Source organism: Acinetobacter sp. 8I-beige (genome assembly GCF_902505955.1).
Classification (GTDB): Bacteria; Pseudomonadota; Gammaproteobacteria; order Pseudomonadales; family Moraxellaceae; genus Acinetobacter; species Acinetobacter johnsonii.
The window spans coordinates 57672-428942 of record NZ_LR732792.1 but is presented as its reverse complement, the minus strand read 5'-3'; the positions used below and the strand labels follow the sequence as shown (position 1 = coordinate 428942).

339 protein-coding genes, 13 tRNA genes and 7 pseudogenes (1 of these 359 cut by a window edge) are annotated in these 371271 nt (G+C 41.2%); 141 read left to right on the top strand and 218 right to left on the bottom strand.

Annotation, left to right across the window (positions count from 1 at the left end):
* The 5 genes and pseudogenes from GVX98_RS12410 to GVX98_RS12395 all read right to left on the bottom strand — a co-directional run.
* Positions 1-1564: BapA prefix-like domain-containing protein (locus GVX98_RS12410; protein ID WP_159128253.1), on the bottom strand; the 1564-nt coding region annotated here is incomplete at its 3' end.
* A 42-nt stretch (positions 1565-1606) separates the two neighbouring features.
* A complete protein-coding gene (locus GVX98_RS12405) occupies positions 1607-2458 on the bottom strand; it encodes an OmpA family protein (RefSeq protein WP_159128252.1) in 852 nt (283 codons plus the stop codon).
* A 188-nt stretch (positions 2459-2646) separates the two neighbouring features.
* Complete coding sequence (locus GVX98_RS17005; protein ID WP_267313058.1) at positions 2647-2781, bottom strand: hypothetical protein; 135 nt, start codon at positions 2779-2781, stop codon at positions 2647-2649.
* Between the two features lie 287 nt (positions 2782-3068).
* Positions 3069-3328, bottom strand: a pseudogene (locus tag GVX98_RS12400) (transposase); the annotation flags it as partial.
* Between the two features lie 376 nt (positions 3329-3704).
* Positions 3705-4583, bottom strand: a complete 879-nt coding sequence (locus GVX98_RS12395) for a DUF6502 family protein (protein WP_159128251.1) — start codon at positions 4581-4583, stop codon at positions 3705-3707.
* Positions 4584-4778: 195 nt separating this feature from the next.
* Between GVX98_RS12395 and GVX98_RS12390 the strand changes: the two are divergent.
* The 7 genes and pseudogenes from GVX98_RS12390 to GVX98_RS12360 all read left to right on the top strand — a co-directional run bounded on the left by GVX98_RS12390 (position 4779) and on the right by GVX98_RS12360 (position 9618).
* Positions 4779-5718: pseudogene (locus GVX98_RS12390) on the top strand (IS5 family transposase).
* Between the two features lie 375 nt (positions 5719-6093).
* Entirely contained in the window at positions 6094-6636 is a 543-nt protein-coding gene (locus tag GVX98_RS12385; protein ID WP_159128712.1) for an ATP/GTP-binding protein, read from the top strand.
* A gap of 1 nt (position 6637) precedes the next feature.
* Positions 6638-7054, top strand: a complete 417-nt coding sequence (locus GVX98_RS12380) for a roadblock/LC7 domain-containing protein (RefSeq protein WP_159128250.1) — start codon at positions 6638-6640, stop codon at positions 7052-7054.
* A 56-nt stretch (positions 7055-7110) separates the two neighbouring features.
* Entirely contained in the window at positions 7111-8106 is a 996-nt protein-coding gene (locus GVX98_RS12375; protein WP_159128249.1) for a hypothetical protein, read from the top strand.
* A 41-nt stretch (positions 8107-8147) separates the two neighbouring features.
* Positions 8148-8504, top strand: coding sequence for a roadblock/LC7 domain-containing protein (locus GVX98_RS12370; RefSeq protein ID WP_159128248.1), 357 nt, complete (start codon positions 8148-8150; stop codon positions 8502-8504).
* Positions 8505-8595: 91 nt separating this feature from the next.
* Complete coding sequence (locus GVX98_RS12365; protein WP_159128247.1) at positions 8596-8799, top strand: hypothetical protein; 204 nt, start codon at positions 8596-8598, stop codon at positions 8797-8799.
* A 339-nt stretch (positions 8800-9138) separates the two neighbouring features.
* Positions 9139-9618 carry a spore coat U domain-containing protein gene (locus GVX98_RS12360; RefSeq protein ID WP_159128246.1) on the top strand — a complete coding sequence of 160 codons (480 nt, stop codon included), beginning with the start codon at positions 9139-9141 and terminating at the stop codon, positions 9616-9618.
* Here GVX98_RS12360 and GVX98_RS12355 read toward each other — a convergent pair.
* The 6 genes from GVX98_RS12355 to GVX98_RS17000 form a co-directional block, all read right to left on the bottom strand.
* On the bottom strand, positions 9615-10613 hold the full coding sequence (locus GVX98_RS12355; RefSeq protein WP_159128245.1) for a spore coat U domain-containing protein: 999 nt from the start codon (positions 10611-10613) through the stop codon (positions 9615-9617). The two genes, GVX98_RS12360 and GVX98_RS12355, sit on opposite strands and share 4 nt — an antisense overlap.
* Positions 10613-12994 carry a fimbria/pilus outer membrane usher protein gene (locus GVX98_RS12350; protein ID WP_159128244.1) on the bottom strand — a complete coding sequence of 794 codons (2382 nt, stop codon included), beginning with the start codon at positions 12992-12994 and terminating at the stop codon, positions 10613-10615. Before GVX98_RS12350 ends, GVX98_RS12355 begins: the two co-directional genes overlap by 1 nt.
* 6 nt (positions 12995-13000) lie before the next feature.
* Positions 13001-13726 carry a molecular chaperone gene (locus tag GVX98_RS12345; protein WP_159128243.1) on the bottom strand — a complete coding sequence of 242 codons (726 nt, stop codon included), beginning with the start codon at positions 13724-13726 and terminating at the stop codon, positions 13001-13003.
* Between the two features lie 35 nt (positions 13727-13761).
* Positions 13762-14229 (bottom strand): spore coat U domain-containing protein, encoded by a 468-nt coding sequence (locus GVX98_RS12340; RefSeq protein ID WP_228716294.1) that lies wholly within the window; start codon positions 14227-14229, stop codon positions 13762-13764.
* A 593-nt stretch (positions 14230-14822) separates the two neighbouring features.
* Positions 14823-15074, bottom strand: coding sequence for a DUF2834 domain-containing protein (locus GVX98_RS12335; RefSeq protein ID WP_267313057.1), 252 nt, complete (start codon positions 15072-15074; stop codon positions 14823-14825).
* Complete coding sequence (locus tag GVX98_RS17000; RefSeq protein WP_267313056.1) at positions 15034-15153, bottom strand: DUF2834 domain-containing protein; 120 nt, start codon at positions 15151-15153, stop codon at positions 15034-15036. Before GVX98_RS17000 ends, GVX98_RS12335 begins: the two co-directional genes overlap by 41 nt.
* 151 nt (positions 15154-15304) lie before the next feature.
* Here GVX98_RS17000 and GVX98_RS12330 point away from each other — a divergent pair, with 151 nt between their 5' ends.
* The 3 genes from GVX98_RS12330 to GVX98_RS12320 are packed head-to-tail and all read left to right on the top strand — an operon-like array spanning position 15305 to position 16551.
* Positions 15305-15796, top strand: coding sequence for a MarR family winged helix-turn-helix transcriptional regulator (locus tag GVX98_RS12330; protein WP_159128241.1), 492 nt, complete (start codon positions 15305-15307; stop codon positions 15794-15796).
* Between the two features lie 2 nt (positions 15797-15798).
* A complete protein-coding gene (locus GVX98_RS12325) occupies positions 15799-16143 on the top strand; it encodes a DUF6616 family protein (protein WP_159128240.1) in 345 nt (114 codons plus the stop codon).
* An 18-nt stretch (positions 16144-16161) separates the two neighbouring features.
* Complete coding sequence (locus GVX98_RS12320) at positions 16162-16551, top strand: tautomerase family protein (protein WP_159128239.1); 390 nt, start codon at positions 16162-16164, stop codon at positions 16549-16551.
* 128 nt (positions 16552-16679) lie between these two features.
* On the opposite strand, the gene GVX98_RS12315 is transcribed toward GVX98_RS12320, so the two are convergent.
* A complete protein-coding gene (locus GVX98_RS12315; protein ID WP_159128238.1) occupies positions 16680-16997 on the bottom strand; it encodes a hypothetical protein in 318 nt (105 codons plus the stop codon).
* Positions 16998-17121: 124 nt separating this feature from the next.
* Here GVX98_RS12315 and GVX98_RS12310 point away from each other — a divergent pair, with 124 nt between their 5' ends.
* Both GVX98_RS12310 and GVX98_RS12305 read left to right on the top strand, forming a co-directional pair.
* Positions 17122-17799, top strand: a complete 678-nt coding sequence (locus GVX98_RS12310) for a YafY family protein (protein ID WP_159128237.1) — start codon at positions 17122-17124, stop codon at positions 17797-17799.
* A gap of 60 nt (positions 17800-17859) precedes the next feature.
* A complete protein-coding gene (locus tag GVX98_RS12305; protein WP_159128236.1) occupies positions 17860-18540 on the top strand; it encodes a dihydrodipicolinate reductase C-terminal domain-containing protein in 681 nt (226 codons plus the stop codon).
* A 68-nt stretch (positions 18541-18608) separates the two neighbouring features.
* Here the strand turns inward: GVX98_RS12305 and GVX98_RS12300 are convergent, their stop codons facing one another.
* Complete coding sequence (locus GVX98_RS12300; protein WP_159128235.1) at positions 18609-19037, bottom strand: MAPEG family protein; 429 nt, start codon at positions 19035-19037, stop codon at positions 18609-18611.
* 161 nt (positions 19038-19198) lie between these two features.
* On the opposite strand from GVX98_RS12300, the pseudogene GVX98_RS12295 reads away from it, so the two are divergent.
* Positions 19199-19360 (top strand): annotated as a pseudogene (locus GVX98_RS12295) (IS3 family transposase); the annotation flags it as partial.
* Between the two features lie 45 nt (positions 19361-19405).
* Here GVX98_RS12295 and GVX98_RS12290 read toward each other — a convergent pair.
* The 9 genes from GVX98_RS12290 to GVX98_RS12250 all read right to left on the bottom strand — a co-directional run bounded on the left by GVX98_RS12290 (position 19406) and on the right by GVX98_RS12250 (position 25176).
* The gene (locus GVX98_RS12290; protein ID WP_159128234.1) at positions 19406-19711 is read right to left on the bottom strand and encodes a hypothetical protein; all 306 of its coding nucleotides are present in this window, start codon (positions 19709-19711) and stop codon (positions 19406-19408) included.
* Positions 19712-20230: 519 nt separating this feature from the next.
* Positions 20231-20545 carry a type II toxin-antitoxin system Phd/YefM family antitoxin gene (locus tag GVX98_RS12285; RefSeq protein WP_159128233.1) on the bottom strand — a complete coding sequence of 105 codons (315 nt, stop codon included), beginning with the start codon at positions 20543-20545 and terminating at the stop codon, positions 20231-20233.
* A 177-nt stretch (positions 20546-20722) separates the two neighbouring features.
* Positions 20723-21298: a DUF6088 family protein gene (locus GVX98_RS12280; protein ID WP_159128232.1), complete on the bottom strand. Its 576-nt coding sequence runs from the start codon at positions 21296-21298 to the stop codon at positions 20723-20725.
* Positions 21299-21324: 26 nt separating this feature from the next.
* Entirely contained in the window at positions 21325-21606 is a 282-nt protein-coding gene (locus GVX98_RS12275; protein ID WP_159128231.1) for a hypothetical protein, read from the bottom strand.
* A gap of 32 nt (positions 21607-21638) precedes the next feature.
* Complete coding sequence (locus GVX98_RS12270) at positions 21639-21884, bottom strand: type II toxin-antitoxin system HicB family antitoxin (RefSeq protein WP_159128230.1); 246 nt, start codon at positions 21882-21884, stop codon at positions 21639-21641.
* Between the two features lie 96 nt (positions 21885-21980).
* On the bottom strand, positions 21981-22364 hold the full coding sequence (locus GVX98_RS12265; protein ID WP_159128229.1) for a hypothetical protein: 384 nt from the start codon (positions 22362-22364) through the stop codon (positions 21981-21983).
* Positions 22365-22397: 33 nt separating this feature from the next.
* On the bottom strand, positions 22398-23177 hold the full coding sequence (locus GVX98_RS12260; RefSeq protein WP_159128228.1) for a hypothetical protein: 780 nt from the start codon (positions 23175-23177) through the stop codon (positions 22398-22400).
* Positions 23167-24537, bottom strand: a complete 1371-nt coding sequence (locus tag GVX98_RS12255; protein WP_159128227.1) for a CAP domain-containing protein — start codon at positions 24535-24537, stop codon at positions 23167-23169. Before GVX98_RS12255 ends, GVX98_RS12260 begins: the two co-directional genes overlap by 11 nt.
* Before the next feature lie 30 nt (positions 24538-24567).
* Positions 24568-25176, bottom strand: a complete 609-nt coding sequence (locus GVX98_RS12250; protein WP_159128226.1) for a hypothetical protein — start codon at positions 25174-25176, stop codon at positions 24568-24570.
* A gap of 1118 nt (positions 25177-26294) precedes the next feature.
* Between GVX98_RS12250 and GVX98_RS12245 the strand changes: the two genes are divergently transcribed.
* On the top strand, positions 26295-26636 hold the full coding sequence (locus GVX98_RS12245; protein ID WP_159128225.1) for a hypothetical protein: 342 nt from the start codon (positions 26295-26297) through the stop codon (positions 26634-26636).
* Positions 26623-27438, top strand: coding sequence for a hypothetical protein (locus GVX98_RS12240; RefSeq protein ID WP_159128224.1), 816 nt, complete (start codon positions 26623-26625; stop codon positions 27436-27438). Before GVX98_RS12245 ends, GVX98_RS12240 begins: the two co-directional genes overlap by 14 nt.
* 61 nt (positions 27439-27499) lie before the next feature.
* Here GVX98_RS12240 and GVX98_RS12235 read toward each other — a convergent pair whose 3' ends face one another.
* Positions 27500-28450 (bottom strand): MobA/MobL family protein, encoded by a 951-nt coding sequence (locus GVX98_RS12235; RefSeq protein ID WP_159128223.1) that lies wholly within the window; start codon positions 28448-28450, stop codon positions 27500-27502.
* Between the two features lie 606 nt (positions 28451-29056).
* Between GVX98_RS12235 and GVX98_RS12230 the strand changes: the two genes are divergently transcribed.
* Together GVX98_RS12230 and GVX98_RS12225 are read left to right on the top strand one after the other, a co-directional pair.
* Positions 29057-29755, top strand: a complete 699-nt coding sequence (locus tag GVX98_RS12230) for a hypothetical protein (protein ID WP_094148768.1) — start codon at positions 29057-29059, stop codon at positions 29753-29755.
* 318 nt (positions 29756-30073) lie between these two features.
* The gene (locus tag GVX98_RS12225; RefSeq protein WP_159128222.1) at positions 30074-30289 is read left to right on the top strand and encodes a hypothetical protein; all 216 of its coding nucleotides are present in this window, start codon (positions 30074-30076) and stop codon (positions 30287-30289) included.
* Between the two features lie 269 nt (positions 30290-30558).
* On the opposite strand, the gene groL is transcribed toward GVX98_RS12225, so the two are convergent.
* The 4 genes from groL to GVX98_RS12205 form a co-directional block, all read right to left on the bottom strand.
* Positions 30559-32193 (bottom strand): chaperonin GroEL, encoded by a 1635-nt coding sequence (gene groL, locus GVX98_RS12220; RefSeq protein ID WP_004694331.1) that lies wholly within the window; start codon positions 32191-32193, stop codon positions 30559-30561.
* 67 nt (positions 32194-32260) lie between these two features.
* Positions 32261-32551, bottom strand: coding sequence for a co-chaperone GroES (gene groES, locus GVX98_RS12215; RefSeq protein ID WP_004694333.1), 291 nt, complete (start codon positions 32549-32551; stop codon positions 32261-32263).
* 194 nt (positions 32552-32745) lie between these two features.
* Complete coding sequence (locus tag GVX98_RS12210) at positions 32746-33522, bottom strand: metallophosphoesterase (protein ID WP_004980967.1); 777 nt, start codon at positions 33520-33522, stop codon at positions 32746-32748.
* Positions 33519-34442 carry a diacylglycerol kinase family protein gene (locus tag GVX98_RS12205; RefSeq protein WP_159128221.1) on the bottom strand — a complete coding sequence of 308 codons (924 nt, stop codon included), beginning with the start codon at positions 34440-34442 and terminating at the stop codon, positions 33519-33521. Before GVX98_RS12205 ends, GVX98_RS12210 begins: the two co-directional genes overlap by 4 nt.
* 415 nt (positions 34443-34857) lie before the next feature.
* On the opposite strand from GVX98_RS12205, the gene GVX98_RS12200 reads away from it, so the two are divergent.
* A complete protein-coding gene (locus GVX98_RS12200) occupies positions 34858-36690 on the top strand; it encodes a phosphoenolpyruvate carboxykinase (GTP) (RefSeq protein ID WP_159128220.1) in 1833 nt (610 codons plus the stop codon).
* A 357-nt stretch (positions 36691-37047) separates the two neighbouring features.
* Here GVX98_RS12200 and glpD read toward each other — a convergent pair whose 3' ends face one another.
* A complete protein-coding gene (glpD, locus tag GVX98_RS12195; protein WP_159128219.1) occupies positions 37048-38565 on the bottom strand; it encodes a glycerol-3-phosphate dehydrogenase in 1518 nt (505 codons plus the stop codon).
* Positions 38566-39102: 537 nt separating this feature from the next.
* Here glpD and GVX98_RS12190 point away from each other — a divergent pair.
* Together GVX98_RS12190 and GVX98_RS12185 are read left to right on the top strand one after the other, a co-directional pair.
* Positions 39103-40422: an MFS transporter gene (locus tag GVX98_RS12190; RefSeq protein ID WP_004694344.1), complete on the top strand. Its 1320-nt coding sequence runs from the start codon at positions 39103-39105 to the stop codon at positions 40420-40422.
* A gap of 172 nt (positions 40423-40594) precedes the next feature.
* Complete coding sequence (locus GVX98_RS12185) at positions 40595-41023, top strand: hypothetical protein (protein WP_004980981.1); 429 nt, start codon at positions 40595-40597, stop codon at positions 41021-41023.
* Positions 41024-41048: 25 nt separating this feature from the next.
* Here GVX98_RS12185 and GVX98_RS12180 read toward each other — a convergent pair whose 3' ends face one another.
* Positions 41049-41735 carry a methyltransferase gene (locus GVX98_RS12180; protein ID WP_004980983.1) on the bottom strand — a complete coding sequence of 229 codons (687 nt, stop codon included), beginning with the start codon at positions 41733-41735 and terminating at the stop codon, positions 41049-41051.
* Between the two features lie 263 nt (positions 41736-41998).
* Positions 41999-42847, bottom strand: coding sequence for a bifunctional methylenetetrahydrofolate dehydrogenase/methenyltetrahydrofolate cyclohydrolase FolD (gene folD / locus GVX98_RS12175; RefSeq protein WP_010326278.1), 849 nt, complete (start codon positions 42845-42847; stop codon positions 41999-42001).
* A gap of 152 nt (positions 42848-42999) precedes the next feature.
* On the opposite strand from folD, the gene GVX98_RS12170 reads away from it, so the two are divergent.
* Together GVX98_RS12170 and GVX98_RS12165 are read left to right on the top strand one after the other, a co-directional pair.
* Positions 43000-43073, top strand: a tRNA-Cys gene (locus GVX98_RS12170).
* 10 nt (positions 43074-43083) lie between these two features.
* A tRNA-Leu gene (locus tag GVX98_RS12165) sits at positions 43084-43169 on the top strand.
* A gap of 137 nt (positions 43170-43306) precedes the next feature.
* Here GVX98_RS12165 and GVX98_RS12160 read toward each other — a convergent pair.
* The 6 genes from GVX98_RS12160 to GVX98_RS12135 all read right to left on the bottom strand — a co-directional run bounded on the left by GVX98_RS12160 (position 43307) and on the right by GVX98_RS12135 (position 47126).
* Complete coding sequence (locus tag GVX98_RS12160; RefSeq protein ID WP_159128218.1) at positions 43307-44212, bottom strand: YafY family protein; 906 nt, start codon at positions 44210-44212, stop codon at positions 43307-43309.
* Positions 44213-44358: 146 nt separating this feature from the next.
* On the bottom strand, positions 44359-44559 hold the full coding sequence (locus tag GVX98_RS12155) for a hypothetical protein (RefSeq protein WP_004980994.1): 201 nt from the start codon (positions 44557-44559) through the stop codon (positions 44359-44361).
* 232 nt (positions 44560-44791) lie between these two features.
* Positions 44792-45784 (bottom strand): NAD(P)H-quinone oxidoreductase, encoded by a 993-nt coding sequence (locus GVX98_RS12150; protein ID WP_159128217.1) that lies wholly within the window; start codon positions 45782-45784, stop codon positions 44792-44794.
* 219 nt (positions 45785-46003) lie between these two features.
* Positions 46004-46264, bottom strand: a complete 261-nt coding sequence (locus GVX98_RS12145) for a DUF2798 domain-containing protein (RefSeq protein ID WP_159128216.1) — start codon at positions 46262-46264, stop codon at positions 46004-46006.
* A 22-nt stretch (positions 46265-46286) separates the two neighbouring features.
* Entirely contained in the window at positions 46287-46595 is a 309-nt protein-coding gene (locus GVX98_RS12140) for a DUF3861 domain-containing protein (RefSeq protein ID WP_005399862.1), read from the bottom strand.
* Between the two features lie 9 nt (positions 46596-46604).
* Positions 46605-47126 carry a PadR family transcriptional regulator gene (locus GVX98_RS12135; RefSeq protein WP_159128215.1) on the bottom strand — a complete coding sequence of 174 codons (522 nt, stop codon included), beginning with the start codon at positions 47124-47126 and terminating at the stop codon, positions 46605-46607.
* A 241-nt stretch (positions 47127-47367) separates the two neighbouring features.
* Between GVX98_RS12135 and GVX98_RS12130 the strand changes: the two genes are divergently transcribed.
* The gene (locus GVX98_RS12130) at positions 47368-48531 is read left to right on the top strand and encodes a sterol desaturase family protein (RefSeq protein WP_159128214.1); all 1164 of its coding nucleotides are present in this window, start codon (positions 47368-47370) and stop codon (positions 48529-48531) included.
* Between the two features lie 119 nt (positions 48532-48650).
* Here GVX98_RS12130 and GVX98_RS12125 read toward each other — a convergent pair.
* From GVX98_RS12125 to lysS, 5 genes and pseudogenes are all read right to left on the bottom strand, one after another.
* Positions 48651-48923 (bottom strand): annotated as a pseudogene (locus GVX98_RS12125) (hypothetical protein).
* A 142-nt stretch (positions 48924-49065) separates the two neighbouring features.
* Positions 49066-50682, bottom strand: a complete 1617-nt coding sequence (gene cysN, locus GVX98_RS12120; protein WP_159128213.1) for a sulfate adenylyltransferase subunit CysN — start codon at positions 50680-50682, stop codon at positions 49066-49068.
* Positions 50683-50822: 140 nt separating this feature from the next.
* Positions 50823-51737 (bottom strand): sulfate adenylyltransferase subunit CysD, encoded by a 915-nt coding sequence (cysD, locus tag GVX98_RS12115; RefSeq protein WP_004694369.1) that lies wholly within the window; start codon positions 51735-51737, stop codon positions 50823-50825.
* A gap of 474 nt (positions 51738-52211) precedes the next feature.
* The gene (locus GVX98_RS12110) at positions 52212-53657 is read right to left on the bottom strand and encodes a capsule assembly Wzi family protein (protein ID WP_159128212.1); all 1446 of its coding nucleotides are present in this window, start codon (positions 53655-53657) and stop codon (positions 52212-52214) included.
* A gap of 139 nt (positions 53658-53796) precedes the next feature.
* On the bottom strand, positions 53797-55323 hold the full coding sequence (lysS, locus tag GVX98_RS12105) for a lysine--tRNA ligase (protein WP_062034107.1): 1527 nt from the start codon (positions 55321-55323) through the stop codon (positions 53797-53799).
* 277 nt (positions 55324-55600) lie between these two features.
* Between lysS and GVX98_RS12100 the strand changes: the two genes are divergently transcribed.
* A complete protein-coding gene (locus GVX98_RS12100) occupies positions 55601-56107 on the top strand; it encodes a YqiA/YcfP family alpha/beta fold hydrolase (protein ID WP_010326266.1) in 507 nt (168 codons plus the stop codon).
* A gap of 36 nt (positions 56108-56143) precedes the next feature.
* On the opposite strand, the gene GVX98_RS12095 is transcribed toward GVX98_RS12100, so the two are convergent.
* Positions 56144-56686 carry an adenine phosphoribosyltransferase gene (locus GVX98_RS12095; RefSeq protein ID WP_058869209.1) on the bottom strand — a complete coding sequence of 181 codons (543 nt, stop codon included), beginning with the start codon at positions 56684-56686 and terminating at the stop codon, positions 56144-56146.
* Between the two features lie 515 nt (positions 56687-57201).
* Between GVX98_RS12095 and rubA the strand changes: the two genes are divergently transcribed.
* The 4 genes from rubA (at position 57202) to oxyR (ending at position 60525) form a co-directional block, all read left to right on the top strand.
* Positions 57202-57366: a rubredoxin RubA gene (gene rubA / locus GVX98_RS12090; protein ID WP_004694381.1), complete on the top strand. Its 165-nt coding sequence runs from the start codon at positions 57202-57204 to the stop codon at positions 57364-57366.
* A 68-nt stretch (positions 57367-57434) separates the two neighbouring features.
* Positions 57435-58613 (top strand): NAD(P)/FAD-dependent oxidoreductase, encoded by a 1179-nt coding sequence (locus GVX98_RS12085; RefSeq protein WP_159128211.1) that lies wholly within the window; start codon positions 57435-57437, stop codon positions 58611-58613.
* A 57-nt stretch (positions 58614-58670) separates the two neighbouring features.
* The gene (locus GVX98_RS12080) at positions 58671-59609 is read left to right on the top strand and encodes an alpha/beta fold hydrolase (RefSeq protein WP_159128210.1); all 939 of its coding nucleotides are present in this window, start codon (positions 58671-58673) and stop codon (positions 59607-59609) included.
* Between the two features lie 13 nt (positions 59610-59622).
* Positions 59623-60525, top strand: a complete 903-nt coding sequence (gene oxyR, locus GVX98_RS12075; RefSeq protein WP_058869206.1) for a LysR family transcriptional regulator OxyR — start codon at positions 59623-59625, stop codon at positions 60523-60525.
* A gap of 86 nt (positions 60526-60611) precedes the next feature.
* Here oxyR and ppk1 read toward each other — a convergent pair whose 3' ends face one another.
* Together ppk1 and mtgA are read right to left on the bottom strand one after the other, a co-directional pair.
* Entirely contained in the window at positions 60612-62696 is a 2085-nt protein-coding gene (ppk1, locus tag GVX98_RS12070) for a polyphosphate kinase 1 (protein WP_159128209.1), read from the bottom strand.
* Positions 62697-62805: 109 nt separating this feature from the next.
* Positions 62806-63480, bottom strand: a complete 675-nt coding sequence (gene mtgA / locus GVX98_RS12065; protein ID WP_159128208.1) for a monofunctional biosynthetic peptidoglycan transglycosylase — start codon at positions 63478-63480, stop codon at positions 62806-62808.
* Positions 63481-63557: 77 nt separating this feature from the next.
* On the opposite strand from mtgA, the gene GVX98_RS12060 reads away from it, so the two are divergent.
* Positions 63558-64373 (top strand): rhomboid family intramembrane serine protease, encoded by an 816-nt coding sequence (locus tag GVX98_RS12060; RefSeq protein ID WP_159128207.1) that lies wholly within the window; start codon positions 63558-63560, stop codon positions 64371-64373.
* A 30-nt stretch (positions 64374-64403) separates the two neighbouring features.
* On the opposite strand, the gene GVX98_RS12055 is transcribed toward GVX98_RS12060, so the two are convergent.
* A complete protein-coding gene (locus GVX98_RS12055; protein WP_159128206.1) occupies positions 64404-66893 on the bottom strand; it encodes an ABC transporter permease in 2490 nt (829 codons plus the stop codon).
* Between the two features lie 2 nt (positions 66894-66895).
* Complete coding sequence (locus GVX98_RS12050) at positions 66896-67624, bottom strand: ABC transporter ATP-binding protein (protein ID WP_004981034.1); 729 nt, start codon at positions 67622-67624, stop codon at positions 66896-66898.
* Between the two features lie 11 nt (positions 67625-67635).
* On the opposite strand from GVX98_RS12050, the gene GVX98_RS12045 reads away from it, so the two are divergent.
* A complete protein-coding gene (locus GVX98_RS12045; RefSeq protein ID WP_159128205.1) occupies positions 67636-68277 on the top strand; it encodes an arylesterase in 642 nt (213 codons plus the stop codon).
* Positions 68278-68307: 30 nt separating this feature from the next.
* On the opposite strand, the gene GVX98_RS12040 is transcribed toward GVX98_RS12045, so the two are convergent.
* Positions 68308-68922: a carbonic anhydrase gene (locus tag GVX98_RS12040; protein ID WP_004981036.1), complete on the bottom strand. Its 615-nt coding sequence runs from the start codon at positions 68920-68922 to the stop codon at positions 68308-68310.
* 310 nt (positions 68923-69232) lie between these two features.
* Between GVX98_RS12040 and GVX98_RS12035 the strand changes: the two genes are divergently transcribed.
* Together GVX98_RS12035 and GVX98_RS12030 are read left to right on the top strand one after the other, a co-directional pair.
* Positions 69233-70264 (top strand): alpha/beta fold hydrolase, encoded by a 1032-nt coding sequence (locus tag GVX98_RS12035; RefSeq protein WP_159128204.1) that lies wholly within the window; start codon positions 69233-69235, stop codon positions 70262-70264.
* A gap of 15 nt (positions 70265-70279) precedes the next feature.
* A complete protein-coding gene (locus tag GVX98_RS12030; protein ID WP_159128203.1) occupies positions 70280-71281 on the top strand; it encodes a hypothetical protein in 1002 nt (333 codons plus the stop codon).
* A gap of 49 nt (positions 71282-71330) precedes the next feature.
* On the opposite strand, the gene GVX98_RS12025 is transcribed toward GVX98_RS12030, so the two are convergent.
* Positions 71331-73391: a TonB-dependent receptor gene (locus GVX98_RS12025; protein ID WP_159128202.1), complete on the bottom strand. Its 2061-nt coding sequence runs from the start codon at positions 73389-73391 to the stop codon at positions 71331-71333.
* Between the two features lie 174 nt (positions 73392-73565).
* Positions 73566-74204: a Fe-S biogenesis protein NfuA gene (nfuA, locus tag GVX98_RS12020; protein ID WP_004981041.1), complete on the bottom strand. Its 639-nt coding sequence runs from the start codon at positions 74202-74204 to the stop codon at positions 73566-73568.
* A 160-nt stretch (positions 74205-74364) separates the two neighbouring features.
* Between nfuA and GVX98_RS12015 the strand changes: the two genes are divergently transcribed.
* The 3 genes from GVX98_RS12015 to GVX98_RS12010 all read left to right on the top strand — a co-directional run bounded on the left by GVX98_RS12015 (position 74365) and on the right by GVX98_RS12010 (position 76970).
* A complete protein-coding gene (locus tag GVX98_RS12015; RefSeq protein WP_159128711.1) occupies positions 74365-74982 on the top strand; it encodes a rhomboid family intramembrane serine protease in 618 nt (205 codons plus the stop codon).
* Between the two features lie 128 nt (positions 74983-75110).
* The gene (locus tag GVX98_RS16785) at positions 75111-75278 is read left to right on the top strand and encodes a hypothetical protein (protein ID WP_004694400.1); all 168 of its coding nucleotides are present in this window, start codon (positions 75111-75113) and stop codon (positions 75276-75278) included.
* Between the two features lie 144 nt (positions 75279-75422).
* Positions 75423-76970: a hypothetical protein gene (locus tag GVX98_RS12010; protein WP_159128201.1), complete on the top strand. Its 1548-nt coding sequence runs from the start codon at positions 75423-75425 to the stop codon at positions 76968-76970.
* Positions 76971-77057: 87 nt separating this feature from the next.
* On the opposite strand, the gene GVX98_RS12005 is transcribed toward GVX98_RS12010, so the two are convergent.
* Positions 77058-78677 carry an inorganic phosphate transporter gene (locus GVX98_RS12005; RefSeq protein ID WP_004981049.1) on the bottom strand — a complete coding sequence of 540 codons (1620 nt, stop codon included), beginning with the start codon at positions 78675-78677 and terminating at the stop codon, positions 77058-77060.
* A gap of 426 nt (positions 78678-79103) precedes the next feature.
* On the opposite strand from GVX98_RS12005, the gene metH reads away from it, so the two are divergent.
* Both metH and dhaK read left to right on the top strand, forming a co-directional pair.
* Positions 79104-82790, top strand: coding sequence for a methionine synthase (metH, locus tag GVX98_RS12000; RefSeq protein WP_159128200.1), 3687 nt, complete (start codon positions 79104-79106; stop codon positions 82788-82790).
* Between the two features lie 484 nt (positions 82791-83274).
* A complete protein-coding gene (dhaK, locus tag GVX98_RS11995) occupies positions 83275-85005 on the top strand; it encodes a dihydroxyacetone kinase subunit DhaK (protein WP_159128199.1) in 1731 nt (576 codons plus the stop codon).
* A gap of 156 nt (positions 85006-85161) precedes the next feature.
* Here dhaK and GVX98_RS11990 read toward each other — a convergent pair whose 3' ends face one another.
* A complete protein-coding gene (locus tag GVX98_RS11990; protein ID WP_159128198.1) occupies positions 85162-85608 on the bottom strand; it encodes a hypothetical protein in 447 nt (148 codons plus the stop codon).
* Positions 85609-85744: 136 nt separating this feature from the next.
* On the bottom strand, positions 85745-86965 hold the full coding sequence (locus GVX98_RS11985; protein WP_159128197.1) for an MFS transporter: 1221 nt from the start codon (positions 86963-86965) through the stop codon (positions 85745-85747).
* Between the two features lie 104 nt (positions 86966-87069).
* Between GVX98_RS11985 and GVX98_RS11980 the strand changes: the two genes are divergently transcribed.
* Entirely contained in the window at positions 87070-87852 is a 783-nt protein-coding gene (locus tag GVX98_RS11980; RefSeq protein WP_159128196.1) for a helix-turn-helix domain-containing protein, read from the top strand.
* Positions 87853-87866: 14 nt separating this feature from the next.
* Here the strand turns inward: GVX98_RS11980 and def are convergent, their stop codons facing one another.
* Complete coding sequence (gene def, locus GVX98_RS11975) at positions 87867-88352, bottom strand: peptide deformylase (RefSeq protein WP_159128195.1); 486 nt, start codon at positions 88350-88352, stop codon at positions 87867-87869.
* 213 nt (positions 88353-88565) lie between these two features.
* Here def and GVX98_RS11970 point away from each other — a divergent pair, with 213 nt between their 5' ends.
* Positions 88566-89843 (top strand): MFS transporter, encoded by a 1278-nt coding sequence (locus GVX98_RS11970; protein ID WP_159128194.1) that lies wholly within the window; start codon positions 88566-88568, stop codon positions 89841-89843.
* A gap of 70 nt (positions 89844-89913) precedes the next feature.
* On the opposite strand, the gene GVX98_RS11965 is transcribed toward GVX98_RS11970, so the two are convergent.
* The 3 genes from GVX98_RS11965 to pnuC form a co-directional block, all read right to left on the bottom strand.
* Complete coding sequence (locus GVX98_RS11965; protein ID WP_159128193.1) at positions 89914-90423, bottom strand: DUF2505 family protein; 510 nt, start codon at positions 90421-90423, stop codon at positions 89914-89916.
* Between the two features lie 134 nt (positions 90424-90557).
* Positions 90558-90827 (bottom strand): hypothetical protein, encoded by a 270-nt coding sequence (locus tag GVX98_RS11960; RefSeq protein ID WP_159128192.1) that lies wholly within the window; start codon positions 90825-90827, stop codon positions 90558-90560.
* Between the two features lie 8 nt (positions 90828-90835).
* Entirely contained in the window at positions 90836-91411 is a 576-nt protein-coding gene (pnuC, locus tag GVX98_RS11955; protein WP_159128191.1) for a nicotinamide riboside transporter PnuC, read from the bottom strand.
* 199 nt (positions 91412-91610) lie between these two features.
* Here pnuC and GVX98_RS11950 point away from each other — a divergent pair, with 199 nt between their 5' ends.
* From GVX98_RS11950 to GVX98_RS11940, 3 genes are read left to right on the top strand one after another with little or no spacing between them, the layout of a single operon-like run.
* On the top strand, positions 91611-92408 hold the full coding sequence (locus GVX98_RS11950) for a crotonase/enoyl-CoA hydratase family protein (protein WP_159128190.1): 798 nt from the start codon (positions 91611-91613) through the stop codon (positions 92406-92408).
* 52 nt (positions 92409-92460) lie between these two features.
* A complete protein-coding gene (locus tag GVX98_RS11945) occupies positions 92461-93369 on the top strand; it encodes an alpha/beta fold hydrolase (protein WP_159128710.1) in 909 nt (302 codons plus the stop codon).
* Positions 93370-93375: 6 nt separating this feature from the next.
* Complete coding sequence (locus GVX98_RS11940) at positions 93376-93960, top strand: TetR/AcrR family transcriptional regulator (RefSeq protein WP_159128189.1); 585 nt, start codon at positions 93376-93378, stop codon at positions 93958-93960.
* Between the two features lie 9 nt (positions 93961-93969).
* On the opposite strand, the gene GVX98_RS11935 is transcribed toward GVX98_RS11940, so the two are convergent.
* Positions 93970-94446 carry a hypothetical protein gene (locus GVX98_RS11935; RefSeq protein ID WP_228148443.1) on the bottom strand — a complete coding sequence of 159 codons (477 nt, stop codon included), beginning with the start codon at positions 94444-94446 and terminating at the stop codon, positions 93970-93972.
* A gap of 337 nt (positions 94447-94783) precedes the next feature.
* Between GVX98_RS11935 and GVX98_RS11930 the strand changes: the two genes are divergently transcribed.
* The gene (locus GVX98_RS11930; RefSeq protein WP_159128188.1) at positions 94784-95230 is read left to right on the top strand and encodes a GNAT family N-acetyltransferase; all 447 of its coding nucleotides are present in this window, start codon (positions 94784-94786) and stop codon (positions 95228-95230) included.
* 33 nt (positions 95231-95263) lie between these two features.
* On the opposite strand, the gene GVX98_RS11925 is transcribed toward GVX98_RS11930, so the two are convergent.
* From GVX98_RS11925 to GVX98_RS11910, 4 genes are all read right to left on the bottom strand, one after another.
* Positions 95264-97138, bottom strand: a complete 1875-nt coding sequence (locus GVX98_RS11925) for a diguanylate cyclase (RefSeq protein ID WP_159128187.1) — start codon at positions 97136-97138, stop codon at positions 95264-95266.
* A 131-nt stretch (positions 97139-97269) separates the two neighbouring features.
* The gene (locus tag GVX98_RS11920; RefSeq protein ID WP_159128186.1) at positions 97270-97608 is read right to left on the bottom strand and encodes an FKBP-type peptidyl-prolyl cis-trans isomerase; all 339 of its coding nucleotides are present in this window, start codon (positions 97606-97608) and stop codon (positions 97270-97272) included.
* Positions 97609-97656: 48 nt separating this feature from the next.
* Positions 97657-98187, bottom strand: coding sequence for a YaeQ family protein (locus tag GVX98_RS11915; protein ID WP_159128185.1), 531 nt, complete (start codon positions 98185-98187; stop codon positions 97657-97659).
* A gap of 68 nt (positions 98188-98255) precedes the next feature.
* On the bottom strand, positions 98256-99260 hold the full coding sequence (locus GVX98_RS11910; RefSeq protein WP_216070683.1) for a GTP-binding protein: 1005 nt from the start codon (positions 99258-99260) through the stop codon (positions 98256-98258).
* A 475-nt stretch (positions 99261-99735) separates the two neighbouring features.
* On the opposite strand from GVX98_RS11910, the gene GVX98_RS11905 reads away from it, so the two are divergent.
* Positions 99736-99939 carry a hypothetical protein gene (locus tag GVX98_RS11905; RefSeq protein WP_004694446.1) on the top strand — a complete coding sequence of 68 codons (204 nt, stop codon included), beginning with the start codon at positions 99736-99738 and terminating at the stop codon, positions 99937-99939.
* Between the two features lie 244 nt (positions 99940-100183).
* Here GVX98_RS11905 and GVX98_RS11900 read toward each other — a convergent pair whose 3' ends face one another.
* Complete coding sequence (locus tag GVX98_RS11900; RefSeq protein WP_004694449.1) at positions 100184-100705, bottom strand: acyl-CoA thioesterase; 522 nt, start codon at positions 100703-100705, stop codon at positions 100184-100186.
* Between the two features lie 308 nt (positions 100706-101013).
* Positions 101014-102012 (bottom strand): patatin-like phospholipase family protein, encoded by a 999-nt coding sequence (locus tag GVX98_RS11895; protein ID WP_159128184.1) that lies wholly within the window; start codon positions 102010-102012, stop codon positions 101014-101016.
* Positions 102013-102150: 138 nt separating this feature from the next.
* Between GVX98_RS11895 and chrA the strand changes: the two genes are divergently transcribed.
* A complete protein-coding gene (gene chrA / locus GVX98_RS11890; protein WP_159128183.1) occupies positions 102151-103338 on the top strand; it encodes a chromate efflux transporter in 1188 nt (395 codons plus the stop codon).
* Positions 103339-103391: 53 nt separating this feature from the next.
* Here the strand turns inward: chrA and GVX98_RS11885 are convergent, their stop codons facing one another.
* The 3 genes from GVX98_RS11885 to GVX98_RS11875 form a co-directional block, all read right to left on the bottom strand.
* Entirely contained in the window at positions 103392-104867 is a 1476-nt protein-coding gene (locus tag GVX98_RS11885; RefSeq protein WP_078388425.1) for a sodium:alanine symporter family protein, read from the bottom strand.
* A 74-nt stretch (positions 104868-104941) separates the two neighbouring features.
* Positions 104942-106183 (bottom strand): sodium/glutamate symporter, encoded by a 1242-nt coding sequence (gene gltS / locus GVX98_RS11880; RefSeq protein WP_058869175.1) that lies wholly within the window; start codon positions 106181-106183, stop codon positions 104942-104944.
* A gap of 506 nt (positions 106184-106689) precedes the next feature.
* Positions 106690-107970, bottom strand: coding sequence for a DcaP family trimeric outer membrane transporter (locus GVX98_RS11875; protein WP_159128182.1), 1281 nt, complete (start codon positions 107968-107970; stop codon positions 106690-106692).
* Between the two features lie 803 nt (positions 107971-108773).
* Here GVX98_RS11875 and GVX98_RS16950 point away from each other — a divergent pair.
* A complete protein-coding gene (locus GVX98_RS16950; protein WP_228716293.1) occupies positions 108774-109007 on the top strand; it encodes a hypothetical protein in 234 nt (77 codons plus the stop codon).
* 76 nt (positions 109008-109083) lie between these two features.
* Here GVX98_RS16950 and GVX98_RS11865 read toward each other — a convergent pair whose 3' ends face one another.
* Entirely contained in the window at positions 109084-110283 is a 1200-nt protein-coding gene (locus GVX98_RS11865; RefSeq protein WP_159128181.1) for a multidrug effflux MFS transporter, read from the bottom strand.
* Positions 110284-110424: 141 nt separating this feature from the next.
* Here GVX98_RS11865 and yccS point away from each other — a divergent pair, with 141 nt between their 5' ends.
* From yccS to GVX98_RS11845, 4 genes are all read left to right on the top strand, one after another.
* A complete protein-coding gene (gene yccS / locus GVX98_RS11860) occupies positions 110425-112599 on the top strand; it encodes a YccS family putative transporter (protein ID WP_058952530.1) in 2175 nt (724 codons plus the stop codon).
* 85 nt (positions 112600-112684) lie between these two features.
* Positions 112685-113245, top strand: a complete 561-nt coding sequence (locus GVX98_RS11855; protein WP_058869170.1) for a YcxB family protein — start codon at positions 112685-112687, stop codon at positions 113243-113245.
* A gap of 173 nt (positions 113246-113418) precedes the next feature.
* A complete protein-coding gene (locus GVX98_RS11850; RefSeq protein ID WP_159128180.1) occupies positions 113419-116085 on the top strand; it encodes a sulfite reductase flavoprotein subunit alpha in 2667 nt (888 codons plus the stop codon).
* A 95-nt stretch (positions 116086-116180) separates the two neighbouring features.
* Entirely contained in the window at positions 116181-116960 is a 780-nt protein-coding gene (locus GVX98_RS11845) for a YdcF family protein (protein ID WP_159128708.1), read from the top strand.
* 17 nt (positions 116961-116977) lie between these two features.
* Here the strand turns inward: GVX98_RS11845 and GVX98_RS11840 are convergent, their stop codons facing one another.
* The 13 genes from GVX98_RS11840 to GVX98_RS11780 form a co-directional block, all read right to left on the bottom strand.
* Complete coding sequence (locus GVX98_RS11840; protein WP_159128179.1) at positions 116978-117439, bottom strand: DUF2750 domain-containing protein; 462 nt, start codon at positions 117437-117439, stop codon at positions 116978-116980.
* Between the two features lie 85 nt (positions 117440-117524).
* Positions 117525-117600 (bottom strand) — tRNA-Val (locus GVX98_RS11835).
* Positions 117601-117688: 88 nt separating this feature from the next.
* Positions 117689-117765, bottom strand: a tRNA-Asp gene (locus GVX98_RS11830).
* Positions 117766-117815: 50 nt separating this feature from the next.
* Positions 117816-117891: transfer RNA gene (locus GVX98_RS11825), tRNA-Val, on the bottom strand.
* A gap of 63 nt (positions 117892-117954) precedes the next feature.
* Positions 117955-118031, bottom strand: a tRNA-Asp gene (locus GVX98_RS11820).
* 11 nt (positions 118032-118042) lie between these two features.
* Positions 118043-118118, bottom strand: a tRNA-Val gene (locus GVX98_RS11815).
* A gap of 68 nt (positions 118119-118186) precedes the next feature.
* Positions 118187-118263 (bottom strand) — tRNA-Asp (locus tag GVX98_RS11810).
* 13 nt (positions 118264-118276) lie between these two features.
* Positions 118277-118352: transfer RNA gene (locus GVX98_RS11805), tRNA-Val, on the bottom strand.
* A gap of 21 nt (positions 118353-118373) precedes the next feature.
* Positions 118374-118450, bottom strand: a tRNA-Asp gene (locus GVX98_RS11800).
* A gap of 49 nt (positions 118451-118499) precedes the next feature.
* Positions 118500-118576: transfer RNA gene (locus GVX98_RS11795), tRNA-Asp, on the bottom strand.
* A 25-nt stretch (positions 118577-118601) separates the two neighbouring features.
* Positions 118602-118677, bottom strand: a tRNA-Val gene (locus tag GVX98_RS11790).
* 304 nt (positions 118678-118981) lie between these two features.
* Entirely contained in the window at positions 118982-119485 is a 504-nt protein-coding gene (elsL, locus tag GVX98_RS11785) for a cell wall-recycling L,D-carboxypeptidase ElsL (protein WP_159128178.1), read from the bottom strand.
* Positions 119485-119877 carry a YbaN family protein gene (locus GVX98_RS11780; RefSeq protein ID WP_148826485.1) on the bottom strand — a complete coding sequence of 131 codons (393 nt, stop codon included), beginning with the start codon at positions 119875-119877 and terminating at the stop codon, positions 119485-119487. Before GVX98_RS11780 ends, elsL begins: the two co-directional genes overlap by 1 nt.
* A 97-nt stretch (positions 119878-119974) precedes the next feature.
* On the opposite strand from GVX98_RS11780, the gene GVX98_RS11775 reads away from it, so the two are divergent.
* The 3 genes from GVX98_RS11775 to dapE all read left to right on the top strand — a co-directional run bounded on the left by GVX98_RS11775 (position 119975) and on the right by dapE (position 122407).
* Positions 119975-120853 carry a DUF1853 family protein gene (locus GVX98_RS11775; protein ID WP_159128177.1) on the top strand — a complete coding sequence of 293 codons (879 nt, stop codon included), beginning with the start codon at positions 119975-119977 and terminating at the stop codon, positions 120851-120853.
* Between the two features lie 156 nt (positions 120854-121009).
* Positions 121010-121156 (top strand): entericidin A/B family lipoprotein, encoded by a 147-nt coding sequence (locus tag GVX98_RS11770; protein ID WP_004981146.1) that lies wholly within the window; start codon positions 121010-121012, stop codon positions 121154-121156.
* 117 nt (positions 121157-121273) lie between these two features.
* Entirely contained in the window at positions 121274-122407 is a 1134-nt protein-coding gene (dapE, locus tag GVX98_RS11765) for a succinyl-diaminopimelate desuccinylase (RefSeq protein ID WP_035326638.1), read from the top strand.
* A gap of 66 nt (positions 122408-122473) precedes the next feature.
* On the opposite strand, the gene GVX98_RS11760 is transcribed toward dapE, so the two are convergent.
* The 6 genes from GVX98_RS11760 to pilG all read right to left on the bottom strand — a co-directional run bounded on the left by GVX98_RS11760 (position 122474) and on the right by pilG (position 131043).
* Positions 122474-122929 carry a hypothetical protein gene (locus GVX98_RS11760; protein ID WP_004981152.1) on the bottom strand — a complete coding sequence of 152 codons (456 nt, stop codon included), beginning with the start codon at positions 122927-122929 and terminating at the stop codon, positions 122474-122476.
* A gap of 4 nt (positions 122930-122933) precedes the next feature.
* Complete coding sequence (locus tag GVX98_RS11755) at positions 122934-127433, bottom strand: Hpt domain-containing protein (protein WP_159128176.1); 4500 nt, start codon at positions 127431-127433, stop codon at positions 122934-122936.
* Between the two features lie 165 nt (positions 127434-127598).
* Positions 127599-129671: a methyl-accepting chemotaxis protein gene (locus GVX98_RS11750; protein ID WP_004981158.1), complete on the bottom strand. Its 2073-nt coding sequence runs from the start codon at positions 129669-129671 to the stop codon at positions 127599-127601.
* 50 nt (positions 129672-129721) lie between these two features.
* Positions 129722-130258: a chemotaxis protein CheW gene (locus GVX98_RS11745; RefSeq protein ID WP_004694490.1), complete on the bottom strand. Its 537-nt coding sequence runs from the start codon at positions 130256-130258 to the stop codon at positions 129722-129724.
* 5 nt (positions 130259-130263) lie between these two features.
* On the bottom strand, positions 130264-130632 hold the full coding sequence (locus tag GVX98_RS11740) for a response regulator (protein WP_004694491.1): 369 nt from the start codon (positions 130630-130632) through the stop codon (positions 130264-130266).
* 27 nt (positions 130633-130659) lie between these two features.
* Positions 130660-131043 (bottom strand): twitching motility response regulator PilG, encoded by a 384-nt coding sequence (pilG, locus tag GVX98_RS11735; RefSeq protein ID WP_004694493.1) that lies wholly within the window; start codon positions 131041-131043, stop codon positions 130660-130662.
* 280 nt (positions 131044-131323) lie between these two features.
* Between pilG and GVX98_RS11730 the strand changes: the two genes are divergently transcribed.
* The 4 genes from GVX98_RS11730 (at position 131324) to GVX98_RS11715 (ending at position 138086) form a co-directional block, all read left to right on the top strand.
* The gene (locus tag GVX98_RS11730; protein ID WP_159128175.1) at positions 131324-131962 is read left to right on the top strand and encodes a hypothetical protein; all 639 of its coding nucleotides are present in this window, start codon (positions 131324-131326) and stop codon (positions 131960-131962) included.
* Positions 131963-132019: 57 nt separating this feature from the next.
* Positions 132020-133147: an efflux RND transporter periplasmic adaptor subunit gene (locus GVX98_RS11725; RefSeq protein ID WP_159128174.1), complete on the top strand. Its 1128-nt coding sequence runs from the start codon at positions 132020-132022 to the stop codon at positions 133145-133147.
* A gap of 20 nt (positions 133148-133167) precedes the next feature.
* Positions 133168-136272: an efflux RND transporter permease subunit gene (locus tag GVX98_RS11720; protein WP_159128173.1), complete on the top strand. Its 3105-nt coding sequence runs from the start codon at positions 133168-133170 to the stop codon at positions 136270-136272.
* A 95-nt stretch (positions 136273-136367) separates the two neighbouring features.
* The gene (locus tag GVX98_RS11715; RefSeq protein ID WP_159128172.1) at positions 136368-138086 is read left to right on the top strand and encodes a proline--tRNA ligase; all 1719 of its coding nucleotides are present in this window, start codon (positions 136368-136370) and stop codon (positions 138084-138086) included.
* Positions 138087-138144: 58 nt separating this feature from the next.
* On the opposite strand, the gene GVX98_RS11710 is transcribed toward GVX98_RS11715, so the two are convergent.
* From GVX98_RS11710 to GVX98_RS11685, 6 genes are all read right to left on the bottom strand, one after another.
* Entirely contained in the window at positions 138145-139497 is a 1353-nt protein-coding gene (locus GVX98_RS11710; RefSeq protein ID WP_159128171.1) for a hypothetical protein, read from the bottom strand.
* A 24-nt stretch (positions 139498-139521) separates the two neighbouring features.
* Positions 139522-141807, bottom strand: coding sequence for a DUF6160 family protein (locus tag GVX98_RS11705; protein WP_159128170.1), 2286 nt, complete (start codon positions 141805-141807; stop codon positions 139522-139524).
* 26 nt (positions 141808-141833) lie between these two features.
* Positions 141834-142517, bottom strand: a complete 684-nt coding sequence (locus tag GVX98_RS11700; RefSeq protein ID WP_159128169.1) for a hypothetical protein — start codon at positions 142515-142517, stop codon at positions 141834-141836.
* 9 nt (positions 142518-142526) lie between these two features.
* The gene (locus GVX98_RS11695; RefSeq protein ID WP_159128168.1) at positions 142527-143969 is read right to left on the bottom strand and encodes a hypothetical protein; all 1443 of its coding nucleotides are present in this window, start codon (positions 143967-143969) and stop codon (positions 142527-142529) included.
* Between the two features lie 237 nt (positions 143970-144206).
* Positions 144207-144776: a dCTP deaminase gene (dcd, locus tag GVX98_RS11690; protein WP_004694514.1), complete on the bottom strand. Its 570-nt coding sequence runs from the start codon at positions 144774-144776 to the stop codon at positions 144207-144209.
* A gap of 114 nt (positions 144777-144890) precedes the next feature.
* Positions 144891-145484: a LysE family translocator gene (locus GVX98_RS11685; RefSeq protein WP_004694517.1), complete on the bottom strand. Its 594-nt coding sequence runs from the start codon at positions 145482-145484 to the stop codon at positions 144891-144893.
* A 361-nt stretch (positions 145485-145845) separates the two neighbouring features.
* Between GVX98_RS11685 and GVX98_RS11680 the strand changes: the two genes are divergently transcribed.
* From GVX98_RS11680 to GVX98_RS11670, 3 genes are read left to right on the top strand one after another with little or no spacing between them, the layout of a single operon-like run.
* Positions 145846-146856, top strand: coding sequence for a TAXI family TRAP transporter solute-binding subunit (locus GVX98_RS11680; RefSeq protein WP_159128167.1), 1011 nt, complete (start codon positions 145846-145848; stop codon positions 146854-146856).
* Positions 146853-147326 (top strand): DUF1850 domain-containing protein, encoded by a 474-nt coding sequence (locus GVX98_RS11675; RefSeq protein ID WP_159128166.1) that lies wholly within the window; start codon positions 146853-146855, stop codon positions 147324-147326. Before GVX98_RS11680 ends, GVX98_RS11675 begins: the two co-directional genes overlap by 4 nt.
* Positions 147323-149335, top strand: coding sequence for a TRAP transporter permease (locus tag GVX98_RS11670; protein WP_004981183.1), 2013 nt, complete (start codon positions 147323-147325; stop codon positions 149333-149335). Before GVX98_RS11675 ends, GVX98_RS11670 begins: the two co-directional genes overlap by 4 nt.
* 51 nt (positions 149336-149386) lie before the next feature.
* On the opposite strand, the gene apbC is transcribed toward GVX98_RS11670, so the two are convergent.
* A complete protein-coding gene (gene apbC, locus GVX98_RS11665; RefSeq protein ID WP_159128165.1) occupies positions 149387-150664 on the bottom strand; it encodes an iron-sulfur cluster carrier protein ApbC in 1278 nt (425 codons plus the stop codon).
* A 316-nt stretch (positions 150665-150980) separates the two neighbouring features.
* On the opposite strand from apbC, the gene GVX98_RS11660 reads away from it, so the two are divergent.
* Positions 150981-151310: a hypothetical protein gene (locus GVX98_RS11660; protein WP_004694526.1), complete on the top strand. Its 330-nt coding sequence runs from the start codon at positions 150981-150983 to the stop codon at positions 151308-151310.
* A gap of 43 nt (positions 151311-151353) precedes the next feature.
* Here GVX98_RS11660 and GVX98_RS11655 read toward each other — a convergent pair whose 3' ends face one another.
* Together GVX98_RS11655 and GVX98_RS11650 are read right to left on the bottom strand one after the other, a co-directional pair.
* Positions 151354-151818: a hypothetical protein gene (locus tag GVX98_RS11655; RefSeq protein WP_159128164.1), complete on the bottom strand. Its 465-nt coding sequence runs from the start codon at positions 151816-151818 to the stop codon at positions 151354-151356.
* A 149-nt stretch (positions 151819-151967) separates the two neighbouring features.
* Positions 151968-152768, bottom strand: a complete 801-nt coding sequence (locus tag GVX98_RS11650) for a hypothetical protein (RefSeq protein ID WP_159128163.1) — start codon at positions 152766-152768, stop codon at positions 151968-151970.
* A gap of 350 nt (positions 152769-153118) precedes the next feature.
* Here GVX98_RS11650 and metG point away from each other — a divergent pair, with 350 nt between their 5' ends.
* Positions 153119-155176: a methionine--tRNA ligase gene (gene metG / locus GVX98_RS11645; RefSeq protein ID WP_159128162.1), complete on the top strand. Its 2058-nt coding sequence runs from the start codon at positions 153119-153121 to the stop codon at positions 155174-155176.
* 64 nt (positions 155177-155240) lie between these two features.
* On the opposite strand, the gene GVX98_RS11640 is transcribed toward metG, so the two are convergent.
* Positions 155241-156089 (bottom strand): restriction endonuclease, encoded by an 849-nt coding sequence (locus GVX98_RS11640; protein WP_159128161.1) that lies wholly within the window; start codon positions 156087-156089, stop codon positions 155241-155243.
* 107 nt (positions 156090-156196) lie between these two features.
* On the opposite strand from GVX98_RS11640, the gene GVX98_RS11635 reads away from it, so the two are divergent.
* A complete protein-coding gene (locus GVX98_RS11635) occupies positions 156197-157162 on the top strand; it encodes an MBL fold metallo-hydrolase (RefSeq protein WP_159128160.1) in 966 nt (321 codons plus the stop codon).
* A gap of 104 nt (positions 157163-157266) precedes the next feature.
* Here GVX98_RS11635 and GVX98_RS11630 read toward each other — a convergent pair whose 3' ends face one another.
* The 4 genes from GVX98_RS11630 to GVX98_RS11615 all read right to left on the bottom strand — a co-directional run bounded on the left by GVX98_RS11630 (position 157267) and on the right by GVX98_RS11615 (position 159740).
* On the bottom strand, positions 157267-157947 hold the full coding sequence (locus tag GVX98_RS11630; RefSeq protein ID WP_159128159.1) for a GNA1162 family protein: 681 nt from the start codon (positions 157945-157947) through the stop codon (positions 157267-157269).
* A complete protein-coding gene (locus GVX98_RS11625; protein WP_159128158.1) occupies positions 157944-158321 on the bottom strand; it encodes a DUF4810 domain-containing protein in 378 nt (125 codons plus the stop codon). Before GVX98_RS11625 ends, GVX98_RS11630 begins: the two co-directional genes overlap by 4 nt.
* Positions 158322-158334: 13 nt before the next feature.
* Positions 158335-159006: a CsgG/HfaB family protein gene (locus GVX98_RS11620; protein WP_159128157.1), complete on the bottom strand. Its 672-nt coding sequence runs from the start codon at positions 159004-159006 to the stop codon at positions 158335-158337.
* 110 nt (positions 159007-159116) lie between these two features.
* Positions 159117-159740 (bottom strand): LysE family translocator, encoded by a 624-nt coding sequence (locus GVX98_RS11615; protein WP_078388386.1) that lies wholly within the window; start codon positions 159738-159740, stop codon positions 159117-159119.
* Between the two features lie 445 nt (positions 159741-160185).
* On the opposite strand from GVX98_RS11615, the gene GVX98_RS11610 reads away from it, so the two are divergent.
* Positions 160186-161805 carry an oleate hydratase gene (locus GVX98_RS11610; RefSeq protein ID WP_159128156.1) on the top strand — a complete coding sequence of 540 codons (1620 nt, stop codon included), beginning with the start codon at positions 160186-160188 and terminating at the stop codon, positions 161803-161805.
* A gap of 145 nt (positions 161806-161950) precedes the next feature.
* Positions 161951-162406: a DIP1984 family protein gene (locus GVX98_RS11605; protein WP_159128155.1), complete on the top strand. Its 456-nt coding sequence runs from the start codon at positions 161951-161953 to the stop codon at positions 162404-162406.
* Positions 162407-162613: 207 nt separating this feature from the next.
* Here the strand turns inward: GVX98_RS11605 and GVX98_RS11600 are convergent, their stop codons facing one another.
* Positions 162614-162817, bottom strand: a complete 204-nt coding sequence (locus tag GVX98_RS11600; RefSeq protein ID WP_004694549.1) for an NF038215 family lipoprotein — start codon at positions 162815-162817, stop codon at positions 162614-162616.
* Between the two features lie 535 nt (positions 162818-163352).
* On the opposite strand from GVX98_RS11600, the gene GVX98_RS11595 reads away from it, so the two are divergent.
* The 5 genes from GVX98_RS11595 to GVX98_RS11575 all read left to right on the top strand — a co-directional run bounded on the left by GVX98_RS11595 (position 163353) and on the right by GVX98_RS11575 (position 168954).
* Positions 163353-163901, top strand: a complete 549-nt coding sequence (locus GVX98_RS11595; protein WP_058869137.1) for a TetR/AcrR family transcriptional regulator — start codon at positions 163353-163355, stop codon at positions 163899-163901.
* A 13-nt stretch (positions 163902-163914) separates the two neighbouring features.
* Complete coding sequence (locus GVX98_RS11590) at positions 163915-165564, top strand: MFS transporter (protein WP_159128154.1); 1650 nt, start codon at positions 163915-163917, stop codon at positions 165562-165564.
* Positions 165565-165596: 32 nt separating this feature from the next.
* Positions 165597-166757, top strand: coding sequence for an HlyD family secretion protein (locus GVX98_RS11585; protein WP_159128153.1), 1161 nt, complete (start codon positions 165597-165599; stop codon positions 166755-166757).
* Positions 166758-166820: 63 nt separating this feature from the next.
* The gene (locus GVX98_RS11580) at positions 166821-167690 is read left to right on the top strand and encodes a 1-aminocyclopropane-1-carboxylate deaminase/D-cysteine desulfhydrase (protein ID WP_159128152.1); all 870 of its coding nucleotides are present in this window, start codon (positions 166821-166823) and stop codon (positions 167688-167690) included.
* A gap of 64 nt (positions 167691-167754) precedes the next feature.
* Positions 167755-168954, top strand: coding sequence for an NAD(P)/FAD-dependent oxidoreductase (locus GVX98_RS11575; protein WP_125280370.1), 1200 nt, complete (start codon positions 167755-167757; stop codon positions 168952-168954).
* Between the two features lie 21 nt (positions 168955-168975).
* Here the strand turns inward: GVX98_RS11575 and GVX98_RS16780 are convergent, their stop codons facing one another.
* The 4 genes from GVX98_RS16780 to GVX98_RS11560 all read right to left on the bottom strand — a co-directional run bounded on the left by GVX98_RS16780 (position 168976) and on the right by GVX98_RS11560 (position 171698).
* On the bottom strand, positions 168976-169128 hold the full coding sequence (locus GVX98_RS16780; RefSeq protein WP_171503346.1) for a hypothetical protein: 153 nt from the start codon (positions 169126-169128) through the stop codon (positions 168976-168978).
* Between the two features lie 168 nt (positions 169129-169296).
* On the bottom strand, positions 169297-169488 hold the full coding sequence (locus GVX98_RS11570; protein WP_159128151.1) for a hypothetical protein: 192 nt from the start codon (positions 169486-169488) through the stop codon (positions 169297-169299).
* A gap of 60 nt (positions 169489-169548) precedes the next feature.
* Positions 169549-171255 carry a mechanosensitive ion channel gene (locus tag GVX98_RS11565; protein ID WP_159128150.1) on the bottom strand — a complete coding sequence of 569 codons (1707 nt, stop codon included), beginning with the start codon at positions 171253-171255 and terminating at the stop codon, positions 169549-169551.
* 164 nt (positions 171256-171419) lie between these two features.
* Positions 171420-171698: a hypothetical protein gene (locus tag GVX98_RS11560; RefSeq protein WP_159128149.1), complete on the bottom strand. Its 279-nt coding sequence runs from the start codon at positions 171696-171698 to the stop codon at positions 171420-171422.
* A gap of 287 nt (positions 171699-171985) precedes the next feature.
* On the opposite strand from GVX98_RS11560, the gene GVX98_RS11555 reads away from it, so the two are divergent.
* From GVX98_RS11555 to GVX98_RS11535, 5 genes are all read left to right on the top strand, one after another.
* Complete coding sequence (locus GVX98_RS11555; protein WP_004694572.1) at positions 171986-172408, top strand: hypothetical protein; 423 nt, start codon at positions 171986-171988, stop codon at positions 172406-172408.
* 560 nt (positions 172409-172968) lie between these two features.
* Positions 172969-173913: a transporter substrate-binding domain-containing protein gene (locus GVX98_RS11550; protein WP_010326225.1), complete on the top strand. Its 945-nt coding sequence runs from the start codon at positions 172969-172971 to the stop codon at positions 173911-173913.
* A 68-nt stretch (positions 173914-173981) separates the two neighbouring features.
* Entirely contained in the window at positions 173982-174725 is a 744-nt protein-coding gene (locus GVX98_RS11545; RefSeq protein WP_004981232.1) for an amino acid ABC transporter permease, read from the top strand.
* A complete protein-coding gene (locus GVX98_RS11540; RefSeq protein WP_159128148.1) occupies positions 174725-175408 on the top strand; it encodes an ABC transporter permease subunit in 684 nt (227 codons plus the stop codon). Before GVX98_RS11545 ends, GVX98_RS11540 begins: the two co-directional genes overlap by 1 nt.
* A 14-nt stretch (positions 175409-175422) precedes the next feature.
* Positions 175423-176148: an amino acid ABC transporter ATP-binding protein gene (locus GVX98_RS11535; RefSeq protein ID WP_010326224.1), complete on the top strand. Its 726-nt coding sequence runs from the start codon at positions 175423-175425 to the stop codon at positions 176146-176148.
* Between the two features lie 62 nt (positions 176149-176210).
* Here the strand turns inward: GVX98_RS11535 and GVX98_RS11530 are convergent, their stop codons facing one another.
* Positions 176211-176933 (bottom strand): carbonic anhydrase, encoded by a 723-nt coding sequence (locus tag GVX98_RS11530; protein WP_159128707.1) that lies wholly within the window; start codon positions 176931-176933, stop codon positions 176211-176213.
* A gap of 723 nt (positions 176934-177656) precedes the next feature.
* Here GVX98_RS11530 and GVX98_RS11525 point away from each other — a divergent pair.
* The gene (locus GVX98_RS11525) at positions 177657-178844 is read left to right on the top strand and encodes an ammonium transporter (RefSeq protein ID WP_159128147.1); all 1188 of its coding nucleotides are present in this window, start codon (positions 177657-177659) and stop codon (positions 178842-178844) included.
* A 70-nt stretch (positions 178845-178914) separates the two neighbouring features.
* Here the strand turns inward: GVX98_RS11525 and GVX98_RS11520 are convergent, their stop codons facing one another.
* Positions 178915-179607 (bottom strand): HAD family hydrolase, encoded by a 693-nt coding sequence (locus tag GVX98_RS11520; protein ID WP_159128146.1) that lies wholly within the window; start codon positions 179605-179607, stop codon positions 178915-178917.
* 164 nt (positions 179608-179771) lie between these two features.
* On the opposite strand from GVX98_RS11520, the gene GVX98_RS11515 reads away from it, so the two are divergent.
* Entirely contained in the window at positions 179772-180482 is a 711-nt protein-coding gene (locus tag GVX98_RS11515; RefSeq protein ID WP_159128145.1) for a phosphatase PAP2 family protein, read from the top strand.
* On the opposite strand, the gene GVX98_RS11510 is transcribed toward GVX98_RS11515, so the two are convergent.
* The 5 genes from GVX98_RS11510 to GVX98_RS11490 all read right to left on the bottom strand — a co-directional run bounded on the left by GVX98_RS11510 (position 180472) and on the right by GVX98_RS11490 (position 187077).
* Complete coding sequence (locus GVX98_RS11510) at positions 180472-181788, bottom strand: ATP-binding protein (RefSeq protein WP_159128144.1); 1317 nt, start codon at positions 181786-181788, stop codon at positions 180472-180474. The two genes, GVX98_RS11515 and GVX98_RS11510, sit on opposite strands and share 11 nt — an antisense overlap.
* Before the next feature lies 1 nt (position 181789).
* Positions 181790-182470, bottom strand: coding sequence for a response regulator transcription factor (locus GVX98_RS11505; protein WP_159128143.1), 681 nt, complete (start codon positions 182468-182470; stop codon positions 181790-181792).
* A 3-nt stretch (positions 182471-182473) separates the two neighbouring features.
* Entirely contained in the window at positions 182474-184132 is a 1659-nt protein-coding gene (locus GVX98_RS11500; RefSeq protein ID WP_159128142.1) for a phosphoethanolamine transferase, read from the bottom strand.
* Positions 184133-184554: 422 nt separating this feature from the next.
* A complete protein-coding gene (locus GVX98_RS11495) occupies positions 184555-185679 on the bottom strand; it encodes a porin (protein WP_159128141.1) in 1125 nt (374 codons plus the stop codon).
* 141 nt (positions 185680-185820) lie between these two features.
* On the bottom strand, positions 185821-187077 hold the full coding sequence (locus GVX98_RS11490; RefSeq protein WP_159128140.1) for an MFS transporter: 1257 nt from the start codon (positions 187075-187077) through the stop codon (positions 185821-185823).
* Positions 187078-187213: 136 nt separating this feature from the next.
* Here GVX98_RS11490 and GVX98_RS11485 point away from each other — a divergent pair, with 136 nt between their 5' ends.
* From GVX98_RS11485 to GVX98_RS11470, 4 genes are all read left to right on the top strand, one after another.
* Entirely contained in the window at positions 187214-187843 is a 630-nt protein-coding gene (locus GVX98_RS11485; RefSeq protein WP_159128139.1) for a 1-acyl-sn-glycerol-3-phosphate acyltransferase, read from the top strand.
* A 65-nt stretch (positions 187844-187908) separates the two neighbouring features.
* Positions 187909-188826, top strand: a complete 918-nt coding sequence (locus GVX98_RS11480) for a patatin-like phospholipase family protein (RefSeq protein ID WP_004981268.1) — start codon at positions 187909-187911, stop codon at positions 188824-188826.
* A gap of 97 nt (positions 188827-188923) precedes the next feature.
* Entirely contained in the window at positions 188924-189397 is a 474-nt protein-coding gene (locus GVX98_RS11475; RefSeq protein ID WP_004981271.1) for an NfeD family protein, read from the top strand.
* A gap of 15 nt (positions 189398-189412) precedes the next feature.
* Positions 189413-190270, top strand: a complete 858-nt coding sequence (locus GVX98_RS11470; RefSeq protein ID WP_004981272.1) for an SPFH domain-containing protein — start codon at positions 189413-189415, stop codon at positions 190268-190270.
* A gap of 141 nt (positions 190271-190411) precedes the next feature.
* Here GVX98_RS11470 and GVX98_RS11465 read toward each other — a convergent pair whose 3' ends face one another.
* Positions 190412-191323, bottom strand: a complete 912-nt coding sequence (locus GVX98_RS11465) for a polyprenyl synthetase family protein (protein ID WP_004981275.1) — start codon at positions 191321-191323, stop codon at positions 190412-190414.
* Positions 191324-191639: 316 nt separating this feature from the next.
* Positions 191640-192830, bottom strand: a complete 1191-nt coding sequence (gene prpF, locus GVX98_RS11460; RefSeq protein ID WP_159128138.1) for a 2-methylaconitate cis-trans isomerase PrpF — start codon at positions 192828-192830, stop codon at positions 191640-191642.
* A gap of 342 nt (positions 192831-193172) precedes the next feature.
* Between prpF and GVX98_RS11455 the strand changes: the two genes are divergently transcribed.
* The 5 genes from GVX98_RS11455 (at position 193173) to GVX98_RS11435 (ending at position 199242) form a co-directional block, all read left to right on the top strand.
* The gene (locus GVX98_RS11455) at positions 193173-194525 is read left to right on the top strand and encodes an amino acid permease (protein WP_004981282.1); all 1353 of its coding nucleotides are present in this window, start codon (positions 193173-193175) and stop codon (positions 194523-194525) included.
* A gap of 79 nt (positions 194526-194604) precedes the next feature.
* Positions 194605-194680, top strand: a tRNA-Arg gene (locus tag GVX98_RS11450).
* A 677-nt stretch (positions 194681-195357) separates the two neighbouring features.
* Entirely contained in the window at positions 195358-196419 is a 1062-nt protein-coding gene (gene hppD / locus GVX98_RS11445; RefSeq protein ID WP_087010368.1) for a 4-hydroxyphenylpyruvate dioxygenase, read from the top strand.
* 166 nt (positions 196420-196585) lie between these two features.
* Positions 196586-197986: an amino acid permease gene (locus GVX98_RS11440; RefSeq protein ID WP_004981288.1), complete on the top strand. Its 1401-nt coding sequence runs from the start codon at positions 196586-196588 to the stop codon at positions 197984-197986.
* Between the two features lie 29 nt (positions 197987-198015).
* Positions 198016-199242 (top strand): amino acid aminotransferase, encoded by a 1227-nt coding sequence (locus tag GVX98_RS11435; protein WP_159128137.1) that lies wholly within the window; start codon positions 198016-198018, stop codon positions 199240-199242.
* A 249-nt stretch (positions 199243-199491) separates the two neighbouring features.
* Here the strand turns inward: GVX98_RS11435 and GVX98_RS11430 are convergent, their stop codons facing one another.
* Entirely contained in the window at positions 199492-200313 is an 822-nt protein-coding gene (locus tag GVX98_RS11430; protein WP_159128136.1) for an IclR family transcriptional regulator, read from the bottom strand.
* A gap of 185 nt (positions 200314-200498) precedes the next feature.
* On the opposite strand from GVX98_RS11430, the gene fahA reads away from it, so the two are divergent.
* The 3 genes from fahA to GVX98_RS11415 are packed head-to-tail and all read left to right on the top strand — an operon-like array spanning position 200499 to position 203039.
* Positions 200499-201782 carry a fumarylacetoacetase gene (gene fahA, locus GVX98_RS11425; protein ID WP_004981293.1) on the top strand — a complete coding sequence of 428 codons (1284 nt, stop codon included), beginning with the start codon at positions 200499-200501 and terminating at the stop codon, positions 201780-201782.
* A gap of 21 nt (positions 201783-201803) precedes the next feature.
* On the top strand, positions 201804-202442 hold the full coding sequence (gene maiA / locus GVX98_RS11420) for a maleylacetoacetate isomerase (protein ID WP_159128135.1): 639 nt from the start codon (positions 201804-201806) through the stop codon (positions 202440-202442).
* A 21-nt stretch (positions 202443-202463) separates the two neighbouring features.
* A complete protein-coding gene (locus GVX98_RS11415) occupies positions 202464-203039 on the top strand; it encodes a VOC family protein (protein WP_159128134.1) in 576 nt (191 codons plus the stop codon).
* Between the two features lie 244 nt (positions 203040-203283).
* Here the strand turns inward: GVX98_RS11415 and GVX98_RS11410 are convergent, their stop codons facing one another.
* The 8 genes from GVX98_RS11410 to GVX98_RS11375 all read right to left on the bottom strand — a co-directional run bounded on the left by GVX98_RS11410 (position 203284) and on the right by GVX98_RS11375 (position 211321).
* Complete coding sequence (locus GVX98_RS11410; RefSeq protein WP_159128133.1) at positions 203284-204351, bottom strand: ArsO family NAD(P)H-dependent flavin-containing monooxygenase; 1068 nt, start codon at positions 204349-204351, stop codon at positions 203284-203286.
* 153 nt (positions 204352-204504) lie between these two features.
* A complete protein-coding gene (gene arsH / locus GVX98_RS11405) occupies positions 204505-205209 on the bottom strand; it encodes an arsenical resistance protein ArsH (protein ID WP_159128132.1) in 705 nt (234 codons plus the stop codon).
* Positions 205210-205214: 5 nt separating this feature from the next.
* Positions 205215-206258: an ACR3 family arsenite efflux transporter gene (gene arsB / locus GVX98_RS11400; RefSeq protein WP_159128131.1), complete on the bottom strand. Its 1044-nt coding sequence runs from the start codon at positions 206256-206258 to the stop codon at positions 205215-205217.
* A gap of 7 nt (positions 206259-206265) precedes the next feature.
* On the bottom strand, positions 206266-206739 hold the full coding sequence (locus tag GVX98_RS11395; protein WP_159128130.1) for an arsenate reductase ArsC: 474 nt from the start codon (positions 206737-206739) through the stop codon (positions 206266-206268).
* A gap of 7 nt (positions 206740-206746) precedes the next feature.
* A complete protein-coding gene (locus GVX98_RS11390) occupies positions 206747-207067 on the bottom strand; it encodes a metalloregulator ArsR/SmtB family transcription factor (protein WP_159128129.1) in 321 nt (106 codons plus the stop codon).
* 57 nt (positions 207068-207124) lie between these two features.
* Positions 207125-207559 (bottom strand): arsenate reductase (glutaredoxin), encoded by a 435-nt coding sequence (gene arsC / locus GVX98_RS11385; protein WP_159128128.1) that lies wholly within the window; start codon positions 207557-207559, stop codon positions 207125-207127.
* 483 nt (positions 207560-208042) lie between these two features.
* On the bottom strand, positions 208043-209761 hold the full coding sequence (locus GVX98_RS11380; protein WP_159128127.1) for a GMC oxidoreductase: 1719 nt from the start codon (positions 209759-209761) through the stop codon (positions 208043-208045).
* Between the two features lie 114 nt (positions 209762-209875).
* Positions 209876-211321 (bottom strand): coniferyl aldehyde dehydrogenase, encoded by a 1446-nt coding sequence (locus GVX98_RS11375; protein WP_159128126.1) that lies wholly within the window; start codon positions 211319-211321, stop codon positions 209876-209878.
* 153 nt (positions 211322-211474) lie between these two features.
* Between GVX98_RS11375 and GVX98_RS11370 the strand changes: the two genes are divergently transcribed.
* Positions 211475-212494 (top strand): AraC family transcriptional regulator, encoded by a 1020-nt coding sequence (locus GVX98_RS11370; protein WP_159128125.1) that lies wholly within the window; start codon positions 211475-211477, stop codon positions 212492-212494.
* A gap of 101 nt (positions 212495-212595) precedes the next feature.
* On the opposite strand, the gene GVX98_RS11365 is transcribed toward GVX98_RS11370, so the two are convergent.
* Positions 212596-213420, bottom strand: a complete 825-nt coding sequence (locus GVX98_RS11365) for a transporter (protein WP_159128124.1) — start codon at positions 213418-213420, stop codon at positions 212596-212598.
* Between the two features lie 697 nt (positions 213421-214117).
* Here GVX98_RS11365 and GVX98_RS11360 point away from each other — a divergent pair.
* Both GVX98_RS11360 and GVX98_RS11355 read left to right on the top strand, forming a co-directional pair.
* Positions 214118-215398 (top strand): OmpP1/FadL family transporter, encoded by a 1281-nt coding sequence (locus GVX98_RS11360; RefSeq protein ID WP_078426020.1) that lies wholly within the window; start codon positions 214118-214120, stop codon positions 215396-215398.
* 330 nt (positions 215399-215728) lie between these two features.
* The gene (locus tag GVX98_RS11355) at positions 215729-216955 is read left to right on the top strand and encodes an OmpP1/FadL family transporter (RefSeq protein ID WP_078426021.1); all 1227 of its coding nucleotides are present in this window, start codon (positions 215729-215731) and stop codon (positions 216953-216955) included.
* Between the two features lie 81 nt (positions 216956-217036).
* Here the strand turns inward: GVX98_RS11355 and thrH are convergent, their stop codons facing one another.
* The gene (gene thrH, locus GVX98_RS11350) at positions 217037-217654 is read right to left on the bottom strand and encodes a bifunctional phosphoserine phosphatase/homoserine phosphotransferase ThrH (RefSeq protein ID WP_078426022.1); all 618 of its coding nucleotides are present in this window, start codon (positions 217652-217654) and stop codon (positions 217037-217039) included.
* Positions 217655-217856: 202 nt separating this feature from the next.
* Here thrH and GVX98_RS11345 point away from each other — a divergent pair, with 202 nt between their 5' ends.
* Both GVX98_RS11345 and GVX98_RS11340 read left to right on the top strand, forming a co-directional pair.
* Positions 217857-218591 (top strand): phosphoadenylyl-sulfate reductase, encoded by a 735-nt coding sequence (locus GVX98_RS11345; RefSeq protein ID WP_078389855.1) that lies wholly within the window; start codon positions 217857-217859, stop codon positions 218589-218591.
* 161 nt (positions 218592-218752) lie between these two features.
* Complete coding sequence (locus GVX98_RS11340) at positions 218753-220132, top strand: wax ester/triacylglycerol synthase family O-acyltransferase (protein ID WP_159128706.1); 1380 nt, start codon at positions 218753-218755, stop codon at positions 220130-220132.
* 63 nt (positions 220133-220195) lie between these two features.
* On the opposite strand, the gene GVX98_RS16775 is transcribed toward GVX98_RS11340, so the two are convergent.
* The 6 genes from GVX98_RS16775 to GVX98_RS11315 all read right to left on the bottom strand — a co-directional run bounded on the left by GVX98_RS16775 (position 220196) and on the right by GVX98_RS11315 (position 224945).
* Positions 220196-220369, bottom strand: a complete 174-nt coding sequence (locus GVX98_RS16775) for a PA1571 family protein (RefSeq protein WP_171503345.1) — start codon at positions 220367-220369, stop codon at positions 220196-220198.
* Between the two features lie 131 nt (positions 220370-220500).
* On the bottom strand, positions 220501-221955 hold the full coding sequence (gene rng / locus GVX98_RS11335; RefSeq protein ID WP_159128123.1) for a ribonuclease G: 1455 nt from the start codon (positions 221953-221955) through the stop codon (positions 220501-220503).
* 38 nt (positions 221956-221993) lie between these two features.
* Complete coding sequence (locus GVX98_RS11330) at positions 221994-222560, bottom strand: Maf family nucleotide pyrophosphatase (RefSeq protein ID WP_159128122.1); 567 nt, start codon at positions 222558-222560, stop codon at positions 221994-221996.
* Positions 222548-223039, bottom strand: coding sequence for a rod shape-determining protein MreD (mreD, locus tag GVX98_RS11325; RefSeq protein WP_004981340.1), 492 nt, complete (start codon positions 223037-223039; stop codon positions 222548-222550). Before mreD ends, GVX98_RS11330 begins: the two co-directional genes overlap by 13 nt.
* Positions 223026-223883, bottom strand: a complete 858-nt coding sequence (gene mreC, locus GVX98_RS11320) for a rod shape-determining protein MreC (RefSeq protein ID WP_004694667.1) — start codon at positions 223881-223883, stop codon at positions 223026-223028. The genes mreD and mreC overlap by 14 nt, the downstream gene beginning before the upstream one ends.
* A gap of 15 nt (positions 223884-223898) precedes the next feature.
* Positions 223899-224945 (bottom strand): rod shape-determining protein, encoded by a 1047-nt coding sequence (locus GVX98_RS11315; protein WP_004694670.1) that lies wholly within the window; start codon positions 224943-224945, stop codon positions 223899-223901.
* A 133-nt stretch (positions 224946-225078) separates the two neighbouring features.
* Between GVX98_RS11315 and gatC the strand changes: the two genes are divergently transcribed.
* From gatC to gatB, 3 genes are read left to right on the top strand one after another with little or no spacing between them, the layout of a single operon-like run.
* On the top strand, positions 225079-225393 hold the full coding sequence (gatC, locus tag GVX98_RS11310) for an Asp-tRNA(Asn)/Glu-tRNA(Gln) amidotransferase subunit GatC (protein ID WP_159128121.1): 315 nt from the start codon (positions 225079-225081) through the stop codon (positions 225391-225393).
* A gap of 53 nt (positions 225394-225446) precedes the next feature.
* Positions 225447-227003, top strand: coding sequence for an Asp-tRNA(Asn)/Glu-tRNA(Gln) amidotransferase subunit GatA (gene gatA / locus GVX98_RS11305; RefSeq protein WP_159128120.1), 1557 nt, complete (start codon positions 225447-225449; stop codon positions 227001-227003).
* A complete protein-coding gene (gatB, locus tag GVX98_RS11300) occupies positions 227003-228490 on the top strand; it encodes an Asp-tRNA(Asn)/Glu-tRNA(Gln) amidotransferase subunit GatB (RefSeq protein WP_159128119.1) in 1488 nt (495 codons plus the stop codon). The genes gatA and gatB overlap by 1 nt, the downstream gene beginning before the upstream one ends.
* A gap of 43 nt (positions 228491-228533) precedes the next feature.
* Here the strand turns inward: gatB and GVX98_RS11295 are convergent, their stop codons facing one another.
* Entirely contained in the window at positions 228534-229724 is a 1191-nt protein-coding gene (locus tag GVX98_RS11295; protein ID WP_159128118.1) for a phospholipase D family protein, read from the bottom strand.
* A 419-nt stretch (positions 229725-230143) separates the two neighbouring features.
* Here GVX98_RS11295 and GVX98_RS11290 point away from each other — a divergent pair, with 419 nt between their 5' ends.
* Complete coding sequence (locus GVX98_RS11290) at positions 230144-230617, top strand: hypothetical protein (RefSeq protein ID WP_159128117.1); 474 nt, start codon at positions 230144-230146, stop codon at positions 230615-230617.
* 225 nt (positions 230618-230842) lie between these two features.
* The gene (locus GVX98_RS11285) at positions 230843-231421 is read left to right on the top strand and encodes a DJ-1/PfpI family protein (protein WP_159128116.1); all 579 of its coding nucleotides are present in this window, start codon (positions 230843-230845) and stop codon (positions 231419-231421) included.
* Positions 231422-231538: 117 nt separating this feature from the next.
* Here GVX98_RS11285 and GVX98_RS11280 read toward each other — a convergent pair whose 3' ends face one another.
* The 5 genes from GVX98_RS11280 to sbmA form a co-directional block, all read right to left on the bottom strand.
* Entirely contained in the window at positions 231539-232138 is a 600-nt protein-coding gene (locus GVX98_RS11280; RefSeq protein ID WP_159128115.1) for a hypothetical protein, read from the bottom strand.
* A gap of 161 nt (positions 232139-232299) precedes the next feature.
* On the bottom strand, positions 232300-232818 hold the full coding sequence (locus GVX98_RS11275) for a hypothetical protein (RefSeq protein ID WP_004694689.1): 519 nt from the start codon (positions 232816-232818) through the stop codon (positions 232300-232302).
* 112 nt (positions 232819-232930) lie between these two features.
* Positions 232931-233794, bottom strand: coding sequence for a hypothetical protein (locus GVX98_RS11270; protein ID WP_159128114.1), 864 nt, complete (start codon positions 233792-233794; stop codon positions 232931-232933).
* A 60-nt stretch (positions 233795-233854) separates the two neighbouring features.
* Positions 233855-234907, bottom strand: a complete 1053-nt coding sequence (locus GVX98_RS11265; protein ID WP_159128113.1) for a hypothetical protein — start codon at positions 234905-234907, stop codon at positions 233855-233857.
* A 143-nt stretch (positions 234908-235050) separates the two neighbouring features.
* Positions 235051-236247 carry a peptide antibiotic transporter SbmA gene (gene sbmA / locus GVX98_RS11260; RefSeq protein ID WP_004981363.1) on the bottom strand — a complete coding sequence of 399 codons (1197 nt, stop codon included), beginning with the start codon at positions 236245-236247 and terminating at the stop codon, positions 235051-235053.
* A gap of 449 nt (positions 236248-236696) precedes the next feature.
* On the opposite strand from sbmA, the gene GVX98_RS11255 reads away from it, so the two are divergent.
* Positions 236697-236891 (top strand): hypothetical protein, encoded by a 195-nt coding sequence (locus tag GVX98_RS11255; protein ID WP_004694700.1) that lies wholly within the window; start codon positions 236697-236699, stop codon positions 236889-236891.
* 457 nt (positions 236892-237348) lie between these two features.
* On the opposite strand, the gene GVX98_RS11250 is transcribed toward GVX98_RS11255, so the two are convergent.
* Both GVX98_RS11250 and GVX98_RS11245 read right to left on the bottom strand, forming a co-directional pair.
* The gene (locus GVX98_RS11250; protein ID WP_159128112.1) at positions 237349-238134 is read right to left on the bottom strand and encodes a 3-hydroxybutyrate dehydrogenase; all 786 of its coding nucleotides are present in this window, start codon (positions 238132-238134) and stop codon (positions 237349-237351) included.
* Positions 238135-238171: 37 nt separating this feature from the next.
* Positions 238172-239596, bottom strand: a complete 1425-nt coding sequence (locus tag GVX98_RS11245) for a GntP family permease (protein WP_058869080.1) — start codon at positions 239594-239596, stop codon at positions 238172-238174.
* A gap of 576 nt (positions 239597-240172) precedes the next feature.
* Between GVX98_RS11245 and GVX98_RS11240 the strand changes: the two genes are divergently transcribed.
* The 4 genes from GVX98_RS11240 (at position 240173) to GVX98_RS11225 (ending at position 243286) form a co-directional block, all read left to right on the top strand.
* The gene (locus GVX98_RS11240) at positions 240173-241054 is read left to right on the top strand and encodes a LysR family transcriptional regulator (RefSeq protein ID WP_159128111.1); all 882 of its coding nucleotides are present in this window, start codon (positions 240173-240175) and stop codon (positions 241052-241054) included.
* 237 nt (positions 241055-241291) lie between these two features.
* Complete coding sequence (locus GVX98_RS11235) at positions 241292-241996, top strand: CoA transferase subunit A (RefSeq protein ID WP_159128110.1); 705 nt, start codon at positions 241292-241294, stop codon at positions 241994-241996.
* Positions 241997-241998: 2 nt separating this feature from the next.
* On the top strand, positions 241999-242646 hold the full coding sequence (locus GVX98_RS11230) for a CoA transferase subunit B (protein ID WP_159128109.1): 648 nt from the start codon (positions 241999-242001) through the stop codon (positions 242644-242646).
* A gap of 253 nt (positions 242647-242899) precedes the next feature.
* Complete coding sequence (locus GVX98_RS11225; RefSeq protein WP_004981378.1) at positions 242900-243286, top strand: carboxymuconolactone decarboxylase family protein; 387 nt, start codon at positions 242900-242902, stop codon at positions 243284-243286.
* A 102-nt stretch (positions 243287-243388) separates the two neighbouring features.
* Here GVX98_RS11225 and GVX98_RS11220 read toward each other — a convergent pair whose 3' ends face one another.
* From GVX98_RS11220 to GVX98_RS11155, 14 genes and pseudogenes are all read right to left on the bottom strand, one after another.
* Positions 243389-245524 carry a TonB-dependent receptor gene (locus GVX98_RS11220; RefSeq protein WP_369412402.1) on the bottom strand — a complete coding sequence of 712 codons (2136 nt, stop codon included), beginning with the start codon at positions 245522-245524 and terminating at the stop codon, positions 243389-243391.
* Between the two features lie 76 nt (positions 245525-245600).
* Positions 245601-248024: a glucose/quinate/shikimate family membrane-bound PQQ-dependent dehydrogenase gene (locus GVX98_RS11215; RefSeq protein ID WP_159128108.1), complete on the bottom strand. Its 2424-nt coding sequence runs from the start codon at positions 248022-248024 to the stop codon at positions 245601-245603.
* A gap of 181 nt (positions 248025-248205) precedes the next feature.
* Entirely contained in the window at positions 248206-249558 is a 1353-nt protein-coding gene (locus GVX98_RS11210; RefSeq protein ID WP_159128107.1) for a carbohydrate porin, read from the bottom strand.
* 60 nt (positions 249559-249618) lie between these two features.
* Positions 249619-251079, bottom strand: coding sequence for a NosD domain-containing protein (locus GVX98_RS11205; RefSeq protein WP_159128106.1), 1461 nt, complete (start codon positions 251077-251079; stop codon positions 249619-249621).
* A gap of 27 nt (positions 251080-251106) precedes the next feature.
* Positions 251107-251964: a type I 3-dehydroquinate dehydratase gene (gene aroD, locus GVX98_RS11200; RefSeq protein ID WP_159128105.1), complete on the bottom strand. Its 858-nt coding sequence runs from the start codon at positions 251962-251964 to the stop codon at positions 251107-251109.
* Positions 251965-252120: 156 nt separating this feature from the next.
* A complete protein-coding gene (pcaG, locus tag GVX98_RS11195) occupies positions 252121-252750 on the bottom strand; it encodes a protocatechuate 3,4-dioxygenase subunit alpha (protein WP_159128104.1) in 630 nt (209 codons plus the stop codon).
* A gap of 15 nt (positions 252751-252765) precedes the next feature.
* Positions 252766-253491 (bottom strand): protocatechuate 3,4-dioxygenase subunit beta, encoded by a 726-nt coding sequence (gene pcaH / locus GVX98_RS11190; protein WP_159128103.1) that lies wholly within the window; start codon positions 253489-253491, stop codon positions 252766-252768.
* A gap of 26 nt (positions 253492-253517) precedes the next feature.
* A complete protein-coding gene (gene pcaC / locus GVX98_RS11185) occupies positions 253518-253952 on the bottom strand; it encodes a 4-carboxymuconolactone decarboxylase (protein ID WP_004981395.1) in 435 nt (144 codons plus the stop codon).
* A 14-nt stretch (positions 253953-253966) separates the two neighbouring features.
* Positions 253967-255322, bottom strand: coding sequence for an MFS transporter (locus GVX98_RS11180; RefSeq protein WP_086208646.1), 1356 nt, complete (start codon positions 255320-255322; stop codon positions 253967-253969).
* Positions 255323-255364: 42 nt separating this feature from the next.
* On the bottom strand, positions 255365-256141 hold the full coding sequence (pcaD, locus tag GVX98_RS11175) for a 3-oxoadipate enol-lactonase (RefSeq protein ID WP_171503360.1): 777 nt from the start codon (positions 256139-256141) through the stop codon (positions 255365-255367).
* 8 nt (positions 256142-256149) lie between these two features.
* A complete protein-coding gene (gene pcaB / locus GVX98_RS11170; RefSeq protein WP_159128101.1) occupies positions 256150-257505 on the bottom strand; it encodes a 3-carboxy-cis,cis-muconate cycloisomerase in 1356 nt (451 codons plus the stop codon).
* Positions 257506-257527: 22 nt separating this feature from the next.
* Positions 257528-258621, bottom strand: a pseudogene (locus GVX98_RS11165) (acetyl-CoA C-acyltransferase).
* 117 nt (positions 258622-258738) lie between these two features.
* The gene (locus tag GVX98_RS11160) at positions 258739-259395 is read right to left on the bottom strand and encodes a 3-oxoacid CoA-transferase subunit B (RefSeq protein WP_159128100.1); all 657 of its coding nucleotides are present in this window, start codon (positions 259393-259395) and stop codon (positions 258739-258741) included.
* 13 nt (positions 259396-259408) lie between these two features.
* Positions 259409-260089: a 3-oxoacid CoA-transferase subunit A gene (locus GVX98_RS11155; RefSeq protein ID WP_004981409.1), complete on the bottom strand. Its 681-nt coding sequence runs from the start codon at positions 260087-260089 to the stop codon at positions 259409-259411.
* Positions 260090-260369: 280 nt separating this feature from the next.
* Here GVX98_RS11155 and pcaU point away from each other — a divergent pair, with 280 nt between their 5' ends.
* Complete coding sequence (pcaU, locus tag GVX98_RS11150) at positions 260370-261194, top strand: IclR family transcriptional regulator PcaU (protein WP_004981412.1); 825 nt, start codon at positions 260370-260372, stop codon at positions 261192-261194.
* A gap of 79 nt (positions 261195-261273) precedes the next feature.
* On the opposite strand, the gene alr (GVX98_RS11145) is transcribed toward pcaU, so the two are convergent.
* The 8 genes from alr (GVX98_RS11145) to GVX98_RS11110 all read right to left on the bottom strand — a co-directional run bounded on the left by alr (GVX98_RS11145) (position 261274) and on the right by GVX98_RS11110 (position 271906).
* On the bottom strand, positions 261274-262500 hold the full coding sequence (gene alr / locus GVX98_RS11145) for an alanine racemase (protein WP_004981415.1): 1227 nt from the start codon (positions 262498-262500) through the stop codon (positions 261274-261276).
* A gap of 56 nt (positions 262501-262556) precedes the next feature.
* A complete protein-coding gene (locus GVX98_RS11140) occupies positions 262557-264056 on the bottom strand; it encodes an amino acid permease (RefSeq protein ID WP_004981418.1) in 1500 nt (499 codons plus the stop codon).
* Between the two features lie 403 nt (positions 264057-264459).
* On the bottom strand, positions 264460-265437 hold the full coding sequence (gene astE, locus GVX98_RS11135; RefSeq protein ID WP_159128099.1) for a succinylglutamate desuccinylase: 978 nt from the start codon (positions 265435-265437) through the stop codon (positions 264460-264462).
* Between the two features lie 21 nt (positions 265438-265458).
* Complete coding sequence (gene astB / locus GVX98_RS11130) at positions 265459-266799, bottom strand: N-succinylarginine dihydrolase (protein WP_159128098.1); 1341 nt, start codon at positions 266797-266799, stop codon at positions 265459-265461.
* 23 nt (positions 266800-266822) lie between these two features.
* Complete coding sequence (gene astD, locus GVX98_RS11125) at positions 266823-268292, bottom strand: succinylglutamate-semialdehyde dehydrogenase (protein WP_159128097.1); 1470 nt, start codon at positions 268290-268292, stop codon at positions 266823-266825.
* Entirely contained in the window at positions 268292-269323 is a 1032-nt protein-coding gene (gene astA, locus GVX98_RS11120; protein WP_159128096.1) for an arginine N-succinyltransferase, read from the bottom strand. The genes astD and astA overlap by 1 nt, the downstream gene beginning before the upstream one ends.
* Positions 269324-269336: 13 nt before the next feature.
* The gene (locus tag GVX98_RS11115) at positions 269337-270554 is read right to left on the bottom strand and encodes an aspartate aminotransferase family protein (protein ID WP_004981428.1); all 1218 of its coding nucleotides are present in this window, start codon (positions 270552-270554) and stop codon (positions 269337-269339) included.
* A 77-nt stretch (positions 270555-270631) separates the two neighbouring features.
* Positions 270632-271906 (bottom strand): Glu/Leu/Phe/Val dehydrogenase, encoded by a 1275-nt coding sequence (locus GVX98_RS11110; RefSeq protein WP_171065411.1) that lies wholly within the window; start codon positions 271904-271906, stop codon positions 270632-270634.
* A gap of 203 nt (positions 271907-272109) precedes the next feature.
* Here GVX98_RS11110 and GVX98_RS11105 point away from each other — a divergent pair, with 203 nt between their 5' ends.
* Positions 272110-272532, top strand: coding sequence for an Lrp/AsnC family transcriptional regulator (locus GVX98_RS11105; RefSeq protein WP_004981435.1), 423 nt, complete (start codon positions 272110-272112; stop codon positions 272530-272532).
* 50 nt (positions 272533-272582) lie between these two features.
* Positions 272583-273272 (top strand): hypothetical protein, encoded by a 690-nt coding sequence (locus tag GVX98_RS11100; protein ID WP_159128095.1) that lies wholly within the window; start codon positions 272583-272585, stop codon positions 273270-273272.
* Between the two features lie 432 nt (positions 273273-273704).
* Here GVX98_RS11100 and GVX98_RS11095 read toward each other — a convergent pair whose 3' ends face one another.
* Complete coding sequence (locus tag GVX98_RS11095; RefSeq protein ID WP_159128704.1) at positions 273705-275153, bottom strand: NAD-dependent succinate-semialdehyde dehydrogenase; 1449 nt, start codon at positions 275151-275153, stop codon at positions 273705-273707.
* A 16-nt stretch (positions 275154-275169) separates the two neighbouring features.
* Entirely contained in the window at positions 275170-276432 is a 1263-nt protein-coding gene (gene gabT, locus GVX98_RS11090; protein WP_004981443.1) for a 4-aminobutyrate--2-oxoglutarate transaminase, read from the bottom strand.
* A 577-nt stretch (positions 276433-277009) separates the two neighbouring features.
* On the opposite strand from gabT, the gene GVX98_RS11085 reads away from it, so the two are divergent.
* Together GVX98_RS11085 and GVX98_RS11080 are read left to right on the top strand one after the other, a co-directional pair.
* Positions 277010-278512 carry a PLP-dependent aminotransferase family protein gene (locus tag GVX98_RS11085; RefSeq protein ID WP_159128094.1) on the top strand — a complete coding sequence of 501 codons (1503 nt, stop codon included), beginning with the start codon at positions 277010-277012 and terminating at the stop codon, positions 278510-278512.
* 414 nt (positions 278513-278926) lie between these two features.
* Entirely contained in the window at positions 278927-280372 is a 1446-nt protein-coding gene (locus GVX98_RS11080) for an amino acid permease (protein ID WP_058952237.1), read from the top strand.
* Between the two features lie 116 nt (positions 280373-280488).
* On the opposite strand, the gene GVX98_RS11075 is transcribed toward GVX98_RS11080, so the two are convergent.
* On the bottom strand, positions 280489-281715 hold the full coding sequence (locus tag GVX98_RS11075) for a heparin lyase I family protein (protein ID WP_159128093.1): 1227 nt from the start codon (positions 281713-281715) through the stop codon (positions 280489-280491).
* A 464-nt stretch (positions 281716-282179) separates the two neighbouring features.
* On the opposite strand from GVX98_RS11075, the gene GVX98_RS11070 reads away from it, so the two are divergent.
* The 6 genes from GVX98_RS11070 (at position 282180) to GVX98_RS11045 (ending at position 288649) form a co-directional block, all read left to right on the top strand.
* A complete protein-coding gene (locus tag GVX98_RS11070) occupies positions 282180-283007 on the top strand; it encodes an OmpW family protein (RefSeq protein WP_004981454.1) in 828 nt (275 codons plus the stop codon).
* A gap of 314 nt (positions 283008-283321) precedes the next feature.
* The gene (locus GVX98_RS11065) at positions 283322-284017 is read left to right on the top strand and encodes an alpha/beta hydrolase (protein WP_004981456.1); all 696 of its coding nucleotides are present in this window, start codon (positions 283322-283324) and stop codon (positions 284015-284017) included.
* Positions 284018-284568: 551 nt separating this feature from the next.
* Positions 284569-286029, top strand: a complete 1461-nt coding sequence (locus tag GVX98_RS11060) for a cytochrome ubiquinol oxidase subunit I (protein WP_004981457.1) — start codon at positions 284569-284571, stop codon at positions 286027-286029.
* Positions 286022-287026: a cytochrome d ubiquinol oxidase subunit II gene (cydB, locus tag GVX98_RS11055; protein WP_004981458.1), complete on the top strand. Its 1005-nt coding sequence runs from the start codon at positions 286022-286024 to the stop codon at positions 287024-287026. Before GVX98_RS11060 ends, cydB begins: the two co-directional genes overlap by 8 nt.
* A gap of 14 nt (positions 287027-287040) precedes the next feature.
* Positions 287041-287163: a hypothetical protein gene (locus GVX98_RS11050; RefSeq protein WP_004694789.1), complete on the top strand. Its 123-nt coding sequence runs from the start codon at positions 287041-287043 to the stop codon at positions 287161-287163.
* 79 nt (positions 287164-287242) lie between these two features.
* Complete coding sequence (locus GVX98_RS11045; RefSeq protein WP_159128092.1) at positions 287243-288649, top strand: PLP-dependent aminotransferase family protein; 1407 nt, start codon at positions 287243-287245, stop codon at positions 288647-288649.
* A 133-nt stretch (positions 288650-288782) separates the two neighbouring features.
* Here GVX98_RS11045 and GVX98_RS11040 read toward each other — a convergent pair whose 3' ends face one another.
* The 6 genes from GVX98_RS11040 to GVX98_RS11015 form a co-directional block, all read right to left on the bottom strand.
* Positions 288783-289709: an HPP family protein gene (locus GVX98_RS11040; protein ID WP_159128091.1), complete on the bottom strand. Its 927-nt coding sequence runs from the start codon at positions 289707-289709 to the stop codon at positions 288783-288785.
* A gap of 18 nt (positions 289710-289727) precedes the next feature.
* Positions 289728-290438: an LrgB family protein gene (locus GVX98_RS11035; RefSeq protein ID WP_004981467.1), complete on the bottom strand. Its 711-nt coding sequence runs from the start codon at positions 290436-290438 to the stop codon at positions 289728-289730.
* Position 290439: 1 nt separating this feature from the next.
* Complete coding sequence (locus tag GVX98_RS11030) at positions 290440-290847, bottom strand: CidA/LrgA family protein (protein WP_004981470.1); 408 nt, start codon at positions 290845-290847, stop codon at positions 290440-290442.
* A gap of 1 nt (position 290848) precedes the next feature.
* Positions 290849-292501 carry a nitrite/sulfite reductase gene (locus tag GVX98_RS11025; RefSeq protein WP_159128090.1) on the bottom strand — a complete coding sequence of 551 codons (1653 nt, stop codon included), beginning with the start codon at positions 292499-292501 and terminating at the stop codon, positions 290849-290851.
* A 69-nt stretch (positions 292502-292570) separates the two neighbouring features.
* Positions 292571-293392, bottom strand: coding sequence for a hypothetical protein (locus tag GVX98_RS11020; protein WP_159128089.1), 822 nt, complete (start codon positions 293390-293392; stop codon positions 292571-292573).
* A 295-nt stretch (positions 293393-293687) separates the two neighbouring features.
* Positions 293688-294149, bottom strand: coding sequence for an Lrp/AsnC family transcriptional regulator (locus tag GVX98_RS11015; protein ID WP_159128088.1), 462 nt, complete (start codon positions 294147-294149; stop codon positions 293688-293690).
* A 108-nt stretch (positions 294150-294257) separates the two neighbouring features.
* On the opposite strand from GVX98_RS11015, the gene rarD reads away from it, so the two are divergent.
* Complete coding sequence (rarD, locus tag GVX98_RS11010; RefSeq protein ID WP_159128087.1) at positions 294258-295163, top strand: EamA family transporter RarD; 906 nt, start codon at positions 294258-294260, stop codon at positions 295161-295163.
* A gap of 159 nt (positions 295164-295322) precedes the next feature.
* Here rarD and GVX98_RS11005 read toward each other — a convergent pair whose 3' ends face one another.
* Positions 295323-296234, bottom strand: coding sequence for a LysR family transcriptional regulator (locus GVX98_RS11005; RefSeq protein WP_159128086.1), 912 nt, complete (start codon positions 296232-296234; stop codon positions 295323-295325).
* A 96-nt stretch (positions 296235-296330) separates the two neighbouring features.
* Between GVX98_RS11005 and GVX98_RS11000 the strand changes: the two genes are divergently transcribed.
* Both GVX98_RS11000 and GVX98_RS10995 read left to right on the top strand, forming a co-directional pair.
* On the top strand, positions 296331-297584 hold the full coding sequence (locus GVX98_RS11000; protein WP_159128085.1) for an MFS transporter: 1254 nt from the start codon (positions 296331-296333) through the stop codon (positions 297582-297584).
* Positions 297585-297597: 13 nt separating this feature from the next.
* Positions 297598-297933: a gamma-glutamylcyclotransferase gene (locus GVX98_RS10995; protein ID WP_159128084.1), complete on the top strand. Its 336-nt coding sequence runs from the start codon at positions 297598-297600 to the stop codon at positions 297931-297933.
* 127 nt (positions 297934-298060) lie between these two features.
* Here the strand turns inward: GVX98_RS10995 and GVX98_RS10990 are convergent, their stop codons facing one another.
* From GVX98_RS10990 to madL, 9 genes are all read right to left on the bottom strand, one after another.
* Positions 298061-298978, bottom strand: coding sequence for an acyltransferase domain-containing protein (locus GVX98_RS10990; RefSeq protein WP_159128083.1), 918 nt, complete (start codon positions 298976-298978; stop codon positions 298061-298063).
* A complete protein-coding gene (mdcB, locus tag GVX98_RS10985; protein ID WP_159128082.1) occupies positions 298956-299834 on the bottom strand; it encodes a triphosphoribosyl-dephospho-CoA synthase MdcB in 879 nt (292 codons plus the stop codon). Before mdcB ends, GVX98_RS10990 begins: the two co-directional genes overlap by 23 nt.
* Complete coding sequence (gene mdcG / locus GVX98_RS10980) at positions 299812-300492, bottom strand: malonate decarboxylase holo-[acyl-carrier-protein] synthase (protein WP_159128081.1); 681 nt, start codon at positions 300490-300492, stop codon at positions 299812-299814. The genes mdcB and mdcG overlap by 23 nt, the downstream gene beginning before the upstream one ends.
* A gap of 10 nt (positions 300493-300502) precedes the next feature.
* Complete coding sequence (gene mdcE, locus GVX98_RS10975) at positions 300503-301219, bottom strand: biotin-independent malonate decarboxylase subunit gamma (RefSeq protein ID WP_004981496.1); 717 nt, start codon at positions 301217-301219, stop codon at positions 300503-300505.
* 4 nt (positions 301220-301223) lie between these two features.
* Positions 301224-302111 (bottom strand): biotin-independent malonate decarboxylase subunit beta, encoded by an 888-nt coding sequence (locus GVX98_RS10970; protein WP_004981499.1) that lies wholly within the window; start codon positions 302109-302111, stop codon positions 301224-301226.
* Positions 302112-302114: 3 nt separating this feature from the next.
* Entirely contained in the window at positions 302115-302423 is a 309-nt protein-coding gene (mdcC, locus tag GVX98_RS10965; RefSeq protein WP_016166424.1) for a malonate decarboxylase acyl carrier protein, read from the bottom strand.
* Between the two features lie 5 nt (positions 302424-302428).
* Positions 302429-304084, bottom strand: a complete 1656-nt coding sequence (mdcA, locus tag GVX98_RS10960; RefSeq protein ID WP_159128080.1) for a malonate decarboxylase subunit alpha — start codon at positions 304082-304084, stop codon at positions 302429-302431.
* Between the two features lie 21 nt (positions 304085-304105).
* Entirely contained in the window at positions 304106-304867 is a 762-nt protein-coding gene (gene madM, locus GVX98_RS10955; RefSeq protein WP_004981504.1) for a malonate transporter subunit MadM, read from the bottom strand.
* Between the two features lie 63 nt (positions 304868-304930).
* Positions 304931-305332, bottom strand: coding sequence for a malonate transporter subunit MadL (gene madL / locus GVX98_RS10950; protein WP_004981506.1), 402 nt, complete (start codon positions 305330-305332; stop codon positions 304931-304933).
* Between the two features lie 136 nt (positions 305333-305468).
* Between madL and GVX98_RS10945 the strand changes: the two genes are divergently transcribed.
* Both GVX98_RS10945 and GVX98_RS10940 read left to right on the top strand, forming a co-directional pair.
* Positions 305469-306137 (top strand): GntR family transcriptional regulator, encoded by a 669-nt coding sequence (locus GVX98_RS10945; protein ID WP_004981507.1) that lies wholly within the window; start codon positions 305469-305471, stop codon positions 306135-306137.
* Between the two features lie 307 nt (positions 306138-306444).
* Complete coding sequence (locus GVX98_RS10940; RefSeq protein WP_004981510.1) at positions 306445-307401, top strand: NAD(P)-dependent oxidoreductase; 957 nt, start codon at positions 306445-306447, stop codon at positions 307399-307401.
* A gap of 107 nt (positions 307402-307508) precedes the next feature.
* Here GVX98_RS10940 and GVX98_RS10935 read toward each other — a convergent pair whose 3' ends face one another.
* The 4 genes from GVX98_RS10935 to kdgD form a co-directional block, all read right to left on the bottom strand.
* Positions 307509-308222 carry a FadR/GntR family transcriptional regulator gene (locus tag GVX98_RS10935; protein WP_004981513.1) on the bottom strand — a complete coding sequence of 238 codons (714 nt, stop codon included), beginning with the start codon at positions 308220-308222 and terminating at the stop codon, positions 307509-307511.
* A 216-nt stretch (positions 308223-308438) separates the two neighbouring features.
* Entirely contained in the window at positions 308439-308630 is a 192-nt protein-coding gene (locus GVX98_RS10930; protein WP_004981514.1) for a type II toxin-antitoxin system Phd/YefM family antitoxin, read from the bottom strand.
* A 68-nt stretch (positions 308631-308698) separates the two neighbouring features.
* Entirely contained in the window at positions 308699-310285 is a 1587-nt protein-coding gene (locus GVX98_RS10925) for an aldehyde dehydrogenase (NADP(+)) (protein ID WP_004981517.1), read from the bottom strand.
* Between the two features lie 30 nt (positions 310286-310315).
* Positions 310316-311227, bottom strand: coding sequence for a 5-dehydro-4-deoxyglucarate dehydratase (gene kdgD / locus GVX98_RS10920; protein ID WP_159128079.1), 912 nt, complete (start codon positions 311225-311227; stop codon positions 310316-310318).
* 481 nt (positions 311228-311708) lie between these two features.
* Between kdgD and GVX98_RS10915 the strand changes: the two genes are divergently transcribed.
* The 3 genes from GVX98_RS10915 to GVX98_RS10905 all read left to right on the top strand — a co-directional run bounded on the left by GVX98_RS10915 (position 311709) and on the right by GVX98_RS10905 (position 315663).
* Complete coding sequence (locus GVX98_RS10915) at positions 311709-313070, top strand: MFS transporter (protein WP_159128078.1); 1362 nt, start codon at positions 311709-311711, stop codon at positions 313068-313070.
* A 76-nt stretch (positions 313071-313146) separates the two neighbouring features.
* The gene (gene garD / locus GVX98_RS10910) at positions 313147-314697 is read left to right on the top strand and encodes a galactarate dehydratase (protein ID WP_159128077.1); all 1551 of its coding nucleotides are present in this window, start codon (positions 313147-313149) and stop codon (positions 314695-314697) included.
* A 75-nt stretch (positions 314698-314772) separates the two neighbouring features.
* Positions 314773-315663 (top strand): DMT family transporter, encoded by an 891-nt coding sequence (locus GVX98_RS10905; protein WP_035326922.1) that lies wholly within the window; start codon positions 314773-314775, stop codon positions 315661-315663.
* A 38-nt stretch (positions 315664-315701) separates the two neighbouring features.
* On the opposite strand, the gene GVX98_RS10900 is transcribed toward GVX98_RS10905, so the two are convergent.
* From GVX98_RS10900 to kdpA, 5 genes are read right to left on the bottom strand one after another with little or no spacing between them, the layout of a single operon-like run.
* Complete coding sequence (locus tag GVX98_RS10900; protein WP_004981526.1) at positions 315702-316412, bottom strand: response regulator; 711 nt, start codon at positions 316410-316412, stop codon at positions 315702-315704.
* 10 nt (positions 316413-316422) lie between these two features.
* Positions 316423-319071, bottom strand: coding sequence for a sensor histidine kinase KdpD (locus tag GVX98_RS10895; protein ID WP_159128076.1), 2649 nt, complete (start codon positions 319069-319071; stop codon positions 316423-316425).
* Positions 319072-319083: 12 nt separating this feature from the next.
* The gene (gene kdpC, locus GVX98_RS10890) at positions 319084-319719 is read right to left on the bottom strand and encodes a potassium-transporting ATPase subunit KdpC (protein WP_159128075.1); all 636 of its coding nucleotides are present in this window, start codon (positions 319717-319719) and stop codon (positions 319084-319086) included.
* 9 nt (positions 319720-319728) lie between these two features.
* Complete coding sequence (gene kdpB / locus GVX98_RS10885) at positions 319729-321741, bottom strand: potassium-transporting ATPase subunit KdpB (RefSeq protein WP_159128074.1); 2013 nt, start codon at positions 321739-321741, stop codon at positions 319729-319731.
* 16 nt (positions 321742-321757) lie between these two features.
* Entirely contained in the window at positions 321758-323455 is a 1698-nt protein-coding gene (kdpA, locus tag GVX98_RS10880) for a potassium-transporting ATPase subunit KdpA (RefSeq protein ID WP_159128073.1), read from the bottom strand.
* Positions 323456-324092: 637 nt separating this feature from the next.
* Between kdpA and GVX98_RS10875 the strand changes: the two genes are divergently transcribed.
* The 6 genes from GVX98_RS10875 (at position 324093) to GVX98_RS10850 (ending at position 330964) form a co-directional block, all read left to right on the top strand.
* Complete coding sequence (locus tag GVX98_RS10875; RefSeq protein ID WP_004981537.1) at positions 324093-324893, top strand: undecaprenyl-diphosphate phosphatase; 801 nt, start codon at positions 324093-324095, stop codon at positions 324891-324893.
* Positions 324894-325370: 477 nt separating this feature from the next.
* Positions 325371-326132 carry a hypothetical protein gene (locus tag GVX98_RS10870; RefSeq protein ID WP_159128072.1) on the top strand — a complete coding sequence of 254 codons (762 nt, stop codon included), beginning with the start codon at positions 325371-325373 and terminating at the stop codon, positions 326130-326132.
* The gene (locus GVX98_RS10865) at positions 326129-327022 is read left to right on the top strand and encodes a hypothetical protein (RefSeq protein WP_004981539.1); all 894 of its coding nucleotides are present in this window, start codon (positions 326129-326131) and stop codon (positions 327020-327022) included. The genes GVX98_RS10870 and GVX98_RS10865 overlap by 4 nt, the downstream gene beginning before the upstream one ends.
* Entirely contained in the window at positions 327019-328272 is a 1254-nt protein-coding gene (locus tag GVX98_RS10860) for a glycosyltransferase family 2 protein (protein ID WP_159128071.1), read from the top strand. The genes GVX98_RS10865 and GVX98_RS10860 overlap by 4 nt, the downstream gene beginning before the upstream one ends.
* A complete protein-coding gene (locus GVX98_RS10855) occupies positions 328269-330092 on the top strand; it encodes a hypothetical protein (RefSeq protein WP_004981543.1) in 1824 nt (607 codons plus the stop codon). Before GVX98_RS10860 ends, GVX98_RS10855 begins: the two co-directional genes overlap by 4 nt.
* Positions 330093-330094: 2 nt before the next feature.
* Entirely contained in the window at positions 330095-330964 is an 870-nt protein-coding gene (locus GVX98_RS10850) for a hypothetical protein (protein ID WP_004981544.1), read from the top strand.
* 1 nt (position 330965) lies between these two features.
* Here the strand turns inward: GVX98_RS10850 and wecB are convergent, their stop codons facing one another.
* The 4 genes and pseudogenes from wecB to GVX98_RS10830 all read right to left on the bottom strand — a co-directional run bounded on the left by wecB (position 330966) and on the right by GVX98_RS10830 (position 335593).
* Positions 330966-332111 carry a non-hydrolyzing UDP-N-acetylglucosamine 2-epimerase gene (gene wecB, locus GVX98_RS10845; protein ID WP_004981547.1) on the bottom strand — a complete coding sequence of 382 codons (1146 nt, stop codon included), beginning with the start codon at positions 332109-332111 and terminating at the stop codon, positions 330966-330968.
* Positions 332112-332113: 2 nt separating this feature from the next.
* Positions 332114-333292, bottom strand: coding sequence for a lipopolysaccharide assembly protein LapB (locus GVX98_RS10840; protein ID WP_171503343.1), 1179 nt, complete (start codon positions 333290-333292; stop codon positions 332114-332116).
* Between the two features lie 388 nt (positions 333293-333680).
* A pseudogene (locus tag GVX98_RS10835) lies at positions 333681-334163 on the bottom strand (tyrosine-type recombinase/integrase); the annotation flags it as partial.
* 443 nt (positions 334164-334606) lie between these two features.
* A complete protein-coding gene (locus GVX98_RS10830) occupies positions 334607-335593 on the bottom strand; it encodes a Fic family protein (RefSeq protein WP_159128070.1) in 987 nt (328 codons plus the stop codon).
* A gap of 147 nt (positions 335594-335740) precedes the next feature.
* Between GVX98_RS10830 and GVX98_RS10825 the strand changes: the two genes are divergently transcribed.
* Positions 335741-336472, top strand: coding sequence for a Fic family protein (locus GVX98_RS10825; protein WP_004981551.1), 732 nt, complete (start codon positions 335741-335743; stop codon positions 336470-336472).
* Positions 336473-336931: 459 nt separating this feature from the next.
* On the top strand, positions 336932-337534 hold the full coding sequence (ribA, locus tag GVX98_RS10820) for a GTP cyclohydrolase II (protein WP_004981552.1): 603 nt from the start codon (positions 336932-336934) through the stop codon (positions 337532-337534).
* A 126-nt stretch (positions 337535-337660) separates the two neighbouring features.
* Here the strand turns inward: ribA and trpA are convergent, their stop codons facing one another.
* Together trpA and trpB are read right to left on the bottom strand one after the other, a co-directional pair.
* The gene (gene trpA / locus GVX98_RS10815; protein ID WP_004981557.1) at positions 337661-338449 is read right to left on the bottom strand and encodes a tryptophan synthase subunit alpha; all 789 of its coding nucleotides are present in this window, start codon (positions 338447-338449) and stop codon (positions 337661-337663) included.
* Complete coding sequence (gene trpB / locus GVX98_RS10810) at positions 338446-339657, bottom strand: tryptophan synthase subunit beta (RefSeq protein ID WP_159128069.1); 1212 nt, start codon at positions 339655-339657, stop codon at positions 338446-338448. Before trpB ends, trpA begins: the two co-directional genes overlap by 4 nt.
* A gap of 102 nt (positions 339658-339759) precedes the next feature.
* Here trpB and GVX98_RS10805 point away from each other — a divergent pair, with 102 nt between their 5' ends.
* The 4 genes from GVX98_RS10805 (at position 339760) to GVX98_RS10790 (ending at position 342510) form a co-directional block, all read left to right on the top strand.
* The gene (locus tag GVX98_RS10805; RefSeq protein ID WP_159128068.1) at positions 339760-340653 is read left to right on the top strand and encodes a LysR family transcriptional regulator; all 894 of its coding nucleotides are present in this window, start codon (positions 339760-339762) and stop codon (positions 340651-340653) included.
* A 113-nt stretch (positions 340654-340766) separates the two neighbouring features.
* Positions 340767-341339 (top strand): nuclear transport factor 2 family protein, encoded by a 573-nt coding sequence (locus tag GVX98_RS10800; protein WP_159128067.1) that lies wholly within the window; start codon positions 340767-340769, stop codon positions 341337-341339.
* A complete protein-coding gene (locus tag GVX98_RS10795; RefSeq protein ID WP_159128066.1) occupies positions 341315-341812 on the top strand; it encodes a chalcone isomerase family protein in 498 nt (165 codons plus the stop codon). Before GVX98_RS10800 ends, GVX98_RS10795 begins: the two co-directional genes overlap by 25 nt.
* An 11-nt stretch (positions 341813-341823) precedes the next feature.
* The gene (locus tag GVX98_RS10790; protein WP_159128065.1) at positions 341824-342510 is read left to right on the top strand and encodes a response regulator transcription factor; all 687 of its coding nucleotides are present in this window, start codon (positions 341824-341826) and stop codon (positions 342508-342510) included.
* A 17-nt stretch (positions 342511-342527) separates the two neighbouring features.
* Here the strand turns inward: GVX98_RS10790 and GVX98_RS10785 are convergent, their stop codons facing one another.
* The 9 genes from GVX98_RS10785 to nudC all read right to left on the bottom strand — a co-directional run bounded on the left by GVX98_RS10785 (position 342528) and on the right by nudC (position 351639).
* Positions 342528-343850, bottom strand: coding sequence for a HAMP domain-containing sensor histidine kinase (locus GVX98_RS10785; protein ID WP_159128702.1), 1323 nt, complete (start codon positions 343848-343850; stop codon positions 342528-342530).
* A 35-nt stretch (positions 343851-343885) separates the two neighbouring features.
* Positions 343886-344935: a cyclopropane-fatty-acyl-phospholipid synthase family protein gene (locus GVX98_RS10780; RefSeq protein WP_159128064.1), complete on the bottom strand. Its 1050-nt coding sequence runs from the start codon at positions 344933-344935 to the stop codon at positions 343886-343888.
* Between the two features lie 8 nt (positions 344936-344943).
* Positions 344944-345723: a DUF1295 domain-containing protein gene (locus GVX98_RS10775; RefSeq protein WP_159128063.1), complete on the bottom strand. Its 780-nt coding sequence runs from the start codon at positions 345721-345723 to the stop codon at positions 344944-344946.
* Positions 345724-345747: 24 nt separating this feature from the next.
* Positions 345748-346953: a cyclopropane-fatty-acyl-phospholipid synthase family protein gene (locus GVX98_RS10770; protein ID WP_004981573.1), complete on the bottom strand. Its 1206-nt coding sequence runs from the start codon at positions 346951-346953 to the stop codon at positions 345748-345750.
* Positions 346950-347738, bottom strand: coding sequence for a DUF1365 domain-containing protein (locus GVX98_RS10765; protein WP_004981574.1), 789 nt, complete (start codon positions 347736-347738; stop codon positions 346950-346952). Before GVX98_RS10765 ends, GVX98_RS10770 begins: the two co-directional genes overlap by 4 nt.
* A gap of 9 nt (positions 347739-347747) precedes the next feature.
* Positions 347748-349031 (bottom strand): NAD(P)/FAD-dependent oxidoreductase, encoded by a 1284-nt coding sequence (locus tag GVX98_RS10760; RefSeq protein ID WP_159128062.1) that lies wholly within the window; start codon positions 349029-349031, stop codon positions 347748-347750.
* Entirely contained in the window at positions 349028-350014 is a 987-nt protein-coding gene (locus GVX98_RS10755; protein WP_159128061.1) for an acyl-CoA desaturase, read from the bottom strand. The genes GVX98_RS10760 and GVX98_RS10755 overlap by 4 nt, the downstream gene beginning before the upstream one ends.
* A gap of 133 nt (positions 350015-350147) precedes the next feature.
* On the bottom strand, positions 350148-350696 hold the full coding sequence (locus GVX98_RS10750) for a lipocalin family protein (RefSeq protein WP_159128060.1): 549 nt from the start codon (positions 350694-350696) through the stop codon (positions 350148-350150).
* 169 nt (positions 350697-350865) lie between these two features.
* Positions 350866-351639 carry an NAD(+) diphosphatase gene (nudC, locus tag GVX98_RS10745; RefSeq protein ID WP_171503342.1) on the bottom strand — a complete coding sequence of 258 codons (774 nt, stop codon included), beginning with the start codon at positions 351637-351639 and terminating at the stop codon, positions 350866-350868.
* A gap of 383 nt (positions 351640-352022) precedes the next feature.
* Here nudC and GVX98_RS10740 point away from each other — a divergent pair, with 383 nt between their 5' ends.
* Positions 352023-353546 (top strand): cryptochrome/photolyase family protein, encoded by a 1524-nt coding sequence (locus GVX98_RS10740; protein WP_004981582.1) that lies wholly within the window; start codon positions 352023-352025, stop codon positions 353544-353546.
* Positions 353547-353549: 3 nt separating this feature from the next.
* Positions 353550-353684: a DUF2256 domain-containing protein gene (locus GVX98_RS10735; protein WP_159128059.1), complete on the top strand. Its 135-nt coding sequence runs from the start codon at positions 353550-353552 to the stop codon at positions 353682-353684.
* 14 nt (positions 353685-353698) lie between these two features.
* Here GVX98_RS10735 and GVX98_RS10730 read toward each other — a convergent pair whose 3' ends face one another.
* The 3 genes from GVX98_RS10730 to GVX98_RS10720 form a co-directional block, all read right to left on the bottom strand.
* Entirely contained in the window at positions 353699-353953 is a 255-nt protein-coding gene (locus GVX98_RS10730; RefSeq protein WP_058952279.1) for a TIGR03643 family protein, read from the bottom strand.
* 179 nt (positions 353954-354132) lie between these two features.
* Positions 354133-354534, bottom strand: coding sequence for a hydroxyisourate hydrolase (gene uraH / locus GVX98_RS10725; RefSeq protein WP_004981585.1), 402 nt, complete (start codon positions 354532-354534; stop codon positions 354133-354135).
* Positions 354535-354544: 10 nt separating this feature from the next.
* Positions 354545-355033 (bottom strand): heme-binding protein, encoded by a 489-nt coding sequence (locus GVX98_RS10720; protein WP_171503359.1) that lies wholly within the window; start codon positions 355031-355033, stop codon positions 354545-354547.
* A 105-nt stretch (positions 355034-355138) separates the two neighbouring features.
* Here GVX98_RS10720 and GVX98_RS10715 point away from each other — a divergent pair, with 105 nt between their 5' ends.
* Together GVX98_RS10715 and GVX98_RS10710 are read left to right on the top strand one after the other, a co-directional pair.
* On the top strand, positions 355139-355810 hold the full coding sequence (locus GVX98_RS10715) for a heavy metal response regulator transcription factor (protein ID WP_159128057.1): 672 nt from the start codon (positions 355139-355141) through the stop codon (positions 355808-355810).
* On the top strand, positions 355807-357186 hold the full coding sequence (locus tag GVX98_RS10710) for a heavy metal sensor histidine kinase (protein WP_159128700.1): 1380 nt from the start codon (positions 355807-355809) through the stop codon (positions 357184-357186). The genes GVX98_RS10715 and GVX98_RS10710 overlap by 4 nt, the downstream gene beginning before the upstream one ends.
* A gap of 55 nt (positions 357187-357241) precedes the next feature.
* Here GVX98_RS10710 and GVX98_RS10705 read toward each other — a convergent pair whose 3' ends face one another.
* From GVX98_RS10705 to GVX98_RS10680, 6 genes and pseudogenes are all read right to left on the bottom strand, one after another.
* Positions 357242-358189, bottom strand: a complete 948-nt coding sequence (locus GVX98_RS10705) for a sensor domain-containing diguanylate cyclase (RefSeq protein WP_004981592.1) — start codon at positions 358187-358189, stop codon at positions 357242-357244.
* Positions 358190-358421: 232 nt separating this feature from the next.
* Positions 358422-358553, bottom strand: a pseudogene (locus GVX98_RS10700) (GTP-binding protein); the annotation flags it as partial.
* Between the two features lie 93 nt (positions 358554-358646).
* Positions 358647-360782: an elongation factor G gene (gene fusA, locus GVX98_RS10695; protein WP_159128056.1), complete on the bottom strand. Its 2136-nt coding sequence runs from the start codon at positions 360780-360782 to the stop codon at positions 358647-358649.
* 130 nt (positions 360783-360912) lie between these two features.
* Positions 360913-361383 carry a 30S ribosomal protein S7 gene (gene rpsG, locus GVX98_RS10690; RefSeq protein WP_004694929.1) on the bottom strand — a complete coding sequence of 157 codons (471 nt, stop codon included), beginning with the start codon at positions 361381-361383 and terminating at the stop codon, positions 360913-360915.
* A gap of 177 nt (positions 361384-361560) precedes the next feature.
* Positions 361561-361935, bottom strand: coding sequence for a 30S ribosomal protein S12 (gene rpsL, locus GVX98_RS10685; protein WP_002050319.1), 375 nt, complete (start codon positions 361933-361935; stop codon positions 361561-361563).
* Between the two features lie 154 nt (positions 361936-362089).
* A complete protein-coding gene (locus GVX98_RS10680) occupies positions 362090-363547 on the bottom strand; it encodes an EcsC family protein (protein WP_159128055.1) in 1458 nt (485 codons plus the stop codon).
* Between the two features lie 278 nt (positions 363548-363825).
* Here GVX98_RS10680 and GVX98_RS10675 point away from each other — a divergent pair, with 278 nt between their 5' ends.
* Positions 363826-365055, top strand: coding sequence for a beta-ketoacyl synthase N-terminal-like domain-containing protein (locus GVX98_RS10675; protein WP_004694933.1), 1230 nt, complete (start codon positions 363826-363828; stop codon positions 365053-365055).
* Between the two features lie 23 nt (positions 365056-365078).
* Positions 365079-365531: a CopD family protein gene (locus tag GVX98_RS10670; protein WP_005011820.1), complete on the top strand. Its 453-nt coding sequence runs from the start codon at positions 365079-365081 to the stop codon at positions 365529-365531.
* 80 nt (positions 365532-365611) lie between these two features.
* Here the strand turns inward: GVX98_RS10670 and GVX98_RS10665 are convergent, their stop codons facing one another.
* From GVX98_RS10665 to GVX98_RS10645, 5 genes are all read right to left on the bottom strand, one after another.
* A complete protein-coding gene (locus GVX98_RS10665) occupies positions 365612-366718 on the bottom strand; it encodes an acyltransferase (protein ID WP_159128054.1) in 1107 nt (368 codons plus the stop codon).
* A gap of 187 nt (positions 366719-366905) precedes the next feature.
* Positions 366906-368348 carry an amino acid permease gene (locus GVX98_RS10660; RefSeq protein ID WP_004984251.1) on the bottom strand — a complete coding sequence of 481 codons (1443 nt, stop codon included), beginning with the start codon at positions 368346-368348 and terminating at the stop codon, positions 366906-366908.
* 141 nt (positions 368349-368489) lie between these two features.
* Entirely contained in the window at positions 368490-368849 is a 360-nt protein-coding gene (locus tag GVX98_RS10655; RefSeq protein WP_004694941.1) for a RidA family protein, read from the bottom strand.
* Between the two features lie 37 nt (positions 368850-368886).
* Positions 368887-369984: an alanine racemase gene (alr, locus tag GVX98_RS10650; RefSeq protein ID WP_004984249.1), complete on the bottom strand. Its 1098-nt coding sequence runs from the start codon at positions 369982-369984 to the stop codon at positions 368887-368889.
* Positions 369985-370020: 36 nt separating this feature from the next.
* On the bottom strand, positions 370021-371271 hold the 3' portion of the coding sequence (locus GVX98_RS10645; protein ID WP_004694945.1) for a D-amino acid dehydrogenase. The gene runs 9 nt beyond the window's last position; the window shows 1251 of its 1260 coding nt (coding positions 10-1260); its start codon lies beyond the right edge, outside the window; the stop codon is at positions 370021-370023.

The following is a 371271-nucleotide window of genomic DNA, read 5'->3' as shown; positions in this document are numbered from 1 at the left end:
TGGTGACATCATTACCATCGGCATCTTTACCAGTAATCGTCAGAACAACATCTGTATTCGGCGCAACGTCTGTTGTTGTTCCTGTAATTAAACCTGACTCAACAATATCAACGGTGATTGAACCATCAACCAAGTCTAGACCTGTGTCTTCTGGGGTGCTCGGATCGTTGTCGTTGTCACCTTGTGCTGCAATGCTATCCGTTGCTGGAGTAACTGCCTGACCATTACGGTCTGTCGTATTCGCTTCAACATTGACTGCTGAACCATCTACGATTGGCTTGCCACTTACTGGATCAACATCAGTCATTTCCAACTGTGCTGTATAGTTACCATTGGCATCAGTCTGTACTGTCTTGATGATGGTGACATCATTACCATCGGCATCTTTACCAGTAATCGTCAGAACAACATCTGTATTCGGCGCAACGTCTGTTGTTGTTCCTGTAATTAAACCTGACTCAACAATATCAACGGTGATTGAACCATCAACGCGATCTAAGCCACCTTGGTCTGGCGTACGTGGATCATTGTCATGATCTGTTTTACCTTCAAGAATTGCCGTGTGTGTTACTGGTTTGCCATTGTTGTCAGTTGATTTCGCGTCTGCTTCAACTGGTGAACCATCAACAATCGCTGCAGGGATATCAACAGTGTATTTGCCATCAACTACTGTAGTTTCAACGTCTTCCTTAACTGGATTACCGTCTTTGTCTACACCTTCAATGGTCACAATGACTTTTTCGCCTTCAGGTACGTCTGTCACTGTGCCTGATACTGTTCCTGCTTTCGGATCGATTTCAGCTGAGATTGCACCATCAACGCGATCTAAACCACCTTGGTCTGGTGTGTTCGGATCATTGTCATGATCTGTTTTTTCAAGGCTATCTTCTGCTTTTATTGTGTTCCCATTCCGGTCCACAACTTCAGACTCTACTTTCAAATCACCATCAACAAATTCTTTCGGAATATCAAGTGTATAATTACCATCTTTATCTACTTTTACAGTTTCATCATGCGTAATTAAATTACCGTCTTTATCTTTGCCTATAATCGTAATCTTAACATCAGTACCTTCAGGAATATTTTCTGTTTTTCCTGTAATACTACCGTTTTTATCTACCACAATCGTATTTGTACCGTTGGGAATACTCTCTTTTTTATCATTATCATCATCTGTAGCAGCGATTACGCCACCAATGACTCCAGCACCAACTAACCATGGTAAGAGCCCCATTAGTTTACTACCAGCTTCTGGTAATAAAACTTCTAAGCCAGAAATACCTTTAAAGCCTGAAGTTCCATCAAACCAATAAAGAACACAACCATCTTCTTCAAAAACCAAGTCCGAAGAAACATTGTCATATGTTATGAAAAAACCTTCAATAACAATAAATTCTCCATTTTTAAGCTTTAATACTAAATTGTTCCCGTCGCGTACAAATTCAGCTACATCATCACGACTCATTTTCGTATGAATAATTGAGGCTTCATTTAAGCTAATATGTGCCGTATCAATCGTTGCTTTATTTAATGAATCTTTTTCTATTACAATAAACTTAGTCATGTTTCACCCAAAATTATATTTACTTATATTCCAATAATTTAATTATTTAGCAATACCCGTGATTTCCACGCTCACACGACGGTCTGGCTGTAAACATGTTTTTAATTTTTCGCGTTGTTTCACATCAAAACAGCCATTAGTCACAGGTTGATTTTTGCCTGCACTAGCCGTTGAAATATTATTTCCAGCTACACCGTTTTGAACTAACAAATTGCGTACGGTATCTGCCCGACTTTGCCCTAATTGCTGGTTATAACCATCACTACCTAAACGATCTGTATGACCAATTAGCTTAATATTGCTTACGGAGATGAAATTATTTGAAATTTGCGAGGCAACGTTTAATACTTCTTGACGGCCTTTTGGAAGGAGATCATTCAAAGAAGAACCATTAAACTTAAATAATGTGTCTGCTGCTAAATCTAAATTTAATGTTTTTTCAACTCCAGTTTTAGCTTCTTGGACTGATGCTTTACAAACTAGAGGACTTCCATTATTTGAAATAAATGGTTTACCAGTATTATCTACTGAAAGTACAAATTGATTATTTTCCACCGACCCAATGGCTAAATCCACATCGCAACTTTGACACGAGTTTTCTGTGCAGTTTTTAACTTTAAAATTATAAGCCTCTGATTTTAATTGATAGTTAGCGGAGTTATTTACATAAAAAACCCCTGCTTTAATGCTATCTATATAAAATTCAATTGGGCAATTTTGAAGATCTTTTGTATCTTCAGCACATAGTACATCGTCCCTATTTACACTTATGGTTTGATTAATCTCTGATTTACTGTCTTGAAAACGTAAATCTGATGGATGTGTATAGTGATTTGATACACAAGCAGTTAACCCTACTGATATTGAAGCTATCAATAATGAAAATTTATACATTAACAACTCTCCACAACACCTTAACAATTAACATAAAGCCCCCTTATTAATGCGAAATAATTCACATTAATTTGTATTTTTGCATAATTTAATGAACATATGTGTATTTTGAACATTTTTTTTAAAAGATTAATATATGGATATATTGCTATTAGAAGAACTTAACTATAAAAACTGAATATCAAGGGTTACGACTTATCTTTAGTAAATGATGTACTTTTAGAAAGGAATTTTTGTGTAGGTTTTTTCTCTTTATCGTTGTCAGCTTCCGTACCCGTACCCGTACCCGTACCCGTACCTCCTAGACCAGTACCTCCCATCACTTTTGATTTATTTTTTATAGAAAAAATTACAAATTTATATATTTTTAAACTCAACATTTTCCCTACCAAGAGCTATCAAAGTGTCGAAATTACTTAGATACTTTAACTTTAATTATAAAATGTGCATTTTACACATTTTTTACAGAACAACAAATAACCTACTCATATTTTTTTAGATAAGTTAGTGTCGTAAAAATAGAAAGCACTCCTACTTAGTAGTATGAGTATTGCTTTAATCTTAAAAAGGCATAAAATTTATATAATTTTTATTAGGGTCTGTTGACATTTCATAATAGTAGCCAAATAAATATACAAGCTAACGCAACTGAATTTTCATGGTTTTGCTTTAGTTTGTCATAGGGTGTAGCAATTCCTCTAAATTGTTTGATTTTTGCAAATGTGTTCTTAACTAATTTTCTGATTTTATATAAGTACCAATGCATGTAATCATTGTTCGATCGTGTATTGGATTTTTTGAAATATTAAGCTTGTTTGATGTTTCTTCTATCTGTTCTCTCAATGCTTTCGAGGCATATCCCTTAAAGGCAACCTGTTCTAATTCTATAGAAAATCGCTTCAATAAAATTTCTGAGATTTTGTTTAAGATGGATATCAAATTATGGACAATTAATTTCAGCTTTGATCAGGCAGCATAGTACGAGACAGAGTGAGAAGTAGATTTAGTTTGGTAATTGAATTTTACTTTCTTGCTAATTTTTTTCACAGCAAATGTCAACAGACCCTGAGCATTTTTTAATTTTTAAATAGACTTTTAATTATAAAAATCAAGTAATCTCATACAACAAAACTCAAATCCACAACCCCCAAAACATCGTTTTAGATGAATAAAAATTATAATTATAAAGTAGCTTGATTTTCAATAAAACCATATTTAATTTATACGAAGCAAATTTCTAATTTAATTATTTAGAACTTTTTAGATCAAATTTAGACACTTCTTTTTTATCGTATTGGTAAATACCCACTCTAAATCTATGAGTAGAATTTATGCTTCCTTCATCTATCTTGCATCTCTGAATAGCCTCAGCCAATAACGATTTGGAAAATTCCTCCCAGAGTTTAGCTGTCTTTTCTCTTAGGTAATCTACAGATGCTTGCGATAGCTCATTCGCAAAAATTGCTTGTTCTAGAAAAAGATTATTACGTTCAGTTAAATTAGTAACACCAGCAGCAAGATGATCTGCTATATTTTCAGAAAATATTTGTTTGGTTACATTTGCTTCTGGTATTGGAGTAAAACTTTCTTGATGTAAGACAACATTTCCTTTAGTTTCACTTACAAGTCCAATTCTTTTTAATTCAGATAAAATGGAACGTGGATGCTTTTCTGTAGAAATTTGTCTAACTAAATATTCAAAACTATTCTCAGCACCCGTAATACTTAGCACCTTAGGTAACTTTTTATGCACCCATAAAGCTATGACTCGTGCAGGAACACTAACAGGTAATGTATCAGTAAAGCTTTGAATAACCTTATGATAGCCACCATTCTCAACACGGAAATTGCTTACATCACGTCGATTTAATCCTGCCAGCAAACTAATGGAAGAATCTGTTTTCTTTTGATCTAAATAATCTAATTCATTTATAGATTCATTATAAAATAACACCCGCAAAGAAGCAGAGAACTCGGCATGTCCAATACCAGACTTTACTAACCAATGTACAACTTCAGACATGACCTTAAGTGAGTACTCTAAAGTCGATTCAGTATCGTGTAGCAAATGAACAGGTAATTTAGAATTGTCCAAATTATGATCTTCAAAGAAATTTTTTGTCATATATCACAGTACATTTAGAAACAATTAACATAAGGTTTAAATAGATAATAACAAAACCACTCTCTCTAAGAAAAAATAATTTTATATTAAAACTATTAAATATTGACTTAGTTCACATTTTTGTATCCTTGTCATTTCTTTCAGCCTGTTGCTCAAAGCTGTTAGTAAGGTCTTATTCAGCAAGATAATGCCAGAATGAAGAAGCCTGAACCTAAAATCCACCATACAACTGATTGGCCCACATATAACCAAGTCATCATTAATCGTGGAAATATTGCCATTTGGTTTGGTCTCATAACTCTGTTGTATTTGCAAGTAAATAGTAAAAAGTTCGAAATCAAGCTTATTCTGATGCAATCATGCAATGCTGTTTAATGATTAAATCCATATTTCGTCTTTCTCTAGACATTCTGACTGGCTTTGTTTAAATACTGATAAACTGTGCGGTCTAAATTGGGCAGGCCAGATTATTTGACAATTTGCAGTAGACAAAAGCATATTGATATCCAAATTAACTATGAAAAAGTTGAAATTTCCTGTAACTACTCACTGGCTTGAAATTTCTGGGTGAAGCCGAATGCAAGCGTAAAAAACATTAACCTTAATAACATCGAAAATGACGAAAACTTCATACTAGTATAAGTGCTAAAACTCTACAAAAACGAGCGGTTCAGCCCATAAGGAATTATGTGAATGATTCTCAAATCTTTGGGGATTTACTCGATCAAATCACATTGAATGAGCAGATTAACAGGCTATACAGGCTATACAGGCTATACAGGCTATACAGGCTATACAGGCTGGGCTTATTAGATAAAACGATACTGTCAAGTCATTGCAGATCGACAAGCGAATGCGGTGATTAGGCCAAGAAGAAATGCTATACAATGGGAAAACAACCAAGCTAAACTATAGAGAGAAATGAATTAATAAAAACTGTCAAACAATTAAGGAGAACAATTTGAAAAAATGGTAAGGCTCTCAATGTCGAAGTTTGGTCAAAACTGAGATCGATTGTATCAAATTATTGGAAGATAAATTGTCAGTTATTCATCTTTCAAGAAAAGCAAATGAGATATGTGACCGCATAGCGGCATTGAATAAATTTACGGAATTAGGCCGCCCTCAAAACTGAGTTGTAACTTAAATTTGAGTGAATTGGAGACGTTTCAAATTATAAATCTTTGTGCAACAAAACTTTGCGAATGTGAAAAAGTATCAATGACTTTAGAGACAGATTCGAGTTTCGGATCGTGTTTTTTCATGGTCACTCCTTGATTGTTTAAAGACCATAAAAATAATATATCCATCAAATTTTGTTTATTACAACTTTACATAGGTAGCTAACTACAGAAAAGTTTGTGATGTATTTATCTTTTTAATTAAGTTAAGCTTAATAATATTAAATATCTAAATGTTTAAATTAAACAATTATGATATTCCGCCTTGTTTTTGTACAAGACCGTGGTATAAAATGTGCGAATTGCACATATTTAACATTACTAATAACATGATACTTCAGCAACATAAAATTGTTTTCGGTGGCACGATGGGCGCAGGAAAATCAGCTGCGATTAAAGCATTATCCGACATTGGCGTTGTAAGTACTGAAGCTGTAAATACAGATACTCAAGCACATCAAAAAGCTCTAACCACCGTTGGTATTGATTACGGTGAGATCAATTTAGATGATGGAACCAAGATTGGGTTATATGGCACACCTGGGCAAGATCGTTTTGATTTTATGTGGTCTATTGTTTGCAACGGCGCAATTGGCATTGCTTTATTAATCGATCATAGCAGTACAGAACGTTTAAAAGATCTTGAGTTTTATTTAAACGCTTTTGAGGCTTTGGGTTCGAATATTGTGATTGGAATTACTCATCTTGATTTAACAAATGATCAAATGTTAAAAATTTATCGAGATTGGATGAGTATCCACAAAAAACAATACCCCCTATTTGCAATTGATGCACGAAACAAAAATGATGTTTTATTAATGATTGAAACACTCATTGTAAAGCTTGAAATTCAATCAGAAAACGTAGGTTAAAATGAATATTTCACGTGAAGTTAGCAGTGAGTTCAAAGCATTTTCTAACCAAGAATTATATAAATTTTTGAATGAGGTAAGCGGCATTGATTTTGTCATGCTTTGTTCATCAGATGGGTTTGAGTTAGCTTTAGCATCAAAAAAGAATTTAGATAATACAGGTAAAATTGCAGCAGTAAGTAGCTCAATACTTGCGATGGTTTCTGCCTTTATATCTGAAATTCAATTGGTTGGGTGCCAAACCATTACACTCGATGCTGAAAATGGGAAAGTGTTTTTAACAGCCGTGAATCATCCAAATAATCCAATGGTTCTGGTAGCTGTCACCAATAAGGACATTTTGATGGGCCAAATGCTGTACTACGTTAAAAAAGTCACTGAAGTTTTAGCAACAACTGATATACGTAAAGCGTCTTAAAATCTCAGTATAAATACGCCCAGCCCAACATCATTATAATTTTATAACGGTATAAAATGTCTAAGTTCCTTAAAATTGCAATATTTGGTTTAAATACTGTCGATTTAGCCGAAATAAAAACACAGATATTAATATGCCTTCCTGCAGAAATAAATGTCCAATGGGTTAATATTGCTGAAGAAAGAATTGATTTACTCTTTGTGAATAAAGTGTTCTTCAATTCTCCGGGCATTCAAAAAGTATTGAAAGAAAAAGGATGTCTTTACTTAAAGTTAAGTAAATCGGACACTAATTTTGGGGAAATTATTCGGGATCAGCTATTTATACCAATTTATAATCTAGCAAATTTACAAAGATGGATCACTCAAAATCTCCGACCGAATGTTATGTTAAATGAAGTTAGACCTACCCAGACCACTTCAGCTTATTTGGATACCAGTGAGAAGCAAGTTAATCACGACAGTAATAGCTATACATTCGAGGAAGTTTTTACAGAGATGTTTATTGCTCGCAACGGGCATATTCAGCTATATGACGCAAGTGGATTTATCGCTCTTATCGATACCCGTACAGAACGAGTATGGCTTGATGATAAAACTATATATACGCAATTCAATGAAACCTTGAAACAAACCTATGCAAAAGCACAAATCGTGAATACAGGATCGATAGATAAAATAGTTTACGACTTAAGAATATGGCTATGGATAAATGTTAGTAGACTTCCCTCTTCTCTTCTTCCAAAATCAGAAAATAAAAAGAATTTTAAGCTAGATATTTGGCCTCAATTTGAAAATGACTTGCAACGCCGAGACAATTTAAAAATTGCTGCGTGTTTTGAATCAGGTGCCAACATTGAAGACGTAAAAAAATATCTGAACTTATCAGATGAAAAAATAAAGAATTTTGTAAGTTGTGCAACCTTATTGCAAATGGGGCATTTTATTGAAGATGAAGAAGTTAAGTTTTCAACTAATCATAATGTCGAATCAAGTCAAACAAATAAATTAAAAAGTTTTTTTGGAAAGCTTCGTAAGAAGTTAGGTTTATAAACATTTTTTGGGGTGAATACCCTTTTATTGAGGTGTAAAAAATGGCACGCATTAGTTTAGATGCATTATCGGGGTTAGATGGCTTTATAGCTGCTGCATTAGTTGATAGTGATAGTGGATTAGCCTTAGCCACTCAAGGCGGAGGCGTTGATTTAGAACTAGCTGCAGCAGGTAATACTGAAGTTATTCGCTCAAAACGTAAAGTTGCAAAAGCGTTACAACTAAATGACAGTATCGAAGATATCTTGATTACTTTAGGCAAGCAATATCACTTGATTCGTCCATTAGATAGCAATGATACATTGTTTTTATATGTCGTTTTAGACCGCTCAAGATCTAACTTAGCTATGGCTCGTTATGAGCTTAAAACATTCGAAAAAGAGTTAGATTTTTCTTAAACCTAGATCATTAATGAGTAAGAAAGTATATTCTTTCTTACTCAAAATTAAAGCTTTTTATTGAATTAACTTTTATTATCTGGAGAATTTTTTGACGAACCTTTTAACTTCAAAAAAATTACAAAATCACTACATTAGAAATGGTGAGCATCCTTTTGTCATTTTAACAAGTTTCGTACATTCTGCTAAAAGAGCAAAATGGCAAAAAGAGGAAATTGATGCAGTTATATGTCAAGCCAAAGCAAACGACTATGAAGGTTTTATAAAAGTGCTTAAAATGTATGTCAAAAATTGAATAAGATGATAATAAAGGCTTTATTGCACAAAGATCTAAAAATGAGAGCTCTCCTAAGAAGCTACTAAAATTTAAGTGACAACTGAATAGCCACAGATTTTATAAAAACTCTTTAGTTAAGATATATGGACTGTTCCCTGTATCCTAGACACGAGAGAGCCTCATTTTGATGCTGTGGCGAAATACTTCATTGAGAAAAAAACCATAATGTGAAATCTAATTTCATACTTCAACTAAGAAGGCAAATAGTTTACCTATAGGGATGCAGTTATTAATATACTTTTTGATAAAAAATTAGTACCCTATTGTTAATGATAAATTAAGTAAAAAAGATAATGTATGAAAATACAATTTTGTGTTCTCTTTACCTCTATTTTAGCGGGTACATCGGCATTAATTTATGCAGCGAATCAGCAATCGACTCAGCTTAATGTGAGCATTATCATTAAAGAAACCTGTAATATTACGGCCGCAAACAGCTCAGATCTTGATTTTGGAAGCATTAATCGTGCCTCAACAGGATCAAATCAGAGTAGCCATTTAGCAGTCAATTGCACACAGGGAACACCTTATAGTATTGCATTACAAAGCCAACGCGAAATGACGAATGTCGCTTTAAATAACACTAAAATCCCTTACACCCTCTATCAGGATGCCAATCGTACAACGCTCTGGGGTGCAGATACTCAAAATGCATACAGCAATACGGGCACTGGAAACACACAAAAAATTCCCGTTTGGGGACAAGTTAACCAAGCAAATACCAATGTTCCTGCAGGTCAATATACCGACAAAGTAACTGCTGTCATTACCTATTAATAGGTTAGGATTACAGTAATAGTATCTTGATATTCTCCTGCAGGCACAGCCGTTGAACTTGGTCCAGCCTTTCCATAAATAGAAATAGTTTGTGTACCATTGTTACCCGTACCTTGTGATGCACCGCTATTGTTCCACAGCTGATTGTATTGCGCATCGCGATATAATTCATAAGCAATATAGTCTGTACCTTTACGCATACGACGCGTCACACCATCATAGTTCATTCCCTGATCTAAATTCACTTTCCACGACGTATTCAAAGGACAGGACAACGCGACCGTTGTCGAACTGGTCACTGCCCGAGATAAATCATTCATTTGACCAAAATTCAAATCGGATGCAGAAATCAGATTACAGCTGTTTTCATAGTTTGTCGTGACACTCAAACTGTTGCTTTGATTACTTGACTGAGATGCCAATACCTCTTCTGTACTTGGCTGCTTATCCTGACTAAAGGCATACAGCAAAGTTACTTGTGTATTGTTATTGTTGTCATAACTTGCTGCTCGAACATTTTGCCCCGCATAAACATGACCATAAATAGGTAGATCGAAAACTTTCTCGTTTTCATTCACGGTAAAGGTTTTATAGGTACATTTTAATGTCGATAAATTGGCTTGCGTATCAATTCGCTGGGTCAAAGCGGGATCATAAAACAAGTCATAAGTGAGGTAAGAATGTGTTGCCCCATAAGAAACCATTTGCCGACGGTTATTAGATAAGCTTAAACCACCCACGGTCGCATAAGGGCACAAAGCGACATTGACCGTTTTAGTATGGCCATATTGGTTACAAGTCACTTGCCAATTGGTGTAGCTGGTTTTTCCTTTACCCGATACCGAACCGAAATTCAAAGCGGGGCCTGACAGCCAGCATGAACCAGATGCTTGAGCAGATGCGCTGACACCCATTAGAGCAAAAGGCAGCATTAGGGCAAAAATCCAATACGCCAGTAACAACCATGAACGTTGCACACGGTGAATATTCATCATTATTGGCACTTTAAATTCCCCAAGTCTAGAAAACCATATTGCGCTGAAAAATCAGGCAAGTCCATACGGCACACCCGCCCCATTTGCTCGACAAAAACTGTTGACGCAGCTGGATTTTCTAAATAAATCATACCATCCCGCCCAACAATCGTATGTTCAACATTCTCTAAATGAGGTGCAGTTTGCTGAACCCACACTCGGCTTCCCATTTTTAAAGGCTGATTCTGCTCGTCGACCGCAGCCCATTGTACCGAACGCATTTTATACACTGGAAAATTCAGATATACGCCACTAGCACTATAGGGGACTGCATCTATCTGTGTCGACTCAATTTTATATTCCAGCGGTAAATCCAACGTATCTATAGAGACCACATTATGCTGATATGGATTCAGGGAGTCGATTAATAACAAGCCCTTACGATTGGTTTTACCCACGAGACGATTTTCCAGCCGCACGGGAATATCTGCCACACCTTCTGTAGACACCACGGCAAATGAGTTCAGTGATTGACGCATGGCAAAAAGATTGCGGTTCATCATCACCAGACTGCCACGTGCTGACCCAATGACAGTACTATAATCTTCATCGTTAATCTTGGCATTCTGAAAACCCAGATCCCATTGTCCCACTGAGGTTTCCCGCTGCAACTGTCCCTGTAAGCTATAATTGCTTGGATCGCTATATTCAATGTTGCTTTGCCAGCCCCAATCCGCTTGATTTTGCAAAGCTGTTTTACGCACGCTTGCCGACACTTTATTACGCTCTGTATTTTTTTGGGCATTCATGGCGGCATTGGTCTGACGGTCTAATGGAATATTCAATGACATAAAAAAAGTATTACTTTTTTCATTTAAATCACGGGTCATATTTAAGGTAAAATAGTTTTTAGAAGGAAAATAATAAGACCAATTAAAGATCAAATATTCATTATCAATGCCCTGATATTGCTGCGCTGCATAACTGCTACCAAATTGACCAAGAGGCGTATTCACTCCCAAGAAAACATGATCAGAGCGGTCAATATAGGCATAGCCCAAACCACTTGCCAAATCACCAAAATTACCGTCACTTTGCTGATGATGCATAGAAAAGTTGATCAAGCGGTTATTCCACTCATAACCTGCTGAAAAAGCCTGCCCTGCCTGCTGGTTTAATTCGCTATAACTATAAGAGCCATTCAGCACCCCTAAAGTGTTTGGCAAGCGGTGTACAATACCGAATCCTGCTAAAGCCACATTATTTGAATATTCAGTATGGCTTTCCAAAGTCGTGTCATTGCTTAGACCATGCCGGAAAGTGGCATTCATTAAAAGATCATGCCCATAGCTAAATGACTTGACTGCATAATTCAGTTTATTCACTCCTAGACTCACGTCCCAGTCGGATAAACCTTGCTGCAATAACTGTGAAGTACCGAATAAGGAATAATTGACAACCCGTTGCTGCCCATTCAAATCGGTAATTAATAACTGCGCTGTTCCTGCACCTGTAATTGACGGTGCAGTCTGAATATTAAACTGCCCCGGAAGCACTTCACTGCTGCTTTGCTGAATACCATTAATTAATAGATCTACCGTTGACGGCAATAATACTGAATCTTTAAATGAGGCTAACGGTGAAGTCACTTGGTACGGCTGTAAATTATAGTTTTTTGCAAGTTTAATGCCTGAAATTCGTGTCGAACGACTCCAATCTAGAGCACGCGACTGACTATCGCCTAATGTTAATGTCAGCGCCCTATTGGCAAAATCCTTTTGCCAATAAGTATCTAGAATCTCGCTATTCAGTTCTTCCGATATCTTCGACTTAGTGTAAGCATGGTTGGCAGAAATACTCAAAACACTGCCTGCCCCAAAACCAAAAAGACGTAGCTCATTCCAACCACTTAAAGACCAAGCATCTTCGGTCGCTTGGGCATAAAAATCGTAATTAAAAAGCACACCTGGCTTAATCTGTTGGGCATTCACTTTAGCGGCCTCTATCGGAATAAATCCTGCAACGGTATTGTTTTGCAAAAGAGAGACGGCTACATCCAGATGGATACTTTGCGCAGCGGCATTGTAATCGTATTTCAAACCAGAAATTTGAGACAAACTGATAAAACCTGCGTGCTGAGGAGCATCAGGTACACCAACTTTTAATTGCAGTTCTTGTAGGGTCGTTCGTGAAATCAGTAAATCATGCGGTGTTTGAATAAAGTGCCCAAAAGTTGATCTAGATGCCTGATTCAACACAATACTTAAATACAGCTCCTGCTGCTCAATACCATCATCCTCTAAACTGACGGTTTCGCTGGCAATAACCAAAGTACTGGATAAACAATACGTACACAGCAATGCCTGAAATAATGGGCCACAGTAAGCGAACTTTTTTATCATTAATACTTATTGAATGGGAAGCAGCTGTGCTAAACCATCACTATTGATTCTGGCTTCAAACTTACCATTTGGAAGTATTTTTTTAGACTCGGGAATATCCCAACGCATGCTCTGACCAGCAAGCGCATAGCCTACTAAGCCATTGATTAACGGTATTCTTTCACCATTTGGATTGATATAGGTTAATTCACTGATCCGAATATGGCTTTTCGCATTGTTCTTCACAATCAGCTGCTGAGCCTGATATTGAAAATTCACTTGATTTAACAGGGTTAAACCATTGCGCATAGCAATACTATCAGTAGGCTTGATAAAAACTGGAATAGAATACTGTAATAATAACTGCAAGCCGGTTTGTGCATCGGCTTGTCCTGAACTTGGCAGTTCATCAATCAATAAGCGATAAGTCTGTTCTACCGCTGTATTTTGTGGCGCAATACGAATAATTCGGATCAGCTGTTGCTCACCCGCTTTAATTTCTGTAATCGATGGGCTAGCAACCAAGTCTCGTGTAGTATTTACTTGATCCTGACCTGCAATTTGCGACCAGATCAACACGCGAGTTTGTGCCCGAATAGGTCGCTCACTGGTATTGGTCAGCCATATTTCTTTGGCTTTTTCCTGCGGGGAGAATGCAACAGAAATTGGAGCAACTTGTAGACTGGCTGCCAAACTGCTGAGCGAATAAAGTGAAACGATAGAAGCACAAATGAATTGTCTCAATTTGTTCATATTCTACGTCACTCTATTCGTACAACTCTAATCAATTAGTAAGTTACAGTTGCAACCACTGTATCCACATAAGTACCAGCTTCAACGTTAGTATTGCCCGCTAATTTAGCATAGACAGGGATTGCTTGATCTTTACCATTACCTGTTTTTGATAATAAGTTGACAGAATCCCACTCAGTTGTACGAGTAGAGTCCTGATACAATTTATATGGAACTTTACTAGTTGAAGAGGTATTTGTGTTACTCATTTCACCTGTACCTGCTAAAGCAATTTTATAAGGTGTGTTTAAAGTACAAGTAACATTTAACTGACCTTTTGCATTACTTGCAGATTTAGTAGAACGATCAACAGAAGCAAACTCCACGTCTTGAAATGCAGTAAACTTACATGATTCATTTACTGTAAGCTTAACTTCAAACTGAGTAGAATCAGTGCCTGCCGCATGAGCTAAAGTAAAAAGAGAAGAAAAACCTAAAACCGCCGAAACAATGACTTTTTTCATGAAACGCCCCATATAATGTGAAAGATGACACACTAAATTAAAATATGGGGTGGATTATAGGCTTTTTTTTGATCTTGTAAAGAACTTCAATAAAAAAATAAGTATAAATTTCACCCAAATATTTTACCTCGTTTTTTTCTTCACACGAAAAACACTTATTGAATGTATCCCCAACTGGTATGCTTTTTTAACTCACACACTGCACACAAACAGTGACATGCACCTTTGTCGAAATCGAATGCGCTGTGCAGCCTAAAAGCAAGATGCACAGCAGCAATAAGTACCTGAACACCATTTTCATGATCAATTAGAGTTTTGCCCAATGTAGATGAAGCCTAATTTTTCCTTGCTTAAAGCATTGTTATTTCTTTTCGAATACATTGACGTGTGGAGTTTTGGAAAAGTACTAAGGATGTTAAGAATTAAATTTTTATTTTTAGAAAGATTAAATGTTTTATTTAACACTATAGAGCTTAAATGAAACGCCCCTAATTTGACTAAGTTATTTCAATACGCCTCGTTCTTTAATTTAAGAGAAGTCCAATTAAACCTTTATTTGGTAGTATCATTGACAAAAATGATAAAACTTTGACTTAACGTCGCCTTAAATTATTATTATCAATATAACATTGTTTCATATACAAAAATAACGGAAGTCCTACAGCGGCTCCACCTAGAAATGATGCGACTATAGGGATCCATAGCCTCTTAATTTTCAGCTTTTTCCCTTCATTTACAACCATCAATACAATAACAATTACCGTTACCACAACATCTAACCAAGCAAATGTGGCTAATGGACTTTCAATGATTTGTCGAAAAAAAAAGCGTAAAGTTAAATCCATGTTCAATCAACCATCGGGCAAATTGTGAAAATGGGAGTGCTACTCCAATTAGAGTTAGTAACGCATAGATAGTTTTCATATTTGTTTATAAGCCTGTAAACCATTTTTTGTAAATTTCATTTTTTAGTAATCATTTAATCGATCACGAAAATTGATCCTAATCTAATCCATTGACAATCTATAGTCTTTTTAAATATAGTTAGCCAACTTACTATATACAAGCTAATTAAATGAACCTTGATCAAAAATACAAAGCTCTACTAGGTGAAGCACAAAAAAGAAACTTGCCTGATGTCGACGGAATACAGCTTTGTTTTATGATGCTTTCACTTGCTTCCAGTATAGATCGTGATTGTGCAAATCAACTTTCTGTTCATGGTCTATCTGAAGGACGATTCATTCTTCTATTTTTACTTGAAGCAGCTGGAGAAGGAATAGCTCCTAAAACTCTTGCAGAACAAGCTGGAATCACTCGCGCGACAGTAACGGGCTTGCTTGATGGCCTAGAACGTGAAGGATTAATAGAAAGACAAGCGGACACAGAGGATCGTCGTGCTTTAAAAATACAACTCACATCAAAAGGAAAGTTAATAGCTAAAGAAGTTTTTAACCAACATAGCCACTGGATTTCTGGCCTATTTAGCAATCTTTCCTCTCAAGAACGTGAACAATTGACCCAATTATTAGAAAAAGTCTCAAACAACCTCACCAATAAGGAATAAACATGAACCACTATCTTGTCGAACTTTATACCCCAAACTCAGCTTGGAAAGCTTTATCATTTGATGAACGTAAAAATTATTTAAATAATGTTGGAGCTGCAATGGCTGAATTATCTGATGCTGGAGTTAAAACGTTAACACTCACTCAAATTGACTCTAAAATTGATCAAAGTAGCGATCATCAATTTTTAGCCGTTTGGCACTTCCCAAATCAAGAAATGTGCAATGCCCTACTTGCAGGTATCAAAGCCAGCGGTTGGTATAACTTCTTCGACCATGTAAATGCTGTTGGAGCTGAATGCGGTTTCAATGAACACCTTGAAGCACTTTCCAAATTTGATTTATGATAGTAACCTGAGACAATAATGTCACAAATAAAGATCTACGCTTTAGAAAAAACAATTTCAATTCATCGCGACAATATAAGCAAAGCCATTCATCAAGCTTTAGTTGTAAATTTGAAATATCCTGAAGATAAAAAATTTCAACGATTTATACCTCTAACGGTTGAAAATTTTATTTATCCAAAAGACCGCTCTGAACTTTATCTAATCATTGAAGTTTCTATGTTTGAAGGAAGAACAAAAGAAGCTAAAAAGTCTTTCGCTCAAAGTGTATTCAAAAATATTGAAAAATTGTGTGCAATTGAAGTTAATGATATTGAAATAACAATATTTGAGACACCAAAAGAGAACTGGGGAATCAGAGGGAAAAATGCAGATGAACTTCACTTAGAATATACTGTTAATGTTTAAATATTTTGTATTGAACTTGTATCACATCATCAAAATTTTAACTTAAAGTTATAAAGCTATCTAATCCATAACTATGGATTAGATAGCTTTTAAAAATACTTTTCAAGCATTTGCTTAGATTTACTTTATTACAATGTTAAATTTTTTGTGTTCAATGAAAGAACTCGTCCAAATTCCATGCTAATCGGCTCAATTAGTCTTAAAAAATCTAAGCATTCCTCACTACTCTCCCATAAACTACAAATACGTTTTGAAACATCGATATTCTCTGCCCAAGCTAGATCGATCAGGGTCCCATCCTCTAAGTAAATTAGTGATTGAGATTGCCATCCTAACTGTTTTGAAAGAAATAATTTAATCATTTTCTGATATGCTTTCATCGCATCATTCACCTCAACCCCCTCTCTAAGCTTAAATATTCCAATTTCAATCGCACCTTCTTTCATTTCTATTCCTATGATGTATTTAAGGTGCTTTAATGTAAATCTAATTGCTGTCAGAAACTGTCAGTATCTTTTCTAAACTAGCTCAATAAACTTTGATTCAATAAGGTACAGTGGTTACTACTAAATGAAAATTCAAAGACTACTTAGCATCATCGATATCCTTACGACACGTAGAACTGCAATTTCAGCGTCTACGTTGGCAAAAAGTCACGGAGTTTCAGTAAGAACAATTTATCGCGACATACTAGATTTAAGAGAAGCTGGCATTCCAATTGAAGGCGAAGCTGGCATTGGTTATATGCTTGGGCATGGTTATTTTTTACCTAGTTTTCACTTTGATTATGATGAAATTGACAGCATATTAATCGGACTTCAATTAATTCACTCTATTATAGAAAACCAATCACTATCACAAGCTGCCCTAAGAGTGCTTAGTAAAATATCTCTGATGATGGAAAGTCGCAATAAGCACTATGTTTTAAATTCACCATTTAAGTCTATATCCCATAAAATGGATGCATTTAGCTCAAATAAGTATTTTGATACCATAAGGCAAGCCATAAGAGAGAATCGATATCTTGACTTAATTTACGTTGACTTAAAAAAATCGCAAACTTCACGTAATGTCAGACCATTAGGCTTAACATTTTTTGATGAGATGTGGTTACTAACTGCATGGTGTGAAGTTAAGCAAGATTTTAGAAACTTTAGGTTAGATCAAGTTCAAAAATGCGAGATAATGGATCAATATTTTTTTAATGATCCAAATAAAAGCTTTAAAGACTATATAAAAACTTTGTGATTTATTCTTAAGTGAATATAATTTCATTAACTTTTAACTTAAAAAATTGATTTACATATTATGTATAAACAAGCAATTATTGCTGGAAAAGGTAAGTTAGCAACTGAGCTGTTAGAGTCTATGCAAATAGTAGAACTTTTAAAAAAAACTAGTTGGAGAAACAATAAGACAGAAAATATCCGTTCAATTATTATTCATGCAGGGTCAGGGCGAGAACTGCCAGAGTTAGTCAATTTTTGCAAAAAAACGAATTCAACATTGATTGAGCTATCGACTGGATCTGTGCTAGAAGGTAAGCAACTATCATTTCCAATAGTTATGTGTCCAAATACTAATATTCTTATGCTTAAATTCATGAATATGATTGCTAAATCTGGGCATTTATTTTCAGAATATGATGTGGAAATCACGGAATCACATCAGTCAAGCAAAAAATCTACTCCTGGTACAGCTGTAGCTATAGCTGAATCCATGAATTTTGATGTAAACCTAATCAAATCGATAAGAAGTCAAGAATACCAGAAAAGTCAGCTTAATATTGAGGAAGAATATTTACATCGTCATGCTTACCATAAAATACGTATTGTAGATGATCTATGCCAAATAGTACTTGAAAGTAAAGTATTTGGAGAGTCATCTTATGCATCAGGAGTTTCTAAAATCATCAATGCAACTTATTACAACTCTCTCGAAAATAGAACTTACGCCATAAATGAATATATAGAAAATGGCTGGTTATAATTAATGACATATGCAGCTCATGTCGTTAAGCTAATACAAAAAATTTTCGCTTAGAAAATTTTAGTATATTATAAAATAATCACATTAATTGTGATCTTAATAGCCATAACAATTAAGCAAATTATTCCCACTGAATAAGAAATCGTCCGCCATGGTTGTAAAGAAGTCAGATATGTTAGAGTGTGAAAGATTCTTGAAAATGTAAAAATAATGAATAACCATTTTGTGATAGTATAATCTGTGTTTAACAAAATACATAAACCACCTAATACCCAGAAAACTGGAATGTTTTCTAAGTCATTCAGCCAAGCCTGCTGAGCTCTAACAACTTGTGGGAGCTCTATTGTTTGTGCCGAAACTCCTAAAAACCCTGCATCTTCTTTATTTTTAAAAGCTTTATTTTTAATTCTGTAGTAGCCTTGGTAAGCAGAAATAAAAAACATTTTTACAAAAAGCAGAATTATACATATAGCATAAACATATAAAAGGCTATTCATTCATTTCTCTTTAAAGTACATTAGAATTTATAAATAAATTATAAATATAAAATTTATATAAAAAAATATTACTTTAGTTGATTATATCCTCTTTTTTGATAATTATATTTCAATTTAAAAACCACTCTCAAAGTGACCATAATTATCTTATACATGAGATACTTAAATCAGAATACTTTTATGGACAAAAATTTAATTCAATTGAGGAATTGGAGCAAGCCGTGAATGAATATATTCATTATTATAACCATGAGCGAATCAAGGTTAAATTAAGAGGACTAAGCTCTGTACAGTACAGAACTCAGTCCTTAAACTCTGCTTAATTAATCCGTCCAAATTTACGGAGTCAGATCAATAGCTCCGATTTTTTATTTTTGTTCATGTTCTTTGTAGTACTGATGTGCTCTCTTAGAATTATGTTTCCAACTTTTAGCAACTTTATAAACGCAAGTCGGAAAATCATCCCAAACTTGAGGTAAGCCTGCACCACGTGCTACTCGAATTTTAAGCGAATAACTTTTGTATTCAATATGATGCAAAAAATAAAAGCTACGCTCTTGCTGAGTACTAAAATTCTTAAATATAGCACTTCTGACATTAGGGTAAACCTTCCAAAGATAATCGTGTCGAGTACTTTGTATTGATTGCTTGTATTGATGTTTTAGTTTTTTCATTGTTCCTCCTAGGTAACATTACCTAGAAGGGATCCTCTGCGAAATAGTACATCGTCTTTAACCCTGTGAATTAAAATTTAGTATGAAAAAATATCACCAAGTAGTATGAGATAAACTACTGCAAGGTAGTATAGCTAAAATCAATGTATACAATATGTGAGACCCATTATTTACTAAATACTGTCTTGTTTATTGGACTCAGGAAAAATATGAGGAATTCAAAACATTCTTAGCATTAAATGCTGAAGCAAGAGATTTAGAGCCTAATGCAGGTAGCAGTCCAATTTTCATAATCACTCGTCAACCTTTTGATCCATTTCGGCAAATCGGCTGAAAGTAACTTTGCATATTTTTCAGGTGATAACTCATTTTTTATTGCTTTGTACTGGCTTATAATCGAATCTAAAAGTACAACTGTTAAATTAGTTTTACCAATTTCAACTGTATGACACTCTTTCCCTTCAAGGGCATCTGAATCGAATCTTACGAAAATCCCATAAATATCACTAACAGCCCTGCTTATTGCCCTTCTGCTTCTTCAAACACACCTTTTTTGTTCAAAAGCATAGGTTTGATCGGCTGACCAGTTAACTGAGCAATATCCAACAGATCACAAACCATCTGTTGTCCTAGCTGTTCACGTCGAGCAGCTTCAACGATTTCCTGCATGTTTTGAAATTCTTCAAAGCTTAGAATAACAGCTTCGGGCGTATTGTTCATGCAAACAAAAACAGGTTTATGGCTATCTTTGACAGCTTGAACAATTTTACTCCAAGATTTGCGAACATCCGTCGTAGAAACAGTCGCACCATCAATAAAAGTTAATCCCTTCATATCTAAGACCTCATACTATATGGTAAGAATTGCATCATATTTGCCCTATAATTTGACCATATTTCAAGCATGCAATATCAATTTAACTATGTAATTTAATTCTTGATCGCCTAATTGGAACAAGAATGACAGGTAGGGTGCAAATAGGAATAGTTCGTAGGCTTACACAGGAATAGGCTATTTCGGCAAATCGGCTGAAAGTAACTTTTCATACTCCTCAAGTGACAACTGATCTTTGATCGCTTTGATGATCTTATCATCCACAACATTTGGTCCTAAATAATACAGAGCTGAGATCGCCATACCTACTTTTTGTAAAGGGTATTGGAGGAGCCGCTGATCATCCGTGTGATTCAGTACCACATCTACACCAGCCAGTTTGAATCGCCTTGAACGGCCATTTGTATGTAAGACATGATATAGAGGCACTTGAGTACTTAACCCTAAACGATGGGCACAATAGCCTCCATCATATTGAAACGTCTCACCGGTTAATCGAGTTAACGCGGCTAACACTTTGGAGAGATCAGGGGGTAAGGCTCTCGGCGGATTAAAAAGATTTGAGAATTTAACTTTATAGTAAATATTGGGTACAACCAGACTGACCTTCCCCTGCTCCAAATAGGCACATAAAGAGCTTAATAGCTGCTTCTTAGAAAGAGCAACACTGATATCTTGAACAGAAAACACGGAGCCTGCTGCTAAGTTTTTCAATTCAGCTTCTACTAAAAGTCTTTTAATATTGTCATCCATAGGCACAATCCGTCATCTTGATCTACTTATTTCAGACCAAACTTTTCTAATGCAGACTCATTAAAATCCTCATTAAACATCTGCTTCACCCGATGTTCTCTTTTTAACGTTGCGAGAGTCGCGAAGAAACATGCCTCACATAAATGCAGTTCATACTCTTCTCCATCATGCTTGGATTCCTTACCCCAATTGGCAGACAGGACAGCATAGTTCAGTTGAGTAGACTCCTGACAAACGTCACATAAAACATCTGTGGGTTGTTCTAGGTCTTTGTGTTGTTCTAGATCTTTGTGTTCTTTTCTTTCCATCTTGATCTCCTCACTTTTGATGCATCTGAGATTTATGTCAGTGTCTGAACCAAAGCAATCAGGATCTCACCCTCTTGGCATTCACTGGGTGGAGGTAAACTCCGACCCTCTTCACGATAAAACTCCACACTGGTAAACAGCGCATCTTTGGCCATCTGTAGCGCATCCTCGAAATTGTCACCACAAGTCATTGCTTCTGGAATATCACGAAAAGAGACGTTGTAAGCTTGCCCTTCTTTTTCAAATTTTGCTGGATAAAACACAGGACTACACCTCATGATCGAATTCCTATAAATACTGATTGAATCATTCATTTCTTGTTTGAAAAGCCCCTGCCTCAGCAAGGGCCTTGTTGGTTCATTGTTTTAATGGTCTTATCTAAAATAATAACCCAGTGTGTCGTCTTTTGAGTCTCCCCACCCGGTCCAGATTTCTGTTAGCTGTACATAATCCTGATTGATACTTTTGACTTTGTATAAGAAGCTACGTGGCGGAGAGGTCTCATTGAGGCGTACTTTTTCAATTAAGATAAAGGTCTTGTCATTCAACCATCTGACCCTAAGTGGCATTGGGTCCTGACACTGCCCCAGTTCTGCATACATCGCCGCTTCTTTCCCATTTTTGGAGAAGGACAAGTCGGCACATTGGACCTCAGGGATGTCCATCACCAGACGTTTTCCGATCAGGCTTTCTTTGGCGCCCGCACAGGCCAAGCTTGAAAGACTGAGACATAAACCCGCTAAAAATATTTTTTTCATGACGTTACTCTTTCTTTATTCAGTTGAAGCGGTTTAAGACATATTGTCAATAAAGCCACACTGTAAAATGTGCAGTGATGGATCTATTGGATGGTCATACAGACTGATATAGGCAATCATGTCGGTTAGATCAGAAACATCCCGTTTATAGCGCTGGGTATAGATGTAAATCTGTTTAGGGCTGTAACGCTTTCCGTTTTGAAAGACCTCTCCGTTAAACACTTTTAAATGCGGATACTGTTGAAAGACCTGCTGGGTCTTGGTACGTTTCTCATTGTCATGCGCTGAGGCTTGATCCCACTGCTGTTTAAAGCGTTGATATTGCTGTCCACTATAGGAACTGAACTGAATCTTTAAACCCGCTTCAATTTTTTCTTTGGTTTGGGCCATATCATCATTACGATAAATCGAGGTACTTGCCCCAGCCACACTGACCTGCATCAAGCTTTCAATCCGTTGAATCGGATTGCGTTTATCTTTGGGCAAATAGACTTCTATTTCAGGACAATCCTCACAGTAGTTTTCATCGTCTGGATCATCCACAACGCTTGATTTTTGCTTGGTGTATTGCTGCTTAAATTGTTGTTGCAGAGTCGTTAGCTTAGAGGCTGCGGTATACGTCCAATCGCCCGTGGCCAGTTGATTGCTAAAAGTCTGTTCTTGCTTGGCCCAATCCAAACAGTTTAATCCTTGCTCTAAAGTCACTGGCTGCACAGTCAATGCATTGGCGGTAGAAACAGGTTGAGCTACCGCAGTCTGCAATGCAAATAATGAAGTGCTGGCGAGTAAAAATGGTCTCAGCTTAAATGTCATTGGATGGTTCTCCTGCTGAGCGTTGTTCTCCTGATGAGCGTTGTTCACCGGACTGATCATCAACCTTAAACCAGTAGGTATAGTCCTCAGCTTTTCCATCCACTAGTACATTCTGTACCTGAACGTCATAGATCACGTTGTATTCCATTGCGCTAAAATGAAATTGCAGATTATTGGCGACTAGACCATAGCTGATATTGTCATACTGGATGTTGCTGATCGCTTGAACTCGCTGATTGTCTCGTCTCGTCACGGTTAGCTTCGCCTGAGAAAAATCCACCGTATTGTTGGCATAGGCATTTTGTGGATTGACTAAAATCGACAGGGATAAAGGTTCAGTTTTTGAAAAGAATTTCTTTGGATAGGCATGATACGGATAGGCAATCACCCCTTTCGGCATCGTGGTGCTTAAGGTTTGCGATGCATAGGGATAGACCACTTTCATGGCAGCACCTAAAATGCTCGATACGCTTTTAGCCTCAGTATTGGAGACTTCGCCATAGGCAGTTTTGCTCAGGAATGGACTCAAGATATGACGTCGATGTCCAATGCTGCTCGAGTTTTTTTCAATCAACCAATTGATCAGATGGGTATCTGCACCGTAGCTGGCTAAAGGTTGATAGGCTTGAATAAAGTTCAAGTTCGATGTCGAAGCACCCTGATAGCCAATATCACTAAAACAGCGCCACGTTCGATCCGGATAGTGTGAAGTCTTTTCATTCACCGCCAACAGCATGGAGGCTTGCATCATCTGGTCTTCATAGACTTGGTCATAGCGAACTTTCGGCAGATTATGTAAGGCACGAATCTCATTCAGTGTATTGATAAACAGCTGCCGCTCCGCCTCACTGGGTCTCCCGGCCTGACAGGCATTCAGATCTTTGTGCTCCTCTGCATCATTCTCAATGACATCCACCACCATCGTGCTATTCACAGGCAGAAGCTGTGAGGTTCCCGCCTGTGTCAGTTTTAAACTACATTTGCCCAAATCTAAGGCTTTTAACTCGCCTTGTTCGAAGTCACAAATATTCGGACTTTCACTCTTAAAACTGAGGGCCAGATCGTGATCCGTCTTCAGGTTTAACTGATAGGACTGACCTTTGAGAAAGCGAGGAATCTGTAAGGGTTCAAAGCGTTGTGCTGCCTTGTTTTTACAGATCCCTTCTTGTAGATATTGCGTTTCAGAACACGTGACAGGCTGAGGTGAAGTACCACCATCGTTTGCCCCATCTGTTCCACCACTATTGGAACCAGTATTTCCGCCTGAACCACCACCGCCACATCCCACTACAGCCATACTGATGGCCAGCATCAAGGTGCTGGTTCTGATAGATGCCATCCCCGTTTTTGAATATTTCATACGTTTATTACCCCCTCTTATTCTTGGTTTTTATTGGTAATGATCAGCTGACAGCAGTTGACGAATTTCACTGGCCATTTTGGGGCTACGCCAAGGAAATAACACTTTGAGGCGGTAATGCGGCTTGAATGGGTCGCGTGTTCCAATATTGACTTGGTATTCTCTTTTGACTGGACTGCGATGTTCGTGATGGCGAATATGTGTTCCTGTCATCGGATTGCTGGTGACTGTGCTGGAATAAGAGATTTTGTCTTCAACTAAGTTGAAGTGACCGACCGAAGTAATATAGTCAAATGGGTATTTCACTAAACGCTGTTCAGGTTCATCAAACAGGATGATGGTTTTATCCTGACTGTTAATCCAGACCCCACGATTGTGATAATTAAACTGTTCACCTTGGCGGCTCAGTTGCTCCGTCATACCTGCAAAGTAGGTATTGCCATATTCATAGAAGTAATAAGTGATCACAAACCACAACAGCCAGATGCCAAAGAATAGAGAGCCAAACCAGCCAAAGGAAAAGACTTTGGCCATAATTAAAAAGATGACGATCGGCGCCACAATGCACTTCACAAAGACTTTAGATTTTGGTGGGCGATTTTCGATTGGAATGATTTTTGGTTGAGTGAATTCAGACATCATTGTTCCCCGCATGTTCAATGCAATTGACAATCACAAGGGGATATAAAAATAAGTATTTTTTTATAGGCGTGATTGAGCCATCCACCTTAGAGATTGTTCGTGTAAAAATGTTTTTTTAATACAGCTTAAAAATTAAAATCAGTGCTATATGCCCTGTTGAAAGACACAACAAGGTTGCACGAGTGCGGAGGCACAATAAAGAAAAGATGGATACAGCATGAGAAGCTCCTAGATGTAATAGAAGTTCTACCAAATTACTGCTAAATAATGGTGGCAGAACGAAAAGGGGTTAGCAGACTGATCATCTAGGAATCAGCACACTCGAAAGTGTCCCCCTTCCGTCCTACCATAGAAAAAAAGGGGGACGTGAAGATTCCCACATTCAGTTTATATCCAAAAATATAAACCTCATGTGCTAGATGAATCGGTCTGCTAAAACCGACTGGCAATGTAGGCCAGCGAGCTCATATTAGATTTATCCAGCGCTTTAGTCAATTTCGCGATACGATAAAATTCACATGATCGGCTTGAATAAATTCAGTTAAGTTGTTGATTTCACCCATAAGCTCAAATTAAAACCATCGATGGGCTCATTTTGATGCTATGGATCGGTCTAAAATGAACTGTTCTTCTGTAATAAAATAAATGAATAAAATGATTGAATAGATCTTCACCAAACATTCACTTTTTTAAGTGGATCTGAAGAAAAGCCCTGCCGTATCAAACGAAACACTTCTCTTCATCATAGGTAGCTCTAGCCGTCAGACTTCCCCAATAACTAAAGCTTAATCAATGAATTAATGAAATGTTGCGTTTTGTAAAAATAATCAAATACAGCGTTGACAGTTCACGGGATACGCAGATAAGCTTATAGGACACAGCAAAATCTGTGTTCAGGCGTAGGAAACCTGATAATATCTACAAGCGCAAAAAGATGTCGCTTATGCGGCTATTTTTTTGTCTACTGTTTTAGCAGTCGTTATGGCGGCTTGACAGGACAGCCTTGTGCTGGCCGTGACTTGTAGAGCGGTATTTCCTACTCCTGTCGAGCTGCCACCATCACCGTAGGAAAGTGATGTTGGTAAGTGTTTAAGCTTATCTACAAGGAAACGACTATGAACGCTAAATTTCATGGTGCATACACTTGCACATCTAAAAAACAAGCCTCTCAACTGATTGTTGAACTTGGCAAGACCATTTCAAATCCCCAACGTCAAAGCTTAACCCATCTTTATCAAGCACTCGATACTGCAGACTCCTTGCTGAGTGAGCTTGAGCATGCGCATCAAATTATTCGTCAATGCATGCGCCAGATGAATGATGAACAAATCGCTGAAGTCGCAAAACTGAATCAAAATAATTATACCCCTTCGCTCTGGGCATTCCGCACCCATCAACGTCAAAACCTGATTGAACGTGCTGAACGTCTTTTGGGAGCACGTTATGTCCAAGCATAATCAGCATATTCTGCTGGCTCCCTCGGACTACCCTTTAATTGCTTCGCCTACGCTTGCAAAAGCGTATGGCGTCGCAGCCGCGACTTTCTTGCAAAAGCTGCATTACTGCTTAGAAAAAAATGATGCTCAAGTCCACAAAGGAAAAAAGTATTGGTTTCATAGCTATGAACAATGGCAACAAACACTGGGAATCTATAGTATCTCCACAATCAAACGGATCGTCGCTAAATTAAAACAGGCAGAGATTTTAGTGATTAAAAAGCTCTCCAAAAATAAATGGCTCCAAACCAACTTTTATTCAATTAACTATCGAAAGTTAAAGCAACTGATCCAGCCAAATACTGAAACTCAAGCTCAACCGCAATCGTCGGTGCAAATGACAAATCCAGTTAAAGACACCCAAGCTGAAACGCTAACGCAGTCAATTCAACACGCGTTTCACACTCTCAAAACTCAGACAGATACACCCACACAGTCCTTAAGACCAGCGAAAAGTTCCGTACAACCGAAAATTGTCATTTCTGGAAATACGACGGCACAAGGATTGAGTCAGCCACGCTCTCCAATTGCATCACATGAAATTTTGAAAAATATGAACCCTGATTATCGTCATTTTTATCAAGCGCTGTTGCAGCAGCGCGTTGATATTCATTATGCCGATCAGCGCATTCAGCATTTACTCAAACAGCAGAAACACGTGATTCGACATATTGCCTATATCAAACAGCATTTTTCAGGCCAAGATCGCTATCAATGGCATCCACTTGAGCAATTGCAAATCGACAGCTATTTAATCAAGTGAGCAAGTTGATCACATCTATAATCAAAACTTGCTTATGACTCAGCCAGACAATCAAAATAAATCAAAAGTCGAAATCATTGGATTTAGGCTTCTGAGCAATATCATTATTTTCATATTGATACTGATTTCTTCTGGACAATTCAAGCTGATACTCGGCTTGATGCAATTCATATAAATTCGCTTCTCGAATCTCTTTAACTGTTTGTCTAATCATTTTAATTTTTTCTTGAATATCCGGATCTTTACTATGTAAATAATGTCGAGGTATTTGCGGAACATCTTTTAAATTGGTTCCATTTTTCAGGTTATAATCTTCATTAGATAAACATGAGACTTTATTTTCGACTTGGAACTTAATTCCGTAGATCTCCACTTCTTTAACTGGCGCATATTCTTTTAAAAATTTATTTATGACATTTTCTGTGATTTTTCGATAATGATTAATTTGATGACGACCTAGCCCAATTACATCTGCTGTTAGTTTCTTGGCACCGCCTCTCTCAGGATTTTTTGGACAGTGTCTTTGAAAATACAGTTCTGGTGTTCGTTCAATGCCATCATAAATACTTCGTTCAGAATATAATAAATGCAAATGCGGTTGTTCATAACGCCCATCGAGGGTTGAAACATGATTATGAATTGCAAAACTATATGGCATCTGATATTGACCGCAGAATTCATATATCAGTTGATTTGATAACTCTATGCGCTGCATATAATTGAGTTCTTTCGGCAAAGCAACGGTAATATGCGTAGATGTTCGACCATTCATACTTTCATATTGATCTGCTGCATTCCAAAATACTTCGGGGCTATCAGCTGCCCATGCTGGCATATTGGCGGATGCTGTATATTCAAGCTCTTCAATATCTTGTTTATGCGTTGAAAAATATAATGTTCGCGTAATGTAGTGATAACCGAGTTCTGAAGAATGTCTAAATTTGTCTCTACGCAAATTTTTATGCTGAATTTTTAGTTCTTTGACATTATGACGTAAATCAAAATAATACATATACAAATCCAATTTCAAATAAAGAAAATGGAGCATATAAAATTATTCAAAAATTTTATTCGTTTGATGCAGAAAATGAAAAATAATGCAATTTTTTTATAGAAAATATATCAGCATCATCAATGTACGTACTTTTAACGTGTAACACCCCCCAGTTTTAACGTGTAACAACAGAAATTTTAACGTGTAACACCGAACAAACTTTAAGCAAAAAAACATGTAACAGCCCCAATTTTTAACGTGTAACAGACGTTTGGGTGATTTTTAGCCACCTCAAGTGCTTTTTCGAATATCCAATAAATAATATCATCTAAATACAATAACTTAAGAAACTAAAAGTGCTCCGCAGGGCGAGACGTAGGGTTCATTTTGATTCGCTGAAAGCGAATTGAAATGAACACGGAGACGAGATAAAAATCATTTTTTTGCATTCGCAAAAAATGATTTTTATCTCTCATCACTAACAGTCCAAACTAACAGCAAACTAAAAGTGAATAGCAGCGAGTAGAAAAAAAAGCAGAACTTTTTTGAATATTTAAACTTTTCTCAAGTTTTAAAATTGACATGTGATATACATTTTTTATTTTTTAGTGAGAAAATATCAAGATGAGTCGTACAGCATTAACAACACAAGATCACATTTATTCAATAGAATATTTTGCAATGAATAATCCCGCTTTCGAAAAAACACATTATGATGTCATTCAATTAATCGAACGCAAAGATTTAGAAGACTTTAATGAAAAAGAAAAGCAATTAATCAGAAAAACATATCTATATACAAAAAGAAGAAAGAGGTATGATAATGAACTTCTTTTTATATTTAAAAAAGATCCAAACTCGATCACAAAAATAGAACGCGATATTTTAGATTATAGTTATTTCGGAGAAGATGTTCCTCCAGTGCTTGAACATTATTTTTTAGCGGAGAAAATGTTAGACAATTATATGTCAAAATTACCAGAAAACATGAAAATAAAAATTCATCAAAACATCTTGGACACGGATGATGCTTTAGACAAGCAACAAAACATTAAAAAGAGAAATAGAGAGAATCATCAAAAATTCTTTATTGGCGGGACATTACTGTCGCTACTTAAATTAAATAATATTGATGATGATCCACTCGATCTATTATTTAAGATCATAAAACTTCATCTAATGCAGGATTACTTCAATAAAGAAGTATTCTCAGATACAGAGTTAAGTGAATTTAATATCTCTGATATCGGCAGAGAATTCAACAATAAAAAGAACGCAATTTCTCTCAATTTAAACAACCCATTTAAAATCTATGATGAGTAACCATTAAAAATTAACAGAAAAAGTAGCAAACGTTAATAGCCGACCTAAATTAAGGTCGGCTTAGCAGTGTGCGTTTCTAAAAATTCAATTCTCTTATTTTATAATAATATTTTTTAATAAATCACTTTACAAAACAGAATTACACATTTTACAAATTACCATCTAAATAAACTTAAGATTATTTTACTGATATAATAAATTAAAAAATAAACCTTTTTTTGTTTTTTTAAACTTTTCTCATCTTTTTTTTTATTAATTTGATAATCTTTATTTTAAGAGTTTATCTCTTACAACCAATTTTTAATGGAGATGATTTTTATGGGTGTATCTATAAACCTGACTAACACTGAACGACGCGTATCTACTGCTGAATTTGCTTTGAGAATGAATATCTCTGAAAAAGAACTATATGATCGAATTAATACTGGTCGTGTAAAAAGACCTGTAAAAGATGGTCGCAAGAACTATTGGCTTAATAGCTATGTCCTTTCCTGTATTATTCATGACGAAAATTCTATTCTTACACCAAAGTAAAATGGCCTTGCTCTATAACTATAAGCGCCTGTTTTTTTTCAGGCGTATTTTTTCAATATCTCAATTCATCCAATATTCAAATTCCTCTACAGTACTATAACTTCTTTAAAAAGAAACTAAGCATAGAGCTATAAAATTTAAAAAGGCCACAAATAAAATTTGTGACCTTTTTTGTAACAAACTCAGATGTGAGTAACACTGTGAGTAATTTTAATCAATTTGGTTTTAATTGTATTAAATTACAATAACATAAACCAAATACTAGCAGATTACATCATTCCGCCCATACCACCCATGCCGCCCATATCAGGCATTGCAGGCTTATCTTCTGGAACGTCAGTAATCATACATTCAGTTGTCAACATTAAACCAGCTACAGATGCAGCATGCTCAAGTGCAGAACGCGTTACTTTCGCAGGGTCAAGAATACCCATTTCTAGCATGTCACCATACTCAGAAGTAGCAGCGTTATAACCGAAGTTACCTTCACCATTTTTCACAGCATTGATCACAACTGAAGGCTCATCACCCGCATTGGCAACGATTTGACGAAGTGGCGCTTCAATCGCACGACGTAAAATGTTAATACCTACGTTTTGGTCGTCATTCGCACCATTTACACCGTCAAGTGCAGCTGCAGCACGTACCAGTGCAACACCACCACCAGCAACCACACCTTCTTCAACAGCAGCACGTGTTGCATGAAGCGCATCGTCCACACGGTCTTTCTTCTCTTTCATTTCAACTTCAGTCGCTGCACCAATTTTGATCACAGCCACACCGCCTGCTAATTTAGCAACACGTTCTTGAAGTTTTTCTTTATCGTATTCAGAAGATGATTCTTCAATTTGCGCGCGGATTTGCGTAACACGTTCAGCAATTTGAGCTGCATCACCAGCACCGTCAACAATCACAGTATTCTCTTTAGACACAGTGATTTTGTGCGCAGTACCTAAGTCTTGAAGAGAAGCTTGTTCTAAAGTCATGCCTACTTCTTCAGAAATTACAGTCGCGCCAGTCAAGATTGCGATATCTTGAAGCATTGCTTTACGACGGTCACCAAAACCAGGTGCTTTAACCGCACATACTTTGATAATTCCGCGCATGTTGTTAACAACAAGTGTAGCTAAGGCCTCACCTTCAACATCTTCAGCGATGATTAAAAGTGGTTTACCTGTTTTAGCTACAGCTTCAAGTACAGTAATTAATTCACGGATGTTGCTGATTTTTTTGTCAACAAGCAAGATGAACGGATTTTCAAGTTCAGCCGTTAATGTGTCTTGTTTGTTTGCAAAGTATGGGCTGATATAACCACGGTCAAACTGCATACCTTCAACAACGTCCAAAGCATCTTCAAAGCCTGAACCTTCTTCAACGGTAATCACGCCTTCTTTACCTACGCGTTCCATTGCTTGTGCAATGAGTTTACCTACAGTTTCGTCAGAGTTTGCAGAGATTGAACCGACTTGTTCAATCGCTTTAGTATCAGAAGCAGGTTTTGCTGTTGCTTTAATTTCAGCAACCAATGCTTTAACAGCCAGATCAATACCGCGTTTCAAGTCCATTGGGTTCATGCCCGCTGTTACAGACTTGATGCCTTCATTTAAAATTGCTTGAGCTAGTACAGTTGCAGTTGTTGTACCGTCACCAGCGATGTCATTGGTTTTAGAAGATACTTCACGAACCAATTGAGCGCCCATGTTCTCAAATTTGTCTTTTAGAGAAATTTCTTTCGCAACCGTTACACCATCTTTAGTGATGTGCGGCGCACCGAAAGAACGGTCGATCACAACATTACGGCCTTTAGGACCTAAAGTTACTTTTACAGCATCTGCAAGCACGTTTACGCCTGCAATCATTTTAGAACGAGCTGAATCACCAAATTTTACGTCTTTAGCTGACATACTAAACTCCAAATATTCTTAAATTTTAATCAATTGTATTGCTTAAACAGCAAATGAACGTTCTGAATTAACCTTCAAGAACCGCTAAAATATCAGACTCTTTCATCACAAGAAGTTCTTCGCCTTCAACTTTAACTTTAGTGCCTGCATATGCACCAAACAGTACATTGTCGCCCACTTTTACATCTAAAGCACGAATGCCATTGTCTGTAATTTTGCCATTACCTACTGCAATAATTTCACCTTGAGCTGGCTGTTCAGCAGCAGAAGTACTCAAAATTAAACCGCCCGCAGTTTTAGTTTCCTTTTCTACGCGGCGAATCACAACGTTGTCATGTAAAGGACGAATTTTGCTCATTTCTAGCTCCATAGACATTTTCAAAATGCCATTGTTTACGATGTGAAGATGACTTCTTATTCCTAGGTCATCAACAAAATTTTGATATGACACTTTTGTGGGGATGGAATAAAACGCTTCAAGGGCAAACACAAAATATTTTTATATTTTTGTGCTCTTTTTAAGCAAACCTCATCAAAGTTCAGACACTCAATTCAATCTGACATACTTTGCTGCATCAACTCGAAGCGATTGGTTGCAGCGTTAAAGCTCAAATGTTGTACATCGGCATTCGGCAAAATAATATTCAGGCTATTGGGCAAACCCGCATGTAAACGATAAGATGTTGCCGTTCCAGCATGGATATCCAGCACTGGATGCGATACCCCAAGTTGATAAATCTGATTCAAATCATAAACGGCAGCGTGGTGTAAATGCCCATGTAAAAGTCCATTTAAACCATGTTGGCTCCATTGCTCCAATGCAATACGACCAAGCATCGGACAGTCTTTCACACCATGACTATGGTCTGGCGGAGTATAAAAAGGCTGATGCGCGGCGATCAGTTTAATTTTGTGCGCAGGTGCTTGCTGCAATTTTAGATCAATCTCTTGAATTTGGTTCAGTGAAATATGCCCTCGCGTGTGGTAACGCCGACGAATACTATTCACTCCAATGACATAAAAATGTTCAGTTTCTAAGGTGTTTTCCATCCCCCCAAAAAACAGTTGATAACGTGCAAAGGGACTGAAAAAACGATTCCACACATGGTACAGCGGAATATCATGATTCCCCGGCACCACCAAATACGGCAGCTTTAAACTGTCTAAAAACTGCCGACAAGCATAAAACTGAATAAACCGCGCACGTTGGGTCAAGTCCCCACTGACCACCACTGCTTCAAAAGAATGTTCCTCACATAACTGACGAATGGCCTGTAAACAGGCTTCGCGTTCGGTCCCAAAGTGTAAATCTGACAAATGTAAAATCATGCGGGAACCATGATATTCAGCGCATGCTTACGTACTGTAATTTTCAGCGGTGGTGTCATCGTGACAATTTCTCCATCTACCGCAACCGTAAGCTTATTACGCTTTGAATGAACAATCACTTCATCTGCTGCAAAGCTATAGACATCGGAAGCCTGATCTAAATTGCCTTTAATCAGCTGCCATAAGGTCTTGAACAAAGTCCGCTTATCACTTTTTGCTACTACCACGCCCGCCACTTTGCCTGCTTCCGCCGCCTCGGCAATACGTAGTTTCATTTCAGCCAGTTGAAGTTGATTATTGCCAAAGAAAATCAATGGCGTTTTCACTGGATAGCGCTGTCCATCGACTTCTACTTCAAGTTTTAACTCTTTTCGGTCGCGGATGAGAACATCCAATGCCGAAGTATACGCATGCAATGGAAAACGTCCAAAATGCTTATTAAACTGTTCTCTTTTTTGAATAAATAAAGGATAAAGCCCTAAACTGGCATTGTTCAGATATATATGTTGATTCAACTGTGCCACATGTACAGAACGTGGCTGCCCTTCACTAATGGCTTTGGCTGCATCTAATAGGTCCAACGGAATATTCAGCACTCGCGCAACATAGTTAAAGGTACCTAGCGGCAAGATCCCCATGGGAATATCCGTTCCCATCAATTTAGATGCAACAGCATTTAAAGTACCATCGCCACCTGCAGCAACAATGACCCCTACATTTTCTGCTTGACGATGGCGTAGTAAAATCTCTTGCATCATCTGATCAAAGTTCATGCACTCACTTAACTCAAATGACTGTATTTCAAAACCCGCGGTACTCAGATCTGCTACCAACTGTTCATACACTTCATCTTTATTTGCGGCATGAAAACCTGATTTTTTATTATAAATAAGTGATAAAGGTTTGAGTTGCTCTGACATTTTGCACCTAAACTTGAAGTAATTGCTCTATTTTTGTCCAAATATTCAACACTTAACAGTTTTGTTATGTAAAATTCAAATGACTACCATTTATTTAATCAATAATAAATCTCAATCACAAAATAAATGCAAGCATATGATTTTAATACTAATATCTTAAATGAATAATCCTCATAAATATAATAAATACACAAAATAAAAGCAAAAAATCAAACCAAACTATTGTTTTTTAATAGTTAAAATGAAGCAACCCCATCGAACTGTTCATAATTTAGATACGCCTTTGGTCTTATTTTTTTTATCAAATTATGCTTTAATACAGCCACTTTTTTTTCATCTTTTCATCTCTGCAGTAAATTTTATTGCTGAGATTGTACTTTGTACAAACGTGTACATATTTGAGATAGGCCTCACCATGACCCAAGTGAACGCACCAGAATTCGTTCGTCACCCTAAGCTTATTGCGTGGGTGGAAGAAATTGCAAAATTAACAAAACCAGCGAAAATTGAATGGTGTGACGGCAGCGAAGAAGAATATCAACGTTATATCAACTTGATGATCGCTAACGGCACAATGCAAGCGCTTAACCAAGAAACGCATCCTGGTTCTTATCTTGCTAATTCTGATCCTTCTGACGTTGCTCGTGTTGAAGGTCGTACTTACATCTGCTCTGAAAAACAAGAAGATGCTGGTGCAACAAACAACTGGGAAGAGCCTGCTGAAATGCGTGCTCGCCTAAATGGTTTGTTTGACGGTTCAATGGCAGGTCGTACTTTATATGTAGTACCGTTCTCTATGGGCCCATTAGGTTCTCATATTGCGCATATTGGTATCGAATTAACTGACTCTCCATATGTAGCAGTTAGCATGTCTAAAATGGCTCGCATGGGTAAAGCTGTTTATGACGTTCTTGGTACAGACGGTGAATTTATTCCTTGCGTACATACTGTTGGTGCGCCACTTGCTGATGGCGAAAAAGACGTTGCATGGCCTTGCAACCCTGAAAAATACATCGTGCATTACCCAGAAACACGTGAAATCTGGTCTTACGGTTCTGGTTACGGCGGTAACGCATTGTTAGGTAAAAAATGCTTAGCTTTACGTATTGCGTCTTCTATGGGTCGTCAACAAGGTTGGTTAGCAGAACACATGCTGATCCTTGGTGTGACTAATCCTCAAGGCGAAAAACACTACATCGCAGCGGCATTCCCTTCTGCTTGTGGTAAAACAAACTTCGCAATGTTGATTCCACCAGCAGGCTACGAAGGTTGGAAAATTGAAACTGTAGGTGACGATATTGCTTGGATCAAACCAGGTGAAGACGGTCGCTTATACGCAATCAACCCAGAAGCCGGTTTCTTCGGTGTAGCGCCTGGTACAAATACCAAGACCAACCCGAACTGTATGGCTACACTTCACAAAGACGTGATCTATACCAACGTTGCGGTAACTAATAACGGTGAAGTATGGTGGGAAGGTCTTACTAAAGAAGCACCTGCCAACCTGACTAACTGGAAAGGTCAACCTCACACTGGCGCAGAAAAAGCGGCCCATCCAAATGCGCGCTTCACTGTTTCAGCAGGTCAATGTCCTTCTATCGATGCTGACTGGGAAAATCCAGCAGGTGTTCCAATTTCAGCGTTCATCTTTGGTGGTCGCCGTGCGGACACAGTGCCTCTAATTTCAGAAGCATTTGACTGGGTAGATGGTGTTTACAAAGCTGCAACTATGGGCTCTGAAACAACTGCTGCGGCCGTTGGCCAACAAGGTATTGTTCGTCGTGACCCATTCGCAATGCTTCCATTTGCGGGTTACAACATGGCGGATTACTTCTCTCACTGGTTAGAGCTTGGTGAAGAAGTTGCAGCGAAAGCTAAAGCTGCGGGCAACAAACTTCCGGGCATCTACAACGTGAACTGGTTCCGTCGTGATACTGAAGGTAACTTCGTATGGCCTGGTTTCGGTCAAAATATGCGTGTTCTTGAGTGGATTATTGACCGTTGTGAAGGCCGTGCTGATGCAGTTGAAACACCAATTGGTTTAGTTCCAACTTATGAACAGTTGAACTGGACAGGTTCTGACTTCACTAAAGCCCAGTTTGACCTTGTGACTTCTCAAGACAAAGATCAATGGATCAAAGAGCTTGAAAGCCACACTGAACTATTCGACAAACTTGGTGAACGCCTACCAGCTGCACTTAAAGCTCGTCAAAACGAACTTTTAGATGCTGTTAAGCAATCTGCTTAATCTTTAAATTAAGCAAAAAAAAGACCGCGTAAGCGGTCTTTTTTTAATCTATTTATAATTTTAAAACTATATAAGTCAACAAAATTCATCCAGCCAATCACGACTAAAATAAGTAGCAACAACTCAGCCAGCACTTCATGTTTACTCGATCAAAGACACCCCTGATTCAACTAAATTTGAGATCAAAAAGCGCATCAAAGCCGTTAGAGATTTTTCTGGCAGCGTGATTGAACTTTATCCGCGTTTTGCTGAGTGCGCACATCAAGTCGGCGAAATCGAAATTTAAATCTAAAAAAGCTGCGATAGCGGCTTTTTTAATAGAACAAAATCAACTGTAGCCATTACACATACTTCACACTATGCAGCATCCCCTTGCATACGACGCAGGTGTAAATCCTGCAAGTAGAGGTCTAAAGCTTGAGCTTCTAGGGCATCAAATTTTAAATACAGTTTAGTCCGTCGTTTTAAAATATCTTCACTGCTGATGGCCCACTCACGTTTCACCATATAATCCACTTCTTGCTGATACAAACCATGGCCAAAAGACTGCCCTAAAGTTTGTACATCTTTGTTCTCAGCGAGCATATGCCACACTCGACTACCATAACTGTTTGCCCAACGATGCGCTGTTTGAGACTCTAGCCCTTTGATTTCATGCATCAACTCAGCACATAAAACCTCGACTGAACTAAAACCTTCCGCACCTGGGAGTTTTGCCGCAGCCGTCCATTCCGCCTTCATGTGTGGAAAATAACGTTTCAACTGTAGCAAAGCCGCTTCCGCCAACTTTCGATAAGTCGTTAACTTTCCACCATAAACAGATAACAATGGCGCATCATCTGCGACAGGTTTAGACATCGCCAGTACATAATCACGTGTCACTTTAGAGGCTTGTGTACTTGCATCATCATACAGCGCCCTTACGCCTGCAAAGCTTGAAATTACATCTTCTGGCTGTAATTGAAGCTTGAAGTGGTCATTAATCACATCAGTCAAATAAGCCGTTTCCTGCTCGGAAATGTGGACATGATTTGCATCGCCCTCAAACTCTACGTCCGTGGTACCAATCAGGCTGTATTCATCTAAATAAGGAATTACAAACACAATGCGTTGATCATCATTTTGTAGAATAAACGCATGCGGTTCCGGGTATAAACGCTTCACGATAATATGACTGCCCTGAACTAATCGAATGCCTGCCTTTGGGGTTTGAGACAGTTGTTGTTGAATAAAATCTGTGACCCATGCACCCGTTGCATTGATTAAGCTTCGAGCTTTAATTTGGTAGTGTTGTTTTTGATGCTCTAGCGTTAGGCACCACACACCCTCCTGCTGAGCCGCAGAAATGCATCGCGTTTGTGTTCGTATTTGAGCCCCTAGCTCGTGTGCTTGGATTGCATTAACCACCACCAAACGTGCATCATCTACAGTACAGTCTGAATATTCGAAACCACGTTTAATGGTGTCTTTTAGCGGGCTATCGACATTAAAATGAACAAGCTCCGAACCCTCCAATGTTTCTCGTTTTGCCAAATAATCATAGATAAATAAGCCTGAACGAATTAGCCATGCAGGACGCAAATAAGGCAAATGCGGCATAATAAAACGCATAGGATGGATCAAATGTGGGGCTTTTTTTAACAGTACTTCACGCTCTAATAAAGCTTCACGCACCAAACGAAATTCTTTTTGTTCGAGATAACGCAATCCACCATGAATGAGCTTGCTACTGGCTGAAGACGTATGACTGGCTAAATCATCTTTTTCACAGACAAAAACACTTAAACCACGCCCTACAGCATCATTTGCAATGCCCACCCCATTGATGCCCGCGCCCACAACGGCAATATCATAAATGGCATCTGTGTCTTGCATATTCACCTCTCTCATTGAGTTATTGTGTTATTTTTGTTCTTCACGCTAAACTTAACATCAAAATCCAACCTTGTCATATTCCAAAGCCAGTCAAATCAGAGAAAATTCTTTACTATAAATAAATTAATACCCGCATCTATTTTTACAATTTAATTTTTAATTTTGACTATTCAGTGAAAAGTCGACTAATTTCCAAGCTAAAAAACACGTTCCTTTCTAAAAATCAACATTCACCATAAAATTAAAAATCACCATAACCCCTTGTATTTTAATTGACTATTCACACATTTAAAAATCACAAGGGTTTGTTCTAGATAAGTAAAATGATAATTTCCCATTAAAATAAAGATATTCATTAGAAAAACTTAACAGCATATAAATCATACCAGCATTTAGACTAAAGTCGAATGAAGTCCAAGAATAAGGGGCGTATAACGAAACAGAATTTTTTGTTTAATCTTAAAATATATTGTTTTAACTTTTTCTATTTAAAAAGTTAAAAGATGTATTTTCCGAACTTCTCCTTGGGAAATTTTTGTGACTGATCTATCTCCCCAAACTGCTCCAGTAAGCATCGATAAAAAAACCCGTTTAAAATCGATTCTCGGTGGTTCAGCTGGCAACTTAGTTGAATGGTATGACTGGTATGTCTATGCCGCATTTACCTTATATTTCGCGCCACAGTTTTTCCCTGAAGGGGATGACACGGTAAAACTCTTACAAGCTGCAGCAGTCTTTGCACTGGGCTTCCTGATGCGTCCTATTGGCGCGTGGATCATGGGCATTTATGCAGACCGTAAAGGACGTAAATCAGGTCTTACCCTGTCTGTATCTTTAATGTGTGTAGGATCTTTGATTATTGCCTGTGCACCCACCTATGCCAGTGTGGGTATGCTCGCACCTGCCTTATTACTCTTTGCCCGTTTATTGCAAGGTTTAAGTGTCGGTGGAGAATATGGTTCAAGCGCAACCTATTTAACGGAAATGGCTGGAAAAAACCATCGTGGTTTCTTCTCTAGTTTTCAGTATGTGACTCTCATTTCAGGTCAGCTCTTGGCGCTGTGTGTGTTGATCATTTTACAACGCACCATGAGCGAAGCACAGTTATCTGAATGGGGCTGGCGTATTCCCTTCTTCATTGGTGCTGTACTTGCCATTGTGGTGTTCTGGATTCGTCGTGGTTTGGTTGAAACCCAATCTTCAAAAGATGCACAAGAACAGGCTAAAAATGGTGGCCCAAAATCTAGCGCACTTGCTTTATTTACCAAATATCCAAAGCAAGCGTTCACTGTGATTATGCTGACTGCGGGTGGAACGCTGGCATTCAACACCTTTACGACGTATTTACAAAAATACTTGGTTAACACCTCAGGTTTTGAGAAAACCACAGCAACAGAGATCACCACAGCAGCAATCTTTGTCTTCATGCTATTACAACCTGTGGTGGGTGCACTGTCTGACAAAATTGGTCGTAAACCAATTATGATCACTTTTGGTGTATTAGGTGTACTGTTCACGATTCCAATTTTCAACGGTCTAGGTTCAACCAGCAGTCCAACAACCGCATTTATGCTATGTATGAGCGGTATGGTGATTGTAACGGGTTATACCGCAATTAATGCTGTAGTCAAAGCAGAGCTCTTCCCAGCGCATATTCGTGCACTAGGGGTTGCCCTGCCTTATGCGATTGCCAATACCATCTTTGGTGGCACAGCAGAGCTTGTAGCGTTGAGCTTTAAAAATGCAGGACACGAAAACTACTTCTTTTACTACATCACCTTCATGATTGGTTTATCTCTACTGACTTACATCTTTATGAAAGACACCAAAAAGCACAGTATGATTACCGATCATTAATGCTTAAAGTAAGCATGTAAGTTAATAAACTAAACATAAAAAATGCCTTCTCGAATGAAGGCATTTTTTATGTTTAATCAATTTTTTTGCTGAAACTTGATCGATTGAAATATCGTGAAATACACCTGTGTATGGCATACTAAGAACAAGAATAATGTTAGGAACTCTTTATATGAAAAATATGTATAAACTTTTAGGCCTAAGCTGTATCGTTTTAGCAGTATCTGCATGTCAAAGCACGCCTCGCCAATACAATGGCAATGTTGGCTATCAAATTGAATATCAATCAGAATCGAGTGCTACCCTTGCTTATACGCTTGCTGCTCGTAAGAACCAGCAACTCGATGAAAATAAATTACAACGTGCTTGCCAAAAAGTTTTAGGTTCACAAAAAAATTATAAATTGGCGATTTTAAGTATTAATGAAATTCCTAACACTGCAGCAGATGTTCCCGAATATGGCCGCCAAATTGGTCAAACCCGTGCCACTTTTGGCTTAAGCAATACACCCGACTTACACCAAGGTGAAAACTTTGCAACACGCGAGTCACTTGAAGCACGACCAAGCACACTGCATGTTGTTCGCTATACCTGCTCTTAATACTTCTGATATATAAAAAAGGGGCTTAGTGCCCTTTTTTAGTCTCTAAAGTTCGATAAAAACTCACATTACGAAACTCTGGTGACTCATCTAGATCTGGCCAAGTTGTGGCACTACGCTCATCGAGCTTCATGTACTTCGGATGGCTAAAATTTTTAACACGACTATCCGCCACCCAAACTTCAGGTGCAAACTTTAAAAATTCATCTAAAAAGAAACGATTGCATTGATCATATAAAACATCGGCAGCCAATAAAACATCAACCAATTCTGATTGATATAAATCATCTAAATACTCTAGCTCTACGCTATTCAGCTCTGCATTGGCACGGCAAGCATCTAAACTAACTGCATCAATATCGCAACAAATCACACGTTTTGCGCCCGCCATTTTGGCTGCAATCGCCACCACACCTGAACCTGCGCCAAAATCCAACACTACCTTATCTTTGACATGATGAGGCTCCGCCAGTAACCACTGCGCCATGGCTAGGCCTGAAGCCCAACAAAAGATCCAATATGGCGTTTCATTCCAAATACGGCGAATGATTTCATCATCCAGTTTATTGGTTGGAAATACAGGAGGAATGAGCCACAAGGAAATAGATGTTTCAGGAAGCTGTTGCGCAAGCAATTCACAGTTTGGAATCACTTCATGCAAGGCTTGAAGTAAATGATCTGGGGCTTTGGGGAATTGGAAAGTACAGCTCATAAGTTATTGAGTATTTTTATGCTTTTACTGCGGGTTCTTGCAGCTAAGATTTAGATTGAGGAATTAGCCTTCGGCTAGACCTACTTTTGTTTTGGCAAAAGTAGGTAAAACCATGGTCATTTGCTGAACTCGACTGAAATCATCATTTATTTACTGCTTCGCAGAAACATTTTTATCGAATTTAGTCCGGCCTCGAACAGCAGCAAATGACGATGTCACGACTCCAAAACCAACATAAAACTGATTTTAGAGTTTTATAAAAATTAACCTAAAGCTTTCTCAGCCGCTTCAACCGTTTGACGAATTAGTGTCGTAATCGTCATTGGGCCAACACCACCTGGAACAGGTGTGTACGCAGAAGCTACTTCTTCAATACCGACCAATTGAATGTCGCCTACACCACCACCATCACGTGGATGGAAACCAGCATCAACAACCACTGCACCTTGTTTGATCCAATCTTTTTGAATCAATTCTGCCTTACCAACCGCACCCACGATAATATCGGCTTGCTTTACAAAGTCAGCTAAGTTTTGAGTACGTGAGTGACAGATCGTTACAGTTGCATTGGCTTGAAGTAACATCGCAGCCATTGGCTTACCTAAAATTGCAGAACGTCCTACAACGACAGCATGCTTTCCAGCAATTTCGATATTGTTTTCTTGCAAAATAGTCATAATACCTGCGGGTGTCGCAGAACCATATGCTGCCTCACCCATAGCCATACGACCAAAACCAAGACAAGTTACGCCATCCACATCTTTTGCAAGAGAGATTGCATCAAAACATGCACGCTCATCAATTTGTTCAGGCACTGGATGCTGAAGCAAAATACCGTGAACATCAGGATTGGCATTCAGTTTTTCAATTTCTGCCAACAATTGTTCAGTGGTGGTTTCTTTTGGAAGTTCAACTTTAAGTGAGTCCATACCAACACGACGGCAGGCATTTCCTTTCATACGTACATAAGTTGCAGATGCACCATCGTCACCCACCAAAATAGTCGCAAGAATTGGGGTACGACCTGATTTTGCTTTGAGCGCTTCAACGCGAGTTAACAAGTCAGCTTCAATTTGTTTTGCCAATGCACGACCATCTAAAACTAATGCCACGGCACATCTCCAAGTGTTGATATGAATCAATTTTGCACATAATACATGATAATTTTAAATATTTTTCGCTATATGCTGTTTTTATGCGCATACGAATGAAAGCACTATTGTTTTTTTTTCAGAGCTTGCTAATATACGCATCAACAAGACGCGGCGGGGTGGCAGAGTGGTCATGCAGCGGACTGCAACTCCGTGGACGCCGGTTCGATTCCGACCTCCGCCTCCATCTTGTTAAAGCCCGAGTGGTGAAATCGGTAGACACAGGGGATTTAAAATCCCCCGCCCACAAAGCGTGCCAGTTCGAGTCTGGCCTCGGGCACCATTCTTATACTTCTAAGCATGGTGCATATAAAGAACCCAGCGTTAAGCTGGTTTTTTTATGCCTATAGAAAAATCACAATACAATGCAAAAAAAAGAGAGCATATTGACTCTCTTAAAAATAATATCTCATTCGTGTATCACGATAAGGGTGGTAATAAATAATGTTGCAGATCTTGTTCTAATTTTTCTTGAAAATGAGCTGGCTCAATAATTTTAATGTATGGAATCCAATAACGCACCAAAGGTAAAAGTTGCATTTCATGGCAAATTTGACAATCAATTAACAAACCACCTGATGCATCTTCTAGTACGATTTGTTGCTCTGGCAATAACAGACGTTGCTTAAAATATAAGGCAACTTCAGGCCGCACCGATATTTTCACCGTTTGCTTATGCTTTGCAAACCAAATCCCCTCACTGAGCTCTAATTGGGTCAAAACTTCTAAATGGTGTTTGAAAAGCTCCGACTCATGTACAATCACTTGCTCTATTTTACTTAAACGATAAGCACGTAATTCATCACCTACAGCTGCAGCCAAATACCAACTGCCCTGATGATGAATTAATCGATACGGGTCAACATGTCGCAAACGATCATTATAAATAAAACTGATTTTTTGACGCTTGTGAATAGCGCCCGCAAAAACCTGAAAATGTTCAGCAAATTGCTGTGCATTTTCATAATAATAACCTTTGGCAGAGAACACTTGATTCGCTCGCTCATCAAGCAGGCCACGTAGAAAAGACATATCTAGAGATGGATAGAGCTCACTGATCCCAGAAAGCTGCGCAAAGTTCTGAATGTCTTGTAGCTTAAAGCGCCCAAGATAAACAGGATCTAAAAAGTACTTCTTGGTATATTCATCTTGAAGTAAAGGCAAATACGTATTGAGACGGTCAAAATCTCGCTCTATTGTCCGAGTACTCACCTGAAATTCATGTGCTAGTTCTGCAACCCCCAATTGATACCCAGTATTTAATTTAGTCAAAATATTTGCTAAACGCTCCGCAAGGCGTTCATGTGTTGAAGCTTTACGCTTCATATTGCCCTCGCTGCACAATCAATGTTGTGTCTTTATTTATAGTTAAATGCCTAAGCATTATATTCAATATAAATCACTGAATAATATTAAGTAAAAGACAAACGGTCAGCTTTCAAGCTATCTCATTTTTTATCAAAAAAAAGCGTTCAATGTTTGTTAGATTTCTTCTTCTTTACAGCGGTTTGCTGATGCGCTAATCGCTCTATATAGCGCTCAAAATGAATTAAGGCTTTATACAACTTGTGTAACTCATCAGGTAAAACACTATTATAGATAACCGCCTTATGCAAGCGCTTGAGCGCACGGAAACCATGCGCATGTGTATATGATGTCGATAAAATTTTCATGACAACCCTCTTTTCTGTTTTATTTTTCATTTAAAACCACGTAAATTTGTCAGGTTTAAATTTAGTTGCAAATTTACACCACGGTTTTGACAGGTTGTGTCGAACAGTTATCATTTTTTAATCTTTGTGAAATTAATTTCTGTTTTCAGTACATTATTTTTATTTTTTGGAAAATTTTAGACAAAAGAAAAGCTGACACTAGGTCAGCTCTACTTTTTATACTGTAGAAATATTACAGAATTTTTACCACAACTTTACCCACATGCTCACCCGTGTCCATGCACGCATGCGCTGCTTGAATCTGATCGAACTCAAAAGTTTGATAAATCATTGGCAAGCACTGGCCTTTGGCCCATAGTGGTGCTACATGATCTTGTAAACCTTGTGCAATCTCAGCCTTCTCAGCCGTATTTCGTGCACGCATGGTCGAACCCGTGATGGTTAAGCGCTTCATCATAATTTGCCCCAACTTAACATCTTTGGCTTTTGCCCCTCCTAAAAAGGCAATATAAACCAAACGTCCATCGCGGCGGAGCAAGTTCAAATTCTTTTCTAAATACGGTGCACCCACCATATCTAAAATCACATCAACACCAGCATTATCCGTTTTCTCATTGATCACGTGTTCAAAGTCTTGGGTTTTATAATTGATGGCATCTGTCAAATTCGCAATGGCTTGTACTTTTTCATCGCTGCCGACGGTTGCAAAGGTTTTAATATCCAATGCTTTACATAGCATGAGTGCCGTGGTCCCAATACCACTGGTTCCACCATGTACCAACACTACTTCCCCTGCTTTGGCTTTACCCATTTGGAACACATTGGCCCAGACCGTGAAAAAAGTTTCAGGAATAGCCGCCGCTTCCACAAAGCTTACATTTTCTGGAATATGTAAAGTTTGACTTTGTGGAACCACGCAATACTCTGCATAACCACCACCATTGGTCAAACCACAAACTTTATCGCCTAATTTAAACTGGGTAACTTCAGCTCCAACTGCAACGACCTCACCTGCAACCTCAAGCCCCGGCACTTGTGTTACCCCAGGCGGCATTGGATATAAACCTTGACGCTGTAAAATATCTGGACGGTTAATACCAAACGCATGGACCTTAACCAGGACCTCATCTGCTTTTGCTTCAGGGATCGTCACTGTTTCATATGCCAGCTTATCCACACCACCCGGCTCTGTAATAATGACCTGTTGCATCGTTGTTTGTGACATGATTTATTCCTAACTCTTGCGATATTTTTCAAGTTTCATAGACCTATTTGATCATAGAAATAAATTGAAATGAAGAACACCGTACTTATGTATAGTGTGAAGCCTATTTTGCTACGTGATAGCGCTGATCATTGATAAAAAAAGCAAGCTGCGACTGCTCTCGACATCCCTCTCAAGCATTACTTAGAACGATTCGGGCCAAATGAAAAACACAGCTATTCAGTTGCGTGGCTGATCAGGCAAAGATACAAACTGCATTAGAAATTTACGAACCAAAGGCAAAAACACCATAATCAGAGGAAATGCAATCAACCAAGATAAGCCCCAGCTTTTGAGCCAAAGATGGAAAAAATTATGCACTAAGCCTTTATTTAGAAGCAAGTTAAAACCAGAAATAGAACCACTCATCAAGCCTGAAAGCAATAAAGGCATTAACCAATTTAAATGTTTGATATGATTTTTGGGGAGCGTGTTGAACATAATCGACCTGAGTAAATAAAAATTAGCTTTGACTTTGCGTTTTAACGGTTTGTTTTAAAGCTTTCATAAACTGGCCAAAATGTGGCATAAAATCTTTAAAGAGTGGAAGGTTTTTATGCTCTAGCATCACCTCACTAAAGAGCTTTAAACCAACAGTAAATGATTTCGCTGCTTCATCATCCAGCATTTGACTGTTTTGAATCACCTGTAACACGTTAAAAATATCGTCGTGGTTATAGCTGTTAAAACTCAAAGTATCGGCATAGGTCGACGGGTTGCCTTGAGCATCTGCAATGTGTTTGAGTGTGACTTCATAAGTATGTTGTTTCATTCTGTTTTCCTAGAGACGTGCAATATTCACCGCTGCTTGATCGATTTTTTCTGCAATAACACGAATTTGTTCAGCGCTCAGCTCACTGTGTTGGATCTTGAGCTTTAAGGAAGCTTTGAGGTTTTCCATCGCACGTTTAATGTCAAGATATTGTTCATTATTTTGAATTTTTTTACGCGTATCGAAACGAGATAAAATCTTTTCCACACTTGCTTGCTCAACCTCAAGATGCTTCAAACCCAAGGCCGTTATACGGTATTGCTTACGTTCAGCATCATCTAACGCGACCTGAACAAACTGCTGCTCTTCCAAATAATTCAAGGTTGGATAGATCGTTCCTGCACTTGGGCAATAGCCCCCTCCCACAATTTCACTCATTTCTTTAATAAGGTCATAGCCATATTTAGGTGCGAATGAAATGAGATGTAAGGCTAAAAGTTTCATCTGACCCGCTTCAAATAGGCGCTGTTTACGTAACACTGCTGCTATTTCCAAATGAGTAAAGGATTCAACTTTTTGTGCTTTAGACATAAACAAGATACATCTTTAAATTATTAAGATATATCTTAGTTAATTTTTTAAGGATTGCAACCTCAAATCCTGAAATAGAACATCAAAATTTAAGATCAAATGGGTAAACGTGAAGGATTACTTGATATTTTTAGATAAGATTGCTGAACAGTTGCAATACCGCTAAAATTTAACCTCTGTTTTCACGTTCCCCCCTCAAGTGAACTCTGACAAAACTCCTAAAATTCAGAATTAAATTAAAATGACAGATCAACTTAGAAAAAAATTTGAAAACCTACAACTCAATGCTGGGCAAGGCAAGATCAGTGCATTTCTTTCTGTTTCCTTAGGCTTTTTGGGTATTTTTGCTGCTTTATGTTTTTTATTTCCCACTGTGCTCACCACACCAGAGCTACGCCCGCTATATAGCAAACACTATGATGTTTTCTACTATACCTTACTGTTTGGCATTGTAATCAGTGCTGGCTTTGGTACCTATAGTGCGATCATTAAACAGAATAAATATGGTTTTTATGGTTTGTGTATCACCATTTTAGCGGCTATTTTAGGCTGTGGACTGATCAAAGCACCGACATTGCCTGCTCTACCCTTTTATGCAGGTTTTGATTATTTCGTTATTACCTTAATCATCCTTGCTTTGGTTTTCATACCACTTGAAGGATTCTTTGCAAAGAACACTGAACAGAAAATTCTGCGCGTTGGCTGGGTCACAGACATGAAATATTTCATGTTTAGCCATATTGGCATCCAGCTTTTTTCATTTTTAACGGTCATGCCTATTCAGTATTGGATCACGCACATTCCCAATAACCCGATTGTGCCTTATGTGCAGGCGCAGCCAATTTGGTTGCAGTTTATTGAGTTATTGATTGTGGTGGACTTCACCACCTATTGGTTACACCGTGCGATGCATGAAGTGAACTTTTTATGGCGCTTTCATGCCATTCACCATTCAACGGAACAAATGGACTGGCTAGCCTCTTCACGCTTACACATCGTTGAAGTGTTAATGACCCGTTTTATCGCAACTTTACCAATTTTCTTGTTAGGTTTTCATACCTCTGCGGTCTTTGCATATTTGGTCTTTATTTCTTTCCATGCCATTTTTATTCACTCCAACGTGCGTTTTCGCTTTCCCTATCTGCGCTGGCTGATCGCAACACCTGAGTTTCACCACTGGCATCATTCTTCCGAAAAGCCTGCGATTGATAAAAATTATGCAGCCTTTATTCCACTTTATGACGTGATTTTTAAATCAATTTATATGCCTAATCATTTGGCCAGTGTATATGGCACAGTCGGCTATAAAATTCCAAACAGTTTTGTGAAGCAGTTTACTTGGCCATTTAAACGCTATGTGAATAAGCTGAAAAAGCGCTTAAACAAAGATAATGAGACTTCCTAACAAAACCAATCGATTAACAATCTCAATAATTGAAGCTTGTCTAATCCCTCACAAAAATAGAAAACTTGTATCTCCGCAGGTTTTCTTTCATTTTCCAAGCCTTGTAAATCAAACTTAAATTACGCTCGCCTTTTAAATTCTTTGACCATACGATCACTCACGTCTTCTGGATAACATAGTGGCGCAGCGCCACCGACTCGATTGTAAGCACTACGTTTATCACACCAATTTCCATTTCTTGCAGTATTGTAAGGACAAGAACAATTTCCTGAATATGCTTATATCGATTGTTGAATAATTTCCTTCTTAATCGCTTCATCACTTTGCGTAGCCTGTTTAGCATCAGCAGCAAAAGTTAAAGTTAAACCGATAAATAATAATATTTTTTTCATAATACCTATCTACAAAAGAGGCATTCAATCGCACTGAATTTTTATTGAAATATCACATTATTGATTTAAATAATATTTATCCATCTAATATAGAAATAAAAAACCCACCTTACGGTGGGTTCCTTCAAATCAGCTCAATCTCTTATAGACGAACCAATTCAACAATTTTATCAGCTAGCTCTTCAACCGCATCTTGAGTGAATGCGACATCTGTACCGTCGACAAGGTCAGTCACCACAACCACACCTGTTTCACGTACTAGTGCAACCTGATCAGCAGTTAGACCTGCTTTCGCAATCGCAACCACACCTTGTTGAATTAACAAGTTTTCAAGTACTTGTGCATTTTCAAGTGCTTTCGTAGATACAGTCACCGCAGCAGGTTTTTGACCTAAACGTGCAGCACGGTCTTCCGCTGTGACAGGGTTGCTATGCGCAGACCATTCCACAGACTCTTCCACCATACCTGCACCAATCGTCACGTTGTTTAAACGGTCAATGAAGATAAACGAACCTGTATAACGGCTGTCTTGGTAGCGATCAAATACCACAGGCGCATCAAACTCAACCGTGACATTAGCAATCGCGTTCAGCTCAAGACTATCGACTTGTACTTTTTCCAATGTATTCACATTGGTACGGTAGTTAATTGTAGTGACTTTTGCAGGAACCGTTTGCGTGCCCACTTTTAAGTTATACAACTTACCAATCACCAGCGGTTGATCTGCCATCCAAACCACAGTGGCATTGACCGAACGTGAAATTTCTGGCGCAGCTTGATCCGCACGCACAAGCACGTTACCACGCGAAATATCAATTTCGTCATTCAGCGTCAACGTTACGGCTTGACCTGCAACGGCACGCTCTAAGTTCCCATCATAAGTAACGATTTCTTTAACCGTCGATGACTTACCTGATGGTAAAGCCACGATTTTGTCACCTACCGATACATCACCCAGCGCAACCGTACCGCAGAAACCACGGAAGTCGAGGTTTGGACGGTTCACATATTGCACAGGGAAACGGAAATCGTTGGTCACTGAACTGCGGTTAATTTCCACAGACTCAAGCGTACCCATCAACGTTTCGCCTTTATACCATGGCGTATTTGGTGATTTATTGACAACGTTATCACCATTCAATGCTGAAATAGGCGTAAAGATAATGTTGTTTGGCTTACGGTCACCCAATTGCGCCACAAAACCTGCATACTCCGTCTGAATTTCATTGAAGCGCACTTCAGAAAATTCAACCAAGTCCATTTTGTTAATCGCAACAATAATGTTCTTAATGCCCAGTAAGCTTGCAATATAAGTATGACGACGCGTCTGAGTTTGTACACCATAACGCGCATCAATCAAGATAATCGCAAGGTCACAAGTCGACGCACCCGTTGCCATGTTACGCGTGTATTGCTCATGTCCCGGTGTGTCAGCAATGATGAACTTACGTTTTTCAGTTGAGAAATAACGATAAGCCACATCAATGGTAATACCCTGCTCACGTTCAGCTTGTAGACCATCGACAAGGAGTGCTAAGTCAGGTGCATCGCCTGTCGTACCGACTTTTTTAGAGTCACGAGTTACTGCTTGCAATTGATCTTCATAAATCAATTTTGAATCGTAAAGCAAACGACCAATTAAAGTTGACTTACCATCATCGACGTTCCCGCAAGTCAGAAAACGTAATAGGTCTTTATTTTCATGTTGTTTTAGATAGCCCAAGATATCTTGGCTAATCAGTTCTGATTGATGAGACATTGCTCAAAACTCCACATATTCTTTAGAAATCGGTTTTAATCTCTTTAATCCCTCTAAATCTCCCTTTGATAAAGGAGGACTTTCCTCCATTTATTTCGGGAGTTCCCCCCTCTTTTTTAAAGAGGGGCTAGAGGGAGATTTTAGAAATAACCTTCTTGCTTTTTCTTCTCCATCGAGCCCGCTTCATCATGGTCAATCATACGACCTTGACGTTCAGAGCTGGTTGCAAGCAACATTTCTTGGATAATTTCAGGTAAGGTATTTGCCGTTGACTCTACTGCACCCGTAAGTGGGTAACAACCAAGTGTACGGAAGCGTACCGATTTCATTTGTGGAACTTCGCCTTCTTTTAAAGGCATACGTTCATCATCAACCATAATCAGGGTGCCACTACGCTCAACCACAGGACGTTCTGCAGCTAAGTAAAGTGGAACCAATGGAATGCTTTCCAAGTAGATATATTGCCAAATATCAAGCTCAGTCCAGTTTGATAGTGGGAACACACGAATACTTTCACCTTTGTTCACTTTACCGTTGTAAAGATTCCAAAGTTCAGGACGTTGGTTTTTTGGGTCCCAACGGTGTTTCGAGTCACGGAATGAATAGACACGTTCTTTCGCACGTGATTTTTCTTCATCACGACGTGCACCACCAAATGCCGCATCAAAACCGTATTTATCAAGTGCCTGTTTTAAGCCTTGAGTTTTCATGATGTCGGTATATTTTGAGCTACCATGGTCAAATGGGTTAATGCCCGCATCTTTCCCTTCTTTGTTTTGATGTACGATCAAATCAAAGCCATGGGTTTTTGCCATGTTGTCGCGGAAAGCAATCATGTCTTTAAATTTCCAGCCCGTATCTACATGTAGAAGCGGAAATGGAAGCTTGGCAGGATAGAACGCTTTGAGCGCCAGATGCAGCATCACTGCTGAATCCTTACCAATAGAATAAAGCATCACTGGGTTTTCAAACTCAGCAGCTACTTCGCGAATAATATGAATACTCTCAGCTTCAAGCTGTTTAAGATGAGTAAGTCTTTCCTCATTTAATGACATTGACAGCACCAACTCACAAAAATCGTGTACTTATTACACTTTTAAAAATATATATATTCATTATAAAGATTTAGTTATACACACTATTGCTTGTTTTATTATATTTATATGCAAAAACCTCATATAAAACAAAATTGATAAGCCCTATAAGTTTTATTCAACAATTATATATCCCCCAAATAAACTCAAATATTACATCAACTTCATTCAAAGCACTAAGCCTGTTCACCCTTCCACGCTTCGACTCTTCATCCATGTTTCTGCTTGGCAATACATCTACAAATACCTATAATCGGTTTCATTTAAGTTCTATGTATATGACTTATCAAACTCACAACCTAGAAGACTAAAAATAACACTCAATACAAAACAGCTTGTTGATTTTATATATCAACATGATACCAAAGAAAGTTAAGCTAATTGCACAAGCCATAAAAAACCCGCAATAAATGCGGGTTCTATCACTCTCAAATATTAATAATGAAAAACGCGTTTATCTAAAGGTATTTCTATACCAATCGATGCACCAGCATCATTACCATGTAAATCAGAATCACTGAACCAACCATTAATTTTGATTGGTACAAATGATCTTAAGTAATGTGACCAAGTTAAATCGATAGCTTTAATATCATCTGTTTCAGGAAAGGCTGCATTGGTAATACGGCCAGATTGATTAACCTTTGCAAATAATAATCGACCATTTAAACGATTCATTGGATCAAATCGAATATCTCCACCTACAGAAATCATCTCACCATCACCACCCATAGCATGCCCCAATGGGAAACCATGTTGGTAATAACCATCGGTATAAGTTGAATGATTATATGAAACCCCTAACGCGTCACGGTTGGTACGAGTATCAGCCCATTCTGTATAAAGTTGATATGGCATGTTTTTAAAAGATGACGAATAATCTACGCCAGCAAGATACATTTTTTTAGAAGGTAATCCACCAGCCTCATCCTCACCTACATATTGTCCATACAGACTCATAGGTATATTCAACAACTGCTGAAAATTCAATCGAGCATCAAAACCAGCAACTTGGTTAGATGGATCTGGTTCCCCAGTTCCACCATTGTCTTTATTTCCGACAAAAGCATCCCATAATGAACTTAAACTTTCAGGACGACCTTCTCCGCCCCATTGAAAAGCACGGGAAGCGCCTAATTCTAAATAAGGTAAAGGTTGTGCTGTAAGACGTAAACCCACTAATTTAGCATCAGGCACAGCAGAATAATCATCTAATTGACCTGCAAATGCTTGATATTGCCACGGGCCAATCCATGACAACCATTTTGTTTCAAAAGCTGATTGATCTGCACGCTGAGCGGTAAAGCCATAGACTGGGCGACTCGCATCACCTCGTAAAAGGCTCCCATCATGACCTGGTCCCCAATATGTCGGTATCTGGCCAGCAATTAACCATTGATTCCACAATTTTCCAGCTATGTAAGATCCTTCAACATTAACGTCTTGATCGTTGTCAATTTGTGGGTCTTTTTCTCCATTCACTCTAAGGCGAACATCCCAATTTTCACCACCGGCATTAAATTCCAAACCTGCTTGGTACTGTGCCTTTTCTTGATCACCAAAAGCTTGCGGAATTTGTTTTTGATCACTCTCAGCAAATAAACGTGCTTTAAACATCGTGTTCTCACGATCGAGATGAACTCGCACTGACTCAATAACTTTTTGCTGAGCAGGAGTCGCAACTTTAGCCTGAGACAATACTCTTTGAATTTCATCACCACTCATTGGCCATGTAGATGTGCTAATTTGAATCACACCCTGCTGATTTAACCAGTTTAGATCTGTTCTTAAATTTTGATCATTTAAAACGAGACCTTGAGCAAAGATACTCGTTGTTGCACCCATTAGCACAGCGATTGCAAGTGTTTTTTTTAGAAACATTCCGTTTTATTCTCAGGACTTAAAGCTAAGTGTTACCTTATTTTTTTTATCTCTTTTTTACAAGCTTTTCTATTTAGTAATGTTGTAAAGATCAAAAAAAACCCGCAATGAATGCAGGCTTTTTATGTTCAGATCAAACTTAGTTTTTATGACGCATGTGTGGGAACAGAATCACATCACGAATACTTGCTGCATTAGCGAATAACATGACTAAACGGTCAATACCGATACCCTCACCCGCTGTCGGTGGTAAACCATACTCAAGTGCTTCAACAAAGTCTGCATCGTAGTGCATTGCCTCATCATCACCTGCGTCTTTTTCTGAAACCTGTGCTTGGAAACGCTCAGCTTGGTCAATCGGGTCATTCAACTCGGAGAAACCATTCGCAAGTTCACGACCACCAATAAAGAACTCAAAACGGTCCGTAATATGTGGGTTATGATCATTACGGCGTGCCAATGGCGATGTTTCAGCTGGATATTCTGTAATAAAAGTCGGTTGACGTAGCTGAGTTTCAACAGTTTCTTCAAATACGATGGTTTGAAGTTTGCCCAGACCAAAACCTGGTTTTACCTGCTCTTTCAGCTCTTCTTGCACAAATTTTGCCAAGAATTCACGATCATTGACATTTTCAGGCGTGAACTGTGGGTTGTGTGCAAGAATGGCATCAAACATCGAAATTTTCTTGAATGGACCTTTGAAGCTATACACTTCTTCACCATAAGGCACATCAGTTGAACCCAAGATGTCCAGCGCTAAGCGTTCAAGCATATTTTCGGTAAGTTCCATCAAGTCTTTATAGTCTGCATAAGCTTGATAGAATTCAATCATAGTGAATTCTGGGTTATGACGCGTCGAAACACCTTCGTTACGGAAGTTACGGTTAATTTCAAACACACGCTCAAAACCACCAACCACCAAACGCTTTAAGTAAAGCTCAGGTGCGATACGTAAGAAAAGTGGCATATCCAAAGCATTATGATGTGTTTCAAATGGACGCGCTGATGCTCCACCTGGAATCACATGCATCATCGGTGTTTCTACTTCCATGAAGCGCTGTTCAGTTAAGAATGCACGAATGCCTGAAACCACTTTGGCACGAATTTCAAAAGTCTTACGTGTTTCTTCGTTCACAATTAGGTCAAGATAACGCTTACGATATTTAACTTCAGTATCGTTTAGACCATGAAATTTATCTGGAAGTGGACGAAGCGACTTGGTTAAAAGCTCAAAGTGTTCGATATGTACATAAAGGTCACCCTTACCTGAACGACCAATATAACCTTTCACCGCGATAATATCGCCAAGATCTAAACTCTTAATGGTTTCTAAAGTTTCTGGTGCTAACTCTTTACGCGCCACATATAACTGGATACGACCCGTCATATCTTGGATCACGATGAATGAACCACGGTTCAACATCACACGACCCGCTACAGACACATAAACATGCTCTGCTGCTTCAATTTCTTCTTTGCTTTTGTCTGCAAATTGATCTTGTAAGTCTTGCGCATAATGTTCACGTTTAAAGGTGTTTGGCCATGGGCTAGTGCCCGTTTGTTTGGCTTGATCTTCAATCTGCTTTAACTTGGCATGACGCTGTGCAATTAAATCGTTTTCGGAAATGGCTTGTTCAGAAGTCGATTGAGCGTTTTGTTGCGTCATCTCTGCCTCGTATATGTATTAAAAAACGGAAGTTGCATAGCATAGCAGAATTCCAGACGAATGAGCATCATCAAAAACCACGCGGTATATAAAAAAGTATACATCCTGTTTATTTCAGAGCTAAGACACCCACCGTATAAAAGGTCTGTCTATTTCTTAGACCAAAAGCTAACTTCATTTCACGGTTAATCCCTCTACAATGGACATTATAAATCGTGGAAAAGTAAACTTTTCTCCACTCATAAAATAATTTAGTTTTTTAATTGAATGATAAATCATGAGCAGATGCGAATCTAAAATTTTGTTTTTGCATGGATTAGACTCCTCTCGCGAGTCCACTAAGTTCCATGCCATTGATGCAAAGCAGAAATTTTGTATCGATATCGATTATCGCTATCTCAATTTTTCTACCGTAGCCAGTTTCTACGACGATATTATTGAAAAAATAAAACCTGAGATTATTGTTGGGCATTGTATTGGTGCGTATTGGGCATTGAAAATGTCACTGCTACATCAAATTCCATGTGTGATTGCCAACCCACGCTTAGCGCCTGACTTTCGCGATGATTACCCAAGCATTAATGATACTGACTTAGACCACAATGTACCGCAAGTGGCCTACTTGGAGCTGGGAGATGAATTAATTGATATGTATGCAGCACAGGAAATTTTAGAAAATTATATGTTAATTCAAGCGGTTGAAGGTGGACATCACCGACTACTTAAACCTGAAAATATTAATCAACTGATTGAACATCTAGAACAACAATATTTATATAAATAAAAAAAGCCTTGGATGTCCCAAGGCTTTTTAATGTGCTTATGCAGCAACAGATTCTGGTTTCGATTTGTCATCTAACACTGACCAAATCTTTAAACCTAAGTCAGCATGCAAATCAGGCAAATCAAGAAAAATACTGGCACCGAGCACTTCATGATTACATTTTGCCACTAACTGTTTAACGGCTTTTAATGTCCCGCCTGTCGCTAAAACGTCATCTACAATAATCACTTTTTGCGATGGGGTATTGGCTGCCATTTCTAAGCGGTCTAAACCATATTCCAAACTATAACCCACGCCCACCACTGGTGGTGGCAGCTTGCCCGCTTTACGCACCAACAATAAACCTTTACCTAAACGTTGTGCCAATAAGCTCGCAAGCACAAAACCACGCGCTTCTACAGCAACAAAACTGTCTACTTCCGCCAACTGCTCAGCAGGAATACTTGCAATTAACGCGTCGGTTAAAGGCTCAATATTGCTCATAAACAATGGTGTTAAATCGAAGAAGCAAATCCCAGGTTTTGGAAAATCTTGGACCGTACGAATGTGCGACCACAACGTTGTAGACAAGTTGTTCATAGGAGATCAATAAAATTTGAAAAAGAATAGATGAATTTTACAGCTTTATCTGTTAAAAAAACAGTCAAGCACTGGCTATTCAGCCGACCGAACAACCAAAATATTTATGTAAGTTATTGTTTTCAATTAAATCATTTATTTAATAAATATTAGGTATAGATGTACTCAATGTTAAAATAGCAATTTAACTCTACATTTGCATCACGACCATAGTCTATATTTTTAAGGATTTTAAAAGACCAGCTGATTGAAAAAACACAGCTTTTTGACTTGCAATCATCTATATCTTTCACACTTTTGCCAAATACGATCTGGTTTTAAATGATACGTTTTGTCCTGATCATCGCTTTTAGCAGATAGATTCAATCATTAAACTCCGATATTTACTTTACATTCGTATTAGAACTGCGTAAAAATTTAGATTAGCGAAGTATGCTAACAACTCAGATGAATAGCAGCTTGCGTAATGGATTATTTTGCTGAACCCTTTCTTGTTCAGCGTTTTGGAGAGTCAAATGAAGAAGTATCAATGCATCGTTTGTGGATGGATTTATGACGAAGCAGAAGGTTGGCCACAAGATGGCATCGTGGCGGGAACAAAATGGGACGATATCCCTGACGATTGGACTTGCCCAGATTGTGGCGTGTCAAAAATCGATTTTGAAATGGTTGAAATCTAATTCATAGTGTTAAAGACCATGCAGCATGGTCTTTTTTTACGTCTTTAAAATAATCTCTGGAGAACCTTATGCATCCCATCGTCATCATTGGCTCAGGTATGGCAGGCTATGCTGTAGCACGTGAATTTCGCAAGCTGAACCCTGAACAAGAGCTGCTTATGCTATGTGCAGATGATGCGACTAATTATGCCAAACCAACGTTGTCCAATGCCTTTGTTGCCAACAAAGCGCCTGAACAGATTGCTTTGGGTGATGCAGAGAAAATGGCAACACAACTGAAAATGCAAATTGCCACGCATACTTGGGTGAAAGAGATTCATGCTGAACAACAGCAGTTAACTCTTGTTAAAGATGGCGCTGAATCTACACAGCCCTACTCTCAATTGGTTTTAGCGGTAGGTGCAAACCCAATTCGCTTAGCCATTGCTGGTGATGGAAGCAATGATATTCAAGTTGTCAACAATCTAGACGACTATAAAGCCTTCCGTGCAGAACTTGAAAAACGTGCAGACAAGCGTGTAGTCATTTTAGGTGCAGGTCTCATCGGCTGCGAATTTGCCAATGATTTACAACATACAGGCCATCAAGCTACCGTCATCGACTTGGCAAACCAGCCTTTGGGCCGTTTATTGCCAGCGCATGTCTCAAGTGCCTTTAAAGAAAACCTTGAAGCAACGGGTATTCATTTTGTCCTTGGCACTACAGTTGAAAAAGTGTCTAAAATTGAAAATGGTGACTATGTTGTGACCTTGGCCAATGGTCAGTCTTTGGTTGCAGATGTAGTCTTATCTGCGATTGGCTTACAACCGAGCATCTCCCTGGCAAAAGAAGCAGATATTCAAACCAGTCGTGGCATTTTGACCAATGCACAACTTGAGACCAATCAGCCGCATATCTACGCTGTCGGAGATTGTGCTGAAGTGAACGGACTCTTGCTACCTTATGTGATGCCAATCATGCAACAAGCACGCGCTTTAGCCAAAACCTTAAATGGTGAGACCACTGCGGTGCATTACCCTGCTATGCCTGTAGCCGTTAAAACACCCGCTGCGCCGCTCACTGTTTTGCCTGCGCCAATCGATGCAGAGGTGAACTGGGAAACTGAGGAATTAGACGATGGCATGATTGCCAAAGCCCTAGACAGTCAAGGTACACTTCGCGGCTTCGTACTGCTCGGTGCAACCGCAGCGAAACAACGCTTAGCATTAACAAAACTGGTTCCAGACTTGATTCCAGCACAGATTTAGAGTTTAAATAAAAGGACATTTATAACAATAGATGTCCTTTATGTGAGGATTACAATAATGAATAGCGCACTCCAATATAATCTTTCACCCTATACCTCTTTCATGCGCGAAACCAAAGTCGACTTAGGCAATGGTATTGAACTCCATGTCGAAATCGGTGGCGAAGACCATCATCCGACCATTGTTTTGATCATGGGCTTAGGAGCACAGCTCTTATTTTGGCCTGATTTCTTCTGTAAATCTCTGATTGATCAAGGTTTTCGTATCATTCGCTTTGATAACCGAGATATTGGTTTATCTTCAAAAATTAAACATCAAGGTCCACGCTTAAACACCCTCAAACTGATGGGTCGTTTTGCTTTAGGTTTAGATAACCGTGGTGCACCTTATGACTTATATGACATGGCTGACGATGTGGCACTGCTTTTAGACCGTTTAGGTTTAGATGAAAGTTATGTGATTGGTGCATCCATGGGGGGTATGATTGGGCAAATTCTAGCAGCACGTCATCCACAGAAGGTCAAAAAGCTCGGCCTAATGTTCACCAGTAACAACCAACCTTTACTGCCGCCGCCTTTTCCAAAGCAACTCTTTAGTCTAATTGGGCGACCTGAATCGACCGATGAAGAAGGAATTGTAAGCCACTCTTTGAAAGTGTTTAAGATCATTGGCTCGCCTGATTATCACAATCCAATCGAGTCAATTCAGACTTCTCGCAAATTATATCGCCGAAGTTATTACCCTGCGGGTGTACTTCAACAGTTTTTAGCAATATTATGTACAGGTTCTTTATTGCAACTGGACAAACAGATTCAACAACCGACCCTTGTGGTACACGGTTCGCGAGACCGTTTACTCCCGCCTAGTCACGGAAAGGCCGTTGCAAAGGCAATTATGGACGCTAAATTTGAATTAATTGATGGAATGGGGCATGATATCCCACCGCACTTCATTCCAAATCTTAGCGAATTATTTGCACAACACTTTAAATCATAATCATTAGGACACTATGGCTGCATTACCATCCTTAAGACAGCTGTCATATCTCGTTACACTGTCAGAAACGCTGCATTTTACTGAAGCTGCACGCCGTTCATTTGTAACCCAATCGACTTTGTCGGGCGGGATTATGGAGCTTGAACGCCTACTCGGTGGCGTACTTGTAGAGCGTGATCGCCAAAATGTGCGCTTAACTCCTCTAGGCGAGCAAGTCGTTGCTCGTGCTCGTGTTCTACTGGCAGATGCTCAAGACCTGATGCGTTTAAGCCGAGAAATGAGCGAGCCTTTAACTGGTGATTTACATCTAGGTGTTATTCCAACCATTGCACCATTTATTCTGGCGCAATTGTTAGATGAAGTGCATAAGCAACTCCCTAAAATTCAATTGCATTTACACGAAGCGCAAAGTGAGAAAATTGTAGAAAAACTCGAACATGGCAATTTAGACATGGTCGTTTTGGCTCTACCTTTTGATACACGTGGCTTAAAAGTTGCTGAAGTCGCAAAAGAAAGTTTGTTTTTGGTCTGCAATAAATCAGATATCGCAAGCCAAGCCAAATCGCTGGATGACTTAGACCTTTCACGCTTAATGTTGCTTGAAGAAGGCCACTGCTTACGTGACCACACTTTAAGTGCCTGCCCAATTGGTGAACGTAAGAATGACCATCGTTTAAAAGCGAGTTCTTTACCAACCCTTGTGGAAATGGTATCGGCTGATCTTGGTTTTACCTTATTACCTGAAATCGCAATTCATACCAATATGATTAAAGCGAATCCAGATTTGATGGTCAAACAAATTGAAGCTGCTCCAAGCCGTATCTTAGCTTTGGTGACACGTAAAAGCACCCCGCTACAAAGCGAATTTGATGTGCTATTACAAATCCTGCAAAAAATTACTCAAAATCTGCACTAAGCTTATTTTAGTGCATAAAAAAGGAGTCAAACATGACTCCTTTTTTTGTGCCTGAATCTTTTTTAGACCCAAGCATCCCTCTAAAGTTATTTAATCACATCTAGCAAATAACGCTGCGCATTATGCTCGGTTTCGCCTTCAGCTGGCGTCGCACGAAGCCAAGTTCCATCACCTTGTAGTAACCAAGCTTGTTGATTATCCTGCAAATAGGTCAACAACCCTTGCTGATAAATACGTTTTTTCAAAGCTGGATCTTCAATTGGGAAACATGCCTCAACACGATTAAATAGATTTCGATCCATCCAGTCGGCGCTCGAACCATAAATACGCGAATCGCCATTATTACTAAAATAGAAAACACGCGTATGTTCTAAGAAGCGCCCCACGATCGAACGTACACGAATGTTTTCCGAAAGCCCTGGCAAGCCCGGGCGTAGACAACAAATTGAACGAATAATGAGATCAATTTGTACACCTGCTTGTGATGCCTCATACAGCTTATTGATTAGTTGCACTTCGGTTAGTGCATTCACTTTCACAATAATCTGCGCTTTCTTACCTGCTTTCGCATTGGCAATTTCATCATCAATAAAGTTGATCAGTTGAGCATGGAGCGTAAATGGCGCATGAAGTAGCTTTTTCAGCTTCGCCATTTTCCCCATACCTGTCAATTCTTGGAAAATACGGTGTACATCTTCACACAACTCTTTATCGGTCGTAAGCAAACCATAGTCGGTATAAATACGTGCATTACCCGCATGGTAGTTACCCGTTCCCAAGTGCACATAACGAACGAGTTTATTATTTTCACGGCGTACCACAAGAATCATTTTGGCATGAGTTTTATAGCCCACAATGCCGTAAACAACCACAGCACCCGCTTCTTGTAGCACATTTGCCACTTCGATATTTGACTCTTCATCAAAACGCGCACGCAGCTCAATCACCGCGGTAACTTCTTTACCATTACGCGCCGCTTCTGCTAGGACTTGTACAATTTCAGAGTCTGCACCACTGCGATAGAGGGTTTGCTTAATCGCCAACACTTGTGGGTCACGTGCAGCTTCACGCAACAAGTTAATCACAGGTGCGAAAGACTCAAACGGATGATGTAGTAAAATATCCTGCTTCTGCATTGCAGAGAACATGCTTTCCGACTTTTTCAACACTTTAGGAATAACAGGAATATGTGCGTCATACCGTAGATGTGGACGTTTAAAATTGGACAATAAACGCGCCAAGTTCACAGGTCCTTCGACTTTATACAACTGCTCCTGATGCAGATCAAATTCATCTAGCAAGTAGTTATAAATATGTTCTGGACAGTTTTGTGTAACTTCCAAACGTACTGCTCGTCCAAAACGACGTGAACTTAACTCACCTTTCAGTGCTTTGGCTAAGTCTTCAACATCTTCGTTGAGCGCCAAATCAGCATTCCGTGTGACACGGAACTGATAACAGCCTGTTGCTGTCATCCCTGGGAACAAGTCAGAAACATGCTCATGGATGATAGCTGAAAGCATCACATGATGCTCTTTTCCACCTGTGAGTTCATCCGGTAGACGAACCACACGTGGCAATGAACGTGGTGCAGGAACAACGGCCAAATCAATCTGACGACCAAATGCGTCTTTTCCTTCCAAAGTCACAATAAAGTTGAGACTTTTATTCACTAACCGCGGAAATGGATGCGCAGGGTCAAGGCTAATCGGTGTTAAGACAGGTGCGACCTGTTCTTGAAAATATTTCTTTACCCATGAAGACTGTGCAGGCGTCAGTTCCCCACGGCGTAAGAAGCAAATGTCTTCCTCACGCAATTTCGGTAGAATTTCATCATTGAGAATACGATACTGACGTTCAATTGCAGCATGTGCAGTTTGCGAAATTTGGTCGAGTACTTGGCGTGGGGTTAAGCCATCGGGGCTACGGCATTCATTGCCCAGATCCAACTGCTCCATGACACCCGCAACACGGATTTCAAAAAACTCATCCAAGTTACGTGAAAAAATCAGTAAGAAATTCATCCGTTCTAACAGCGGATGTAAAGGATCTACGGCTTGTTCCAATACACGTAAATGGAAATCTAATATCGATAACTCACGGTTAATATAGCGATCGTTATACGCGTATTCAGGTTGTAGTATCGGAGATGTGCTTGCTGCCGTATTCATAGCTAACCTTTGATTATTTGAATGCGTTTTATCATGATAAGTATGCTTCAATTTTGTGACAATTTCATAAAAAAAGCCCATAAATTTGGGCTTTTTCACATCAATCAAATTAAGGGATATCGCTATAGCGCATATACTTTCGAATCATGCGCTCACGGTTTTGCAACTTACGGTCATTTTGATGGTCTTGGTAGTATTTCGGATTGGGTAAAATAGCCGCTAAAAAGACCGCCTGCTCTCGGCTTAAGCTACGTGAACTTTTACCAAAGTAGTGTTGGGTCGCAGCTTCGACGCCATAGATATTATCGCCAAACTCCACCGAGTTCAGATATACCTCTAAGATGCGTTCTTTGCTCCACATCCGTTCCATCATCCAAGTTGCAACAGCTTCTTGACCTTTACGAATGAATGAACGCTTGTTATATAAAAACAAGTTTTTGGCCAATTGCTGAGAAATTGTTGAACCGCCCGCAACCACTTTGCCCGTGTCATTATTACGTTCAAGCGCCGCTTGAATGCCATCCCAGTCAAAACCATGATGTTGCATAAATTTACCATCTTCAGCCGCAACAATGGCTTTTTTCATGTACTCACTGATCTCGTCATAATCACGCCATTCGTGTTGAATGGGTTTAGATGGCTCAGACCAATAATCAATCCGCATAAACATGGTGGTTTCCACTGGCTTGTAACGCCACCACGCTAGGCTTGCAAAAATCCACAACTGTACCAAAAGCACTAAGCTGACAACGACTAACAAACTACGAACAATAAAAGCTTTCATGCCAGTGGCTTACTCCAAAAATCATTTTTATTCATGCTAAGCTTGGGCAAATATAGCAAAATTTTAGCAAGAATAGCATGACCGAGCTTACACCTCCGCAAATCAAAACAAAATTTGACGTACATTTATGGTGGATTACCGCCGTCATTATTGCCGTGAATGTTGGGTTGTTTTTTTGGCAAGTCCTGCATGGCATGGATGTCAGCAATCCAAGTACGGCTGATGCCATACGCTGGGGAGCAGACTATGCACCGCTCACCTTCTTGGCTGAACCGATGCGTTTATTGAGCAGTATGTTCTTTCATTTTGGCTTGGTTCACCTGATGTTGAACATGTGGGCGTTGTATATTTTTGGCAGTGTGCTGGAGCAAATGTTTGGACGTGTCTATTTTCTTGCACTATATGTTCTTGCGGGTCTCATGGGTAGCTTGCTCAGTGGTTATATTGCCATTCAAGACAGTTATGAACTGATTCGTGTTGGGTTAGCAAACCCTGAACTCTTACCGCGTGTCGGTGCAGGGGCTTCAGGTGCCGTCATGGGGCTGGGCGCAGCGCTGACGGTTCTATCGCTACTGCCGATGCTCCCACAGCAACGTTTTATTTTAGATAAAAAGACTTTGCTCATTGTGATGGGCATCAACTTAGCCATGGGCTTTATGATTTCAGGGATTAACAATGCCGCACATATTGGCGGCATGTTGATGGGTGCTGTTTTGGCGGCACTTTGGTATCTCTCCCAAAAAATGCAGCAGCGTTGGATTATGCCGCTGAGCCTTGTTTTGGCGGCCTGCGGTTCTTATTGGTTTTACTTACACTGCCAAAACCTTGTGGTCTATATTCAACCCTTATGGTCAGAAGTGTTAATGATGATGCGTCAACAGCTCAATTTCTAAAATTCAACGCTTAACGTATTAAGAGATCAATCACGATTGATTGATCTCTCTCAAACTTTGTAAAGGTGGAATATCACTGAGATAACTTAAGCGATAACGACCAATCAGCGCGCAGAGTAGGGTCATGAACAGTGTTAAAATGAGCCAGATTTCCCAGTGTGGCTGAATGGCTAAGCCCATGCGATAACATGCTACCGCACTTATCGCTTCAGCAAATAAGCAAGAAACCACACCTGCCATAAAACCAATAAAGCCAATTTCTAGACTGAGCATGGTTCTGAGTTTTTGCTTGGAACCGCCAAATGAACGTAACAACGCCACCTCACGCTTTCGCTCATCCATGAGTAAGTTCAGGCAAGCAATTAAAACCAGAATACCTGAAATACTCACTAAAACTGCAAGGATCGTGACAATCTGTACCAGCACCGTCACGATGCGCTTAATTTCATCTAAAATTAAACTGACATCAATAAAGACGGTATTGGAAAATTGCTGAATAATGCTGACCAATTTCGCTTTGTCAGAATCGGGTACATAGAAACTACCCAAATAACTGCCCGCATTTTCATCCATAGTGTGGGGCGCAAAAATAAAGAAGAAGTTTGGGCTAAAACTTTCCCATTCTACAGTTCGTAAGTTTGCCACTTTGGCGTGAATAACGCCCTCTGGTAAGCTAAAGGTCAGTTGATCCCCTACTTTTATCCCAAGCTCTGTTGCAGTATTGGCTTCTACCGAAACTTGTCCTTTTTCTGTCAGGTTTGATGCGCCAGAGATAATCACATTATCTTTAGGATAACTGTCTGCTTGTGTCAGATTTAACTCGCGGCGTAAGGAATTATTTTGCTTCACCAAATCCGCAGCAAAAGGTTGTCCATTTTTGGCAATCAGTCTACCTCGAATATTGGGATAGAGCGGCGTACTGTTCCAGTGGTTCTGCTCAATTTGTGCTTTTAACTCAGGCATGTCAAAGGGCGGTAAGCCATATACAAACTGATTGGGTGTTCCCGCAGGAATTTGCTGCTGCCAACGTTCTAGCAAATCAGTGCGTAGCACGGCTAAGACCGTAATTAAACTGAGCCCCAAAGCCAAAGCGGTAATCTGAAATGCAGTTTGATAAGGTGTGCGAACATAGGCAGAAACCGCATTTTTCAAGCTACGGATAAACTTCAAACTCAGCCAGACCACACTGTATAGCACTGTACACAGAATAATAATCGCACCAATGACCATGGCTGTCAGTACCATGTTTTCAGTCAGAACGATACTAAACAGCACCAGACTTGCCGTTCCTGCGAGCAGCATCCAAAACATAGACGAAACCGATTTTTCTTGACTGCGAATGACACGGATCGGTGGAGTATTCAAAAGTTCCCAAAAACTCGGTAAGACAAAACCTAGAAGCACTACGGCACTGGTCAACATGGCAATCGGAATTGGCCCGAGCAACATATCCCACGCTGAAAACGCAATACTTAAGTGTGGGATCAGTTGTAACATCAGCTGTAACAGGCCATAGCCCAGCCCCACACCCACTGCACTCCCGACCAGCATAGCAAGCAAGAACACCACACCCAACAAGCTGAGGTAAGCCCAGAGAATTTGTGACTTCGCAGCCCCCATACAACGTAATAGGGCAATGTGATCTTGGTTTTGTTGCACAAAGCGCTGACTGGTCAAAGCAATCGCAATTCCACACAGCAAAATCGTTAAGATATTCGCCAACTGCAAAAAAGTGTCTAAGTTTGCAATTGGTTTCATTAAGCGAGTATTGCCCTCACTGGCATTGCGTAAGCGTAAGCTGTTTTGTGGCTCTTCAGCATTGACACTTTGAGCTGCGGCATCTACGTCCATAGGTGCTGCATTTTGCTTCTTAAAATTTGCTTCAAACTGCTGGGTATTTTGTGCTGTACCTGCCATCAGTAGACGATAGTCAATACGACTACCGACTTGTATGGCATTGGTCTTGGCAATATCCGCTTCAGAAATAATCACCGTCGGCGAGAACCCAGAAAAGCCTAACTCTTGATTGGAGTCATGCTCAATCAAGCCTGTCACCTTGAAAGTACCGTCTGCAATATTCAGCTGATCGCCCAGTTTAACCCGTAGCAAATCCATAGCACGTTGACTCAACCACACTTCACCCGAAGCAATATGCTTCGCCGCAGGCTGAATACGTAACTCTCCGCGCAGAGGGAAGGCTTGATCGATGGCTTTAACATTGACCATAACAAACTGATCATCGGTATATGCCATCGAACTAAAGACCGTCACTTCGGATTGTTTTAAATCAAGAGCTGTCGCTTGTGCTTTCCATTTCGGGTCGAGTTTTTGACTGTCCGTTAAAACCAAGTCCCCTGCTAGCATCTCAGCGGCTTGCAGAGCTACAGCATTTTGAATTTGCTCATTACTAAACTTCAGCGCGGTCGTTGCACTGATCGCGAGAATCAACGCAATAATCAATAAATACACACCGCTACTTTTAAAACTTTGCTTCAGTAAGGGCTGAAATAGAGAATTCATTTTCATCCTCCCGATCGAGGATGTTCGATCAACTGACCATCGAGTAATTCAAAATGACGCTGGCACTGTTCTGCAAGCGTATGGTCATGCGTCACTAAAATCAGGGTCGTACCCAACTCACGGTTCAATTGAAATAATAGCTGCTCAATTTCTCTCGCAGTTTGACTGTCTAAGTTTCCTGTTGGCTCATCGGCAAAGATAATTTTTGGCTCAGCAATCAGCGCGCGAGCAATTGCAACGCGCTGCTGCTCCCCGCCCGAAAGTACCTTCGGTGTTTGGGTGGCCTGTCGCTCTAATCCAACCTTTTGCAATAAACTCAAAGCGCGTTGCTCAGCTTCAGCGAAGTTAAATGATGCATGAAGCCGTAACGGCAGCATCACATTTTCAACAGCAGTCAGGTGTGGCAGCAGTTGAAAGGATTGAAACACAAAGCCAATATGCTTCAAACGCACATTCGCACGCTGTTCTTCGTTGAGCTTGGAAATACTTTCACCACAAACGATTAGCTCACCACCGCTAGCCTGATCTAAGGTCGCCAAAATACCCAGTAAGGTAGACTTTCCTGAGCCTGAACGTCCTGTAATTGCGACTTGTTCACCTGCTGCGATGCTCAGACTCAAATCTGAGAAAATGGTCAGTTCTTTTTGCGGAAGTTTAATCTTTTGTGTCAGTTGCTGGGCAGAAATAATCACTTGTGGCATGATGTTTACATCACTGTGAACTTGGGTCATAACATCCCTATATGCAAATATTCGTGCAAAATCGCAAATTTAAAAAACGTATCAGTTCATACTTGGTTTTGCTTGCACTGTGCCTAAGCCCCACTTGGGTTTTTGCAAAAACCGTGATGGTTTTAGGAGATAGCATTAGTGCAGGTTATGGCATAGAACCACAGCAAGCATGGGTAAATTTACTGCAAAAACGATTAGACCAACAGTATCCGAAACAACACAAAGTGGTCAATGCCAGTGTGAGTGGTGAAACCACCAGTGGCGCTTTGGCTCGTTTACCCAAACTGTTGCAAACGCATAAGCCAAATGTGGTGGTGATTGAGCTTGGCGGGAATGATGGACTACGGGGCCAGCCACCTCAGATGATTCAAAAAAATTTAGCGCAATTGATTCAGCATAGTCAAAAAGCCAATGCCACTGTGATTGTCTTGGGAATGAAAATGCCACCAAACTATGGCACAGCCTATAGCACGGCATTTGAAAATAATTACAAAGTGGTCAGTCAACAATACAAAGTTAAATTACTGCCCTTCTTCTTGGAAGGTGTAGCGGGAAATAAAAGCTTGATGCAAAAAGATCTGGTCCATCCAAATGGCAAGGCACAGCCTATTTTATTAAATTTAGCTTATCCCTATATAAAAGGCGCTTTATAAAGCGCCTTTTATTCTGATCATATTCGCTGATCAGAAGTCAAAAAAAACCACTTCACCACTTTCAAGTGAGTACTCAGCGCCAACCACTTGTAACTTGCCTTTAGCAATCAAGCTTTCAAGCACAGCTGAGCCATGACGTAACTGATTTACAGAGGCAAATACATTTGAACGCACCGCGTGTTTAGACAGTTTGCATAAGTCATGTTTCAGTTCAGTTTGCATCAAGGTTTCAACCGAAGGACGTACACGGTTTACAATCGACATCAAGTTTGCAGAAGGTGGGCTATCTGGGTTCATCAGAGTGTCTATGGTGGCTTGAATCGCGCCACAGTGGCTATGACCAAGTACCACAACTACCGCACAGTCATAACGCTCAGCAGCAAACTCAACACTGCCAACCTGTGAAGGTGCAACTACATTTCCTGCAACACGAATAACAAACAGATCACCCAAACCTTGGTCAAAGACCATTTCTGCAGGCACACGAGAATCAGAACATCCCAGTACAATGGCAAATGGATTTTGGTCTTCCGCCATCTCTGCTCGTGCTTGGTGAGACAATTGCTTATGGTGGGTTGTCTCACCCGCTACAAAACGTTGGTTACCTTGTTTTAGACGGCTTAAAGCTTCTTGAGCTGTTAGCATTCCCTTTCCCACTCGGTTGTTATTAAGTTGGACTAGTTTAATCCCAGCGAAATTGATTGTCACTTGCAAAAAACATAGCCGCTTCTTTTTTTGCTTGATTTTAAATTTGCATTTTATCTCAATCGAATTGTTATGCAGTTCACACTTTATCTAAATGCAGTATATCCTTTCAAATAAATAATTAATGACATTTGCATGAAAGCTATTAGAATCAAACAGACCTATAAATAAACATAAAAACTATTCAAAATCAGAGCATTTTTATCTTATTCGGTCAGTTTTTTCATTCATCTCCGTTTAAGGATGAACCATGATGATGCGCTTAAAATCCGTCTTGAAACAAAGTCTAAAGGCCAGTCTATTCGCTTTAGCTTTGTCATTTTCTTTCGCCAGCCATGCGGTCGAAAATACCATCATCAAAGACAAACTCAGTTTACAAAGCTACCTTCTACAAGAACGCGTCACCGCCGGCTTAAAAACAAAAACACTTAAAGTGGATGATATCGTTTGGAGCTATAACGAAGGCGGTGCCGTTGATAAGCCAACGATTTTGCTGATTCATGGTTTTGCTGGAAATCGAGACAATTGGAACCGTGTAGCACAGTTTCTAACGCCTTATTACCACGTGGTTATCCCTGACCTTCCAACCAACGGCGACACCAAAGTCCCAGATGATTTTGATCTCTCTATGCCAAATGTCACAGAGCGACTCCGTCGTTTTGTTGAAGCTATTCATATACAAGATAAGCTGAATGTTGCAGGACATTCTATCGGTGGTTCAATTGCAACCCTGTATGCCGCACAATACCCTTTTGATACGCAAAGTTTGTTTTTATTGAACAGTGCCGGGATTTATAAAAACGCCAACACCACCTATGCCAAAGACCCGCAATACTTAAAGCACTTGATTGTGAGCAAACCGGGCGATTTTGATGATGTGATGCAACGTGTCATGCAAACCCCAATCAAAATGCCCTATTATTTAAAACGCGCCCAAGAAAAACAGTTAATTACTCAGGCTGAAAAAAACAGTAAAGTGATTGATCAATTGGTGACCTTGAACCGAATTTATACCACTGACTCCTTTGCTCGAGTGACCCGAAATATTGAAGCACCCACCCTCATTTTGTGGGGTAAGCAGGACAAAATTATTAATGTCGAAGTGGCGAATGAGCTCAAATCCTTATTGAAACGTGCTGAAGCTCCTGTCATCCTTAACAATGTTGGTCATATGCCACTTTTGGAGGTAGAACAGGCCGTTGCACAGCACTACCTGCCTTTTCTTGCAAAAACACAAAAGTTAAAAAATCCATTGGCTGATAAACTGATTCCACTAAATTAATTTTGTTGAGTACGTATGCAGAAACACCCGATGATTGAGCAGCTCATTGAAGCTCATCTTAATTTTTTAGATCATGAGTTTTCGCAAGCAAGTACCGTACAAAATGAATTCACCCTATTTTATCACTGGTTTAGAAAACAAACTTTGCAGCAACTATGGAGCTTCGAAGACATCAATGCCCTGTTGCAAAAACAAGTCCTAGCCACACCTGCAACCGAGCATCTAATTTCACAAATTGCAGAGCACATTAAGTTTGCTTTAATTCATCCCCTCAATGAATCAACAAAAATTGCCGATGTGATCCCTGTACTCACCATCGATAAAATTGCGCAGTATGTCGCGAGTAAAAGTGGGCACCGTCAGCGCCTGATTAAAACTGTGGTAAATAATCCAGCTTTTTCGGCCATGATTACCCAGCTGATTCAGCACTCGATTCAAGACTATTTGAACAACTCGGTAATGACTAAACGTGTGCCGGGTGTTTCTAGTTTTATGAAAATGGGCAAGTCGGTACTCGAAACCGTCACAGACTCAAACTTAAATGACACCATCGGACATTATTTGCAAAAGAACATCTTAAAACTCAGTCAAATGAGCGAACAGGTGTTAAATCAAAACTTTAATGATGAAAAGCTATATCATTTTCAAGCCAACCTTTGGCACAAAATCAAAGATATGCCTTTATCAGTATTGAAAAATTATGTAGAAGTGCAAGACTTGCCTCAAACTGTCGCTATGGGTCACGAAATTTGGGAACATATCCGCCAAACCGACTATCTTCAGCAACAGGTACATGACGGTATTTACGCTTGGTACATTCGCAACCAAGAACGTCCTTTTGATTTACTCCTACGTGACTTAAATATCGACGAAGCCTTAGTCCAAAATCAACTTCAAAATTTGTTGAATCCTATTATTCAAGAGCTCATTCGTTCTGATTACTTACGTGATCGAGCACGCTATTATTTAGAACAGTTTTATTATTCTGACCAAGCACAGAGTATTTTAATCCCCTAAATAAAAAGACCCGTTGAAGAAACGGGTCTCTAATTCTAATTTCTATGAATTAGAAATTAGCAACAAAACTTACACCATAGCGACGACCATCTAAAGTTTGCTCACCATCAGCATTCTGTGCAGTTTCATCTAACACATTATAAACACCAAATTTACCTTTCAAGGTTGGTGCAAATTTATAGTTGAAACCAACATCGAGGAAGTTATATCCAGGAATTGGGTCAGACATACTTGAGCGACCTAAATACGGTGTAGTTTCTCCGCGCACATGTAATCGGCTCCAAATATTCAAAGCATCGGTTAAGTCATGATCTACTGTTACATTAAATACATGTTCAGGCATGCCATTTAAAGGCTGCCCTTTAAATTGACCTGATTTAATTTCTGTATCTGTGAACGTATAATTTGCAGTTAAGGTTGTATATTCAGCTAATTTGGCATCAAATGTCACCTCTACACCACGTAACTCAGCTTTACCAATGTTTTCACGTGTGCTGATAAATGCAAATGGAATACCGTTTTCAGAACATTTCCACGTTGAAACATCATTACGGTTGTAGTCAGCATTACCCGTTGAATCACATTCACGAATTTCTTCAATTCGATCTTTAAACTGAGTTAAATAACCTGTAATAGAGGTATTAACGTAATCATTGTTCCAGTAAAAACCTAATTCTGAAGTAACAGTTGATTCTGGTTCTAGGTCTGGATTTGCTTTAATAATTCCTCGACCAGTTGTTGTTGGAGAACCACTTCCTCCTGTCACACTATAGAAGCCGTCCGTCACAGAACGAATATCTGGTTGTTTATAACCTGTAGAAACCCCACCCTTCACGGTAAATTGGTCAGTAAAGTTATAAACACCATAAATTCGCGGAGAAATATTACCTTGATATAGTTCATCATGGTCATAACGGGCCCCAAGCGTTAAATTAAAACGATCGGTTAAACTCCATGTATCTTCTAAGAATGCAGCTGCTGACCAGCGTGTCAATTCATCAAACTCTGGAACCAACGGATTTCGGTTTGTTGCTCGATCCAACAAACTTTCATCTTTATAATACCCACCAAAAGCCAGTGTATGATTACCTAACAACCAATTCCACTGTGTATTTGCAGTCCATGTTTCTAAATCAATTCCCTTCGTTCCCACGACTGTATTTTCACGATCTGGGTTTTTAGAATTTTCATATTGAATATAAGATTTACTATCCAAATTATCGGTATATCGCCCATTATGCGTTAAGGCATAAACACTACGTATATTTCGACTTGCAGAGTCAGTACCTGTTACCGCAACCGTTTTACCTGCCGTAGCCTCAGACTCTTGCGTGAAGAAATTTGCCTCTACAGCTAAGTCGTGTTGATCATTAAGCACATAAGTTAAACGTGAATTTAAACTTTCCGTTGTATGGCCTGTAAAACCACCTAAATAAGAGTCTTCTTTTCTCTCTAAACGATTTAGACCTAACTGCAAGCCAACTTTATCTTGAATAATCGGCCCTGCTAAATAAACAGAACCATTACGAATGTCTCCAGAATTATTTTTATCCTGAATAGTTGTGCCTAACTCAACATTTCCAGTCCAAACATCCGTCACTTTTTTAGTAATAATATTAATTACACCACCCATTGCATCAGAACCATACAATGTAGATGCTGGACCACGGATAATTTCAATTCGCTCAATGGATGCAACTGGAGGAAGAATATTTTTCTCCATACCGTAGTCATCGCCATTTGGGTTAACGTCTTTAGAATATTGACGCTTTCCATCGACTAAGAACAAGGTGTAATTCGAAGACATTCCTCGAATACTAACTGTTTGACTTGCATTTTCACCCGTAATGACAACACCCGGAACACTTCTCAAAACATCTGTAATATCGTTATATTCACGTTTATCTAATTCTTCACGGCTAATCACAGTAATTGATGCTGGTGCTTTTGAAACATCCTGCTCATAACCCGTTGCCGACACAACAATCGTCTGTAATTGTGTTGCTTCTTTCTCTTTTGTTGTTTCTACAACGTCATTTGCCATCGCAAATGAACTCATGGCCCCTACAACAGCCAAAGCTAAAGTTGATCTCGTCAGATTTTTACCCATAACGCATACACCCAAATACAAAAGAAGGAGAGATTGTGTAAATTTCGTAGGGCATTTTAACAAACGATAAACATATTGCAATTAATATTAATAATTATTATCAATTACATTTTAGCTTTAGATAAAATATAACCCCCTAATTTAAGGAGGTTATTTGGTAAAGTGGATTCAAATTTATTTGAAGTACGCGCCTTCAGCCTGCGTATGATCCGTTTGGTCAATTACACGACGTAACTCAGGAATGTGTTGTTGCAGGGTCGTTTCAACACCCTGTTTCAAGGTGACGTCAATTGCTGAACAACCTTGGCAACCACCACCGAATTTCAGTACAGCCGTTAAACCATGTTCTTCATCTTCAACAACTTCAACCAATGCACAGTTACCACCATGTCCTGCTAGACCAGGGTTAATTTCAGACTGAAGAATATACGTGATACGCTCTTCAATCGATGCATCAGGACCGACGCGTGGCACTTTCGAGTTTGGTGCACGGAATGTCAACTGCCCACCAAAACGATCTTTATTGTAATCAATCACTGCATCTAATAAATATGGAATAGACGGTGTGTCGATATACGCAGGAAAGTCTGGATAATCTTGACGGTAATCGGTTGGGATCACTTCTTCAGGCGCACTATATGCCATACAACATTCAGCACGTGGTGTACCCGGATTTTCAACAAATACACGTACAGCAATGCCCGGTGTATTTTGTTTTTCTAATAAATCACGTAAATACTCTTGTGCAGTCGGAGTAATCAATAAGTTTGGAATTTCCTCTGCAACTGCAGTGCTGCTGTTCTCAGTCGACATAACAATCATTTCCTCAAGCTGAAGTTGCTATTTTAACTGAAGATGCGGGGTAATTAAAAAAAATCAACCAAAATTGTCGGATTTATTGTGAAAGTTCATCTTTTCGCTCAATTTAATGGCATTATGACCACAAGATAGTTATATGCAGAACATCTCAGAAATGTTGGATTTACCTTTTAATCATACAGTTACGATCATTATTATTACGGTCATTATTTCTATGGTGGCATTTTCAAATCAGAACGTGATGAACCGTCTGATTTTCTGGCCTCCTGCGATGCAACGTGGACAATACGATCGTTTTATTACGCATGGCTTTATTCATGCCGATGGTATGCATCTCCTGTTCAATATGTTCACCCTATTTTTCTTTGGCAGCATTATTGAAAGTTTTTACCGCCAATACTTCTTTGACTTAGGTTTTGTTTTGTTTTATTTGGGTGGTTTAATTTTTGCCATTTTACCGAGTTATTTAAAACATAAGAATGATGTGCGCTGGGCAAGCCTTGGTGCTTCTGGTTCAGTCTCTGCGGTATTGTTCGCTTATGTGTTGTTTGAGCCGTGGAAGCTCATTTTTGTGTTTTTTATTCCAGTGCCTGCAATTATTTTTGCAGTATTATACGTGGCGTATAGCATCTGGTCTGGTAAAAAAGGGAACTCCAACATCAATCATAGCGCCCACCTTTGGGGAGCTGCTTATGGGGTTATCATGACCTTAATTTTAGAGCCACGTCTTATCCCACACTTTCTGAACAAATTAACACAGTTGCCTTTTTAAAGCTGAGCCGTAGCTTGCAAATGGATTGCATCCGTACGCATATCGGCTCAGTAACATTTTTTCACAGCAATGAATGCTCCTGATTTTTACAATAGACATCAGAACCAGAATAAACCAAGGAAATTGCGATGAAAATAATGTCTATATTTGCAGCCTTGATGATCAGCCTTAGTTTTACAGCCTGTGCGGTGCATACTCCCGAAGGCAGTATTATCGTCGATCCTGATCGCTCTTATTATCCTCATGGCCAAGGAGATTTTTGCCCACCCGGACAAGCCAAAAAAGGTCGCTGCTAAACTCAAAAGCCTTCTGTTCAGAAGGCTTTTTTATTACATATATTTTTACATAAATTTGGCATGAAATGCCAAGCAGGAATTTGATTTGGCATAGATAATGTTTACAACTGTATATAAATAGCAAATGCCAGTGAGATTTCTTGCATGTCCAATCCCCTAGATGGTCTTCAATTTCCAATTTACTCGAAAACACAAAAAGTCAGCACCTCACGTACAGGGAAAGAGATTATTGCAGAGGCCTTAGCCAATGTTGATCACCAAAGCTCTATTACTGCTCTTACAGAAAAGAACTGGCGTAAACAATATCCACGCTATTTTAAATCCTTAGTTGAATTTGGGATTCGCAATCAAATTGCACCGATTCAAATGGCACAAGATGGACTCAACAAAGCACATAATGTGTTTGAGTTTTATCGGGATGGGCAAAAACATCTCCTCAAAGATGTGATGTCACTTAAAACTACACCGCTACACACCATCAAACTCAAAGGTGAGAGTGATGCTGCGCCTGAGTGGTCAGTGCCTTATAAAGGCCAACAACTCAGAGGTGATGCCTTACTCGCACAAATCCAAACGTGGTTAGATGCAGGTGTGATTGAACCAAGTCACGCTGAAGCATTAATTGCCTGTGTAGAGCATCCTGAATGGTTTGATTTATCTGACCGCACGATGGTCTTGTTCGGTGCCGCATCTGAAGCGGGTCCACTCACATGGTTAGCTCAATGGAAAGCCAATATTGTGGCGGTTGATTTACCCAATAACCGTGTATGGGGCAAAATTTTAGACACCATTCAACACGGCAATGCCACGCTATATGCCCCATCGGTTGAAGCCTTGAGCGCGGAAACACCAGTGTCTGTTCTCAAAGAAAAACTCGGCGCGAACTTACTGACACAAGTGCCTGAAATTGCAGAATGGTTGGTACAAAACCCACATCAGTTAGATTTGGCCGCGATTGCGTATTTGGATGGTGAAAAGCATGTCCGTGTTTCTGTTGCAATGGATACGATCATGCAACATGTCAGTGCGCACAAAGTAGATACCAGCTTGATGTATATGTGTACACCTACCGATGTCTATGCCGTACCTGAAGAAGTCATTACGGCATCTGAGCAAAAGTTCAGTGGTCGTTCTAAAATGCAGCAGATGATCAGTAAAAGTATTTCAACCCTCAGTGGACAACTATTTTTTAAGAAAAACCTACATGACCTCGTCGAGTCGGATAATGACAAGTCTTATGGCATCACCGACTGTTTAGTGATTGAACAAGGGCCGAACTATGCGTTAGCTAAACGTATTCAACAGTGGCGTGCAACGCTTGCTCGATCAGAAGGTCAGCGTGTCAGCATCAATATTGCACCATCAACCACCACGCATTCTGTCACCAAAAATCCACTGCTCAAAGCCGCATTTAATGGGGCGAGCTTGTTTGATGTTGAAGCCTTTAAGCCAGCAACCACCAATGCCATCATGGCAGCTTTATGGATCCATGACCTGCGTAATCCTGCGTCTGTAGCTAACCCAGAGGTCAAACTTGAACATCCTTTAGAGCTGATGATGCACGGCGCCAATCACGGTGGCTTATGGCGTGTAGCTTATTTAGCACGTACCGCACTGCCCTTTGCTGCACTTTATGGCTTTGCCGCAGATAAACTACCTTTAGACAAAGTCTGGGTGAAATTCAAAAAGTAAAATATGAACAGCATCGTTCATAAAATACAGAGCTAAAAAAACGCTACCGAAGGTAGCGTTTTTTTTCATTGTTTCTTACATATCAGATTAAACAAACTGTAGAAACAACCAGAACAAACCACCTGATAAACAGATCGTTGCTGGCAAGGTAAAGATCCAAGCCGAAAGAATGGTTCTTACTGTTGCAAAGTTTAGACCTGACTTATTCGCCACCATGGTCCCTGCTACCGCAGAGTTCAGGACGTGTGTGGTCGATACTGGCATACCAAAGCCATCAGCAGCTGCAATCGTGGTCATCGCCACCAATTCTGCTGACATGCCTTGACCATAAGTCATATGGTTTTTACCAATACGCTCACCTACAGTCACGACAATACGCTTCCAACCGACCATCGTACCTAGACCTAAAGCCAATGCTACAGCCACTTTCACCCATGTTGGGATGTACTGTAAGAATGAATCAAGGTTACTACGATATTCTTTTACTGTCTTTTTGCCCGCTTCCGACATCGCTGGCAGTTGATCCGCTTTATCCAAACGTTTGAACGCTGTCGTGCTTAAGTACATGTCATTACGTAGTGCAGAAACTTCAGCTTCAGGAATATCTTTAAGATCTCCATAATGGCCAACACGCTCACCCAAATGATCTGTCAAACTGGCTAAAGCAGGTACGACTTCTGGGGTCATTTCTTTGGTTTGAATATATTGCGTGATCACCATACGGGCTTTTTCATCTGCAATATCGTTATGATTCGGATAAATCACAGCCGCAGTTTGATCTGAAAGTTGAGCAAATGACTGAATATGCTGTGAATCTAAATTCTTATTTAAAGAATAAGCCAAAGGCACGATACCAATCAAAATCAGCATGATTAGACCCATACCTTTTTGACCGTCATTTGAGCCGTGTGCAAAACTCACACCGGTACAGGTAAAAATCAAAATAGCACGAATCAGTGGCGGTGGTGGTTTGTTACCTTCAGGTGGTTGGAACAGTTCCAGTTGTTTCTTAAAGATTTTTTTCACCAATAAGAACAATACTGCTGCAAAAGCAAAACCGATCATTGGTGAAAACAGTAAAGCTTTACCGACCTTAATCACCTGATCCATATCGACACCCGAAGCACCACTGCCTGAATGCATCAGGTAGTTCATGATGCCCACACCCAAGATCGAACCGATCAAAGTATGTGAACTTGATGCTGGAATACCCAAGAACCATGTGCCCAAGTTCCACAAAATCGCAGCAATCAACATGGCAAACACCATGGCAAAACCTGCGCCTGAGCTGACATTCATAATCAACTCAACGGGCAGCAGCGCAATAATACCGTAAGCCACTGCACCACTTGCGACCATAACCCCAAGAAAGTTACAGAAACCGGCCCACATCACCGCAACAGGTGCTGACAGTGCATTGGTATAAATGACCGTTGCAACCGCATTGGCAGTATCGTGAAAGCCATTTACAAACTCAAAACCCAAAGCAATGAACAATGCCGTTGCTAAAAGGATTAAAGAGTAAAGATTCAGTGCAGGAACATGCGATAAGTCAGCAGAAAGCTGAAAGCCAATATAAATTAGCGTTGAAATAATGACCGTTAAAAACACCGGCATAAAAAATTTCGGTGTAGGTACGTGCACATTCGTCGACTTGACCTGTGTCACGTGCACCTGATCTTGGACGGGAGGAATATTAGAATTCATGCAGACGGCTAAAGAGGATATCAATATCCCCTATTGTTCAATTTAATTGTGACAATTATATGACAAATGCCTGTCACATGAAGCCAATTTTTTCATAATTGGCTTATTTTAAATCAGCAGTAAGTCAGCTATAAGCCTTGAACGCACTGTGCTGGCTCAAAATTTAACTTTTCGGTGCGGATTACGCTGAATTATTTCCTTACATTTGGCTGTGCTGTCTGTAACAATCTGCTCCAATCAATATTTTTCATCTCTATTTATTCTGATCTATAAACATAGCGGGTCTATATTTCACTTTCGTGAAAACCAAAGCTAAATCAGCCTTTTTTATTTGCCATATAGCCAATACCACTTGAATTAGACATCAATCAATCTGCTTTTCTGCTAAAATATTGCACGTTTTGAAAACCTGTTTGTGAGTTTTGAATGTCTACACTTGCCACCTTAAAAGCACTTCTTTCCGAGCGCATCCTTATTATCGATGGTGCAATGGGTACCATGATTCAGCGTCACAAGCTCGAAGAAGAAGATTATCGTGGTGAACGCTTTGTAGATTGGGCTTCTGACCTCAAAGGCAACAACGACCTTTTGGTGCTGACTCAGCCACAAATTATTCAAGGCATTCATGAAGCTTATTTGGATGCGGGTGCAGACATTATTGAAACCAACAGCTTTAACGGCACACGTGTTTCGATGTCGGACTACCACATGGAAGACCTCGTTCCAGAGATCAACCGTGAAGCAGCACGTTTAGCGCGTGCAGCATGCGACAAATATTCAACCCCAGATAAACCACGTTTTGTTGCAGGCGTACTTGGCCCAACCTCACGTACTTGTTCAATTTCACCCAATGTAAATGACCCAGCGTTCCGTAACATTACCTTTGATGAACTGAAAGAAAACTATATTGAAGCAACGCACGCCTTAATCGAAGGTGGTGCAGACATCCTCTTGATCGAAACCGTGTTCGATACCTTGAACTGTAAAGCGGCAATCTTTGCAGTGAAAGAAGTGTTCAAACAACTTGGTCGTGAATTACCCCTGATGATTTCAGGGACCATTACCGATGCGTCAGGCCGTACCTTAACAGGCCAAACCGCAGAAGCGTTCTGGAACTCGGTGCGTCATGGCGATTTACTCTCAATTGGTTTTAACTGTGCCTTGGGTGCAGATGCCATACGCCCGCACGTGAAAACCATTGCTGATGTTGCTGATACTTTTGTCTCTGCCCATCCAAACGCAGGTTTACCAAATGCCTTTGGTGAATATGATGAAACCCCAGAGCAAACCGCAGCGTTCATCAAAGAGTTTGCCGAAAGTGGTTTGATCAATATTACAGGCGGTTGCTGTGGTACGACGCCTGATCATATTCGTGCCATTTACAATGCGGTTAAAGATATAAAACCACGTCAGATTCCAGAAACCAGACCTGCATGTCGTTTAAGTGGTTTAGAACCCTTTAATATTTATGATGATTCATTATTCGTTAACGTCGGTGAACGTACCAACGTTACAGGTTCAAAAAAGTTCCTACGCTTAATTCGTGAAGAAAAGTTTGCTGAAGCCCTAGAGGTTGCACAGCAGCAAGTCGTTGCAGGCGCACAGATCATCGACATCAACATGGATGAAGGGATGCTTGATTCGCAAAATGCGATGGTGCATTTCCTCAATCTGGTCGCATCTGAGCCTGATATCTCTCGTGTGCCAATCATGATTGACTCATCAAAATGGGAAATCATTGAAGCAGGCTTAAAATGCGTCCAAGGTAAACCTGTCGTGAACTCGATTTCCTTAAAAGAGGGTTATGACGAGTTTGTCGAAAAAGCACGTTTATGCCGTCAGTACGGTGCTGCGGTTATTGTCATGGCCTTTGATGAAACAGGTCAGGCAGATACCGCAGAACGCAAGCGTGAAATCTGTAAACGTTCTTATGATGTATTGGTCAATGACGTGGGCTTCCCTGCTGAAGATATTATTTTTGACCCGAACGTGTTTGCCGTGGCAACAGGGATTGAAGAACATAATAACTATGGCGTCGATTTTATTGAAGCCACAGGTTGGATTAAACAGAATTTACCGCATGCCATGATTTCAGGCGGTGTATCCAACGTATCGTTCTCATTCCGTGGTAATGAACCAGTACGTGAAGCGATTCACTCTGTATTCCTTTACTATGCCATCAAACAAGGCATGACCATGGGGATCGTCAACGCGGGTCAAATGGCAATTTATGACGATATTCCCAAAGAACTCAAAGATGCGGTTGAAGATGTTGTACTGAACAAAAACCAAGGTGAATCAGGTCAAATTGCCACCGATAAATTGCTTGAGGTCGCAGAAAAATTCCGTGGTCATAGTGGCGCTCAACGTGAAGCTGAAAATCTTGAATGGCGGAATGAAACAGTTGAAAAGCGTCTTGAATATGCCTTAGTCAAAGGTATCACCACTTATATTGATGAAGATACTGAAGAAGCCCGTTTAAAAGCCAAACGTCCACTCGATGTGATTGAAGGCGCATTGATGGATGGTATGAACGTGGTCGGTGACCTGTTCGGTTCGGGTAAAATGTTCCTACCGCAAGTAGTAAAATCTGCACGCGTGATGAAACAAGCCGTAGCATGGCTGAACCCATACATCGAAGCCGAAAAAGGCAATGCACAATCCAAAGGTCGTGTTTTGATGGCAACGGTAAAAGGTGACGTACATGATATTGGTAAAAATATCGTTGGCGTGGTCTTAGGTTGTAATGGCTATGACATCGTTGATCTTGGCGTCATGGTTCCTGCGGAAAAAATCCTGCAAACCGCAATTGATGAAAAATGTGACATCATCGGTTTATCAGGTTTAATCACACCATCTTTAGATGAAATGGTGTTTGTTGCCAAAGAAATGCAACGTAAAGGTTTTGACATTCCTTTATTGATTGGTGGTGCAACCACATCAAAAGCGCATACTGCGGTGAAGATTGATCCGCAATATTCAAATGATGCGGTGATTTATGTTGCAGATGCTTCTCGTGCAGTCGGTGTGGCAACCACCCTACTCTCGAAAGAAATGCGCGGTAATTTTATTGCCGAGCATCGTGCGGAATATGCCAAGATTCGTGAACGTTTAGCCAATAAGCAACCAAAAGCAGCCAAACTCAGTTATGTAGAATCAATTGAAAATGGCTTTAAAGTGGATGCGAATTATGTACCACCAATTCCAAATACAATGGGAACACATGTACTGACCAACTACCCACTTGCAACATTGGTGGAATATTTTGACTGGACACCATTCTTTATTTCTTGGAGCTTGGCAGGTAAATTCCCGAAAATCTTAGAAGATGAGATTGTCGGTGAAGCTGCAACGGATTTGTATAATCAAGCGCAAGCCATGCTCAAAGATGTGATCGAAAATAATCGTTTCGATGCGCGTGCTGTATTTGGTCTATACCCTGCTCAACGTACAGGTGCAGATACAGTCAGCGTGTTTGATGAAACAGCGCAGAAGGTTACACATACTTTTGAACATTTGCGTCAGCAGTCTGACAAAGTCACGGGTAAGCCGAATTTATCTTTAGCCGACTTTATTAGCACCTCGAAAGACAATACCGATTACCTTGGTGGTTTCACAGTATCGATCTTTGGTGCAGAAGAGTTGGCGAATGAATATAAAGCCAAAGGTGATGATTATTCTGCCATCTTGGTTCAGTCTTTAGCGGATCGTTTTGCCGAAGCATTTGCGGAGCATTTGCATGAACGTATTCGTAAAGAGTTCTGGGGCTATAAAGCCGATGAGACTTTGAGCAATGAAGAATTGATCAAGGAGAAGTATGTCGGTATTCGTCCTGCACCTGGTTACCCTGCTTGTCCAGAGCATTCTGAAAAAGCGGTGTTGTTTGATTGGTTAGGTTCGGAAGCGAAGATTGGTACGAAGTTGACTGAACACTTTGCGATGATGCCACCTTCTTCTGTGAGTGGTTTCTATTATTCGCACCCTGAAAGTGAATACTTTAATGTGGGCAAGATTTCTCAAGATCAGCTTGAGGATTATGCGAAGCGTAAAGGCTGGACACTGGATGTAGCGAAGCGTTGGTTAGCACCGAATTTAGATGATTCGATTGTTTAATTCACAACTTTCGAGCTCGCTTTAACAGATGAAAGAAATCCCTTCAATTGAGGGGATTTCTTATTCTAGAAACTCAAAAGATCACCATCATTTTTATGACAAATCTTGCTAAAAAATGTCTAAAAACTTGATGCATTAGCAAAATATATCGTCATTTTTAAAAAAAATTGATCATTTCTATTATTGTAATTTTATAAAATATAATTAATATCCTCTTGGATTAGTTGATTGATTAATCAATTAATACTCAGCATTCATTTTTATTTAATTAAAACAGGGACGGATTAAATAAAGTGATGCATCAAAAGCTAAAACAAGGACAGATTTCTTTGAATATATGCAAATATTCTACAATTCATAATCCCGACTTTATTCTAATGGCAACATCCATCATTAGCGCATGAACAAGTCCATCAAAGGGTGAAGAAGTTTTGTCCAGAGTTTTAGTGCTTATTCACTCCTATATATACTGATTGGTAGCTCAATGAAAAAACTCATGAACGATGCAGAAAGCATCGTAGTCCAAATGTGCAAAGGATTTGTACTGGCTCATCCAGAACTTGCATTCAATGAATCTTATAAAATTATTTCCCGTAAAGAAAAACACCAAAATGTTGCCTTAATCAGCGGTGGTGGCAGTGGTCATGAACCTGCTCATGCGGGCTTTGTGGGACAAGGCATGCTTGATGCTGCTGTTTGCGGTGATGTCTTCGCATCACCTTCACAAATTCAAGTCTATAAAGCCTTACAACAAGTAGCCTCAAACAAAGGCGCACTGATGATCATCAAAAACTATTCTGGCGATATGATGAACTTCCAGAATGCTGCTGCACTTGCTGCTGATGATGGTATTCAAGTCGATTTTGTTAAAGTGGCGGATGATATTGCGGTGAATGACAGCCTATATACTGTTGGCCGTCGTGGCGTTGCTGGAACCATCTTTGTACACAAAATTGCAGGTGCAGCAGCATCTAAAGGCTATGAATTGGCGCAGGTCAAAGCACTTGCACAAAAAGCTGCTGACAATGTCACTAGCCTTGGTTTTGCATTTACCTCATGTACAGTTCCCGCGAAAGGTACACCAACACTGATATTAGCTGATGACGAAATAGAATACGGCGCAGGTATTCATGGTGAACCTGGGATCCGCCGTGAGAAAATTTTACCCTCTAAAAAATTAGCACAGCGCATAGTCGATGATTTGTTCCTCGACCGTCCAAACTTAACAGAAGTTGCCGTACTTGTTAACGGCTTTGGTACAACGCCATTACAAGAGTTGTATGTATTCAACCAAGATGTTTGTGAACATCTCGCAGTTCGAGGTATTAAAATTTACCGCACCTTTGTCGGCAACTATATGACCAGTATCGATATGGCTGGTGCCTCTGTTTCGTTATTGGCTTTAGATGATGAGCTAAAAGGTTATTTAGATGCTGAAGCAGATACTCCTGCATTTAAAATGGATGGTTCGGCTGCCCTGCCATTGGAGTTTGCAACAACTGGTTCACAGGTGGAAGGTACATTAAATACAGATATTGAAACGCAAGCAGAGCATGCAGAAATTGCCAATGAGCAATTCACTATTGAAAATATGCGCTATGTGGTTGATGTCATGAGTGCTTGCATCATTAAAAATGAAGTGCCGTTCTGTGAACTTGATGCACATGCAGGTGACGGTGATTTCGGCATGAGTGTAGCCAAAGGCTTTAAACAGCTTAAACGCCAATGGCATGAACTTGCACAAGCGCAACACATGGATGACTTCTTGTTTAACTGTTCAATGATCATTATGGAGCATTGCGGTGGCGCTTCTGGACCAATTTGGGGTTCTGCTTTCCGTGCTGCGAGCAAATCGATCCAAGGTAAAGAAACCTTAACAACAGCTGACTTTGCTGCCATGCTACAAGATGCGGTTAAAGGCATTCAAATCACAGGTGAACGCTCATTTGGCCGTGGTGCTGTGGTGGGTGATAAAACCTTAATTGATGCCTTGGTACCATGTGCGGATTCATGGTCTGCAAATACCAACAAAAGCTTTAAAGAAAACTTTGTCTTAGGTGCTCAAGCCGCGGTAAAAGGTGCAGAATCAACCAAAGAGGTTGTCGCTCGTATGGGCCGTGCAGGAATTGTTGGGGATCGAAGCTTAGGTCACCCTGACGCTGGCGCGCATGGTTTAGGTGTAATCTTTACCGATATCGCCGAGCATCTTAAATAAGCTGGTTTAAACAACACCCTAAAAGCATCGAAATCATTTCGGTGCTTTTTTATTTTTTAAATCTCCTTGTGCATCATTTCTTTCTACTTTGAAAAAAGAAGAAACCCTAAAAATTATTTGGAAGCTGAAAATCAGAAAGATTTATAATCAAATGACCTAATTGCTTGTGCTTATTGCCACCACATTCCAGTGATGCATCATCTCGCGCAGTACAATAAAGTAAACCAAACTAGAAAGACCGTCATCAGCCACTTTAGACACATAGTATTCCCTGCGCTCAATAAATGTATTAAAAGCACTTTCGAGCTGCACACGGTCAATTTGCTGCTGATCTGGAAAGAATAATGCTAAGACTCTTTGAAATAAGGTATCTGAAGTCATGGCAGTCTTGGGTTGGGCATACTTCATCTGAACGGATTCTAACAGCTCTTCAATCACATAAATCATCGACTCAATCGCAAGCTCATCCAGCAGCCCATGGCGCATACTGTTTGACTGTATATAGCTTAAACCTTGATCTAGCTGTATATGCTGTCCATCCATTTCAAATGAAAGTCGATCTACGCCCAAGGAAAATTTGAGTACACCATTCAAATCAGTCATCGCTTCAATACTCCAAAGTCGAAGCACATAGCCCCAATGTATTTATACATAACGATAATCAACCTACCGAAATGCAATCGCGCCATCTTCGTTTGATAAGATAGCGCGATTAAAACTAAAGGTCAGCAGTATTCAGTTAGTTTGCTTGAGTCTTCGGTAAAAAGAAGGTCGCCAAACCAATTAAAGGCAATAACGAACACACGCCAAACACCCATTCAATGCCTTTGACGTCAGCTAAATATCCTAAAGCTGCTGCGGCGATGCCACTCACCCCAAACATTAAACCAAACATCAAACCTGCAATCATGCCAACTCGTCCCGGAACAGCTTCTTGCGCATAGACCACCATTGCGGCAAAGGCAGAAGACAGCACTAGACCTGTTATGACTGACAATACTGTAGTCCAGAACAGATTGGCAAAAGGCATCATTAAAGCAAACGGTGCCATGCCAACAAAAGACACCCAAATCACTGCTTTACGCCCAATTCGGTCTCCAATCGGCCCACCAGCAAATGTACCCAGAGCCACCGCAGCCAAAAAGGCAAAGAGATGTAACTGCGCACTTTGTAAACTGAGCTGAAACTTGTGCATTAAATAAAAAGTGAAATAGTTACTGATGCTGGCGATGTAAGTAAATTTGGCAAACATCAACACGCAAATGGTCGACAGCGCGATGACGAGTTGACGCCCATGTAGTTTACTTTGGACTTGATGCGCACGTGCTGCCAACTGTTTTTTACTGTGGCTGATGCTCCAACGGCTGACACCGAACAGAACCCAAATCGCAAGTAAAGCAAATACAATCAACCATGCCACGGCATGCTGTCCAAACGGTACAATGATCAACGCTGCCAATAAAGGCCCAATGGCTGTACCAGTATTGCCACCGACCTGAAAGGTCGATTGTGCTGTACCAAAGCGTCCACCTGAAGCCATTCGCGCCACACGAGAGGCTTCAGGGTGAAAGGTTGAAGATCCCACACCAATCAATGCCGAAGCCATAAGCAGTACAATAAAATTTGGTGAAAATGCCAACAGTAAAATGCCGCTAAAAGTCACCACCATGCCGAGTGGCAGCAGATAAGGTTTCGGATGTTTGTCGGTATACAGTCCAATCCAAGGTTGCAGTAGCGATGCCGTAATTTGATAGACCAATGAAATTAATCCGACTTGCGCAAAGCTTAGGGAAAAATTGGTTTTCAGCATTGGATAAATGGCTGGCAAAACTGCTTGAATCAAGTCGTTGAGCAGATGCGCAACCGCCACCGCTCCCACCACTTTTATAATCATACCTTGCGGTTGCTCATTGATTGTAGCTTGACCCATACCCTCTTTCATTTGAATTGAAGACGACATCCCTCGCAAACTCCATGTATTTTTCATCAGGCATTGATTGTAAAATGTCATTCATAAGACTATCTTCCAATAATCATTGTATAACTGACAATTTTAAACTGCACATGCCAAATTCTCTGATTCAAACCGAAATGTCCGAATTGGTGATTGGGCTTTCTTCTGAGCATACCTATCGAGAGATTACCCCTGCGCATACCCATTCGCGGGCGCAGTTTCTATATGCTTCGACAGGGATGATTCAAGTGTTCACCCCGAATCATGTCTGGATCGTGCCGCCAATGTGCGCGCTATGGATTCCGGCACATGTTGAACACAGTGTGATTTCATTAAGTCGGGTGAAACTCAATACCGCATTGGTTCAGGCAGATGCAGCTGCACTGCTAGGGCAACATTGTTTTATTATTCGGGTTAGCAAGTTATTGCATGAACTCTTGATTCGACTCAATGCGATTGAACACATTCCACCTTCCGAGCTGATCAGCTCTGATGAACTGTCACGATCTCTACAGATTTTAATTTTTGATGAAATTCATAAAGCCAATCTGTTGCCGATTCAAATTCCATGGCCGCAAGATCGACGCTTAATGAATATTTGCCAAGCGCTATTAAGTACGCCCGATCAGTTAAAAGATTTAAGCACATGGGCTGATGAAATTGGCACCAGCTCCAGAACCTTGATGCGCATGTTTCAAAAGGAAACAGGGCTGTCTTATCGTGCATGGGTTCAGCAAATGCATATTGCCCATGCCTTAAGTAAAATTGCCAGTGGCGAGTCCGTTGCGCAGATTGCAAGATCTCTTGGTTATAGCAATCCGAGTGCGTTTAGTAGCATGTTTAAACGTCATTTGGGACAAACCCCACAACAGTTTAAATATAAAGATGAATAAAACAACACTCGCGCCTAAGCACTCAGGCGATCGACAAATAAAATACCATTTAGATGGTCTATTTCATGTTGCACAATGCGTGCAGGAAAACCTTCAAAAGTGCTTTCCATTACCTCACCAGTCAAAGTGTGATACAGCACCTTAATGCTTTGCGCACGCTGTACCTGACCACGCTCATTCGGTACGCTTAAACAGCCTTCTTCACCTAAGGTCGTTGCCTGCGAAAACTCTAAAATCTCAGGATTGACCATCACCACGGCGTCCATTTCAGGCGCATCGGGATAGCGTAAATTTGGCCGTGAAGCCACAATAATGACCCGCTTTGAAATATAGACTTGTGGTGCGGCAATGCCCACACCGCTCCGCTCCAACATGGTCGCAATCATGGCAGAGGCCAACAGCATGAGCCAGTCGCTATTAAATTCTGCATCTGCTACGCGAGCGGCTTTAAGTCTTAAAATATCTTCACCACGTTGTGCAACAGGTAAAATGACACTCATACACAAATCCTAATTTTTATACCTATTTATTCTTTTTATATCATAAGCTTTTTATCTCGCCTGCGTTATATATTTACGTTGACCGTCAAATCAACGATGTTGATTCATGTATAATTTTTAGTTCACACCCAGTAAAGAAAGATTGATTATTCATTCAAAAAAGACTTCTTTAAAATCAAATATAAACCTTTATTTAGCTTTGGAAATATACGCATGGATGCAACACCACGTTTGACCAGAGAAGACAAACGTACCCTTGGGCTGTCATCACTCGGTGGTGCACTTGAGTTCTATGACTTTGTTATTTATGTTTTTTACGCCAAAATTATTTCAGAGTTGTTCTTTCCCGCAGGGCTCAGCCCATTTTGGGCCATGCTGAATACTTATGGTATTTTTGCCGCAGGTTACTTCTTCCGTCCACTTGGCGGTGTAGTCATGGCGCACTTTGGCGACCTCATCGGGCGCAAGCGCCTCTTTAGTTTATCTATTTTGCTCATGGCTTTACCTACCCTCATGATCGGGGTTATGCCAACTTTTGAAACGATTGGTTATGCTGCACCGCTGCTTTTGCTCCTTATGCGGGTGGTACAAGGCATTGCAATTGGTGGAGAAATTCCAGCGGCATGGACCTTTGTTTCTGAGCATGTTCCATCTGAAAAAATTGGTTTTGCCAATGGCTTACTTACGGCTGGTTTGTCACTCGGCATCTTGCTCGGTGCTTTAATGTCACTGTTCATTTCTCTTCAGTTTAGTGAAACATCTGTACATGATTGGGCATGGCGCATTCCCTTTATTGTGGGCGGTATTTTTGGCTTAGTAGCCTTGTATTTACGTAGTTATTTGAAAGAGACCCCAGTATTCAAAGCCATGCAAGCACGTAAAGAGCTGTCTAAAGAAGTGCCGGTAAAACAAGTCTTAGCCCGTCATAAAACTGCCGTGGTGATTGGCATACTCTTGACCTGGTTCTTAACCGCTTGCGTGGTGGTACTGATTTTAGCCATGCCAAACTTACTGACGGGCGCCTTTGGCTTTGAACGTAGCGATGCTTTTCAAATGCAAAGTGCTGCGATCATCATGCAAATGCTGGGATGTATACTCGCTGGGACCTTAGCCGATCGTTTTGGTGCAGCCAAAGTCCTGATTGTTGGCTCGCTCGGTGTTGCCGCTATCGCGACCATTTTCTACCACAGTTTAGGTGCGGTCAGTCCAACTACTGTGTTTGTACTGTATATGCTTTTGGGATTCTTTTCAGGCACGGTAGGGCTTGTGTCCTATAGCATGGTCAAAATGTTCCCTGCTCCGATCCGCTTTTCGGGCATTTCGTTTTCCTATAATGTCGCCTATGCCATTGCAGGAGGCATCACACTGCCTTTGGTTCAATGGCTCAGTCTCTATAGCAACATTGGCGCGATGTATTATATTTGGCTGGTCTGTTTGGTTTGCTTCTTCACAGCTTTGGTTTATCGAACTCAGTTTGAAACCAAGCCATAAAATGATAAAACCCTTCAATCGAAGGGTTTCTTTTTATGTAAGCTACTTTGAAAACATGAGGTCAAAGCCTTTAGCTTAAGGTTTCTGCATGCAGATTTTGGCGCAGTTCATCTTCCACAATATCCAACTCGATTTGGCTAAACTTACGGATTTCACCTTCAGCATGTTTTTCTAACATACCGCCAATTAATGGTACTTTTACTTTTACCGTCCATTCCAGTTGAAAGTGAATCTGCTCATCATTACCCGATACACTACGTTGGCACACGGCTTCTAAAGGTAAGTTGGGGTCTAAACGAACTTCCGAGCTGAGCACAACTAAATTGCTGACGTCCGTACGTTGTAAACGAAAAGCATCTTTTAGAAATTTCTTCGCAATATCGGGAATATTGACATCCAAATTATACGCGCGCTTGAGGGTATAAATATCGCCGACTTTATTCGACTCCAAAATTTCCAACTTCTCACTGGGAATACGACGACAAACATTTTCATGTAAGCTGATATCGGCTGCGAGTCGACGGAAGTCATCCAATGAAACACCTTTGATGGTGGCATTGACTACAAACTGATGTGCCATAGTATTAAATCCTTTATTTTTTGTTTTTGTAAACATCCATGCCCTGATCAGGACTGAAAAACTGGATCTCGTCATCCTGTAGAAGGGTCAAATATAGACGATGCTCCAGCACCGACTATACCGTGATCTAGATTTCAATGTGTGCCATTCTGTATGACAATATCATCTGCAATATAAATAAAAACCACACGCTCAAAACAGGCCAAGCGAATATCAAAATGCTCGGCCCCATCATCCAGTCCTGTAACCGACCAAATTGCACTGCTGGGTAAATCACCCAGCCAAGTGGCCTGATAAAAATCCGCAACCGAATCAAAGTCCAGATATTGCTTTGGACTTCCCTTTAACCGTTCGATGACCGACTCAAATTGAACCAATTGTACGTGTTTAAAGTCAATCAACATTACCTAGCCTAAACACTTTTCAGCTGTTGTTTATGGCGTACCTGTGTCCATTGCCACCATCCAAAAGCCGCCAAGCCAACAAAGCCTGCATATAAAGCTGCGGTTAGGAACAAATCTTTATAGATAAACATACCAACATAAACAATATCAACAAATACCCACAGTATCCATGTCGCAATATGTTTACGACTGGTCCAATAGGTCGCCAACAGACTAAATGCTGCGAGCTGCGCATCCAATAGCGGTACAGCAGCATCGGTAAAATACTTTAAGCTCAAGCCAAATGCTGCACCAGCCACAGCGGCAAGTAGCATTTGCAAAATCACTTGCCGAACTGTAATCGGTTCAATCCGAATGTCATGATCTTGTTGTTTACCTTTGAGCCAGTGATAAAAACCGTAAAAGTTCACCACTACAAAGAAAAACTGCAAAATGGTTTCACCATATAACTTATAGGTATAAAACAAATAGGCATATAACAAGAAAGCAGCGAAGTTAAACCACCAACACCACATATTGCGCTTAATGGTCAACGTCACCCCAATTAAGCTAATGATGACTGCAAATATTTCAAGGCTAGACATGGTTCAACTGGTATTCAAAGAAGTGCTGCTATTATGAAAAAAAACTCAATAAAGGCAAGACAATTCCACTCAATCTAAACGTCGTTCTTTTTTCGGGGAATCGGATCAAACTGTCGAGTCACAGAATGAATACGCATAAGTTTTGACAGTTTTCTAACAATCGTTTAAAAACTTATAAAACGATGCAGGAATAATCAAAATGTCAGAACAACAAGGCCGTGTCAGTCGCGAAGTTCGCGGTTCATTATTTTTAATTGGTTTAGACCGCGCAGCCAAGCGCAATGCTTTCGATAGTCATATGATTCATGACTTATCACTGGCCCTCACCGAATATGAGGATGATCCTTCACTGCGCTGTGCCGTGATTTTTGCACACGGGGAACACTTTACAGCTGGGCTTGATTTGGTTGAGTTGCAACCCAAACTCACTGCAGGCGTTTTCGACTTTCCCGCGTCACAAATTAACCCTTGGGGCACCAGTTCCAGACCCCGCACCAAACCCGTGGTTGTGGCAGTCCAAGGCTTTTGTTTTACCGCGGGAATTGAACTGATGCTCAATGCCGATGTGGTGATTGCCGATGCCAATACACAATTTGCCCAAATGGAAGTGCAGCGCGGTATTTTACCCTTTGGCGGTGCAACGGTTCGCTTTGTACAAGCGGCGGGTTGGAACAAGGCTATGCGCTATCTACTCACAGGTGACAGCTTCAATGCACAAGTAGCTCTCGATCTCAATTTAATTACCGAGGTCGTAAAAGCATCCACGCCAAATGCTGCATTAGAACGAGCATTGGCCCTTGCAGAATCAATTGCACAAGTTGCACCACTCGCCGTTCAAGCTACGCTGGCTTCTGCGCAACAAGCCGTACAGCACGGTGCAGACTATGCCTTTGCACATTTACAAGAGCACCTCAGCCCGCTACTCAAAACCCAAGATGTCCAAGAAGGTGTCATGGCAATGCTACAACGCCGCCCTGCTCAGTTTAAAGGACAGTAAAGCTCAAAAGTCTGGAACCGACTTTAGTATTTAACAAAAAGAAGAAACGATGATGCAAGCCACAGCCCATTTAGATTCGCCCCAAATTCAAAAACAAACTGTAAAATTTTCAGCAACCGATGGTTATGTACTCGTTGGTACACGTTATCGCTCATCTGAGCCGATCAAAGCCAACATCATTGTTGCCAGTGCAACAGGTGTACCACAGCAGTTCTATCGTCGCTTTGCTGAGTATGCAGTAGCTCTAGGTTATCAAGTCCTAACTTTTGATTATCGTGGTGTGGGGCTTTCTGCACCGAAGCAACTCAAAGGTTTTAGCATGTCCTATTTGGACTGGGGGCAGCTAGACTTGTCGGCTGCCATTGACTCTATCCACAAAGATGACAAACCTATTTTTGTGGTTGGACACTCTTATGGAGGCCAAGCACTCGGTTTAACCCGCAACCATGACCAAGTCACTGCGATGTATTGCTTTGGCACAGGTGCGGGTTGGCATGGCTATATGCCGTTTCGGGAGAAAATGAAAGTACATGTCATGTGGAATCTTATTTTCCCGCCGATGGTTGCACTAAAGGGCTATCTGCCTTGGAGCCTGCTGAAAATGGGCACCGATTTACCTGTGGATGTCTACACACAGTGGCGAAAATGGTGTAAAAATCCGACCTACTTTTTTGCAGATCCAGAGCAACAACACTTACTGGAACAGTATGCACAGGTCAAAACCCCAATCTATGCTGTTTCAGCACTGGATGATGACTGGGCTTTACCCAACTCAAGGCATGCATTTATGCAGCATTATCGACATGCGAACATGCATTATCTCAATATTGAAGCCAATGACTATGGCTTAAAAGAAATTGGACACATGGGATATTTCCGCCAGGGGGCCGAAGCCATCTGGGAAGATATGCTGAACACTTTCAATGGCTATTTATCATCACCAACCACTACGGAACGTTAAAGCTCTATGCGCCCACAAAAACTGAGTAAAGAACAAATCCAGTTGCACTGCATGCAAACCTTTAAAACCCATGGTTATGCAGGCACCAGTATGGATTTATTGGCAAAGTCTTGTGGGCTCAGTAAAGCGGCATTTTATTATTATTATCCCAATAAAGAAGCTTTGGTTTTAGATATTTTGCAAGTTAGCCAGCAATATTTAAACCATAAACTGTTCAGTATCTTGCGTGATACGCACTTAGAGTATTACGTTCGCTTTGAACACGCGCACCAACAAGCGGTCAACTTTTTTAGTATTGGTATTCAAGGCTGCTTAGTTGGGATGCTGTCTTTGGAAATCCCGCATTTATCCGAACAAATTCATCTCAAAATTCAGTCTATTTTTCAAGATTGGGAGTTGGCGTTGTTGCACTATTTTCAACAAGTGATGCCTATCGCTCAAGCTGAGGTACTGGCTAAAATCAGTGTTGCCGATTATGAGGGCGCAATTTTAATGACACGCTTAAAACAGGATGACTTCTATCTAACTCATGTTGCAGAACGAATTCTTAAACACTTATCCATGGCTGTGATGGACGCTGAAGAGGCTTAAGCGAGGAGATCAATCACGAGTACGATGGCTTTTTTTATGCTCGCATCCACTGCGGTCAATATGCGTATAAAACATGCCATAACGACTTACATAGTATTCAAGCGACTGATCATAAAAGCTCCAAAAAATAGACCATTCATTTAAATCCATTTTGCGAATTTGCGTCTGGGTTTTCGCAGGCATTTTGACCAATAATGTGCTTTGCATCAACGTTGCATCTTCTTCGACCGTGAGCAATATCGCTTGATCTAAAAATAGAGTCGCCACGTCATCGAACAGCTCTTGTTCATAAGCATCAACTTCAATAACACGCTCAACCTGAGGTGATATATTGGTATGCGTTGCCATTTGCACAGATGCTGCTTCCGATTCAACCGCTTTTTTTTGTCGCTTCAGAAAGCGGTGCTTTTTTTGAATTTTGATTACAATAATAGATGCCGCAACCAAAGCAATGAGTATGCAAATCATCAGTAAAAATGTCGCCATGCCCTGCTCTCGTAACAAATATTCCCTTTTAAAATACAGCATTATCGCTCAAATAAACATCAAAATAATTAAAGCAGACTGCGTATGAACTCAAATGCTCAATTCGATGACTTGTAATTGGGTGTTGATTCTCAGACCAATTCAAGTGATTCAACACATATTCGCACGAATGTGAAAGGCATCACGATATGTGATTTTTCACTCACAAAATCACTATAAAAAATAATTAATTTAGTGTGATTGAACAACAAAGTTACATCCGTACTAACAGTAATTCAATTTAATAAATACAGTCGCTAGCATGAAATAGCTGTTTCTATAGCTCTAAGAAGAAAAGATGATACGGGCAGCCCAACTTCAAGACATTCCTGAAATTTTAAATGTCGTGCACGACAGTATTCGATCATGTATCAAAGACCATCATCGCCATGAAAGTACGATTCAAATTTGGCTAGAAAATAAAACCCAATCCAACCTGATTATGTGGATGCACTATAACGACAGCTGGGTCTATGTACTCAATCAGCACGTAGTGGGTTTTATTATGGTCAGTGATCAAGGTCGTATTTTACTCAATTATATTTCATCCGCTGAACAACAGCGCGGCATTGGGAAAGCTTTATTAGAAACCGTTATTGAACATCTTAAACGTAAAAAAATTCGTCAAATGAGTTTAGAAAGCACCCAAACGGCATGCACTTTTTATCAAAAACATGGCTTTCAAATCCACGTCCAAGACATCCCAAATCCCAAAATGGTGGCTATGGTTAAACTCTTATCCTAAAGGTGATTGACCGAAGCATGACTCACCTAAAAATCACTCATTTTCATAGGATTCATTGGGCATTTTCATCTGATCACGCCCCGCTTCTTTGGCTTGATACAGTTTTAAATCGGCCGCTTTCATAAGGTCGTGAATATTGGCATAACTCGTTTCACGATCCATCCACGACACTCCCATACTCAAAGTCACATAATCTTTGCCATCTAGGCGGTTATGGTGCTCAAAGCGCGCACTACGCACTGCATCTAAAACGGTTTGCATGATCTGACTAATAATCACAATTGGGACATTATATAAAACAATGGCAAACTCTTCCCCACCATAACGTGCTAAGTAGGCATTATGTGGCAATACTGCACCAATCACTTTCACCAGATTTTGCAGGACTTCGTCGCCCTTTAAGTGACCATAGTAATCATTATAATTTTTGAAATAATCGACATCCATCATGGCAAAAACCAAAGTTGCATGACTATTTTGTTGTGTTTCAACAAAGCGCTGCTGAATTTCTTGATTCAATGCACGCCGATTATAGGCGCCTGTTAAGGCATCAATTTGAATTTGATATTCGAGTTTTTCATTTAAGTCATGTAACTGTGAAGTGCGCTGTTGCACTTTTTGATCTAGAGAATCATTCAATTCAATTAAATTATTATTCAAACGTTCAGTATGGTAAGTCTGATAAGCATAGTTACGTGATTGTTGGAACATCACCAAAAGTGCGTACAGACTGGTAAAGATAAAAGAGAGATGAATCGAATCAATCACATGTAGCGTCAACAAAAAGTCATGAATGAACGATATACACAGCAATACCACGGCGTATAAATTGAGTTTCGAATATTTTTGTTTGGTCTTTAAAGTAATGTAAAAACCATAGGCAAAATTAAGCAAAATAATAATACTAAAAAAAGCGCTATAAAAAGCCAGCTGCTCAAAAACAACTTGCTCGGATAACAAGGTAATGACGATATTCAAGGTCAAAACCAACATGGAAACGGTATAAATCCAATGCTGTAAATAGTGCTGATTGAGCAAATACATATAGCTCAAAAAAAACATGACCGCTAAATAGATAAATAAATATTCTAAGCGTATGCCCCACAACCAGTTGATATCTAGGAAAGTCGTATAAGCATATGGCGCGGTAAAAAGATTATGTAAGGCAAGAAATAAAATAAAAATACCAAAAACAAAAATACTTTTACTATTCCGTTCATCTGAACCACGGAACATCGAGAACATGGTGGTGAACATTCCTACACCAAACACCACGCCACAGATCATGGCGATACTCATCATCAATTGCTGATAATGTCGATTGATGGTTTTAGCAATGCCAATATGCATGGGGCTTTCAAGGCCGCCGCGTAAATTGTTAAAGTTTGAGGCTTGTATACTTAAAGTAAAATAGGGGCCGTCAGGGACAAAATAAGCAATCCGCGGTGCATTTTCTGTTTGCTGTGCTCCCGCATTATCCGCGACATCCCCTAAACGAACTAAAAAATCGCCATTGAGATAAATCCGATAAGCACAATTTTGATTGGGGATATGAATGGCTAATCTTCGGCCAATAAATTCATCCGGAATTTTGAAATGACCGACAAAAGTCCCATAACCCGTATTACTGCCTGTAAGTTCTTGAAATGAAATTGGCAATTCGGTAGTTTTAGAAGGGAGTTTACGATTAGGCTGAGAAATCAGCTCTTGGTCATAATAAGACCATGTACCTTTTAAATAACTGGTGGTTTGTTCGGTGAATTGAATGTCATTGACATTTTTTTGATGCAAATAATACTGCGTGGGCTCAGCTTCATATTGTGCCCACGTCGAAGGTATCAAACTTAAAACCAGCAAACAGCTTAAAACAAACCCAAACAAAGACCGTTTGCTCAATGAGCTATACAAAAGCGACTCTTCCCTTAAATACGCTCTGCCTAATAATTAATCTACAAATGTTTTTCTTAAAAACCAAGTGTTTTTACAAATGAATCAAATACATCCTTGTAATTGACTCTTTTATTTATCAATATTTTTGATTAATCACGTGTTTTTACATCATACAACTCAATTTCAAAAATCAAATTTGAATTGGCAGGAATAATATTACCCATTTTACGCTCACCATAAGCCAAATGTGCCGGCACAATGAGTTTACGTTTACCGCCCACTTTCATGCCTATAATACCTTGGTCCCAACCTTTAATGACACGGCCTGTCCCAATCACGGTTTCAAAGTAGTTTCCACGGTCTAACGATGAGTCAAACTTGGTTCCATCTTCTAACCAGCCCGTATAATGTGTGGTGATTAAAGCACCTTTAACCGCTTCTTTACCTTCACCGACAACTAAATCAATAATTTCTAATTCTGCGCTCATGATTTCACTCCAACCTATTCAATCAATAAATCTAGTTAAACTGTATGCTTATTGCAATTGCGTCCACTCAATAATGGCTTGAGCATGTTCACCAATTAAAGTCCACTCACCATCCATCACATTCAACTGAAGTTGCATGGTACGCTCACACAGGGCTTGAACCGCTTCAGTACTTGCAGTCGACAACTGCCAGATTTCTACATTGTTCAATGTCTTCAACTTACTGTTGCGCTTATACCATTCATCGACAGCTGTGCCATAAGTGACAATCGCCACTTGCTTACAACGTGCACTGGCTTTTTTCACTTTATCTTCGTCTGGGCTGCCCACTTCAATCCATTTCACCAACTGACCCGTGAGGTCCTTTTCCCACAGCGCAGGCTCATTGGTTTCAAATAAGTCTTTGGTAAACTCTAAAGCTTCATCCGCAAAACGTGCAAACGCTAACAAACGCACCATCAAACGCTCAATGGTTTCTGAAGGATGCAATGCCAAAGTCAGTTGATAGTCCCCATATTGGTGGACATCCATATTGGCAATATTCAAATCTGCCTTATAAATTGTAGCTTTAAGCGCCATACATACCATCCTCAAATTTGCCGACTAGCATATAAGATTTCGGCTTTTTTTGCTTAAAACAATTTAAGTCATTGCTCTATGCGACATTCAAAAAGTGCGCTTTCAAAATCCATCCAATCTCTTTCATTTTGAACAATCAATTCAACTCGGTTATCAATCCCTTCTTCCACATCTTGATAGTTAAATTGTTCAGGATTGAAATTAAATGCCTTCCACCCCTGATTGGTATGGAAAATTCCTTTAATCCGTCGCCAATCTTGCTGTTCACAAAGCAAATCTAATAAATCGTAAAAGTTGAAAACCCAACGCTTCGGCATTTTCCAACCAGCAACACTATAACCTTGTGCCGTTTCTACATAGTGATACGGCAACTGTTTAATCTCGGGAAAATCTTGTTGAGTCGCTTTCAACTGTTGCTGAATGTTCAGTAAAGGCTGCTTTAGTCGTTTTGCTCCGATGTACTCAAAATCGATTTGCGCAAGCTCAATCTTGCCCTGCTCTGCCATAAGCCACTGCTGAGCATAAGGCTTATATTCGGTTTGCAGTTTTTCAAGAGCATCTTGATCTGCTTTTTGCATATGAGCTTGATGCGAAACCACCACAATCTGCGCCGCTTTTAATTGATCCTGATAAAGATTTTGTGCTGTCCAAGCATGATCATGTAAACGCGAACCATCCAGCACCGTGATCGGTGCACGCATGTGCAGGGTCGAGTGCCAATGTGGCTCGGTCAGTTGCTCCAGTAACTGTGCTGGATGTCCCAAGCCTGTGGGTTCAATAAACAGCCGATCAGGCTTTTGTTCTGAGAGAAACCGAGACAGTGCAATTTGCATCGGTAGTTGGCTGCTACAACATAAACAACCACCGAGTAATTCTTTCACCGCATAGCCTTCTGTTTGTGGCATGAGCTGTTGATCTACGCCAATTTGCCCAAACTCATTCATCAGTACCGCCCAAACTTCATGTTCCGGTTTCTGACCTAACAAATGCATGAGCAAAGTAGTTTTACCCGCGCCAAGAAAGCCCGAAATAATATGCGTAGGAACCGCCTGCGGCATCGACATCAGTTTCAAAATTTTATACCTAGCATGGAATATAATAAAAACAGCACAATAAAATAAGCTGTCATCTTAATTTAAATAACCAATTTTCTCATCTCAAATCCATGACATCGAACACTCAGCATTCAATTGGCTGACATTTCATTCATCGATACCCGTATTAGACAAACTTCCTTACATTTTACTCAAAACTGAAATTAGGGTTTCGCACTTAATTCGCATGCTTTGTACAGTTTATGTGAGTTTTCAAACATCTATATTGATCATTAATTCTTCATTCCCTCTCAATCTATTCACAAAAAACTTCTACTTGTTACTTAAAGCTTACTATTTTTTCATCATCTGTAGTTTTAGGTAATGTGCACTTTTCACATTGTTGCTTCGATTGAACCGCAGATATTCAGGCGATAGCATGAAGCTCAGTTCAAATTGATGTGATGATCAGTCTGAACTATTTTTATCTATAAAATATAAGGATGCCAAAACCATGAAACTTTCACACTTAATTATTGCAACATCTTTAACAGCTGCGAGCTTTGCAACTTTTGCTGCACCTCAACAAGCGCCAGCTCAAGAAGACAAAGTTGTGGTATCAACCCAAGAAACAGCTGAAACCACAGACTTAAGTGCAAATGCACCAGCTTCGGAAGCATCAGCAGAGCAACCGAATCAAGAAAAAGCCGCTAAATAATTGAAATGTTGAGAGATCCAGTGGCTTTACTCTCCTGCTGGATCGCAACAACTTTTTAGCGTCACTTGAAACCAAGATATATCCTGTCTTGGTTTCTTTTAATTTATGTACATGGACTATAGAAATTCGAGATCAACAGGTGCAGAAAGCCAAATTTGCGTAGTTTGCCCATATGGGCTTCTATTCAAAACATAAACGTCAGACATAAAAAAGATCCCCTATACAGGAGATCGTTTTTTAAAACTTAACTATGCGATGCTTTTTTATAAATACTGCACGAAGGATGATGGTTCTCTTGTAAACGCGCGACCTTACGTTGTTCTGCTGCTTCAAAACGACAGCGCTTCCAGTCATTGTCCAAATTCAACGCAGGAATTTGTTTTGGCTTACCATTTTCATCTACCGCAACCATGGTGAAGTAACAGCTATTGGTATGGCGTACTGTACGCTTTTGAATATTTTGTGCTTCAACACGAATACCAATTTCCATCGAAGTACGACCGACATGGTTCACGCTTGCCAAGAAAGTCACCAACTCGCCCACATGAATCGGCTCTTTAAAATTGACTTTATCAACCGATAAGGTCACCACATAACTTCCTGAAAAACGACTCGCACACGCATATGCCACTTGGTCTAACAGTTTCAAAATGGTGCCACCATGCACATTTCCTGAAAAATTCGCCATATCAGGTGTCATTAAGACCGACATAGTGAGTTCAGACTGGTCATCCGCAGCCGCAGCAATTTGATCTAATGGGGACATCGCGTTCTCTAATTGGTAAGATAATAGGATATGTGACATTTATTATATCGGTTTTGAACGCTAAATTTGGTAACAAAACCATCATTATTATTTATAGTGATTTGACTATCATTCAAAAAAATATATATAAAGAAGACTAAGCTTTTGAATCTATAGGCCTTCTTTAAATTTTAATTTATTCAAAAACATTGTCGCTGTGATATTTTCACAGCATATAAATGGCTTTTAGCCTGATTGGCTGTATTTCGAGTTATAGAAACACATACTAGTCCAGTCCATTCAGGCTTTTATTTTGAAATCACGCGTGATCAATGCGTTCTTACTTGAATACTTTGAATATTCAATTTTTGCTTATAATTTTTCTGCGCAAAAACTTTTTGAATCTGTCCTAACTGTGCAACGGTTGCATCGACCCCAGCTTGCATGGTCAACTCACGTCCGCTGACATCAAAGATATGCACCTTTTCACGTAAGTCTGGCTGAATCACAATATCGGCATTTTTCAGCTCAATTTGTGCAAGGTTCTTTTGCATAATATTGATATTTTGGTTAAACAGCCCCCAAACATTTGAGGTTTCGGTATACATTGGCTGCGCCAGAATATCGACCGCGATAATAATATCCGCCCCTAACTTACGTGCCACATCAACTGGTACTGGGCTGACTAAACCACCATCCACATATTCATCAACACCAATCTTGGTTGGAATGAACATACTCGGGATCGATACAGATGCTCGAACCGCTTGCCCAGTATTGCCATAGTTAAAGACGACTTTTTTACCTTCTTTTAACTGCGTCGCCACCACATACATCGGGATAGGTAAGCGCTGAAGTGGAACATCGCTCACTTGTTCATTGACATAGTCTTCAACTTTTTGACCATCAAAGAAACCTTTCATGTCCAAACGAATATCGCGCACATCATTGGCTTTCATATTCAGCGCAATCTCACGAATTTGATTGGCATTTTTACCGCTGGCATACAGTGAGCCGACGATACTGCCAGCACTCGTTCCCACGATAAAGTCGGGACGAATCCCCGACTGTTCTAAAACTTGAATCGCGCCAATATGCGCATAACCACGTGCACCACCACTCCCCAACACCAAGGCAATGATAGGGCGGTTTTGTTCTTTTTTGAGCTGTTTAAAATTGATCTGGTTAAGTCGCTCTTGAGCTTCCCCTGAGTCAGTTTCGGCTGAAAAAGCCTGATTTGGCGTTTCTTGAGCCACTTTGGGCATGCTTTGACAGCCTGCTAAAGCGAGCAATGTAAACGACATAAGGCTAAGTTTAATGTTCAACATGATTCACCGAGGTTGAGATAGAGCAAAGTTTTCCAGCAGCATAGTGTATGAAAATCAGCAGTGCATGTACTGTTGCTTTTCGTAAAAGCGTCATATTCCAGCATTATAATCTGTTTCAATTTGTCAGCATAATTCAACATGTGCACTCAGCATCTCACTTGCATCTTTCTGCACTTTTTAAAATTGGGCTGCTTGTCTTTTGGTGGACCTGCTGCTCATTTGGTGTTTTTTCACCGTCATTTTGTACAGCAACTTCGATGGTTGAGTGATGCTGAATATGCCCAGTTGGTTGCTCTCGCACAATTGCTCCCAGGGCCGACCAGCAGCCAAGTGGGTATTGCCATTGGTTATCAACTCCAAGGCTACCGCGGTGCGTGCGCGGCTTGGCTCGGTTTTACTTTGCCGTCTATGCTCCTCATGGCATGTTTCGCGGTACTGGGTCAGCAGTATTTCAATCAACTCAGTGCGATGACACTACATAGCATTCAGTTGATCGTTTTTACTGTGGTGATCTGGGTGTTTTGGCAAATGTTGACAAGTTTCTGTAAAACTATTTGGCAATATGTGCTGATGCTACTTAGCACCTTGTTTCTTTACTTTGTGCCATGGTCATTCAGCCAAGTTATCGTCATCTTAGTGGCTGCTCTGGTCGGTATTTATTTCGCATCGGATTCGACATCAAAGTTTCAAGACAGCAGCTTAAAATCAAAAGTCCAAGCAAAGCAGACTTATCTTTGGCTAATTGCCTTTGTTTTGCCTTTTGTGGTTTTTATGGTGTGGCATTCATCTTCTTCACTGTTCTCACAGAGCCTGTTTAGTTTTTACCAAGCAGCATCTTTGGTTTTTGGTGGCGGGCATATTATTTTGCCACTTTTACATCAGGACTTCGTCGTCAGCCATATTTTATCTGCCGAACAATTTGACTTAGGTTATGCGCTGGCTCAACTCATGCCCGGCCCCTTATTTAGTTTCGCCAGTTACTTAGGTGCTTTATTACCTTTAACGCCATTTGTTTGGCTGAATGTGATTCTAGCCACTTTAGCAATCTTTCTACCCTCATTCTTTTTAATCTTTGCTACTTTGCCTTATTGGTCTTGGCTTATGCAGCAAGCTGCGATCCGGAAAGCCGTGATTGGGATCAATGCGGCAGTGGTCAGTTTACTGCTGTGTTTAGTGATACAAATGGGACAAAGTTATTTCAAGCATTGGACTGACATAGTTTTTGTAATCGCTTTTATTTTAATGCTTCGAACCAAACTCCCGATTTGGCTAAGCCTGATTTTAAGTTTTGCACTCTATCAGCTGTTCTTTTACTTTAGCGGTTAAATAGCCATAAAAAAGCCCCTATCAATGTAGAGGCTTTTTTATGTACTAAGTGATTACCAAATGTCTGATTTCACTTTGTCTTTAAATTTAGGATGGTTATCCAATTTAAATACTGGCTCTTTCACACCTTGTTTCAGCTGTGCCAAATAGTCTTTTAACAGCATCAATAAGAATGGTGTTAACAGCAAAATAGCAAACAAGTTAATAGTGGCCATGATACCCATGAACAAATCCGCAGTGTTCCAAATGAGAGGCACACTCATCACTGAGCCGAGATACACCATAATCAAAACAAAGATACGGAAGACGAACATCACCTTGGCATTGTTATTGATAAATTGCACATTCCCTTCAGCATAGGCATAGTTACCAATGACTGATGAAAAGGCAAACATGAACAAAATCGTTGCAAGGAAGTCATCACCCCAAGAACCAATTTGGCTCTCTAAAGCCATTTGGGTGAGCGCTACGCCTTCAAAGCCCGCATCATGATAAAGTCCTGATGCCAAAATAATAATCGCTGTACATGAACACACCACGAAGGTATCCACAAATACACCGAGCATTTGTACCAAACCTTGGTTTACAGGGTGCTTTACATCCGATGCAGCTGCCGCATTCGGTGCTGAACCCATACCGGCTTCATTAGAGAATAAACCACGTTTAATCCCCATCATCATTGCCATAGAAACCATCGCACCGAAGAAACCACCAGCAGCAGCTTCAAACTCAAAAGCTTTAGAGAAAATGAGCTGGAAGATATCAGGTAAAATAGCGTAATTAATTACGGCGATATATAAAGCAACAGCCAAATACAACAAGGCCATCAATGGCACAAAACTTTCTGCCACTTTGGCAATACGTTTGATCCCACCAAAGATAATCATTGCGGTCAGCAAGACTAGACCTAGTCCAACCCAAGACACCACAATATGAATGCCGCCGAGTTCAAATGCTAGATTGGCTTTATCCCATCCCCATGCATGTGCTGTTGCACCTGTAATTGCATTGGCTTGTACTGCGTTAAACACAAAACCATAGGTTGAAATAAGCGCAACAGCAAAGACTACACCCAACCATTTTTGTTTCAGGCCTTGGGTAATATAGTAGGCAGGTCCACCACGGAACTGTTTATTTTCTTGGTCGCGCACCTTGAACAACTGTGCAAGAGATGACTCAACAAAAGCCGAACTCATGCCTAAAAATGCAGTGACCCACATCCAAAATACTGCACCCGGCCCACCAATCGCAATTGCGATCGCAACGCCCGCAACATTACCCACACCTACACGACTTGCAAGCCCAGTGACAAAAGCCTGAAAAGGTGTAATGCCATGATCATCATCACATTCCTTACGGCTTGATTTCATGACCTTGATGCTGTGCAAAAATAAGCGAACCTGTACTGCACCCGTAATTAGGGTGTAAAACAAACCGACCGCAACAAGGAAAATCACCAAAAAGTCCCACAGAGGTCCATTCAGTGTATTCACCCACCCGAGTAATGTTTCATTTAATTGATCATTCATCTCGATATCCTAATTATTGTGAGAGACCTGAAAGCAAAAAAGCCCTAGTTTCCTAGGGCAAATTGCATTTCTAATTAGTTAAAATATTGCAAAATAGACTGAATGACAGCCACGTTAATCAAGTCTACAAAGAATGCGCCACATAAAGGCACAATCAAGAATGCCTTGTGCGAAGGACCATACATGTTGGTAATCGCCTGCATGTTTGCAACCGCAGTCGGGGTTGCACCCATACCAAATCCACAGTGACCCGCAGATAACACCGCAGCATCGTAGTTTTTACCCATCACACGGAATGTCACAAATGCAGCATATAAGCCCATCGTAATCGTTTGTGCACCTAAAATCACCACAAGCGGACCAGCAAGGTCAGCCAATTGCCATAATTTCAATGAAAGCAAAGCCATCGCAAGGTACAACGACAATGATGCATTACCAAATACATCAATCGCACGGTCAAAGATTTGAACTTTGAAAATACCTTCCAACACATTACGTAAAATCACACCACCTGCAAGCGCCCAAACAAAAGTCGGTAACTCAAGCATTGTGCCTTTCATATGGCCGGTCATAAAGTCAGCAAAAGCCAAACAGCCTGCAAACAAACCTAATGTGGTAATCGCATTATCCGCAGTGATTAAACGCACACGATGTGGATATTCAAACGGTACATATTCTGTTGAATTAATATCAGTCAGTGGCGTGTTATCACTCTTTTCAATTTGTTCATTGGTACGTGGCGTCGCCAATTGATAGCGGTTAATGAGTAACTTCGCTAAAGGGCCACCAATCAAACCACCAATAATCAAACCAAATGTCGCACTCGCCATACCCAAAGCTAATGCACCTTGGATACCATGTTTAACTTCTAAAATTTCACCCCAAGCACCCGCAGTACCATGACCACCAGTTAAGGTAATTGAACCTGCAATCAAACCAATAAGTGGGTCAATACCCAATAAAGTTGCAAGGCTAATGCCGACAAAGTTTTGCACCACAATAAATGATGCGACAGCCATCAAGAAAATAACCAGACCAATTCCGCCTTCGCGCAATTTGGCAAAGTTTGCACTTAAACCAATTGAGGCGAAGAAAATCAGCATAAAACTTGTTTGCAATTCGCTACTGGTCGTGATGCTATAGCCCCAAAGACTATGCACAACCAAGGAGATAATCGCTGCAACTAAACCACCTGCGACAGGTTCAGGAATGTTGTAGCGTTTCAAGAAACCAATTTTATTTACCAAGAAGCGGCCAAGTAACAAAACGATGACAGCAGCAATCAAGGTATAAAAAGCGTTAAAAGTAAATTCCATGACAATTGTCCATAAAGCGGATGCTTAGATTTTGTTATCTGGCTAATAAGCCACCGAATCCATTGATACTTCAAGAGATATTTCGTAAATCTGAGACAAACTCAGTCTTGCGTATGGAAATTCAGGCAACGGGTAAATTGGTAACAAACTAAGCGATCTGATGCATAACATGTTCAGTTCTACACGATGAGTAAACTGAAATAACGTAATGCCCAATAATGTTTGGACACAGATACGGTTTTTTGAAAAAAATCACAAAACCGCCCCATATTGGCTCAAAAACAACCAATAAAAGTACAATATGGGCGAAAGACCGACATTATGCAGATTTTTTATAGATAATCTTTATTTTTTTACAATAATTTCCAACTATTTCACTTATTCTTTTCTGACCTAATACTTAAGTCTATATTCAGAATGTATTTAGTCTGTATAAATTTGTCGACTAAAACAAAACAGGAGCCTAAAGCTCCTGTTTTTAAAACCGCAACTATTTCATCACATGATTAGAAGCTGTATTTCGCCATTAAGCCAACACGGTTGTCTTTGTAGCTATCCCCAGCAAAGGTATCACGTTTACCATTGATATATTCAACACCTAAATCTAAAGGCTTAACTGGTGAATAGATGAAGTTAATCCATGCTTGATAAACTTCTTCATTTGCAGCTGTGTTTAAACGCGCGTAATCAGTACCATCATCCGCAAAGAGTGCGCCATACGCTAAAGTCGAGCGTAATTTCTCGTTGAATTTATACGTACCACCAACTTGTACACCAAATGCTTCATTTTGTGCGATCTTGCCATTTGCAGCATCAACTACATATGAAGAATTACTGCCATACAAGTAGTTACTGTTACCATCCACATAAGACACATCAGCACTTATTTTTAGCGGGTCCATTACTTGATAATTTACACCTGCAGCTAAGCCCCAAGCTGTATCAGAGTCATCAGCCGATTTATAGTTTTCAACTAAAGCACGTGCAGACACAGAGCCTTTACCGCCAGCAAAACCTTGTGTCAATTTCGCTGTTAGGTTTGGTACGCTATATTTAATACCAGTACCACTACCATTGCCTTCTTCAGCCGAAATAAATAATTTGGTTGCAGGTGCTAAATTAAAGCCATAACGTACTTGTGGAATACGTGCTGTACCGCCACCCACGTTAGTCCCAAAGTCAATCATTTCTGGTGCATGGTTAGACAGGAAGTTAGATGTGGTTTGACCAAACAACCAGCTGTTATAAGTCAAATATGCATGACGAATACGCAATGCTTCATTTGTCCCAGCAAAGTCCACTTCTACTTTACCACCCAGTTTGTTATCACCACCAACATTGGTATTGAAATCTAAACCTAAACGTGTCGTTTTTGCTGTCGCGCGCAATTTATCCTTAACAGATGCAGGATCATTTGCACCACTTCCACCTACTTTAGCAACACCATTGAAGTCGTCATCTGCACCTTCAATAATGTAGTTTGCATCGCCACGAACAAAACCATACAAGTTAATGTCTGCGCCAGACTTAGATTTGAACGAAGATAGTGGAGATTCAGCTTTTACAGGAGCTGGCTGTGTTTTCACTTGTTGAATCTGAACTGCTTGTTGTTGTTGAACTTGTTGCTGTTGTTGCATTAATGCTTTTAGCTCTGCAACCTCAGCACGTAACTGAGCGAGTTCTTGTTGTTCTTTGGTTGCAGCATGAGTTGTTGTCATCATCAGAGCAGCCACACTAAGTGCTAGGCTTTGAGCTATAAATGGCTTTTTATTGAGGGCTAAACGCATACACAAACTTCCTTTATTACATTGTTAATAGTGAATCAAAAATTCCATTTCAGTAAAATTTTTTGCACAAAAGACCACTCCGTTTTGGTCTTTTCCTATGCAAAGTAATCTTATAAAGATGAAAAATCGCACATTTCGATGTTTTAAGATATGACCTTTTATTACTCTTGCCACTAAAGTCTAATGCACGTAATTTCAAACTATAATTGATGTTATTCGCGATTGGCTTTGAATCATCAAATTACAATTTAGACAGACTTTTGCAATAATTAAGTAACAATTCTTCATATTTTCTTAAATATAGACTGAGTTTTATTTGAGATCTATATTTTTTTCTTATAACTAAAGTCTTAGTCTAATAGATAACCACCTATGCCCAATGATGGGTCAAAATCACACCTTTGCACCAAAAAAGCCTAACTATTCAGACGATTATTGAGCATGATAAATAAAATATCCCCAAGCACGAATACACGGTTATGGCAAATAGGTGTGCTCATAGGAAAACTCCTAACAAAATGTTTGAGCAAACCTGTCATACTCAATTTAGACCGTCTGAACATCCTGAAAAAACATCGAACAACAAAAAAGTTTTGTATTTTATCCGAAAAAATTGATTTCGCCTTTTATTGAGCACCGCAGTGAAAATGGTTAGGGCTCGTATGGCTTGCATAATATTCAAAAAGGTGAAAAAGCGAAAATCGCACAGTAGCAATCACGTAATGACCAATCTTTTTTAACGCACCTGTCGGACTATTCTACACAGTCAATCAAGCCATGGGCATCGGCGCGAAAATATTGCCATGATAATACAAAATGTGATTATTGCAGCCAAAGTACGAGTCTTAGAGACTTGCCCACAAGCCGCATGGAATCATCTTCATGCTCTAGTGCTGAATATACTTGATGCTGCACAATTTGAAGAATTGGTCTGCGGCATGGCACTGGGTTATGCGGATCCTAAGCAGATCGTCAATCACTTTATAACACCACGCGTACCAGTTGAAGATTTTGCAGTATTATTAAATAATGACTAAGATTTAAAGCATTCATTTAAATAACAAAAGAGAATAAAATAAGTCTCTTTTTTTTATATAGTCACAACTTCAATTTTTAGGCTTTTTCGTGCTCAAGCTTAAACACATAATACAAAGCCAAAGCCACAAAAATAGCCATGACAATGGCCATATTCAAAAGTTCCGACCAGAGTAGAAAATTAAGAGTCACGCCACAAAGTAGACCACAACCAAATTGCATGCTGCCCATAATCGCACTAGCCGTTCCTGCCCGTGCACCCTGCTCAGACATTGCAATCGCCATGGCATTTGGCCCTGTAAAACCGATTGCTGCGACAGCGAGAAACATCCCTGCGCAAACGATATATAACGGTGCATGCGTCATGCTACCCGCTACCAACAGCAGCCCCACACCAGCCAACTGCAAAAAACTGCCTAATTTTAAGCGCTGAAAAACACTTAACTTTTGTGCCAAGCGCTTATTTAAGGTTGAGAACAGCATAATCCCAAGCGCATTGGCACCAAAGGCATAGGCAAAAACTTGCTGACTTAAGCCGTAACCATCCATCAGAATGGCAGCAGAAGCACTGATATAACAAAAGAGTACAGCCCCAGCAAAACATCCAACAAACATCGGGCGTCTAAAGCTCGAATCTTGCAGAATCGCCCCGTAGAGGTTTAAAACTTGATTAAAGTTAAGCTTTAAACGACGCTTTGGATCTAAAGTTTCTTCAAAGAAAAAGTGTACGCAGCACAGGCTTCCCAAACCAACGACCATCAAAAAGGCAAAAATACTATGCCAACTACTGAAACTCAGTACCAGCGCGCCTAAACTGGGTGCAATAATCGGCGCGATGGTGGTCACGATCATCATACTGGCAAATGCTTGGGCTGAGGCTTGCATATCTAAACGGTCACGAATCGCAGCACGGGCAATCACCACACCTACACAACCGCCTAAGGCTTGCAAAACCCGAGCAGCAATGAGACTCCACTCACTGTTTGCAAACACACACAGTAAACTGGCAATAATGTAGAGACTCATGCCAAAATACAGCGGTTTTTTCCGCCCAATTCGGTCACTTACTGGCCCATAAATCAGTTGCCCAATAGCCAAGCCTAAGAAGTACGCAGGTAAGCTGTTGGCCACCATTTGTGTGCTTACCCCAAAGTCATTCGCCATTTGTGGCAAAGCGGGCAAATACATATCAATCGACAGTGGACCGAGTGCAGTCAGTGAAGCAAGTAAGAGAATCCAAGCGTTGGAATAGACCGCTTTTTCCTGTGTAGTCGACATAGGATTAATTTATGTTTTGGAAGGAGAGTTTGCAGACAAGTTTACACGCTCCATAGTATGATTTATACCAGAGCAGGTGAAATTTCACATATTCTCATATTTGAAAATTGTCCAACCCTAAGCGACAAACAAAGGTGCCCTTTGAAAGCATGGCTGACCAGTCTAAAACAGGCTACTTATAATACAACCTTCATGTATAACCTCCGCATGGTCATTACTTTTGCAGGGACTGCTTTTGTTCCATATTTTATGGGTTTTCAACTGGCAACTATTCCGCTGACACTCGGCGCAGTTGCTGCTGGTTTAAGTGATATTGATGACCGCTTTTCCGTGCGAATCATGAATTTAATTTTTACCTATATTGGCTTTTTCATTACTGCAACGTCGATTTACTTTTTATTTCCGCACCCAATTTTATTCGCACTGGGTCTAATCGTTTCGTGTATTGGTCTAATTTTACTGGGTTCACTGGGACGTCGTTATGCCACGATTTCCTATGGTTGCTTAGTGGTTTCGGTTTACTCCATGCTCGGTGTCGGACTTTTTGACAACTGGTATACACAACCGTCTCTGCTAGTGATTGGGGCAATTTGGTATAGTGTTATTTCAACCATCAGTTTTCTGCTCTTTCCCGTTCGTCAGGTACAAGACAATCTATCGAAGTGTTATTCCTCACTCGCCGATTTTCTGTTTGCAAAATCCAACCTGTTTGATGTCGATATGACAGCAAACAGCTATCAACAGAGCATGATTGAACTGTCGTTGGAAAATGGTAAATTAATTGCAATTTTCAACGACATGAAAACCGCCCTACTCACCCGTTTAAAAGGTGACCGTGGACAACGGGATACCCGTCGCAGCCTGCAATATTATTTTGTGGCGCAAGATATTCACGAGCGGGCAGATTCAGCACATATTGACTATCAAAAACTGGCGAAAATTTTTCAACACAGCGATATTTTATTCCGCTTTCAACGAATCTTATCTATACAAGCCAAAGCCTGTAAGGACTTAAGCAGCAGCATTTTAAACCGTCAAACCTATACCCATAATAAGCGCTTTAAACATGCATTTGAAAACCTCCGTTTATCATTAGAAAAGCTCAGAGACGAACAACAATACGACCAAATTTGGGTCAATGCTCTGTTTTCGTTGTATCAAAACTTAAAGTCTATTGATGCGCAGCTACGTAATTTAGAAACTGAACGTAATATTAAGCTCGATAAAACCAAACATATCGAAAGCCAGCTCAAAGATGATGACCTGAAAGGCTGGGATGACATTAAAGTTCGGATTAAACAACATCTCACCCCAGAGTCGGTGTTATTTCGACACGCGATTCGTCTGTCTATCGTGCTGTTAGTTGGATATATCTTTGTTCAAGTCACCAACATTGAATATGGGTACTGGATTCTACTTACAGCACTCTTTGTCAGTCAGCCCAATTTCAACGCAACCAAACGTCGTTTACGTTTACGTATCGTAGGGACTTTGGTCGGAATCATTTTAGGGTATGCCGTATTGTACTTTGTACCTTCGATTGAAGGACAACTTCTCGTCTTGGTCATCAGCGGGGTACTTTTCTTTGAGCTTCGCAGTAAACAATACGCTCAAGCCACCGCTTTCATCACTATTTTGGCGCTGATTAATTTCAACTTAGATGGTATGGGATACGAAGCTGCTCTTCCGCGCATGATGGATACCTTAATTGGCTGTGGACTGGCATGGTTAGGTGTGAGTTTCATTTTCCCAGACTGGAAGTTCCGTCGCCTACCCCGCACAATTTACCGTTCGCTTTCCGCTCAATGTGATTATTTAGCTGAGGTGATTGAACAATATAAGTCTGGACGCAACAACGGCCTGAATTATCGCGTGGTCCGTCGTGCGGCACACAATACCGATGCCGAAGTTGCTTCACTCATTTCAACCTTAGCCACCGAGCCCGATTTTGACCCAACGCAAAAAAGCTTAGCGTTTGAGTTCTTGTGTCTCAATCATACCTTTATTAGCTATATTGCAGCTTTGGGGGCTCATCGTGAAAAAATTGATGACCCTCAAATTTTAGAATTGATGGATCGCGCTTTTGACAATATCCAAGGTGCGCTACTGCGTGATGAAATGCCTGATTTAACGGCGCAGAATATGCTACAGACCATACGTCAGCGTTTAAGCCAAAATAATGAGGAAGATCAAAAAGCACTGATTATTTTGCAGCAGCTTTCCTTGATGTTTAGCATCTTGAATCAGTTCAGTCGTTTGAAGCAAAGTTTAAGCCACGAACGGGATCATGAGGCCACAGAACTGGCTTCATTATAATTTGGGTGATTTTGGAACAATATACTCACTGAAATGCTCTAAATGATGCTAAACTTTTTGCAGTTTTAGATCTGTTACTTTCACTATGACCGCGAAAAATTTATACGCTTATACTTTACAGCCTGTGACCTATGAAATCACTGAGGCTGAACAACGCGATGCTCAATTAAAAATTTGGCGTAGCACAAACAAAATTAGCATGAAAGCTTGGATCATCATGGCTGTGGTTACAGCCCTTTCGATTCTTGGCCTAATTTTACTTAAGAATTATTCAACCATCTTTTGTTGGGTTGCTCTCGCCTGTGTTCTAACTTACCTTTTAGTCCGTAAGTTCGGTTTAGAGTGGTATGTGAAGCGCAAAATGAATGAATTTCCAGTACAGGAAATTAAAGGTATTCGTTTAGGTGTACAACCTCACGGTCTAATTATGCGCCAGAAAATGGGCATGCAAGAAGGTGTCGGTGCAATCGGTTGGAAAGACATCTACGAATGGTATAACACACCTGAGTTTTTGTTGATTAAATTCAAAGTGAAAGGCGAAGAAGGTGCATACATTCTGCCAAAACGCATGGATAGCAAAAACTTCTCGTTTAATACGATTCGTAAACATTTAAAAGAAACAGTCGGTGAAGCGCAGCCACTTTAAGTCCTGCCTTTCTCTTCTATAAAAAAACCTCCAACTTTTGGAGGTTTTTTTATATCCTAAACTCTCGAATACAAATGATAATGAGAATAAATATTAATTTCTAAATCCATATTATCTTCTCAATCTTCAGGTATAATTTCCGCACAACAAATCGCTCACCATTAAGTATCGCCATGTTTAAAAAAACATTTTTCCAAGTGCATTGGTTTTTGGGAATCACTGCGGGTCTTATCCTGTCGCTTATGGGCGTCACAGGGGCCATCTATTCTTATGAACAACAAATCTTAAAATGGATGAACCCAGATAGCTACACCGTTCAAGCAACACAAAACAATAAATTAACCCCTGCTGAGCTGTATCTACATTTCCAAAAACAAGATTCTGCCATCAAAATCAATAGTATTACGATTGCTCAAGAGCCAAGCACTTCAAGTACGGTCAATATCGAGAAAGAAGGCGCACGTCGTGGTTATAACATGATGGTGAACCCGTATACTGCTGAAGTCTTACCCGAAGTTAAAGGCCGTGAGTTTTTTAACTTTATTCAACAGTTGCACCGTAATTTAACCGTCGGTCCTGTCGGTAAACAAATTACTGGCGCTTGTACCCTCATGCTTATTTTCTTTGTATTGAGTGGCCTGTACTTACGTTGGCCCAAACGTCATTCCATCAAACAATGGTTTTTTATTAAACCTAAATTGAAAGGACGTAACTTCATTTGGGATTTGCATGCTGTTGTTGGTACTTGGGTGGTGATCTTTTATCTGATCTTGGCCTGTACAGGACTGTACTGGTCTTATGATTGGTGGCGCGATGGCATGTTTAAAGTCCTCGGCGTTGAACGCCCACAAGCACAAATGCAAGAAGGACCCCGTCCAAATACTGGTGCAGCTCAAGGCCCACGTGGCGAACAGGCTGGTGCTCGTGGTGGCGAATCACGTGAGCAAGGTCGTGGCGGGCCACAAGGTGAGCACACTGCACGTGGCGAACGTGGGCAAAGCGAACAACATGGTGAGCGTAAAGGCTTATCTTCTGAACAAGTGCAAATTGCTTTAACCCAAACATGGACAGGATTTAACGCACAAGTTGGTCGAGACTATTCAACCCTGACCCTAAATATTCCGAAAAAGCCTGACGGTACACTTGAGCTTTCATTTGTAGATGCAATTCCACAGCATGAGCGGGCGCGAAACTCAGCGGTCTTCAACTATCAAACTTCACAAATTGAAAAAATGGAGTTGTATGAGCAGAAGAAGCTGAATGAAAAAATCATGAGCAGTATGCTTCCTGTGCACCGTGGTAGCTTCTTTGGCCCAATTTATCAATTCTTTGCCATGTTTGCATCACTGATGATGCCACTGTTCTTTGTAACCGGTTGGATGCTATATCTAAAACGTCGTAAGCAGAAGAAACTCACTCAGCAAGCCCGTGGTGGAGCATTGAATGTTCCGGTCGATCCACATGCGAAACCATGGCTCATTGCCTATGCAACTCAAACGGGTGTTTCTGAACAAATTGCTTGGCGTACTGCAACCAGCTTACAAGAAGCAAGACAACCTGTAAGTGTTAAAGCTGTGCAACACTTAACACAGGATGACTTAAAAGCTGCTGAGCAAGTGCTTTTTGTTGCAAGTACTTATGGCACGGGTGAAGCACCTGACTTAGCCAGTAGTTTTGAAAAGAAATTTTTAAATACAACTTTGGATTTGTCACACCTTCACTATGCCGTGTTGGCTTTAGGCTCTCAAGAATATCCTGACTCCTATTGTAGTTTTGGACATCGTATTGACCGTTGGTTAAAAGCCAATGGCGCACATGCTTTGTTTGAAATAATTGAAGTCAACAACGCAGATAACAATGATATTCAACGTTGGAACAGTGCTCTTGCCTCTGCAACCAAACTTGAGCTTCAAGCCATGAATATTGACAAAACCTTTGATCAATGGAATTTGGCACAACGTGAAGTACTCAATCCAAATAGTGTCGGAGCACATGCTTATAATATTGAGCTAAAAACCAACTTCGATGCAACATGGCAAGCAGGTGATATTGCTGAAGTTCAACCAGGTAACAGCACCGCACGTATCCAAGCCTTCATGCAAAAGCATCATATTGCAGCACAGAGCATCGTTGAGTCTTTAGCCATTTCAATTGAGCAAGCGCTTTGGGATAAGAACCTCAACACAGAGATTGAGCCTTTTGCCAATTTGGAACATTTACTGGAACAGTTGAGCCTTTTACCTACACGTGAATACTCGATTGCAAGTGTACCGACTCAACAAGTGTTACGTTTGGTCGTGCGCCAACAGCAAGATTCAGAAGGTGAACTGGGCTTAGGTTCTGGTTGGTTAACCCAACATGCCGAGCTTCAACAACCTATCGCATTACGTATTCGTACCAATGAATCATTCCATTTGATCAATGACAACCGTCCTATCATTTGTATTGGAAACGGCACAGGCATCGCGGGTTTAATGAGTCTACTCCATGCACGTACACGCCTAGACTACACTCAAAACTGGTTGATCTTTGGTGAGCGTCAACGTGAACATGATTTCTTCTATCAAAGTACGATTGAAGCGTGGCAAACCACAGGCATGCTACAACGATTAGATTTAGCGTTCTCGCGAGATCAAGCAGAGAAAGTCTATGTACACCATAAACTACGTGAACAAGCCACTGAGCTTAAAACATGGGTTGAAAATGGTGCCGTAATTTATGTCTGCGGTAGCATTAATGGGATGGCGAGCGATGTCGATGCTGCGCTAATTGAAATCTTAGGCGAAGAAAAATTAGATCAATTACGTCAAGAAGGTCGTTACCGTCGTGATGTTTACTAAACACTAAGCGCAAGTAAAAAAACCGAGCCACAGTGCTCGGTTTTTTCATGCGTAAATTTGCTAGAATTCATGCAAACGATAACCCACAAGCTTGTATGCAAAAATCAAAAAGAGTCATTAGTTTTATTATCGGGTCATTACTGTTCGCAGACGGCTTGTATTTTGTTTTACAACTACGCTTTAATTTTGGCACCCTCTTGCCCTTATTGATTGGACTAGGCCTGATCATTTATGCACTCGCTTATCCTAAGCTTATCGCCTATATTCAAACCAATACAACCAGACAATCAATATGGCGTTGGGCTTGGGCGATTTTCTTTGTTTGGGTTTTTAGCTTAGTTATTTTCTTCGTCTTTTTAGGGTTTTCAAATCAACAAAATACCCCTCATGTCGCTGCACCCGCTATTGTAATTCTTGGCAGTGGTCTGAAGCATGGCAAACCGAGTCCAACATTGGCCAGCCGTTTAGATCAAGCGGCAAGCTATGCCAAGCTACATCCCAACAGCATTATGGTCGTCAGTGGCGGCCTATCCTTTCAGCAAAAAAATAGTGAAGCTGAAGCAATGCGACAATATCTGATTGATGTACACCATATCCCAGCACAGCGTATTTACACCGAAGATCAAAGCACCAGTACCGAGTTAAATCTGATCAATAGTAAAAAGATTTTAGCCAAGCAGCATATTTCCCTACAGCAACCGATTGCTATTGTGACCAGCGATTTTCATATCCCCCGTAGCCGTGCTATAGCCATACGTCAGGGTTATCAAACGCCTATCATGATCAGCGCTCAGACACCTCTTGCCACTCGCTATAATGCATGGTTACGTGAGTATTTTGCATATTGGAGTGGTTGGCTACTCAATGAATACTAAAATAAAATCCTCATGAATTAATGAAGACGGATTGTCCGTGGCGATGGTAATTGTAATTGCTTAAATAATTCAGGTTTCTGCATTGAAAATTGATATAAATAGTTTTTGATATCTAATAACAATTTTTCTGGTGCAACCAAGACATTTTGCCCTTCGGGGCTTAAGTTCATAGAGAACGTAGTTTTTTCTGAACGTAAGAATGGAATCACTTTTTCGACTAAATCGCTGAGACCAATACTCTGGATTTCGTAGCCCGCCCAATTATCTTTTACCAAAAGCTGCGCTAAACCTTTACTCTGCCACATCGCAAAAGAACGTTGTCCAGTCGGCGTAGCACATAAAGCCCAGCCATCTTGATATAAGGCTATAACATGACCTTGATGCACGATAGTTTCGATAAAAAGACGATAGATTTCAAGAGGATCGTAAGCAGTATTTTGATTTTTAGACGCAGCTTTGCGTTGATATGGGTTTCTCATAAATCTGTCATATTTTAAAATTATTATTGCACAGAAGTGTATGAAAACAGCTTGAGATAAGCAAGACTTTTACGACAAGGGAATATGGTGGGCGCTGACGGGATCGAACCGCCGACATTCTGCTTGTAAGGCAGACGCTCTACCAACTGAGCTAAGCGCCCTTGAGAAATAAAAATAGCGTCGCTATTTTTATGATGCAAGAAAAAAATCTTGCTTGATTCCATTTACTAGCACAAGGGATCTAGAAAATGGCGCAGCGGACGGGGCTCGAACCCGCGACCCCCGGCGTGACAGGCCGGTATTCTAACCAACTGAACTACCGCTGCAACGGTAATTGCGAATGCAATTAGGGTCATTAAGCTTTACAGCTTGAATATGGTGGGCGCTGACGGGATCGAACCGCCGACATTCTGCTTGTAAGGCAGACGCTCTACCAACTGAGCTAAGCGCCCTGATTAAGATTGTCAATCTTAGTTTTCAAATTTAAGCTCAGGGACTTAAATTTATATCTTAAATGGCGCAGCGGACGGGGCTCGAACCCGCGACCCCCGGCGTGACAGGCCGGTATTCTAACCAACTGAACTACCGCTGCGTCGTAAAATATGGTGGGCGCTGACGGGATCGAACCGCCGACATTCTGCTTGTAAGGCAGACGCTCTACCAACTGAGCTAAGCGCCCTGATTAAGATTGTCAGTCTTAGTTTTTAAACTCAAGCTCAGGAACTTAAATTTAATCGATTCTTTGAATGGCGCAGCGGACGGGGCTCGAACCCGCGACCCCCGGCGTGACAGGCCGGTATTCTAACCAACTGAACTACCGCTGCATCGCAAAAAATCTGGTGGGCGCTGACGGGATCGAACCGCCGACATTCTGCTTGTAAGGCAGACGCTCTACCAACTGAGCTAAGCGCCCTCATTAAGGATTCTGTATAAATGGCGCAGCGGACGGGGCTCGAACCCGCGACCCCCGGCGTGACAGGCCGGTATTCTAACCAACTGAACTACCGCTGCACTTACACAAAGTCACTAATGTGGTACAAACAATATTAAAAATCTTAAGTGGCGCAGCGGACGGGGCTCGAACCCGCGACCCCCGGCGTGACAGGCCGGTATTCTAACCAACTGAACTACCGCTGCACGTAAGATCTTTAACGTAAAGGCTTGGTGGGCGCTGACGGGATCGAACCGCCGACATTCTGCTTGTAAGGCAGACGCTCTACCAACTGAGCTAAGCGCCCTTAACGTCTTTATCGTTTGTGAGGTGCATTATAGAGAATCTTTACAGGCTGTCAAACGCTTTTCGGCTTGTTTTCGCTTTTTTGCAATCGAGTGATTAAAAAATAGGTCAAATGGTATAAAAACAAGTATTTTCTGTATGTTATTTAACATATTTGCGAAAATTAAAATGATTATTCGCTAAATTTCTTTTCCTCAAAATACACATTTTCTATGATTAATCCCCTTCTTCTACTCAATATTCATATTTTAAATTACAGCGTTGAATACTCAATAAAATAACTTTGCACATTTTAACAGCTATTTTTATATTTCAAGTTTATGTTCGGAAATATAAACCAGTGCATTGCAATCAATTAGCTCAAATAACTCCATGACATCCGTATTACGCATACGAATACAGCCATGCGACATCGGCATCCCCATTGGTTCGCTATCAGGTGTTCCATGAATATAGATATAACGTTGATAGGTATCGCAGCCTTCCCCGCGATTGAAGCCCTCTTCTAAACCACTCAGCCATAAAATCCGAGACAAAATCCAGTCCCGTTCAGGAAACTGCTTGGCTAAATCGGTGTCGTAAACTTCACCTGTAGGCTTTCGAGCAATAAAAACGGCATTTTGAGGTTGCTCAGCACCATGCTTCTCAGCAACCAGATGCCAACCTCGCGGCGTTTTACCACTATTTTCAGTTTCGCCAATGCCATTTTTTCCTGATGAGATCAGATAAAATTTATTCTTTTTAGGCAGTATTAAAGTCTGTTGAGCCAGATCAATCAAGACGTCTGCATCAGCAATTACATAAGACATCAGTTGTCCTCTATTTGTTTTTTATCTATTACTGTATTTGGTTCTGGGCGTAACCATAACCATATTGCGACAAGCAGCATGGTGGTATTGGTAAATAATTTCACTAAAAATGGTGCATTGGTCAGTAGCATGATCAGTCCACTGATCAACATCATGATACTGGCAAACCATTTCGCTTTGCGTGGTACAGTTCCATTGGCACGCCATGCTCTTAACGTTGCACCATATTTAGGATGGTTAAGTAACCAAGCATCCATTTGTGGCCAACCTTTAGATGCAGCCCAAGCGGCCAAGATCAGAAAAACAGTGGTTGGCATACCCGGCAACAGTGCACCGATAAAGCCTAGGATGACAAAGATCACCACTAAACAACGCCAAAACAACGTTTTCATACCACTTTCCTGAACACCGAATTGCGGTAGTATAAAGTGTTTTTTAAGTTTATCCGTTGTCCTTCTGCATATTTAGCTTCTTTTTTAAGGCACTCGCATGCACCTTATTTCACAACATCAGTTGTTCGAACCCTGGCTCCAATTCAAACACCCATTGGTTCGCCAGTTGGCTTTTGCTGTAGCAAGTCCAAACATTTTGTCTGCATTGCCGTTAGAGCTCGATATACAACATGCTTTTCATTTTCATCCCTCACAGATCTGGCAACAGCACTTTCAAACCTATTTACCTCGCCTTAAACAGCTCGATCAAGACCCGAAAGAACTCGAAGACTTTATGGCTCAACTGAAAAGTACCCGTTTAGGTCTGCGCTTTGAAATGTTCATGTGGTTTTGGTTACTGGATCATCGCTATCATGCTTATGAATTGTTGGGTCATAGTATTCAAATCATTGATGGTGCACGTACTACAGGTGAGCTAGACTTTTTAATTAAAAATACCGAAACCAATCAAATCGAGCATTGGGAAATTGCGTTGAAATATTATTTGGGTGAAACAAATCTGAGCTTAACCACATGGTATGGTTTAAATCGTACCGACACTTTAAATCGAAAATTAAAACACTTTACCCATAAACAGTTTCAATTCCAGCAAGCTTTGGACACAGACATTCAGGCTCGCTTTGCCGTTTTAAAGGGGCAACTCTTTCTCCCCCTAATAAATGGTTTCACAGCAGTTGATGCTTTAAACCAATACCCCCTCCCCGATTGGCTCAATCCAGACCGTCGACTAGGTACTTGGGGTAACGTCATTCCAACGACCGACTTGAATTACTATCGCCTACAACGTCAAGAATGGATTTGCCCAAATGCTGAAGTCAGTAGCCAAAATGCACATTGGTGGACCAATGGACTGTACTTACAAAATCAAAACAATCAGTTTTATATGTACCGAAATCCAAATTTGATTTTAACTTGATTTTGCAGAAGTTACTTTATACAAAAATACATAACGCAACATACGCTTACTCATCTCCTGTAAAACGATGCTATTGTTTAAAGTGTTTATTTTTTAATCTTTAAAAACATCAGAACAAAATCATTTGATGACAATACCAAAATTTTGGAGAATGAGATGAAGAAAATTATTGCTAGTTCATTAGTTATGCTTTTTGTTTTAGCTGGCTGTAATACCGTCAAAGGTATTGGTGAAGATGTCTCTTCAGCAGGTAGTGCTGTATCAAATACCGCTGAAAAAACCCAAGATGAAATCCGCAAGTAATTAATATTTGCATCAAAACCTTATCTAAATGATAAGGTTTTTTTATTGCTAAGTTTCGCATTCCAGAGATTAATCGCCTATTATAGTGCCGACTGTTTTATTGACTTTGAAATGCGCATGACCTCTTCTGCTACTCTCGATTTAAGCCTCCAACTTTTACGTCAGCCATCGGTTACACCTGTGGACCACAACTGTCAAAATATTATGGCTGAACGCTTAAAAAAAATTGGTTTCAACATTGAATCTTTGCGCTTTGATGATGTTGATAATCTATGGGCACGAAAAGGCACTGAAGCACCTGTATTCTGCTTTGCCGGTCATACTGATGTCGTTCCTACAGGTAATTTAGATGCTTGGAACTCAGACCCATTTGCCCCTGAAATTCGTGATGGTAAGCTTTATGGTCGTGGCAGTGCAGACATGAAAACCGCCTTGGCCGCAATGGTGGTTGCTTCTGAACGCTTTGTTGCGAAACACCCGAATCATAAAGGCTCAATCGCGTTCCTCATCACCTCAGATGAAGAAGGTCCATCGATCAATGGCACAGTCAAAGTGATCGAAACACTCGAAGCCCGTAATGAAAAAATGAAGTGGTGTTTGGTGGGTGAACCTTCAAGTACCCATAAACTGGGTGATATTGTTAAAAATGGTCGTCGTGGTTCACTCAATGCAGTAATGACAGTGAAAGGGAAACAAGGTCACGTGGCTTATCCACACTTGGCCATTAACCCGATTCACATGGCGTCTAAAGCCGTTGCTGAACTTTGTGATACGGTTTGGGATCAAGGCAACGAATACTTCCCTGCGACGTCTTTCCAAGTGTCAAATATTCAAGCTGGTACAGGGGCAACCAATGTCGTTCCAGGCACGATGACCGTAACTTTCAATTTCCGTTATTCAACTGAATTGACCGCTGAAGAATTAAAAGCACGTGTTTTAGAAATTTTGGATCGTCATGGTTTAGACTACGACATTAAATGGACACACTCAGGCTTACCTTTCCTGACGCCAGTGGGTGAGTTAGTGAATGCGGCTAAAAATGCCATTCGTAATGTGACTGGTGTAGAAACTGAGCTTTCAACCTCAGGCGGAACATCTGATGGTCGCTTTATTGCTCCTACAGGTGCTCAAGTACTTGAGCTTGGTGTTCTCAATGCCAGCATCCATCAAATTGATGAGCATGTGAATGTGGCTGATCTTGAACCGCTTGCTGAAATTTACGAACAAATTTTAGAAGATCTTTTGGCATAAGCGTACAAATCCATATAAAAAAGGAACTCAATCGAGTTCCTTTTTTATTGCATTAAATGCTTAAGCTTAAAGACCTAAGCTCGCCTGAATTTTATTTAAATTCGGTACGTGGTAAGTCTCATCGCCCATACGCACCAGCTGGAAAATAGTGGGATCATTCACAGGGCTTTCATCATCAACAATTTCAGAAATACGCAAACGAATCGACTTCGGCATTTCATTACACATCAAAGCAAAGCGTTGAGAAGCATCATCCCCTTCAATCACCAGTGCCACCCCTTCCGTTTGGTCTGGGCGGTTGATGGCATAGACAGGCAGATGAAGATCATGCCATTCCACCGTTTTCACCTGTGTATCACTATCAAGCGCAGACAGAACAATATTTTGCGGCAAGAGCATGGCATTTTTTCCATGGCATTCAATGATATAAGCATCAATAAAACCCGTTGATACTGTAATCAGATATTGCAATTCTTGCTGACTGATTTGCTCATTCATGCTCTTTGAAACATTTGCATTCATTTATTTACCCCTGCTTTTCAGCCAATAGCTGCTGAATGTTGGCAAGTAATTCTGCCTCTTGGAATGGTTTGCCCATGTAGTGCGTCACACCCAAGCTGAAAGCACGTTCACGGTGTTTTTCACCCGTACGCGATGTAATCATAATAATCGGCAAGTTCTGGTGAATTTCGTGGTGACGAACCAAGTTCGTTACTTCGAAACCATCCATACGTGGCATTTCAATATCCAGCAACATCAAGTCTGGTTTAACGCTCTCAAGCTGCTCCATCGCATCGACACCGTCTTTTGCAGTCACAATATCAAAGCCTTGGCGCTCTAATAAGCGCGATGTGACCTTACGTACCGTAACCGAGTCATCCACAATCATCACTAAACGACGCGTATCCTGATGACGACCAAAGTCACGGTGATCAGCAGCATGCGTCACACGCTTGGTGCTTAAAATCTGACGTGCAATGTTCTGACCATCTAAAATCAAGCACACATGACCATCACCCAAAATCGTTGCGCCCGCAATTGCACCAATGCTGGCAAACTGTTGTCCAACTGGCTTCACTACAATTTGCGCACGTGAACCGATGAGCTGATCGACTAATAATGCAATGGTTTGTCCACTGTTGCCTTTAATCAACAACACTGGCAATGAATGTCCAATATTACTCAAACGTGGAATCGGCTGATTAGATAAAAACTCAGATAAATAGCGCAGTTTATAACTCACACCATCAATTTTGAATTGGTCATCTTTGCTGTGGAAATACTGATCCAATGCTGTTGGAGCAATACGCACAATACGATCAATCTGCGCCAATGGAATCGCATATTGTTGATCACCGGCTTTCACCATCAAGGCATCGCTCACCGCTACCGTAGTCGGTACGCGAATAATGAAGGTCGTGCCGAGTCCAATTTCCGATTCAACCGTGACATGTCCACCCAGTGCTTTAATTTCACTTTGCACCACATCAAGGCCTACACCACGTCCAGAAATTTGCGTCACTTCTTTGGCCGTACTAAAACCTGGATGGAAAATAAACTGTAAAATTTCCTGTTTATCTAGTACTTGATCGGCTTTAATTAAACCTAAATTTAGCGCTTTCGCTTTAATCGTGCTTTCATCAATACCCTTACCATCATCTTTAAAGCTGACGATAACATCTGTACCTTGACGGCTAATGTTTAGTTCAATTTGGCCTGTCGCTGATTTTTTCGCAGCGCCACGTTGTTCCGTATCTTCAATACCGTGGTCGATTGCGTTACGTAGCATATGCTCAAACGGTGTAACCAAACGTTCAAGAATCGTACGGTCCAATTCACCTTCGGTATTGTGGACGACCAGTTCCGTGGGACGGTTCAAGGTTGATGCGGTCTGACGTACAATACGCTGTAAACGTGGCAACATACGTGAGAACGGTACCAAACGTGTCCGCATTAAGCTTTCTTGAATCTCCGCTTGAATACGAGATTGTTGTAATAACAAGCCTTCCGCATCACGAATTTTCTCAGCCAAAGTGCTCTTGAAGTCGACCAAATCCGAAGCTGATTCGGCTAAGGATTTAGACAATTGATTTAGCGATGAATATTGGTCCATTTCTAAGGGGTCAAAGTCTGCGTAGCGCGAGTTTTCAGAACCATGCTTCGCAATAATTTGACTCTCAAGCTCGCCTTCCATTCGACGTAACTGATCCGCCAAACGCTTAATTGCAAGCTCCATCTCGTTCAAAGTATTGCCGAGTTGACCTAAGTCCATCTCGATACGTGAACGGTTAATTGCATTTTCACCAGATAGGTCGATCATTTTTTCAACCAAATCAGCTGAAATACGGATCATCTCATTACCGCCATCCAAGTGAGTCGTTTCTTTCCACTCACCCAGCATTGCTGGCGGCTCAGTACCATCACCCTGTACAAACTCAAAACTTGGTACAGCATTGAGTAAATCAATTTGTGTTACACGCGTTGGTAATTGCGCAATCACATCCACATAATCAATAGATGCTAAACTGTTTTTCAGACCATCATAATTACTGAAATCACGTTTGAAGATGGCTTGTTTTAACCATTCAAATGCGGTTTGCAATAATGGGTCATACACGTTTGAACTGAAATTATGTACAGCAAATTGCTCAAATGTGGTTTCTAATTCATAAGCAATCGCACCAACGGGTTCATTCTCAGCCATTCGTGCGCCGCCTTTTAAACTGTGCGCGGCACGTTGCAATTGTAGTAACACACTACGGTCACTACGTTGTTCAGTCCACTGTTTCAGTAAGCTATCCGTAGTCGCTAAAATTTCTTCAGCTTCTTCCAAGAAGGTTTCTTCAACAATTGATAAAAGACTGGCTGCTTCTTCAACAGCGCTGACTGCTTCTTCTTGGACAAGTGACGGAGTATCCAGCTGTTCAACGACAGTAACGTCCGTGTTATCAACTACACTCGGCTCTTCAATCGCAGTTGCTGACTCAACCGCAGCTGCCTCAGCTTCAATCGTTCTATCTACATTAGATAAAGGTTCTTGAACTGGAGGTTGAGTCTCTTCAATTGCTGCGACAACCGCCTCAACCAAAGGCTCAGATACTGTAGTTATAACAGTCGTACCCTCAACTAAGCTCTGAATGTTATGCAGTACCTTGATGGTTGCTGTTGCTGGATAATCAACCTTCTCGGTGCGAATGACCTGAATTCGGTCTGCGACGTCATCCTGTACTAAACGTATGATGCTGATCAACTGTGGCGTTGTGGCAATTTGCTGACGAATCACACGTTCATAAATAGACTCTAATTCGTGTGCAATCGAACCAATAAAAGGTGCAGAAATCATATTAGCACCACCTTTTAAGGTGTGCAAATAACGCATTAAATTATTGAGTGCCGCGGTATCATTGCCATTTTTAGACCAAGTATTGAGATCCTGATCCATCCCCATCAATAATTCTTCGGCTTCTTCCAAGAAGATATCGAGCAAATCATCATCAAAATCGGTATTGGCCGTATTCGATTGCTTGTACTGATGATCCGATGCAATTTGCTGCGAAATCTGCGCAAGATCAAGGCTTGGTTGTAAAGTATTTCCAGAAACAATAGCCTCAGCAACAGGTTCAATTACCGTCGTCGAAGTCGATTCAACATCTTGCTGTACGAAGGCCATTAATTCATTCAGAACTTTATGCACTTCTTCAGTCAGAATGACACGCTGACCCGCAGCTAAAGTGTCAAATAAATGGATAAATTCTTGATGTGCCTGACCAAATAACTCGTATGCATAATCTACATTGAGTAATTCTGGCTTTTCCAGTAAGGCTTGATAACCAGCATATAGCTCAGAAGTAAAGTCATGGATTCCTTGTGCAGCACGGTTATTGGTGAATTCCAGCAATTGTTTTGCTTGTTCACCTAAGTGCTGAATATAGTCTGGATATTCAGCTTTGGCCCGCTGATCAAACTCAAACTCGGCGTCAAGCAGCAGATCAATATTTAACTCGATCAGCTTCGAAACCATACCTTGTGGGTTCAGTTCATCGTCTACATCTTCTATACTGAAACCATAGTTATCCCAAGCCGTAGTGAACGTAGCATAAATCACGTCAAGCTGTTCGTTCGTACCACGCCCAAGCACATGTAAATAGTCACGTACAAATTCAGCATATTGGGTGAGTAAAGAGATTTCCTTCGAAGTAGAAACGATCTCTTCTTGAACCAAAGTTTTAAATAGATTTTCAACTTTTGAGCTGGCATTAAAGACATGCTCAATTTGCGCCATAGACGAACTACCGCGCAATGTATGTAAAGCACGAATTAAGCCATTGTAATCTTGTACTTTGGTTTCATCTGCATTTAGGAACCGATCGATAGTCGCTAAATGGTCTTCCGCTTCTTCAATGAAGATCGCTAAAGTTTCTTCAAGGACATCATGCACTTGATCATCCTGTTCAGAAGCAGCTGCAACTTGTGGCTCAGAGTCAACCACATCGATATCGATCAACTCTAATCCCGTCACGACATCATTACTATTTAGATGATTAGACAGTTGTAGCAACTCTTCTAGCGCCGGTTCTAAACTTTGATTTTGTTGTAATTGTTGTCCAATTAAAACCAGTGGACGAAGATCAAGATCAATTTCCTGCACCGCTTTAAATATCGAATACAGTTTAAATTGATACAGTTTGAATACCGTTTTAGCAAACTTTTGAACCGTTGCCGTGAGCGGCACAGCCCCTGAAATCACACGATTTAAGGTATCTTCAACCGCCCATGCTGTTTCACCTGCTGACTTTGCCCCCACCATACGACCAGAGCCTTTTAAGGTATGGAAGTGACGACGTATGCTCAACAAGGTTTCTTGATGGGTCGGTTCAGCGTACCACTTTTCAAATAATGGATCTAACTCAACGAAGATTTCTTCAATTTCTTCAACAAAAATTTCAAGAATTTCTGCATCTTGATCTAGATAACTATCTTCCGGAAGCGTTGTCGTTTCAACTAAATGTTTTAATATTTCTTTCATAGCTAAGGCTTCTTGCGTTGTCAGCTACCCAAAAAAGGTGCATAAACTTCATTATAACCATCATCCCAAACCAGCCTTTTGGCTCAAGCTAATTGAGTTGATGTGTATCCTGATTTTGGTATGCTACTCAAGCGATGAGCAGCATACCTCCCCCAAAGCAAGCGCTTAATCAGGCAGTTTAAAGTCTGTTACAGACTCACGTAACGCTTCCGCCATGTTCGCAAGTTCAGAGACTGAACGTGCTGTATCGAACGTCGCAGTGGTGGTTTGTGAGGTAATTTCTTGTACGACGTTCATCGTAGTGGCAATATGACCTGCAGACGCTGACTGTAGCTTTGCTGCATCCGAAATGTTTGCAATCAATTTCGCCAAATTACCTGATACGTTTTGAATCTCATCCAGTGCAACACCCGCATCCTTAGATAAGTTCGCACCGCGTACAACCTCAGACGTGGTTTGTTCCATCGAAATTACAGCTTCGTTGGTATCGGTCTGAATAGTTTTTACCAGTGTTTCAATCTGCTTGGTTGCTGAAGCTGAACGCTCTGCAAGACGCTGTACTTCATCTGCAACCACGGCGAAACCACGACCTGCTTCACCTGCCATCGATGCTTGGATCGCTGCGTTTAAAGCCAAGATGTTCGTTTGGTCGGCAATATCGTTAATCAAGGCAACGATGTTACCAATCTCTTGTGAAGATTCACCCAAACGTTTAATACGTTTAGAGGTTTCTTGAATCTGCTCACGAATGATATCCATACCTTCAATTGAACGGTTTACAACGTTCGCGCCATTTGCAGCAATTTTTACTGAACGTTCTGCTACCACCGCTGATTCTTCAGCGTTTGAAGATACTTGGTCAATTGACATTGCCATTTCGTTAATCGCGGCAGATGCACCCGCAATTTCTTGCGCTTGGTGTTCAGATGCTTCGGCTAACTGGTTGGTAATCCCCTGCGTACTTGCCGTATATTGTGCAACCTCTTGAGAAGTTTCGGTAATACGCGAAACAAGGTCTCGTAATTGGTCAATTGCGAAGTTAATCGAGTCGGCAATTGCACCCGTGAAGTCTTCAGATACCGTTGCATATGAACGTAAATCACCATCTGCAAGATCGGCAATCTCATCCAGTAAACGTAAAATCGCGTTTTGGTTACGGTCATATTCATCTTGTAGACGAGATACACGTTTTTTATCTGATTCACCACGAAGTACGAGTAATTTAAATACACAGAATAAGAAGGCAATCAGGGCTAGAATTAGACCTAATGCAGGGATCGCAATCGCTAAGCCTGTACCACCAGATAATTTATTTAAATTGCTTAACAAAGCATCTGACTGTTCAAAAATCGATGATGACGCTTGGCGTACTTTAACGATTTGTGATGAGTTCTTTAAGACGGTTGCTGCTGCTGACTTCAGTACATCATCATATTCAGATTGAATACTGGTTAAAGAGTCACGCATTTCAGGGTCATTAATACGCTCTACACCTAAGTCCGCACTACCATTTAACTGTGCGTTTAGGTATGACGCGAAGGTTTCTGTATCTGAGCTAAAGTCATCCGCAGACTCACGCGAGTTGGCTGAACCCGTTAATACCGAACCAATTGAACGTAAAATACGTTCTGCAATGAATACTTGGTTTTTTGCAATCACGACTTGGTTGGCTGGCACATTTTGACGTGCCATTTGGTCAACCATTAAGTTATATTCGGCCTGAATCCCCGGAATACTTTCACTAATCGCAATGTTGGTATCGTAAAGTTGGTTAATGATTTTTTGTTGAGATGCAATTAAATCAATATTTTCAGAAACTTTTTTCCACTGTGCATCTACTTCACGCAGTGCATCTGTACTCGCGTGAATATCTTTTACAGTTTCTAAGTTTTCAGCAAAAGACTTTTGTGATTCTGTCAGTTTTTTAATCGCTTCAGGTGTACCTGATGCTGTTGCTTCAGTTGCCTGACGCGAAATCGTTTGCGATAAAAGACGTAAGTCACCCAAGCTACGGGTGAATTCGTTATTTCGAGGTACGCTATAGAATAGGTACAACAGTAAGAAAATTGCCAGTACGATACAAAATGCCGCACCCAAAATTAATGGCTTGGACTTTTCACTATCACCAAATACACGTGAAAACTGTTCCGTCTGTGATTGAAGTTTTGCTACTAAAGCATTTCCACCTGAGCGGTTACTGCTTCCATCCGTATTTTTCTTTTTAAGTTTAAAGCCCATGCAGCTTCTCCCCGATTTACGCCCTTATAATTTCGCGCGCGACAATGATATTAATTTATAAATTTTATAGATGCGTTCATATACTTTGGATTGTCTAATAAGCGACTGAATAAGAAAACATGCCATTGTTGGTTGTGTTGGTGAAAATACCCTTGGCAATATTCTTTTAAATTCCGATCTAAATCTTCATGTTTAGAAAAGAAACTCTTCTTATTAAAGTGCTGAATCCCCAGAACCTGATCTACAACTAAACCGACATAGTGGTCATTGTGACTAATACAGAGTACTTTTTGAGTTGGTGAATACGCACTGCGATGCCCTGATACATAGTGCGCTAAATCGGCAACAGAAAGTAAACGTCCTCGAATATTGGCCAAACCCACAACCCAAGGCTGAGTATTTGGCACTAAGGTATATTTCGGAGGATAAATTACCTCTGCAACTTCACCTAATGGCGCAACGAAATATTGCCCCATCATCTCAAAAGCAATGCCCGACCAGCGGTTTACCTCATTTTCGTTTGAAACGTAGTTTTTATTACCACGTTTAGCAAGTCGAAGTAATTCGATAAATCCATTTGCTGCCATAGAGCTTATCCTGCGTTCAGGTGTTGCTTAATCACATCAATCAGTTGGTTTTCATCAACAGGCTTGGTTAAATAATCACATGCACCTTGACGCTTACCCCATACACGGTCTGTAGCCTGATCTTTAGTACTGACGATCACTACGGGAATGTGTTTTGTTGTTGCGCCACGCGCAATTTGACGGGTTGCTTGGAAGCCATTAACGCCTGGCATCACCACATCCATCAAAACAAGATCAGGAAGTTCAGCTTGAGCCATGGTTACACCATCGGCACCATTCGACGCTTCAATCACTTCAAAACCGTGTTTCCCCAAAATTTCTTTAAAGCGGAATGTCTCTGTAGGTGAGTCATCCACAATTAAAATACGCGCCATAATTTCCCCCAATTACACTTATATTATTTATGCTGAAACGTGATTACGAATCGCATTTAATAATTCATCTTTACTAAACGGCTTTGTTAAATATTCATCTGAACCGACAACACGCCCTTTGGCTTGGTCAAATAGACCATCTTTGCTAGAGAGCATTACGACAGGAATATTTTGATAATTTTGTGAATTTTTGATTAATGCACACGTTTGATAACCATCTAGTCGTGGCATCATAATGTCGACAAATACGATATCAGGATTGGCTTGAGCAATTTTTGACAATGCGTCAAAACCATCGACTGCAGTCACCACTTCACAACCTTCACGTTGCAATAATGTTTCAGCTGTGCGACGAATGGTTTTTGAATCATCAATGACCATTACTTTTAGATTCTGGAATTTATCGTCCATTTAATATGACCCTTCCCATTTTTAGAATGTTTGTAGAAACAGATTCGTAGACGCTTTACAAGTTACGTACACTTTTAACATATATTTACTTATATTTTCAACGAACAGTTTCCGCATAAAACCACACTTCATCTTCTTTTTAAGAACGGCTTCACACTTTCCTATACCCGTCGATTTTTTTTTGACTGATTATATTTTTTATTCCTAAATTTAGGACTAATATAGCACTATTTATTGCTTGTAAATAAGTAATTTAGTCAACTTTAAACTGGGGGTATCGATGCTTAGGGAGTTTAATCACAAACTTGCTTTGATCGTGAAAAAAAGGATGACTGCGAAAGTCATTTTGCTGGCTTTGCTAAGTTTGCAGACCATCTCGATTATGGCCGATCCACCTAAAGCGGTCTGGTATCGATATTACGACAGTAAAGGCATCGCGAACGTCAGTAGTAGTGTCACCCCCAACCATATTCGTTATGGTTATGAAGCACTCGATAGCAACATGCAAGTGATTCAACGGGCTCGTCCATACAACGCAGAAAAAGATGCGCAATATGCGCCGCAACGTGCAGCAGCAGCCAAGCAACGCGAGTCAGATCTTAAATTAAAACGCGCTTATACCAGCAGCCAAGTCGCCACTCAAAAACGCAATACTGCCCTTTCCTATATTTTAAAACAGATTAAGTTCCAGCAAGATGAATTAAAACAATTACAGAATGACCGTATTGGATTCTTACGCCAAGAAAAAGAGAACATGCGTAAAGGCAAAAGCAATCCGAAACCACTCCAAGATATGATTGACTATAATTCCAAAAATATTGTGATGAAAAAAAAGCAAATACAATCGTTACAAAGTCACTATCGTAATACTAAGGCTGAATACGACAGAATTATTGCTCGTTTAAAAACACTTGAATAATCTGCGTCTTATTTACAGTGTGCTGACTTTCGCCGCTAGACCAAAGGATTTGACTCAATGCAGGCTGCACTACGTATAAAAAACAAATTAAGCCGCCAAGTGCTCCCTATTTTAAAACTCAGTCCGCTGTGTTTGTGCTTACTCCTCTCTGCCTGCCAAAAACAAGATGAAGTCACCTCCCCTACTTCGTCTACAGCTAAAATCGAGCTGATAGCACAAGACTTGGTCCAGTTCCAAGAAGGGCCTTCTATCCAACGTACAGCCTTTACTGGTACTATTCGAGCCGTCAATCAAAGTTCCATTCAGGCTCAAGTGACAGCGACAGCCACCGCCGTCTCCGCTCAAGTTGGACAAGCCGTTCAAAAAGGCCAAGTACTGGTTCGATTGAATAATCAAGATAATGCTGCGCGTCTTGCCCAAGCTCAAGCCAATCTTGCATCAACCCTAGCCCAAGCCAATCTTGCAAAAAGCATGGTTCAAAGGAAAAAACGTTTACTCGATCAGGGCTTTATTTCTAAAGTGGAATATGAACAAAGCCTTGTAGACTATCAAGCTCAATTAGAAAGTGTTCGCGCACAACAAGCCAATGTCGATATAGCCGAAAAAGCAGATCGCGATGGCACTATTGTAAGCCCGATTTCAGGGTTTATTACTCAACGTCAGGTAGAACCTGGACAAACAGTATCCGCAGGACAAACCCTATTTGAAATCATTGACCCGAGTCATTTAGAAATACAGGCCAAAATTCCAAGTGATCGACAAGCAGCTTTAAGTTTGGGAGAAAAAATTGAATATCGGCTGCAAGGCAATCCCCAAAAACTGACAGCCAAACTTATTCGTATTTCCCCAATTGCTGACCCCGCAAGCCGTCAAATTGAGTTTTTTGCTCAGCCAAATGAAAGTATTAACTCATTAAGTATTGGAACCTTTGTAGAGGGGGATCTCCTTGGTTCACAGTCCATAACAGGCCAAATTATCCCGCTTGATACCATTCAGGATATACAAAACTCACCTTATGTTTGGGTGATTCGCCACAATAAAATTGAACGTGTTCATATAAAAGTATTGGAACAACACTATAGCAATAACAGCGCTGTGGTACAGGGACTACAAACTGGCGACCGCATCAGTCGTATAAAGTTTAATGAAAAAGATTTGCATCAAATGGTGACAATCAATCCATAAAATAAGAAAAGGTTGTTGCTATGTGGTTAACCCGTATTAGTGTGAAATATCCTGTTTTTACCATCATGATGATGTTTTGTCTGATGGTTTTAGGCTTAGCCTCTTGGCAAAGAATGGGAGTTGAGGAGTTTCCTGATGTCGATTTCCCCTTCGTGGTGGTTTATACCACCTATCCAGGCGCATCCCCTGAAACAGTTGAGTCTGAAATCACCAAGAAAATGGAAGATCAAATCAATACCATTTCAGGTTTAAAACAGGTCATTTCTCAGTCTAGCGAAGGCTTATCGACCATTATTGCTGAATTTGATCTCGATGTTTCTTCCGCTATTGCCGCGCAAGATGTCCGCGATAAAATTGCACCGGTCACCGCTGAGTTTCGAGACGAAATTCAAGACCCGATTGTTGAACGTTACGATCCTTCTGCCAATGCCGTGATGTCAATTGTATTTGAATCACAAAACATGTCACTAAAAGAGCTCAGCTCTTATCTGGATCAGCGCATCGTTCCACAGTTTAGAACCGTTTCTGGTGTAGGGACAGTCAACTTATTGGGTGATGCCAAGCGACAAATTCGCATACAGATTGAACCCCACAAATTACAAAGTTTTGGGATTGGTATTGACCAGATCATCAACACGCTAAAAGCTGAAAATGTCGAGGTTCCGGGTGGAACGTTGAAACATGGTAACAGTGAACTTGTGGTCGAAATTAAGTCTAAAGTGATTCATCCTTTAGCCTTCGGCGATTTGGTGATTGCCAATAAAAATGGTGTACCGATTTATTTACGTCAAGTTGCAAGCATTTCAGACAGCCAAGCCGAACTTGAGTCAAGTGCCTATTTAGATGGTAAAACCGCGGTTGCGATTGATATTTTACGCAGTTCCGATTCAAATGTGATTGACGTGGTCGACGGCACTTATGAGACCTTAGCAGATATTCAAAAACAGTTACCTGAAGGCACCACAGCAAAAGTCGTGGTAGATTCATCCAAAGGCATTCGTAACAGCATCACCGATGTTGCACGTACCATTATTGAAGGTGCAGCTCTTGCCGTTTTGATTGTCCTGCTGTTTTTAGGCTCATTCCGTTCCACCGCCATTACAGGCATGACGTTACCGATTGCCCTCCTTGGCACTCTGACGTTTATTTGGATCTTTGGCTTTAGCATCAATATGATGACCTTACTGGCACTATCACTCAGTATTGGTCTACTGATTGATGATGCGATTGTAGTCCGTGAAAATATTGTGCGACATTCAGACATGGGCAAAGACCCTGTCACAGCAGCCCTTGATGGCACCAAAGAAATTGGACTCGCTGTTTTAGCCACCACCTTAACCATTGTTGCGGTGTTCTTACCTGTGGCATTTATGGGCGGTATTATCGGGCGCTTTTTCTATCAGTTTGGCGTAACCGTCAGTACTGCTGTGCTGATCTCCATGTTTGTCAGCTTTACTTTAGATCCAATGCTATCTGCACATTGGGCTGAAAAGCATAATCCACATAAACCACCCAATCGAGTCAAACGTTTCTTTAATTGGATTTCTGGCAAACTAGATAATCTCAGCCATGGCTATGAGAAATTACTCAAGCTTGCTCTACGCTTCCGACTCATCACCCTCATGGTTGCTGTGGCTTCGCTATTCGGTGCATTAGGCTTATCTAAACTAATTGGAACAGAGTTTGTCCCTGTTCCAGATAAAGGTGAGATCCGGATTAAGTTTGAAACACCTGTCGATGCATCTTTGGAATATTCACAAGCCAAACTGCTGCAAGTCGATAAAATTATTCAGCAGCACCCTGACGTTCGAGCAACCTATGCCGTGATTAATGGTGTTACGGATCGTGGTAAAAACCATGTCAGTATTCGCGTAACCGTTACACCACGTACAGAACGCAAGAAAAGCTTAACCGACTTAAACAATGAATTCCGCCAACGCCTACAACAAGTGGGTGGCATTACCGTGACCTCAATTGCCTCCGCAGATGAAACGGTATCGGGCGGACAAAAGCCAGTGATGATTTCCATCAAAGGTCCAGACTTAGCCGAATTGCAAAAAATTTCAGACCGCTTTATGGCAAAAATTGCACAAGTCAAAGGCATTGTCGACTTAGAAAGCTCACTTAAAGCTCCTAAACCGACTTTAGGTGTGCATATTAATCGGGTCTTAGCCAGCGATTTAGGCCTATCGGTCAACCAAATTGCCAATGTCATTCGTCCATTGATTGCAGGCGATGATGTCACCACATGGCAAGACGACAAAGGCGAAACCTATGACGTTAACCTGCGCCTAACTGAAAATGCGCGTAGCTTACCTAGTGATGTACAAAACCTTTACCTCACATCGCAAAAAACAGATGCCAATGGTCAAGCTGTATTAATTCCCCTTTCTAGCGTTGCGCATTTAGAGCAAAGTCTGGGGGCATCGCAGATTAATCGTCGCGATCTAGCAAGGGAAGTCTTAGTTGAAGCCAACACCGCGGGTCGTCCTGCAGGTGATATTGGTGCAGATATTAAAAAAATTGAAGACAACTTTGACCTTCCTGTAGGTTATAGCTTTGACACACAAGGTTCAAACAAAGACATGGCTGAATCCGCAGGCTATGCCATGACCGCTATCACCTTATCGATTGTGTTTATTTATATTGTGCTAGGTTCTCAGTTTAATAGTTTTATTCACCCTGCGGCGATTATGGTTTCCCTTCCGTTATCGCTGATAGGGGTATTTTTAGCGCTCTTCTTATTTAACTCCACTATGAACTTGTTTTCTATTATCGGTATTATCATGTTGATGGGGCTGGTGACCAAGAATGCAATTCTATTGATCGATTTCATTAAAAAAGCCATGGATCACGGCGTTGATCGTTATCAAGCGATTATTGATGCGGGTAAAACACGTCTACGCCCTATTTTGATGACTACTAGTGCTATGGTGATGGGCATGGTGCCTCTGGCTTTAGGACTAGGTGAAGGGGGAGAACAAAGCGCACCGATGGCACATGCAGTGATCGGCGGTGTCATTACATCGACACTACTAACCTTGGTAGTGGTTCCTGTGATCTTCACCTATTTAGATGACTTTAAGAACTTTATGCTGCGTCAAGTACGTAAAATCATGTCATAATAATCAACATTTTTCTGAGGTGGTGTCGACATGCCTCCTCATTTTTTATCGTATAATCTTTGACTTTCAAAGTTTAAAATTTTAGGACAGTTTCCATGCGCGCGAGTCGCTTTTTATTTGCAACGTTAAGAGAAACCCCAAATGACGCAGAAGTGATTTCACATCAACTAATGCTACGTGCTGGGATGATTCGTAAATTGGCTTCAGGTTTATATACTTGGCTGCCGATGGGCGTTCGCGTATTAAATAAAGTTGCAGCGATCGTTCATGAAGAAATGAACAATGCGGGTTCACTCGAAGTCCTGATGCCCGTAACTCAACCAGCATCTTTATGGGAAGAATCTGGTCGATATGTCCAATACGGCCCGGAACTGCTTCGTTTCAAAGACCGTCACGGCAACCCTTTCGTGCTTGGTCCTACCCACGAAGAAGTCATAACCGATCTTGCGCGCAATGAACTCAAAAGCTATAAACAATTGCCTGCAAACTTCTATCAAGTACAAACCAAATTCCGTGATGAAATTCGTCCACGTTTTGGTGTAATGCGTTCACGTGAATTTATCATGAAAGATGCTTATTCTTTCCACGCAAACCAAGAATCACTGCAAGAAACCTATGACATCATGTATGGCGCGTACTGCAAAATCTTTAGCCGTTTAGGTTTAGATTTCCGTCCAGTACAAGCAGATACAGGTTCAATTGGTGGTTCAGGCTCACATGAATTCCACGTATTAGCATCAAGTGGTGAAGATGATATCGCCTTCTCGACTGAATCTGAATATGCGGCAAATATTGAAATGGCTGAGGCTATTTTAGTCGGTGAACGTGCAGCGCCAACCAAAGCATTAGAAGTTGTCGATACACCAAATCAAAAAACCATTGCAGACGTCTCTAACTTCTTAAAATCTGATCCTGCACACTCTGTAAAAGCCTTGTTAGTACAAGGTATTGCAGCCGAAGAAGGCCAAGCAACACCGGTAGTGGCATTGTTCTTACGTGGCGATCATGAGCTAAATGAAATTAAAGCCGAGAAGCATCCGCGCATTGCATCACCATTAACTTTTGCAACAGAAGAACAACTTGCTGCACTGGGTTTAACCGCTGGTTTCTGTGGACCACAAGGCTTGGTAGAAAAAGGCTTAACGGTCATTGTCGACCGTGCTGCATCGGTACTGTCTGACTTTGTTGCAGGTGCAAATGAGGTTGATAAACACGTGACAGGTCTCAACTGGGAACGTGATGCACAGTTCACTGAAGTTTATGACTTACGTAATGTGGTTGAGGGTGATCCATCTCCAGACGGTAAAGGTACGCTGCAAATTAAACGTGGTATCGAAGTTGGGCATATTTTCCAACTCGGTCAAAAGTATTCAGAAGCTTTGGGCTGTAAAGTTCTAGGTGAAGATGGTAAGCCATTTACTGTAACCATGGGTTGTTACGGTATTGGTGTAACACGTGTAGTTGCCTCTGCAATTGAGCAAAACTTTGACGAAAAAGGCATTATTTGGCCTATGGCAATTGCACCGTTTGAAGTTGCCATTGTGCCTATGAATGCACATAAGTCTCCACGTACTTTAGATGCAGCTGAAGCCTTATATGCTGAACTCACGGCAGCAGGTTATGATGTTTTACTGGATGATCGTAACGAACGTCCAGGCGTGAAATTCTCAGACCTTGAGCTTACAGGGATTCCTCACCGTATTGTGATTGGTGAGAAAGGCTTAGATGCTGGTACTTTTGAATATAAAGGCCGTCGTGATGCTGAATCTGTAAATATTTCTAAAGAAGAGTTGTTGGCGAAAATTGCAAAATAATTCATTTTAGAATGAAAAATCCCGTGTATATCGCGGGATTTTTTATTAGATCATATATCTAACAGAACTTTAAACCACCGTAGCAGTTTGATCTAAAGTTTTGCCCTTGTAAGCTTAAATTGGTCAGTGGAAAATCCAAAGTCGTCGTATTCATTGGAACATTCCCAACAACTAAGGCAGAACCACCGACACATCCTGTTAAAAGATTACCGCAATTTCGAGGATTGTCCGTTAGATCTTTATTAATACCCGCAATGGTTTGTTTTAATACTTCATTGGTAATTGCCACTTTGGTCGTTGGGCTTAAGCTACCCAGTTCGACTTCATCTTCCATTGCCAGCCACCAACCTTTATTCGCACCAACCGCAGCACCCGTCCATAAAATATCTTGGGACTGCAAGGATAATGATGCAGGGTTGTTTAAATACAGTGCATGAATTAAGCCTAAACTTTGATTGACTGTAATATCTGTTTTAAGCCCCGTAATATTGCCGGACACCTGTTTATCTAAGTTTAAAAAACCGAGTACTTTAGCTGTTAATTGTCCACTAAAATCAATTTGCCCAACAGTACCCGTCCCTTTTAAAGTTACATCCTTCATTCGAGTCCCCGACACAACTGTCGAATTAATCGTAAAAGGCGCTGTAGTCGAAGATAAATTTAAATTATAAGTATCAGACGTATATGAAATATCATAACAAGGGTCTAAAAAACCACCTACACAAGTTGTCCCAGAACTACTTCCGAGTAATCGTCCTTGCACAATACCATTCATAGTTAATCCTGTATCTGCAAAGGTCATGCTACGAGCTGCTGTCACTGCAGTACCTGATGCAGTTTTGGTTTTCATATATCCACTAAAGGTATTAATTCCATTGGGTATCGCATTATTATTTGCATCTACATCATTATTGGTACCTAATGTCATCAAGCCTTTAATCTTTTCAGCACTAACACGAAAGCCTAACACCTCACGTGTTGCAGCTGAAGTCGGATTTTTAATCGCAAACTGAATAAATGGGTTTGTGATTAATGCCGAAGTTGCTGCACGTTGATCAGAAGTATAGTTTGGATCATCAGGTAGTCCACTTAAACCAATATGATCGATATCAATATCACAACTGTTCGCTCGAATGGAATTGTTGTCGCCACCACATCCCAATTGAAGCTTTTTAATATTGGCATTCAGCTCCAATTCTGCACTTAGGGCCAACTTATAAAAACCAATGTTTGATTGGTTATATGTTTTCCCTTGTGCATCGGTTGTATTTGTCCCCTGCTGGAACTCTAGGTTCATCAAAGACTGACCTTCAACTTCTGACAACTCCTCGTCATTTAAAGCGGTCATCGCATAACTTTGACTCAAGCCTAATGTTGCTGTGATTAGAATTGAAATTAAAGACTTATTCATTTTATTTATTCCTTGTCATCCTTTTTAGCGCGGCGTAATCCCTAATGTGCTACGCATAGCCCCACCCGTAATGGCAATATCTGCAACCTTCTGCATGGTACCCGTTGGAGACAATGCAACCTCCGTTCTAAAAGCAGTCCCTTGTCCCCCTGCTAATGCCTTATGGTTAAATTGCACTTGATTATCTATGACAACAGAGTCCTTTTGCATATGAATTTTCCCATTCAAACCTAAGTGACCTTGCATTTTGTTTAAGTTAAAACTTGAGGTTTTTGTTGTGGTTCCATTGCTATCGGTATTACTTAAGCTAATAAAACTTCCTTTTTTACTTTCATTACTCAGGTCTGTGCTACTCAACGTATTAAACTCAAAATTGGATTTAAATGACAAATAGTTGCTTTGTGGTGTCCCGCCTACAGCCTCAAGCCCTGGAATAATAAAGAGTTCGCCTTTACCATCTAACATAAAAGCAATCGATGCGAGAACATCATCTTTTTTGGCAAAGTTATTAATCGGCACGACTTCTTTGGCACAACTATTTACCCCTGCTAGACAGTTATATAGTGCACCTGGAAGCTGCCCGATTGCGATTTCCGCATTCGCAGCAAACAATAAGCTATCGGCTTTGATATAGATTTCATTTTCATTAAAGCCAATCACCCCATTGGCTTTAAAATATGAGTCAATATTACGTAAGCCTGTATAGTAGTTAACTTCTTCGCCATGCTTACTCATCGCACCATCAATGACGATAATCGACGTTGTTTTAGGGTTGCCTTGACTATCTTCACCATAACCATCAGTTGATACCGCGATGTCATAGCCCAACCCATCCTTCACTGTTCCAACGGTATTGGTATATTTCTTGGCAAAAAATGCCGCATTGGCATTTAGGTTATAAATTGGAATACCTAAACCCCATGTTCCTTCATTAGTATTGTTTACTGCAATGGAATTATCTGAAATAAAACGGGCTTTACGTGCAATGGCTTGAAAATCTAGCCCACGTACAGCAATAAAAGCCATATTTGAAGCATTGCCCGTTGGCGATGGGTTATAAATCAGCTCATAGTTTTGCGCACCCAATATCGTCTTAATTTGGTCATTGACCACAAAACCCATTGAATTGGTGCGAATGTTATTAATGTAAATCTGGCCAAAATCAATATAAGCATTTTGACTGTTTATTGCTGAATTAGGGTCAATAGAAGTACGCACGTTCAGCGGTGATAAGTTTGAAAATTCGATGGCATAACTACCTGTACCAGTATGCCCTAATTCAAACGTTGTTGGCGTGCTAGCACCAAGCAAACTATTCCCTGCACGGGTAAAGTCAGCCGATACATTTAAATGTAAGCCGCCCGCATTTTTAAAACCATAACCTGTAGATGCAACCACCTCATTTTCTTGAACATTACCGTTAACACGGTTGACCGTATTAAACTTAGCAACACCAGTCTGGTCAGCATTTAACGCGATCTTGCCATTGGTTAATGCACCCGATGCCCCTATCCGAATTAAGTTCCGGTGAGTCGAGTTTGCTGAGCCATAACGTAAATCGACGTTTAACCCCGGATTTGTGGCATTGCCTACACGGCTGTCATGTACATCTGTCTTATCTTCCACTCGACCTAAAACAACAATATTATCGCCAACACTGCCCTTTGAAGTGAGAACCACACCTTCCGTTTCATCGATATAGAGATAGCCATCAGCAGATAAATTGAAGTTGAAATCTTTTAAGGTTAAATCTTGATTATTTTGTCCATAGCTAATACTGGCATTCTGCAATTTAAAATCTAAATGCACCTTTGAGTCGCGGTTAAACAGACCATTCGTCGTTGCTAAGTACACTTCAAAAGGTGACATAGTTGAAAGCTTAAAACTTCCTAAATTTTGATCCGTTTCACCCGTTGCACAATTTGGTGAACACATCAGCATGATTTGGGCAGCCGTTGCGGTAAAAGGTGACACACTGGCAGAGAGCTGAATACCAACCCCTTGCGTACCATTGGCTAATTGTGTTGTTCCCACATCAAAATCGAGTTTGGTTTTAATGTTGTTATAACCAGTCGCCGTTTTAACGTCAATATTATGTAAACCCAGTTTAATCGGTGTTTTTCCGACTTCCGCTGGATCGACCCAATTCAATTGTTTAATGTCAACTTTTGAAGCTTCATGGGTAATTGAAATACCATCTTGACCCGTTACATCACTTAAAATCTGATCATTCAAAGTTTGTAATGCATAACTTTGATTCGCTACACAGATACACAGTGTCAGAAGGTTTAGTTTTATTATTTTATGCATCTCAATATCCTTTTGAAACTATGGGTCTAACAGCGGCTACCCGCAGTGCCCGAGCAGTTATAACTAAAGATTTTTAGATTTCCATCCAGATGTAAGTTTCCATGGACATTTAAGCCCATAAAGCCTTGTTCCTGACCTTTATCAAAAGTTGGTACAGTTTTACTCGTACCATAACTGTTATATGTTGATGTATTGAAATATCCATTTTCACCACTTTCTACTGAAAGGCTGGCAAAACCTAAGTTACGAATTTTAAGGGGTTTATCATCGAAAAACTTTAACATCATCGCAGTTTGTGGCTTACCTTCTTTATTCAGAATTGTGGTACCTTCCAGCGAAAATTTATCAATTTGCATGGTGCCTTGGAACTGCTTAAACACCAGCCATTTTCGTTGCCCATTTTCCTTATGATTATTTGGAGAAATAGCAATACGACACAGTTCTAATAAAGCGCAATCTTGATTTGCGCGCATTTGATAATAGGCTTCAGTGACAATAGCTCGCCCATTTGCATCTACACCATTGATCCTAGAGATCGTATTTAAACTCATATCATTGGCATATTGGTGGTTGATCGATAGGGTTAAGCTCAAATCTGCACCGCCCTGTCCAGTCACACCGACCAGTTCCTTATTATCCAAATCTACCAAACCCGCTTGAGACAACATGGATACAGACATCAACATGGTTACACAAAATTTTTTCATCATGTCAGTATCCTATAACCCTGTGGTCTTAATTTTTAAGTGTTGGATCAATACACCATCTATAGCAACTGAACCGAGATTTACAGGAACTGCTGTTCCAGTTCCCCGGAATACCACACCAGTAGATTGTGTCGCCGTATTGGCTTTAAGCGTATTGGTGGTCGGATCTCGTGTCACGCTACCAATCGAAATACTGCTATGTGTTGCGTTATTCCCTTGGTATTGAACCGCGCTAGTCCCTGCCCCAGTCTGAACAATATTCGAACCGCAATAGGCCACATTACAAGTTGATCCTTTATAGTCAGTGCTGCTTCCACCTTGTACATCTGGATAGTAGGTATAAATCTGCTTATAAATCTCAGGCACATTCGGAATACGCGTGACTTCAAGAATAATATTGCGTCCTTCCGAACCGACAACAAAAGGCTGATACATATTGCCCAAGACCAAATTAATATTTGGGCTATATAAATAAAGCCCCTCGCTCGCATCAAAAATTGGAGCCAATGAACGATCTAATGCAGGTGTGACTGCCGTACCGTCGTTGGTCGCAGCGGTGCTCAGTCGAAGAACTTTAGCATTCAATAGCGCTTTATTTGCGTCATCGTTGGTATAGACCAATCCAGATGGATCATCATTGGTATTGATCCGAAGTAAGGCTGCCATCCCAAAGGTTTTATTTTGCTGGTCTAAGGTAGATGCTTGAGTTTGAAACATACGCACCTGTGAGCCATTTAAACTCAATCCATTGGCAACCGCCTGTAAACGTATTCTTTGATTTAAACTTAAATCAGGATCCGCAGCCGCGTTGGTTGTTGTCGGTGCACCAGTGATAGGGTCCACTTTATTCTGGGAGTTCCAGCTACGTGAAAAAGCATCCCACCATAGACCTAATTTAATATTATTATCTGTGTCACTCGCTACAACCGCTGCTAAAGGCGCTTCCAGCCCTAGAAAACTTACATCTGAACTTGCATTCGACTGATGAAACTGTTTAATCCCCGTGGCTGTGCCAGCGCGAAATAACCAAGGATTAACATCGCTTCCCCATGTGAAGCCCTGATTACTGAAACGGCTATTGGCATCATTATCAGACCGCGAAAGCGCTAAACCATAAATAAAGATGTCCGCTTTGGTTCGTTTCGCACTCAGATCATCAGCATCGGTATATTTGGAGTAGTTCTCACCCACAGGAATAATACGAATGAAACCCGTGTCGTATTGTTGTGGATTGGCCACGCCACGGTTGTAGCTAGAAGCAGTGGAGAGATCATTGGCCCCTTGGAACACCATCTTGAAGTTTTCAGGAAGTAAAGCAATGCCTTCACCCGTAGTATCCGCTAGATATTCATCGGAAAGTGACTCAAGGGCAAATGTAGACTGCGCAAGCATGAGTCCGACAAGACTAGCTAAACAGGATTTTTTCAATCCTGCGGGATATATACGATTCGTCATCTCGACCATCCTTATTATTCGATGCTCCGCATCTTTATGTACTGCATCCTTTACTTGGCATTCTACTCTGCGCACTATAATTTTTATTTGCGTCAACCAAAGCACTCTATTTCATAATTGATTATGCTGAAACTCAGCACAAATGCAAAACCAACTGTCCGATAATATTTATTTTCCGATGAATGAATTGACATAAAAAAAGCGGATCAATGATCCGCTTTTTTAAATATGAATAACTTAGGTCTTCGGCAAAGTCACACCTGTTTGACCTTGGTACTTACCACCACGGTCTTTATACGATGTTTCACACACTTCGTCAGATTCGAAGAACAACATTTGTGCAACACCCTCACCTGCATAAATACGTGCAGGAAGATTGGTTGTGTTCGAGAACTCTAAAGTAACATGACCTTCCCACTCAGGCTCAAGTGGTGTGACGTTTACGATAATACCGCAACGTGCATAGGTCGATTTACCCAAACACACAGTCAACACATTACGTGGAATACGGAAATACTCAACGGTACGTGCTAAAGCAAATGAGTTTGGTGGAATAATACAAACATCAGCTTCAATGTCGATAAAACTTTTATCATCAAAGTTTTTTGGATCTACAATTGCGGAGTGAACATTGGTAAAAACTTTAAACTCACGTGCACAACGAACATCATAACCATAGCTCGACACACCATAAGAAATGAGTTTTTGACCATTTTCATCTAAACGAACTTGGTTTTCTGCATACGGTTCGATCATGCCGTGTTTTTCGCTCATTTCGCGAATCCAACGATCGGACTTAATAGCCATTTATTCTTTCCAAAAAAGCTTAATTTCAATAATTGCGTTGTACTTTAACTGAAATCGCTTTCAATGAAAATAAGCGCGTTTAAGTTCGCAAAATTTCTGTCTTTAATTACTAAATTAAAAGCTTAAAATCGCAGAATAGCTCAGTGGAATCGAAAAACTCATCAAAACCAGCGATGCTGTTTTTTGCAGGTTAGATTGGTTCAGCCAACGAATTTTATTGCTCGCTAAAATTGACCCGATAAAAGTCCAAAAGAAAGCAATTGGAACAATCAAAACCAAAAACAGCGACATATGTGACAGATAATAATCCAGTTTTGTCCACGCAATGGTTGGGAAAATGGCTGAAGCAAACAATAATGCTTTAGGGTTCAATAACGTTGCCAAAAACAGTTCACGCGCCCGAATAGTCGGTTGATTAAAACTCACTTCAGCATCGGCTGTACGCCATAATTTGATGGCCAAATAAATGATATAGCTTGCGCTGAACAGTTTTAAAATAGTCGGCAATAAAGGCAAGTGTACGGACACTTTTCCAATAAGGAAGCCCCATGCGGTGATTGAAATGAGATAGCCAAAAGCTTCTGCTGGAATGAGACGCAAAGATTTACGAATACCGACTTGAATGCCCGAAGAGGCAAGTAGGGTATTGGTTGGTCCTGGAGTTAAAAGAATGGTTATCACTAAACCAATAAAAAACCAAGTGACCATATTCACAGACCCACATATATATAGCTATAAGCGTAATGACTTGCCTTGCTGAAAGCAATCAAATTTAGTGAACCGTGATAACAGTTTTTTTAATTTTCATTCAATACTTAACATAAATAACGTATAAGGCCCTTACCCAATCTAGCATTCATAAAAATGACGCCACATGCTTTATTCTTTTTTCAAATCAATGATTTTATAAATCAAATAGACATGCCTAATGAAAAAAAACTATTCAAATGATTTTTAATCAGTTACTTTTTAAAACATGCGTATTTTTATTCATCAATCTGATCACGCTAAGTCAAGGATAAAAGAGCCAAGTGAATGGCTTTGAAGATAATAAAACGAGGAAAAGTATATGAAAAAATGGACTCAACTCACGCTACTTTCAATTGCACTTGCGGGTCTAGGAGCATGCTCAAGTGACAATAAAACCACGACTTCAGGCGATGCTCAAACTGAAACCAGTGCACAAGCATCCGACAAACTCCAAAGTAAATTTGTCAACATAGCAACAGGCGGCGCATCTGGCCCGTATAACGTGATTGGCACCAGTTTGGCTGAAATTTATAATAAAACCTATGGTGTAAATTCAAAAACTCAAACCACAGGCGCATCAGTAGAAAATCTTAACTTACTCAAACAGAAAAAAGTTGAAATGGCTTTTGTCATGAGTGATAGCTTAACCGAAGCACTAAATGGCACAGGTAGTTTTGCCAGTGGGAAAATTGATAATGTCCAACAAGTGGCGGCACTTTACCCCAACTATGTGCAAATTGTGGCATCAAAAAAATCAGGCATTAAAAAGCTTGAAGACTTAAAAGGTAAACGCATTGCCGTCGGTGCCCAAAACTCAGGGGTTGAAGTTAATGCGCGCACCCTCTTAAATGGTTTTGGTATTACTTATAATGACGTGAAGGTCGATTATCTAGGCTATGCAGAAGCCGCGGATGCTTTAAAGGGTGGAAAAATTGACGCTGCATTCTTAACCAGTGGTATCCCCAACTCATCCTTGATGGAACTGCAACAAGGTTTCGATTTACAACTGGTCGGGATCGATCCTGAGAAAGTGAAACAAATCGCCAAAAACCAAACTTATTTCCTATCTCTGAATATTCCGAAAGGTACTTATGGTAATGCAGAAGATATTCCAACTGCGGCCATTATGAATGCTTTAGTGGTCCGTTCCGATCTTTCTGAAGATGATGTCTATAAACTGACTAAAACCTTCTTTGATAGTTTAGGACAGTTGGCCAACTCACATCAGGCAGCGACAGAAATTAATCTGGAAACGGCCCAAAAAGGCGTGGTTGCTCCGCTACACCCTGGGGCTAAGCGTTATTACGACGAACTCGCAGCGAAAAAATGAAGCTGAAAAAAAGTGCAGTGTTTACTGCACTTTTTCTACTCGGTTTATGCGGGCTGTTGTTCTTACCTGTTCGCTATAGCGAAGTGACTGTTGCTCACATGCAGTGCCGAATTTCAACAGCACAATTTAGTTTGCAGTGGAAACATTCAGTCGAAAAAACCCGTTGGATTGAAAACTATCAACGGGAGCAACAGCACTTTATATTGCGCTACACCGACCTGATTTCTTTCGGTGCAGGCACACCGAATGACTATCCCATCATCTTTCAAAAAGACGGTATAGTCAGAATGAAAGTTAATCGGCGAATTGATCAAATCAACTGGATCATTTCCAAGAATATGCAAGGCAGTATCATCATTCACCAGTGCGTCTGGCCTATTTTTCAACAATATCCAGATTACACCTTGGTGCAAATTACAGCACAACAACAGCCCTTGTGGAAAGCATGGCAGATCGGAGAATGCCGATGACTCAAAATGAAGAAAAAGTTGCCCCTGAACAATTAGACGAGCAGCAACAACAAGCCATTTTAGAAAAATTTGATCGTGAGTCAGTGACTCGTTCCCCAAGCAACAAGTCTGTAGCATGGTTCATAGCGGCGATTGCTATTTTCTATTCCTTATTTCATTTATTTATTACCTTTAATCCACTACCCGAACTGATCCAACGTTCCGCCCATGTCGCTATTGGTTTAGTTTTGATCTTTCTACTTTATCCTGCGCGTCAGTCCAGTTCACGACAAAGCATCCCTTGGTTGGATTGGTTACTTGCCTTAACCGCTTTAGCAACCTTTTTATACCTTTGGAAAGAATATCAAGCCATTATGACCACGCGTGGGGGTATTCCAAACACTTTAGATATTGTTTTTGCCATTTTAGCCGTGGTTCTGGTGGTTGAAGGTGCTCGGCGGGTCATGGGATGGATGCTGCCTATTTTAGGTTTAGTCTTTCTGTCTTACCCGTTTTTTAGCCACTATGACTGGGTCCCAGATCGTTTATTGACGCGTTCATATAGTATTAGTGATATTTTCGGGCAAATGTATTTAAAAACCGAAGGGCTTTATTCTTCCGCTATTGGCGCTTCAGTCACTTTTATTTTCCTGTTTATTTTGTTTGGTGCTTTTCTGGCGAAATCAGGCATGGGCAAATTGTTTAATGATCTTGCGATGGCACTTGCGGGACATAAACAAGGTGGTCCTGCAAAAGTTGCCGTCATTTCCAGTGGATTTATGGGCAGTATTAATGGCACAGCGGTGGCCAATGTCGTAGGGACCGGTTCATTCACCATTCCCCTGATGAAAAAAATTGGCTACCACAAAAATTTTGCAGGTGCTGTTGAAGCCAGTGCCTCTGTAGGTGGACAAATTTTACCCCCGGTGATGGGAGCCAGTGCCTTCATTATGGCTGAAACCACGGGTGTCAGTTATGGCACCATTGCCCTTGCAGCCACCCTTCCAGCTTTACTCTACTATTTAGGTGTGATGGCGCAGGTTCATTTCCGTGCTGGTAAAGACAATTTAAAAGGTGTCCCGAAAGCGGATTTGCCACGGGTTAAAGATGTCCTAAAGGAACGAGGACACTTGCTTATTCCGATCGTAGCTTTGGTGTTTTTCCTCTTTCAATCCATTCCTGTCAGTTATGCCGCGGTCTACACCATTGTCTTAACTGTGATTGTGGCGAGTTTCCGCAAATCGACCCGTATGGGCTTCAAAGAAATATTAGAAGCGCTCGCCGATGGTGCAAAACAATCCCTTTCGGTCATGGCAGCCTGTGCTGTGGTGGGGATTATTATTGGTGTAGTGAGCCTGACCAGCTTTGGCTCTGTCATGACCTCCTCAATTATGAGCATCGGTGCAGGCAGCCTATTTTTAACGCTGTTCTTTACCATGATTGCATCAATGATTTTAGGCATGGGACTTCCTTCGATTCCAGCCTATATCATTACCGCGACTATGGCTGCACCTGCTTTGGCAAACTTTGATATTCCCACGCTGGTGGCGCATATGTTTGTGTTCTACTTTGGTCTTTTTGCCAATATTACTCCCCCTGTCGCCTTAGCCGCCTTTGCAGGTGCGGGAATCGCAGGGGGCGACCCAATGCGCACAGGTTTTCAAGCCTTGAAGCTTTCTTTAGCGGGCTTCATTGTCCCGTTCCTGTTCGTCTATAACCCTGCCATGCTGATGATTGATACAGCCAATGTCGCAGTCAATGCACGTGAGTTTGCCTTTCCTGCATGGACAACTATTGTGAGTATTGTCTTTACCTCAGTGGTTGGGATTTTGGCACTGGGTGCAGCAGTTGAAGGTTACTTTAAAGTTGGTTTGAATTGGTTCTGGCGGATTTTCTTAGGTGCAGGTGCTTTATGTATGATTATCCCTGAAACTGTGACTGATATTATCGGGATTGTGATGGTGGTGATCGCCATCAGCATTAATCTTATGCAAGCCAAAAAACAAAATCAGTCCTATTCACTGTCCTAAAAAAGCAAAAAAAAAGCCCAACTCAACAGGTTGGGCTTTTTTTTGGCTGATTTAGAAAATACGAGTCTGATCTTTTTCAGCCTGAGGCAGTGCGGCTGCAATTTTTTCAGCAATCTGCATATAGCTGTCTGCTGCACTGTCTTCCACTAAAACAGAAGGCTTACCCGCATCCGCATTTTCACGGATTTGTACATTTAAAGGCAAACGTCCCAACAGCGGAATAGCATATTGCTCCGACAGTTGATCACCGCCGCCCGTACCAAAAATTTGCTCTTCAAATCCACAATTTGAGCAAATATGGGTCGACATATTTTCCACAACACCCATAACTGGAATATGTACGCGGTTAAATAACTCAATGCCTTTAGTCGCATCCATAAGTGCCACGTTTTGCGGTGTGGTGACAATCACCGCACCTGTCACAGGAATACGTTGCGCAAGCGTCAACTGAATATCGCCTGTACCTGGTGGCATATCAATCATCAAGACATCTAAGTCAGGCCATAAGGTTTGATTGAACAATTGCATCAACGCACCTGTCGCTTTCGGCCCACGCCATGCCACAGGAGTATTGTGATCACCTGTTAAATGTCCAATCGATAACACGGCCAAACCATAGGCATCTAAGGGTACAAAATTTTCCGATTCAATCATCGGCGTTTTGCCCGCATTGCCCAACATAGTTGGAATACTTGGACCATAAATGTCCGCATCTAAGACCCCAACTTTTAAGCCGAGCTTTTGCAAAGCAAGTGCAAGGTTTACCGTGGTGGTGGATTTGCCCACGCCCCCCTTGCCCGAGGACACCAAAATCACATTTTGAATACGCGGATGCTTCGGCACATCACGTTGTTGTGGCGCTGCTTTTTGAATGGGTGGATTGTTTGGATCAGTTTCAACGGGTTGTGCAGCAGCTTGGGCTGCTGAGCCTGAAGCATCAATCACTGGGGGTAAATTGCTTTTCGGTGCAACCTCTTTTGCTTGGCTTGAACAGCTCTCACCTTCAGCATGCTGATGTCCACAGCCACCTGACTTTTCTTTATGTCCCGTTTTTTGTTGAATCACATGCATGTTTAACTCTTTGATACCGCATGCTTCAAGCGCAACCGCCAAATCATCATGAATCTGTTGTAAATCATCGGCTTCGGCAGGAAAAGTATTGATGGTAATTTGCAGAATATTGCCCTGCACATTCACTTGAGTAATGCGGTCTTTCAACGCATGGTTTGAATTGGGCAAGATATAGTTTTGCAGTACTGTTTGGATTTCTTCTTCCTTTACCTCCTGCGCAGGAGAAAAAACTGATTTAAGAGAAGAAAGCCACGACATATATGTACTCCAAATTCGAGTATTCAGCTGAATGCTATAGTTTAACCACAAAACGAACTTAGGTTAAGTTCAGTATTTATGGATTATGCCATGAAATTTAGTATTCCTAGCTTTTTAGTTGGTTTTATACACTGAATATCAAAGGGCGAAGCTTAGTCGCTTAAGCTAACTGAAAAAATAAAATCGGTGAATTGGATCAAATTTGAACGTAAAGAATTGTAAATAAAATCCAATCCCCCTAATTAAGGTGATGTTATTGCATAGCAAAATATCTATATTCTATTGTTCTATCTTGACGCGATTTGGGGAGAAAATAATGAAACTTTGGGCCGTGGTTGTTTTGGCTTGCACCATATCTAGCTTTAGTTTTGCAGACACGTCAACCAATTCATTTAAAACCCCTGCGGGTCAAACGGTGACTATCGGTGATCAAGTTCAAGACATGCAGAAAAAAATCGATTTATCGCCAATTTCTATGTCATCTACCCCAATCAGCAGTGCGCCTAATAGCCCACTTGAGACGGTATATGTATATGAAATTGCAAACTATCGTTACACCATCCGCACCGTGAACAATCAAATTCAGAGCATCATGTGGTTTAATTTAGACGCAGACCCTGCACTGAGTACACAGTCTACGCCGTAGTCTTAGCAAACATTTAAGGCCGACATTCGCCATTTCAAACGGATTAAGCTTGGTCGTCTTTTTTAAATTTTTGCAGTGTTTCTGTGGCTTTCTTTTTCAACTCGTCAAACTTTTCAGTGGCTTGCACCTTAAACTCTTCCAGTTTAATTTCAGCCTCATGCTTTAACTCTGTGGCTTTAAGTTTTGCCTCATCCAGTTTATGCCCTGCTTCAACTTTAAAATGATCCAATTTTTCCTGCGCAACTAGTTTCGCATGCTCGGCTTTGGCTTGTGCAGACTCCAACTTTTGCTCAAAAGCTGCATCACCTTCGGCTTTACTTTCTGCTGCGTTTTGCTTTAAGTCAGTCAGCTGCTTTTCAGCATCTAGCTTGGCTTCAGTGGCCTGATGCTTAACATCTTCCAGTACTTTCTCACCTTCCAGTTTTGCTGCTTGAGCTTTCAATTTCAAGTCTTCACCCAACTCAGTCGCTTTGGTTTTTAAATCATCGAGTTTATTGTCATTCGTCATGTCACAGCCCTCTTTCGTATTTAAAATTTTGCTTAACTAAGAGTTATACCTTGCTTTTTAAGTGCTGACGTCATTTGCATCATTTGGAAACAATAGCTGTACAGGATGCATCAATTTAAACACCATCCTGTACCACTCAACGGAAGAGACTAACGCTTTAAAGTACTGATAAAACTGATGACCGCAAACAGCCAAATAAACAAAATGAAACTGCGTGCTTGAGTGAAATGGGTCACGTCTGCGCCATGTACCATATTATGACGGCTGGCCGTGACACTCGAACTCGCATCCATTTTCAATGCTTCAAGGCTCAGAAAATACGGATTGATTTCACTGGCAATTTTAACTTTATGCCATAGGCTTTTGACTTCATGGCCTTTCAAACCTGGTACGATTTTATAGACATCGACGAACTTGGTTTGATTTTGCTGTAAATAACCATGCTCAATCAGCGCATCTGTCAAAATCCCTTCTATTTGACCATAAAGAACCGTAATGCACCCTGCATAACACTGCTGTTGATACAGTTTTAACGTTTCTTCAATCAAGCTGCGGCGCTGAGCTTGGAATGCCCCCAAATCCATCGCGTCGTAAGCGTCAAGCAAAGTCGTTTGGAAATAGTCCGTTTGAATTAAATCGGGCAATTGAAACTTAGTCATATCCGCTTCTTTTTCATTGGCCATTTGCCAGAAAAACAACAGATTGAGCACGTCATTGGCCATTGGTTCATCACTTTCATACTCAAGCTGATCGGCCATGACTGCAAAGTACGGATCTTCAGACTCAAGCTGACGGAGCGACTCGACCAATTGTGCATGTGGTCGACTGCCCATTGAAGCAAGATATTGTTCAGCTTGTTGTAAAAGTCGATTGCCCAGTAGTTTGGTCGCTTGTGGATTTTGCGGAATTCGGGTCACGGGTTGGTCGAAGTCAAAATCATCATCGATCATGGACGGCATACTCTTAAAAACGGGCTGAATCTAAGTATTATCGCTGTTAATGGCGTATGAATATAGTGAAAATACGCATTAGTTTTAAGTTCCATCATTTGAGTTTTGAGCAATCCATTCAATCTTTCATTAAAAGATGAACAAGCTGCTTTATGCTGCTTTAGACCATGCATTTCCCATGATTTTTTCAGTATCTTGCTCAAATTAGCGATTGATGCTCAATCTAGCGATCAATTCATATGGGCTTTAGTCTCATTTGAAAACTTTTCACCGATTCACTTGTGCAAGTCGCGGCTATCTAAGGTAAAATCGTTGACCTTATATAAAATACGAATGAGAGAGTCATATCCGTGCGTAATATTTTAGTCACTAACGCCCTACCATACGCCAATGGCCCCATCCATATGGGACACTTACTCGGTTATATCCAAGCAGATATTTGGGTTCGTGCCATGCGTGCAATGGGACACGATGTGACTTATGTATGTGCGGATGATGCTCACGGTACAGCCATCATGCTACGTGCCGAAGCCAATGGTATTTCACCTGAAGATCAAATTGCGAATGTGCAAAAAGAACACATCCGTGACTTTGATGGTTTCGGTGTGCATTTCGACCATTATGATTCAACCCATAGTGATGAAAACCGCTCTCGTGCTTCTGAAATTTATGTAAAAAACCGCGAAGCAGGCAATATTGCCATCCGTCCTGTCAACCAGCTTTTTGACCCTGAAAAAGGCATGTTCTTATCGGATCGTTTCATTAAAGGCACATGCCCGAAATGTAAATCGGAAGATCAATATGGCGATGCGTGCGAAGTCTGCGGTACAACATACAATGCGACTGAGCTTTTAAACCCGAAATCAACTTTGAGTGGTGCGACGCCTGTAGAGAAATCTTCGGATCACTACTTCTTTAAACTGCCGAATTTCTCAGAATATTTACAAAAATGGACGCGTGACCAAGGTCGTTTACCTGTTTCAATTGCCAATAAGCTTGATGAATGGTTTGAAGCAGGTTTATCAGACTGGGATATTTCACGTGATGCGCCGTATTTCGGTTTTGAAATTCCAGATGCACCAAACAAGTATTTCTATGTTTGGGTCGATGCGCCGATTGGTTATATGTCGAGTTTTGAAAACTATATCAAAGCTAAACGTCCTGATTTAAGTTTTGACGACTTTTGGAAGAAAGACTCTGACAAAGAAGTCTATCACTTCATTGGTAAAGACATCGTTTACTTCCATGCGCTGTTCTGGCCTGCAATGCTTGAAGGTGCAAACTACCGTACGCCATCAGGTTTATTCGTCAACGGTTTCTTGACGGTGAACGGTCAGAAGATGTCGAAGTCTCGCGGTACATTCATCAAAGCTGAAACGTATTTAGAGCACTTAAACCCTGAATACTTACGTTACTACTTCGCGTCTAAACTGTCAGATAAAGTTGAAGATTCTGATTTGAACTTGGATGATTTCGTTCAGAAAGTAAACTCTGACTTAGTTGGTAAAGTGGTCAACATTGCCAGCCGTTGTGCAAAATTCATCAACACCAAGTTTGATAATAAATTATCAGCAACTTGTGCAGAGCCTGAATTGGTACAAAGCTTTATTGATGCAGGCGACTCAATTGCGAAAGCATATGAAGCACGTGAGTTCTCTGCTGCGATTCGTGAAATCATGGCGCTTGCAGATAAAGCCAACCAATATATCGATGAGAAAAAACCTTGGGCTTTAGCGAAAGTTGAAGGCGAAGAGCAACAAGTACACGATGTATGTTCTGTCGGTATTAACCTGTTCCGTCAATTGGCTGTGTACCTTGCGCCTGTACTTCCGACTTTAGCGGCTCAAGTGCAAGCGTTCTTAAAACTAGACCGCTTTGACTTTGCTTCTGCTCAAACAGCATTGGTTGGTCATGAAATTGCATTGTTCCAACCGTTAATGCAACGTGTAGACCCGAAAGCAGTTGCGGCGATGGTCGATGCATCTAAAGACTCTTTAGCAGCTGCGGCTGAACCTGTAAAAGTTGAAAAGAAAAAAGAGAAGAAAGCTTCGACTAAGCCTGAGCCAAAAGTGGGTGAAGCTGAAATTATTGGTATTGAAGACTTTATGAAAGTTGACCTACGTGTGGCTGAAGTTTTAGAAGCTGCAACGGTAGAAGGTTCGGACAAACTTCTTCAATTGACTTTAAATGTTGGTGAAGCTGAACCACGTAACGTATTTAGCGGTATTCGTGAGTTCTACCAACCAGAAGACTTAAAAGGCAAATTGGTGGTGATGGTGGCGAACCTTGCACCACGTAAAATGCGTTTTGGTATTTCTAACGGTATGGTTTTAGCTGCTGGAAACGGCGAAGGTGTTTGGGTGATTTCACCTGAATCTGGTGCTAAACCGGGTGATAAAGTGTCTTAAGGTTTAATCCTTAAAACTAAAAGCCTCTACTTTGTAGGGGCTTTTTTAATTTTAAATAGATAGCTTATTTTGAACGTAATTTTAGAAAATCTTGAATGATTTGTTGAATATTTTTATCTTCTACACCTTTCATCGATTGAGCAATTTCATCCCAAGTTTTTTGATTAAGATCAGGATCAATTAAATTAGGTTCGAATACGCCATCTTGCATCATTTGATATTCCGCCTTTAAAATTTTCTCATCCAACCAATTAAGGTTTAGATTTAACCATTGAACTAATTCAATAAAATCCTCAGCTAAATCATTTCCAACTTTTTCTACCATATGAGTTTGTAAATCAATTGGATATTTTTGAGTTCTAGCTTTCTCCAATACATCGAATACTGTTGTTAACAACCAAGCATCTGAAAAGCATGCAACTTCACCAAGTTCACCTCTTAAACCATAATCTTTTCGGATTCTTTTTTTATGTGAGAAATACCTGATATGCAGCAATCTTGCTCTACGAACATAAGTATCAAGAATTTCGTTCTGAATATAATTCTTACTAAGAGTGACAAACTCCTCAAACGTATATAGTTGAATATTTGTATTTTGACATGCCTCAATTGCTCCAGACTGAAATCCAACTTGTGAAATAATAAATCCTTTATCTGCCCCAATATCATCAACAATTGTTCTTAAAGCTAATACTTTTTCTTTTGGAATTTTTGTCTGCCAATATTTAGCTTCTATCACCCACTTAATATTAGTCCCTAAATATTTTGAAGTTACATAAACATCTAAATCATGTTCTGTCCTTACGCCTCTGATTGTTTTGTTTGTTTCAGCTTGCACACCTAAACTTCTAAAATGTTCTGCAATTTTTTCCTGAAAATTGAACCAATCTTTTTCCATAACGTCATTATTCATATCAAATTTCAATTATTTATATATTGTATCAATTGATCTATTAACCCAACACAAAAAATCCTATCATGATAGAAACAACCTATCCCTTTAAAACTTATAAGAAACTTATGAAGACTTTAAAACCACTTTTTCTCGCTTTAACCCTAAGCACAACAGCCATCACCACCCAAGCTGCCGAATCCTCCATCCCCCAACAAAAACAAGTCTCAGGCTATTACCAATACCAAGCAGGTGATGTACAAATCACTGCCCTGCTCGATGGTACTAACTTCATGTCGCCTAAACTATTTCAAAACACTCCAGAAAAAGAAGTACATGAAATTTTAAAGAAATACGCTGCCGACCAAGCCAAAGGCGTACAAACCTCTATAAATGCCTTTTTAGTCAATACAGGTCATTCTCTGGTTTTAGTGGATAGCGGCGCTGCGAGCTGTTTTGGCGCACATTTGGGTTCAGTGTTAAGCAATTTAAAAGAATCAGGCTATCAACCAGAGCAAGTCGATACCATCTTACTGACGCACCTACACCCAGACCATGTGTGTGGTATTAGCCAAAATGGCGTGGCAAACTTTCCCAATGCGACAGTTTATGTCTCGAACGATGAAGCGAACTATTGGCTAAACCCGAAACAAGTCGACAAACTCCCGAAAGAAAAACAAGCCGGTTACTTAGGAACTGTTGAAAAAATTAAACAAGCGATTGCACCCTATCAAGCCAAAAACCGCTTCAAAACGTATCAACTGGGCGATCAAGTTCAAGGCTTTAAAGTGATTAATACCGCGGGGCATACACCCGGACATTTTAGCTATGAGTTAAAAACCAAAGATGAAACGGTGGTATTTATTGGTGACATTGTGCACTCTCATACTGTGCAATTCGCCAAACTAGAAACCGCAATCGATTATGATATCGACCCGAAAAAAGCAGTGCAAACCCGCTTAAAGCAATTTGCGGAATATGCAAAAGGCGGGCAAACCATTGCAGCACCACACTTGCCATTCCCTGCTATTGGACATATCTATTCAGTAGATGGGAAAAGCTATCAATGGATTCCTGTGCATTTTAAAGATTAATTTGTACGAAAATCGTCTCTTCTTTGGGCTGAGAGTTAAAAGGCTCTTCAAACCAAATATAAGTTTGTTAAATCATAAAAATCCCCTCATTTGAGGGGATTTTTTTACTGCTGTGGACTCATCGAATTTTGTACAAAATGCGGAGAGCGAGGGCCATATAGCAACCCTTTTTGCTGCATCAACTGCGGAGCATACAACTGCGTACTCACACTGTTAGACAGCACATAGGCTTTGTCCGATAGGTGATTTGAAATTTGGTCAATTAAAGCACCTACTAACATTCCGACTAGACCCGCGTTGCTATTATTATTGGCTTGTTGGATTTTTTCCTGACCTTCCCATAATAATGCTCCGGTTTTTAAATCAACCAATTTTGCCTCGACCGCAACGGTCGAAACGGATTGAATCACCTGATACTTAGAACCATATTCTTTGACTTTGACATACAGTGCGGCATCCGCTCCAAAAATTTCATTAAGTTTCTGAATTGGAATTTGCTGCGCATCATAGCCGTTGGTTACGCCATTTTCTTTAAATAGCGTATCGACCACAGAAATGGGGAACACATAATAGCCCGCTTCTGCTACAGGTAAGGTCACGGTAGACCAATACCCATAGGTTGCCCGTGTATCGGGTGACTCATTCACAGGCGGCAACACCAAAATAGATTTTGGCATATTGGCATGATATGCAGATAAGTCACGTTTACTTTTAGGCGTCGTAGCGCAACCTGTGAAGAGTGTCACTGCAAGGCCAAGTACGCATAGTTTTTTGAAATTTTTCACTTCACACCCCCTGCCGCAGACTGAGCCGTCATTTTTTTCAAAAGACGATCCATTAATACTGTCGACTCTGGGTAAGTTTGGCGTTCAAGCTCAAAATACTGAACAGCACGTGGCCCATTATTGATATTTAAATTCAATAAACCCAAATGCGCATACAAGCCCGGAGGCACTGCTGCATTTTTGGCTTTGGCTTTTTCAATATCTTTTTCAAGTTTGCCAATCTGTTCTTGTGGAGAAGTCTTTTCTGGCAGACTCAACATCAAATAGGTTTGCTGCGGGTATTCGCCCCAGCTATATAACGATTTTGGCGCTGAAACACAGCCCACCAAAGTCATGGTGCAGATCGCACCTAAAACCAATACGATTTTTTTCATTGATTCAAACCAATTACTGCGCAGACCACTTATTGGTTTGAATATCCAACACCAAATTATTAACCGCTTCGCGTACAGCCAAATCTAGAACTTTACCATTTAAAGTTGAGTCATAAGAAGCGGTAGAACCAAAACCTAAAATTTCACGTTCACTGAGTGCATACTCGCCTGCGCCTTGCACAGAGTGAACAATTTCTGCTGTTTTTACATCGACAATATTTAAGTTCACTTTGGCATAAGCAATTTGGGTTTTACCACGGCCCAATATGCCAAATAGCTGGTGATCACCAACTTCTTTACGACCAAATTCAGACACGTCGCCCGTTAATACATAACGTGCGCCTTTAATGGCTTGAGATGATTTGGTGAAGCCTGCTTCTTGTTGTAATTCAGCAAGGTTGTCACGGTTTAGGACAGAGAAATAGCCAGATTGCTGTAAATGCGTTTCTAAAATAGTTTTTGCTTGACCACCTAAACGGTCAACATTGTCTGAGAAAATGCCACGCATGTAGCTCGATCGGTTGTCAAATTTCCCTACAGAAACTGGCGTTTTAGTGCCAGTATATTTGACTGTTGCCACTGCCGCTGTTACTTGCGGTGCTTGAATTGTTTTTGACGTTTCTGTTGTTGAACATGCAGATAATGCTAAGCCACTCAAAACGGCCAAAAATATAGATTTATTCAAAATTTATCCCTCAAATCTTTAATTTAAAAATCATTAAAAAATCAAAGGGATTATAACCATTTAGCTTTTAGTTACCTATACAAAATCCAGTTTTGTTGTTGTAAACCTTATCACTTCATTCCAAAAATAAGTTTTAAACCCAACACCGTCATCACCGCCCCTGCTGCGCGGTCAAATACGGCTTTAAACTTCAAATACACACGGCGCGGCTTTTCAGCAGACAACGCCACTGCAACCAACGAACACCAACCCGCATCAATAAAGAAACATAGGATAGGCAGTACATAATAGTAATAGGTTGGGATTTCTTTGGGTAAAAGTGCAGTAAAAATACTGGCTAGAACAATCGCAATTTTAGGGTTGGAGAGCTGAGTAATTAAACCAGTCATAAAGGCACGGCGTAAAGTCATTGCTTTCGAGCTGGAATGATCTGCCTCAATTGGCTCTTTGGCATGTTTAATAATTTTAAACGCGAGCCAAAGCAAATAGATCCCACCACAAATTTTTAAGGCCAAATACGCTGACGGTACTGCCAACAAAAAGGCTTGTAAACCAAGTACCGCCAACAGACCAAAAACAGCTGCGCCTGTTCCAGTCCCCAATGCGGTAAATAGGCCATGCTTTCGAGAAATCGCAATCGAATTTTTTGCTACATAAATCGACGTCGGTCCAGGGCTCATTGCGCCTAACATTAATGCAAAGGCAATCGAGCCCAAAATCCAAAATGATTCCAAGAGTGACCTCTAAATTGAGAGAATTTATCAGCTGCGATTTTACGCTAAACAAAGTTTTTACGATATTCACTTTATCAGTTATTTTTCACATTTATATCGTGATCAAGCCGCAGCGTGTACGTCCATTATATTTTTTAATGATAAATAAAAAGCCTATTTTTAAAGGAATTCGGCATAGGCAATCGTGAAAACAGCAATAGAGTAATTACTCAACAATAAACTGCAACATCAGTTATTTAGATCATATTCAATTTTAATAAAAAGACAAATGTGTATTAAAAATAGCCATCATGTGCTGATTTTTGATTACAAAATATAATGGGGGAATTGCTTCCCTTTTCATACATTTTTCATATATAAAAAAACTTACTATTTATAAGGTTTTATTTCTAAAAACCACATTTTTTAACTTCATAATTTTTAACATCATAATTACAGGTGAACCATGCAAAATAAGAAGCGCACCCCATTAGACGCGCAACAATCCCATCTTTGGATCATTGGTGGTGGTATCGCAGGTATGGCTGCTGCTGCATTTGCAATCCGCGATGCCAAAGTCCCTGCCAAAAATATCCATATTTTAGAAGAACTCGATATTTCAGGCGGCTCAATGGACGGCGGACATACACCGCATGCCGCGCAAGCTTGGGTAACACGTGGTGGGCGGATGCTGACCGATGAAACCTATCTGTGCCTATGGGACTTATTTTCCAGTATTCCATCCTTGGAAAATCCAGACATTTCAGTGCGTGAAGAATGTCGTGAGTTTAATGAACAAGTGAAAACCCACGCCAATGCACGTTTAATTGATGCCGAACATGTCATTGCGGATGCGGCAAAGCTTGGCCTGAATACGCTACATCGTGCACAAATGCTCCGCTTACTGGCTTCAAAAGAAGAAAAAATTGGCAGCCGACGCATTGATGAGTTTTTTGATGAGGCCTTTTTTGAAACCAATTTCTGGCGCATGTGGCGCACGACTTTCGCTTTTCAAAAATGGCACAGTGCAGCAGAGTTAAGACGCTATTTCTTGCGTTTTATTCAAGAATTGCCACGCATTCATACCTTAGCGGGTGTGAAACGTACTAAGTACAACCAATATGATTCAATGATTCTGCCCCTACAGCGTTGGTTAGTCGCGCAAGGTGTAGATGTACGTTTTGGACACTATGTCACAGATGCAGACTTCATCACCAATGCTGAAACGCAAGAACGCCATGCTTCACGCCTATATGTACAATTGCCTGAAGGCTCAGAGCAGATTAATCTAAAATCCAATGATTTAGCTATTTTCACTTTAGGTTCCATTACCGCGGACTCACGTTATGGTGGTAATCATGACGTGCCTGTCCTCGTTCGTCATCGAGAAGACCATGGCTGGACACTTTGGGAAACGCTAGCACAAAAAGCCCCAGACTTTGGCCGTCCAATGACTTTTTATGGTAATGTCGATGAACATAAGTGGGAGTCTTTCACTCTGACCATGAAAGATGACGTGCTGCTTAAACGCATTGTTGACTATACGGGAAATGAACCAGGCACAGGCGCACTGATGACTTGGTATGAGTCGGGTTGGCATTTATCCATTGTGGTCCCTGCACAGCCACACTTTGCCGACTTACCTGAAGGCCTGTATACCTTATGGGGCTACGGTTTCCAAATTGACCATATGGGCGATTACATCAAGAAACCAATGTCCGAAGCCACAGGGCAAGAAATCCTAACAGAACTGATTAAACAGCTCGGTTTTGACGACATTTTAGATCATGTTTTGGCAACCACCCATGTAACCACTGCCATGATGCCATATGCTTCTGCCCTGTTTGCCTGCCGTAAACCGGGGGATCGTCCACAGGTAATTCCACAAGGCTCACAAAACTTTGCCTTCCTTGGACAGTTTGTGGAAATTGAAGATGACGTGGTCTTTACTGTGGAATATTCAGTTCGTGGGGCGATGCTTGCCATTTATGAATTCTTTGGGGTCGAACGTGAAATCCCTGAAATTTACAACGGTCTGCTTGATCCGAAAGTCGGTTTGAAAGCTTTGGAAACAGTGTTCCACTAAGCTTTTAATCTATAGCGATAAGAGCATGCTTCTTTGCTCTTATCATTTTGAGCAAAATTTCACTTCTTAGAATTACAAAACTCACTTGCAGCTTTGATTGCACAGAGGCAGCATAAGATTCATCTAAAACTTTAAAAACAAATCTATGAAACTAGCAGAAGCACTTTTATTGCGTAGTGATTTACAAACCAAACTCACCTCTTTACAACAACGCATCAACAATAATGTGCTAATCCAAGAAGGCGATGAACTGAGTGAAGACCCCAATGCGCTGATTGGTGAGGCCTTTAGTGTAAATACAGAGTTACATCATCTGATTGAAAGAATTCATGCGACCAATGCTCAAGCTAAAACCAGCACGGGTCAATCCATGCTCAGTGTTTTAAACACACGTGATTTGCTCACACAACAGCATCGTATTATTCAACAGGCCATCGACAGCTCACGACGTGAAAATGGTCGTTATAGTTCGAGTGAAATTCGCTGGGTTAAAACCATTACGGTTGCAGACTTGCAAAAACAAGCCGATGCAATTAGCCAGCAACTCAGGCAAAATAACTTAGAGATTCAAGCTTCAAATTGGCAAATCGAACTGATCTAGCCAATTTGAGCCATAACAGTTTGGGCATATTGGGCGAGTACAAGGCCTTTTATACGTTTGTAAGGCTTTAATTCAACAAACGTTTGCAGGAAGTAAGACGTCTGCTTCACATTTTTACAAATCTGACGTAGCACAATGCATCTTTTATACTGCACATCGCACCTTGCACCACCATGTACTGACAATATGCCTCCCTATTTTCACCTATTAGTACGTATCAGCCTGTGTAGGCGTTTTCTGATTAAAAGCCATTTCTTGTGATGGTAGTTTATAGTCACGATCATGCACAGGAACACCACCAATAATCATGGTACGAGCCTCAGTTCTAGGCTGATTCAAATCCTTTTTTGCATCACACGCGGTCAGTTGAGTGAGCAATAAAACCAATACTAGGGTAGATAAAGTTTTCATCATATCCCCTCATTTATCATTATTGTTCTTTCAGCATAGCACTTTTATTTTTCCAATCCTATCGACTTTGTTACAACTCTTATCCATCTACATGATGGTTCTATGCGAATTTTCTTTATAAAATAAATATCAATCATTCATAGATAAAACAATAAGATAAATGATTTAAGTTAACCAAAATTCGATTTAAATATTTATCCGACGTATTGAAAAAACTATCTTGGCGGAGTCTTATCTTGTTTTATTCAATTTCTTCATCAGCCTGCGGCTCGTCCTACTTTTGTTTAGGTAAAACCATTGTCATCTGCAAAACCTGTTCATTCCTTGGATTTATTCAAATATAGCGAATAAAACATTATCTTATTTACACCATGCAGGTTGTAGATAACGTTTCCGAGTCGCCTATTTCTTATCGAAATTAGATTAAATTAGAAAAAGACAAACTGATTTACAAAATCTTACAGGATTGAATATTTACAACGGACACTTTTGTCCGTTAAATAATAGCACTCCCCAATTAAATGAAATAATCACCATGACCAGTCGGCAACAGCGCGCTGCACAAAACCGCGAGGAATTGCTGGAAGCCGCAGTTCAGGTTTTTCGTACACACGGGATAAATGCGCCCTTACAACAGGTGATTGACGCAGCCAATGTCGGACGGGCGACGTTTTATCGTAATTTTGATGACCGTCGTGCCTTAGTGATTGCACTCATGGAGCAAGCTTTGGAACGTCTTGCAGTTCGTGCTGAAGCGTTTTCTCAATATGAAGATGGTTTTATTCGTTTAATTGAAAACCATGTCTATAACTTGCCGTATTTAACTGCACTGATGGAATATTGGCGGGTGATTGAGCGGAATGATCCCGTCATGGTTGATATCTACGCACGTCGCGATGCGATTTTACAACCGCTGATTGATCAAGCCATTCGACACGGCGTATGCCGCCCCGATTTGACCACTCAAGATTACGCCATGATTACGGCCATTTTAAGGACTTCATTCCAAGGGCTGACCGATATAGAGCAACAACAACTTGCACAACGTGCGATTGAGCTCTTACTCAATGGTATTCGGGCATAAAAGGTCACCACTCATGACACAGCCACCGCGTTTACTCGAACCTGCGCCAAACTGGACAGCCGAAGAAAAACCAACCCTGCCTGGCTCTCCTGCCGTGATCGCGCACTCCACGCCTAAGCGCTTCATATATTTTTTTATTGGTTTGTTTGTCGCACTGTCTGCCAGTCTCAGTAACGGTTTTATTACCGCAAATTTACCCTTAATTCAGGGTGAATATGGACTAACACCCTCTGAGGTAGCATGGATCCCCGCAGCTTATGTGATGGCCAATGTCAGTGCGAACCTGATTCTGTTTAAAGCCCGTCAGCAATACGGTCTACGTCTATTTTCTGAAATTGGCCTACTGATTTTTATTGCGGTTTTGGTTTTACACGTCTTTGTACATACCTTTGAAATGGCCGTACTGGTGCGTTTCATTAGCGGCATGGTTGCGGCACCTCTCAGCTCCTTAGGCATGTATTACATTATGCAGGCCTTTAAGCGGGAAAATTTTGGTCGCAGTATCTATTTGGCTTTAGGCTTTCAGCAGCTTGGTATTCCCTTGGCATGGATCATTTCTCCCTATCTTATTGACGTCAATAACTGGAATGTCCTGTATACCTTTGAAATTGGTTTAGCCCTGTGCTGTTTCGCCATGGTGGTGTCGCTTAAGTTGCCCCGCAGTTTAAGAATTGCTGTTTTTGAAAAACAGGACTTTTTCACCTTCGCCCTGCTTGCGCCCGGTTTTGCTTTTTTGTGTATTGTGCTGACCCAAGGGCCTATCTTGTGGTGGTTTGAAGTGAAGTGGTTGGCCTATTTACTCATTGCAGGGTTCAGCCTGATTGTGATTGGCTTGGTTTATGAGCATTATCGGGTCAATCCATTGATTATGACGCGTTGGCTGGGGACATCATCCACGCTTCGTTTTATCATCGGTGCCTTTGCAATTCGCTTCTTAATGTCCGAGCAAAGCTATGCCGCAGTCAATTTCTTAAAAACTATGGGCATGGGCCCCGATCAATTTGTCCCGCTCTATGTGGTGATCTTTTTAGGCATCGTGTCTGGTACCTTATTTAGTGCGATTACTTTTTCACGTGAACGGATTATTTGGCACCTACTGTTAGCCGAAGCTTTGGTGTTGATTGCTTGCGGGTTGGATTTTCATCTCACCAGCGATATTCGCCCTTCCAACTTCTACGGCAGTCAGTTTTTGGTGGGCTTTGCCAGTGGTGTGTTTATTGGCCCACTCTTGATCACGGGTATCTTAAGCGCCATGCAAAAAGGCCCCACCCATATTGTCACGTTCATTGTTTTATTTTCAGCGACCCAAACTTTTGGCGGCTTAGTGGGTTCATCGTTTTACTCCACCTATCAACAAGTCCGAACCCAAAACTACCGTGCTGAGATGATTCAACAACTCCCCGAAACCAATCCATTGATTGCGCAGCGTCTTTTGGCGTATCAACAAAGTTCGCATACTTACACACTCGATCAGCAGTTAGAGCAACAACAAGCCTTAAGAAATCTAAATCAAGTGGTAACCCGCGAAGCTCAAGTCCGTGCCTATAACGATGTGATTAGTTTCAATGGCGTCGTAACCATGCTGCTGTTGCTGTGGGGGACATTCCTGATTGCACGAAATCAATATCAACTGCGGCAACAAGCGAAAATCGGTCCTGCCTAATGCCATTGCTCCCTATTTATTGAGAAATTGTTATGTCTGAAGATCAAAAACCAATAACTCCCGCTGAAACGACCGCAACGTCTGAAAATGCCTCTCAGCCTGAGCAGCCCGTGGCAGCAGCAACATCGATTACGCCGCCTTCGAGTAAACTGATTCCAACAGCGAAACGTACACTGATCTTGATGTTTTTAATACTTATTATCGGTATCGGAATCATTTTATGGGCATGGAAAATTGGACCATTTGACAGTGCAGTTGAGTCCACTGACAACAGCTATGTCAAAGGTAAAACCACGGTGCTTTCTTCGCAAATTAATGGCTATGTCAAAGATGTGTTGGTCAGTGATTTTGATCACGTCAAAAAAGGACAGGTGTTAATGCATATTGATGCCACCACTTATGACCAAAAAGTCACACAGGCTGAAGCAGGCGTGGATCAAGCGCAGAATGCACTATCCAATCAAAGCCAAAGTATTGCACAGCGTAAAGCCGATATTGTGGCGGCAGAAGCCAAGGTCGAACAGGCTCGAGCAGCGTACCAACTGTCATTGGCACAACAGCAGCGCTATCAACAGTTAGGAGACTCTGGCGCAGCGTCTAAATCGGAACAAGACAAAGCCTTTGCTGACACACAAAATAATTTAGCCTTAATGCAACAAGCACAGGCCAATGTCTTGGTGGCAAAAGAAGCGCTCAAAACCGCACAAGTGGCTGAAACAGGACTCAAAGCGCAAGTAACCAATGCCACTGCACAACTGGATCAAGCCAAAACCACCAAAAACTACAGCAGCATTATCGCCCCGATGGATGGACAACTGGGTGAAGTGAACCCACGCGTGGGACAATATGTGGCCGCAGGCACACAGTTGCTCTATCTGATTCCGCAGCAAACTTGGGTCACGGCTAACTTTAAAGAAACTCAAATTGCCAACATGAAAATTGGACAAAAAGCATGGTTCACGGTGGATGCCCTCAATCATCAGAAATTTACAGGCCATGTCGAGCAAATTTCCCCAGCGGCGGGCTCAGAGTTCAGTGTGCTTAAAGCTGATAATGCGACAGGTAACTTTACCAAAGTGGTACAACGTATTGCTGTACGGATTGCAATTGATCCGAATCAAACGGGCATTGAAAATTTACGCCCGGGCATGTCCGTGATTAGCTCGGTCGATACGCATGCAGCAAAGGATTAATCCTGTGAAAAAAATGCCCTTTTTCACTTACACTAAGCACTCAACCTGATTGATAAAAGTCCTATGTTTGAACAGATTGCGCAGTCCATTCCCTATCAGCACATCAGTGTTGGCGGGATCAATATCAGCATCAAACGTTTAGACTTGGTCCATCCGCATATTTCAGGCAATAAATTTTTTAAACTGAAATACAATCTGTTGGCGGCGCAGCAACAAGGCTATAAAAAACTGCTGACTTTTGGCGGTGCCTATTCCAATCATATTGCCGCGACGGCCTATGCAGCGCAGTTATTTGGTTTTGAGAGTCTAGGCATTATTCGGGGCGAAGAACTAGCCAGTAAATCTTTAAATACAACCTTAAATACAGCACAGCAATTCGGCATGCAGTTGCAGTTTGTAACGCGAGAAGCCTATCGGCAAAAGCAAAGCTCAACCTACTTAGCACAGTTACAACAAGATTATCCTGAGTATTATGTGATTCCCGAAGGGGGAACCAATCCCCTTGCCATTCAAGGCTGCACAGAAATTCTCTCTGATGCGGATCGAGAAAATTTCGATCTGATTTGTTGTGCTGTAGGGACGGGTGGCACCATTGCGGGTCTGATTGAAGCCAGTCATCCACAGCAGTACGTTTTGGGCTTCTCCGCGCTCAAAGGTGATTTTTTGAGTCGAGAACTACAGCAACTGACTGAAAAACGGAATTGGCAAATCACCGATCAATATTGTTGTGGCGGTTATGCCAAAACTACGCCTGAACTCTTACAATTTATCCGTGCTTTTGAGCAGCAATATGACATTCCACTGGAACAAATTTACACAGGCAAAATGCTGTTGGGCTTAACCGATTTAATTCAACAAGGTACATTTCCCCTAGATCATCGTATTTTGGTGATTCATTCAGGTGGGCTACAAGCTCGTTTAGCCACACTTTAGATAGTCCTGAAAAAGCAAAAAAGATGGTCTATAATGCCCTGCTTTATTCTCCCGTGAGTGTGTCATGTCCACAAATCAATATGATGTCTTAGTTTTAGGTGCAGGTGCATCTGGCTTAATGACAGCCTATATGGCAGCTCAACGCGGACGTAAAGTGGTGGTGGTAGAAAAAGCCAATAAAGTCGGCAAAAAAATTCTCATGTCAGGTGGCGGTAAATGTAACTTTACCAATCTGTATGTCGAGCCAAGCAACTTTATTTCACATAATCCACACTTTGTGATTTCAGCCCTTACTCGCTATACCAATTGGGACTTTATTGGGATGGTTTGTGAGTATGGTATTGAATATGAAGAGCGTAAACACGGTCAGCTGTTCACCCTAAAAGGTGCCAAAGAAATTTTAGCCATGCTATTGAGCGAGTGTGAAAAAACAGGTTTGGTCGACATTAAAACCAACTGTGAAGTAAAAGCAATTACCGCACTCGATGAGCAAGGTTTTCAAATTGCCACGACACTAGGGTATTTTGAAGCCGAATCTGTGGTCATTGCGTCGGGTGGTTTATCTATTCCGACCTTAGGCGGTTCAGGCATTGGCTATGAAATTGCAAAGCAATTTGGTCACCATGTATATCCAACTCGCGCAGGTTTGGTGCCTTTTACCTTTTCAGATAGCTTTAAAGAAGTGACCACACGCTTAAGTGGCAACGCGGTCGATGCGACTTTATCAAATGACTTAAACGCTTTCACTGAGGCCCTTTTATTTACCCATCGTGGACTCAGTGGGCCAAGCTCGCTACAACTGTCGAATTATTGGGATGTAGGACAAAGCTTCAAAATTGACTTCTTGCCAAGTGTGGATTTGCAAGACCACTTAAAAGTCAAGAAGCACAGTCAACCCAAAGCCCTACTGCGCACTTTACTGGGTGAACATTTCCCGAAAAGTGTGGTGCTTGAACTGCAAAACCTCATTTGGCCTGAACTGGCTGAAACAGCGATTGGGCAACTGTCGGATGAAAAACTGGAGCACATTGCAACGCGCTTACATGCATTTGAAGTCAAACCATCAGGAACCGAAGGCTACCGCACTGCTGAGGTCACTTTAGGTGGTGTAGACACCACTGAAGTGTCCTCGAAAACCATGGAAAGTAAAAAGCAAAAAGGCTTGTACTTTGTCGGTGAAATACTGGATGTTACAGGACATTTGGGCGGATTTAACTTCCAATGGGCATGGTCATCTGCACATGCCGCATCAGAATATGTCTAAGCCATGTACTTAAGCTATAAATTATTCCAAATAGTCCGTGCGTAGCAGTACGTACTGCTTTTGCTTCTGCTGACGGGCAAGTGCTAAGTCCATTTTCGCAATGGCAATATGGACATGGCTCGGCTGGATCACTGAACGTTTCGCCATCAAAGTTTTTTTTAATATTTGCATCATCTGTTTTTTTCCTTTTTAAACTGCAATTTATAAAAATAAATTGTGAAATACCCATGCAACTATCACAAAAGTATAGGCATTTAAGTATTTCTAATTTATGAAATATCCATATTCCATATGCATTAAACATACCAAATTAAATTTCATTCCACACTATAGACTTTTGTATTATTTTTCATCAGATTCATCCGCATCATGGCCTTCAGTTGCCGCAGTCGGTATTCTTTCAGCATTGGTCTGCGTTGTCTCACTGATCTTTGGTTTTGCAAAGACAAATTTATAAGCACTCACAAAAAATCCAACCGTAATACCCGCAATGATGATTGGGGCAAAATATTTATTTGGGGCTTTTTTTGACATCAGTTTACTCCAATAAAAAACACCAACCGCCATCAGCGGTCGGTGTTTAGTGTGATTAATTTAGTCTGGATCTTTGGGGTGAACGTCAATATCTTGTTCAGCTTCACCCGTTGAACCAAAAGGTTTATTTAAAGGTTTATGCGCAGGATCAACCTCTGCTGTAGTTGGAATATCATCTGCATGTTGATATTCCTCTGCAACCGTTGGTGTATCCATTTGCTCTTTCAGTGAGGCATGCTCTTCTTTGCCTTGTGCTGATTGTGTGCTTTCAGCTTTGGCCTGATAAAGTGGATTCGGTTGCGTACCTTCTTTTTTGGCTTTATCTAACAAATCGGTCAAAACCCGTTCCGCAGGTTGACGCCCGCCTAGACCAAAAGCCAGTGCAAAAGCAATAGCAACCGCACCAAGCGTTAAGCCAAAGGCCAAATTCACAATGGAATCTGCGATACCCATTGCACGCAAGCCCATCGCCAACACTAAGCCAATGATCAAGACACGAACAATGTTCGCCACCCAACGAGAACTGTTGTATTCACCACGCTCAATCACCTGTGCAACCAAGTTCGCCAACCAGAAGCCCACACCCAAAATGACTGCACCCAATAGGATGTTTGCACCAAACTGGATAAACATCGCAATCAAACCACTGATCTGTTCAAAGCCGAGTCGATTTGCTGCTTCAGAGAACGCAAATAACATGGTAAAGAACACAATGAAATAACCCACGACGCAAGACGCTTTGGTGTTTCCTAAGAAACGTTGCAAGCCAACTTTGCTTGGAATGTCATCTACACCTGTTCCCGACAAGACTTCAACCACAAGGCTTGCGACAAAACGTGACACCACATAGGCCAAGATTAAAATCAATGCCGCCGCAATGATGTGCGGAATCGCATTCATGATTTCATACAACATGGCCGTCGCAGGTTGAGAAATTGCATCAATGCCTAAAGCTTCAAACGCAATAATCAGCGCTGTGATAATGACGATTGCAAAAACAAAAGATCCGAGCACTTTAGCCAAATCTGAGTTTTTAAACAGTCCTACTTTTTCAACCTGTTTTTGTACATCTAGGCTTCTCAATAAACCCTCAATAATGCCCCGTACAATTTTTGCCAGAATATAGCCAGCAAAAACAATTACACCCGCAATAAAGATATTTGGCAGATACAGTACGGCTTCATTGACCATATTTTGGATCGGAAAGAGCAGCCCTGTCAGACCGAGTATCGACAAAACGATGGGTAAGAATAGTAATAAAATCAGCCAATAAACGATTTCACTGATGTTTTGACTCAGGGTACTGACTCCAACATCCTGACTGAGTTTTTCATCTAACTGAGTGCGATCCAATCCTTTTTGTAATCCCACTTTGACCAAATTTGCCACAATCCAGCCAATAAAGCCCACAGCAACAGCAGCCAGCAGTTGCGGAATAAACAACAAGAACTGTTGAACCATATTACTAAATGGCCCACTTACACTGGTGAGATTGAGGACATTGAGTGCGCCAATCACCGCAATGATCAAGATGAGCCAAAACACAACTCGAGAGATAATATTTTCAATATTTGAGCGATGGCCGGTAGCACTGGAAAGTTTTTGGTTGGTCCCAAGTTTGGTTAAAACCTTTTTCACAGCACCTGCAATCAATAATGCAATAATCCAACCAATGATCAGGATGGCGATTGCGGACAGGATCGGGTGAAACTGGTCCCAATAATACATCGCATCAAATCGACCCTGATGCCCTACATAATCATTCATTTTGTTCTCCCTCTTGTTATGTCTACCTCACAGCGACCTTTGCTCAAATACAGATTTTAGTTTTGAAGTGATTGCCTGCCATGAGGTATGAATGAGAAATGGAATACCTTTTTGATGACTGCTAAAGAAAAAACCCCTGTACAATACAAGGGCTTTAGTTACATTTAGCGGTCAGTTGCAGTCGCCGTATTGCTATCGGTGGCTACCGCTTCGTCAGCTGCTGTTGCAGTGGTACTGTTATTCGGTGTTGCAGGCTCTGCGCTCGGATTCGGATGTCCTGGAGGCGCCTCAGTCGGATTTGGCTTGGTATCTGCAAACATATAAAGTAATAATGCGATTAAGAAAATTCCGACCAATGCCAACATATACACAGGCACGCGTTTTTTCTTTTGCCGCTCCTCTGGCGTTTGTACATGGGGCGGTTTATTGAAATCATGTGTCATAGCTCCCCCTCAATTTTCTATTATCAAGTTGTCGAATTTTTATACTAACAACTGCTTGTGTAGCATTGTGTTTCAAAGCATAGTGAGATAGTAAACAAGCTCTTTATTTTAAGTTAAGTTATTATTTTTTAGGGTTTTAAAAATACTCATTCATCTGTCAATTCAGTGTTAAAAGTCATATAAAAAGTATTTCACCTAGGCATGGACAAAAAGAGTCTAGCGAACAGCGCTCTTCAACTGAATTTGCGCTATAATTATGCACCTTGTTTTAGCTGTTTTTGGACTTTATGGCATATCGTCAACAAAGTGTAACGCTTGATTTAGACACTGATGTTACGCACCAATGTCATTTGCACTACACGCGAGACCAACATCTTATTGGTATTATTGAATTTTCTAAGCCTAGTTATATTCTAAAGTGGGGCGATCTGGAGTTTTTCCGCCGTCGTACTGAAGAGTTTTCAGTGATGCCTTTTCCTGAATGTGTCAATGCCATGATTATTGATATTCGAAATGTGCAAGCCTTTTTAGACAATGAAACACCCATCATTCCTTGGCGCTTACTGGAAGAAGAATGTCCTGTGCGTTTAGTTGTACCTCAAGACCGTTTAGATCACTATATTGGGCTGTTTGAACCAACATGGCTGACGACAGATATTGAAACGGCTATTTCTGAAATCCGTGAATATATGGATATGTTTGTGCACTAAGCACTTCTTCATACACGCCTGCTCATCTCCTCCCCTTGCGATTGTGCCCCGTCATTTGTTCATAACGTACAGTCGCTTTTATTTTTTATTCCTCTGCGGAAAACGTAGGACAGCAACTCAAATTTAACTGACCTTTATATACTGCGTCATAAAATGGATCATCTTCAAAATAAAGCACTTTTCTTTGCTATTGCCGTTTTAGCATGTTCTACACGAACAAAATCCATTCTGTCATGCATCCATAGCGAAACGCATAGCCAACCCTGTGGCATTAGACATTAGCCTAATAAAATGAATTAGAAAACTTGAAATGGCACGCATTATGCATAATTTTCTTTTTAATATCAGAGGAATATAGCGATGCACTTATTTAAAGCATTATTAACAAAATATTAAAAATCCCTCTTGAGCAGCAAAAGCAATCTCGATTAAGATGCAGACTAAGCTGTAAAAAAATACCATAAAAAGAACATCTTTTGCACAGAATAAAGCTTTAACCCAATTCTGACGTTTTTGATAAAAACAATGCAATTGATGCTGCAAACAAAAGGAGTTTGTACATGACCATGCAACGTAATCTTTCTGCCCTATTTTGTGCAAGTGCACTTGCGCTGAGCCTCAGTGCATGTAGCGACAACAAAGCACCTGCAACGGATGCAGCTAGCACTGGCGCAGATGCTTCACAGTCAGGCACTTTAGATAAGATTAAAAAATCAGGAACCATTGTTTTAGGTTACCGTGACTCCTCTATTCCATTCTCCTATATCGCAGACAACCCAAATCAACCTGTCGGTTATGCACATGATTTACAGCTCAAAGTGGTTGAGGCTGTTAAACAAAAGCTGAATATGCCTGATTTGAAAGTTCGCTATAACTTAGTCACCAGCCAAAACCGTATTCCATTGGTTTCAAATGGCACAGTCGATCTTGAATGTGGTTCAACTACAAACAACAAAGAACGCCAGCAACAAGTTGATTTTTCTGTGGGCTTCTTTGAAGTGGGTTCACGTTTACTTACTGCAACCGATTCAGGTGTGAAGGACTTTGCTGACTTAAAAGGCAAAAAATTAGTAACGACAGCAGGAACAACCTCTGAACGCTATATCCGTCAGCATGAAAAAGAACTCGGTATTGGTGAAGTGATTTCTGCCAAAGACCATGCTGAATCATTCTTGATGCTCCAAAGCGGTCGTGCTGCTGCGTTTATGATGGATGACATTTTACTTGCTGGAGAAAAATCAAAAGCCAAAGATCCAAACAAGTGGCACATTGTCGGTACAGCACCAATTCAAGAAGTTTATGGCTGTATGTTACGTAAAGGCGATACTGGCTTTAAGCAAGTGGTTGATGATGCAATTAAAGCCACTTATAGCTCAGGTGAAATTAACAAGATGTACAACAAATGGTTTGAACAGCCAATTCCACCGAAAAACATTAACCTGAATTTTGCTATGTCAGACCAACTTAAAGCCTTAATTGCAAACCCACATGACCGTGATCAGTAAACGATAAAGGAAAGATTAATGTTCACTCAGGCAAAGTTTCTTTGCCTGACCTATTTTAGGGGATTGTCATGAATTATACCTGGAACTGGGGCGTCCTTTGGCAATCCACAGGCGTCGGAGATAGCACCTATCTCAGTTGGATTTTAATTGGTTTAGGCTGGCTGGTTGTTATTGCCATTGTGGCTTGGAGCATTGCAATGGTGCTCGGAAGTATTCTCGGCATTATGCGCACGCTTCCCAATAAAACCGCACGTGCTATCGGCACTGGCTACGTCACCATTTTTCGTAATGTACCGCTACTAATCCAATTATTTATTTGGTTCTATGTGGTGCCGAATTTCTTACCTGGTCCGATTAAGTCATGGTGGATTAATGATTTAAGTGCAGGAACAACAGCGCTGATTTCAGCCAGTATCGGTCTTGGACTGTTTACCGCAGCACGTGTCTGCGAACAAGTTCGCACAGGTATTGAAGCTTTACCTACTGGACAGGTCAATGCAGGTTATGCCATGGGCTTTAGTACCGCACAGCTATACCGCTATGTCATTTTACCGCAGTCCTTCCGTACGATTTTGCCGCCTCTGAGTTCAGAGCTGACCAACTGCGTCAAAAATACTTCTGTGGCCTCTTTAGTTGGGGTCTCCGAGATTATTTCTCAGATGAAAACCATCAGCGAATATACGCAAAACACTATCGAAATCTATACCTATGTCACGATTATTTTCATCGTTATTAATGTGTGCTTAATTACCTTAATGACGCTACTTGAAAAACGCTTACGTGTCCCAGGTTTAATTGCAGGAGCTAAATAATGGAATGGCTCACCGCATTTACCCATGATTTGCAGTTATCTGCACCTGCCCTATGGCATGGCCTAAGTATCACGTTAAAAGTGGTCATCATTGCCACCATTGGCGGTATTTTTATTGGTACGTTATTGGCGCTGATGCGTTTGTCTTCATTTCGCATCTTAAATTTAATTGCACAAAGCTATGTCAATTTATTCCGCTCAATTCCGCTACTGTTGGTCTTGATGTGGTTCTACTTTGCTGTACCTTTTATTTACACCACCATCACTGGAAATTACCTGACCATCGATACCGCTTTGGTCTCAAGTATTGTGGCGTTCATGCTTTTTGAAGCGGCTTATTTCTCTGAAATTGTACGTGCAGGGATTCAGTCGATCCCTAAAGGTCAGTCTGCAGCAGCTTATGCACTGGGCATGACCTATGGTCAATCCATGCGCTTGATTATTTTACCACAAGCTTTTCGTAAAATGACGCCGTTACTATTACAACAAACCATCATCTTGTTCCAAGACTCGACCATGGTGTACGCCATCGGTCTACTCGACTTCTTCCGTACAAACTACGTGCGGGGCGATTTGATGTCTCTATTAACACAATATATTTTATTTGCTGGCTTGGTGTATTTCACCATCAGTATGCTAGCCACATATGCAGTAAAACGATTACAAAGGAGGTTAAGCGTATGAGCGACCAAAAAGTAATGATTGACCTCCAAAATGTCAGTAAATGGTATGGCGATTTTCAAGTATTAACCGATTGCACCACACAAATTTGCCAAGGTGAAGTGGTGGTGGTCTGTGGCCCATCAGGCTCAGGTAAATCGACCCTGATTAAAACAGTGAATGGACTAGAAGCTTTCCAACAAGGTCAAATCACAGTCGATGGAATTCCCATCAAAGACCCTAAAACAGATTTGACCAAATTACGCAGTCGCGTAGGCATGGTGTTTCAGCATTTCGAGTTGTTTCCACACTTAAGCATTACTGAAAATTTAACCATTGCCCAAATTAAAGTATTGGGACGCTCTGAAGCTGAAGCGAAAAAGAAAGGCTTAGGCTATTTAGAACGGGTTGGGCTGAGTGCACATGCACATAAATTTCCAGCACAACTTTCAGGTGGACAACAACAACGTGTCGCAATTGCCCGTGCCTTAAGCATGGATCCTATTGCTATGTTGTTTGATGAGCCGACATCGGCACTTGACCCTGAAATGATTAATGAAGTTCTTGATGTGATGGTCGAGTTGGCACATGAAGGCATGACCATGATGTGTGTCACCCATGAAATGGGCTTTGCCCGCCAAGTGGCCAACCGTGTGTTGTTTATGGATCAAGGTAAAATTGTCGAAGACTGTAGCAAAGATGATTTCTTTAACACCAAACGTGGCGATCGTGCTCAACAGTTCTTAGACAAGATCTTGCACTAGCACAGACGGGTTATCCCAAATTAAAAAAGCAGATCACACGATCTGCTTTTTTAATTTACGCTCTAGTCTAAAACCAAGCGTGCATTGGTGGCTTGAACAGGACGGTTATTCGGATACCCCATCAGTGCAGCGAAGTTTGCGATTTGCTGTGCTGATGCCTGCTGAATATCTTTTAAGACCACCCAACGTACACCTTCAGTACACGGCGGTGTCGTAAGCGAACCATTAAAACGGTAGTACTCGCGATGTGTCGGCAGAAATTGATCTGCGTTTAAATTGAGTACTATCTGGGGGTGCCTGTACTGCTGCCATAATCCATCAAGTGCTTGATTCTTTTTCCCTTGTTCATACATCATCGCAATCACAGCCAGCTCGCCTTTTTCAGAAGCATGGACTAAATGTAATTCCATCGGAAAACTTTTGCCGTGAATCGTATTTTCAGAAGGGCTATGTAAATGCATTTGTAATAATTGAAATCGTTCTCCCTCTAAACTTAAATAACTGCCTTGATGAAAATTGGCTTGTAAAGTATGAGGAAGCTTCACGATACTTGTTTCCGCAGTTTTATAATCAAAATCAAGTGCCGCAAGGTCTGCTGAAATCACATGCTCAATATTAATGGGCGATTGATTATGCCCCGCACAAGTTTGGTATTTGCTATTGAGCTGGCTCCAATACTGCGGTGCTGTTTGTGCTTGATAACCCCAATCCGAAGTTATGTCACTACTGGCCCAAGCCACTACACATGGGAGACCAAACAATGTTGCTATTACTTTTTTATTCATCATAATCCATCAAAAAATATCGGTTTAAAACGTCCCATATCCTCTAAGAAATCACGCTCAGACAGCAAAACCTAAAATACCATTTCTGCCTACTTGTCTTTGTTTTTTGTGCAAACACTGTAATCATGACTTTAAGGTAAAAAGCCAGTGCTGCTCTGCTATTTTGTCTTGTTTTAGATGTAAATCGATAAAATAGGCCTGATCATATATGACAATAATTACAATTAATTACATGTAGTTATGTGATTATTCACCTTTTATCTGTGATAAATTAAAATAAGAATGAGAAAATACAATGATGTTTAAAAACTTTCACTGATGCACAATCAGCACGCACATTTCATGGTATGAGCGTTCCAAAAGAGAACAAAGCAACGGAGACCTAAATAAAAATAGCTGCTGACCGAATTTTTTTATCATTTTTTGCATTGCTACTTTTTAGATTTATCTCAAGAGATAAAATATACACCTGTATATTTAAAATAAAGAAACTTAGATAAATATAATATATTCATAAACTTAATATTAACTCATATTTTAACCCATGCACCACTGCAATGCACAAACACCATCATGGTGCACACTTTTGCTTTATATCGAGTCTTGTTATTTTTAAGCAAAACTTAATCAATATTTCCTTTTTGTTGAGATCTTCACGAAATTACAGGCATCAGTATACTGAGTTTCTTTTTGCAAAATTTTGCACTCAAATGGAACCTAAACATGCAAAATATTGACTTACTTTTTCTTCTTCTTGGTGCGGTTTTAGTCCTTGCCATGCATGCGGGCTTTGCTTTTTTAGAACTAGGGACAGTTCGTCATAAAAACCAAGTCAATGCTTTAAGTAAAATTTTAACGGACTTTTCACTTTCCGCAATCGCTTACTTCTTTGTTGGTTATTACATTTCCTATGGACATCATTTTTTCCATATCGGAGATACCTTAGCAGCGGATCATGGTTATAACCTAATGCGCTGTTTCTTCCTGCTCACTTTTGCGGCCGCAATTCCAGCCATTATTTCAGGCGGTATTGCCGAGCGTGCCAAAATGCGCTCACAAGCGATTGCCACCGTGTTATTGGTGGCCTTGGTTTATCCTTTTTTTGAAGGAATCGTATGGAATGGCAACTTTGGTTTACAGCAGTGGCTACAAGACACTTTCGGTGCAAGTTTCCATGACTTTGCCGGTTCAGTGGTGGTACATGCTATGGGAGGCTGGATAGCTCTGGCTGCGGTGGTTCTACTCGGTGCACGTGATGGTCGCTACAAAAAAGATGGTCGTGTCAGTGCGCATCCTCCTTCATCTATTCCATTCTTGGCTTTAGGTTCATGGATTTTAATCGTGGGTTGGTTTGGCTTTAACGTAATGAGTGCACAGCGTTTAGATGCAATTTCAGGACTGGTCGCGATTAACTCACTTATGGCCATGGTTGGCGGAACCTTGGCAGCCAACTTCGCAGGAAAAAATGACCCAGGCTTCTTACACAATGGCCCTTTAGCGGGTCTCGTTGCCATTTGCGCAGGTTCGGATGTCGTACATCCGATTGGGGCATTGGTGATTGGCGCTATTGCTGGACTGATTTTTGTCAAACTTTTCACCTACACCCAAAACAAGCTGAAAGTCGATGATGTGCTCGGTGTATGGCCTTTGCACGGCGTATGTGGTGCCTTTGGTGGGCTTGCAGTCGGGATCTTTGGTCAAAAATGGCTTGGTGGTTTGGGCGGTGTTGCGATGATGTCACAGCTGATTGGTACGCTCTTAGCAATAGGTATAGCTGTTATTGGTGGATTGGTGGTCTATGGCGCTTTAAAAGCCACGATGGGCATCCGTTTAAGTCAAGAAGATGAATTTCGCGGTGCAGATTTATCTATTCATAAAATCTCTGCCAACTCAGATGACAGTATGTTCTAAACACATTTCCACTTTAATGCGGCTCACATGGGCCGCTTTTTTTATTCGTATTGAACATGATAAGAGGCTTTTAGCGCTCTAAATAATCAAAAATCTCGGACAATACAGTGATACTCGGTGCAGACATCTGTACTGAAGGAACATGAAAGCCTGATAACCACAGTGCTTGCATTCCTGCCTGCTGTGCACCTTGTACATCATTGATAGGATGATCACCTATAAATAAGCACTGCTCCACCTCAACAGCCAGTTGCTGTGCGGTGTCAATAAAAATATCAACTTCGGGTTTGGCTTGGCCAAACAATCCAGAGCTATTGATCACATCAAAATAATGCTGAAAGCCCAAGCCATTTAATATAGACAGCCGTGTGGCATGACCGCCATTTGAAATAATGGCGAGTTTATACCCTGCTTGCTTTAGACGGATTAATGTTTGTTCAGCCCTAGGCATCGCCACAGCACTGCGACCAAACTGTTCAAACCAAAAATTGCTTAATTCTTCTAAATGCGGAGGCATTTGCCAGTTTAACTCCTGTAGCAACGCATAAGCCACTGAAGCACCGATGCTGGGATGAGTTAAATACTCTTTTAAGGGATAACCACCATTATCAATCCGATTCACAATCGACTCAATCTGCTCCACATCAACGCAGTTAAGCTGGCTTTGATACGTGTCGGCAAGGCCTTGACTAAAAGCCGCAACACTTCGCCCACGATGCGTCAAGGTATTATCCAAATCAAATAGAACAGCACGTATCGACATGTTTAAACCTCATGTATTTGAGAGCAAATGTAACACTGAACCGACACTTTGTATTCGCCTTAAAGCGATAACCAAAGCACAGATCATGCTAAAGCAGATGAAACAGCGTTTATGTTAAGCCTCGTTTAAGCTGACGCTGTTGGAATAGTGCTTATTTTCATAACATGGCCTCACTTGTGTCGGATCAGCAACGTTTTTTCATCCTTCAGTTTTTTATTTTGACGCTGGGTTTTGCCGTATTGTGGCTGCTCTTCCCTGTGGCGGGCACCATCGACTTACAACTGATTCACCCCTTTATGGATCAAACTGGCCATTTTCCACTAAAGCGCGACTGGGCCTTAGCAGAACTGAATCACCGTTATGTTAAAGACATCATCATCGCGGTGTATGTAATTTATTTGCTGAAATGGCTCGCTTCGTATAAATGGGCTGCGTTAAAACCCCAGCGTTGGCAAAATGGCTATTTCATTGGCTTAGTCCTCATCAGTACCAGCCTCATTGGAATTTTAAAATCACAATCCGCACATGCCTGCCCATGGGACATGACTCTAGCCACAGCACATGATTTCTTTTGGGACTTATCCGCCAGCGCAGGACATTGTTTCCCTGGAGGACATGCTGCGACAGGTTTTGCGCTCTTTGTGGGATATTTCGTATACCGTCTAAATGAACCCAAACGCGCGTGGTTTTATTTGCTTGCTGCCCTGATTTTAGGCTTTGTCATGGGTTGGGCACAAATGATGCGGGGCGCACATTTCCTCAGTCACAATTTATGGACGGCATGGGTGATTTGGCTGGTCAATGTACTGGCCTATGCGCTGTGTTATAAGCAGTTTACACCGTCCAGCCCAAATCAAGCTGAAACTATAGCTTAAAGATCACTTGAACCTGTAAGCCGCCCAATCCTTTACTTTGTCCAAAGTGCAGTTTGGCGCCAATTTTTTCTGCGGCTTTATCGACAATGGATAAGCCCAGTCCACTGCCGACTTCCAGATGATGATGTACGCGATAGAAACGCTTTAAAATATGATCATAAAGTTCTGGTGCAATGCCCGGCCCACTGTCTTCAATTTGAACAATCGCTTGCTGATCTTGCTGATAAATGGAGACATTAATCACGCCCTGTTCAGGCGTATATTTAATCGCATTATCCAAGAGATTATAAACAATGGAATGTAAGGCTGAACTTTGAGTTTCTATCCAAAGTGATTCATGCTGTTCCAAGCCCAAGTCAATATTTTTGGCCAGCGCTAGCTCCATCAGTTGCTCCATACATTCAACCGCCACATCACTTAATCCTAATCTTTGTGTAGGTTCTAAACTTGGTACGGAAGCATCCTGCTTTGCCAAATTGAGCAATTGTGATACCAAATGTTGAGTCCGAATTAAGCCTAAACTTAGGTTTTTTAATGCTTGGTGTTCTGGAAATTCATGCAGCAAAATTTTCATTTGCAAATTCAGTGCTGTAATTGGGGTTCTGAGCTCATGTGCTGCGTCGGCAATGAATTGCTTTTGTTCTTGTTGCGACAACGAAATTCGTTCAAATAAACGGTTCATTTCATTGATGGTCGGAAGAATTTCCAAAGGATAACCATCTGGCCGAATCTCACTCAGTTCATATGGTTCACGCTGTGCAAGTTCCGCTTTAAACTCATCCAAGGGCTTTAGGCTACGTCCAATAATCCAACTCAGCCCCCATAAAGCCAAAGGCATAAACAGTAAATATGGAATCAACATATTGGCCGCCAGCTCTAAAGCCAGCTTTTGTCTTACACTGCGCTGCTGGCTGACTTGAATTTGGTACTTTTCTGTTGGCAGCACATAGGTATTCCATAAGCCCTGTGCCGTGTGATGGGTATAAAATCCAGCTTTTTTAACGGGTTGTATTAATAAATCAAACTCATGTTGCCGTTGTTCAGGCAATCCATACGACCAGACATCTACAAATAAATCTTCTTCGTGATAGTGTCTGTCCGCTTCAAACTCACTCTTAATGGGAGCGGGATCATGCGCTGCAACACGCTCAGCCAAATTACGCATTTGTGCATCGAGTATCTCATTGGTCTCTTCAAGTGCAATGCGATACGCTGCAATCACCAACAAACAGCCCATCACAATACTAAATAAAGAGGTATAGGTAATCAGTTGACGCTTTAAGGAAACAGGAGTCGACTTCGCCATTTTATGCTTCAACCTGCCCCAAACGATAGCCTAAACCCCGAATGGTACGGATAAAGTCTTTGCCAAGCTTGGCGCGCAAATGGTGAATATAAACTTCAATGGTATTGCTGTTAATTTCAGAGTCAAGATCATAGAGCTTTTCTTCCAAATTAGTTTTGGAAAAAATTTTATTGGGATGACTGACCAGAGGAATTAAAATGGCCCATTCACGGTTCGATAAATCAATGGTCTGCCCTTTGTACTTGGCTAAGTGCAAATCTTCATCTAACTCTAGACCTGCATAACTCAAAGTCTGGCTTTGCTTTTGCTGTTTTAACGCGCCACTACGGCGTAATAGCGCATGAATACGTGCCAGCAACTCATCAAACTCATAAGGCTTAATTAAGTAATCATCCGCACCATGGTTTAAACCATCGACTCGGTTTTGTAACTGATCTCGTGCCGAAATAATCAACACAGGCAAAGTCGGATAAAGCGAACGGATATTTTTTAGAACCTGCATCCCATCCATCATCGGTAGGCCCAAATCCAGCAACACCACATCAAATGAATATTGTTGTAATTGCTTTAAACCATCAAAACCATTATTGACCCACACCACATCAAACTGCTGATAACGCAGCAGCGTTTGTGTGGACTCAGCAATCATAAAATCATCTTCAATAATCAATATTTTTGACATGGTCTAAGCGCTCGCTTTGGTCGCGGTACAGTGTTCTAACATATTATTTTTTGAATCAATCACCGTACTTTTTACCCCAAGTAAACTCAGTAAGCTTGGGAACAAATGATCTTGGCTTAATTCTTGGCTTTTTTGTTGCCCTAAGCAAGTGATTTGTTGCGGATTCTGCTTTTGCCATGTTTCTGAAAACCACATCAGCATCGGTACGTGGGTCTGTTGGCTTGGTGCAATAGCATAAGGTGAACCATGTAAATACAGCCCGTGCTCACCAGTCGACTCACCATGGTCAGATAAATACCAAAAACCGGTTTCAAAGTTTGAGTTTTGCTTTAATACACCAATCAGTTGACTCAATACATGGTCGGTATAAACAATGGAGTTGTCATAACTATTTTTCAGCTGTTCAGATGTGCAGGCTTGAATGGCGTTGGTTTCACACATCGGTTGGAAGGGCTGAAACTTAGGCGTTGAGCGTTTATAGTAAGCTGGTCCATGACTGCCCATTTGGTGTAACACAATTAAACGTGGCGTTTTATCATCAGCCGCAATACCGGTCATATAGGCTTTTAAGCTATCCACCAAAATTTCATCGGTACATTCACCATCGGCTGAACACCATTTTTTCTGTATCGGTTCAGGAATTTTATACTGCTCAACCCGATCACAAACACCTTTGCAGCCAGAGTTATTGTCAATCCATGTCACTTTGTAACCAGCACGCTGTGCAAGATCTAATAAACCTTCACGGTGGTGCGCTAACTGTGCATCGTAGTTTTCACGAGGCATACCTGAAAACATACAAGGTACAGAAACCGCAGTGGCTGTCCCGCAAGAACTGACTTGATTAAAGTTGATGACATTGAGTTTTTCCAGCTCAGGGTTAGTCTTTTTCGCATAGCCATTTAAAGAAAAACTTTCTGCACGTGCCGTTTCACCGACCACTAAAACCATCAATTTCGGCAAATTTTGCTGTCCAACTTGCTTCACCAAATGGGCATCTTCACCATAAGTCACCAACGGTAAATGCTGCTGTGGTCTATTTTTTTTATAATATGACAGCGTTGAACTGATCGCATTTTGCGGTGAAATCATCCCTTTGAGATCACGATGTTCACGGAAAATCGCGGCATAATCAACAAAGAAAATAAACAACATGCCTGCAATCAGTAAAATAGAAACTGCACTACCGAACAGCTTGTGCAATAACACGATTTTGAAAGGATCACGGCGGATTTTGACCTTAAACAAAACCACTAAAGGTAGTACTACCATCGCCCCAATCCACAGCACAAGACGCCATGACAACAAGTCGCGTACTTCATTGCCATCAGTTTGCATCATGTTTTGGATCTGATCTGGTGTGATCGAAACGCCTAAACTGTTGACAAAATACGCACTCATTCCACCAATGATGATCAATAACGCAGCCAACCCTTTAGCCATCGGCCGCCACTGTAACAGCTGAAAAACCAAATGATAAAAAGCCAACACCACCAAAATGGTAGCGCCGATAAAGGCATAAGCTTTGAAACCGTGATACGGTGTAAGCAACTGAACTTGCTTATAGAACATCACGTTTAAAACCACGGCTAACCACAGCGCCAAATATACGTTAAAGCGCGAAAGTGAAACTTCTTTAAAAATAGACTGCAAATTGAACATTTTAAATCATGTCTTGCTGAGCGGATGCCCCAATGTAGTTTTCTAAACTTAAAACTCGCTTAAATAAAAAAGGCGCTGTGGCCGAATATATAAAGTCATACCGATCAGTTAAGCAATCAGATGCCCTTTTTGAGCCGCCCAATATTATTTGATACGCGGAAACGTCATCCGCAACCTGCATGTCCATTTAAAAGGAAGGTTTTTGCAAAATGATCATTTAAATGCAGAAAAGAAAAAGGTTTTGCGGAAGACAAATGTTTTTGGTTCTTTTGGCTCAACAAAAGAACGGATGAGCTCCAAATATTGAATTTTAAAATACGAAGATTCCATCGTGAACGACAAAAAGTTAAGGAGTTTCTATAAAACTCCATAACTGATTCGCATTAATCTTTAGAGACTTTGCCCTTTCTAGCACTTAAACATTAAAATTTGTACTCGATCCCCGTACCTACTACAGGTTGTTTGGTTTCAAATGATGCTTGTTCAAGCGTCAAAATCCCTACGTAACCATAAGCTTTAACTTGCTTGGTAAAAGCATAATCAGCACCTGCAATAAACTGCTGCGCATCGAAGTCATCTTTAGATGTTTTAAAGCTGGTTGAGTTTTGACTGTATTGCGCTTTCACTGTCCAAGCTTTGGCAGTCGGTAAGTTATATTCAGCCCCAACCAACCAGCCTTGTGCATCGTCTATGGCAGCCGCGGCAGGATCATTGCCTTGTACATCCGCCACTTCAGAAGTTTGATATAAGGCTTTCAGCGCTAAACCATTATTCAGATTTACTCGACCAATCGCGCGTAAGGTATCTGCTGCTGCAAAAGCACTGCCTGCCACCCCGCCAGTCACTTCAGGCGCTGACGCATTCAAAGTGCCACGTCCTGCAAAGGTTGATGGAATGGCCTTATCATAACCAATACCTGCAACAAACTTTTTACTGTCATAGACTACTGATGCTGACCATGCATCTCCCAGACCACGCCCTGCAACTTTTGCTCCACCTTTGGATTTTTCAATCCCCCCTGCTTCACCAGTGGCTAACAGTGCTGCAGCTTTCAGTTTACCTGTGCCCACTCCCCAAGCAGGTGTTTCATAGACCAGCACGTTATCGACTCGGTTTTCACCCGTGAAAATCCCCGCCACATCGGCTTTGTTGGCCACATAGTTATTAAAGGTATCTACCACTGAAGACAGTTGTTTAACAGGGGTATCAATTTTACCGACTTTCAATGTGCCAAGTTTCTGGTCTTGTAAGCCAACGAGTAAATTACGCGGAACGAAAGTATCCGTGCTACCACCATTGTCTACATAGAAGGTAAATTCAGCTTGGTATAGTGCATTTAAGCGATCTGTCAGCTTCTCTTCGCCCTTTAACCCCAAAAAGGAGTTGTTAGAATTCAGCTCGACCACATCGCGGTCTTTATTTGGCGAAGCATTGTCTTCAGGTAAATAATCGGCCGTGACATCAATTTCACCATAAAAAGTTGGTGCTGCGAATGTTACCCCTGCCACTAAACTTAAAGCGATTGCGGCTGCAATTTGTGTTTTCATTATCAAAATATCCTACGGTAAATTTGTTACAAATATTACTGTTCAGACATATATGACAGAACAATTAAAAAATTATTTAGTTATATTTTTTAATTATTTACATCACTATTTAGCACTTTTTATGATTTATTTATGAATGAATTATGAAAGGTCTGGATGCATCGCAATGCCACGCCATTTGAAAATAAACCACAGGCTCAACATAGCAATGACTACAATCATACACAGATAATTAAAATAGCCGAGCCAATCTCCCAATAGACCGCTCACACTATACAAACCACCACTGACAGTGGCCATCAGCGCCACTTGAAAAGTAAAGTCCGTACCTGCCAGATGTTTACGACTGTAGTGCATCACTAGGGTGAGCATGACCACCAACAGCATCGATGAAGTCATATCTTCAAAGGCATTGATCAGATAAATCAGCCACGGCTGAATACTGTGCTGGCTTTCATATTGAAAGGCTAACCATGTATAAGCCGCCAGACTAAATATTTTAAGCACCGAATACAGCAATAAAGCCGTGGCACGGCGAATCAACTTCAAACTATAGCCCGCAAGTCCTGCACCTATTAAGGCGGAACATGCACCTAGCATGGTGACATAAAGCCCTATCTGAGAAAAACTCAGACCCAAATCGACCATTAAAGGCTTCAAAAGTGGCCCTGCTAAACCATCAGCAATTTTAAAGCTCAACAGCACGGCCAACCATGCTGCAAGCAAAGGACTCTGGACAAAATAAGCCAAATAGTTTTTGATCTGTTGGAGATTGAAAGATGTGGTCTGAGCTTCTGAAACAGCTCGATGCTTTGGCTCTGGATAAATTAAAATCGGCAGCGTGTTTATAAAGACCATTGCAGCCAGCATCAAAAAAGTGCTCTGCCAACTCAGCCAATCTAATGCCCACAAGATTGCCCCACCACCGACAATAAAACCAAGACGCGATCCAATCACCTGAAAGGTATTGCCCCAGTGCTGTTGTTCCCCTTTTAAAATATTGACCGCCAATCCATCGGTTGCAATATCTTGCGTTGCCCCTAGCAAATTCATACTCAGGAGGCCCACAAAGAAAGCCCATAAATAAATAGGTTGATTTAATCCATCAATCGGGAGGAAAGATAGTCCGATCAGCACCAGCACCGTAAGAAACTGCAATGGAATAATCCAACTACGATAGTGGCCGAAACGGGTGATCCCAAAACGATCTAAGACTGGTGCCCAAAACACTTTGATCGACCACGGCAACATCAGCAGTCCAAAGCCCCCAATCTGTGCCAGTGACACACCCTGTGCTCTTAAAATGACAGGTAAGGCATGAGTCATAAACCCAACGGGTAAGCCCTGCGCCCAATACAATGAAAACAGCAAAATATATACATTGCGAGTCTGTAGCATGCTGTTCCTATATACATGGATTGGTCAAAATGTTCATCTGAGATCGCTATCCGTTCACTTTTTTTGCCAATGAATTCAAGCCGATCACTGCTTATGATGAAATCATATACATCTTGGTCGATTGAGTATAATAACAATGAACCAATATTTTCCAGAGCTACCAGATCAAGTTCCAAGTCGTAACTCATCTGCATTCACTCGCGCTATTTTTAAGCGGCTTTATTTGGCGCAAGGTTGGCGCTTTGTTGGCGAATTTCCCAACCTGCCTAAAGCGGTAGCAATTATCTCACCACATACCTCAAATATCGATGCATGGCATGGTTTTACAGCTCTATTGGGCTTAGGCCTTCAAATCACTATTTTTGGCAAGAACAGTTTGTTTCATACCCCGCTGAAACCTTTACTTGAGTGGGTTGGCGTAATTCCAGTCAATCGTACCCATGCTCAAGGGTTAACCCAAGACATTATCGATATTATTCACAGCAAAGAAAAAATTTGGGTCGGTATGGCACCTGAGGGCACACGTAAGCAAGCCGAATCCATCCGTAGTGGCTTTTATCGCATTGCGTATGGTGCACAGATTCCAATTGTGATGTTTTCCTTTGACTATGCGCAAAAAACCATCCACTGCTTGGGTGTGTTTCATCCTACTGGGGATTTTGAGCAAGACTTAGAGCATATTTTAGATCTGTATATTGGCAAATTTTCAGCCAAAAACCCAAAATGGTTGGCCAAGCCTTTACAAAAACGCTTAAAAAATAGCTAGTAAATCAAGATCGAATCTGCTGAGATGTGCACCATTATTTGTTTTGCGTTTTAGTACTTTTGACCATGAATTTTGCTCGTTTATCTCTGATTGGTGCACTCACACTGACTATGGCAGGATGTGATCTTGCATCAAAGAAAACACCAACAACAACTCCCATTCAAGCCCGCGAACCTGTCATTGCGATTGCACTCGGCGGTGGCGGTGCCAAAGGTTTTGCACACATTGGGGTGCTTAAAGTTTTAGAGTCACATGGTATTAAACCTAAAATTGTCACGGGAACCAGTGCTGGAAGTTTTGTAGGCAGTATCTATGCCAGTGGTAAAACGCCTTTCCAGCTTCAACAAATTGCGTTGACCTTAAAAGAATCGGACATTCGAGACTTAACCCTCAACTCCCAAGGGTTTGTTCAAGGTCAAAAGCTGCAAGACTATGTCAACAAACACGTTGGCAACAAACCGATTCAACAGTTCCCTATCCGCTTTGCTGCAGTGGCGACCCGTCTTGACACTGGACGTAAAGCCGACTTTATCAAAGGCAATGCGGGCCAAGCAGTACGTGCTTCATGCAGTATTCCGAACGTTTTTGTCCCTGCAGTGATTGGTGGAACCAAGTATGTTGATGGCGGTCTGGTCAGCCCAATTCCAGTCAAAACAGCCAAGGACATGGGCGCGGATATTGTGATCGCGATTGATATTTCAGCCCGCCCTGTCGGCAACAAACCCCTCAATATGTGGGGCTTGCTCGACCAGACCATTAATATTATGGGGCAGCAAAGCATCAATGAAGAATTGAGCCAAGCGACTGTGGTGATTCAACCCAAAGTCGGACACTTGGGTACTTTGGACTTAAAAGCCAGCAATCAATCTATTTTAGAAGGTGAAAAAGCCGCACAGCTCAAAATTAAATCGATCGAAAAAGCCATTGTCGATTTTAAAAAGACCCCTGCTGCCTTTAAACCAGCCCCTAAAGCCAAATTCTAAAAAATTTGATTTTTAATATTCAAAGACTTATTCATCTGCTAAATTGATATAGATGCTTCTGCATCTATATCCCTATAACGAATATATGAGTAGATGTATGGAATTTGCTTTTGAACCTTGGCACTGGTTTGTATTGGGCGTTCTGTTAATGTTATCAGAGCTGATTCTGCCTGCTTTTGCCGCATTGTGGTTCGGTATTGCGGCCATTATGGTCGGTATTTTGTACTGGATGTTCCCCATGATGGGTGTTACCACGCAGTTTGTGACGTGGATTATTTTGTCGATTTTATGCACTTTACTTTGGTTTAAATTTATTAAACCGCTTTCGACTGACAAAACCAAAGCAGGACTGTCTCGCGAAGCAACCATCGGTCAAATTGGCATGGTGATTCAAGCGAGTCCTGAAAATGAACACATTCGCGTTCGCTTTCCCATTCCAGTACTCGGTTCAGATGAATGGAACTGTCGTACTTTAGATAAAGTCCACGTCGGCGACCGAGTACGTGTCGTTGAAATACTGGGCAATGATTTAATGGTCAAAGCACATCTCTCAACCAACGAAAATAGATAAAAGTGAGTTAAGCATATGTCTGGTGGATTTATTGTCGTTTTAGCAATTTTGGCTTTTGCCGCTGTCACCATTTTTAAAGGTGTCCGTATTGTTCCACAAGGTTATAAATGGATCGTGCAACGTCTGGGTAAATACCATACCACGTTGAATCCAGGTCTCAACTTTGTGATTCCTTATGTCGATGAAGTGGCTTATAAAGTGACGACCAAAGACATTGTATTAGACATTCCCTCTCAAGAAGTGATTACCCGCGATAATGCCGTTTTGCTCATGAATGCAGTGGCCTATATCAACATCACCACGCCTGTAAATGCTGTCTATGGAATTGAAAACTATACATGGGCCATTCAAAACTTAGTGCAAACGTCACTGCGTTCAATCGTTGGTGAAATGGATCTCGATGATGCGCTATCGTCTCGTGATCACATTAAAGCCAAACTTAAAGCAGCCATTTCGGATGATATTTCAGACTGGGGCATCACCCTCAAAACCGTTGAAATTCAAGATATTCAACCCTCTTCAACCATGCAAGCAGCAATGGAAGCTCAAGCGGCGGCTGAGCGTCAACGTCGTGCGACCGTGACCAAAGCAGACGGTGAAAAACAAGCAGCGATTTTAGAGGCAGACGGCCGTTTAGAAGCGTCTCGTCGTGACGCAGAAGCACAAGTGGTCTTAGCAGAGTCTTCTCAACGTGCCATTGAAATGGTCACTTCGGCTGTGGGCGACAAGGAAATTCCTGTGGCTTACTTATTGGGTGAACAATATGTCAAAGCGATGCAAGACATGTCTAAATCGAACAATGCTAAAACAGTGGTATTGCCAGCCGATATTTTAAGTACCATCCGTGGTGTTATGGGACGTAAAGACATCTAACTGATGCTTGGTTTGATTAAATGAGGACAGCTTTCGAGCTGTCTTTTTTATTGTGGTTGAGGAAAAACTCAAGCCTCTAAGAAATAAGTATTAAAAAAGAGGACAGGCTATATCCTCTTTTTTTAATCTAAACACTGAAACTTAGCTTTGGCGAGCCAATAAAAACTGTGAAATCTGATTAAGTTCTGCCGCCGCATCCGTTGGGAAATAAGCCAGAGCAGCAAAGGCTTGATTATGCAAAGTCTTGGCATACTCTTGTGCAGCCTCAAGTCCCATCAAGGCTGGATAAGTCGATTTTTCGACTTGCTCATCCTTCCCTGCGGTTTTACCCAGTACATCTGTATTTGAAATGATATCTAAAATATCGTCTTGCACCTGAAAAGCTAAACCAATTGCCTGCGCATATTCGCGTAACTTTGGAATCGCTTGATCGCAACCGTCAAATACAGTCACCGCGGCCATCATCACCGCAGCAGAGATTAATGCACCCGTTTTATTTCGGTGGATATTTTCAAGTGCAGCCTGATCGACACGTTTACCTTCGGCTTGTAGGTCAAGGACTTGTCCACACACCATTTTAGAACTCGCTGTCGCTAAAATTTGCATCTGCTTCAGTACAATACCCTGATCAACCACTGGGCCAGCATCAAACAGTCGACTACCTAAAATTTCAAACGCCATAGACTGCAAGATATCGCCCGCAAGTAACGCTGTATCTTCACCATAAGCCACGTGACAGGTCGGCTGACCACGACGCAAAAGATCATTGTCCATACACGGCAAATCATCATGTGCCAAAGAGTAACAATGAATCAACTCCACAGCCACAGCGGCACGGCGCACGGCTGCTGCATTATTGTTTGGATTTAAATGTGCCGTGGCATAGCACAGCGCAGGACGCACACGTTTGCCACCTAACATGACCGCATGATGCACAGCACTCTTTAACGGTTCCGGAATTGAAAAAGCATCAAGTGCCGTCAATAAATCATCGTGAATACGTTGTTGAGCCTGTTGGAGTGCATTTGCTGATACGTCGGTTAGTGCTGACACATTCGCCTCGAATAACAATAGGATAAATTAATCTGGTACTCAGTTTGCCTGAGCCGATCATTTGAAATGATCTGTTGGCATGATACTGCTTTCTGCCCGCTTTCTCTATGCCAAAAGCACAAACAAGGCACAGTATTCTATTAATTTTTGCAGACGAGGTGATAAGAATGACTTTTCTACTATTTCAAGCAACCATTACACAAGCAATCAAGCTCTAAAATTCACTGCTCATGGTCTTAGTTATTTTTAGCCTTCTTATCACAGACCTAGAGTTGACATAAAAAAGCCTCTACAGAAAGAGGCTTTTTACATAGCGTTAATCCAAGCTTTCCGCTGGAATACGCACCCAACCTTCCATCAACACGCGAGCACTACGACTCATGACAGCTTTTTTCACTACCCACTGACCCTTTTCTTGTATCGCTTGCGCTCCTACACGTAAGGTCCCTGAAGGATGACCAAAACGAACGGCTTCACGTGCTCCACCTCCCGCGGCCAAATTGACCAAGGTTCCTGGTATCGCTGCTGCGGTGCCAATGGCAACAGCCGCTGTACCCATCATCGCATGGTGTAATTTACCCATAGAAAGTGCACGAACCAATAAATCGGTATCTTGCTCTGTAATGGTTTTACCACTCGAAGAGACATATTGTTTTGGCTTAGAAACAAAAGCAATTTTAGGCGTGTGTTGACGACTGGCAGCTTCAGAAATGTCTTGAATCAGCCCCATCTGTTTTGCACCATAGGCACGAATCGTTTCAAAACGCGCTAAAGCTTTAGTATCGCCATTAATTGCGTCTTGTAATTCACTCCCCGTGTAGCCAATGTCTTCTGCATTTAAGAAAATGGTCGGAATACCTGCATTGATAAACGTTGCTTGAAAGCGACCAATCTCTGGAACCTCTAAAGTGTCAACCAAATTCCCTGTTGGGAACATTGCACCCCCATCTTCACCATCATCGGCTGGATCTAAAAATTCAATTTGCACTTCTGCAGCTGGGAACGTCACGCCATCAAGTTCAAAATCACCTGTTTCTTGAACTTGGCCCTGCGTAATAGGTACGTGTGCAATAATGGTTTTTTGAATATTCACCTGCCAAATGCGGACTGTGCAGATGCCATTTTCTGGAATACGTGCAGCATCGACCAAACCATTTGAAATCGCAAATGAACCAACAGCAGCCGTTAAGTTACCGCAGTTTCCGCTCCAGTCGACAAAAGGCTGATCAATCGACACCTGCCCAAATAAATAATCGACATCATGTTCTGGCTGTTGGCTCTTCGCTAAAATCACCGTTTTACTGGTACTTGATGTTGCACCACCCATACCATCAATCTGCTTTGCATAAGGATCGGGGCTGCCAATTACGCGGAGCAATAACTGATCTCGAACGCGTCCAGCCTGTTGCGCAGCTTCTGGGAGATCATCTAATTTAAAGAATACGCCCTTACTGGTCCCTCCACGCATATACGTTGCTGGAATTTTGATTTGCGGTGCAAAACTCATTTTTATTGAATCCTTCATATTTATCATTGTGTTAAGTCAAGCATGCTGATTTAACTTTGGTTCATCATACCTTTTTTCAATATCCATGCGTAACGTACAGGACTTTAGTCTAAGTAAGTATAAAAAAAAACCATTTGTGAACGTCCAGTTTCCAAATAAAATTCCCGATTTTATAATTTAAATAAAATTAATATATTGATTCGTATGTTTTTTATTTACAATTTATTACATATTATTTTTCATATGAATAATAACTTTTTTTCATAAATTTTGAGCTACTATGCGATTTCTTCGCGATCTATTACAATCGGAAACACTTATCCATTGTCGGGCTGAAATAACTTGAATAAAGAGTCGTCTCAACTTCAGCGTGGCTTAAAGAACCGTCATATTCAATTGATTGCCATGGGCGGCGCAATTGGTACTGGCTTATTTTTAGGTTCCGCACATGTGATTGAATCTGCTGGCCCATCCATTATTTTGGGTTATGCAATCGGCGGTTTAATTGCGTTTCTAATCATGCGTCAACTCGGGGAAATGATTGTTGAAGAACCTGTTGCAGGTTCTTTTAGTCATTTTGCAAACAAATACTGGGGCAAATTTGCAGGCTTTCTTGCAGGCTGGAACTACTGGATTCTATATGTTCTAGTAGCCATGACCGAGCTGACCGCTGTTGCGAAGTATATCAACTACTGGTGGCCTCATATTCCTGCATGGGCATCTGTTTTAACCTTCTTTGTTATCATTACATTAGTCAATTTAGGTAATGTGAAATTTTACGGTGAATCAGAGTTCTGGTTAGCTATCATCAAAGTCACAGCCGTCGTCGCCATGATTGTATTTGGTCTTTATCTTTTGGCTACGGCAGGCGCAGATTCCACGGCTTCATTCAGCAACCTTTGGTCTCATGGCGGCTTCTTCCCGCATGGCGTTGAAGGTCTATTCTATATGCTTGCCTTCCTCATGTTTGCCTTTGGCGGTATTGAATTGATTGGTATGGCTGCAGCAGAAGCTGATAATCCACAAAAATCAATTCCTAAAGCAATCAACCAAGTGGTATTCCGTATCCTCATTTTCTATGTGGGTTCATTAACCATTTTGTTATCGCTTGTACCTTGGAATGAATTACAACTTGGCGGCTTAGATAAGAGCCCATTTGTAATGATCTTCAGTCAATTAGGTATTGGTTGGGCTGCACATTTACTGAATTTTATTATCTTGACTGCAGCACTTTCTGTATATAACAGCGGTATGTATGCTAACAGCCGCATGCTGTTTGGTTTAGCACAGCAAGGTAATGCACCTAAAATATTCAGTAAAACCAATAAGCAAGGTGTGCCAATTCCAGCAGTCTTGTTCTCTGCTTTACTGATTTTCGGTTGTGTACTGTTGAACTATTTTGCGCCAGAAGATGCACTCAGCAACTTAATTTACATCGTTGTTGGCGCTTTGGTATTGAACTGGGCCATGATCAGCTTAACTCATCTTCAATTTATGAAGGCCATGAAAAGCGAAGCGAAAAAACCCTTATTTCCTGCACTTTGGTCGCCTTTCAGTAACTACCTTGTTCTTGGATTTATCGCTGTAGTGCTTTACATCATGTGGACACAAGGTTTAAGCGGCGCTGTGATTATGATCCCCGTCTGGATCGTATTAATGTTCGTTCTATACAAAATTCTGTTTAGAAAAGCATAAAATTTTCATTTTTAAATAGTTATTGTTTCGGCAATAACTATTTTTTTTGAGTAAAATCAGCTACATTAACCGCACTTTTGCGCTCTTAGCTTAACTGGATAGAGCAGTTGCCTCCTAAGCGACCGACGTGGGTTCGAGTCCCGCAGAGCGCACCACTTTATGGTTGTTTTCAAACTCTCTAAGCCTAATCATAAACACTAAAAATTCGATTCATCGCGCCCAGATACTAATAATCCCCCTCAAACTTGGACTCCGATCCAACAGCCCCTCAAGCTGATGCAAAAAATTCAGCGTGAAGAAACTCGCTCGTTGCGACACCCTGCATCTGGGTTTTCAAGTCAGGTCTAACTAAGTCAAACTATTCTTGACACTTTACAATTAATTTTCGTGCTCGAATCAGTTGGTTGGCTGTTTAAAATAGCTGCTCTCAATAGATTCACTGAATAAGCCAAATTTCATACCCAATTTTTCCCTTCTATTTTAGTCCTATAGCACAGATTTCATCCTGAAATCTTGGTATAACAAAGCTCCCCTATTTTAAAACATATTTTTATGAATAATATTAATTTAATTTATAGGTCAATCGTTTACCAATTTTATTTATTGCGTAATTAAATTACGTATTGAATAATAATTCAGATCAAGTATGATGAATTAAAACTCCTACACTTGTTCACTCAACATTAAGAATGCTGCTGAACAGGTGCCCCATGTCAGACAAACGGATTTGTCTCTCTCGCTCTAGAATTGTAGCGACCAGTCCGTTGGCTCTGAAAGGAATCGTTAAAAAGATAAGCAATAGGATTGCTTAAAAAAGAAATGAGGACGTTGTATGAATGAATTAGCCAACCCATTAGAACTATGTGGATTCGAATTTATTGAATTTGTTTCTGAAGATGGTCAGCTAGATGCGGTGTTTGAAACCATTGGGTTCAGCAAAGTGGCAAAGCATAAGTCTAAAAATGCGTATTTATGGCGTCAGGGCAAAATTAATATCATTCTAAATTATCAGCCTGAATCGTATGCAGCTTATTTCTATAAAGAACATGGCCCTTCTGCCTGTGCAATGGGTTTCCGAACCAAGAATGCGGCAAAGGCATTTAAAAAGGCGATAGAAATTGGTGCTGAACCAATTTACAACCAAGTTGGTCCGATGGAGCTAAATATCCCAGCGATTAAAGGGATTGGTGGCTCTCCTATTTTCCTCGTCGATTGTGACATTTACCAAAATGACTTCATCTTCTTTGATGATGTACCATCCCATCCTGTCGGCACAGGTTTATATGAAATCGACCATTTGACCCATAATGTGTATAAAGGCCGTATGCAGTATTGGTCTGATTTCTATGAAAAGATTTTTAACTTCCAAGAAATTCGCTACTTCGATATTAAAGGTGAATATACTGGCCTAACGTCCAAGGCACTGACGGCACCAGATGGTAAAATCCGTATTCCGCTCAATGAAGATTCGGATAAAGGAAATGGCCAGATTGCCGAATTCCTCAATGAATTTAACGGTGAAGGCATTCAGCATATTGCCTTCATTTGTGATGACCTGATTAGCACTTGGGACAAACTCAAAGCGTTAGGTGCCAAGTTCATGACACCTCCACCCAATACCTACTATGAAATGCTAGATGAACGTTTGCCTAACCACGGTGAACCTGCCGATGAGCTACAAAAACGGGGCATCTTGCTGGATGGCAATACTAAAGACGGTAATAAACGTCTCCTCTTACAAATTTTCTCTCAAAATATGCTAGGTCCTGTCTTCTTTGAATTTATTCAGCGTAAAGATGACGACGGTTTTGGTGAAGGCAACTTTAAAGCGCTATTTGAGTCGATTGAACGTGATCAAATTAAACGTGGTGTTTTAGATGTATCTAAAGCTTAAACGATTTCTAGAATTTCCCTGTACATATAGTTTTATGTACAGGGAAATTTAACTTTTGCACAAAAATTATACTCGTAAAATTAAAGTCCGCTCCGATGACAATATAAAAATAAGTACACACATCATCATGGTTCAGGGCTTTATCTCACATGGATGAAGAATAAAAATGCAGCACATTGAACAAGGAAACCTGAAAAAAGGTTTAAGTAATCGTCATATTCAGCTCATCGCCCTCGGTGGTTCTATCGGCACGGGGCTATTCCTCGGTATTTCACAAACCATCAAACTCGCAGGACCTTCTGTTATTTTAGGCTATGCCATCGCAGGCCTTATTGCCTTTCTTATGATGCGCCAGCTTGGTGAAATGATTGTGCATGAACCCGTGAGTGGTTCTTTTAGTCATTTTGCTTATAAATACTGGGGCAAATTTGCAGGCTTTATGTCTGGCTGGAATTATTGGGTACTGAATATTTTAGTGTGTATGGCTGAACTCAGTGCTGTCGGCCTCTATATCCATTACTGGTGGCCTGATATTCCAACTTGGGTTTCCGCTTTGGGTTTCTTTATTTTCATTAATGTCATTAATTTACTACACGTGAAATTATTTGGTGAAATGGAGTTTTGGCTAGCCATCATTAAGGTCGTGGCAATTATTGCCATGATTGCTTTTGGTAGTTACTTGCTGGCCAGCGGTAGTGGTCATAGCCAGTCTAGCTTACAAAATTTATGGCAGCTCGGTGGCTTCTTCCCCAATGGTATTACAGGTTTAGTGATGGCTATGGCCATGATTATGTTTGCTTTCGGTGGAATTGAACTGGTAGGTATTGCAGCAGCAGAGACAGATAATCCTCAGAAAACTCTCCCAAAAGCCGTCAACCAAATTGTTTACCGCGTCTTGTTATTTTATATCTTAAGCCTAGTCGTAATTTTGTCACTTTATCCATGGAATATGATGGCTGAAGGTGGTAGTCCTTTTGTATTGATTTTCGACTCTTTAGGCAGCCAGACCGTGGCCGCTGTTTTGAATTTTGTGGTTTTGACTGCAGCTGTTTCTGTCTATAACAGCACCAACTACTGTACCAGCCGAATGCTGCTGGGTCTGGCACAACAAGGCAATGCCCCAAAATTTTTAAGCAAAATTAATCCGCGTGGTATTCCTGTAAATGCGATTATGGTTTCAGCTTTCTTTACTTTAATATGTGTTCTGATTAACTATTTATTTCCTGAAAAAGCATTTAACTTACTCATGATGCTGGTCGTAGCGGCTATTGTGATTAACTGGGTCGTGATTTCTTATACACATTTAAAGTTTAAAAAAGCCATGAATCGCATGCAGGTAAAAACTCACTTTCCAAGTGTGGCATATCCATTTACCAATTATTTATGTATTGCCTTCATGGCGAGTATTCTGCTCATTATGAGTCGTAGCCCTGATATGCAAATCGCAGTTCTCATGATTCCTGTCTGGATCGCGATTTTACTGACGGCTTATCTCTTTAAAAGAAAGCAAGAAGATCATGTTGCATTACTTGAAAAAAGTAAAATCACTTCCTTACCAGAAGCGTAATATCGTATTTATCATATTAGGATGTATTCATGTTTCAACATATTGATGCCTATGCAGGTGACCCCATTCTTTCTCTGATGGAGGAATTCAGCAAAGATACGCGCCAGAATAAGGTCAATCTCAGTATCGGACTTTATTATAATGAAGATAATATCGTGCCACAGCTACAGTCGGTTCAAAAAGCCTATACTCATTTAATTCCTGACTATGACAAAGTCCGAGTGTACTTGCCGATGGATGGACTCAAGAGCTTTAATCAGGCTGCACAAGAACTGATTTTCGGTCAGGCGAGCCCTGCTCGTCAGCAAGGACGTGTCATCACCATTCAGACTTTGGGTGGTTCTGGTGCACTCAAAGTAGGTGCAGACTTCTTAAACAAATATTTTCCGAAGTCCGAGATCTGGGTCAGTCAGCCAACTTGGGAAAACCATATTGCGATCTTTAATGGCGCGGGTGTTAAAACCCATTTCTACCCTTATTATGATGCAAATACCAATGCCGTAAATCTAACTGCGATGCTAGATACCTTAAAGCAGCTGCCTGCTCAAAGTATCGTACTACTGCATCCTTGCTGTCATAACCCGACAGGTGCAGATTTAGCACCTCATGAATGGGATCAAGTGATTGAGGTTCTAAAAGCAAATGACTTGATTCCTTTCTTGGACATGGCCTATCAAGGTTTTGGTCAAGGCTTGGAGCAAGATGCTTATGCAATCCATGCGCTAGATCGGTCTGGTATGAACTTTATTGTCAGCCATTCTTTTTCCAAGATCTTTTCCTTATATGGCGAGCGCGTTGGTAGCTTAAGCGTTGTCTGTGATGACGCAAACATTGCCCAAAATGTATTGGGTCAGCTTAAAGCAACAGTCCGCCGCATTTATTCTAGCCCAGCAGCCAACGGTGCGTTATTGGTGAGTCAGGTATTAAATGACACAGCGTTGTCTCAGCTATGGCAGTCTGAATTAGAAGAAATGCGTCAGCGCATTTTACTGATGCGTCGCTTACTTGAAGATAAACTCAGTCAAGCGCTACCAGATATGGATTTTAGCTATCTGACCCAGCAACAAGGCATGTTTAGTTATACGGGCTTAAGTGCAGAACAGGTCGATTTGCTGAAACACGATTATGGTATTTATTTAGTCCGCAGCGGCCGTATGTGTACTGCTGGCCTGAATTTAAACAATATTGATTATGTGGCTGAGTCGATGGCGACAGTGCTTAAAGCAGCAAGTTCCGCTGAGTCTGTGCTTGCTTAAAATATATCATGTTCACTTAGGCTTCTCACTCTAGGGTCAGAAGCCTTTTTTATCGTTATTATTCGGAACTTGAATCAAGGCAACCTCAGTCTACGGGTTTCAGCTTAGCTGTCTATTTCATGCCCCCTTTCTTTTAGACAGCGCGGCAAAAAATCAAATATTTCGACTGTCTGCCACCACAACCCCATAAAAAATCCACCAGAGGGTGGATTTAAAACTTAATTCATCTTTTCAATCTAATCGACGCTTTTATATGGCAGCAGCTGGATGAAATAAAGCATCAATCTGTCGCTGTACGCCAAGTACATAATCAATTGCTTGCTGCATTTGTCCTTCGGGTAACTGATCTTCTGTGCCAATACAAGTAATGACATGATCCAGTTGCTGCGTAAAATTAAAGACTGGAATACTAATCGCATTGATCCCAGCCATCATATCTCCTGCGACTGAAGCATAACCTTGACTCAGAATTTTCGCTTTCAGCTCTAAAAAATCTTCCCAATTTGCAGGATACTGTTCTGGTTTAGCGCTACTTTCCCATTCTTTTTCCAATAATGGCCTGATGATGTGCTCAGGCTGATAGCAGGCATGCAAGCGCCCTGTCGCAGATTTCAGCAGCGGCATGCGTGAACCGACTCGGGTAATAATATTAAAAACATGGTTAGATTCTAGAGACTGAACCACGACCGCACCATCGGCAAACCATTTACTCACATGAATACTGCAATTCAGACGTTGCTGAATGTCCTGAATATAACGCTGGCTTAATTCCAGCATATCTGTTCGCTTGAGTGCATTCACCCCAAAAGCATGTGCGCGCTCACCTAAACTATAACGCCCATCCGTTAATTGCTGAGCATAACCTTTACGAATCAAGCTCACCACATAACGGTGTACTTTGGCCGGATGCATGGATAAAACTTCGGACAGCTCTTTTAACATCATCGGTGCATTATGTGCGGTTAATGCATCTAATACGGTTAATCCAACTTCCAGAGACTGAACCCCTCCCTGTATTTTTTCTTCCTCAACACTCATCGCTTTACCCTGCATAGCTGCATTAGTTGTCATAACTCCATTGGTGAATTGTACTACTTAAATCAAAAATGTGAGCCATCTAAACCTGACTCTCTCATTCAGAGTAGTATAGCCTAACAATTTACACTATTCATAAATAAATTATTTATTGCGTAATTTTAAAATATAAGTATGATTCTATCTAGAACTTAAATTTTCCACGGAAAGGATCAATATCCATGAGCAAACGCTTGAAGTCATTTGTTGAAATTGCTGCACATTCAGATTTCCCACTAGAAAACCTGCCTTATGGCATTTTTAGTGAAAAACACAATTCGCAGGCCCGTGCTGGTGTAGCACTGGGAGAATGGGTGGTTGATCTGGCGGTACTGGAAGCGCATGGTTATTGCAAACAGGCAGATGGCAAACTGCTCTTTAATCAACCGACATTGAACACGTTTATTGAATCAGGTAAAGCCAATTGGTCTAAGGTCCGCGCAGAATTACAAGCTTTGTTGTCCGCAGATAATCCTGAACTTCGTGACAATCAGGCCCTGCGTGATCAAGTTTTCTTCAAACAATCAGACGTCAAAATGCATATGCCTGTACACATTTCAGGCTATACCGATTTCTATTCATCTAAAGAACATGCCACCAATGTCGGTTGCATGTTCCGTGACCCGAAAAATGCGCTGCTGCCCAACTGGTCAGAACTCCCTGTTGGTTATAACGGTCGTGCCAGCTCAGTTATTGTGAGCGGCACTGACATTGTCCGTCCATCAGGACAAATCAAGCTGCCAGATTCTGAACGCCCTGTATTTTCTGCTTGTCGTAAACTCGACTTTGAACTGGAAACTGGTTTTATCGTAGGCAAGTCAAGTCAACTGGGCCAACCTGTTCCAATTGAAAATGCTTGGGATCATATTTTTGGTATGGTGCTGTTTAATGACTGGTCTGCACGTGACTTGCAACAATGGGAATATGTGCCACTTGGCCCGTTTAATGCCAAAACTTTTGCGTCGTCTATTTCACCTTGGATTGTGACGCTGGAAGCACTTGAGCCATTTAAAACCAGTTCACCTGAACAAGAACCGAAACCTTTGGCTTATCTGCGTGAAGACAACAGCAGCAACAGCTATGACATTCATCTTTCGGTTGAAATTCAGCCTGAGAATGACGACCAGAGCGATGTAATCTGCACAACCAACTTTAAATATATGTACTGGTCCATGGCTCAGCAGCTCACACATCATACAATTGCGGGCTGTAACTTGCAGGTCGGTGATTTGATGGGTTCAGGGACCATTTCAGGACCAACCCCAGATTCTTATGGTTCATTGCTCGAAATCACATGGAATGCCACCAAACCTTTAACGCTATCAAATGGCGAACAGCGTAACTTCATTCAAGACGGTGATACCGTCATTATGAAAGGCTATTGTGAAAAAGATGACCTACGGATTGGCTTTGGTAAAGTCAGCGGCAAAATTCTGCCAGCACTGGATTTTGGTTTTACCCAATAATTGCAGATCAGGATGTTGCCGATGAAACTGTATACCTATTTTCGTAGTTCTGCGGCTTACCGAGTTCGTATTGCCTTGAATTTAAAAGGTCTGGCTGCTGAACATGTACCTGTGCACTTAGTCAATAATGGCGGCGAGCAGCATAGTGAAAGCTACCGTCAGCTCAATCCTAGTGAGCTGGTGCCCACATGGGTAGAGCAAGATTTTGTTCTGACTCAATCGCTAAGTATTCTTGAATATTTAGAAGAAAAATTCCCAGACATAGCCCTGCTCCCTCAAGACTTGCAGCAGCGTGCTTTGATCCGTGCATTTAGTTTAAGTATTGCCTGCGATATCCATCCGCTCAACAACCTACGGGTACTTCAGTATCTGACGGGTACATTGGAAATAAGTGATACGCAGAAAACGGCTTGGTATAAACATTGGGTTTTAACGGGCTTTAAAGCCCTTGAAGCACAACTGGAACAGTCAAATGGTAAATTCTGTTTTGGCAATCAGCCTACCCTAGCGGACTGCTGCCTGATTCCACAAGTCTATAACGCTCTACGTTTTAATCTTGATTTATCGGACTATCCAAAAATTTGTTCGATTTACACCCATTGCAACACTTTAGAAGCCTTTCAACACGCTGCACCTGAAATGCAGCCTGAAGCCGCTTAAGTTTTTTATAAGGATATAAAAATGACCATTCAAATTGAAAAAATCCACCACGTGGCCTACCGTTGTAAAGATGCCAAAGAAACGGTGGAATGGTACAAAAAAAACCTAAATATGGATTTCATTCTCGCCTTTGCTGAAGACCATGTACCTTCAACCAAAGCCTTTGATCCCTATATGCACCTATTCCTAGACGCAGGAAATGGTAATGTTCTGGCTTTCTTTGAACTGCCAACCCAGCCTGAAATGGGCCGCGATGAAAACACCCCAAAATGGGTGCAGCACATTGCACTCAAAGTCAAAGACCGTCAGGCACTGATTGATGCTAAAGAACACCTAGAAGCCAATGGCATAGAAGTTCTGGGCATTACCAATCATGGTATTTTCCACTCAATTTATTTCTTTGATCCAAATGGCCATCGCTTGGAACTGGCCTATGACGATGAAAAAGCGCCACAAAAAATTGCCATGATTACTGAACAAATGAAATATGACATGCTGGAAGAATGGAGCAAAACCAAACGCGCACCGCAGCATACGCATTTCCTACATGCAGATGAATTAAGCCATAACTCTCGTACTGCCAAAGCAGACGGTTAAGTCTGGCGGAAGTTGCGCTGATGGGGAGTGCCTTTAGAAGCAACTTCAACCATGATATAAAAAACTCAAAGCAGCCTCGGCTGCTTTTCTGATGTAAATAGATAGGTTTTCTTATTTTAATTAGAAACTTAGAATAACTTAATTGCACGGCGAATCCTATCTCAGTCCTCATCCGTATCGAATCGAATCGAATCGAATTGTTCATGCATGAAACCTGTCTATGCATCCCTTTAAACTTATAGGTTTAAGCACCAGTCAAATAGGCAGCAATTTCATCTGCCGCAGCTCTTGCTGTTCTGGACACTCCAATTAAAGTCGCCGATGCCATGCCTGTCCACTCACTATAGCCAACCAACCATAAGTTATTTACTTTCATTGAACGCCCATTATGAACAGCAACCGTTTGATCAGGCTCTACCACACCAAGACCTCTTAAATGATTAAGTGCAGGGTTAAATCCTGTACACCAAATGACAGCATCTACCGCTTGAGTTGAACCATCAGCCCAAACAACTGAATGCTCAGTAAATGCTACAAAAGGCTCTCGACTGTGCAAAACTCCTCGTGTTCTTGCCTCTTTGACACTGTCAATCATGACAATATCTCCAAATCCACCTGCGAGCTGTTCTAAACTCCGACCTTCCTGTTGTGCTTTTAAACGCTCCGTTGCACGCAGAAACAAGACTCGCCCATCCACCTCATCCGATAAAAATGCTGGTGCTGTCGTCGTGACCCAAGTCGTTTCTGCCACTTTTGAAACTTCGGCAAGAATTTGTGCGCCTGAGTTTCCTCCACCTACAACGATGACTTTCTTATCCTTAAAAGGTTTTGCATTGACATAGTCCGCTGAATGAAGCTGTATTCCTTTAAATTTCTCACGTCCAATATCATTAGGAATATGAGGCTGGCTCCATGTACCTGTTGCACTGACCACAGCCTTTGCCCGCCAATATTGATCTCCAGCATACACATCTAAATAGTCATCTTCTTGTTCAATATGATCGACATGGACTGGCCGAATGGTCGGAAATTGATAGCGTTGCTCGTATGCCGACAAATACTCGATCACTTCATTTCGCGTTGGGTAGGTGTGTTCAGTCGTTGGCATCATCCAACCCGACAACGAACTCCATGTATGCGGTGAAAAAAGACGTAGCGACTGCCATGCATGCAGCCATGCACCGCCAGCTTGCGATTGATCATCTAAAATCACAAATGGAACTTTTTTACGTTTGAGAAAATAAGCTGTAGCAAGTGCCGACTGACCACCACCAATAATAATAACATCGACTTCTGCTTGTAGTTGTGCCAAAGCATCTCTCCTCTTGATTATAGTGAAGCCATATTCATAATTAAAAAAGCCCAGTCTATTCAACAAACTAAGCGACTTTTAAAAATTGATCAAATCTGTAATTGGGCTTTCAATTGCACAAGCTACTTTTCAACATCTTTGATCATCTAGAGTTTATAAACTACGTTGATTGACACGCTTGGATAATTCTTCAGCAGACTCTTTGCGCTCTGAATAACGATTTGTGAGGTACTGACTTTGCCCGCGGGTGAGTAGGGTGAATTTATATAATTCTTCCATCACATCCACAATCCGATCATAGAAGGCTGAAGGTTTCATCCGTCCATCATCTTCAAACTCTAAAAAAGCTTTGGGAATAGACGATTGGTTTGGAATGGTGATCATCCGCATCCAACGACCTAGAATACGCATCTGATTTAAACTGTTAAAGGACTGCGATCCACCACTGACTTGCATGAGCGCCAAAGTCTTGCCTTGGGTTGCACGAATTGCACCACCTGCCAATGGTATCCAGTCAATTTGCGATTTAAAGATTGAACTCATAGAGCCATGACGCTCAGGTGAACACCACACCATCCCTTCTGCCCAAGCGAGTAAATCATGCAATTCTTTAACCTTTGGATGCTCAATGTCCACATCTTCAGGTAAAGGCAGCCCTTTAGGATGAAAGATTTTAACTTCAGCACCAAAGTGCTCCAAGATACGTCCTGCTTCCATTACGGCCAAACGGCTGTATGAACGCTCACGGTTAGAACCATACAGCAGTAAAATACGTGGTGGATGATCCAACTCTTTAGCTTGTACCTTTTCCAAAGTCGGTTGATCCAAAAGATTCATATCTACATTTGGGAGAGTCATAGAAATTACACCTCTGCTTTAAAAAACTTTTTTCTGAGCCACAAAGACACACTGACTAAAGCAATCAACACTGGTACTTCAACCAATGGGCCGATTACCGTGGTAAACGCCACAGGAGAAGCTAAACCAAAAGTTGCAATCGCTACAGCAAGTGCCAATTCAAAGTTATTCCCTGCAGCAGTAAAAGAAATGGCTGTGGTTTTAGGATAGTCATTCCCCATCCACTTGCTCATAAAGAAGCTGATGAAGAACATCACGATAAAGTAAATGGTCAATGGAATCGCAATACGCAAGACATCCATCGGTAAGCTCACTACGTCGTTCCCTTTGAGACTAAACATCGCCACAATCGTGAATAATAAAGCCAACAAACTCAGTGGACTGATCTTAGGTAAGAAGACATTTTGATACCAATCCAGACCTTTAGCTTTCACTAGAGTGAATCGCGTCATAAAGCCAAGGAAAAATGGAATTCCCAAATACACCAGTACCGCATGGGTAATCGTCCAGAAATCGACATTGATCACTTGCCCTGCAACACCAAAATAAGGTGGTAAGAAGGTCAAGAACAACCAAGCATAGGTACTGAAAAATAAAATTTGGAAGATACTGTTAAATGCCACCAATGCAGCAACATATTGGTTATCCCCACAGGCCAAACCGTTCCACACCAAGACCATCGCAATACAACGAGCCAGTCCTATCAGGATTAAGCCTGTCATATACTCTGGATAGCTGTGTAGAAAAATGATGGCTAAGGCAAACATCAGAACAGGTGCTATCAGCCAGTTCTGCACCAAAGACAAAGTTAAGGTTTTTTTGTCTTTAAACACTTGTGGTAGCGCTGCATAATCCACTTTGGCTAATGGTGGGTACATCATCAAAATCAAACCAATCGCAATCGGGATATTGACTGAATCCACACTCATTTTGTCCAAAGCGACAGAAGCTTGCGGAAAGAACACGCCTATCGCAATTCCCAACGCCATAGCAATAAAAATCCATAGCGTCAGGTTACGATCTAAAAAAGATAATCTTTGTTGAGCCATGATGTTCTCATTCAATATGCGAAATTTGATTGATTGCGGCAATCAAATCTGGGCGAGACATATGCGCTGTATCGAGTGCCAATAAAGCGTCTAAGCGACGGTTGATATGATCAACAGTGACTTGGAATGCTTTGAGCTTTTCTTCTTTCGGTAAATCCAAATGTGAAGGATCGACCAAACCCCAATGTGCTTTAATTGCACCACCTAAATACAGCGGGCATGCTTCTTGAGCTGCCGAATCACAGACGGTAATCACAACGTCAGGTTGGTATTGTTCGCAGTCATCAATCGTTTTACTCCACAAACCTTCAGTTGAAAGACCTAAGTTTTCCAGAGTTTCAATGGTCAATGGATGCACCTGTCCAGATGGTTTGCTACCTGCACTGTAAGCTTTCCACCCTTCAGGCGCACGACGATTAAATAGCACTTCTGACAGGATGCTACGGCAACTATTTCCAGTACATAAAAAAAGAAATTTCATATTTTTACTACTCGCAATAACTATTGATTTGCTGAAAGGATGGTGCAACTTTTGGCTGTATATCGGTATTGTTAAGGGTGTTAAGTACGTCTACGCACCAAGTGGGTAAATTGGGATTGAGACTGTAATAAACCCATTGCCCTTGACGTCGATCTTGTAAGAGACCCGAAGAACGCAGTAAGGCTAAATGCCGTGAAATCTTGGGTTGGCTCAGCTGTAATTTTTCAGTCAAATCACAAACACACTGCTCATGATTAACCACAACCAACATCACAATGTTGAATCGCGTTTCATCAGCTAAACATTTAAAAAAATTGATTTGATCCATACTTTTACTCACTCATACCTCTGGATATAACCATACTCACAGATACCCAGCACATGTTTATTTTAATCTCTGCCCATTTTCATCCAGCACTTGTTCACCATCTTCTTTGCTGAAAGCACCCTTTTGAGGGAGTGGCAAAACGTCTAAAACCAATTCTGACGGACGGCATAATCGTGTGCCGAACTCAGTGGCCACAAATGGACGATTAATTAAAATTGGATGCTGCAGCATAAAATCTAAAAGCTGTTCATTCGTCCAGTCCTCACGGCCCAGCTCGAGATCATGATAAGGATCAACATTCTTACGAATCGCTTCTCTCACCGTTAAACCTGCATCCGCAATCAGCTGAATAAGCTCATTTTTAGATGGAGGATTGACAAGATATTCAATGATTTCAGGTTCAATATTGGCATTACGGATCAACGCCAGTGTATTGCGTGATGTACCACAGTCTGGATTGTGATAAATCTTAATGTTTGGAGTAGCAGTCATTTACTCAAACTCAATGGAATCTTTAAATAGATTTATATACGAATATCCATATATATTCAAATCCATATTTAAAGAACAAAAAATGATCTTTTTTGAATATATAGTGATCGAATGAGCATGTTAAAATTAGATAAAATTCAAGATTTAGAGGTCAAGCTATGGAAACAGTCATGATTACTTTGATCTTAGTGATTATTTTGATTTTACTTATCATATTTTATAAAAAGAAAAAATAAACGATGGCTTTTGGGTTTATGGATAGGCTCCGTAATAACCTAAATCATTGATCGGCGAAAAGGTAAGAGAGCTTTTCGCTCTCTTCTTAGCTTAGGAATTTCTGAATCATAGCCCATCAAATCAGCAACACCCTCTAACACTGTCATACAGCGTTAGAGAGATAATGATCTCAAGATTGTATTGCTTCGGCTGTCTAATTTGCCTTATTAGGCACAATCACCAGCCCAACCCATATCCACTTTTTTTTTAAGCATTGCTTAATGCACTAACTAAATCACCAGTACCCTTCAAGTCAGACACCTGTCCCTCCAAAGGCTGACTAAATTCGATACGCTGAATCTTTGCTGCCCGCTCTGCGGAGAACACTGGGATTTGACTCATCGCAAATTCAGACAGCGCCGTGATGGTCAAAGATGGGTTCACACCCAAATTACCTGGCACAATTGAACCATCTAATACACGTAAATTTTGATAACCAAAGATTTGACCGGTGAAGTCCACAACGCCATTCGACTTGTCATTGCCCATCGCGACACCGCTCATAATATGTGCTGTCGTTGGCGTTCCCAGTAAAATTTCAGTAAGTGCAGAACCCGGTTCTCCACCTAACTTTTGTGCAATCATTTTAGTGGCTTCTTCAGCGGCAGGGAATGAAACGGTGAGTGGCGTGTCCCCTTCTTTTTGCACGGCAGTGATACTATTTTTGAACAGTCGATACCACTTTCTACGCCATTCAAAATGAATGAATGCTTCAGACTTTTGCATTACCAATAAAATGATCGAATCTTTGGCTTTACCCTTATAGCGTAGTACTTTAAAGGTTTTTAAGGGGTGCAACAGTGTATTGAACACAAACTTCATAAAGCGCATAAAGCCCTGACCAGTCACCATCGGCACATATGGAATATAAATCCATGAAGCATCTGCACCTTCAGGGAAACGCGTGACTTCAATATTGGTATCCGCATCGACCGAAATAAAAGAGCTGATTGCCACCCCATCATCCAGTTTTTTTCCGGTGTTGTTCACTGTGGTCAGAGTTTCCGAGTTCGTCCGAACCTCCTGTCCTAGCAATGAAGAAATATGGGGTAAAGTCTTATGCTGATCACGCATTTTTAACAACATCGGTACCGTACCCATCACCCCTGCAGATAACACTACCCCACGACTGCGTAAACTATACTGACGAATATTCTTGCCTAAAGTTTCTTTGACGATGATTTCATAGCCTTCACCACCATCCTCACTCAAGGGTATAATTTTAATGACTTCAGAACTTGGACGAATTTCAACGCCATTACGCTCAGCAAAATACAGGTAATTTTTCATGAGGGTGTTTTTGGCATTATTACGACAGCCCAACATACAACTGCCACAATAAATACAGGAGTTACGATCTGGTCCATCTCCATTGAAATACGGATCTTTCGCTACTTGTCCTTCCAGACCAGCTACTTGTGAAAAGAAGACCCCCGTATTCACCGTTTTAAATGAATTTGCATATCCAATTTCACTCGCAACTTCTTTTAACGTGTCGTCTGCAATATTGGTATAAGTATTATTCGCTGTACCCAACATGCGTTGAGCGAGACCATAAAACGGCTTTAAGGTTTCTTTCCAGTCTTTACGAATCTTGGTCCATGCCTCGGACTCAAAAACTGCATCAGGTGGAATTAAATGTACATTGGCATAAATTTGTGAGCCCCCACCAACGCCTACTCCATGCAAAATGGTGGTTTTACTGGTGAAAGTAAATTGCATCGTACCTCTGAATCCCAGTTCAGGTCGCCACAAATAGTTTTTGGTGTCTAAATTGGTGGTTGGAAAATCCTTGTCTTCACGGCGTAAGCCTTTCTCCAAAATCAGGACTTTATAGCCTTTTTCACTGAGGCGTAAAGCACTGACCGATCCCCCAAAGCCTGAGCCAATCACGATTTGATCAAAATCAAAATCTTTATTATTCATCCTACTAACTCCTTTAATAGTCTTATTTTTCTGTTTTTAAATACACCAACCCCTTCACTTCAAAATATCCATCTTGAAGTGAAAAGTGATGTTGAGGTTTTAAAATTTAGGCACTTATGACTTGATGCGGATCAATAAATTCAACAGCCAATTGGCAAATTTTCCATACGGTGGCGCGAGAAACTTCAAACTTGAGAAACCCGCCTGATAAAACACAGGGCGCATTTTAGAAAAAGTCAAAAAGCCTTCATAACCATGATAGTGCCCCATCCCGCTGGCACCGACCCCACCAAATGGCAAGTCATGTTGCCCGACATGAAATAAGGCATCATTGACCGAAACACCACCCGACATAACTCGGCTGATATAAAATTCGACTAAGCTTTTGTTCTTGCTAAATGGATAAAAGGCCAATGGACGATCACGCTGCACAATATAGTCCACTACCTCTTCAGGCTTCTGGTAGGTTTTGACCATCAAGATCGGGCCAAAGGTTTCACGCGTATCAATTTCCATCTCATCATTGCTGTTCAGCACCAAAGTCAGTGGAAATTTTCGTGTCGCCGCATCAGGCTCTTGCTGATTTAAATTAATCAAACTGGCCCCTTTGGCTTCAGCATCTGCCAAGCTATGTACTAAGCGCTGAAATGCGCGCTCATCAATCACAGAAGTATAATCTCTGCTATGAATATCAGGTACATGTTCCTGAACCCACGCTGCTGACGCTTGAATAAACGCTTGTAACTTCGACTCATGTACAAATAAATAATCGACATTGGTACAAATTTGCCCCGCATTAAACTGTTTCACAAACATAATGCGTTCTACAGCTTTATTGATGGGATATTCAGGGTCAATCACCGCAGGAGATTTACCACCCAACTCCAAAGTCACTGGCGTCAAGTTTTGTGCTGCAGCAGCCATGACTTTACGCCCTGTCGCACCAGAGCCAGTAAACATCAAGTGATCAAACGGCAGTTTTGAAAATGCGATGCCCACTTCACCAGTCTCATCGAAAATCTGTAATTTTTCCGCTTTAAAGTATTTGGGACTTAAGTCAATCAGTAATTCAGCCAAATGTCTTGAATTTTCAGACATTTTAACCATAGCGGTATTTCCCGCAGCAAACACTGCAGACAACTGCGAAAACATCAAATTGATGGGGAAATTCCACGGCACAATAATTCCAATCACCCCCAGCGGCTGCGGAATCACACGGTTTTTCGCGCCCAAATACAGGCTATGATCGACATGTCGTTTTTGTACTTTGGTCCACTGCTTCAAATGTTTGATGCTGCCGTTAATATCATCCGTGACAGTAATAATTTCTGCCAATAAAGTTTCATGACGCGAACGATTGCCATAATCACGATTCAGGGCTTCAATAATTGCTTCACGGTGATCGTTAATCAGTGCTTTTAAATTCAGTAAATGTTGCTTGCGTTGTGCAATCGTTTCAATGCCTTGCTGATGAAAGCTTTTGCGCTGTAATTGAAAACAATCGTGTAATGTCTGTTCTATCACTGTTTGCTCGATATGGGACTGAACCGTAAGTTGCATATGCTTTTCCTTTCACGGCTAAAAATGGTGATTCAATACTTCTTTTCTATGTTGGTTGAGATAATCTCTTATCCTACTTTAACAAATGACTTGAATTACGCTTGACTTTTTAGGACACTAAATTGATCTTTTAGGACAACACGGAATGTTGTAATGGGAAGTTATATTCGTGCAGCTAGCCTCGGCGGTTTTGAAGACTTAGTCCGTAGTTATGGTGTAAACCCTATAGAAATCTTGAAAGAGATCGGGATTTTACCTGCTTTACTCCGCGATCCTGATTCATTTATTCATTATGATCATTATTTAAATTTATTGGAAAAAGCGGCCTTAGACTGTCAGGATGATTGCTTCGGTTTAAAACTCGGTGCACTACAAAATATTAGCACAATCGGTTTGATTGGCATCTACATGTCCCGACAAACGAGCATACTTGAAGCCTTAAGCGTGGCGCAAAAGTATGTCTATTTACATGCTGAAGGCGTTGTCTTTCACGTCTCGCAACATAATGCTCTGCTCTGTAAGCTGAACTTTGTGCGTTTAAGTGAATACAACACCGATGTACCACAAAAATCACAACTGGCCATTTGCCTTGTCACGAATATTCTAAAGGATTTGATTGGTCCACAGTGGCATGCAGAAAAAATTTGCTTCAAGCAAAAAGCACCACAAAAAGGGGCTCAAACTTTCCAAGCTCACTTTTCATGTCCGGTGGAATTTGAAACCGATGAAGATGCGCTGTATTTTCCCGCAAGCTTTTTAAGCTATAAACCCTATAATTTTAATGAAGATGCCATCAATCAACTGATCGTACAGCAGCTTGAAACACAAAGCAGCACCAAAACTGAAGACAATACCGCACTGATAGAAAGTTCAGTCCGCATGCTGATGGCGACAGGAGACTGTAGCATTGAAAATATCGCGCTATGTATGGGCATGCATCCAAAAAAGCTTCAGCGTGCCTTAAAAATACAAGGAACAACCTATCGAGATATACTTGAAAATGTCCGAAAAAAAGAAGCGCTTCGTATGCTTGATGCAGGCAATGTGAATTTGACGGATATAGCTCTACAGTTGGGCTATGCAGAGTTATCTATTTTCAGTCGCAACTTTAAAAGCTGGTTTGGCGTTCCCCCAACTGAGTTAAAATACAAAAGTAGAAGCCATATTGTCTGACTTCTGGTTTTGCTACGTTGTTAAATCAAAAGTACCCAAAGGATTCAAGCATATAGTTTGAATCCGTTGCATGTCGCTCTATTCAATACAGACTCAATTGATTATTTTGGGAAAACAAAGGATGCGATCAAGCGTGCACCCCAACCTTTCGGGCTGCCGTCAGTATCATCAACCCAATATCGTGCACCACCGCCCACACTAATCGCCTGACCATTTAGGCGAATCACTTTAGTCACAGTCATATTGACAGGAACTGTGGCTTCTTCTGCATTCCAGTCATATGTCGTTTCAGTATTCAATGCCACCGTCGTACTATTTGGATAAGTGTAACTAATAAAAGGCTGCACAAAGGTACTACTGATCGCCTCAGCATCATCTTCATGCTCTACTCCCCAAATATGGTTTGCCAATGCACCAAATGTCCAACCATGACTTTGTTTCAAGATTACAAAAGTCGGGCCCGCACCGTATTGATCCGCACCCAAGGCCTTTTCAGAAGCCGTTGGAAAGAGCAAGGCAGGACCTACGCCCCATGTAATCCCACTCTCCGATGTTTTTGAGGGAGAAAAGAATAGGCTTTGTACAATGTCACCCACGCCCCAATCGTCATCACGGCCACCTTCATTATAAATTTGGTAATTTACGGGTAATACCGTACGAGAAATCAGATTCCAATTTTCATTTAACTCAATCGGAATGACGGGCTGAATATTGAGTTGATAACGTTCTATATTTTCAGTCGCACCAATGTTTTCATCATAATTTAATTGGAATGGCACACTAACCAAGTTGGCGACAGGATTGGATAGCTGTTGGGCCAAATCAGCGCCATCATCTGCATAAGCCTGAGAGATCCCTAAAAAAACCAAAATGCTTAGAGGAAGAAGGTTTTTTATTGGTCGATGGTTGAAAGAAAAATTATTCATATACTTATCCATCCTTATAATCATTTGTGGTTCGGACTAGAGAGATAGCGAAATAAAACTCTAAATTTTTTAATAAATTATGCTTAAACGGTATAACAAAACTACAGCTTATTTAAGTCAAGATTAAGAACAGATCGCACGGCATAATGACTATCTACACGTGTTTAAAACTAACCATTTTTTTGTTCTTAACACTTGATTCAGCTTTTATATATTTTTTATAACACAACGCAATATAACCGCAACAATTATCACTTCGGCTGCGGATGATATTAATCATGTAAAAAACAAAACTTGATCTTCTAAAAAAGAATAATCGACAAATGATCTACAAAATATGGTTTTGTATTATAAAACAGCAAAGAAAAACAGTGATAAACATCACAAAAAGGATTTATTTCCACACTTAATTGAGTAATTTTTAACCAAAAAATAAATTTTATATTTCAAATTATATATTTATATTTTTCATTAACTTAAGTTATAAAAACGTGTTTTTTTAGTATAAAAACTCTATTATGATTACTTTTTGAACTGATTAGTTATATCTAGAGCATTTACTCTTATTTTAATTGTGCTATTTTTGTGACACGGAGTAACAAATGATTTCGGTTAACCGACTTCTCCAAAAGCCAAAAAACATAAACACAAAATGAGCAACAAACATTTGCATTTGCACCTCAAGGAAAGACGTAGAATGAAATTAAAGACATTAACGACAGCGATGATTTTAGCAACTGTACCAATGACTGGGGCATTTGCCGCTGCTCTAGATCGTTCAGGCCAGTCAATCTCTGCATTCTTACAGCCTGGTAACTACTTTGAAGCAGGTATTTCTATATTAGATCCAAACGTTTCTGGTAAAGTACGTAATGGATATTCACCAAACGCAGCACCACCAAGTGCGATTGGTTTACAAAATACAAATCTTGGTGATATGGGCGATGATTATTACTTTCCAAGCGCAGCATTAAAACTTCAACTGACTGACAATTTTTCTTTTGGTCTACTGTACGATCAACCTTTTGGTGCTGATGCTACATATTCTCTCTCTGATACAGTTTCAGCTGCAGCTGGTGGTGTAGGTTTATTTCATAATGGCACTGAGACAACGGAAGTTGAAGTAAAATCCCAAAGTATTTCAATGATATTTGGTTATCAACCAACTGAAAATTTTAATTTTTATGCTGGTCCTGTTTATCAAACAATTGAAGGTGATGTTCAACTTCGTGGTTTAGCATATGGTGGAAATAGCAACTTTGGTGGATATAATGCCAGTATTAAAGAAACTGGCGATGTTGGCTGGTTAGCTGGTGCTGCATATCAAATTCCAGAAATTGCACTAAAAGCATCCGTTACCTACCGTTCTGAAATTGATCATAAAACTACCGTTAATGAGAGTTCTATTGCAGGACTTGGTCAAAATGTCGGTACTGTTATTAATATGAATAATGGCTTAGGCCAAACAGAAATCACCACGCCTCAATCTGTTAACCTTGATTTCCAAACAGGTATTATGGCAAATACTGTCGCATTTGCGAATGTGCGCTGGGTAAATTGGAAAGATTTCTCAATCCGTCCTTATGCGTTCGGGGTGGCTTCAGAGGTTGCTGGACCATCTGTTGGCAAACCAAATGGCTTTGATCTAGTTGCTTATACTGATGACCAATGGTCAGCAAACATCGGTGTAGGTCGTAAATTAAATGATCAATGGGCAGGTAACGTTTCTGTAGGTTGGGATTCTGGTGCTGGTAACCCAGTGACAACTCTTGGTCCAACAGAAGGTTACTGGAATCTTGGTTTAGGTGCTCAGTTTAGCCCAACCCCACAAACCTTCATTGCTGGCGGCGTGAAATACTTCTGGTTAGGTGATGCTAAAGCCCAAACTGGCGCTCAGTTTGATACAGCAGGTTATGTAGCAGAATTCAAAGATAACCATGCAATCGCATACGGTCTAAAAATGGGCTACAAGTTCTAATTATTGATATTGAAAAAACCATCTGTAAAGATGGTTTTTTCATTTTTTAAAATGGAATCTTTTGTTATTGCTATACAATTGTGATTCATTTGACTAACAAAACAACACTTAAACTTTTCTAATAATCTTTTTCCACCTTCTATCTACTCATAAAATAAATCCTTATAAATCATAAAATTAATATTTTTTTTTAGTGTTTTTACTCTATACAAGTACATTTTTTAACTTTTCAGTTCATTTTACAGCCGTAGTTGAGCATTTACTCTTTTTGTATTTATGTTACTTTCCGTGCCAATCACTTACATAAAGCTACAACAAGGAATGTTCCCTATGAAGCTTACAGCTCTTCGCTCAGCTATTTTGCTCAGCTTAATTCCAACAACTTCAGTATTTGCTGCAGGTCTTGATCGCTCAGGCCAATCTATTGCTGCTTTCCTTCAACCCGGCAATTATTTTGAAGCGGGTATTTCAATCCTTGACCCTGAAGTAAAAGGAAAAGATACAAGTGGCAACCAAACGGGTGACATGGCAAGTGACTACTACTTCCCTCACGCTGCTCTAAAAATTCAAGCAACGGATCATTTCTCTGTTGGTCTTATTTACGATCAACCTTTCGGTGCGGACGCAGAATACTCGGGTAATAGCACTTTTGTAGAAAACCGCCCAGTTCCATTCCAAGGTGGGACATCTGTTACTGTTGATACTCAAAACTTGAATTTACTTTTTGGATATCAACCGAACGAAAACTGGAATCTTTATGCAGGTGCGGTATACCAAACTGTAGATGGTACAGTTTTACTTCGCGGTACAACTTATAGTGTATTCAATGGTTACGACTTTAGAACTGGCGAAGATGAATCTGTAGGTTGGTTAGCAGGTGTTGCATATCAAATTCCAGAAATCGCCCTTAAGGCATCGGTAACTTATCGCTCTGAAATTGATCATAAAATGACTGCTGATGAAAACTTCGGTGCTGCTGGTTTTATCACAGGCCCTGCTAGTGCCCTCAATCCAATTATGACAGCTTTAAATGCCTCTTCAGGTGAAACTAAGTTAACTACGCCACAATCTGTCAATGTTGATTTTCAGACGGGAATTATGGCCAATACCGTTGCTTTCGCAAATGTACGCTGGGTCGATTGGTCAAACTTTAAAGTTCAACCATATAACTTTGCTAAGCTTTCACAAATTTTAGGTCAATCAGGTCTTGTAGCGGACAAACCGAATGGCTTTAACCTGATTGACTATAAAGAAGATCAAATCTCCGCAACTGTTGGTGTAGGCCGCAAATTTAACGAACGTTGGGGCGGCAATGTATCAGTAGGTTGGGATTCTGGTGCAGGTAACCCAGTGACAACACTTGGCCCAACAGAAGGTTTTTGGAGTGTGGGTACAGGTGTTCGTTTTTCGCCAGCAGAAAACTACTTTATTGGCGCTGGCGTGAAGTACTTCTGGTTAGGCGATGCTGATGCTGTAACAGGTGCTCATTCAAATGCCGGAAAATTCACCAACAATGATGCGATCGCTTATGGGTTAAATATCGGTTATAAATTCTAAACCGTAGCATCATATCCAATAAAAAAGGCGTATCTATTTAGATGCGCCTTTTTTGTTTTGGTGGATATTGGTTATTTATCCTTAAGCAGGAATATCACGAACTGAAGCATTACGAATTGCCTCTTTTAAAGCTTCATAACCATGAATTGCAGGGAATTGTGGGAATTCTTTAATCACATTTTCTGGTGCATCAAATAAAAAGCCTTTATCTGCTTCACCTAACATAGTGGTGTCATTATAAGAATCACCTGCGGCGATCACACGATAATTTAGCCCATGCAATCCTTTAACTGCTTCACGTTTTTGGTCAGGTTGGCGCAGCTTATACGCTGTAATCATACCCTTTTCATCAGTTTCTAACTTATGGCAAAAAATCGTTGGCCAGCCCAGTTGTTTCATTAAAGGATGCGCAAACTCATAGAAAGTATCTGATAAAATAATCAGTTGAAAGTGTGTACGTAACCATTCAACAAATTCTTTTGCACCTGGAAATGGTCCCATTTCAGCAATCACTTCTTGAATATCATTTAAGCCTAAACCATGTTCTTTTAATATATTCAAACGCTGTGTCATGAGCACATCATAATCAGGAATATCACGTGTGGTTGCTTCAAGCGCTTTAATGCCTGTTTTTTTAGCAAAGTTAATCCAAATCTCTGGAACTAACACCCCTTCTAGATCAAGGCAAACAACTTCCATGAATACTCCCTTTTATTTACGTGGAAAAATTTTGAACTATCATAGCTTAATATTTGTCTGATGCATTGCTGTTTTTTAAATCTATTTTTTTCATAAGCATTTATTTTTTAGTGATAAGTGGCTGATTTCAACTCTATTAAAATACGCAGCAAATAACGTAATATAGGTCTTGTTAGATTCCAAGCCTATTGCCAGGATACTCATGACAACCATTCCAACTATTGATCTTGTTGATGCTCTCGCAGCTGAATATGCAAACAAATCGCCAAGTGAAATTTTAGCACTCGCACTGAATCAAACGGGTGAAATTGCCATATCGTTTTCAGGTGCAGAAGATGTCGTACTTATTGATATGGCTGCTAACTTAGGTAAACCTTTTCGCGTCTTTAGCTTAGACACGGGACGTTTACATGCAGAAACCTATCAATTTATCGAGACTGTGCGTAAACACTACAATATCAATATCGAAATCTGCTTCCCAGAAGCAGACACCGTTCAAAAACTGGTCAATGAAAAAGGTTTATTCAGCTTTTATCAAGATGATCATAAAGAGTGTTGTGGTATCCGTAAAGTTCAGCCTTTGCGTAAAAAATTAGCGACATTAGATGGTTGGATTACGGGGCAGCGTAAAGACCAAAGCCCAGGCACACGAACTGAAATTCCAGTTGTTCAAGCAGATGTTGGGTTTTCAGGCGAAGGGAAACAATTGATTAAATACAATCCCCTTGCCAACTGGTCCAGTGCCGATGTGTGGAGTTACATCCGCATGATGGAGGTACCTTATAATCCATTGCATGAGCGCGGTTTTATTTCTATTGGCTGTGAACCATGTACGCGTCCAGTGTTACCAAACCAGCATGAACGTGAAGGACGTTGGTGGTGGGAGGAAGCAACACACAAAGAATGTGGCCTGCATGCAGGTAATTTGAAAAAGTAAAGACTAAAACCACTGCAAAGCAGTGGTTTTTCGCAACCAATGGATACACACAAAGCGCTCCCATTGTTAAAAAAAATCGATATACTAGGTTTAAGTTCTATAATTCTAACAAGATTGCTCATATAGGAGCGGTCAGATATTGCAGTGAGGCAATGCAGACTATGCGTCCATTACATCCGATTGACTTTATTTTTTTATCACTTGAAAAACGCCAGCAACCCATGCATGTCGGTGGACTATTCTTATTCCAAATCCCTGAAAATGCACCTGCCAGCTTCATTCAAAATTTAGTTGCTGATATTCGTAATTCAAAATCGATTCCTATTCCCCCATTTAACAACAAACTCAACGGTTTATTTTGGGATGAAGATGAAGAGTTTGATCTTGATCACCATTTTCGTCATATCGCTCTCCCACAACCGGGGCGTATTCGTGAATTATTGACTTATATTTCACAAGAACACAGTAGTTTAATTGACCGCGCTAAACCGTTATGGACCTGTCATATCATTGAAGGGATTGAAGGGAATCGTTTTGCGATGTACTTCAAAATTCACCATGCGATGGTGGATGGTATTGCGGGTATGCGTTTGGTGGAAAAATCATTATCACAAGATCCAAATGCAAAGAGTATCGTACCACCATGGTGTGTTGAAGGCCCTCGTGCGAAACGCTTAAAAGAACCCAACGTCAGTCGCTTTAAGAAAATTATGAATGGCGTAATGGGGCAACTTGAGTCGACACCACGTGTCATGTATGAGTTGTCACAAACAGTCATGAAAGATATGGGACGTAATCCTGATTATGTTTCAAGCTTCCAAGCACCCAGCTCTATTCTGAACCAGCGAGTCAGCTCTTCGCGCCGTTTTGCAGCACAGTCTTTTGAGTTTGACCGTTTACGTCATATTTCTAAAAGTTTAAGTGTCACGATTAATGATATCGTACTGGCGATTTGTTCAGGTGCCTTGCGTGAATATCTTTTGTCCCAAGACGCACTTCCTAAAAAGCCTTTAATTGCCATGGTACCTGCATCGGTTCGCGATGATGATTCATCTATCTCGAACCGTATCACCATGATTCTGGCAAATTTAGGCACGCATAAAGAAGATCCTTTAGAGCGCCTCGCAATTGTTCGTCGCAGTGTGCAAAATGCTAAAGAAAAGTTCAAACGCATGAATTCAAACCAAATTTTGAACTATAGTGCGTTTGTTTATAGTGCGGCTGGTCTCAACATTGCCTCAGGCTTACTGCCTAAACGCCAAGCGTTTAATCTGGTAATTTCAAATGTCCCTGGTCCACGTGAACCATTGTATTGGAATGGAGCACGACTCGATGCGCTATACCCTGCCTCAATCATTTTGGATGGTCAGGCACTCAACATCACCATGACCAGTTATTTAGATAAACTTGAAGTTGGTTTGACAGCTTGTCGAAATGCACTGCCAAAGATGCAGAATCTACTCACACACCTAGAGGAAGAGATTCAACGCTTTGAAGCGATTGTGGGGGTCGAAGGCCCAAAGTTGCAAGCGGTCAGTTGATGCCGCAAAACGAATCAGAAATACAAGAATAATCAATAAAACTAAGAGGCTTCGATAAGCCTCTTAGTTTTTAATGCTACGACATTGTTTTAATAATTGATGACACGCACTACGAATCATGGCAGTTGTAATTTGTACTTCTTTACCCTGATCATCCACAATATACGCATTATGCGTTACTTTCGTATCTAATAAATGTTTCAAACCAGGTTGAATAATTGCTTCTCTAACACCCATATCACACCTCATTTGCTAAACCTATTTGAGAGAATAAGCTTTGGCTATTTCCGTGTTTCTAGTATTAAAAATCTAAGATCGAAAGTAAAATTTCAGTTGTAACAACTATTTAACCATATATTGTTACAATTTCAGCTCAGAATGATATCGTATTGCTCTTGCGTATATAAATTTTCCACCTGAAATTTAATCACCCGACCAATGAAATGCTCTAAATCCGCGACTGCTGGCGCTTCTGCGGTTAATAAGCGGTCAATCACGGATGGATGTGCAACGACAGTAAAGCCAGTCTGAGATTGATACGCACGTGTATATCTCATGATTTCTCGAAAGATTTCGTAACATACAGACTCAGCTGTTTTCACATAACCCCGTCCCTGACAGGTCGGACAAGATTCACATAATAAATGCTCTAATGATTCACGCGTACGTTTACGTGTCATTTCGACCAAACCTAGCTCAGAAACCTGCGTAATTTTGGTTTTTGCATGGTCCTGCTCAAGCATTCGTTCAAACTGAGTCATGACCTCAGTTCGATGCTCCTGCTCTTGCATGTCAATAAAGTCGATAATAATAATACCGCCTAAATTGCGTAGCCTCAGCTGACGCGCAATGACCTGTGTCGCTTCCATATTGGTTTTAAATACAGTGTCTTCTAAAGAGCGGCCACCTACATATGAGCCTGTATTGACATCAATGGTGGTCATAGCTTCGGTCTGGTCAATCATCAAATAACCACCAGATTTCAGCGCAACACGCGTTTGTAGTGCTCTTTGAATGTCTTCTTCGACATTATACAAGTCAAAAATTGGGCGCTCACCCGGATAGTGAATGAGACGCTCTTTGATATTCGGGACAAATTCTTCTACGAACTCTTGGAGTTTGCCATGAATTTCACGTGAGTCGACTGAAATTTTAGCGGTCTTTTCACTCGCAAGATCGCGAATAATACGCTGAGGTAAAGGTAGTTCTTCAAAGATAAGTGATGGCGCAACAATACTGATCTGTTTACGCTGAATAAATTCCCAAAGCTTTGCTAAGTAAGCCATATCTTGTGCAATTGCAGCTTCTGCTATGCCATCAGCGGCTGTACGAACAATCACTGAACCTGGCAGTTTGTGTTCCGCTTGAATACGCTCAATCATCGAACGTAAACGATCTCGTTCGGCTTCAGACTCAATGCGTTGAGAAACACCCGTATGATTGCCATAAGGCATCATCACTAAATAGCGCGAAGGAATGGAAAGGTCGGTTGAAAGCCGAGCCCCTTTTGTTCCCAGCATGTCTTTCATGACTTGAACGGTAAGCACTTGTCCCGGCTGTAAGAGCTCAAAAACATTGGGTGTGGGTTGGTTGCGTGACCAAACCATATCATTAATATGTAAAAAAGCAGTTCGTGACAGTCCAATATCGACAAAAGCAGCTTGCATTCCCGGAAGAACACGCACCACTTTACCTTTATAAATATTGCCCACTAAACCACGTTTCACCGTACGCTCAATAAATAATTCATTGACCGTGCCGTTTTCAATTAACGCGACGCGACATTCCATAGGCGTGACGTTAATTAATAACTCGTCAGACATAACAAACTCAAAACATTATAAAAAATCTTTTGAGACAGTTAATTTAGTGCCTTAACTGCCTGTAATAACTGTACCGTTTCATGCAACGGTAGCCCCACGACATTGCTATAGCTTCCCTCTATACGTGGAATATAACGTGCTGCAATGCCTTGTATGGCATAGGCTCCCGCCTTGCCAAGAGGTTCAGATGTAGCCCAATATGCTTCCATATCATTCAGGCTCAAATGCTGAAATTCGACTTCAGTACGAACTACTATACTTGAAATTTGCGTATTTGTACGGACACAAACCGCAGTATATACATCATGCTTACGCCCGGAAATTTTTTCCCACATTTCAAATGCATGCTGCTTAGATTCTGGTTTGCCTAATATCTCTTGATCGACCCCTAAACTGGTATCGGCAGCAATCACAATTGCATCAGGATATTGAAGCTGTACTGCCTCAGCTTTGGCACATGCCAGTCGTTCCACATAATAAGCTACCGACTCGCCTGCTTGTACAGATTCATCAATATCTGGACTATAGATATCAAAGACTAGACCGAGCTGTTCAAGCAGCTCACGGCGACGGGGCGAACTGGACGCTAAAATTAAACGCGCCATTTCTTCAACATGAAATAGACCATCGGGAAAGTCAGCACACTACTCAACAGCGGTTGCCAATGACGTGCAAGGGAAAACTGTGCCCCAATCATAATTTGTGCGATCCACGTAATAAACAGATGCGCGACCACAGCCAAGGTGGCGATGACCCAAATATTAGCAAAGGTCATAATTCGACGTTCCCGCGTTAAAAAACGGGACACAAATGTAATCAGGACAAAGCTGAGCGCGTTTAAGCCCAAAGGTGTATCGAGCAGTAAATCGGTGAAAATCCCGACTGCAAAGGCAAACCAGATTCCGCTCCATGTCGGTTGGCACAACACCCAAAACAGCATCACCATCATCATAAACAGTGGACGCCAACCAGAGATCGCATAAGATAAGGGATAGACCATCAACACTGAAGCAATGATCACTGAAAAAATGATCGGAAATAAGGGATCGCGCTGTTTAGCAGCACGAAGTTTAGCGATCGGCATGTGGTTGCTCCATCGCTAAAGAATCGGAAAATAACACAACGACATGATGCCCACCCGCTAACTGTGCAGCAGGAACAACATCAATTTGAGCAAACTCGCCTGAATTATGACGACTGATTTTTGAAATGGTGCCCACCAGATAACCTGCTGGAAAATGCTCACCTAAACCCGAGCTATACACTTTTTCACCCACTTTGATTTCAGCACTGGTCGGCACGTATTCCATTTTCAAATGACCCAAATCTCCAGTCCCTGAAACAATGGCACGCATTCCAGATCGCTCTAAGCGAACCGAAAGAGAATGTTCCTTATCTGAAAGCAACATGACGCGACTACTATGCGGATAGACATTAATAATCTGTCCCATAATACCTTTGTCATCCAACACGGTTTGCCCGACTTTTAACTGACTGTTGGCACCACGGTTTACCACAATAATATGACGCAGTGGATCGGCATCTGTCCCAATGACTTCTGCAATTTCCATACGACCATCAATGATCAACGGGGTATCTAACAGACCGCGTAAACGCGTATTTTCCGCAGATAATTCAGATAATTTTTGTAAACGCACCTGCGCCTGCAATAACTCGGCTTGCATCGCGGTATTTTCACGGCGCAATTGAGCCTCAGACTTGGTTTGTTGATTCAGCCACTCTCGCGATAACACGGGATAACTTGCTACGGCATAAATTGGATTATAAGCGGCGTACAAGACATCTCTTGCAGGTTGAATCACATGCGGCATGCGCCAGTTAAAAAACAGCACGACCAAGCATGTGATCACTGCAATGATAAATGAGCGAAAAGATGGCGGTTGTCTGGAAAACAGATTTGTTTGCACCCGCCGATTCCTTTATTAGCCTACAAATAACATGTCGTGATTTGGATTATCGAAGAATTCTAAAACTTTACCACCACCACGAGTGACACAAGTTAGAGGATCTTCTGCAACCACCACAGGTAAGCCTGTTTCTTGCGCAAGAAGTTTATCGAGGTTACGTAGTAACGCACCACCACCGGTCAACACTATACCGCGCTCAGCGATGTCTGAAGACAGCTCAGGAGGCGTTTGCTCAAGTGCAGATTTCACAGCTGAAACAATACTTTGTAAAGGATCAGAAATAGCTTGAGTAATTTCGTCCGAAGTCACAGTGATCGCACGTGGTACACCTTCAGCAAGGTTACGGCCGCGAACTTCAATTTCAAGTGCTTTGGCATCGGCTTCTGGTAAAGCCATACCCACTTCTTTCTTGATAATTTCAGCGGTAGTTTCACCAATCACGCAACCATGTGCTTTACGTACGTAGTTAATGATTTGTTCATCAAATACATCACCACCAATACGTAGTGAGTCAGCATAGACACAACCTTGCAGCGAAATAATCGCAATTTCAGTTGTACCACCACCAACATCTACCACCATAGAGCCGCATGCTTGTTCAACTGGCATACCTGCACCAATTGCAGCAGCCATTGGTTCTTCAATCAAACGAACATCACGCGCGCCTGCATTAAATACAGCTTCACGAATAGCACGACGCTCAACCAAAGTTGATTTGCAAGGCACACACACCACAACACGAGGTGCAGGTGGGAACAGACGTTTTTCATGTACTTTACCAATAAATTGGTTCAGCATGGTTTCAGTCACTTCAAAATCGGCAATCACACCATCCTTCATTGGACGAATGGCAGAGATATTTGCAGGTGTACGGCCCAGCATTTGCTTTGCATCAAGACCTACCGCGGCAACGATTTTTTGTGAACCACTGTGACGAATCGCCACAACTGTAGGTTCATTTAATATAATGCCTCGTCCTGGTGCATAAATAAGTGTATTTGCTGTACCTAAATCAATGGCTAGATCGGGCGAAAACAAGCCAATTAGTCTTTTTAGAATCACGGAGACGTTCTCGATTAAACTTTATGTGGACGCAAGGTGGCAACTTTAACTAAATGTGATGATTTGAACAAGTCAATCGCTTATTATAACGCACGATATTTTGAAATTTTTTAATACTGACTCAGGTGATGTTATGTCTACATCGGATGCACAGCATTCTGCAGATTTAAATGCACAAACAGTTTCAGCAATCGCCAATCTTGCTCGATTGTCGCTAGATGATACGCAATCTGCTGAATATGCTCAAAGTCTAAATAAAATTTTAGGCATGATGAAAACCTTAAAAGGCATCGACACCGATGGTGTTGAGCCGCTTAAAAGCCCATTTGATCACCCACAACCCTTACGTGAAGATGTGGTTTCAGAAACCAATCATCGTGATGAATATCAAGCCATTGCACCGCAAGTGCAAGACGGTTTGTACCTTGTTCCTCGCGTGATTGAATAATTTCTATTCAGTTAAACCATTATTTTGTAAAAATTAACGTAAAGACATTTCTCATGACAGATTTACATCGCTTATCGATTCGTGAACTCTCTGAGGGTTTAGCTGGGGCTAAATTTTCATCTCGCGAACTGACTGAACATTATTTAAAGCGCATTGCAAAACTGGATACACAAGTTAAATCTTATGTAACCGTGACTGCAGAACAAGCGCTTGCACAAGCCGATGCTGCCGATGCTGCAATTAAAGCAGGCACAGCGACCGTATTGACAGGTGTGCCAATTGCACACAAAGACATTTTTTGTACCCAAGGCATTAAAACCACTGCGGGCTCAAAAATGTTGGATAACTTTATCTCTCCTTACGACGCCACCGTTGTAGCGAAAGGCAAAGCCGCTGGTCTAGTCACTTTAGGTAAAGTGAACATGGACGAGTTTGCAATGGGTTCAACCTCTGAAAATTCTTACTATGGCGCAACTGCTAACCCTTGGTCACTAGAACGTATCCCTGGTGGTTCTTCTGGTGGTTCTGCAGCAGCTGTCGCGGCTGATCTTGCACCATTTGCAACAGGAACCGATACAGGTGGCTCTATTCGTCAGCCTGCTGCGTTATGTGGTCTTACCGGCTTAAAACCAACCTATGGTCGTGTGTCGCGCTTCGGGATGATTGCGTATGCATCATCACTGGATCAGGGCGGGCCAATGGCACGTTCGGCTGAAGACTGTGCCTACCTCATGAATGTGATGGCAGGTCACGACGCAAAAGATTCAACTTCGGTTGAAAAAGACGTTGATGACTATGTAGCAAATCTGAATGCTACATCAGTTAAAGGTTTACGTATTGGTATCCCAAAACAATATTTTGATATTTCCTACCTAAATGTTGAAGTACGCAAACGTATTGAAGAGTCATTGAAAAAACTGGAAGATATGGGCGCTACGTTGGTTGAGGTTGATCTCAACATGACTGAAGCTTATGTTCCGACGTATTACTTGATTGCGCCTGCTGAAGCGTCATCGAACTTGTCTCGTTACGATGGCGTACGTTATGGCTACCGTGCAGAGAACCCAGTTGACCTGATGGACTTATACAAACGTTCACGTTCTGAAGGTTTTGGTGCAGAAGTGCAACGTCGTATCTTGATTGGTACATATGCGTTGTCTGCGGGTTACTACGATGCCTACTATGTCAAAGCACAAAAAGTCCGTCGTTTAATCCAACAAGATTTCTTAAAAGCCTTTGAAAATGTCGATGTGATTGCTGCACCTGTAACAACCGCAACAGCATATCGTTTAGGTGCAAAATTAGCTCCTGAAATGACATATGCCGAAGACATTTATACAATTGCAGTCAATTTAGCAGGATTACCTGCAATTGCGTTCCCATGCGGTTTTGCAACTCGTGAATCAGATTATTACCCTGAAGCACCTCGCGATCCAAATGATTTAGGTTGTGGTACGTTTGGCTCTTGCGACCCTATAGATTTACCTGTGGGCTTACAGCTGATTGGTAACTATTGGTCAGAATCTCAACTGTTGTCTGTGGTACATCAGTACCAACAAGCAACGGATTGGCATACGAAACGTGCGGCAATTGCTGAGGAGAATGCATAATGGCCCAAAACAATGGTAAGAATGCTGCTAAACCAAAATCGTTATTGATTGATGGTTGGGAAGTCGTTATTGGGATCGAGATTCACACTCAGCTTGCGACCCAATCTAAAATTTTCTCAGGTTCTTCAACTGAATTTGGTCAAGACCCAAACACGCAAGCCAGCCTTGTTGACTTAGCAATGCCGGGTGTACTGCCTGTATTAAACAAAGAAGTGGTCGATTTAGCCATTCGCTTTGGTTTGGGTATTGATGCATACATTGACCAAGCATCTGTGTTTGCACGTAAAAACTACTTCTACCCTGACTCTCCAAAAGGCTACCAAATTAGTCAAATGGACAATCCGATTGTGGGCTTAGGTCATATCGACATTCAACTTGAAGATGGTACGGTGAAGCGCATTGGCGTAACGCGTGCCCACCTTGAGGAAGATGCAGGTAAATCGATCCATGACCAGTTTGAAGGTATGTCAGGCATCGACTTAAACCGTGCAGGTACACCTTTACTTGAAATCGTGTCTGAACCCGATATGCGTTCGGTTGAAGAAGCGGTCGCTTATATCAAATCGATTCACACTTTAGTGCGTTGGTTGGGTATTTCTGACGGTAACATGGCGGAAGGTTCGTTCCGTGCAGACTGTAACGTGTCGTTACGTCGTCCGGGTCAACCGTTCGGTACACGTTGCGAGTTAAAAAACCTCAACTCATTCCGTTTCATTGAACAAGCGATCAATGTTGAAATTGAACGCCAAATGGAAATTTTGGAATGGGACGGCACGATTGACCAAGAAACGCGTCTATTCGATCCTGTGAAGATGGAAACACGTTCGATGCGTTCGAAAGAAGAAGCGAACGATTACCGCTACTTCCCAGACCCTGACTTGTTACCTGTAATTATTTCAGACGCGCAAATTGAAACAGCTCGTGCTGCATTGCCTGAGCTTCCTGCGGCACGTCGTGAGCGTTTCGTCGCAGACTTTGGTGTCACTGAATACGATGCGCATGTCTTGACGCTGACTCGTGAAATGTCAGACTTTTATGAAGTGGTTGTGGATGCGGCTGGCGGCGCTGCACAAGGTAAAGTGTCTGCAAACTGGGTGATGGGCGAATTCTCTGGTGCTTTAAACAAAGCAGGATTAGAACTCGCAGACTCTCCTGTTTCAGCTGAAAAGCTTGGTGGCATGGTTGCGCGTATCGTGGATAACACCATTAGCGGTAAGATTGCGAAGCAAGTATTCGGCTTTATGTGGGATGAAGGCAAAACTGCGGACGAAATTATTGCGGAAAAAGGCTTGAAACAGGAAACTGATACAGGCGCGATTGAAGCGATTATTAAAGACGTTCTTGCTGCCAACGAGAAGATGGTTGAAGAGTTTAAATCTGGTAAAGAGAAAGCTTTCAATGGTCTTGTTGGTCAAGTGATGAAAGCCTCTAAAGGTAAAGCAAACCCTGCTCAAGTAAATGAATTAATGAAGAAATTGATTGGTTGATCTTATCTACTCTGAAAAAAACCCGCTTTAAAGCGGGTTTTTATTAATCTTCATGTTTATAATAAATTGCATCAAGCATAGCCGCTCTTTTAGACCACAATTCATAATCCGAAGAGTTGATTAATATCTCTGTTTGATACCAATCTTTTTTATGAATTTCTTGAAGCATTTCCCAATAGTTATCAACACTAATTTTTGCTCTAGAGTTTAAGGCCTGTCTAATTCTAACTTCATTTTTCTTATTAATTGGCACAAAAAAATCTGGGCGTATAACTGCTAAAAATCTAGTATAACATGCTATTTTCGGGCTCTTCTCTTGCCCCTGACAAGCTTCATCAAATAACTTAATATATTGAACAAAATGTTTCTTTAAAACTTTACCATCCTGAGGAATTACATCTAATGCTTTAGTTATCAAATCTGCATGCTCATTAATTACATTTTTCATGAAACCAGCACCTTCTAATGAACCAAACCAACCTGAGTTATATGGCAACGTATTTTTCATTCCTGCTATAAGCTTTCTTTCATCTTTAGTTAATTTTTCAAACTTATCTTTGCTTAATAAATTTTTAACCTTATCTAACATAGCCAAACGTTCTACATAACCATCATATAAATCATTTTCCACTTCTTGCTTAAATTCCTGCCAAGAAATATTTAAAGAATTATCAGATGGAACTGAAGATTTCAGCTCTTTGACCTGTTTTTTATGTTTTGAATTCTGCAATGATGAATTCAACATCTTTTGTACTTTATATTTCTCTTTATATAATTCTAGATAATCACTTGTAATTTTTTCATTATTTTCACTGTAATCTGATATTTTTTGCATAATTTCAATTAATGTGTCGTCATCTTCTTTCATTTCCAATAAGATAGATAGTTCATCATTCGTATTAAAAGCACCAGAAGTAAAATTTGCACTCCCTAAAATAACTTTGTAATCATTTTTAAATTTAAAAACAAAAACCTTAGGATGAAAAACTCCTGATACTGTCTTTTTGAAAGAAACTTTATCGTTATTCATAAAATTTTCTATAAATTTAGGACTTGTTTGATAAAAATGTAACCCCACAACAGCCAAATTAATTTTGTATGCATGTTCTACTAATACATTAAAAACTGAATGCTTATCTGTTGCCCATGCAGTTGCAAAATAAATTTTTTCACAGTTAAGTATCAAATCTTCAAAAGTTTCCGATAATGTAATAGGGTCTGCTAGTAATCGCATTTATATCCTCTTTTCTGTAATTGTTACAATAAAAATATAATTTAGAATAGTATGAAGTTTAATAACACCTTACTAATATTTAAAAAGCAAAGAAAGAATTACTATTTAAATTTCATAATTTTACACATACAATCAATCAAAATATTTCCCCCAAGACAATCTGCTCATCAAAAAAGTATCATCCACTCACAAACTTGAAATCTTAGTGCATATCTAACTTTCAAATTCACTATCTATATGTAAGTTGAGTTATGAAAAGGCAGAATTTTTCATTTGATCAATTCGATACACGTTATCCCTTCTCCTTTACCAAAGGAGAGGGCTAGGAAAGGTTCCCCTAGCATGCTTTCCCAAATCTACTACACTAAACATATTCTATTTTTAAAAATTAACCACTTGCAAAAAATCAAAGGACAAAAATGAAAACCACCATTCTTATACTTTCTACCCTTGCCTTCTTCAGCACCACCGCCTTTGCAGAAACCAAACCCACTGTTTCTGCTAAAGAAGCCAGCCAAATATTTAAAGCCGCAGGCTTTTCAAAAACCAAACATGGTTGGAAAGGTAGCTGCGATACAGGTGAAATCACCACATACAAAGACCTCAATGGTGACGGTCTAAAAGACGCAGTCATTTCAGACTATAGCACCATGTGCTATGGCAACACAGGTGTCGGCTACCATATCGTTGCTCAGCAAAAAACTGGAAATTGGAAACTCATTTTTGAAAACATGGGCATCCCTACTTTTCTAAAAACCAAAGGAAAAGACGGCTGGCCAGATATTGAAAATGGTGGCCCCGGATTTTGTTTTGCTGTTTACCGCTGGAATGGTCAAAAATATGATGTCAACCGTTATGAATATCAGGGCAAAGCCTGCACATTAGACTATTAAACACCTCAGCATAGTAAATTTCATATCCATGAATATGTAAACTGATTGATTTAACATGCTTTTACAGACAGTTAAAGTGCCTCAATTACTTGGGGCTTTTTTATAAAAAATGACTTCAGTTATACGACTAAAGAGCACTGAATGACTTAAAAATGCCATCTGAACTGTGCTAATTTAGATCAAAATTGAACATAAATATGCACAAACAATAAAGAGGGTTTAAAGATGTCAAAACAAATTTTAATGCTCGTGGGTGACTATGCCGAAGACTATGAAACCATGGTGCCTTTTCAGTTTTTAACGGGTCTCGGTTATACCGTTCACGCAGTCTGCCCCGATAAAAATGAAGGTGAAAGCATCACCACAGCCATTCATGACTTTGAAGGCGAGCAAACCTATAGTGAAAAACGCGGTCATAACTTTGCCATCAACTACAACTTTGAAGCGGTACACACTGCGGACTATGTCGGTTTGGTCATTCCCGGTGGTCGCGCGCCCGAATATTTACGCATGAATGAACGTATTCTTGAGATCGTACGTGAGTTTGATACTGCGAAGAAGCCAATTGCAGCAGTTTGTCATGGTGCTCAAATTCTTGCGGCAGCCGATGTACTCAAAGGCCGTACTTGTTCAGCTTACCCTGCGTGCGCAGCCGAGGTGAAACTAGCAGGCGGGACTTATGCGGACATTGAAGTGACTGAAGCTGTAACAGACGGACACTTGATCACAGCGCCTGCTTGGCCTGCCCACCCTGCTTGGATGGCGCAATTTATTAAAGCTTTAGGGGCGACTGTGACGATTTAATTGTGTTGTTCCTCAACTGAATTTTTTATGGCATGATTTATCGTCTTTTTAGATTCAAAAATAAAAAAGCTCCTTCGATTCAAGGAGCTTTTTTTAATCGCTGTTCTTTTTAAAGTACTACAAACCTTCGAGTTGGGCATCACATCCCGCCCATTCATTTACATAATTTAAAGATCTAAGTGGTTTTAGTTCAACCCTTTCACCAGTGGGCATGATTTCATTGATTGCCAAAGAACATTGCATTCCGCCAGCGTTATCCAATAACTCATAATTTTTATTTGTCGCAAACTTATAAACGGCATCAACACTACAACCACGCAACTCCATACCATTGTGGTAACTCTTATATGCACTAATTGCTAAAAAGCGTTCAGCAGGTACTTTAAACTCAGCAAAATTAATTTCAGCTGGCGGAAAAGGCATGTCTAATAATTTTTGTTTGTACTTAATCTGACTGCTTTGCATTTGTTCTTTAAATGATCCCATACTTTCGACTTCGGGTAACATTTGGAAGTTTGGCTGCATTGATGTCATGCATCCATTTGGGTATAAACGTACTCCAAAGTTATTTTTATTTTCAATCCGAAGCTTTGCTGTATGCTCAGCATTAGAGTCTTGATATAACTTAAGACCCAACATTTTTTTTGATTGATTCACCATTCCTGCGCTACAACCAGCTAATCCCAAGACTAAAAAGCCAATCACTATTTTTTTCATCTACTTGTAAAAATCAATTAAAAATTTGCATCAAATACTAGCAAATATAATAGGTTGCACAACCTGTAATTCTTATTTAAAAATGTTATTTTGATCTTCCTAATAAAAAAGCCTCTTTAGAGAGAGGCTTTTATGATTCTTAGATTAGCATTTAAATACAACTACCTCGTCACACCCAACTTATTCCAAATCTCTGGGGTTAAAAAAGTCGTGACCAATTTATTCAAATCCACATAACGCAGTACGCCTTGCAACTGTCCTTTCACTTCAGGGTTCTTTAAAATTTCCTCACCTGTAATCTGTCCAAGTTCCTGAAAACTATCTCCAACCGCTTGTAAGCCTTCAGCTTGAATCACTGCTTTGGTCTGTGCTGAACATTGCTCCACCAAAATGCGTTGTAATACTTGTGCTAAGTTTTTATCTAGCTGTGTACGCTGCGCATCGGTGACATTGCTATACACCTTCAGATCAGGATGTGCAGCCAGTGCAGCAAACGTCCACTGCAACACAGTGGTTTTATCTGTTGCTGTCGTTGACTTCACCAAACAATTACTCAGTTGGTCGACTGTGGTACTGGCCGTTGCAACTTGGACTGAACCACACAATGCTGCTGCCAAAAGAACATGACGAAAAATAACAGAAGACCGACCACGTAAAACGCTTAAAACTGGCTGTGACATAAACTCAACTCCAATCAATAATTGCATTCTTTGTATCATAAAGCCCGCCAATCAGCCTGTTATGGAACTGTAAAATTACCGTGTAGTTGGAGAAAAAATTAAATCGCTCAATTCAAGCGATTTCCCTATCCAACTCAGCAGTTTCAAAGGCAACGAGCTGTGGGTGTATGGTCGGGCATGCATTCCAAAACCAATAAAAATAACCTTCGGGATCAAGCAAAGTATGCATCTGAATCGTAGATTGATCACTTTCTCCCTTCCAACACGCTAAAGCCGCATTACGGTTATTATGTAAATCAATAAATTCAGGAGCGACTTGCTTCGACATTTCAGGAATATAAAGTGCGTCGCCATGTTCTACCCACAAGTCAGCCAAGTAAATTTTTCGGTCTTTTGGAAAATATCGTCCTGCTGAAATCACCAACGGCAATTGATTTGGATCGGTCGAAACAAACACATGCGGAAAGTCGTGATGCTCTAGGTCTGTGACGACAAAAGGGTATAAGGTTTTTGCGGCTAGATTAATTTGAGTTGGGTCATAAGGGAAAAAATGACCCGCCAACATGCCATATTGATATTTAATTTGAGACAACTTTTTCCGTGTAGCCTGCACCTCTATCGCCTGACCAGCTTTCACTAAAGTCATACCAAAGGCAGCAGCCGTTTCTGGCGTGGCTTTTAATGCCATAAACTCAAAAGAGTTTCCTGCAAACGCTAACTGAGTCTGCTCTCCCCAATGGGTTTGGATCGTTGCAATTTCTTCAGGCACAGCATAAACATGTCCCATACTCATACGGGCATTGGTTGATGCTACTTGAATCAGTTCAATACCAGTTGATACATCGGCTAAATACTCAAGTGTTCCGCCATTGTTGTAAAAATAAGGCTGAGCTGAAATATCAACGTCTATTTCTTGCACGGTCTGATCCAGCAAAGGCGCAGTAAAATAGGTGGCGGGCATTTGGACATTACTCATGATGTTATTTCCTTTGGTTGAGGTGCTCACATGAAATTCTGTCGCAAACAGCCGAAAATCTTACTTCATTTGCTTGAGCATATTTTTAGCACCTGTATGGTTATGGTTTTTGGCTAAGTTCTGCAAAACATATTTTGCCTGCCCTTTAGGGTTGGAAAAACGACTGCTATAACTTGGAATACCCGTTAAACAACGTGCAACTAATATGCCCGATTCGGTATAGACATTTGAGGCATCCGACCCCGGCAAACGACCATAGTTATATGCACGTTGTGCACTGTTACAGGCAGCGACTTGGTTGCGTCCACTGTTAATATCACGGCGTGCAGCCACATACAATTTGGCCTGTTGCTGCTGTGGTGTTTCTACAGCTTTGGCGGCTTTCGGTGGTACTTCCACTTTGTTTTCTTTTTTAGGCTCTACTTCTTTTTTGCTTTCTTCCTCTTTCTTCACCTCTGCCTTGGTCGCAGGTGCCTTCGTCACCGCTTTTTTGCTTGGCGTAATAGGGGTCATACTTCGTGGTGCTGACTCAGTCAATACTTTGCTTTGTAGATTAACCACACGCGTATCATTTGAATTAGGCAGTTTACGTTCAGACACTGCCTCAATACTCACCAGCCACTGTTCGCTATTATTGAGTTGGCAACGAAAAGTACCCGTGCCCTGTTTTAAACTGTTATAGGTACGAAGTAATTTTTTCGCCCACGGATCTTTCACTAAGCTAAAACTACTTTTTTGTGTCTGAGTAAAACGCCCACCATGTGCTTGGCAATATTGACTAAACATGCTCCGTGGATATAGTGCCTCGATATCTTTTTCATTTTTTACACCTACCGTGTGATACACGTATTCTTTGCTGTTTTTATCGATATCATTAATTTTTCGTTCTACGATTAGTTCTTGTGGTGATGCAATATTTGTAAAAGGTGCTTGTGCTATATTTCCCAGACTGGTACAGCCCTGCAACACACTCCCCAAAACCCCAAATACACATAAAATTTTATAATTCACTACGACTTTACTCTTAAACACCCGCATAAAAACATTAGCGGAAAGCTCATAAAATAACAAACTTAAATAACTGTTTTTATTATTTATTTTAGTTTGACGCACACATCATTCTGCTTTGTTTTATGATAACCTCAACAACATTACATAAATTTAATTTGAACCACACAACAAAAGTTACAGACAAAACGATGCTTGAGCACATAAAAAACCTGCCGTTAAAGGCAGGTTAAATACATCAAAAATATTTAGTCATCCAAAGTCGCTTCAAAAGCTTTCAGACGCTTATAAATCGAGAGCAGTTCGATAATAGTTGGCCATGATGCAATCAAATACTGAAATGACTCTCGGACTTTGCCAAAAACATTTGCGATTTGCATCATCAAACCTAAGGTGATCGCACCCGCGGCAATACTTGGAAATAAAACAAATAAACCATAAATATTGTCAAGTTGCATATACCAAATACGCACTAAGTTAAAATAAGCATAGTGGAAATATAGGCGGAAATAGTTAAGACGTACTTTGCTAAACAGCTCTTTTAAACTCACTGGATCAGCACGTTCAGCATGATCTTCGCCATACACCAACTCTTTTCGATAGGCTGCTTCGACTTTTTGATTATTAAACTCTAAACCTGGTAATTTAGCACCAACGACCATCAGCACAACTGTACCAAACACAGCCCAACCTACTGCCGCCCAAACCAATGCATGCGGAATTTCACCTACCACAGGCAAAGCTTTGACATGCATAGATAAGCTAAATAACACAGGTAAAAATGCAATGAGAGTCATTAACGCTTCAACCAAGTTCACCCCCAAACTTTCAGTGGTTTTGGCAAAGCGCATGGTGTCTTCTTGAATACGCTGTGATGCCCCCTCAATGTGTCGTAGTTTTTCCCAATGCTCAGTGTAATATTCATTCATTGCAGTACGCCAACGGAACACATAATGGCTGACGAAAAATAAATTTAGCACCATTAAAGTCACGGCCACCATTGCCACATACAAAAAGGTCAGGACACCTGTATAAAGGGTGTTGACGTCTCCGCCCCCATTACTCAACATTTCTTGGATTAAGTCATAAAAAGGGTTATACCAAGCATTTACAACGACACTGACCTGTACACCAAACCAAATGTTAAACAAGATGAATGCTGATCCCCATACCGACCAACGCTGCCATTTATTGTCAGAAAAAAAACGCCAAAATAAGGCAAACAAGCAGGTCGAAACAAAGAACCACAAATAAAACCATAAAAAAGCGGGCGACCAAAAACGGCTTACTCCAATGACTAAATCAGCTTCAGCATAACCTGCAGGAAAGCCAATCCAACTACCCCATCCACTGCCACCCGAATACCATAAAGAAAGATTGACAATAAACCACACAATCAATGAGATAAAAAACCATCTAGGGTTTGGGAAAAATGACTTAAACATGAACGATATATATCCCTTTTATATTTCAGGTATGCAATCCGTGCATACTAATCCTTATTTCTTAATTTAGTAAAATCGCATTACAGCAAGTTTGTACACTTTACTTATCCTTATTTGGTTATACGTTATTTGATTTGTATGCCCCTTCACAAGAGCTCAGGACATTATTTTCCGACTTGATCAGTCACATCACAATCAAAATAAATTATTTCAATAACTTATGAAAATAGGAAAGGACTTGGCCCCAGATTTAAAATAATATTTTATTGCTTATAACTTTTGGGTTTCAAACTGAAAAATTGCTTAGGATTTAAAGCGAGTGCAATGACGGTATTTCTCTGACAACCATACGATTACTTGTTGATTTTATGTATAAAAGAATGAAGTTTGCACATTTTAAAATGACTTCATGCTACTATCTTTTCATTAAAAACTATTGGATCTATGACATGGAAACCCTAGTACTTGAACTGATCAAACCACTCACACTGACAAAAGAAGACTTTCCACCCATTAACTTTGAAGAAGGCACTGTGCTCAAAGTTCTCATGAAAACACCTACAGGTTACTTGGTAACGGCGGACTCTCGTTTTAATTTTACGGTGTCTTTTGATGATGAAAATCAAGTATGGCAGAAGCTGTAATTTGCAATGCTCTTTAATAAAAGAATAATCCATTCAATAAGATAAAAATAAAATCCATCTTTTTTTATTGATTTAAAACTGATTATTTTTATTAAAATTTAATTTTTTATACCGAATCAGCAAATGAATACCGTACTGAGAGTTTTCTGTACCTATTGATTTTGTGATTTCTAGGGCTCATTTGTAGCATCGTTATGCATTCATTTTCTCCTTAATCTATTGATTTAATTACTCTACACTAAGTCTTTCATCCTTAGTATTTAAAACATTGAACTATAAATCAGAAAAAGAGAAAGGATTTGAAAATCTTCAGTCTATAAATCTATATTTACCGACTCATTCATCAAGCTCACCACTTATTTAAACCTAGGTCTTTCTGCAAAATCTATCGCTATAAAAAAAGCCCCAGATACGAACATCCAAGGCTTCTCAATTTTTAAATCTATGCTGAGCTAAGTTATTGCGCGGTATAACCACCATCCATCACCACGGCTTGACCAGTTATACCGCCCGCCTTATCACTGGCAAGGAAGATTGCATAATCCGCAATTTCTTCTACACTGAGTAAGCGTTTTTGCGGCACCATCGCCAAAATCACATCTTCTAATGCACTTTGCTCACTGACATTTCGGGTTTTAGCCAAGTCATGAATTTGACCACGTACCAACGGCGTATCGACATAGCCCGGACACAGAGCATTCACGGTGATGCCATCGCGCGCGCACTCTAAAGCCGCAACTTTGGTCAAACCAATTACACCATGCTTAGCACTGTTATAGCCGGCCTTGCCAGCAAAACCGATCAGACCGTTAATCGAAGCCATATTAATCACGCGACCAAACTGCTGCGCTTTCATGATTGGAAATACGTACTTAATGCCAATGAACGCCCCCACCAACATGACATTAATCAGCTTTTGATAGACTGCAGTTGGAAAGTCTTCAATCACTGCAACATGCTGAAAACCCGCATTATTGATGAGGATGTCCAACCGCCCATAGGTTTTCTGAGTCAGTTCAATTGCTGTTTTATATGCCTCTTCATTGGTCACATCGCAAGGCGCAGACAATGCTTCAAAGCCTTGCTTTTGAAGTGCCGCCACCGTTTCAGCACACTTCTCTGCATTCATATCAGAAATGACAACTTTTGCACCTTCACTGGCAAATTTCTTTGCAATTTCATGTCCAATACCACTGGCTGAACCGGTAATAAATGCAACTTTATCTTTTAACAGTTGACTCATGATGTACTCCGTTGTCTTCTTTTTTCATTCCAAAGTCTTAAACAATACCAAACCAAGTAAAGGCAGCAATGGCAACAAATACCGCGATGGTTTTAATAATCGTGATGGCAAAAATATCTTTATAAGATTGTTTATGGGTTAAACCTGTGACCGCAAGTAAGGTAATCACGGCGCCGTTATGCGGTAAGGTATCCATACCACCAGATGCCATCGCAACAATACGGTGCATCACTTCAGGTGGAATACCCATGGCTAAAATCGCAGCATTGTACTGATCCGCCATCGCACTTAAAGCGATACTCATACCGCCAGAGGCTGAACCAGTCACACCCGCTAAGACTGTCGTGGTAACCGCACCATTGACCAGTGGATTGGTAAAAGTATTGCCCAATGCATGGCTAATAATCGCAAAGCCCGGTAAGGCCGCAATAATCGCACCAAAACCATATTCAGATGCGGTATTCATCACGGCAAGTAAAGACCCGCCAATACTGGCATTGACACCATCTTTGAAGCCCGTATAGACACGACGGAAGTCAAATGAAATTGCCGCGATAATGCCCACAATTAAGGCTAAACCCACGGCCCAAATGGCAGAGGTTTTCGCAACATCGACGGTGTAAGCTGCAAGTCCAATGGCATTAAAGTCGAAACCGTTTGGATACCATTCTTTAATCGCAGTGGATAAATACTTATTGGTCACGGCAACTAAAATGAGCGGTACAAAAGCCAACCATTGACGTGCGGTAGAACCATTCGAGGTTGTATCTAAGTTTTGCTTCAGTTGTTGTTGCTCGGCTTCTGTCAGCTCAATACCTGTGGCATAACCATCGCCATTTCGAGCGGCTACACGGCGACGCCATTCCAAATAGCTCAGGCCCGTTGCTAGAACAAATACCGCACCAATCAAACCAAGAAACGGCGCTGCATAAATATCTGTACCAAAAAAGGTCGTCGGTATAACGTTTTGAATTTGCGGGGTTCCCGGCAAGGCATCCATGGTAAACGTAAATGCACCAAGGGCAATGGTTCCCGGAATCAAACGCTTTGGAATGTTGGCTTGTCTAAAGAGTTGATTTGCAAATGGATAAACTGCAAAGACCACCACAAAGAGACTGACACCGCTATAGGTTAAAATCGCCCCTAAAAGCACAACGGTTAACATTGCATTTTTAGAACCAATCAGGTTCACAATGGTTTTGGCAATGGATTCGGCAATCCCTGACATTTCAACCACTTTACCGAAGATGGCACCGAGTAAAAACACCAAGAAATAATCTTTAATAAACCCAACCATTTTGGGCATAAATACGCCTGAATAAAAAGGCAAAACGTTAGCAGGGTTTATCAGTAAAACCGCCAACAGGGCACAAATCGGTGCCATAAGAATTACGGAAAAACCTCTGTAGGCTGTATACATCAGTAGCCCAAGAGACAATAAAATTACACCTAAATCCCACATATTTTTTACTCCATCCTTAAAGAAAATATGTCTTGATGTGCTGTGATATTAATGGCTAATGATGTCAAATCTAGTTGAGTCACAGTGCAATCAGCCTGTGCGGAAAGACCGAATACGCATTCATAGACCGTCTATTTCCCTCATGACGAGATGTCTATTTGCACTCTGATCTATGTACTATATTTATCCATCAGAGCATTAATATTTCAGCTTATTGGGTCAGACTATAATGCATATAAACCCACACATTGTTTGAAAATAATCATTGAGTAAGAAGAAAAATTGATTAATATCCAAGCCCTAGCAAGACTGATAAAACTAATTGCATCAAGTTAAAGGTAAAATTTCAAAATCGCACGAAATGACCAATTTTTATATTTTTCATTCAGTTAAAACATATTTTTACAGACTATCATGCTGTTCGACTTATACTGCTTTGACGAATTGATAAAAATGACACCCACTTCCATCACTTGATCTGTTTTGACCGTCTGTTGTATTTTTCATGTAAACCATTTGAGAACAGCACGTTCATTTTCATTCAACATCGTGTTGCATCATTGCTCAGGGAAGCTCATGACACTCAAACAATTAAAAGCCTTTTTGGTCCTTGCGCGTACGCTTAATTATGCCAATGCAGCCAATGAACTGTGTCTGAGCCAATCTGCTTTAAGCTTAAGCATTAAAACATTAGAAGAAGAACTGGGTGGAAAACTATTTAAACGCAACACGCGCCGAGTAGAAATCACCACTGAAGGTCAGTCCCTCATTCCCTATGCCAAAAAGCTTCTGGCCAACTGGGAGGATATGGAAAAAGATGTCAAACAGCGCTTTAAACTCAACCGTGGCACTTTAAATATTGCCTCAATGCCCTTTGCCACTCATGCGGTACTCCCCGAAGTGATGCATGATTTTTCACAGCAGCACCCCAACATCAGTTTTTCAATCCATGACATCACCAATGAAAAAATCATTGAAAAAGTTCAAGAAGGCATCTTTGAAATCGGCATTTGTTTTGAACCCAAGGCCAATGACCAACTGATTTTTCAGCCTTTATTCAATGAAGACTTTTTAGCTCTATTGCCCAAACACCACGTCTTAGCCAAGCAGAAAAGCGTGACGTGGCTTGAACTCTGCTCTTGTCCATTTGTGACCTTACAAAACCCCTCAATTATTCGGCATGTGATTGAGGAACATTGTGCAGCGCTTCAAGTGGTGCTGGATTTGAAAGTCGAATGCCACCAAATCAGTTCCCTTTCACACTTTGTCGCCTATGGCATGGGCGTCAGTGCTATTCCACGACACTTCCAAAAATTCATCGACCTTGAAAAAAATGTGTTGGTTGAAATTGAGGACAATCAAGCGCAGCTCGCGGTGGGCATTATTTATAAAAAAGATTATGAACTGTCTAACATGTCGTCCCAATTTATTGAAACCACACTTTGGCATCATTTCTAAGCTAAGTTCTCCCTCCTTGACTAAGCGAAACTGAGGCTAAACCTTTATAGTTCAGAATAAGCCGTATGATTATTTGCATAGCTTTCGTACATGCTTTGACTCTTCTTTTATCTATTTTTCTTTGTAAATATTCTGCATTAATGAGTTTTTCTTATTATACGTTAGAAAGATTCAATTTCTAAAAAGTGCAGCGCAATGCTAAAAAAATAACAAGCAAGGAAGATCAGGAAATAAAAGATGAATAAAGTCGTCGCAAATGCAGCCGAAGCATTGGCTGATGTGGTTGCCAATAATCAAACGGTTGCCGTGGGTGGTTTTGGCCTCTGTGGTATTCCAGAAGCATTAATTGATGCCTTAAAAAATACAGGTGTCACAGGTTTAACCTGTATTTCAAATAATGCAGGTGTGGATGGCTTTGGTTTAGGTAAATTATTAGAAACCAAACAAATTAAAAAAATGATTGCCTCTTATGTCGGTGAAAACAAAGAGTTTGAGCGTCAGTATCTCAATGGTGAACTTGAAGTTGAGCTCACTCCGCAAGGTACACTCGCAGAAAAACTACGTTCAGGCGGCGCAGGTATTCCTGCATTTTTCACCCAAACAGGTGTAGGCACCCTCATTGCCGAAGGCAAAGAAGTCCGCGACTTTGATGGTCGTCCGCATATTTTAGAAATGTCTCTCACTGCGGACGTTGCTTTAGTGAAAGCCTACAAAGCCGATAAAGCCGGTAACTTGGTATTCCGTAAAACAGCGCGTAACTTTAACCCTGACTGTGCCATGGCAGGCAAATTCACGATTGCCGAAGTTGAACAGGTGGTTGAAATTGGTGAAATCGATCCAGATGACATCCATTTACCGGGTATCTACATCAACCGTGTGGTACTGAACGCCACTCCCAAAAAGCAGATCGAACAACTGACCATTAAAGCAGAGGAAGCTTAATCATGGCTTGGACACGTAATGAAATGGCGCAGCGTGCTGCCCTTGAACTCGAAGATGGTTTTTATGTCAACTTAGGTATTGGCTTACCGACTTTAATGGCCAATTATCTACCAGAAGGGATCAATGTTTGGTTACAGTCAGAAAATGGCTTGCTCGGTATTGATGAGTTTCCAACCCGTGATGCAGTTGATGCAGACTTGATTAATGCAGGAAAACAGACCGTCACCGCACGTAAAGGGGCTGCATTTTTCTCAAGCTCAGAGTCCTTTGCCATGATTCGGGGTGGACATGTCAATATTGCTATTTTAGGTGCAATGGAAGTCTCTGAAACAGGCGACTTGGCAAACTGGATGATTCCGGGTAAAAAAGTCAAAGGCATGGGCGGTGCAATGGACTTAGTTTCTGGTGTACAAAAAGTCGTGGTTCTGATGGAGCACTGTGCCAAAGATGGCACGCCTAAAATCGTGCCTCAGTGTACCCTACCACTCACAGGTAAAGCTGTCGTCAGCCGTATCATTACCGACTTAGGCGTGATGGATATCACTACTGAAGGTGTGAAACTGGTTGAACTGGCACGCGATGTAAGCCTAGAACAAATCCAAAAAGCGACTGGCTTAGCACTCATCATCAATGACTTTAAAGCCGCTTAGTACAAAACGACATCATTAAAAGCAGCTTCGGCTGCTTTCTTATTAGGCTCAATCAAAAAGATTTTCAGTTAGAAAAGACTTCTTTACAGCCTTTGAATCAAGCATAAAAACCATCATCATCTTGGCCTAGAGTATATCTATACTTCCAAATATATTGAAGGATGAATCCTGCGCACATCTTTTCAACCTAAATATCGGATGAAAAACCAAACAGCTCGGCTACTATATTTGCATTCCACATTCAGAGGTTCCCATGTCACAACAAGATTATGAAAATGGTTTAAAAGTTCGCACAGAAGTCATGGGCGAATCTTTTGTTAAACGTGCTCAGGACAATACTGTACCTTTCACCCAACCGTTGCAGGACTGGATTAATGAACATGCTTGGGGCTCAACATGGCAACGTGAAGGTGTCTTACCGCGTAAATATCGCTCGTTAATTACTATTGCATTTTTGACAGCACAAAAGAGTCCAACTGAACTGAAAGGCCATGTTCGTGGTGCGTTGAATAACGGTGCAACGGTTGAAGAAATTCAAGAAGTCCTTTTACACAGTTTGCCTTATTGCGGCGCACCTGCGACTCAAGAGGCTTTCCGTGCTGCGCTGGAAGTGATTCAGGAATATCAAAGCAACTCATAAATAGATTGAGCACCCATACAAAAGCGTCTTTTGCAGTCGTATGGCGCGATTCATTTGGTTTGGCTATGCAGCAGCACTATTTGCCTAGCCAAACCATTTCCATTAAAAGGCTTTGGTCACACTCATGCCAACGTTAAAGTTTCGACCATCGGCAGGTTCAAAGAAGCGACTATTGCCGTCATTCACAATCACTGAGCCAACATAGTTACGGTCAAACAGGTTATCAACTCGGGCATAGCTGTTTACTTTCCAGTCACGATTTACCCATAAATAGCCGACATTTGCAGCCACGACGGCATAACTTGGCGCAGTATCTGAGTTGATATCATCGACATAAATTTTATCCATATAACGTGCTTCTAAGCCTGCTTGGAAGCCCTGTTCAGGTTGCCATGCAATACGGGTAAACACTTGGTTTTTGGCAATTCCGGGAATCTTATTTCCTTTATCAATAGCTTTTGCATAAAGTTTTTTTGAATCCTTTAGTTCTGCTGTATAACTATCAAATTCAGCATCAATATAACTAAAGCTCGATTGTATGTTGAGTTCTTTCCAAATCGTTTGTTGCCATGAAAGCTCTAACCCTTGTCGCGTGGTTTGATCTGCATTACGAAAAGTCGCACGACCATCACGTGTTCCCGCTGTCACTATATCGTTTTCTGTATCTGTTTGGAAAACAGCAAAAGTGAAGAACCCAAATGGATTCTGCGACTTTAAACCTAGCTCGTAATTATCACTACTAGCAGGTTTTAAAGTGAAATTCATGCCTGATTTCGAAGGATCAGTGTTATAAGCCATTTCGGTAAAGGTTGGAGTTTCAAAGCCTTTACCATAACTGGCATAAGCATAAAGTTCAGGTAAAATTTCCCAACCTAATGCCACAGATGGCAATAATTTTTGATAATCGGTTGAGCCACTGTCATCACCATTGCCATCTACAATGTAATGATCATCGGACTCATAATGCACATTGCTATAGCGTAAGCCTGTATCAAGATGCCACGTAGGTAAGAACTGCCATGAAGCTTGTACATACGGATCTAAATTCCATAAGGTATTATTTTCATTACGGCGTAATGCACCTTTTACACCAAAGTTACTTTCATTATCATAATTTTTATAGCCTTTCCGGTCTTCAACCATCCGGTCTAAAGCCACACCGGCAACTAAAGTTGTATTCGGTAAAAGCGCTTTACCCGTCCAACGGAAGTCTGCACCATAATAATCCCGATCAAAATCAATCACGCCACCTGCATGGCGATCATTCTCTTGAAACTCTTTTGGAATCGACTGATATTGTACAACTTGTCGGTTGCCCAAATAGAACATGCTATACAACTCTTGCTGGTCATTCAGCGGCTTAGTCCACGTCAGTCCTGTTTGGGTTTGTTCAATTTCTTTACGGACATTATAGGTATTTTTGCTATCATTGACTTGTTTTGGATTGGCTTTCCACTGCTCACGCTTTAGACCTTGTGGGTCGTCAGCATCAATATCGACACGATTCATCACCCAGTTGATTTTACTGCCATCCTCTAAGTTCCACGTCAGTTTGGCATTATTCAATACTTTTTGTGCTGCACTATGGTCTCGAAAACCATCAGTATCAAAATAAGAAGAACTAATCACATAAGCGGGCTGATTGGCCTGTTCGGAACCCCCTTGTAATTGGATATTGGCTTGTTGCTTATGGTGGCTGCCTGCATTAAGACCCACTTGGATTGAGTCTTTGCCTTGCCCTTCTTTGGTCTCAGCCAAGATGGTTCCACCTGATGAATTACCATATAAAGATGAAAATGGTCCTGTCAGTACTTCGATGTGATCCAAACTATTGAGGTCAATATTGGAACTTTGCCCTTGACCATCAGGCATGGTCGCAGGAATACCATCGACATACATCCGAATGCCACGTACGCCAAAAGTTGAACGAGCGCCAAAGCCACGCATCGAAATCTGTAAGTCTTGCGCATAGTTTTCACGGTTATTAATTTGTAAGCCTGCAACCCCTTGTAAAACTTCGGATAGGTTCACATTGGCATTGTTTTGTACTGTAGCCGCTTGGACTTTTTGAATTGATGCAGAAGTCGATAACAACTCGCTATCGGTATGTACCGCTTGGACGGTGATGACAGGAAGTTGATATTCTGTCGTTTCTGCATAAGCATGCATAGATTGTAAAATAACCGCAGTCAATAAGGCTTGTTTAAAAGGCGCAGGCATCAAATAAGTTAATCGCACAATATTTCCTTGCTTGTTATTAGCATAAAAATGGGAAGCCTATCATCTCGACAGGCTTCCCATACAATAAAACGTTTTAATCGGCTAAGCTATACGCAACCACATAATCACCATGATCAGGCGACTGACGTGCCCCACCTGCGGAAATGACCACATATTGCTTGCCTGTTTTTGGAGAAATGTAGCTCATCGGTGTCCCTTGGCTACCTACGGGTAAACGCGCTTTCCATAACTCTTCACCATTAGATGAATTGAAGGCGCGCAAGTAGAAGTCTTGCGTTGCAGCAAAGAACACTAAACCACCTTGAGTCGCCATTGGACCACCAATGGTTGGCATACCAATCGGCGCTTTTAAGCCCATTTTAATGCCCATTGGACCAGTATCTTCAACCGTACCTAAAGGCACCTGCCAAGCCACTTGACGGGTTTTCATATCAATCGCCGTCATGGTTCCGAAAGGTGGTTTTTGACATGGAATGCCCAGTACCGACATAAAGCGGTTTTTATTCACTTTATACGGTGTACCTTTCATTGGCACTGCACCCATACCAGTGTTGACCTTCTCTCCGCCACTGGCTTCAAGTTTTAAGTCTTCAGGCGTTTGTTTAATCAGCTGAATCCACAAACCTAGGCGCATGTCGTTGACAAACATATAACGATGCGTTGGGTCAAATGCGATACTGCCCCAGTTCATCCCACCCAGCGACCCCGGAAAACTTAAAGATATATCAGAACCCGGTGCTGTAAAGAGACCGTCATAACGCATCGATTTAAAGTTAATGCGACACATCAACTGGTCAAATGGCGTTGCGCCCCACATGTCCGATTCAGTCAAAGTTTGATTACCAATCTGTGGCATTTCAACTGAACGTGGTTGGGTTGCACTGTATTGCTCATCAGGAATATCTGCAGCTTTTACAGGTTGCTCAACCACTTTGGTTAAAGGCTTGCCTGTCACACGGTCGAGTACAAAGAACTGCCCTGACTTGGTGCCAATGACAACAGCAGGTTTGGTTTGCCCATTTTGCATTGGAAAATCAACCAAGCTTGGCTGCATGGGTAAATCGAAGTCCCAAAGGTCATTATGAACGGTTTGATAAACCCACTTCTCTTTACCTGTGGTTGCATCTAAAGCCAAAACGGAAGAATTGTACTTATGGTCTACAGGCTGACGGTTTCCACCCCAGACATCAACCGACGAACTGCCCATCGGTAAGAACACCGTGTTCATTTGCGGGTCGTAGGACATTGCCGCCCAAGAGTTTGCCGAGCTACGTTTATAGATTTCACCCGGTTTCAGGACATAGTTTGGATTTGGGTTACGTGGATCAAAAGCCCAGCGTAGCTGCCCAGTAATCACGTCATAGGCACGAATCACACCACCGGGCATATCCGCTGCAAAGTTATCAGCAATACGACTTCCAACGATGATACTAGTGCCTGCAATGGTTGGCGCCGAAGTCACTTCAAAACGAGGCGCTTGCGTGCCCGCACCTAGACCTTCCAGTAAGTTCACCGTTCCATCGACACCAAAGTCTTTACAGCGTTCGCCTGTATCGGCATTGACTGCAATTAAACGACCATCAGGTGTATTGGTATAAACACGACGTGGACATGCGGTATTGTTTGCCACCGCAGTCACCGCACTTGCACCTGCTAAAGTCGGTTGTACCAAGACTTGAGTCGAGTCAAAGTAACCCACACCACGGCAACGCTCCCAAGCATCCGCTTTAGAGTTCACTTCAGCCTTCCAGATTTGTTTACCTGTGTCTGCATCTAAAGCAATAATGTTGTTATGCGGTGTACATAAATAGACTTTATCACCGACCTGCAAAGGCGTGAGCTGGTCTTCTGCGCCATTACCCGTACCTGTAGTCATATCGCCTGTTTGAAAGCGCCATGCTTCTTTTAACTTAGACACATTATTACGGTTAATCTGATCCAGTGCGGCAAAACGACTTCCACCAGCATCATTACCATAGTGAGACCAATTCACTTGTTGGGTTTGAGCCGTTACAGGCACTAGAGGGAGCTCTTCACCACTGGCTTTTACCGTTGGATGTGGAATAAACATGCCATATAAACCACCCAGCATACCTAACACCGTCAAACCACCTAAGGCATAAGCAGGTGCTGAAGGTGCAATTTGAAATTGGTACTTACGAATAGCAGGTAAAGTAAAACACAGTGCGGCAAATAAACCCGCAGGAAACATTAACCGTGAATGGAGTGCCCAAAAATCCCAACCTGCATCAAACAGTGCCCAAACCACGGTCCCAAGAAAAACCAGTGCAAAAATCCAGACACCCAGTGCTTTTTTTCTAAAAATAAAGATTGCGGAAATGGTGGTCAATAAACCTGCAATCAGGAAGTACCAAGAACCACCTAGACTAATCAGTTTTCCACCACCGATTAAATAAAATAAGCCAGTCAGCAATAAAGCTAAGCCTAATATAAAGCACCATATTTTAAATATGGGTTGAGATTGCGCTTCGGACATACGTTTTACTCCAAATGCTATGTTTTAAATGACCACTCCTACTTTGTTCTGAGCATCATTCACACCACATCCAAACTTTTGAGCATCCACAATTAGTTTGCTTCAGCAACGAAAAGAAAGAGCATTTAAATTCAGCAATCACATCTCTGATATTTTAAACACTCTTCCACTTCAAATACGATTAAAAATTCACCTTAACGCTAAGACCCGCCACCCATGCGTCATCCACTTCTTTCACCCCAGAAGGTTGATAGATATATTGCAAGTTGGGTCTGAGCATCACCGCAGGTGACCACTGATAGGTATAGTTCAACTCAACATTGAGTTCGTCATGTTGAATTGGGACATAATCGCTGGCGAGCGCGTCATAACTGTAATAACCACGGCCTTCATTTGTGGCGATTTGCTTGTCCGTCACACGGTCATTCACCACATAGTTGGCTAAACCAAAGCCAATCGAATCATTAGGGCGGCTGTCAAAAGGTCCTTTATACCAAAGTGCCAACTGCTGCGTACTTTCTACGGCGGTGGTATCTCGGTCATTGATGACCCCATTGAAACTGATATATAAACCACGTTTAGGATCAGCCCCATCTTGGGTCAGTTGTTGTTGAGCATTCAACCAAAAACTATATTTGCCATCGTGGATTTCTCCTGATGTGCCCACATCTTTAGCTTCTGCTGTGGAATACAGTGCACCGAGTTTATATTCACCCGGTAAACCATTAAATGTGGCAAGTTTTGGTTTCCATGCCAGTTCAACTGGAATGGTCGCCCCTTCGACATTGTCCATATCGAGGTTAAAGCCATCACTGTCTGAGTCTGTTTTGACATTGTCTGGGTTAACTTCATAGACGCCAACGCCAAGTGACCAGTCTGGTGCAAATTGGTATTTAACATTGGTGCCCCATAAGCTGACAGGCCAGTTATGCCAAATCGAACCGATGGACTTACCTAACTGTCCACCACACAAAAGTAAGTTCTGAAACTCACATTGCGAGCTGTTAAAGTCATCCGACATGCCCATACGTCCAATCTTAAATTGGACACGATTATCGTCAAATCCTGTTTTTATCCATGCTTGGGTTAAGCGCCAGATCTTGCCACGCCCATAAATTTCCTGACTATTCCCCAAAGTACTTGCACGTGGGTCTTTAATACGTTCAAGTGTTAAAGCATTACCATCACGCTTGGTTACCATGATAGCCGCGGTAGTATTTTCCCAGCCTGCAATTTTATTCAAATCAAAATTGGCGCCTAAGGTCAACTGTGCAGCATTGTCAAAACTGTTGTCATCGTTATAACCGCCAGCTAAATTGGTCGCTGCCTGACTCATAATCGAAGCTGTAAATTTATAACCTTGGTCTTCCAGTTGCTTCCTTTCACCGTTCCAATCGCCAAACAACCATTGACGGTCTGCCGAATAAAATTCATTAGCTGAGGCAAGCTGACAGCAAAGTAGCGCCAACGGCAGCATGCTCATTTTTACAATCTGTGTTTTTAAAATCGATGGTTTTAATAATTGTTGTTGCATAGTCAAATATCCTTTTTGTGAGGAAAACTCACACTCCGTGAGTTTTCCATGCTGTTTTTATTATTTCACTCGAACAGCTGAACTTAATTCAGAGGTCGCACCCAAATGGTCCGTCACACTGGCAGTGACATTAGACATACCACTTGAAACTTTCCACGTTACTTGACCTTTGCCTTCGGCATTCGTGGTCAGCACTTGCATACCTAAATATTGCTCTGCTTCTTGACTATTCGCTTGCTGATTGGCAAAGAATTCAACCTGATAGCGTTGATTTGGCTGCGCTTGAACTTCAGCTTCAACTTGACCTTTACTATAACTTAAGCGCGGTGCTTGAATATTTTGATTTGGAATAGCATTACAGCCCTGCTCATTTGGCTGTGTACAAGTTTTTTGAAGTTTTGCATCTTCAATCACCACGCCACCACCACGAGAACCGACAAAACCAGCATGCTCAAGCGCAGGCACTGCAAACACAATGGCACCCAGACGTTGGTTTGGTACACATGAACCACCAGCTTCACAGCGTTTAATATCTTTACCATTGTCCCAAATTCGGTTTTTGGTCAACGTTGTACGCGCATTGGCATCTTTTTCTGAACGAATGGCAATGCCAAGACGGTTACCATGAACTTTATTACTGTCAAAAATGTTGCCATCACCGGTGAGGTTAAAGCCTATCGAATTGTTGGTCAGTTCGTTATAGGCTATGTAATTGCGCTTACCCCAATTTATTTGCAAACCATCAGAGTAGTTTTCAAATTTGTTGCCGATCACCGCATTGTCATTACCCCACAGAATTTCGATACCTTGCGACGGTTCTGGGTTAGCTTTGGTTGAAGTGAACAGGTTATTCGCAACTAGGTTAAATGCCGCACCACGCGTCAGCTCTAGACCATCGCCATTATCTACAAACAAGTTGTTCAAAACTTTGTTGTTATTAGTGGTGGTAGAGGTTGGATTGCCCTTACCATCATCGCCCGTCAACATCACGCCTGAACCACCGTAGTTATTACTGATACGGTTATGTTGAATCAAGTTATTGCTTGAGCGGTTCACCAGTACACCAATACAGAAACGATGAATATCAAGACCTTTTAAGGTCACGCCATTCACATCTTGCAAAACTAGACCAGGTAAAGTAGTGGTACGGACATTGGTGCCATACTGTTCAGGGTTTGCCCCCGGACATGCTTTAGCACCCTCACCTTTAATGTAGTTTGAACCGTCAATCGCAATAAACTCACCTGTTTTGTCCCACTGCATCCCAATAATTTTCACAGAAGACTTAATAGGCGGTAAAGCTTGATTCAGCTTAATTACATACGGAGCTTTACCTACCGCTTGAATCTGAATTTCATTTTCGTGTGCAGCATTGGCATTGGATTGTTCAATTGCCCAACGTAATGAGCCTTTTGCAGTATCATCCTGATAGCGGTCAACAATATAAGTTTCTGCACTGGCCAAACCAGAAGCCAACAAACTTAAAATCAGTGTACTTAAACGTAAAGCTGATAATTTCATGTTCAAATCCTTTTATATCTTGAAGTCTTAAGGTGTAGGCTGCACAGTTTTAAGGAACTGCTTAAGTTGGGTCACATCAATTTGACCTGGTGCTGAAGCCTCACCAATCATGCCGAAACTAAGGCTACCGCCCATATTGGCAGTCGAGACACGTGAAATAGTGCCTAACTGTCCCATCGACATGGTTAGCAGTGGTTTTTGACTTTTTTGACTGACGGCCAGCGTGGCACTCATGAGGGTAAAGACATCTTGTTTTGACTTGGGCATCACCGCAATTTTAAGAATATCTGCGCCCATCTGATCTTGTTTCAGTAGGCGGTTTTCTATGTCCTGTTGCTCAGGTGTTTTGGCAAAATCATGATTCGACATGATCACCAACACTTTCTTGTCATGCGCCAACTTGGTTAATTTCGCTACACTTCCAGCATTGCGGAACATTTCGATATCCAGCAATTGCATAAATGGCTTTTTCAAATATTCATGATAAATCTTTTCATAGTCTTGGTCGGACACCGTCATTTTTCCACCTTCGTTATGGGTGCGAATGGTGGCAATCAACGGTTTGTCTTTTAAAATTTGATTCAGCTGCTGACCCAGTGCAATCACTTTTTTACTGTCGGCAGAAAACTCCAGTAAGTCGATGCGAAACTCAGCCACATCTGCGTTTGGGTTGCTGGCAATCACTTGCGCTTGGGCAATCGCCTGCTTTGCTGTTTTTGCGGTAATCGGTACAATGGTTTTGACAGGTAAGTCACCAATATTGAGATTTTTCACCACATAATGTCGCGCACTTGATTGAACCGCTTCTGCTGCAAATGCTGGCATTGCCGCTAAAACAGCACTGCTTAAGCAGAGTTGCATCGCAATTTTTTTAATCTTAATCATTACATTTCCTTGTATTTCTAAACTTATTGCCTGACTTCTGTCGTCAGCAGCAAATATACGTAGGATGGATGAAATGGGTCATGCCATCACCACGCCTAAACTTGAATCATTTCAACAAGAGCAATAATGAACTAGCTGCTCTTGCCATTCCGACAATTAGATGTCTAAGAAAACTGTTTCGTCTTCGCCTTGCACACGAATATCAAAGCGATACACCACTTCACCATCACGCACTTCACGTTTTGCAATGAGCGTCTGACGACGAGGTGCCCATTCAATGCCTTTCAGTACAGGATCTTGTGCATTGGCTTCAGCTTCATCCTCAAAATACACACGGGTATTCAAGCCAATATTAATTCCTCGAGCAAAGATGATCAGTGCGATATGCGGTGCTTGAGTTGTGCCTTTACGGCCCGGAACCGCACCCGGTTTAATGGTATTGAAACTCCAAAAACCAGTCTCAAAGTCAGCCCCTGTACGTCCCCAACCATGGAAATTTGGATCAACTGCTTTACCTTGAATATCGGCCGCACTTGGATACACACCGTTGGCATCCGCCTGCCAAATTTCAATCAATACATCGCGTAGCGGTAAACCTAAACCGTCGAACACTTGACCTTCTAAGCGAATACGTTCGCCTAAGGTTTTTTCTTGAACTAACTGATTGTTGAAGTTGTTTTCAAAGACTCCAATGTTGGCTTGTTTTGGTAACAAACCAATGTGTACATATGGTCCACCTGTTTGAGATGGCGTTTCATGCAATTCTTGAAAGTTCCAATGGTTCATGTTGTTCTCCCTGAATTAAGTCAAATCATTTTCGAAATAAGTCGCACGACGACCACGTAAAGTGATGTCAAAACGATAACAACGGCTGTCTGCTTCAATGAAGTTGCTCTTGTCTTCCAAGGCAATCAATGCACGACGTTGTTCTTCCGAAGGAATGGTTTTAATAATTGGACACGAATCAATCAGCGTATCGCCTTCAAAATAGAACTGTGAAATAAGACGTTGCGCCCAACCATCAGCAATCAAAGAGAAATGGATATGCGCAGGACGCCATTCATTAATACGGTTACGCCAAGGATACGGACCCGGCTTAATGGTACGGAATATAAAATAGCCATTGGCATCGGTCATCATGCGACCGCAGCCGCCAAAATTCGGGTCCATCGCACCAATAAACTGATCATTTGGATGACGATAACGACCTGAAGCATTGGCTTGCCACACTTCAAGCAAGGCATTTTTGACTGGACGACCGAACTGATCACGGACATAACCATGCACAATAATACGCTCGCCAATCGGTAAACCTTCTTTGGCATAGTTCAAAATCAAATCGTTATCTTTAGGTCCAAACTGTTCGGCACTAAACTGCGGTGAAGTCACTTCAGTTAAAGTTTCTGCAATCGAAATCAAAGCATTTTTTGGCGAGCGTAATACACTGGTTTTATAGCCGGGTGCATATGCTGGCGGATGATCATCGGTATTACGTTGTGCATAAGCACCTAAAATAAGTTGCGACATGTGACGTCCCTCTTAATCTTGTTCCATTACTCTTGATTCGTTTGTTCTTGGCTAAGTTGCTGTTCGCTCAGTTTTTGCGGGGCAATGCCCAAATCTGCAAAAACTTCTTCTGCCATGTGCATAGCTGCATTGGCTGCGGGTAAACCTGCATACAGTGAACAGTGCAAAATCAACTCTTTTAAATCGTCCTTCGTCACACCATTGTTAAAACAAGCACGTAAATGCATACGCAGTTCGTCTTCACGGCCCAATGCCAATAAAACAGCAATGGTGACCAAGCTACGGGTATGGCGCGGCATGCCCGGTCTAGACCAGACTTCGCCCCACGCAAAACGGCTAATAAAATTTTGAAAGTCGGCATTGAAATCATTCAAGTTCTCAAGTGAACGACCGACATGCTTTTCACCCAGCACTTCGGTGCGTACGGTAATTCCTTGTTCATAACGTTGTTCATCATTCATGGGAGAAACCTCAATTAAGTCGCATCGGTATGTGCGACCAGTGATTTAACAAAAATAGCGACTGCTGCTGCTGTTGCTGGAATCAACAGCAGACTTAAAATAGCTGTAAACGACCAGTCATTGCCCAGTAGAACTGCGCCAATCCATGCACCAAATACCGCACCGAAACGACCAATCCCAGACATCCACGCCACACCTGTTGCACGGCATTGGGTTGGATAAAAACGCGCGCTGAGTGCTGGCATAGCCGACTGTGCACCATTAATCGCAACACCTGCGCAAAGCACTAAAATGGCAAGTAAGGTTGGATTGGCTAAGCTCTGACCAACGGCAAAGGCAAAGATTCCCGCGACAAAGTAGAAGCCTGCAATAATGCGGTTCGGGTTGAAACGGTCCATTGCCCAGCCAATAAATAAAGCACTGAGGACACCGCCAAACTGAAATAAACCACCAATAAATGCAGCGCGTTCCATGGTTGCGCCTGTTTCACGCATTAGGGTTGGTAACCAACTGGTGAGTAGATAAATCATCACCAAACCCATGAAATAGGTTAGCCATAATAAAACCGTACCTTTGACATATTTCTGAGAGAACAGCATGCCAAACACACCTTTCTTCTCTCCACCTTCGGTTTTTTCTTCAGGTACATGAAACTCAGTAACACCCTGTACTTGCGTCGGTGCAATACGCGTTAGAATTTTGCGGACTTTTTCGCTGTCACGGCCTTTCACAATCAAGAAACGATAGGATTCTGGCAGGAAGAAAATCACCAAGATCATCAAGATCAGTGGCGACCAACCGCCCAGTAAAAATAAGCTGTGCCAACCAAAGGTTGGGATCAACCAACTACTGATGAAACCACCTGTCGCCATCCCCAAGTTGTATCCACAAAACATACAAGTCACGAGTAACGAGCGTGAGCGCTGCGGGCAATATTCAGAAAATAGTGTGGTTGCATTCGGCATCGCAGCACCCAAACCAATACCGGTTAAAAAGCGCAGGACCACCAAGGTATTTAAATCAGCTGCATATGCCGATGCTAAAGTAAAGCCACCAAAAATCAGCATCGAAACACTTAAAACAATCTTTCGCCCAAAGCGGTCAGCGGTTGGACCAGACACTAGAGCACCAATGATCATGCCGCCTAAAGCTGCACTCATGACTGGACCCAGTTGCGAGCGGTCTATCCCCCAGTCTTGTGCCAAGGCTGGAGCAATAAAACCCATTGCCGCAGTATCAATACCATCAACAAAAACAATGAGAAAACATACAATTGCGATCAACCACTGATATTTGCTAATCGGTGCATCATTAATCAGTGCTTGTGCGTCTATACTCGTTTTTTGAGTAGCGTATTCCTGAGACGCCATACCTGCCTCCTTGGGCTGAAAGTCCTTTTAAAAATCCTTAAACTATTGAAGCGATCCAATGAACTGACTGAGGGTTTGGTTAAACAGCTCAGGTTGCTCAATATTGGAAAGATGCGATGCATCAATCACCGCTAATTCACTATTTTTAATCTGTTGTTGCATAAAGACGCCATCTGCCACTGTCGTAACTGGGTCAAATGCGCCTGCAATCACTAAAGTTGGAATCTGAATCTGTTGAATTTGAGTAGATAGATCTGCTTGCGCGAGCGCTCGGCAAGATTCTGCATAGCCCAGTGCTGGCGTAGTCGCTAAAGATTGAATGGTGCGCTGCGCCAAAGCATCGTGTTGATAATCAAACTGCTCACTAAACCAGCGTGTATGCGTAGTCGCGACCAAATCTGCTAAGCCATTGGCTGCCACAGCATCTGCACGCGCATTCCAACCCTCTTCAGTCCAAATTTTGGCTGCTGAGTTCGCCACAGTAATGCTATGAAAACGATCTGCATGGTGAATACCGAGCCACAAAGCCGTCATGCCGCCCATTGAAATCCCACAAAAATGCGCTTTTTCAATGTTTAAACCGTTCAGAATATCAATCACATCTTCTGCAAGGTTTTGTACAGTGGTCTGCTCAATCACATCACTTTGCCCATGACCACGCGTGTCATAAGTCACAACTTTGAACTGCTGTTCAAATGCCGCAACTTGTGGCTGCCACATGCCTTTATCTGTACCCAATGAGTTTGAAAATACAATCACAGGTGCATGGTCTTGCCCACTGATTACAACAGATAAAGTCTTGCCTTGACGATTGGTCATCGTGATATTCACTTTGCCTCTCCTTTTGCTTCTTGCAACACCGCATCAATCTGGTCTTGAATATTGCCGAGATATGATGCGGGTTTAAAAATTTCTGAAATCTGAGCTGCACTAAAATAGGCTTTGACTGGATCGAGCTCAGTAATGACCTCTTTTAAGTGAACACTTTTTTCAACCGCTGTTTTGCATGCTGCTTCCACTACATGATGTGCCTGTAAGCGCCCCATATGCGGAGCCAAAGCCATCATCACCGCTTCCGCCATGATCAAGCCTTGGGTACATTCCAAGTTACGCTGCATGTTCTCGGCATTGACTTGCATGCCTTGTAACACATCCAGAGTCCGCTCCAATGCACCTGCACAGAGTTGGAAAATTTCAGGCAATGCCAACCATTCTGCATGCCATCCACCTAGACTACGCTCATGTTCCTGCACCATGCTTTGATACAAACTCGACATCAACACAGGTACACGATTGACTGCTGCCAAAACGGATGCCGCAGCAACAGGATTACGCTTGTGTGGCATGGTTGATGAGCCACCACGCCCTTTCGCTGCCGGCTCAAACACTTCTGCAATTTCAGTTTGCATCATCAATGACCAGTCACGCGCCATTTTGCCCAAACTGCCCGTCACTATCGCGAGAACACTCGCCACTTCAACAATACGGTCGCGCTCACCATGCCAAGTACAGCTTGGAACAGAAAGTTGTAACTGAACGGAATAAGCATGAACCACAGCAGTACCTTGTGCTTGCAATGAAGCCAATGAACCAACGGCACCGCCTAATTGAGCAGTAAAAACACGTGCTTTCATGGCTTCAATACGGGCTAAATCACGATAAAATGCCGAGGCCCAACGCGCGAATTTATGCCCCAATGTAATCGGCAACCCTTGCTGCAACCATGTGCGTCCAATCATCACTTGTGCACGATACTGTTCAGCTTGAGCCAAAGCTGTGCGGTAACATTGGTGAATTAAAGCTTCAACATGTGTCATTGCAGCACGGCATTGCAAAATACAGGCAGTGTCTAAAATGTCTTGACTGGTTGCGCCCCAATGCACATAACGCGCAGCATTTTCATCGTTTTGCTTCACAATCGCAGTTAATTGCTTCACAAAAGGAATCGCGATATTGCCCGCCAAACCTGTTGCAATCGCTAATGCATCAAAGTCAATCTGATCAATCGCAGTCTGGGCAACTTGGGAAATTGCTGTTGCTGCAGATTCTGGAATGACACCGACCTGAGCCTGCGCTTGTGCCAAGGCAACTTCAGCCTCAATCATGTATGACACCAATGCGCGATCACTGAAAATTTCAGTCACCTCGTTTTGGTAAAATAAGCTGGCATATAACTGGCTCATGATCGCTATCCTTAACTCTGCTTTAAACCCGCTGAATAATCATTGCAATGCCTTGACCGACACCAATACACATTGAACATAGCGCATAGGTGCCACCCGTTTGTTCTAATTGGTTTAAGGCCGTAGTGACTAAACGTGCACCCGATGCACCCAGTGGATGACCAATCGCAATCGCACCGCCATTTGGATTCACTTGAGTCGTATCGTCTGCCAGACCTAGGTCACGGGTAACGGCCAGTGCTTGTGCCGCAAAGGCTTCATTCAGCTCAATCACATCCATCTGCTCTAATGTCAGATTGGCTTGTTTGAGTAACTTTTTGATGGCAGGCGCAGGTGCAAAGCCCATAATGCGTGGTTCTACACCCACTGCTGTTGAAGCAATGATTTTGGCACGTGGTTTAAGCTGGTACTCTTGAATCGCGTGTTCTGAAGCAATCAGTACAGCAGCTGCACCGTCATTGATGCCTGATGCATTCCCCGCAGTGACGGTGCCTTCTGCTGTGACGACTGGCTTGAGTTTTGCCAAAGCTTCTAAGGTGGTCGATGCACGTGGATGTTCATCGGTGTCGACCACAATTGGATCACCCTTACGCTGTGGAATATTCACAGGGATGATTTCATGCGTAAAAAAGCCTTGAGCTTGCGCGGTTGCGGTGCGCTGTTGACTCGCCAAGGCAAACTGGTCTTGATCTGCGCGATCTATATTAAATTGTTGTGCTACGTTCTCCGCAGTTTGCGGCATGGTGTCTACACCATACATCGCTTTGAGCTTAGGATTGATAAAACGCCAGCCCATGGTGGTGTCTTCAATCTTCTGGCTACGGCCATACGGGGTTTCTGATTTGCCCATGACAAAAGGTGCACGAGACATACTTTCGACGCCACCTGCAATGATCAGATCGGCTTCACCTGCTTTAATCGCACGCGCTGCCATGGCAATCGCATCGAGTGATGAGCCATCACGTCATCGACTTGGGTCCAATCTACACTTGGATTACGTTGCATTAAGGCTTGAATTGGCACTGCACCCAAGTCATCGGCACGGATCGGAGCGAGTCCACCTGCATAACGTCCGAATGGGGTACGGATGGCATCGATGATATAAGCGTTTTTCATATCTGTTCTTCTCTTAATCCTCCCTTAATCCCTCCTTTAAAAAGGAGGGAGACCTACCGCACTTGATGCTAGAGAAGTCCCCCTTTAGCAAAGGGGGATTTAGGGGGATTCATTCCTTTAATTGACTTGCGTCGCATCCACTAAAGTTGCACCGGTCATTGCCTGCAATTCTGCAAAGCTTAAGCCGTGGACTTTCTCAATCACTTTTAAACCCTCTGCAGTGACATCAATCACACACAGGTCGGTGTAAATACGATCGACACACTTCAAACCTGTCGCTGGATAACTCAGTTCAGCTACGATCTTTGGTTCACCTTGTTTGGTCACATGGTCGGTGGTGATAAACACTTTCTTGGCACCGACGGCTAAGTCCATCGCACCACCGACCGCGGGAATCGCATCGGGTGCACCAGTATGCCAGTTGGCCAAGTCACCATTGGCTGCCACTTGAAAGGCGCCAAGGACTGCAATATCTAAATGACCGCCACGCATCATGGCAAAAGAATCGCCATGATGGAAAAAGGCACCGCCTTCGAGCATAGTCACATATTCTTTACCCGCATTGATCAACTCAGGATCTTCCTGACCTTTTTCAGGTGGTGGACCAAAAGCCAATAAGCCATTTTCAGAATGTAAGAAAACGTCTTTGTCTGAAGGCAGGTAGCTGGCAATCTTGGTCGGTAAGCCAATCCCAAGATTGACATACGCACCATCTGGAATATCTTGTGCCACACGTTCTGCAATTTGGTTACGGCTGAGTTTTTGATAGCTCATGATGTTCTCCCGATTACACAGCAACAGGTTCAGGTTGAACCTGCACCACGTGTTGAACAAAAATACCTGCGGTGATGATGTGTTCAGGGTCTAAAGCTCCTAAGTCCACCACTTCAGACACTTGGGCAATGGTCACGCCTGCGGCCATCGCCATAATCGGGCCGAAGTTACGTGCCGATTTGCGGTAGACCAAGTTACCCCAACGGTCGCCTTGCTGCGCTTTAATCAAAGCGAAGTCAGCTTTGATTGGATATTCCAGTACATAATCTTTACCGTCGATGTGACGGGTTTCTTTGCCTTCGGCTAATAATGTGCCGTAGCCAGTTGGGGTAAACACAGCACCAAGTCCCATACCTGCGGCTTGAATACGACAGGCCAAATTGCCTTGAGGCACCAGTTCCAATTCGATTTTGCCTGCACGATAGAGTTCATCGAAGACCCAAGAGTCGGACTGACGTGGGAACGAACAGATGACTTTTTTCACGGTACCAGCTTTGAGCAGCTTGGCTAAACCATAGTCGCCATTGCCAGCATTGTTGCTGACGATGGTTAGGTCTTTAATGCCAAGTTGAATTAAGCCATCGATCAGTTCAGCAGGTTGTCCTGCTGTACCAAAACCACCAATCATGATGGTTGAGCCGTCGGTGATTTGGGAGAGCACTTCCGCGAGGGATGCCACGCTTTTATCTATCATTAGATAACTCCATTGTGCATCATGCAAATTTGAAAAGGCGCGGAAAACTAACTTATACTGGAGGTATGATTCAGCTAAAACCACATTCCCTAGTTTTTTAGTTCGATTTCCTTATCTGTTCATTTTTTATAATTTCTCCGCTTTGGGATAGATAGTGACCACAGGTTTTGTTCGATGATCGAACAAAATACCTATATATCGAACAAAACCTGATTATTTCACTCTGATTTCACGTTATAGTAAAAATAATGAAGAAATAAAAATGGATAAAGGGAACACGATGGAAGAAGCAACTGAGACAAGAGAAAAGTGTCTTCAACACAAAGACAATAAAAAAACCATTCGACATGAAGATTTTGTCGCAGGGATCAGTAAAGGTATGGCCATTCTCGACAGCTTTGGTACTGACCGACATCGTTTAAATATCACTATGGCAGCAGAACGCACAGGCATGACCCGTGCCGCAGCGCGACGCCATTTACTCACCCTTGAATATTTAGGCTATTTAGAATCTGATGGTCATTATTTTTATTTAACTCCTAAAATTCTTAAGTTTTCAGGGTCTTACTTGGGTGGAGCACATCTTCCCAAAATTTCTCAGCCTTTGCTAAACTTGCTCACCAATCAAACCTCACTCATTTTTTCCGTTATGGTTCTAGATGGTTATGAAGCCATTACCATTGCACGCAGTGCCGCGCACCAGCAAACGGATCGTGTCAATCCTTATGGTCTACATTTGGGAAATCGCTTACCTGCACATGCAACATCGGCAGGCAAAATTTTACTGGCCTATCTAGATGATCAGGAACAATATGAATGGCTGAATCAGTATCCACTACAACGCCTAACCAAATATACCCATACCAACAATGAAACATTTCTGGCCTTATTGCATGAAATTCGAGAGCAAGGTTGGTGTTATTCATGCGAGGAACATGAATTGGGCGTACATGCCCTTGCCGTTCCGATTTATGGGCAACAGTTAAAAGTGGTTGCAGCCTTAAATATTGTTTCCCCTACCATGCGCACAACCAAAGAGTATTTGATTCAACACATACTGCCGTTACTACAAGAAACCGCACGCGAATTACGTAATATTCTTTAACTGTTCCACCTTCGGCATAACTTTATTTAATTTCATGCTGTACACACTTCAGCACGTACAGCATTTTCTGTTGAAAATATTATTTCACCACAACTTTTGGATTAGAGTTACCCCACATGATGTATACATCTGCCAGCAAAGCGCCATTGTATTCTTCCAAATCACTTTGCTTCACTGTTGCACCCCCTTGTTCGCCAAACAAGACCACTTCATCATTGGCACGAATATCTGGAAAATCAGTGACATCCACCATAGTAGTATTCATGGAGGTGCGCCCGACTACAGGCACTTTATGCCCTCGAATCAATACATAGGCTTTATTACTAAACGCCCGTCGATAACCATCTGAATAACCAAGTGGTAAGTTCGCCAATAGTGAATCACGCTTCAAAGTATACGTTTGGTCATAGCCAACTGTTGTGCCTTTCAAATAGGCATTGACTGTTGCCACTTGAGTTTTAAAGGTCATCAGCTTTTTATATTCAACTCGATCTGGAAGGCTGTCACCATAAATCACACCGCCTGCACGTACCATATCTAGGTGTGACTCTGGAACCGTCAAGGTCGCAAAAGAATTTGCGGTATGTAAAGTCAGTGCTTCTCGCTTTAATTTGGCTTTTTTAATTATCCAATCCGTTTGCTGGTTAAAGACAGCCAAACGTTCACGCACATATTGTTCATCTTCCACAGCATAATGCGTCATGATGCCCACCAGCTTTAAATTTGGCAGTTTGGTCATGCGTAGCGCTTGCTGTTTACCTAGTGCACTGTTCAGCTCTAAACCGTTTCGATCCATCCCCCCTGCATTTAAACCCAAATGATACGCAAGGGTTAAACCTTGTTGTTTTGCCCATTCTGACAGGCGCTGTGCTTGTTCATAGTTCCCCAACAACTCTTCCATGTTTAAGGAAGCAGCATTTTGGATTTCTTGGTCAGTCGCAGCACGTAGTCTTAACAGCCTTCCCTGATAACCAGACTTGCGCACCATCGCGGCTTCAGCATTACTGGTAATGCCAACACAGGGCACATTGAGCTTAATAATACTCGGCATCAACAGTTCAATCCCGTGACCATAAGCATCGGCTTTCATAACCGCACAAATCTGGCTTTTGTCCTGTAGCTGCTGTTGTAAGGTCTGAATATTCTGCTCAAAGGTCTGCACATTAATTTCGACCCATGCATTGGCCTGTGGTGCTGCCACTTGTGTCGCTGAAAGTTGTGACGTCAATAACGGTGCGGCAAAACTGCTCTGTATATGTAGTAATCCTGCACCCAACATGCATGCCCAAAGTGTTGCTTTTTTCAAAATAAACCCCTCTGTTTTGCGATAAAAATAAAGGGGGAATATTCCCCCTCTGCTCCTTAATTATTTTCTGGCATTTCATCCTGTTCAATGCGGCGACCATGGGTCAAAATCCAGTTACGCTCAGCATATTTTTTCGTTTTATAGTAATAAGCAATACCCAGTCCAATAAACCAAAGTGGAGAGAACGCCAAAGAAATCATGGTGTCATGATCGAGCGCCAAAATCGCCACCACAAAGATTAAGAACAATAAGGTAAACCATGCCATAAAACGTCCACCCGGCATTTTATACGCCGACTGTTCATGCAGTTCAGGCGCTTTTTTGCGATAAGCCAAGTACGACAAAATAATCATGGCAAAGGTGAAAATACACAAAATCGAAGTGAAGGCTGAAATGATGATAAATGCCGTCATGACATCAGGCACGATGAACAAAATTGAAGTACCCACCACCACACAGAACATCGAGAACATTAAGCTCAATACAGGCACTTTGCTTTTCGACAGTCGAGCAAAACTTTTCGGTGCATCTTTTTCTACCGCTAAACCGAACAACATACGACTGGTGGCAAACACGCCGCTGTTCGCTGAAGACATGGCAGAGGTTGCCACGACAAAGTTGACAATACTGGCTGCTGCGGGCAAACCAATTAAAGTAAACATTTCAACAAATGGACTTTTGTCTGGAGAAATCTGCGACCAAGAAGTGACTGCGATAATACAAACCAAAGCACCGATATAGAACAATAAAATACGTAATGGAATTGAGTTAATCGCGCGTGGTAAAGCATGATGCGGATCTTTAGTTTCTGCTGCTGTGGTACCCACCAATTCAATACCGACAAAAGCAAATACTGCGATTTGAAAACCGGCCAAAAAGCCCGTTAAACCATAAGGGAACAGTGACTCTTTCTCGACCACATGGGCTAAAGACGCTTTCACACCATCTGGAGAGACGAAACCAATCGTAATTAAATAGACACCGACCAAGAGGAACATAATAATCGCGATAATTTTAATTAAAGCAAACCAGAACTCCACTTCACCAAACAGTTTTACCGCAACAAAGTTCAATAAAGTCAAAATGGCAATGGAGGTGAAGGCGGGTATCCATGCGGGGAGATCGGGATACCAAAACTGTGCATAACCGCCAATCACAATCACATCTGCAATTGCGGTGACAATCCAACTGAGCCAGTACGACCAACCTAAAAAGAACCCTGCCCACGGTCCCAAATAAGCCGTTGCAAAGTCTGCAAAAGATTTGTAATTGGTATTAGAAAGCAGTAACTCCCCCATCGCACGCATGACGAAGAAGAAGAAGAAGCCAATAATGAGGTAAGTTAAGATGATCGAAGTACCTGACACAGCGAGTGTCTTGCCCGACCCCATAAAAAGACCTGTACCAATCGCACCACCAATCGCAATCATCTGAATATGACGATTGGTCAGTGAGCGTTGCAGTTGTTCTTCCTCAACTGACTCGTAATGATGTCCACCCAGTAAATCACCTTCTAAGGGCTCTTTTTGTTGATGGGTCTGTTTTCCATTCATCATGTTTTTACTCCAATTTACAACCCAATGGGTGTAAATATGGGACTCAGATTTAGATAATTCCTTATTTCATCTCAGTCCAAAATTAAGCTACATATTATTTTTCAATAACATTAATTTTTATTATTCAGCACCACACTATTTATCTCGTTATGGCGGCAAAATAATACTCACACAGGCTGCAAAACCCATGCCTAATTTGGTTATTTAATATTAAAAAACAATAACTTAATAAAAAAACAACGCAAAATCATCCATCGATTATAAGTACCCTTATGATCGAAAGATGAAAATATTGAATTAATATTTTTCTCAATATCCATATATTCAATTCCATTGAAAATTAATTTAACGACTTAAGTTCGATAAACCACCATCATCACATTTAATAAATTGACTGAAATCATCAAAGATGAACCTCAGTTAATATCAGCCCTGCTCTTAATCCCTTTTTCACTTGAGTATTCGGAAATAAAATTCGAACCTGCTCAGGTGCAGTCACATACGGTTTGCCCTGTTGCAGAGCAATCACGGCATCGGTTTCGAACACGGAAAAATTAGGCGCAGAATCTACCAAATTAAGCTGGAAGTCATCTTCAGTTTTGATGATCGAATCAACGACTCGAAAAGTTTGAATTGCTTGTTTTTGACGTACAGGTAAGGCCTGCTCACTCACCACGGCGCGAAGCACATGATTAATCGCGGCGAAAGCCGCCAAATCATTTTGGCCAAAGGGTTTGGCATGACCAAGTTCGAGTGTCGAACTGGCTGCTTGAAACTGAGAGCTGCTAAAGTGCGTAAAGGTACGACCTACTGCATTGTGATACACCAAGGCATCCAGTTCCGCAGCTTTTAGGCTGTCCAGCATCACCGCATCATAGTCATGGGTTTGATAAGGAAATAAGGCAAAAGTCGGCAACAACGATGGGCGAATCGCAGTGTGCAAATCGTAATGATAGCGCCGTACTTGAGCTGAGCTATCATTAAAAAAAGCGGTGACGATCTGTTCTAAGACCGCCACCCGTTGCGCTTCAACTGTATCGGTAAATTGTTGATAGGCCCCGCAGAACATGCGGTTCATATCATTTTCAACATAACGTTGCCCTGTGCGAATCGCGATAGGGTTACCTAAAATCAGTAATAACTTAACCTTGAGCTCTAATGCCCCTGCAAACAAATCTTGACTCAGCTGCGCCAACAACTCGATTGGCGCAGTTTCATTGCCATGCACACCCGCGGAAAGCACGACCGCTTTTTCATAAGCCTGTTTCGGCGTAAAAGATAAAACACCTTCAGCCAACCATTCCCAACAAAAATCATGCTGTACGCCATGCGCTACAGTCGGGACACGTTGTGCTAAAACATCACCTAGAAAATTTATCATCTGCTTTCCCTGCACGATTGCTTAACGTTGGAAGTGATACACCGAACCTAAGTTCAAAATTTGCGTCAGTTCATCTAACGCAGTACGGCTTTCAATCAGTAATTGCGGATCAGCCAAATCTTGCTGCGCCAGCTGGTCGCGGTAGTACTGATCCACCCACGTATTTAAACGGGTAAACAAGGCATCATTCATAAACAGGTTTGGATTGATGGCGTTCAGTTCTGCTTCATTCACCGCCACACGTAAACGTAAACATGCAGGACCACCGCCATTACGCATACTTTCACGTAGGTCGAACACCTTAATGTCATCGATCGGCGTACCCATTTGGATCATGTCGTTTAAGTAACCCCATACTGCTGGGTTTTGACGTGATTCTTCAGGCACCACAATGCTCATCCCGCCATCGGCACGCGTGAGCAATTGGCTATTGAACAAATAGGTATTTACTGCATCTTTCACTGAAACACGATGATCAGGCACTTCAATGGACACGAATTCTTGACCCAAGCGCGCCATTTTTTCGCGAATTTCTGACAATGCTTCAGATTGATGCAAAAATGCATGCTGATGGTGAAACAGGACGTTTTGGTTACTCACCGCAATCACGTCGTTGTGGAAGACACCTTGGTCAATCACATCGGGATTCTGCTGTACAAACACTGTTTGTTCCGCTTTGAGCTGATGTAAACGTGCCACTGCTTCACTCGCCTCACGCGACTGGCGTGCAGGATAGTGTTTCGGACCAATACCACCACCGAGGAACTGCTGACCATAGACAAACACTTGCACGCTGGCTTGATCATAAGCACCGCCTAAACGGTTATGGTTCGCCGCACCTTCATCACCAAACAAAGCCACAGGTGGCAGTGCTTCATGATGGGCGAAGTGACGCTCATCCTTAAACATGGCTGCCATCACGCGAGACGTGGTGTCATGCTCAATTGAACGGTGGAATTTGTTGTTCAAATTTGCCGCAGTAAAATGCACACGGCCATCTGCACTGTCCGCCGACGGTGAAACCGTTGCTGCATTGGCAGTCCACATGCACGATGCAGAACTCAAAGCGGATAATAATGCAGGCGAAGTTCGCATCGCTTGTTCAATTACACTGTGATCATCTCCACGGAAACCCAATTTGCGCAAAGTCGGGACATGTGGGCGTTCTTGCGGTGCAAATACACCTTGCTTTAAGCCCATGTCGGCCAAAGCTTTCATCTTTAACAGACCTTGCTTGGCAGCCAACTTCGGGTTGGAAAGATTATTTTGGTTTTTGGTGGATGCTTCGTTTCCGAATGACAATCCCGCATAGTGATGCGTTGGACCGACTAAACCATCAAAATTAATTTCATAGCCTGACATTTCTAAACTCCCTTTTTGTCGACTTACAGCACAATGCCTGGCGATAATTTTTCAGGTAGGCTTACCTGCTGACTTTCCAGTGATGCCATTGGCCATGCGCAGTAATCTGCTGCATAGAAAGCACTGGCACGATGGTTTCCTGATGCACCTACACCACCAAAGGGTGCAGCACTTGATGCGCCAGTTAACGGTTTGTTCCAGTTCACAATGCCTGCACGCGCTTCAATCAATAAACGATCAAACAGCTCACGGTCAGGTGAAACTAGCCCCACCGACAAACCGAATCGAGTGCCATTCGCTAGTGCCAAAGCCTCATCGAAATGGTCATAACGATAGATACAGCTCAATGGGCCAAAATATTCTTCATCTGGCACATCGCTAACATGGGTCACGTCTAAAAGACCCGGACTTAATAAGCTGCTGTTGGCATCCGCTTGAGTCACAGGGAGCAGAACTTGAGCCCCTAAATCGATCAGGCGTTGTTGTGCTTGTAAAATTTGCTGTGCAGCATGCAATGAAATCACACCACCCATAAACGGTTGTGGCTGAGCATCCCACTGACCCACCACCAAGTTATGACTGACTTCAACCAGACGTTGAATGAAGGCATCGCCTACAGCACCATTTTTAATGATTAAACGGCGTGCACAGGTACAGCGCTGACCCGCTGAAATAAAAGCAGATTGGACGGTTAAGTTCACGACTGCATCAATATCGGTAATTTCATCGATAATTAATGCGTTGTTACCGCCCATTTCTAGAGCGAGAATTTTTTCTGGAGCACCAGCCAATTGTTTATGCAGGTGGTAACCCGTATTGGCACTGCCTGTGAATAGCAAGCCATCAATTTCATGCGACTGCGCAAGTGCCTCGCCTGTGCTACGGCCACCTTGCACCAAGTTCAACACACCTGCTGGTAAACCTGCTTCTTGCCATAATTTGACCGTTTCTTCTGCGGTCCACGGCGTCAATTCACTTGGCTTAAATACCAAAGTGTTCCCTGCAATCAGCGCAGGGACAATGTGACCATTGGGTAAGTGACCGGGGAAATTATACGGGCCGAATACAGCCAACACACCATGCGGACGGTGACGTAAAGACGCTGCACCATCTGACATTTCCGTCAGACTTTCACCTGTACGTTCGTGATAACCACGTACTGAAATCGCCACTTTACCAATCATCGACTGGACTTCAGTCAATGTTTCCCAAATCGGCTTACTGGTTTCACGACTAATAATCGTTGCAAGCTGTTGTTTGTTTTGTTCTAACAAGCTGGCAAATCGTTGAATAATTTCAAGGCGCTCAGCTAAAGGACGGCGTGCCCAAGCGACAAATGCTGCGCGTGCAGACTGACAAGCCTGTTCAACTTGCTCAGCTGTTGCTTCTGCACCATGCCAAATTGTGTCTTGCGTAACAGGATCGAGTTTGTCCCATGCTGCACCTTGCGCTGGAGACCATGTCCCGTTTATATATAAATTCCCTTGTGACATTATTTTTGCTCCATCTTATCTAAAGGCAACATACGAATGCTTTGCCCTGCTTGCACACCAAGGGCATGCGCTTGTTCTACCGTTAAACTTAAACTGTCAGACTCAGCCGCATGCTGAATTAAAATCGCGCGATAGTCTTGATAGCGATCATTCGCCACCAAATAACGCCCTGCACCTTCTGGTACGCTATCGACGATTTTAACGGCACAAGTGTGACTTTCTTTGACTGCACGCAGGCTACTGACTTCCGCTTCAAGCGTCGGGCCTGCATCAAAAATATCGACATAACCTTGGTAACACAGCCCTTCCGACTCCAACACACGAGAGGCAGGAACCGTCTGAGGATGCACCTGTGCAATCACTTGTTGCGCAGCCATCGGTAGTAAGTCGATATACACAGGAAAACGTGGCATCAACTCCGCAATAAAGACTTTTTGCCCAATACCACTGAGGTAATCCGCAGTCGAGAAATCCATATTGAAAAAGTGATGGCCTAAGGCATCCCAAAATGGCGAACGACCATTTTCATCCGAATAACCACGCATTTCTGCAATCAGCTTATTTTGAAAAGCCTGTTTGAAAGCAGCGATAAACAGAAACCGGATCTTTGACAGCAGTTTTCCATTTTGGTCTTTGCGGTACTCTGGGTCCAAAAACAGCGTGCAGAGTTCGCTACAACCAGTATGGTCATTGCTTAAAAACAGCGTATTTAAGGTTTTATAAACATTCAGAGTTTGTGAGGCATGGACTTGTTTACCCACATGGTAGTTATAGAAAGGCTCAGTTAAACCCACTGAAACTTCAATTGCACTGACACCAACCACACGTTGTAACAAGGTGTCTTCTAAGACAAATAAATAACCCTGCTCACTCGGTGTTGCCTGACCCACTAAGGTCTTTTGCGTGCGTGCAATACGAGCCGATAAGATCTCTTTATTTTGGGGTAAAGAAGTCAGGCCAATGCCAGACTTCCCCGCCAGAATGTAGATATCATCTAAATCTCGATGCTCTGCATGTCTAACAATCATCATAACCAGTGGCCTATCACGCGCCAACAAAGCGCGCGAGCGCACGTTCAAAGCGTTGTAAACCTGCTTCGATATCTGCTTCTGGAATAATTAATGATGGCGTGAAACGAACGACATTTGGACCTGCAACCAGCGCCAATAAGCCTTCTTCGCCCGCTAAAGTCACGATGTCTTTGGCTTTGCCTGCATATTCAGCTTTCAATACACAGCCGATTAATAAACCTTGACCACGGACTTCTTCAAATAGGCCATATCGTGCATTTAACTGGTTTAAACCGTCGGCAAAAATTTGCGCACGTGTGCGTACACCATTCAACACTTCTGGGGTATTGATCAAACCAAATACGGCATTGGCTACAGCAGACGCCAATGGGTTACCACCATAAGTCGTACCATGGTCACCCACCACAAACATGTTGGCAAACTTATCTGTTGTGATCATGGCACCAATTGGGAACCCACCGCCTAGTGCTTTGGCTGTAGTTAAAATGTCTGGGATCACATCAGTATTCATATATGCATATAAAGCACCTGTACGACCGACACCTGTTTGCACTTCATCAAAAATCAGTACCGCACCATGTTGGTCACACAGCTCACGTAAGCCTTTTAAAAATTCAGGACTTGCCGTAATTACACCACCTTCACCTTGAATCGGCTCAACAATCACCGCACACGTGTCTGCATCAATCGCTTCACGTACTGCGTCTAAATCATTGAATGGTAAATGGTGGATACCTTCTGGAAGTGGTGCAAAATCTTGTGAATATTTCGGTTGACCACCTGCCGTAACAGTAAATAAAGTACGACCGTGGAAAGCATTTTTAAATGCAATAATTTTATTTTTGCGTGCAGAGCCTGAAAGTAGGCCCACTTTGCGCGCAAGTTTCAAAGCCGCTTCATTGGCTTCTGCACCAGAGTTACAGAAGAACACTTTATCTGCAAAGGTGTTATCAACTAATTGTTTTGCAAGCTCAAGTACAGGCTCATTGGTATAACCATTGCCAATGTGCCAAAGCTTTTGACCTTGTTCGACCAAAGCTTTAACCGCCACAGGGTGAGCATGTCCAAGCGCATTGACCGCAATACCACCTGCAAAATCGATATATTCCTTACCTTGCTGATCCCATAAACGAGAACCTTCGCCACGCACAGGAATAAACTGAGCGGGTGCAAAAACTGGCACCATGTACTGATTAAAATCTTGGCGATTTGGTTGACTATTCTGGTTCATGGTTTGTTCGTCCTTAATAAATCTGATGTTGTTCTTTCTAATAATGTGGTGTGCCCCGAAGGGCACGGAACTTCCCCTTAACCTGGGAAAATTCCTCGTTCTTTACGTGCTTTTAAGATACGTTTACACGCCAAGATATATGCCGCTGTGCGGAGGCTGCACTGCTTTTCACTTGCAGTAAACCAAACGTCTTCAACTGCTGACATCATGAGTTTGTCTAAACGTTGGTTAATTTCTTCTTCTGTCCAGAAGTAGCTCGCCATGTCTTGAACCCATTCGAAGTAACTCACGGTTACACCGCCTGCGTTACACAGTACGTCAGGTACAATCGTGATTTGACGTTCTAACAGAATGTCTTCAGCATCTGGATACGTTGGACCGTTCGCACCTTCCAAGACTAATTTTGCAGTCAATTTTTGCGCACGTTCAGGCGTAATCTGACCTTCTAAAGCCGCTGGAATTAAAATATCCATTTCAACCGACCAGAACGCTTCGTCTTCAATTAAAGTCGCATCTGGGAAGCCTGCTACACCTTTATGAATCGCAACGTAGTCTTGTAACTGCTTAACGTCCATGCCTTCAGCATTAAAGATCGTGCCTGTATGGTCTTGTACACACACCACTTTCGCATTAGCTTTATGGAATAAGTAACCCGCTTCGCTACCCACGTTACCGAAACCTTGGATCGCTACACGGCTGCCTTCAAGTGCAAGATTGATTTTCTTAGCAACTTCTAAACCAGTAACAAATACGCCACGACCTGTTGCACGCACACGGCCTAAAGAGCCACCCAAGTGCACAGGCTTACCTGTCACAACACCTGTTACGGTATGACCTTTGATACTTGAATAGGTATCCATCATCCAACCCATAATGTCTGCATTGGTGCCTACATCTGGAGCTGGAATATCGACCTGTGGGCCAATCACTAGGCTAATTTCGCTAGTAAAACGGCGTGTCAGGCGTTCAAGTTCACGTGGAGACAATTTGCGAGGGTCTACACGAACACCACCTTTAGCGCCGCCATACGGTAAGTTTAATACCGCAGTTTTAATCGTCATCCACGCTGAGAGTGCCATGACTTCATTGAGTTCTACGTCTGGATGATAACGAATACCACCTTTACCCGGTCCACGCGACAAATTGTGCTGTACACGATAACCTTCGAAGTGCTGGATCGAACCATCGTCCATCACGATTGGTACATCAACAATCAAAGCGCGCTTAGGACGCTTTAAAGTATCGATGAATGGAATTAAGTCGTCTTCCAGATATGGCGCAACACGGTTAATCTGTGCAAGATAGGTCTGCCAAGCGCCACTATTGTCCATTTCATATGACAAAGACATGATGTTTCCCTTTGAAAATTTGGTGAATCAAATCCATTAAATAGATATGAGACATCACCCGCAGAACACATCGCCTCAGCTCGATGTAACGTTCATGTGAATACTGCTCAATATGCATAGTATGAAAAATCAAACTGCGCCAAAAAAGTTGTAATTTTGATTAAAATGAAATAAATTTCATCAAATTGATAACAGGAAAAATCAAAATGAATGATACGGACAGTCAAATCCTCGGCTTACTGCAAGACAATGCACGTATCTCGATTACCGAGATTGCCAACAAGCTTCGTATCTCTCGAAATACGGTACAAAAGCGTATTGAATATTTGGAAACCAGTGGCGTCATTACAGGCTATACGGTGCGGATTAAACCGGGGACTGAGAAAAATAGTATCCGTGCATGGATGAATATTATGGTCGAAGGCACCAAGACCAGTGCGGTGGTCAAAGAGCTCCGAATCGACCCTGCCGTGCATACCTTGCATAGCACCAATGGCAAGTGGGATCTGTTAGTAGAATTGAAATCTGACAGCTTAGAGAATTTTGATCGAATTTTAGAGAGAATTCGCAATATTTCAGGTATTTACAATACTGAAACCAGCATTTTACTTTCTACCTATAAAGTTTAAAGTCGATAAAGTGATACCACGTAAATTGCTGAATTTAAAAAGGATTTTTAATGAAATTATCATATAAAACAGCTCTTTTGGTGGCTTTATTATTAATGGGTTATTTAGTTGTAAGAATTTTTCTTTGGCAATATGAGGCATATAATGAGAGACGTGGTTACTGTACAGCAGAAGGAAAATATCTTTCAGAAGAAGAAAAATTGGAAAATTTGAAAGCAGATATAGTTGTTCAAGCTTTAGAAAAATGGATTAAAGATACGGAAGGAGAATATTATTCTAGAGTTTTTATTTCTGAATATGACTTAAGTGATAAAGAAAAGATTATTAATTTAATGAAAAAATCCAATATTAATAAATCATTTGAAGAAAATTTTGGGATAATTGCTGCAGGAACAGTATCTGAATATATTAGTAGACGATCATGTTTAGAAAATAATAAAAATTGTAATGATTATAGTAAGTCTAAAAATAGCCTGCGAGCGTTGTGGAAAAATGATAATACAGTTGATGTTGAATATTTAAAAAGCCTTAGCACAAGGTATTCGATAATTATTAGTGTGAAGGGGGGGGATAATGTATTGATATATCCATTATCAAGTATTGTAAAGGAAAAAGAAAAAAGCTATACAATGTCATACTATTCAATTTATAAATTTTGTTGTGATAATGAAATGATTGAAGAGATGACAGGACAAACTAATAGGAGTACTCAAAAAAAACAGCGGAACAGATCAAATTAGATTATAGTGAAATATTTGCTTTAAACCCAGATAGAATAGATGGTAAATATAGGGATAGTGTTTATGTTATGCAATTGTTTGGTAGCATAAGTTTCTATAAACCAGAAATTGTACAAAAATATGGATTATTTTGGAATGTGGCAAGTTTGAAGGGAGATACATATCCACGTTTTACAAATATGTTGATCTCAAGTTGTGGGAAAATTTCTAAAATAAAATGAATTAATTAGATTAAATATCTTTCATAAATCAAAAAAGTGATCTTATTGGGTTGATCCAATATTATCTCACATAACTATAAGTTTCAGGGTCAGACCAATATTAGACCTTGCAATATTTTAAAATAGATCGACTCTTCCCCAATATACACCCATAAAAAATCAGCCTTGAATGGGCAAGGCTGATTTTTTAACTGCTGGTTACTGGACTAATTTAAACAGATAAGTCCACACACATATATTTCATTTCAAGATATTCGTCGATACCAAATTTAGAGCCTTCACGACCTAAGCCTGACTGCTTCACACCACCAAATGGAGCCACTTCGTTTGAAATCGCACCTGTGTTGATGCCGACCATACCGTACTCAAGCGCTTCACCAACACGCCACTGACGTGCTGTGTTTTGGGTAAACAAGTAAGTTGCCAGACCAAACTCGGTGTCATTGGCCATTTGCACTGCTTCTTCTTCCGTTTTAAAACGGAACAACGGTGCTAATGGACCAAAGGTTTCTTCTTTCGCGACTTTCATCTCTTGCGTCACTTCGGTTAAAAGTGTCGGTTCAAAGAAAGTTCCACCTAGGCTTGAGCGTTGACCACCGGTTTTAACCTGCGCACCTTTACTGATGGCATCGGCGATATGCGACTGTACTTTTTCAATCGCAGCTTCATCGATCAGCGGCCCTTGGGTTGAAGTCTCAACTCGGCCATCACCCACTTTTAAGTTCGCTACAGCAACTGCCAGTTTTTCAACCAAAGCATCGTAAATACCGTCTTGTACATAAATACGGTTGGCACATACACAGGTCTGTCCGCTATTGCGGAACTTGCTGGCCATAATACCTTGTACCGCTTGCTCAAGATTGGCATCATCAAACACAAGTACAGGAGCATTACCACCCAACTCTAAAGACAGTTTTTTGATGGTTGGCGCACATTGTTGCATCAAGATACGACCAACTTGAGTTGAACCTGTGAAGCTCAACTTTTTCACCGTGTCGCTTTCACACAAGGCTTTACCCACTTCGCTTGAGACACCGCTGATGTGTAATAACACGTCTTGTGGCAAACCCGCACGTAGCGCTAATACTTCTAAAGCATAAGCGGTTAAAGGCGTCTGCTCAGCAGGCTTCACGATCATTGAGCACCCTGCTGCAATTGCAGGTGCTGCTTTACGTGTGATCATCGCCGCTGGGAAGTTCCACGGCGTAATCGCAGCCGTCACCCCAATCGCCTGTTTGATCACCAACAAACGCTGAGTAGCAACCGTTGGCATCAACACTTCACCATCGATACGACGTGCTTGTTCAGCAAACCAACGAATAAATGAAGCAGCATAGCCAATTTCACCGCGTGCTTCAGCTAAAGGCTTGCCTTGTTCAGCAGTCAAAATCTGAGCCAATGACTCTTTATTTTCCTGCATCAAATCAAACCAAGCCCAAAGTACATCAGCGCGTTGTAGAGCTGTTTGCGCTTTCCACGCAGTTTGTGCCTTTTGAGAGCGAGCGATCACTTGCTCAACTGACGCGCGGTCATGGGATTTCACCCATGCCAAGGTGTCATGTGTTGCGGCATCTTTGACTTCGATATAACCACCATTTTCAGGCTGATCAAAACGAATATCTGGATGCTGTAATAAATCTTTATATTGCGCTTGAAGCATAGTCATTACTCTTCAATTATGCTGCAGCAGAAAGTGCAAAACCTTGTTTTAAAATGTTTAAGCCAGCACGGAATTGTTCTGCAGGAATCGTTAAAGGATATAAGAAACGGATCACATTACCATAACGACCACAGGTCAAAATAAGCAAGCCATTTTGCATTGCATAGTTTTGAATTGCTTTCGCTTGATCCGCCGTTTCCAACTCAATCGCGACCATTGAACCCAACGCACGAATTTCTTGGACTGTAGACGAAGACTGTTTGAGTTCATTCAGAACCTCAACCAACTCTGCGCCCAATACATTTGCACGTTCGCAAAGACCTTCTTCTTCAATCACGTCCAGTACTGCATGTGCAGAAGCCACAGCCACTGGGTTACCTGCATAAGTACCACCTAGGCCACCTGGGTTTGGTGCATCCATTACTTCAGCACGGCCAACCACACCAGAGATTGGGAAACCACCGCCAAGACTTTTCGCCATAGTGATTAAATCGGCTTTGGTTTCATAGTGATCCATGGCAAATAACTTACCAGTACGTGCAAAACCTGTCTGTACTTCATCTGCAATAATCAAAATACCGTGTTGATCACACAGCGCACGTAAACGTTTTAAGAATTCAGCCGGAACAACATTGAAACCGCCTTCACCTTGAACAGGTTCAAGCACAATAGCGGCTACATCATGTGCCGCAATATCTTCTGCAAAAATGTCTTCAATGCTTTCAATCGCAGCATCGACAGTAATGCCTTTTGACTCTACTGGGTAGCGTGCATGGAACACACCTGAAGGCATCACACCAAAGTCACGTTTGTACGGTGCAGTTTTACCCGTCATTGCCATGGTCATAAATGAACGACCGTGGAAACCGTTACCAAAAGTCACAATACCGTGACGACCTGTGTAAGAACGTGCGATTTTCACTGCATTTTCTACAGCTTCAGCACCAGTAGAGAAGAATGTTGTTTTCGCTTCACCCGCAATTGGCGCACGTGCATTAATACGTTCAGCCAAAGAAACATAAATTTCATACGGTACAACTTGGTACGCTGTATGGGTGAATTTAGTCAATTGTTCAGTAACAGCAGCAATAATTTTAGGATGACGGTGACCTGTGTTCAGTACCGCAATACCACCCGCGAAGTCAGTATATTGATTCCCTTCAGCATCCCAAATGGTGGAATTTTCTGCTTTCTCCGCATACCATTGACACATGACACCAACGCCACGAGGAGTCGCTTTTAGTTTACGTGCGTTCAGTGCAGAGTGTTTACTGTCCATTTTGTATCCTCATTCTTGATTCATACATTTATAAAATTTCAGCGTCCCGATCATGCTTTTTGCTGATATACAAAGGACGTGGGGTTTATTGCATTTTGCGCTTTTATTGGCACTAGACGAGAGCCACTTTTCATCAGACAGATGGAGCCAATTTACCCTATCCCTTTATAGTTATTTTCCACCTGAAATATTTATTTGATAAAAATAAACAACTTAAAAAATATCAATTAAAAAAGGCATACTTATTCAAGAGGGCCATTACGGTATTCAACCGAATCAAGAAAAATGATAAAGAAGTCTAAAACTTAGCAGATGACTATGCCAACCTAGAAACCATTTATGTCCTTCTTTAATCTTTTCTAATTGTATTTTCAAGCCGTTGTATTCGATTATGTAAATCATCTAAAAAAACTTTTGCTTTGGATGCGACTTGTGTATATTTCCAGCCCCTTAGTCTCGGGCATTTGCTCCCAACGTCTACAAGCGAAATGCTTTACAACGGCTGCCTGACGAGATAATTTTGCATTTATGGTAATCGCTCACGAAAAGCCATTTTAATATTGTAGGAGAGAGCCAATTGCGTAGCTTGCTTGGAGATTATTTACTGCAACGATTACAGCAAGATATTGACGGAACCCTACAATTGCGGTTGTTTCGCTGCTTACGCAACGCCATTATTGACAGTGTGCTCGCACCCAAAACCCGCCTACCTGCATCGCGTGACTTAGCCAAAGAAATTAAAGTCTCACGCAATACCGTACTCAGTGCGTACGAACAATTACAAGCACAAGGCTATGTTGAAGCACGTACAGGCCAAGGCACGTGGGTCGCTGAAAAACTGCCTGAATCCTTTTTGGTCAAAGCTGAAAATACCAATAGCCAAACTCAAGAAAAAAAGACACAGCAGAATTATAATTTGTCGCAACGCGGTTCCTATCTCATCGGCTATTCAGCTGCATCGCCTTACCAATGGGGCGCTTTTGTGCCCGGGGCACCCGATGTTACAGAATTTCCTCACCATATTTTTAGCCGTATTCAGACCCGCCTCAGCCGTGAACCCGAAATCAACAGTCTTATTTATAGCAATGCGGGCGGTTGTTTAGAGCTGCGCCAAGAACTGGCAGAATACCTCAAAATTGCGCGTTCGGTGCAATGCGATGCAGACCAAATCATTATTACTGAAGGGACACATCAGGCGATTGATTTGGTTTCACGGACCTTAAGTGACCCAGGCGATGAAGTCTGGATTGAAGATCCTGCTTATTGGGGGGCACGTAATATTTTACGCATTAATGGCGTAAATCTACGCTCCTTGCCCGTCGATCAAGAAGGCATTATTCCTGACCTAGAACCAAAAACCCCACCTAAACTGATTTTTGTGACGCCTTCACATCAGTACCCTTTAGGCTCTCACTTAAGTTTAGAACGTCGTAAACAACTGATTGCCATTGCGCGCCAGCATAAAAGTTGGATTGTGGAAGATGACTATGATAGTGAGTTCCGCTTCTCGGGTCAGCCCTTCCCTTCTTTGCAAGGTTTGGAGCCTGATGCACCTGTCATTTATATGGGAACCTTCAGTAAAACCATCTACCCTGCGTTGCGCATTGGCTATTTAGTGGTCCCTAAAAAACTGTTTTCACCGCTACGTATTGTGGCATCGGAACTATATCGGGGCGGGCATTTATTAGATCAAAAAGTTTTGGCAGGGTTTATTCGTGAGGGCCATTATGAAGCACATATTCGTCGTATGCGTTTACTCTATAGCAAGCGCCACGCCTTTTTAATCGACCTGATTACACGTCATCTTGGGGCAGATTTCCTGCATGAATATAATACCGCTGCTGGTTTACATTTGATTTTAAAGCTGCCGAGCAACATGGATGATGTGCTGATTGCCAGCAATGCACTTGATCAAGGCGTGAAAGTTCGGGCGCTGTCACAATACTATACCAAGCATTATTCAACACGGCAGAAAGGACTACTATTGGGCTTTGCGTGTGTACGTGAACAGGAAATATTGGTGGCTTTTGGTGTGTTACTCAAATGTCTGCGAAATGCAGGGGTTCGTACGCTGAGTTGATTATTTTTATAAATTAGATACTTAAGTTTTTTTACAACCATTCGACTTGCGACTAAAGCCGCAGTTACAAAGCTGAGTTTTGCTGCTTCATTCTATAAATTATTGAGATGAGAGTAAACATTGGCTCCCCAGCTTTTCACATTTTAGCTGCAATTGGCTCCTTCCAAATGCTAAAAAATGGCTCTCGTTTACTGAGAACAAAAAAGAGAGATTAGGTGCATACATAAACAACATGTAACCGTTTTGTAGCCAAAGTGTGATTTTTCACACTTTGACAGGACTATCAGATTTATTCATTTTTGCCTTAATAATGATAAAGCCTCTGATCATTCGGTTACAGTTTTAAAGGATAAGTAGTCCAAGAAAGGCTTTGCCCCCTTTTGAAGCTACCTCCTTAAGATTAAGGAAAATTATATGGAAGCACCTAAACAAAGCGCTGTGCCGGATGCATCTCAAGGCTTAAAAAATGGACTTAAGTCACGTCATCTCACCATGATCTCGATTGCAGGTGTCATTGGTGGTTCACTGTTCATCGGCTCGGGAAATGTTATCTATTCGGCAGGCCCTGCTGCAGTTTTGGCCTATGCGTTTGGTGGATTACTCATTCTGTTAATCATGCGTATGCTAGGTGAAATGGCCGTTCTCAATCCAGACAGTGGGTCATTTTCAACCTATGCAGATCGTGCCATTGGGCGTTGGGCTGGTTTTACCATTGGCTGGCTGTATTGGTGTTCTTGGGCTTTGCTGATGGGTTGGGAAGCCTATGTCGCAGGTAAAATTCTCAACAGTTGGTTTCCCTTTATCCCGATCTGGGGTTACATGTTGGTCGTGATTGTATCCTTAGTTTTGGTTAACTTACAAAATGTCAAAAACTATGGTGAATTTGAGTTTTGGTTTGCACTCATCAAAGTAATTGCGATTGTGATTTTCTTAGTAATTGGTAGCTTAGCCATCATGCATTTATGGCCATGGGGTCAAGCAACTGCATCAGGAATCACGCATTTAACTGCGGATGGCTTCATGCCGAATGGTTTCTCGGCAGTCATCACCGCCTTACTCGGGGTTATGTTTGCCTACATCGGTGCTGAAATTGTTACGGTTGCTGCGGCAGAATCAGAAAATCCTGCCCGTGAAATCCGTAAAGCATCTAACTCTGTGGTTTGGCGAATTATGTTGTTCTATGTTGGTTCAATGTTTATTACCGTCTGCCTAATTCCACATAACAATCCACTGTTAAAAGATCCAACTTGGGGTACCTATAGTGTGACTTTGTCAGCACTTGGCATTCCAGAAGCAAAACACATTGTTAACTTTGTGGTCCTGACCTCGGTATGTAGCTGCTTTAACTCGGCGCTCTATACCTGCTCACGGATGTTATTTTCACTGTCAAAACGTGGCGATGCACCGAAAAGCTTCGGTTCAATCAACCGTAATGGTAGTCCGTGGATGGGCGTTCTGGTCTCGTCATTATTTGCTCTGGTGGCAACGTATCTTACTGCAACTGAAAGTATGAATGTCTATGACATCTTCATGTTAGCAACAGGTACAGCAGCGTTGTATGTCTACCTGACTATTGCCTTCTCACAATTACGTATGCGTAAAAAATTAGAAGCTGAAGGACAAGTGATTGACTTTAAAATGTGGTTATTCCCTTGGCTCACTTATCTTGCCATCGTCTTTATCATTGGCGCGCTCATTACCATGCTTGTGGAAGGCACCTACTTCAAAGAAGTGACTTACACTAGTTTACTTGCCTTGTTTATTGTTGGATTAGGCATCTGTGCACAGAAGTTTAACTGGGGAAAACATGCTCAAGATAAGCCTATGAACACTCAAGCCGATTTGAGCAATAACCTTTAATTTTAAAATAATCTGGTAATGATCTAAGCTCAAACCAGATTAGACCGATGGCTTTCAAGTGAGAGCCATCGGTTTTTTAATGATACGAAATGACCACTTAGATAAAAAAAGAAATCTTAATTGAGATCTTTAATCACCACATTTTTATGGTAAGCCTCGACAGGCTGCCCCACGATAACCCGGTTCTTCAGTGCTCCTTCTCGCCAACTTGAACGGTAAATGCCCATTTGGAAATAAGGCGACCACTTTTGATGGTAATTATTGACCCCACTGATGTTGGCTACTTCTTTTCCATTGTGTTTCACCACCACTTTCCCGGGAATCAGTTGATTGTTTGCATCAAGTTCTGACCATTGGATATCAAAATTCCAATCATTGCACTGGTTATACGCCACAGGCACATCTAAGACATAACGCTTCAAAAGCGTTTCTGGAACCGCCAATGGTGAACTCATTGGCTTTAACTCATATAAATGTAACTGCCATTCAGGTTTTAGACCTGAAAGCACCAAGGCTATTGGAGGATTCAAATCCTTTCCATTTAGGTTAAAACCATGCCACTGCGCCAATATTGTTCCATACTGAAATGCGGGCCATGTTGAGGGAATATAATGAGAAAAAGAATAGTTGTAATGACCCCAACCAAATTGCTTTCGTTGTATTTCTGCGCGATAACATTGACCATCATCAGGCACGACAAATTTGGCAACATTCTGCCCAGTACCAGCTGGATCTTTAACTATCGTTGCTGAACTACGATTTTCAAAGTGGAGAGTCATTGCATTCCACGTCGACAGATCATTGCTGTATTTATCGACACGAATCGTCCCCGTCTCAAAGCCATCACGAAAAATGACCTTACCCTTTTCTTCTGTATTGTCGACCAATACATCATCATTTTCTGGGTCTGGTATCACATCAGATGGATTGACAACTTGTTCTGTATTTCTTGCGAAGACTTGTAGTTTGACCGTGGTGGTTTGACTGTCTTGTTGACCATCATTCACCATTAAACTCAGTTCATAATCTCCTGCACGGTCTGGAATAAAATGAAATACTTTATCTGTACTGGCACCCAGACTGGGAAAGCTATTTTCTGGCTTTTTAATAACCGCCCAACGATAGTTCAATGTGGTCGCACTATCATCAGTACTTTCAGAACCATCTAAAAGTATACTATCCCCAACCATAGCGCTGTCTTGCGTTGACTGAATTACGGCTACAGGCACTTCATTTTGAACATCTTTCACCGTTGCTGTTGTTGACTGGTCACCTTCACCGCCCCCGCAAGCACTCATCCCCAAAACTGTAGTTAAAACTAAAAAATATCTAATTTTTTTCATGCAAATGCACTCTATTTATCCCCACCCAAAATCAGCCATGTACCTCACCTCACCCATTTCTCGTTGAGATGAGTGACCAGTGGAACATCGCCAAATTCAATTTTTAAAACCCTAAAAACGAGCTTCATTTGAAACAATGAAACGTGCTGCTTTAGTTATTGATAAAAGATCAATTTTCCCCAAAATCAATCTTTCAACGCAGCCTGTTGATCTTATAACATTATGGAAATTCAACTCTGCTTTTTTTGAAAACTGAACACCACAAAAAATGATTATCATTGATAAATACTTTATAAAAACCAAAAACAGAAGTAAGAAAAAGCAAAAACACTGCTTTAAAATCAATATGTTATTTTTTGTATCTTGATATGTATTTTATACCAAACAGTAAATAACATCTAAAACAGATTTCCTATAGGATTTTAGGAAATTTAGAAAAAAAATTAAGAAAGGAATGTATTATCATGAATTTAACTTTAAAAACTGCTTTACCAATTGCCTTGATTTGCGCGATTCCAACTGCGCAAGCTGCCACCTCTGACGGGAAAACATGGGGCGTTTCAGCAGGCTGGTTACATGTAATGCCTCAAAGTGAAAAACAGGGTGTATATGGCAGTACGACAGAGAAAACACCGTTAATTCCAAATACACCTGCGTCATCCCCTCAAGCTGGTTTTGAAGTACAAGATGCCGACACCGCAGGTTTGATGCTCGATTATTTTGTGAATGATAATGTTTCTCTAGAGTTGGTTTTAGGTGCGCCACCAGAAATGGAACTTTCTGGAAAAGGACGTATTACCATTCCTATTTTTGGTACAGAACGTACCGCCGCTAATTTAGATAAATTTGATAAAATTGCGACCACAGATGCCTATACCCCGACCTTTTTAGCCAAATATCATTTTGGGGCAATCAGCAATAAATTTCGCCCATATGTCGGTGCTGGGGTCATGTATGCACATTTTAGTGATGTTAAAGCAGATCCAAATGTGAATGCTGAATTGAATAGCGATCCACTCTTGGCGTTACTAAAACCTGAGCTTGGAAAAATTAAGGTTGACGATGCTTTTGCACCTGTGGTGATTGCTGGTTTAGATTACAATATTAATCAAGACTGGTTTGCTACTGCCTCTGTAAGTTATGCCCATCTTTCCACCAAAGCCGAGTTAAACGTCATCGGTAATACTGAATTATTTAATCCGAACAGTCCGCGTGATAGCATTCTTAAAGGTGAAAGTAAAATTGAAATTAACCCAATTGTGACTTATTTAGGGATTGGCTACCGTTTCTAAGATTTGAATATCTATCCAAGCTGATATTTATTGAGGTTACTCTGGCGACAGGGTAGCCTTTTAAAACACCTGCTTCACCTATAAAAACCCCCTCACCCAAAAACTTCACTTCATCAATAAAACCAATAGAAAAACAAAATATTAATCACACAAAATGCCCACTTTTTAATGTAATTGGCATTTTTTTGCAGTCTTTTATCTATATTTTTTAACTTACAATTAGTTAAATTAACTTGCATCGATAATCATTAGCCTAACCTAGCATGACCACTTTTTTAACTATAAGATGATATTTTTACTCTAGGGATAAGAAGATGAATAAGAAGCCTACAATTATTTTAGTACATGGATTTTGGGGCGGGGCTGCCCATTGGTCTAAAGTCATTACTGACCTATCTCACCGAGGTTATGAAGCCTTACGTGCCGTTGAACTGCCGCTCACCTCTTTGGCTGATGATGTCGAACGAACCCGTAAAATGATTGCACAAGTGCAAGGAGATGTACTTTTAGTTGGCCACTCCTATGGGGGTGCGGTTATTACCGAAGTGGGTAATCAACCTAATGTTGTGGGTCTGGTCTATATTGCAGCTTTTGCACCCGATGCTGGTGAAAGTCCAGGTGGCATTACGCAGCAACATTTACCCGTTGGTGCACCCAACTTAGAACCCGACAGTGACGGATACCTTTGGGTTAAGGCCGATAAATACCATGAAAGCTTCTGTCAGGACTTAACGAATGATGAAGGACTGGTTATGGGTATCACCCAGAAAGCCCCTGTTGCGAGTACCTTTGGGGATACCATTTCAAACCCAGCATGGAAAAACAAACCATCTTGGTACCAAATTTCAACTGAAGACCGCATGATTCACCCTGAAAACCAAGCCATGATGTCTTCACGCTTAAATGCTCAAAAAGTCATTTCTTTAAATGCCAGTCATGCTTCACTCGCATCTCAACCCAAAGCCGTTGCTGATTTAATTGATGAAGCCGCAACTTTCCTTGCGCATTAAACTATCTATATTGAAGGGAGTCTACAGACTCCCTTTTTTAGAGCTATTTTAAGTATCAAACGACTTTCGAATCACAATAGATAGCGCAATATCATTATCCTATTGGTGTAAATATTCGCACATACTTGGTTCGATGGCTGTCAGCTAGACCTCAGCTTTTACTACTGACCTTATCATTCATAATGAAGTTTCCTCGTTAAAAGTTTTATTTAAACTACGCTATTTCAAACCATGTGTTATACGAATTTTGAATAACATTTTTTAACTAACTCAGCATCAAAACTTTCTGTATATTTTAATTAAGCAATAAAAATGAATAGATCATAAAAACAGTTCAAAAAATATAACAGACTAAGTGCAATTTTCTATTTTGTTATATTTTTTCTCTCCAATTCTTGTACCTATATCTTCTAGGCATCCTGATGCAAGATCATCATCAGTATTTTAAGTAGGTAGTTTTTAATGAAACGATCTATGTTTTTTTATCATTCCGATTTAGACAGCAATTGGGTATCGAACTGTCGATATTCCTGCCAGTCATGGAGGATGCAATGAGCCTCGGATTAACCGCACTTGAGTTGGCAAGAATTCAATTTGCCTTTACTGTTTCTTTTCATATTATTTTTCCTGCAACCTCTATTGGTTTAGCCTGCTTTCTTGCCATGCTGGAATGGAAGTGGCTGCGCACCCAAAATCCAATTTATAAAGACTTATTTAAGTACTGGATTAAGATTTTTGCCGTGGCATTTGCTATGGGGGTTGTTTCGGGCATTGTCATGGCCTACCAGTTTGGGACTAACTGGAGTGAATTTTCACGCATCGCAGGCAGCGTCACAGGGCCACTGCTCACGTATGAAGTCATGAGCGCCTTCTTTTTAGAGGCGGGTTTCTTGGGCATTATGCTATTTGGTTGGGGACGGGTCAGCCCCAAAGCCCACTTTTTTGCCACCTTAATGGTCGCCATCGGTACCTGTATTTCCATGTTCTGGATTCTATCTTCCAACAGTTGGATGCAGACACCTCAAGGCTTTGCCATCGAAAATGGCATTATTGTCCCCACAGATTGGTGGGCAATTGTGTTTAACCCATCCTTCCCCTACCGATTTGCCCATATGGCAGCAGCGGCCTTCCTTGTCTCATCACTTTTAGTAGTTGGCACTGCAGCATGGCATTTGCTGAAAGGTCGTCGTGATGCGTTGGTGAAAAAGTCTTTTTCTATGGGCTTATGGATGGTACTGGTCACATCTTGCTTACAAGTTGTGATTGGGGATAACCACGGTTTAAATACCTTAAAACATCAACCTGCAAAATTGGCAGCCATTGAAGGCCATTGGGAAACCAATCGTGATCATGGCATGCCTTTATTACTGTTCGCTTTACCGAATATGGAAACAGAGTCGAATGATTTTGAGATTGGTATTCCCAATCTGGGCAGTTTGATTCTGACGCATTCCCTAGAGGGTCAGGTCACTGGTTTAAAAGACTTCGCAGCTGAAGACCGTCCGAATGCACTGATTGTGTTTTGGAGTTTCCGAGTCATGGTCGGCTTGGGCATGTTAATGGTTTTACTCTCATTAACAGCACTGTGGCTACGTAAAAAAGGCTCTCTATACGAAAGCAGTTGGTTTCATAAATTTGCCCTCATCATGGGGCCTACAGGTTATATCGCACTCCTAGCAGGTTGGGTCACAACAGAAGTTGGCCGTCAGCCTTGGGTGGTGTATGGTGTGATTCGAACTAAAGATGGTTTATCGCATACAGTCACCGCAGATCAAGTCGGCTTGAGCCTGATTATTTTTGTTCTGGTCTATACCGTCGTCTTTGGCGCGGGTATTTACTACATGCTGCGCTTGATCAAATTAGGCCCTGCTTTTTCTACGCCTTTAGATGCCGTGCAAGACACTGGCCCGGGGCATTTTAAAACCCCTTTACGTCCACTCAGTGCTGTTGAAGAATCTATCGAGACCACTGATCCTTCTGCTCAAAATAGTAAGGAGAAACCACATGATTGATCTCGCTTTGGTTTGGGTCGGTATTATCGGGCTCGGGGTACTCATCTATGTGGTTATGGATGGTTTCGACTTAGGCATTGGCATTCTGTTTCCCTTTATGAAAGGAACGCAAGAACGTGATGTGATGATGAATACCGTCGCGCCTGTTTGGGACGGTAATGAAACATGGATGGTCCTAGGTGGTGCTGGCTTATTCGCTGCATTTCCTTTGGTCTATTCAACCGTTTTATCGGCACTGTATTTACCCATTATCTTTATGGTAGTTGCCTTGATTTTCCGCGGCGTAGCGTTCGAGTTCCGCTTTAAAGCCACGCGCACCAAATACCTCTGGGATCTCGCGTTTATCTGGGGCTCTATCTTATCGAGCTTTTTCCAAGGCGTGATTTTAGGGGCTTATATCCAAGGTATTCAGACCACCAATGGTATTTACAGCGGTGGTGGATGGGACTGGTTCACGCCATTTACATGTTTTACCGGTCTAGGTGTCGTGGTCATGTACGCCACTTTAGGCTGTGGCTGGCTCATTTGGAAAACCGAAAAAGAGATACAGCAACGGATGTATCATCTGATGCCTAGGCTGATTATTGCTTTGCTCATCATCTTCGGTGCCGTGAGTTTATATACGCCACTGACCCATCCTGAAATTGCGCAGCGTTGGTTCTCTCTACCGAATCTATACTATTTTAGCCCAGTGCCAATTTTAGTCTTACTGTTTGTTGGCTTGATTCTATCCTCATGCAAAAAGCAGCATGAACTAAAACCGTTTATCTATACTTTGGCTTTAGTCTTTTTGGCTTTTACTGGCTTCGTCATCAGCTTATGGCCCAATATTATTCCGCCATCGGTCACTATTTGGCAGGCCGCTGCACCTGAGTCAAGTTTAAAGTTCACCTTGGTGGGAGCTGCAATTTTAATCCCAATCATCATTGCCTATACCTTCTTGTCCTATTGGGTGTTCCGTGACAAAGTACGTATAGGGGATCAGGGTTATCATTAATTGAGGAGATAGACATGAAAAAATTTGTTGATCGACTCAGCCCACGATTATGGTTTATTTTATTGTGGTGCTTTGGCTTTATTTCTCTCGCACTGATTGCGGGTTTCTTTAAGCTGTTGCTGAGTTTTGCTTACTAAAACCAGCCAAGCATGTTTTATGAATTAGGCACGGGACTTTCAATACATGTCCTGTGCCTTTTAATTGCAGCGAACCCATATGTATAAATCAGAAAAACTTGCGCTCAGCCTGAAACATTTGATTGAAAGTGGTTTTTGGAAAGCCAACGATAAACTACCTTCACTACGTCAACAAGCTGAAACATCGGGTTTTAGCCTGATGACGGTGATGAATGCCTATCAGGAACTCGAAGCGCAAGGTCTGATTTATTCACAAGAAAAACTCGGTTACTTTGTGACAGGCGATGCGCGCTCAGAAAGCAACTCCAATAGTGTCATCCTCAACGAAAAAATTGAAATCAACTCTAAAATTTTCAGATATTTAAAATCGATCCAATCTGAACAAATGGTTCCCTTTGGCATTGCCTTTCCCAACAGCCAACTACTCTACTCTGCCAAGCTGATGCAAACGTTGGGACAACGTGCCAAACACCGTCTCAGTTATGAACAGATGCCAAGTTTACCTCCCGGAAACTTTGAGCTGCGGAAACTGATTGCGCAGCGCTACTGTATGCAAGGGATTCCAACAGACCCGTCCGATATCGTAATCACCTCGGGCGGGTTAGATGCTTTAAACCTCTCCTTACAAGCCATGACCCAACCGGGTGACTATATTTTACTTCAAAAAACAATATTTTATGGCGCTTGGCAAGCGGCTGAACATTTGGGCCTGAAAGTCATTAGTATTCCTGAACATGAGGAACACGGTATTGACCTTGAGGCTTTTAAAGATGCAATTGAACGTTACCCCATTAAAGTCTGTTTACTGATGCTCAACAGTCACAATCCAATTGGTTTTACGGTCAGTGACGACATCAAATACCAACTGGCAAAGCTACTGCATGAACGCGATATTTATTTAATTGAAGACGATGTGTATGAAGAGCTTTATTTTGATCATAAAAAACCGCTGTCGATGAAATACTTTGATCAAAAAAATTTGGTTTTACACTGCTCTTCTTTTTCAAAAACTTTAGGTGCGGGTTTTCGGATTGGTTGGGTTTATGCGGGTAAATTTTCGGAGCATATCCAGCATTTACAGCTGATGAGCACGCTTTCCGTCAACTCATTTATTCAAAATGCCTTGGTCGATTATTTATCGCATCGACACTATGAAAAGCACTTAAAAACCTTACGCAACATCTTAAAGCGCCTCAAGAATCAGTATTACACTTATTTATCTGAACATTTGTCAGAAGATTATCAAATTCATTATTATCCATCGGGCTATTTCTTATGGATTACTTTGCCCGAGCAGATCAATGGCAATTTAATTTATGAGCAACTTTTAGAGAAAAATATCAGCATTGCGCCCGGTTCATTATTTTATCAAACCGACAATGTCCCACATCATATTCGGATCAATTGTTCATTTGAAATCAATGAGCGTATTCAAAATGCCTTAGATGCCTTGATCCAATGTATTTACCCAGAAGCCTTTGAGTAAAAGTTGAATGCTTTAAATCCAGACTGATTTAAAGCATCTTTTGATTTGAAGAGACTCACTGCCCATACTGCAAATATCACCATCCCAGAGATAAAATGACATGATCAGACCTGATCATGTCATTCCTCTCAAGCTAGGTATAGGATTTCTCAGCACTCATATTCTGAAAATAGGTGCGATAGATATAGACACAACCAAGTGAAAAACCAGCCATCAGGCCAGATGCCATAGGTAAATGCATCACACTGTCTTGTGGAAAGACAAAAACCAAAAATGGAAAGGCATATACCGCAGGAATGCGCATATCAAAGAGCTTGAGCAAAAGAAACATCAAGGGCATATATATGAGAGTGAGCAGTATCCAATCTTGGATCCACAACTGCATAAGCACGGCCATTGAAATCGACAGTGTCAACATAGCAACCTGCTTAAGACACATTTTCAACGAATACATCATCATATTTAATGATTCATAGACCACCACTGTAATCGGTGGAATCAGTGCCATCGCTTCAATCTTGAAAATAGCAGCAAGTGCAAAACCAATTAAAGTAATACTGGCATATACACCTATTTTTCGTCGGTCAAAATTGCCTTTCCGTTCTACACCTTGGTTCAATTTAAAGAGCACAACACCCAACATTAGGATAAAACTGGTGGCAAAAATCGAAATCAAAAACGATATTTCATAGGCTTGGGTCACAATCGGCAAGAAACCCGTGGCCAGTGCGGGCGGCAATATATAGTTAAACATCCGCATCACGAGCAACATGGCACAGAGAACTAAAACTAGTTTGAATAGATATGAAATTGGCATTAAGTTAATACAGAAGCCTATAACAGCGGTCAAACTGGGTAAAATAAAAATTTTATCTGGCTGATTCAGCCACTGTTTATCTCGATAGACCCACAGCCCAACGGCCATCGCCGCCATTTCAGGCAGAATAATTTCACGATCATTCAGTCCATAGGCAGCCGCCACCATGAGTACTATAAAGACAAAGGCCGCAAGATAGCTTTTGGGGCTTAAGATTGTCTTTGCATGTGACATAGGATTCATATTGGATTCCTTATTGATTTAAAAAGATATAAAGCCAAGTAAATACTTCGTCACTGCTATCAGCGATGGCGCAAATAGCACCATAATGATTCCTGAAATAATCATCGAAAGACTGGCAATGACGCCTTCCAATTCATGCCGCTGTCTTGCCCGAGCTATGCCCATAGCATGTGCGGCATTACCTAGTGCTGCGCCCGAGGCAAGGTGATTTTTATATTTGATCCAAAGCAAGAGGAGATCTCCCAACAACATACCGACCAAACCTGTAATCACAGTAAAGAGTGGAATCAGGCTGATAGAGCCCCCCACTTTTGCGGTGAGCACCAAAGCAAAAGGAATCGAAATGGAACGCGCCAACAGGCTATTTTTAACGATGTCATCAAAGTCCAATAGGCTCGCCAAAAACCAACTGCTGAAAATACCCACCAACATGGCGAGGCTAGAACTGAAGAGCAACACTTTAAAATGTTGCTGAATCATGCGGCGATAACGAAATACAGGAATCGCAAAAGCCACTGTGATTGGACCGAGCATGGCCACCAAATATTGGGTATAAAAGTAATAGTCTTGGAACTGATGCTGTAAAAGAAAGATCAGTACGATGCTTAAAACAGGAACGACAATAATCGGAGATAAATAGATTTTTTGTGTTCGAACAAAAAATTGCTTTGCCATGAAATAGCACAGCACAGTCCAAACCAAGTAAAAAATTCCCCAGAATTCAGTCATACTAATCTTCCAGTTTTGATTCTTGATTTAGCACTGGCTGCTTTAACAACAACCGCACGCTATATACAGAAACCATCATCACCAAAGCAGTGCTGATTAAAATCACCAGCAAAATTTTCCAACCACTGGCGATCAATAAATCCTGATATTGAATCACGCCAACCACCGGCGGAATGAAAAACAGCAGTAATTCTGCCAGTAACAGATCGGCACCGTGTTCAACGTGGGCTAATTTCAACCATTTCATTTCAAGTAAAAACAACAGCAGAAAAAACCCAAGTACCCCTGATGCCACAGGCAAATTCAGCAACTTTTGTAAGACATCAGCACAGCTCCAAACGGCCAAAATAATGATGATTTGGTAGCTCGCAGTTTTTAACTTCTTCAGCCGAGTTCGGTCGTCCAACATCTCAATTTATGTCCGCATAAGCCCGCTCTTTAAACGGCTGAATCGAGACACGTTTGTAGGTTTCTAAAAAAGATTCATGCTCTAAACGCAAATCCAGATAAGTATTTAGAATTTCTTCGAGCGCATCGGGAATATCTTCTGCAGGAAATGATGGCCCTAAAATATCACCGATGGATGCATCATGATCTGAGTTACCGCCTAAGCTAATTTGGTAATATTCAGCGCCTTTTTTATCGACACCTAGAATGCCAATATTACCGACATGGTGGTGTCCACACGCATTCATACAACCTGAAATGTTCAAATCGACCCTGCCTAAATGATATAAAGCATCCAGATCATCAAAACGGCGAGCAATCGCCTCATACACCGGAATGGATTTGGCATTTGCCAAGGAGCAAAAATCGCCGCCCGGACAGCAAATCATGTCAGTCAGAAAGCCAAGATGCGCTCGGGCTAAATTGCCACGATCTAAGACTTGCCACAGTTCAAACAGATCCTTTTGGCGTACATCGGTTAAGGCAATATTTTGCTCATGCGTGGTTCGCAGCTCACCAAAGGTATATTGGTCAGCCAAATCTGCAATTAAACGCATTTCATCGGAAGTCATATCCCCCGGTGCTACACCCGCCCGTTTTAAGCTGATCGTAACGATGCGGTAGCCCGCGACTTTATGTGCATGGGTATTGATATTGAACCAGTGTTTAAACTTCGGATACTGTTGGAACAACGCCTCAAAATTTTCTGCATCTAAAGGTTCATAGGCAAACGGTCGAAATACGGCATCCATTTGCGCTAAAACACTAGGCTGAACTTTGAGCAGTGTTTGAGTATGTGCAAACTCAGCTTCCACTTTTTCCGCAAAGCCCGCTGGAGTGAGGGCTTTCACTAAAATTTTAATACGCGCTTTGTATTTATTATCACGGCGACCATGCAAGTTATATACGCGCATGATGGCATCTAAATAGGCAATTAAATCTTCACGGGCTAAAAATGGCTTAATCACATGTCCCGCTAAAGGGGTGCGTCCAAGCCCACCACCGACTTTAATTTGATAACCTAACTCCCCCGTTCCATTTTCTACCAGATAGACCCCAACATCATGAAAAGTTGTGGCAGCACGGTCTTGTTCAGGGTGTGCACAAACTGCAATTTTGAATTTACGCGGAAGGAATGAAAACTCTGGATGGAAAGTACTCCACTGGCGAATTAGTTCACAGGTGGGGCGCGGGTCTGTGAGCTCGCCCTCAACTACACCTGCATATTGGTCTGTGGTGGTGTTTCGAATACAGTTGCCACTGGTCTGAATAGAATGCATGTGTACTGTAGCGAGTTCCTGCAAAATATCGGGGACATCTGCAAGCTGCGGCCAATTCAATTGAATATTTTGGCGCGTAGAAATGTGCGCATAACCACGGTCATACTTCTGTGCAACCTCAGCCACCTTCCGCAGTTGTGCTGAGTTCATTAAGCCATAAGGCACTGCCAAACGTAGCATGGGAGCATAGCGTTGAACATATAAACCATTTTGTAAGCGTAAGGGACGATATTCTTCTTCAGTCAGTTTTCCCTCTAAATAACGCTGGGTTTGGTCGCGAAACTGTGCGACACGTTCATTTAATAAATTTTGATCAAAGTCTGTATATAAAAACATGGGGATGACCTAGGTATATGCATCAATATGAAAGAAAAGCTGTTTTGAATGGGAGATCAAAAATGCAAGTTAGGCGAAAAAAGTCGCCTGCTTTCGGGACACGCCATGTTGTAGACAGGTCTGCATATACTCGGCATAGACCGATAACTTTTCATAAATATGCTCCGCATAGAACATATCTTCAACCAACTGGGTCGCTTGCTGCTGGTTATAACTGCCATAACTCAACAATAACTGCGCATTCAATGTGGCGAATTTTTCACATAAATCGATATATTGCTGATCTTTGTTTTTAAAGAACAATTTCCGCATATTCCATTCACTACTGTCGATGATGACATCTTGTGGATGGGTAGAAATATAGTTGATTTTGACTTTAAAAAACTGTTCCAGCTCTGCGAGTTTTTGTGTATTGAGCACTAATGATGTCACCAAAAAAATCTGCGAGACATCAGTTCGACATAGCGCTTTGATCAATGAAAAATAGAAAAAATCGACATCATTAAATACGCTATCACTCAAATCTAAATAAACATTGAGCGCCTCAAGCACATCATCTATTTTTAGGTTTTGTTTTTGCTCTGCTTGATAATAACGATTGAGGATATTGAGTACGGTTGGCGTTGCAGGACTGCTATAAATCACAGGATGGTTCAAATTTGCCAAGATAAAAGGCGCAAATAAAAATGCGACCTCGGCATGTTCTGCTTGAATGGCAGACTGCACGATATACTGAACTTTAGCGCTTGAAAAATCACGTAAAACTTTAGCGCGTAACAAAGTCGCTTCTAAGTTTAAATACTGCTGAGCAAGTAGATGTTGCAGTTGATCTGAAAGACCCTGCCCCTCAACCAATTCAGAAATTGTATTCAGTTGCTGTGTTATAAACATTACGCCACCATCAAGATTGTGATCCCTTCTTGAATCAAATTTTCAGCTAGTTTGGTGCGAATGAGTAGCTACAGTAAGGCTTGAAAAAACTATAACAGCGTGCCTCCTTCCCAAGTTTTATGGGTACAAAACCATCAAAATTAGAAAAATAAATTCGCTATTTAAATAGAAGCCAATCCCATCATGGCGTTATTTTGAGTACCTAAAAATTCAGAAACGACTTTTCTCTTTTCCTATTTCAAGCAGCCCCTTTAGCCATTGAATATAAGGTGGAATCTAGAAAGGAGAATAAAAGTTATGGCTGACAAGACACCTCTAAAGTTGTTTTGATCCGTTCTAACACAACGGTGGTTTTAAACCATTGCACATTGGCATTATGATGAAAAAGCTGATCACATAAGGCTTGAAACCGGCTCATACTTGGCACCAAGAATACCAGCATAAAATCCGCCTCACCGGTTACGTAATAACACTGCTGTACTTCTGGAATTGAAAAACTCGTTTTCAACTCGTCAAAGTCTGTCACGTGGGTTTGATTGACACGAACCTCGACAAAAATCGTAATCACTTGTCCCAATTTGTCTGGATCAAGCACCGCGGTATTGCCAATAATATAGCCACTGTCTCTTAATTTTTGGATGCGACGTTGTACCGAGGCAGTTGATAAATGCACTAAATCGGCCAACTCTCGGAGTGGCGTTAAGCAATCTTTTTGCAGATGCTCCAATAAAGCGAAATCAAATTTATCCAATTGCATGAGCAGCTTCCTGCGAGAAATTTTCTCATTCAAACTAATAATTACAAGCCATTTTATCAAGAGTATTGCAATAAAATATCATGCATTGATACAGCTTAAGAACCGCCTATGTCTACGCATACCAATACAGCACTTGGCATTAGCTTAAATGTCACGGCCTCGGTATTATTTGCTTTAATGTTTGCCTATACCTCACTTTTGGGCACGTTGGCGGGTTCAGAAATATACGGCTGGCGCATTGTATTGACTATTCCATGTCTAACACTTTTTATTTGGCTCAAAGGCAATTGGTCTCAGGTGATTGTGATTTATCGCCGTTTCTACCAAGAGCGCTTTTTCTTTTTAACGCGAATTTTATCTTCGTTTTTAATTGGGATTCAGTTGTGGCTGTTTATGTGGGCACCCAGTCATGGCTATGGACTGGATGTTTCACTCGGTTATTTTATGATGCCGATTAGCATGGTGATTGTCGGTCGTATCGCATTTAAAGAGCGAATGTCACGCTTTCAGCAACTGTCCTGTATTTTTGCAGTGCTGGGGATCTTGAACCTCTTGGCGATTTCTCAAACACTGGCGTGGCCCACTCTACTGATTTGCTTAGGTTATCCGATCTATTTTTGGCTCAGACAAAAAACGGAGACGAATAATATAGGCGGACTTTGGTTTGACATGATGTTGAGCCTCCCTGTTTGTATTTTCTTTATCATGCAAGGCAGTATCGTCACAGAAAGCCTATCTGAAAGCTCACATACGCTTTGGCTCATTTCAGGACTTGGGCTAATCAGTGCACTGGCTTTGGCATTTCAATCCTTGTCTGCCCCGCATTTAAACTTAAGCCTGTTTGGACTGTTGGTTTATGTTGAACCGATATTGTTAGTGGTGGTTTCAATCGCCTTAGGGGAAAGCATTACTTCAGCAGAATGGCCAACCTATATCGCCATTTGGCTCGCAGTTTCCACCCTCATGCTTGAAGGATTACCCAGCTTTAAAAAGAATCGTAAATTAGCGACATAGACATTTTTTATGCATATTTTCCTCTAGATCTCTTAAATTTAGCCGTCTAAGCATGATTTGGTGCTGAATCGAGAACAGACTTTCTGATCTTATTTAAATGGCTATTTGACTCCGCGAGTTACGTGCTGACACTTCATATTTAAAACGACATAGAGTGAATTACAGCGAACCTTTTAGATGATGGTGTTGTCTCACAATACTATTCAATAAGCTGGAAAAATTGATTGCAGGTTGGCTATGTAAATCTGCCTTGAAGGCAATACCAAGTCCAATCGTCGCGGTCTTATTCTTCAGGTATTTATATTTAATCCCTTCAATTTTGAGCTGTTGGGTGGACTCAGGCACCAAAGAAATGCCCAAATTTGCCGCAACCAACGATAGAATCGAGACAATCTGAGGGGCTTGCTGTCCAATTTTAGGCGTGAAGCCATGCTGTTGGCAAGTATTTAGAATCGCGGCATACAGCCCCGCACTCACCTCTGGTGGTGAGACAATAAAGCTTTCATACTTAAACTCTGCCAAATCTATCACCTCATCTTCTGCGGGATATTGAATCGGCAAGGCTGCAATCAATTTTTCATCGATCAAATTACTAATCGTAATGGCTTTAGGATACTGCGCAGGTGGTCGCACAATCGCAATGTCTAATTCATTATTCAACAAACTCTCAATCAAAATCAAAGAATTGGCTTCTTTTAATACCAAATTCACCTGAGGGTATTGCTGTTGAAATGCTTGAATGGCTGTTGGAATTAAAGAGTTTAAAATTGAGGTGCCTGTAAAGCCGAGCCGTAGTTCTCCCAATTCGCCATTGGCCGTACTTTGGGTCAATTTCACCGCATTTTTCAGTTGGTTCTGAACGGGCAAGACCATTTTAAGAAAAGTTTCCCCTGCTGGTGTCAGAGCTACACCATGAGAGTAGCGATAAAAAAGTTCTACACCAATTTCCCTTTCCAATTTTTTAATTTGCATACTCAACGGCGGCTGACTTATGCCAAGACGTAAGGCCGCTTTAGAGAAACTTTGCTCTTCCGCGATAGCAATAAAATATTGAATATTGCGCAGCTCCATATGTTAAAGCTATACCATTATTGAGTTATATATATTATACATATACACATGTAGTTATTAAAATAAAGCTTCTCTCCATTTTAAATCAGCCAAGTCATGAAACTGAGCTCTTCATTAGAAGCAGACTGGTCTACACCTCAACAGCAAATTTCACAGACCATCAGCCAAGGTACAGTTGAGTATAAAAGAGCGGGCATGGCGCTGTTTTTGTTGGGCTTTGCCAGTTTTTCACTGATCTATTGCGTACAACCCTTACTGCCTAATTTAAGTCAGAGTTTTCATATTGCACCCAGTGCAAGTGCTCTAGCACTGTCTTTAACCACAGGCTTTTTAGCCATGTCGATCGTGCTATCCAGTGCTTTTTCACAAACATTGGGCAGAAAAGGTCTGATGTTTTTCTCTATGCTTTTGGCTTCTATACTCAATGTCCTATGCGCGGTTTCACCAAGTTGGCATGTGCTCATGGTTTCAAGAAGTTTAGAAGGTTTTGTCCTAGGTGGAGTTCCCGCTGTTGCAATGGCTTGGATTGCAGAAGAAATTAGTCCTAAAAATTTAAGTAAAACCATGGGACTGTATATTGCAGGCACAGCATTTGGTGGCATGATGGGACGTGTTGGCATGGGCATTTTGACCGAGTTTTTCTCATGGCGCACGTCTATGACCATTCTCGGCGTCATCTGTCTGTTCTGTGCGTTTGGTTTTTTGAAACTCTTACCCAATTCACGAAATTTCATTGCCCAGCAAAGTATTTCTTTTAAGTTCCATATACATGCATGGTATGCGCACTTAAGTCATATCCGCCTGTTAAAAATCTATGGGATTGGCTTTTTACTCACCAGTGTATTTGTCACGCTGTTTAATTATGTGACCTTCAGACTCTTTACAGCACCGTATCATTTAAGCCAAACCCAGATTAGCCTCATTTTTTTATCTTATAGTTTGGGTATTATTTCCTCTTCGATAGCAGGCAATATTGCAGACCGAATAGGCAAAAAGCAGGTAATGATTTTGGGCTTTTTATGCATGCTCTTAGGCGTGCTACTCACTCTTTCTGCCTCGTTGTTTTTAATTATTCTCGGTATTGGCTGTGTGACCACCGGCTTTTTCATTGCTCATGCCATTGCCAGCAGTCGTGTTGGAGAACTCGCAACCTCAAATAAAGGCCATGCCACATCTTTATATCTACTTTTTTATTATTTGGGTTCAAGCATTGTGGGTGCGTATGGTGGAAATATCTGGCAAAGCCATGGCTGGAATGGCATCGTTATATTAAATATTTTTCTGATTCTAATTGCACTCATCGTTATTTTTTCAATAAAACCGCTTCATTCTCCATCTGTTACCCATTAGGAATATTTACATCATGCAACAACACTTATTTGTCTACGGCACCTTAGGCCCCAATAAACCCAATGCTCATATTTTAGAAGTGATTGGCGGTACATGGAGCAAAGGCTCTGTGAAAGGTTTGCTTAAAGAAGCCGGTTGGGGGGCCGAGCTTGGCTTTCCTGGGCTGATGCTAAGCCCAGATGGACCAACTGTTGATGGATATATATTTAGTTCAGAGCAATTAGATACGCTGTGGAACAGCTTAGATGAGTTTGAAGGAAGTGAATATCAGCGTGTTTTAACTGAAGTCACTTTAGAAAATGGGCAAATACAACAGGCTTATGTTTATGCGTTAAACCCAAATACATAAAAAGCATGACATCATATCGTTAGCGTATAAATGTTGCGCATACATCGAAAACTTATGCGGTATTTGAATGTTATTCCTAAGATTCAAGTACCGCTAATTTTTGAATCCTTGATATGCATTATCAAATTCATGCAAAGTTCTGTTTTTCTAACCATGCCTGCAACCCAGACCAACTTTTAAAATCATCCACTGCACGTACGATACAATTTGGATTACGTTCTAATAGCATTTTACTTAAGGCGCTGCCCGGCCCAATTTCTAAGACAACATCAGGCTGATTTTCTTGTATTGCACTTAAACAAGCATCCCAATCAATCGCATGATTCATTTGGTGAATTAACGCATTCACTGCGTCTGTAGTCTTAAAAAACTTATGTCCACCCGAACCGCTAATCATGGCCGCGCATAAACGAGCAAAGTCTTGCTGCTGTAAAACCTGCTGATAGGGCTGAACCGCGGCATCCATGCATACGGTATGCGATGCAATGGTGACATTTAAGCGTTTAACAAAACGTGTTCCTCGAAATTCGAGTTGCTGAGCCAGCTGCTGTAAATTGGCATCAGCCCCACCCACGACAAAACTACTATCACTCAGTTTGATGGAAAGTGCTGTCGCCGTTTCCGTCAGCAACGGTTCAAGCGTATTCAGATTGATGCCCTGAATAGCCATTAAGCCACTTACGTGCTGAGTGGCTGAAGACATCAACGAGGCACGCTGCTGGGCTAAATACAGGCCTTGCTCTAGGCCTATCTGGGTAGCACAAATGAGTGCGCTTAACTCTCCGAGTGAATAACCTGAGAAGCTCATAAGCTCCTCAATCTCAGATTTTAACTTTTGCCAACGACACCATTGCAAAGCAAAAATAAAAGGCTGCGCGAACTCATTCGGATACAGATCCGCTTCGGTTAAACCTGAACAAAAGAGTTGCGGCAAATGCCGCTCTAAAATATGTGATACCTGCAGCTCATCTGCCATGCTGAGCAGTTCTTGTACATGGGCTAAGCTTTGGAGTCCTTGCCCACTAAATATGATTGCGAAATTCATTTTCCACCTTCAGCATGAACAAAGTCACCCCCAATAGATCGGCACTGCCCCCCGGACTTAAACGATGCTGAACGAAATAATCTTCCACTTTAGCCACATCTTGCATCCAATTGTGTTGTAACACACCGCCACGGACCAAAAACTGCTTGGCTAGATCCTGCACAATATACAAGGCTGATAAGCCACCGCGCCAAACAATATTAGTATCTTGTACATAGGCCATCAGACTGAATAAAGTCTGAATTGCAGCCTGCTGTGGATTGGCCGTTTGGGTATAAATGTCGATATACGTTGGCAAGGCAACATCCATCACCGTTTTAAAACCTGAAGCCACTTCTTCAATCGCCCCTGTGATGCCATATTGACTCCGCATGCGTTGCCCATGACTGTTGGGATTTCGCTCTAAATGATGTAACAGTTCATCCTGCCAAATGCTTTGAATTTTTTGACTGATTGAGCCTGCATTCAACGAACTATCAGTTGCTAGACATTGCCCGACTGCTGCACTGGCAAAACCCAAATTAAAAACTGCCCCTTTATGGGTATTAATCTGCTGAGTTGCAGCCATCATTTTTTGTTCAGCTAAAATGCCACATTGTCGAATCTCTTCAAAATTGACATCACGATAGCCATTCAAACATTGCGCCTGAAAATAGCCCTGTAAAGCATCCACACTACATTTGAACAAGCTAAAGTCCATGTCACGATGACTGCCCTGCGAACTTGGACAAACCAAACCGGGCTTATGTTCTAAACTGGCTTCATCTAATAACGCCATACATGCCAAATGGTCTAATGTTTCAGCAGTACTGACAATGTTCGAGCATAAAACTTCATGCTGTTGTAGCATTTGCATATTCAAGCTTCCCTTCGAATAATTCTTCTAATCTCAGCATATCCACACGCTGAATTCCTTTGACAATCACTTGCTGGTTCATTTCAGGAAAAACAGCAATTAATTCATTAAATGACACATGCCAATCTGGATTGATTTGAATCTCGCCATCTAAACGGATAGAACTCTGGGTTTTGACTTGTTGAATGAACTGTAAAATTTCTGGTACATCATGTTGATGCTGTGGATACAACAACAGATCTAAGTCTGAAGTCGGCCTGACATAAGTCTCCTGCGTGAGAGACTGATAGGCATATGAACCGTAAACATATACTTTGCAGCCCAATCGTTCTAAGTTGTCTGCAAAATCACTCCACACTTTAGGTTGTAGGAGCTGCGAGTCAGCTTCTAACAAAGCATGTAGAGAAAGCGGTCGAGTAATCTGCTCGATCTCGTGTTTCTCTACTAAGCACGCCACACGATATTTATAACCCTCAAGCAAGCAGTTGATCGCCAGCTTCACTTGTCCCGTATCCACATCTTCCTGCCGACAAACGGTCATTGGAATATGTTGATTCAACAACTGATACACCTTTTGTTTAACTGTTTCTGGTAAAGAAACATCTAAAAAATGTAGGGTTGCTGAATCACGAAGATAAGCTAAGTCATGACGATCCATATCTGCTTCCTTAACTGTGGACAACTTTCTCAATAATGGTACTACATAGCACACGCCCTTGACGCTGCTGCCCCACCACACGGCGTTGATCTGTCAGATAAACCTCAAGATGTTGTTGTTGATTTAACAGTGCTTGGCTGACCCAATCGGTCTCCAAATCTGGCCAAATGGCATTGATTGCGCCCATTTTGTAAAAGTTTTCTGCCCCTGGGGCAAAAATAGCTGAGCTTTGGGAAAGTTCTTTTAACTTTTCGACTGGAATTTTAGTAACCCGTGCCATCGCGTTTAAGTCCATGACTTTCACTTGCGAATCACTGAGTGCATAAACTTCGTTTGCCATGAGTCCATAAGAGAGAAAGCCGCCACTGACCGCTTGACCGAAAATTATCGCGAGATTGGCATGCCCACTTCTACGCAATAGATCAACACAAGATGCCAAATGCGCGAAGGTACGGTTTAAGCACAATAACTCATCGGCACGGGAAAGATCTTGACCTTGCGTATCCACAATAAAGACCACGGGAGTTTTGTTGCCTTGTTGTACCAAATTCAAAATTTCTGAGGATAATTGAATGGCAATGTCTTGATTAATAGGTGCTGCATTAACTGTACCCAAAATCCGTACTGGACCTGCGTCCGTCTGAGCATTGCCCTTAATCACATAACCTTCGATCTGATAATCCAGTTGACGCGGAAACAACTGTTGTAAAAGTAATTCTGTATTCATGAGCTCATCCTTGCTTTAACAACACAACTTCATGGGCAGACAACATCGGAATTTTTTCTGGCTGTGAAATTCCCATGTCATGCCAAATCTGTAAACCATCATTTTTACCAAACCAGCGCTGTTGTTGCTGTTCAAGCTGCTGTTGCTTTAGTAGCAATTGCTGCAAATCAAGCGGTGGAACTGCCTGATTCAACTGCGCCCAAATCGCATCACGAATATCGGCAATATCATCCTCAACCAAAGCCTGTACATGGCTCAGTAAATAACGATGTTTACCGCCTGTAACGCGCCAAACCAAAGCACGATCTTTCGAATCAAACTCTTCGACGCCTTTCACTGTTTCAATCACTTCTGGCCCAGACAGTGCCAAACGCCCTTCTTCCGTCATGATGATGGCACTACTTAAACACGCACTGATGCCCATCCCACCGAAAGCGCCACAGGTGCCGCCAATCACGGTAATAATGGGAATCCCAGCATTTCGTACCTGCAACATCGCGCGCATAATTTCGGAAATGGCGATGAGACCAGCATTGGCTTCATGCAAACGCACGCCGCCTGAGTCGACAAAAAACAGTACTGCTTGCGCTTGATCTTGAATGGCTTTATGTAAGAGACCGACAATTTTCGCCCCGTGGATTTCACCCACAGCCCCCCCCATAAACTGGCCTTCTTGAGCCATAATATGCACTGGTGTTCCGTTTAAACGCGCTGTACCAATAATCACGCCATCATCAAAACTACCTGGAATATCCAAAGCAGAGAGGTGTGGGCTAACCTCCACCTCCGTCGGCTTTAAAATCTCATGAAAACTCTGAGCATCGACGACTGCTTGAATACGCGCACGTGCGGTTTTTTCATAAAAACTATTTTTGAGCATCACTTGATCCATGTTCTATACTCCCTTAAACATAGATATTGCTTGGCTTAAGCGCAGGTTCACCACCGCTGGGGTCGCGCCCATATCATTTAACTGAAATTTAAGCCCTGCTACCGCATGACGTTGTGCAAACTCGTTCAGTACAGACTGCCAAACATGTTGAAAACCGACGGCTGATGTCGTGACTTCAATCTGACAAATATCCGCCTGATCATGCTGTGAAACCAATACTTCTAAATTTCCAGAACCGACCACACCACAAATGACCGCCGCTTGTTCAGCGCTCAGCGGTGCGGATTGCAATTCAAATTTTAACTTTTCCATATCGATCACCAATTTCTGAAACGGCTTGGCGGGTTGTATAAACCACCTGACCATTTAACTAAATCTTTTACTGATTTTGCTGCCAACAAATCACGGTTGACTTGGGTGGGATCAATGCCTAAATCTTCTGGGCGTTGAATAATGCCGCGCTGACGTAGCTCTTCCACTTTGGCCGTATCGCGTTTCATGCCAACAGGGGTATAACCTGCAACACCACGGATGGCTTGCTCGCGTTCTTCTGGTGTACGACACAACAACAGGTTGGCAATCCCTTCCTCTGTCACAATGTGTGTGACATCTTCACCATAAATCATGATAGGTGGCAGTTTGCTGTCCATTTTTTCTTGCAATTGCCACGCATCAAGTTCTTCGACAAAAACGGGATGCATATGCTCACGGTATGTTTCGACCAATTGCACCACCAACTTACGCCCTTTGATCAGTTTGCCGTCGACCGCTTCACGGCCTGCTTTGGTATAGGCATAACTGGCATGCCGGCGTCCATGCGGGTCAGAGCCCATATTCGGCGCTCCGCCAAAACCCGAAATACGGTCTACGGTTGCGGTTGAACTGTTGCCTTGTAAATCAATCTGTAAAGTCGAACCAATGAACAGATCGCAGGCATATAAACCCGCAGTTTGACTAAAAGCACGATTGGAGCGCATGCTGCCGTCACTACCCGTAAAGAACACATCTGGACGTTCTTTAATATAATCTTCCATCCCCACTTCAGAACCAAAGCTATGAATCGATTCGACAAAACCACTTTCAATCGCAGGAATTAAAGTTGGGTGTGGATTCAAAGCCCAATTGGTACAGATCTGTCCCTTTAGTCCTAAGGATGCCCCATACGTAGGCAGTAACAATTCAATCGCCGCGGTATCAAAACCAATACCATGATTTAAACGTTGAATTTGATACGGCGCATAGATGCCTTTAATGACCATCATCGCCATTAAAATTTGCACTTCAGTAATTTGTGCAGGATCACGGGTAAACAACGGTTCTATATAGTTGTACTTGGGACTTTCGATATAAAAATCGACCCAATCCGCAGGTACATCGACACGCGGTAACTTATCGACAATTTCATTAACCTGCACAATCACAATACCGCTTTTAAATGCTGTCGCTTCAATAATCGCGGGTGTATCTTCGGTATTCGCACCCGTATAAAGGTTGCCCTCACGGTCAGCTGCATGTGCCGTAATCAAGCAGACATTTGGCGTCAGATCAATAAAGTATCGCCCATATAGCTCGAGGTAAGTATGGATCGAACCAATACTGATTTTTTGCTGCTGAACCAATTGCGCTAGACGTAAACTTTGTGGGCCTGCAAAGGAAAAATCGACCTTAGAGGCAATGCCTTTTTCAAAGACATCAATATGACTCGGTAAAGCCAATACCGACTGTACGATATGTAAGTCATGAACTACCTCTGGATTACACTGACTTAAACTCTTTGACAAAAAGTCGGCCTGCTTTTGGTTATTACCTTCCAAACAAACGCGATCACCACTGGAAATTACCGTTTCCAAAAGTTCAATCACCCGAGCATGCTCAACTTGTTTTGCAAAGCCTTTTTCTTTGGCAAGATTCAACTTTTCTTGTCTACGGGTGCGCTGCTTATCCCATAAGCGCGTCTTAACCATTTGGTTCATGGGGTCACCTTTATGCTGTGCTTAGCCGAAGATGGCATTAATTGTGAGAAAAAATACAGAGGGTCCAAGTAAGCAACCAAGACCGGTATAGAAGGTTGCGACCAATGCACCATAGGGTACTAAACGCACATCAGTTCCTGCCAAACCTGCTGCTGTACCACTGGTCGTTCCCGCCATTCCACCAAAAACCATGGCAGAACGTGGACTTTTGAGATACATAAATTTTGCAAAGATTGGTGTACCCACCATAAAGAACACTGACTTAATTAAGCCAATCGCAATCGATAGTGCAATCACTTCTGAGCTTGCACCAATGGCAGAACCCGTTACTGGTCCAACGATATAAGTCATCGCACCTGCGCCAATCGTGGTCATCGAAACGGGGTCTTTATAGCCCATCAACCAGGCCACCATTGCACCAATCACAAACGGAATCACGCAGCCAAGTGCAAGTGCGATCAAACCCACCTTTCCTGCTTTTTTCACTTCTTTGACGTCAACTTCAAACGCCGTTGATGCAATGGCCAAGTCACGAATCATGGCGCCACCGAGTAAAGCAAAACCTGAGAAAATGGCGATATCTGAAATGCCCTTTTCACCTTGAGTATAAATCCCTGCAAAATATGCCAAGACTAGCCCCATGGTGATGGCGATGGCTGAGCTTTGTAACTTCCCTTTGGTGAGGTATTTCGACAAAAGATGCGACACATACATCATCAAACCAGTCACTGCGAGCGCCGCGACGAGGGCATTTTTGGTAAAAACCGTAATTATTTCTTCCATTGCGTTTCTTCCTTGTAACCGTATAACTGATTGTTATTTCGTGTTAAGACAACACCCTTGTCCTTAAGCGGTTTTTTCAGTCGGCTCTACAGCCCATTCGTAGCTTTCGTAGTCACCACTGGATTTATTCAACCAACGAATCACCAATACCGTACCGATAAGCGAGGCAACCGAAACAACAAGCCCCAACATCCCGCCCGACATAGCAGCAACTACGTTTTGGCCTGCCGACATGGCAACCACAATCGGGATATACATACCTGACCAGTACAACACACCAAATTGAGTCACTTGCGGTAAGTGCCCACGTTTAGCTAACAGTTCCTTCGATAGAATTAATAAAATCATGGCGATGGCCACACCACCTACATTGGCTTGGACACCGAGTGCAACTCCGAGAACATTGCCTAGATAAACACCAAGTAAATGGCAGACTGCCAATATGGCTGTTCCGTAAATAATCATTGCTGAATCCTCCCTGGATCATGCAGCGCTTCTAATAATATGACTTATAATTTGCTATAGTTATAGCTTATCTGTATCCAGTGTACAATATTTTGTACTCAAATAAACATAAATTGTATACAATTTTTGGTGATGTATGACTTCAATTGCGGAACTTCCTCTTTCTATTCAAATTAGTAAAAAGTTAGAGGATGATATTATTTATGGCTTTTTCCTACCTGGGACTAAGCTAGATGAACAAGAGCTTTGCGAACGCTATGGTGCTTCACGCACTCCGATTCGTGAGGCATTAAAGCTATTGGCCGCTGAAGGTTTAGTTGAAATTCGCCCACGTCGTGGTGCAATTATTCCAGCCATTAATTCACTTACCCTTTGTGAAATGTTCGAGGTGATGGCTGAATTAGAAGCTATGTGTGGACGTTTAGCAGCACGGCGCATTCAACCTGAAGAAAAGCAAGAATTACAGCGCTTACATCAGTTATGTCAGGACTATTTAAATCAGAACGACTCAGAAAATTATTATGAGGCCAACCGTTTATTTCACTTTGCCATTTATCAAGCTAGTCATAATGCCTTTCTAATTGAACAAGCCTGTACCTTGCACAAACGTTTGCACCCCTACCGCCGCCTACAACTCCGTGTTAACCATCGAATGAATCATTCATTTTCAGAGCATAGCGCAATTTTAGAGGCCATTTTTTCAGGGGATGAACAAGAAGCTGAGGCTTTGCTGAAAGCGCATGTGGTGATTCAAGGTGAGAAATTTACGGACTTTATTTCAACCTTAGAGCATTTAAATACTTAACTAGAATCTGGACTTGTTTGAGCTGAGTTGTTCATGCTTTTGATGTTTAGCTTCATGTTTCAGACCATTCATGTAACGAAGATAAATACCAAGAAATACGTATCGATTTCTTGGTATTTTTTCTTGATGAGTGCCTTGATTAGAGCAGTATCAGATGCATCTCCTTCCTAGAAACTCATCGATTTAAAATCAAGAAATGGCTTGAACGATGCGCAACTGCCCTGCGTATGATGATGTGATATAGAAATCAGCACTTAGATGACATATGATGTCTTATATCCTCTAGTTTTATGTTGAATACTTTCTTATGTCGACTCTCAAAGTAACCTGTGCCGAAAAATATGTCTTAATTGATCAAGCATTTCAATTCGATTTTCCTGTGCAATACAGCGAATTCCAGCAACTCGATCAAGAGCAGTTTCAAACACAAGTCCATGATCAAGATGTCATTATCATTAGTGATTTAAATGTTAATGAACAAGTTTTAGCCAACAATCCCAATCTAAAGCTCCTCGCACTCTGCTCAACTGGCTTTAACCACGTCAATCTGCCTCTGCTCAAACAACATGGCGTTCAAGTCTGTAATATCCGTGGCTATGCAGGCGATGCCGTTGCTGAACATGCGTTCACCTTAATGATTAATTTAATTAAAAATTTTCCTCAACAGGTTGATGGCGTTAAACAAGGATTGTGGTCAACGGGCAACAGCTCATTCTTTTTAGCTGCTCCAATGGGTGAACTCAAAAATAAAACACTAACTATTGTTGGCAAAGGTGAAATTGGTTTATCGCTTGCACAAAAAGCGCAAGCCTTTGGAATGAAGGTGATCTTTAGCGAACGTAAAAATGCACCTGCCTGCCGTGACGGTTATATCCCTTTTGAACAAGCAGTTGAGCAAGCAGACATTCTGTCTTTGCACTGTGAGTTAAATGCTGAAACCCAACACATGATCGACGCTTCAGTCTTTGAACGCATGAAAGAAAAAAGTATTCTGATTAATGTTGGACGTGGTGGCTTAGTGCATGATGCCGACCTGATTGCAGCAATTGAAAGCAAAAAAATTGCGGGCTTTGGTGCTGATGTATTGAATCAGGAACCGCCTGCCGATGATCACCCGCTACTCCAATTACAACGCCAGCATGCCAATGTCATGATTACTGGACATATTGCTTGGGGTACAGACGAAGCACAGCAACGTTTGTTTGACATTTTACAAAGTAATATCAATCAAAATATGCAAGGTGTTAAGCAAAACCTTGTTTAAATACATCATGCTTCAATAGACTTTGCATCAATAAAAAAAGCAGCAGACTCGAATTAAGTCATGCTGCTTTTTTATATCAGAACTTTAATCGTCGTTAAATCCGAAAACTATTGCTTAAACTTTTTAATGCTTTTTGAGAGATGAGCACGCATCATTTGACGCGCCAAAAGTCCATCTTGATCCACAATGGCATTGAAAATATTAACATGGTCATGATGTACCGCTTTTAAATACTCTTCACGATTTTCTGGACTTTGTTCAATCGACTTCACCCGTGCACGCGGGATAATTTTCTCACCCAAGTACTTCAAAAAGTCCACAAAATATTGGTTGGCAGAGGCCTCAGCAATCGCAATATGAAAGTCATAATCGGCTTTGACGGTGCCATCATTTTCACCCGATGAAATATGCATTTCAAAATCATTTAATGCCGCTTTCATCTGATCAATATGTACTTGTTTACGACGTTCAGATGCCAAAAATACGGCTTCCGACTCTAAACTGATCCGCAATTCCAGTAATGCCACAATGTCATTGATGGTTTCTAAACTGGCATTTGAAAGTAAAAAATTTTGTTCGATAGAATGTTCTTTGACAAAAGTACCAATGCCATGACGGGTCTCGACATAACCGAGAGAACGTAATTCGGTAATAGCCTCTCGAATAACCGAACGACTCACTTCAAACTGTTCAATCAGTTCAAGTTCTGTCGGAATTTTTTCTCCAACCTTAAAGTCTCCGGATTGAATTTTTTCAATCAATTGCGCGACGATGATTTGGCTTAATTTTTTTGTTGATCTAGATTTAATCGCACTAGACATAATGAAAGAGACTCACCAAATATTGGAAAATTAGAGACTTAGTTTACTATAACCCAACCCAATAGCCCTATAGTAAGTTGTTTGGACTTCAGTTGTTATCGGGAGTGGTGATACATCATATCAGTCTGATCGTGTCATTCAAACTAACACTGTTTATTCAAAAAAGGAAATACTCGCCTGACATGCTCGTGCACTACATTTTGAAGCCCAAAACCTTCAGTAAGATTCGGACTGTTTTGGAAATTTCGCCTCAAATTCTGCTTTTTTATAAGCCTCATAGGAGGCCTTGCTGATCATGACCGCAGATTCACGGCCTTTTCTGGTGATTTCGACGGGATCACCCGCGACTGCTTTATCCATAATCATAGACAACAGCGCTTTGGCATTACTACAGTTAAAACTTTCCATACCCTACCATCCTTAAGAAAGCCACGCGATGACGAATCACAGCGTGGCTCAGAAAAAATTGGATTGACTTATAGTGCTGCTTTGGTCAACTCACCATTAATCAAGCGGTTAATCTGCAAAGGGTTTTCATTTTTAAGTGCATCTGGCAACAGAGCTTGTGGTGTGTTTTGATAACATACTGGACGCATGAAACGCTCAATTGCACCCGTACCTACCGATGTACCACGCGCATCACTTGTTGCAGGGAATGGACCGCCATGCACCATCGCATCAGACACTTCTACCCCCGTTGGGAAGCCATTAAATAACACACGCCCTGCTTTACGCGTGAACAGTGTTAATAATGCTTGTGCCGTCGCCAATTCAGCATCTTCACCAATAATGGTTGCAGTCAATTGCCCTGCCAATTGTTCAAGACCTTGTAATAAGGTTGCTTCGTCGTCTACTGCAACAACAATCGACATTGGACCAAACACTTCATGTTGTAGCTTGGCATTACCTGCCAACAAAACGCTTTGGTCTGCTTGGAACAAGTTAGCCGATGCTTGTGAAATCAACGTCGCTGCTTGACCTTGAGCAATCTGCTCAAAACCTGTCTCTGCATTGAGTGCAGCCACACCCTGTTGATAGCTTTTCAACGTACCCGAATTTAACATCACTTGTGGAGCGGCTTGCTCGGTATGGGCAACCAAACCTTCAACAAAACGATCAAATTCAGGACTTTTCACGCCTAAAATCAGACCTGGTTTGGTACAGAATTGACCACAGCCCATGTTGAATGACGCCACGGTATCTTGTGCAATTTGCGCGCCACGAGCAGCCAATGCTTGTGGCATCACCACCAATGGATTCACACTCGACATTTCAGCAAAGACAGGAATTGGTTGTGGACGGTTTTGCGCAATGTTATACAGCGCCATACCACCTTCCAAAGAACCAGTAAAACCCACAGCTTGAATTAAAGGATGTGCCACCAAATCTGCACCAATACGTCCACCAAAGATCATATTGAAAGTACCAGCGGGCATGCCACATTTTACGACAGCTTTTTCAATGGCTTCAGCCACCAATTCAGCAGTTGCCATATGCCCTGAGTGTGCCTTAAATACCACAGTACAGCCCGCAGCCAAAGCAGCAACGGTGTCGCCACCCGCGGTTGAAAATGCCAGTGGGAAATTACTCGCACCAAACACGGCAACAGGACCTAAACCAACTTTATACTGACGTAGGTCAACACGAGGCATCGGCTTACGATCTGGCAATGCAGGATCAATACGTGCAGCATAAAAATCACCACGACGTAACAACTGAGCAAATAAACGCAACTGACCTGTAATGCGCCCTGTTTCACCTTGCAAACGCGCCAAAGGGAGACCCGTTTCTAAAGAAGCAACCTCTTGTAGTGATGCACCTAAAGCTTCAATTTCAATGGCAATTTCATCTAAGAAACCTGCTCGTTGCTCTTGCGAAGTTTGGCTGTACAACACAAAAGCAGCTTCTGCGGCTTGAGCTGCAGCATCAACTTCTTCAATACTCGCTTGACTAAAGAGGTAGCCCGTAGGTTGATAGTCTGTTGCATTAATACTTTCAAGTGCAGGTGCATGTACTGCTACACGCTGACCCTTGATAAATTGCTTACCTATATTCAATGCCATGAATAAACTCCAATGCCTAAATTTCTAAACTTATTGCGGACCTAAAGTTGCAATTAATGCAGCCAAATCTTCGAAGTCTTTCGGCGTTAAGTCACTTAATGGTGGACGAACAGGACCCGCATCATAACCCACAATCTTGGCACCCGCTTTAATCATACTTACGCCATAACCCGCTTTACGGTCACGGATTTGGATTAACGGCAAAAAGAAATCCTTGATTAAACGATCAGTCGTTGCTGTATCGTTGGCACGAATTGCGTGGTAGAACTCCATGGCAGTTTTTGGAATGAAGTTAAACACTGCAGATGAATACACTGGGCAACCGAGTGCTTTGTACGGTGCAGCAAATACTTCTGCAGTTGGTAAACCACCTAAGTAAGATAAACGATCACCGACAGTTTGAGTAATACCTGTCATCATATCAATTTGACCAGAACTGTCTTTAAAGCCGATCAAGTTCGGGCAAGCAGCGGTTAGCTGTTGTAATGAATCAAGAGTTAGAAGAGATACACTACGGTTATAGAAAATGACACCGAAGTCTACCGAGTTACACACTTGTTTAACGTGCTCGACCAAACCTTCTTGGCTCGCTTCCGTTAAATAATGTGGCATTAAAAGAATACCTTGAGCGCCAAGACGTTCTGCTTCTTGAGCTTGTGCAATCGCTTGACGTGTTGGACCACCTGCACCCGCAATAATTGGCACGCTGCCTTTACAGGTATCAACCGCGGTCTTAATCACTTCAGAATATTCGTTACCCGTTAATGAGAAAAACTCACCTGTACCACCCGCAGCAAAGAGTGCACTTGCACCATATGGGGCTAACCATTCTAAGCGCTTTTGATAAGTCGCTTTATTAAAATCACCATTCTGATCAAAGTCAGTTACTGGAAAAGAAAGTAAACCATCAGAAATAATGCTCTTTAACTCAACTGCTTCCATTGTAACTCTCCATAGTTATCTATAAGTTGTCTGACATCCTACAACATAAATTTTCAATATCCAATCTTTTTTCTCAAAAAGCCCAGAAAATTGCTCGAGAGTTAAATAATAGGCAAAAAATCCTATACTTTTTCAACTAATTGCTGATTTAGTTCCTCTTTTAAAAAGAATAAAATATGATGTTTTATGCGTATAAATAAGTTTCTCTTAGGCAAACGAGCAAGTCATCATACCTCTTTATTTTTTTAAATTATTAATATTCAATAGCTTAATAAAAAACCCATTAAAATCCAAAAAAAAACAAATTGCAAACAATTCAAAAATAATCATAAGATGTCATACATCTTTAAAGACTGCTTTGAGCATTTTGGAAGAAATAGGTATTTACTCATGATGAAAAAATACCTATTTCGTTAAATAGACATGAAGTCACTCTAATTTGATTGCGCACAAATTAGGTTACGGATAGAAGAGTTTGTGTATGGAAAACTTACAAACGCAAAGCGCCGCTACAGTTGCAACGGCCAAACATACCAAGACCCGCTACTTAATTTTAGCGATGATCTTTATTGTCACCTCATTAAACTACGGTGATCGTGCCACCCTTTCTATGGCTGCTTCACCAATGACACAAGAGTTAGGTATTGACTCTGTGACCATGGGCTATATTTTTTCTGCGTTCGCATGGGCCTATGTGATTGGTCAGATTCCTGGAGGCTGGCTACTCGATAAATACGGTGCGCGAAAAGTTTATTTTGCCAGTATTTTTTTATGGTCATTCTTCACGATTTTAATTGGTTTTTCGGATATTTTCGGCAGCACTGGCGCTGTCATTAGTGTCCTGTTTTTATTGCGTTTCCTTGTTGGCTTATCTGAAAGCCCTGCTTTTCCAGGCAATAGCCAAATTGTGGCAGCATGGTTCCCCACCAAAGAACGCGGTACAGCAGCAGCCATTTTTAACTCTGCACAGTATTTTGCAACCGTGATCTTTGCACCATTTATGGGGTGGCTGGTTGCTCAAGTGCACTGGCAATCTATTTTCTGGATTATGGGTGGTCTTGGTATTGTTGTATCGTTTATTTGGCTAAAAGTGATTTATAGCCCAGTCAACCATCCAAGTATCAATCCATCAGAGCTTGAATACATCAAACAAGGTGGTGGTTTAGTCCTCATGGGGGAAGACAAAAATAATAATCAGCAAAAGAAAAAGACCTCTTTTGCCGATATTAAACAGCTTCTTTCTTCACGTATGTTACTGGGGATATTCATCGCGCAGTATTGTATTAACTGCTTAACCTATTTCTTCTTAACTTGGTTCCCTGTGTACCTTGTAAAAGAACGTCATATGACCATTTTACAAGCTGGTTTTGCTGCAGTTGCACCTGCACTCTGTGGTTTTATCGGTGGCATTTTGGGTGGTTTGGTATCAGACCGTCTTATCAAAATGAATCATTCAGTGACTTTCGCACGTAAGTTGCCAATTATTTTAGGTCTGTTCTTATCGACCAGTATTGTGATCTGTAACTATGTGGAATCACATACTGCCATCATCTTCTTTATGTCATTGGCTTTCTTTGGCAAAGGCTTTGGTTCTTTAGGTTGGGCGGTTATGTCAGACGTCGCACCTAAAGAAATGATTGGTCTATCGGGTGGTCTATTCAACACCTTTGGTAATACCGCAGGCATTGTGATTCCAATTGTGATTGGTTACATCATCAGCTCAACAGGTTCTTTCAATAATGCCTTAGTCTTTGTCGGTATCCATGCCGTGATTGCACTACTGTGTTATCTATTCATGGTTGGCAAAATCGAGCGTTTCCAACTGAAAACCACTGCACCTTAATTCATCTGCTTCATGCTTTACCAGAGCTAGCTATCTTCTAACTAGCTCTGTTTGCCACTTAATACAAGGAACGATCATGCAACAAAGACCACTACTCATCAAAATTAATCCGCAAGACAACGTCGCGATCGTGGTGAACGATGGTGGTCTAGCACAAGGCACTTATGTTGAAGCACAAGACATCACTTTGGTTGAAGCTGTCCCTCAAGGGCATAAAGTCTTATTAACAACATTAAAAGAAAATGATCCGATTGTGCGCTACAGTGAAATTATTGGATATGCAAATAAAACGCTAAATGCAGGCTCATGGGTCAATGAAGCGGTTACACGGATGCCTGAAGCACCGACCTTAGACTCTTTAGAACTCGCGACTCGTCCTGCACCAGTACTTGAACCGCTCACTGGCTATACTTTTAAAGGTTATAAAAACAAAGATGGTTCTGTTGGAACCAAAAACTTATTGGCAATTACCACCAGCGTGAACTGCGTTGAAGGGATTGTCGATCATGTGGTGAAAATCGTAGAGCGTGAATTACTGCATAAATATCCAAATGTCGATGGTATTGTCGGACTCAACCACTTATATGGCTGTGGTGTCGCGATTGATGCACCTGCGGCGATTGTGCCGATTCGTACCATTCATAACTTAGCGCTGAATCCAAACTTTGGTGGCGAAGTGATGGTGGTCAGCTTGGGCTGTGAAAAAATGCAACCTGAACGCTTGCTGAATATTCCTGCTGAAAACAAACGCATTCCTGTTGAAGACCAAGACATCATTCAACTGCAAGATGAACGTCATAATGGCTTTCAGAGTATGGTTGACCACATTTTGGCGGTGGCTGAACACCATTTAGAAAAACTAAATCAACGTCAACGTGAAGAAGTGTCTGCATCACATTTGGTGGTGGGTATGCAATGTGGTGGCAGTGATGCATTCTCAGGTGTCACCTCTAACCCTGCTGTTGGCTTTGCCTCTGACCTGATTGTGCGTTGCGGCGGTACAGTGATGTTCTCAGAAGTCACTGAAGTCCGTGATGGCATTCATTTACTCACGCCTCGTGCTGAAAATGAGCAAGTTGCAAAAGACCTCATTCGTGAAATGCAATGGTATGATGACTACCTCGCCGCAGGTAAAGTAGACCGCAGTGCCAATACCACCCCAGGTAACAAAAAGGGGGGGTTAAACAATATTGTGGAAAAAGCCATGGGCTCGATTGCTAAGTCTGGCAGCTCCGCAATTGTTGAAGTCTTGGCACCGGGACAAAAACCAACCAAGAAAGGGCTGATTTTTGCTGCAACGCCATCTAGCGACTTTATTTGTGGTACACAACAAATGGCTTCTGGCATTACAGTACAAGTCTTTACCACAGGTCGTGGCACGCCTTACGGTTTAGCCGCAGTTCCTGTGATTAAAATGGCGAGCCGTAACACCATTGCCAACCGTTGGTATGACCTGATTGATATTAGCGCGGGTGATATCGCGATTGGTAAACGCAGCATTGAACAAGTGGGTTGGGAATTATTTGAACTCATTTTGCAAGTTGCAAGCGGTGAAAAGAAAACTTGGTCAGATCACTGGGGAATTCATAATTCACTTGCAGTCTTTAACCCTGCCCCTGTGACCTAAACTTTATAAGGTAGGTAGAGGAATCGGCTGATTCTTCTATTTACCTGTTTATGTACTCGGAAACACAATTTTATGATGCAAAACACATCATCTCCCTCAACGGCTGTGAGTAAAGCACTGCTCTGTTTAATGACTTCAGCCTTACTGTTTTCGATTATGGGCGTGTGCATTCGTTTTGCATCTGAAACGGTAGATAATCCGACAGTGGTCTTTTTTAGGAATGCTGTCGGATTATTTATTTTTATTCCTATGCTGTTTAAGCAGGGTTTAAGTTTTATTAAAACCGATAAATTGTGGATGCATACTTGGCGCAGTGTAGTCGGTTTAGCTGCAATGTATGGTTTTTTCTATGCTATTGCACATCTAAAACTGTCCAATGCGATGGTGTTTAGTTACTCCTCACCGATTTTTATTCCACTGATTGCCTACTTCTTTCTCAAAGAAAAAATAAGCCTTGGCATGATTATCGCGGCAGTTGTCGGTTTAATCGGAGTGCTGTTGGTGGCAAAACCTGATCAAGGGATGTTTAATGCGTTGTCTGTGATTGGTCTAGGTGCTTGTTTCTTATCTGCAATGGCCTTTGTCACTGTACGTGCACTGACCAGTACTGAGCCACCTGAACGGATCGTTTTCTATTTTTGTATTTTTGGCACGCTCATTTCATCTATTCCAATGTTTTGGCACTGGCGTATCTTCACACTCAAAGAATTGGCCTTACTCATTACCGCAGGGCTCTTAGCCAACATCAGCCAGTTGTTTATGTCTTATGCCTATAGTTTAGCCCCTGCTGGGCAAATTGGGCCGATGAATTATATTGCGATTGTATTTGCAGGGATTTGGGGCTTTATTTTTTGGCATGAGATTCCTGACATGTTCAGTATTCTCGGTATATCTATTATCTTAATTGCAATTTTGGCTTGTAATCCTATGATTACGAATAAAATTAGGCATCTTTTGAAACTCTAAGTTAGCCAAAATCGATTATAAAAAAATTGAGCTTTTTACTATGTGCGGTTTGCTGCATCGAAACGTAACCCCACGCCTGCAATGGTAAAAATATATTTTGGAGTGACCGCAGAATCTCCAATTTTGCTGCGGAGTTTTTTCACCAAGATTCGAAGATAATGAGTATCCTCTTCATGACTAATGCCCCATAACTCGGTCATGATTTGTTTTTGTGTGACGATCTTACCTTGATGACGAATCAAGAGTGCTAACAGTTGAAATTCTTTTTTGCTGAGTACAATTTCTTCCTGAGCAAATGTCACCACATGTTCAGCCACATCCACAGATAATTGACCATCATCAAATACAACATTCTGTTCAGACTGTTGTGGTTTATTGCGAAACATCACTCGAATACGAGCGCATAATTCCTGAATGCTAAACGGTTTGGTCACATAGTCGTTTGCGCCTGCATCGAGCAATTTAATTTTTTGATTTTCATCAGGGCGTGCAGATAACACAATCACAGGAATATCTGACCACTGTCTCATCTCGGTCAACACCTGCTGCCCTTCCATATCAGGTAAACCCAAATCTAAAATCAGTAAATCCGCACCTCGTGTTGCCAAAATTTCTAAGCCTTTCATGCCACTTTCAGCAACATGCACCTGATAACCTTGCGCACGTAAAGCAATGTCCAAAAATTTTCGGATTTGAGGCTCATCATCAATAATCAGAATTGATGCATTCGGATGAATTGTTTGCGGCATAAAAATGTTTTTAGTCCTGATGTAACGGTAATCGTATGCGAATTAAGGTGCCTTGACCATCTGTTCTAGCAAAAGCTTCGATACTACCCATATGTGCGCCAATAATTGCTTTGACAATCGCCAACCCTAAACCTGTTCCTGTTTTACCGCGATCGCCACGCTGCATGGTATAGAACATATCAAAAATTTGTTCACGTTCATCTTCGGGAATACCAATCCCTTGATCGGTAATGTCAATTTGTAAGAAGTGTCCCTCTTGCTGAATCTTGATTTCAATTGGAACATTCTCTGGTGAAAACTTGGCGGCATTTTCTAAGACATTAAAAATGGCTTGTTCAATTAAAGCAGGATGCACATACAATTGCGGAAGTTCTTCCGCCAAAGCAATCTCAATTTTCACCTCAGGCTGATAGCGTTTCAGTCGTTGCGTTGCCGAGCCAATCAGTTCATCCACACCGATCCAAGCACGACTCAAAGTCAAACCCTGATGACCTAAACGAGTCATGTCCAACAGGTTTTGAATATAGCGATCCAGTCGTTCGCCCTCGATATGAATGGTGTCTAATAATTCATGGCGATCGCTTTCAGGCATCTGTTCACCATAATATTTGAGCGTATCTGCCGAACCAATCATCGCGGCTAAGGGTGAACGTAAATCATGCGATACCGAAGAAAGTAAAGCAGAGCGGAGCTTTTCCGTTTCAGCCACCACACGAGAATTTTCTAACTGTAACGAGAGTTGAACCCGAGCAACAGTTTGTGCGATATCCTCAATCATCAACTCAGTTAAACGTTGCAATTCAAAACTGATGGTTTGAGCATTTTGATGAAAGCGAATTGCAATCACCCCATATTCTTTCACCAAATTCAGCGGAATAAACCACCAATCAGAATTGGTCAACGTATTGGTAAAACGTCCACAGGGTTTCGCATTCTTCTGCGTCCAATCTGCGGCAATTTGATCTTTTTCATTTAAGACGGATGCATCACCTAAAGACTGATTTTCAACTTTTAACCAAACCGTGGCATTTAATGAAGTTTCCAAATGTTGTTTGGCGACATTTAACACCTGTTCAATATCTACACAGGTCGATAGCTTGCGCTCTAATTCTTGTAACTGTAACGACACTGAATTTGCAGCACGTAGGCTGAGTACTTGAGCGCGTAATTGGTTGGCCAAACGCCCGACCAGTAAAGCTGAGACAATGAACGTGATAATGGTAATCACCCCACGTTCAGCACTAATCATAAAGGTAAAACGAGGTTCAATAAAAAAGTAGTTATAGAGTAAAAAACAGACGAATACGCTGATAATTGTAATCAACATGCGGGCACGTATCGCAACCAATAATACAGTCACAATAAAAATTAAAGCTAAATCACTATACCCAATAAAATGATCACTGATTGCCGCCACAATCAGTCCTAGTAATACAATGATAATACTTTCAAACACTTCACGTTGATTAAACGCCAAGCCTTGTTCCAGCCAAGATGAATGAGCCACATCTGTCTGCAAACGCTTTTCATTATTTTTGGCTTTTAAAGGCTGAACAAAGGTGATTTCAAAAGGATGCTGTTTCTCTAACAGTTGATCGGCAATATGATCTGAAAATAGACGCTGCCATAGCGATTTTTGAGGGCTTTTGCCGAGTAAAATATTAGATGCACCATAATCATAAGCGGCCTGTAAAATGGTCGATGCAATATGATTGCTATACAGCAAATAGGTATCTGCACCGAGCTTACGCGCTAGATTAAAGGCTTTAGTCACGGCAAAGGCTTGGGTCGTTTCAACCTTACTTTTTTGAATCGAAATGACGCTCCACGTTGCATTGCGCCTTTCCGCAATCCGATGCGCACGGCGTACCAAATCTTCAGAGAATTCAGAACCATCTATTGCCAACATGACGTGATTTTGAATCGGAATAATCTGCCCTTGCGCAACAAATTTTTCTCGATAATCAATATCGACTTGCCCTGCAACAGTTTGAATTGCCAGATCACGTAACGCTGTCAAATTCGCAGCTTTAAAAAAACCTTGTAATGCATGGGCGGCAACATCGGCGAAATAAATCTTGCCATGATTCATTCGTTCTAATAATTCAGGAACAGGTAAATCAACCAGTCGAATATCTTTCAAACGTTTAAGTAGTGCATCGGGCACCGTTTCAGTTACCCGAATCCCCGTAATTTGAAAAACCACATCATTCAGGCTTTCCAAATGCTGAATATTTAAGGTGCTATAGACATCAATGCCTGCATCCAACAACTCATTGACATCCTGCCAACGATATTCATGCCGACTATTGGGAACATTTCGATGTGCAAGTTCATCAACAAGCACAATTTGAGGCTTTAATTTAAGAATTTGGTCGAGATCCATCTCATCCAACATTCGCCCCTGATATTCCACAGGCTTCCTTGGAATAACATTCAACCCTTGAATCAAACGTTCGGTATCAGATCGACCGTGGGTTTCTACGACCCCAACGACCACATGCTGCCCTTGTTGCGTCAACTCATGCGCTCGGGTCAGCATGGCATAGGTTTTCCCCACCCCAGGTGCTGCACCCAAGAAAATGGTCAAACGTCCAGATTGTTCACGCTGACTATGTGCCAACCATGCATCTGCTTTGTTATTACGGTCGATCTGCATAATTACGCTCTATCAACGTGTGGTCGATGACAATTGATCTAAGGCTAAATTTAACTGCAACACATTCACTCGCGCTTGCCCATATACGCCGAACTGTGCAGGCTGAATTTGTTGTTGAACCAAATCACGAACGTGTTGCTCAGGTAAATGACGTTGCTGCGCCACGCGTTTCACCTGTAATAAAGCACTTTCAGGTGAAATATCTGGGTCAATCCCGCTTCCTGAAGCCGTCACCATCTCGTTCGGCACGTGTTGCTCAGTAATATGATTATTCTGGGCAAATTGCACTGTTCGCTCTTTAATTTGTTTTTGTAAATCAAGATTAGAGATTGCTAAATTACTGCCTGCCATGCCATCGACATTGTAACTTACCGCACTTGGTCGTCCATGAAAATATTGTTCACTAACAAAGTTTTGTCCTACCAAGCTTGAACCAATAATTTTACCATTCAGTTCAATGACACTACCATTGGCTTGTTTGGGAAAAATCAACTGCGCAATGGATACACTCGCTGTAGCGTACAACATGCCTGCAATCAAAAAACCAACCACAATCAAACCAAGACTCGGACGTAGGACTGAATGTCCTTGACTAGATAATGCTAAATCCTGTTGATTCAATTGCTCATGACTCAATAAAGTATTCATATCTCACTCCTAAATCCACAAGGACACAACAAGATCAATCAGCTTGATCACAATAAACGGAAAGATCACCCCACCTACCCCGTAAATCAGCATATTACGGCGTAACAATTGCAGCGCACTGGCTGGTTTGAATTGCACACCTCTCAATGCCAATGGAATCAACATTGGAATAATCAAGGCATTAAAGATCAATGCAGAAATCACCGCACTACTCGGGCTACTGAGTTGCAAAATATTCAGTACCCCAAGTTGTGGAATCGCCACGGCAAACAAGGCTGGTAAAATCACAAAGTACTTAGAGACGTCATTTGCCAACGAAAAAGTGGTTAATGCTCCACGAGTAATCAATTGCTGCTTACCAATTTCGACCACATCTAGCAATTTGGTCGGATCGGAATCCAAGTCCACCATGTTGCCTGCTTCTTTGGCTGCTTGAGTGCCTGAGTTCATGGCTAATCCAATATCCGCCTGCGCTAAGGCTGGTGCATCGTTGGTACCATCACCCACCATTGCGACCAATTTCCCTGCTGCTTGCTCATTACGAATGCACGCCAATTTGTCCTCAGGTCTCGCTTCCGCAATATAGTCATCCACCCCTGCTTCAGCCGCAATCGCAGCCGCAGTCAACGGATTGTCTCCCGTGACCATAATGGTTTTGATGCCCATTTCACGTAGTAGTGCAAAGCGCTCTTTAATCCCTTGCTTAATCACATCCGAAAGTTCAATCACACCTAAAATATTGTGATTCAAAGCCACCACAAGTGGTGTTGCACCTTTAGAAGCCACTTGCTCTACACGAGTTTTAAGCTCAATGTTGTCTTTGATTTCTTGATCGGTAAATTTAAGAATGGCATCGACTGCACCTTTACGAATCTTTTGTCCCGTAGCCAAGTCCACACCCGATAAACGTGTTGAGGCACTAAACTGAATGAACTCAGCATCTTTCGGCTCTTGGATGCTTTCACCTAGCTCTTTCCCAAGGCTGATGATCGACTTCCCTTCAGGCGTTGGATCAGCAAAAGAAGTGAGCATTGCTGCTTCGCGTAACTCACTTGGTGTCACACCTGCCAATGGATAAAAAGCAGTGGCTTGGCGATCTCCATAGGTAATCGTGCCAGTTTTATCCAACAACAACACATCAATATCACCCGCAACTTCAACCGCTTTCCCTGATTTTGCTAAGACATTAGCTTTTAAAGCACGGTTCATCCCTGCGATACCGATTGCAGGCAGCAAGCCGCCAATCGTAGTTGGAATCAAACACACCAATAGGGCAATCAGCAAAACCATACTGATTTTGATCCCGACCATTGATCCAATAACAGGTAAAGTCAGCACCACCACAATAAAAGTAATGGTCATGATGTTGAGCAAAATACTGAGTGCAACCTCATTCGGTGTCTTTTGACGGTTGGCACCTTCCACCAAGGCAATCATACGGTCTAGGAAACTATGCCCTGCTTCATTACTGACTCGAATAATAATTTCATCGGACAAAACCTTAGTGCCGCCAATCACACCTGAACGGTCGGTATTGGCTTCACGCAGTACGGGTGCAGATTCACCTGTAACGGCTGATTCATTGATGGTCGCAAAACCCTGAATAATTTCACCATCCGCTGGAACAATTTCACCTGCTTTGACGATGACTAAATCATCCTTTTTGAGTAGGTTTGCAGAAATCACTGTCGGGATGGCATTTAAATCGAGAATACGATTTGCAGTTAAATTTTCACGCGCCTGACGTAAAGATGCTGCTTGCCCACGTCCTTTGGCTTCTGCCACCGCCTCGGCATAATTGGCAAATAAGACCGTGACCAATAAAATCAAGCTTAGGACTAAACCAAAACCTAAACTGGCATTTCCCATCAAAGTGGCAACAAGGGTTAAAACTGTTCCCACCCACACACATGCCATCACTGGATTTTTAAACGCGTGTTGAGGCAGCAATTTATGGAAAGTTTGCTGAATAATTTCTTTATTCAAGATATCCATCTGTTGTGTCGCATTTGAATGTTTCATTGTGCTTGCTCCACGCTTAAACTTTTATCGATAAATAGTCAGCAATTGGCCCAATCACCAACACGGGCATGAATTGCAATAAGGTGAGAATCAACACGATTCCGATTAAGGTCAGTGCAAATGTCGGTGACTCAATATGTAAAGAACCTTTGCTTTCGGCTGCTTGCGGTTTGGTTGCTAAACTGACTGCAATTAAGACTGGAATGATCAACACGCTATAACGCCCTGCCAGTAAAGCGACACTGGCACTCAGATTCCACCATAACGTGTTATCGCCTAAGCCTTCAAAACCCGAACCATTGTTGGCATAAGCAGAGACATACTCATAAAACACTTGGCTAATACCGTGAAAATCTGGATTAGAATTTCCTGTCATCGATGGGAATGCAATTGCAATCGCAGTCAGACCAAGAATCACCACAGGTTGTAAAAGAATCACCAGCGCTAATAACTTAATTTCAGTGACTTCAACTTTTCGCCCAAATAATTCAGGGGTACGCCCTGTCATCAAACCTGCGATAAATACCGCTAAAAACAGATAAATGAAGAACTGTAATAAACCACACCCTATGCCGCCCCAAATGGCATTGATCAACATATTGCACAGTTCAACCAATCCCGTTAGGGGTGAGGCAGAGTCATGCATCATATTCACAGAGCCGTTATTCACTTGTGTGGTCAAACTTCCCCACAATGCCGATGCTTCAGCACCGAAACGCATTTCCTTCCCTTCCATCAAAGCAGTATTTGGAGTGAGCGAAGATTTTTCAGCCCACAGGGTCAATAGCGTTGAAGAAAGTGACATTAACAACATGCTGCCAAAAATCATCCACATCAGTTTTTTACGTTGAATAAAACGCCCAACCATAAACACCGCAGAAAGTGGAATCAGTAAAATCGCAATCATCTCAATCACATTGGACAATGGTGTTGGATTTTCTAAAGGCACAGTGCTGTTGGGGCCATACCAGCCACCCCCATTACTGCCCAGTTGTTTAATTGCCACCATCGGTGCAACAGGGCCCAGTGGAATATGTTGAGTTTTGACTTCTGTGCTTTGCTCTAAAACTTGCGCTGTTGGCCCCGCAGATAAGGTTGCTGGCACACCTTGAAAAGTGAGCAGTAAAGAAAAAATAAATCCCAAAGGAATGAAAAATCGAAATAGTGGTCGAATGATATCCATCCAATAATTACCCAGATTAATGCGATTCCATTTGTTTTGATCTAGGTCTTGTTGTTGAGCTGATTGTAAAAATAATGCTCTTAACATGGCAACCAATAAGGCAAGCCCCATGATTGGAGAAAAATATTGCAATCCCACAATCACGGTCATTTGCGATAGATAAGACAGTTGAGCCTGTCCAGAATAGTGTTGTTGGTTGGTATTGGTCAGGAATGAAATGGTGGTATGTAAAGCCAAGTCCCAATTCATATTCGGAATATGATCAGGATTCAATGGTAACCATGCCTGTGTCATTAAAATAGTGACACTCGCCCCAAGCAGTAAAACATTACTCAGAACAAAGGCACCCAAATATTGTCGCCAGTTCATCCCGCTGCGCTTGACACCGAGCACAGCATAAATCGGTTGCTCAATCCACTTAAAGAAGCTGTCACTTTTCATTGGTTTGGTTTGCATCACATCCGCAAGATAGTGTCCTAGCGGATAGGCCAACAGCAATGAAAATACAAATACAGTAATAAATTCCCACATAGCAAAAGCCATTTAAAATAGGTCAGCGTAAGTATGGAAATTGAGGGCGTAAATTCTCTATATTCAAAAATGCGGATGGCGTAAACTTTGCGTAAATTATTCTATTTAAAATTAAATAAGCATCTTTTTCTTCTTCTTATTTCAACTTCTCTAATTCCGATGACAACTCAGTCAAAAAAAGTGAAACAATGATTGGCTTGCTCTTTAGATAACTGAACTTTTGATCACGTGCTCTTTAAACAGCATCAGTTAGATCTAGAAATTGTTGGGCTCATTTCGATTTCCATGCAATTTTTTTCATCTAAGCAAAGAATAATCCAAGGTATACACAAGAGTGATGACAAAAAATTCAAAACCATTCATTTAGAGCGTTGAATAGGATTACAGCGTTTTTATCGCTGAATAGAATATGATTTTAGAATATTTTCGTTTGGATGCACCATTCTACGGTCTTCATCATTTTCTTCATTCAAAAAACATCCGCCACGACCGTAAATACACATACAGCACATGAATACTCGATCCATCCCAAGACCTATGACATAAAAAAAACTAAAAAACTTTCTCCTCCCCATTTCAAAGTTGCACGAAATACCTTAAAACAGATTCCAATTTTTAATTATTAACTTTTTTATTTATGCACAACTTGGAATTACTTAAAGCCTTATTCTTAGGGCTTATCGAAGGATTAACGGAGTTTCTACCGATTTCCAGTACAGGGCATTTGATTCTTTTTGGTCATCTCATTGATTTCCAATCCGATGCGGGACGTGCATTTGAAGTTGTAATTCAGCTCGGTGCTATTTTGGCTGTTTGCTGGTTATACCGACACAAAATTATTGAACTGGTTCGTGGCTTTTTTTCTGGCGACCAACACGCGCGACGTTTTGCCATCAATGTCATTTTGGCCTTCATTCCTGCAGTGGTCATTGGGGTGCTAGCGGTTGATTTTATTAAACAAGTACTATTTAGCCCGCTGGTAGTGGCATGTGCACTGATTATCGGGGGATTGATTATTTTTGCAGTAGAAGCTCGAAAAATTGAGCCTAAAACTATTGAAGCAACGGATATTACCATCAAACAGGCCATTATCGTTGGCTTTGCACAATGCGTCGCAATGATTCCAGGCACTTCGCGTTCAGGTGCAACCATCATTGGGGGTATGTTATCGGGGCTTTCTCGTAAAGCAGCAACGGAATTTTCTTTCTTTCTAGCCATGCCGACTATGCTCGGTGCAGCCACCTATGACCTAATTCGCAATGCAAGTGTACTAACCTCGGATAATTTACTGAATATTTCTGTTGGCTTTGTCGCAGCCTTTATTGCGGCATTAATTGTTGTAAAAACTTTAGTGAAATTTGTAGAAAAACATACGTTAAGAGTGTTTGCTTGGTATCGCGTCGTTTTAGGTGTGATTTTATTAATTGTATTCTTATAATTGAAAAATTCAAATGAGTAAGACTTTGTTTAAAATGGAGTCTTATTCAAAAAATCATTTTTCTCAGTCTTTTAAGCCTTTCTGCTCCAAACTATACTAGACACCATATTTAAAATTTTAATATGTCATACTTCATTACCACTTCTTCAAGCATTATCAGAGTTTTTGGGACGATATTTACGGATGCTATTGACCTATCCCTCATTGAATAAATTTAGCTATTAGGAATCTTAAACAGAATTAATACCAATCTTTCCCTCAATCAAATTTTACTGAAATCAATACTCTGTACACCTCCAAGAAGAAAATTTAATAAAGTCATTAAAGTTAAGATTTCTAAATAAAAGTCAACCGTCTTCAGGCTAATATAATAATTTTACATCCTTTTTACACAATTTATTTACAATGCTTTATGTAATAATTTAAATGAAAATTAACAGTTATTTACATCATTACACTTCTTAAAAAGTAATTTTAATGCAAAAGAATTGGTTAGTAAGAACAAATCAAACCATCACCTTCATTCCTATGCTGATTACCCTTTTTATAGGAATCGTTGGATACGAGTGGTTACGTACAGAGCTTGTAGGCAGCTGGGTACTTTTGATTGCTTTTATTTTACTGGGGCGATTCTTAAATTTAATTCAAGCAATGATTCTGAGTATTTTTATTTTTATTGTCTTCTTTATTTACATTTTGTTTGATATCCAAGTCAATACAATCGACACCAATACCAAATTATTGCAGCTTTTCGTTTTCCCTGTAGCACCTGTGCTATTGAGTATTTATTATGAAATGATGTCGACCAATCGACAGACCAATGACTTACTTGATACGTACCGTAAAAATTTAATATATAAAACACTTCCTATCAGTACCTATCATTATACGCATGATCAAGTACAACACATGTTGAACCAAGGCCTTATTCCTCAATACAATGAAATTCATATAGAAATTACCAACCATAATTTATTAAGAGATATGTTGCAGGTGGATGAGCTAAAACACCTACAGCAGAAAATTATCAATGTACTAGAAAATAATTTTGAGACCCCACATTTTTCTTTTACTGATACGCGACTTTCGATGCTCTATGTGATTACGATTGCCGATCAAGACTCTGTGGCATCTAAGCAGTTGATTGACAGAATTAAACAGATTGAACTAATCAAAACGAAAATCACCCATCATTCGCATGTCAAAGGGCAAACTTCTTTTTCAGAGGAAAGCCTATGAGTAGCATGATTTTCGCCTGCGGATTATTGATTTCAGTCCATACACAGCCCGATTTAATCCTTTCCTCTTATTATCAGCAGTATTACCACTGCCGTTTGGAAAAGGCCACTTCAACCCAACAAAAAGGGATCTCTGATAACAGCAAAATTCCTGAACATTTTTCAGCAACTAAAAAATTATGGCCTGTTTTTACAGTTGATCAACTTGACTCTGAAAGCTATAAAAAAATGAAGAGCCAAGGGATTAAATCTGGCCTACTTATTCCTCAAAATTTCATGAGACCTGCCATTTATTTTAAGGTCAAACAGGAAGTTTCTGAAGGAGCAATCCCACTACTCGATCTAAGTAGTGTTGAACCGCAGCACTTCCCTGGTCTAGCAACTTTGGCAACCAGTGCAGGCTTACGTCCTATGGGGGCCTATATTCAAGAAGGCTGGAATCCAAACTTGAAGGTCTTACCAAGTGGCTTATATGTTGTTCAAGCGAATCCTGACCAACTCCCTTTACCTGCACGGCGTATCCAATCAGGCCAACAGCTCTTTTATACGGCTTACACTCACTCACCTTTTAATGGCACTGGAATCGTTTTAAACCCGCAGCTCAGCCTTGCAGAAAGTGATATTGCATATCCTGACTTGGGAATTTCTTGGAATTTTTTAAATTTGCATTTTAATAGCCAGCAAGACCGGATTCACACCAATCCGATCGGATATGTATTACTTTCAGCTGGTTTAGTGATTTTACCTTTTCACCTTGTGCTCTCTACTCATTACCCAGGGTTACTAAGCTTTTGGGGTACATCTACCTCTTGGGTATCTGTATTTGTAATCATTATTTTAATGCTCATTCTTCTCTCTACTATGCTATGGAGGAGGTTTAAAAAATCATGAGCACTATCGATATTCTTTTTATTATCGGATTTATTGGGATCTGGATTCCTCAAGCTTTTTGGGCTTGGCTTAGCTTTTCTGCTTGGCACTACTCTATTCAAGCCAGCAAAGAACTGGCCAACCTCCCAGTACCTCCACGCTGGCCCATGCTCAGTGTATTGATTCCTGCTTATAATGAAGGGCTGGTGATTGAGGATACCTTACGTGCATTAGCCGCACAGGACTATCCTGCTGAAAGCTATGAGGTACTCCTGATTAATGATGCCTCCAAAGATGATACACAGGAAATTGCGGATCGCATGGCTGCCGAGTTTCCTGTCATTCGTGTAGTTAATGTCCCTAAAGGCCAAGGTGGTAAAGGAAAATCTAGAACCTTAAATAACGGCCTCAAGTATGCTCAAGGCGAGCTGATTGCCGTTTATGATGCAGATAGTACACCTGAGCCCGATTGTGTGCGTTTAATTGCGCAAACTCTATTGGCAGATTCCAGCCTTGTCGCTGTCAATGGAAAAGTACGCACACGTAACTGGAAAGACAGTGCTCTCAGTACATTTATTGCAATTGAATTTATTTATTTTCAATGGATTTTTCAAGGCGGACGTTGGCTACGCTTCCGTCTATCGACATTAATGGGCACCAATTATGTCATCTGGCGAGACGCATTGGATATTTTGGGTGGCTTTGATGAGAAATCTCTAGTTGATGATACAGAAATGAGTTATCGGATTTTTTTAGGTCATAAACGAATTAAATGGGTACCTTATGCCGTGGGCTGGCAGCAAGATCCTGGTGACCTAGGCATTTTCATCAAACAACGCTCTAGATGGACTCAAGGTAACTTCTATGTAACACGCAAATATTTAAGAACAGCTATTCGACACCCTTTTCCAATTGGAATGGAAATCGGAAATAATATGATGTGCTACATCATGTTTGTTCCAGCCCTGTTCTTAAGTCACTTGACCATGATCATTGGCTTGTTGGGTATTGATGGTACTACTATTCCAGGCCCATTCACCCTACTGTTCATTCTGGCCTTTATCCTTTATTTAATACAAATTTGGTTCACACTTAGCCTTGAAAAAGAAGTACCGAAAAGATTTTATTTCTATGCTTTTATTGCCTATTTCACTTATTCACAAGTCTTTCTGTTGATTGTTTTCAAAGCCGCTTGGGATATGCTGAAAGGAAAAATCAAAGGTGAAGGAATTACTTGGTACAAGACAGAACGGAAGAAGGAAAAAAAATGACCTTACAGATAAAAACAGCTCCTTTTACATTAATGTCATCGCTCCTATTTCTTGCATGTAGCGCACATGTCCATGCAGATACATGGAAGCTAGATGATTTCATCTCACAGAACATTGAGCAAAGTACGCCTTATTTCTTTTACGTGGCTAAAGGGGAAAGCTGGCAAAACGTCCTGTTCAATAGTCAGTTTAATGTACAGGGTAATAGTACAATTATTGTACGTTATGACAACCAGCTCATCCATCAGCAGAACTTAAGTGGTAAAGGCACATTAAGTTTCAACCTTCAACCATCCCAAAGCGGCTTCCACCGACTCGATATTAGTATTTTACAAAAGCCCTCTACTGAAGCACAAAGCACTGAAAATATGTGCTTAGAATCTAGTAATCTCTATACGGCACTCACACAGGCAAATCTGAGCTATCAGCCACAGCGTAAAACCCTACAGCTCAATCAGCTACCAGATGCATTGTTTAATAGCCAGCTCAACCGCGCAGAACCTATACAGGCGTTACTGCGCTTTGATACTACAAATTTCATGGAAGCTAGCATGATCGGCCGACTCACCACGGCTTGGAACTTTGCTACACCCATACAATGGAAACTGACTGCAAATACGGGGGTAGTACCCGACTTCATTATCAGTATTCAGCGTTCAACCAAATCACTACCGAATGCACAAATTAGTCTGAGTCAGGAAAACCAAACGCCCACTCTAAATATTGAATATGAGACAGAATCGCAATTGCTGATGGCTATCAATGCTCTACTCAACCGCCAATATCTAGAACAGCTCAATACCCCAACAGCATCATTAAATGGACCTGTTGCAAGACCGACATGGGCCAGTTTACGCAAATTCGAGAGCCTAGCGGATTTAGGTGTTACCGATTTTAAGCTCGATAATTCCCCTAAAAACCTTTCACTGATCTTTCCAGCTGTTTGGGAAGCAACTGATATTTTAAATGGGCAACTTAGTTTTCGCTCTCAAAGTGGACTATTACAGGGATCTACTTTACAAGTCTGGTTAAATGATGGTTTGGCGGGGAGCACCAGCCTAGCTAAGCTAGACTCAAGCCCAGTGGAACGTCAGTTTGACTTTATAAGTGCCGACTATCCTTATACCACTAGCTTTAACATGATGGTCAGCAATACCCAGTTAAATAACAATTACTGCCTCCCAAATGCAGGAAATGCCTTATGGATAGATACGAAAAAAACTAAGCTGAATCTACCGCATCAGATGAAAAAGGGTGTAATCACGCTTTCTAGCACGTTTAGCAGTACGCCTGAAATTGCTGTCAATACTCCAGCCGCGACCCCAATCGCTATTAGCTTGGCGCAAGTTGCCAAGAAAATGTTGTTGAGTAATGACCCCATCGGTTTAAATATCACGCCACTCACATTAAATGCCCCTAAAGCCATTAATATCCAGCTTGATGCTCAACGTTATCAATCCGAATTGCAAAAATATGGCCAAACTCTCTATTTACCGACCACAGAAAATGGTGGCCTGATTACAGTCAAAAATGGAAACTTCTGGATCTATAGTGATAATAACTTGGGAGCAGAAAATTTTGCACGATTCTGGCCCGAAATTCAGCAGAAAATACCCAACAACACCACAGCATTATTTATTTCCGCACAAGGGCAAATCACTGTTTTGAATCAAAACATGGTTGAAAAAGCAAAACCACCGATTATTGAGCAGATTTCTCTACAAACTATTGCTATTATCCTAGGTGTTCTGATTGTTTTAATTATTAGCCTACTCATCTGGCGCAGGAACCGTAAAGCGCATAAGAATAAAGAAGAATAAAGATGAAAAAATACCTCATTTTAGGTTTGTTTGTGCTCCTAGCTCTTCCCACTTTAGCTGTGACTAGCTCGGTATTGCTCATGACTCGAGCAGATGCACAATCTATTCCCCCTAAAATTGAAGGTATATTCTGGCAAGTCGATCAAATCAGCCACCCTTCTGGAAACTGGCATCTCTTGGGGATTGATACATTTGTAACCCAATGGAGTATTGTTGATGGACATTCCTTTTTTAAGGAAATTCCTACACAACAATGGGAGCATCAACCTAAATGGAGCTCAATTTCTGAACAACCTTGGGCAGAAAAGGTTATTTTAGGTTTAGCTGGAAATTATCAGGAACCAATAGCTCGTGAAAATATAGACCAGCTTTTTTTACAATCCCAGCAAATAATCCATACTAAGCTGCCTGTACAACCTGCTGGTTATTATTTCCCAGTAGAAGCAGATCCAAGCTGGCATGGGGTTGCCAATCTAGCACATCATGTTTCCGAGTTTAAACGCCCTGTCTGGATTAGTGTTTATAGTGCTGATCGTAAATCACCTTTTTTACATTATTGGTTAGAAAGCTGGCTGCCAGACAATGCTCAAGTTTTCTTTCAAGATGGTGTAGGAGTAGGCACGCGCAGTCCAGAAGAAGCTGCTCTCATTTATAAAAATCTTAAGAATGAGTTTGGTGAAAACCGAGTAGTAATTATTTTAGAGGCTTTTCGGCCTAAACCTGATGGAAGTTTTCGTGCAGCATATCCCTGGGAAATTGCTAAGCAACTGAGAGCTTATGCTGGGCAACGAATATATATTTTTGATGGGCCACATTATTTAGATAAAGCCAGTGTGTTCTGGCTTTATCTATGGATGAAAATCAATTACTAATTTATTCTGCTACCTTTAAGTCTTGTACTATTTGCTCAAGGATACGTTCTGAGGCGTGCCCATCACCAAATGGATTTTCCACTTCTGCATGCTGTTGATAATAGACAGAATCATCCATCAACTGAGAAAACGCTTTAATAATTTTGGCTTTATCTGTACCTACCAGTATCCCACAGCCAGCTTCAACCACTTCAGGCCGCTCAGTTACGTCCCGCAGAATAAGTACCGGCTTCTGATAAGTTGGACTTTCTTCTTGGATTCCACCTGAATCCGTCATAATAAAATGAGCCGCCTGCAAGATTGCGAGTAAGTCTGGATAATCCAAGGGTTTTAATAAATGGACTTGGGGATGCTTCGAAAACTCTTTATAGGCAATGTCATGAACCTGAGGATTAAGATGCACAGGCCAAGCGAAATGTAGCTCCGGATAACGCTGGCATAATTCATGAATCACTGCACAGATATTCTGAATACCCTCACCAAAGTTCTCGCGTCGATGCGCTGTCAACAAAACCAGTTGATGCTGCCCGCTCAAATTCAGCCCCAATCTTTCTAATCTTTGTTGGGACTGCTGTGAAGAAGACTCTATCAACTCACGTGCATAATGAATCGCATCAACGACCGTATTTCCTGTAATAAAAATTTGCTGTTTGGAAATATTTTCTTGGTATAAATTTTCAGCAGAAAGTTGAGTTGGCGCAAAATGCCAACGCGCTAAACGCGAAACCAACTGCCGATTCCCTTCTTCTGGAAAAGGATGCATCAAGTCAAAAGAACGTAATCCCGCTTCGACATGTGCCAAATGAATATTCAGATTAAAAGCCACCAAAGCACCAGCGAGTACGGTTGTTGTATCACCTTGCACCACAATTACGTCACATTTTGGCATTTCACGATAGACCTGATCGAGCTCGCTCAATGCCTTACTTAATAAGATATTTATGCTTTTTCCAGGTTGCATAATTTGCAAATGATGGTCAATTTCGATCTGAAAAAATTCAATTGCATCTTGCACCAACTCCAAATGCTGGCCTGTGAATACAACATTCACCTCAAAACGTGAATCTTGTCTAGCTTTTAAAATTACGGGTGCCAGTTTAATCAGCTCAGGGCGTGTACCAAAAATAAAAGAAAGATAAATCGGCATCGTTAAAAGCTCCAGTAATAGGTCAGTTCAACTCGTGTATTATCAAAAGTTCTTTTCCCTGATACAGGTGCACCACTGATATATTTGCCATACATCTGCTCAACCCGTAATTTGATAGGAAAATTTTCAGGTTGCCAAGCAACTCCTGGCCCTAGCTCAGCCAAATTGTTATAAAACTCGTTATTAGAGTCGTTAATGCTGTGTAATTTTAAATAGGCCTGTACATTACCGAAATGATCACGATTCATGTTCCAACCTGTACGTAAGCGCAGATCACCAATTACGTTATAATCTTCACGGGAATAGCTTGCAGCATTACCATATAGTTCAGCAAAATATTGATTTTGGTTCAGACTTGGTGTGTGTGTGGTTTCAGCATTGTGCCAATACCATTCCTGATAACCCGCTAGACCAAAGTTAATGCTTTCTCTGAATTTATCCCGATTTAAATCAATCAGGTCATAACTTCCCCCTACTTCCAAATATAAATAAATTGGCCATTCCCAAGGACGATAATTCGCTCCAACACCTAAAATAGCGGCATTCTGATCAATAATTTCAGGACGGGCTCCACCTGTTGAACGTGTATCACGGTTGACATTAGCAAAACCATAAACCTGCCCACGGTTTTCTTCCCCCCAATATCGCCCATACCGTAGTTTTAGAGGTAAAATAGCTGTGTCGTAACGACCTTCAAAAGAAGGCGAAAAGTAAATATCTGAGAAACTTGTTTTAGGTGAACTTCTTTCAGTTCCACTCAAATTTTTTACTGCTTGTTGAGCTTTCTCAACAGTTTCTGGATTTGAAGAGTGTTGTAATCTTTTAAATATCTCTAAAGCTTCTGGGTCACGTTGAGCAGCATTTAACAAATAAGCTTTTTGTAGTAATAATTCTTCATCTTCTGGATTAAGCGTTAGAGCACGATCTATGTAAGTTAAAGCTTGGGAATTATTTTCTTTTCGTAGTTCTAAATATGCCCATGTTTTCCAAACTTTCGAATCTTGAGGAGTTTTCAAGCTTAATTTTTGTAAAATTTCATTCGCTTTTTCTAAGTCATTATTTTCTATTTGATAATATTCACTCCATAAGGCATATGCTTCAGGCGTAACTTCTACTTGAGCGTGTACAAAGGAACTCACAACTAACACACAAGCACTTGAAACTATATGTAAATTTTTCATTCTAAATAGTAAAATTAGCGGTCTCTAGAACAATATATCAGCAATTTTTTTTTAAGTTTGAGATAGTTAATATTGGTTACCAAACTACATATATTCTTTATAAAAAATAACTTCAAAAAGCATAAAATTTCAATTTCTCCAGTTTCAATTAAACCAACAACCATCATTCACATATTATCTTTAAATTATAAAAAAAATTAAAAACCATCCACCATTATAAATAAAAAATATTTCATTCTATTTTAAAATTATATTAACCCTGCATTACATATAGATTAGAAATTCACGTATAATTTTATTTATCCATCCTAACTATTAAATTAAAATTAATTTTAAATAAATCCACCAGATTACATACTTTAATTTAGCTTTGTTGCACAAAAATTTAAAAGTTAAAAACCACATTGATTAAACGCAGACAACGTGTGGCCTTTTCGAGTGTTCCTTTGGCCACAATTTCTTTTACTTTGGATGAAACCTGAAAACGAGTGATTTCATCTAAAGGTAGATCTAAAAAATCTTCAGTGATGTAGTCCAAATGGTATTTAACCGTGCTGATATATTTTTCACTAGACCACTGCGGACTCATTAATTCAAACCATTCATCACACACTTGTTTTAAATGATGGGAGACTTTTGATTTACCTGAAACCTCGGCTTTAAAGTCCCGTGCAACTTTTCTTATTTCTTTACAGCCTACTTCGGGATATTCACCCAGTTGTTTTCTGGTCTACTTTCCTTCAATTCGATATGAAAGCACCCATTTCTTTTTCCCAGTAGGAAAAACCTCAATAGAAAGCCCTTCCCCATCTGCCATTGAATATCGCTTTTCTTTTGGTTTAAGACTTTTAACTTGGATGTCAGTAAGCATTCTTGTTGTTACACGCGTGTCACTATTGTGTCACAAGTATATTTAATAGAAAGCAATTATCAATGACTTACAATAACGGACGCTGATAAACAACAGGCAGAAAAAAGCCCTGATTTATTGCTAAACCAAGGCTTTTTTTCACTTTTTTGATTAAACCTGATCATTAGCGATCATCTTTAATCGGGAATTTTGGGGTGGCGTCAATTGAACTCAAAACCCAAGCAACTGTTTTTATGTAATTTATAACAAAAAATATATTTCATTGACCCAATTTTGACCCAACTTAGATTTAGTGCATTGAATCGCTTTAATATCTTGTTCAAATCCAAATTCAGGATTTGAAATGGTATGCAGCATTATAGCAGAACACTATACTTGAAAATAATTACAATGTTATATCATTTCAATTATTTTCTTATAGTACAAATAATCCCTTAACCTCATTATAACTCAATTTTTAATTTGTATTTTTGCTTAGGACTCTTAGGCTTATCAGGAAGAGTGCGTTCAACCACACCTGCTTCTAATGCTGGAGTTAAATAATTTTTTTGGAATGTTGCTCGGTGGGACAAGTCTAATAGAGCCATCAGCTGAGTTAGGCTATATTCCTTCTGCTCCATATTCTGGATGAGACGTTTAACTTGATCGCTAGCTTGAGCGGTATCTTGATCGCTGGCATCAGAACTGAGTATTGCATCTAGAATCATCTGCAAAATAAACTCAATAAAAGGTGCAGAATCTGAACGATCTGTGCTCGCTTGCAATGCATAGTAATAAGCTTTTTGGTTTTGATAAATCAAGCTTTCTACAGGGATATTGAGAAAAATTGGATTCCACTGGCTTAAGATTAAAGTTTGCCATAAACGCCCCATACGCCCATTGCCATCAGCAAATGGATGTATAAACTCAAACTCATAATGAAATACTGAACTCTGAATTAATGGGTGCTCATTGCCTTCAGCCAACCACTGCAATAATTCTCCCATTAAACGGTGGACTTGATTTGCAGGCGGAGCCATATGCACGACTTGATCCCCTGACATCACACCAACACCACCATGACGATACTGTCCAACCTCATCAATCAATCCTGTCATCAATATTTGATGTGCTTTAAGCAAATGCGATTCTTGATCAGGATTCCAATCTTGAATTTCTTCATATGCCTTTAGGGCGTTACGTACCTCTTGAACTTCTTTAGGTGGAGCGATAATGGTCTTGCCATTCAGGATCGCTGTGATTTGCTCTGTACTCAAGGTATTCCCTTCAATCGCTAAAGACCCTTGAATCGTTCGAATACGATTGGCTTTTCGCAATTTAAGACTATCTTGAATTTGGGTTAATGCAGTCAAACGCCCTATTGATTCACTAATTTGTGCAATCAAGTGAATAATTTTAGAGGTGATTGTATAAGGCGGTTGATATTTCATGCCATTCCTAAATAACATAAAGGTTCTAGTTAATTAAACTCTAAAATATCAATTTCTCAAAACTTAAAACATAAGTCATTCATATATATTTTTTTACTGACCAAAAGAGCAATCAATTCTAGTCGTAAATACTGAGAGGTTATCCATTTGTTTGCAATTATTGATAGTCTTAAGAATAAACTTGATCAAAGCAGGTCTTTGTCAGACTTTACTTCAAGAAACATTGAAAATGATCTTTTTCTTCGCTGGATCTTTCACTCAAATGCTATCTCAGGAAATAGACTCAGCCTATTAGAAACCAAAGTCGTATTAGAAGGTATTACTGTCGGCGGTAAAAAATTAAAAGATCACTTCGAAGTAATTAATCATAGAAATGCAATCTACTACGTTGAAAAAATTATTCGTAAGGAAGAATCGTTTTCAGAGTGCCAGATAAGAAATATACACCAACTTATTCTAAGAAATATCGATGATGAAAATGCAGGTCAATATCGCCAACAAAATGTCTTAATCTCCTGTACTACAACTATGCCACCTGATTACACTCTGTTAAATGACAAAATGGCTCATTTAGTTGATTGGTATAATAGTGCCGCCCATACATTTCATCCCATTGAACGTGCAGTCAAAGTACTTGCTGATTTCGTTGGTATTCATCCCTTTATTGATGGTAATGGCCGTACATCACGTCTACTAATGAACTTGGAACTAATGAAAGCTGGTTATCCACCATGCGTGATTACTGTAGAGAATCGTTTAGCTTATTATAAAGCTTTAGATCAATGGATGGCTTATGACAAAACTGAAGCTTTTATCCAGTTGATTTCTGAAGCGGTGATCGAAGGATTTAAACCATATCAGATAATTTTAGGAATTTAGAGTTACTCCAATTTACATGTTTCTTTATTTGTACTGCTGCTAAGGACATTTTAGTTTATTAGAGCCTTGTTGCCTAAAGCTGTTCTCAAAAAATTGTTCAGCAATATAATTTCAGAATGAAGAAGCCTACACATAGAACCTATCATACAAAGAATTAACCTTACCACAACCCTACCTTTATTAACTTATTCAATAAATTCAATTAACTATACAAAAAACCCAACTTATCTTAAATATTGATGGTTTAGGCAAGCCTCAGCTTTTGAGTGTTTTTGCAACAAAGCAGAACGCTAATAAAAATATTCTAAATAACATTTCACATAAAATTCACTATCAGATGCATACTCTTTAATTGGAAGTAAAACGCTGAAATTTATAACTGCAAAAAATTCGGCCGATGCTTTTAAGATAGATTAAGTAAATTGTATCAAATATAAATTTATATAGGTGTATTCTTCCGTGGCTATAGAATTTGTTTCCAAATCAAAGTTACCTACTGCATTTGGCGATTTTGAAATTATAGCATTTCAAGATCAAAGTACTGGTGAAGAACATATCGCTCTTGCTAAAGGGATGAATGCCGCTCCCAATCAACCTGTACTTGTCAGAATACATTCAGAATGCTTAACAGGTGATGCTTTTGGATCACTCAAATGTGATTGTGGTCCACAATTACACTCAACCATGAAAATGATTAATGATGCAGGTCAAGGAGTCATTTTATACTTACGCCAAGAAGGCCGTGGCATAGGACTAACCAATAAAATTCGAGCCTACGCACTTCAAGACCAAGGACATGATACCCTTGATGCTAATTTATTATTAAACCTGCCAGCGGATGCTCGCAAGTATGATATGTGTACCATTATGCTCGATTATTTAAAAATAAAGAATGTAAAACTCATTACAAACAATCCATTTAAAATCAAATCTTTGACCGATTTAGGAATTAATATTGTTGAACGTATTCCTTTAAAAGTTGGCTTAAATAGCTTTAACAAAGCTTATCTAGAGACAAAGCAAAAACGTATGTCACATCTGTATGATAATAGTGATTTTTAAAAAGCGATTACTTTCAGTAAAAAAATCCACATAAAAAGTTCCATCTCCCTCACGGGAGAAGGCCAAGATAAAATATTGTTTTATATTCAATTATAGTTTTAAATAAGTTTTATGAAAGGTGCCTGACTATTCTTTATTTTGTCTCAGTATCTGTGCAAAAACCGTCACTTTTTCTAAAGTCGCATTCATTCCCTTATTAAAAAAAGTATCGACAAGCGCTGAGCCAATGATAATAAGATCTACTTTATTGGCTAGTGCTTTAACGTGGTTTTCATTTTTGATCCCAAAGCCAATTGCAACAGGAATATTAAAAATAGGCTTAATTTCAGCAATCTTTTTCTCAAGATTAAGCAGATTGAAGTCTCCCCCTGTTAAACCATTTTCTGCAACATGATATAAAAAACCTGTCGCACGCGCTGAAATTTGCTCTAACCTTTCAATTGGGGTAGTCGGCGCTGTCATTGCAATTAAATGCATATTTTTTTCATTTAATTGCATTTCAAAGTTTTCTCGATATCCATATGGAGCATCTAAAATCAATATTCCATCTATAAGATTTTCTGTTTCGGCGATAAGTGTCTCAAAACCATATTGCATAATCGGATTTAAATAAGTCATGAAAATTATTGGTGTTTTTTCATCATGTAGCCTGATTGCTTTTACCAACTCAATGGTTTGTTTTACCGTTTGACCTGCACTTAATGCCCTAAGATGTGCTGCCTGAATGATCTCACCATCTGCCACTGGATCTGAAAAAGGAATGCCAACTTCGATAATGTCAGCTCCAGCTTGACCCAATTGGCTTAACAGACGGTAACTTTCTGCGAAATTAGGATCTCCAGCAGTAAAATAACAGACCAGACCGCTTCGATTTTCCAGTTTTAATTGCTCTAATTTTTGATCTAGACGGTTCATGCTGTAGCTCCTGCAAGATATTTTTTTACCGTGTTTAAGTCTTTGTCACCTCTGCCACTTAAATTGACAATAATGATCTGTTCTGGCTGCATTTCTTGAGCAAGTTGAATCGCATATGCAATCGCATGAGAACTCTCAAGAGCAGGAATAATGCCCTCCTGTTGGCTTAAAAGCTGAAATGCATTTACAGCGTCTTGATCGGTTATAGCCGTATATGTCACACGTCCTGTTTCAAACAGAAGGCCATGTTCAGGGCCGACACCAGGATAATCTAAGCCAGCTGATATAGAGTGCCCCTCTAAAATCTGTCCATCTAAATCTTGTAATAAATAGGTTAAATTACCATGTAGCACACCGACTTGACCTTTGCAAATAGAGGCCGCATGTTCACCGCTATTTGTTCCTTTTCCACCTGCCTCAACGCCAAACATTTTGACATTCAGGTCTTCTAGAAAAGGATGCATCAACCCTAATGCATTTGATCCACCACCAACGCAAGCAACTAAAGCATCAGGCAGTTTATTTTCTTTGAGGAGTATTTGGTTTCTGGCTTCTAGACCAATAATTTTTTGAAATTCTCTGACCATGATGGGATATGGATGAGGACCTGCACCAGTACCCAACAGATAATAGGTTGTATCAACATGACTAATCCAGTCACGTAATGCTTCGTTCATGGCATCTTTTAAAGTCCCACGCCCTTTTTGAACACTTCTGACTTCAGCACCGAGTAATTTCATACGTTCAACATTCATTTGTTGGCGCTGAATATCTGTTTCTCCCATAAAAATGGTACATTTCATCTTAAACAGCGCGCAAACCGTTGCTGTTGCAACACCATGTTGCCCAGCACCCGTTTCTGCAATGATTCTGGTTTTGCCCATAAATTTGGCTAATAAGATTTGCCCTACACAATTATTGATCTTATGCGCACCCGTATGGTTCAAATCTTCTCGCTTGAAATATATTCGAGCGCCGCCTGCATAAGCTGTTAGGTTTTTTGCATAAAAAAGAGGACTAGGACGACCAACAAAGTCCGTTAAAATCTGCTGATAATCAGCCCAAAATTCAGGTTTGTGCCGAACAGTATTAAAGGCTTGCTCTAATTCTTGAAGTGCTGGCATTAAGCTCTCTGGCATGTAACATCCGCCAAATTTACCAAAAAATCCCAAGTCATCAGGACCATTACCTGTATAAGGGGTTGTCATCTCATATCTCTTTTACTATCAAAACTTGTTTGATCTTAAAATATTTTCATTTTTCTGATAATTGATATATTTTGAGCTCATGATGTTAGAAAATTTTACAACATGAAACGCAGAACATTACCTCCTCTTAATGCTTTAAAAGCTTTCGAAGCTGTCGCCAGAAATAAAAGTTTCAGCTTAGCTGCCGAAGAATTATGTGTAACCCATAGCGCGATTAGCCATCAAATAAAGCAGTTAGAAGAATGGTTGGATAAAAAATTGTTTATTCGACATTCCTCGACCATCTCTCTGACGGCGGATGCCGAAGAATTATCGCTAGTTTGTACGCAGCTTTTTAATCGTTTAGAACAATGCGTCTTTGAGTTAACAAATAAAACTTCAGAAGTAGAAGTTGTAATAGGCGCTTCTCATAGTTTTATGGCGAATTGGCTGATTCCTCGATTAGAAAAGCTCGAAGTCATTTATCCCAATATCCATATCAAATTAATGACATGTAATGACTTAAAATTGTTAGAAAAAGAGAAGGTTGATATATTTATCAATAGCGTCAGTGAGCATCATCTACTTCCCAACTTTTTGAATAAATATCTGTTATTTCCCGATAACATGGGTCCTATTTATAATCGTGAAATAAATCTTCTTCATTCCGTAAATGATCTTTTAAACTATCCATTACTTCATACCCACTCAAATAAAAGTGCATGGCATACATGGTTTGATCAGTTTCAAATAAGCTTTTCCCCAAAATCTAATGACCGTTATTTTGATAGTCTCAATTTAATGATAGAAGCTGCCGTGTCTGGGTTAGGAATTGCCATAGCACCTCAAATTCTAGTAGAAAAAGAAATGTTAAATGGAAAGATCATTGCCCCTTTTGGTTTTATCTATTGTGACTATAATTTTTATGCAATGGTCAGAAAAAATAACGAAAATCGTGATGTCATGAATATCATTCATTGGCTAATGACTGAAGAAAAAAGAGAAAGTGAAATTTAATCCTTAATCATCAAAATTCTATTCAGTGTACTGTCTTTAGTATCTATCTTCACATTCTGTTCACTTTAGCCTCTCTAAAGTGGGAGGATAAACTGTGAAGATGGACAGTGAATATGAATCAAGTCAAAACGTTAATGGCAATTGCCTTATCCTTACCAGTGCTTTTCCTGTCAGGATGTAAAAGTGTTCCTCGTTATTCCTCTGATTATGCAAATGCCAGAGCGAGTATTCAGGGAATACACTTAGATGATGCAAAAGCACTAGAAATCGGTACCCGCTTCACTTCGGCATTTAATACCTTGGGCACACCTAAATTCGTTGAAAATGCTGGAGCACTGTATGCAGATCAGCTTTTTATTAACGATACTCTGTCGCAATTTTCATCGCGTAAAAAACTGCTTGAACATTTTCAAGGTATGAACCAGCGGGTGAGTAATGTAACTGTCAGTCTATTAAATACTTCATATCATCAAGACTCTGCCTATGTACATTGGCATATGGTTTATGATTTTAAAATGTTCGGCAAGACACGAACAATGGATTCATTTGGAATCAGTGAAATAAAGGTCAACCCAAACCATCAGATTATTTTCCAACAAGATTTCTGGGATCCGGCCAATGGTCTGTATCGTTCTTTGCCTTATGTAGGAGGAACCTATTCATGGGTACTGCCTTTCAAAAAGTAGCCATAACCACTGTACTGATGCTCGGGAGTTTCGGTTCGTGGGCGCATGCACAGAGCTTAAATAAATGTGGTAATGGCCCACTCATGGTGGGACAAAAACAGGTCGGTGTGGCCAGTTACTTTGCGCAAAACTGTAATCAGCCTTGGCAAGGCCAAAACATGCAGATGGATTTTACCTATACGCAGAATATTCCAGAATGGGCATTCAAACGTGCAGCCAGACATCTACTCCAACGTAATATCAAAGATCAAAAGATTCAGGCTGTTTTCAATCCAATCACCGATCTGTATCGTCCAGTCAGATCAGGTGACCTGTACCGTCTGAAATACAATCATGCCACGCAAACTCTAAGCTTATCCCTCAACCAGCAAAATCTGGGCCAACTGCAGCACCCACTGGCCCAGCAATATTTTAATATATGGCTAGGTCCTCAGCCATTTAGTGTTAAATTAAAACAGCAATTAATAAAATAGTCTCTACAGTTATGTCTAAACATTTTATTTTGATGGTTGAAGATCATTACGAACTGGCATCTATCTTATGCGAGTTTCTAGAAGAGCATGGTTTTGTGGTCGATCATGCTCGAAACCTGAATGCTGCGCGTCAATTACTCAAACAGCAACGCTATCATATTTTACTTTTAGATATTAACTTACCTGATGGTTCGGGTTATGAACTATGTGAATGGCTACGAAATAAAGAAGGTATGGACCTCCCTGTGCTGATGCTCACCGCACGCGATACGTTGAATGACAAACTCAAAGGTTTCAATTCAGGCACGGATGATTATCTAGTCAAGCCATTTGACTTTAATGAGCTGGTGGTTCGAGTCAAAGCTCTGATCAAGCGTTCACAGGGTGAAGTCTCCTCTAGCCGTCTTCAAATTCATGATCTTATTCTGGACCCTGCAACACAGCAACTGACTCGTGGAGGACAAACCATTGAACTGCCCCCCATTCAATTCAAACTGCTCAAACTACTCATGCGTCATTCGCCTAAAGTTCTGACTAAACAGGAAATTATGATAGAGCTTTGGGGGGATCAAGAGCCTGAAAGCGATGCCCTGCGTAGTCATATTTATAATTTGCGTAAAATGGTCGATAAGCCTTTTGAGCAAAAACTAATTCACACCATATCTGGTGTAGGGTTAAAGATCACTTTAGAAGCTTAAGCTCTAGAAGCCCAGCCTTAATTTAAATACACGACGACAATCAGTCCAGTCGTCATCGCCAGATCAACATCCTGATGGGTATTGAGATAATACTGCCGATCAAACAATTCCACTCGCCAGCCAAGCTGCTTGCACAACTTCTGTACCAATTGCAGTCCAATGCCATGACCTTTGATCTCTAATTGCAATTGCTGCCCCGACAGTTCTTGTACCTTTGAGTTATTCGGTAAAGGAATGCCGACACCATTATCTGCAATCAATACTGTATTTTTTTGCAAAATGACATCAATTTCTGTGCCTTGTGAATAATTCAGTGCATTCCGCAAAATATTGCCAAATACCATTTTGGTCATCGACGGGTAAAGTTTACGCGGCTGTTCGTTTAGATCTTTTTGAAAATTTATCCGCATGCCTTTGTTATGGCTAACACTATCCAGATCCTGAACTAGATTTTCCAGACATTCTGAAAGCATATTTGATTCAGCGGTTAAAGTATTGGTGGTATTGCGGGCGATAGCCAGTAGTGTGTCCACTAATAGTTGCATGTCTTCAATGGTGTTGTTCAAGCGAGTAAATGATTTATTGTCCCCATAGCGTGCCTGACACAACTGCACATTGCCTTTTAAGATGGTAAGTGGTGTGCGAAGCTCATGACTGACATCACCAGTAAATTCACGTTCACGCTGAATAAACTCGCTTAATACCTGATGATATTTTTCTAGCGCCTGCTTCAGATATTCCGCTTCCAGATTTGAATCAGTCCGTATGTCATGAAACGGTGAAGCCTGATTTTTATAATCTTCCCAATCAATATGTTCCAGTGCGTTGGCAAGCCTTGTAATGGGAGAAAAATAGCGCCGGGCACGACGGTTCCACCACCATAACATACTATAAAGTACAAATAAGCTGACCATCAATGGTGCCAGACCAAACAGCCAGACCAGTTTATTGACATTGCTTTCGCCAAAAACCAACAGCACATGCTGCCCGTCTTTTTCACCATAAACGGTCATGCGTTCCTTGCCATCGACAAAATGCCGATTCACCCCTTGCTCAAGCTGCATAGTCTTAAATTGGGAGGGTGGCACAGTGTTCCAGCGGTAACCATACAGGTTTTTGGTATCGGGCAATTCTGCGGCAGGATTACGTTCTAATCGCTGCCAGTAGTGTGACATCTCCTGTTCTAGCGCCGTTCTTAGCAAAGAACCTTTAATCACCCAGGCACTGAAGCCAATCCCAATCACCACAGACAGGGCAATGAATCCGATTTGCAGCCAGTAGTAGCGGTTAAACACCTCACCCAGAGGATGATCACGTTTGTCCCTAAACAGCTTTAACATTGATGCATTCCCCGCTGGCCAATTCCACTGTTCAATTATACGGCTTTCTTCTTTAACAGAAAGTGGCCAATGACCCACTCGCGTCCATGGTCATAACCAAATAGCTCGGCACAGGCCATAAAGAAAATCCGCCAGCGCTGCCACCAGATTGCGGCATCCGCGCCATAAGTTTTTTCAAACAAGGGCTTTAGCTCGGCCTGTTTACCATCCATATTTTCTAGCCAAGCATTTGCGGTACGTTCATACTGCGTACCCGACCATTGCCAGTGCTGTTCTAGCTGTAAATGCTGCTGAAAATGTAGGAAAGTTGAGGCTGCCGGCATCAAACCACCACTAAAGAAATATTGCGACATCCAGTCAAACTCATTTTTGACTTCAAAAGGATAATGCAAGAAACGATGACAGAAAATATGACACCACAATAAGCCATCTGGTTTGAGCCAAATACTAATATTTTCAAACAATTTTTGATAGTTGCGTACATGCTCAAACATCTCCACTGACACCACACGGTCAAAAGAGGCAGGTTCAAGTTGCAACACATTGACATCACAAGTGATCACATTAAGGTTATCCAGTTTTTTTAAACGGGCTTGTTCCTGAATATACTCGCGCTGCGTTGAAGAATTTGACACGACTGTAATACGGGCCGTTGGATAATGCTCGGCCATATATAGACTTAAAGAACCCCAACCGCAGCCAATTTCCAAAATATCCTGCCCGTCTTTCAGTTGTGCTCGCTGGCAATAGCATGCAAGAGCAGCTTCTTCGGCTTGGTCTAGCGTCATATCGGCATGTTCAAATAGACTCGCGCTATATTTCAAACGCTTACCGAGTACTGCCTGAAAAAATGCGGTCGGCAGTTCATAATGCTGCTCATTGGCTTTGTCTGTCTCAATGGCAATTTCGCTGTTTTTCAGCATGGTCAGCACATCCATATAGCGCTGCGCTGCCAATGCGGGGTTAAACCGACCTTCTTGTGCCAAACGTTTTTTGCTTAAAGTACGAATGCCTGCACGAATCACTGGGTCTGGCACCTTACCATTTTCGATCAGTTCTAAGGTTTTTTGAATCATAAAGTCCATGTATTTACCTACTCTTTGGGTGGCCACGGAATAAACATTGAAGTTCGTCGTTGATAGTCTTTATAGTTGTCGCCACGGTGGGCGAGCGCCTGTTTTTCACTAAATGGAATACCTGTAAAGTAGTACAGGAATAGCCACATCAGCAGAGGATAAATCCATAATTCATAGCATCCTACTGCCAGACCGAGCACTGGATAGGCAAACCAATGTAGCCATTCAAAAAAATAATTCGGATGGCGCGAATATTTCCACAAGCCCTGATCCATGGTTTTACCTTGATTCTGTGGATCTAGCTTAAAACGGTAAAGTTGCTGATCTGCAGTGCTTTCACCTATCAAAGCCGAGAGCATGATCATGCCCGCCACAATCACAGTGACCAAAGTCCAGTCATTCCATTGCTCGGTCGAGATACTTAACAACTTCAGTATTGGGTAAGAAAACAGTAGAGCCAAACCTGCTTGGAATATAAAAAACACCAGAAAACCAAGATGCTGATAATCCCCCATCGCTCGGCGCATGTTGGCATAACGCGTGTCTTCTTGGGTTTCATTGGCATAGCGCCGTAACAGATGCCAAGTCAGCCGTGAAAACCAGATCCCACTCGCCAGTCCCAGAAATAACCGAACCAACATCGGCGCACTGTCAATCACCCAAGCGGCAATAATCACATTAAGGGCAATACTGAAACTCCAAGCGACATCGACTAGCCCTGCTCTGCGGTTATAGGTCACCAACACCCAGCTACAGAGCATGATGAAGACATTGAGCAAAAATAAATCTAGCAGCATGTCGCCCTCCTGTTTTATTTCTGCTTAGTAAGCACTGGCTTCAAACAGCAAATGAACATCACTGATCACACCCTCCCTAAAACCACCTTCGCAATAACACAGATAAAAATCCCACATACGTATAAAACGCTCATCAAAATCAAGTTGCAGTACTTGATCACGCTGCTCCAGAAAACGCTGGCGCCAACACTTCAGGGTTTGTGCATAGCTTTGACCAATATCTTCCAGATGTTTGAGACGAAGTTTTTGCTCAGAAGCCGTTTGCGTCATCACACTGATACATGGAATAAAACTACCGGGGAAAATATAACGCTTAATGTAATCTACCGTATTTAAAGCTTTAACATAGCGTGCATCTTCAATCGTAATCGCCTGTATCAAGGCTAGACCATTCGGCTTGAGGAGCTCTCGGCATTTTCGGAAATAAGTTGGTAAATATTGCTCACCAACTGCTTCAATCATTTCAATGGACACCAATTTGTCGTATTTACCCTCGAGTAAACGGTAGTCCTGAAGCTGTACAGACACCCGATGAGACAGCCCTGCTTCAGCAACTCGGGCGAGTGCTTCATCGTACTGAGCTTTGGAAATGGTAATGGTGGTCACCTTACAGCCATAATGCTGAGCCGCATAAATGGCAAAGCCTCCCCAGCCGCTGCCAATTTCAACCAAATGGTCCATCGGTTGCAATTGAAGTTTTTGGCAGATCAGTTCTTTTTTATAATCTGAAGCTTGTTCCAAGCTCATACAGGGTTCTTTAAACACCGCACTGGAATACATCATGCTGGAATCTAAGAACAATTTAAAAAAATCATTGCTCAAGTCATAATGCTCAGCAATATTCTGACGACTACCATCAATCGAATTCTTGCGGGATTTATACCAAGCCTTGAGTACCAACTGGCTGGCTTTTGCCACTACATTTTGATTCATCCGATCAAGCACATCACGATTACGTGCTAGAATACGAATTACGTTGACCAGATCTTCACTGCTCCAGTAACCACGAATAAAGCCTTCTGCTGCCCCCAGTACACCATTACGGAACAGCAAATCGATAAGGCGTTGGTCGTGAACTTGAATTACTGCATGCAAGTCACTGTAATTTTCCCCGACCAGACCATTCCAGATACCTTTAAATATTAGCTGACCATGACGCAATTTCAGCATATGGCGTAGGACTATCGGCAGTTCGGTATGCTCTCCCATTAACAGTGTTTTCATAGTCATGTCTTTCCTTTTTCTTTTTTAGGATGCCGATAAAACGGAATTTTCTTTTTCCATAAGCGCAAAGCATGTAGATAAATCCCGCTCACCATCCTAAAGGGCTCAAGAACTTTTAATACAGCATATCGATGTTGCTGTGAAGGAAGTGTGATGGCTTGCAGCTTAAATTTCATCGTGGCATCAAATTGCAATATTTCTTGTTCAAACAGCTGCATGTGAATCACATTTTGCTGTTCTGAAAAGCTAAAATGCCAACGATAATCCAGTGACATCGGCATGAATGGTGACACATGAAAGGCCTTTTTAAAGTCAAACTGGTGGCTCTGGTAAGGCGTATGTTTAGTTACATTGTGCCGACAATCGTGAATGTACACCTGACGTTCATTCCACGGTGTATTGGTGATTTCACTCAGTATAAAAATCAGTTGATCGGTCGTATCAAAGATCAAATAAAACACCACAGAATTAAAACGAAAACCCAGTGTGCGTGGTAAAGCCAGTACACGAATAGATGCAGCATGTGGTAAATGATAGTTTTCGTGCTTGATCAGTAACCGTGCAACTTTCTGCCGAATCGAGCCATATTCCATGTTTAGAAAGTCACGTTCATCCAAGGTCAATAAATTCCAGCGACTAGAAGACCAGAACCAAGATTTTTGGGTAAAATTTGCCAGTTGATCCGGATCAAAGCATAAATAGCTAAGCTTCACCTCAAAAGCATGTGATTTGGGCAAATAGCGACGATGGCGAATTTCGGTAGAAGCGATAGCCAGTGGATACATTTGCATTCTGTACTCCTAAGCCGCTTGCTCAGTGTGTTGCAGCAACTGATTTACAACCCATGAAGCACTACGCGCTCCATCTTCATGAAAGCCCCAGCCCCAGTAGGCACCACAGTATGACGTCCGGTTCTGACCATTAACCTCAGCCCAACGTTGTTGTGCCTCAATCGCGGCAGCATCAAATACTGGATGACGATAATATCGTTCTACCCATATTTTTTTCGGATCGAGGTTAAAGTTAGGATTGAGTGTGGCAAAGATTTGGGTTTTACAATTCAGGTTTTGCAACTGGTTCATCCAGTAACTGAAACCATAATGCATGCCACTATGCTGTAATGGAGTTGATTCGGTTGCACGACTAGGTGTCACATGTACATGCCAGCTGGCCCATTGGCGTCTGGATTTGGGCATGATATGAGTATCGGAATGCACCACCATATGGTTATCCTGATAACGAAACTTGCCAAGTACTTCCCGCTCTTGCGCTGACGGGTCTGTAAGTAAATTCAAGCTATCATCAGCATGGCTGGCAAAAATGACCCAGTCAAAACGTTCACTGCCCTGTCCAGTTTCAATCACTACATCATTGGCACTACGGGATACATGAAGCACACCTGTCTTGCGGAAAGTCATATTCGATTGGGCCTGAATGGCACGAACATAACGAGCTGATCCACCCTTGACCGTAAGCCACGAAGGTCGCTCTTTCAGCTGCAACATACGATGGTGCTGAAAAAAGCTCACCACAAATTTATACGGAATATGTCCAGCTTGCTCTACTGGACAGGACCACAGCGCTCCACACATCGGATAGAGATGTTCCTGACGAAAAGCTGTGCTATATCCATGTTGATTTAAATACTCATCAATACTGAGCTGTGCATCGACCTGTTCCACATCCAGATCTTTATTGGCAGCATAGAAACGGAACAGATCCGACAACATCGCGCGAAAATCCGCATTAAAAAAGTTTTGCGGTCGGAATAACAGCGAGAATTTTTTTGAAGGATTGTACTGTAAGCCACTGACCTGATTATTCACCGAAAAGCCCATGTCACTGCTTTGCGATTGAATCCCGAGTTCTTTGAGCATTGCACAGAACAGTGGATAGTTATGCTCATTAAATACAATAAAGCCACTGTCCACTGCGACCTGTTCGCCATCAATATTCAACTGATGGGTATCAGTATGACCACCAAAGTAGTTATTCTTTTCAAAGATGGTAACGTCATGCACTTTACTGAGTTTCCAGGCAGCGTACAAACCAGAAATACCTGAACCAATAATCGCAATTTTCATGGTGATTCCTTAGAATGAATAGTAGGAGCGCCTGTTTTGGCTACTTTTCTCTGTTTTCGAGCTTGTGCAATTTTACTGGCTTCATAAATCCGTGCCGGAATGGGCTTTAAGTCCCAAACTATCCCGAGCCAAGACATAATTTTTAGGAGGTAATAGGTCACATCAATCTGCCACCAGTAAAAACCCTGTCGCGTACTGCCTGCATAATAATGGTGATTGTTGTGCCAGCCTTCGCCCAAGGTAATGATAGACAAGAATAAATTGTTGCGGCTTTGATCATCAGTGTCAAAATCACGGCTGCCGTAATGATGCGCCAGTGAATTGATACATAAGGTCGCATGAATCAGCAATACAGTGGACACCACAAATCCCCAGACCAGTAATTGCAAGCCGGAAGTCCCCAGTTGCGGCCAAGCTATTGCCAACCATTCTCCTAGTGCATAAATCCCACCCGCGGTCAACAGCACCACAATTAGACTAAACCGGTCTAGCCAGATTAATTCCGGATATTTCAGCCAGTCTTTGATGACTTCTTTACGCGTGGCAAAGTTATATTCATTCAGAAACCAACCCACATGGCTATACCAAAAACCATGGGTAGATGAATGCGGGTCTTGTGACGAATCTGTATAGCGGTGGTGATAACGATGATGGGCTGCCCACCATAAGGGGCCACGCTGTGCACTCATAGTACCTAGTAATACAAATAGGAACTGCACTGCACGCGAGGTCTGAAAGGTTTTATGCGATAAATAGCGATGAAAAAAAGCCGTAATGGAAAACATACGAATCAGGTAGAACAGCAGCATAAAGCCCACTGCAAACCACGACACTCCCACCCAGAACACTGCTAGACAAGCCAGATGCAACAGAATAAAGGGTAAAATCCGCTGCCACTGAATCTTGCTGTTTTCAGCCGTCAGTGTTTCGGGCACTGTGGGTGTAGACCAGCTGTCTATCCATCGCATCAGAGTTTTCAACATGGACTCATCCTACTTTCGAGCGATTGTATTTATTCTATTTGATGAGTGTAATCAGTCAGGTATGAATTTTATGTGAAGTAAATAAAAAACCGAACTGTTGAGAGATTTATCAGTTCGGCAAAAGGTTAGCAGATTAATGAGGCAATTTGATAAGTTTTGTCACGTCATAGCCATAATCTTTCGCAGTGTCTATATATGACTGATAAGTTGCTTCATCTAGTTGCGGTTCACGTGACAAAATCCATAGGTATTTATTACTGGGGCCACCCACCAGTGCCACTTTATATTCCGGGTCTACTCGTAATACCCAGTAATGACCTTTAGTAAAGGGTATCCATCTTAAACCTTTAGGCAAAAAGCTGACCTTCAGTTTGCTGTTCCCCTGATTTTGCGAATACGCAACACCTTCAGAGCTAATTATCTCGCCATTGGCAGTTCGGCAGCTATTCAATACGCCGATAGTTTGATCGGCATTGACGCTATATTGTGCCGTGATATTAGCTATACATTTACGCTGAAAATACATCGGTAAATGCGCAATTTCATACCATTTACCGGCATACTTCTGTATATCTACCCGATCAACTGCCTGAGGCGCAGCAGTTTCTGCTTGAGTCGTTGTATTTAAGCTGATGATAGACAGTGCTATCGCTGCAAAAGCAGACTTAAATCGCATCTTCATTTTTTAGCCTTGTTGGATCTCAGGATTAAGATAACCCAGCTAGATGTGAACAAAGCGTGAAGATCAAATGATGCGATTCAGTTTCTCCAGATCAGGAAATGCCATCTGAATATTCACTACCTAATGCGTTATTGCAGTTTATTTGAGAGACCCAAACAAGATTACTTTTTCAAAGCCATTTTTTGCTGTCATCTGCAACAGGCGTTCCATGTATCACATGCTGAATCATGGTATAGGCTATACTACCCTTAAACGGAATCTCGGGTAACTGATCAAATTTAAAAAATTGCGCATCGCTGAGTTCATTTTCTTGAATCTGAATTTCCCCTCCCTGATATTCTGCCTTGAAGGCCATCATCAGATTGCTGGGAAACGGCCACGGCTGACTGGCTAGATATTGAATATTTTTGATTTGTAGTCCCACTTCTTCCAGCGTTTCACGGCTTACTGCCTCTTCCAGGGTTTCTCCAACTTCAACAAAACCTGCAATCAGGCTGTACATCTGGGTTTTGTTGCGAGCATTTTTTGCCAGCAGAATTTCATCTGTACCTCGGGTAATGATGGTAATCACACAGGGATTCACCCGCGGATACTGGTTATAGCCACAGGATGGACAGATCATGGCATACTGGCTGACATGCTGCTGGGTGGCGTGACCGCATTTACTGCAAAAGCGGTGGTTACGGCGCCATTCCAGTAACTGTACCGCACGGCTGGCCTGTTCAAACTGCGGTCTGCTCCAGACTTGCACCAGTTGCCGGATTGGAACCAGCTGATAACCTTCCGGCACCGGTTCGTCTTCTTTCAGGTCACGAGCAATGATCTCGCAATTTTCCGACAGGTTTAGGTCGTGCTGCAGTCTTTCTACCTGCGGCAACTGAAAATACTCATCCACTAGTAATTGCTGCTGTCTAAAAATATACGCTTTTGAATGCATGCTCATGACAATTCCCTGATTAAAAAAATCCCATACAGAGGGGTGTATGGGACAAAACTAAGGAAGCTCACATGGAGTAACTTCAAGCCAGATACTAGGCGTGAGCTACTTGAATTACAACCATAATAATTTTTATCTTTTTGATTAAAATCACATAATTTTCACACTACTCATGTATTAAGAAATCATGTAAAGCGAGTTTCATCAACTGGCTTTAGCATTGTAGGGATGAATATTTTGTTATAGCAGTACTCATCATTTCTGTGCGATGTCAGCGGGCCATCTGGTCGAGTTGGATTGATTCAACATGCAGGATGATCTTTATTTTCACAAAAAATTGAACTGTCTTGACTTACACTGCGCTATCTTTCATAGGGTCTGGAATGGCTATGCGTTTCGGTTTAATTCTGGGTGACCAGCTTCATCATCAGCTTGCTACGCTCAAAGCGCTGGATCGTATCAGGGATGTGATCCTGATGGCCGAAGTTGTTGAGGAAGCCACTTATGTCGCCCATCATCCGCAGAAAATTGCCCTGATTTTTAGCGCCATGCGTCATTTTGCCAAAGAACTCAAAGCAGAAGGCTGGCGTGTACGTTACCATGCTTTTAAATCTGATAGTCCGATTCGTAGCCTGCTGGATTTCGTAGAGTCACAGCAGCAACTCTTACCAGTCACAGAACTGGTCATTACGCACTGCGGGGAATATCGTTTACAGCAGCAGATTGAACAGTATTGGAGCCAGCAGCTGCAATTGCCAGTACAATGCCTGAATGATGAACGTTTTTTCTGTAGTCCGGAGCAGTTCCGGCACTGGGCCAGTCGCTACCAGACACTGCGTATGGAATATTTTTACCGGGAAATGCGCAAGCAGACCGGTTACTTGATGCAAGGACAGCAGCCGTTTGGAGAACAGTGGAACTATGACAGCGCCAATCGTAAGGCCTGGGCTGGCAATCCCCCTTTGCCTGCACCACTTCACTTTGAACACGATCAGATTGATCTGGATGTGCTTGAATTGGTTGAACGTGAATTTTCCCGTCACTCTGGCAGCCTTGACAACTTCCGCTGGGGCACCACACGTAGCAATGCTCTGCTTGCACTGGAGCATTTCATTACCCACAGTTTGCCACATTTTGGCGATTATCAAGATGCCATGGTTCAAGACTCAGACATGCTGTTTCACAGCCTGCTCTCACCTTATCTGAACTGTGGTCTGCTACTACCTAAAGAAGTCTGTGATGCGGCAGAAGCTGCATACCATGCCGGTCATGCACCACTGAATGCAGTGGAAGGCTTTATCCGACAAATTCTCGGCTGGCGCGAATATGTTCGCGGAATTTACTGGCTGTACATGCCAGAATATGCCAGCCGCAATGCACTGCAGCACTCAGCACCATTGCCACAATTTTACTGGACTGGCCGTACTCGGATGAACTGTATGGCTGAGTGTTTCCGTAATACTTTTCAGCATGCCTATGCACATCATATCCAGCGTTTGATGGTGACTGGAAATTTTGCCTTATTAACTGGTGTAGACCCGCAGCAGATCAGCGAGTGGTATCTGGCAGTCTATGCCGATGCCTATGAATGGGTAGAACTACCGAACACGCTGGGTATGGTGATGCATGCCGATAGCGGCTTGATGGCCAGCAAACCCTATGCGGCCTCGGGCAATTACATCCATAAGATGTCCGATTACTGTAAGCACTGTAGCTACAATGTCAAAACTCGCACAGAGCTAGATAGCTGTCCGTTCAATAGCCTGTACTGGTATTTTATGATCCGGAATGAGGCGAAATTTCGTACTCATCCACGTATGGGCATGATCTATCGACAGCTAGATAAACTTAAAGATCGGCATCAGATTATCAGCCATGCCCAGCAACTTCTTAGCCAGATCAATGAGTTATAAACGATGAAAAAACAGCATCTCCCTGAAAAAATCTGTATCCACTGTTTGCGCCCTTTTAGTTGGCGCAAGAAATGGTACCGCTGCTGGGAGGAAGTACAATATTGTTCTGAACGATGTAAACGTGAGTCCAGACGGTAATCAAAATCAAACACTTAGAAACGCTTGTATTGGCGTGAACAATAGGCCCGTATCACATCAGGTAAACGCAGCTGCAGATGCTTGGTTTTTCGGCCTGTCACACGTGCACGCCACATTTTAAAGCTACTGGGTTTCATATTTTGCCGCATCAAGCGGATCACTGCCGCTTCGTTCAAACCAAACTCACATTGAATGGCTTCAAATGGGGTTCGATCCTCCCAGGCCATTTCGATAATTCTGGATAAGTCTTCTTCAGAAAATTGGTTCATGCCATTCTCATTTTAATTACTATGAAGCTTCAATAAGTTCTATCAACTCATTTACATAACTTGAGTCAACTTTAATTCAACTAAAAGCATAATAATACGATCATGAATTTTTTGTGATTTTCTCTAGTTTACGGACTAAACACAAATAATAGGGCTAGTTAGACTAGCCCTTTTAAATCTTAGTTGCCTCTATAAGTCGAATATCCATAAGGACTTAGAAGTAGAGGAATATGATAATGGCTGACACTTCCATCTACCTTAAAAATTACAGGAACTTCAGGAAAGAAGGTATCTTGCTTATTTTTTTTAAACCAGTCCTCGGTTTTAAAGGTAACTTTATAAATACCAGCTTCAAGCTTCTGATTTTCAGGAAACAATCCAGTAATACGGCCATTAGGGCCAGTATATTGCTGATTTAATTTCACCCATTTATTCCCGGTACTTTTTTCGAGTACCACCTCGACTTGAGCGGAAGGCAGACCATTTTCTAGATTCAACACATGCACACTTAAGGGGTTAGTTTGTGCAAAAGTCATTGAGGTCAACAATAGTGTTGAGAGTGGCAATAATTTTTTAAACATGATGGATTCCTTAAGGATTGAAAATAGACTTAACAGCTGTTTCAGCGCAGTAATGGTCATTTTTTGCGCCCCCTGCTCCGGCAACGCCAATGGCGCCGACCACTTGACTCTCATAACGCACAGGTACGCCGCCACCTAACAATAGTAAATTTGATAAAGTGGTTAAATTTTTTGCATCCTTATTTTCATGGGCATTTTGACTTAACAACATGGTCGCCATTCTGGTGGATAAAGCGGTATAGGCTTTCTTTTCGGCTGCGCCTAAATTATGTGGCCCGACAGTTTCATGTCTCTTTGAAATCAAGGTATTTCCTCCCCGATCTACCACCACCACGGCAATATTGTGCTGTATTTTTTGACATACGGTCACAGCAGCATCAATAAGAGTTTGTGCTGTCTGAGAATCAAGTGAATAAACTTGATTCAATTGAACGGATTGTGCAAAAGTACTGCTACTCATCAGCATTACTGTTGCAATAAGCCCTTTGAGTTTGTTCATCATGATTGCCCTGAATTAAGTTTTAAAAATCTTATACAATCTGAATGATTTGGATGATGACAATCACATTACAAAGTTGTCATCTTCAAAATGAGCCTGAACAAAATGTGTATTCTAATTATCGAAGATGAAGTTAAAATCGCCTCATATCTGGTTAAAGGGTTAAATGAATCTGGCTATGAGGCGGAATGTGTCCATTCAGGGCTAGAAGGCTTGGAAAAGTTAAAAATGCATGCATATAGTCTGGTTATATTAGATGTGATGTTGCCCGATATAGATGGCTGGGCAGTCCTGACAGTATTGCGACAATTTTCTAAGATTCCAGTAATTTTTCTTACCGCAAAAGACCAAGTGATTGATCGGGTCAAAGGTTTGGAACTAGGCGCCGATGATTATCTAGCCAAGCCTTTTTCTTATATTGAATTACTGGCCCGAATTAAAAGTCTACTTAGACGTCAGCAGTATGTAGAGGAAAATCAATTAGAAATTGCAAATTTAAAATTGGATTTAATCCATCATAAAGTCTGGCGTAACCAACAGCCTGTAGAACTCAGTAAAAAAGAATTCAATCTTTTGCGCTTCTTACTTCGCCATCCGAATGAAATTATTACGCGCAGGCAAATAGCGTCTGAAGTCTGGCAGATCAATTTTGATACCGATACTAATTTTATTGATGTAGCTGTGCGGCGTTTACGCAGTAAAATTGATGAGGGACATGATATAAAGTTAATTCATACTGTTCGCGGTTTGGGCTATAAAATTTCGGTAGACAAATAATGTTTAACCCCATTCGTTCGCTAGAACTACGATTAACACTACTAGCTACCACTTGTGCTGCGATGGTTCTGTGTACTGTGGCGTTGATGACTTATCTTGGCATCAACCAGATTCTAATTACACAGCAAGATCGGGCTTTGGTTGAACGTATTGAACGTCTGGAAATTTTATTGCAGGACAGTCGCAATATTGAGCAGATTATTGCGCAGCCGAAGCTGTATCAAAATATGCTCGGCAATCAGGACAATCTATTTGTATTGCTTAAAGGGAATCAGGCTCTGATCAACATTAATCCTCTTGGCATTCCACTGCCTGAATTTACCCACCAGCCCCAGATTCAATTCCGTGATTTATCGGCTTATACTTATCCCACCCGTATTGCATGGAAAACTATTCAAATTAATCGACAACCCTATCTATTAATTGCAGGCAAGCAGTGGTCGGAACGTTTAGCGATTATCTCGCCTTTTAAAAAACGTCTATTTATCTATGTATTTAGCGGCATTCTAGCCATTTTCATACTTTGCGCGATTGCCAGCCGTTTCGGATTGAACGCATTAAGAACACTACGCAAACAAACTCATGCTATTAGTATTCACAAACTTGAACAGAGACTTAATCTAAATCATCCTCCTCAAGAGATCGAACAACTAGCCTCCGATATTAACGCCATGCTTGACCGTATTGAACTAGGATATAGCCAACTGAATCGTTTTTCCGAAGACATTGCTCATGAATTCAGAACACCTTTGAATAATTTAATCGGGCAAACCGAAATTTTACTCATGAGTAAACGTAGTCCCGCACAGTATCAGGAACTCTTGATTTCCAACTTAGAGGACTATCAACGTTTAAAACGAATGATTGACAGCATGTTATTTCTAGCACGCGCAGATGCGCACAAAGTTTGCTTAAACAAACAGAAGATTCAACTTCAATCATTTATAGAAGATATATTCAGTATTTTCGAGTATCAAGCCGAAGAACAACACTGCAATTTTGTTTTAAGTCTTGAGGCGACTGAGCTATCGGCAGATCCTGAACTGTTACAACAAGTGCTGTATAATCTGATATCAAATGCGCTCGTTCACGGCGGCAATCACCGAACTATTTATGTGCTTAGCCACCGGAAGATCATTAATAATATGCAGATGATTACATTATCTGTAATCACCAGTGGTTTGGAAGTTGCCCCTGAGCATTTGCCTCATCTCTTTGAGCGTTTTTATCAGTGCAACTCCAGCAGACAAAGTCCTCATCAAACGGGTGGTTTAGGCCTATCGATTGTTGCATCCATTTTAACGCTTCATCAGGGAATGTATCAGGCAGTCAATAGCGCAGAAGGTATATGCTTTGAATTGTGTTTTCCTAAATAGTCTTAAATTTAAATGTATGTATTAGGACATCAGTAAAGTAAATATTTACGTTATATTAAAAAATTAATTTAGACTTTAATTTTTTCTTATGCATATACATTTTTTTATCAGCTTGTTCTGCTGCAAATAATAAACCTTTATTTGGGACTCTCATTGAAAAACCAATAGCTATACTAATATCAACCTCACAAAAAGCATCTAGAATTCTTTTTAAAAGTATTTCAGCCCCTACTGAGTTGTTTTCCATACTTAATATTACAAATTCATCTCCACCTAATCTAGCAATAATATCATTACTGCGCACTGTATTCACAAGCACATTTGCAGCGCACTGTATTAAATGATCGCCAGCCGAATGCCCCAAACTATCATTAACTTGTTTCAAATCGTTTATATCAATAAAAAAAATTGCTGCTGGATGGCCATACCGTTTACATCGCTCTTCTTCCTTTTCTAAGAATTCTTCCCAAGCTCTTCTATTGTACAGACCAGTCAAATCATCTTTAAATACTTTTTTTCTTAAACTTTTAAACTCATTAATATGCTTAAATTGACGTAATTCAGCTTGAAGTATTCTACTAAGTAAATCTCCTAATAATTCTATTATAGCTATATCTTGACTTATATTTTCAGATTTTGTTTGAGGGTGAATAGCACATAATGTTCCAAATAAGCTACCATCCTCATTAGTTATAGGTTGGCCAATATATGATTTAATACTTACCTGATTATTAATTGGTGCACTTGCATATAGTTCAATTTTTTCTGAGGCAGGAGCAATTTTTGGACCATTTCCTTTAACCATATGGCAACAAAATGAATCAGCCCATTTGAAAACTTGACCTGGTTTAATATGGTATCCATGGTCTTCTGTTTGTAATACTATCCAATCATCACCTTCTACCCGAGTAATCATACATAAGTCAAATCCAAACCTCTGATGTAAAAAATTTAAAATTTCTCTTCCTGCATCTTCAAAATTTTTAAACTTTTGTTTATTCATTAAAGTAGTCCTTGGTTGTATACTAGCCATCTTTCGGTGAAACTTTTGATCCTAAACATACATTCTTATATCAAAATTAAAAAACATATAAAAGCAGCTAAATTAATATACACAAAAAAAACATATTTTTCATAAAGTTGTTTTTACTTTACAATGTTTTTCAATATAGACTATTGATACTTAAATTAAATAAAAAATTACTTTTATTTCGCATAAAATGTATTGGAGCCAAGGAGGGGCCACCGAATTTCTTCGCACATACAGTTGCAATTGCAGCTGTTAAAGTTGTTTTACCATGGTCAACGTGACCGATTGTGCCCACGTTAACGTGTGGCTTATTACGTTCAAACTTAGCCTTAGCCATGAGATCTTCCTTTTTAAACTACTCATGCAGGATCACTGCATGAGCACTTGGTTTTTAACTATGAATTAGTTTGGGCTTATAGTAATCGAAAGATTACTCGTCGTCACCTTTTTTACCGCCAGACTGGAATTTAGAAATGATGCCTTCAGCCACGTTACGTGGAGTTTCAGCATATTTAGCAAATTCCATAGAGTATGTTGCACGGCCTTGAGACATAGAACGCATTTGAGTCGCGTAACCAAACATCTCTGCAAGTGGAACTTCAGCTTTAATTGCTTTAGTACCGCCAGGCAAGTCATCCATACCTTGAACCATACCACGACGACGGTTTAAGTCACCCATGATATCGCCCATGTAGTCTTCTGGAGTTTCTACTTCAACTTTCATGATCGGTTCAAGCAAGATAGGATCTGCTTTCATGAAACCGTCACGGAATGCGTAAGAACCTGCCATTTTGAACGATAATTCGTCCGAATCGACATCGTGGTAAGAACCGTCAAACAATGTAGCTTTGATGCCAACAACTGGGTAACCAGCAAGGACACCATTCTTCATACGCTCTTGGATACCTTTATCCACAGCACCGAAGAATTCTTTAGGAACTACACCACCAACAACTTCTTCAACGAATTCGTAATCTTTTTCTGATTCAGGATCCATTGGCTCTAAACGTACGTATACGTGACCAAATTTACCTTTACCACCAGTTTGACGTACGAATTTACCTTCTTGTTCAACTGTCTTCTTGATCGTTTCACGGTAAGAAACCATTGGTTTACCAATGTTTGCTTCAACACCGAATTCACGCTTCATACGGTCAACAATGATGTCAAGGTGAAGTTCACCCATACCAGCAATAATTGTTTGACCTGACTCTTCGTCAGTACGAACGCGGAATGATGGATCTTCCTTAGCCAAACGACCTAAAGCAATTGACATTTTTTCTTGGTCAGCTTTAGTTTTTGGTTCAACAGCCAATGCAATTACTGGCTCTGGGAATTCCATACGCTCAAGTGTGATGACATTTTTCTCATCACAAAGTGTATCACCCGTAGTCACGTCTTTAAGACCTACACACGCAGCGATATCACCCGCACGAATTTCTTCAACGTCTTGACGATCGTTCGCGTGCATTTGCACGATACGGCCGATACGTTCACGTTTAGATTTAACTGGGTTATAAACAGAATCACCTTGTTTAAGAACACCAGAGTAAACACGTACGAAAGTTAAGTTACCTACGAATTTGTCGTTCATGATTTTGAACGCAAGCGCAGAGAACGGAGCTTCGTCAGATGCTTCACGAATCGCTTTAGTTTCAGCTTTGTCGTCAAGAACACCTTCAATCGCTTTAACTTCTGTAGGCGACGGTAAGAATTCAATTACTGCGTCCAACATACGTTGAACACCTTTGTTTTTGAACGCTGTACCACAAAGCATTGGTTGAATTTGACAAGCCAAAGTTTGAACACGTAGACCAGAAACGATATCTTCTTTAGATAATTCGCCTTCTTCTAGGTATTTGTCCATTAGCTCTTCAGAAGCTTCAGCAGCAGCTTCAACCATGTTTGTACGCCATTCTTCAGCAGTAGCTAGAAGTTCAGCCGGGATTTCACCGTATTCGAACTGCATACCTTGTGAAGCTTCATCCCAAATGATCGCTTTCATTTCGATCAAGTCGATTACGCCTTGGAAGTTTTCTTCAGCGCCAACAGGGATTACTACAGGTACAGGAGCTGCACCTAAACGTGTCTTCATTTGTTCAACAACACGGAAGAAGTTTGCACCAGTACGGTCCATCTTGTTCACGAATGCTAAACGAGGCACTTGGTATTTGTTCGCTTGACGCCATACAGTTTCAGACTGAGGTTGTACACCACCTACAGCACAGTAAACCATACACGCACCATCAAGAACACGCATAGAACGTTCAACTTCAATTGTGAAGTCAACGTGTCCCGGTGTATCAATTACGTTGATACGGTGTTCAGGGAACTGTTTAGACATACCTGACCAGAATGTAGTCGTAGCAGCAGAAGTAATGGTAATACCACGTTCTTGCTCTTGCTCCATCCAGTCCATTGTTGCTGCACCGTCGTGTACTTCACCAATTTTGTGAGATACACCTGTGTAGAACAAAATACGTTCTGTAGTTGTGGTTTTACCCGCATCAATGTGCGCAGAAATACCAATGTTACGATAACGAGAAATTGGGGTTTGACGAGCCATGATTTCTTGCATTCCTAAATTTTGTTGTTTAAAACAGGCGCTTTAAGCTGACGAACAGCTTAAAGCGATTCGATGACAGTTTGGCATAAGCCAAGCTGTCACCCTCCTGAATAGGGGCTGTTTTAGTCGCTTAGAAGCGGTAGTGAGAGAATGCTTTGTTGGCTTCAGCCATACGATGCACGTCATCACGTTTTTTAACCGCTGCGCCTTTACCTTCAGCTGCATCAAGCAACTCACCAGCAAGACGTAAAGCCATAGTTTTTTCAGAACGCTTAGCAGCAGCATCTACTAACCAACGCATAGCTAGAGCAGTACGACGGGATGGGCGTACTTCCATAGGTACTTGATAAGTAGCACCACCAACACGGCGTGCTTTTACTTCAACCATAGGACGAACTTTTTCAAGAGTAGTCTCGAAAAATTCAACTGGGTCTACTTTGTTTTTTTCTTGAACGCGGTCTAAAGCACCGTAAACGATACTTTCAGCAATAGATTTTTTACCATCTTGCATTACGTGGTTCATGAATTTAGCGATTGTTTGGCTGCTGAACTTAGGATCCGGAAGGATTTCACGAGCAGCAACTACGCGACGTCTTGGCATTTTAAACTACCTATATATATGACACTTCAGGTTAATCCAGCCGTAGCACAAAGTGTCATGTGCTTTCGCTGGCCTTACTACACGTCGCTTGAATTTCACAAAATTAATGCAGAAATCAGACAAGCGAGACGATAAAGGATTGCAGTTCTAGCGAACTAAGAAGTTAATCTCGAAAGATTATTTCTTAGGACGTTTAGTACCGTATTTAGAACGAGACTGGTTACGATCTTTCACACCAGCACAGTCTAAAGAACCACGAACGGTATGGTAACGTACACCTGGTAAGTCTTTAACACGACCACCACGGATAAGAACAACACTGTGCTCTTGTAGGTTGTGGCCTTCACCACCGATGTAGCTAGAAACTTCAAAGCCAGAAGTTAAACGCACACGGCAAACTTTACGCATTGCTGAGTTAGGTTTTTTAGGTGTAGTTGTGTAAACACGTGTACAAACACCACGACGTTGTGGACAAGCCTTCAACGCAGGAACTTTAGATTTTTCAACTAAAGTCGTACGACCCTTACGGATCAACTGATTTGTTGTTGCCATTTGGCAATTCTCCCGTTAATAAAAAACCCAAAAAAAGACGACTTTTTGAGGGCATGCAATTGTAAGCTAAGACGTAAAAATGGTCAACATTTCAAACCACATGTAATGCTGACCAAATCAAGGCTTTTACAAATTTCTATCTATTTTAAAGGGTTTATTTTTTACTCGGTGCATTTCGTCTTTTTGTAACCTTTTTTTCAGTCGGCTCTACCGCAGGTTTTGCTGCAACTTTTGAAGCCGCAGTAGGTTCATTTGGTACTAAAGAATCATTATTATTCTGTATGGTCTCTTCAACCTCATCTACTGGATATAAATCTGCAAGATCTTCTTCCACTTGTAGGGCTGGTTGCTGCGGTGCGACAGCATCATGAGGTTCAACCATTTGATCTGCGAGCTGTTCCAGCCCTTGTTGAACACGCTCTTCGGTTGCGACAGGCTCTGTGACTTTGTCGGACTTTTTCTGAACTTTTACTTTAGCAATACTTTGATGACCATTTAACTCTACTTCAGCTCCAAGCTTTAAATCTGAGCTATCGGTGTCTGATGTACTGCGCTGTGACAGCAGTCGTGGTGAGGCTTTCACCAAAAGCTCAAGTGAGCGTTCATATGCTGTTAAAGCACTCAGGCTAGTATCTTTTTGTTGGATGATATACTGGCGGGCTTGTGAAAAAACCAGTTGTGCTTTTTGGTGTACATCATCAACAAGGCGCCAACTATAAGCTGCACTCACCCCTGCACTGGCAATTGGTGTGAGTTTTGCTAACTTATTCAGTAGCGATAGGTTAACAATCGACTGTCCCCATTTCAGCTGACCATCGGCATTGGTCAACCATTTCTTTAAGGCTTCAATATCATTACTTGAACCTAAAAGCTGTTGTAACTGAGAGACATCATGGGTTTGCAAGGTACTTGAAATGGCTTTTATCGCCATCAACAAAGTTTGTTTTTCCGCAATCAGCCCAAGATCAATCTGTTTAAAAATAAACTGGACGATGTCTTGATCGGACTCTTTAGTTAAGTCAAAACCATAAGAACGTCCCACTTGGTAAATCATACGTAACGACATCACCAAGGAAGCAGGGACATCTACCGTTGAGCCAACAAAGCCCGTTGCACCAGTCAGTGCGCCTTGCAAGATGGCAATAATTTTATTTTGTTCGGACAATGCCTGACTAATCCGTTTTGAACGGTCGACATCTTGGGTCAGCATTTCTAAATCACGCACGCCCGCTTCATCTAAAACGGCATCGACTGAGCTCATACTCGAGCTAAATTGATTGAGCTGGCTAAAAAAATAATCTGCGGCTTTATCGGAAAGTTGTGGCGACACAAAATGCGCGACTCGATTTGCGTTGACATAATGACGTCCTAATAAATGACGTGATACTGTCGGCAGATGGTCTCTTAAGACTTGCTGCGGGTGTTCATAACGCTTATTTTTCGATTTTGTTTTTGTACTCGCACTATCACCAGTTGTAGCATTGGTCAGTGCTGAAGCCGTATCTGGGCTCACTTGGTTTAATATGTTTAAACCTGTATGGCTGAGCTTTTTAGCCACTCCGAAGGCATTTGAAAAGAAACCACTGCGCTGTTTATTGTTTGAATCCGCCATTCCGTACCCCGTACTTTATAATCTTTCATTTCTAGCTAAATACTAGGTGTAGTACGCATTTATCTCAATAAGAATATGTGTCTTTTAGTAAAGTTGAAATGCCCTGCTCCCGATTTTAAGACAAGTCAAATTGGCATAGGATTTGCCATAAGAATTAAAAATTCTTTCTGCTATTATGATCTGCATTGAAAACATAAGAGTTGCAATTGGCTTAGAAATAAATTGTTGATTCATCTTTAAGCGCAACTCTGCAAAACCACCATATAAGGGATCTTTAAATGAAACGTGTAGTAATCACTGGCATGGGTATCAACTCATGTATCGGTAATACTTTGGAAGAAGTTACTCATGCATTACAAAACGGGATTTCTGGGACACGTTTTAACCCAACCTATGCTGAACTCAATTTTAAAAGTCATATCAGCGCTGCTGCTGAACAAGACTTTGATGGTATCGACCGTAAGCTAAAACGCTTTATGGGTGTTTGTGCCATGTATGCATACAATGCTGCGGTTGCTGCAGTTGAAAATGCAGGCTTAACAGCAGAGCAAATTGGTGGCAACCCACGCTATGGTATCGCGGGCGGTTCAGGTGGTGGCTCAACTGCATCTGTAGTTGAAATGAAAGAATTGTTAGACACTAAAGGCGCACGTAAAGTTGGTCCGTTCTTCGTACCACGTAATATGTCGAACACAATTACAGCAAACGTTGGTGTTGCTTTTAAAATGCAAGGTGTTGCACACACCATTACCAGCGCATGCGCAACGTCTGCTGATGCAATTGGTTATGCCTACAACCTAATTCAACTCGGCAAACAAGACTTAATGCTTGCAGGTGGTGGTGAAGAAGATCACTGGTCTCAAAGCTTGTTATTTGATGCGATGGGTGCACTGTGCTCAAAATACAATGACACACCAGAAACAGCGTCTCGCCCTTATTCAGCAGACCGTGATGGTTTCGTGATTGCTGGCGGTGGCGGTTTTGTAGTGCTTGAGTCTTTAGAACATGCGCAAGCACGTGGTGCCAACATTTTGGCTGAAGTCGTGGGCTATGCTGCAAACTCTGATGGTGCAGACATGGTTGCGCCATCTGGTGAAGGTGCGACACGTTGTGTACTGATGGCACTTGAAGAAGCAAAACAACACGGCGTAGACAAAATTGACTATGTGAATACGCATGGTACGTCGACGCCTGCTGGTGACATCACTGAATTAAAAGCAATGGAACGTGCATTTGGCGAAGGTCAAGTTCCTCCATTGAGCTCAACCAAATCAATGACAGGTCATAGCTTAGGTGCAGCGGGCGTACAAGAAGCGATCTACTCAGTCCTAATGATGCAAAATGACTTTATTGCACCAAACATCAACGTGACTGAACTGGATGAAGGCGCAAAACCATTTGATATCGTGCTTGAAAAACGTGACGCAAAATTGAATACTGTGATGAGTAACAGTTTCGGTTTTGGCGGCGTAAATGCATGTCTCATTTTCAAAAAGTGGGAAGGCTAAGCCGCCCATTTTAGGGTGACTTGATGGATGCTCCTTCTGATGCTTTCTTATGGGTAAAAGCATTACATATTATTGCCGTGGTGTGTTGGTTCGCTGCATTGTTCTACTTACCACGGCTCTATGTTTACCATGCCATGAGTGATGATGCCGTCAGTCATCAACGTTTCGAGGTCATGGAACGCAAGTTGTACCGTGGCATTATGTGGCCATCGATGATTGCAACACTGATCACGGCACACTTCTTGGTGGATTGGGGTGATGCAACGCGCCACTACCATGAAGCCCTGTGGTTCTACCTCAAAGTCGGTTTGGTTGGATTGTTGGTGATTTACCACTTTGTTTGCGGTTATTACCGTAAGAAATTGATTGGTCATGCGCACTACAAGTCACACAAGTTCTGGCGCTTCTTTAATGAAATGCCGACCCTCATTTTATTTGCTGTGGTGATTTTAGTCGTGGTTAAACCGACGTTTTAAAATCTCTGAAATGAAAGCCCCGATTGATTCGGGGCTTTTTAATATCTGTAAAAAATCAACAGCACAACCAAAGATCCGCGCTACGAGCGTATCCAAGATTGACGAATTTTTAAATTGAGCGGGGTCGAATAATATTTCTCAATCGCCCAACTCAAAATAAACACCGCGATAAAATAAACAGGCAACAACATCAACTTTTCAGCCGCTACAGTTTCTTTGGGAAAATACACCACTTTCATTAAGCCGAGAATAATCAAATGAAACAGATACATTTCATAGCTACGCCGTCCAATCCAGACCAAACTCTGTGTTGTGTATGAGGTAGGTTTAACTTTCAGGTCTTGGGTAAAACACAATATGAGTAACGCCGTAAGTAAAGCACATACGCTAATGCCCCAAGTACTCACCTCTTTGATGGGTGCATAAAAATATAAAGCGGTCATTAGAAACGCTGTCACAGCAACAATTACTTTTGGATTGTAAATAGCAGCTTTAAAATGTTGCGCATACATTGCGGTGAGGCAGCCAATGGCAATTCCATCAAAGCTGGAGAAATAATGATACAGATAAGCGCCGCTTTCCTCGCCAAAATGGAGTGCACGAAAATACGGTGCATACGCGATGACAGCGAGCAAAAAAACAATAAAGCCTTTGCCCCGACCAAGCCCTAAACACAGGACAGGAAACGCCAAATAGAAAACCTCTTCAACCGATAAAGACCATAATACGCCCAAGGCATAGTTCACCCAGCCGTATTCAATAATCAATAGATTCATCCAGAAACTCAAAGCTGAAAGAACAGTCACAGCATAGGACACCTCTACGCCATTGGGCGACTGATTGATAAAGGGTTGCAATCCTAAACTTCCGAGCACACTGACCATCGCGACCAATAACACCAGACACGGCATGATTCGGGCAATACGACGGATATAAAAATCTTTCAGCTTAATCTGCGCCAAAGATCCACTACGCTGTAAAGTATGCTGGGTAATCAAAAAACCTGAAATGACAAAAAACATGGTCACACCATAGTTGCCGTTTCGGGCAATCAAGGTACTTAAGCTCTCGCCTCCGATTAGGATGCCGAGAAAGGTATCGTGTAATTTATACGGAATATTGAAATGGTGAATCAGTACCAACAGGATGGACACGCCACGCAGGATGTCAATTTTATAATTACGCATAAATCATTATTAAAATTTTAAAGTGCCTCATTAAAATTGAAATCGCCTGATTTAGACAGCTTTTATATATAAAATCATACAATGATCTAACACTGAATTAGAACCCATTGATTCAGCTCAAGCAAAAAGAAAGCCCTGCTTATGCAGGGCTTTCTTTTAAACATCACGAGTACAGAATAAATGTTACTTAGTTATCCAATTGCTGCCCTAACAGACGTTTTTTCATACGCGGTTTGTACAGCAGTTGATACGTCACGGCTAAAATAATCACCCATAGTGGACTGATCATCAATGCGCGAAGCGTATCCGCCTCTAAACTCAAAATAATCAACGTAAAGAACAAGAAGATTAAGACCACATAAGACATCCAAACACCGCCCGGCATTTTAAAAGTCGATTTTGCATGTAGCTCAGGACGCAATTTACGGTAGCGGATATAGCACACCATAATAATGCTCCAGATACTAATGAACAGAATCACACACAATGAGCTGGCTAATGTAAAGGCTTCAACCGTATTTGGTACAAAGTACTGTAGCGCCGCACCTGCCATGATAAAAGCACATGAGAAGAATAAGCCTTTTGCTGGTACAGCACGTTTTGACAGACGCGCTAGGCTCTGTGGTGCTTGCCCTTCTCTTGCCAAACCAAACAGCATACGTGATGTAGAGAACACACCACTATTCATTGAAGACATCACTGAAGACAGCACCACCAAGTTCATAATGATGGCTGAAGTTGGAATACCTGCATGTAAAAATAGTGAAACGAACGGACTTTGATCCGCAGGAATTTGATTCCACGGCGTCACCGACATCACCACAAATAATGACAAGACATAGAACAAAATGATACGGGTTGGAATCGCATTCACTGCTTTCGGTAAGTTCTTTTCAGGGTCTTTGGTTTCAGCAGCCATGGTTCCAATCAGCTCTACACCGACAAAGGCAAAGAGTGCAATTTGGAAGCCTGCTAGAAAGCCACTACCACCTTGAGGGAACATACCACCATGCGACCAAACATGACTGAAGCTTGCAACTGAACCGCCCGGTGCTTGGAAATGGCTAAACACCATAAAGCCACCAATCACGATCAGCCCTAAAATGGCTAAAATTTTGATTAAAGCAAACCAAAATTCAATTTCACCAAAGAGTTTCACGGTCAGCAAATTTAACCCAAGGACAAACAGCACACAGCCGACACTGATTAAAGCCTGCCCCATGGGAGTAAAGGCCATGTCTGGCGGGAGCCAAAAGCCGAGATAGTTAATAATGGCTGCCAAGTCCGCAATACCAACCAAGACCCAACCGAGCCAATAGGACCAACCGATATAGTAACCCGCACCCGGCCCAATCAGATCATGAGCCATATCGATAAACGACTTATAGTGCAAATTTGACAATAAAATTTCGCCCAATGCACGCATTAGGAAGAAGAACATGGTCCCGATAATCATATAAATGATCAGAATAGAAGGACCAGCAAGAGAGATGGTTTTGCCCGAACCCATGAACAGGCCCGTACCAATCGCGCCACCAATAGCAATCAATTGCAGGTGGCGGTTGGATAATTTCCGTTGTAATTCATGCGATGATGCATTTGCACCGTCAGCTTGTGGGGTAGTCGTCATAATTTAACATCCTGTTAAAGTCTTTTTTTGCGTATAAACCATGTTCATACAGTGCTCGTTATCCTAACGGGCGGCATTTATACGCTCATCAGCACTTCGGTTGAAATCCAAGCGCTGATATACACGGGGAGAGTTTAAAAATTAGTTTTGTGCAGCCGTCACTGCAATTTCGATCAACCAGTTTGGATTAACCAAATCAGCCTGAATCGTGGCACGTGAAGGTGCTACACAACCATTCATCCAGTCAATCCAAATCGCATTGACTGTAGAAAAATCAGAGAGATTTTTGATGTAAAGCTGAGCAGATAACAAACGTGATTTATCTGTATTTGCCAAAGCTAAAAGCTCATCAATTGTTGCTAAAATTTCACGGGTCTGACCTGCGACATCATTGTCGGTATTTTTTGGCACTTGCCCTGACAAATACACCACTTGATTAAACACAGTGACTGCACTCATGACTTCGTTGGTGTTGAATTTTTGAATGTCTGAATGTGACATAGGTCTTTCCTTGTATGAAACTGTATAAAAATAAAATTTAATCTTGGATAAAATTGACACGTGCAGTGACAGCACACATCAGCTCATAGCCAATCGTGCCTGAACCTGCTGCGACTTCATCAATGCTGAGCACAGCACCCTGTTTCGATGTACCCCACAGCACCACTTCACTGCCGACGTGGGCATTTGGAAGGTGAGATAAATCGACCGCCAACATATCCATGCTGACACGTCCGACCAAGCTACTGCGTTGTCCATCGACTAAAATAGGCGTACCTGTTGCGGTAATCCGTTGATAACCATCAGCATAACCACAAGCCACAATACCCACACGCATATCGGTTTCAGCAATGAACTTTGAGCCATAACCAACGCTATCGCCTGCTTTTAATTGCTGAATAGCAATCAGCTCACTGCGCAAACTCATGGCTGGTTGCAAGTCCCAGTCTTGAATGGAGTGGCTTGGATAATCTGGAGAACTACCATAGAGCATGATGCCGCTACGGATCACATCCGACTGCAACTGTTCATGGCGTAAGATGGCTGCACTGTTGCTAACAGAACGTGCACCCGGCAGATCATGGGTAATGGCATCAAATAACTGACATTGATGCGCAATGCCATCACGCCCGAAACGCTCACCATCGGCATCTGAAAAATGCATCATATGGGTTAAACGTTGAACTTGAGGCAAATTGGAAAGCTGCTGCCACACTTGACGGTATTGTTCAGGACGGAAACCTAAACGATTCATGCCGCTGTTCATTTTCAAATAAACATCGAACTGCGCCTCTAAAGGAAAACGCGCTAACCATTCGAGTTGATATTCACTATGAATACTGAAGCTTAGACCCAACTCATGGCAGTCAAATAGGTCTTGCTCTGAGAAAATACCTTCGAGTAACAGAACTGGACCTGTCCAGCCCAAAGCACGGATACGTTTCGCCTCTGCCAAATCGAGCAACGCAAAACCATCGGCAGATTTGAACGCTTGATAGACGCGTTCAATGCCATGACCATAGGCATTGGCTTTGACCACCGCGTAGACTTGGCTATTCGGCATTTTAGTGCGAGCAACATTTAAATTATGCTGCAGTGATTGGCTATGAATCACTGCAGTAATTGGACGTGGCATTTTCTTCTTCCTTGAATCAATATGACCTAAAACGGATTAGGCTGCTGAAGGGTAACGTTGAATCGATAAGCCTTCAGTACTGATGTCTGGTTGATGATTCATCACTAAGTCACTAATAAGCTTGCCTGAACCACATGCCATGGTCCAACCCAAGGTGCCGTGTCCTGTATTCAAGAATAGGTTTTTAAAACGAGTCGCACCAATAATCGGCGTAGAATCTGGTGTCATTGGACGTAAACCGGTCCAGAAACTTGCTTCAGCTAAGTTTCCACCTGGGAATAAGTCTTGAGTGACCATCTCCAAGGTTGCACGGCGGTCTTGGTTTAACCCGTGGTTGAAACCACTCAGTTCAGCCATACCACCCACGCGGATACGTTGGTCAAAACGCGTGATGGCAATTTTATAAGTTTCATCAAGAACCGTAGACTGCGGTGCAAATGCAGGATCTACAATTGGAATGGTCAGTGAGTAGCCTTTGACAGGATACACAGGCAAATTCAAATTCAATGGTTTCAAGAAATCACGTGAATAACTACCAAAAGCAAGCACATAACGGTCTGCTGTAAGCACTTGACCATCAACCACCACGCCTTTGATTTCATCGCCTTCAACCACAAGTTTTTCAACATTTTGGTTAAATTTAAATTCTACGCCCATGTCTTTCGCAAGGTTTGCCAAAGCGTTGGTAAATAAGTAACAGTCACCTGTTTCATCATTCGGTAGGTGTAAACCACCGACCAGTTTGTCTTTGGCATAGGCTAAAGCTGGCTCGACTTTGGCTAAGTCATCTTTTAATAATAGTTCGTAGTCGACGCCACATTCTTTTAACACTTGAATGTCACGTTGTACTGCATCCAGCTGTGCTTCATTACGGAAAACCTGCAAAGTTCCTTTCGCACGGTTTTCATAGTGAATGCCTGTTTCTTTACGCAGTTCACGTAAGCAGTCACGGCTATATTCAGCAACACGCGTCATACGCTCTTTGTTAATAGCATAGCTTTGTGGATTGCAGTTTTTCAACATTTGCGCCATCCAGTTCAACTGCCACATGCTACCATCGATGTTAATCGCTAACGGTGCATGGTGTTGGAACATCCATTTTACGGCTTTAAACGGAATACCAGGTGCAGCCCACGGTGTAGAATAACCTGGAGAGATTTGCCCTGCGTTACCAAAGCTAGTTTCTTCAGCAGGACCAGCTTGACGGTCTAAAACCGTAACGCTTGCGCCTTGTTGTGCAAGGTAATACGCACTTGCAACACCGATGACACCACTACCTAAGACAAT

Excerpts from the sequence above, each read along its gene's own strand:
- GVX98_RS12405 (WP_159128252.1), bottom strand. The coding sequence starts at position 2,458 with ATGTATAAATTTTCATTATTGATAGCTTCAATATCAGTAGGGTTAACT.
- GVX98_RS12395 (WP_159128251.1), bottom strand. The coding sequence starts at position 4,583 with ATGACAAAAAATTTCTTTGAAGATCATAATTTGGACAATTCTAAATTA.
- GVX98_RS12385 (WP_159128712.1), top strand. The coding sequence starts at position 6,094 with ATGATACTTCAGCAACATAAAATTGTTTTCGGTGGCACGATGGGCGCA.
- GVX98_RS12380 (WP_159128250.1), top strand. The coding sequence starts at position 6,638 with ATGAATATTTCACGTGAAGTTAGCAGTGAGTTCAAAGCATTTTCTAAC.
- GVX98_RS12375 (WP_159128249.1), top strand. The coding sequence starts at position 7,111 with ATGTCTAAGTTCCTTAAAATTGCAATATTTGGTTTAAATACTGTCGAT.
- GVX98_RS12370 (WP_159128248.1), top strand. The coding sequence starts at position 8,148 with ATGGCACGCATTAGTTTAGATGCATTATCGGGGTTAGATGGCTTTATA.
- GVX98_RS12360 (WP_159128246.1), top strand. The coding sequence starts at position 9,139 with ATGAAAATACAATTTTGTGTTCTCTTTACCTCTATTTTAGCGGGTACA.
- GVX98_RS12355 (WP_159128245.1), bottom strand. The coding sequence starts at position 10,613 with ATGATGAATATTCACCGTGTGCAACGTTCATGGTTGTTACTGGCGTAT.
- GVX98_RS12350 (WP_159128244.1), bottom strand. The coding sequence starts at position 12,994 with ATGATAAAAAAGTTCGCTTACTGTGGCCCATTATTTCAGGCATTGCTG.
- GVX98_RS12345 (WP_159128243.1), bottom strand. The coding sequence starts at position 13,726 with ATGAACAAATTGAGACAATTCATTTGTGCTTCTATCGTTTCACTTTAT.
- GVX98_RS12340 (WP_228716294.1), bottom strand. The coding sequence starts at position 14,229 with ATGAAAAAAGTCATTGTTTCGGCGGTTTTAGGTTTTTCTTCTCTTTTT.
- GVX98_RS12335 (WP_267313057.1), bottom strand. The coding sequence starts at position 15,074 with ATGGATTTAACTTTACGCTTTTTTTTTCGACAAATCATTGAAAGTCCA.
- GVX98_RS17000 (WP_267313056.1), bottom strand. The coding sequence starts at position 15,153 with ATGAAAACTATCTATGCGTTACTAACTCTAATTGGAGTAGCACTCCCA.
- GVX98_RS12330 (WP_159128241.1), top strand. The coding sequence starts at position 15,305 with ATGAACCTTGATCAAAAATACAAAGCTCTACTAGGTGAAGCACAAAAA.
- GVX98_RS12325 (WP_159128240.1), top strand. The coding sequence starts at position 15,799 with ATGAACCACTATCTTGTCGAACTTTATACCCCAAACTCAGCTTGGAAA.
- GVX98_RS12320 (WP_159128239.1), top strand. The coding sequence starts at position 16,162 with ATGTCACAAATAAAGATCTACGCTTTAGAAAAAACAATTTCAATTCAT.
- GVX98_RS12315 (WP_159128238.1), bottom strand. The coding sequence starts at position 16,997 with ATGAAAGAAGGTGCGATTGAAATTGGAATATTTAAGCTTAGAGAGGGG.
- GVX98_RS12310 (WP_159128237.1), top strand. The coding sequence starts at position 17,122 with ATGAAAATTCAAAGACTACTTAGCATCATCGATATCCTTACGACACGT.
- GVX98_RS12305 (WP_159128236.1), top strand. The coding sequence starts at position 17,860 with ATGTATAAACAAGCAATTATTGCTGGAAAAGGTAAGTTAGCAACTGAG.
- GVX98_RS12300 (WP_159128235.1), bottom strand. The coding sequence starts at position 19,037 with ATGAATAGCCTTTTATATGTTTATGCTATATGTATAATTCTGCTTTTT.
- GVX98_RS12290 (WP_159128234.1), bottom strand. The coding sequence starts at position 19,711 with ATGAAAAAACTAAAACATCAATACAAGCAATCAATACAAAGTACTCGA.
- GVX98_RS12285 (WP_159128233.1), bottom strand. The coding sequence starts at position 20,545 with ATGAAGGGATTAACTTTTATTGATGGTGCGACTGTTTCTACGACGGAT.
- GVX98_RS12280 (WP_159128232.1), bottom strand. The coding sequence starts at position 21,298 with ATGGATGACAATATTAAAAGACTTTTAGTAGAAGCTGAATTGAAAAAC.
- GVX98_RS12275 (WP_159128231.1), bottom strand. The coding sequence starts at position 21,606 with ATGGAAAGAAAAGAACACAAAGATCTAGAACAACACAAAGACCTAGAA.
- GVX98_RS12270 (WP_159128230.1), bottom strand. The coding sequence starts at position 21,884 with ATGAGGTGTAGTCCTGTGTTTTATCCAGCAAAATTTGAAAAAGAAGGG.
- GVX98_RS12265 (WP_159128229.1), bottom strand. The coding sequence starts at position 22,364 with ATGAAAAAAATATTTTTAGCGGGTTTATGTCTCAGTCTTTCAAGCTTG.
- GVX98_RS12260 (WP_159128228.1), bottom strand. The coding sequence starts at position 23,177 with ATGACATTTAAGCTGAGACCATTTTTACTCGCCAGCACTTCATTATTT.
- GVX98_RS12255 (WP_159128227.1), bottom strand. The coding sequence starts at position 24,537 with ATGAAATATTCAAAAACGGGGATGGCATCTATCAGAACCAGCACCTTG.
- GVX98_RS12250 (WP_159128226.1), bottom strand. The coding sequence starts at position 25,176 with ATGTCTGAATTCACTCAACCAAAAATCATTCCAATCGAAAATCGCCCA.
- GVX98_RS12245 (WP_159128225.1), top strand. The coding sequence starts at position 26,295 with ATGAACGCTAAATTTCATGGTGCATACACTTGCACATCTAAAAAACAA.
- GVX98_RS12240 (WP_159128224.1), top strand. The coding sequence starts at position 26,623 with ATGTCCAAGCATAATCAGCATATTCTGCTGGCTCCCTCGGACTACCCT.
- GVX98_RS12235 (WP_159128223.1), bottom strand. The coding sequence starts at position 28,450 with ATGTATTATTTTGATTTACGTCATAATGTCAAAGAACTAAAAATTCAG.
- GVX98_RS12230 (WP_094148768.1), top strand. The coding sequence starts at position 29,057 with ATGAGTCGTACAGCATTAACAACACAAGATCACATTTATTCAATAGAA.
- GVX98_RS12225 (WP_159128222.1), top strand. The coding sequence starts at position 30,074 with ATGGGTGTATCTATAAACCTGACTAACACTGAACGACGCGTATCTACT.
- groL (WP_004694331.1), bottom strand. The coding sequence starts at position 32,193 with ATGTCAGCTAAAGACGTAAAATTTGGTGATTCAGCTCGTTCTAAAATG.
- groES (WP_004694333.1), bottom strand. The coding sequence starts at position 32,551 with ATGAGCAAAATTCGTCCTTTACATGACAACGTTGTGATTCGCCGCGTA.
- GVX98_RS12210 (WP_004980967.1), bottom strand. The coding sequence starts at position 33,522 with ATGATTTTACATTTGTCAGATTTACACTTTGGGACCGAACGCGAAGCC.
- GVX98_RS12205 (WP_159128221.1), bottom strand. The coding sequence starts at position 34,442 with ATGTCAGAGCAACTCAAACCTTTATCACTTATTTATAATAAAAAATCA.
- GVX98_RS12200 (WP_159128220.1), top strand. The coding sequence starts at position 34,858 with ATGACCCAAGTGAACGCACCAGAATTCGTTCGTCACCCTAAGCTTATT.
- glpD (WP_159128219.1), bottom strand. The coding sequence starts at position 38,565 with ATGCAAGACACAGATGCCATTTATGATATTGCCGTTGTGGGCGCGGGC.
- GVX98_RS12185 (WP_004980981.1), top strand. The coding sequence starts at position 40,595 with ATGAAAAATATGTATAAACTTTTAGGCCTAAGCTGTATCGTTTTAGCA.
- GVX98_RS12180 (WP_004980983.1), bottom strand. The coding sequence starts at position 41,735 with ATGAGCTGTACTTTCCAATTCCCCAAAGCCCCAGATCATTTACTTCAA.
- GVX98_RS12160 (WP_159128218.1), bottom strand. The coding sequence starts at position 44,212 with ATGAAGCGTAAAGCTTCAACACATGAACGCCTTGCGGAGCGTTTAGCA.
- GVX98_RS12155 (WP_004980994.1), bottom strand. The coding sequence starts at position 44,559 with ATGAAAATTTTATCGACATCATATACACATGCGCATGGTTTCCGTGCG.
- GVX98_RS12150 (WP_159128217.1), bottom strand. The coding sequence starts at position 45,784 with ATGTCACAAACAACGATGCAACAGGTCATTATTACAGAGCCGGGTGGT.
- GVX98_RS12145 (WP_159128216.1), bottom strand. The coding sequence starts at position 46,264 with ATGTTCAACACGCTCCCCAAAAATCATATCAAACATTTAAATTGGTTA.
- GVX98_RS12140 (WP_005399862.1), bottom strand. The coding sequence starts at position 46,595 with ATGAAACAACATACTTATGAAGTCACACTCAAACACATTGCAGATGCT.
- GVX98_RS12135 (WP_159128215.1), bottom strand. The coding sequence starts at position 47,126 with ATGTCTAAAGCACAAAAAGTTGAATCCTTTACTCATTTGGAAATAGCA.
- GVX98_RS12130 (WP_159128214.1), top strand. The coding sequence starts at position 47,368 with ATGACAGATCAACTTAGAAAAAAATTTGAAAACCTACAACTCAATGCT.
- cysN (WP_159128213.1), bottom strand. The coding sequence starts at position 50,682 with ATGTCTCATCAATCAGAACTGATTAGCCAAGATATCTTGGGCTATCTA.
- cysD (WP_004694369.1), bottom strand. The coding sequence starts at position 51,737 with ATGTCATTAAATGAGGAAAGACTTACTCATCTTAAACAGCTTGAAGCT.
- GVX98_RS12110 (WP_159128212.1), bottom strand. The coding sequence starts at position 53,657 with ATGTTTCTAAAAAAAACACTTGCAATCGCTGTGCTAATGGGTGCAACA.
- lysS (WP_062034107.1), bottom strand. The coding sequence starts at position 55,323 with ATGACGCAACAAAACGCTCAATCGACTTCTGAACAAGCCATTTCCGAA.
- GVX98_RS12100 (WP_010326266.1), top strand. The coding sequence starts at position 55,601 with ATGAGCAGATGCGAATCTAAAATTTTGTTTTTGCATGGATTAGACTCC.
- GVX98_RS12095 (WP_058869209.1), bottom strand. The coding sequence starts at position 56,686 with ATGAACAACTTGTCTACAACGTTGTGGTCGCACATTCGTACGGTCCAA.
- rubA (WP_004694381.1), top strand. The coding sequence starts at position 57,202 with ATGAAGAAGTATCAATGCATCGTTTGTGGATGGATTTATGACGAAGCA.
- GVX98_RS12085 (WP_159128211.1), top strand. The coding sequence starts at position 57,435 with ATGCATCCCATCGTCATCATTGGCTCAGGTATGGCAGGCTATGCTGTA.
- GVX98_RS12080 (WP_159128210.1), top strand. The coding sequence starts at position 58,671 with ATGAATAGCGCACTCCAATATAATCTTTCACCCTATACCTCTTTCATG.
- oxyR (WP_058869206.1), top strand. The coding sequence starts at position 59,623 with ATGGCTGCATTACCATCCTTAAGACAGCTGTCATATCTCGTTACACTG.
- ppk1 (WP_159128209.1), bottom strand. The coding sequence starts at position 62,696 with ATGAATACGGCAGCAAGCACATCTCCGATACTACAACCTGAATACGCG.
- mtgA (WP_159128208.1), bottom strand. The coding sequence starts at position 63,480 with ATGAAAGCTTTTATTGTTCGTAGTTTGTTAGTCGTTGTCAGCTTAGTG.
- GVX98_RS12060 (WP_159128207.1), top strand. The coding sequence starts at position 63,558 with ATGACCGAGCTTACACCTCCGCAAATCAAAACAAAATTTGACGTACAT.
- GVX98_RS12055 (WP_159128206.1), bottom strand. The coding sequence starts at position 66,893 with ATGAATTCTCTATTTCAGCCCTTACTGAAGCAAAGTTTTAAAAGTAGC.
- GVX98_RS12050 (WP_004981034.1), bottom strand. The coding sequence starts at position 67,624 with ATGACCCAAGTTCACAGTGATGTAAACATCATGCCACAAGTGATTATT.
- GVX98_RS12045 (WP_159128205.1), top strand. The coding sequence starts at position 67,636 with ATGCAAATATTCGTGCAAAATCGCAAATTTAAAAAACGTATCAGTTCA.
- GVX98_RS12040 (WP_004981036.1), bottom strand. The coding sequence starts at position 68,922 with ATGCTAACAGCTCAAGAAGCTTTAAGCCGTCTAAAACAAGGTAACCAA.
- GVX98_RS12035 (WP_159128204.1), top strand. The coding sequence starts at position 69,233 with ATGATGATGCGCTTAAAATCCGTCTTGAAACAAAGTCTAAAGGCCAGT.
- GVX98_RS12030 (WP_159128203.1), top strand. The coding sequence starts at position 70,280 with ATGCAGAAACACCCGATGATTGAGCAGCTCATTGAAGCTCATCTTAAT.
- GVX98_RS12025 (WP_159128202.1), bottom strand. The coding sequence starts at position 73,391 with ATGGGTAAAAATCTGACGAGATCAACTTTAGCTTTGGCTGTTGTAGGG.
- nfuA (WP_004981041.1), bottom strand. The coding sequence starts at position 74,204 with ATGTCGACTGAGAACAGCAGCACTGCAGTTGCAGAGGAAATTCCAAAC.
- GVX98_RS12015 (WP_159128711.1), top strand. The coding sequence starts at position 74,365 with ATGTTGGATTTACCTTTTAATCATACAGTTACGATCATTATTATTACG.
- GVX98_RS16785 (WP_004694400.1), top strand. The coding sequence starts at position 75,111 with ATGAAAATAATGTCTATATTTGCAGCCTTGATGATCAGCCTTAGTTTT.
- GVX98_RS12010 (WP_159128201.1), top strand. The coding sequence starts at position 75,423 with ATGTCCAATCCCCTAGATGGTCTTCAATTTCCAATTTACTCGAAAACA.
- GVX98_RS12005 (WP_004981049.1), bottom strand. The coding sequence starts at position 78,677 with ATGAATTCTAATATTCCTCCCGTCCAAGATCAGGTGCACGTGACACAG.
- metH (WP_159128200.1), top strand. The coding sequence starts at position 79,104 with ATGTCTACACTTGCCACCTTAAAAGCACTTCTTTCCGAGCGCATCCTT.
- dhaK (WP_159128199.1), top strand. The coding sequence starts at position 83,275 with ATGAAAAAACTCATGAACGATGCAGAAAGCATCGTAGTCCAAATGTGC.
- GVX98_RS11990 (WP_159128198.1), bottom strand. The coding sequence starts at position 85,608 with ATGACTGATTTGAATGGTGTACTCAAATTTTCCTTGGGCGTAGATCGA.
- GVX98_RS11985 (WP_159128197.1), bottom strand. The coding sequence starts at position 86,965 with ATGTCGTCTTCAATTCAAATGAAAGAGGGTATGGGTCAAGCTACAATC.
- GVX98_RS11980 (WP_159128196.1), top strand. The coding sequence starts at position 87,070 with ATGCCAAATTCTCTGATTCAAACCGAAATGTCCGAATTGGTGATTGGG.
- def (WP_159128195.1), bottom strand. The coding sequence starts at position 88,352 with ATGAGTGTCATTTTACCTGTTGCACAACGTGGTGAAGATATTTTAAGA.
- GVX98_RS11970 (WP_159128194.1), top strand. The coding sequence starts at position 88,566 with ATGGATGCAACACCACGTTTGACCAGAGAAGACAAACGTACCCTTGGG.
- GVX98_RS11965 (WP_159128193.1), bottom strand. The coding sequence starts at position 90,423 with ATGGCACATCAGTTTGTAGTCAATGCCACCATCAAAGGTGTTTCATTG.
- GVX98_RS11960 (WP_159128192.1), bottom strand. The coding sequence starts at position 90,827 with ATGTTGATTGACTTTAAACACGTACAATTGGTTCAATTTGAGTCGGTC.
- pnuC (WP_159128191.1), bottom strand. The coding sequence starts at position 91,411 with ATGTCTAGCCTTGAAATATTTGCAGTCATCATTAGCTTAATTGGGGTG.
- GVX98_RS11950 (WP_159128190.1), top strand. The coding sequence starts at position 91,611 with ATGTCAGAACAACAAGGCCGTGTCAGTCGCGAAGTTCGCGGTTCATTA.
- GVX98_RS11945 (WP_159128710.1), top strand. The coding sequence starts at position 92,461 with ATGCAAGCCACAGCCCATTTAGATTCGCCCCAAATTCAAAAACAAACT.
- GVX98_RS11940 (WP_159128189.1), top strand. The coding sequence starts at position 93,376 with ATGCGCCCACAAAAACTGAGTAAAGAACAAATCCAGTTGCACTGCATG.
- GVX98_RS11935 (WP_228148443.1), bottom strand. The coding sequence starts at position 94,446 with ATGGCGACATTTTTACTGATGATTTGCATACTCATTGCTTTGGTTGCG.
- GVX98_RS11930 (WP_159128188.1), top strand. The coding sequence starts at position 94,784 with ATGATACGGGCAGCCCAACTTCAAGACATTCCTGAAATTTTAAATGTC.
- GVX98_RS11920 (WP_159128186.1), bottom strand. The coding sequence starts at position 97,608 with ATGAGCGCAGAATTAGAAATTATTGATTTAGTTGTCGGTGAAGGTAAA.
- GVX98_RS11915 (WP_159128185.1), bottom strand. The coding sequence starts at position 98,187 with ATGGCGCTTAAAGCTACAATTTATAAGGCAGATTTGAATATTGCCAAT.
- GVX98_RS11905 (WP_004694446.1), top strand. The coding sequence starts at position 99,736 with ATGAAACTTTCACACTTAATTATTGCAACATCTTTAACAGCTGCGAGC.
- GVX98_RS11900 (WP_004694449.1), bottom strand. The coding sequence starts at position 100,705 with ATGTCCCCATTAGATCAAATTGCTGCGGCTGCGGATGACCAGTCTGAA.
- GVX98_RS11895 (WP_159128184.1), bottom strand. The coding sequence starts at position 102,012 with ATGTTGAACATTAAACTTAGCCTTATGTCGTTTACATTGCTCGCTTTA.
- chrA (WP_159128183.1), top strand. The coding sequence starts at position 102,151 with ATGTGCACTCAGCATCTCACTTGCATCTTTCTGCACTTTTTAAAATTG.
- GVX98_RS11885 (WP_078388425.1), bottom strand. The coding sequence starts at position 104,867 with ATGAATGATCAATTAAATGAAACATTACTCGGGTGGGTGAATACACTG.
- gltS (WP_058869175.1), bottom strand. The coding sequence starts at position 106,183 with ATGGAATTTACTTTTAACGCTTTTTATACCTTGATTGCTGCTGTCATC.
- GVX98_RS11875 (WP_159128182.1), bottom strand. The coding sequence starts at position 107,970 with ATGCGTTTAGCCCTCAATAAAAAGCCATTTATAGCTCAAAGCCTAGCA.
- GVX98_RS16950 (WP_228716293.1), top strand. The coding sequence starts at position 108,774 with ATGATAATACAAAATGTGATTATTGCAGCCAAAGTACGAGTCTTAGAG.
- GVX98_RS11865 (WP_159128181.1), bottom strand. The coding sequence starts at position 110,283 with ATGTCGACTACACAGGAAAAAGCGGTCTATTCCAACGCTTGGATTCTC.
- GVX98_RS11855 (WP_058869170.1), top strand. The coding sequence starts at position 112,685 with ATGACCGCGAAAAATTTATACGCTTATACTTTACAGCCTGTGACCTAT.
- GVX98_RS11850 (WP_159128180.1), top strand. The coding sequence starts at position 113,419 with ATGTTTAAAAAAACATTTTTCCAAGTGCATTGGTTTTTGGGAATCACT.
- GVX98_RS11845 (WP_159128708.1), top strand. The coding sequence starts at position 116,181 with ATGCAAAAATCAAAAAGAGTCATTAGTTTTATTATCGGGTCATTACTG.
- GVX98_RS11840 (WP_159128179.1), bottom strand. The coding sequence starts at position 117,439 with ATGAGAAACCCATATCAACGCAAAGCTGCGTCTAAAAATCAAAATACT.
- elsL (WP_159128178.1), bottom strand. The coding sequence starts at position 119,485 with ATGTCTTATGTAATTGCTGATGCAGACGTCTTGATTGATCTGGCTCAA.
- GVX98_RS11780 (WP_148826485.1), bottom strand. The coding sequence starts at position 119,877 with ATGAAAACGTTGTTTTGGCGTTGTTTAGTGGTGATCTTTGTCATCCTA.
- GVX98_RS11775 (WP_159128177.1), top strand. The coding sequence starts at position 119,975 with ATGCACCTTATTTCACAACATCAGTTGTTCGAACCCTGGCTCCAATTC.
- GVX98_RS11770 (WP_004981146.1), top strand. The coding sequence starts at position 121,010 with ATGAAGAAAATTATTGCTAGTTCATTAGTTATGCTTTTTGTTTTAGCT.
- dapE (WP_035326638.1), top strand. The coding sequence starts at position 121,274 with ATGACCTCTTCTGCTACTCTCGATTTAAGCCTCCAACTTTTACGTCAG.
- GVX98_RS11760 (WP_004981152.1), bottom strand. The coding sequence starts at position 122,929 with ATGAATGCAAATGTTTCAAAGAGCATGAATGAGCAAATCAGTCAGCAA.
- GVX98_RS11755 (WP_159128176.1), bottom strand. The coding sequence starts at position 127,433 with ATGAAAGAAATATTAAAACATTTAGTTGAAACGACAACGCTTCCGGAA.
- GVX98_RS11750 (WP_004981158.1), bottom strand. The coding sequence starts at position 129,671 with ATGGGCTTTAAACTTAAAAAGAAAAATACGGATGGAAGCAGTAACCGC.
- GVX98_RS11745 (WP_004694490.1), bottom strand. The coding sequence starts at position 130,258 with ATGGCAGCAAATGGATTTATCGAATTACTTCGACTTGCTAAACGTGGT.
- GVX98_RS11740 (WP_004694491.1), bottom strand. The coding sequence starts at position 130,632 with ATGGCGCGTATTTTAATTGTGGATGACTCACCTACAGAGACATTCCGC.
- pilG (WP_004694493.1), bottom strand. The coding sequence starts at position 131,043 with ATGGACGATAAATTCCAGAATCTAAAAGTAATGGTCATTGATGATTCA.
- GVX98_RS11730 (WP_159128175.1), top strand. The coding sequence starts at position 131,324 with ATGCTTAGGGAGTTTAATCACAAACTTGCTTTGATCGTGAAAAAAAGG.
- GVX98_RS11725 (WP_159128174.1), top strand. The coding sequence starts at position 132,020 with ATGCAGGCTGCACTACGTATAAAAAACAAATTAAGCCGCCAAGTGCTC.
- GVX98_RS11720 (WP_159128173.1), top strand. The coding sequence starts at position 133,168 with ATGTGGTTAACCCGTATTAGTGTGAAATATCCTGTTTTTACCATCATG.
- GVX98_RS11715 (WP_159128172.1), top strand. The coding sequence starts at position 136,368 with ATGCGCGCGAGTCGCTTTTTATTTGCAACGTTAAGAGAAACCCCAAAT.
- GVX98_RS11710 (WP_159128171.1), bottom strand. The coding sequence starts at position 139,497 with ATGAATAAGTCTTTAATTTCAATTCTAATCACAGCAACATTAGGCTTG.
- GVX98_RS11705 (WP_159128170.1), bottom strand. The coding sequence starts at position 141,807 with ATGCATAAAATAATAAAACTAAACCTTCTGACACTGTGTATCTGTGTA.
- GVX98_RS11700 (WP_159128169.1), bottom strand. The coding sequence starts at position 142,517 with ATGATGAAAAAATTTTGTGTAACCATGTTGATGTCTGTATCCATGTTG.
- GVX98_RS11695 (WP_159128168.1), bottom strand. The coding sequence starts at position 143,969 with ATGACGAATCGTATATATCCCGCAGGATTGAAAAAATCCTGTTTAGCT.
- dcd (WP_004694514.1), bottom strand. The coding sequence starts at position 144,776 with ATGGCTATTAAGTCCGATCGTTGGATTCGCGAAATGAGCGAAAAACAC.
- GVX98_RS11685 (WP_004694517.1), bottom strand. The coding sequence starts at position 145,484 with ATGGTCACTTGGTTTTTTATTGGTTTAGTGATAACCATTCTTTTAACT.
- GVX98_RS11680 (WP_159128167.1), top strand. The coding sequence starts at position 145,846 with ATGAAAAAATGGACTCAACTCACGCTACTTTCAATTGCACTTGCGGGT.
- GVX98_RS11675 (WP_159128166.1), top strand. The coding sequence starts at position 146,853 with ATGAAGCTGAAAAAAAGTGCAGTGTTTACTGCACTTTTTCTACTCGGT.
- GVX98_RS11670 (WP_004981183.1), top strand. The coding sequence starts at position 147,323 with ATGACTCAAAATGAAGAAAAAGTTGCCCCTGAACAATTAGACGAGCAG.
- apbC (WP_159128165.1), bottom strand. The coding sequence starts at position 150,664 with ATGTCGTGGCTTTCTTCTCTTAAATCAGTTTTTTCTCCTGCGCAGGAG.
- GVX98_RS11660 (WP_004694526.1), top strand. The coding sequence starts at position 150,981 with ATGAAACTTTGGGCCGTGGTTGTTTTGGCTTGCACCATATCTAGCTTT.
- GVX98_RS11655 (WP_159128164.1), bottom strand. The coding sequence starts at position 151,818 with ATGACGAATGACAATAAACTCGATGATTTAAAAACCAAAGCGACTGAG.
- GVX98_RS11650 (WP_159128163.1), bottom strand. The coding sequence starts at position 152,768 with ATGATCGATGATGATTTTGACTTCGACCAACCCGTGACCCGAATTCCG.
- GVX98_RS11640 (WP_159128161.1), bottom strand. The coding sequence starts at position 156,089 with ATGAATAATGACGTTATGGAAAAAGATTGGTTCAATTTTCAGGAAAAA.
- GVX98_RS11635 (WP_159128160.1), top strand. The coding sequence starts at position 156,197 with ATGAAGACTTTAAAACCACTTTTTCTCGCTTTAACCCTAAGCACAACA.
- GVX98_RS11625 (WP_159128158.1), bottom strand. The coding sequence starts at position 158,321 with ATGAAAAAAATCGTATTGGTTTTAGGTGCGATCTGCACCATGACTTTG.
- GVX98_RS11610 (WP_159128156.1), top strand. The coding sequence starts at position 160,186 with ATGCAAAATAAGAAGCGCACCCCATTAGACGCGCAACAATCCCATCTT.
- GVX98_RS11605 (WP_159128155.1), top strand. The coding sequence starts at position 161,951 with ATGAAACTAGCAGAAGCACTTTTATTGCGTAGTGATTTACAAACCAAA.
- GVX98_RS11600 (WP_004694549.1), bottom strand. The coding sequence starts at position 162,817 with ATGAAAACTTTATCTACCCTAGTATTGGTTTTATTGCTCACTCAACTG.
- GVX98_RS11595 (WP_058869137.1), top strand. The coding sequence starts at position 163,353 with ATGACCAGTCGGCAACAGCGCGCTGCACAAAACCGCGAGGAATTGCTG.
- GVX98_RS11590 (WP_159128154.1), top strand. The coding sequence starts at position 163,915 with ATGACACAGCCACCGCGTTTACTCGAACCTGCGCCAAACTGGACAGCC.
- GVX98_RS11585 (WP_159128153.1), top strand. The coding sequence starts at position 165,597 with ATGTCTGAAGATCAAAAACCAATAACTCCCGCTGAAACGACCGCAACG.
- GVX98_RS11580 (WP_159128152.1), top strand. The coding sequence starts at position 166,821 with ATGTTTGAACAGATTGCGCAGTCCATTCCCTATCAGCACATCAGTGTT.
- GVX98_RS11575 (WP_125280370.1), top strand. The coding sequence starts at position 167,755 with ATGTCCACAAATCAATATGATGTCTTAGTTTTAGGTGCAGGTGCATCT.
- GVX98_RS16780 (WP_171503346.1), bottom strand. The coding sequence starts at position 169,128 with ATGATGCAAATATTAAAAAAAACTTTGATGGCGAAACGTTCAGTGATC.
- GVX98_RS11570 (WP_159128151.1), bottom strand. The coding sequence starts at position 169,488 with ATGTCAAAAAAAGCCCCAAATAAATATTTTGCCCCAATCATCATTGCG.
- GVX98_RS11565 (WP_159128150.1), bottom strand. The coding sequence starts at position 171,255 with ATGAATGATTATGTAGGGCATCAGGGTCGATTTGATGCGATGTATTAT.
- GVX98_RS11560 (WP_159128149.1), bottom strand. The coding sequence starts at position 171,698 with ATGACACATGATTTCAATAAACCGCCCCATGTACAAACGCCAGAGGAG.
- GVX98_RS11555 (WP_004694572.1), top strand. The coding sequence starts at position 171,986 with ATGGCATATCGTCAACAAAGTGTAACGCTTGATTTAGACACTGATGTT.
- GVX98_RS11550 (WP_010326225.1), top strand. The coding sequence starts at position 172,969 with ATGACCATGCAACGTAATCTTTCTGCCCTATTTTGTGCAAGTGCACTT.
- GVX98_RS11545 (WP_004981232.1), top strand. The coding sequence starts at position 173,982 with ATGAATTATACCTGGAACTGGGGCGTCCTTTGGCAATCCACAGGCGTC.
- GVX98_RS11540 (WP_159128148.1), top strand. The coding sequence starts at position 174,725 with ATGGAATGGCTCACCGCATTTACCCATGATTTGCAGTTATCTGCACCT.
- GVX98_RS11535 (WP_010326224.1), top strand. The coding sequence starts at position 175,423 with ATGATTGACCTCCAAAATGTCAGTAAATGGTATGGCGATTTTCAAGTA.
- GVX98_RS11530 (WP_159128707.1), bottom strand. The coding sequence starts at position 176,933 with ATGAATAAAAAAGTAATAGCAACATTGTTTGGTCTCCCATGTGTAGTG.
- GVX98_RS11525 (WP_159128147.1), top strand. The coding sequence starts at position 177,657 with ATGCAAAATATTGACTTACTTTTTCTTCTTCTTGGTGCGGTTTTAGTC.
- GVX98_RS11520 (WP_159128146.1), bottom strand. The coding sequence starts at position 179,607 with ATGTCGATACGTGCTGTTCTATTTGATTTGGATAATACCTTGACGCAT.
- GVX98_RS11515 (WP_159128145.1), top strand. The coding sequence starts at position 179,772 with ATGGCCTCACTTGTGTCGGATCAGCAACGTTTTTTCATCCTTCAGTTT.
- GVX98_RS11510 (WP_159128144.1), bottom strand. The coding sequence starts at position 181,788 with ATGGCGAAGTCGACTCCTGTTTCCTTAAAGCGTCAACTGATTACCTAT.
- GVX98_RS11505 (WP_159128143.1), bottom strand. The coding sequence starts at position 182,470 with ATGTCAAAAATATTGATTATTGAAGATGATTTTATGATTGCTGAGTCC.
- GVX98_RS11500 (WP_159128142.1), bottom strand. The coding sequence starts at position 184,132 with ATGTTCAATTTGCAGTCTATTTTTAAAGAAGTTTCACTTTCGCGCTTT.
- GVX98_RS11495 (WP_159128141.1), bottom strand. The coding sequence starts at position 185,679 with ATGAAAACACAAATTGCAGCCGCAATCGCTTTAAGTTTAGTGGCAGGG.
- GVX98_RS11490 (WP_159128140.1), bottom strand. The coding sequence starts at position 187,077 with ATGCTACAGACTCGCAATGTATATATTTTGCTGTTTTCATTGTATTGG.
- GVX98_RS11485 (WP_159128139.1), top strand. The coding sequence starts at position 187,214 with ATGAACCAATATTTTCCAGAGCTACCAGATCAAGTTCCAAGTCGTAAC.
- GVX98_RS11480 (WP_004981268.1), top strand. The coding sequence starts at position 187,909 with ATGAATTTTGCTCGTTTATCTCTGATTGGTGCACTCACACTGACTATG.
- GVX98_RS11475 (WP_004981271.1), top strand. The coding sequence starts at position 188,924 with ATGGAATTTGCTTTTGAACCTTGGCACTGGTTTGTATTGGGCGTTCTG.
- GVX98_RS11470 (WP_004981272.1), top strand. The coding sequence starts at position 189,413 with ATGTCTGGTGGATTTATTGTCGTTTTAGCAATTTTGGCTTTTGCCGCT.
- prpF (WP_159128138.1), bottom strand. The coding sequence starts at position 192,830 with ATGAGTTTTGCACCGCAAATCAAAATTCCAGCAACGTATATGCGTGGA.
- hppD (WP_087010368.1), top strand. The coding sequence starts at position 195,358 with ATGAATGAATTAGCCAACCCATTAGAACTATGTGGATTCGAATTTATT.
- GVX98_RS11440 (WP_004981288.1), top strand. The coding sequence starts at position 196,586 with ATGCAGCACATTGAACAAGGAAACCTGAAAAAAGGTTTAAGTAATCGT.
- GVX98_RS11435 (WP_159128137.1), top strand. The coding sequence starts at position 198,016 with ATGTTTCAACATATTGATGCCTATGCAGGTGACCCCATTCTTTCTCTG.
- GVX98_RS11430 (WP_159128136.1), bottom strand. The coding sequence starts at position 200,313 with ATGACAACTAATGCAGCTATGCAGGGTAAAGCGATGAGTGTTGAGGAA.
- fahA (WP_004981293.1), top strand. The coding sequence starts at position 200,499 with ATGAGCAAACGCTTGAAGTCATTTGTTGAAATTGCTGCACATTCAGAT.
- maiA (WP_159128135.1), top strand. The coding sequence starts at position 201,804 with ATGAAACTGTATACCTATTTTCGTAGTTCTGCGGCTTACCGAGTTCGT.
- GVX98_RS11415 (WP_159128134.1), top strand. The coding sequence starts at position 202,464 with ATGACCATTCAAATTGAAAAAATCCACCACGTGGCCTACCGTTGTAAA.
- arsH (WP_159128132.1), bottom strand. The coding sequence starts at position 205,209 with ATGACTCTCCCAAATGTAGATATGAATCTTTTGGATCAACCGACTTTG.
- arsB (WP_159128131.1), bottom strand. The coding sequence starts at position 206,258 with ATGGCTCAACAAAGATTATCTTTTTTAGATCGTAACCTGACGCTATGG.
- GVX98_RS11395 (WP_159128130.1), bottom strand. The coding sequence starts at position 206,739 with ATGAAATTTCTTTTTTTATGTACTGGAAATAGTTGCCGTAGCATCCTG.
- GVX98_RS11390 (WP_159128129.1), bottom strand. The coding sequence starts at position 207,067 with ATGGATCAAATCAATTTTTTTAAATGTTTAGCTGATGAAACGCGATTC.
- arsC (WP_159128128.1), bottom strand. The coding sequence starts at position 207,559 with ATGACTGCTACTCCAAACATTAAGATTTATCACAATCCAGACTGTGGT.
- GVX98_RS11380 (WP_159128127.1), bottom strand. The coding sequence starts at position 209,761 with ATGAATAATAAAGATTTTGATTTTGATCAAATCGTGATTGGCTCAGGC.
- GVX98_RS11375 (WP_159128126.1), bottom strand. The coding sequence starts at position 211,321 with ATGCAACTTACGGTTCAGTCCCATATCGAGCAAACAGTGATAGAACAG.
- GVX98_RS11370 (WP_159128125.1), top strand. The coding sequence starts at position 211,475 with ATGGGAAGTTATATTCGTGCAGCTAGCCTCGGCGGTTTTGAAGACTTA.
- GVX98_RS11365 (WP_159128124.1), bottom strand. The coding sequence starts at position 213,420 with ATGAATAATTTTTCTTTCAACCATCGACCAATAAAAAACCTTCTTCCT.
- GVX98_RS11360 (WP_078426020.1), top strand. The coding sequence starts at position 214,118 with ATGAAATTAAAGACATTAACGACAGCGATGATTTTAGCAACTGTACCA.
- GVX98_RS11355 (WP_078426021.1), top strand. The coding sequence starts at position 215,729 with ATGAAGCTTACAGCTCTTCGCTCAGCTATTTTGCTCAGCTTAATTCCA.
- thrH (WP_078426022.1), bottom strand. The coding sequence starts at position 217,654 with ATGGAAGTTGTTTGCCTTGATCTAGAAGGGGTGTTAGTTCCAGAGATT.
- GVX98_RS11345 (WP_078389855.1), top strand. The coding sequence starts at position 217,857 with ATGACAACCATTCCAACTATTGATCTTGTTGATGCTCTCGCAGCTGAA.
- GVX98_RS11340 (WP_159128706.1), top strand. The coding sequence starts at position 218,753 with ATGCGTCCATTACATCCGATTGACTTTATTTTTTTATCACTTGAAAAA.
- GVX98_RS16775 (WP_171503345.1), bottom strand. The coding sequence starts at position 220,369 with ATGGGTGTTAGAGAAGCAATTATTCAACCTGGTTTGAAACATTTATTA.
- rng (WP_159128123.1), bottom strand. The coding sequence starts at position 221,955 with ATGTCTGACGAGTTATTAATTAACGTCACGCCTATGGAATGTCGCGTC.
- GVX98_RS11330 (WP_159128122.1), bottom strand. The coding sequence starts at position 222,560 with ATGGCGCGTTTAATTTTAGCGTCCAGTTCGCCCCGTCGCCGTGAGCTG.
- mreD (WP_004981340.1), bottom strand. The coding sequence starts at position 223,039 with ATGCCGATCGCTAAACTTCGTGCTGCTAAACAGCGCGATCCCTTATTT.
- gatC (WP_159128121.1), top strand. The coding sequence starts at position 225,079 with ATGTCTACATCGGATGCACAGCATTCTGCAGATTTAAATGCACAAACA.
- gatA (WP_159128120.1), top strand. The coding sequence starts at position 225,447 with ATGACAGATTTACATCGCTTATCGATTCGTGAACTCTCTGAGGGTTTA.
- gatB (WP_159128119.1), top strand. The coding sequence starts at position 227,003 with ATGGCCCAAAACAATGGTAAGAATGCTGCTAAACCAAAATCGTTATTG.
- GVX98_RS11295 (WP_159128118.1), bottom strand. The coding sequence starts at position 229,724 with ATGCGATTACTAGCAGACCCTATTACATTATCGGAAACTTTTGAAGAT.
- GVX98_RS11290 (WP_159128117.1), top strand. The coding sequence starts at position 230,144 with ATGAAAACCACCATTCTTATACTTTCTACCCTTGCCTTCTTCAGCACC.
- GVX98_RS11285 (WP_159128116.1), top strand. The coding sequence starts at position 230,843 with ATGTCAAAACAAATTTTAATGCTCGTGGGTGACTATGCCGAAGACTAT.
- GVX98_RS11280 (WP_159128115.1), bottom strand. The coding sequence starts at position 232,138 with ATGAAAAAAATAGTGATTGGCTTTTTAGTCTTGGGATTAGCTGGTTGT.
- GVX98_RS11275 (WP_004694689.1), bottom strand. The coding sequence starts at position 232,818 with ATGTCACAGCCAGTTTTAAGCGTTTTACGTGGTCGGTCTTCTGTTATT.
- GVX98_RS11270 (WP_159128114.1), bottom strand. The coding sequence starts at position 233,794 with ATGAGTAATGTCCAAATGCCCGCCACCTATTTTACTGCGCCTTTGCTG.
- sbmA (WP_004981363.1), bottom strand. The coding sequence starts at position 236,247 with ATGTTTAAGTCATTTTTCCCAAACCCTAGATGGTTTTTTATCTCATTG.
- GVX98_RS11255 (WP_004694700.1), top strand. The coding sequence starts at position 236,697 with ATGGAAACCCTAGTACTTGAACTGATCAAACCACTCACACTGACAAAA.
- GVX98_RS11250 (WP_159128112.1), bottom strand. The coding sequence starts at position 238,134 with ATGAGTCAACTGTTAAAAGATAAAGTTGCATTTATTACCGGTTCAGCC.
- GVX98_RS11245 (WP_058869080.1), bottom strand. The coding sequence starts at position 239,596 with ATGTGGGATTTAGGTGTAATTTTATTGTCTCTTGGGCTACTGATGTAT.
- GVX98_RS11240 (WP_159128111.1), top strand. The coding sequence starts at position 240,173 with ATGACACTCAAACAATTAAAAGCCTTTTTGGTCCTTGCGCGTACGCTT.
- GVX98_RS11235 (WP_159128110.1), top strand. The coding sequence starts at position 241,292 with ATGAATAAAGTCGTCGCAAATGCAGCCGAAGCATTGGCTGATGTGGTT.
- GVX98_RS11230 (WP_159128109.1), top strand. The coding sequence starts at position 241,999 with ATGGCTTGGACACGTAATGAAATGGCGCAGCGTGCTGCCCTTGAACTC.
- GVX98_RS11225 (WP_004981378.1), top strand. The coding sequence starts at position 242,900 with ATGTCACAACAAGATTATGAAAATGGTTTAAAAGTTCGCACAGAAGTC.
- GVX98_RS11215 (WP_159128108.1), bottom strand. The coding sequence starts at position 248,024 with ATGTCCGAAGCGCAATCTCAACCCATATTTAAAATATGGTGCTTTATA.
- GVX98_RS11210 (WP_159128107.1), bottom strand. The coding sequence starts at position 249,558 with ATGCAACAACAATTATTAAAACCATCGATTTTAAAAACACAGATTGTA.
- GVX98_RS11205 (WP_159128106.1), bottom strand. The coding sequence starts at position 251,079 with ATGAAATTATCAGCTTTACGTTTAAGTACACTGATTTTAAGTTTGTTG.
- aroD (WP_159128105.1), bottom strand. The coding sequence starts at position 251,964 with ATGATTAAGATTAAAAAAATTGCGATGCAACTCTGCTTAAGCAGTGCT.
- pcaG (WP_159128104.1), bottom strand. The coding sequence starts at position 252,750 with ATGAACCATTGGAACTTTCAAGAATTGCATGAAACGCCATCTCAAACA.
- pcaH (WP_159128103.1), bottom strand. The coding sequence starts at position 253,491 with ATGTCGCAACTTATTTTAGGTGCTTATGCACAACGTAATACCGATGAT.
- pcaC (WP_004981395.1), bottom strand. The coding sequence starts at position 253,952 with ATGAATGATGAACAACGTTATGAACAAGGAATTACCGTACGCACCGAA.
- GVX98_RS11180 (WP_086208646.1), bottom strand. The coding sequence starts at position 255,322 with ATGGCGTCTCAGGAATACGCTACTCAAAAAACGAGTATAGACGCACAA.
- pcaD (WP_171503360.1), bottom strand. The coding sequence starts at position 256,141 with ATGACCAATCGTCAAGGCAAGACTTTATCTGTTGTAATCAGTGGGCAA.
- pcaB (WP_159128101.1), bottom strand. The coding sequence starts at position 257,505 with ATGAGCCAGTTATATGCCAGCTTATTTTACCAAAACGAGGTGACTGAA.
- GVX98_RS11160 (WP_159128100.1), bottom strand. The coding sequence starts at position 259,395 with ATGAGCTATCAAAAACTCAGCCGTAACCAAATTGCAGAACGTGTGGCA.
- GVX98_RS11155 (WP_004981409.1), bottom strand. The coding sequence starts at position 260,089 with ATGATAGATAAAAGCGTGGCATCCCTCGCGGAAGTGCTCTCCCAAATC.
- pcaU (WP_004981412.1), top strand. The coding sequence starts at position 260,370 with ATGGAAGAAGCAACTGAGACAAGAGAAAAGTGTCTTCAACACAAAGAC.
- GVX98_RS11140 (WP_004981418.1), bottom strand. The coding sequence starts at position 264,056 with ATGATGAATGGAAAACAGACCCATCAACAAAAAGAGCCCTTAGAAGGT.
- astE (WP_159128099.1), bottom strand. The coding sequence starts at position 265,437 with ATGATAAATTTTCTAGGTGATGTTTTAGCACAACGTGTCCCGACTGTA.
- astB (WP_159128098.1), bottom strand. The coding sequence starts at position 266,799 with ATGTCAGGCTATGAAATTAATTTTGATGGTTTAGTCGGTCCAACGCAT.
- astD (WP_159128097.1), bottom strand. The coding sequence starts at position 268,292 with ATGTCACAAGGGAATTTATATATAAACGGGACATGGTCTCCAGCGCAA.
- astA (WP_159128096.1), bottom strand. The coding sequence starts at position 269,323 with ATGATGATTGTTAGACATGCAGAGCATCGAGATTTAGATGATATCTAC.
- GVX98_RS11115 (WP_004981428.1), bottom strand. The coding sequence starts at position 270,554 with ATGAACCAGAATAGTCAACCAAATCGCCAAGATTTTAATCAGTACATG.
- GVX98_RS11105 (WP_004981435.1), top strand. The coding sequence starts at position 272,110 with ATGAATGATACGGACAGTCAAATCCTCGGCTTACTGCAAGACAATGCA.
- GVX98_RS11100 (WP_159128095.1), top strand. The coding sequence starts at position 272,583 with ATGAAATTATCATATAAAACAGCTCTTTTGGTGGCTTTATTATTAATG.
- GVX98_RS11095 (WP_159128704.1), bottom strand. The coding sequence starts at position 275,153 with ATGCTTCAAGCGCAATATAAAGATTTATTACAGCATCCAGATATTCGT.
- gabT (WP_004981443.1), bottom strand. The coding sequence starts at position 276,432 with ATGGACAGTAAACACTCTGCACTGAACGCACGTAAACTAAAAGCGACT.
- GVX98_RS11080 (WP_058952237.1), top strand. The coding sequence starts at position 278,927 with ATGGAAGCACCTAAACAAAGCGCTGTGCCGGATGCATCTCAAGGCTTA.
- GVX98_RS11075 (WP_159128093.1), bottom strand. The coding sequence starts at position 281,715 with ATGAAAAAAATTAGATATTTTTTAGTTTTAACTACAGTTTTGGGGATG.
- GVX98_RS11070 (WP_004981454.1), top strand. The coding sequence starts at position 282,180 with ATGAATTTAACTTTAAAAACTGCTTTACCAATTGCCTTGATTTGCGCG.
- GVX98_RS11065 (WP_004981456.1), top strand. The coding sequence starts at position 283,322 with ATGAATAAGAAGCCTACAATTATTTTAGTACATGGATTTTGGGGCGGG.
- GVX98_RS11060 (WP_004981457.1), top strand. The coding sequence starts at position 284,569 with ATGAGCCTCGGATTAACCGCACTTGAGTTGGCAAGAATTCAATTTGCC.
- cydB (WP_004981458.1), top strand. The coding sequence starts at position 286,022 with ATGATTGATCTCGCTTTGGTTTGGGTCGGTATTATCGGGCTCGGGGTA.
- GVX98_RS11050 (WP_004694789.1), top strand. The coding sequence starts at position 287,041 with ATGAAAAAATTTGTTGATCGACTCAGCCCACGATTATGGTTTATTTTA.
- GVX98_RS11045 (WP_159128092.1), top strand. The coding sequence starts at position 287,243 with ATGTATAAATCAGAAAAACTTGCGCTCAGCCTGAAACATTTGATTGAA.
- GVX98_RS11040 (WP_159128091.1), bottom strand. The coding sequence starts at position 289,709 with ATGAATCCTATGTCACATGCAAAGACAATCTTAAGCCCCAAAAGCTAT.
- GVX98_RS11035 (WP_004981467.1), bottom strand. The coding sequence starts at position 290,438 with ATGACTGAATTCTGGGGAATTTTTTACTTGGTTTGGACTGTGCTGTGC.
- GVX98_RS11030 (WP_004981470.1), bottom strand. The coding sequence starts at position 290,847 with ATGTTGGACGACCGAACTCGGCTGAAGAAGTTAAAAACTGCGAGCTAC.
- GVX98_RS11025 (WP_159128090.1), bottom strand. The coding sequence starts at position 292,501 with ATGTTTTTATATACAGACTTTGATCAAAATTTATTAAATGAACGTGTC.
- GVX98_RS11020 (WP_159128089.1), bottom strand. The coding sequence starts at position 293,392 with ATGTTTATAACACAGCAACTGAATACAATTTCTGAATTGGTTGAGGGG.
- GVX98_RS11015 (WP_159128088.1), bottom strand. The coding sequence starts at position 294,149 with ATGCAATTGGATAAATTTGATTTCGCTTTATTGGAGCATCTGCAAAAA.
- rarD (WP_159128087.1), top strand. The coding sequence starts at position 294,258 with ATGTCTACGCATACCAATACAGCACTTGGCATTAGCTTAAATGTCACG.
- GVX98_RS11005 (WP_159128086.1), bottom strand. The coding sequence starts at position 296,234 with ATGGAGCTGCGCAATATTCAATATTTTATTGCTATCGCGGAAGAGCAA.
- GVX98_RS11000 (WP_159128085.1), top strand. The coding sequence starts at position 296,331 with ATGAAACTGAGCTCTTCATTAGAAGCAGACTGGTCTACACCTCAACAG.
- GVX98_RS10995 (WP_159128084.1), top strand. The coding sequence starts at position 297,598 with ATGCAACAACACTTATTTGTCTACGGCACCTTAGGCCCCAATAAACCC.
- GVX98_RS10990 (WP_159128083.1), bottom strand. The coding sequence starts at position 298,978 with ATGAATTTCGCAATCATATTTAGTGGGCAAGGACTCCAAAGCTTAGCC.
- mdcB (WP_159128082.1), bottom strand. The coding sequence starts at position 299,834 with ATGCAAATGCTACAACAGCATGAAGTTTTATGCTCGAACATTGTCAGT.
- mdcG (WP_159128081.1), bottom strand. The coding sequence starts at position 300,492 with ATGGATCGTCATGACTTAGCTTATCTTCGTGATTCAGCAACCCTACAT.
- mdcE (WP_004981496.1), bottom strand. The coding sequence starts at position 301,219 with ATGAATACAGAATTACTTTTACAACAGTTGTTTCCGCGTCAACTGGAT.
- GVX98_RS10970 (WP_004981499.1), bottom strand. The coding sequence starts at position 302,111 with ATGGATCAAGTGATGCTCAAAAATAGTTTTTATGAAAAAACCGCACGT.
- mdcC (WP_016166424.1), bottom strand. The coding sequence starts at position 302,423 with ATGGAAAAGTTAAAATTTGAATTGCAATCCGCACCGCTGAGCGCTGAA.
- mdcA (WP_159128080.1), bottom strand. The coding sequence starts at position 304,084 with ATGAACCAAATGGTTAAGACGCGCTTATGGGATAAGCAGCGCACCCGT.
- madM (WP_004981504.1), bottom strand. The coding sequence starts at position 304,867 with ATGGAAGAAATAATTACGGTTTTTACCAAAAATGCCCTCGTCGCGGCG.
- madL (WP_004981506.1), bottom strand. The coding sequence starts at position 305,332 with ATGATTATTTACGGAACAGCCATATTGGCAGTCTGCCATTTACTTGGT.
- GVX98_RS10945 (WP_004981507.1), top strand. The coding sequence starts at position 305,469 with ATGACTTCAATTGCGGAACTTCCTCTTTCTATTCAAATTAGTAAAAAG.
- GVX98_RS10940 (WP_004981510.1), top strand. The coding sequence starts at position 306,445 with ATGTCGACTCTCAAAGTAACCTGTGCCGAAAAATATGTCTTAATTGAT.
- GVX98_RS10935 (WP_004981513.1), bottom strand. The coding sequence starts at position 308,222 with ATGTCTAGTGCGATTAAATCTAGATCAACAAAAAAATTAAGCCAAATC.
- GVX98_RS10930 (WP_004981514.1), bottom strand. The coding sequence starts at position 308,630 with ATGGAAAGTTTTAACTGTAGTAATGCCAAAGCGCTGTTGTCTATGATT.
- GVX98_RS10925 (WP_004981517.1), bottom strand. The coding sequence starts at position 310,285 with ATGGCATTGAATATAGGTAAGCAATTTATCAAGGGTCAGCGTGTAGCA.
- kdgD (WP_159128079.1), bottom strand. The coding sequence starts at position 311,227 with ATGGAAGCAGTTGAGTTAAAGAGCATTATTTCTGATGGTTTACTTTCT.
- GVX98_RS10915 (WP_159128078.1), top strand. The coding sequence starts at position 311,709 with ATGGAAAACTTACAAACGCAAAGCGCCGCTACAGTTGCAACGGCCAAA.
- garD (WP_159128077.1), top strand. The coding sequence starts at position 313,147 with ATGCAACAAAGACCACTACTCATCAAAATTAATCCGCAAGACAACGTC.
- GVX98_RS10905 (WP_035326922.1), top strand. The coding sequence starts at position 314,773 with ATGCAAAACACATCATCTCCCTCAACGGCTGTGAGTAAAGCACTGCTC.
- GVX98_RS10900 (WP_004981526.1), bottom strand. The coding sequence starts at position 316,412 with ATGCCGCAAACAATTCATCCGAATGCATCAATTCTGATTATTGATGAT.
- GVX98_RS10895 (WP_159128076.1), bottom strand. The coding sequence starts at position 319,071 with ATGCAGATCGACCGTAATAACAAAGCAGATGCATGGTTGGCACATAGT.
- kdpC (WP_159128075.1), bottom strand. The coding sequence starts at position 319,719 with ATGAATACTTTATTGAGTCATGAGCAATTGAATCAACAGGATTTAGCA.
- kdpB (WP_159128074.1), bottom strand. The coding sequence starts at position 321,741 with ATGAAACATTCAAATGCGACACAACAGATGGATATCTTGAATAAAGAA.
- kdpA (WP_159128073.1), bottom strand. The coding sequence starts at position 323,455 with ATGTGGGAATTTATTACTGTATTTGTATTTTCATTGCTGTTGGCCTAT.
- GVX98_RS10875 (WP_004981537.1), top strand. The coding sequence starts at position 324,093 with ATGCACAACTTGGAATTACTTAAAGCCTTATTCTTAGGGCTTATCGAA.
- GVX98_RS10870 (WP_159128072.1), top strand. The coding sequence starts at position 325,371 with ATGCAAAAGAATTGGTTAGTAAGAACAAATCAAACCATCACCTTCATT.
- GVX98_RS10865 (WP_004981539.1), top strand. The coding sequence starts at position 326,129 with ATGAGTAGCATGATTTTCGCCTGCGGATTATTGATTTCAGTCCATACA.
- GVX98_RS10860 (WP_159128071.1), top strand. The coding sequence starts at position 327,019 with ATGAGCACTATCGATATTCTTTTTATTATCGGATTTATTGGGATCTGG.
- GVX98_RS10855 (WP_004981543.1), top strand. The coding sequence starts at position 328,269 with ATGACCTTACAGATAAAAACAGCTCCTTTTACATTAATGTCATCGCTC.
- GVX98_RS10850 (WP_004981544.1), top strand. The coding sequence starts at position 330,095 with ATGAAAAAATACCTCATTTTAGGTTTGTTTGTGCTCCTAGCTCTTCCC.
- wecB (WP_004981547.1), bottom strand. The coding sequence starts at position 332,111 with ATGCCGATTTATCTTTCTTTTATTTTTGGTACACGCCCTGAGCTGATT.
- GVX98_RS10840 (WP_171503343.1), bottom strand. The coding sequence starts at position 333,292 with ATGAAAAATTTACATATAGTTTCAAGTGCTTGTGTGTTAGTTGTGAGT.
- GVX98_RS10830 (WP_159128070.1), bottom strand. The coding sequence starts at position 335,593 with ATGAAATATCAACCGCCTTATACAATCACCTCTAAAATTATTCACTTG.
- trpA (WP_004981557.1), bottom strand. The coding sequence starts at position 338,449 with ATGAACCGTCTAGATCAAAAATTAGAGCAATTAAAACTGGAAAATCGA.
- trpB (WP_159128069.1), bottom strand. The coding sequence starts at position 339,657 with ATGACAACCCCTTATACAGGTAATGGTCCTGATGACTTGGGATTTTTT.
- GVX98_RS10805 (WP_159128068.1), top strand. The coding sequence starts at position 339,760 with ATGAAACGCAGAACATTACCTCCTCTTAATGCTTTAAAAGCTTTCGAA.
- GVX98_RS10800 (WP_159128067.1), top strand. The coding sequence starts at position 340,767 with ATGAATCAAGTCAAAACGTTAATGGCAATTGCCTTATCCTTACCAGTG.
- GVX98_RS10795 (WP_159128066.1), top strand. The coding sequence starts at position 341,315 with ATGGGTACTGCCTTTCAAAAAGTAGCCATAACCACTGTACTGATGCTC.
- GVX98_RS10790 (WP_159128065.1), top strand. The coding sequence starts at position 341,824 with ATGTCTAAACATTTTATTTTGATGGTTGAAGATCATTACGAACTGGCA.
- GVX98_RS10785 (WP_159128702.1), bottom strand. The coding sequence starts at position 343,850 with ATGTTAAAGCTGTTTAGGGACAAACGTGATCATCCTCTGGGTGAGGTG.
- GVX98_RS10780 (WP_159128064.1), bottom strand. The coding sequence starts at position 344,935 with ATGGACTTTATGATTCAAAAAACCTTAGAACTGATCGAAAATGGTAAG.
- GVX98_RS10775 (WP_159128063.1), bottom strand. The coding sequence starts at position 345,723 with ATGCTGCTAGATTTATTTTTGCTCAATGTCTTCATCATGCTCTGTAGC.
- GVX98_RS10770 (WP_004981573.1), bottom strand. The coding sequence starts at position 346,953 with ATGACTATGAAAACACTGTTAATGGGAGAGCATACCGAACTGCCGATA.
- GVX98_RS10765 (WP_004981574.1), bottom strand. The coding sequence starts at position 347,738 with ATGCAAATGTATCCACTGGCTATCGCTTCTACCGAAATTCGCCATCGT.
- GVX98_RS10760 (WP_159128062.1), bottom strand. The coding sequence starts at position 349,031 with ATGAAAATTGCGATTATTGGTTCAGGTATTTCTGGTTTGTACGCTGCC.
- GVX98_RS10755 (WP_159128061.1), bottom strand. The coding sequence starts at position 350,014 with ATGTTGAAAACTCTGATGCGATGGATAGACAGCTGGTCTACACCCACA.
- GVX98_RS10750 (WP_159128060.1), bottom strand. The coding sequence starts at position 350,696 with ATGAAGATGCGATTTAAGTCTGCTTTTGCAGCGATAGCACTGTCTATC.
- nudC (WP_171503342.1), bottom strand. The coding sequence starts at position 351,639 with ATGAGCATGCATTCAAAAGCGTATATTTTTAGACAGCAGCAATTACTA.
- GVX98_RS10740 (WP_004981582.1), top strand. The coding sequence starts at position 352,023 with ATGCGTTTCGGTTTAATTCTGGGTGACCAGCTTCATCATCAGCTTGCT.
- GVX98_RS10735 (WP_159128059.1), top strand. The coding sequence starts at position 353,550 with ATGAAAAAACAGCATCTCCCTGAAAAAATCTGTATCCACTGTTTGCGC.
- GVX98_RS10730 (WP_058952279.1), bottom strand. The coding sequence starts at position 353,953 with ATGAACCAATTTTCTGAAGAAGACTTATCCAGAATTATCGAAATGGCC.
- uraH (WP_004981585.1), bottom strand. The coding sequence starts at position 354,534 with ATGTTTAAAAAATTATTGCCACTCTCAACACTATTGTTGACCTCAATG.
- GVX98_RS10720 (WP_171503359.1), bottom strand. The coding sequence starts at position 355,033 with ATGAACAAACTCAAAGGGCTTATTGCAACAGTAATGCTGATGAGTAGC.
- GVX98_RS10715 (WP_159128057.1), top strand. The coding sequence starts at position 355,139 with ATGTGTATTCTAATTATCGAAGATGAAGTTAAAATCGCCTCATATCTG.
- GVX98_RS10705 (WP_004981592.1), bottom strand. The coding sequence starts at position 358,189 with ATGAATAAACAAAAGTTTAAAAATTTTGAAGATGCAGGAAGAGAAATT.
- fusA (WP_159128056.1), bottom strand. The coding sequence starts at position 360,782 with ATGGCTCGTCAAACCCCAATTTCTCGTTATCGTAACATTGGTATTTCT.
- rpsG (WP_004694929.1), bottom strand. The coding sequence starts at position 361,383 with ATGCCAAGACGTCGCGTAGTTGCTGCTCGTGAAATCCTTCCGGATCCT.
- rpsL (WP_002050319.1), bottom strand. The coding sequence starts at position 361,935 with ATGGCAACAACAAATCAGTTGATCCGTAAGGGTCGTACGACTTTAGTT.
- GVX98_RS10680 (WP_159128055.1), bottom strand. The coding sequence starts at position 363,547 with ATGGCGGATTCAAACAATAAACAGCGCAGTGGTTTCTTTTCAAATGCC.
- GVX98_RS10675 (WP_004694933.1), top strand. The coding sequence starts at position 363,826 with ATGAAACGTGTAGTAATCACTGGCATGGGTATCAACTCATGTATCGGT.
- GVX98_RS10670 (WP_005011820.1), top strand. The coding sequence starts at position 365,079 with ATGGATGCTCCTTCTGATGCTTTCTTATGGGTAAAAGCATTACATATT.
- GVX98_RS10665 (WP_159128054.1), bottom strand. The coding sequence starts at position 366,718 with ATGCGTAATTATAAAATTGACATCCTGCGTGGCGTGTCCATCCTGTTG.
- GVX98_RS10660 (WP_004984251.1), bottom strand. The coding sequence starts at position 368,348 with ATGACGACTACCCCACAAGCTGACGGTGCAAATGCATCATCGCATGAA.
- GVX98_RS10655 (WP_004694941.1), bottom strand. The coding sequence starts at position 368,849 with ATGTCACATTCAGACATTCAAAAATTCAACACCAACGAAGTCATGAGT.
- alr (WP_004984249.1), bottom strand. The coding sequence starts at position 369,984 with ATGCCACGTCCAATTACTGCAGTGATTCATAGCCAATCACTGCAGCAT.